This window comes from Prescottella sp. R16, assembly GCF_030656875.1.
GTDB lineage: Bacteria > Actinomycetota > Actinomycetes > Mycobacteriales > Mycobacteriaceae > Prescottella.
Map to the genome: position 1 here is coordinate 805670 of NZ_CP130943.1, position 454952 is coordinate 1260621.

General features: G+C 69.3%; 431 protein-coding genes, 10 tRNA genes, 9 pseudogenes and 3 riboswitches (2 of these 453 running past the window's edge). Of the genes and pseudogenes, 262 read left to right on the forward strand and 188 right to left on the reverse strand.

Annotation, left to right across the window (positions count from 1 at the left end; genetic code table 11):
- From thpD to purB, 6 genes are all read left to right on the forward strand, one after another.
- On the forward strand, positions 1 to 198 hold the final stretch of the coding sequence (thpD, locus tag Q5696_RS03750) for an ectoine hydroxylase (RefSeq protein WP_305095124.1). The gene continues 669 nt to the left of window position 1, outside the view; 198 of the gene's 867 nt are visible here — the last part of the coding sequence; its start codon lies off the left edge, out of view; its stop codon occupies positions 196 to 198.
- A 49-nt stretch (positions 199 to 247) separates the two neighbouring features.
- Positions 248 to 1513, forward strand: a complete 1266-nt coding sequence (purD, locus tag Q5696_RS03755; protein ID WP_305093892.1) for a phosphoribosylamine--glycine ligase — start codon at positions 248 to 250, stop codon at positions 1511 to 1513.
- 268 nt (positions 1514 to 1781) lie between these two features.
- Positions 1782 to 2873 (forward strand): MBL fold metallo-hydrolase, encoded by a 1092-nt coding sequence (locus Q5696_RS03760; RefSeq protein WP_305093893.1) that lies wholly within the window; start codon positions 1782 to 1784, stop codon positions 2871 to 2873.
- A 92-nt stretch (positions 2874 to 2965) separates the two neighbouring features.
- Positions 2966 to 4144, forward strand: coding sequence for a pyridoxal phosphate-dependent aminotransferase (locus Q5696_RS03765; protein ID WP_305093894.1), 1179 nt, complete (start codon positions 2966 to 2968; stop codon positions 4142 to 4144).
- A gap of 51 nt (positions 4145 to 4195) precedes the next feature.
- Positions 4196 to 4825: a TetR/AcrR family transcriptional regulator gene (locus Q5696_RS03770; RefSeq protein ID WP_305093895.1), complete on the forward strand. Its 630-nt coding sequence runs from the start codon at positions 4196 to 4198 to the stop codon at positions 4823 to 4825.
- Positions 4826 to 4862: 37 nt separating this feature from the next.
- Positions 4863 to 6284 carry an adenylosuccinate lyase gene (gene purB, locus Q5696_RS03775; RefSeq protein ID WP_305093896.1) on the forward strand — a complete coding sequence of 474 codons (1422 nt, stop codon included), beginning with the start codon at positions 4863 to 4865 and terminating at the stop codon, positions 6282 to 6284.
- Between the two features lie 88 nt (positions 6285 to 6372).
- Here the strand turns inward: purB and Q5696_RS03780 are convergent, their stop codons facing one another.
- Complete coding sequence (locus tag Q5696_RS03780; RefSeq protein ID WP_305093897.1) at positions 6373 to 6804, reverse strand: MarR family winged helix-turn-helix transcriptional regulator; 432 nt, start codon at positions 6802 to 6804, stop codon at positions 6373 to 6375.
- Between the two features lie 142 nt (positions 6805 to 6946).
- Here Q5696_RS03780 and Q5696_RS03785 point away from each other — a divergent pair, with 142 nt between their 5' ends.
- The 3 genes from Q5696_RS03785 to Q5696_RS03795 are packed head-to-tail and all read left to right on the forward strand — an operon-like array spanning position 6947 to position 10825.
- Positions 6947 to 7534, forward strand: coding sequence for an IS607 family transposase (locus Q5696_RS03785; protein WP_305093898.1), 588 nt, complete (start codon positions 6947 to 6949; stop codon positions 7532 to 7534).
- Positions 7531 to 8838, forward strand: coding sequence for an IS607 family element RNA-guided endonuclease TnpB (gene tnpB / locus Q5696_RS03790; protein ID WP_305093899.1), 1308 nt, complete (start codon positions 7531 to 7533; stop codon positions 8836 to 8838). The genes Q5696_RS03785 and tnpB overlap by 4 nt, the downstream gene beginning before the upstream one ends.
- A gap of 37 nt (positions 8839 to 8875) precedes the next feature.
- The gene (locus tag Q5696_RS03795) at positions 8876 to 10825 is read left to right on the forward strand and encodes an ABC transporter ATP-binding protein (protein ID WP_305093900.1); all 1950 of its coding nucleotides are present in this window, start codon (positions 8876 to 8878) and stop codon (positions 10823 to 10825) included.
- Here the strand turns inward: Q5696_RS03795 and Q5696_RS03800 are convergent.
- Positions 10742 to 12154 (reverse strand): annotated as a pseudogene (locus Q5696_RS03800) (FAD-dependent oxidoreductase); the annotation flags it as partial. The gene Q5696_RS03795 and the pseudogene Q5696_RS03800 overlap by 84 nt on opposite strands.
- 179 nt (positions 12155 to 12333) lie before the next feature.
- Here Q5696_RS03800 and Q5696_RS03805 point away from each other — a divergent pair.
- From Q5696_RS03805 to Q5696_RS03815, 3 genes are read left to right on the forward strand one after another with little or no spacing between them, the layout of a single operon-like run.
- Positions 12334 to 12990: a TetR/AcrR family transcriptional regulator gene (locus Q5696_RS03805; protein WP_305093901.1), complete on the forward strand. Its 657-nt coding sequence runs from the start codon at positions 12334 to 12336 to the stop codon at positions 12988 to 12990.
- A gap of 31 nt (positions 12991 to 13021) precedes the next feature.
- Entirely contained in the window at positions 13022 to 13450 is a 429-nt protein-coding gene (locus Q5696_RS03810) for an HIT family protein (protein WP_305093902.1), read from the forward strand.
- Positions 13443 to 14462, forward strand: coding sequence for a 1-aminocyclopropane-1-carboxylate deaminase/D-cysteine desulfhydrase (locus tag Q5696_RS03815; protein ID WP_305093903.1), 1020 nt, complete (start codon positions 13443 to 13445; stop codon positions 14460 to 14462). Before Q5696_RS03810 ends, Q5696_RS03815 begins: the two co-directional genes overlap by 8 nt.
- On the opposite strand, the gene Q5696_RS03820 is transcribed toward Q5696_RS03815, so the two are convergent.
- From Q5696_RS03820 to Q5696_RS03835, 4 genes are read right to left on the reverse strand one after another with little or no spacing between them, the layout of a single operon-like run.
- Positions 14459 to 15193, reverse strand: a complete 735-nt coding sequence (locus Q5696_RS03820; protein ID WP_305093904.1) for a (2Fe-2S) ferredoxin domain-containing protein — start codon at positions 15191 to 15193, stop codon at positions 14459 to 14461. The two genes, Q5696_RS03815 and Q5696_RS03820, sit on opposite strands and share 4 nt — an antisense overlap.
- Positions 15190 to 16002: an ABC transporter ATP-binding protein gene (locus Q5696_RS03825; RefSeq protein WP_305093905.1), complete on the reverse strand. Its 813-nt coding sequence runs from the start codon at positions 16000 to 16002 to the stop codon at positions 15190 to 15192. Before Q5696_RS03825 ends, Q5696_RS03820 begins: the two co-directional genes overlap by 4 nt.
- Positions 15999 to 17066: a FecCD family ABC transporter permease gene (locus Q5696_RS03830; protein WP_305093906.1), complete on the reverse strand. Its 1068-nt coding sequence runs from the start codon at positions 17064 to 17066 to the stop codon at positions 15999 to 16001. Before Q5696_RS03830 ends, Q5696_RS03825 begins: the two co-directional genes overlap by 4 nt.
- The gene (locus Q5696_RS03835; RefSeq protein WP_305093907.1) at positions 17063 to 18043 is read right to left on the reverse strand and encodes an ABC transporter substrate-binding protein; all 981 of its coding nucleotides are present in this window, start codon (positions 18041 to 18043) and stop codon (positions 17063 to 17065) included. Before Q5696_RS03835 ends, Q5696_RS03830 begins: the two co-directional genes overlap by 4 nt.
- Before the next feature lie 31 nt (positions 18044 to 18074).
- Positions 18075 to 18265, reverse strand: a riboswitch (cobalamin riboswitch).
- A 140-nt stretch (positions 18266 to 18405) separates the two neighbouring features.
- Here Q5696_RS03835 and Q5696_RS03840 point away from each other — a divergent pair.
- Positions 18406 to 19290 (forward strand): phosphoribosylaminoimidazolesuccinocarboxamide synthase, encoded by an 885-nt coding sequence (locus tag Q5696_RS03840; RefSeq protein WP_305093908.1) that lies wholly within the window; start codon positions 18406 to 18408, stop codon positions 19288 to 19290.
- 1 nt (position 19291) lies between these two features.
- Complete coding sequence (locus Q5696_RS03845) at positions 19292 to 21415, forward strand: S9 family peptidase (RefSeq protein ID WP_305093909.1); 2124 nt, start codon at positions 19292 to 19294, stop codon at positions 21413 to 21415.
- Between the two features lie 26 nt (positions 21416 to 21441).
- Here Q5696_RS03845 and Q5696_RS03850 read toward each other — a convergent pair whose 3' ends face one another.
- Together Q5696_RS03850 and Q5696_RS03855 are read right to left on the reverse strand one after the other, a co-directional pair.
- Positions 21442 to 22206: an SDR family oxidoreductase gene (locus Q5696_RS03850; protein WP_305093910.1), complete on the reverse strand. Its 765-nt coding sequence runs from the start codon at positions 22204 to 22206 to the stop codon at positions 21442 to 21444.
- A complete protein-coding gene (locus Q5696_RS03855) occupies positions 22203 to 23348 on the reverse strand; it encodes an isochorismate synthase (protein ID WP_305093911.1) in 1146 nt (381 codons plus the stop codon). The genes Q5696_RS03850 and Q5696_RS03855 overlap by 4 nt, the downstream gene beginning before the upstream one ends.
- A gap of 64 nt (positions 23349 to 23412) precedes the next feature.
- On the opposite strand from Q5696_RS03855, the gene Q5696_RS03860 reads away from it, so the two are divergent.
- From Q5696_RS03860 to Q5696_RS03890, 11 genes and pseudogenes are all read left to right on the forward strand, one after another.
- The gene (locus tag Q5696_RS03860) at positions 23413 to 25188 is read left to right on the forward strand and encodes an ABC transporter ATP-binding protein (RefSeq protein ID WP_305093912.1); all 1776 of its coding nucleotides are present in this window, start codon (positions 23413 to 23415) and stop codon (positions 25186 to 25188) included.
- A complete protein-coding gene (locus Q5696_RS03865) occupies positions 25185 to 26972 on the forward strand; it encodes an ABC transporter ATP-binding protein (protein WP_305093913.1) in 1788 nt (595 codons plus the stop codon). The genes Q5696_RS03860 and Q5696_RS03865 overlap by 4 nt, the downstream gene beginning before the upstream one ends.
- A gap of 102 nt (positions 26973 to 27074) precedes the next feature.
- Entirely contained in the window at positions 27075 to 27746 is a 672-nt protein-coding gene (locus tag Q5696_RS03870; RefSeq protein WP_305093914.1) for an isochorismatase family protein, read from the forward strand.
- Entirely contained in the window at positions 27743 to 29368 is a 1626-nt protein-coding gene (locus tag Q5696_RS03875) for a (2,3-dihydroxybenzoyl)adenylate synthase (RefSeq protein ID WP_370654857.1), read from the forward strand. The genes Q5696_RS03870 and Q5696_RS03875 overlap by 4 nt, the downstream gene beginning before the upstream one ends.
- A pseudogene (locus Q5696_RS03880) lies at positions 29365 to 39756 on the forward strand (amino acid adenylation domain-containing protein); the annotation flags it as partial. The gene Q5696_RS03875 and the pseudogene Q5696_RS03880, both read left to right, overlap by 4 nt.
- Positions 39757 to 40066: 310 nt before the next feature.
- A complete protein-coding gene (locus Q5696_RS21410) occupies positions 40067 to 40585 on the forward strand; it encodes an AMP-binding protein (protein WP_370654900.1) in 519 nt (172 codons plus the stop codon).
- A pseudogene (locus tag Q5696_RS21415) lies at positions 40486 to 41676 on the forward strand (amino acid adenylation domain-containing protein); the annotation flags it as partial. The gene Q5696_RS21410 and the pseudogene Q5696_RS21415, both read left to right, overlap by 100 nt.
- A gap of 137 nt (positions 41677 to 41813) precedes the next feature.
- Positions 41814 to 42011, forward strand: coding sequence for an acyl carrier protein (locus tag Q5696_RS21420; protein WP_370654901.1), 198 nt, complete (start codon positions 41814 to 41816; stop codon positions 42009 to 42011).
- Between the two features lie 250 nt (positions 42012 to 42261).
- Positions 42262 to 43071, forward strand: a pseudogene (locus Q5696_RS21425) (ABC transporter substrate-binding protein); the annotation flags it as partial.
- 29 nt (positions 43072 to 43100) lie between these two features.
- Entirely contained in the window at positions 43101 to 43358 is a 258-nt protein-coding gene (locus Q5696_RS03885; protein WP_305093916.1) for a phosphopantetheine-binding protein, read from the forward strand.
- A 22-nt stretch (positions 43359 to 43380) separates the two neighbouring features.
- Complete coding sequence (locus Q5696_RS03890) at positions 43381 to 45198, forward strand: siderophore-interacting protein (RefSeq protein WP_305093917.1); 1818 nt, start codon at positions 43381 to 43383, stop codon at positions 45196 to 45198.
- 7 nt (positions 45199 to 45205) lie between these two features.
- Here the strand turns inward: Q5696_RS03890 and Q5696_RS03895 are convergent, their stop codons facing one another.
- A complete protein-coding gene (locus Q5696_RS03895) occupies positions 45206 to 45907 on the reverse strand; it encodes a response regulator (RefSeq protein ID WP_305093918.1) in 702 nt (233 codons plus the stop codon).
- Positions 45904 to 47532: a sensor histidine kinase gene (locus tag Q5696_RS03900; RefSeq protein ID WP_305093919.1), complete on the reverse strand. Its 1629-nt coding sequence runs from the start codon at positions 47530 to 47532 to the stop codon at positions 45904 to 45906. The genes Q5696_RS03895 and Q5696_RS03900 overlap by 4 nt, the downstream gene beginning before the upstream one ends.
- A 144-nt stretch (positions 47533 to 47676) precedes the next feature.
- Between Q5696_RS03900 and Q5696_RS03905 the strand changes: the two genes are divergently transcribed.
- The 11 genes from Q5696_RS03905 (at position 47677) to Q5696_RS03955 (ending at position 60449) form a co-directional block, all read left to right on the forward strand.
- A complete protein-coding gene (locus Q5696_RS03905) occupies positions 47677 to 49122 on the forward strand; it encodes a cation:dicarboxylate symporter family transporter (protein WP_305095126.1) in 1446 nt (481 codons plus the stop codon).
- Positions 49123 to 49328: 206 nt separating this feature from the next.
- Positions 49329 to 50393 (forward strand): ABC transporter substrate-binding protein, encoded by a 1065-nt coding sequence (locus Q5696_RS03910; protein WP_305093920.1) that lies wholly within the window; start codon positions 49329 to 49331, stop codon positions 50391 to 50393.
- Positions 50378 to 51253 carry an ABC transporter permease gene (locus Q5696_RS03915; protein WP_305093921.1) on the forward strand — a complete coding sequence of 292 codons (876 nt, stop codon included), beginning with the start codon at positions 50378 to 50380 and terminating at the stop codon, positions 51251 to 51253. The genes Q5696_RS03910 and Q5696_RS03915 overlap by 16 nt, the downstream gene beginning before the upstream one ends.
- Positions 51254 to 51400: 147 nt before the next feature.
- A complete protein-coding gene (locus Q5696_RS03920) occupies positions 51401 to 51955 on the forward strand; it encodes an ABC transporter permease (RefSeq protein WP_305093922.1) in 555 nt (184 codons plus the stop codon).
- Positions 51952 to 52146, forward strand: coding sequence for a hypothetical protein (locus Q5696_RS03925; RefSeq protein ID WP_305093923.1), 195 nt, complete (start codon positions 51952 to 51954; stop codon positions 52144 to 52146). Before Q5696_RS03920 ends, Q5696_RS03925 begins: the two co-directional genes overlap by 4 nt.
- Positions 52143 to 53264: an ABC transporter ATP-binding protein gene (locus tag Q5696_RS03930; RefSeq protein ID WP_305093924.1), complete on the forward strand. Its 1122-nt coding sequence runs from the start codon at positions 52143 to 52145 to the stop codon at positions 53262 to 53264. The genes Q5696_RS03925 and Q5696_RS03930 overlap by 4 nt, the downstream gene beginning before the upstream one ends.
- Positions 53265 to 53285: 21 nt before the next feature.
- The gene (locus Q5696_RS03935) at positions 53286 to 57260 is read left to right on the forward strand and encodes a non-ribosomal peptide synthetase (RefSeq protein WP_305093925.1); all 3975 of its coding nucleotides are present in this window, start codon (positions 53286 to 53288) and stop codon (positions 57258 to 57260) included.
- A 49-nt stretch (positions 57261 to 57309) separates the two neighbouring features.
- Positions 57310 to 57675 carry an ABC transporter substrate-binding protein gene (locus Q5696_RS03940; RefSeq protein WP_305093926.1) on the forward strand — a complete coding sequence of 122 codons (366 nt, stop codon included), beginning with the start codon at positions 57310 to 57312 and terminating at the stop codon, positions 57673 to 57675.
- Positions 57672 to 58322: an ABC transporter substrate-binding protein gene (locus tag Q5696_RS03945; protein ID WP_305093927.1), complete on the forward strand. Its 651-nt coding sequence runs from the start codon at positions 57672 to 57674 to the stop codon at positions 58320 to 58322. The genes Q5696_RS03940 and Q5696_RS03945 overlap by 4 nt, the downstream gene beginning before the upstream one ends.
- 29 nt (positions 58323 to 58351) lie before the next feature.
- The gene (locus Q5696_RS03950) at positions 58352 to 58609 is read left to right on the forward strand and encodes a phosphopantetheine-binding protein (protein WP_305093916.1); all 258 of its coding nucleotides are present in this window, start codon (positions 58352 to 58354) and stop codon (positions 58607 to 58609) included.
- Positions 58610 to 58631: 22 nt separating this feature from the next.
- Positions 58632 to 60449 carry a siderophore-interacting protein gene (locus Q5696_RS03955; protein ID WP_305093917.1) on the forward strand — a complete coding sequence of 606 codons (1818 nt, stop codon included), beginning with the start codon at positions 58632 to 58634 and terminating at the stop codon, positions 60447 to 60449.
- A gap of 7 nt (positions 60450 to 60456) precedes the next feature.
- On the opposite strand, the gene Q5696_RS03960 is transcribed toward Q5696_RS03955, so the two are convergent.
- Together Q5696_RS03960 and Q5696_RS03965 are read right to left on the reverse strand one after the other, a co-directional pair.
- A complete protein-coding gene (locus Q5696_RS03960) occupies positions 60457 to 61158 on the reverse strand; it encodes a response regulator (RefSeq protein WP_305093918.1) in 702 nt (233 codons plus the stop codon).
- Positions 61155 to 62783 carry a sensor histidine kinase gene (locus Q5696_RS03965; RefSeq protein ID WP_305093919.1) on the reverse strand — a complete coding sequence of 543 codons (1629 nt, stop codon included), beginning with the start codon at positions 62781 to 62783 and terminating at the stop codon, positions 61155 to 61157. The genes Q5696_RS03960 and Q5696_RS03965 overlap by 4 nt, the downstream gene beginning before the upstream one ends.
- Before the next feature lie 144 nt (positions 62784 to 62927).
- Between Q5696_RS03965 and Q5696_RS03970 the strand changes: the two genes are divergently transcribed.
- The 8 genes from Q5696_RS03970 to Q5696_RS04005 all read left to right on the forward strand — a co-directional run bounded on the left by Q5696_RS03970 (position 62928) and on the right by Q5696_RS04005 (position 70784).
- The gene (locus Q5696_RS03970) at positions 62928 to 64373 is read left to right on the forward strand and encodes a cation:dicarboxylate symporter family transporter (protein WP_305095126.1); all 1446 of its coding nucleotides are present in this window, start codon (positions 62928 to 62930) and stop codon (positions 64371 to 64373) included.
- A gap of 206 nt (positions 64374 to 64579) precedes the next feature.
- Positions 64580 to 65638, forward strand: a complete 1059-nt coding sequence (locus Q5696_RS03975; RefSeq protein WP_305093928.1) for an ABC transporter substrate-binding protein — start codon at positions 64580 to 64582, stop codon at positions 65636 to 65638.
- Complete coding sequence (locus Q5696_RS03980) at positions 65623 to 66558, forward strand: ABC transporter permease (protein ID WP_305093929.1); 936 nt, start codon at positions 65623 to 65625, stop codon at positions 66556 to 66558. Before Q5696_RS03975 ends, Q5696_RS03980 begins: the two co-directional genes overlap by 16 nt.
- Positions 66555 to 67391 (forward strand): ABC transporter permease, encoded by an 837-nt coding sequence (locus tag Q5696_RS03985; protein WP_305093930.1) that lies wholly within the window; start codon positions 66555 to 66557, stop codon positions 67389 to 67391. The genes Q5696_RS03980 and Q5696_RS03985 overlap by 4 nt, the downstream gene beginning before the upstream one ends.
- On the forward strand, positions 67388 to 68509 hold the full coding sequence (locus Q5696_RS03990; protein ID WP_305093924.1) for an ABC transporter ATP-binding protein: 1122 nt from the start codon (positions 67388 to 67390) through the stop codon (positions 68507 to 68509). Before Q5696_RS03985 ends, Q5696_RS03990 begins: the two co-directional genes overlap by 4 nt.
- A 21-nt stretch (positions 68510 to 68530) precedes the next feature.
- On the forward strand, positions 68531 to 69481 hold the full coding sequence (locus tag Q5696_RS03995; protein ID WP_305093931.1) for a DMT family transporter: 951 nt from the start codon (positions 68531 to 68533) through the stop codon (positions 69479 to 69481).
- A gap of 10 nt (positions 69482 to 69491) precedes the next feature.
- Complete coding sequence (locus tag Q5696_RS04000; protein ID WP_305093932.1) at positions 69492 to 69980, forward strand: glutathione peroxidase; 489 nt, start codon at positions 69492 to 69494, stop codon at positions 69978 to 69980.
- A gap of 99 nt (positions 69981 to 70079) precedes the next feature.
- Complete coding sequence (locus tag Q5696_RS04005; protein WP_305093933.1) at positions 70080 to 70784, forward strand: DUF2334 domain-containing protein; 705 nt, start codon at positions 70080 to 70082, stop codon at positions 70782 to 70784.
- Here the strand turns inward: Q5696_RS04005 and Q5696_RS04010 are convergent.
- The gene (locus Q5696_RS04010; RefSeq protein WP_305093934.1) at positions 70768 to 71505 is read right to left on the reverse strand and encodes a TetR/AcrR family transcriptional regulator; all 738 of its coding nucleotides are present in this window, start codon (positions 71503 to 71505) and stop codon (positions 70768 to 70770) included. The two genes, Q5696_RS04005 and Q5696_RS04010, sit on opposite strands and share 17 nt — an antisense overlap.
- 81 nt (positions 71506 to 71586) lie before the next feature.
- Between Q5696_RS04010 and Q5696_RS04015 the strand changes: the two genes are divergently transcribed.
- A complete protein-coding gene (locus Q5696_RS04015) occupies positions 71587 to 71964 on the forward strand; it encodes a VOC family protein (protein WP_305093935.1) in 378 nt (125 codons plus the stop codon).
- A gap of 15 nt (positions 71965 to 71979) precedes the next feature.
- Here Q5696_RS04015 and Q5696_RS04020 read toward each other — a convergent pair whose 3' ends face one another.
- Positions 71980 to 72627 (reverse strand): MBL fold metallo-hydrolase, encoded by a 648-nt coding sequence (locus Q5696_RS04020; protein ID WP_305093936.1) that lies wholly within the window; start codon positions 72625 to 72627, stop codon positions 71980 to 71982.
- Between the two features lie 141 nt (positions 72628 to 72768).
- Here Q5696_RS04020 and purS point away from each other — a divergent pair, with 141 nt between their 5' ends.
- From purS to Q5696_RS04070, 10 genes are all read left to right on the forward strand, one after another.
- The gene (gene purS, locus Q5696_RS04025) at positions 72769 to 73005 is read left to right on the forward strand and encodes a phosphoribosylformylglycinamidine synthase subunit PurS (RefSeq protein WP_137723302.1); all 237 of its coding nucleotides are present in this window, start codon (positions 72769 to 72771) and stop codon (positions 73003 to 73005) included.
- Positions 73002 to 73679, forward strand: coding sequence for a phosphoribosylformylglycinamidine synthase subunit PurQ (purQ, locus tag Q5696_RS04030; protein ID WP_305093937.1), 678 nt, complete (start codon positions 73002 to 73004; stop codon positions 73677 to 73679). The genes purS and purQ overlap by 4 nt, the downstream gene beginning before the upstream one ends.
- A gap of 136 nt (positions 73680 to 73815) precedes the next feature.
- On the forward strand, positions 73816 to 74892 hold the full coding sequence (locus Q5696_RS04035) for an NAD(P)H-dependent amine dehydrogenase family protein (RefSeq protein WP_305093938.1): 1077 nt from the start codon (positions 73816 to 73818) through the stop codon (positions 74890 to 74892).
- An 81-nt stretch (positions 74893 to 74973) separates the two neighbouring features.
- Positions 74974 to 75453, forward strand: a complete 480-nt coding sequence (locus Q5696_RS04040; protein WP_305093939.1) for a carboxymuconolactone decarboxylase family protein — start codon at positions 74974 to 74976, stop codon at positions 75451 to 75453.
- A gap of 130 nt (positions 75454 to 75583) precedes the next feature.
- Entirely contained in the window at positions 75584 to 75934 is a 351-nt protein-coding gene (locus tag Q5696_RS04045; RefSeq protein WP_305093940.1) for a VOC family protein, read from the forward strand.
- 24 nt (positions 75935 to 75958) lie between these two features.
- On the forward strand, positions 75959 to 77251 hold the full coding sequence (locus tag Q5696_RS04050) for a M18 family aminopeptidase (protein ID WP_305093941.1): 1293 nt from the start codon (positions 75959 to 75961) through the stop codon (positions 77249 to 77251).
- Between the two features lie 117 nt (positions 77252 to 77368).
- On the forward strand, positions 77369 to 78148 hold the full coding sequence (locus Q5696_RS04055; RefSeq protein WP_305093942.1) for a hypothetical protein: 780 nt from the start codon (positions 77369 to 77371) through the stop codon (positions 78146 to 78148).
- 251 nt (positions 78149 to 78399) lie between these two features.
- The gene (purL, locus tag Q5696_RS04060) at positions 78400 to 80679 is read left to right on the forward strand and encodes a phosphoribosylformylglycinamidine synthase subunit PurL (RefSeq protein WP_305093943.1); all 2280 of its coding nucleotides are present in this window, start codon (positions 78400 to 78402) and stop codon (positions 80677 to 80679) included.
- Positions 80680 to 80682: 3 nt separating this feature from the next.
- On the forward strand, positions 80683 to 82467 hold the full coding sequence (locus tag Q5696_RS04065) for an alpha/beta hydrolase (protein ID WP_370654858.1): 1785 nt from the start codon (positions 80683 to 80685) through the stop codon (positions 82465 to 82467).
- Positions 82464 to 83129 (forward strand): CPBP family intramembrane glutamic endopeptidase, encoded by a 666-nt coding sequence (locus Q5696_RS04070; protein ID WP_305093944.1) that lies wholly within the window; start codon positions 82464 to 82466, stop codon positions 83127 to 83129. Before Q5696_RS04065 ends, Q5696_RS04070 begins: the two co-directional genes overlap by 4 nt.
- Positions 83130 to 83164: 35 nt before the next feature.
- On the opposite strand, the gene Q5696_RS04075 is transcribed toward Q5696_RS04070, so the two are convergent.
- The 7 genes from Q5696_RS04075 to Q5696_RS04105 form a co-directional block, all read right to left on the reverse strand.
- Positions 83165 to 84325: a thiolase family protein gene (locus Q5696_RS04075; RefSeq protein WP_305093945.1), complete on the reverse strand. Its 1161-nt coding sequence runs from the start codon at positions 84323 to 84325 to the stop codon at positions 83165 to 83167.
- A 30-nt stretch (positions 84326 to 84355) separates the two neighbouring features.
- On the reverse strand, positions 84356 to 85132 hold the full coding sequence (locus Q5696_RS04080; RefSeq protein ID WP_305093946.1) for a crotonase/enoyl-CoA hydratase family protein: 777 nt from the start codon (positions 85130 to 85132) through the stop codon (positions 84356 to 84358).
- A complete protein-coding gene (locus Q5696_RS04085; RefSeq protein ID WP_305093947.1) occupies positions 85129 to 85893 on the reverse strand; it encodes an SDR family NAD(P)-dependent oxidoreductase in 765 nt (254 codons plus the stop codon). The genes Q5696_RS04080 and Q5696_RS04085 overlap by 4 nt, the downstream gene beginning before the upstream one ends.
- 36 nt (positions 85894 to 85929) lie before the next feature.
- Positions 85930 to 87078: an acyl-CoA dehydrogenase family protein gene (locus tag Q5696_RS04090; RefSeq protein WP_305093948.1), complete on the reverse strand. Its 1149-nt coding sequence runs from the start codon at positions 87076 to 87078 to the stop codon at positions 85930 to 85932.
- A gap of 46 nt (positions 87079 to 87124) precedes the next feature.
- On the reverse strand, positions 87125 to 88315 hold the full coding sequence (locus Q5696_RS04095) for a CaiB/BaiF CoA transferase family protein (protein WP_305093949.1): 1191 nt from the start codon (positions 88313 to 88315) through the stop codon (positions 87125 to 87127).
- Complete coding sequence (locus Q5696_RS04100) at positions 88312 to 89628, reverse strand: MFS transporter (protein ID WP_305093950.1); 1317 nt, start codon at positions 89626 to 89628, stop codon at positions 88312 to 88314. Before Q5696_RS04100 ends, Q5696_RS04095 begins: the two co-directional genes overlap by 4 nt.
- A gap of 203 nt (positions 89629 to 89831) precedes the next feature.
- Positions 89832 to 90839 (reverse strand): LysR family transcriptional regulator, encoded by a 1008-nt coding sequence (locus Q5696_RS04105; protein WP_305093951.1) that lies wholly within the window; start codon positions 90837 to 90839, stop codon positions 89832 to 89834.
- A 94-nt stretch (positions 90840 to 90933) separates the two neighbouring features.
- Here Q5696_RS04105 and Q5696_RS04110 point away from each other — a divergent pair, with 94 nt between their 5' ends.
- The 3 genes from Q5696_RS04110 to purM all read left to right on the forward strand — a co-directional run bounded on the left by Q5696_RS04110 (position 90934) and on the right by purM (position 94256).
- The gene (locus Q5696_RS04110; RefSeq protein ID WP_305093952.1) at positions 90934 to 91320 is read left to right on the forward strand and encodes a sterol carrier family protein; all 387 of its coding nucleotides are present in this window, start codon (positions 90934 to 90936) and stop codon (positions 91318 to 91320) included.
- A gap of 120 nt (positions 91321 to 91440) precedes the next feature.
- Positions 91441 to 93030, forward strand: a complete 1590-nt coding sequence (purF, locus tag Q5696_RS04115; RefSeq protein WP_305093953.1) for an amidophosphoribosyltransferase — start codon at positions 91441 to 91443, stop codon at positions 93028 to 93030.
- A 146-nt stretch (positions 93031 to 93176) separates the two neighbouring features.
- On the forward strand, positions 93177 to 94256 hold the full coding sequence (purM, locus tag Q5696_RS04120; protein WP_305093954.1) for a phosphoribosylformylglycinamidine cyclo-ligase: 1080 nt from the start codon (positions 93177 to 93179) through the stop codon (positions 94254 to 94256).
- Positions 94257 to 94445: 189 nt separating this feature from the next.
- On the opposite strand, the gene Q5696_RS04125 is transcribed toward purM, so the two are convergent.
- The 3 genes from Q5696_RS04125 to ygfZ form a co-directional block, all read right to left on the reverse strand.
- Positions 94446 to 94646, reverse strand: coding sequence for a DUF3073 domain-containing protein (locus Q5696_RS04125; protein ID WP_305093955.1), 201 nt, complete (start codon positions 94644 to 94646; stop codon positions 94446 to 94448).
- Positions 94647 to 94792: 146 nt separating this feature from the next.
- Positions 94793 to 95788 carry an asparaginase gene (locus tag Q5696_RS04130; RefSeq protein WP_305093956.1) on the reverse strand — a complete coding sequence of 332 codons (996 nt, stop codon included), beginning with the start codon at positions 95786 to 95788 and terminating at the stop codon, positions 94793 to 94795.
- A gap of 52 nt (positions 95789 to 95840) precedes the next feature.
- On the reverse strand, positions 95841 to 96980 hold the full coding sequence (gene ygfZ / locus Q5696_RS04135) for a CAF17-like 4Fe-4S cluster assembly/insertion protein YgfZ (protein WP_305093957.1): 1140 nt from the start codon (positions 96978 to 96980) through the stop codon (positions 95841 to 95843).
- A 78-nt stretch (positions 96981 to 97058) separates the two neighbouring features.
- Here ygfZ and Q5696_RS04140 point away from each other — a divergent pair, with 78 nt between their 5' ends.
- From Q5696_RS04140 to Q5696_RS04165, 6 genes are all read left to right on the forward strand, one after another.
- Positions 97059 to 97919, forward strand: a complete 861-nt coding sequence (locus tag Q5696_RS04140; RefSeq protein WP_305093958.1) for an aminodeoxychorismate lyase — start codon at positions 97059 to 97061, stop codon at positions 97917 to 97919.
- A 156-nt stretch (positions 97920 to 98075) separates the two neighbouring features.
- A complete protein-coding gene (locus tag Q5696_RS04145; RefSeq protein ID WP_305093959.1) occupies positions 98076 to 99578 on the forward strand; it encodes a cytochrome ubiquinol oxidase subunit I in 1503 nt (500 codons plus the stop codon).
- A gap of 9 nt (positions 99579 to 99587) precedes the next feature.
- On the forward strand, positions 99588 to 100607 hold the full coding sequence (cydB, locus tag Q5696_RS04150) for a cytochrome d ubiquinol oxidase subunit II (RefSeq protein WP_305093960.1): 1020 nt from the start codon (positions 99588 to 99590) through the stop codon (positions 100605 to 100607).
- Between the two features lies 1 nt (position 100608).
- Positions 100609 to 102321 (forward strand): thiol reductant ABC exporter subunit CydD, encoded by a 1713-nt coding sequence (gene cydD, locus Q5696_RS04155; RefSeq protein ID WP_305093961.1) that lies wholly within the window; start codon positions 100609 to 100611, stop codon positions 102319 to 102321.
- Positions 102311 to 104026: a thiol reductant ABC exporter subunit CydC gene (gene cydC / locus Q5696_RS04160; protein ID WP_305093962.1), complete on the forward strand. Its 1716-nt coding sequence runs from the start codon at positions 102311 to 102313 to the stop codon at positions 104024 to 104026. The genes cydD and cydC overlap by 11 nt, the downstream gene beginning before the upstream one ends.
- A 254-nt stretch (positions 104027 to 104280) precedes the next feature.
- Entirely contained in the window at positions 104281 to 104982 is a 702-nt protein-coding gene (locus Q5696_RS04165; RefSeq protein ID WP_305093963.1) for a hypothetical protein, read from the forward strand.
- Between the two features lie 341 nt (positions 104983 to 105323).
- Here Q5696_RS04165 and Q5696_RS04170 read toward each other — a convergent pair whose 3' ends face one another.
- Both Q5696_RS04170 and Q5696_RS04175 read right to left on the reverse strand, forming a co-directional pair.
- Positions 105324 to 105959: a heme-binding beta-barrel domain-containing protein gene (locus Q5696_RS04170; RefSeq protein WP_305095128.1), complete on the reverse strand. Its 636-nt coding sequence runs from the start codon at positions 105957 to 105959 to the stop codon at positions 105324 to 105326.
- A gap of 400 nt (positions 105960 to 106359) precedes the next feature.
- Positions 106360 to 106791, reverse strand: a complete 432-nt coding sequence (locus tag Q5696_RS04175) for a hypothetical protein (protein WP_305093964.1) — start codon at positions 106789 to 106791, stop codon at positions 106360 to 106362.
- A 50-nt stretch (positions 106792 to 106841) separates the two neighbouring features.
- On the opposite strand from Q5696_RS04175, the gene Q5696_RS04180 reads away from it, so the two are divergent.
- Positions 106842 to 107060: a PLDc N-terminal domain-containing protein gene (locus Q5696_RS04180; RefSeq protein WP_305093965.1), complete on the forward strand. Its 219-nt coding sequence runs from the start codon at positions 106842 to 106844 to the stop codon at positions 107058 to 107060.
- A 72-nt stretch (positions 107061 to 107132) separates the two neighbouring features.
- On the opposite strand, the gene Q5696_RS04185 is transcribed toward Q5696_RS04180, so the two are convergent.
- The 6 genes from Q5696_RS04185 to Q5696_RS04205 form a co-directional block, all read right to left on the reverse strand.
- The gene (locus Q5696_RS04185) at positions 107133 to 107438 is read right to left on the reverse strand and encodes a DUF1416 domain-containing protein (RefSeq protein ID WP_305093966.1); all 306 of its coding nucleotides are present in this window, start codon (positions 107436 to 107438) and stop codon (positions 107133 to 107135) included.
- A gap of 5 nt (positions 107439 to 107443) precedes the next feature.
- Positions 107444 to 108277 carry a sulfurtransferase gene (locus Q5696_RS04190; protein ID WP_305093967.1) on the reverse strand — a complete coding sequence of 278 codons (834 nt, stop codon included), beginning with the start codon at positions 108275 to 108277 and terminating at the stop codon, positions 107444 to 107446.
- A 55-nt stretch (positions 108278 to 108332) separates the two neighbouring features.
- Positions 108333 to 108800, reverse strand: a complete 468-nt coding sequence (locus Q5696_RS04195; protein WP_305093968.1) for a DUF4395 domain-containing protein — start codon at positions 108798 to 108800, stop codon at positions 108333 to 108335.
- Positions 108801 to 108936: 136 nt separating this feature from the next.
- Positions 108937 to 109023 carry a putative leader peptide gene (locus tag Q5696_RS21430; protein ID WP_370654902.1) on the reverse strand — a complete coding sequence of 29 codons (87 nt, stop codon included), beginning with the start codon at positions 109021 to 109023 and terminating at the stop codon, positions 108937 to 108939.
- A gap of 34 nt (positions 109024 to 109057) precedes the next feature.
- Positions 109058 to 109513: a thioredoxin family protein gene (locus Q5696_RS04200; protein ID WP_305093969.1), complete on the reverse strand. Its 456-nt coding sequence runs from the start codon at positions 109511 to 109513 to the stop codon at positions 109058 to 109060.
- Positions 109510 to 110292, reverse strand: coding sequence for an LmeA family phospholipid-binding protein (locus Q5696_RS04205; protein ID WP_305093970.1), 783 nt, complete (start codon positions 110290 to 110292; stop codon positions 109510 to 109512). The genes Q5696_RS04200 and Q5696_RS04205 overlap by 4 nt, the downstream gene beginning before the upstream one ends.
- Before the next feature lie 139 nt (positions 110293 to 110431).
- Between Q5696_RS04205 and Q5696_RS04210 the strand changes: the two genes are divergently transcribed.
- From Q5696_RS04210 to pstB, 6 genes are all read left to right on the forward strand, one after another.
- Positions 110432 to 111202, forward strand: coding sequence for a winged helix-turn-helix transcriptional regulator (locus Q5696_RS04210; protein ID WP_305093971.1), 771 nt, complete (start codon positions 110432 to 110434; stop codon positions 111200 to 111202).
- Entirely contained in the window at positions 111199 to 112113 is a 915-nt protein-coding gene (gene mshD / locus Q5696_RS04215) for a mycothiol synthase (protein WP_305093972.1), read from the forward strand. Before Q5696_RS04210 ends, mshD begins: the two co-directional genes overlap by 4 nt.
- Positions 112114 to 112325: 212 nt before the next feature.
- Positions 112326 to 113453, forward strand: a complete 1128-nt coding sequence (pstS, locus tag Q5696_RS04220; RefSeq protein ID WP_305093973.1) for a phosphate ABC transporter substrate-binding protein PstS — start codon at positions 112326 to 112328, stop codon at positions 113451 to 113453.
- A gap of 57 nt (positions 113454 to 113510) precedes the next feature.
- Positions 113511 to 114563 carry a phosphate ABC transporter permease subunit PstC gene (gene pstC, locus Q5696_RS04225; protein WP_305093974.1) on the forward strand — a complete coding sequence of 351 codons (1053 nt, stop codon included), beginning with the start codon at positions 113511 to 113513 and terminating at the stop codon, positions 114561 to 114563.
- Between the two features lie 3 nt (positions 114564 to 114566).
- A complete protein-coding gene (pstA, locus tag Q5696_RS04230; protein ID WP_305093975.1) occupies positions 114567 to 115472 on the forward strand; it encodes a phosphate ABC transporter permease PstA in 906 nt (301 codons plus the stop codon).
- Positions 115473 to 115567: 95 nt separating this feature from the next.
- The gene (pstB, locus tag Q5696_RS04235; RefSeq protein WP_305093976.1) at positions 115568 to 116344 is read left to right on the forward strand and encodes a phosphate ABC transporter ATP-binding protein PstB; all 777 of its coding nucleotides are present in this window, start codon (positions 115568 to 115570) and stop codon (positions 116342 to 116344) included.
- Between the two features lie 31 nt (positions 116345 to 116375).
- Here pstB and Q5696_RS04240 read toward each other — a convergent pair whose 3' ends face one another.
- From Q5696_RS04240 to Q5696_RS04265, 6 genes and pseudogenes are all read right to left on the reverse strand, one after another.
- Positions 116376 to 117359 (reverse strand): endonuclease/exonuclease/phosphatase family protein, encoded by a 984-nt coding sequence (locus tag Q5696_RS04240; protein WP_305093977.1) that lies wholly within the window; start codon positions 117357 to 117359, stop codon positions 116376 to 116378.
- A gap of 94 nt (positions 117360 to 117453) precedes the next feature.
- Positions 117454 to 118143, reverse strand: a complete 690-nt coding sequence (gene phoU, locus Q5696_RS04245; protein ID WP_305093978.1) for a phosphate signaling complex protein PhoU — start codon at positions 118141 to 118143, stop codon at positions 117454 to 117456.
- A gap of 82 nt (positions 118144 to 118225) precedes the next feature.
- A pseudogene (locus Q5696_RS04250) lies at positions 118226 to 120058 on the reverse strand (LCP family protein).
- 109 nt (positions 120059 to 120167) lie between these two features.
- Positions 120168 to 121322 (reverse strand): tRNA dihydrouridine synthase DusB, encoded by a 1155-nt coding sequence (gene dusB / locus Q5696_RS04255; RefSeq protein ID WP_305093979.1) that lies wholly within the window; start codon positions 121320 to 121322, stop codon positions 120168 to 120170.
- A 95-nt stretch (positions 121323 to 121417) separates the two neighbouring features.
- Complete coding sequence (locus Q5696_RS04260; protein ID WP_305093980.1) at positions 121418 to 122371, reverse strand: acyl-ACP desaturase; 954 nt, start codon at positions 122369 to 122371, stop codon at positions 121418 to 121420.
- A gap of 233 nt (positions 122372 to 122604) precedes the next feature.
- Positions 122605 to 123561, reverse strand: coding sequence for a LysR family transcriptional regulator (locus Q5696_RS04265; RefSeq protein ID WP_305093981.1), 957 nt, complete (start codon positions 123559 to 123561; stop codon positions 122605 to 122607).
- 71 nt (positions 123562 to 123632) lie between these two features.
- Between Q5696_RS04265 and Q5696_RS04270 the strand changes: the two genes are divergently transcribed.
- From Q5696_RS04270 to Q5696_RS04280, 3 genes are all read left to right on the forward strand, one after another.
- The gene (locus Q5696_RS04270; protein WP_305093982.1) at positions 123633 to 124853 is read left to right on the forward strand and encodes an MFS transporter; all 1221 of its coding nucleotides are present in this window, start codon (positions 123633 to 123635) and stop codon (positions 124851 to 124853) included.
- A 141-nt stretch (positions 124854 to 124994) separates the two neighbouring features.
- Positions 124995 to 125537 carry a hypothetical protein gene (locus Q5696_RS04275; protein ID WP_305093983.1) on the forward strand — a complete coding sequence of 181 codons (543 nt, stop codon included), beginning with the start codon at positions 124995 to 124997 and terminating at the stop codon, positions 125535 to 125537.
- Between the two features lie 85 nt (positions 125538 to 125622).
- Positions 125623 to 125695, forward strand: a tRNA-Lys gene (locus Q5696_RS04280).
- Positions 125696 to 125782: 87 nt separating this feature from the next.
- Here the strand turns inward: Q5696_RS04280 and Q5696_RS04285 are convergent.
- Positions 125783 to 127243 (reverse strand): alkaline phosphatase PhoX, encoded by a 1461-nt coding sequence (locus Q5696_RS04285; protein WP_305093984.1) that lies wholly within the window; start codon positions 127241 to 127243, stop codon positions 125783 to 125785.
- 260 nt (positions 127244 to 127503) lie between these two features.
- On the opposite strand from Q5696_RS04285, the pseudogene Q5696_RS04290 reads away from it, so the two are divergent.
- The 8 genes and pseudogenes from Q5696_RS04290 to Q5696_RS04325 all read left to right on the forward strand — a co-directional run.
- A pseudogene (locus tag Q5696_RS04290) lies at positions 127504 to 127800 on the forward strand (CorA family divalent cation transporter); the annotation flags it as partial.
- Positions 127801 to 127894: 94 nt separating this feature from the next.
- The gene (locus Q5696_RS04295; protein ID WP_305093985.1) at positions 127895 to 128206 is read left to right on the forward strand and encodes a CorA family divalent cation transporter; all 312 of its coding nucleotides are present in this window, start codon (positions 127895 to 127897) and stop codon (positions 128204 to 128206) included.
- Positions 128207 to 128425: 219 nt separating this feature from the next.
- A complete protein-coding gene (locus tag Q5696_RS04300; RefSeq protein WP_305093986.1) occupies positions 128426 to 129109 on the forward strand; it encodes a TetR family transcriptional regulator in 684 nt (227 codons plus the stop codon).
- Positions 129110 to 129231: 122 nt separating this feature from the next.
- A tRNA-Glu gene (locus Q5696_RS04305) sits at positions 129232 to 129304 on the forward strand.
- A gap of 48 nt (positions 129305 to 129352) precedes the next feature.
- Positions 129353 to 129426 (forward strand) — tRNA-Asp (locus tag Q5696_RS04310).
- Positions 129427 to 129481: 55 nt separating this feature from the next.
- Positions 129482 to 129558: transfer RNA gene (locus tag Q5696_RS04315), tRNA-Phe, on the forward strand.
- A gap of 89 nt (positions 129559 to 129647) precedes the next feature.
- Positions 129648 to 129721, forward strand: a tRNA-Asp gene (locus Q5696_RS04320).
- Positions 129722 to 129774: 53 nt separating this feature from the next.
- Positions 129775 to 129851 (forward strand) — tRNA-Phe (locus Q5696_RS04325).
- A gap of 43 nt (positions 129852 to 129894) precedes the next feature.
- Here Q5696_RS04325 and Q5696_RS04330 read toward each other — a convergent pair.
- Positions 129895 to 130653, reverse strand: a complete 759-nt coding sequence (locus Q5696_RS04330; RefSeq protein ID WP_305093987.1) for an IclR family transcriptional regulator — start codon at positions 130651 to 130653, stop codon at positions 129895 to 129897.
- Positions 130654 to 130969: 316 nt separating this feature from the next.
- Between Q5696_RS04330 and hsaA the strand changes: the two genes are divergently transcribed.
- The 3 genes from hsaA to Q5696_RS04345 are packed head-to-tail and all read left to right on the forward strand — an operon-like array spanning position 130970 to position 134386.
- Positions 130970 to 132142, forward strand: a complete 1173-nt coding sequence (hsaA, locus tag Q5696_RS04335) for a 3-hydroxy-9,10-secoandrosta-1,3,5(10)-triene-9,17-dione monooxygenase oxygenase subunit (protein ID WP_305093988.1) — start codon at positions 130970 to 130972, stop codon at positions 132140 to 132142.
- 37 nt (positions 132143 to 132179) lie between these two features.
- The gene (locus Q5696_RS04340) at positions 132180 to 133802 is read left to right on the forward strand and encodes an FAD-binding protein (protein WP_305093989.1); all 1623 of its coding nucleotides are present in this window, start codon (positions 132180 to 132182) and stop codon (positions 133800 to 133802) included.
- An 11-nt stretch (positions 133803 to 133813) separates the two neighbouring features.
- Positions 133814 to 134386: a TetR/AcrR family transcriptional regulator gene (locus Q5696_RS04345; protein ID WP_305093990.1), complete on the forward strand. Its 573-nt coding sequence runs from the start codon at positions 133814 to 133816 to the stop codon at positions 134384 to 134386.
- 9 nt (positions 134387 to 134395) lie between these two features.
- Here the strand turns inward: Q5696_RS04345 and Q5696_RS04350 are convergent, their stop codons facing one another.
- Both Q5696_RS04350 and Q5696_RS04355 read right to left on the reverse strand, forming a co-directional pair.
- Positions 134396 to 135172, reverse strand: coding sequence for an SDR family NAD(P)-dependent oxidoreductase (locus tag Q5696_RS04350; protein ID WP_305093991.1), 777 nt, complete (start codon positions 135170 to 135172; stop codon positions 134396 to 134398).
- 73 nt (positions 135173 to 135245) lie between these two features.
- Positions 135246 to 136154, reverse strand: a complete 909-nt coding sequence (locus tag Q5696_RS04355) for an RluA family pseudouridine synthase (RefSeq protein WP_305093992.1) — start codon at positions 136152 to 136154, stop codon at positions 135246 to 135248.
- Between the two features lie 237 nt (positions 136155 to 136391).
- On the opposite strand from Q5696_RS04355, the gene Q5696_RS04360 reads away from it, so the two are divergent.
- The 4 genes from Q5696_RS04360 to Q5696_RS04375 all read left to right on the forward strand — a co-directional run bounded on the left by Q5696_RS04360 (position 136392) and on the right by Q5696_RS04375 (position 141468).
- The gene (locus Q5696_RS04360; RefSeq protein ID WP_305093993.1) at positions 136392 to 137384 is read left to right on the forward strand and encodes an alpha/beta hydrolase; all 993 of its coding nucleotides are present in this window, start codon (positions 136392 to 136394) and stop codon (positions 137382 to 137384) included.
- Between the two features lie 57 nt (positions 137385 to 137441).
- Entirely contained in the window at positions 137442 to 138323 is an 882-nt protein-coding gene (locus Q5696_RS04365) for an oxidoreductase (protein WP_305093994.1), read from the forward strand.
- Positions 138324 to 138328: 5 nt separating this feature from the next.
- Positions 138329 to 138874 carry a VOC family protein gene (locus tag Q5696_RS04370; protein WP_305093995.1) on the forward strand — a complete coding sequence of 182 codons (546 nt, stop codon included), beginning with the start codon at positions 138329 to 138331 and terminating at the stop codon, positions 138872 to 138874.
- Positions 138875 to 139035: 161 nt separating this feature from the next.
- Positions 139036 to 141468: an ATP-dependent Clp protease ATP-binding subunit gene (locus Q5696_RS04375; RefSeq protein ID WP_305093996.1), complete on the forward strand. Its 2433-nt coding sequence runs from the start codon at positions 139036 to 139038 to the stop codon at positions 141466 to 141468.
- 66 nt (positions 141469 to 141534) lie between these two features.
- Here the strand turns inward: Q5696_RS04375 and Q5696_RS04380 are convergent, their stop codons facing one another.
- Complete coding sequence (locus tag Q5696_RS04380) at positions 141535 to 142116, reverse strand: TetR/AcrR family transcriptional regulator (protein ID WP_305093997.1); 582 nt, start codon at positions 142114 to 142116, stop codon at positions 141535 to 141537.
- A 185-nt stretch (positions 142117 to 142301) separates the two neighbouring features.
- Here Q5696_RS04380 and Q5696_RS04385 point away from each other — a divergent pair, with 185 nt between their 5' ends.
- The 3 genes from Q5696_RS04385 (at position 142302) to Q5696_RS04395 (ending at position 144672) form a co-directional block, all read left to right on the forward strand.
- Complete coding sequence (locus Q5696_RS04385) at positions 142302 to 143057, forward strand: SDR family NAD(P)-dependent oxidoreductase (protein ID WP_305093998.1); 756 nt, start codon at positions 142302 to 142304, stop codon at positions 143055 to 143057.
- A gap of 100 nt (positions 143058 to 143157) precedes the next feature.
- Complete coding sequence (locus tag Q5696_RS04390) at positions 143158 to 143430, forward strand: hypothetical protein (protein WP_305093999.1); 273 nt, start codon at positions 143158 to 143160, stop codon at positions 143428 to 143430.
- 81 nt (positions 143431 to 143511) lie between these two features.
- Entirely contained in the window at positions 143512 to 144672 is a 1161-nt protein-coding gene (locus Q5696_RS04395) for a 3-ketosteroid-9-alpha-monooxygenase, oxygenase component (protein ID WP_305094000.1), read from the forward strand.
- A gap of 70 nt (positions 144673 to 144742) precedes the next feature.
- On the opposite strand, the gene Q5696_RS04400 is transcribed toward Q5696_RS04395, so the two are convergent.
- The 4 genes from Q5696_RS04400 to prpD form a co-directional block, all read right to left on the reverse strand.
- Positions 144743 to 145513: an IclR family transcriptional regulator gene (locus tag Q5696_RS04400; RefSeq protein ID WP_305094001.1), complete on the reverse strand. Its 771-nt coding sequence runs from the start codon at positions 145511 to 145513 to the stop codon at positions 144743 to 144745.
- 143 nt (positions 145514 to 145656) lie between these two features.
- Positions 145657 to 146778, reverse strand: a complete 1122-nt coding sequence (locus Q5696_RS04405) for a bifunctional 2-methylcitrate synthase/citrate synthase (protein ID WP_305094002.1) — start codon at positions 146776 to 146778, stop codon at positions 145657 to 145659.
- On the reverse strand, positions 146775 to 147689 hold the full coding sequence (gene prpB, locus Q5696_RS04410) for a methylisocitrate lyase (protein WP_305094003.1): 915 nt from the start codon (positions 147687 to 147689) through the stop codon (positions 146775 to 146777). Before prpB ends, Q5696_RS04405 begins: the two co-directional genes overlap by 4 nt.
- A gap of 1 nt (position 147690) precedes the next feature.
- Positions 147691 to 149193, reverse strand: a complete 1503-nt coding sequence (gene prpD / locus Q5696_RS04415; protein WP_305094004.1) for a 2-methylcitrate dehydratase PrpD — start codon at positions 149191 to 149193, stop codon at positions 147691 to 147693.
- Positions 149194 to 149425: 232 nt separating this feature from the next.
- Between prpD and Q5696_RS04420 the strand changes: the two genes are divergently transcribed.
- From Q5696_RS04420 to Q5696_RS04435, 4 genes are all read left to right on the forward strand, one after another.
- Entirely contained in the window at positions 149426 to 150841 is a 1416-nt protein-coding gene (locus Q5696_RS04420) for a short-chain fatty acyl-CoA regulator family protein (protein ID WP_305094005.1), read from the forward strand.
- A 445-nt stretch (positions 150842 to 151286) separates the two neighbouring features.
- On the forward strand, positions 151287 to 152954 hold the full coding sequence (locus Q5696_RS04425; protein WP_305095129.1) for a sodium:solute symporter family protein: 1668 nt from the start codon (positions 151287 to 151289) through the stop codon (positions 152952 to 152954).
- A 12-nt stretch (positions 152955 to 152966) separates the two neighbouring features.
- Positions 152967 to 153098 (forward strand): putative transporter small subunit, encoded by a 132-nt coding sequence (locus tag Q5696_RS04430; RefSeq protein ID WP_305094006.1) that lies wholly within the window; start codon positions 152967 to 152969, stop codon positions 153096 to 153098.
- A 180-nt stretch (positions 153099 to 153278) separates the two neighbouring features.
- Positions 153279 to 154718, forward strand: coding sequence for an MFS transporter (locus Q5696_RS04435; protein ID WP_305094007.1), 1440 nt, complete (start codon positions 153279 to 153281; stop codon positions 154716 to 154718).
- Positions 154719 to 154788: 70 nt separating this feature from the next.
- Here Q5696_RS04435 and metE read toward each other — a convergent pair whose 3' ends face one another.
- The gene (gene metE, locus Q5696_RS04440; protein ID WP_305094008.1) at positions 154789 to 157050 is read right to left on the reverse strand and encodes a 5-methyltetrahydropteroyltriglutamate--homocysteine S-methyltransferase; all 2262 of its coding nucleotides are present in this window, start codon (positions 157048 to 157050) and stop codon (positions 154789 to 154791) included.
- A gap of 158 nt (positions 157051 to 157208) precedes the next feature.
- A riboswitch (cobalamin riboswitch) is annotated at positions 157209 to 157378 on the reverse strand.
- A gap of 108 nt (positions 157379 to 157486) precedes the next feature.
- On the reverse strand, positions 157487 to 158230 hold the full coding sequence (locus Q5696_RS04445; RefSeq protein WP_305094009.1) for an IclR family transcriptional regulator: 744 nt from the start codon (positions 158228 to 158230) through the stop codon (positions 157487 to 157489).
- Positions 158231 to 158370: 140 nt separating this feature from the next.
- On the opposite strand from Q5696_RS04445, the gene Q5696_RS04450 reads away from it, so the two are divergent.
- Genes Q5696_RS04450 through Q5696_RS04460 form a run of 3 tightly spaced genes read left to right on the forward strand, consistent with a single transcriptional unit; the run spans position 158371 to position 161931 of the window.
- Positions 158371 to 159723, forward strand: a complete 1353-nt coding sequence (locus Q5696_RS04450) for an SLC13 family permease (protein ID WP_305094010.1) — start codon at positions 158371 to 158373, stop codon at positions 159721 to 159723.
- Positions 159720 to 160514, forward strand: coding sequence for an enoyl-CoA hydratase/isomerase family protein (locus Q5696_RS04455; protein ID WP_305094011.1), 795 nt, complete (start codon positions 159720 to 159722; stop codon positions 160512 to 160514). The genes Q5696_RS04450 and Q5696_RS04455 overlap by 4 nt, the downstream gene beginning before the upstream one ends.
- A gap of 34 nt (positions 160515 to 160548) precedes the next feature.
- Positions 160549 to 161931, forward strand: coding sequence for an AMP-binding protein (locus Q5696_RS04460; RefSeq protein ID WP_305094012.1), 1383 nt, complete (start codon positions 160549 to 160551; stop codon positions 161929 to 161931).
- Between the two features lie 18 nt (positions 161932 to 161949).
- Here the strand turns inward: Q5696_RS04460 and Q5696_RS04465 are convergent.
- Positions 161950 to 162300: pseudogene (locus tag Q5696_RS04465) on the reverse strand (histidine kinase); the annotation flags it as partial.
- A 256-nt stretch (positions 162301 to 162556) separates the two neighbouring features.
- On the opposite strand from Q5696_RS04465, the gene Q5696_RS04470 reads away from it, so the two are divergent.
- Positions 162557 to 163639: a 3-deoxy-7-phosphoheptulonate synthase gene (locus Q5696_RS04470; protein WP_305094013.1), complete on the forward strand. Its 1083-nt coding sequence runs from the start codon at positions 162557 to 162559 to the stop codon at positions 163637 to 163639.
- 71 nt (positions 163640 to 163710) lie between these two features.
- Here Q5696_RS04470 and Q5696_RS04475 read toward each other — a convergent pair whose 3' ends face one another.
- The 7 genes from Q5696_RS04475 to Q5696_RS04505 all read right to left on the reverse strand — a co-directional run bounded on the left by Q5696_RS04475 (position 163711) and on the right by Q5696_RS04505 (position 172996).
- Positions 163711 to 164865 (reverse strand): acyl-CoA dehydrogenase family protein, encoded by a 1155-nt coding sequence (locus Q5696_RS04475; RefSeq protein ID WP_305094014.1) that lies wholly within the window; start codon positions 164863 to 164865, stop codon positions 163711 to 163713.
- A 73-nt stretch (positions 164866 to 164938) separates the two neighbouring features.
- On the reverse strand, positions 164939 to 166366 hold the full coding sequence (locus Q5696_RS04480) for an aldehyde dehydrogenase family protein (protein WP_305094015.1): 1428 nt from the start codon (positions 166364 to 166366) through the stop codon (positions 164939 to 164941).
- Between the two features lie 44 nt (positions 166367 to 166410).
- On the reverse strand, positions 166411 to 167217 hold the full coding sequence (locus Q5696_RS04485) for an SDR family oxidoreductase (protein WP_305094016.1): 807 nt from the start codon (positions 167215 to 167217) through the stop codon (positions 166411 to 166413).
- Between the two features lie 57 nt (positions 167218 to 167274).
- On the reverse strand, positions 167275 to 169347 hold the full coding sequence (locus Q5696_RS04490; protein ID WP_305094017.1) for an acetate--CoA ligase family protein: 2073 nt from the start codon (positions 169345 to 169347) through the stop codon (positions 167275 to 167277).
- 64 nt (positions 169348 to 169411) lie between these two features.
- The gene (locus Q5696_RS04495) at positions 169412 to 171004 is read right to left on the reverse strand and encodes a thiamine pyrophosphate-binding protein (RefSeq protein WP_305094018.1); all 1593 of its coding nucleotides are present in this window, start codon (positions 171002 to 171004) and stop codon (positions 169412 to 169414) included.
- 54 nt (positions 171005 to 171058) lie between these two features.
- Complete coding sequence (locus Q5696_RS04500; RefSeq protein ID WP_305094019.1) at positions 171059 to 172282, reverse strand: glutamate dehydrogenase; 1224 nt, start codon at positions 172280 to 172282, stop codon at positions 171059 to 171061.
- Between the two features lie 120 nt (positions 172283 to 172402).
- Positions 172403 to 172996 carry a TetR/AcrR family transcriptional regulator gene (locus tag Q5696_RS04505; protein ID WP_305094020.1) on the reverse strand — a complete coding sequence of 198 codons (594 nt, stop codon included), beginning with the start codon at positions 172994 to 172996 and terminating at the stop codon, positions 172403 to 172405.
- A 187-nt stretch (positions 172997 to 173183) separates the two neighbouring features.
- Between Q5696_RS04505 and Q5696_RS04510 the strand changes: the two genes are divergently transcribed.
- The 3 genes from Q5696_RS04510 (at position 173184) to Q5696_RS04520 (ending at position 176466) form a co-directional block, all read left to right on the forward strand.
- Complete coding sequence (locus tag Q5696_RS04510) at positions 173184 to 174623, forward strand: amino acid permease (protein WP_305094021.1); 1440 nt, start codon at positions 173184 to 173186, stop codon at positions 174621 to 174623.
- Entirely contained in the window at positions 174620 to 175861 is a 1242-nt protein-coding gene (locus Q5696_RS04515) for an NAD(P)/FAD-dependent oxidoreductase (RefSeq protein ID WP_305094022.1), read from the forward strand. Before Q5696_RS04510 ends, Q5696_RS04515 begins: the two co-directional genes overlap by 4 nt.
- A 179-nt stretch (positions 175862 to 176040) precedes the next feature.
- Positions 176041 to 176466 (forward strand): VOC family protein, encoded by a 426-nt coding sequence (locus tag Q5696_RS04520; protein WP_305094023.1) that lies wholly within the window; start codon positions 176041 to 176043, stop codon positions 176464 to 176466.
- Positions 176467 to 176493: 27 nt separating this feature from the next.
- Here the strand turns inward: Q5696_RS04520 and Q5696_RS04525 are convergent, their stop codons facing one another.
- Both Q5696_RS04525 and Q5696_RS04530 read right to left on the reverse strand, forming a co-directional pair.
- Positions 176494 to 177510 (reverse strand): AraC family transcriptional regulator, encoded by a 1017-nt coding sequence (locus Q5696_RS04525; protein ID WP_305094024.1) that lies wholly within the window; start codon positions 177508 to 177510, stop codon positions 176494 to 176496.
- Positions 177507 to 178691, reverse strand: a complete 1185-nt coding sequence (locus tag Q5696_RS04530) for a pyridoxal phosphate-dependent aminotransferase (RefSeq protein WP_305094025.1) — start codon at positions 178689 to 178691, stop codon at positions 177507 to 177509. Before Q5696_RS04530 ends, Q5696_RS04525 begins: the two co-directional genes overlap by 4 nt.
- Positions 178692 to 178813: 122 nt before the next feature.
- On the opposite strand from Q5696_RS04530, the gene Q5696_RS04535 reads away from it, so the two are divergent.
- A complete protein-coding gene (locus Q5696_RS04535; RefSeq protein ID WP_305094026.1) occupies positions 178814 to 179404 on the forward strand; it encodes a carboxymuconolactone decarboxylase family protein in 591 nt (196 codons plus the stop codon).
- Here Q5696_RS04535 and Q5696_RS04540 read toward each other — a convergent pair.
- Complete coding sequence (locus Q5696_RS04540) at positions 179376 to 180299, reverse strand: sigma-70 family RNA polymerase sigma factor (RefSeq protein WP_305094027.1); 924 nt, start codon at positions 180297 to 180299, stop codon at positions 179376 to 179378. The genes Q5696_RS04535 and Q5696_RS04540 overlap by 29 nt on opposite strands.
- A 153-nt stretch (positions 180300 to 180452) precedes the next feature.
- Between Q5696_RS04540 and Q5696_RS04545 the strand changes: the two genes are divergently transcribed.
- A complete protein-coding gene (locus tag Q5696_RS04545; protein ID WP_305095130.1) occupies positions 180453 to 181712 on the forward strand; it encodes an MCE family protein in 1260 nt (419 codons plus the stop codon).
- A gap of 107 nt (positions 181713 to 181819) precedes the next feature.
- Positions 181820 to 182002, forward strand: a complete 183-nt coding sequence (locus Q5696_RS04550; protein ID WP_305094028.1) for a hypothetical protein — start codon at positions 181820 to 181822, stop codon at positions 182000 to 182002.
- 9 nt (positions 182003 to 182011) lie between these two features.
- On the opposite strand, the gene Q5696_RS04555 is transcribed toward Q5696_RS04550, so the two are convergent.
- The 6 genes from Q5696_RS04555 to Q5696_RS04580 form a co-directional block, all read right to left on the reverse strand.
- Entirely contained in the window at positions 182012 to 182680 is a 669-nt protein-coding gene (locus Q5696_RS04555) for a DUF3239 domain-containing protein (RefSeq protein WP_305094029.1), read from the reverse strand.
- Positions 182681 to 182692: 12 nt separating this feature from the next.
- Positions 182693 to 184351, reverse strand: a complete 1659-nt coding sequence (locus tag Q5696_RS04560) for a DNA repair helicase XPB (protein WP_305094030.1) — start codon at positions 184349 to 184351, stop codon at positions 182693 to 182695.
- 152 nt (positions 184352 to 184503) lie between these two features.
- Positions 184504 to 184665 carry a hypothetical protein gene (locus Q5696_RS04565; protein ID WP_305094031.1) on the reverse strand — a complete coding sequence of 54 codons (162 nt, stop codon included), beginning with the start codon at positions 184663 to 184665 and terminating at the stop codon, positions 184504 to 184506.
- A gap of 31 nt (positions 184666 to 184696) precedes the next feature.
- Complete coding sequence (locus Q5696_RS04570) at positions 184697 to 184897, reverse strand: hypothetical protein (protein ID WP_305094032.1); 201 nt, start codon at positions 184895 to 184897, stop codon at positions 184697 to 184699.
- Positions 184898 to 184908: 11 nt separating this feature from the next.
- The gene (locus Q5696_RS04575; RefSeq protein ID WP_305094033.1) at positions 184909 to 185034 is read right to left on the reverse strand and encodes a hypothetical protein; all 126 of its coding nucleotides are present in this window, start codon (positions 185032 to 185034) and stop codon (positions 184909 to 184911) included.
- A gap of 77 nt (positions 185035 to 185111) precedes the next feature.
- Positions 185112 to 187412 (reverse strand): helicase-associated domain-containing protein, encoded by a 2301-nt coding sequence (locus tag Q5696_RS04580; RefSeq protein ID WP_305094034.1) that lies wholly within the window; start codon positions 187410 to 187412, stop codon positions 185112 to 185114.
- 61 nt (positions 187413 to 187473) lie between these two features.
- Here Q5696_RS04580 and Q5696_RS04585 point away from each other — a divergent pair, with 61 nt between their 5' ends.
- The gene (locus tag Q5696_RS04585; RefSeq protein WP_305094035.1) at positions 187474 to 187662 is read left to right on the forward strand and encodes a hypothetical protein; all 189 of its coding nucleotides are present in this window, start codon (positions 187474 to 187476) and stop codon (positions 187660 to 187662) included.
- 70 nt (positions 187663 to 187732) lie between these two features.
- Here the strand turns inward: Q5696_RS04585 and Q5696_RS04590 are convergent, their stop codons facing one another.
- From Q5696_RS04590 to Q5696_RS04635, 10 genes are all read right to left on the reverse strand, one after another.
- Complete coding sequence (locus tag Q5696_RS04590) at positions 187733 to 188362, reverse strand: resuscitation-promoting factor Rpf1 domain-containing protein (protein ID WP_305094036.1); 630 nt, start codon at positions 188360 to 188362, stop codon at positions 187733 to 187735.
- Between the two features lie 448 nt (positions 188363 to 188810).
- A complete protein-coding gene (locus Q5696_RS04595) occupies positions 188811 to 189203 on the reverse strand; it encodes a YccF domain-containing protein (protein ID WP_305094037.1) in 393 nt (130 codons plus the stop codon).
- Positions 189204 to 189242: 39 nt separating this feature from the next.
- Entirely contained in the window at positions 189243 to 189473 is a 231-nt protein-coding gene (locus Q5696_RS04600; protein ID WP_305094038.1) for a hypothetical protein, read from the reverse strand.
- Positions 189474 to 189563: 90 nt separating this feature from the next.
- Complete coding sequence (locus tag Q5696_RS04605; RefSeq protein ID WP_305094039.1) at positions 189564 to 190142, reverse strand: alternate-type signal peptide domain-containing protein; 579 nt, start codon at positions 190140 to 190142, stop codon at positions 189564 to 189566.
- Positions 190143 to 190192: 50 nt separating this feature from the next.
- Positions 190193 to 191362, reverse strand: a complete 1170-nt coding sequence (locus Q5696_RS04610) for a hypothetical protein (RefSeq protein ID WP_305094040.1) — start codon at positions 191360 to 191362, stop codon at positions 190193 to 190195.
- Entirely contained in the window at positions 191359 to 191943 is a 585-nt protein-coding gene (locus Q5696_RS04615) for a signal peptidase I (RefSeq protein ID WP_370654859.1), read from the reverse strand. Before Q5696_RS04615 ends, Q5696_RS04610 begins: the two co-directional genes overlap by 4 nt.
- Before the next feature lie 10 nt (positions 191944 to 191953).
- A complete protein-coding gene (locus Q5696_RS04620; protein WP_305094041.1) occupies positions 191954 to 192544 on the reverse strand; it encodes a SipW-dependent-type signal peptide-containing protein in 591 nt (196 codons plus the stop codon).
- Between the two features lie 13 nt (positions 192545 to 192557).
- Entirely contained in the window at positions 192558 to 193190 is a 633-nt protein-coding gene (locus Q5696_RS04625; RefSeq protein WP_305094042.1) for a signal peptidase I, read from the reverse strand.
- A 1-nt stretch (position 193191) separates the two neighbouring features.
- Positions 193192 to 193692 (reverse strand): hypothetical protein, encoded by a 501-nt coding sequence (locus Q5696_RS04630; RefSeq protein WP_305094043.1) that lies wholly within the window; start codon positions 193690 to 193692, stop codon positions 193192 to 193194.
- 40 nt (positions 193693 to 193732) lie between these two features.
- On the reverse strand, positions 193733 to 194248 hold the full coding sequence (locus Q5696_RS04635; RefSeq protein ID WP_305094044.1) for an alternate-type signal peptide domain-containing protein: 516 nt from the start codon (positions 194246 to 194248) through the stop codon (positions 193733 to 193735).
- A gap of 393 nt (positions 194249 to 194641) precedes the next feature.
- Between Q5696_RS04635 and Q5696_RS04640 the strand changes: the two genes are divergently transcribed.
- Positions 194642 to 195061: a cold-shock protein gene (locus tag Q5696_RS04640; protein ID WP_305095132.1), complete on the forward strand. Its 420-nt coding sequence runs from the start codon at positions 194642 to 194644 to the stop codon at positions 195059 to 195061.
- A gap of 80 nt (positions 195062 to 195141) precedes the next feature.
- On the opposite strand, the gene Q5696_RS04645 is transcribed toward Q5696_RS04640, so the two are convergent.
- The 3 genes from Q5696_RS04645 to Q5696_RS04655 form a co-directional block, all read right to left on the reverse strand.
- Positions 195142 to 195642 carry a DUF2771 family protein gene (locus tag Q5696_RS04645; RefSeq protein WP_305094045.1) on the reverse strand — a complete coding sequence of 167 codons (501 nt, stop codon included), beginning with the start codon at positions 195640 to 195642 and terminating at the stop codon, positions 195142 to 195144.
- A gap of 24 nt (positions 195643 to 195666) precedes the next feature.
- Positions 195667 to 197355: an MFS transporter gene (locus Q5696_RS04650; RefSeq protein WP_305094046.1), complete on the reverse strand. Its 1689-nt coding sequence runs from the start codon at positions 197353 to 197355 to the stop codon at positions 195667 to 195669.
- A gap of 79 nt (positions 197356 to 197434) precedes the next feature.
- Positions 197435 to 198244, reverse strand: a complete 810-nt coding sequence (locus Q5696_RS04655; protein ID WP_305094047.1) for a glutaminyl-peptide cyclotransferase — start codon at positions 198242 to 198244, stop codon at positions 197435 to 197437.
- A gap of 71 nt (positions 198245 to 198315) precedes the next feature.
- Between Q5696_RS04655 and Q5696_RS04660 the strand changes: the two genes are divergently transcribed.
- From Q5696_RS04660 to Q5696_RS04670, 3 genes are read left to right on the forward strand one after another with little or no spacing between them, the layout of a single operon-like run.
- Positions 198316 to 199152 (forward strand): DUF3027 domain-containing protein, encoded by an 837-nt coding sequence (locus tag Q5696_RS04660; protein ID WP_305094048.1) that lies wholly within the window; start codon positions 198316 to 198318, stop codon positions 199150 to 199152.
- The gene (locus tag Q5696_RS04665) at positions 199149 to 201893 is read left to right on the forward strand and encodes a sacsin N-terminal ATP-binding-like domain-containing protein (protein ID WP_305095133.1); all 2745 of its coding nucleotides are present in this window, start codon (positions 199149 to 199151) and stop codon (positions 201891 to 201893) included. The genes Q5696_RS04660 and Q5696_RS04665 overlap by 4 nt, the downstream gene beginning before the upstream one ends.
- Positions 201890 to 202456, forward strand: a complete 567-nt coding sequence (locus tag Q5696_RS04670) for a phosphatase PAP2 family protein (RefSeq protein ID WP_305094049.1) — start codon at positions 201890 to 201892, stop codon at positions 202454 to 202456. Before Q5696_RS04665 ends, Q5696_RS04670 begins: the two co-directional genes overlap by 4 nt.
- A 45-nt stretch (positions 202457 to 202501) precedes the next feature.
- Here Q5696_RS04670 and Q5696_RS04675 read toward each other — a convergent pair whose 3' ends face one another.
- Entirely contained in the window at positions 202502 to 202711 is a 210-nt protein-coding gene (locus Q5696_RS04675) for a DUF2530 domain-containing protein (protein ID WP_370654903.1), read from the reverse strand.
- A gap of 120 nt (positions 202712 to 202831) precedes the next feature.
- Here Q5696_RS04675 and Q5696_RS04680 point away from each other — a divergent pair, with 120 nt between their 5' ends.
- From Q5696_RS04680 to Q5696_RS04690, 3 genes are all read left to right on the forward strand, one after another.
- Positions 202832 to 204319: an NCS2 family permease gene (locus Q5696_RS04680; RefSeq protein ID WP_305094051.1), complete on the forward strand. Its 1488-nt coding sequence runs from the start codon at positions 202832 to 202834 to the stop codon at positions 204317 to 204319.
- A gap of 35 nt (positions 204320 to 204354) precedes the next feature.
- Positions 204355 to 204783, forward strand: coding sequence for a MarR family winged helix-turn-helix transcriptional regulator (locus tag Q5696_RS04685; RefSeq protein WP_305094052.1), 429 nt, complete (start codon positions 204355 to 204357; stop codon positions 204781 to 204783).
- Between the two features lie 67 nt (positions 204784 to 204850).
- Positions 204851 to 206092, forward strand: a complete 1242-nt coding sequence (locus tag Q5696_RS04690) for an MFS transporter (RefSeq protein WP_370654860.1) — start codon at positions 204851 to 204853, stop codon at positions 206090 to 206092.
- On the opposite strand, the gene Q5696_RS04695 is transcribed toward Q5696_RS04690, so the two are convergent.
- Positions 206044 to 206607 carry a hypothetical protein gene (locus tag Q5696_RS04695; protein WP_305094053.1) on the reverse strand — a complete coding sequence of 188 codons (564 nt, stop codon included), beginning with the start codon at positions 206605 to 206607 and terminating at the stop codon, positions 206044 to 206046. The two genes, Q5696_RS04690 and Q5696_RS04695, sit on opposite strands and share 49 nt — an antisense overlap.
- 58 nt (positions 206608 to 206665) lie before the next feature.
- Here Q5696_RS04695 and Q5696_RS04700 point away from each other — a divergent pair, with 58 nt between their 5' ends.
- Genes Q5696_RS04700 through Q5696_RS04710 form a run of 3 tightly spaced genes read left to right on the forward strand, consistent with a single transcriptional unit; the run spans position 206666 to position 208387 of the window.
- Positions 206666 to 207271, forward strand: a complete 606-nt coding sequence (locus tag Q5696_RS04700; RefSeq protein WP_305094054.1) for a TetR/AcrR family transcriptional regulator — start codon at positions 206666 to 206668, stop codon at positions 207269 to 207271.
- Positions 207272 to 207302: 31 nt separating this feature from the next.
- Entirely contained in the window at positions 207303 to 208109 is an 807-nt protein-coding gene (locus Q5696_RS04705; RefSeq protein WP_305094055.1) for a TrmH family RNA methyltransferase, read from the forward strand.
- Between the two features lie 8 nt (positions 208110 to 208117).
- Complete coding sequence (locus tag Q5696_RS04710; RefSeq protein WP_305095135.1) at positions 208118 to 208387, forward strand: DUF2537 domain-containing protein; 270 nt, start codon at positions 208118 to 208120, stop codon at positions 208385 to 208387.
- A 4-nt stretch (positions 208388 to 208391) separates the two neighbouring features.
- Here the strand turns inward: Q5696_RS04710 and Q5696_RS04715 are convergent, their stop codons facing one another.
- The 4 genes from Q5696_RS04715 to Q5696_RS04730 all read right to left on the reverse strand — a co-directional run bounded on the left by Q5696_RS04715 (position 208392) and on the right by Q5696_RS04730 (position 212409).
- The gene (locus Q5696_RS04715; RefSeq protein ID WP_305094056.1) at positions 208392 to 209105 is read right to left on the reverse strand and encodes a DUF6928 family protein; all 714 of its coding nucleotides are present in this window, start codon (positions 209103 to 209105) and stop codon (positions 208392 to 208394) included.
- A gap of 5 nt (positions 209106 to 209110) precedes the next feature.
- Positions 209111 to 209971 (reverse strand): septation protein SepH, encoded by an 861-nt coding sequence (gene sepH, locus Q5696_RS04720; RefSeq protein WP_305094057.1) that lies wholly within the window; start codon positions 209969 to 209971, stop codon positions 209111 to 209113.
- Between the two features lie 147 nt (positions 209972 to 210118).
- On the reverse strand, positions 210119 to 211237 hold the full coding sequence (gene serC, locus Q5696_RS04725; RefSeq protein ID WP_305094058.1) for a phosphoserine transaminase: 1119 nt from the start codon (positions 211235 to 211237) through the stop codon (positions 210119 to 210121).
- 44 nt (positions 211238 to 211281) lie between these two features.
- Positions 211282 to 212409, reverse strand: coding sequence for a citrate synthase 2 (locus Q5696_RS04730; protein ID WP_305094059.1), 1128 nt, complete (start codon positions 212407 to 212409; stop codon positions 211282 to 211284).
- A gap of 213 nt (positions 212410 to 212622) precedes the next feature.
- On the opposite strand from Q5696_RS04730, the gene pdxH reads away from it, so the two are divergent.
- The 5 genes and pseudogenes from pdxH to Q5696_RS04755 all read left to right on the forward strand — a co-directional run bounded on the left by pdxH (position 212623) and on the right by Q5696_RS04755 (position 216755).
- Positions 212623 to 213273, forward strand: a complete 651-nt coding sequence (pdxH, locus tag Q5696_RS04735; protein WP_305094060.1) for a pyridoxamine 5'-phosphate oxidase — start codon at positions 212623 to 212625, stop codon at positions 213271 to 213273.
- A complete protein-coding gene (locus Q5696_RS04740) occupies positions 213273 to 214553 on the forward strand; it encodes an MFS transporter (protein ID WP_305095136.1) in 1281 nt (426 codons plus the stop codon). The genes pdxH and Q5696_RS04740 overlap by 1 nt, the downstream gene beginning before the upstream one ends.
- Positions 214554 to 214683: 130 nt before the next feature.
- The gene (locus tag Q5696_RS04745) at positions 214684 to 215982 is read left to right on the forward strand and encodes a citrate synthase (protein WP_305094061.1); all 1299 of its coding nucleotides are present in this window, start codon (positions 214684 to 214686) and stop codon (positions 215980 to 215982) included.
- A 47-nt stretch (positions 215983 to 216029) separates the two neighbouring features.
- Positions 216030 to 216380 (forward strand): annotated as a pseudogene (locus Q5696_RS04750) (FKBP-type peptidyl-prolyl cis-trans isomerase); the annotation flags it as partial.
- Between the two features lie 9 nt (positions 216381 to 216389).
- Positions 216390 to 216755: an FKBP-type peptidyl-prolyl cis-trans isomerase gene (locus Q5696_RS04755; protein ID WP_305095137.1), complete on the forward strand. Its 366-nt coding sequence runs from the start codon at positions 216390 to 216392 to the stop codon at positions 216753 to 216755.
- Between the two features lie 69 nt (positions 216756 to 216824).
- Here Q5696_RS04755 and Q5696_RS04760 read toward each other — a convergent pair whose 3' ends face one another.
- The 4 genes from Q5696_RS04760 to Q5696_RS04775 all read right to left on the reverse strand — a co-directional run bounded on the left by Q5696_RS04760 (position 216825) and on the right by Q5696_RS04775 (position 222498).
- Complete coding sequence (locus Q5696_RS04760) at positions 216825 to 217916, reverse strand: alpha/beta hydrolase (RefSeq protein WP_305094062.1); 1092 nt, start codon at positions 217914 to 217916, stop codon at positions 216825 to 216827.
- Between the two features lie 154 nt (positions 217917 to 218070).
- Complete coding sequence (locus Q5696_RS04765) at positions 218071 to 220461, reverse strand: lysylphosphatidylglycerol synthase transmembrane domain-containing protein (RefSeq protein ID WP_305094063.1); 2391 nt, start codon at positions 220459 to 220461, stop codon at positions 218071 to 218073.
- The gene (locus Q5696_RS04770; protein WP_305094064.1) at positions 220451 to 221758 is read right to left on the reverse strand and encodes a sensor histidine kinase; all 1308 of its coding nucleotides are present in this window, start codon (positions 221756 to 221758) and stop codon (positions 220451 to 220453) included. The genes Q5696_RS04765 and Q5696_RS04770 overlap by 11 nt, the downstream gene beginning before the upstream one ends.
- A complete protein-coding gene (locus tag Q5696_RS04775; protein WP_305094065.1) occupies positions 221755 to 222498 on the reverse strand; it encodes a response regulator transcription factor in 744 nt (247 codons plus the stop codon). Before Q5696_RS04775 ends, Q5696_RS04770 begins: the two co-directional genes overlap by 4 nt.
- A 318-nt stretch (positions 222499 to 222816) precedes the next feature.
- On the opposite strand from Q5696_RS04775, the gene Q5696_RS04780 reads away from it, so the two are divergent.
- Positions 222817 to 223188, forward strand: a complete 372-nt coding sequence (locus Q5696_RS04780; RefSeq protein WP_305095138.1) for a BlaI/MecI/CopY family transcriptional regulator — start codon at positions 222817 to 222819, stop codon at positions 223186 to 223188.
- Entirely contained in the window at positions 223185 to 224144 is a 960-nt protein-coding gene (locus tag Q5696_RS04785) for a M56 family metallopeptidase (RefSeq protein WP_305094066.1), read from the forward strand. Before Q5696_RS04780 ends, Q5696_RS04785 begins: the two co-directional genes overlap by 4 nt.
- Here the strand turns inward: Q5696_RS04785 and Q5696_RS04790 are convergent.
- The gene (locus tag Q5696_RS04790) at positions 224045 to 224596 is read right to left on the reverse strand and encodes a hypothetical protein (protein ID WP_305094067.1); all 552 of its coding nucleotides are present in this window, start codon (positions 224594 to 224596) and stop codon (positions 224045 to 224047) included. The two genes, Q5696_RS04785 and Q5696_RS04790, sit on opposite strands and share 100 nt — an antisense overlap.
- A gap of 115 nt (positions 224597 to 224711) precedes the next feature.
- Here Q5696_RS04790 and Q5696_RS04795 point away from each other — a divergent pair, with 115 nt between their 5' ends.
- From Q5696_RS04795 to Q5696_RS04810, 4 genes are all read left to right on the forward strand, one after another.
- Positions 224712 to 225434, forward strand: a complete 723-nt coding sequence (locus Q5696_RS04795) for a DsbA family protein (RefSeq protein WP_305094068.1) — start codon at positions 224712 to 224714, stop codon at positions 225432 to 225434.
- A gap of 2 nt (positions 225435 to 225436) precedes the next feature.
- Positions 225437 to 226303: a cytochrome c biogenesis CcdA family protein gene (locus Q5696_RS04800; protein WP_305094069.1), complete on the forward strand. Its 867-nt coding sequence runs from the start codon at positions 225437 to 225439 to the stop codon at positions 226301 to 226303.
- 65 nt (positions 226304 to 226368) lie between these two features.
- Positions 226369 to 226677 (forward strand): hypothetical protein, encoded by a 309-nt coding sequence (locus tag Q5696_RS04805; RefSeq protein ID WP_305094070.1) that lies wholly within the window; start codon positions 226369 to 226371, stop codon positions 226675 to 226677.
- Between the two features lie 86 nt (positions 226678 to 226763).
- Positions 226764 to 227954, forward strand: coding sequence for an NADH:flavin oxidoreductase (locus tag Q5696_RS04810; RefSeq protein WP_305094071.1), 1191 nt, complete (start codon positions 226764 to 226766; stop codon positions 227952 to 227954).
- Between the two features lie 4 nt (positions 227955 to 227958).
- On the opposite strand, the gene Q5696_RS04815 is transcribed toward Q5696_RS04810, so the two are convergent.
- The 7 genes from Q5696_RS04815 to Q5696_RS04845 all read right to left on the reverse strand — a co-directional run bounded on the left by Q5696_RS04815 (position 227959) and on the right by Q5696_RS04845 (position 235661).
- Entirely contained in the window at positions 227959 to 228804 is an 846-nt protein-coding gene (locus Q5696_RS04815; RefSeq protein ID WP_305094072.1) for a hypothetical protein, read from the reverse strand.
- 304 nt (positions 228805 to 229108) lie between these two features.
- Complete coding sequence (locus Q5696_RS04820; RefSeq protein WP_305094073.1) at positions 229109 to 231022, reverse strand: propionyl-CoA synthetase; 1914 nt, start codon at positions 231020 to 231022, stop codon at positions 229109 to 229111.
- A 163-nt stretch (positions 231023 to 231185) separates the two neighbouring features.
- Positions 231186 to 232685: an acetyl-coenzyme A carboxylase carboxyl transferase subunits beta/alpha gene (locus Q5696_RS04825; protein ID WP_305094074.1), complete on the reverse strand. Its 1500-nt coding sequence runs from the start codon at positions 232683 to 232685 to the stop codon at positions 231186 to 231188.
- A 45-nt stretch (positions 232686 to 232730) separates the two neighbouring features.
- Positions 232731 to 233933, reverse strand: a complete 1203-nt coding sequence (locus Q5696_RS04830) for an ABC transporter permease (protein WP_305094075.1) — start codon at positions 233931 to 233933, stop codon at positions 232731 to 232733.
- On the reverse strand, positions 233930 to 234829 hold the full coding sequence (locus Q5696_RS04835; protein ID WP_305094076.1) for an ABC transporter ATP-binding protein: 900 nt from the start codon (positions 234827 to 234829) through the stop codon (positions 233930 to 233932). The genes Q5696_RS04830 and Q5696_RS04835 overlap by 4 nt, the downstream gene beginning before the upstream one ends.
- Complete coding sequence (locus tag Q5696_RS04840; protein ID WP_305094077.1) at positions 234826 to 235377, reverse strand: hypothetical protein; 552 nt, start codon at positions 235375 to 235377, stop codon at positions 234826 to 234828. Before Q5696_RS04840 ends, Q5696_RS04835 begins: the two co-directional genes overlap by 4 nt.
- Before the next feature lie 5 nt (positions 235378 to 235382).
- Positions 235383 to 235661: a helix-turn-helix transcriptional regulator gene (locus Q5696_RS04845; RefSeq protein ID WP_305094078.1), complete on the reverse strand. Its 279-nt coding sequence runs from the start codon at positions 235659 to 235661 to the stop codon at positions 235383 to 235385.
- A gap of 100 nt (positions 235662 to 235761) precedes the next feature.
- Between Q5696_RS04845 and Q5696_RS04850 the strand changes: the two genes are divergently transcribed.
- From Q5696_RS04850 to Q5696_RS04860, 3 genes are all read left to right on the forward strand, one after another.
- Positions 235762 to 236301, forward strand: coding sequence for a hypothetical protein (locus Q5696_RS04850; protein WP_305094079.1), 540 nt, complete (start codon positions 235762 to 235764; stop codon positions 236299 to 236301).
- A gap of 76 nt (positions 236302 to 236377) precedes the next feature.
- Entirely contained in the window at positions 236378 to 236911 is a 534-nt protein-coding gene (locus tag Q5696_RS04855) for a copper chaperone PCu(A)C (protein WP_305094080.1), read from the forward strand.
- Positions 236904 to 238094 carry a Dyp-type peroxidase gene (locus Q5696_RS04860; RefSeq protein WP_305094081.1) on the forward strand — a complete coding sequence of 397 codons (1191 nt, stop codon included), beginning with the start codon at positions 236904 to 236906 and terminating at the stop codon, positions 238092 to 238094. The genes Q5696_RS04855 and Q5696_RS04860 overlap by 8 nt, the downstream gene beginning before the upstream one ends.
- 42 nt (positions 238095 to 238136) lie before the next feature.
- Here Q5696_RS04860 and Q5696_RS04865 read toward each other — a convergent pair whose 3' ends face one another.
- Positions 238137 to 239774, reverse strand: a complete 1638-nt coding sequence (locus Q5696_RS04865; protein WP_305094082.1) for an ABC-F family ATP-binding cassette domain-containing protein — start codon at positions 239772 to 239774, stop codon at positions 238137 to 238139.
- A gap of 119 nt (positions 239775 to 239893) precedes the next feature.
- Between Q5696_RS04865 and Q5696_RS04870 the strand changes: the two genes are divergently transcribed.
- From Q5696_RS04870 to Q5696_RS04880, 3 genes are read left to right on the forward strand one after another with little or no spacing between them, the layout of a single operon-like run.
- Positions 239894 to 240910 carry a TIGR03617 family F420-dependent LLM class oxidoreductase gene (locus Q5696_RS04870; protein ID WP_305094083.1) on the forward strand — a complete coding sequence of 339 codons (1017 nt, stop codon included), beginning with the start codon at positions 239894 to 239896 and terminating at the stop codon, positions 240908 to 240910.
- Positions 240907 to 241719 carry an enoyl-CoA hydratase/isomerase family protein gene (locus tag Q5696_RS04875; RefSeq protein ID WP_305094084.1) on the forward strand — a complete coding sequence of 271 codons (813 nt, stop codon included), beginning with the start codon at positions 240907 to 240909 and terminating at the stop codon, positions 241717 to 241719. Before Q5696_RS04870 ends, Q5696_RS04875 begins: the two co-directional genes overlap by 4 nt.
- A complete protein-coding gene (locus Q5696_RS04880; RefSeq protein WP_305094085.1) occupies positions 241710 to 242639 on the forward strand; it encodes an SDR family NAD(P)-dependent oxidoreductase in 930 nt (309 codons plus the stop codon). Before Q5696_RS04875 ends, Q5696_RS04880 begins: the two co-directional genes overlap by 10 nt.
- 11 nt (positions 242640 to 242650) lie before the next feature.
- Here the strand turns inward: Q5696_RS04880 and Q5696_RS04885 are convergent, their stop codons facing one another.
- Positions 242651 to 243259: a class I SAM-dependent methyltransferase gene (locus Q5696_RS04885; protein WP_305094086.1), complete on the reverse strand. Its 609-nt coding sequence runs from the start codon at positions 243257 to 243259 to the stop codon at positions 242651 to 242653.
- Positions 243256 to 243639, reverse strand: coding sequence for a hypothetical protein (locus Q5696_RS04890; RefSeq protein WP_305094087.1), 384 nt, complete (start codon positions 243637 to 243639; stop codon positions 243256 to 243258). The genes Q5696_RS04885 and Q5696_RS04890 overlap by 4 nt, the downstream gene beginning before the upstream one ends.
- Positions 243640 to 243714: 75 nt before the next feature.
- Between Q5696_RS04890 and Q5696_RS04895 the strand changes: the two genes are divergently transcribed.
- From Q5696_RS04895 to Q5696_RS04915, 5 genes are all read left to right on the forward strand, one after another.
- The gene (locus tag Q5696_RS04895; protein ID WP_305094088.1) at positions 243715 to 244014 is read left to right on the forward strand and encodes a hypothetical protein; all 300 of its coding nucleotides are present in this window, start codon (positions 243715 to 243717) and stop codon (positions 244012 to 244014) included.
- 16 nt (positions 244015 to 244030) lie between these two features.
- Complete coding sequence (locus Q5696_RS04900) at positions 244031 to 246388, forward strand: arylsulfatase (RefSeq protein ID WP_305094089.1); 2358 nt, start codon at positions 244031 to 244033, stop codon at positions 246386 to 246388.
- A gap of 88 nt (positions 246389 to 246476) precedes the next feature.
- Positions 246477 to 247313, forward strand: a complete 837-nt coding sequence (locus Q5696_RS04905; protein WP_305094090.1) for an aldo/keto reductase — start codon at positions 246477 to 246479, stop codon at positions 247311 to 247313.
- A 102-nt stretch (positions 247314 to 247415) separates the two neighbouring features.
- Positions 247416 to 248030, forward strand: a complete 615-nt coding sequence (locus Q5696_RS04910; RefSeq protein ID WP_305094091.1) for a PadR family transcriptional regulator — start codon at positions 247416 to 247418, stop codon at positions 248028 to 248030.
- Positions 248027 to 249538 (forward strand): DHA2 family efflux MFS transporter permease subunit, encoded by a 1512-nt coding sequence (locus Q5696_RS04915; protein ID WP_305094092.1) that lies wholly within the window; start codon positions 248027 to 248029, stop codon positions 249536 to 249538. Before Q5696_RS04910 ends, Q5696_RS04915 begins: the two co-directional genes overlap by 4 nt.
- Before the next feature lie 16 nt (positions 249539 to 249554).
- Here the strand turns inward: Q5696_RS04915 and Q5696_RS04920 are convergent, their stop codons facing one another.
- Both Q5696_RS04920 and Q5696_RS04925 read right to left on the reverse strand, forming a co-directional pair.
- Positions 249555 to 250688: a sensor histidine kinase gene (locus tag Q5696_RS04920; RefSeq protein ID WP_305094093.1), complete on the reverse strand. Its 1134-nt coding sequence runs from the start codon at positions 250686 to 250688 to the stop codon at positions 249555 to 249557.
- Positions 250681 to 251358 (reverse strand): response regulator transcription factor, encoded by a 678-nt coding sequence (locus Q5696_RS04925; protein ID WP_305094094.1) that lies wholly within the window; start codon positions 251356 to 251358, stop codon positions 250681 to 250683. The genes Q5696_RS04920 and Q5696_RS04925 overlap by 8 nt, the downstream gene beginning before the upstream one ends.
- A 171-nt stretch (positions 251359 to 251529) precedes the next feature.
- Between Q5696_RS04925 and Q5696_RS04930 the strand changes: the two genes are divergently transcribed.
- Entirely contained in the window at positions 251530 to 252132 is a 603-nt protein-coding gene (locus Q5696_RS04930) for a M15 family metallopeptidase (protein WP_305094095.1), read from the forward strand.
- A 93-nt stretch (positions 252133 to 252225) separates the two neighbouring features.
- Here Q5696_RS04930 and Q5696_RS04935 read toward each other — a convergent pair whose 3' ends face one another.
- Positions 252226 to 252705 carry a cupin domain-containing protein gene (locus Q5696_RS04935; RefSeq protein ID WP_305094096.1) on the reverse strand — a complete coding sequence of 160 codons (480 nt, stop codon included), beginning with the start codon at positions 252703 to 252705 and terminating at the stop codon, positions 252226 to 252228.
- 69 nt (positions 252706 to 252774) lie between these two features.
- Here Q5696_RS04935 and Q5696_RS04940 point away from each other — a divergent pair, with 69 nt between their 5' ends.
- The gene (locus Q5696_RS04940; RefSeq protein ID WP_305095139.1) at positions 252775 to 253080 is read left to right on the forward strand and encodes a DUF1254 domain-containing protein; all 306 of its coding nucleotides are present in this window, start codon (positions 252775 to 252777) and stop codon (positions 253078 to 253080) included.
- A 10-nt stretch (positions 253081 to 253090) separates the two neighbouring features.
- On the opposite strand, the gene Q5696_RS04945 is transcribed toward Q5696_RS04940, so the two are convergent.
- Positions 253091 to 254167, reverse strand: a complete 1077-nt coding sequence (locus tag Q5696_RS04945; protein WP_305094097.1) for an NAD(P)-binding domain-containing protein — start codon at positions 254165 to 254167, stop codon at positions 253091 to 253093.
- Positions 254168 to 254309: 142 nt separating this feature from the next.
- Between Q5696_RS04945 and Q5696_RS04950 the strand changes: the two genes are divergently transcribed.
- The 9 genes from Q5696_RS04950 (at position 254310) to Q5696_RS04990 (ending at position 262604) form a co-directional block, all read left to right on the forward strand.
- Positions 254310 to 255041, forward strand: a complete 732-nt coding sequence (locus Q5696_RS04950; RefSeq protein ID WP_305094098.1) for an enoyl-CoA hydratase — start codon at positions 254310 to 254312, stop codon at positions 255039 to 255041.
- Positions 255038 to 256129 (forward strand): MBL fold metallo-hydrolase, encoded by a 1092-nt coding sequence (locus tag Q5696_RS04955; protein WP_305094099.1) that lies wholly within the window; start codon positions 255038 to 255040, stop codon positions 256127 to 256129. Before Q5696_RS04950 ends, Q5696_RS04955 begins: the two co-directional genes overlap by 4 nt.
- A gap of 36 nt (positions 256130 to 256165) precedes the next feature.
- Positions 256166 to 258637 (forward strand): HAD-IC family P-type ATPase, encoded by a 2472-nt coding sequence (locus Q5696_RS04960; RefSeq protein ID WP_305094100.1) that lies wholly within the window; start codon positions 256166 to 256168, stop codon positions 258635 to 258637.
- 75 nt (positions 258638 to 258712) lie between these two features.
- Entirely contained in the window at positions 258713 to 259411 is a 699-nt protein-coding gene (locus Q5696_RS04965; RefSeq protein ID WP_305094101.1) for a PaaI family thioesterase, read from the forward strand.
- 29 nt (positions 259412 to 259440) lie between these two features.
- Positions 259441 to 259632 carry an antitoxin gene (locus Q5696_RS04970; RefSeq protein WP_305094102.1) on the forward strand — a complete coding sequence of 64 codons (192 nt, stop codon included), beginning with the start codon at positions 259441 to 259443 and terminating at the stop codon, positions 259630 to 259632.
- 189 nt (positions 259633 to 259821) lie between these two features.
- Positions 259822 to 260538, forward strand: a complete 717-nt coding sequence (locus tag Q5696_RS04975; RefSeq protein ID WP_305094103.1) for a GntR family transcriptional regulator — start codon at positions 259822 to 259824, stop codon at positions 260536 to 260538.
- Positions 260535 to 261389 carry a sulfite exporter TauE/SafE family protein gene (locus Q5696_RS04980; RefSeq protein ID WP_305094104.1) on the forward strand — a complete coding sequence of 285 codons (855 nt, stop codon included), beginning with the start codon at positions 260535 to 260537 and terminating at the stop codon, positions 261387 to 261389. The genes Q5696_RS04975 and Q5696_RS04980 overlap by 4 nt, the downstream gene beginning before the upstream one ends.
- Positions 261386 to 261670 carry a DUF1634 domain-containing protein gene (locus Q5696_RS04985; protein WP_305094105.1) on the forward strand — a complete coding sequence of 95 codons (285 nt, stop codon included), beginning with the start codon at positions 261386 to 261388 and terminating at the stop codon, positions 261668 to 261670. Before Q5696_RS04980 ends, Q5696_RS04985 begins: the two co-directional genes overlap by 4 nt.
- Before the next feature lie 157 nt (positions 261671 to 261827).
- On the forward strand, positions 261828 to 262604 hold the full coding sequence (locus tag Q5696_RS04990; RefSeq protein WP_305094106.1) for an SDR family oxidoreductase: 777 nt from the start codon (positions 261828 to 261830) through the stop codon (positions 262602 to 262604).
- A 63-nt stretch (positions 262605 to 262667) separates the two neighbouring features.
- Here the strand turns inward: Q5696_RS04990 and Q5696_RS04995 are convergent, their stop codons facing one another.
- Entirely contained in the window at positions 262668 to 263444 is a 777-nt protein-coding gene (locus tag Q5696_RS04995) for an SDR family oxidoreductase (protein ID WP_305094107.1), read from the reverse strand.
- Between the two features lie 99 nt (positions 263445 to 263543).
- On the opposite strand from Q5696_RS04995, the gene Q5696_RS05000 reads away from it, so the two are divergent.
- The 6 genes from Q5696_RS05000 to Q5696_RS05025 are packed head-to-tail and all read left to right on the forward strand — an operon-like array spanning position 263544 to position 269427.
- The gene (locus Q5696_RS05000; protein ID WP_370654861.1) at positions 263544 to 264803 is read left to right on the forward strand and encodes a lipase family protein; all 1260 of its coding nucleotides are present in this window, start codon (positions 263544 to 263546) and stop codon (positions 264801 to 264803) included.
- A gap of 8 nt (positions 264804 to 264811) precedes the next feature.
- A complete protein-coding gene (locus Q5696_RS05005) occupies positions 264812 to 266014 on the forward strand; it encodes a sensor histidine kinase (RefSeq protein ID WP_305095140.1) in 1203 nt (400 codons plus the stop codon).
- A gap of 42 nt (positions 266015 to 266056) precedes the next feature.
- Positions 266057 to 266854 (forward strand): LytR/AlgR family response regulator transcription factor, encoded by a 798-nt coding sequence (locus Q5696_RS05010; protein WP_305094109.1) that lies wholly within the window; start codon positions 266057 to 266059, stop codon positions 266852 to 266854.
- Complete coding sequence (locus Q5696_RS05015; RefSeq protein WP_305094110.1) at positions 266851 to 267225, forward strand: hypothetical protein; 375 nt, start codon at positions 266851 to 266853, stop codon at positions 267223 to 267225. Before Q5696_RS05010 ends, Q5696_RS05015 begins: the two co-directional genes overlap by 4 nt.
- Positions 267226 to 267245: 20 nt before the next feature.
- Positions 267246 to 269000, forward strand: coding sequence for a sodium/solute symporter (locus Q5696_RS05020; RefSeq protein WP_305094111.1), 1755 nt, complete (start codon positions 267246 to 267248; stop codon positions 268998 to 269000).
- A 28-nt stretch (positions 269001 to 269028) separates the two neighbouring features.
- Positions 269029 to 269427, forward strand: coding sequence for a Rieske 2Fe-2S domain-containing protein (locus tag Q5696_RS05025; protein WP_305094112.1), 399 nt, complete (start codon positions 269029 to 269031; stop codon positions 269425 to 269427).
- A 48-nt stretch (positions 269428 to 269475) separates the two neighbouring features.
- Here the strand turns inward: Q5696_RS05025 and Q5696_RS05030 are convergent, their stop codons facing one another.
- The gene (locus Q5696_RS05030) at positions 269476 to 269706 is read right to left on the reverse strand and encodes a hypothetical protein (protein ID WP_305094113.1); all 231 of its coding nucleotides are present in this window, start codon (positions 269704 to 269706) and stop codon (positions 269476 to 269478) included.
- Positions 269707 to 269832: 126 nt separating this feature from the next.
- On the opposite strand from Q5696_RS05030, the gene Q5696_RS05035 reads away from it, so the two are divergent.
- Positions 269833 to 270213, forward strand: coding sequence for an inorganic diphosphatase (locus Q5696_RS05035; protein ID WP_305094114.1), 381 nt, complete (start codon positions 269833 to 269835; stop codon positions 270211 to 270213).
- A 161-nt stretch (positions 270214 to 270374) separates the two neighbouring features.
- On the opposite strand, the gene Q5696_RS05040 is transcribed toward Q5696_RS05035, so the two are convergent.
- The 3 genes from Q5696_RS05040 to Q5696_RS05050 all read right to left on the reverse strand — a co-directional run bounded on the left by Q5696_RS05040 (position 270375) and on the right by Q5696_RS05050 (position 272689).
- Positions 270375 to 271082, reverse strand: a complete 708-nt coding sequence (locus tag Q5696_RS05040; RefSeq protein ID WP_305094115.1) for a hypothetical protein — start codon at positions 271080 to 271082, stop codon at positions 270375 to 270377.
- Between the two features lie 194 nt (positions 271083 to 271276).
- A complete protein-coding gene (locus Q5696_RS05045; protein ID WP_305094116.1) occupies positions 271277 to 271840 on the reverse strand; it encodes a hypothetical protein in 564 nt (187 codons plus the stop codon).
- Positions 271841 to 272305: 465 nt separating this feature from the next.
- Entirely contained in the window at positions 272306 to 272689 is a 384-nt protein-coding gene (locus Q5696_RS05050; protein ID WP_305094117.1) for a hypothetical protein, read from the reverse strand.
- A 326-nt stretch (positions 272690 to 273015) separates the two neighbouring features.
- Between Q5696_RS05050 and Q5696_RS05055 the strand changes: the two genes are divergently transcribed.
- The 11 genes from Q5696_RS05055 to Q5696_RS05105 all read left to right on the forward strand — a co-directional run bounded on the left by Q5696_RS05055 (position 273016) and on the right by Q5696_RS05105 (position 283477).
- A complete protein-coding gene (locus Q5696_RS05055; RefSeq protein ID WP_305094118.1) occupies positions 273016 to 273618 on the forward strand; it encodes a hypothetical protein in 603 nt (200 codons plus the stop codon).
- Between the two features lie 148 nt (positions 273619 to 273766).
- On the forward strand, positions 273767 to 274843 hold the full coding sequence (locus tag Q5696_RS05060; protein ID WP_370654862.1) for a sensor histidine kinase: 1077 nt from the start codon (positions 273767 to 273769) through the stop codon (positions 274841 to 274843).
- Positions 274840 to 275475 (forward strand): response regulator, encoded by a 636-nt coding sequence (locus Q5696_RS05065; RefSeq protein WP_305094120.1) that lies wholly within the window; start codon positions 274840 to 274842, stop codon positions 275473 to 275475. Before Q5696_RS05060 ends, Q5696_RS05065 begins: the two co-directional genes overlap by 4 nt.
- A gap of 89 nt (positions 275476 to 275564) precedes the next feature.
- Positions 275565 to 276038, forward strand: a complete 474-nt coding sequence (locus Q5696_RS05070) for a DUF2871 domain-containing protein (RefSeq protein ID WP_305094121.1) — start codon at positions 275565 to 275567, stop codon at positions 276036 to 276038.
- Positions 276035 to 276424, forward strand: a complete 390-nt coding sequence (locus Q5696_RS05075; protein ID WP_305094122.1) for a DUF3817 domain-containing protein — start codon at positions 276035 to 276037, stop codon at positions 276422 to 276424. Before Q5696_RS05070 ends, Q5696_RS05075 begins: the two co-directional genes overlap by 4 nt.
- Before the next feature lie 31 nt (positions 276425 to 276455).
- Positions 276456 to 278606 carry an MMPL family transporter gene (locus Q5696_RS05080; RefSeq protein WP_305094123.1) on the forward strand — a complete coding sequence of 717 codons (2151 nt, stop codon included), beginning with the start codon at positions 276456 to 276458 and terminating at the stop codon, positions 278604 to 278606.
- 108 nt (positions 278607 to 278714) lie between these two features.
- Positions 278715 to 279164 carry a redox-sensitive transcriptional activator SoxR gene (soxR, locus tag Q5696_RS05085; protein ID WP_305094124.1) on the forward strand — a complete coding sequence of 150 codons (450 nt, stop codon included), beginning with the start codon at positions 278715 to 278717 and terminating at the stop codon, positions 279162 to 279164.
- 165 nt (positions 279165 to 279329) lie between these two features.
- Entirely contained in the window at positions 279330 to 279692 is a 363-nt protein-coding gene (locus tag Q5696_RS05090) for a DUF485 domain-containing protein (protein ID WP_305094125.1), read from the forward strand.
- Entirely contained in the window at positions 279689 to 281326 is a 1638-nt protein-coding gene (locus tag Q5696_RS05095; RefSeq protein ID WP_305094126.1) for a monocarboxylic acid transporter, read from the forward strand. Before Q5696_RS05090 ends, Q5696_RS05095 begins: the two co-directional genes overlap by 4 nt.
- 100 nt (positions 281327 to 281426) lie before the next feature.
- Positions 281427 to 281858, forward strand: a complete 432-nt coding sequence (locus tag Q5696_RS05100; protein WP_305094127.1) for a type II toxin-antitoxin system Rv0910 family toxin — start codon at positions 281427 to 281429, stop codon at positions 281856 to 281858.
- Positions 281859 to 281878: 20 nt separating this feature from the next.
- Positions 281879 to 283477, forward strand: a complete 1599-nt coding sequence (locus Q5696_RS05105; RefSeq protein WP_305094128.1) for a substrate-binding domain-containing protein — start codon at positions 281879 to 281881, stop codon at positions 283475 to 283477.
- Between the two features lie 66 nt (positions 283478 to 283543).
- Here Q5696_RS05105 and Q5696_RS05110 read toward each other — a convergent pair.
- Positions 283544 to 283616, reverse strand: a tRNA-Arg gene (locus tag Q5696_RS05110).
- 117 nt (positions 283617 to 283733) lie between these two features.
- Between Q5696_RS05110 and Q5696_RS05115 the strand changes: the two genes are divergently transcribed.
- Positions 283734 to 284564, forward strand: coding sequence for a M23 family metallopeptidase (locus tag Q5696_RS05115; protein WP_370654863.1), 831 nt, complete (start codon positions 283734 to 283736; stop codon positions 284562 to 284564).
- A gap of 75 nt (positions 284565 to 284639) precedes the next feature.
- On the opposite strand, the gene Q5696_RS05120 is transcribed toward Q5696_RS05115, so the two are convergent.
- The 4 genes from Q5696_RS05120 to Q5696_RS05135 all read right to left on the reverse strand — a co-directional run bounded on the left by Q5696_RS05120 (position 284640) and on the right by Q5696_RS05135 (position 288283).
- Positions 284640 to 285440: a family 1 encapsulin nanocompartment shell protein gene (locus tag Q5696_RS05120; RefSeq protein ID WP_305094130.1), complete on the reverse strand. Its 801-nt coding sequence runs from the start codon at positions 285438 to 285440 to the stop codon at positions 284640 to 284642.
- Complete coding sequence (locus Q5696_RS05125) at positions 285437 to 286459, reverse strand: Dyp-type peroxidase (protein WP_305094131.1); 1023 nt, start codon at positions 286457 to 286459, stop codon at positions 285437 to 285439. Before Q5696_RS05125 ends, Q5696_RS05120 begins: the two co-directional genes overlap by 4 nt.
- A 107-nt stretch (positions 286460 to 286566) precedes the next feature.
- Positions 286567 to 287790 carry a globin domain-containing protein gene (locus tag Q5696_RS05130; protein WP_305094132.1) on the reverse strand — a complete coding sequence of 408 codons (1224 nt, stop codon included), beginning with the start codon at positions 287788 to 287790 and terminating at the stop codon, positions 286567 to 286569.
- Between the two features lie 34 nt (positions 287791 to 287824).
- Positions 287825 to 288283, reverse strand: coding sequence for an RrF2 family transcriptional regulator (locus Q5696_RS05135; RefSeq protein WP_305094133.1), 459 nt, complete (start codon positions 288281 to 288283; stop codon positions 287825 to 287827).
- 206 nt (positions 288284 to 288489) lie between these two features.
- On the opposite strand from Q5696_RS05135, the gene Q5696_RS05140 reads away from it, so the two are divergent.
- The 3 genes from Q5696_RS05140 to Q5696_RS05150 are packed head-to-tail and all read left to right on the forward strand — an operon-like array spanning position 288490 to position 291436.
- The gene (locus Q5696_RS05140) at positions 288490 to 289416 is read left to right on the forward strand and encodes a universal stress protein (protein WP_305094134.1); all 927 of its coding nucleotides are present in this window, start codon (positions 288490 to 288492) and stop codon (positions 289414 to 289416) included.
- A gap of 53 nt (positions 289417 to 289469) precedes the next feature.
- The gene (locus Q5696_RS05145; RefSeq protein ID WP_305094135.1) at positions 289470 to 290510 is read left to right on the forward strand and encodes an LLM class F420-dependent oxidoreductase; all 1041 of its coding nucleotides are present in this window, start codon (positions 289470 to 289472) and stop codon (positions 290508 to 290510) included.
- Positions 290511 to 290539: 29 nt separating this feature from the next.
- Entirely contained in the window at positions 290540 to 291436 is an 897-nt protein-coding gene (locus Q5696_RS05150) for a universal stress protein (protein ID WP_305094136.1), read from the forward strand.
- Between the two features lie 46 nt (positions 291437 to 291482).
- Here the strand turns inward: Q5696_RS05150 and Q5696_RS05155 are convergent, their stop codons facing one another.
- The 4 genes from Q5696_RS05155 to Q5696_RS05170 all read right to left on the reverse strand — a co-directional run bounded on the left by Q5696_RS05155 (position 291483) and on the right by Q5696_RS05170 (position 296308).
- On the reverse strand, positions 291483 to 293135 hold the full coding sequence (locus tag Q5696_RS05155; protein ID WP_305094137.1) for an ATP-binding cassette domain-containing protein: 1653 nt from the start codon (positions 293133 to 293135) through the stop codon (positions 291483 to 291485).
- A 272-nt stretch (positions 293136 to 293407) separates the two neighbouring features.
- Positions 293408 to 295306 (reverse strand): molecular chaperone HtpG, encoded by a 1899-nt coding sequence (gene htpG, locus Q5696_RS05160; RefSeq protein ID WP_305094138.1) that lies wholly within the window; start codon positions 295304 to 295306, stop codon positions 293408 to 293410.
- A complete protein-coding gene (locus tag Q5696_RS05165; RefSeq protein ID WP_305094139.1) occupies positions 295303 to 295959 on the reverse strand; it encodes a Dabb family protein in 657 nt (218 codons plus the stop codon). Before Q5696_RS05165 ends, htpG begins: the two co-directional genes overlap by 4 nt.
- A complete protein-coding gene (locus tag Q5696_RS05170; protein ID WP_305094140.1) occupies positions 295952 to 296308 on the reverse strand; it encodes a hypothetical protein in 357 nt (118 codons plus the stop codon). The genes Q5696_RS05165 and Q5696_RS05170 overlap by 8 nt, the downstream gene beginning before the upstream one ends.
- 159 nt (positions 296309 to 296467) lie before the next feature.
- Between Q5696_RS05170 and Q5696_RS05175 the strand changes: the two genes are divergently transcribed.
- The 3 genes from Q5696_RS05175 (at position 296468) to Q5696_RS05185 (ending at position 299890) form a co-directional block, all read left to right on the forward strand.
- Positions 296468 to 297106, forward strand: a complete 639-nt coding sequence (locus Q5696_RS05175; protein ID WP_305094141.1) for a response regulator transcription factor — start codon at positions 296468 to 296470, stop codon at positions 297104 to 297106.
- A 143-nt stretch (positions 297107 to 297249) separates the two neighbouring features.
- Complete coding sequence (locus tag Q5696_RS05180) at positions 297250 to 298092, forward strand: mycofactocin-coupled SDR family oxidoreductase (RefSeq protein ID WP_305094142.1); 843 nt, start codon at positions 297250 to 297252, stop codon at positions 298090 to 298092.
- 19 nt (positions 298093 to 298111) lie between these two features.
- Positions 298112 to 299890 (forward strand): flavin-containing monooxygenase, encoded by a 1779-nt coding sequence (locus tag Q5696_RS05185; protein ID WP_305094143.1) that lies wholly within the window; start codon positions 298112 to 298114, stop codon positions 299888 to 299890.
- A 30-nt stretch (positions 299891 to 299920) separates the two neighbouring features.
- Here the strand turns inward: Q5696_RS05185 and Q5696_RS05190 are convergent, their stop codons facing one another.
- Complete coding sequence (locus tag Q5696_RS05190) at positions 299921 to 301603, reverse strand: GAF domain-containing sensor histidine kinase (RefSeq protein ID WP_370654864.1); 1683 nt, start codon at positions 301601 to 301603, stop codon at positions 299921 to 299923.
- A gap of 192 nt (positions 301604 to 301795) precedes the next feature.
- Between Q5696_RS05190 and Q5696_RS05195 the strand changes: the two genes are divergently transcribed.
- Entirely contained in the window at positions 301796 to 302401 is a 606-nt protein-coding gene (locus Q5696_RS05195) for a TetR/AcrR family transcriptional regulator (RefSeq protein WP_305094144.1), read from the forward strand.
- Positions 302402 to 302415: 14 nt separating this feature from the next.
- On the opposite strand, the gene Q5696_RS05200 is transcribed toward Q5696_RS05195, so the two are convergent.
- Entirely contained in the window at positions 302416 to 302742 is a 327-nt protein-coding gene (locus Q5696_RS05200) for a cupin domain-containing protein (RefSeq protein ID WP_305095142.1), read from the reverse strand.
- A 189-nt stretch (positions 302743 to 302931) separates the two neighbouring features.
- Here Q5696_RS05200 and Q5696_RS05205 point away from each other — a divergent pair, with 189 nt between their 5' ends.
- Together Q5696_RS05205 and Q5696_RS05210 are read left to right on the forward strand one after the other, a co-directional pair.
- The gene (locus Q5696_RS05205) at positions 302932 to 303303 is read left to right on the forward strand and encodes a hypothetical protein (RefSeq protein ID WP_305094145.1); all 372 of its coding nucleotides are present in this window, start codon (positions 302932 to 302934) and stop codon (positions 303301 to 303303) included.
- Entirely contained in the window at positions 303300 to 303503 is a 204-nt protein-coding gene (locus Q5696_RS05210) for a hypothetical protein (RefSeq protein WP_305094146.1), read from the forward strand. Before Q5696_RS05205 ends, Q5696_RS05210 begins: the two co-directional genes overlap by 4 nt.
- 38 nt (positions 303504 to 303541) lie before the next feature.
- Here Q5696_RS05210 and Q5696_RS05215 read toward each other — a convergent pair whose 3' ends face one another.
- Together Q5696_RS05215 and Q5696_RS05220 are read right to left on the reverse strand one after the other, a co-directional pair.
- Entirely contained in the window at positions 303542 to 304024 is a 483-nt protein-coding gene (locus Q5696_RS05215; protein ID WP_305094147.1) for a dihydrofolate reductase, read from the reverse strand.
- A complete protein-coding gene (locus Q5696_RS05220) occupies positions 304024 to 304782 on the reverse strand; it encodes a thymidylate synthase (RefSeq protein ID WP_305095143.1) in 759 nt (252 codons plus the stop codon). The genes Q5696_RS05215 and Q5696_RS05220 overlap by 1 nt, the downstream gene beginning before the upstream one ends.
- Before the next feature lie 106 nt (positions 304783 to 304888).
- On the opposite strand from Q5696_RS05220, the gene cobF reads away from it, so the two are divergent.
- Together cobF and Q5696_RS05230 are read left to right on the forward strand one after the other, a co-directional pair.
- A complete protein-coding gene (cobF, locus tag Q5696_RS05225; RefSeq protein WP_305094148.1) occupies positions 304889 to 305629 on the forward strand; it encodes a precorrin-6A synthase (deacetylating) in 741 nt (246 codons plus the stop codon).
- Positions 305630 to 305683: 54 nt separating this feature from the next.
- A complete protein-coding gene (locus Q5696_RS05230) occupies positions 305684 to 306550 on the forward strand; it encodes an Fpg/Nei family DNA glycosylase (protein WP_305094149.1) in 867 nt (288 codons plus the stop codon).
- On the opposite strand, the gene Q5696_RS05235 is transcribed toward Q5696_RS05230, so the two are convergent.
- The 3 genes from Q5696_RS05235 to Q5696_RS05245 form a co-directional block, all read right to left on the reverse strand.
- The gene (locus Q5696_RS05235; protein ID WP_305094150.1) at positions 306533 to 306973 is read right to left on the reverse strand and encodes a GtrA family protein; all 441 of its coding nucleotides are present in this window, start codon (positions 306971 to 306973) and stop codon (positions 306533 to 306535) included. The two genes, Q5696_RS05230 and Q5696_RS05235, sit on opposite strands and share 18 nt — an antisense overlap.
- Before the next feature lie 74 nt (positions 306974 to 307047).
- Positions 307048 to 308595 carry a carboxylesterase/lipase family protein gene (locus Q5696_RS05240; protein ID WP_305094151.1) on the reverse strand — a complete coding sequence of 516 codons (1548 nt, stop codon included), beginning with the start codon at positions 308593 to 308595 and terminating at the stop codon, positions 307048 to 307050.
- Positions 308596 to 308611: 16 nt separating this feature from the next.
- Complete coding sequence (locus Q5696_RS05245; RefSeq protein ID WP_305094152.1) at positions 308612 to 310063, reverse strand: dihydrolipoyl dehydrogenase family protein; 1452 nt, start codon at positions 310061 to 310063, stop codon at positions 308612 to 308614.
- 89 nt (positions 310064 to 310152) lie between these two features.
- Here Q5696_RS05245 and Q5696_RS05250 point away from each other — a divergent pair, with 89 nt between their 5' ends.
- Together Q5696_RS05250 and Q5696_RS05255 are read left to right on the forward strand one after the other, a co-directional pair.
- On the forward strand, positions 310153 to 310485 hold the full coding sequence (locus Q5696_RS05250; RefSeq protein ID WP_370654865.1) for an ArsR/SmtB family transcription factor: 333 nt from the start codon (positions 310153 to 310155) through the stop codon (positions 310483 to 310485).
- A gap of 17 nt (positions 310486 to 310502) precedes the next feature.
- Positions 310503 to 310844: a DUF3703 domain-containing protein gene (locus tag Q5696_RS05255; protein ID WP_305094153.1), complete on the forward strand. Its 342-nt coding sequence runs from the start codon at positions 310503 to 310505 to the stop codon at positions 310842 to 310844.
- A 6-nt stretch (positions 310845 to 310850) separates the two neighbouring features.
- Here the strand turns inward: Q5696_RS05255 and Q5696_RS05260 are convergent, their stop codons facing one another.
- Both Q5696_RS05260 and Q5696_RS05265 read right to left on the reverse strand, forming a co-directional pair.
- Positions 310851 to 312110, reverse strand: coding sequence for a hypothetical protein (locus Q5696_RS05260; RefSeq protein ID WP_305094154.1), 1260 nt, complete (start codon positions 312108 to 312110; stop codon positions 310851 to 310853).
- A gap of 11 nt (positions 312111 to 312121) precedes the next feature.
- Positions 312122 to 312894: pseudogene (locus Q5696_RS05265) on the reverse strand (crotonase/enoyl-CoA hydratase family protein).
- Positions 312895 to 312973: 79 nt separating this feature from the next.
- Between Q5696_RS05265 and Q5696_RS05270 the strand changes: the two are divergent.
- Positions 312974 to 313771, forward strand: coding sequence for an FAD:protein FMN transferase (locus Q5696_RS05270; protein ID WP_305094155.1), 798 nt, complete (start codon positions 312974 to 312976; stop codon positions 313769 to 313771).
- Positions 313772 to 313790: 19 nt separating this feature from the next.
- Here Q5696_RS05270 and pgi read toward each other — a convergent pair whose 3' ends face one another.
- Positions 313791 to 315440: a glucose-6-phosphate isomerase gene (gene pgi, locus Q5696_RS05275; RefSeq protein ID WP_305094156.1), complete on the reverse strand. Its 1650-nt coding sequence runs from the start codon at positions 315438 to 315440 to the stop codon at positions 313791 to 313793.
- A 79-nt stretch (positions 315441 to 315519) separates the two neighbouring features.
- Between pgi and Q5696_RS05280 the strand changes: the two genes are divergently transcribed.
- On the forward strand, positions 315520 to 316971 hold the full coding sequence (locus tag Q5696_RS05280) for an NAD-dependent succinate-semialdehyde dehydrogenase (protein WP_305094157.1): 1452 nt from the start codon (positions 315520 to 315522) through the stop codon (positions 316969 to 316971).
- A 45-nt stretch (positions 316972 to 317016) separates the two neighbouring features.
- Here the strand turns inward: Q5696_RS05280 and Q5696_RS05285 are convergent, their stop codons facing one another.
- Entirely contained in the window at positions 317017 to 317307 is a 291-nt protein-coding gene (locus Q5696_RS05285) for a chorismate mutase (protein ID WP_305094158.1), read from the reverse strand.
- Positions 317308 to 317518: 211 nt separating this feature from the next.
- Between Q5696_RS05285 and pcrA the strand changes: the two genes are divergently transcribed.
- On the forward strand, positions 317519 to 319966 hold the full coding sequence (pcrA, locus tag Q5696_RS05290; RefSeq protein ID WP_305094159.1) for a DNA helicase PcrA: 2448 nt from the start codon (positions 317519 to 317521) through the stop codon (positions 319964 to 319966).
- A 13-nt stretch (positions 319967 to 319979) separates the two neighbouring features.
- On the opposite strand, the gene Q5696_RS05295 is transcribed toward pcrA, so the two are convergent.
- Positions 319980 to 320888, reverse strand: a complete 909-nt coding sequence (locus tag Q5696_RS05295; RefSeq protein WP_305094160.1) for a M23 family metallopeptidase — start codon at positions 320886 to 320888, stop codon at positions 319980 to 319982.
- 459 nt (positions 320889 to 321347) lie between these two features.
- Here Q5696_RS05295 and sucC point away from each other — a divergent pair, with 459 nt between their 5' ends.
- Positions 321348 to 322517, forward strand: coding sequence for an ADP-forming succinate--CoA ligase subunit beta (gene sucC, locus Q5696_RS05300; protein WP_305094161.1), 1170 nt, complete (start codon positions 321348 to 321350; stop codon positions 322515 to 322517).
- 13 nt (positions 322518 to 322530) lie between these two features.
- Positions 322531 to 323433, forward strand: a complete 903-nt coding sequence (gene sucD / locus Q5696_RS05305) for a succinate--CoA ligase subunit alpha (protein ID WP_305094162.1) — start codon at positions 322531 to 322533, stop codon at positions 323431 to 323433.
- 93 nt (positions 323434 to 323526) lie between these two features.
- Here sucD and Q5696_RS05310 read toward each other — a convergent pair whose 3' ends face one another.
- Positions 323527 to 324165: an IMPACT family protein gene (locus Q5696_RS05310; RefSeq protein WP_305094163.1), complete on the reverse strand. Its 639-nt coding sequence runs from the start codon at positions 324163 to 324165 to the stop codon at positions 323527 to 323529.
- Between the two features lie 102 nt (positions 324166 to 324267).
- Here Q5696_RS05310 and Q5696_RS05315 point away from each other — a divergent pair, with 102 nt between their 5' ends.
- From Q5696_RS05315 to purH, 4 genes are all read left to right on the forward strand, one after another.
- Positions 324268 to 325110, forward strand: coding sequence for a DUF5336 domain-containing protein (locus Q5696_RS05315; RefSeq protein WP_305094164.1), 843 nt, complete (start codon positions 324268 to 324270; stop codon positions 325108 to 325110).
- 4 nt (positions 325111 to 325114) lie between these two features.
- Positions 325115 to 326593, forward strand: a complete 1479-nt coding sequence (locus Q5696_RS05320) for a cell division protein PerM (protein ID WP_305094165.1) — start codon at positions 325115 to 325117, stop codon at positions 326591 to 326593.
- Positions 326594 to 326679: 86 nt separating this feature from the next.
- Positions 326680 to 327288, forward strand: a complete 609-nt coding sequence (gene purN, locus Q5696_RS05325) for a phosphoribosylglycinamide formyltransferase (RefSeq protein ID WP_305094166.1) — start codon at positions 326680 to 326682, stop codon at positions 327286 to 327288.
- Entirely contained in the window at positions 327281 to 328834 is a 1554-nt protein-coding gene (gene purH, locus Q5696_RS05330; protein ID WP_305094167.1) for a bifunctional phosphoribosylaminoimidazolecarboxamide formyltransferase/IMP cyclohydrolase, read from the forward strand. The genes purN and purH overlap by 8 nt, the downstream gene beginning before the upstream one ends.
- Before the next feature lie 30 nt (positions 328835 to 328864).
- On the opposite strand, the gene Q5696_RS05335 is transcribed toward purH, so the two are convergent.
- From Q5696_RS05335 to rpsR, 4 genes are all read right to left on the reverse strand, one after another.
- On the reverse strand, positions 328865 to 329077 hold the full coding sequence (locus Q5696_RS05335) for a hypothetical protein (RefSeq protein ID WP_305094168.1): 213 nt from the start codon (positions 329075 to 329077) through the stop codon (positions 328865 to 328867).
- 325 nt (positions 329078 to 329402) lie between these two features.
- On the reverse strand, positions 329403 to 330368 hold the full coding sequence (locus Q5696_RS05340) for an alpha/beta hydrolase family protein (protein WP_305094169.1): 966 nt from the start codon (positions 330366 to 330368) through the stop codon (positions 329403 to 329405).
- Positions 330369 to 330391: 23 nt separating this feature from the next.
- Positions 330392 to 331318 carry an AEC family transporter gene (locus tag Q5696_RS05345; RefSeq protein ID WP_305094170.1) on the reverse strand — a complete coding sequence of 309 codons (927 nt, stop codon included), beginning with the start codon at positions 331316 to 331318 and terminating at the stop codon, positions 330392 to 330394.
- A 79-nt stretch (positions 331319 to 331397) separates the two neighbouring features.
- Entirely contained in the window at positions 331398 to 331655 is a 258-nt protein-coding gene (rpsR, locus tag Q5696_RS05350) for a 30S ribosomal protein S18 (protein WP_305094171.1), read from the reverse strand.
- A gap of 95 nt (positions 331656 to 331750) precedes the next feature.
- Between rpsR and Q5696_RS05355 the strand changes: the two genes are divergently transcribed.
- From Q5696_RS05355 to Q5696_RS05375, 5 genes are all read left to right on the forward strand, one after another.
- Entirely contained in the window at positions 331751 to 332437 is a 687-nt protein-coding gene (locus Q5696_RS05355) for a response regulator transcription factor (protein WP_305094172.1), read from the forward strand.
- Between the two features lie 23 nt (positions 332438 to 332460).
- A complete protein-coding gene (locus Q5696_RS05360; RefSeq protein ID WP_305095145.1) occupies positions 332461 to 333849 on the forward strand; it encodes a HAMP domain-containing sensor histidine kinase in 1389 nt (462 codons plus the stop codon).
- Positions 333850 to 333948: 99 nt separating this feature from the next.
- Positions 333949 to 335259 (forward strand): S1C family serine protease, encoded by a 1311-nt coding sequence (locus Q5696_RS05365; RefSeq protein WP_305094173.1) that lies wholly within the window; start codon positions 333949 to 333951, stop codon positions 335257 to 335259.
- Positions 335260 to 335303: 44 nt separating this feature from the next.
- The gene (locus Q5696_RS05370; protein ID WP_305094174.1) at positions 335304 to 335798 is read left to right on the forward strand and encodes a MogA/MoaB family molybdenum cofactor biosynthesis protein; all 495 of its coding nucleotides are present in this window, start codon (positions 335304 to 335306) and stop codon (positions 335796 to 335798) included.
- 31 nt (positions 335799 to 335829) lie between these two features.
- Complete coding sequence (locus tag Q5696_RS05375) at positions 335830 to 335994, forward strand: hypothetical protein (RefSeq protein ID WP_305094175.1); 165 nt, start codon at positions 335830 to 335832, stop codon at positions 335992 to 335994.
- Here Q5696_RS05375 and mscL read toward each other — a convergent pair.
- The 4 genes from mscL to Q5696_RS05395 all read right to left on the reverse strand — a co-directional run bounded on the left by mscL (position 335991) and on the right by Q5696_RS05395 (position 338274).
- Positions 335991 to 336440 carry a large-conductance mechanosensitive channel protein MscL gene (mscL, locus tag Q5696_RS05380; RefSeq protein ID WP_305094176.1) on the reverse strand — a complete coding sequence of 150 codons (450 nt, stop codon included), beginning with the start codon at positions 336438 to 336440 and terminating at the stop codon, positions 335991 to 335993. The two genes, Q5696_RS05375 and mscL, sit on opposite strands and share 4 nt — an antisense overlap.
- A 38-nt stretch (positions 336441 to 336478) precedes the next feature.
- The gene (cpaB, locus tag Q5696_RS05385; RefSeq protein WP_305094177.1) at positions 336479 to 337186 is read right to left on the reverse strand and encodes a Flp pilus assembly protein CpaB; all 708 of its coding nucleotides are present in this window, start codon (positions 337184 to 337186) and stop codon (positions 336479 to 336481) included.
- 103 nt (positions 337187 to 337289) lie between these two features.
- Positions 337290 to 337574, reverse strand: coding sequence for an FmdB family zinc ribbon protein (locus Q5696_RS05390; RefSeq protein ID WP_305094179.1), 285 nt, complete (start codon positions 337572 to 337574; stop codon positions 337290 to 337292).
- A gap of 91 nt (positions 337575 to 337665) precedes the next feature.
- Positions 337666 to 338274 (reverse strand): 5-formyltetrahydrofolate cyclo-ligase, encoded by a 609-nt coding sequence (locus tag Q5696_RS05395; protein ID WP_305094180.1) that lies wholly within the window; start codon positions 338272 to 338274, stop codon positions 337666 to 337668.
- A gap of 60 nt (positions 338275 to 338334) precedes the next feature.
- Here Q5696_RS05395 and Q5696_RS05400 point away from each other — a divergent pair, with 60 nt between their 5' ends.
- The 3 genes from Q5696_RS05400 to Q5696_RS05410 are packed head-to-tail and all read left to right on the forward strand — an operon-like array spanning position 338335 to position 341212.
- Positions 338335 to 339258 carry a UTP--glucose-1-phosphate uridylyltransferase gene (locus Q5696_RS05400; protein ID WP_305094181.1) on the forward strand — a complete coding sequence of 308 codons (924 nt, stop codon included), beginning with the start codon at positions 338335 to 338337 and terminating at the stop codon, positions 339256 to 339258.
- 51 nt (positions 339259 to 339309) lie between these two features.
- Positions 339310 to 340569: a molybdotransferase-like divisome protein Glp gene (glp, locus tag Q5696_RS05405; RefSeq protein ID WP_305094182.1), complete on the forward strand. Its 1260-nt coding sequence runs from the start codon at positions 339310 to 339312 to the stop codon at positions 340567 to 340569.
- Positions 340570 to 340576: 7 nt separating this feature from the next.
- Positions 340577 to 341212 (forward strand): GNAT family N-acetyltransferase, encoded by a 636-nt coding sequence (locus Q5696_RS05410; protein ID WP_305094183.1) that lies wholly within the window; start codon positions 340577 to 340579, stop codon positions 341210 to 341212.
- A gap of 22 nt (positions 341213 to 341234) precedes the next feature.
- Here Q5696_RS05410 and Q5696_RS05415 read toward each other — a convergent pair whose 3' ends face one another.
- Positions 341235 to 341966: an MspA family porin gene (locus tag Q5696_RS05415; protein ID WP_305094184.1), complete on the reverse strand. Its 732-nt coding sequence runs from the start codon at positions 341964 to 341966 to the stop codon at positions 341235 to 341237.
- 391 nt (positions 341967 to 342357) lie between these two features.
- On the opposite strand from Q5696_RS05415, the gene sepX reads away from it, so the two are divergent.
- Positions 342358 to 343221, forward strand: a complete 864-nt coding sequence (gene sepX / locus Q5696_RS05420) for a divisome protein SepX/GlpR (RefSeq protein ID WP_305094185.1) — start codon at positions 342358 to 342360, stop codon at positions 343219 to 343221.
- Positions 343222 to 343313: 92 nt separating this feature from the next.
- Positions 343314 to 343389 (forward strand) — tRNA-Ala (locus tag Q5696_RS05425).
- 41 nt (positions 343390 to 343430) lie between these two features.
- Here Q5696_RS05425 and Q5696_RS05430 read toward each other — a convergent pair.
- The gene (locus Q5696_RS05430) at positions 343431 to 343847 is read right to left on the reverse strand and encodes a helix-turn-helix domain-containing protein (RefSeq protein ID WP_305094186.1); all 417 of its coding nucleotides are present in this window, start codon (positions 343845 to 343847) and stop codon (positions 343431 to 343433) included.
- Positions 343848 to 344054: 207 nt separating this feature from the next.
- On the opposite strand from Q5696_RS05430, the gene Q5696_RS05435 reads away from it, so the two are divergent.
- Both Q5696_RS05435 and Q5696_RS05440 read left to right on the forward strand, forming a co-directional pair.
- Positions 344055 to 344198 (forward strand): hypothetical protein, encoded by a 144-nt coding sequence (locus tag Q5696_RS05435; RefSeq protein ID WP_305094187.1) that lies wholly within the window; start codon positions 344055 to 344057, stop codon positions 344196 to 344198.
- A gap of 56 nt (positions 344199 to 344254) precedes the next feature.
- A complete protein-coding gene (locus Q5696_RS05440) occupies positions 344255 to 345094 on the forward strand; it encodes an SDR family oxidoreductase (RefSeq protein WP_305094188.1) in 840 nt (279 codons plus the stop codon).
- Here the strand turns inward: Q5696_RS05440 and Q5696_RS05445 are convergent.
- Positions 345078 to 345770 carry an ABC transporter ATP-binding protein gene (locus Q5696_RS05445; protein WP_305094189.1) on the reverse strand — a complete coding sequence of 231 codons (693 nt, stop codon included), beginning with the start codon at positions 345768 to 345770 and terminating at the stop codon, positions 345078 to 345080. The two genes, Q5696_RS05440 and Q5696_RS05445, sit on opposite strands and share 17 nt — an antisense overlap.
- A gap of 27 nt (positions 345771 to 345797) precedes the next feature.
- A complete protein-coding gene (locus Q5696_RS05450) occupies positions 345798 to 346865 on the reverse strand; it encodes an ABC transporter permease (protein ID WP_305094190.1) in 1068 nt (355 codons plus the stop codon).
- A gap of 266 nt (positions 346866 to 347131) precedes the next feature.
- Between Q5696_RS05450 and Q5696_RS05455 the strand changes: the two genes are divergently transcribed.
- The 4 genes from Q5696_RS05455 to Q5696_RS05470 all read left to right on the forward strand — a co-directional run bounded on the left by Q5696_RS05455 (position 347132) and on the right by Q5696_RS05470 (position 350751).
- Positions 347132 to 348277 carry a sensor histidine kinase gene (locus Q5696_RS05455; protein ID WP_370654904.1) on the forward strand — a complete coding sequence of 382 codons (1146 nt, stop codon included), beginning with the start codon at positions 347132 to 347134 and terminating at the stop codon, positions 348275 to 348277.
- Complete coding sequence (locus Q5696_RS05460) at positions 348274 to 348900, forward strand: response regulator (protein ID WP_305094191.1); 627 nt, start codon at positions 348274 to 348276, stop codon at positions 348898 to 348900. The genes Q5696_RS05455 and Q5696_RS05460 overlap by 4 nt, the downstream gene beginning before the upstream one ends.
- A gap of 23 nt (positions 348901 to 348923) precedes the next feature.
- On the forward strand, positions 348924 to 349433 hold the full coding sequence (locus tag Q5696_RS05465) for a DUF2505 domain-containing protein (RefSeq protein ID WP_305094192.1): 510 nt from the start codon (positions 348924 to 348926) through the stop codon (positions 349431 to 349433).
- Positions 349434 to 349509: 76 nt separating this feature from the next.
- Positions 349510 to 350751 (forward strand): arginine deiminase, encoded by a 1242-nt coding sequence (locus Q5696_RS05470; protein WP_305094193.1) that lies wholly within the window; start codon positions 349510 to 349512, stop codon positions 350749 to 350751.
- On the opposite strand, the gene arsC is transcribed toward Q5696_RS05470, so the two are convergent.
- A complete protein-coding gene (gene arsC, locus Q5696_RS05475) occupies positions 350748 to 351113 on the reverse strand; it encodes an arsenate reductase (glutaredoxin) (RefSeq protein ID WP_305094194.1) in 366 nt (121 codons plus the stop codon). The two genes, Q5696_RS05470 and arsC, sit on opposite strands and share 4 nt — an antisense overlap.
- Positions 351114 to 351181: 68 nt before the next feature.
- Here arsC and Q5696_RS05480 point away from each other — a divergent pair, with 68 nt between their 5' ends.
- The 3 genes from Q5696_RS05480 to Q5696_RS05490 all read left to right on the forward strand — a co-directional run bounded on the left by Q5696_RS05480 (position 351182) and on the right by Q5696_RS05490 (position 352754).
- A complete protein-coding gene (locus Q5696_RS05480) occupies positions 351182 to 351850 on the forward strand; it encodes an SDR family oxidoreductase (RefSeq protein ID WP_305094195.1) in 669 nt (222 codons plus the stop codon).
- Positions 351851 to 351895: 45 nt separating this feature from the next.
- Positions 351896 to 352255, forward strand: coding sequence for a GntR family transcriptional regulator (locus Q5696_RS05485; RefSeq protein ID WP_305094196.1), 360 nt, complete (start codon positions 351896 to 351898; stop codon positions 352253 to 352255).
- Between the two features lie 67 nt (positions 352256 to 352322).
- Positions 352323 to 352754 (forward strand): DoxX family protein, encoded by a 432-nt coding sequence (locus Q5696_RS05490; RefSeq protein WP_305094197.1) that lies wholly within the window; start codon positions 352323 to 352325, stop codon positions 352752 to 352754.
- Positions 352755 to 352775: 21 nt separating this feature from the next.
- On the opposite strand, the gene Q5696_RS05495 is transcribed toward Q5696_RS05490, so the two are convergent.
- Positions 352776 to 354350: a dolichyl-phosphate-mannose--protein mannosyltransferase gene (locus Q5696_RS05495; protein ID WP_370654866.1), complete on the reverse strand. Its 1575-nt coding sequence runs from the start codon at positions 354348 to 354350 to the stop codon at positions 352776 to 352778.
- 23 nt (positions 354351 to 354373) lie between these two features.
- Between Q5696_RS05495 and rsmI the strand changes: the two genes are divergently transcribed.
- Positions 354374 to 355213, forward strand: a complete 840-nt coding sequence (rsmI, locus tag Q5696_RS05500) for a 16S rRNA (cytidine(1402)-2'-O)-methyltransferase (protein WP_305094198.1) — start codon at positions 354374 to 354376, stop codon at positions 355211 to 355213.
- A gap of 66 nt (positions 355214 to 355279) precedes the next feature.
- Here the strand turns inward: rsmI and Q5696_RS05505 are convergent, their stop codons facing one another.
- A complete protein-coding gene (locus Q5696_RS05505) occupies positions 355280 to 355447 on the reverse strand; it encodes a hypothetical protein (RefSeq protein WP_305094199.1) in 168 nt (55 codons plus the stop codon).
- A 234-nt stretch (positions 355448 to 355681) separates the two neighbouring features.
- Here Q5696_RS05505 and Q5696_RS05510 point away from each other — a divergent pair, with 234 nt between their 5' ends.
- Positions 355682 to 359761: an nSTAND1 domain-containing NTPase gene (locus tag Q5696_RS05510; RefSeq protein ID WP_305094200.1), complete on the forward strand. Its 4080-nt coding sequence runs from the start codon at positions 355682 to 355684 to the stop codon at positions 359759 to 359761.
- Here Q5696_RS05510 and Q5696_RS05515 read toward each other — a convergent pair.
- The 3 genes from Q5696_RS05515 to metG are packed head-to-tail and all read right to left on the reverse strand — an operon-like array spanning position 359682 to position 363848.
- Entirely contained in the window at positions 359682 to 360989 is a 1308-nt protein-coding gene (locus tag Q5696_RS05515; RefSeq protein WP_305094201.1) for an aminodeoxychorismate synthase component I, read from the reverse strand. The two genes, Q5696_RS05510 and Q5696_RS05515, sit on opposite strands and share 80 nt — an antisense overlap.
- A 29-nt stretch (positions 360990 to 361018) precedes the next feature.
- Positions 361019 to 362227: a DUF2786 domain-containing protein gene (locus Q5696_RS05520; RefSeq protein WP_305094202.1), complete on the reverse strand. Its 1209-nt coding sequence runs from the start codon at positions 362225 to 362227 to the stop codon at positions 361019 to 361021.
- A gap of 46 nt (positions 362228 to 362273) precedes the next feature.
- Positions 362274 to 363848: a methionine--tRNA ligase gene (gene metG, locus Q5696_RS05525; protein WP_305094203.1), complete on the reverse strand. Its 1575-nt coding sequence runs from the start codon at positions 363846 to 363848 to the stop codon at positions 362274 to 362276.
- Positions 363849 to 363868: 20 nt separating this feature from the next.
- Here metG and Q5696_RS05530 point away from each other — a divergent pair, with 20 nt between their 5' ends.
- The gene (locus Q5696_RS05530; RefSeq protein WP_305094204.1) at positions 363869 to 364708 is read left to right on the forward strand and encodes a TatD family hydrolase; all 840 of its coding nucleotides are present in this window, start codon (positions 363869 to 363871) and stop codon (positions 364706 to 364708) included.
- Here the strand turns inward: Q5696_RS05530 and Q5696_RS05535 are convergent.
- Positions 364697 to 365707 carry a pirin family protein gene (locus Q5696_RS05535; protein WP_305094205.1) on the reverse strand — a complete coding sequence of 337 codons (1011 nt, stop codon included), beginning with the start codon at positions 365705 to 365707 and terminating at the stop codon, positions 364697 to 364699. The two genes, Q5696_RS05530 and Q5696_RS05535, sit on opposite strands and share 12 nt — an antisense overlap.
- Before the next feature lie 122 nt (positions 365708 to 365829).
- Between Q5696_RS05535 and Q5696_RS05540 the strand changes: the two genes are divergently transcribed.
- The 6 genes from Q5696_RS05540 (at position 365830) to Q5696_RS05565 (ending at position 372353) form a co-directional block, all read left to right on the forward strand.
- The gene (locus Q5696_RS05540; RefSeq protein WP_305094206.1) at positions 365830 to 366957 is read left to right on the forward strand and encodes a resuscitation-promoting factor; all 1128 of its coding nucleotides are present in this window, start codon (positions 365830 to 365832) and stop codon (positions 366955 to 366957) included.
- A gap of 9 nt (positions 366958 to 366966) precedes the next feature.
- Positions 366967 to 368094 (forward strand): resuscitation-promoting factor, encoded by a 1128-nt coding sequence (locus tag Q5696_RS05545; protein WP_305094207.1) that lies wholly within the window; start codon positions 366967 to 366969, stop codon positions 368092 to 368094.
- Positions 368095 to 368103: 9 nt separating this feature from the next.
- Positions 368104 to 369000: a 16S rRNA (adenine(1518)-N(6)/adenine(1519)-N(6))-dimethyltransferase RsmA gene (gene rsmA / locus Q5696_RS05550; protein ID WP_305094208.1), complete on the forward strand. Its 897-nt coding sequence runs from the start codon at positions 368104 to 368106 to the stop codon at positions 368998 to 369000.
- A gap of 49 nt (positions 369001 to 369049) precedes the next feature.
- Positions 369050 to 369652, forward strand: a complete 603-nt coding sequence (lppU, locus tag Q5696_RS05555; RefSeq protein ID WP_305094209.1) for an LppU family putative lipoprotein — start codon at positions 369050 to 369052, stop codon at positions 369650 to 369652.
- A 134-nt stretch (positions 369653 to 369786) separates the two neighbouring features.
- Entirely contained in the window at positions 369787 to 370584 is a 798-nt protein-coding gene (locus tag Q5696_RS05560; RefSeq protein ID WP_305094210.1) for a hypothetical protein, read from the forward strand.
- Positions 370585 to 370781: 197 nt separating this feature from the next.
- Complete coding sequence (locus Q5696_RS05565) at positions 370782 to 372353, forward strand: ABC transporter substrate-binding protein (protein WP_305094211.1); 1572 nt, start codon at positions 370782 to 370784, stop codon at positions 372351 to 372353.
- A 54-nt stretch (positions 372354 to 372407) separates the two neighbouring features.
- On the opposite strand, the gene Q5696_RS05570 is transcribed toward Q5696_RS05565, so the two are convergent.
- From Q5696_RS05570 to Q5696_RS05580, 3 genes are read right to left on the reverse strand one after another with little or no spacing between them, the layout of a single operon-like run.
- Positions 372408 to 374678: a heavy metal translocating P-type ATPase gene (locus tag Q5696_RS05570; RefSeq protein WP_305094212.1), complete on the reverse strand. Its 2271-nt coding sequence runs from the start codon at positions 374676 to 374678 to the stop codon at positions 372408 to 372410.
- Positions 374678 to 375613 (reverse strand): DUF8832 domain-containing protein, encoded by a 936-nt coding sequence (locus tag Q5696_RS05575; RefSeq protein ID WP_305094213.1) that lies wholly within the window; start codon positions 375611 to 375613, stop codon positions 374678 to 374680. Before Q5696_RS05575 ends, Q5696_RS05570 begins: the two co-directional genes overlap by 1 nt.
- Positions 375614 to 375621: 8 nt before the next feature.
- Positions 375622 to 375831, reverse strand: a complete 210-nt coding sequence (locus Q5696_RS05580; RefSeq protein ID WP_305094214.1) for a heavy-metal-associated domain-containing protein — start codon at positions 375829 to 375831, stop codon at positions 375622 to 375624.
- Positions 375832 to 376171: 340 nt separating this feature from the next.
- Here Q5696_RS05580 and cspE point away from each other — a divergent pair, with 340 nt between their 5' ends.
- The 5 genes from cspE to Q5696_RS05605 all read left to right on the forward strand — a co-directional run bounded on the left by cspE (position 376172) and on the right by Q5696_RS05605 (position 380489).
- Positions 376172 to 376375: a transcription antiterminator/RNA stability regulator CspE gene (gene cspE / locus Q5696_RS05585; protein WP_137723532.1), complete on the forward strand. Its 204-nt coding sequence runs from the start codon at positions 376172 to 376174 to the stop codon at positions 376373 to 376375.
- A 152-nt stretch (positions 376376 to 376527) separates the two neighbouring features.
- Complete coding sequence (locus tag Q5696_RS05590) at positions 376528 to 377025, forward strand: nuclear transport factor 2 family protein (protein WP_305094215.1); 498 nt, start codon at positions 376528 to 376530, stop codon at positions 377023 to 377025.
- A gap of 135 nt (positions 377026 to 377160) precedes the next feature.
- Complete coding sequence (locus tag Q5696_RS05595) at positions 377161 to 378096, forward strand: 4-(cytidine 5'-diphospho)-2-C-methyl-D-erythritol kinase (RefSeq protein ID WP_305094216.1); 936 nt, start codon at positions 377161 to 377163, stop codon at positions 378094 to 378096.
- Positions 378096 to 379895, forward strand: a complete 1800-nt coding sequence (locus tag Q5696_RS05600) for an ABC-F family ATP-binding cassette domain-containing protein (RefSeq protein WP_305094217.1) — start codon at positions 378096 to 378098, stop codon at positions 379893 to 379895. The genes Q5696_RS05595 and Q5696_RS05600 overlap by 1 nt, the downstream gene beginning before the upstream one ends.
- Positions 379896 to 379994: 99 nt before the next feature.
- Positions 379995 to 380489, forward strand: coding sequence for a nuclear transport factor 2 family protein (locus Q5696_RS05605; protein ID WP_305094218.1), 495 nt, complete (start codon positions 379995 to 379997; stop codon positions 380487 to 380489).
- A 7-nt stretch (positions 380490 to 380496) separates the two neighbouring features.
- Here Q5696_RS05605 and Q5696_RS05610 read toward each other — a convergent pair whose 3' ends face one another.
- Positions 380497 to 381960 carry an aminotransferase class I/II-fold pyridoxal phosphate-dependent enzyme gene (locus Q5696_RS05610; protein ID WP_305094219.1) on the reverse strand — a complete coding sequence of 488 codons (1464 nt, stop codon included), beginning with the start codon at positions 381958 to 381960 and terminating at the stop codon, positions 380497 to 380499.
- 90 nt (positions 381961 to 382050) lie between these two features.
- On the opposite strand from Q5696_RS05610, the gene Q5696_RS05615 reads away from it, so the two are divergent.
- A complete protein-coding gene (locus Q5696_RS05615; RefSeq protein WP_305094220.1) occupies positions 382051 to 383109 on the forward strand; it encodes an enoyl-CoA hydratase/isomerase family protein in 1059 nt (352 codons plus the stop codon).
- 20 nt (positions 383110 to 383129) lie between these two features.
- Here the strand turns inward: Q5696_RS05615 and Q5696_RS05620 are convergent, their stop codons facing one another.
- Positions 383130 to 383957, reverse strand: a complete 828-nt coding sequence (locus tag Q5696_RS05620) for an aldo/keto reductase (protein ID WP_305094221.1) — start codon at positions 383955 to 383957, stop codon at positions 383130 to 383132.
- Between the two features lie 49 nt (positions 383958 to 384006).
- On the reverse strand, positions 384007 to 385203 hold the full coding sequence (locus Q5696_RS05625) for an MFS transporter (protein WP_305094222.1): 1197 nt from the start codon (positions 385201 to 385203) through the stop codon (positions 384007 to 384009).
- Positions 385204 to 385347: 144 nt separating this feature from the next.
- On the opposite strand from Q5696_RS05625, the gene Q5696_RS05630 reads away from it, so the two are divergent.
- Positions 385348 to 385797, forward strand: coding sequence for a MarR family winged helix-turn-helix transcriptional regulator (locus Q5696_RS05630; protein WP_305094223.1), 450 nt, complete (start codon positions 385348 to 385350; stop codon positions 385795 to 385797).
- Positions 385798 to 385806: 9 nt separating this feature from the next.
- Here Q5696_RS05630 and Q5696_RS05635 read toward each other — a convergent pair whose 3' ends face one another.
- From Q5696_RS05635 to Q5696_RS05650, 4 genes are all read right to left on the reverse strand, one after another.
- Positions 385807 to 386676, reverse strand: a complete 870-nt coding sequence (locus tag Q5696_RS05635; protein WP_305094224.1) for an LLM class F420-dependent oxidoreductase — start codon at positions 386674 to 386676, stop codon at positions 385807 to 385809.
- 28 nt (positions 386677 to 386704) lie between these two features.
- Complete coding sequence (gene pnuC, locus Q5696_RS05640) at positions 386705 to 387367, reverse strand: nicotinamide riboside transporter PnuC (protein ID WP_305094225.1); 663 nt, start codon at positions 387365 to 387367, stop codon at positions 386705 to 386707.
- A 34-nt stretch (positions 387368 to 387401) separates the two neighbouring features.
- Positions 387402 to 387977, reverse strand: a complete 576-nt coding sequence (locus Q5696_RS05645) for an NADPH-dependent FMN reductase (RefSeq protein WP_305094226.1) — start codon at positions 387975 to 387977, stop codon at positions 387402 to 387404.
- 151 nt (positions 387978 to 388128) lie between these two features.
- Positions 388129 to 389829 (reverse strand): peptide chain release factor 3, encoded by a 1701-nt coding sequence (locus Q5696_RS05650; protein ID WP_305094227.1) that lies wholly within the window; start codon positions 389827 to 389829, stop codon positions 388129 to 388131.
- Positions 389830 to 389977: 148 nt separating this feature from the next.
- Here Q5696_RS05650 and Q5696_RS05655 point away from each other — a divergent pair, with 148 nt between their 5' ends.
- Entirely contained in the window at positions 389978 to 391606 is a 1629-nt protein-coding gene (locus Q5696_RS05655) for a fatty acyl-AMP ligase (RefSeq protein WP_305094228.1), read from the forward strand.
- Between the two features lie 140 nt (positions 391607 to 391746).
- On the opposite strand, the gene Q5696_RS05660 is transcribed toward Q5696_RS05655, so the two are convergent.
- Positions 391747 to 391908: a hypothetical protein gene (locus Q5696_RS05660; protein WP_305094229.1), complete on the reverse strand. Its 162-nt coding sequence runs from the start codon at positions 391906 to 391908 to the stop codon at positions 391747 to 391749.
- Positions 391909 to 392268: 360 nt separating this feature from the next.
- On the opposite strand from Q5696_RS05660, the gene Q5696_RS05665 reads away from it, so the two are divergent.
- Entirely contained in the window at positions 392269 to 392613 is a 345-nt protein-coding gene (locus Q5696_RS05665; protein ID WP_370654867.1) for an Ltp family lipoprotein, read from the forward strand.
- A gap of 94 nt (positions 392614 to 392707) precedes the next feature.
- A complete protein-coding gene (locus tag Q5696_RS05670) occupies positions 392708 to 393196 on the forward strand; it encodes a hypothetical protein (RefSeq protein WP_305094230.1) in 489 nt (162 codons plus the stop codon).
- A 66-nt stretch (positions 393197 to 393262) separates the two neighbouring features.
- Here Q5696_RS05670 and Q5696_RS05675 read toward each other — a convergent pair whose 3' ends face one another.
- The 6 genes from Q5696_RS05675 to Q5696_RS05700 form a co-directional block, all read right to left on the reverse strand.
- A complete protein-coding gene (locus Q5696_RS05675) occupies positions 393263 to 394576 on the reverse strand; it encodes an LLM class flavin-dependent oxidoreductase (RefSeq protein WP_305094231.1) in 1314 nt (437 codons plus the stop codon).
- Positions 394576 to 395340 (reverse strand): 3-oxoacyl-ACP reductase, encoded by a 765-nt coding sequence (locus Q5696_RS05680; RefSeq protein ID WP_305094232.1) that lies wholly within the window; start codon positions 395338 to 395340, stop codon positions 394576 to 394578. Before Q5696_RS05680 ends, Q5696_RS05675 begins: the two co-directional genes overlap by 1 nt.
- Before the next feature lie 52 nt (positions 395341 to 395392).
- A riboswitch (TPP riboswitch) is annotated at positions 395393 to 395485 on the reverse strand.
- A gap of 125 nt (positions 395486 to 395610) precedes the next feature.
- On the reverse strand, positions 395611 to 396189 hold the full coding sequence (pth, locus tag Q5696_RS05685; protein WP_305094233.1) for an aminoacyl-tRNA hydrolase: 579 nt from the start codon (positions 396187 to 396189) through the stop codon (positions 395611 to 395613).
- Between the two features lie 88 nt (positions 396190 to 396277).
- The gene (locus Q5696_RS05690; RefSeq protein WP_305094234.1) at positions 396278 to 396862 is read right to left on the reverse strand and encodes a 50S ribosomal protein L25/general stress protein Ctc; all 585 of its coding nucleotides are present in this window, start codon (positions 396860 to 396862) and stop codon (positions 396278 to 396280) included.
- Between the two features lie 207 nt (positions 396863 to 397069).
- Positions 397070 to 398545 carry an FAD-dependent oxidoreductase gene (locus Q5696_RS05695; protein WP_305094235.1) on the reverse strand — a complete coding sequence of 492 codons (1476 nt, stop codon included), beginning with the start codon at positions 398543 to 398545 and terminating at the stop codon, positions 397070 to 397072.
- A 101-nt stretch (positions 398546 to 398646) separates the two neighbouring features.
- A complete protein-coding gene (locus tag Q5696_RS05700; RefSeq protein ID WP_305094236.1) occupies positions 398647 to 399819 on the reverse strand; it encodes an aminotransferase class V-fold PLP-dependent enzyme in 1173 nt (390 codons plus the stop codon).
- Positions 399820 to 399909: 90 nt separating this feature from the next.
- On the opposite strand from Q5696_RS05700, the gene egtA reads away from it, so the two are divergent.
- The 4 genes from egtA (at position 399910) to egtD (ending at position 404102) form a co-directional block, all read left to right on the forward strand.
- Positions 399910 to 401109 (forward strand): ergothioneine biosynthesis glutamate--cysteine ligase EgtA, encoded by a 1200-nt coding sequence (gene egtA, locus Q5696_RS05705; RefSeq protein ID WP_305094237.1) that lies wholly within the window; start codon positions 399910 to 399912, stop codon positions 401107 to 401109.
- On the forward strand, positions 401106 to 402341 hold the full coding sequence (egtB, locus tag Q5696_RS05710) for an ergothioneine biosynthesis protein EgtB (protein ID WP_305094238.1): 1236 nt from the start codon (positions 401106 to 401108) through the stop codon (positions 402339 to 402341). Before egtA ends, egtB begins: the two co-directional genes overlap by 4 nt.
- Positions 402342 to 403076 carry an ergothioneine biosynthesis protein EgtC gene (egtC, locus tag Q5696_RS05715; RefSeq protein ID WP_305094239.1) on the forward strand — a complete coding sequence of 245 codons (735 nt, stop codon included), beginning with the start codon at positions 402342 to 402344 and terminating at the stop codon, positions 403074 to 403076.
- A 66-nt stretch (positions 403077 to 403142) separates the two neighbouring features.
- Positions 403143 to 404102 (forward strand): L-histidine N(alpha)-methyltransferase, encoded by a 960-nt coding sequence (egtD, locus tag Q5696_RS05720; RefSeq protein ID WP_305094240.1) that lies wholly within the window; start codon positions 403143 to 403145, stop codon positions 404100 to 404102.
- 2 nt (positions 404103 to 404104) lie between these two features.
- Here egtD and Q5696_RS05725 read toward each other — a convergent pair whose 3' ends face one another.
- The 6 genes from Q5696_RS05725 to Q5696_RS05750 form a co-directional block, all read right to left on the reverse strand.
- Entirely contained in the window at positions 404105 to 404593 is a 489-nt protein-coding gene (locus Q5696_RS05725; protein WP_305094241.1) for a GNAT family N-acetyltransferase, read from the reverse strand.
- A 19-nt stretch (positions 404594 to 404612) separates the two neighbouring features.
- Positions 404613 to 405290, reverse strand: coding sequence for a hypothetical protein (locus Q5696_RS05730; RefSeq protein ID WP_370654868.1), 678 nt, complete (start codon positions 405288 to 405290; stop codon positions 404613 to 404615).
- A gap of 173 nt (positions 405291 to 405463) precedes the next feature.
- Positions 405464 to 406090, reverse strand: coding sequence for a DUF2461 domain-containing protein (locus tag Q5696_RS05735; RefSeq protein ID WP_305094243.1), 627 nt, complete (start codon positions 406088 to 406090; stop codon positions 405464 to 405466).
- A 61-nt stretch (positions 406091 to 406151) separates the two neighbouring features.
- Positions 406152 to 407132, reverse strand: a complete 981-nt coding sequence (locus Q5696_RS05740; RefSeq protein WP_305094244.1) for a ribose-phosphate diphosphokinase — start codon at positions 407130 to 407132, stop codon at positions 406152 to 406154.
- Positions 407129 to 408607, reverse strand: a complete 1479-nt coding sequence (gene glmU / locus Q5696_RS05745) for a bifunctional UDP-N-acetylglucosamine diphosphorylase/glucosamine-1-phosphate N-acetyltransferase GlmU (protein WP_305094245.1) — start codon at positions 408605 to 408607, stop codon at positions 407129 to 407131. The genes Q5696_RS05740 and glmU overlap by 4 nt, the downstream gene beginning before the upstream one ends.
- 170 nt (positions 408608 to 408777) lie before the next feature.
- A tRNA-Gln gene (locus Q5696_RS05750) sits at positions 408778 to 408848 on the reverse strand.
- Positions 408849 to 409033: 185 nt separating this feature from the next.
- Here Q5696_RS05750 and Q5696_RS05755 point away from each other — a divergent pair.
- The 3 genes from Q5696_RS05755 to Q5696_RS05765 are packed head-to-tail and all read left to right on the forward strand — an operon-like array spanning position 409034 to position 413998.
- Complete coding sequence (locus tag Q5696_RS05755; protein WP_305095148.1) at positions 409034 to 409624, forward strand: TetR/AcrR family transcriptional regulator; 591 nt, start codon at positions 409034 to 409036, stop codon at positions 409622 to 409624.
- An 11-nt stretch (positions 409625 to 409635) separates the two neighbouring features.
- Complete coding sequence (gene mfd / locus Q5696_RS05760; RefSeq protein WP_305094246.1) at positions 409636 to 413331, forward strand: transcription-repair coupling factor; 3696 nt, start codon at positions 409636 to 409638, stop codon at positions 413329 to 413331.
- Positions 413332 to 413380: 49 nt separating this feature from the next.
- Positions 413381 to 413998, forward strand: a complete 618-nt coding sequence (locus tag Q5696_RS05765; protein WP_305095149.1) for a nucleoside triphosphate pyrophosphohydrolase — start codon at positions 413381 to 413383, stop codon at positions 413996 to 413998.
- A 7-nt stretch (positions 413999 to 414005) separates the two neighbouring features.
- On the opposite strand, the gene Q5696_RS05770 is transcribed toward Q5696_RS05765, so the two are convergent.
- From Q5696_RS05770 to efeU, 5 genes are all read right to left on the reverse strand, one after another.
- A complete protein-coding gene (locus Q5696_RS05770) occupies positions 414006 to 415613 on the reverse strand; it encodes an ABC-F family ATP-binding cassette domain-containing protein (RefSeq protein WP_305094247.1) in 1608 nt (535 codons plus the stop codon).
- A 290-nt stretch (positions 415614 to 415903) separates the two neighbouring features.
- The gene (locus Q5696_RS05775) at positions 415904 to 416647 is read right to left on the reverse strand and encodes a class I SAM-dependent methyltransferase (RefSeq protein WP_305094248.1); all 744 of its coding nucleotides are present in this window, start codon (positions 416645 to 416647) and stop codon (positions 415904 to 415906) included.
- A gap of 109 nt (positions 416648 to 416756) precedes the next feature.
- Positions 416757 to 418013, reverse strand: a complete 1257-nt coding sequence (efeB, locus tag Q5696_RS05780; RefSeq protein ID WP_305094249.1) for an iron uptake transporter deferrochelatase/peroxidase subunit — start codon at positions 418011 to 418013, stop codon at positions 416757 to 416759.
- Positions 417997 to 419127, reverse strand: a complete 1131-nt coding sequence (efeO, locus tag Q5696_RS05785; protein ID WP_305094250.1) for an iron uptake system protein EfeO — start codon at positions 419125 to 419127, stop codon at positions 417997 to 417999. Before efeO ends, efeB begins: the two co-directional genes overlap by 17 nt.
- A 25-nt stretch (positions 419128 to 419152) precedes the next feature.
- Positions 419153 to 420007, reverse strand: coding sequence for an iron uptake transporter permease EfeU (efeU, locus tag Q5696_RS05790; protein WP_305094251.1), 855 nt, complete (start codon positions 420005 to 420007; stop codon positions 419153 to 419155).
- Between the two features lie 147 nt (positions 420008 to 420154).
- Here efeU and Q5696_RS05795 point away from each other — a divergent pair, with 147 nt between their 5' ends.
- The 6 genes from Q5696_RS05795 to Q5696_RS05820 all read left to right on the forward strand — a co-directional run bounded on the left by Q5696_RS05795 (position 420155) and on the right by Q5696_RS05820 (position 424652).
- The gene (locus tag Q5696_RS05795; protein ID WP_370654869.1) at positions 420155 to 421009 is read left to right on the forward strand and encodes a lytic transglycosylase domain-containing protein; all 855 of its coding nucleotides are present in this window, start codon (positions 420155 to 420157) and stop codon (positions 421007 to 421009) included.
- Between the two features lie 137 nt (positions 421010 to 421146).
- Entirely contained in the window at positions 421147 to 422433 is a 1287-nt protein-coding gene (gene eno / locus Q5696_RS05800) for a phosphopyruvate hydratase (RefSeq protein WP_305094253.1), read from the forward strand.
- A 206-nt stretch (positions 422434 to 422639) separates the two neighbouring features.
- Positions 422640 to 423056 carry an FtsB family cell division protein gene (locus tag Q5696_RS05805; RefSeq protein WP_305094254.1) on the forward strand — a complete coding sequence of 139 codons (417 nt, stop codon included), beginning with the start codon at positions 422640 to 422642 and terminating at the stop codon, positions 423054 to 423056.
- Positions 423053 to 423589: a DUF501 domain-containing protein gene (locus Q5696_RS05810; RefSeq protein WP_305094255.1), complete on the forward strand. Its 537-nt coding sequence runs from the start codon at positions 423053 to 423055 to the stop codon at positions 423587 to 423589. The genes Q5696_RS05805 and Q5696_RS05810 overlap by 4 nt, the downstream gene beginning before the upstream one ends.
- Complete coding sequence (locus tag Q5696_RS05815) at positions 423586 to 424542, forward strand: Ppx/GppA phosphatase family protein (RefSeq protein ID WP_305094256.1); 957 nt, start codon at positions 423586 to 423588, stop codon at positions 424540 to 424542. Before Q5696_RS05810 ends, Q5696_RS05815 begins: the two co-directional genes overlap by 4 nt.
- Before the next feature lie 36 nt (positions 424543 to 424578).
- Positions 424579 to 424652: transfer RNA gene (locus tag Q5696_RS05820), tRNA-Leu, on the forward strand.
- A 24-nt stretch (positions 424653 to 424676) separates the two neighbouring features.
- Here the strand turns inward: Q5696_RS05820 and Q5696_RS05825 are convergent.
- Positions 424677 to 425018 carry a GNAT family N-acetyltransferase gene (locus Q5696_RS05825; protein WP_305094257.1) on the reverse strand — a complete coding sequence of 114 codons (342 nt, stop codon included), beginning with the start codon at positions 425016 to 425018 and terminating at the stop codon, positions 424677 to 424679.
- A gap of 148 nt (positions 425019 to 425166) precedes the next feature.
- Here Q5696_RS05825 and Q5696_RS05830 point away from each other — a divergent pair, with 148 nt between their 5' ends.
- The 6 genes from Q5696_RS05830 to Q5696_RS05855 all read left to right on the forward strand — a co-directional run bounded on the left by Q5696_RS05830 (position 425167) and on the right by Q5696_RS05855 (position 431414).
- Entirely contained in the window at positions 425167 to 426669 is a 1503-nt protein-coding gene (locus Q5696_RS05830) for an MFS transporter (RefSeq protein ID WP_305094258.1), read from the forward strand.
- 70 nt (positions 426670 to 426739) lie between these two features.
- Entirely contained in the window at positions 426740 to 427321 is a 582-nt protein-coding gene (locus Q5696_RS05835; RefSeq protein WP_305094259.1) for a TetR/AcrR family transcriptional regulator, read from the forward strand.
- A gap of 86 nt (positions 427322 to 427407) precedes the next feature.
- Entirely contained in the window at positions 427408 to 428499 is a 1092-nt protein-coding gene (locus Q5696_RS05840) for an LLM class flavin-dependent oxidoreductase (protein ID WP_305094260.1), read from the forward strand.
- Complete coding sequence (locus tag Q5696_RS05845) at positions 428496 to 429122, forward strand: FMN reductase (RefSeq protein WP_305094261.1); 627 nt, start codon at positions 428496 to 428498, stop codon at positions 429120 to 429122. Before Q5696_RS05840 ends, Q5696_RS05845 begins: the two co-directional genes overlap by 4 nt.
- Positions 429123 to 429184: 62 nt before the next feature.
- Positions 429185 to 430246: an alpha/beta fold hydrolase gene (locus Q5696_RS05850; protein WP_305095150.1), complete on the forward strand. Its 1062-nt coding sequence runs from the start codon at positions 429185 to 429187 to the stop codon at positions 430244 to 430246.
- 34 nt (positions 430247 to 430280) lie between these two features.
- A complete protein-coding gene (locus Q5696_RS05855; RefSeq protein ID WP_305094262.1) occupies positions 430281 to 431414 on the forward strand; it encodes a class I SAM-dependent methyltransferase in 1134 nt (377 codons plus the stop codon).
- Here the strand turns inward: Q5696_RS05855 and Q5696_RS05860 are convergent, their stop codons facing one another.
- On the reverse strand, positions 431415 to 431723 hold the full coding sequence (locus tag Q5696_RS05860; RefSeq protein WP_305094263.1) for a hypothetical protein: 309 nt from the start codon (positions 431721 to 431723) through the stop codon (positions 431415 to 431417).
- Positions 431724 to 431939: 216 nt separating this feature from the next.
- Here Q5696_RS05860 and Q5696_RS05865 point away from each other — a divergent pair, with 216 nt between their 5' ends.
- The gene (locus tag Q5696_RS05865) at positions 431940 to 432776 is read left to right on the forward strand and encodes a Bax inhibitor-1/YccA family protein (RefSeq protein ID WP_305094264.1); all 837 of its coding nucleotides are present in this window, start codon (positions 431940 to 431942) and stop codon (positions 432774 to 432776) included.
- Between the two features lie 148 nt (positions 432777 to 432924).
- On the opposite strand, the gene Q5696_RS05870 is transcribed toward Q5696_RS05865, so the two are convergent.
- Complete coding sequence (locus Q5696_RS05870; RefSeq protein WP_305094265.1) at positions 432925 to 434142, reverse strand: acetyl-CoA C-acetyltransferase; 1218 nt, start codon at positions 434140 to 434142, stop codon at positions 432925 to 432927.
- Between the two features lie 280 nt (positions 434143 to 434422).
- Here Q5696_RS05870 and Q5696_RS05875 point away from each other — a divergent pair, with 280 nt between their 5' ends.
- The 5 genes from Q5696_RS05875 to Q5696_RS05895 all read left to right on the forward strand — a co-directional run bounded on the left by Q5696_RS05875 (position 434423) and on the right by Q5696_RS05895 (position 441028).
- Positions 434423 to 435805 (forward strand): cystathionine beta-synthase, encoded by a 1383-nt coding sequence (locus tag Q5696_RS05875; RefSeq protein ID WP_305094266.1) that lies wholly within the window; start codon positions 434423 to 434425, stop codon positions 435803 to 435805.
- A 37-nt stretch (positions 435806 to 435842) separates the two neighbouring features.
- Positions 435843 to 436430, forward strand: coding sequence for a hypothetical protein (locus tag Q5696_RS05880; protein WP_305094267.1), 588 nt, complete (start codon positions 435843 to 435845; stop codon positions 436428 to 436430).
- 37 nt (positions 436431 to 436467) lie between these two features.
- Entirely contained in the window at positions 436468 to 437610 is a 1143-nt protein-coding gene (locus tag Q5696_RS05885; RefSeq protein WP_305094268.1) for a cystathionine gamma-synthase, read from the forward strand.
- A 159-nt stretch (positions 437611 to 437769) separates the two neighbouring features.
- On the forward strand, positions 437770 to 439146 hold the full coding sequence (locus Q5696_RS05890) for a C40 family peptidase (RefSeq protein WP_305094269.1): 1377 nt from the start codon (positions 437770 to 437772) through the stop codon (positions 439144 to 439146).
- A gap of 10 nt (positions 439147 to 439156) precedes the next feature.
- Positions 439157 to 441028: an SEC-C metal-binding domain-containing protein gene (locus Q5696_RS05895; protein ID WP_305094270.1), complete on the forward strand. Its 1872-nt coding sequence runs from the start codon at positions 439157 to 439159 to the stop codon at positions 441026 to 441028.
- Between the two features lie 311 nt (positions 441029 to 441339).
- Here the strand turns inward: Q5696_RS05895 and greA are convergent, their stop codons facing one another.
- Positions 441340 to 441834, reverse strand: a complete 495-nt coding sequence (greA, locus tag Q5696_RS05900) for a transcription elongation factor GreA (protein ID WP_305094271.1) — start codon at positions 441832 to 441834, stop codon at positions 441340 to 441342.
- Between the two features lie 250 nt (positions 441835 to 442084).
- Complete coding sequence (locus tag Q5696_RS05905; RefSeq protein ID WP_305094272.1) at positions 442085 to 442510, reverse strand: DUF4307 domain-containing protein; 426 nt, start codon at positions 442508 to 442510, stop codon at positions 442085 to 442087.
- A 163-nt stretch (positions 442511 to 442673) separates the two neighbouring features.
- On the opposite strand from Q5696_RS05905, the gene mca reads away from it, so the two are divergent.
- From mca to Q5696_RS05920, 3 genes are read left to right on the forward strand one after another with little or no spacing between them, the layout of a single operon-like run.
- A complete protein-coding gene (mca, locus tag Q5696_RS05910) occupies positions 442674 to 443552 on the forward strand; it encodes a mycothiol conjugate amidase Mca (protein ID WP_305094273.1) in 879 nt (292 codons plus the stop codon).
- A gap of 5 nt (positions 443553 to 443557) precedes the next feature.
- Complete coding sequence (locus Q5696_RS05915) at positions 443558 to 443800, forward strand: hypothetical protein (protein ID WP_305095151.1); 243 nt, start codon at positions 443558 to 443560, stop codon at positions 443798 to 443800.
- Between the two features lie 42 nt (positions 443801 to 443842).
- Entirely contained in the window at positions 443843 to 445852 is a 2010-nt protein-coding gene (locus Q5696_RS05920) for a thioredoxin domain-containing protein (RefSeq protein ID WP_305094274.1), read from the forward strand.
- Positions 445853 to 445906: 54 nt separating this feature from the next.
- Here the strand turns inward: Q5696_RS05920 and Q5696_RS05925 are convergent, their stop codons facing one another.
- Positions 445907 to 446053 (reverse strand): hypothetical protein, encoded by a 147-nt coding sequence (locus Q5696_RS05925; RefSeq protein WP_305094275.1) that lies wholly within the window; start codon positions 446051 to 446053, stop codon positions 445907 to 445909.
- 403 nt (positions 446054 to 446456) lie between these two features.
- On the opposite strand from Q5696_RS05925, the gene Q5696_RS05930 reads away from it, so the two are divergent.
- The gene (locus Q5696_RS05930) at positions 446457 to 447224 is read left to right on the forward strand and encodes an isoprenyl transferase (RefSeq protein WP_305094276.1); all 768 of its coding nucleotides are present in this window, start codon (positions 446457 to 446459) and stop codon (positions 447222 to 447224) included.
- Between the two features lie 4 nt (positions 447225 to 447228).
- Here the strand turns inward: Q5696_RS05930 and Q5696_RS05935 are convergent, their stop codons facing one another.
- Together Q5696_RS05935 and Q5696_RS05940 are read right to left on the reverse strand one after the other, a co-directional pair.
- Positions 447229 to 448386 carry a serine hydrolase domain-containing protein gene (locus Q5696_RS05935; protein WP_305094277.1) on the reverse strand — a complete coding sequence of 386 codons (1158 nt, stop codon included), beginning with the start codon at positions 448384 to 448386 and terminating at the stop codon, positions 447229 to 447231.
- The gene (locus Q5696_RS05940; protein WP_370654870.1) at positions 448383 to 449792 is read right to left on the reverse strand and encodes a flavin-containing monooxygenase; all 1410 of its coding nucleotides are present in this window, start codon (positions 449790 to 449792) and stop codon (positions 448383 to 448385) included. Before Q5696_RS05940 ends, Q5696_RS05935 begins: the two co-directional genes overlap by 4 nt.
- A 37-nt stretch (positions 449793 to 449829) precedes the next feature.
- Here Q5696_RS05940 and Q5696_RS05945 point away from each other — a divergent pair, with 37 nt between their 5' ends.
- Positions 449830 to 450420 (forward strand): TetR/AcrR family transcriptional regulator, encoded by a 591-nt coding sequence (locus tag Q5696_RS05945; RefSeq protein WP_305094279.1) that lies wholly within the window; start codon positions 449830 to 449832, stop codon positions 450418 to 450420.
- A 6-nt stretch (positions 450421 to 450426) separates the two neighbouring features.
- Here the strand turns inward: Q5696_RS05945 and coaA are convergent, their stop codons facing one another.
- Positions 450427 to 451359: a type I pantothenate kinase gene (gene coaA / locus Q5696_RS05950; RefSeq protein WP_305094280.1), complete on the reverse strand. Its 933-nt coding sequence runs from the start codon at positions 451357 to 451359 to the stop codon at positions 450427 to 450429.
- 160 nt (positions 451360 to 451519) lie between these two features.
- Here coaA and Q5696_RS05955 point away from each other — a divergent pair, with 160 nt between their 5' ends.
- The gene (locus tag Q5696_RS05955) at positions 451520 to 452728 is read left to right on the forward strand and encodes a DUF885 domain-containing protein (RefSeq protein ID WP_305094281.1); all 1209 of its coding nucleotides are present in this window, start codon (positions 451520 to 451522) and stop codon (positions 452726 to 452728) included.
- A gap of 42 nt (positions 452729 to 452770) precedes the next feature.
- Positions 452771 to 454078, forward strand: a complete 1308-nt coding sequence (gene glyA / locus Q5696_RS05960; RefSeq protein WP_305094282.1) for a serine hydroxymethyltransferase — start codon at positions 452771 to 452773, stop codon at positions 454076 to 454078.
- A gap of 76 nt (positions 454079 to 454154) precedes the next feature.
- On the opposite strand, the gene Q5696_RS05965 is transcribed toward glyA, so the two are convergent.
- Positions 454155 to 454535, reverse strand: coding sequence for a winged helix-turn-helix transcriptional regulator (locus Q5696_RS05965; protein WP_305094283.1), 381 nt, complete (start codon positions 454533 to 454535; stop codon positions 454155 to 454157).
- Between the two features lie 82 nt (positions 454536 to 454617).
- Between Q5696_RS05965 and Q5696_RS05970 the strand changes: the two genes are divergently transcribed.
- Positions 454618 to 454952, forward strand: the 5' portion of a protein-coding gene (locus Q5696_RS05970; RefSeq protein ID WP_305094284.1) for a RidA family protein. 76 nt of this gene lie beyond the right edge of the window; the window shows 335 of its 411 coding nt (coding positions 1-335); it begins with the start codon at positions 454618 to 454620; its stop codon lies beyond the right edge, outside the window.

Genomic DNA, 454952 nt, shown 5'->3' on the forward strand with positions numbered 1-454952 from the left:
GGCATCGAAGTGCTCACCGGCGGTGCCGGATCGATGACGATGTTCGACTGCAACGCCCTGCACGCGTCCGGTGGCAACATCTCGCCGATGCCGCGCGCCAATGTGTTCGTGGTGTTCAACAGTGTCGAGAACGTGATCCGGGAACCGTTCGCCGGCTCCGCGCCGCGACCGGGGTTCCTGGCGAAGCGTCCACACTGACCAGGCGGGCCGTCGGGGCGCCCGGGCCGGGGCCGTTAGGCTGGCACCCGTGCGCGTACTCGTGATCGGCTCCGGAGCCCGTGAACATGCCCTCCTGTTGGCCCTCGCCCGTGACCCGGGCGTCGACAAGCTGATGTGTGCCCCCGGCAACGCCGGGATCGCCCGCATCGCCGAGACCCATGCGGTCGACGTCGCGTCCGGCGACGCCGTCGTCGAGCTCGCGAAGTCGCAGGCCGCGGACCTGGTCGTCATCGGCCCCGAGGTGCCGCTGGTGCTCGGTGTCGCCGACGCCGTCCGCGCCGCGGGCATCGCATGCTTCGGTCCGTCCGCCGCGGCCGCCCGCATCGAGGGCTCGAAGGCGTTCGCCAAGGACGTCATGGCCGCCGCCGGTGTGCGCACCGCGCACGCCGAGGTCGTCGACAACCCGGCCGACCTCGATGCCGCCCTCGACCGTTTCGGCCCCAACTGGGTCGTCAAGGACGACGGACTGGCCGCCGGTAAGGGCGTCGTCGTCACCACCGACCGGGCCGCAGCCCGCGCGCACGCCGCCGAGTGCCTCGAGATCGGGCACCCGGTGCTGCTCGAGTCGTTCCTCGACGGCCCCGAGGTGTCCCTGTTCTGCCTGGTCGACGGCGAGACCGTCGTCCCGTTGCTGCCCGCGCAGGACCACAAGCGGGTCGGCGACGGCGACACCGGCCCCAACACCGGCGGCATGGGCGCCTACACGCCGCTGCCGTGGCTGCCCGCCGACGCCGTCACCCAGATCGTCGACGAGGTGTGCAAGCCCGTCGCCGCCGAGATGGCGAAGCGGGGCTGCCCGTTCACCGGTCTGCTGTACGCGGGCCTCGCAATGGGTGCGAACGGCCCCGCCGTCGTCGAGTTCAACTGCCGTTTCGGAGACCCCGAGACGCAGGCCGTGCTGGCGCTGCTCGAGTCGCCGCTCGGCGAGGTCCTCCATGCTGCCGCGACCGGCACGCTCGCCTCGGTTCCGCCGCTGCAGTGGAAGGACGGGGCGGCGGTCACCGTCGTCCTGGCCGCCGAGAACTACCCGGCCACCCCGCGCACCGGCGATGTGATCACCGGGTCCGAGGCCGAGCGTGTCCTGCACGCCGGCACCAAGTCCCGCGAGGACGGCGCGATCGTCTCCGCCGGCGGCCGGGTCCTGAGCGTCGTCGGTGTCGGCGCCGACCTCACCGAGGCCCGCGAGGACGCGTACGCCCGCCTGGGCGAGATCACCCTGCCGGGCGGGCACTTCCGCAGCGACATCGGTCTCGCCGCGGTCGAGGGCCGGATCGGTATCCCGACAGCCGGGTAACGGCCCCATATTCTCGACGAACGGTGCGGTGTTCTCCCAGTGTGAACCGGAGAACACCGCACCGTTTCCGTATTCGGGTGCCGGTCGGGTCCGTCGACCACGCTCGTCGGTGTCCGTCGCAACGCCGACGGTCCCGGCGATTCGGCGTCTTTCGGTGAATGAAATCTCGAATTGACTAGTCGTGTGCATCTCTTCACACTGCTGCGTGCGCTTGAAGAACTTATGTTCGGATGGCGAACATCAGGTTTCACACGACCAGAGGTTTGACATGACCAGTTCCTCTCCCCGCCTGTCCCGTCGGGCTCTCATCACCGCGTCGCTCACCGTCGCGGGTGCATCCGCACTGGCCGCCTGCACCAAGAGTGATCCCGAAGTGGCCCCGGCCGCCGTTGCGGCGAGTGGGACACCGGAGATCCCGAAGACCGGGCTCGCCCTGGTGACCGTCGGCACCGCGGCCGGACCGTCGGTACGAAGCGCCCGCAACGGCATCGCGACGGCACTCGTCGTCGACGGCAACCTGTACGTCATCGACGCGGGACTGGGCGTCACCCGTGGGGTGTCGGACGCGAAGCTCCCGACGAAGGACCTCAAGGCGATCTTCCTGACCCACCTGCACTCCGATCACATCGGTGAACTGCCGGCGTTCATCATGTGGAACTGGGGGCCGCCGGTGGACGGGCCGACCGAGCCGATCCGCATCGTCGGCCCGGGATCCGCAGGTGAACTGCCGGCCGGATTCCCGACGACGATCAACCCGGCGGTACCCGGCACCCGGGCCACTGTCGACGCCATCCTCGAGGCATACGCGTACGACATCAACATCCGGGTCGTGGACGAGAACCGGCCCCCGCTGAACGAGATGCTGTTGGTCGACGAGATCACACTGCCGGAAGGTGCCTCCGCGAACGGGACGTCGGCACCCGCCATGGAGCCGTTCGAGGTGTACCGCGACGAGCACGTGCGCGTGCTCGCGACGCTGGTCGATCACCCGCCGGTCTTCCCCGCGTACGGTTTCCGGTTCGAGACGAAGTACGGCACCGTCGTCGTCTCCGGTGACACCGCGAAGACCGACAACATGGTGACCCTGTCCGAGGGGGCCGACGTCCTCGTGCACGAGTCGGTGTACCTGCCCTTCTACGAGAAGCAGAACAAGTACAGCCGCGAATTCATCAACCACCTGGCGCAGAGCCACACCACGCCGGAGGAAATCGGCGACATCGCCACCCGGGCAGGGGTGGGCCACGTGGTCCTCTCCCATCTCGCCGGTGTCGCGACCGACGAGGAATGGGCCTCCGGAGTGCGCTCCACCTACTCCGGGAAGGTGACCGTCGCCGCCGACCGTCAGGTGTTCGTGTTCTAGGAGAGCATCCGCCCGGGGCGTGGATCCGGTGGGTGCGGTCCGCCGTCCCCACCGAATTCTCGTTCCCGGGCGCCGTTGCTAGCGTCGAAGACGTGCGTACCGAATCTCAGAGATCCTCCATCCCCGGCTTCCACGTCATGGACGTGTGGAAGGCGGCCACCGAGCGGCAGCGCACCCACGGCGACGTGCTGTCCCTCGCCGCCGGTCAGCCGTCGACGCCCGCGCCGCGGCCCGTGCTGCGGGCCGCGGCAGAGGCGATCGAGGGCCACCTGCTCGGCTACACCGAGACGTTCGGGATCCGGGAACTGCGCGAGGAGATCGCCGGCTACCACAGCCGCCGCTCCGGGATCGACGTGCACGCCGACGAGGTCGTCGTCACCACCGGATCGTCGGGGGCGTTCACGCTGCTGTTCCTGGCCGCCTTCGACGCCGGCGACACCGTCGTCGTCGCACGACCCGGCTATCCGGCGTACCGCAACACATTGAAGGCGCTGGGCTGCAATGTGATCGAGATCGACTGCGGTCCGGAGACCCGGTTCCAGCCGACAGTTGCGATGCTCGAACAGCTGGATGCCCCACCGGCCGGGCTGATCGTCGCGAGCCCCGCCAACCCGACGGGCACCGTCATCGACCCCGTCGAACTCGCGGCCTTGGCCCGCTGGTGCGACGAGCGCGGCACGCTGCTGATCTCCGACGAGATCTATCACGGCATCGAGTTCAGCGCGGAGAGCGGTGACGGCCCGGCGACGGCGTGCGCGTGGGAGACATCGCGGGAGTCCGTCGTCATCGGTTCGGTGTCGAAGTACTTCTCGATGACCGGATGGCGGATGGGCTGGATGCTGGTGCCCGAACACCTGCGTCCGGCGTTGCAGCGGCTCGCGTCGAACATGACGGTGTGCCCGCCCGCGATCTCCCAGTACGCGGCCGTCGCGGCATTCGGCGACGAGTCCCGCACCGAACTAGACGGGCACGTCCAGCGGTACGCGGTGAACCGGGACCTGCTGCTCACAGGGCTGCCGAAGCTCGGCCTCGGCGACCTGGCACCCGCAGACGGCGCGTTCTACGTGTACGCGGACATCGCGCACCTGACCGACGATTCGACGTCGTGGTGTGCGCGCCTGCTCGCCGACACCGGGCTCGCACTCGCCCCGGGCATCGACTTCGACACCGTCCGCGGCGACCACACCGTGCGGCTGTCGTTCGCCGGATCGACCGCCGAGATCCAGGACGCCCTGGTCCGGCTCGAACGATGGCTGCCCACGACCCGGTGACGTTCGGCCGAACCGGTCCGGCGGGGCCGGGCCGGCTGGCACGATGACGGCATGACGTCTGCCGCGACTCCCAAGGGTGAGCGGCGTCGGCGGGCCCTCGCGGCCGCCGCAGCCGACCTGCTGGTCGAGGGCGGCTTCGACGCCGTCAGCCATCGGGCGGTGGCATCGCGGGCACGGCTGCCGCTCGCGTCCACCACCTACTACTTCGGGTCCCTCGACGAACTGGTGGTCGTCGCCGTCGAACTGGTCGGCACCCGGGAACTCGACGCGATGCGCGCCCGCATCGACGACGTCTCGCAGCGCCGTCGGGGCACGGAAGCGACCGTCGACCTCGTCGTCGACCTGCTGGTCGGGTTCGGAAACGACGACGGCGACGCCACGGATCTCGAAGCCGGACGGGAACGGCTGATCGCCCGGTACGAGCGGTTCGTGGCGTGCGCCCGTCATCCCGAGCTGCGGCAGGTGCAGCTGCGGTTGCGGGCCCAACTCGACGACCTGCTCGCCGACGTGCTGCGCCGGTCGGGGCGGATCGTGTGGCCGGATCGGTTGCGCCGCCTCGTTGCCGTCGTCGACGGGGCCGTCGTCGGCGCGCTCGCCGAGGTCGACCCCGATCCGCGGAGGATGGCCCGGGCGATGCTGCTCGACCTGATCGACGACCTGGCCCCACCGACCATGCACTGACGGAGGCGCCTCGAATCCGCCGGTAGACTGAGGTCTCGTGAGCCGCATCCCGAATGTCCTTGCCAACCGTTACGCCAGCCCCGCACTGAAGGAGCTGTGGTCGCCGGAGCACAAGATCGTGCTCGAGCGTCAGCTGTGGCTGGCGGTGCTGAAGGCGCAGGCGGAACTCGGAATCGACGTCCCCGCCGAGGCGGTCGCAGACTACGAGCGCGTCCTGCACCAGGTGGACCTCGACTCGATCGCCGACCGGGAGCGGGTCACCCGCCACGACGTCAAGGCCCGCATCGAGGAGTTCAACGCCCTCGCCGGCCACGAACACGTCCACAAGGGCATGACCAGCCGCGACCTCACCGAGAACGTCGAGCAGCTGCAGGTGCTCCGTTCGCTCGAGCACGTCCACGCGCACGGCATCGCGATCGCCGCTCGCCTCGCCGAGCGGGCCGCCGAGTACACCGGCATCGTGATGGCCGGCCGCTCCCACAACGTCGCCGCGCAGGCCACCACCCTCGGCAAGCGGTTCGCGTCCGCCGCCGACGAGATGCTCGTCGCCCTCACCCGCGTGCAGGAACTGATCGACCGCTACCCGCTGCGCGGCATCAAGGGCCCGATGGGCACCGCGCAGGACATGCTCGACCTCCTCGACGGTGACGCCGCCAAGCTCGAACAGCTCGAGGCGAAGGTCGCCGCGCACCTCGGCTTCGCGCACGTGTTCACCAGCGTCGGCCAGGTGTACCCGCGCTCCCTCGACCACGACGTGCTGTCCGCGCTCGTGCAGGTGGGTGCCGCGTCGTCGTCGATGGCGCACACCATCCGCCTCATGGCCGGCCACGAACTCGTCACCGAAGGCTTCCAGCCCGGCCAGGTCGGCAGCTCGGCGATGCCGCACAAGATGAACACCCGCTCGTGCGAGCGCGTCAACGGCCTGCAGGTGGTGCTCCGCGGCTACGCGTCGATGGCCGCCGAACTCGCCGGCGCGCAGTGGAACGAGGGCGACGTGTTCTGCTCCGTCGTCCGCCGTGTCGCGCTGCCCGACGCGTTCTTCGCGATCGACGGCCAGACCGAGACGTTCCTGACGGTGCTCGCCGAGTTCGGCGCCTACCCGGCCGTCATCGAGAACGAGCTCACCCGCTACCTGCCGTTCCTCGCCACCACCAAGGTCCTCATGGCGGCCGTCCGCGCCGGGGTCGGACGCGAGACCGCACACGAGGCCATCAAGGAGCACGCCGTCGCCGTCGCCCTCGCGATGCGCGAGGAAGGCAAGGAGCCGAACCTGCTCGACCGCCTCGCCGCCGACGACCGGCTGCCGCTCGACCGCGCCGCACTCGACGAGGCCCTCGCCGACCGGACCGCGTTCGTCGGTGCCGCCGGTGCACAGGTCGACTCCGTCGTCGCCGAGGTGCAGAAGCTCGTCGACGCCAACCCGGAGGCTGCCCGCTACACGCCGGGCGCGATCCTCTAGGGTTCACCGACCCCCGAACGGGAGTTCACGGCACGCCGCCGGACACAGGGTGTGCGGTGGACTCCCGTTCGTGATTTCGGAGGGTGGGTCAGCAGTCGTCGGAGGTGAGCTTGCCGAGGATCCGGCCGAGTTCGGCGCGATCGTGGTCGTCGAGCGGGGCGAAGAAGTCGGCGGCCTGGGCGTCGCGGGCGGCGGACATCTCGTCGAGCAGCTTGCGACCGGTATCGGTGAGCCGGACGCACACGGCCCGACGATCTACACCGTCGGCGACGCGTTCGACGAGGTCACGTTTCTGCAGGCGGTCCACGACCTCGGTTGCCGATCGGGGCGCGATGCGCAGCGCCTTCGCGACGTCGCCGAGCCGGGGGCGGCCGTCGGCCTCGCGGTCGATCACGCGCAGCGCGCGGAACTCGTGCGGGGACAGCTCCCACGGTTCCAGGGCGGTGAACCAGCGTCGGCGCAGCCCCCGCGATGTGGACATCACGAGGTCGCGCAGTTGCTCGGCCGATACCTCCGTCATGTTGTCGGAGTCTACCTCATTTGACAGCTACCTCATGTTGAGGCAACCTCAGCAATAGTCTTGCCCCGACATCGACAGAGGGGTGGCCAGTAGCTGTTGTTTTAGTTGTCTTTGACGCGCTCTAGTGCTCTATAGTGTTCATATGAACCTGAAGGAATGGGCGGCGTCCCAGGGTGTCGCGTACGTGACGGCACGCCGTCAGTACGCGGCTGGGACGTTGCCCGTTCCGACTTATCGGCTCGGTCGGCTCATCATGGTGGGTACGCCCCTGGATGCTCCTTCCGTCGAGAAGGTCGGGCAGACCGTGGTGTATGCACGGGTTTCTTCATCGGATCAGCGGGAGGATTTGGACCGCCAGGTGGCTCGGGTCACTTCGTGGGCAACTTCCCGCGGGCTGTCCGTGTCCGGTGTGGTCACCGAGGTTGGATCCGCGTTGAACGGTCACCGAGGCCGCCTGCTCGCCCTGTTGAAAGACCCCGACGTCTCCACGATCGTGGTGGAGCATCGGGATCGGTTCGCCCGGTTCGGAGCCGATTACGTGGAGGCCGCCCTGCAAGCGCAGGGTCGGGAGCTTCTGGTCATGGACCCGTCCGAGGTCGACGACGACCTGGTGCGGGACGTCACCGAGATTCTTACGTCGCTGTGCGCCCGGTTGTACGACCGCAGGTCGGCCGCACACAGGGCGCAGCGTGCAGTCCGGGCCGTGACCGAGGACAGGGACGAGACGTGATCCGCGCCTACCTGTTCGCGCTGAACCCCACCGAGTCCCAGGTGGAGCAGTTCCGGTCGCACTGCGGCGCACAACGGTTCGCCTACAACTGGGCGTTGGCACAGGTGAAAGCGAACTGGAACCAGCGCAAAGCTGAGGAGTCCTACGGGATCACCGAGACCGACCGGATCCCGTGGATCAACACCTCCGCCTACAGCCTGCGGAAAGCCTGGAACCAGGTGAAGGGCGAGGTTGCGCCGTGGTGGGTGGAGAACAGCAAGGAGGCGTATGCCTCCGGCTGCGCGAACCTGGCGACTGCGCTCGGCAACTGGCGCGACGGTCGGGCCCGGATGCCCCGGTTCAAGTCGAAACGCGACCGCCAGTCGTGCCGGTTCACCACCGGGGCGTTCGGGCTCGGCCGTGATCGTCGGCACGTGAAGCTGCCGCGGATCGGTGAGGTCTGCACCCTGGAGTCGACCCGCAAGCTCGCCCGCAAGGTTGAGGCCGGCACTGCACGGATCATGTCGGTCACCCTGTCGTATCAGCGTGGACGCTGGCATGTGTCGTTCTCTGTCGAGTTGCCCGATCCCGAGCCCGCACCGCGTTCGGGTGGCCGGGTCGTCGGTGTCGACCTGGGTATCAAGACGCTGGCAACGCTGTCGACCGGGGAACAGATTCCGAACCCTCGCCGGCTGATCGCCGCGCAGCAGCAGCTACGGCGGGCGCAGCGGGTCATGTCGCGTCGGCGAGGCCCTGACCGGCGGAGTGGACAGGTGCCGTCGAACCGGTGGCGCAAGGCGCAGGAACGGGTTGAGTGTCTGCATACGCGGGTCGCCAATCAGCGGCGGGATTACGCACACAAGTTCACCAGCAGGCTGGTCGACGAGTTCGACACGATCGCAATCGAGGATCTGCATGTCGCTGGCATGGTGCGTAACCGGCGTCTCGCACGGCATATCGCGGATGCCGGGTGGGGTGAGATCCGCCGGCAACTCGACTACAAGACTTCGGCCGCTGGTGTGCGGCTGATCGTGGCAGACCGGTGGTTTGCCTCCAGTAAGACCTGTTCCGGCTGCGGCACAGCGAAAGCCAAGCTGATGCTGTCGGAACGGACGTATGCGTGTGCGGCGTGTGGCCTGGTGTTAGACCGGGACCACAACGCCGCACTGAACCTGGCTGCGCTTGCGGCAGTCGACACCGCACAGTTGGTGCGGGAGCAGCCCGACGGAACTTGTGTCAGACCCGGCATCACGCCGGGCAGCGAGATCGCCGCGGGACGAGTCTCAGACTCAACCCCACCTCGCGAGAGAGTGGGTGCCCGGTAATGACTGCTAAAGACCCCTACCAGGCAACGGTGGTTGCATGACAAGCCCGTTCCACGGCGGACCCGGTGGGCGCCCGACGCGCGCCCGCAAGGTCGATCCCGCCGATCGTGCTCAGCTCGAGGATTCCCCGGTGAGCCTGCGCCGCATCGGTGCGCTGTTCGCGCCGTACCGGTGGCAGGTCTTCGTGGTGATGGCTCTGATCGTCGTCTCGTCCGCAGTCTCGCTGGCCAACCCGTTCCTCGTCCGAGAGGTCATCGACCGGGCGATCCCGCAGCAGAACGTGCCCGTCCTGGTGTGGTGTGTGCTCGGCATGCTCGCGGTCACCATCGCGAGCTCGGTGTTCGGGGTGATCCAGACCTGGATCTCGACGACCGTCGGGCAACGGATCATGCACGGTCTGCGCACCCGGGTGTTCACGCACCTGCAGCGGCAGTCGCTCGGGTTCTTCACCCGCACCCGCGGCGGCGAGATCCAGTCGCGGCTCACCAACGACATCGGCGGCATGCAGACCGTGGTCACGTCGACGGCGACGTCGATCGCGTCCAACGTCACGACCGTCGTCGGCACGGTGATCGCGATGGCCGTGCTCAGCTGGCGGCTGTCGTTGCTGTCGCTGATCGTGCTGCCACCAGCGATCTGGCTCACCCGCAAGGTCGCGCTGATGCGGCGCGAGATCACCGCGCAGCGGCAGAAGGCGCTGGCGGACATGCAGACCCAGATCGAGGAAGGCCTGTCGATCAGCGGCGTGCAGTTGGGCAAGACGCTCGGGGCCGGCCCGGCGATGGCGGAGCGGTTCGCCGAGACATCCACGCGGCTGGTCGATCTCGAGGTCCGCTCCCAACTGTCCGGACGGTGGCGGATGGCGACGATGAGCATCGTCTTCTCCGCCATCCCGGCACTGCTGTACCTCGCGGCCGGGCTGCCCGCGACGTCGGGCGGCATGACGATCGGCACATTGGTCGCGTTCACCGGACTGCAGACGACGCTGTTCCGGCCGCTCATGGGCCTGCTCGACGTCGGTGTGTCCGTGACCAGTTCGCTCGCGCTGTTCAGCCGCATCTTCCAGTACCTCGATCTGCCGGTGGAGATCGACGATCCCGAACGCCCCACATCAATGCCGCGCGAACGAGTCGACGGTGCGGTGCGATTCGACGGCGTCGGGTTCCGCTACGAGAACGCCGACCGGGACGCGCTCGCCGACGTCACGATCGACGTGCCCGCCGGATCGTCGCTCGCGCTGGTCGGTGAAACCGGCTCCGGCAAGACCACTCTGGCGTCGCTGGTGGCGCGTCTGCACGATCCGACGTCGGGTCGGGTGACGATCGACGGTGTGGACCTGCGCGACATCCGGCTCGCCGAGCTGTCCGAACTGGTGGGTGTCGTGTCGCAGGAGACATATCTGCTGCACGCGACGATCCGGGAGAACCTGCGGCACGCGCGCCCGGAGGCGTCGGATGTGGAGATCGAGGATGCGGCGCGGGCCGCGCAGGTGCACGAGCTGATCGCGTCGCTGCCCGACGGCTACGACACCGTCGTCGGCGCGCGCGGCCACCGGTTCTCCGGCGGTGAGAAGCAGCGCCTCGCGATCGCGCGAACCCTGCTGCGGGACCCGCGGATCCTGGTGCTCGACGAGGCGACGAGTGCGCTCGACAACGAGACCGAGCGGGCCGTGCAGGCCGCGCTCGACATTGTCAGCCGCGGCCGGACCACGATCACGATCGCGCACCGTCTCTCGACGATCCGGGACGCCGATCAGATCGCGGTCCTCGACCACGGCCGGGTCGCCGAGCGCGGCACCCACGAGGAGTTGCGCACGCTCGGCGGCCGCTACGCCGCGCTACTCGCGCGAGGCCGCGACGCCGGCCCGGCGGCCGAAGAAGGTGCCGTCACCGAGCGAGGTGCCACTGATGTAGCCCCACGAGTGCAGGCCCGACGTCGCGCGTCCGGCCGCGAAGAGGCCGGGGATCGCGTTTCCGTCGAGGTCTAGGACCCGGCCGTCGACGGTGGTGCGCAGGCCACCGATGGTGAACACCTCGGCGCCGCCACCGCCGGTGACGCCGTCGCCGTACTCCGGCGGGGCCATACCGCGCTGGACGTCGATGGCCGCGAACGGCGACTGCAGCGGCCGCAGCCAACGCGACGACTTACGGAAGTACGGGTCCTCGCCGTGCTCGGCGAACCGGTTGTACTCGCCGACCGTGTTCTGCAGGGCGCCCTCCGGCATCCCGATCTCGCGTTCGAGTTCCTCGAGGGTCTCGGCGACGAAATGCGGTTGCACACCCCACCGCTCGTCGACCGGGACCTCCTCGTAGGCCTGCTCGTCGAGGATCACCCACACCTTCAGGTTGTGCTTGAACAGTGCGGCCTGACCGACGAGGCCGGGGTAGACGTCCTCGTTGATGAAGCGCCGACCCATGCTGTCGACGATCATGCCGCGCACCATCATTGCCGGCACCAGCGAGATGCCGACCTGGCCCGCGGACATGTGCTTGACCGCCGCGCCGACGGCCTGCGCCATCACGATGCCGCGGCCGTCGTCGCCGCCGTCGCTGTTGACGCCCAGGCCCACCAGTTGCGGCGCGTGCTGCGCGAGCATTTCCTTGTTGTCGGCGAAGCCGCCGGTCGTGATGACCACGCCGCGTCGGGCCCGGTAGGTGACGGTGTCGTTGAAGTGCCGGGCCACGACGCCGACGACGCGGCCGTCCTCGACGATCAGGCGTAGTGCGGTGGTGTCGGTGTGGACGGCGATGTCGGTCTTCGCGACCTCCTCTCTCAGTACCGCCATCAGTACCTTGCCGCCGAACCCGTCCGAGGTGACACGGTGGCCGCGCGGGGCCGGCTCGGCGATCTCGTAGAACGGATAGGCGTTCTCGCCCATCCACATCAGGCCGTCGTCGGTGGGCGGCACCCACGTCGGGGAATCCCACAGCGACGGCTTGAACGGCACACCGTGATCGACGAGCCACTGGTAGTGGGCGACGCTCTCGCGGCTGTAGAGGCCCACCTTCTCCTGATCGGCGTCCGGGCCGAGCGCGGCGAGCAGGAACTTCTCCATCTCCTCGGCGGTGTCGGTGAACCCGCACGCCTCCTGGATCGGGGTGCCGCCACCGAGATACATCTCGCCCCCGGACAGCGCCGACGAACCGCCGCCACCGCTCTGCCGCTCGAGCAGGACCACGTCGGCGCCCGCGGCGTCGGCCTCGAGCGCGGCCGACGCACCGGCGCAGCCGTAGCCGATGACCAGAACGTCGGTCTCGTGGTCGAACGCGCCGACCGACGCCACATCGAGCGGGGTCGTGGGAATGGGTGTACTCATGCGGAACTCCTGTCGTCGGAACCGAATGTGGTGCCCGTCACCGTAGGAACGGGCCGGTGTCGGGGAGAAGAGGTGCGCTCGGTGGGCGGGACGATCCGTCCTCGAGCCGAACTCTGTGACCGGCCCGGCCCGGGCACTACTCTGCAGACCAGGTCGGGGAAAACGCCGAAAGGGGCGGAATGTCGTACGTGTCGGTGGAACAGCGGCGCACGGATCTGATCGCGGCGGCGATCCGGGTGATGTCGGAGGCCGGACTGGCCGCCACGAGCACCCGGGCGATCTGCGCCGAGGCCGGTATGCCGCAGAGCGTGTTCCACTACTGCTTCGCGTCCAAGGACGATCTGCTGCGCGAACTCACCCGTCAGGTGATCGCGACCCAACTGGACCGGGTGGCCGGGTATGCGATCCCGGGAGCGGACGTCGAGGACGCGGTCCGGGCCGCCCTCGTCACCATCTGGCGGCACGCGGTCGCCGAGCCGGGTCGGCAGCTCGCACTCAACGAACTGACCGTCGCCGCCGTCCGGGCCGCGGACCGCAGCGACCTCGCGGCATGGCAGTACCGTTCGTACTACGAGGCGGCCGGCACGTTCCTGAACCGGATCGCGGAGGCCGCCGAAATCGAATGGGGTGTACCGGTTCCGGTGCTCTCCCGGCTGATCATCTCGAGCCTCGACGGGCTGATCCTCGGGCACCTCGTCGACAAGCGGACCGAATCCGCGGAGGCTGCCATCGGGGCGTTCGCGAAGATGATCGCCGGCCTCGCCGTCGCACCGGTCACCGTGTCCGACATCTCGACGCCGCGACACGAACACCCCGCACAGGCCTCGAATCGGTAACGTTCCGGCATTCTCCACATAACATCTGTGCATGAGTCACTGCGTCTTCTGCGCCGTCATCGCGGGTGAGGCCGAGTCGAGTGTCGTCTACGACGACGCCCACACGATCGCCTTCATGGACATTCGTCCGTTCACCCCGGGGCATCTGCTCGTGGTGCCGAAGACGCATGCCGCGAGTCTGTCCGAGCTCGATCCGGACGACGGGGGCCGATTGTTCCGGGTGGGTCAGCAGGTGGCGGCGGCATTGCGGGACAGTGCCGTCGAGGCCGAGGGAGTCAACTTCTTCCTCGCCGACGGGGTCGCTGCCGGGCAAGAGGTCTTCCACGTCCACCTGCACGTGGTGCCCCGCACGGCGGGCGACGGATTCGGTTTGCGGGGCCGTCCCACGACACCGCCACGGGCCGATCTCGATTACCTGGCCGCGTCGATCACCGGCCGACTCGGCGGTGCCGATGCGTGATGCGCATCCGCAGCCGCCGTACCTGCATGCGCGGCTGCCGGAACTGGTGGAGACGCTGCCGCACGTCCGGCTCGGTGACGCGCCGACCCCGCTCCGTCGTCTCGACGGGCTCGGTACCCGGAACCGGCTGTGGCTCAAAGACGACGGGCAGTACGGTTCCGGCGGGTGGGGCGGCAACAAGGTTCGCAAACTCGAGTGGATCCTCCCGGACGTCCTCGCCCGCGGATCCAAGCGGATCATCACGGTGGGTGGTCTCGGCACCAACTGGGGGCTCGCAACCGCGCTGTACGCCAAGACATTCGGCATCGACACCGCGCTCGCACTGATCGACCAGCCGCTCGACGACCATGTGCGGGCACAGCTGGACCGGCTCGAACGGTCCGGGGCCACACTCCATTACACCCGCAACAAGGTGCGGACGTTCGCTGCGGCGCCGCTGCTCATGCTCCGCAACATGCGTGGCGGCAGGCTGCCCTACTATCTGCCGCCCGGTGGCTCGTCACCGATCGGCGCGCTCGGATACGTCGAGGCCGCACTGGAGATCGGCGCGCAGGTCGAGGCCGGGGTGATGCCCGAACCCGCGCAGATCGTCGCCGCCATCGGATCGGGTGGCACCGTGGCCGGGCTGCTCGTCGGATTGCGGCTCGCCGGCCTCGACACCGGTGTCGTCGGTGTCGTCGTCAACGACACCCTGCCGCTCGGCGCCCACGAGATCCGGTATCTCGCCGCCCGCGTCGAGGAATTGCTGCGCCGGCGCGGCGCACGGTTCGGCGACCTCGACCTCGGCCGCGCGAAGCTCACCGTGACCCGCGAATACCTCGGCCCCGGATACGGTTACGCCACCGCGGAAGGGCGGGCCGCGCAACGCGTCGGCTCCGAGTACCAGGTGTCCCTCGACCCGGTCTACACCGCCAAGACGTTCGCGGGACTGCTCGAGATCGACGCCAAGACCCGCGGCGGCGACCGGCCGCTCGTCATGCTGGACACGTTCGGGCCGCGGCCGGAGGACTAACGTGCGCGCCGGTCCCCGGCCCATTCGGTGATCGGCCGGCCGCCGATCAGGTGGTCGTCGACGAGACGGTCGACACGGTCGGCGGTCAGGCCCGCGTACCAGGTGTCGTCCGGGTACACCGCGACGACGGGGGCCTGCGAGCACGGAAACATGCAGCCGGTCAGCGTGATCAGGACATCGTCCTCGCCGAGGCCCCGGGCGGTGAGGGCGTCGTCGACGGCCCGCCCGGTTTCGGCGCCGCCGCGAGCCGAGCACCGCGGTCCGCGGCACACCAGCACGTGCCGGGCGAAGCCGGGAACCTCGTCCCAGGCCGGGGACGTGAGCGGTGCGGTGGTGGTCCGCGCCGGTGTCGTCGGACCACCGATCGCGGCGTCCAGCAGATCGGGGTAGGACTCGGCGTCGGTGAGCGGTCCGGCGATCCGCACGTCGGGGACGGTGGTGCCGGCGCGTTCGCGCAGCCAGTGCCCGATCACCCGGCGGAACCAGGCGTCCATCTTGCGGTCGAGCACGGTCTGCGCGCTGACGACGACCACCTCGGACGCGTCGGCGTCGGCGGCCTCGTCGAGCACCGCGGTGACCGTCGGACCGGGCCCGCCGAGCACCGCGGTGCGGAACACGGTGCCGGGATGCCGGTTCCGTAGTACGTCGAGGGCGCCGATCACCTGGTCGCCCGGATCGTCGCCGCGGTCCGTCGGTGCGGTGACGATCACCCAGCGGTGAATATCGTTCATGATCTGGAACTTTCGAGTTCGGCGCCGCGCGTGCCGCACAGCACCACCATCGGACGGCCGGTGTTCGGATGCGGCTGCACGATCGCGTCCAAGCCGTACACGTCGGCCAGCAGTCGCTCGGTGAGAACGGTGTCGGTGGGGCCCTCCGCGACCACCCGGCCGTTCTGCAGCACCACCAGGTGATCGCAGTACATCGCCGCCAGGTTCAGATCGTGCATCGCCGCGACCGTGGTCAGTCCGCGGTCGCGCACCAGGTCGAGCAGCTCCAACGACGCCGACACGTCCAGATGGTTGGTGGGTTCGTCGAGTAGCAGCACACACGGCCGCTGCGCGAACGCCCGCGCCAGCTGCGTCTTCTGCTTCTCGCCACCGGACAGGCTCTGCCACAGCCGGTTCCGTAGCCGTTCGATACCGGCCGTCGCGAGGGCGTCGTCGACGACGCCGTCCGGGACGGACGATGCGGCGCGGGCCCAGCCGCCGCGATGCGGAATCACTCCGAGTTCGACGATCTGTTCGACGGTCAGCTCGAGCGCGGTCGCCGAATGCTGTTCGAGCAGTGCGACGGTGCGGGCGAACTCGCGGCGGTGGATCGTCGTCACCGGATCGTCGCCGAGCAGGATGCGCCCGGAATCGGGGCGGGTCAGACGGGCGATCGTCGACAGCAGTGACGTCTTGCCGGAGCCGTTGGGTCCGATCAGACCGGTCACCTTGCGGGACGGGGCGCAGCACGTGACGTCGTCGAGGATCGTGGTGCCGTCCGCCGACCACGTGATGTGCTCGACGCGGACCTCGGGGGAGTGGTGGCTCATGCGCGCGCTCCCCGTCGGCGCAGCAGCAGTACGAACACCGGGACGCCGACGACCGCGGTGACCACACTGATCGGCAGTTCGCGCCCCGGGAGCACGGTGCGGGCCGCGATGTCGGCCCACACCAGCAGCACCGCACCGGTGAGAGCGACCACGGGCAGCAGGCGGGCGTGCAACGGGCCGACGAGTATCCGGGCGGCGTGCGGGACGACGAGACCGACGAAACCGATCACCCCGGCCTGCGCGACGAGCGTCGCGGTGCACAGCGACGCCACCCCGTACAGCACCCAGCGGGAGCGTTCGACGTGCGTGCCGAGGCTCGCGGCGGCCCGGTCACCGAATGCGAACGAGTCGAGTACCCGCGCGTGCGCGAGCACGACCCCGGCCGTCAGTGCGACCACCGCGAGCATCGGGCCGAGGCTCGACCAGCGGACCCCGGCCACCGAGCCGAGCGTCCACTGCAGTACCCGCTGCGCGAGGTCCCGGTCACCGAGCATGACGATCGCCGACGTGAGTGCTGCCGTGAACTGGCCGACCGCGATACCGCCGAGGATCAACCGGCCCGGCACGAGCGCGCCCGACCGGTTGGTCGCGATCACGAACACGAGCAGCAGCCCGAGGACCGCGGCCACGAACGCGGACACCGACACGGTGCTCGCACCCAGCACCCCGACGGCCCCGACCCCGCCGGCGAGCGCGAGGACCGCGCCGAGCGACGCCGCCCCCGACATGCCCAGCAGATACGGGTCGGCGAGCGGATTGCCGGTCAGGGACTGCAGCACCGCGCCGCACAGGGCCAACCCCGCCCCGGCGAGCGCGGCGGCCAGCACCCGCGGCAGCCGCAGGTCGACGACGATGTGGGTGGTGAGCAGGTCGGTGCCCGCGCCGAGACCGAGGCGTCCGGCGATCGACGACACCACCTCCCCGAACGACAGGTCCGCCGCCCCGATCACGACACCGGCCGCGCAACTGAGCGTGAGCAGCGCGGCCAGCAGCGCCGACCAACCCGCCCAGCCGGCCCGGATCCGCGTGCGTGCCCGCGCCGGTGCCCGGGACACCACACTCATTTCCGGATGCCGCCCAGCTGCTCGGCGACCGACCGGGCGCCGTCGATCAGCCGCGGTCCGGGGGTGCCCTCGGAGAACGGGATCACCACGAATGCGTCGTCCCGCACCGCCGCCAGATCACGCAGCGCCGGATCGTTCTTCAGGAACTGTTTCTTCGACTCGGCGGTGTCCCAGGACGCGTCGACGAGGACGATGACGTCCGGGTCCGCCCGCAGCACGGTCTCCCAGCTGCCGGCGCCCCACGCCCCGTTCAGATCCGCGAACACGTTGGTGGCGCCGACCGCGTCGATGATCAACTGCGGTCCGCCGGCGTTGCCGCCCACATAGGGGGTGTCGGTCTTGCTGTCGTACCAGAAGACGGACTTGCCGTTGCCGGCCTTGTTCCACCGGATCTCTTCGAGGATCGACCGCAGCTCCGTGTTCTTCCGTGCTGCGTCGCCGCTGTGGAACATCCGCCCGTAGTCGGCGATCTCGTTCTGAACCGACTCCCAGCTCACGGGGGCGCGCTGGGACTTGTCGGCGCACGCGAACGGCGACACGTACGACGCGATGCCCAGGTCGGCGAGCGAGTCCTGCGAGCCGGCGGCCTTCTCGTCGAACGCGGTCGCGTACGACGCCAGCACCAGATCCGGCTTCGTCTCGAGGACGGCTTCACGGCTCGGGTAGCCGGACTCGTTCAGGACCGGCACCTGCGCGTACGCGTCCTGCCACTGCGGGGCGATCGTGTCGTCGAGGTACGCGGTACCGACCATCTGCTCCTGCGCGCCCATGGCCAGCGCCGACTCGGTCGCCCCCTGGTTGAGGGTGACCGCGCGCTGCGCGGGCCCGTCGAGGGTGACGGTGCGGCCGCAGTTCTGCAGGGAGATCGCGGCGGTGCTGTCGCCGGAATCCGGCGACCCGCCGCACGCGGTGAGGGTGAGGGCAGCGGTGACGACCGCCACCGTGGACAGGGCTCGGCGAGAGACAAGGGTGCGCACAGCGACCCGCCTTCCATGACTCGTGGAAAACGTGCAGGTATGTGCCACGGCCGGTCTCCTGGCTCGGCAGATACGAGCGTCGTCTCCCGGCCCGGCGAGTCTTCCCGGATTTCTCCAGTGGCTCGAGGGCCGCACGTCGAGTCGACGTATCTGCTCACAGTGGCGAGTACCGCGCCGGTTTTTGCACCGGACTTCCCGTTCACCGTGGCAACGGGCCCAGGATAGTCGACGCCGTTTCTTCCGCATTTCGCGCACTTGGCGCGACTTTCCCGGGATTTTCGGCGCGACAGGTGCGCAAAACGCGGGGGGACGGGGATCGAGGGGATGGGTCGGCGGTCCGGCGGACCGATAGGGTGATCGTCGTGCGTCCTTCACTCGAGTCCTACACCCACCTGGCCGGCGGCAAGGTCCGCGATCTTTTCGTGATCGACGACGAGCATCTCCTGCTGGTCGCGAGTGACCGGATCTCGGCCTACGACCACATCCTGAGCACCCCCATCCCGGACAAGGGCCGTGTCCTCACCGCGATGAGCGTGTTCTTCTTCGAGAAGCTCGGCGGCGTCAACCACCTGGCCGGGGATCCGCTCGACGAGCGCATTCCCGAGGAGGTGCTCGGACGCGCGCTGGTGGTGCGCCGGCTGAACATGGTGCCCGTCGAGTGTGTGGCGCGTGGCTACCTGACCGGGTCCGGACTGGTCGACTACCGCAACACCGGTGCGGTGTGCGGCGTCGCCCTGCCCGAGGGGCTGGTCGAGGCGAGCGAGCTGCCCGAGCCGATCTTCACCCCGGCCAGCAAGGCCGCGATCGGTGACCACGACGAGAACATCGACTTCCAGGCCGTCGTCGACAAGGTCGGCCAGGATCTCGCGGTCAAGCTGCGCGACGACACGATCGACATCTACACGCGAGCTGCGAACTTCGCACGGGACCGGGGAATCATCCTCGCCGACACCAAGTTCGAGTTCGGTCTCGACTCCGACAACAACCTGGTGCTCGCCGACGAGGTGCTGACGCCGGACTCCTCGCGCTACTGGCCTGCCGACGGCTACGAGGTCGGCAAGGTGCAGCCCAGCTTCGACAAGCAGTTCGTCCGGAACTGGCTCACCGGCCCCGAATCCGGTTGGGACCGGAGCTCGGACACGCCGCCGCCGGCGCTGCCCCAGGAGATCGTCGACGCGACCCGCGCCCGCTACATCGAAGCGTACGAACGCATCTCGGGCCTGTCGTTCGAGGACTGGGTGGGCTGACGTGAGTACGCCGACTCCTCCTGTCGCCAAACGAGTTCCCCTCGAACGCACCCATCACGGGGACACGTTCGTCGACCCCTACGAGTGGCTGCGCGACAAGGAGAACCCCGAGGTCGTCGCGTATCTGGAGGCGGAGAACGCGTACACCGAGCAGCAGCTCGAACATCTGGAGTCGTTGCGGGAGAAGATCTTCCAGGAGATCAAATCCCGCACCCAGGAAACCGACATGTCGGTGCCGACGCGGCTGGGCGAGTGGTGGTACTACTCGCGCACCGTCGAGGGGAAACAGTACGGCGTCCACTGCCGGTGCCCGATCGCGGATCCGGACGACTGGACGCCGCCGGATCTGTCCGCGGACGCCGCGATCGCCGGCGAGCAGGTGCTGCTCGACGGCAACAGTGAGGCCGAGGGACACGAGTTCTTCGCGCTGGGTGCGTACAGCATCAGCCTCGACGGCGCCCTGCTGGCGTACGCCGTCGACGTCGTCGGGGACGAGCGGTACACGCTGCGGTTCAAGGATCTGACGACCGGGGAACTGCTGGCCGACGAGATCCCGAACACCGCGCCCGGCGCGACGTGGGCAGCCGACAACCGGCACGTCTTCTATCTCACGGTCGACGACGCGTGGCGCCCGGACACCGTGTGGCGGCACGAACTGGGCACCGACCGGTCCGCGGACGTGCAGGTGTTCCACGAGCCGGACGACCGCTACTGGGTGTCGGTCGGGTCGACGCGCAGCGAGAAGTACCTGATGATCTGGGTCGGCTCCAAGATCACCACCGAGGGGTGGATCCTCGAGTCCGCGAACCCCGAGGGCGAGTTCCGGGTGATCCTGCCGCGCCGTGAGGGCGTCGAATACTCCGCCGAGCACGCCGTGATCGCGGGTGAGGACCGGTTCCTCGTTCTGCACAACGACGTCACCGCGGACGGGGAGAAGGCCGAGAACTTCGTCCTGGCGCAGGCTCCCGTCGCGGACCCGTCCGCGCTGGAGATCCTGATCCCGCACCGCCGGGACGTGCGGCTCGAGGACATCGACACGTTCGCCGACCATCTCGTGCTCAGCTACCGGCGCGACGGACTGACCCGGCTGGCGATCTGGCCGCTCACTGCCGACGGGTACGGCGAGCTCACCGAGATGCAGTTCGACGAGGAACTGTTCTCCGTCGGCCTCGGCTCCAACCCCGAATGGGATCAGCCGACGCTGCGGATCGGTTACACGTCGTTCGTCACGCCGTCGCGGGTGTACGACTACCGGCTCGCGACGGGAGAGCTGATCCTCCGCAAGGCGCAGCCCGTTCTCGGAGACTTCGATCCGGCCGACTACGAGCAGCACCGCGAGTGGGCGGTCGCCGACGACGGCACCCGCATTCCACTGTCGGTGGTGCAGCGCAAGGGAATCGGTTCCGGTCCCGCCCCGACGCTGCTGTACGGGTACGGCTCGTACGAGTCCAGCATGGATCCGGCGTTCTCGGTGGCGCGGCTGTCGCTGCTCGACCGGGGCATGGTGTTCGTGGTCGCGCACGTGCGCGGGGGCGGTGAGATGGGCCGGCTCTGGTACGAGAACGGCAAGACTCTCACCAAGAAGAACACCTTCACCGACTTCGTCGCGTGCGCCCGCCACCTGATCGACGAGGGACGCACGACGCCGGCGCAGCTGGTCGCCGACGGCGGCAGCGCGGGCGGTCTGCTCATGGGTGCGGTCGCGAACCTGGCGCCGGAGCTGTTCGCGGGCATTCTCGCGAACGTGCCGTTCGTCGACCCGCTCACCTCGATCCTCGACCCCGACCTGCCGTTGACGGTGATCGAGTGGGACGAGTGGGGCAACCCGCTCGACGACCCGCAGGTGTACGCGTACATGCGGTCCTACAGCCCGTACGAGAACATCGAGGCCAAGGACTATCCGGCGATCCTCGCGATCACCAGTATCAACGACACCCGCGTCCTGTACGTCGAACCCGCGAAATGGGTTGCGGCCCTGAGAGCGACGAAGACCGGTGACGCGCCGCTGCTGCTCAAGACCGAGATGAGTGCCGGGCACGGCGGTGTCAGCGGACGCTACGAGAAGTGGAAGGAAGCCGCGTTCGAGTACGCGTGGCTGATCGACACCGCCGGCGCGGCCGGCTGATCGGCACTACCGGCGCGGGGTGACGGTCACGCGCGGAGGGTGGCGCCGCCGTCGACGTACACGCTCTGCATCGTGATGTGCCGGGCCCGTTCGGACAGCAGGAATTCGACGGTGTCGGCGATGTCGGCGGGGTCGGCGATGCGGCCGAGCGGGATACCGACCTTGTAGGCGGCGGGGTCTCCGGTGATCGCGCCGAGGGCTCCGTCGTCGTCGGTGGGGTCGGTCCACAGGGAGCGTTGCATCGCGGTGTCGGTGGATCCGGGGGCGACGATGTTCGCGCGGATGCCGTACTGCGCCAGCTCGAGTCCGAGGATGCGGGTCAGCATCGTCGCGGCCGCTTTCGACGAGCCGTACGCGCCCATGGACATTCGGGGTACGCCGGCGGCGTTGGAGCCGACGACCACGATCGACCCGGCCCGGCGTTCGCGCATCGTCCGGCCCACCGCGCGGACCACGTTGAGCAGTCCGAAGAGGTTGACGTCGAAAATGTTCCGCCATTGGTCGTCGTCGGAGTCCAGGATCGAACCGGTCCCGAAGACGCCCGCGACGTGGGCCAGTGCGGTGATCGGCCCGGTGGACGCTTCGATGTCGGCGACGGCCGCGGCCACGGCGTCGGCGTCGCGGATGTCGAGGGTGCGGGTCGTGACGGCTCCGTCGATCCGCCGGGCCGTCTCGGCGAGCCCGTCCGCGTCGACGTCGGCCAGGGACAGGGTGTGCCCGGACCGCGCCAGCGTGACCGCGACAGCACGGCCGATGCCCTGTCCCGCGCCGACTACGAGGGTGTGTGTCACAGCCGAACTCCCAACGCGCTCAGGACGGTTCCGAACTTCGTCACGGTCTCGCCGAGTTCGGTTCGGGGATCGGATTCGGCGACGATCCCACCACCTGCGTACGCCGTGACCCGGCGCCGGTCGCCGGAGATCTCGGCGCACCGGATCGTGACCATCCATTCGCCGTCGCCGTCGGCGGTGCACCAGCCGACCGCGCCCGCGTAGAAGCCGCGGTCGCCTTCCAGTTCGTCGATCGTGGCGTAGGCGAGGTCGGTGGGGGTGCCGCACACCGCCGGTGTCGGATGCAGTGCGAGTGCCAGATCGAGTGCGGTGGTTCCCGGGTCCCGGAGTTCGCCGCGGATCGGGGTGCCCAGATGCCACAGCTGTGGGGTGTGGGTGAGGGTGGGGGTGTCGGGGATGTCGAGGGTCCGGCAGAACGGGGCCAGCGACGCGCGCACGGATTCGACGACGAACGCGTGCTCGCGGCGGTCCTTCACGGATGCGGTGAGGGCCCGGCCGATCTCGCGGTCACGGTCGGTTCGTGGGTCGCGCGGCGCGGACCCGGCGAGCGGATGACAGCTGACCGTGCTCCCTTCCTTGCGGACGAGCACCTCAGGAGACGAGCCGACGAGGGTCCGTCCGGTGTGGGAGTCACCGGCCGCACTCAGATCGACGAGATAGCCGTTGCCGGTGGGGGTTCCGGTCACGAGCGCCGCCAGGATCGCCGCCGGCGCCGCGGGAGCGTCGGCGGTCAGCGTCAACGTCCGTGCCAGCACGACCTTGTCGAGTACGGACGTGTCGTCGCGGAGCACGTCGAGTGCGGTGCGTACCCGGTCGAGGTGTTCGCCGTCGCGTATCCCGTCGACCGTGAACCGGGGTAGGGGTGGCAGGCCGTGCGGCGGCTGCCAGGTGCCGGTGGTCCGCTCGACGGCTGCGGGCGCGATCAGTGCGCAGGGGGCGTGCCGGGCGAAGGGCAGGGCGCCGACGACGAGGTCGGTTCGGCTCGTCCGGAGTGCGGCTGCGGCGGCGTCGACGTCGTCGAACCGGGCGCGGGCACCGGTGGTGGCCACGGTCCCGTGCGGACGGGACAGGACGAAGCGATCCCGGGTGCCGTCGTCGTCCGTCGCGGCCGTGCCGGCGACGGTGGGCAGGGGAGTACCCATCACGTACCTCATTTCGCTCGTATGTAGGTTAGGCTAACGTTACTATCACGACGAGGGGTGGCTTGTGTCAACGAGATTCGCGTACCGGCGACTACCGGTCTTCTTCGAAGCGCCCGCGACACCACTGCGGACGGGAACCGTCGAGGTCACCGAATCGACCACCCCCCGGGAGCTGACGCTGCGGACGATGTTCGCGGCGAAGAAGTACACCGTGCCCGCCGGGCTGCTGCTGATCGTGCACCAACTGTGCGCCGCGCTCGTCCCCGTGATCATGGGCATCGCGATCGACCGGGCGATCAGCCCCCAGGACGGTGGCCGGCTGGTGCTGTGGGTGGCCGTCCTCGCCGTCGACTACGCGCTGGTGTCGCTGACGTTCCGATTCGGTTCCCGCATCGGCTTTCTCGGGATGCAGGCGATCCAGCACCAGGTGCGGACGAAGATCACCGACCGCATCCTCGAGGCCCGCGGGATGGGCGGTCCACCTCGGCAGCCCGGCATGCTGCTGAGTATCGCGACGTCCGACGCCCGCCAGCTCGCGTCCGCCGTCGCGATCGTCGTGTACCCGTTGGGGGAGTTCGCGGCCGTCGTGTTCTCGGCGGTGATCCTGCTGGTCGTCTGCTGGCCGCTCGGTCTGGCGATCCTGGTGGCCGCGCCGCTCATGCTGTGGCTCATGGACCGGGCGGGGTCGCCGCTGCGTCGACGCAGCATGCAGGAACAGCAGGTCGCCGGCGAGGCCGCGGGCACCGCCGCCGATCTCGTGGGCGGATTCCGGATCGTCAAGGGCCTCGGCGCCGAACCCGAGGCCGGTCGTCGCTACCTGGCCGCCAGCGAACGCGCACTGCAGGGCACACTACGGGCGAGTGTCGCCCGCGCCGGCTACCTGGGCTCGATGGAAGTGGTGTCCGGGCTGTTCATCGCCGGTGTCGCCGTCGCTGCCGGCGTCCTGGCCTTCGGCGGGGCGATGACCGTCGGGCAGCTCATCACGGTGGTCGCGGTGACCCAGTTCGTGATGGGCCCGCTGCAGGCGTTCGCCGCGAACTTCGGCGCCATCTGGGCGCAGGCACTGGCGTCGGCCGAACGCGTCCTGACGGTGCTGCAGGCGCCGCCCGCGACCGACCGCGATCCGGCCGGCCGGCCGCCGTCCGGATTCGATCTGCGGTTCGACGGCGTCGAATGCGCCGGATCGGAACCCGTCGACGTCACGATTCCCGAGGGGCAGTTCGTCGCCGTCGCGGCGGACGCGGTCACGACGGCCGCCCTCGCAGACGTCCTCGCCGGACTGGCGGTCCCGACCGCGGGCGCGGTCACGGTCGGCGGCGTCGACGTCGCCGAACTGCCGCACGACGTGCGCCGCCGGATCCTGCTCGTCGCGCCGCACGAGAGCGACCTGTTCGAGGGCACGATCACCGAGAACATCACAGCCGGCGGCGGTGAAACTGCGCCTGCCGCCGGCGGCGGTGCAACCGACGACGTCCTCGCCCGCGCGGTTCTCGCGGCGGCCTGCGACGACGTGATCGCGGCCCTGCCGAACGGACCGGACTCCGACGTCGGTGAGGCCGGACGGCTGCTGTCGGGCGGTCAGCGGCAGCGTGTCTGCCTGGCCCGCGCCCTTGCCGCCGACCCCGACATCCTGGTCCTGCTGGATCCGACGACGGCGGTCGACTCGGTGACGGAAGCGACTGTCGCCGAACGTATCGCGACCGCCCGCGCCGGACGGACCACCGTCGTGTTCACGTCGTCGCCGGCCCTGACGGCGGCGGCGTCGACGGTGCTGACGATCGGCGCCCACGATCCGGTGGACCGGAACCTCGACCCGACCCTGCTGGAGACCGCACGATGAGCGCACCGACCGTGACGACCCCGACCGCCGTCGAGGCGAGACTGCCGATCGCCGATGCCCGTTCGGTGTGGCGGGAGATCCGCCGGGCGCTGCGCGGGCAGGGCGGCCGGGTGGCGGCGGTCGTGGCGGCCATGGTGGTCGGCGCCGCGCTCGGACTGGTTCCGCCGTGGGCGCTCGGGCGCATGGTCGACGTCGTCGGGGCCGGGGACTCGGCGACGCGGATCTGGTGGCTGGGTGCGGTCATGGTGGGTGCGGCGCTGGCGTTCGCCGTATTCACCGCGCTCGGAGTCGTGTTGTCCGCGAGGCTGTTCGAGACGGTTCTGGCGCGGCTGCGCGAACGGATGTTCACGACGGGCCTGGGGTTGCCGCTCCAGCGAATCGAGCGGGCGGGCAGCGGCGATCTCGTCGCCCGTGCCACCGACGACGTCGACGAGGTGTCACGCGCGGTCGGCACCGTCGTCCCGGCCCTGACGACGTCGCTGTTCACGATCCTGCTCACCGCGGTGGGGTTGACCGCACTGGACCTGCGGTTCCTCGTCGTGCTGGTTCTGGCCGTACCGGTGTACGCGTTCGCGGTGCGCTGGTACCTGCGCAATGCGCCGCAGATCTACGCTGCGGAACGTGCCGCGATGGGGTTGCGGGCACAGCAGGTGCTGGGTGCGGTCCGCGGGCTGCGCACCGTGCATGCGTACGACATCGCGCCGCGGCTGGCCGGTCGGATCGGATCGCATTCGTGGGAGGTCGTGCGGTGGACGATGCGGGCCCGCATCGTGCAGAACCGTTTCTACGGCCGGCTCAACACCGGCCGGTTCGTGGCGATGGCGGGCCTGTTGGTCGTCGGATATCTCCTGGTGGGGGCCGACGCGCTGACGGTCGGCGCGACGACCACTGCGATGCTGTTCTTCCTGCGGATGTTCGAGCCGGTCGACGACCTGCTGCTGGTCGTCGACGAGTTGCAGTCCGCGCTGGCCTCGCTCGCCCGGATCGTCGGTGTGATCGAGGCCGGTGAGGATCCGCCCACGAGTCGGGCGGCGGCCGTGCTGCCCGAGGCGGGAGCACTCGAGGCACAGGGCGTCACGTTCGGCTACGCGCCGGGCCGTGAGGTGCTGCGCGGTGTGGACGTCGTCGTCGCACCGGGGGAGACCGTAGCTCTGGTGGGAACGTCGGGGGCCGGTAAGTCGACGCTCGCGGCCCTGCTCGCGGGGGTGCGCACACCGAGCTCGGGCCGGGTCCGCTTCGGTGGCACGGACCTGGCGGACGTTCCGGAAAACGATCGGGCACAACGGATCGTACTGGTCACGCAGGAGACGCACGTCTTCGCCGGCTCCCTCCGCGAGGATCTCGCGATGGCGGCACCGGACGTGGACGACGCGGCCATGGAGGCGGCGCTGCGGACGGTTCTGGCGGGGGACTGGTTCGATCTGCTCCCGGACGGTCTGGACACCGTGGTCGGCGATACCGGCCACCGGCTCACCCCACTGCAGGTCCAGCAGCTGGCGCTGGCACGGCTGGTCCTCGCCGACCCGCCGGTGGTGATCCTCGACGAGGCCACCGCCGACGCAGGCAGTGCCGGGGCTGCGGTCCTGGAACGGGCGGCCGCGGCGGCACTCGAGGGCCGTAGTGCGCTGATCGTGGCGCACCGACTCGACCAGGCGCGGCGGGCGGACCGAATCCTGTTGATGGACAACGGTGTGGTTGTGGAGGAGGGCACGCACGACCGTCTGGTCGCTTGCGGCGGCCGGTACGGCGCGCTGTGGGAGGCGTGGCGTCGGCACCGGCGGTGACCAGGCCGGATTCGTACACCCCCACTTTTGTAGAAGCATAGGCTAACCTAATGCCTTGTTGTAGTGGAGCTGCATCGAACTAGCGGAAGCTGGAGGGGCGCAATGGCAATACCGAAAATCTCGAGCTACACGATGCCCGGGCGCGACGAGATCCCCGGCAACATCGTCGACTGGGAACTCGACCCGGACCGTGCCGCACTGCTCGTCCACGACATGCAGAACTACTTCGTCGACGCGTACAGCGATGCGCCCGAACTGATCTCGACCGTCGTCGGCAACATCGCCGAGATAAGGGAGCAGGCCACCGCGCGGGGCATCCCCGTCGTCTACACGATGCAACCCGGCGACCAGCACCCGTCGCGGCGGGGCATCCTCGCCGACTTCTGGGGTCCGGGACTGCAGTGGGGACGCGACACCGAGATCGTCGAGCAGCTGTGTCCGCGACCCGGTGACATCGAGGTCACCAAGTGGCGCTACTCGGCGTTCCAGCGCACCGACCTGCGCGAGCTGCTCGCCCACCACGGCCGGGACCAGCTGATCGTCACCGGCGTCTACGCCCACATGGGTTGCATGCTCAGTGCCGCAGAGGCATTCATGTCCGACGTCCAGCCGTTCCTGGTGCTCGACGCGACCGCCGACTTCTCCCGTGACGAGCACATCCTGGCCGCGACGTACGCCGCCAAGCGGTGCGGCGCCGTCGTGACGACCGGCGACGTGATCGCGGCATCGGGGACGCTGAGCGGTGCGCTGACCGGCGCGGGGACCGGCCGGTGACGTCGGCGTCCGACACAGCGGTGGCCGTCGCCCCCCTGCGTCTCGACGGGGTCGTCGACTACCCGGACGAGTTCGCGGCGCGGTACCGCGCCAAGGGGTACTGGACCGGACGGACACACTCGGGGCTGCTCGCTGCCGCCGCGGCGGCACATCCGGGCCGGCTCGCGGTCGTGGACGCCCTGCGCACGCTCACGTATGCGGAGCTGGCCGACCGGGTGCAGGTCGTCGCCGGTGAGCTCGCCGCCCGCGGTGTCGGGCGGGGTGACCGGGTGATCGTGCACCTGCCCAACACGGTCGAATACGTCGAGATCGTGTTCGCGCTCTTCGAGATCGGTGCGCTGCCGGTGTTCGCGCTCGCCGCGCACCGCGCCGCCGAGATCCGCCAGTTCTGCGCCGCGACGTCGGCACGCGGCTACGTCACCCTCGACGGCTCCGGCCCGGGCACCCACGGCGACCTCGCGGCCGAGATCGCCGCCGACTTCCCGGACGTCGTCACGGTCGTGATCCCGGCCGGCGACATCTCCTGGACCTCCGCGCCACCGCTGCCGCGCGCCGACCGCTCCCTGCCGTCGGACGTCGCGTTCCTGCAACTGTCCGGCGGCACGACCGGCACCCCGAAACTGATTCCGCGCACGCACGACGACTACCTGTACTCGGTTCGCGAGAGCGCCCGGATCTGCGGTGTCGACGAGACGTCGGTGATGCTCGCGGTCCTGCCGATCTCGCACAACTTCACGATGAGCTCACCCGGCCTGCTCGGCACGGTCGCGGTCGGGGGCTGCGTCGTCATGGCCCCGGATCCCAGCCCGGACACGTGCCTGCGCCTGATCCAGGAGCATGCGGTGACGCATGCCGCGCTCGTCCCGCCCGTCCTGATGGCGTGGCTGAATTCGTCCGTGCGCGACCGGCGGGACCTGTCGTCGCTCGTGGCGGTGTGGGTCGGCGGCGCGAAGCTGCCCGAGGAGGCCGCGCGCCGGGTGACCCCCGAACTGGGCTGCGCCCTCGTCCAGGTGTTCGGCATGGCCGAGGGCCTGGTCAACTACACCCGCGCCGGTGACGACGACGAGACCGTGTACCGCACGCAGGGCCGGCCCATCTCACCCGACGACGAGGTCCGCGTCGTCGACGACCGCGGCGAGCCGGTCCCCGACGGCGTCGCAGGCCACCTGCAGACCCGCGGCCCGTACACGATCCGCGGCTACTACCGTGCCCCCGAACACAATCGGCGCTCGTTCACCGCCGACGGCTTCTACATCACCGGCGACATCGTCGTGCGGGACGCCCGCGGATACCTGACGGTGGTCGGTCGCAGCAAGGACCAGATCAACCGAGGTGGCGAGAAGATCGCGCCCGCGACGGTCGAGAACCATCTGCTGGCGCACGGCGACATCCACGACGTGTCCGTGGTCGGGATCCCGGACGATGTTCTGGGCGAACGTATCTGCGCGTACGTGATCCGGCGCGACCCCGGGGCCGCAACCCCGACCGCGGCCCAGCTGCGGGCCTTCCTCCGCACCGAACGACGCGTGGCCGCGTACACGATCCCGGATCGTTTCGAGTTCGTCACCGCATTCCCCACGACGTCGGTAGGCAAGATCGACAAGAAGAACCAGGGCGCATGACACTCACCGACGGACACCCCGCCACCACGACCATCGCGCTGCTGCCGCTCACCGGTGCGCAACTGGGCATCTGGAACGCGCAGCGCCTCGAACCGGAGTCGCCGTACTACCTCGTCGGTGAGGTCCTCGAGATCGCCGGCGCACCGGTCGATCTCACGGTACTCGCCGCGGAGATCTCGGCCACCGTCGCCGAAGCGGAGACGATGCGTACCCGGTTCACCGACACCGAGGACGGCCCCCGACAGTGGGTGACGCCGGCCGAGACCCTGTCGGTTCCCGTCGTCGACCTGCGCCGCGAGGACGACCCGCGGGCAGCCGCGGACCGCACGGTGACCCGGATCCGTTCCGACGCCGCGGCCGCGGCCCGTGACATGACCGAGCGGCAACTGTTCTCGTACACCCTGATCCGGTTGTCCGACACCGAGGTGTGGTGCGTGCAGCTGTACCACCATCTGATCGTCGACGGCTACTCGGCGGCGATGATCTCGCGTCGGCTCGCGGCCCGCTACACGTCCGCGATCACCGGAAAAACACTGCGCCCCAGCCCGTTCGGAACGATCGCCGAGCTGGTCGCCGAGGACGCCGCCTACCGGGACTCGGAGCAGTGGACCGCGGACCGCGACTACTGGACGGAGCGGCTGCGTCCGCTGCCCGAACTCCACGGCCGGGGCGCCGCCGACCTCGGTCCCGCGGTGCGCACACATTCGGCGCGTGCCGTCCTCGGCGCGGACGACACGGCCGCGTTGAAGCGGCTCGCCGACGACACCGGATGCACGTGGGCAGACGTGCTGATCGGCGCGTACGCCGGTTTCGTCGCCCGCCTGCACGCCACCGCCGACGTCGTGCTCGCGCTGCCCGTCATGGTCCGCACCACCCGCACCGCGCTGACGACACCGTCGATGGCGGTCAACGTGCTGCCGCTGCGGATTCCCGTCGCACCGACCGACGACATCACGGCCCTGGCCGCGTCGGCCGCGACCGCGCTCGGGGAACTGCGCACCCACCAGCGTTACCGCGGCGAGGACCTGGTGCGGGATCTGGCCGCCCCCGGCGCGGGCGCCGTCCTGCACGGGGTGGGCATCAACCTCAAGGCGTTCGACGTCGAACTGGACTTCGCGGGTGCCGTCGGCACGCTGCGCAACGTCGCGGGCGGGCCGCCGGAGGAACTGGGCCTGACCGTGACCCCCCTCGCGGGTGGACGGATGATGCTCGGCTTCGAGGTCGACGCCGCCGGCGTGTCCGAACCGGAGGTGACCGCGCGCATCGACGGCCTGGCCCGGCTGATCCGGGCACTGTCCGCACCGGACCGTCCCGCTTTGGGCCGGATCGCCCTGCGCGGCGGGGGACTCGACGACGCATGGCGTCCGGCCGCACTGCCGTCGGAGCCGCGACCGATCCCCGACCTGTTCGCCGCGATGACCACCGAACATTCCGGCCGGGTCGTCCTCGCCGACGCCGGAACGGAGTGGACGGCAGCCGATCTCGCCGCCCGGGTCAACCGGATCGCGCGGCTGCTCCGGGCGCGCGGTGTCGTCCCCGACGACGTCGTGGCTCTCGCGCTCCCGCGTTCGGCGGACCTCGTCGCATGCCTCTTCGCGGTGTGGGAGGCCGGCGCCGCGTACGTCGTGCTGGACCCCGCGTACCCCACCGAACGGCTCACCGGTCTCGTCGACCTGGCGCGACCGGCACTGCTGCTGTGCCACACCGGATCACCCGTCACCGACACCGCGTGCCCGGTCGTCGACCTCGCGGCACCGGACGTTGCCGACGAGATCGACGCACTGCCCGCCGACCGGCTGCAGGCCACCGAGCTGGTCCGCCCTCGGCATCCCGAGGACGCCGCCTACGTGCTGTTCACCTCGGGCTCGACGGGCACCCCGAAGGGTGTCGTCGTCCGGGCCGGGGGACTCGCGCATCTCGTGCACCGCCACCGCGGCACGCTGTACGCCGACGCCCGTGCCCGGGTCGGCGGCCGGCAGTTGCGCGTCGCGCACACCACGTCGTTCGCGTTCGACGCGTCGCTCGACCCACTGTTGTGGATCGTCGACGGCCACCGGATCCATCTGTACGACAGTGACGTCCAGCGGGACGCGGACCTGCAGATCCGGGTGTTCACCGAGGACGCGATCGACGTCGTCGACACGACTCCGTCGATGGCGGCGTTCCTCGCCGACGCCGGTCTCGTCGCCGACATCGACGACCGCCGGGGCCGGCACCGCGTCGGGACGATCGTCGTCGGCGGTGAAGCGCTCCCGCCGGCACTGGCGCAGCGGCTCGGCCGCGGGACGGCCGCCGTCTACAACATGTACGGCCCCACCGAGGCGACCGTCGACGCCCTCGCCGACCGGGTCACCGGTGGCGACGTGCACATCGGCCGGCCGCTCGCGGGCACGGCCGCCTACCTGCTCGACACGGCGCTGCAGCCCGTCCTGGACGGGCAGACCGGCGAGCTCTACCTGGCCGGCCCGCAGCTCGCCCGCGGCTACCTCGACCGGCCCGGCGCCACCGCCGACCGGTTCGTCGCCGATCCGTTCGATCCGGCCGGTGGGCGCATGTACCGCACCGGCGACCTCGCCCGGTGGCACGCCGACACCGGCTACGAGTACCGGGGCCGCACCGACGACCAGGTGAAGATCCGCGGCCACCGTGTCGAACTCCGCGAGGTGGAAACCGCTCTGGCACAGGTGTCCTCGGTGGCTGCAGCAGTGGCGACGGTCTCGGGCAGCGGCGCGTTCGCCAAGCTCGTCGGCTACGTCGTCCTCGACTCCGCTGCCGACTCCGCTGTCTCCGGGGACGATGTCCGTCGCGCACTGACGGCCACGGTGCCCGACCATCTCGTCCCGTCCACCGTGGTGGTGCTGGCCGAGCTTCCGGTGACCGTCAACGGCAAGGTCGATCGCAGCCGGCTGCCCGACCCGGCGAGCCTCACGGTGTCCGGCGGTCACGACACCGCAGACACCCGCAGCACTCGCAGCCCCGGCACCCCGGCCGAGTACGCGCTGTGCGCGGTGGTCGCGGAGGTGCTCGGGCTGGACACGGCGTCCGGCGGCGTGGACCCGGACGCCGACCTGTTCGGTCTCGGCGGCGACAGCATCGCCGCGATCGGCATCAGCAGCCGCCTGCGCCGCCACGGCCTGATCCTCACCCCGAAGGAGTTGCTGTCCGGGCGGGACCTGGCGACGCTCGCGCAGGCGGGCCGCGAGGTGACGCACGAGCCGGGCACGGACCGGGACGACACCCCGATCGGCAGCACCCCGGCGACACCGGTCATGCGCACCGTCCTCACGGTCGACGCCGTCGACACGGTGGCGTCGTACGCGCAGTGGACCGCCGTCGAACTCGACGGCCCCGTCGACCGGGACGCTCTCGCCGCGGCGGTGCGGGTGCTTCTGGACCGCCATCCGGCGCTGCGGATGATCGTCGACGATACGGAAGATGCAGTCACCGTGGAGATCCCGGAGACGGTGCCCGCGGTCGTGATCACCGAGCACGGCGGTCCGGTCACCGCGGCCGAGTTCGAGCGGGACGTCGAAGACCGGGCACGGGTATGCGCCGACGAATTGTCGCCCCGCACCGGTGATCTGGTGCGGCTGGACGTCACCGGACCGGTCGACGGAACGTCCCGGCTGCTGATCGTCGTGCATCATTTCGCGGTCGACGCCGTGTCCTGGAGCATCCTGCTGACCGATCTGTTCGACGCGTACCACGGGCGTGCCCTCGCCGCACCGGGCGGAGAATCGTGGCGGCACCGGGCGCTCGGGTTCGCCGCCCGCGGCGCCTCCCACCACTATCTCGACGAGGTTGCCGCGTGGTGCGCCGTCCTCGCGGCCGGAACCGGGGTGCTGACTGCGGCCGGCCCGCGCGCGGGCGTCGACACCCACGCGACGGCGGCCGTCACCCGCACCGCGGTGCCCGCCGTGGTGACCGCGGCCGTCGTCGACGACCTGTGCGCGGCGTACCGGGCCCGCCCCGACGAGGTCCTCCTGACCGCACTCACCGTCGCGGTACGCGCACTGCGCGGCCCGTCCGGCGACTTCCCGGTGCTGCTCGAGGGCCACGGCCGCGACGAGAACCGGGCCGCGACCGTCGGCTGGTTCACCACCGAATACCCCGTGTCCGTGCCGGGGATGCTGCTCGACGCCGACGACCGTCTCGCCGATGCACTGGGCGGCGGACCCGTCGTCGCGGACCTCCTGCACGAGGTCAAGGCCCGGCGTCGCCTCGGCCGCGACGACGGTATCGGCTACGGGATCCTGCGCCATCTCGACGACGCGGGACGCGCGCTCGCCGACCTACCCACCCCACAGATCGTGCTCAACTACCTCGGCAAGCCCGCCGGCCTGTCCGGCACCGGGTGGCGGACCGTCGCCGGTGACGCGTTCGGCGTCGTCGAACCGGCCGGCCGGACCCTGACCGAGGTCCTGGCGATCAACGCCTTCGTCCACGACGGCCCCGACGGGCCGGCCCTGTCGATCGAATGGACCGCCGCGGACGCCCTGCTCGGCGCCGACACCGTCACCGACCTGCAGCGGCACTTCCACGACGCCCTGGACGGGCTCGCCGCACACGCCGCGCTGCACCCCGGTGGGCTGAGCGCCTCGGACTGCCCGGACGTGACCGTCACACAGGATCAGATCGCGTTCCTCGAGTCCGTCACCGGGCCTCTCGCCGAGATACTGCCGCTGTCCCCGCTGCAGGAGGGCCTGCTCGCGCACGCCGCCCGCTTCACCGACCACGACCCGTACACGCTGACGGCCGTCGTCGACCTGGCCGGGGCGCTCGACACCGACCGGCTGCAGGCCGCGTTCTCGGCCGTCGTGGCCCGCCACCGCAACCTCGCCGCCGGATTCCATTTCGCCGGTGTCGACACCCCCGTCGCGACGATTCCGCGGACCGTCGACATCCCGTGGCGGGTCACCGATCTGAGCGGACTGCCGGACGGCGCGGCCGCCGTTGCCGCGGAGCGTGCCGAGCGTGCGGCCGCCGCCACCGTGTTCGACGTGCGCCGTGGACCGCTCCTCGCCGCCCACGTGCTCCGGCTCCCCGGCGCCCGCACCCGGCTGATCCTGAACGCCCATCATCTCGTCACCGACGGCTGGTCCACCCCGATCGTGTTGCGCGAGCTGGTGTATCACTACAACCACGGTCCTGCCGGGCTGCCCACCGCCGCCGACTATGCGGACTTCCTGCGCTGGCTCGCCCGCCGGGACCGCGACGAACTGCGGGCGGCGTGGCGCCGGCGGCTCGCCGGACTCGAGGACGGCACCCTCGTCGCGCGCGGCGACGGCGGCACGGCCGCAACCGTGGCGGCCGAGGTACCGCTCGACGAGACCCTCGGTGCGCGGCTGGCCGAGATCGCCCGCGCGAACGGCCTGACCGCCAACACTGTCGTGCAGGGCGCGTGGAGCGCCGTGCTGTGCGCACTCGTCGGCCGCGACGACGTCGTCTTCGGCACCACCGTGTCCGGGCGGCCCGCCGACCTCGACGGGGTCGAGGCGATGGTCGGCCTGTTCAGCAACACCGTGCCGGTGCGCATGCGCCTGGACGACCGGCCGCTGCGGGACGTGCTGCGGACCGCGCAGAACGACCAGTACGACCTCGGTGACGCCGCACACCTTCCGCTGCCGGAGATCGAGGCGTGCAGCGACATCCGCGGTGGGACCGGACTGTTCGACACCCTCGTGGTCTTCGAGAACTATCCCGCCGCGTTCGGCCCTGATCCCGGTACCGCCGATGCCACGCACATCACCGGTATCGGCAACGTCGGCGTCACCCAGTACCCGCTGTCGCTGCTCGCGCCGCCCGGCGACCGGTTCCGGCTGGTCGTGGACCACGATCCGGCGGTCGTCACCGCGGACACCGCGGCCGCGGTGGCGGCGGCACTGCCCACCGTCCTCGCCGACATGCTCGACGGACTCGACCGTCCGGCAACCGAATTCGTGCCGACCGCTGTCGCTGTGCTGCCGCCTCGAACGGTCACGGTGATCGCGCCCGGCTCCGTCGCGTCCGATCCTGCTCCGTCCGATCCCGATACGACCGCACCGGTCGACGTCGTCGACACCGTCACCGCGCAGCTGGCGCGGGTCCTCGACACCGCGCTCACCCCCGACGACGACTTCTTCGACCGTGGCGGGCATTCGCTGGCCGCGATGCGCGCCGTCAGCGGGCTGGGGCGCGCCGGACTGGTCGTCACGGTCGCCGACATCTTCGACGCCCGGACCCCGCGGGCGCTGGCGGCCCGCGCACGGAGCGCCGGGCCCGCCGCGACGTCACCCGCCGGACCGCCCGCGGTTTCGGCCGTGCCGATGCTGTCGTCGGCGCAGGAACGACTGTGGGTCGTGCAGCGACTCGATCCGCGGTCGCGGGCCCACGACGTCCCGATCGTGCTGGACCTGTCCGGGCCGGTCGACACCGACGCCCTGCGGGCGGCGTGGCGCGACGTGCTGGGGCACTTCCCGATCCTGCGCACCTGCTACCCGGCCGGCGCCGACGGCGCGCCGACCGTGCGGGTGCTGCCCGTCGACGCGGCACCCGTCCTGGCCTGCCGCGTCACCGACCTCGATCTCGCCACTGCCGTCCGAGGCGAAACCGGCGATCCCGCCGGGGCGTTCGACATCGAACGCGACGTGCCCGCACGGGCCGTCCACCTCACCACCGCGGACCGGCCGGCCCTCGTGATCGTGATCCACCACATCGCGATCGACGGCACCTCCGTGGCGATCCTCCTCGACGCGCTGTCCCTGGCCTACCGGGAGCGGGCGGCCGGACGAGTGCCCCGGCTACCGGACCCGGGCCCCGGCTTCGTCGAGTTCGCGGCCGCCGACCGGGCCCGGACCGCGTCGGACACGGCCCGGACGTCGCTGCAGTACTGGGCCGGACGGCTGGCCGGTCTGCCGACGGAGCTCGAACTGCCGACCGACCGCACCCGACCACGGCAGCCCTCGCACCGTTCGGTGTCGGCCGTCCACCGGCTCGACCCGCTCGCTGCCGAGGGTCTGCGACGTGCGGCAGCCCGCCACGGTGTCTCCCCGCTCATGCTGTTCGAGGCGGCCGTCGCGCTGACCTGGCACCGCTTCGGCGCGGGCACCGACATCCCCCTCGGCACGACCGTGTCCGACCGGGAACTGTTGGACGACGGACGCTTCCGAGGCACCGTCGGCTACCTGGTCAACACCGTCGTGCACCGTATCGACGTCACCGGGAACCCCACCCCGGCCCAGCTGCTCGACCGGGTCCGGGCCGTCGGCCTGGCCGCACTCGAGCACCAGCACGTGCCGTTCGACCGCGTCGTCGACGCCCTCGCCCCACCGCGGGCGGCGGGCCGGCACCCGCTGTTCCAGACGATGGTCGGCCACGAGGAACTCGGACCGCCGACCGTGTTCGGGGACACGGTCGCCACGCCGGTCGAGCCCGTCGACCCGCCCGCCCGGACGGACGTGGCGGTCTGGCTCCGGGAACACACCGCGCACACCGAGATCCGGGTGGGTGCGGCGGCCGACCTGTTCGACGCCGACACGGCCCGGCACCTGCTCGACGAACTGGTCGCGGTGCTCACCCACCTCGTCGAACGCCCGGACACGCCGATCGCACTGCTCGGTACCACCGGTCCGGACGACACCGTGTCCCGAGCCCGCGCCCCCCGGTCGGTGGTGGAGAAGTTCCTGGACCAGGTTCGGGAGCGGCCCGACGCGGTGGCCGTCGTCGCCGGCGGGCACGAGACGACGTATCGCGATGCCGGAGCCCGCGTGGATGCGCTGGCCCGCGACCTGGTCGCGTGCGGTGTGCGGCCCGGCTCGGCCGTCGGGGTCGCGGTCGGCCGCGACCGGGACCTGCCGCTCGCGCTGCTCGCGGTCCTGCGTTGCGGCGCCGCCTATCTGCCGCTGGACGTCGACTATCCCCGTGAACGGCTGCAGTACATGATCGACGACGCGCGCCCGGTGTGCGTCCTGGTCACCGCCGTCACGGCCGACGCCGTCGCGTGGACCGGGCTGCCGTCGGTGCGCGCCGACACCGCCGGCACCTCGGTCGCCGGCGCGGACGCTCCGCTGCCCCCGGTTCCGGGATCAGGGAACGAACTGGCCTACGTCATCCACACCTCGGGGACCACCGGAAAACCCAAGGGCGTCATGGTCACCACCGCGAACCTCGCGGCGTTCGCCGACGCCACGGCCACCCTGGGCTGGCTGCACAGCACCGACCGGATCGTCGCCGTCACCACCGTCTCGTTCGATATCGCGGTCCTGGAACTGTTGTGCCCGTTGGCGATCGGGGCATCCGTCGTGGTGGCCCCGCGGACGTCGGTGGTCGACCCCGCGGCGCTGTCGGCCCTGATCTCCGACACCGGAGTCACCACGGTGCAGGCGACGCCGTCGCTGTGGCGGCTGCTGCTGACGGCGCCGCCGAGCCGGCCCGTCCGCGCCCTCGTCGGCGGGGAGGCCGTGCCCGCGGAACTCGCCGACCGGCTGACCGCCGTCAGTGCCGACGTCTGGAACGTGTACGGCCCCACCGAGGTCACCGTGTGGGCCACCGCCGACCGGTTGACCCGCGGAGCGCCGGTCACGATCGGCGCACCGTGGACCGACGTCCACGCCCACGTCCTCGACGACCTCTTGCGGGAGGTGCCCGAGGGCGCGCACGGGGAGTTGTACCTCGGTGGCACCCAGGTCGCCCGCGGCTACCTGAACCGGCCCGACCTGACCGCGGCCCGGTTCGTCGCCGACCCGCAGCGGCCGGGGGAGCGCCTGTACCGGACCGGGGACGTGGTCCGTCGCCGCCACGGCCGCATCCACTATCTGCGGCGCGCCGACGACCAGGTGAAGGTGCGCGGGTTCCGCATCGAACTCGGCGAGGTCGAGACGGCGCTGCGGGCCCTGCCCGGCGTCACCGATGCCGCCGCCACGGTGGCGGACATCGCCGACGGCACCGCCCGACTGTTCGGCTACGTCGTCACCGGTGGGGCACCCGCCGACCCGGTGGGCATGCGGCAGGCGCTCGCGGCGGTGCTGCCGGACCAGTTCGTTCCGCAGTCGATCACCGTGGTGGACGCGCTACCGCGCACCCTCAACGGCAAACTCGACCGCGCGGCGCTCCCGGCGCCGGCGGCACCGCAGCCGTCCGGACCGGAGACAGGTGACGACCGTTCCGTCACAGCCGATCTCGTCGCCGCAGCGTCGGAGGTCCTGCAGGCCGTGATCGACCCGAAGCTGAGCTTCTTCGCGCTCGGCGGGGACAGCATCGCCGTCGTGCGCCTCGTCGCCGCCGCCACCACGCGCGGCGTTGGTATCGCCGTCGCGGACGTGTTCGAAGCCGAGACCCTGGACGAACTCGCGGCCCGGGCCGTCCGTCTCGCGCCGGCTCCCGACGAGACCGGCGAACACGCCGACCTGGTGGACGTCGACGAGATCGCCCGCACCGTGCTCGACACCAGGTACCCGGGATGGCGGCAGGTGCTGCCGCTGACACCGTTGCAGCGGGGCATGTACTTCCAGTCCGTGAGCGGTGGAAGCGGATCCGGCGACAACTACCACGTGCAGCACCGCTTCACGTTCGCTGGACCCGTCGACGTGCGGGCCCTGACCGCGGCCCTCGACACGCTCGTGCGCCGCTACCCGAATCTCGGTGCCGCCTTCACTCATTCGGTGCACGCCGACCCCGTTGCGATCGTCGCGCCGGTTTCGCTCACGGTCGAGGAACGGACGGTCACGGACCTGGACACCGTCGCGGCCGACGAGTTCGCGCGGCCCTTCGTGCTGGACCGGGCACCGTTGATCCGGGTGGTCCTGGCAACCGGCCCCGACGCGTCGCGACAGCTCGTCGTGACACAGCACCATCTCCTCACCGACGCGTGGTCGCAGGGCGTGCTGTTCACCGAACTGTTCGTGCTGTACGGGGTGGCGCGGATGCTCACCGGCCTGTACCCGGCGGACGATGCCGGGGAGGAGGCGGTGACGTCCACCCTGGACCGGGTCCTCGAACCACCCGCCGACTTCACCGACCACCTGCGGCGGTCGGTCGGCCGGGACACCACGGCCGCGACGAAGGCGTGGGCGCGGTACCTCGCGGACCTCGACGAGCCGACCCTGCTGGCACCGGCCGCCACTCCCGGCACCACGGTGCTGCCGCACGTGACGACGCGTCGGCTCGACGACCCGGTGCGCGACGCACTCGTCGCGGTCGCCGCCGAACACGGCGTCACCGTGGCCACCCTCGTGTCCCTCGCGTGGGGGCTGACGTTGCGCCGCTTCACCGGTCGCGACGACGTCGTGTTCGGCACCACCGTGTCCGGCCGCGACCCGGCGGTGCCCGCGGCCGACCGCATCGTCGGGCCGACCCTCGAAACCGTGCCCGTCCGGGTGCGGCTGCGTCCCGCCGCGTCCCTCCCGGACATGCTCCGCGACCTGTTCGCCGCGCAGGGTGGGCTGATCGCACCATCCCTCGGCTCGCGAGATCGACCGCGCCCGCCGGTGGATCGTTCGACACGCTCCTGTGTTCCGCAACATCGGGGGCGACGCGGCCCGGTTCGACGTGTTCGAGCGCGCGGGTGTCACCGCCGCCGAGGCCACCGACGCCACCCACTACGCCGTCACCGTCGACGTCGATCCCCGGACCCGGGACGGCGCGATGGCGGTGACGATCGAGAACCGGCCCGACCTCGTCGACGACGACACCGCGCACACGTTGCTGGACGTCGTGACCGGCATGCTCACCCGCATCGCCGGACTGCACGGCGGGCAGCCGATCACGGTGGCCGACACCGGACGCCGATACGACGAAATCGAGCCGACCGCACTGACCGCGGCCCCGACGGTGATCCCGCTGCCGGGCGCCCCCGAGGGCAGCATCGACACCCTGCTGTCCGAGCGGGCCGCCGCGTCTCCCGAGGCGCCCGCCCTGACCTGCGGCGCCGAGACGTTCACGGCCCGACAGTTCGACGACCGCGTCACCGCGCTGGCCCGGCACCTGGTGGCCACCGGCGTCGGGACCGGCGATCTCGTCGCACTGATGCTGCCGCGGACTGCCGACCACGTCGTCGCGATCTTCGCGGTGCTGCGGGCCGTGCGGCGTACCTGCCGCTCGACCTCGAGCATCCGGCCGCGCGGCTGCGGGAGATCGTCGCCGACAGCGGCGCCCGCACGGTCGTCACCGCCGGTGCCCGCACCGGCCGGGCCGCCGAGGTCGTCGCCGGAGCGTCCGGGAACACGGACCTCACCGTCGTAGACCTGAGGGAACCCGAAGTGGCAGAAGTTCTCTCCGGTCTACGGCCGGCGCCGGACGTGCCCGCGCACCGCATCGGCGGACCCCGGCATCCGGACCAGCCCGCGTACGTGATCTACACGTCCGGATCGACCGGCCGGCCCAAGGGCGTCCAGGTGGGGCATCGGGGACTGACCACGATGTACCACAACCATCGCGACGAGATCTTCCGCCCCACCGAGGAATCCGTGGCCGGACGTCGGCTGCGTGTCGCGCACACCGTGTCGTTCTCGTTCGACATGTCGTGGGAGGAGCTGTTCTGGCTGCTCGCCGGACACCACGTCCACGTCGTCGACGAGACCGCCCGCGTCGACCCGCACGCACTGGTGCGGCACTACCGGCAGGTCGGCATCGACGTCGTCAACGTGACCCCGTCCTACGCGCGGGAACTCGTCGCGGCCGGACTGCTCGACGACGAGCGCGCCCCGGTCCTGGTCATGCTCGGTGGCGAGGCCGTCCCGCAGGAGCTGTGGACGCAGCTGCGCGAACAGGACGGCGTCGACGGCTACGACCTGTACGGGCCCACCGAGTTCACGATCAACGCCCTGGGATCCGCGGTCGCCGACAGCACCACACCGTGCCTCGGCCGGCCCGTCCGCAACGCGTGCGCCCGCGTCCTCGACACGGGGCTGCGTCCCGTCGCGGTCGGTGCGGTCGGCGAGCTCTACCTGTCCGGTGACGGTGTCGCCCACGGCTACCGGGACCGCTGTGGGCTGACGGCGTCGACGTTCGTGGCCGACCCGTTCGCGGCGGGGGAGCGGATGTACCGCACCGGCGACCTCGTCCGGTATCTCGCCGGCGGCCGACTCGAATACCTCGGCCGCGTCGACCGGCAGGTCAAGATCCGCGGTATCCGGATCGAACTCGGCGAGGTCGAGGCGGCCCTCGAAGCGCTGCCGGGTGTCACACGGGCCGCCGCGACCGTCCGAACCTCCGGCGATGCAACGAGACTGATCGGCTACGTGGTGTCCGACACCGACACCGCCCCAGCCGACGGCGACGAGTTGCGCAGCGTGCTGCGGAACCTGGTCCCGGCGCACCTCGTCCCGGCACGGATCGTGCTGGTCGAGCACATCCCGCTCACCGTCAACGGCAAACTCGACCGGGGTGCCCTGCCGGAGCCGCCGCGCGGAACGTCGCGGACACGCTGCGCACCCCCACCGAGCGGCGGATCGCCGCCGTCTACTGCGATGTGCTCGGCGTCGACGAGATCGGCGCCGACGACGGCTTCGCGGACTGCGGCGGCGACTCGCTCGGGGCGATGCGGATCGTGTCCCGGATCCTCCGGGAGACGTCCGTCCGGATCGAGGTTCCGGAACTGCTCGAACGGCAGACCGTCGCGGCCGTGGCCGACCTCGTCGACGTCCGACGGGACGAACCGCGGACATGAGGCTCCGCCACCACCGAACACCCCCGATGAACGATCGAAAGGAACCACATTGTTCCACTCACGCTTCCGACGGCACGGGATACGCCTGTTCGCCGCGGCCGCCGCGGTGACCCTCGGTCTCACAGGCTGCAGCACCAGCGACGCCTCCGAGGGAGACTCCGCGACCTCGGCGGCCGACGCGACGCGCGTGGTCCAGACTGCGCAGGGCGACGTCACCGTACCCGCCGAGCCGCAGCGCATCGCAGTGCTCACCGCCGGCCTGGCCGGGCTGCTGTACACCCTCGACGCGCCGATCGCGATCACCGACACCCGCCTGCTCGGCGTCACCAACCTCGACGGTGGTTTCCCGCCGCAGTGGGCGGAGAAGGCGAAGGCACAGGGCACCAAGGAGCTTCCGGCCGGCGAGGAATTGAACATCGAGGCCATCGCGCAGGCACAGCCCGACCTGATCATCGGCGGCGGACAGGGATTCACCGCGATCCTCGCCGAGAAGGCGTACGACCAGCTGTCGGCGATCGCGCCGACCGTCCTCGTCCCGTCCACCGTCAACACGTGGCAGGAACAGCTCGCCGAGGTCGCCGACATCGCCGGGGAGAGCGACAAGGTCGACGGCCTGATGCAGGCGTACGAGGACAAGGTCGCCGAGGTGAAGGATGCGATCACCGTGCCCGGCGCGCCCGTGTCCTATCTGCTGTCGCTGGGCACGAACGAGCCCGCGTTCATCCCGCAGACCGCCGCCCTGCCCACCCTGCTGGAGTCGGTCGGGTTCCGGCCCGACGACGTGCTCACCAAGGCGAACGATCCGGCACTGTACGGGTCCGGTGACTCGTTCATCATCAGCAGCGAACTGCTCGGACGGGTCGGCGACGCGCCCGTGATGTTCGTGGTGCCGGTCGCGGGCCGCAGCCTCGCCGAACTGAAGCAGGATCCGCTGTACACCGCCCTGCCCGCGTTCACGAGCGGCACGGTGTACGAACTCCCCGCCACCAGCTACCGCCCCGACTACGACGGCGTCATGGCGACCCTGGACCAGATCCGGGAGATGTTCGCCGGACGGTAGTCGCTCCCGGCACCGAGAAGTGCCGAACCATGCAGTTCGAGATCGGAAAGGACCACACTGTGCTCACCCGCGAGGCCGTCGTATCGGACATCGCCACCGCCCTGGACCGGTCGCCGGAGTCGATCGGCGACGAGCTGAATCTGCTCGACGAAGGACTGGACTCCATCCGGATCATGGGACTCGTGGAACGATGGCGGTCCGCGGGGGCACCGGACGTCGACTTCCCGACACTCGCCGCCGATCCGACCGTGGCGCACTGGGTTTCCGTCGCGCTCGGCGAATACTGATTCCACGAGAGAGAGGACGCTCATGGCTGCGACCGCCCGTGAGGTCGAGGTTTTTCCGATCTGCATCCGCGAGGTCGAGGTCCTGCGGGTCGAGGACGTCACCCCCGGCATGCGCCGGGTGATCGTCGGCGGCCCGGCGATGGACGGCCACGTCCGCGACGGTGTCGCGCTGCCGCCGGTGCGCACCACCGGATTCGACGACGACGTCAAACTCCTGCCCGCCGACCCGCGCACCGGCACACTGCCGTTCGAGATGCCGCGCAACGCCGGCGACGGCACCGTCGACTGGCCGGCCGGCTCGTTCCAGTACAGCCGGACGTACACGGTGCGCCGCTTCGACCCGGACACCCGCGAGATGGCCATCGACTTCGCCGCGCACGAGGGTGGGCTGGCATCGGACTGGGCGGCACGCGTGCAACCGGGGGAGACGATCCTCATGGCCGGGCCCAAGCATTCGTCGAGCCTGCCGCGGGACGTCGAATGGATGCTGATCGCCGGCGACGAGACGGCACTGCCCGCGATCGCGCACTGCCTCGAGCAGTTGCCGTCCGACCTGCCCGCGACGGTGGTGATCGAGGTCGCCGAACCCGCACACCGGCAGGAACTGAAATCCGATGCACCGGTGGACGTCACCTGGCTCTACCGGTCCGAGAACGGCGGCGAGTCGCGGCTGGCCGACGCCGTGCGGGGCGCCCCGTGGCGTCCCGGCCGGCCGTACCTGTGGGTCGCGGGCGAGGCCACGACGATCAAGCCGCTGCGCCGGTGGGCGAAACAGGACCGGGAACTCGACAAACAGTACGTCGAGATCACCGGCTACTGGCGCCACCGCGAGGCCGCCGGCCCGGTCGCCGCGGTCGTCGCAGCGCAGGAGAGCCCCGACGCGGTGCTGCACGAGATGTCGGAACTGTTGCCGCCGTTCGCGATCCGCACCGCTGTGACGGTCGGGATGTTCGCGGCGATCGACGGTGGGGCCGGCACAGCCGCGGCGGTCGCCGCCGAATGCGGCACCCATCCCGGTGCGACGGCGAAGCTGCTGCGACATCTCGCGCTCATGGATCTGGTGGCGGTGGACGACGGCGAGCTCACGCTCACCGACATGGGATCGATTCTGGCCGACCAGGACACGTTCGCGAGCCAGGCACTGCACTTCGACAAGATCCACACCCGGCTCGACACCGCATTCCTGGGACTGCTCGACACGGTCCGCACCGGAGTACCCGCCTCCGGTCACGGTTTCGCCGACAAGCAGGCCGAACCCGGTTTCGCCGACGACTTCCACGAGGAGGCCGCGTTCGGGGCCGTGTACCGGGCGCCGGCACTGCCGGACGCGGTCGACCTCGACGGCGTGCGGACGGTCGCGATCTACGGGGAAGGCGCCGGCGTCTACGCCGACACCCTCGCCCGGCTGCGACCGGACCTCGACATCACGCTCGTCGGGTTGCCGGCGCTGGTGGGCCGCAACCTCGCCGACGTCGCGGAGACCCGCCGCGACCGCATCGGACGGATCGACGGCAGCGAGTTCACCGCACTCGCCGACCCCGTCGACCTGATCGTCGCGGTCGAGGTGATCGACCGGCATCCCGACGCCGACGCCCGACTGCTCCTGGACGTGCTCGGTGCGTCCGCCCGCCGGGTCGTGCTCGTCACCGACCTGCTCGACCCCGACACCACCGACGACCACGACACCGAAGCCGACCTGCTCGCCCTGTGCCTGTACGGCTCCGGTGTGCGCACCGAAACGGAACTGGCCGCACTGATCACCGAAGCAGGCTGCGGAACGCCACGATTCGGATCACTCGGCTGGGGATCGACGGTCGTGGAATTCACCGGGACGCGCTGACCGGACGTCACCGCCCGGCCGCCACCCAGGTGTATCGCACCTGGGGGCGGCCGGCCCGGCCGTATTCGGTGTGGCGGGCGAGCACACCGTCGTCGGCGAGACGCTCGAGATACCGCCACGCGGTGACGCGTGAAACCCCCACGGCGGACGCCACTTCCGCCGCCGTCAGAGCGCGGCCCGTGTCCCGCACGCACGATGCGATCCGGTCGACCGTCTGTGGGGCGACCCCCTTCGGTGTGGTCGCCCGCTCGTCCGCGGTACGCAACACCGCCATCGCCCGATCGATCTCGCGCTGACTCGCTGCCGTCCCACCCGTCGGCAGTGCCGCCCGGAATTCCCGATAGTGCTCGAGCTTGTCGCGCAACGCCGCGAACGTGAACGGCTTGAGTAGATACAGCACCACCCCGCGGGCCACCGCCGTCCGCACCACGTCCAGATCCCGCGCCGACGTCACCGCGATGATCCCCGGTGCGGGATGCAGATTCGACAGCGCCGCAGCCAGATCGAGCCCGCTCGCATCCGGCAGGCCGATATCGAGCAGCACCAGATCGATCGGCGTCTCAGCCACCGCGGCCTCGGTGACGACCCGGATCGCGTCCCGCGCCGTGTGCACCACCGCGGCGACAGCGAACCCGTCGACCCGCTCCACATACGTGCGGTGCGCCGCCGCGATCAGCGGCTCGTCCTCCACGACCAGCACCCGGATCATCGGGCACCACCTGCGCTGCGGTCCGGGGACAACGGAATCTCGACCACCAGCATGCCCGCCAACGACGGCTCGGTCCGCAACCGGCCGCCGTGGCGGGTCACGACCTGCGCCACCAGCGCCAGACCCAGACCGCGCTGAAGGGCGGGCCGGCCGTTCACCGGTTTCGTCGAATAGCCGCGGTTCAACGCCCGGCTCAGTGTCTCCGGACCCATTCCGGGGCCACTGTCCGCCACCCGCAGCACCAGCTGTGAATTCTCCTCCGTCGCAGTTACTTCCACCCACGGAGTCTCATCGTTCGTGGCCGCCGCTCGGGCCGCGTCGATCGCATTGTCGATCAGGTTGCCCGTCACCGTCACCAACTCCAGCGGACTCAACGGGCCCGCCGACCCCAGGGCCGTGTCCTCGGTGACCGTCAACTCGACGCCCTGCTGCGCGGCCTCGCTCACCTTCCCCAACAGCAGCGCCGCCAGCGCCGGCTCGTGCACCGCCGCCATCAGCCTGTCGATCAACTGCTGCGACGTCGACAACTCCGCGGTCGTGAACGCGACCGCCTCGTCGTGCCGGCCCAACTCGACCAGTGTCACGATCGTGTGCAGCCGGTTCGCGTACTCGTGGGCCTGTGCCCGGAGCGTCTCGGCGACACTGCGTGTCGAATCGAGCTCCCCGAGCGCTGTCTGCAACTCGGTGTGATCCCGGATCGTGACGACGGTGCCGATGCGCCGTCCGTCCCACAGCACGGGGGAGCGGCCCACCACCAGTACCCGGTCCGCCGTCACGTGCACCTCGTCCTGCTCGCCGGCGTCGTCCGGGCCGTCCGGCCGTAGCGTCTTCGGCAACTGGTCGACCGTGATCGGCCCCTCGGGCAGCCACAGCAGCCGCCGGGCCTCCTCGTTGACGACGTCGACCCGCACCCGGCCGCCCCGGCGGCGCCCGAACACGATCAGGCCCTCACCGATCGACCCCAGCACCGCCTCGTGGTGTTCGTACAGCCGCCGCAACTGGTCCGGGTCCAGACCGAGCGTCTGCCGGCGCAGCCTCCGGTTCACGACCGCCGCCCCCAGGGCGGCCAGCACCGCCGCGACCGCCACCACCCCCAACAGCGACGGCAGCCCCTCCGTGAACTGCTCACCGACCCGCTCCCGCGTCACCCCCACCGACACCATGCCCAGCAGGCGGCCGTCGTCGAGGATCGGGACCACCGCGCGGATCGACGGGCCCAACGACCCCGTGTACGTCTCGGTGGACGTCTCACCCGCCAGCGCCCGCTCGACATGCCCCTCGAACGGTTTACCGATCAGCGCCGGATCCGGATGCGTGAACCGGGTGCGGTCCGGGGCCATGACCACGATGAAGTCGGTGCCCGTCGCCGCCCGGATCTTCTCGACCTCCGGCTGCAGCACCGCCGACGGATCGGGGCCGCGCAACGCGGCGACCGTCGACTCCGACAGCGCGAGCGTCTCTGCGATGCTCGTCACCGTCCGGCGTGTCGCCTCGTCCGAGTCGCGGCGCTCGTCGAACACCGCCAGCCCCGCCACCGCCGCCGTGACCAGCGCCAACACGATCAGCTGCAGCACCAGCAGCTGACGGGCGACACTCAGCGGTCGATGCGGACGGGTGTAGGGCACGGTGATCCTCTCGTGAAAACAATGAACACAATCTTCACCGTCGCCCCGAACGATACGACGATCACCGACGGGCCTCGTGACCTCGATCACTCGACGATCGGGGACGTCGGCCCCACGAGTATCCGTCCGATCAAGGGAACACCGATGAGCACGAGTGCACCGGGGAAGCTGAGCGCCGCGCAACCGACACTGCAACCCGCCGACCCCGGTAGGAAGCGGGACCGCACCCACTGGCTGTACATCGGTGTGATCGTCGCCGTCGTGGGCGGCATCCTCGTCGGCTGGCTCGCCCCCGACACCGGAAAATCGTTCGGTGTCCTCGGCACGATGTTCGTCGACCTCATCAAAATGATGATCAGCCCGGTCATCTTCTGCACCATCGTCCTCGGCATCGGATCGGTCCGCGCCGCCGCCAGCGTCGGCAAGATCGGCGGCCTCGCCCTCACCTACTTCCTCGGCATGTCGACCGTCGCGCTCGGCGTCGGCCTGCTCGTCGGCAACCTCATCAGCCCCGGCGGCGGCCTCGACATCGCCGGCACCTCCGGAGCCGGAGCCGTGTACGCCGAGAAGGCCCACGCCGCCGGCGGCACCATGGACTTCATCGCGTCGATCATCCCGACGTCGCTGCTGTCCGCGCTCACCGAGGGCAGCGTCCTGCAGACGCTGTTCGTGGCGCTGCTCGTCGGCTTCGGCCTGCAGGCCCTCGGCAAGCAGGGCGAACCGATCCTCCGCGGTGTCGGCTACGCCCAGAAGCTCGTCTTCAAGATCCTCACCATGATCCTGTGGCTCGCCCCCGTCGGCGCGTTCGGTGCGATGGCGAACGTCGTCGGGCAGACCGGCCTGTCCGCCGTCGTCCAGCTCGCCGCCCTCATGCTCGGCTTCTACCTGACCTGCCTGATCTTCGTGTTCGGTGTGCTCGGCAGCCTGCTGCGCGTCTTCGCCGGCGTCTCCGTCTTCAAGCTCGTGCGCTACCTGGCCCGCGAATACCTGCTCATCTTCGCGACGTCGTCCTCCGAGTCCGCGCTGCCGCGCCTCATCGCGAAGATGGAACACGCCGGCGTCGAACGCACCACCGTCGGCATCGTCGTCCCCACCGGCTACTCGTTCAACCTCGACGGCACCGCGATCTACCTCACCATGGCGTCCATCTTCATCGCCGACGCCATGCACCAGCCGCTGTCGTTGACCGAACAGCTGTCCCTGCTGGTGTTCATGATCGTCGCCTCGAAGGGTGCCGCGGGCGTCACCGGTGCCGGATTGGCCACTCTCGCAGGCGGTTTGCAGAGCCATCGCCCCGAACTCCTCGACGGTGTCGGCCTCATCGTCGGCATCGACCGGTTCATGTCCGAGGCCCGCGCGCTCACCAACTTCTCCGGCAACGCCGTCGCCACCCTCCTCGTCGGCACGTGGACCAAGTCCGTCGACGCCGCCCGCGTCCGCGACGTCCTCGACGGCAAGCTGCCGTTCGACGAGTCGACGATGCTCGACGCCGACGACACGGCCGACACCGACGGCACAGGGGTGGGCGCCGATCCGACCCCTGCACAGCCGACGCCCGTCCGGGACGAGCGGAAACTGGCCAGCGCCTGACCCCGTCCGTCCCTCGAAGCGGGGTGTGAGCCGGTACTGCCGAGCCACACCCCGCATCGGCGTCTTTCCGGGGCCGGGTCGGCGGCACCGCGCTGACCTGGCCGGACGTTCAGGTTCGGGATGCAGGTCACATATTGACACCCGGAATGGCCTAGGTCACACTATCGGCTAATAACTGATCCGTCAGTCAGTATGGGAGCCGAAACGTGACCTCAGTGAAAAGGAGAGCCGGCCTCGGCATCGGGCTCGTCGCCCTGATGGCCGCGTCGGCCTGTGGCGGTACCACCGACCCGTCGAAGACGCTCACCGTCACGATGTGGGGCGGAGCCGCCCAGCGGGTACACCTCCAGAGCTACGTCAACCCCTGGGCCAAGGGCGCCGGTGTCACCGTCCTCGAGGACTCGCCGACCGACTACGCGAAGATCGGCGCACAGGTGCAGAGCGGCCGCGTCACCTGGGGTGTCGTCGAAGTGGAACCGAACTACGCCGAAACCGCCTGCGCCGAAGGAACCCTCACCCCGCTCGCCGACGAGGTCGTCGCCGCGGCCGCAGCCGCCGGAATCGACCCGACGTTCCTGGGGAAGTGCTCGATACCGAACCTGCTGTACTCCTTCACGATCGCCTACAACACCAAGAAGTTCGCCGACCGTCACCCCACCACGTGGGCCGAGTTCTTCGACACCGAACGCTTCCCCGGCAAACGTGGCTTCTGGAACTACGCCACCGGCGGCATGTTCGAAGCCGCACTCCTCGCCGACGGCGTCGCACCCGACCGGCTCTACCCCCTCGACATCGACCGCGCCTTCCGCAAACTCGACACCATCAAGAAGGACATCGTCTTCTACGACACCGGCGACGAACAGGCACAACTCGTCGCCAGCGGCGAGGCCCCGCTCGTCCAGGCCTGGAGCGGACGCATCGACCAGGCCGCGATGGAAGGCCAGCCGATCGCCAACGAGTGGGGACAGAACCTCGTCTCCTACGACCAGGTCGCCGTCCCCACGGATACCCGAACACCGACCTCGACCATCGCCATGGACTGGATGGCGCACTTCCTCGGTGACGTCGACGGACAGGCCCGCGACGCCGAACGCAGCCTGTTCGCCCCCGTCAACCCGGCCGCACTCGACAAGGTGCCCTCCGACGTCGCCGAACGACTGTCCACCGATCCCGCGAACGTCGCGAAGTCCGCCGGCACCATCGACTACCGCTACTGGGCCGAGCACTACAACGAGGTCACCGAACGACTGAATGCATGGGTGCTGTCGTGACCCGGATCCTCGATACGGCGCCCGCGCCGGACTCCCCACCCCTGCCCGAGACGACATCCGGCCGCCGTCGACGTCCCCGGCGGCCGAAGTTCGAATTCAACGGCTGGGCACTGCTGCTCGTGCCGCTGCTCGTGTTCCTCGCCGTCGTGTTCGTGATCCCCCTGATCCTGATGTTCTCCAAGAGCTTCACCGATCCCACGATCGGGCTCGGGAACTACCGGGCCATCTGGGAGAACCCGCTCTACCTGAAGGTCCTCGGCAACACCTTCCTCGTCGCCGGCGCGACCACCGTGGTGACGGTGCTCCTCGCCTTCCCCTACGCCTACCTCATGACGCTCGCAACCCCGTTCTGGCGCACGATCATGCTCGTCGCCGTCCTCGTCCCGTTCTGGACGAGCCTGCTGGTCCGGAGCTTCGCACTGGTGCTCGTGCTGCGCGACACCGGCGCCCTCAACATCGGACTGGAATCGATCGGCCTGATCGACGAGCCGCTGCCGCTGCTCCGTCACCTGTGGGGAGTCCTGTTCGGCATGGTGCAGATCACGCTGCCGTTCGCGGTGCTCCCGCTGTACGCCACGATGCGCGGCATCGATCGACGACTGTTGCTCGCGGCCGAAAGCCTCGGCGCCCGACCGTCTCTCGCGTTCGTGCGAGTGTTCGTCCCACTGACCCTGCCCGGCCTGTTCGCCGGTATCGTGCTGGTGTTCATCCAGGCACTCGGTTACTACATCACCCCCGCACTGCTCGGCGGCCCGCAGAACACCATGATCGGCGAACTCATCGTCCAACAGATCAGCACCGTCCTGCGGTTCGGTTTCGCCGCCGCACTCGGTGTGGTCCTGAGCTCGCGAGCACCCTGATCCTGCTCGGTATCGCCGGCCGGTTCGTGGACATGAAGAAATACCTGATGGGGCAATCATGACTCGACTACTCACCCGCGCCGGCCTGATACTGCTCGTCACCTCACCGTCGCCTACCTGATCCTCCCGGTCCTCGTCGTCATCCCGATGTCCTTCGCGGACAGCGCTTTTCTGACCTTCCCGCCCAAAGCGTTCTCCACCCGCTGGTACCAGCAGTTGCTCGACGACCCCACCTGGATCGCCTCGGCCCTCGTCAGCCTCCGGGTCGCAGTCCTGTCCACGATCTGCGCGGTGATCCTCGGCGTGCTCGCGGCACTGGGGCTCGTCCGCGGCAGGTACCCGCTGCGCGGCCCGATCGCCGCGTTGCTCCTGGCGCCGATCATCGTCCCGTACGTGATCGTCGGCCTCGCTGTGTACATCGTGTTCCTGAAAATCGGGCTCACCGAGACCACCCTCGGGTTCGTCCTCGTCCACACCGCGCTCGCCGTGCCGTACGTGACGATCAACGTCGCCTCCAGCCTGGTGAGCTTCGACCGCGGCCTCGAACGCGCCGCACAGTCGCTCGGATCCGGGCCCGTCTCCACGTTCTTCCGCATCACCTTCCCGAACATCGCGGCGGTGTCTTCGCCGGCGCCCTGTTCGCCTTCATCACCTCGTGGGACGAGGTCGTCAGCGCGATCTTCCTCTCCGGACCGCAGATGACCACCCTGCCGGTGCGCATCTGGTCCGGCGTGAAGGTCTCGGTGGATCCCACCGTCGCCGCCATCTCCGGACTGACCCTGTTCGTCATCATCGGATCGTTCGTCCTCTTCGGAGCAATGAAGCTGACCCGCAAGGCCGTTCGCACATTCAAGTACCGCGATTCCGTCAAAGTGATCGGAGCACTCCCGTGAGCATCTCGACCCCGACCGCCCCGCGTGCGACGACCGTGACCGGTGCGCCGATCACCGTCACCGGGATCAGCAAGACCTACGGTGCCACCACCGTGCTCGACAACCTCGACCTCGAGATCCGCGGCGGCGAATTCCTCACCCTCCTCGGTGCCAGCGGCTCCGGAAAATCCACCCTGCTGGGCATCATCTCGGGCTTCATCAAGCCGACAGCCGGCACCGTCGAGGTCGCCGGACGCACCCTGAACCGGGTGCCGCCGCACAAGCGCGGATTCGGCGTCGTCTTCCAGAACTACTCGCTGTTCCCGCACATGAGCATCGCCGACAACGTCGCTTTCCCCCTCGCCCGGCACGGCTGGCCCAAGAGCGAGATCGGACGCAGTGTCGCCGAAGCACTCGACCTCGTCCAACTGGGACACCTCGCAGCACGCATGCCGTCGGAACTCTCCGGTGGACAGCAGCAACGCGTCGCCCTCGCCCGCGCCATCGTGTTCCGCCCGCCGGTACTGCTGATGGACGAACCGCTCGGCGCCCTCGACAAACTCCTCCGCGAACAACTGCAACTCGAAATCCGGCGCCTGCACCAGGAACTCGGCATCACCTTCGTGTTCGTCACCCACGACCAGGACGAGGCCCTCGCCATGTCGGACCGGATCGCATTGCTGCGGGGCGGCTCCATAGTGCAGGTCGGCACTCCCGAAGAACTCTACGAACGCCCCAACTGCCGATACGCCGCCGAATTCGTCGGTGCCTCCAACATCTTCCGCGGAACCATCGACACCGCCGGCTTCACCGAAGACGGCACCGCACACCGGTTCCGCGTCCCGGAATCCCCGGAAATCGCAGCCCGCACCGGCGGAGCACATTCGGTGATGCTGCGGCCCGAACGCATCGGCGTGGTCGGTGCGGGGGAGCACGTGCCCGGTGGGCGCGACGGCCTCGACGGCGTCGTCGAGGACACTGTCTACTTCGGCACCAACCGCCAGGTCCAGGTACGTACCCCCGACGGCCGGCTCGTCCTCGCCCGCACCCCCGTGCCCCACACCGCGGACGGAGTCGTCCCCGGTGCCGCGGTACGCATGCACTGGGGTGTCGAGGACGTCGTCGTCCTCGGCTCCTGACCCGGCGGATTCCCGACCCCGATGTCGACCCGCACCGAACAGTCCGGCGCACAGGTCCTTTCGGGCGCCACACCGCACATCGCCGTCGCCTGGGCGTGTGGCTTCGCATCCGTGATCGTCTACGGACTGACCCCCACCGTCGCGGCACTGTCGTACGACACCGGACTGACCCCGACCGTGCTGGTGGCATTGCGGAGCCTGTGCGGGGCGATCCTGATCCTGGCGTTCGCCGCCGCCACGGTGGCGGACATCGCCGACGGCACCGCCCGACTGTTCGGCTACGTCGTCACCGGTGGGGCACCCGCCGACCCGGTGGGCATGCGGCAGGCGCTCGCGGCGGTGCTGCCGGACCAGTTCGTTCCGCAGTCGATCACCGTGGTGGACGCGCTACCGCGCACCCTCAACGGCAAACTCGACCGCGCGGCGCTCCCGGCGCCGGCGGCACCGCAGCCGTCCGGACCGGAGACAGGTGACGACCGTTCCGTCACAGCCGATCTCGTCGCCGCAGCGTCGGAGGTCCTGCAGGCCGTGATCGACCCGAAGCTGAGCTTCTTCGCGCTCGGCGGGGACAGCATCGCCGTCGTGCGCCTCGTCGCCGCCGCCACCACGCGCGGCGTTGGTATCGCCGTCGCGGACGTGTTCGAAGCCGAGACCCTGGACGAACTCGCGGCCCGGGCCGTCCGTCTCGCGCCGGCTCCCGACGAGACCGGCGAACACGCCGACCTGGTGGACGTCGACGAGATCGCCCGCACCGTGCTCGACACCAGGTACCCGGGATGGCGGCAGGTGCTGCCGCTGACACCGTTGCAGCGGGGCATGTACTTCCAGTCCGTGAGCGGTGGAAGCGGATCCGGCGACAACTACCACGTGCAGCACCGCTTCACGTTCGCTGGACCCGTCGACGTGCGGGCCCTGACCGCGGCCCTCGACACGCTCGTGCGCCGCTACCCGAATCTCGGTGCCGCCTTCACTCATTCGGTGCACGCCGACCCCGTTGCGATCGTCGCGCCGGTTTCGCTCACGGTCGAGGAACGGACGGTCACGGACCTGGACACCGTCGCGGCCGACGAGTTCGCGCGGCCCTTCGTGCTGGACCGGGCACCGTTGATCCGGGTGGTCCTGGCAACCGGCCCCGACGCGTCGCGACAGCTCGTCGTGACACAGCACCATCTCCTCACCGACGCGTGGTCGCAGGGCGTGCTGTTCACCGAACTGTTCGTGCTGTACGGGGTGGCGCGGATGCTCACCGGCCTGTACCCGGCGGACGATGCCGGGGAGGAGGCGGTGACGTCCACCCTGGACCGGGTCCTCGAACCACCCGCCGACTTCACCGACCACCTGCGGCGGTCGGTCGGCCGGGACACCACGGCCGCGACGAAGGCGTGGGCGCGGTACCTCGCGGACCTCGACGAGCCGACCCTGCTGGCACCGGCCGCCACTCCCGGCACCACGGTGCTGCCGCACGTGACGACGCGTCGGCTCGACGACCCGGTGCGCGACGCACTCGTCGCGGTCGCCGCCGAACACGGCGTCACCGTGGCCACCCTCGTGTCCCTCGCGTGGGGGCTGACGTTGCGCCGCTTCACCGGTCGCGACGACGTCGTGTTCGGCACCACCGTGTCCGGCCGCGACCCGGCGGTGCCCGCGGCCGACCGCATCGTCGGGCCGACCCTCGAAACCGTGCCCGTCCGGGTGCGGCTGCGTCCCGCCGCGTCCCTCCCGGACATGCTCCGCGACCTGTTCGCCGCGCAGGGTGGGCTGATCGAGCACCAGCACCTCGGGCTCGGCGAGATCAGCCGCGCCGCCGGAGTCGGCATCCTGTTCGACACGCTCCTGGTGTTCCGCAACATCGGGGGCGACGCGGCCCGGTTCGACGTGTTCGAGCGCGCGGGTGTCACCGCCGCCGAGGCCACCGACGCCACCCACTACGCCGTCACCGTCGACGTCGATCCCCGGACCCGGGACGGCGCGATGGCGGTGACGATCGAGAACCGGCCCGACCTCGTCGACGACGACACCGCGCACACGTTGCTGGACGTCGTGACCGGCATGCTCACCCGCATCGCCGGACTGCACGGCGGGCAGCCGATCACGGTGGCCGACACCGGACGCCGATACGACGAAATCGAGCCGACCGCACTGACCGCGGCCCCGACGGTGATCCCGCTGCCGGGCGCCCCCGAGGGCAGCATCGACACCCTGCTGTCCGAGCGGGCCGCCGCGTCTCCCGAGGCGCCCGCCCTGACCTGCGGCGCCGAGACGTTCACGGCCCGACAGTTCGACGACCGCGTCACCGCGCTGGCCCGGCACCTGGTGGCCACCGGCGTCGGGACCGGCGATCTCGTCGCACTGATGCTGCCGCGGACTGCCGACCACGTCGTCGCGATCTTCGCGGTGCTGCGGGCCGGTGCGGCGTACCTGCCGCTCGACCTCGAGCATCCGGCCGCGCGGCTGCGGGAGATCGTCGCCGACAGCGGCGCCCGCACGGTCGTCACCGCCGGTGCCCGCACCGGCCGGGCCGCCGAGGTCGTCGCCGGAGCGTCCGGGAACACGGACCTCACCGTCGTAGACCTGAGGGAACCCGAAGTGGCAGAAGTTCTCTCCGGTCTACGGCCGGCGCCGGACGTGCCCGCGCACCGCATCGGCGGACCCCGGCATCCGGACCAGCCCGCGTACGTGATCTACACGTCCGGATCGACCGGCCGGCCCAAGGGCGTCCAGGTGGGGCATCGGGGACTGACCACGATGTACCACAACCATCGCGACGAGATCTTCCGCCCCACCGAGGAATCCGTGGCCGGACGTCGGCTGCGTGTCGCGCACACCGTGTCGTTCTCGTTCGACATGTCGTGGGAGGAGCTGTTCTGGCTGCTCGCCGGACACCACGTCCACGTCGTCGACGAGACCGCCCGCGTCGACCCGCACGCACTGGTGCGGCACTACCGGCAGGTCGGCATCGACGTCGTCAACGTGACCCCGTCCTACGCGCGGGAACTCGTCGCGGCCGGACTGCTCGACGACGAGCGCGCCCCGGTCCTGGTCATGCTCGGTGGCGAGGCCGTCCCGCAGGAGCTGTGGACGCAGCTGCGCGAACAGGACGGCGTCGACGGCTACGACCTGTACGGGCCCACCGAGTTCACGATCAACGCCCTGGGATCCGCGGTCGCCGACAGCACCACACCGTGCCTCGGCCGGCCCGTCCGCAACGCGTGCGCCCGCGTCCTCGACACGGGGCTGCGTCCCGTCGCGGTCGGTGCGGTCGGCGAGCTCTACCTGTCCGGTGACGGTGTCGCCCACGGCTACCGGGACCGCTGTGGGCTGACGGCGTCGACGTTCGTGGCCGACCCGTTCGCGGCGGGGGAGCGGATGTACCGCACCGGCGACCTCGTCCGGTATCTCGCCGGCGGCCGACTCGAATACCTCGGCCGCGTCGACCGGCAGGTCAAGATCCGCGGTATCCGGATCGAACTCGGCGAGGTCGAGGCGGCCCTCGAAGCGCTGCCGGGTGTCACACGGGCCGCCGCGACCGTCCGAACCTCCGGCGATGCAACGAGACTGATCGGCTACGTGGTGTCCGACACCGACACCGCCCCAGCCGACGGCGACGAGTTGCGCAGCGTGCTGCGGAACCTGGTCCCGGCGCACCTCGTCCCGGCACGGATCGTGCTGGTCGAGCACATCCCGCTCACCGTCAACGGCAAACTCGACCGGGGTGCCCTGCCGGAGCCGCCGCGCCGGAACGTCGCGGACACGCTGCGCACCCCCACCGAGCGGCGGATCGCCGCCGTCTACTGCGATGTGCTCGGCGTCGACGAGATCGGCGCCGACGACGGCTTCGCGGACTGCGGCGGCGACTCGCTCGGGGCGATGCGGATCGTGTCCCGGATCCTCCGGGAGACGTCCGTCCGGATCGAGGTTCCGGAACTGCTCGAACGGCAGACCGTCGCGGCCGTGGCCGACCTCGTCGACGTCCGACGGGACGAACCGCGGACATGAGGCTCCGCCACCACCGAACACCCCCGATGAACGATCGAAAGGAACCACATTGTTCCACTCACGCTTCCGACGGCACGGGATACGCCTGTTCGCCGCGGCCGCCGCGGTGACCCTCGGTCTCACAGGCTGCAGCACCAGCGACGCCTCCGAGGGAGACTCCGCGACCTCGGCGGCCGACGCGACGCGCGTGGTCCAGACTGCGCAGGGCGACGTCACCGTACCCGCCGAGCCGCAGCGCATCGCAGTGCTCACCGCCGGCCTGGCCGGGCTGCTGTACACCCTCGACGCGCCGATCGCGATCACCGACACCCGCCTGCTCGGCGTCGCACCAACCTCGACGGTGGTTTCCCGCCGCAGTGGGCGGAGAAGGCGAAGGCACAGGGCACCAAGGAGCTTCCGGCCGGCGAGGAATTGAACATCGAGGCCATCGCGCAGGCACAGCCCGACCTGATCATCGGCGGCGGACAGGGATTCACCGCGATCCTCGCCGAGAAGGCGTACGACCAGCTGTCGGCGATCGCGCCGACCGTCCTCGTCCCGTCCACCGTCAACACGTGGCAGGAACAGCTCGCCGAGGTCGCCGACATCGCCGGGGAGAGCGACAAGGTCGACGGCCTGATGCAGGCGTACGAGGACAAGGTCGCCGAGGTGAAGGATGCGATCACCGTGCCCGGCGCGCCCGTGTCCTATCTGCTGTCGCTGGGCACGAACGAGCCCGCGTTCATCCCGCAGACCGCCGCCCTGCCCACCCTGCTGGAGTCGGTCGGGTTCCGGCCCGACGACGTGCTCACCAAGGCGAACGATCCGGCACTGTACGGGTCCGGTGACTCGTTCATCATCAGCAGCGAACTGCTCGGACGGGTCGGCGACGCGCCCGTGATGTTCGTGGTGCCGGTCGCGGGCCGCAGCCTCGCCGAACTGAAGCAGGATCCGCTGTACACCGCCCTGCCCGCGTTCACGAGCGGCACGGTGTACGAACTCCCCGCCACCAGCTACCGCCCCGACTACGACGGCGTCATGGCGACCCTGGACCAGATCCGGGAGATGTTCGCCGGACGGTAGTCGCTCCCGGCACCGAGAAGTGCCGAACCATGCAGTTCGAGATCGGAAAGGACCACACTGTGCTCACCCGCGAGGCCGTCGTATCGGACATCGCCACCGCCCTGGACCGGTCGCCGGAGTCGATCGGCGACGAGCTGAATCTGCTCGACGAAGGACTGGACTCCATCCGGATCATGGGACTCGTGGAACGATGGCGGTCCGCGGGGGCACCGGACGTCGACTTCCCGACACTCGCCGCCGATCCGACCGTGGCGCACTGGGTTTCCGTCGCGCTCGGCGAATACTGATTCCACGAGAGAGAGGACGCTCATGGCTGCGACCGCCCGTGAGGTCGAGGTTTTTCCGATCTGCATCCGCGAGGTCGAGGTCCTGCGGGTCGAGGACGTCACCCCCGGCATGCGCCGGGTGATCGTCGGCGGCCCGGCGATGGACGGCCACGTCCGCGACGGTGTCGCGCTGCCGCCGGTGCGCACCACCGGATTCGACGACGACGTCAAACTCCTGCCCGCCGACCCGCGCACCGGCACACTGCCGTTCGAGATGCCGCGCAACGCCGGCGACGGCACCGTCGACTGGCCGGCCGGCTCGTTCCAGTACAGCCGGACGTACACGGTGCGCCGCTTCGACCCGGACACCCGCGAGATGGCCATCGACTTCGCCGCGCACGAGGGTGGGCTGGCATCGGACTGGGCGGCACGCGTGCAACCGGGGGAGACGATCCTCATGGCCGGGCCCAAGCATTCGTCGAGCCTGCCGCGGGACGTCGAATGGATGCTGATCGCCGGCGACGAGACGGCACTGCCCGCGATCGCGCACTGCCTCGAGCAGTTGCCGTCCGACCTGCCCGCGACGGTGGTGATCGAGGTCGCCGAACCCGCACACCGGCAGGAACTGAAATCCGATGCACCGGTGGACGTCACCTGGCTCTACCGGTCCGAGAACGGCGGCGAGTCGCGGCTGGCCGACGCCGTGCGGGGCGCCCCGTGGCGTCCCGGCCGGCCGTACCTGTGGGTCGCGGGCGAGGCCACGACGATCAAGCCGCTGCGCCGGTGGGCGAAACAGGACCGGGAACTCGACAAACAGTACGTCGAGATCACCGGCTACTGGCGCCACCGCGAGGCCGCCGGCCCGGTCGCCGCGGTCGTCGCAGCGCAGGAGAGCCCCGACGCGGTGCTGCACGAGATGTCGGAACTGTTGCCGCCGTTCGCGATCCGCACCGCTGTGACGGTCGGGATGTTCGCGGCGATCGACGGTGGGGCCGGCACAGCCGCGGCGGTCGCCGCCGAATGCGGCACCCATCCCGGTGCGACGGCGAAGCTGCTGCGACATCTCGCGCTCATGGATCTGGTGGCGGTGGACGACGGCGAGCTCACGCTCACCGACATGGGATCGATTCTGGCCGACCAGGACACGTTCGCGAGCCAGGCACTGCACTTCGACAAGATCCACACCCGGCTCGACACCGCATTCCTGGGACTGCTCGACACGGTCCGCACCGGAGTACCCGCCTCCGGTCACGGTTTCGCCGACAAGCAGGCCGAACCCGGTTTCGCCGACGACTTCCACGAGGAGGCCGCGTTCGGGGCCGTGTACCGGGCGCCGGCACTGCCGGACGCGGTCGACCTCGACGGCGTGCGGACGGTCGCGATCTACGGGGAAGGCGCCGGCGTCTACGCCGACACCCTCGCCCGGCTGCGACCGGACCTCGACATCACGCTCGTCGGGTTGCCGGCGCTGGTGGGCCGCAACCTCGCCGACGTCGCGGAGACCCGCCGCGACCGCATCGGACGGATCGACGGCAGCGAGTTCACCGCACTCGCCGACCCCGTCGACCTGATCGTCGCGGTCGAGGTGATCGACCGGCATCCCGACGCCGACGCCCGACTGCTCCTGGACGTGCTCGGTGCGTCCGCCCGCCGGGTCGTGCTCGTCACCGACCTGCTCGACCCCGACACCACCGACGACCACGACACCGAAGCCGACCTGCTCGCCCTGTGCCTGTACGGCTCCGGTGTGCGCACCGAAACGGAACTGGCCGCACTGATCACCGAAGCAGGCTGCGGAACGCCACGATTCGGATCACTCGGCTGGGGATCGACGGTCGTGGAATTCACCGGGACGCGCTGACCGGACGTCACCGCCCGGCCGCCACCCAGGTGTATCGCACCTGGGGGCGGCCGGCCCGGCCGTATTCGGTGTGGCGGGCGAGCACACCGTCGTCGGCGAGACGCTCGAGATACCGCCACGCGGTGACGCGTGAAACCCCCACGGCGGACGCCACTTCCGCCGCCGTCAGAGCGCGGCCCGTGTCCCGCACGCACGATGCGATCCGGTCGACCGTCTGTGGGGCGACCCCCTTCGGTGTGGTCGCCCGCTCGTCCGCGGTACGCAACACCGCCATCGCCCGATCGATCTCGCGCTGACTCGCTGCCGTCCCACCCGTCGGCAGTGCCGCCCGGAATTCCCGATAGTGCTCGAGCTTGTCGCGCAACGCCGCGAACGTGAACGGCTTGAGTAGATACAGCACCACCCCGCGGGCCACCGCCGTCCGCACCACGTCCAGATCCCGCGCCGACGTCACCGCGATGATCCCCGGTGCGGGATGCAGATTCGACAGCGCCGCAGCCAGATCGAGCCCGCTCGCATCCGGCAGGCCGATATCGAGCAGCACCAGATCGATCGGCGTCTCAGCCACCGCGGCCTCGGTGACGACCCGGATCGCGTCCCGCGCCGTGTGCACCACCGCGGCGACAGCGAACCCGTCGACCCGCTCCACATACGTGCGGTGCGCCGCCGCGATCAGCGGCTCGTCCTCCACGACCAGCACCCGGATCATCGGGCACCACCTGCGCTGCGGTCCGGGGACAACGGAATCTCGACCACCAGCATGCCCGCCAACGACGGCTCGGTCCGCAACCGGCCGCCGTGGCGGGTCACGACCTGCGCCACCAGCGCCAGACCCAGACCGCGCTGAAGGGCGGGCCGGCCGTTCACCGGTTTCGTCGAATAGCCGCGGTTCAACGCCCGGCTCAGTGTCTCCGGACCCATTCCGGGGCCACTGTCCGCCACCCGCAGCACCAGCTGTGAATTCTCCTCCGTCGCAGTTACTTCCACCCACGGAGTCTCATCGTTCGTGGCCGCCGCTCGGGCCGCGTCGATCGCATTGTCGATCAGGTTGCCCGTCACCGTCACCAACTCCAGCGGACTCAACGGGCCCGCCGACCCCAGGGCCGTGTCCTCGGTGACCGTCAACTCGACGCCCTGCTGCGCGGCCTCGCTCACCTTCCCCAACAGCAGCGCCGCCAGCGCCGGCTCGTGCACCGCCGCCATCAGCCTGTCGATCAACTGCTGCGACGTCGACAACTCCGCGGTCGTGAACGCGACCGCCTCGTCGTGCCGGCCCAACTCGACCAGTGTCACGATCGTGTGCAGCCGGTTCGCGTACTCGTGGGCCTGTGCCCGGAGCGTCTCGGCGACACTGCGTGTCGAATCGAGCTCCCCGAGCGCTGTCTGCAACTCGGTGTGATCCCGGATCGTGACGACGGTGCCGATGCGCCGTCCGTCCCACAGCACGGGGGAGCGGCCCACCACCAGTACCCGGTCCGCCGTCACGTGCACCTCGTCCTGCTCGCCGGCGTCGTCCGGGCCGTCCGGCCGTAGCGTCTTCGGCAACTGGTCGACCGTGATCGGCCCCTCGGGCAGCCACAGCAGCCGCCGGGCCTCCTCGTTGACGACGTCGACCCGCACCCGGCCGCCCCGGCGGCGCCCGAACACGATCAGGCCCTCACCGATCGACCCCAGCACCGCCTCGTGGTGTTCGTACAGCCGCCGCAACTGGTCCGGGTCCAGACCGAGCGTCTGCCGGCGCAGCCTCCGGTTCACGACCGCCGCCCCCAGGGCGGCCAGCACCGCCGCGACCGCCACCACCCCCAACAGCGACGGCAGCCCCTCCGTGAACTGCTCACCGACCCGCTCCCGCGTCACCCCCACCGACACCATGCCCAGCAGGCGGCCGTCGTCGAGGATCGGGACCACCGCGCGGATCGACGGGCCCAACGACCCCGTGTACGTCTCGGTGGACGTCTCACCCGCCAGCGCCCGCTCGACATGCCCCTCGAACGGTTTACCGATCAGCGCCGGATCCGGATGCGTGAACCGGGTGCGGTCCGGGGCCATGACCACGATGAAGTCGGTGCCCGTCGCCGCCCGGATCTTCTCGACCTCCGGCTGCAGCACCGCCGACGGATCGGGGCCGCGCAACGCGGCGACCGTCGACTCCGACAGCGCGAGCGTCTCTGCGATGCTCGTCACCGTCCGGCGTGTCGCCTCGTCCGAGTCGCGGCGCTCGTCGAACACCGCCAGCCCCGCCACCGCCGCCGTGACCAGCGCCAACACGATCAGCTGCAGCACCAGCAGCTGACGGGCGACACTCAGCGGTCGATGCGGACGGGTGTAGGGCACGGTGATCCTCTCGTGAAAACAATGAACACAATCTTCACCGTCGCCCCGAACGATACGACGATCACCGACGGGCCTCGTGACCTCGATCACTCGACGATCGGGGACGTCGGCCCCACGAGTATCCGTCCGATCAAGGGAACACCGATGAGCACGAGTGCACCGGGGAAGCTGAGCGCCGCGCAACCGACACTGCAACCCGCCGACCCCGGTAGGAAGCGGGACCGCACCCACTGGCTGTACATCGGTGTGATCGTCGCCGTCGTGGGCGGCATCCTCGTCGGCTGGCTCGCCCCCGACACCGGAAAATCGTTCGGTGTCCTCGGCACGATGTTCGTCGACCTCATCAAAATGATGATCAGCCCGGTCATCTTCTGCACCATCGTCCTCGGCATCGGATCGGTCCGCGCCGCCGCCAGCGTCGGCAAGATCGGCGGCCTCGCCCTCACCTACTTCCTCGGCATGTCGACCGTCGCGCTCGGCGTCGGCCTGCTCGTCGGCAACCTCATCAGCCCCGGCGGCGGCCTCGACATCGCCGGCACCTCCGGAGCCGGAGCCGTGTACGCCGAGAAGGCCCACGCCGCCGGCGGCACCATGGACTTCATCGCGTCGATCATCCCGACGTCGCTGCTGTCCGCGCTCACCGAGGGCAGCGTCCTGCAGACGCTGTTCGTGGCGCTGCTCGTCGGCTTCGGCCTGCAGGCCCTCGGCAAGCAGGGCGAACCGATCCTCCGCGGTGTCGGCTACGCCCAGAAGCTCGTCTTCAAGATCCTCACCATGATCCTGTGGCTCGCCCCCGTCGGCGCGTTCGGTGCGATGGCGAACGTCGTCGGGCAGACCGGCCTGTCCGCCGTCGTCCAGCTCGCCGCCCTCATGCTCGGCTTCTACCTGACCTGCCTGATCTTCGTGTTCGGTGTGCTCGGCAGCCTGCTGCGCGTCTTCGCCGGCGTCTCCGTCTTCAAGCTCGTGCGCTACCTGGCCCGCGAATACCTGCTCATCTTCGCGACGTCGTCCTCCGAGTCCGCGCTGCCGCGCCTCATCGCGAAGATGGAACACGCCGGCGTCGAACGCACCACCGTCGGCATCGTCGTCCCCACCGGCTACTCGTTCAACCTCGACGGCACCGCGATCTACCTCACCATGGCGTCCATCTTCATCGCCGACGCCATGCACCAGCCGCTGTCGTTGACCGAACAGCTGTCCCTGCTGGTGTTCATGATCGTCGCCTCGAAGGGTGCCGCGGGCGTCACCGGTGCCGGATTGGCCACTCTCGCAGGCGGTTTGCAGAGCCATCGCCCCGAACTCCTCGACGGTGTCGGCCTCATCGTCGGCATCGACCGGTTCATGTCCGAGGCCCGCGCGCTCACCAACTTCTCCGGCAACGCCGTCGCCACCCTCCTCGTCGGCACGTGGACCAAGTCCGTCGACGCCGCCCGCGTCCGCGACGTCCTCGACGGCAAGCTGCCGTTCGACGAGTCGACGATGCTCGACGCCGACGACACGGCCGACACCGACGGCACAGGGGTGGGCGCCGATCCGACCCCTGCACAGCCGACGCCCGTCCGGGACGAGCGGAAACTGGCCAGCGCCTGACCCCGTCCGTCCCTCGAAGCGGGGTGTGAGCCGGTACTGCCGAGCCACACCCCGCATCGGCGTCTTTCCGGGGCCGGGTCGGCGGCACCGCGCTGACCTGGCCGGACGTTCAGGTTCGGGATGCAGGTCACATATTGACACCCGGAATGGCCTAGGTCACACTATCGGCTAATAACTGATCCGTCAGTCAGTATGGGAGCCGAAACGTGACCTCAGTGAAAAGGAGAGCCGGCCTCGGCATCGGGCTCGTCGCCCTGATGGCCGCGTCGGCCTGTGGCGGTACCACCGACCCGTCGAAGACGCTCACCGTCACGATGTGGGGCGGAGCCGCCCAGCGGGTACACCTCCAGAGCTACGTCAACCCCTGGGCCAAGGGCGCCGGTGTCACCGTCCTCGAGGACTCGCCGACCGACTACGCGAAGATCGGCGCACAGGTGCAGAGCGGCCGCGTCACCTGGGGTGTCGTCGAAGTGGAACCGAACTACGCCGAAACCGCCTGCGCCGAAGGAACCCTCACCCCGCTCGCCGACGAGGTCGTCGCCGCGGCCGCAGCCGCCGGAATCGACCCGACGTTCCTGGGGAAGTGCTCGATACCGAACCTGCTGTACTCCTTCACGATCGCCTACAACACCAAGAAGTTCGCCGACCGTCACCCCACCACGTGGGCCGAGTTCTTCGACACCGAACGCTTCCCCGGCAAACGTGGCTTCTGGAACTACGCCACCGGCGGCATGTTCGAAGCCGCACTCCTCGCCGACGGCGTCGCACCCGACCGGCTCTACCCCCTCGACATCGACCGCGCCTTCCGCAAACTCGACACCATCAAGAAGGACATCGTCTTCTACGACACCGGCGACGAACAGGCACAACTCGTCGCCAGCGGCGAGGCCCCGCTCGTCCAGGCCTGGAGCGGACGCATCGACCAGGCCGCGATGGAAGGCCAGCCGATCGCCAACGAGTGGGGACAGAACCTCGTCTCCTACGACCAGGTCGCCGTCCCCACCGGATACCCGAACACCGACCTCGCCATGGACTGGATGGCGCACTTCCTCGGTGACGTCGACGGACAGGCCCGCGACGCCGAACGCAGCCTGTTCGCCCCCGTCAACCCGGCCGCACTCGACAAGGTGCCCTCCGACGTCGCCGAACGACTGTCCACCGATCCCGCGAACGTCGCGAAGTCCGCCGGCACCATCGACTACCGCTACTGGGCCGAGCACTACAACGAGGTCACCGAACGACTGAATGCATGGGTGCTGTCGTGACCCGGATCCTCGATACGGCGCCCGCGCCGGACTCCCCACCCCTGCCCGAGACGACATCCGGCCGCCGTCGACGTCCCCGGCGGCCGAAGTTCGAATTCAACGGCTGGGCACTGCTGCTCGTGCCGCTGCTCGTGTTCCTCGCCGTCGTGTTCGTGATCCCCCTGATCCTGATGTTCTCCAAGAGCTTCACCGATCCCACGATCGGGCTCGGGAACTACCGGGCCATCTGGGAGAACCCGCTCTACCTGAAGGTCCTCGGCAACACCTTCCTCGTCGCCGGCGCGACCACCGTGGTGACGGTGCTCCTCGCCTTCCCCTACGCCTACCTCATGACGCTCGCAACCCCGTTCTGGCGCACGATCATGCTCGTCGCCGTCCTCGTCCCGTTCTGGACGAGCCTGCTGGTCCGGAGCTTCGCACTGGTGCTCGTGCTGCGCGACACCGGCGCCCTCAACATCGGACTGGAATCGATCGGCCTGATCGACGAGCCGCTGCCGCTGCTCCGTCACCTGTGGGGAGTCCTGTTCGGCATGGTGCAGATCACGCTGCCGTTCGCGGTGCTCCCGCTGTACGCCACGATGCGCGGCATCGATCGACGACTGTTGCTCGCGGCCGAAAGCCTCGGCGCCCGACCGTCTCTCGCGTTCGTGCGAGTGTTCGTCCCACTGACCCTGCCCGGCCTGTTCGCCGGTATCGTGCTGGTGTTCATCCAGGCACTCGGTTACTACATCACCCCCGCACTGCTCGGCGGCCCGCAGAACACCATGATCGGCGAACTCATCGTCCAACAGATCAGCACCGTCCTGCGGTTCGGTTTCGCCGCCGCACTCGGTGTGGTCCTGCTCGCGAGCACCCTGATCCTGCTCGGTATCGCCGGCCGGTTCGTGGACATGAAGAAATACCTGATGGGGCAATCATGACTCGACTACTCACCCGCGCCGGCCTGATACTGCTCGTCACCCTCACCGTCGCCTACCTGATCCTCCCGGTCCTCGTCGTCATCCCGATGTCCTTCGCGGACAGCGCTTTTCTGACCTTCCCGCCCAAAGCGTTCTCCACCCGCTGGTACCAGCAGTTGCTCGACGACCCCACCTGGATCGCCTCGGCCCTCGTCAGCCTCCGGGTCGCAGTCCTGTCCACGATCTGCGCGGTGATCCTCGGCGTGCTCGCGGCACTGGGGCTCGTCCGCGGCAGGTACCCGCTGCGCGGCCCGATCGCCGCGTTGCTCCTGGCGCCGATCATCGTCCCGTACGTGATCGTCGGCCTCGCTGTGTACATCGTGTTCCTGAAAATCGGGCTCACCGAGACCACCCTCGGGTTCGTCCTCGTCCACACCGCGCTCGCCGTGCCGTACGTGACGATCAACGTCGCCTCCAGCCTGGTGAGCTTCGACCGCGGCCTCGAACGCGCCGCACAGTCGCTCGGATCCGGGCCCGTCTCCACGTTCTTCCGCATCACCTTCCCGAACATCGCGGCCGGTGTCTTCGCCGGCGCCCTGTTCGCCTTCATCACCTCGTGGGACGAGGTCGTCAGCGCGATCTTCCTCTCCGGACCGCAGATGACCACCCTGCCGGTGCGCATCTGGTCCGGCGTGAAGGTCTCGGTGGATCCCACCGTCGCCGCCATCTCCGGACTGACCCTGTTCGTCATCATCGGATCGTTCGTCCTCTTCGGAGCAATGAAGCTGACCCGCAAGGCCGTTCGCACATTCAAGTACCGCGATTCCGTCAAAGTGATCGGAGCACTCCCGTGAGCATCTCGACCCCGACCGCCCCGCGTGCGACGACCGTGACCGGTGCGCCGATCACCGTCACCGGGATCAGCAAGACCTACGGTGCCACCACCGTGCTCGACAACCTCGACCTCGAGATCCGCGGCGGCGAATTCCTCACCCTCCTCGGTGCCAGCGGCTCCGGAAAATCCACCCTGCTGGGCATCATCTCGGGCTTCATCAAGCCGACAGCCGGCACCGTCGAGGTCGCCGGACGCACCCTGAACCGGGTGCCGCCGCACAAGCGCGGATTCGGCGTCGTCTTCCAGAACTACTCGCTGTTCCCGCACATGAGCATCGCCGACAACGTCGCTTTCCCCCTCGCCCGGCACGGCTGGCCCAAGAGCGAGATCGGACGCAGTGTCGCCGAAGCACTCGACCTCGTCCAACTGGGACACCTCGCAGCACGCATGCCGTCGGAACTCTCCGGTGGACAGCAGCAACGCGTCGCCCTCGCCCGCGCCATCGTGTTCCGCCCGCCGGTACTGCTGATGGACGAACCGCTCGGCGCCCTCGACAAACTCCTCCGCGAACAACTGCAACTCGAAATCCGGCGCCTGCACCAGGAACTCGGCATCACCTTCGTGTTCGTCACCCACGACCAGGACGAGGCCCTCGCCATGTCGGACCGGATCGCATTGCTGCGGGGCGGCTCCATAGTGCAGGTCGGCACTCCCGAAGAACTCTACGAACGCCCCAACTGCCGATACGCCGCCGAATTCGTCGGTGCCTCCAACATCTTCCGCGGAACCATCGACACCGCCGGCTTCACCGAAGACGGCACCGCACACCGGTTCCGCGTCCCGGAATCCCCGGAAATCGCAGCCCGCACCGGCGGAGCACATTCGGTGATGCTGCGGCCCGAACGCATCGGCGTGGTCGGTGCGGGGGAGCACGTGCCCGGTGGGCGCGACGGCCTCGACGGCGTCGTCGAGGACACTGTCTACTTCGGCACCAACCGCCAGGTCCAGGTACGTACCCCCGACGGCCGGCTCGTCCTCGCCCGCACCCCCGTGCCCCACACCGCGGACGGAGTCGTCCCCGGTGCCGCGGTACGCATGCACTGGGGTGTCGAGGACGTCGTCGTCCTCGGCTCCTGACCCGGCGGATTCCCGACCCCGATGTCGACCCGCACCGAACAGTCCGGCGCACAGGTCCTTTCGGGCGCCACACCGCACATCGCCGTCGCCTGGGCGTGTGGCTTCGCATCCGTGATCGTCTACGGACTGACCCCCACCGTCGCGGCACTGTCGTACGACACCGGACTGACCCCGACCGTGCTGGTGGCATTGCGGAGCCTGTGCGGGGCGATCCTGATCCTGGCGTTCGCCGCCGCCACCGGGCGGATCCGGCGTGTACCCGTGCGCGCCGCGCTCGGGCTGGCGCTGGTGTGCGGACCCCTGTTCGGACTCCAGGTGATCTGCTACTTCGCCGCCGTCCGGTCGACCGGCGCCCAGGTGTCGGTGGTCGTCGTGCACGTCTACCCGGTGTTCGTGCTGCTCTTCGTGTGGCTCACCACCCGCCGTCGGCAGAACCCCGCCGTGATCGCGCTGTGCCTGACGATGATCGGCGGCATCGCCCTGGTCGGCGGATCCGGGGGCGCGGCCGTCGCCCCCGCCGGCGTGGGACTCGCCGTGACGAGCGCCGTCGGATACGCCCTCTACCTGGTGCTCGGCGAACGCTGGGTCCGCGAGGCGGGCGCAGTCCTGTCCAGCGGCCTCGTCATCGTCGGCGCCGCCGTCACCGCCGCCCTCGTCGCGGTGGCCACCGCACAACCGATGTCCTTCACCGCGACCGGATGGATGTCGGTGATCGCGCAGGGCGCGTTCATGATTCCGATCGGCGTCGGCTGCGCCTTCTACGCGGTGCGCCGCCTGGGATCCGTCTCACTGAGCCTGCTCGGGCTCCTCGAACCGGTCGTCGGAGTCCTCGCGGCCCGCGTCGTGCTGGGAGAACGACTGCAGCCGATGCAGTGGGCGGGGATGCTCGTCGTCCTGGTGGCATGCGCGGCACTGCCGTGCGTGTCCACTGCACGGAAAGCCTCGGTGGGCACCGACGGCGCAGCCCACTAGGTTGGGCCGCATGACAACTCCTCTGCAGGACATCACGATCGACACCCTCGGTGGCGTCCCCACCAACCTCGGCGAATACGGCGGCCGCGTGGTCCTCGTGGTCAACGTCGCCTCCAAGTGCGGCCTGACCCCGCAGTACACGGCCCTCGAGAAACTGGCCTCCGAGTACGCCGAACGCGGCCTCACCGTCATCGGCGTCCCCTGCAACCAGTTCATGGGACAGGAACCCGGCACCCCCGAGGAAATCCAGACCTTCTGCTCCACCACCTACGGCGTCACCTTCCCCCTCACGGAGAAGATCGAGGTCAACGGCGACAACCGGCACCCCCTGTACGCCGAACTCACCAAGACCCCCGACGCCGACGGCGAAGCCGGCGACATCCAGTGGAACTTCGAGAAGTTCCTCATCGCCCGCGACGGCACCGTCACCAACCGCTTCCGCCCCCGCACCGAACCCGACGCCCCCGAAGTTCTCGCCGCGATCGACGCGCTGCTCTAGGCGGAACTTCCTTCGTGCCCCTTTCCGGTAGCCGGAACTACCGGAAAGGGGCACAGGCGTGTAAGCGCCCGTTCACTTTCGGCTGCCATTCTGGAGTGCATGACCGGGCAACTGATCGTGTCGGTGTCGGGAATCAGGGACGAGACCTGCGACGGGGTCGCCGAGTTCGCTGCCGAAATGGATCGGCGGTCCGTTCCGCTGTCGCTGTTGGTCGCGCCGCGACTCAAGGACAAATACCGTCTCGTCACCGATACGGCCACCCAGGACTGGCTGCGTGGACGCCGGGACCGCGGCGACGCGATCGTTCTGCACGGCTACGACCAGGCTGCCACGAAACGGCGGCGAGCCGAGTTCGCCGTCCTACCCGAGCACGAGGCCCGGCTGCGGCTCCTTGCCGCGGACCGGGTCCTCGAGGAGACCGGGTTGCGGACGCGACTGTTCGCGGCACCCCGCTGGGTCGCTTCACCGGGCGCGGTGTCGGTGCTGCCCGGCACCGGGTTCCGGCTGCTCGCCGGTCTGACCGCGATCCGCGACCTCGCCCACGGCACCACTGTCCGCAGCTCGGTCCTCGGGCTCGGCGACGGCTTCCGCGCCGAACCGTGGCGCTGCCGCACCCTGGTGCTCGGCGCCGCCCGGGCTGCCCGCCGTGGCCGGATCGTCCGGCTCGCGATCACCGGGAAGCAACTCGGCAAACCAGGTCCCCGGCAGGCCCTGCTCGATGCCGTCGACCTCGCCCTGCACCACGACGCCACCCCGGCCGTCTACCACTGGCCGCTGTCGGGAGGCGTCAGCGAGGTGGCGTGACGCCGCCGATCAGCGACTGCAACGCGTCCAGCACCCGCTCGAGCCCGAACGCCCGGGCAGCGTCGGGGCTGTACGGCGTGTTCATCGCTGCACCCGCGGCCGCGCCGACCCGCTGCGCCAGCGGATGCTCGTCGCCGAGATAGCCGGCGAGCCGCCGCTGCCACGACGCCCACACCTCGGCCATGTCCGCGGCGTGTGGGTCCGGCCGGCGTGCTCGGGCGGCAGCCCGGGCGAAATCCAGCACGAACGTCAGCGCGGCATCCCGATCGACGTCGGTCAGCGGGGTGCCGTCGAACGCGTGCAGCTGACGGTCGTACGTCGCGATCGTCCCGGGCCCGAACGACGTGCGCTGATCGGTGACGTCCAGCAGCCACCAGTGCGCGGCGTGCAGGGCCGTCTCCTCGTCGGCGACCTGCCGGACCCGATCACGCCAGTCGTCGCTCACGTAGGGCGGACGGCCGCTGCGGGCACGGACCGTGTCGGCCATGAGGACGAGCAGATCGTCGCGGGAGCCGACGTGCGTGTAGAGCGCCATCGCGGAGACGCCCAGATCGCCGGCGAGGCGACGGACGGTGACGGCGTCCGGTCCTTCGGCGTCGGCGAGCGTGATCGCGGCGTCCACGGCCTGCGAGGTGGTGACTTTCGCGCGCGGGCCGCGGCTGCCGCCGCTCGGCGCCCCGGGGTGGTCACGCCACAGCAGGTCGATCAGGTCGCGGGCCATCGGTCCTCTTCGTGGTGGGAACATCTCGACGAATCCACTACTCTATACAATGTAGAAGGTTTCTCGATTCGTGGAGGTCACATGAAGATCACCGGTACCGCGTTGTCGCTGAACGTCGCCGACACCGACGCGTCGGCCGAATTCGCCAAGACCCACTTCGGATTCACCGAAGCCATGGCGGACGACGGCTTCGTCTCCCTCTCCCACCCCGACGCCGGCGTCAACCTCGTGTTCCTGCGCACCGGGCTCGGCACTTTCACGCCCGCGTCGATCGCCGGGCCCGCCGGACAGGGGCTGCTGATCGCATTCGTCGTCGACGACCTCGACGCCGAGTACGCCCGCATCGCCGCCACCGGGGCCACCGTCGTCACCGAACCCGAGACCGAACCGTGGGGCGAAAGGTACTGCCAGTTCTCCGACCCCAACGGCATCGTGTGGCAACTCGTGCAGTGGGTATAGAGCAGGGGGTGCGGGTCAGGACACCTCGACGCCCGACTCCTCGGGAAGCACCCGCAACTCGGTGCCACCGGGAGCCATCTCGGTGAGCCGGCCGTAATAGATACCGCGGGCGTCCTTCGCGACCACACCCTGGTGGATCGGTACCGCCACCCGCGGATGCACGGCCCGCAGATAGTCCACGGCCTCGGAGATCTTCAGCCACGGCGCCGCCGCCGGGATCGCCAGCACGTCCACCTGCTGCTCGGGGACGAACAGCGAATCCCCCGGATGCATCAACTTCGCCGGGTTCTCCGCGTCCCCGAGCAGATAGGCCGTGTTGTCGATCAACGGAATCTCCGGATGGATCACCGCGTGCGTGCCACCGGTCCCGGTCACCTGCACCTCGCCGACGTTGAACACGTCACCCGGATACACCGCCGTCCACGTCTCGCCCAGCAGCGCCGACGTCTCCGGATCGGCGTACAGGCCCGCCCCCGGATTCGCGTCGACCAGCGCCGGCAGCCGTTCGGGATCGGCATGATCGGGATGCTGATGCGTGATCAGAATCGCGTCGAGGTCCGTGATCCCCTCGAATCCGTGCGAGAAATTACCCGGATCGAACAGGATCTTGGCGCCGTCGAGCTCCACCAGGACACAGGAATGGCCGAAGTGCGTCAGTCGCATGGAACGAGTATGCGGGATCACACTCGTGAGCGCGGCGACCTCGCACGATCACTCGATGCCGAGGACCGTTCACCTGACCGGTAAACTTCTGCACGCCCGGTGCGATCCCGGGCAGAAACCAGCCATAGCGAGGAGCAGCACGTGGCCCGTGTCGTTGTCGATGTCATGCCCAAGGCCGAAATTCTCGACCCGCAGGGGCAGGCCATTGCCGGGGCGCTGTCCCGGCTCGGTCATGCCGGCGTGTCGGAAGTCCGCCAGGGTAAGCGGTTCGAACTCGAAGTCGACGACAGCGTCAGCGACGACGAGCTCGCCACCATCGCCGAGTCGCTGCTCGCGAACACGGTGATCGAGGACTGGAAGGTCACGCGAGTCCAGTGAGTGCACGCATCGGAGTCATCACGTTCCCGGGCACGCTCGACGACGTCGACGCCGCCCGCGCCGTGAAGCTGGCCGGCGGCGAGGCCGTCAGCCTGTGGCACGGCGACGCCGACCTCAAGGGCGTCGACGCAGTCATCGTTCCCGGTGGTTTCTCGTACGGCGACTACCTGCGCTGCGGTGCCATCGCCCGTTTCGCTCCCGTCATGGGCGAGGTCGTCAAGGCCGCCGAGGGTGGCATGCCGGTCCTCGGCATCTGCAACGGCTTCCAGGTGCTGTGCGAGGCCGGTCTGCTGCCGGGCGCCCTCACCCGCAACGCCGGCCTGCACTTCGTGTGCCGCGACCAGTGGCTGAAGGTCGAGTCCAACTCCACGGCCTGGACGTCCCGCTACGAAGCCGGCGCCGAGATCCTCGTCCCGCTCAAGTCCGGCGAAGGCCGCTACCAGGCGTCCGAGCAGGTGCTCGACGAGCTCGAAGGTGAGGGCCGCGTCGTGTTCCGCTACGCCGGCGACAACCCCAACGGCTCGCAGCGCGGCATCGCCGGCATCGCGTCCGCCAACGGCCGCGTCGTCGGCCTCATGCCGCACCCCGAGCACGCCACCGAGGCCCTCACCGGCCCCAGCGACGACGGACTGGGCATGTTCTACTCCGCACTCGAGAGTGTGCTGACCGCCTGAGCCGTCGGCGCGGTACCGCGCCCACCTCCGGGTCCACAGCTGAAGGGACCCTTCAGTCGCCCACAGCGACCGAAGGGTCCCTTCAGCTGTTCTGAAGTGGCCACACTCGGTGGCGAGGTTCGCTAGCGTCCCGCGCATGATCACCACCGTCGTCTGGGGTACCGGCAACGTCGGCCGCGCGGCGATCCGCGCCGTGCACGCCAACCCGCACCTGGAACTGTCCGCGGTCGTCGTGCACGATCCGGCGAAGGTCGGCCGCGACGCCGGCGATCTCGGGGACGTCGGCGTCGACACCGGAGTGTCGGCCACCGACGACGTCGACGCCGTTCTCGCCACCCGTCCCGGCGCGGTCGTGTACGCGGCGTCCGGCGAGATCCGCCCCGACGACGCGGTCGCCGACATCGTGCGGATCCTTCGCACCGGGGCGGTGGTGGTGACGCCGTCGGTGTACGCCCTCTACGACCACCGCAGTGCACCCCCGGAGCTCCGTGACCCGATCGTCGACGCGATCGCGGCGGCCGGCGGGTCGCTGTTCGTGTCGGGTGTCGACCCGGGTTGGGGCAACGACGTCCTGCCGCTGCTGATCAGCGGGCTCGGCTCCACCGTCGACACGATCCGCTGCCAGGAGATCTTCGACTACGCGGACTACGACCAGCCCGACTCGGTGCGCTACCTCGTCGGGATGGGGCAGCCGATGGACTACGAGCCGCCGATGATCGCGCCGTCCGTGCCGACGATGGTGTGGGGCGGGCAGATCCGGTTGATGGCGCGGGCACTCGGCGTCGAACTCGACGAGATCCGCGAGACCGTGCAGCGGCGGCCCCTCGAATCGGACGTCACCACCGCGACCATGGGCGACTTCGCCGCGGGAACCCAGGGCGCACTGCGCTTCGAGGTGCAGGGCATCGTCGGGGGAGTGCCGCGGATCGTCGTCGAGCACGTCACCCGCATCCATCCGTCGTGCGCGCCGGACTGGCCGACGCCACCCGACGGCGGCGCCGGCGCACACCGCGTGATCATCGAGGGGCGGCCGCGGATCGAGGTCACCGTCGAGGCCACCGACGAGGGCGGTAGTCGGGCCGCGGGCGGCAACGCCACCGCCGTCGGACGCCTCGTGGGCGCGATCGACTGGCTCGTCGCCGCCGAACCCGGCCTGTACGACGCCCTCGACGTGCCGCTGCGACCGTCGCCGTCGATGCTGCCGCGCAGCTGAGGGCTGTCCCGAGCGGGCACCGTCGACGGGTGAGTGAGAATCGGCGCCACACGGCGGCCTCGGCGGAGCACACTGGGCGCCATGAACATAGACATCCCAGAGGGTAAGGATCCGGTCGGTTACGTGTGGGGCGAGATGGTCCCCGAGATCGGGGTCGCCGCCTCGAAGTTCTCCCTGTCGGTGTACGCGAACTCGACACTGGACCTGCGCGAGTTCGAGGCCGCCCGGTTGCGGATCGCGCAGATCAACGGCTGCATCGTCTGCATGGACTGGCGCACCGAACGCGACGGACAGAAGGTCGAGGACGACTTCTTCGAGTCCGTCGAGAACTGGCGCACCACCGACGCGTTCGACGACCGGGTCCGGCTGGCTGCCGAGTACGCCGAACGGTACGCGCTCGATCACCACAACCTCGACGACGAGTTCTGGGCGCGGATGAGCGCTCGCTACAGCCAGGCCGAGATCGTCGAACTGTCGATGTGCCTCGGCTCCTGGATCGCGTTCGGCCGCCTCAACCACGTGCTGGGGTTGGACACCGTCTGCGCATTGCCCGGCAGCTGAGCCGTCAGGCGGTCGAGGACGGCGGCAGCGCCTCGAGGAAGCCCTCGCCGGCCGCGAAGAACAGCGAACCGGTGACCGCGACGGAGAAGTCCGGCACCCGAATGTCGGTGCCGCGCGCTACCGTCCGGCCATGACGCTGACACTCGGCATGATCACATTCGATTCGACGGATCCCGGGCCGCTCGCGCGCTGGTGGGCGGACCTGACCGGCGGCACGATCGAGCAGGAGAACGACGGCTGGTTCTACATGGTCGGGATTCCCGGCTGGGGACAGAAGTTGGGCTTCCAGAAGGTAGAGGATCCGACGCCCGGCAAGAACCGTCAACACCTGGACCTGGGGGCGGCCGACCTGGACGCCGAGGTCGAGCGGGTCCTCGCGGCCGGCGCCACCGAGGTGCACCGCGAGAACCTGGACGGCTTCCGCTGGGTCGTGTTCGCCGATCCGCAGGGCAACCAGTTCTGTGTGTCGGGAGCACACTGAGCCCGGTGCTGCATGATGGTCGGTATGCCAGCGAAGACCCGCGCCGATGCCCAGGGATTGTGTTCGTTCGTCGATGCCTCGCCGTCGCCGTTCCACGTGTGTGCGACGGTCGCAGCCGAGTTGTCCGACAACGGATTCACCGAACTGCGTGAGACGGACGCGTGGCCGGAGACGCCGGGCCGCTACTACCTGATCCGGGGCGGTTCGCTGATCGCGTGGAGCACCGAGGGCGTCCCGAGCGGCGGTCCATCGTCGCCGTTCCGGATCGTCGGCGGGCACACCGACAGTCCCAACCTGCGGGTCAAGCAGCATCCGGATCTCGTCTCGGCGGGCTGGCAGTTGGTCGGCCTCGAGCCGTACGGCGGGGCATGGCTCAACTCGTGGCTCGACCGTGATCTCGGTATCTCCGGTCGGATCGGGGTCCGTGACGGCGACACGGTCCGGGACGTGCTGGTGCGCATCGACCGCCCGATCCTGCGGGTGCCGCAGCTGGCGATCCACCTGTCGGAGGACCGCAAGGGTGTGCAACTCGACCCGCAGCGGAACGTCAACGCGGTGTGGGGGATCGGCGACGAGCCACGCTCGTTCCTCGGTTTCGTCGCCGGGGAAGCGGGCGTCGACCCGGCCGCGGTTCTCGGATGGGAACTCATGACCCACGACCTCGCCCCGTCCGCCGTGGTGGGGGAGGACGCGTCGCTGGTGAGCGCGCCGCGGCTCGACAACCAGGGCACGTGCTACGCGGGGCTGCAGGCCCTGCTCGCCGCGGTCGCCGAGCCCGGCCACGGTATCCCGGTACTGGCCCTGTTCGATCACGAGGAGGTCGGCAGCATGTCCGACCGCGGCGCCTTCTCCGACCTGCTGAACTCGGTCCTCGAACGGATCGTGCTGCTCCGCGGCGGCGGCCGCGAGGACTTCCTACGGGCACTGTCCGGGTCGGTGTGCGCGTCCGGCGACATGGCGCACGCCACCCACCCGAACTACCCGGACCGGCACGAGCCCGCACATCGCATCCGCGTCAATGCCGGCCCCGTACTCAAGGTCAACCAGAACCTGCGCTACGCGTCCGACACCACCGGGGCCGCCGAGTTCGCGCTGGCCTGCGACCGGGCCGGTGTTCCGCTGCAGCGCTACGTGCACCGCGCCGACCTGCCGTGCGGGTCCACGATCGGGCCGATCACCGCGTCCCGCACCGGGGTGTCGACGGTCGACGTGGGCGCCCCGCAGTTGGCGATGCACTCGGCGCGGGAACTGATGGGCGCCGATGACGTCCGGATGTATGCGGACGCGCTGGCGGCGTTCCTGACGCCGGTGCGGTAGGGGGCTTTTCTCCGTTCTCCTGCGAAACTGGACGCCGGTCCAGTAGAAAGAGGCACGGCTGTAATCGAGTCGGCCCGCAACGGGTCGGCAGGGGCTGCTTCTGCGCTGACTGCGGGGATGTTCGGCACGGTGGTGGCCCTCGTCAACCGAATGGAGATCTGGATGTCCCGCACCCCGATGCGCCGCCTCGCGGCCGCAACCGCCTCTCTGGCAGTTCTCGCCGGAGGTATCACCGTCGGACTCGGAGCCTCCGTGGCGCAGGCCGCGCCCGCATGTGCGCTCAGCCAGTCGGTCACCGAAAAGTGGGCCGGTTCCCTCGGGACGCCGTACACCGTGAGCAAGGAGATCGTCGGTGACGGCACCGTCGCACCGGGCGGCACTGTCACGTACCTCACGAAGGTGTCCGGTTCGGGGGCGCTCGTCAACGAGATCCGCGACTTCCATCCGGCGGGCTTCCAGCTCGTGAAGGCCCGTCTGAACGTCAAGTGGGTTCTCGGTGGTCAGCAGTGGGAGGACGTCACCGGCACCGTCGTGACCGGCAACAACTCCGTCAAGGCCACGGGCACCGGTTGGACCACGGCGGGCGGCGCAGTCATCGCCCTGGAAACCACCTACAAGGTCCCGGACAACGCGGTGGTCGGCACCAAGATCGACAGTGGCGCCGGCACCAAGATCGTGCTCGCAGGCGGCGACTGGAACATCGATCCGATGGGCGTGTGTGTCACCGTTCGTCAGCCGAACCCGGTCGAGGCCGGCGCGGGCAGCCTCGAGGACCTGGGCTTCGGCTCGGTGAACTCCGGATCGGGCCAGGTCTTCGGATCCGTCACCGACCCGCAGGGCTCCATGACCAATGTGATCAGCGGAGTCCTGGGCAACGTGCTCGGCAACATGAGCTGATTCGGCTCGTCGCCAGGATCCTGCGGAACGGCAGCCATGCGCTGAGCGGAGGTTCCGAATCGCTCCCGGAAGCAGTGCTTCCGGGAGCGATTTCCGTTTCGGAACGCGGTCGGCCGGGTTTCGCGAAGCGGATCGGGAGAACCGGCACGTAGTGGGTGCGCGGTGTGTCGGTACGCCCGGCTAGACTTCGACCTGGCAGTGCGCCGCCCGCCCTGCCGATTCGATCCCAGAGGGAAGGGACCACACGCCCCGTGTCTCCGCAGGTAGATACCGTCACCAACGCTTCCGCGACTCCCGACGTCGCTCAGCCGTTCAAGGAACTGGGCCTCAAGGACGACGAGTACGCCCGCATCAAGGAGATTCTGGGCCGCCGTCCCACCGACGCCGAACTCGCGATGTACTCGGTCATGTGGTCCGAGCACTGCTCCTACAAGTCGTCGAAGGTGCACCTGAAGTACTTCGGTGAGACCACCACCGACGAGATGAAGGCCTCGATGCTCGCGGGCATCGGCGAGAACGCCGGCGTCGTCGACATCGGCGACGGCTGGGCGGTCACCTTCAAGGTCGAGTCGCACAACCATCCGTCGTACATCGAGCCCTACCAGGGCGCGGCCACCGGCGTCGGCGGCATCGTCCGCGACATCATGGCGATGGGTGCCCGCCCGATCGCGGTCATGGACCAGCTGCGTTTCGGTGCCGCCGACCACCCGGACACCCGCCGCGTCGTCGACGGCGTGGTCCGCGGTATCGGCGGCTACGGCAACTCGCTCGGCCTGCCCAACATCGGTGGCGAGACCGTGTTCGACGCCTCCTACCAGGGCAACCCGCTCGTCAACGCGCTGTGCGCGGGCGCGATGCGCGTCGAGGACCTGCACCTGGCGTTCGCGTCCGGTGCCGGCAACAAGATCATCCTGTTCGGTGCGCGCACCGGCCTCGACGGTATCGGCGGCGTGTCCGTCCTCGCGTCGGAGACGTTCGACGAGTCCTCGGGCGGACGCCCCAAGAAGCTCCCCGCCGTCCAGGTGGGTGATCCGTTCACCGAGAAGGTGCTCATCGAGTGCTGCCTCGACCTGTACCGCGAGAAGCTCGTCGTCGGTATCCAGGACCTCGGCGGCGCCGGCCTGTCCTGCGCCACCTCGGAGCTGGCGGCGGCCGGCGACGGCGGCATGCACATCGACCTCGACCTGGTCCCGACACGGGCCACGGGCATGACGCCCGCCGAGGTGCTCTCCAGCGAGTCGCAGGAGCGCATGTGCGCGGTCGTCGCCCCCGAGAACGTCGACGCCTTCATGGCGGTCTGCAAGAAGTGGGACGTCCTGGCCACCGTCATCGGTGAGGTCACCGACGGCGAGCACCTCGTCATCGACTGGCACGGCGAGACCGTCGTCGACGCCCCCGCGAACACCATCGCCCACGAGGGCCCGGTCTACGAGCGTCCCGTGCAGCGCCCGGATTCGCAGGACGCGTTGATCGCGAACACCACCGCGGGCCTGACGCGTCCGCAGACCGCGGACGAGCTGAAGGCCACGACGCTGAAGATGCTGGCGTCGCCGGCACTGTGCAGCCGCAAGTGGATCACCGAACAGTACGACCGCTACGTGCGCGGCAACACGGTGCTCGCGGAGAACGCGGACGGCGGCGTCGTCCGTATCGACGAGGAGACCGGACGCGGCATCGCGCTCGCCACCGATGCGTCGGGCCGCTACACGATGCTCGACCCGTACGCGGGTGCGCAGCTGGCGTTGGCCGAGGCGTACCGCAACGTCGCCGTCACCGGTGCCACCCCGAAGGCCGTCTCCAACTGCCTCAACTTCGGTTCGCCGGAGGACCCGGGTGTCATGTGGCAGTTCCAGCAGGCCGTCCGCGGCCTCGCCGACGGCTGCGCGCAGCTCGGCATTCCGGTCACCGGCGGTAACGTCAGCTTCTACAACCAGACCGGTGCCACCGCGATCCTGCCGACGCCGGTCGTCGCGGTCCTCGGTGTGATCGACGATGTGCACCGTCGCATCCCCACCGGTCTCGGCCTCGAGCCCGGCGAGACGCTGATCCTGCTGGGCGAGACTCGTGACGAGTTCGACGGCTCCATCTGGGCGCAGGTCGAGCACGGCCACCTCGGTGGCGTCCCGCCGAGGGTCGACCTCGAGCGGGAGCGACTGCTCGCCGACATTCTGCTCGCCGGTTCGCGTGACGGCCTGATCTCGGCCGCGCACGACCTGTCCGAGGGTGGCCTGATGCAGGCTGTCGTCGAGGCCGCGCTGGCCGGAGAGACCGGCTGCCGGATTCTGCTGCCCGAGGGCGAGGATCCGTTCGTGACCCTGTTCTCCGAGTCCACCGGACGCGTGCTCGTCGCGGTCCCGCGCACCGAGGAGACCCGATTCACCGGCATGTGCACGGCCCGTAACCTGCCGTGGACGCGGATCGGTGTGGTCGACGAGGGCTCCGATTCGATCGAGGTTCAGGGTCAGTTCTCGGTCACGATGGCCGAACTGCGTCAGACGCACGAAGCAACCCTGCCGGCGCTGTTCGGGTGATGCGTGACGGACTCGGGGGTCGAACGGGAGGTGGTCGCCGAGCTGCGGGAGAACCCGCAGCCGGTGACCCCTGCCGCCGACCCCCGGTTCGATCAACGACATCCGTTCGTCGTCTGGGCGTGGGGCCTGCTGCGCCTGGACTTCACGGGCATCGCGTTCGGCACCCTGTTCTTCTGCTGGTCGCTGACGCCGTCGCTGCTGCCGCGTGACTGGCTCTTCCAAGGGCTGATCGGCGGCATCAACGCCGCGTTCGGATATGCGGTGGGCACGGCGCTCGGCTGGGTCGTCTACGAGTTCGGGCTCGCGCGCCGGTCGTGGTGGCCGCTGCCGGACCAGTACATGCGGGCGATCAAGGTCGCGGTGCCGGCGCTGTCCGCGCTGGCCGCGGTCATCATGCTGGTGTACGCGGCCGGGTGGCAGCGGGAACTGTCGGCGCTCATGAACGCCGAGGGCACCACCACCACCGGCTACATCCGCACCGGCGGGCTGAGCCTGCTCGTGGCGGCCGCCCTCATCTCGCTGTGGCGGGTGATGCGCGACCTCGTCCGATGGGTCGCCCGGCAGCTCAACAAGTGGCTGAAGATCCCGCGTCCCGCCGCGTCGGCGGCCGGTTTCGCCGTCGTGCTCGTGCTCGTGTTCATGCTCGTCGACGGCATCCTGCTGCGCGTCGGCTACGCGGCCGTCAACTCGGCATTCAGTCTGCAGAACAACGAGACCCGTCCCGGCGCGGTGCAGCCGATCCTGCCCGAGAAGTCGGGCAGCCCGGCGTCCGTGGCGCCGTGGGACACCCTCGGTTTCGAGGGCCGCAACTTCGTCTCCGGCGGTATCCACGCCGACGAACTGACCGCCGCCAACGGCAAGCCCGCCAAGGAACCGATCCGGGTGTACGCGGGCCTCGAGACCGCCGACGACACCGCCGCCCGAATGAACGTCGTGCTGGACGAACTGGAGCGGACCAAGGCCTTCGAACGCAAGACGCTCGTCATCATCCCGACCACCGGCACCGGCTGGGTCAATCCCACCGCCGCGCAGGCGATCGAGCTCGTCGAGAACGGTGACAGCGCGCTCGTCGCGGCCCAATACTCGTACCTGCCGAGCTGGATCTCGTTCGTCGCCGACCGCGGCCGGGCCGCGGTCGCCGGCGACGCGCTGATCAATGCCGTCCACGACCGCTGGCTCACCAAGCCGGAGGCCACCCGGCCCAAGCTGTACGTGTACGGCGAGAGCCTCGGCACCCAGGCCGGCGAGGGCGCCTTCGACGGACTCGCCGACATCCGGGAGACCGTCGACGGTGTGCTGTGGGTGGGGCCGCCCAACTCGAACCCGTTGTGGAGTGCGCTCACCGAGCGGCGCGACCCCGGCACCCCCGAGGTGCAGCCGGTGTACGCGGACGGCCTGGTGGTGCGGTTCGCCGACGACGCGGACGCGATCCCGGGTGGCCCCGGGCCGTGGCTCGAACCACGGGTGCTCTACATCCAGCATCCGTCGGACCCGGTCGTGTGGTGGTCGCCGGATCTGGCGTTCACTCGGCCCGACTGGCTGTCGGAGCCACCGGGTTTCGATCGGCTGCCGTCGATGAAGTGGTTCCCGTTCGTCACCTTCTGGCAGGTGAGCGCAGACCTCGCGAACGCGGCCGGCGTGCCGGACGGACACGGCCACAACTACGGCACCGTCATCCTCGACGGCTGGGTCACCGTCACGCAGCCACCCGGGTGGACGCCCGCCGACACCGAACGGACCCGGGTCGTGCTCGAGGCGTTGCGCGGCCACGACGGGCCCGAGAAGTGAGGCGAGCCCTCGCAGTCGGTGTCGCCGCGGCGCTGGTGGCGTGGAACAACGGTGTGCTGCCCGCGCTGCGGTTGTCGTCGCGGGGCCGGGCGACCGCCGGAACGAGCGTGGCGCTCGGGACGGTGGGTGTCGCCGTCGCGGGTGGGCTGCGCCGTGACGAACTGGGATTCGGGCATGTCCGGTCCGGGGCGGTGTGGGGGAGTGCCGCGGCGGCGGTGCCGCTCGCCGGGTACGCGGTCGCGTGGGCGACACCGGCGCTGCACACCCGGTTCACGGTGCCCGACGAGGTGCGGCACGATTTCGCCGAATGGGTCGGTGCGCACATTCCGTTCGGCACGGTCGTCACCGAGGAACTGCTGTTCCGGGGCGTACTGACGGCGCTGACCGATCGGGCGTTCGCGCCCGCGACGGCGAGGGCCGTCCGGGCCGCGGCATTCGGGTTGTGGCACGTGCATCCGGCGCACATCGCCGGCGACTCGGTGCCCGGCACGATCGCGGTCACCGCGGCGGCGTCGCTCGTGTTCGACGGCCTGCGCGCCCGCAGCGGCAGCGTCCTGGCGCCGGCCCTGCTGCACCTGGTGGTGAACGCCGGGGGTGCCCTGGTGCTGCGTCGTATCCAGGTGACCACCGGAACCCGTGAGGTCCCGTTGCCGCCGGTGTGATCCGGCGGCAACGGGACCTCGTCGGTGGTGGGACGTCAGCGCCCGCTGAGATTTTCGAAGATAGTGGCGTTGGCCATGCCGCCACCCTCGCACATCGTCTGCAGGCCGTACCGGAGGCCGTTCGCGCTCAGGTGGTGCACGAGCGTGGTGGCCAGGCGGGCACCCGAACCACCCAGCGGGTGCCCGATCGCGATGGCACCGCCGCTCACGTTCACCCGGTCCTCCGGGGCGCCGGTCGCCCGCAGCCAGGCGCCGACGACACTCGCGAACGCCTCGTTGACCTCGAAGGCGTCGATGTCGCCCAGACTCAGGCCCGCCCGCTGCAGTACCCGCTCGGTGGCCGGGATCGGGCCGGCGAGCATGGTGATCGGGTCGTCGCCGACGACGGTCGCGGTGTGGATCCGTGCCAGCGGGGTCAGACCCAGTTGCCGTGCGCGTTCGCTGGTCATCACCAGCAGGGCCGATGCGCCGTCCGAGATCTGGGAGGCGTTGCCGGCCGTGACCCGGCCGTCCTCGGCGAACGGTGTCGGCAGCTGGCCGAGCTTGTCGAGCGTCGAATCCCGCCGCACCCCCTCGTCGGTGGTGAATTTGCTGCCGTCGGCGAGCAGCACCGGCGCGATCTCGGCATCGAAACGCCCCTCGTCGATCGCTTGCGCGGCCCGCTGGTGGGACCGGAGGCTGTACTCGTCCAGCCAGGCCCGGCCGAGGTCGTACCGGTCGGCGAGGATCTCCGCGCCGCGGCCCTGGTTGAACTCGTGGCCGTCGTAGCGGTTCTTGAGCGCGTCGCTGTTGGGGTCGCCGAGACCGACGCGCCGGGCCGAGCCCATCGGGATCCGGGTCATCGACTCGACACCGCCGGCGACGGCGACGTCGTACTGGCCCGCGATCACCCCGGCCGCGGCGAAATGCAGTGCCTGCTGGCTCGATCCGCACTGCCGTTCGACGGTGGTGCCGGGCACCTGCTCCGGCCAGCCCGCGGCCAGCACGGTGTTGCGGGCGATGTTGCCGGCCTGTTCACCGACCTGGCCGACGCAGCCCCAGACGACGTCGTCGACGACGTCCGGTGCCAGCCCGACCCGCTCGATCAGTGAGTTCAGCACCGTCGCCGACAGGTCGACGGGGTGGATGTCGGCGAGGCTGCCTTTCCGGCGCCCGATCGGCGTCCGGACGGCCTCCACCACTACTGCGTCACGCATGGTTCTCTCCTTGTCGCTGGGTCCGGGCGGTCACGACGCCGTCCAGACCGGGGTACGGCGCTCGGCGAACGCGGTCGCGCCCTCGCGCGCGTCGTTCGTGGCGAAGATCGGCATCACGATCTCGCGGGCGCGGGCGAACGCCTGGTCCGGCGCCCAGGACGCCGATTCGTCGACGACGCGCTTGCTCGCCCGGACCGCGAGCGGGCCGTTGGCCGCGATCTCCGTGGCCAGTTCCAGCGCGGCGTCGAGTGCTTGCCCGTCCGGCACCACACGGTTGACCAGCCCGTGGTGGTGCAATTCCGTTGCGGTGGCGTTTCTTCCGGTCAGCACCAGTTCGAGGGCGACGGCCCGCGGCACCCGCGCGGGCAGCCGAGTGAGCCCGCCGGCGGCGGCGGCCAGGCCGCGACGCACCTCGGGAAGGCCGAAGACCGCGTTCGACGACGCCACGATCAGGTCGGCGGCGAGCGCCATCTCGAAGCCGCCGGCCAGGGCGGGACCGTCGACCGCGGCGATCAGGGGTTTGCCGGGCGGGGCCTCGGTGAGCCCGGCGAAGCCGCGGCCCTCGATCCGGGGGCTCTCGCCGCGCAGGAACGCCTTGAGGTCCATGCCGGCGCTGAAGTAGCCGCCCGCGCCGGTCACGATGCCGACGTACAGGTCCGGATCGGTCTCGAGCAGGTCGATCGCTGCCGCAACGGCCTGGGACACCGCCTGGTTCACGGCGTTGCGGGCCTGCGGCCGATCCAGCGTGATGACCAGGATCGGGCCGCGACGCTCGACCCGGACCGGTGACTGCTCGTCGGTGGTCATCGGGGTGCCATCCGGATCGCGCCGTCGAGCCGGATCGTCTCGCCGTTGAGCATCCCGTTCTCGATGATGTGCGTTGCGAGCGAAGCGAACTCGATCGGTTCACCGAGCCGCTGCGGATGCGGGACCGACGCGGCCAGCGCGTCGCGGATGTCGTCGCGGGCGTTCAGCAGCAACGGTGTGGCGAAGACACCGGGGGCGATGGTGCAGACCCGGATGCCGACGCCGGCGAGGTCGCGGGCGGCGGGCAAGGTCATGCCCACCACACCGGCCTTCGAGGTGGCGTAGTTGATCTGCCCGATCTGGCCCTCGTAGGCGGCAACCGAGGCCGTCAGGACGCAGACACCTCGGTCGCCGTCGCGGATATCGTTGGCGGCCATCGTCTCGGCCGCGTACCGGAGCACGTTGAAGGTGCCGATGACGTTGAGCCGGATGACGGACTCGAACGGCTCGAGGTCCGCGGCCCTGCCGTCCTTGGTGAGGATGCGCATGGGCCGTCCGCGGCCGGCGCAGTGGACCACGGCCCGCACCGGTCCGTGTTCGGCGGCGGAGACGAAAGCCGCTGCCACGGCGTCGGAGTCGGTCACGTCGGTCGGCACGAACCGTGCGGCGGGGCCGAGTGCCTCGGCCTGCTCGGCGCCCGCCGAGTTCGGTAGGTCGAGAAGGGTGACGGTGGCACCGGATTCGACGAGTCGCGTGGCGGTGGCCAGGCCGAGTCCGGAGGCGCCGCCGGTGACGACGGCGTTGATGTCCTTGATCTGCATGGGGGTGGATCCTTCGCTGCGTTTCGGGTGGGTTGCTCAGATTCCCAACGACTTCGAGATCACGCTCTTCATGACCTCGCTGGTGCCGCCGTAGATCCGGGTGACGCGGGCGTCGGTGTACAGGCGGGCGATCGGGTACTCGGTCATGTAGCCGTACCCGCCGTGCAGTTGCAGGCACTTGTCGATGACGCGGGCCTGCATCTCGGTGCTGAACAGCTTCACCTTCGCGGCGTCGGCCGGGGTGAGGGTGCGTGCGTCCAGGGCGGCCAGTGCCTGGTCGATCATCGACTGCGCGGCCTGCAGTTCGGTCGCGCACTCGGCGAGCACGAACTTGGTGTTCTGGAAGCTGGACAGCGGCTTGCCGAACACCTGGCGCTCCCGGGCGTAGTCGAGGGCGAGGTTCACCGCGGCGGTGGCGGTGGCCTGTGCGGTGATCGCGATCGACAGCCGCTCCTGCGGCAGGTTGTGGCCGAGCATCGCGAACGCGCCACCCTCCTCGCCGAGCAGGTTGGCCGCGGGCACGCGGACGTTGTCGAAGGTGAGTTCCGCGGTGTCGGACGACTTGATCCCGATCTTGTGCAGGTTCCGGCCGCGGATGAACCCGGGCATGCCGGACTCGACGACCAACAGCGACAGGCCGTTACGGCGGTTCTCGTCGTCCTTGGAGGTACGCGCCACCACGATCACCAGGTCGGCACCGATGCCGCCGGTGATGAACGTCTTGTTGCCGTTGAGGATGTAGTCGTCGCCGTCGCGGACCGCGGTGGTGGCGACGCCGGCGAGGTCGGAGCCGATGCCGGGTTCGGTCATCGCAATCGAGCTCACCAGGCTGCCGTCGGCGAAACCGGGGAACCAGCGCTCGCGCTGCTCCTCGTCGGCATACTCGAGGAAGTAGGGCAGCACGGTGTTCAGGTGCACCTGGAAGCCGCCGAGAGAGGCTGCGGCGTAACCGATCTCCTCGTAGACGACGGTGTTGAACAGGAAGCTTTCGATCCCGCCGCCGCCGTACTGCTCTGGCACCTGGAGGCCGTTGATGCCGATCTCCGCGGTCTTGTAGTAGAAGTCACGGGGGATGCAGCCCGCCTCCTCCCACTCGGGCATGTTCGGGGTGATCTCCTTGGCGATGAACTGGCGGACCGAGTCGCGGAAGGCGTCGTGGTCCTCGGTGAAGATGGTGCGCTGCATGGTGTTTCCTTCGAACGAGAATGAGGGGGAAGAAGGTCGGCGGGCGTCAGCGTGCGAGGCCGACGACACGGCCGGCCGCGAGATCGCGGATCGTCTCGGGGGAGTAGTCGAGTTCGCGCAGGATCTCGGTGGTGTGCTGGCCGAGGGCCGGTGCACCCGCCGACGAGGTCTTCGGGATGCTCGCCAGATGCCACGGGGTGCCGAGCGCGGTGGTGCTGACCCCGTCCGGGCGGCTGACCTCGATGAAGAGCCCGGAGGCCTCGACGTCGGGGCTGCGCATCGCCTCCGGGTACGTGTTGATCCGTCCCGCGACGACCCCGTTCCCGGTGAGCATCTCCATCGCCTCGGCGCTGGTCATCGTGGCGAATGCGCTGTGCAGTTCGGCCAGCAGCGCGGGCCGGTTCCGTACCCGCGCAGGGTTGTCCGCGAACCGGGGATCGTCGGCGAGTTCCGGTCGCCCGAGCAGTCCGCACAGCCGCCGGAAGTGGACCTCGGAGTACGCGGACACCACGATGCTGCCGTCGCTGGTGGGCATGATGTCCGCGGCGGGGGCCACCGTGGGCTGGCCGTTGCCCATCCGGACCGGTTCGACGCCGGTGGCGAGGTAGGCGCCCCAGTTCGGGGCCTGCAGGTGGAGCGCGACGTCCAGCAGCGACACCTCGATCGTGTCGCCCTCGCCGGTGCGCAGGCGCCGGATGTAGGCCGCGAGGATGGCCTGGGCGCACACGTATGCGGTTGCGGCGTCGACGATCTGGGCGCCGATCTTCTGTGGTTCCCCGCCGGCCTCGCCGGTGACCCACATGAGGCCGCTCTCCGCCTGCGCCGCGATGTCGAGGCCGGCGCGGGTGCGGGACGGGCCGTGCAGTCCGAAGCCGCTGACGGTGGCGTACACCAGGTGGGGGTGCTCGTCGCGGATCCGGTCCGCGCCCAGGCACAGGGAGTCCATGACCCCCGGTCGCAGGTTCTGCACGACGATATCGGCGCGGGCGATCAGTTCGCGGGCGATCCGCCGGCCTCGCGGGTCCTTGAGGTCGAGCGCGATCGCGCGCTTGCCGCGGTTGTAGTTCTCGACCATCGCCTCGCCGTGCGGCCCGATGCCGCGTGCGGATTCGCCGTGCAGTGGTTCGATCTTGACGACGTCGGCGCCGAGGTCGACGAGGATCTGTGCGGCGGCCGGGGCGGCGATGAACTGTCCGAAGTCGACGACGCGGACGCCGTCCAGGGGCTTGTCGATCATGAGATTCCTTCGGTGCGACGGCGGATGACGGCGATGTCGCGTTCGGGGTTGACGAGGAAGACCGCGACGACGGCGCCGACGATCATCAGGGCGCCGCTGGACTGGAAGCCGATCGCGTAGCCGGTGATCTTGTCGACGGACGAGCCGACGGCGAAGCCGAGGACGAGCGGCGCCACCATTCCGGAGATACTCGCGACCGCCGAGAGCATGCCGAGCACCATGCCGCGTTTCTTGGCCGCGACGACGTCGGCGATTGCCGAGAGTGCGACACCGAAGGCTGCGGTGTTCAGCGAGAAGGCGAGTGTGATGAGGACCAGTTGAAGTCCGCCCTGGGGCAGCAGCGTGAAGCCGGCCATCGAGATTCCGGCGCCGGCGACGAGCGCCGCACTGAAGTAGCCGCGGGCGCCCCGGCGGGAGACGCCCCGCGAGATCAGACGGCCGGAGATCCAGCCCGCCCCGATGGCGCCGACGGCGGCGAGCCCGTACGGCAGCATCATGAGCCGGCCGGTGGTGGCGGTGTCGTAACCCAGGCCTTCCTGGAGGTAGACGGGCAGCCAGGCGATCTTCAGGGTGGTGGACCAGTACGAGCTGAACATCAGTACCGCGATGCCGACCACGGTGCCGGTCTTCAGGATCGTCCTGTACGGGGCGTCGACGGTCTCGACCACGACCGTGGAGACCGGAGCCGCGCTGCTGTCACCCGCGCTGCGGCCGAGCAGCAGCCAGGCCGCCGCCCACAGGATGCCCATCGCGATGAGCACGTAGAACGCGGCGTGCCAGTCCCACCGGGCGATGATGAAGGTGAGTGTGGGTGCTGCGATCAGGGTGCCGATCGAGGCGCCGGCGGAGACGAAGCCTCCCGCCATCGCCCGCTTCTCCGGCGGGAACCAGGAGTGTGCGGCGTGGTTGGCCAGTGCGAACGCGGGGCCCTCGGCGAACCCGAGGATCACTCGGCAGGCGATGAGGACGCCGAAGCTGACCGTGCCGAGTAGCGGAACCATCGTTGCGACCCAGGTCAGCATCAGGCCGGCGAGCAACCATCGGAGGCTCACTCGCGAGGAGAGCCAGCCGAAGAACAGCGCGCCCGCCGCGAACAGCCAGAAGAAACTGCTCTGCAGGAGCCCGAACTGCTGCGAGCTCAACCCCAGATCCTTCTGGATCTGCACGCCCGCGAAGGCGATGACGGACTTGTCCGCATGGTTGATCAGCATGAAGAGGACGAGCAGGCCGATGATGATCCAGGCTCGCCTCGTGCTCGTCGGTTTCGAGGGAGCGACCGACGGTGCTGCCGCCGGCAGTGTGGTCTCTGACATGTGTGCCCCTTTCGGGGACGATCGGAACGGCTCACAGTGCGCACTGGCCGGGTCGTGCGAGGCGGTCGCGGTCCGACCTCGCTGCCGACCTCAGATGTGACGGCCATTGCTTGCAGTGCGGCATGTGACTTACTGCACATGATTCAAAGCCGCTGGATCAATAGAGTCAAAGACGAAAAAGGTAGGAAATGTACTGCAATTGCCTATGAGTCGAGTGTGTCCCGTCGACAGTTCTCCTCGCGCATCGCGGCGTCGCTCTCGTCGCGGGTCGATCTGGCGGCCTCGACCAGCGACATCCCCTCCGCCATGTGGGCGGCGATCGACTGCGCGAAATCCTCGAAAGACGCTCGGGCGCAAGCGAGGAACTCCGTCGCAGCCCGCGTCGTCCGCCCGGATCGACGGATCACGCCCATCTGCCGGGTCATCGGCGGGGACAACTCGCGCACCACACCACCGCGCAGCAGGGCGTCGAGTCCACTGCGCAACGGGACGATCGACACCCCGCCGCCCGCAAGGACGATCGGCAGCACTGCGCCGCGCTGACGCACCTCCACTGCGACCTCGGGTTCGACGCCGTTCGAGCGGAGGGATCGCTCGATGAAGTCGCGTGTCGCCGTGCCCCGCTCACCCAGCACGAACGGGACACCGGACAACCGCGCGACAGGGACGTGCTCGGGCCACTGTGCGTCGGTGCCGGGCGGGCACACCAGGACCAGGCGCTGCTCGATGAGGGCCTCGCCTTCGACGTCCTCGGTCGGCAGCGGCAGCGAGAGGATGCCGAGTTCGCATGCGCCGGATTTGACGAGTGCCACGACGTCGGCGGTCGCGTCGCGTTCCTCGATGTGGAAACGGATGTCCGGATAGAGGCGGCGGAACTTGGCCACCCACACGGACAGGGGGTCCGACGACAGGTCCGAGAGCGACGCGATGTCGATCCGGCCCCCGCGCATGGCAGCTACGTCGCGTACCGCGTTCTCGGCGGCCTGGACCTCCCGCAGGATTGCGCGCGCCGGGCCGACCAGGGCCTCCCCGGCGGGGGAGAGGACCAGTCCGCGCCCGACGCGGTGGAAGAGTTCGGTGTCGAGGTCTTTCTCGAGCTTGCGCACCGCTTGTGACAGAGAGGGCTGTGCGACATGCAGCCGTTCCGCTGCCCGGGTCACCCCACCGCAGTCGACGACGGCGAGGAAGTACTCCATCTGGCGCAGGTCCATGCGAAGAATGTAGGCCGCCTCACAATCGTGGGCCCGTGGACGGATCGTGCGGGGACGGCGCCGACGTCGGTGGTTTCCGCTAGATTCCGTGCCCATGCCGCCCCGTCGTGCCGTCGACCCCGCCGAACTCCGTGCCGCCCTGCTCGCAGTGGGGCCGTGGCTGCGGGGGGAGGTCGACGAGAAGCCGGCCCGGGCCGAACTGGCCGCCGCGGTCCGGTCGAGTGCCCGCACCCTCGAGCAGATCGCGCCGGGGTCGAGCGTCGAGGTGCGGGTGCCGCCGTTCGTCGCGGTGCAGTGCATCGAGGGTCCCCGGCACACGCGTGGGACGCCGCCGAACGTCGTCGAGACCGACCCCTTCACCTGGCTGCTGCTGGTGACCGGGCTCCTCGGATTCGACGACGCTGTCGCCGCCGGAAGTCTCGACGCGTCGGGTGGCCGGGCCGGGGAGATCGGTCGTTGGCTGCCGCTGCTACGCCTGTGATCTGCGTGTGACGGTCGTCGCATCGGGGTGATCGGACGTACCGAAGGTCGATCGATGTGATCGCGGTCGTTAGAATGGGGCACGCCCCCCCACACCGAATCCCCTAAGGGAGCGCCTGCCGTGACTCGTGCCGATCTGTCGGTCAACAGTCGGAATCTTCTCGCAACGACCGCCCCGGACGAGGACGAGAACGAACCTCGTGAGGAGTGTGGCGTCTTCGGCGTCTGGGCGCCGGACGAGGACGTCGCCAAGCTCACCTACTACGGGCTCTACGCCCTCCAGCACCGTGGCCAGGAAGCGGCCGGTATCGCCGTCGCGGACGGCTCGCAGGTGCTGGTGTTCAAGGATCTCGGCCTGGTCAGTCAGGTGTTCGACGAGCAGACCCTCGGCGCGATGCCCGGGCACGTCGCCATCGGCCACTGCCGTTACTCCACGACCGGTTCGACGACGTGGGAGAACGCACAGCCGATCTTCCGCACCACCGCCGCCGGCACCGGTGTGGCGCTCGGCCACAACGGCAACCTGGTCAACACTGCGGAGCTTGCACAGCGGGCCCGTGAGGCCGGTCTGATCAACGACAAGCGTCCCGGTGCCGCGACGTCGGACTCCGACATCGTCGGTGCGCTGCTCGCGCACGCCGCCGCCGACAGCACCCTCGAGCAGGCCGCGATGACGCTGCTGCCGACGCTGCGCGGCGCGTTCTGCCTGACGTTCATGGACGAGCACACGCTGTACGCGGCGCGGGACCCGTGGGGTATCCGCCCGCTGTGCCTGGGCCGCCTGGATCGCGGCTGGGTCGTCGCGTCGGAGACCGCCGCGCTCGACATCGTCGGTGCGTCGTTCGTCCGCGAGATCGAGCCCGGTGAGCTGCTCGCGATCGATGCGGACGGTGTCCGGTCGTCGCGGTTCGCGAACCCGGAGCCGAAGGGCTGCGTGTTCGAGTTCGTGTACCTGGCGCGCCCGGACAGCGTCATCTCGGGGCGGTCGGTGCATTCGACGCGTGTCGAGATCGGCCGCCGTCTCGCGAAGGAACATCCCGCCGACGGCGACCTGGTGATCCCGGTGCCGGAGTCCGGCACCCCGGCCGCGGTCGGGTACGCGCAGGGTTCGGGTATCCCGTACGGCCAGGGTCTGATGAAGAACGCCTACGTGGGCCGCACCTTCATCCAGCCGTCGCAGACCATTCGCCAGCTCGGTATCCGGCTCAAGCTGAACCCGCTGCGTGAGGTGATCCGCGGCAAGCGTCTCGTCGTCGTCGACGACTCGATCGTGCGCGGCAACACGCAGCGCGCCCTGATCCGGATGCTGCGCGAGGCCGGCGCCCTGGAGATCCATGTGCGGATCGCCTCCCCGCCGGTGAAGTGGCCGTGCTTCTACGGCATCGACTTCGCGTCGCCCGCCGAGTTGATCGCGAACGGTGCCGAGGGCAGCGGTATCAACGACACGTTCGAGGAGATGCTCGAGGGGGTGCGCCGGTCGATCGGTGCCGATTCGCTCGGCTACATCTCGATCGACGGCATGGTCGCGGCGACGGAGCAGCCGACGAGCCGGCTGTGCAAGGCGTGCTTCGACGGTGACTACCCGATCGCGCTGCCGACCGCCGGTGTGGGCAAGAACGTCCTCGAGGGGATGTTGGAGTCCGCCGCGGCCGCCGATGCCGGAGCGGTCCCGCACGGCAACGACAACGCGGACGCATTGTCCCGCCCCTAGAGCGCACGATTGCTACCGGAGCCCGTGACGGACTCCGGTAGCGTAGGAGCGCAATCGAGCTGATTGCGCGTGTACACGTATGCGCGGCTGCCGTGAGTTGCGGCAGTCGAGACGTTCCCTGAAATCAAGGCTGGAGCCAGAAACCGATGACCGAGGACAGTACCCGCACGCAGGGCGCTTCGTACGCCGCCGCCGGAGTCGACATCGAAGCGGGCGACCGGGCAGTCGAGCTGTTCGCCCCGCTTGCGAAGAAGGCCAGCCGCCCGGAGGTCATGGGCGGCCTCGGCGGGTTCGCCGGACTGTTCTCGCTCAAGGGCGGCTACAAGGAGCCGCTGCTGGCCGCGTCCACCGACGGTGTCGGCACCAAGCTGGCTGTTGCGCAGGCGATGGACAAGCACGACACGGTCGGTCTCGACCTGGTCGCGATGGTCGTCGACGATCTCGTGGTGTGCGGCGCGGAGCCGCTGTTCCTGCAGGACTACATCGCGGTCGGCAAGGTTGTGCCGGAGCGGGTCGCGGAGATCGTCGGTGGTATCGCCGAGGGCTGCATCCAGGCCGGCTGTGCGCTGCTCGGTGGTGAGACGGCGGAGCATCCCGGTGTGATGGCGGACGGTGACTACGACATCTCGGCGACGGGTGTCGGTGTCGTCGAGGCCGACCAGGTGCTCGGCCCGGACCGGGTCCGCCCGGGTGACGTCGTCATCGGCATGGGGGCGTCGGGTCTGCACTCGAACGGCTACTCGCTGGCCCGCAACGTGCTGCTCGAGATCGGCCGTATGCCGCTGACCGGGCATGTCGACGAGTTCGGTCGCACCCTCGGCGAGGAGCTGCTCGAGCCGACCAAGATCTACGCCAAGGACTGCCTGGCGCTCGCCGCCGAGACCGATGTGCGCACCTTCTGCCACGTCACCGGTGGCGGTCTGGCGAACAACCTCGCCCGCGTCATGCCGAAGGGCCTCGTCGCCGAGCTCGATCGCGGCACGTGGAGCCCGGCCCCGATCTTCACGATGATCGCGCAGCGTGGTCGCGTGGAGCGCGCCGAGATGGAGGCGACGTTCAACATGGGCGTCGGCATGGTCGCGATCGTCGCGCCCGAGGACGTCGATCGGGCGCTCGCGGTCCTCACCGCCCGCCACATCGACTGCTGGACGCTCGGCACCGTCAAGAAGGCGTCGGATGCCGAGGCGGCGCGTGCTCTGCTGCTGGGTGATCACCCGCGCTTCTGAGTCGACCGAAACGAAACGTCCCCGGCCCTCTGCGGAGGGCTGGGGACGTTTCGTGTTTCACGGATGCCGACGAACCGTCTGCCCGGATTCGGGGGGACGCCCCGGATGCAATCCGGCATACCACTGTTGAGGGGGAGCCGCGATTGGCTCCCCCTCACAGGGTGTGTTTCAGACTTATCGGTTCGACGCTCAGCGACGCCAGTCGTCGTAGTCGTCGTCCTCCCAATGGGAGCGACTCTCCGTATCGGAGCGCTGATCTGCGAGGACGCCGTTTCGCGACGAGTTGCCCGAGAGCTCTCGTTGCAGGCTGTCGAAATCCGTGGACGGAGAACTGTACTTGAGTTCCCGTGCAACCTTGGTCTGCTTTGCCTTAGCCCGGCCGCGGCCCATGGCTGACCCCCTCGCGCTTTTCGCGGGGCGGCCTGGGGAAAAGGTGGCGGCCCCGCGTGAGTGTTGAATGTTGTCCTGCCCAACACTCTAGCGTGGAAAAGTCTGTTCCGCTCCCACGTGGCGCCCCCGGCAGTGTCTGTTTTGTCTCAGAGGGGGTGTGAACTGGTGCTATCCGGGCTTTCTGCAGACTGGAACACATCGGGAACGGCGCGTACGGTGCCGACCCTGGCCCCGCCGCCGAACACCGGTTGCGATGCGAGCGCCGCACGGTCCTCGGTCCACGTCACGCCGAGACGGTGCAGGAGCGCCGCGGTCAGCGGGAGCCGGGCCCGCTCGTGGCCGTCGTCGATCTTGAGAGCGAACGCGGTGCCGTCGGGCAGGGCGCCGGCGTGGACGCCGTCGGCGCCGGTCTTGCACAGCAGTCCCGGCACTGCGGGCATCAGGCGGGCGTCGTCCCGCCCGGTCCCCGAGACCAGCCGAGGATGGGCCCGGATCGCGTCCGCCACGGCCCGCTCCGGGGATCCGGGTGCGGCGGTCACGAGCGTCGTGTAGGCGCGGGCGAGGGCGGCCAGCGGCAGTGGGACGATCGGCAGCCCGCAGCCGTCGATGCCCAGTTCGGTGTCGGTGTCGCCGTCGACCCCGGAGACAGCGTCGACGATCGTCTGCTGCAGCGGGTGCGTGGGGTCGAGGTACGAGTCGAGCGGCCAGCCGTTGACGACGCACGTGGCGAGCAGTGCGGCATGGTTGCCGGAGCAGTTCATGGCGATCGCCCGCGGTGGCCCACCGGCCGCGACGACCGCGGCGCGGGCGGTCTCGTTGCCGGGCAGCTCGGGTGGGCACCGCAGGGCGGACTCGTCGAGACCGTGGCGGTGCAGCAACTGCTCGACGAGCACGATGTGCTCGGGTTCGCCGTCGTGCGACGCGCACGCGATCGCCAGTTCGGCGTCCGAGGCGGGCTCGAAGCCGTGGCGGAGCATCGTGACGGCCTGCAGCGGCTTGTTCGTCGACCGCGGGTAGATCGGGGTGTGCACCTCGCCGAGCGCGAAAAGTGGCGTGCCGTCCGGGGCCAGGGCGACCAGCGAGCCACGGTGCACGCACTCGCGGAAACCGGATCGGACGACCTCCACCAGTTCGACGCTCACGACGCCACCTCCGTTCCGGACGAGTTGCCCGCTGCCCGCTGACCCCTGCCCGCTACCTGCGCCCGCGCAGTCGTTCGACGGCTTCCCGCCCCGCCTGGACCTCGTCGTGCAGCGGCATCGAGTCGGCGTCGATCGACGCGGCGCACGGGCCGGCGGTCAGGTCGGTGTCGGCGGGCACCGATCGTTTGACGAGGGCCAGCGCGATCGGACCCCACTCGTAATGGTCGACGACGGTGCCGAGCCGGCCGACGGCGCGCCCGCCGGCGGTCACCGGTTCGCCGGTCTCGGGCCGGCCGTCGGCGGAGCCGTCGAGGTGCAGCATCACCAGGTGCCGGGGCGGCTTGCCGAGGTTGTGGACGCGGGCGACGGTCTCCTGGCCGCGGTAGCAGCCCTTGTCGAGGTGGACGGCGCCGTGTTCGTCGGGGCCGCCGATCCAGCCGGCCTCGTGCGGGATGGTGCGCTCGTCGGTGTCGACGCCGATCCGCGGCCGGTAGGCGGCCACCCGCAGTGCCTCGAACGCCCACGATCCGGCCGGGCGGGCACCGGCGGCGGTGAGGGCCGTCCACCGGCTCACCAGTTCGGTGCGCGGGATCAGCAGGTCGAACGAGTCGGCCGTCGGCCACGGCATGCGTCGCACGAATCCGCCGCCGGGCAGTGCGACGGCCCGGTAGGTGTCCGGCAGTGCGTCGATGCCGAGGGCGCCTCGGATCGTGAGGGACGACGCGTCGGGGCCGAGCAGGCTCAGGACGGCCATCTCGTTGCCGTCGCGAGGTTCGGCCTTCGCCCAGAACACCATTTTCTGCAGGAACGCCAGCAGGTCGGGGCCGCGCTCGGCCTCGGTGTCGAGCCACGTGACGCCGCCGCGGTCGGTCTGCACCCAGTGGTGCTCGACGCGGCCGTTGACGTCCAGGCTCAGGTTTTCGGCGCTCGCCCCGTCCGGGAGGGACGCGACGTGCTGGCTGGAGACGGTGTGCAGCCACGTCAGTCGTTCGTCGCCGGCGATCGCGGCGACGAACCGGTGGGAGCGGTCGACGACGGCGACGGCCCCGGTGGCGGCGCGCTGCTCGGCGAACGGATCGCCGTAGTGCCAGGCGACCCCGGTGTCCGGGGACCCCTCGGGCGGCGGCACGGCACCGGGCGTGGTGAGAAGTGGACTGGATGCAACGAGCGGAGTGTCGGCCACGCCCCCCATTCTAGGAGCGGAAACCGGTCGTGTCGGGGCCGTGTCGCCGGACCGGTCGGTTCGACGGTCCTCGATAGGGTGGTGCGCATGGCAGAGCAGGTGCTGGTGACGCTGGACGGACAGGTGCGGGACGCCGACGCGCCGCTGCTGACCGTGGACGATCTCGCCGTCGTGCGGGGTGACGGCGTGTTCGAGACACTGCTGGTCCGTGACGGCCGCGTGTGTAAACCGGCCCTGCACCTGGATCGTCTGGAGTCGTCGGCGCGGGCGCTCGAGTTGCCGTGGCCGGGCCGGGGCCTGTGGGTGCGGGCGATCGAGGCGGCGTCCCGCGAGTGGGGGAGCGACCGGGAGGGCTGGATGCGGTTGGTGCTCAGCCGGGGCCGTGAGGGTGGTGGGGCGCCGACGGCGTTCGTCACCGTGGGGCCTGTCGCCGAGCGGGTCCTGCAGGCCCGCCGGGACGGCGTCGCGGCGATCACGTTGCCGCGTGGCTACTCCGTCGACCTGTCGGCGACCGCACCGTGGCAGCTGGTGGGGGCGAAGACGCTGTCGTATGCGACGAACATGGCGGCCCTGCGACACGCGCGGGCGCAGGGGGCGGACGATGTCGTCTTCACGAGCAGTGAGGGACGGATTCTCGAGGGCCCGCGGTCGTCTGTCGTCATTGCTCGCGGTAAGACGTTGATCACTCCGCCGCCGGGGCAGTCGATCCTTGCCGGCACCACGCAGAAGGCCCTGTTCGAGGTGGCGCCGGACAAGGGTTACACGTGCGAGTACGCCCCCCTTCTTCCGTCCGATCTCATTGCAGCGGAAGGTATTTGGCTCATCTCGAGTGTCACCTTGGCGGCGCGGGTGCATACCCTCGACGGGCTGGCGTTGCGCCCGTCGCCGGCCGCGGAGGACGTGGCGTCGCTCGTCGAACTGGCGGTGGAGACGGTCGGGCTCGGCTGACCCCGGATGGTTTCGATCCGCTTTGTCTACTACATTGCGTAGTAGCGAACTGCTGCGAGGAAGACCGACCCCGCAGTAGCTTGTGACCAGGGATCGGGTGGATACCCACGCCTCGACCCCGATGCCTGTCCTGCGGGTCGACTTTTCGGAGTAGCCATGGATGTCTTGGACGTCTCTCGGTGGCAGTTCGGTATCACCACCGTTTATCACTTCATCTTCGTTCCACTCACGATCGGATTGGCACCGCTGATCGCGATCATGCAGACCATGTGGGTGGTCACGAAGAAGGACCACTGGTATCGCCTCACCAAGTTCTTCGGCAAGTTCTTCCTCATCAACTTCGCGATCGGTGTCGCAACCGGCATCGTCCAGGAATTCCAGTTCGGCATGAACTGGAGCGAATACTCCCGCTTCGTCGGTGACGTGTTCGGTGCGCCGCTCGCCCTCGAAGGCCTGATCGCGTTCTTCCTCGAGTCGACGTTCCTGGGCCTGTGGATCTTCGGTTGGACGAGGCTGCCGAAACTCGTGCACCTCGCGACCATCTGGTTGGTCGCGATCGGTGTGAACGCGTCGGCGTACTTCATCATCGCCGCAAACTCGTTCATGCAGCACCCCGTCGGCGCGCGCTACAACCCGGAGACCGGGCGTGCCGAACTCGAGAGCATCTGGGCGCTGCTCACCAACAACACCGCGATCGCGGCATTCGCGCACGCCGTCGCCGGCGCGTTCCTCACCGCCGCGACGTTCATTGTCGGCATCGCCGGTTGGTGGATGGTGCGCAACATGCGCAAGTCCAAGACCGCGGCCCCGGCCGAGTCCGAGACGATGGTGCGCGACGCCCGCGAGATGTTCCGTCCCGCTGCACGGCTCGGCATGATCGTGATGCTGGTGTCCGGTATCGGACTCATCGCGACCGGCGACATCCAGGGCAAGCTGATGTTCGAGCAGCAGCCGATGAAGATGGCGTCCGCGGAATCGTTGTGCCGCACCGAGACCGATCCGGACTTCTCGATCCTCACCGTCGGCACGCACAACAACTGCGACAGCGTCACGCACGTGCTGAAGGTTCCCGGCATCCTGCCGTTCCTCGCCGAGGGCAAGTTCGAGGGCGTCACGTTGCAGGGCATCGAGGATCTGCAGGCGCAGTACGAGGATCAGTTCGGTCCCGGCAACTACCGGCCCAACCTGTTCGTCACGTACTGGTCGTTCCGCGCGATGATCGGCCTCGGCGTCGGCTCCCTCGCGCTCGCACTGGCCGGGCTGTGGGTCACCCGCCGCGGCCGCATCCCCGACCAGAAATGGTTCAAGTGGCTGTGCCTCGTCGCGATCCCGACACCGTTCCTCGCGAACAGCGCCGGCTGGATCTTCACCGAGATGGGCCGCCAGCCGTGGGTGGTGCACCCCAACCCGACCGGCGTCGACCAGATCCGGCTGATGGTCGACCAGGGCGTCTCCGATCATGCGGTGGGCACGGTGCTGACGTCGCTGATCGTGTTCACGCTGCTGTACGGGGCGCTCGGCGTCGTCTGGTTCTACCTGATCCGGCGCTACACCATCGCGGGACCGTCCGAGCACGACGTGCACCCGCCGGGCACCGGCCCGAAGCCCGGCGGACCGGACGATTCCGAGTCCGAAGACCAACTGTCGTTCGCGTACTAGGAGAGCGTCATGGGACTGCAGGAATTCTGGTTCGTTCTCATCGCGGTGCTCTTCACCGGTTACTTCGTGCTCGAGGGCTTCGACTTCGGTGTCGGCATGCTGCTGCGGGTACTCGGGAGAACCGACACCCGACGTCGCGTACTGCTCAACACCATCGGCCCCGTGTGGGACGGCAACGAGGTGTGGCTCATCACCGCCGGCGGCGCGATGTTCGCGGCGTTCCCGGAGTGGTACGCGACGTTGTTCTCCGGCTTCTACCTGCCGCTGCTGCTGATCCTGGTGGCGCTGATCCTGCGGATCGTCGCGATCGAATGGCGCGGCAAGATCGACGACGACCGCTGGCGCAGCCGCGCCGACCTGGGCATCATGATCGGCTCCTGGGTCCCGGCCGTCCTGTGGGGTGTGGCGTTCGCGAACATCGTCCGCGGCGTCGCGATCGACGAGAACAAGAAGGTCACCTCGAGCCTGTTCGATCTGCTCAACCCGTACGCGCTGCTCGGCGGCATCACCATCGCCCTCGTGTTCGCGCTGCACGGTGCCGTGTTCATCGCCCTCAAGACCGCCGACGACGTCCACGTCGACGCCGCCGACCTGGCGAAGAAGCTCGCGATCCCCACGGTGCCCATCGCCGGCGGATTCGTACTGTGGACGCAGTTGGCGTACGGCAAGAGCTGGACGTGGATCCTGGTGGCGCTCGCGGCGATCGCCGTCGTCGCGGTCGTGTTCCTGACCCGTGTCGAACGCGAGGGCTGGGCATTCGTGTTCACCACCGTGGCGATCGTCGCGACGAGCGTGCTGCTGTTCGCGTCGCTGTTCCCGAACGTGATGCCGTCGACGACCGATGCGGCGTTCAGTCTCACGATCGACAACGCGTCGTCCAGCCCGTACACGCTGAAGGTGATGAGCTGGGCCGCGGTGATCCTCACCCCGATCGTCCTGATCTACCAGGGATGGACGTACTGGGTGTTCCGGAAGCGCATCTCCACCAAGCACATTCCGCCGTCGATCGGTCTCCCGGTCGGGAAGTGAGATGAGCACTGCCACCGACCGGCCCGTCCCGGCCCCGCGCCGGGCGGGGCCGGTCGACCCCCGGATCTGGAAGTACTCGGCATCGGCGCGCGGCTACCTGACCCTCACCGTCGTGCTGTCGACGGTGAACGTCGCGATGGTGATCGTCTCGGCGGTACTCATCGGACGGATTCTCGCCGGCGTCATCACATCCGATCGCCGGCAGCTCGCCGACTGGCGCACCGACCTGGTGTGGCTCGCGGTGGCCGTCGCGGTCCGGGTGGTGGCGGCGTGGCTGCACGCCCGCTACGCGCACCGCTCGTCCAACCGTGTCGTCGCCGAACTCGAGACGGAGGTGCTGCGGGCCGCGACCGCGATGTCGCCGCGCGACCTGGACCCTCGGCGCGACGAGATCGCCACCCTCCTCACCCGCGGTGTGCGGGCCCTCGCCCCGTACCTGACCGGCTACCTGCCGGCACTCGTCCTGGCCGCCACACTGACCCCGGCCACGTTCGTCGTCATCCTCCTCCAGGACACCACGTCGGCCCTGATCGTGGTCGTCACACTGCCCCTGATCCCGGTGTTCATGATCCTCATCGGGCTGCTGACGAAGGGAAAAGCGGACCGGACCCTCACCGCACTGACCCGGCTGTCGGCGCAACTGCTCGACCTTATCGCCGGCCTGCCCACCCTGCGGGCCCTCGGCCGCGAACACGGGCCGGCTGCCCGCGTCCGGGAACTCGGTGACGCCCACCGGAAGACGACGATGTCGTCGCTGCGGGTGGCGTTCCTGTCGTCGATGGTGCTCGAGATGCTCGCGACGCTGTCCGTGGCGCTCATCGCCGTCAGCATCGGCCTGCGCCTGGTGTTCGGGAACATGGAACTCGAACCCGGCATCATCGCACTCGTCCTCGCCCCCGAGGTGTATCTACCGCTGCGCATGGTCGGCGCCCAGTTCCATGCCGCCGAAGACGGACTCGCAGCCGCCACCAAGGCGTTCGGGGTGCTCGACGAGTCCCCACGAGAGCGGCGGTCCGGAACCGCCACGGTCGACGCCGACGGCGCCGTGATCGACCTCGACGGGGTGAGTGTCGACTCCCGCTCCGGGGCGGCCCCGCACCGACTCGACGCGTCCTGCCGCCCGGGTACCGTCACCGTGCTGACCGGAGCCAACGGATCCGGCAAAACCACTGCGCTGCACACGATCCTCGGGCTCACCGTGCCCGACAGCGGCACCGTCCGCGTCGCCGGCATCGACGTCGACGAACTCGACCCGGACCGCTGGTGGGCGCAGATCTCCTGGCTGCCACAGCATCCCGTGATCGTCCCGGGCACCCTGGTGGAGAACCTCGCCCTCACCGGCGACACCGACCTGGACTCCGGCGCCGTCCGGGACGCCTGCCGAGCCACCGGATTCGACACCGTCCTGGACGAACTGCCCGACGGCTGGAGCACCGTCGTCGGCGTCGGCGGGCTGGGCCTGTCGCTCGGGCAACGGCAGCGGCTCGCCCTGACCCGGCTGCTCGTGTCACCCCGGCCCGTGCTGCTGCTCGACGAACCCACCGCCCACCTCGACGACGGCACCGAACGCGCCGTGCTCGCATCGCTGCACGCACTTGCAGACGCCGGACGGACCGTCGTCGTGGTCGGTCACCGGCCCACCGTGCTGGCGGCCGGTGACCGCGTGATCGAGGTCCGGGCACGGCATTCCGGAGAGACGACCGATGAACCGTGACCTGCTGCGGGCGATCCGCCTGCTCGAACTCGAACCACGCCGCGTCCTCGCAGCGATCACGGCGGGCGTAGCAACCCTCGGCAGTGCGCTCGCGCTCGCGGCCCTGTCGGCATGGCTCATCACCAGGGCCTGGCAGATGCCGCCCGTCCTCGATCTCACCGTCGCAGTCGTCGCGGTGCGCGCACTGGGCATCTCCCGCGGCATCTTCCGCTACCTCGAACGACTCGCGACACACGACGCCGCACTGCGCGGGACCACGTCGGCACGCACCCTGATCTACCGCCGCCTCGCCGACGGCGACCCGGCTGCTGCAGCCGGCCTGCGACGCGGAGACCTGTTGTCGCGCACCGGCACCGACATCGACACTCTCGGCGACGTAGTGGTGCGTGCACTGATTCCGATCGCGGTCGGCGCAATCCTGGCGGTGAGCGCGGTGGCGCTGCTGGCGTTCGTCTCCCCGGCCGCGGCCGTCGTGCTGGCGGTTGCGCTCGCCGTGTCGGGGGTGCTGGCGCCGTGGTTGTCGGCGCGAGCCGCGCACCTCGCCGAGGACGAGAGCGCCGGTGCCGCAGCTCAGTTCAGCGAGACCGCGGTGACCGCGCTCGACCACGCGGCGGAACTGCGCGTCGCGGGCCGACTCGACGACGTCCTCGCCGATGCGGAGACCGTGAACCGGGACGCGGTGGAGGCCACCGACCGGGCGGCGCTGCCGGCCGCGTTCGCGGCCGCCGCGACCCCGCTGGCGATCGGGGCGAGCGTGCTGGGGTCGCTGCTCATCGGTATCGGTCTCTACGGACCGGACGGCGGCGCCCCCGGCGGTATGACGCCGATGTCGCTGGCGATTCTCGTGCTGGTTCCCCTGGCCGCGTTCGAGGCGACCTCGGCGCTCCCCGCGGCGGCGCTGGCGCTGACCCGGGCGCGGATCGCGGCGAGGCGCATCATGGCGCTCGTGGACCGGGCCGGGGAGCCGGCGGTCGACGGAACCGAAACCCTGTCCGACCCGGTCGGTCTCGTTGCCCGCGACGTGCGCTGTGGCTGGCCGGGCAGTGAGCGGGTGACGGCGCCGCTGGATCTCGACGTGTCACCGGGTGCCCGGATCGCGATCGTCGGGGCGAGCGGTGCGGGCAAGACGACACTGCTCATGACCCTGGCCGGGCTGTTGCCGCCGCGCGCCGGCGAGGTGACCGTCGACGGCACACCGCTCGACCGGTTCCGGGCCGACGAGTTGCGCAGGGCCGTCGGCTTCTTCGCGGAGGACGCGCACGTGTTCGACACGTCGGTGCTCGAGAATCTGCGGGTGTCCCGCGGGGACCTCACGGCGGACGAGGCCCGGGACGCGCTGCACACGGTGGGGTTGGGGGAGTGGGTGACCCGGTTGCCGCGGGGCGTACACACTCCGCTCGCCGGTGGGGCGCGCGCGATCTCGGGCGGGCAGCGGAGGCGACTGCTGCTGGCTCGGGCGCTGGTGTCGCCGGCGCGGGTGCTGCTGCTCGACGAACCGACCGAGCATCTCGACGCCGCCGACGGCGACGCGATCCTGACGGCGCTGCTCGACCGCCGGTCCACGCTGGTCGACGAGGGGCGCACAGTGGTTCTCGTCACGCACCAGTTGCCGGCGGGAACCCGGGCCGACCGGGTGGTGGCGGTCTGCAGTGGCGGTTCCCCGATCGCAGACGAGGGCGGGAACGTGCAGGTCGGTCGGTTCTGACGCGGCGGACGACTCGGCGTCGACCTTGAAACGTGTTCCAATTTTGCCGACGATCGTCGCGTGACGAGGCGGTGTTACGGGTTCCGGGGGCGAAAAAGTGCCTCTCATCTGCGGTGGCACAACTTGAACGAACGTTCGGCAGCGTGTCATGATGTGACGGCATTCGCCTGTATGTGCGGTTCGGTGAACGCAGACCTGAAACGTGTTCTACGCATCTTGATTCCCCCTCGTCAGGACGACCGAAGGAGCTTTTCATGACCCGACCCCTGACTCGCCGCATCGCAGCCTCCGCTGCCGCCGCAGCCATCGTCGCCGGAGGACTCACCTTCGGTACCGGCGTCGCTTCGGCCGCGCCGGCCGAGTGCGGTACCCAGGCATCGCAGGTCTTCGCCGGCCCCGCCGGTCTGGTGAAGATCAAGCTGACCAAGCAGGTCATCGGCGACGGCACTGTTGCCCCGGGTGGCACCGTGAGCTACAAGATCACGGTCGGTAAGGAGTCGGGTGCTGCGACGCTGCTGCGTACCATGACCGACTACTTCCCGGCGGGCTTCACCCTCCAATCGGCCACGGTCAACGGCAAGGACGTCAAGACCAACAACGACTACACGGCGAACAGCGTGTCCACGACCTCGGCCTTGGGATGGGCGATCGACGGTAGCCCGGCAGAGTTCGTCACCACGTACAAGGTTCCGGCGGATGCCAAGGTCGGCACGGTCTACGACAGTGGCGCGTCGGCGAAGCCGGATGCGTGGGGCGAGAAGAAGGCCGACCCGATGGGTGTGTGCGTGACGGTTCGCGCCGCCAACCCGGGTGAGATCGTGACCGGCAGCCTCGATTCGTCGGGCTTCGGTTCGTCGGGCCCGGTTGCGAGCGGTTCGGCGGCGTCGTCGATCATCAACGACCCGGCCGGTTTCATCGGTGACATCATCGGCAATGTACTGAAGAGCGCCAGCTAGTTTCCCCGACAGCAGCCCCGTCCCGGATCCGTCCGGGGCGGGGCTTCGCTGTGGGCGGACGAAAAATCCGTTGCAGAGTCCGCGGATCCGGGCGTACCTTCGGCTCTACACGAGGAAGGAGGTGGTCTGGAGTTGAATGACAAACGGACACGTGAGGTGGCTGTCCGCTAGCCACGATGCTCTCGGAATTCACTGACCGCGTCAGGCCGGCGAATCCCAGGCAGCTACCCGATCCCCGAGCCCCCCCGACCGTGTCCAGGTCGGGACGCCACGAAAGACGAAACCCCCGGGCTTCGTCCGCAGTGGACGGGCCCGGGGATCGCTGCTGTTCCGGGGTTGTTCTAGCCGGCGTAGCGCTGTAGTCGCGCCGAGAAACGCGGCTCGAGGGGGCCGTCGGCGATGACGCGTTCCTCGACGTAGGCGAGGTCACCGCCTTCGACGATGCCGTACAGGCGCTTGGCGCCACCGATCAGTTCACCGGATTCGGAGCGGATCACGACATCGGTGCCGAGTTCCCACGACGACTGCGTCAACGCCTGGCCGTAGAACAGTTCGACGACACCGGAGGCGTGGGTGAGCAGCAGTTCGATGACTTCCTCGTTGGTGCTGCCCGGGATGCCGTCGCCGGCGACACGCCAGTAACCGCTCTCGCGCTGGTCGGGGGCCGCATAGTTACCGTCGGCGTCCAGGCGCCACGACCGCGACTCCCAGGTCAGGTAGTTCTCACCGTCGTGGGAGACGACGATCTGCTGGCCGAAACGGTAGTCGCCGTCGGCGTCACGACCCTCGCCCTCACCGCGCCACACGCCGACGAGCGGGATCAGCGCGAGCATGCCCGGATTGAGGTCCGGGCCGAAGCGAAGATTCGCGGTGTCGTCGGGTAGCGGCAGACCCGGCAGGTTCGCGATGTTGCGTCCCGCCGTGTCCTCGGCACGAACCACGGCATCCTCGACAGCCTGGTTACCGCTACCGCGCACTACCTGCGGCTCGGACGCCTCGGGCTGCTCGGACGCCGAATCGGCGCCGGCTTCCGGATCCTGACTCACGGCTGGTCGGTGACCAGGCGGTACACCGTGTACACGGAGAACCAGGTGATCAGGATGGCGGCAAGGACAAGAAGAACCTCGAAGAAGATGACCACGTCGCTCATCCTAGACCTCTGCGCGGGAACGTTCGAAATCGGTGGTTCGTTCCCGTGTTCGCGGGCAGAGGCTCACGGGTGTGCGCGATCCCAGCCGTCGCGGCGGCACACCTCGTCGAAAGCTTCTCGGAGCGGTCGACGCTTCCGCTCGAGTCTGGCGTCGTTCACCACGTCGCCGCACGGTCGCCGATCGGCGGCATCCCACGGTTCGGCGCCCTCCACGGGTTCATCTGCCGCTATTCCGCATCCGACGAACACTGCACCGGGGCCGGCGCGAGGAACAGTGTGCACACGTAGGTCACGGCGGCGCACACTGCCGAGACCGCCACGAACCACGCCCCGCCGGACGGGCTCGCACCCGTCGTCGACACACCCCACACGAAGAACACGGCGACGAACAGGAACACCGCGCCCGCCGACCAGGTCGCGAACCGGTGCCGCCGGCACCGCGCCGAATGCGGTGGCCACGCCTGCGCCGATCGCAGCGCCAGGGAGCCGCCTACCACCGACACGGATCCGACCACCACTCCGGCGAACACCCCCACCGCCAGCGCCACCGGCATCGATCCGAGGCTGCCGGACCGGATCGTCTCGACCGCCGCCACCGCGGCACCGACCCCGGACGCAACACCGATCTCTCTCGCGATCCACCCCATACGTGCAGCCAAGCACATCCGCTAGCGTCGGGCCCGCATCGTTTCGAGGGGGGAGAGCCGAGATGGACCGCAACAACCCGACCGTGCCGCTGATCTTCGACATCCAGGTGCTGGTCATCGTCGGGCTCACCGTCGCCGCACTGGTCTCGATCTTCCGGACCCGTCACGACCGCGCCGGGTCGAAGTTCTGGTGGTCGGTGCTCACCGTCGTCCTGCCCGTCATCGGGCCGGCCGCCTGGTTCCTGTTCGGGGCGCCGCCGCTGCGTAAGCGAATCCATTGACGGGCCCCTGCCGACACGCCACAGGGGCGCCGCTCCGTCACGGAACGACGCCCCTGCCGGGTTCTCGGTGACCTACTTGGTGACGGTCACGTCCACGCTGTGCACGCCGGGGGCGGACGGGCTGATGCGCACGTCGCCGTTGCCGGCGGCGGAGAGGGCGCGGACCTTCCAGTCGCCGGGGGCGGCGAAGAAGCGGAAGTCGCCGGTCGCGGAGGCGACGACCTCGGCGGTGAACTCGTCGGTGCTGTCGAGGAGGCGGACGAACGCGCCACCGACCGGCTGGCCGGCGGTGTCGAGGACGCGGCCGGTGATGACCGTTTCCGTCTCGACGTTGACGCCTGCGGGCAGGGTCTGGGTCTGAACAGGTGCTCCGCACATAACTCTTATGCTCCCAACTCGATCGGTGCGCCGACCAGCGAGCCGTACTCGACCCAGCTGCCGTCGTAGTTCTTCACGTTCTGCTTACCGAGGATCTCCTGCAGCACGAACCAGGTGTGGCTCGAGCGCTCGCCGATACGGCAGTAGGCGATGGTTTCCTTGGAGTCGTCGAAGCCCTTGTCCGCGTACAGCTTCGCGAGGTCTTCGTCGGACTTGAAGGTGCCGTCCTCGTTGGCGGTGGTGCTCCACGGGATGTTGATGGCGCCGGGGACGTGGCCACGCTGCTGTGCCTGTTCCTGCGGCAGGTGCGCCGGCGCGAGGATCTTGCCCGAGTACTCGTCGGGGGAGCGGACGTCCACCAGGTTCGCGGAACCGATCGCGGCGATCACGTCGTCGCGGAAGGCGCGGATCGAGGTGTCGGGCGCTGCGGCCTTGTACTCGGTGGCCGGGCGGGTGACGGTCTCCTTCGACAGCGGACGGCCGTCGAGCTCCCACTTCTTGCGGCCACCGTCGATCAGCTTGACGTCCTGGTGGCCGTACAGCTTGAAGTACCAGTACGCGTACGCGGCGAACCAGTTGTTGTTGCCGCCGTAGAGGACCACGGTGTCGTCGTTCGCGACGCCCTTCGCGGACAGCAGCGCAGAGAACTGTTCCTGGTTCAGGAAGTCGCGGCGGACCGCGTCCTGCAGATCCTTGCGCCAGTCGAGCTTGATCGCGCCCTCGATGTGGCCGCCGTCGTAGGCGGAGGTGTCCTCGTCGACCTCGACGAAGACGGTCTTGGGTGCGGTCAGATTCTGCTCGGCCCAGTCTGCGGAGACCAGGACGTCGGAGCGAGCCATAGGTGGTCCTTTCGGGTTCGGAACGACGAGTGGAGAATTCGAGAAAACTGTGGGGTCAGGCCAGGTTTCGGGTGTTGCCGCGCAGGCGTGCGACCAGTGGGTAGATCTGGCAGCCCAGGCAGACCCCGAAAGCGGCGTTGAGGAGCGCGGCGAACAGTGCGAACCCGGTCGCGACGGCCCCGACGAGCCCGGCGCCGGCGAGGAAACCGACGGTGCCGACGGCCGCGAAGACGAGACCGACGAGCTGTGCGAACCGCAGCGGTGCGACGGGCTCACGTTCGGTGACCGGCCCCAGCCGTGGGGAGACGACGGCCGCGAACAGTCGGCCGTACGGGCTGCGGCGCGGCCCGGCCAGGGCGCCGATCGCGAAGACGACGGCCTGCGCGGCCAGCAGGATGCCGGCGACCAGCGGCGACACCGTCGACACGATCAGGACGATCACCAGGACGGCGGTGGTGACCCAGGCGGCGAAACGTGGACCGCGGACGTCGACCTGCTGTGCGGTGAGGGTGGGAGTGGACATGCGGAGTGCTCCTGCGGGATACCGAGTGCTGAGATGCCGGCGCGTGGCGGCGGGCTTTTCGGATGCACCGATCACGGGTGGGTTCGTCGGACAGCGACGACACGCTGGGCCGGAAAGAGGCGTCGACCTGCCGTGATCAACAGCAGGGACAGCAACAACCACCGAGGCGGCACAGGTCGACTGCGCGGCGTCGGGTGAGCATCAGCTCGTGGTTGGAGTACACGAGGTGCAGCGTACCCAATTTTTCGCGATGTGGGTCACTCGGTTTCGAGGAGTGGGACCAGGGCCGCTTCGAGGTCGGCCGCCGACGGCACCCCGGAGATGCGGAAACGTTCGGTCAGATCGCCGTCGAGGATGAACGTGGTGGGAAGCGACAGGACGCCGAGAGTCTTTGCCAGGGCGGGGTTTTCGTCGATGTCGAGTTCGATGTCGAGAGCGGCCGGACCGTCGGTGCGGGATGCGTCGAGCTTGGCGAGAACGTTCCCGACGACGCGACGGACCGCCGCGCACGGGCCGCACCAGTCGGCGGAGAAATGGAGGACGACGGGGTGTCCGGTCGCAGTCACCCCGGCCTCGGTGAGGAGCACGGTCCGCTCGTCGCCGGCCGTCGCGGCAGGTTCCGACGCGCGCACCCTCCCGGCTCGCGCCCGCAGCGCGAGACCGACGGCGAGGGTGGCGGCGACCGCGATCAGTAGAACGACGACAGCGGTCATGCGGCCTCCTGGAGACGATCGAGATCGATGACGAGATCGTCGCCGATGCCCTCGACGACGATCTGCGATCCCTCGGCGTACACGTCGGTGGGCATGATGCCGAACGGGAGTGCCTGCGGGTCGATGGTCTTGGTGAACAGGTCGAGCACTCCCTGGCGCAGCGGATTCGGGACGGAGAAGTCCGCCTCGCCCTCGGGGCCGTAGTAGAAGTCGGTGGCCACGATCATCAACTGCTCACCGCGCAGCACCAGGTCGGCCTGCACGCTCACCGATGTCTGCAGCGGGCCCACCGGGACGGTGCCGGTGAACACGATGCCGCCGGTGGTCGGCGACCCGGATCCGCCGGATCCTCCGGTGCCGTCCGACTTGTCCGCCGGCGGCGCCGACACCTGCAGATCGGGGATGCCGAGGAATTTCCCCAGGTCGGTGGCGTCGATCATCATCCGGCCCTCCAGATGGTCGACGGGCACCTGGGACACGGAACCGTCGAGGATCGTGGACGCCGGTACGGACACCCCGTTCAGGGTCGCCTCGATCGTCACGTCGCCGATCATGTCCCGGTGCACCTGCTGGGCGCGGATCTCGACGTCGTCGTACTTGCCGCGCCACGCCTGGGTGAGGAACGGGAAGCCGTGGATGGTGACCTCGGGGTCGGCGGTGAGCGAGCCGCCCTCACGTAGCGCCCGGGACACCCGGTACTCGGAGTAGGCGGCGGCGCCGAAGTCGACGACGACGGCGATTCCGACGAGGCACACCAGCCCGATGATCAGTTTCCGCACAATCCCATTGTTACTGTTCGCCTCGGGTGCCGGTGCGGCGGTCCGGTGTCGGCTCGCGCTAGTCTGTGCGCGAAAACTTGTCGGACCACTCGGTGTCGGCCCTCCGCCGGCGTTCGCGGCGACAGAGAGGGAGGCCTGAGTGGAGCTTCTGCTTCTGACCTCCGACCCCGATCCGGAGACGGTGCTGCCGTCGTTGGCCCTGCTGTCGCACACGGTGCGGCCGGCTCCGGCCGACGTGTCGTCACTTCTCGAGGCGGGTGCGGCGGACGTCGCGCTCGTCGATGCCCGCACCGATCTGGCCGCGGCGCGCGGCCTGTGCCGGTTGCTGGGGACGACGGGCTCGGCGATCCCGGTCGTGGCCGTCCTGACCGAGGGCGGACTCGTCGCCGTCAACGCGGAATGGGGTCTCGACGACATCCTGCTCCCGACGACCGGGCCGGCGGAACTCGATGCGAGACTGCGGTTGCTCGTCGGCCGCAACGGGGGTGTGACCGCGCCCGAAGCGACCGGCAAGATCACGCTCGGTGAGCTGGTGATCGACGAGGGGACGTACACCGCACGACTGCGGGGTCGTCCCCTCGATCTGACTTACAAGGAGTTCGAGCTCCTCAAATATCTCGCGCAGCACGCGGGCCGGGTGTTCACCCGCGCGCAGTTGCTGCAGGAGGTGTGGGGGTACGACTTCTTCGGCGGCACCCGCACCGTCGACGTCCATGTCCGACGGCTGCGTGCCAAACTCGGCTCGGACTACGAGTCCCTCATCGGGACCGTCCGCAACGTCGGCTACAAGGCGGTGCGTCCGCCGTCCCGGCCCGGCCCGGCGCCGACCGACCCGGCCCCCGACGACGATCCGGCTCCGGACGGACCGGACTCCAGCCCTGCCCCTACCCAAGGATCGGCATATCGATGAACACTCTGCAGCTCGACTGGATCGATTCACCGCCGGCCGCGGAGATCCGGGACCTCGTCGCCCGCGCCACGACGGCCGACGGCACCGCGCCCGTGTCGGAGCAGGCGCTGCACGCACTCACCGGCCCCGGTGCGGCCCGGCACCTGACGGCGACGGTCGACGGCCGCGTCGTCGGTTACGCGCAGCTCGAGCCCGGGCACGGGGACCATCCGGCGATGGCGGAGGTCGTCGTCGATCCCGACGGCCGCGGGGCCGGGACCGGGCGCCGGCTCGTCGCGGAGGCGCTGCGTTCCGGAGGGGCGGGCACCCGGGTGTGGGCGCACGGCAACCTGCCGGCCGCCGTCGCCGTCGCCGGCCGGCTCGACCTGATCGGGGCGCGGGAACTGCTGCAGCTGCGCCGGTCGCTGACCGAGCCGCTGCCCGACGTCGTCGTGCCGGACGATGTCACGCTGCGCACGTACCGGGGCCCGGAGGACGACGCGGAGCTCCTGCGGGTCAATGCCGCCGCGTTCGCGTGGCATCCGGAGCAGGGCACGTGGACGCAGCGCGACATCGACGAACGCCGCAGCGAACCGTGGTTCGATCCTGCCGGACTGTTCCTGGCGTTCCCCGCAGAGCACGGCGACGGCGCCCCGGACCGTCTGCTGGGCTTCCACTGGACCAAGGTGCACGCGCCGGAGAACGACACCCCCGCACTCGGGGAGGTGTACGTCGTCGGAATCGACCCCGACGCGCAGGGCCGCGGCCTGGGCCGGGTGCTCACGCTGGCGGGCCTGCACCATCTGCGGGCCCGCGGTCTCGGCACCGTCCTGCTGTACGTCGAAGGGGACAACACCGCAGCTCTGCACACGTACGAGCGGCTCGGATTCGAGCGGTTCCACGTCGACGTCGCGTACACCGCGCGGGGCTGATCTTCCGCACGAATCCGGCGTGTGACGAAGTTCTCGGGCAGATTCCGGCGGGAGTTCACCTTCCGTTCACCGAACCGGGTCCCGATGGCTACCGGGCACCCTTACCTTTCTGGCCTGGGTGGCGGATCGCCACCCGGTGCGGTCCCGTGCGGACCGACATCTTCCACGCCGCCCGACGACGGGCGGAACGCCAGGACAGCGGAGGATCCAGGGTGAAGCTCGAGCGTAACGGCGCAGTGTTCGGAGCAGTGGTGTTCGGTGCTGTCGCGGCCATGACGCTGACGGCGTGCGGCAGCGACAACAACGCCGCCTCCTCGACGGTCGACACGTCCGCGTCCACGGCACTGTGTGACGGCAAGGACAAGCTGTCCGGGGCCGGGTCGTCGGCGCAGAAGAACGCGATGGACGAGTTCACCTCCACCTACATCGCGGCCTGCCAGAACAAGGGCAAGTCCGTCAACGTCGCCTACAACCCGAGCGGTTCCGGCGACGGCCGCACCCAGTTCATTGCGAACCAGATCGACTTCGCGGGCTCGGACTCGGCGATCAAGGGGGAGCAGGCCGAGCAGGCCAAGCAGCGCTGCAACGGCAACGACGCGTGGAACCTGCCGCTCGTGTTCGGCCCGGTCGCGCTCGCCTACAACCTCGACGGCGTCGACGACCTGGTCCTCAGCGGCGAGGTCGTCGCCAAGATCTTCAACGGCACCGTCACCACGTGGAACGATCCGGCGATCGCCGCCCTCAACTCGGGCACCGAGCTCCCGGACGAGAAGATCAACCCGATCTTCCGCTCCGACTCCTCGGGCACCAGCGACAACTTCCAGCAGTACCTCGAGGCGTCGTCCAAGGGCGCCTGGACGGTCGGCGCGGGCTCCGACTTCAAGGGTGGCGTCGGTGAGGGTGCCAAGGGTTCGGCGGGTGTCGCGCAGGCCGTCGCGTCGGCTCCCGGATCGATCACGTACGTCGAGAAGTCGTTCGCGGATCAGCAGAAGCTGGCGATCGCGCAGATCGACAACGGCTCCGGCCCGGTGGAGCTGACGCAGGACACCGCCGGCAAGGCGATCGCGAACGCCGCGTTCAAGGGTTCGGGCACCGGTGACCTCACCCTCGACCTGAAGTCGATCTACGGCAGCACCGAGGCCGGCACCTACCCGCTGATCCTGGCCACCTACGAGATCGTGTGCTCGGCCGGGTACCCCGCGGACACCTCCGCCGCCGTGAAGTCGTTCCTGACGAGTGCCGCGAACGAGGGCCAGCAGACGCTCGCCGACCAGGGCTACGTCCCGCTGCCGGAGTCGTTCCGCGCCAAGATCAACGAGTCGATCGCGGCCATCGGCTGATCGGGACGCACCGCATCCGGACTGCCCATCTATATTCGACGGAGAATGTGAGCGCAGATGACTGACGCGAGCACACGGTCAACACCACGCGCCTCCGGCCCCGCGGACGGCGGGGCCGGGGTGGGCGGTCCGAACGGTACCCCGGAGGCCCCGATCACTTCCTCACCGGAAACGAAGAACAAGGCTGTCACCCGGCCCGGAGACCGGATCTTCGGTTCCTTCGCCTCGGGTTCGGCAGTTTTCATCACACTCCTCGTCGCGGCCGTCGGCATCTTCCTGATCTGGCGGGCGGTGCCCGCGTTGCAGCGCAACGAGGTCAACTTCCTCACCAGCCGGGTATGGGACACGGTCGACATCGACGCGATGGCGTTCGGTGTGCTCGACCTGTTCATCACCACCGTCAAGGTGTCGGTGTTCGCACTGATCCTGGCGATGCCGATCGCACTCGGCATCGCGATCTTCCTCACCGAATACGCGCCGAAACGCCTCGCCGGCCCCCTCGCGTACATGATCGACCTGCTGGCGGCGGTGCCGTCGATCGTCTACGGCCTGTGGGGGCTGCTGGTGTTCGCGCCGGCCGTCGCACCGGTCGCGATGTGGCTCAACGAGCACCTCGGCTGGATCCCGTTCTTCGCGGACGGCACCGGCTCGATCCGCGGCGGCGGCACCGTCTTCACCGCCGGCATCGTGCTCGCGGTGATGATCCTGCCGGTCATCACGGCCGTGACCCGCGAGGTGTTCGCCCAGACCCCCAAGGCGCACATCGAGGCGGCCCTCGCGCTCGGCGCGACCCGGTGGGAAGTGGTGCGCACCACCGTCATCCCGTTCGGCAAGTCCGGCTACATCAGCGGATCCATGCTCGGCCTGGGCCGCGCCCTCGGCGAGACCATGGCCCTCTACATGATCCTGCGGACCACGTCCGCGCCGGCATCGTGGCTCGGCCTCAACGACTCCGGCTCGACGATCGCGTCCAAGATCGCGCTCGGATACGCCGAGTTCAACAACGACATCCAGGCGGGCGCCTACATCGCCGCCGGCCTCGTCCTCTTCGTGCTCACCTTCGTGGTCAACGCGGCCGCACGCGCCGTGATCTCCGGAAAGCGGGACTGACCGATGACCAGCGTTCTCGACAAGCCGATCAAGGCACCCGCCTTCCAAGGGGTGGGCCTGCGCCGCCGCATCACCGATCACACCGCCACCGTGCTGGTCACCCTGTCCGTGCTGATCGCGCTCGTGCCGCTCGTGTGGGTGCTGTGGACGGTGATCGTCAAGGGCCTGCCGGCCGTCACGTCGCAGACGTGGTTCACGCACTCGTTCAGCGGCCTGTCCGCGTCCGCACAGGGCGGCGGCATCTACCACGCTCTCGTCGGCACTCTCCTGCAAGGCCTGTTCTGCGCGATCCTGGCGGTGCCGCTCGGCCTGTTCGTCGCCGTCTACCTCGTCGAATACGCGGGTACCTCGAAGCTCGGCAAGCTCACGACGTTCATGGTCGACATCCTCTCGGGCATCCCGTCGATCGTCGCCGCCCTGTTCATCTACGCGCTGTGGGTCGCCACGTTCGGCTTCCCCAAGTCGGCGCTGGCCGTGTCGCTCGCCCTGGTGCTGCTGATGGTCCCGGTCGTGGTCCGCAGCACCGAGGAAATGCTGCGGATCGTGCCGAACGACCTGCGGGAGGCGTCGTACGCGCTGGGCGTCCCCAAATGGAAGACGATCATGCGGATCGTCGTCCCGACCGCGCTGCCCGGCACCATCACCGGCGTCATGCTCGCCCTCGCCCGCGTCCTCGGCGAGAGCGCGCCGCTGCTGATCCTGGTCGGCTACGCACCGTTCATCAACTTCAACCTGTTCGGCGGCGAGATGGGCACCCTGCCCGGCGTGATGGTCGCCGAGATGAACAACCCGACCGACGCCGGCTCCAACCGGATCTGGGGTGCCGCACTGACCCTGATCCTCGTCATCGCGATCCTCAACGTCGTCGCCAAGGTGATCGGCCGCTTCACCGCCGTCCGCGGCAAGTGAGCACCGGTTTCGTGACGGACACCGCGATCACCGCCACCACCGAACCTCGTCAGTACATACTCGAGCAGAAGCTCACACCAGTAGGGAGCCGATGAATGGCCAAGCGTCTGGATCTCAAGGACGTCAACATCTACTACGGCAAGTTCCATGCCGTCGCCGATGTGGGGCTGTCGGTACCGCCGCGCAGCGTCACCGCGTTCATCGGCCCGTCCGGCTGCGGCAAGTCGACGGTGCTGCGCTCCCTCAACCGCATGCACGAGGTGACGCCCGGCGCCCGCGTCGAGGGCTCCGTCCTTCTCGACGGTGAGGACATCTACGGTTCCACCGTCGACCCCGTCGGTGTCCGCAAGACCATCGGCATGGTGTTCCAGCGGCCCAACCCGTTCCCCACCATGTCGATCCGCGACAACGTCGTCGCCGGCCTCAAGTTGCAGGGCGTGCGGAACAAGAAGGAACTCGACGAGGTCGCCGAGAAGTCGCTGCGCGGCGCCAACCTGTGGAACGAGGTCAAGGACCGGCTCGACAAGCCCGGCGGTGGCCTGTCCGGTGGACAGCAGCAGCGTCTGTGCATCGCCCGCGCGATCGCCGTCTCCCCGGACGTGCTGCTCATGGACGAGCCCTGCTCGGCACTCGACCCGATCTCGACGCTCGCGATCGAGGACCTCATCACCGAACTCAAGCAGGACTTCACGATCGTCATCGTCACCCACAACATGCAGCAGGCCGCCCGCGTGAGCGACCAGACCGCATTCTTCAACCTCGAGGCCACCGGCAAGCCGGGCAAACTCATCGAGATCGACGACACCGAGAAGATCTTCTCCAACCCCACCCAGAAGGCCACCGAGGACTACATCTCGGGCCGCTTCGGCTGAGCCTCGCGGCTGCACCCGAGGGGCGGTCCGGTCACGAACCGTCGGTGCTCAGGCCGACGTCGGCCACCAGGCCGTGATGATCGGATCCGGCGATGTCGATGCGTTCGAGGCTCGTCACCACCGCCCCCTTCGTGACGACGCGGTCGATGCCGGTGACAGCGGGATACCACCGGGACGCCGGCATGGTCGGCACCAGCCCGGCACCCACCTGATCGGCGGCGTCGGCATAGCCGTCGGTGAGCAGCGCCCGGTACTGCGGCTGGGTGTAGTCGGCGTTGAAGTCGCCGCTGACGACGACGTTGTCGCGCCCCGCGACGGCGAGCATCTCGTCGTGGATGCCGCGCAGCTCCGCCGCCCACAGCTGCGCCGGGAACAGGTAGGCCGGTGCCGGGTGAACCATCAACAGTGCCAGCGGTTCCCGCAGCCCCACCTCTATGTCGGCGGCGAGGTTGGCGGAGAGGAAGCCCGGCAGGTTGCGTGTGTTCGCCAACGGGAACCGGCTGTAGATCCCGCCGCCCTGTCCACCCGGCCCGTACGACACCACGAACCGATGCGGAAGCACGTCGTCCAGACCGGCGACGTCCAGCGCCTCGATCGATTCGTCGGTCAGTTCCTGCACGGTCAGGACGTCCACGCCGCGATCCCGGACCGTGTGGACGAGCGCTTCCGGATCGGCCTGCCCCACTTTGACGTTGGCCTGCATCACGCGAACGGTCGGGCCGGTGGCAGTGGGGGAGATGCCGCCGGCACCCGGGAGGTACAGCGGGGCGAGCAGCCACACGCCCAGCGTGCAGACCACGAGACACGCGGCGGCCGCGAGCCAGCGGCGGCCGAGCGTGGCGACGACGGCGCCGAAGAGTGCCATCAGGAGCAGCGACGGCGTCCGGCCGGCCAGCAGGACGACGAACCGGTTCTCCACGGGGACGGTCGATGCGAGCAGTCCCGCCGCCCCGTACAGCGCGCACAGGGCGCCGACCGTTCCGGTGGCTCGTCCGATGTGTCGCGGCAGGTGCACGTGTCGATCATGCCCGCGGTCGGCTCTCGTGCGGTGCGGCCGGGAGACGCGAAACGCCCGCCGGATGTCCGGCGGGCGTTTCGCTGCGGTCTCGCTACAGTTCGGGGTACGAGGCGATGTCGTCGAAGTCCTTGCTGGGCTCGACGGGCATCTTGCCGGTGACGAGGAAGATCACCCGGCGCGCGACCTCGACGGTGTGGTCGGCGAAGCGCTCGTAGAAGCGGCCCAGGAGGGTGACGTCGACGGCGGCGGCGACACCGTGCTGCCATTCGCGGTCCATGAGAACACTGAACAGGTGGCGATGGAGGTCGTCCATCGCGTCGTCCTCTTCACTCATCTTCGCGGCGCGTTCGGGGTCGCGGGTCTCGAGGACTTCCTTGGCGCCCGCACCGAGGGCGACGGCGATCCGACCCATCTCGGCGAAGTATCCGTTGACCTCCTCGGGGAGGACGTGGTTGGGGTGCCGGCGACGCGTGATCTTGGCGACGTGCAGTGCGAGCGCGCCCATGCGGTCGATGTCGGCGACGATCTGGATGCCGCTCACCACCGACCGGAGATCGCCGGCCACCGGGGCCTGCAGGGCGAGGAGCGCGAACGCCCGCTCCTCGGCGATCACGCTCAGTTCGGTGATCTTCTCGTGCTCACCGATGACCTGCTCGGCGAGCCCGAGGTCCGCCTGCAGAAGTGCCTGGGTTGCCTTCTCCATGGCCGCTCCGGCCAAACCCGCCATCTCGCCGAGGGTGTCGGCGAGCTCGGTCATCTGTTCGTTGTAAGCGACGCGCATGAGGTCACAGCCTACGGCGTGTCGGAAACCAAGTCACCACGGTCAGGTGAACGTCGGGTGAATGTGCACGCTGCCGATTCGGTCAGGCGCACGGGTTGTCGGTCGCGTTCGTCACGGCCAGGTCGGCGGGCAGTTCGACCTCCTCGGACTCGGCGATCCGGGTGGGGGGCGAGGAGACGGACTCCCCGGCCTCCGCCGGGGCGGTCAGGGTGCGGTCGAACGCCGTCCCCAGCACGACCTCGACGATTGCGCCGAGCCCGGACGCCTGCTCGAGTACTGCACCGGGAATCGACGACGCCACCGTCGCCGCCTCGGCCTCGTTGCCGGCGGAGAACCGAACCAGGGTCTGGGTACTCGAATCCGTGTAGTTGCCGACGCTGTAGATCTGGAACCCGTACGCGGCGAGCCGGTCGGCGGTGGACGCGGCCAGCCCGGACACCCCGGAACCGTTCGACACCTGCAGGCTCACCTCGTTGGGGGCGACGGCGAGCTGGGTCGGTGCCGGGGCCGGTGTGTGGGCCGAATCGGTGTCGGATTTCTCGGCGTCCCGCTTCTCACCGGGCAACGGCTCGTCGTCGATGATCGCCTGGAAGATGTCCTTGATGTCGTCGAGACGGGGGATCTCGTTGCCCCAGTCGTTGGTTCCGGCGGTCGGGACGGTGATGAACGTGACCGCGCCGGCGTCGACGTTGCGCAGCGACTGCCCGAGGGTGAGCAGCGACTTGGTGTCCATGTTCTCGACGAACGTGGCGCGAGTGAACGCGTTGATGAACCCGTTGAGCTTGCCCGGATCGAACAGCACCTTGCTCGACATCGCCTCCCGCAGGAGCGCCGACAGGAACAGCTGCTGTCGTTTGATCCGGCCGTAGTCGCCGTTGCCCTCGGCGTCGACGTGGCGGGCCCGGACGTAGTCGAGGGCCTTGCGGCCGTCGAGGGTCTGGTTGCCGGCGACGGGCAGGACGGTGCCGAGTTCGCCGTCGATCAGGGGTTGCGGCACGCAGACCTGCACGCCGCCGACCTCGTCGACCATGCTCTCGAAGCCGGCGAAGTCCATGCCGACGAAGTGCCGGATCTTCACCCCCGAGAGTTTCTGGATCACTTTCACCAGGCACTTCGGCCCGCCCAACGCGTAGGTGGCGTTGAGTTTGTCGCCGTCCGCCGCCGGGTACATCTCGCCGGTGTACGTGCCGGTGTTGTTGTCCCAGCCCTCGCAGACGGGCCGTTCCACGTCCAGGTCGCGGGGGAAGGACACGGCGACGACGCGGCTACGGTCGGCCGGGACGTGTACGAGCATGACGGTGTCCGATCGGGCGCCCTCGGCGTCTTCGACGGTGCCGGCGCCGACCTGGCCGGCCGCACCCGCCCGGGTGTCGGTGCCGACGATCAGATAGGTCTCGTCGCCGGTCTGTCCGCCCGGATCCACGATGTCGGACGAGTCGGTGTCGAGCCGAGATCTGGGCGAACCGTCCCTCGGTGGACTGCAGGTAGCCCCAGATGACACCGGTCGCGCGAGCAGTGTCAGTACCGCGACGAACGCGACGGCGGACCGCCCTGCGACGAGCAGTCTGCGGCGTTTGCGGTCGCGGTTCGCGGCGAGACGGGTGCGGTTGGGGGAGCCGACGGCGCGGGGTGCGGCGGTGGTGACGGCGTCGGCGACCCACGACGGTTCCGGTTCGGGTTCCGGTGGGGGCGGCGGCGCGGCCGAGGTGATCGCCGGAATGACCTCGGTGTCGGGGTCGGGGTCGGGCGGGGGTGTGGCGTGACCCATCTTCGCCATCAGGTCGGCGACGGAGAGCTGGTCGCCGGAGTCCGGATCGTCGATCCCCCTGCGGCCACGGCGTCGGTCGGCCAGTGGACGTTCCCAGGGGGCACGGCCTTCCCGTGCGTCACGACCGGGATTGTGCTCGTCACCCACCTGCGCGCCCTGACCTCTCCGCCTCCAAACAAGTACCGTCGCTCGACGACGCCGCAATGATACTGATCGATTGCGAGTTCGACAGGGGCGCGCGGCAGACCTGGCGGTCTTATCCGCCGGAGTGCATGATGTCGGCGCCGGCCGGTACCAGGGTGTCCTCGGGGTCGTCGAGCCATCCGTCCGGGAGGGCCACGGTGCCGGGGGAGCCCTGTCGGCCGCGCGGTCCTTCCGCGTCCTTGGGGAACGGCACCGTCGGATCGAGCTGCCCGAGGAAGCCCTCGAGTTCGGCCAGCGACGACACCCGGGCCATTCCGTTGCGCAGCTCGGAGCCGGCCGGGAATCCGCGCATGTACCAGGCGATGTGCTTGCGCATCTCGCGCATGCCCCTGTCCTCACCGTGATGGTCGGCGAGGAGGCGTCCGTGCCGCATCATGATCGCGGCGACCTCGCCGAGATTCGGCGGTACGGGCATCTCGGTGCCGTTGAGTGCGGCGCTGAGTTCCGCGAACAGCCACGGCCGACCGAGGCAGCCGCGTCCGACGACGACGCCGTCGCAGCCGGTCTCGGCCATCATCTTCTCGGCGTCCTCGGCGGCGAAGATGTCGCCGTTGCCGAGGACCGGGACGTCGGTGACGTGCTCCTTGAGCCGGGCGATCTCCGACCAGTCGGCCTGTCCGGAGTAGCGCTGGGCGGCGGTGCGGCCGTGCAGCGCGACGGCGGCGGCACCTTCGGCGGCGGCGATGCGTCCGGCGTCGAGGTGGGTGTGGTGTTCGGCGTCGATACCGACCCGCATCTTGACGGTGACGGGGATGTCGGTGCCCTCGGTGGCCTTCACGGCGGCGGCGACGATCTGCCCGAACAGGCGGCGCTTGTAGGGCAGGGCGGAGCCGCCGCCCTTGCGGGTGACCTTGGGGACGGGGCAGCCGAAGTTCATGTCGATGTGGTCGGCGAGGTTCTCGTCGACGATCATCTTCGCGGCGGCGTACGTGATCTCGGGGTCGACGGTGTACAGCTGCAGCGACCGCGGGGTCTCGGTGGGCCCGAACGTGGTCATGTGCATCGTCACCGGATGGCGTTCGACGAGGGCGCGGGCCGTCACCATCTCGCACACGTACAGGCCGGCGGTGCTGCCGGCGCGTTCGATCTCGAGTTCTCGGCACAGCGTCCGGAATGCGACGTTCGTGATTCCTGCCATGGGGGCGAGGACGACGGGGCTGCCCAGTTCGAGCGAACCGATGCGAAGGGGGGACCGGGAAGAAGACATGCGACCTCGGGAGGAGCGTTTCGGGGAAAAGGTGTGCCCGGTACCGAATCCGGTACCGGGCACAGGATAGCCGCAACGGGCCAGGTGGGGGCCTGTCAGGACGCCTTTTCCGCGCGGGCGGCGTCACGCGCGAGGGAACGGTCGCGCATCTCCTCGAACCGCACCGCCTGCTGTTCGAGGCCTTCGAGGAAGGCGGCGAGTTCCTCGCGGGTGTCCTCGCCGCGGGCGGTGAAGTCGGTGCGCTCGAACACCTTCCACTTCCGCAGCACCGGCTGCACGACCTCCTCGAGGTGCTGACGCAGGTCGTAGATGCCGTGCTTGGCCATGAGCACGCCGTTGCGCCGGAAGTTCGGCATGCCGGCGCCCGGCATCTCGAAGTTCTTGATGATGTCGGTCACGGCCCGCAGCGTCTGGTCGGGGGCGAGGTCCATCGCGGCACCACAGATGTTGCGGTAGAAGATCATGTGCAGGTTCTCGTCGGCGGCGATGCGCTGCAGCATCCGGTCGGCGATCGGATCCTGGCAGGCCTTGCCGGTGTTCCGGTGCGAGACCCGCGTCGCGAGTTCCTGGAACGTCACGTACGAGACCGAGTGCAGCAGGCCCACGCTGTCGCCGGCGGGGGAGTTGTACCCGTTCGTCATGTGGATCATCCGGGCGTTCTCGAGCTCGACCGGGTCGACTCCGCGGGTGACGACGAGGTAGTCGCGCATCACGATGCCGTGCCGGTTCTCCTCGGCCGTCCACCGGCCCACCCAGGTGCCCCAGGCGCCGTCCTGCGAGAAGTTCTCGGCGATCTCGCGGTGGTACGACGGCAGGTTGTCCTCGGTGAGGAGGTTGGTGATCATCGCGGCCTTCGCGACGTCGTCGAGCCGGGACTGTTCGGGATCCCAGTCGTCGCCGCCCATCGCCGCGAAGTTGCGGCCCTCGTCCCACGGAACGTAGTCGTGAGGGTGCCAGTCCTTGGCCATCGAGAGATGTCGGTTGACGTTCTCTTCTGCGACGGGCTGCAGTTCCTGCAGCAACTCGAGCTGGGTGAGGTCCCTCGACATCAGTTCTGCCTCCATGAAAGTCGTTGACACGTAAAGACGTCGGCGTCTTCTGCAGGTGTCTTTCGCTGGCGTGCGCCGTCGGCGTGGTCGTCGGGCGGGTCGCAAACCTACGGTAGCGTAGGTTTGTCCGCGGAAGTGGGGTCCAAAGCGGTCATCTGGTTGCCGAAAGTCCTGTCCCCCCTGGTCGCAGGTTTCGGCCGTCCCGACATATACCGAATCGGGTGTGGCGGACGTTACACGTCGGTGACCTTCTCGGGTGCGGTTTCCGTGGGTTCGCCGACATCGACGGGCGCGTGTGCCCGCACCGTGAACTCGAGGAACCGGGACGCCGCCGGGGCGAGGGGGCGGCCGGACGCCCACACCACCCCGATGTCTCGACCGGCCCCGCGCAGAGGAACGAGTGTCACGCCGTCGGGCCACGTGTGCGGCTCCTGCCACGGCATCACCGCCACGCCCAGGGACGCGGCCACCAGTCCGCCGATGGTGGCCAGTTCGCTCGACTCGAAAACGACGTTCGGGACGAAACCGGCGGCAGCGCACAGGTCGTCGAGAATGCGGCGCATCCCGTAGTCCTCGTGCATGCCGATGAACGATTCGCCCGCCGCGGCGGTCAGGTCCACCGTCGTGTACTCCCCGAGCGGGTGGCCGGCCGGGACCGCGAGCGCGAGCCGCTGATGCGTGATCGGGGTCCAGTGCACCAGGGTGCTGCGGGGCCGAGGGGAGACGAAGGCGAGATCGTCGCGGCCCGCGACGACGCGGTCGACGAGCGTCGTGGCGGCGTCCTGGTAGAGAGCGAACGACACCCGCGGGCTCCGCTGCCGGTAGTCGCGCAGTACCCCGGGGACGAGCCACGTCCCGAACGAGTGCAGGAATCCCAGCCGGACCGTCCCGCGGTCGGGGCTGTCGAACGCCGCGATCTCCTGCCGGGCGGCGGTGAGTTCCGCCGAGGCGCGCCGGGCGTGTTCGAGCAGGATGCGACCGCGGTCGTTGAGTTCGAGTCGCCGACCGTGCCGCTCGAACAACTCGCCGCCGAGGTCGCGTTCGAGCCGGGCCAGCCGCCGCGACAGGGTCGGCTGGGAGATACGCAGCATGTCCGACGCCGCAGTGACCTGTTCGGTCTCCGCGAGAGCGATGAACCAGCGCAGACCGTCGAGCAGTTCCACGACCACCAGCTTATGCATCGAACGCATCAGCATGGGCGAAAGAATGCATTTCCTTTCGGTCGGGGGGTTTCGTGAGGATGGTCCTCGGAGGTGGGCACGTGAGCCGGGCGACACGGGAAACGCAACTCGACGGGGCGACGCGCGTCGCCGATCCGGTCGAGCGCGGGTCGCGCCGCTACCGGGCGATCACCGTCGCCCTGTTCGCCGCCGGGCTGACGACGTTCGTGTCCATGTACTCGGCGCAGGCCCTGCTCCCCGCCCTCACCGACGACTTCGCGGTGCCGCCGGGAGTGGCCGCTCTCGCGGTGTCGGTGACCACCGGGTTGGTCGCGCTCGCGATCGTTCCCGCGAGCGTGCTGTCGGAGCGGTTCGGGCGCACCCGCGTCATGGTGGTGTCCGCGACGGTGTCGAGCGTCGTCGGTGTCCTCGCGCCGCTGAGCCCGAACATGGCCGTCCTCCTCACTGCCCGCGCCCTGCAGGGCATCGCCCTCGCCGGGATTCCCGCGGTCGCGATGGCCTACCTGGCGGAGGAGGTCCACGGACGCGACCTCGGCTCCGCGATGGGCCGCTACATCGCGGGCACCACGATCGGAGGACTGCTCGGCCGGCTGGTCCCGGCGGCCGTGCTCGACGTCGCATCGTGGCGGTGGGCGATGGAGGTCGCGGCTCTGACGGCACTGGCCCTGGCCGTCGTGATGACCCGGACACTGCCGGCGTCGCACAGGTTCCGCCCGCAGCGGGTGCACCCGCGGATCGTCGTGGCCAACATCGCCGCACACGTCCGCGAACCCGCACTCTGCACGCTGTTCGCGCTGGGCTTCCTGCTCATGGGCGGATTCGTGTCGGCCTACAACTTTCTCGGGTTCCGACTGCTCGCCGCGCCGTTCTCGCTGCCCGCCGCGGCGGTGGGGCTGGTGTTCCTGCTGTACCTGGCGGGCACGTGGACGTCGACCGCAGCCGGTTCGGCGGCCGACCGGTTCGGGCGCCCCCGAGTCCTGCTCGGTGCGATCGTCGTGATGGCGGTGGGGCTGATGGTCACGCTGATCCCGGTGCTGCCCGTCGTGCTGGTCGGCATGCTGCTGTTCACCGGCGGTTTCTTCGCCGCTCACGCCGTGGCCAGCGGGTGGGTGGGGCTGCTCGCGACCGAGCACCGGGCCGAGGCGTCGTCGATGTATCTGTTCGCGTACTACCTCGGTTCCAGCATCGCCGGGGCGTGCGCCGGACTCGCGTACGCGGCGGGCGGATGGCCCGCGACCGTCGTGTTCGTCGGTGCCCTCCTCGTGGCCGCAGCAGCATCCGCGGCGACACTCCGCCGGTAGGTGTTGCGGCACCGACCACGGTGAGCACACAATTTCGCCAGGGTCGCGCTCGCGGACGGCGGCACCTTCTACGACGGGAGGACGAGCGTGAACGACATATCGGCTCCATCCGGTGATCCGGCCACCACCACGAAGCCGGGAATGCCGGCCTGGGCGAAGAAGACGATCTGGGTGGCGGTGATCGTCGCGGCACTCGTGATCGCCTACTTCGTTCTGGCCGCGTTCCTGCCGCGCTGGTGGTCACAGCGCGTCGCATCGCTCGCGGACGGAAGCTTCGGCCGAGGTATCGCCTGGGGACTGCTGTACGGGGTGGTGTGCACCGCGGTGCCACTGCTGCTCTTCGCCCTCGCCTGGCGGTCCCGGCGACGGACACACGCCAAGATATGGGTGCTCGCGAGCCTGGTCCTCGGTGTCGTCGTCGCGATTCCGAACCTCCTCACCCTGACCGTGGTCCTCGGCGGCAGCAGCGCGGCACACGCCGGTGAACGCACCCTCGACGTATCGGCACCCGGCTTCCGCGGCGCGTCCCTGTGGGGCGCGATCATCGGCGTCGCCCTGTTCGCGGTGGCCGTCTTCCTGCAACGCCGCTACCGCAAACGCGGAGAGGAAGTGACGCGACTGCGCAACGACCTGCACCAGCGCGAACCCGAGTCGCCCGGCGAGTCACCCGCACCGGAGATCTGACCCGACCACCGCGAACACGCCTGACGGGGGCGTGGTTTCCGTGCGCGAACCGATCCCACTAGACTGCTCGCCGCACGTACTTCTCGCCCCTATAGCTCAGTTGGTAGAGCTACGGACTTTTAATCCGCAGGTCGTAGGTTCGAGCCCTACTGGGGGCACGTGCAGGCGGTGGATTCCGCCGCAGCGCAGCGGCCCGCTCCGAATTCGGAGCGGGCCGCTGTCGTTCGTCCGGTGTGAGGATTTTCCTACGAGCCGAAGCGGGGGCCCAGGGAGCCGGTGGACGATCCCGCGGCCGACCCGGTGGCCGGACGCCACGGCCCGCGGATCGCGAGGGTGATGCCGGGTGACTGGATGTTGGCGTAGAGGGTGGTGCCGTCGGCGCTGAACGCGGGTCCGCAGAATTCGCTGTCGTTCAGTTCGTTCCGGGCGACGGAGAACGGTTCGCCGCTCTCGGTCACACCGATCAGGTGGCTGATGCCGTCGCCGTCCTCGGCGAGGATCAGGCCGCCGTGCGGTGACACGGTGATGTTGTCGGGGCCGTCGTAGTTGCCGGTGTCCACGGACGGGTCCGGGTTCACGCCGAACAGGGTTTTCAGTTCGACGGTCTCGGTGGCCGGGTCGTAGAACCACACCTGCCCGTCGTGTTCGGCCACGCTGCCGTCGCTGGTACGGGCGAAGCTGGCGACGAAGTATGCGCCGCCGTCGCCCCACCACTGGCCTTCGAGTTTGCGGCTGCGGGTGACCTGGTCGTTCGTGAACTGCTTGCGCACCGAGGTGGTCTTGGCGTCGCGGTCGGGGACGTCGATCCACTGCACGGTGTACGTGACCCCCGGTGTGGCGGCCTGGGCGAGATCGGGCACGTGGGTGCCGTCCTGGAAGCACGTCATCGCCTGCAGGCTGCCGGCGGTGTCGCCGCCCGGCGACTGCGCGAGCGCGTGGAACGCCCCCGGGCCGCCGACGAAGCCCTGCGGCGGCGTCCACCGGTAGAACAGGCCGTTGGGGCTACCGGCGTCCTCGGTGAGGTAGACGACGCTCGACGCCGGGTCGACGGCGACCGCTTCGTGTGCGTAGCGGCCGAGGAACTTCAGCGGGATCGGGCTCTTGTCGATGTTGGCGGCCGGGCCGGCGGGGTCGACTTCGAAGACGTAGCCGTGATCGAGGGCGAATCCTTTCGAGCCGGCTCGGGCCTCGGTCTCCTCGCACGTGAGCCAGGTGCCCCACGGAGTGATGCCGCCGGCGCAGTTGTTGACGGTGCCGGCGACGCTCACGTACTGCTCCCGGCGGGTGCCGTCCGGGCCGATCGTGGTCGTGGTGGTGCCGCCGCGGGCACCCGGATCGTAGGTGAGGCCGTCGACGACCGGGACGCCGAACGGTTCGTCGCCGCCGACCTCGTGGTTGGTGACGAGTGCGGTGCCGGCGGCGGTCGCGAACACACCGTTCGCGTCGGGGTCGCTGGGGAACGCCGCGCCGCCGTCGAGTGTGGTTTCGCCGGAACGGGATACGACGGTGTACGAGAAGCCTGCCGGCAGGGCGAGGAGTCCGGCGGGGTCGGGAACGAGGGGCCCGTAGCCGACGGTGCCGGCCGGCGCGGCGGACGCGGGGCCGGTCCGGAACAGGGTGCCGACGCTGCCGGCGAGGGTGACTCCGAGGCCCACGAGGGCGGTGCGGCCGATGAAGGCGCGGCGGTCGAACGGTGTGCTGGTCACGGTAGCGGTACCTCCGGTGGACGGGTGAGGACGCGAGGACGGTAGGCCGGGAACCGCAACGCGGCGACGACGCCGGATGGCCGGTCCGTGAAGTGGACACGAAGTTCACGCGTCGCTGCCGGATCGGCGGGTGTGAACCATGATCGGACGGGTGAGCGATGTGACGAAGCAGGGGAGCGGCCCTTCCGGCGAGGTGGCCCCCGCCGCGACGGTCGCCCGACCTGCGTGTGCTCGCGCCACTGCTCGGGGGCACGGTGGAGGTGCATCCTCTGGCGATCGAGAATGCCGCGGAGGGCAGTACCCGGCCCCGGCTGGTGCGCTATCGCGATCACAGCCTGCTGCAGGCGCGGGCGGTCCGGATCGACCGGGCGAGTGGGGAACTCGCGTCGACGCGGGTGGAGACGTTCATCCTGGACCGAGCGTTGATCACGATTCGCTCCGACGACGGGTTTCCGCTCGATCCGTTGCTCGAGGACTGGGACGATCTCGGCACGCTCGGCGAGCACGGCATCGGGTTGCTCGTGCACACGTTGCTGGACCGGTTGGTCGACGGCTTCTTCGAGGTTCTCGACGACCGCATCCAGGACCTCGAGGACGCGTTGTTCGAGGAGTCCGCGCCGACCCGGAACGCACGCGGCGTACGCCGAGATCGTGCCGTACTACCAGGACGTGTACGACCACGCGTTGCGGGCGACGGAGCGGATCGACGGACTGCGGGACACGATCGAGTCGATCCTGGCGACGAGCCTCGCGATGCAGGGCAATGCGTTGAACGAGATCATGAAGAAGCTCACCGCGTGGGCGGCGATCATCGCCATCCCGACGGGGGTGACCGGGTATTTCGGGCAGAACGTGCCGTTTCCCGGTTTTTCTCAGCCGTCGGGTTTCTGGTTGAGCGCGATCGTCCTGGTGGGGCTCGCGTGCGGATTGTGGATCGGCTTCCGGCGTCGTGGCTGGATCTGAGCGGGTGCTGCACGGGAATGGGTGGCTCGGGTGTGCACCCCCCTGTGGTACACCCGAGCCGCCGCAAAGAATACCACTCGGTGTGTTTCGGTGGGGCGGGTCGGAGAGCCCTCGTGGTGACGTTTCGGGTGACCGGACAAGCGGACTAGTCTGATTGTCGAGCGGGGAGTCGGCCGAGACCATCGGCCGGAATCACGGCTTTCGGAGGCGATCAGCGCAATGGCACGTCAACAAGAGCGTGCGCGGCGAACCCGCGCCGCGATCGTGGAAGCGGCCGCAGTGGAGTTCGGTAAGCACGGATATGCGGCAGCGTCGGTGAATGCGATCCTCGAGGGCTCGCACGCAACCAAGGGTGCGATGTACTTCCACTTCGAGTCGAAGGAGGAACTCGGGCGTGCGGTGCTCGTCGCGGCGCTCGAGAAATTCAGAGCGGTCGCCGATCGGTGGATCGACCGCAGCGACCTCGACGCATTCCAGATCCTGCACGGTCTCGTCGACGAGGTGGCGCAGATGTTCCTGACCGATCCGATCGTGCAGGCCGAGTTCCGGCTCATCATCGAGCCCGAGTTCTACCCGGACGTGCAGAACGGTGGCGCGCAGGTGTGGGGGACGTCGGCGCGGGATCTGGTGCATCGGGCCGTGCAGGACGGGTTGGTGCGCGACGGTGTCGACGCCGACAAGGTGACCAGGGTGCTGGCGGCGAGTCTCGCCGGTCAGCGGTACATGGCCGATCTCACCGCGAAGCAGGTCGATCTGCGGGCCCGGTTCGAGGAGTCTCTCGAGGTGCTCCTCGCGGGTGTCGCCACCGACGAGTGGCTCGAGGCGTGGCGGCGGGACGGCTGGCCGGAGGAGCCCTCGGAAGCCGCGGAATCCGTGGAGGCGGAGTCGGCCGGCGGCGAGTAGGGGTACTACTGCGGAAATATGAGTGCTGAACTGCCGATTTGTGGTTTCCGAAAGAGGTGCCCTAAGCTATCCACGCTCCCAACGGAACGCCGTTGAGGGTACTGGCTGGAGTGATCCGGCGGGCCCCCTTCGTCTAGCGGCCTAGGACGCCGCCCTTTCAAGGCGGTAGCGCGGGTTCGAATCCCGTAGGGGGTACGCTTCTCTCGCGAGAAGCGAACGTACAGTTGAATAGCAGTACAGTATGGCCCTGTGGCGCAGTTGGTTAGCGCGCCGCCCTGTCACGGCGGAGGTCGCGGGTTCGAGTCCCGTCAGGGTCGCTCAGCTTCACCGGAAACGGTGTGGCGCGATAGGCATTCGGTTCGGGTGCCGCCCGGCCAGGTAGCTCAGTTGGTACGAGCGTCCGCCTGAAAAGCGGAAGGTCGCCGGTTCGATCCCGGCCCTGGCCACCACGGGAAGCCTTCGGGTTTCCGTGAGAGCAATACAGTTTCACGAGCAGTACGGTTCCACAAGCAGTACCCAGTTTCATGCAGTACAGCATGGCCCTGTGGCGCAGTTGGTTAGCGCGCCGCCCTGTCACGGCGGAGGTCGCGGGTTCGAGTCCCGTCAGGGTCGCTCTATCGTTCCGGAAACGGGACGATGCGACGACATTCGGTTCGGGTTTTTCCGGCCAGGTAGCTCAGTTGGTACGAGCGTCCGCCTGAAAAGCGGAAGGTCGCCGGTTCGATCCCGGCCCTGGCCACCACTTTTCCGCGGTTCTCACATCTTCTTCCTGCGCCCGTCCGGCGTCATCGTCCGTCCAGTCGGGACGAGATCATCTTCGTGGCCGTGGCAATCATCGGAAGCGTGCCGCGCAGTCGCGCGATCGGGACCCGGCCGCGCAGCGACAGGCAACTGAACTGGACGTGATCGTCCTCGCCCGAGCACAGGGCCGCTGCCGTCGACCCGACACCCCGCGAATCCGTCTCCCACGTCCGGCCGCTGCGGGTTCGGATCTGTGCGAGCTGCGCATGCAGCCGAGCGAGCGCGTCCGCGGACAGCACACCGCTGTACAGGGCGTCGACCTGCTCGGGGGGCTGCAGTGCCAGCATGGCCCTGCCCTCGGTGGACAGATCGGCGCGGGAACGCCCGCCGACTCGCGTGGCGATCGTGTCGGCGCAGCGACCGCCGACCTTGTCCAGCCACACGACGTCGCGTCCGTCGAGAACGGACAAGTGCGCGATCAGCCGGGTGCGCAGATGCATCTGGTGCAGGTGTGGTGCGGCGGCCTCGCGGAGTTCGTCTCGTTCGTTGCTGCTACCCAGCGCGATCGATCGGCGGCCGAGGCGGTATCCGGACCTGCTGTGGCGCAGCCAGTCGAGTTCGGTGAGCTGATCGAGAATTCGATGGGTCGACGACCGGGGGATCCGGGTGAGCTGCACCAGGTCCTCGGCGGTGAGGCGGGTGCCGGCACCGTCGAACTGATCGAGGATCAGGGTGATGCGCTCGGCCATGGACGGGGGCGCGGTGGTGTCGTTCACGACTTCGTGGTTGTCGATGACGGTCACCGGGCCTCCTGTCTCGGTACGGTCATGGCCGTTCCTCAAGATTTATACCTACGGTGCCGTCGCCACGACAACTGCCGGCGGGCGGTTTCGGCGGGCCGTTCGCCCCACCGTCGGTGACCGCCGCGGATTCGGGCGTGGTAATGGAACAGATTCCACAACTGGGAAGATCGCATACCGTTCCTGTATCTACTGGTGGAAGCGTTGTCTGAGAGTCTTTCCTTCGACGTGATCGACAAAATCTGTACCCTGTTCTAGTCTCGGATCGTTCATGATCGTGCGGCCGCGGAACTGCTCCTGGCTGGGATAGGGGGCCTTCATGCGGAATCGTCGGGTATCGGACGTGCACGACGCTGTCGAGGCACTGCTTCCCGAACTGCGGGGACGTGCCCGCGACACCGAGGACGCCCGGCAGGTGGCGCCCGAGACGATGCGGGCCCTCACCGAGACGGGTCTGTTCACGCTGCTGCAGCCGCACCGGTACGGCGGCCTCGAGGCCGACCCGGTCGACTTCTATGCCGCTGCCCGCCGGCTCGCGAGCGCGTGCGGGTCCACCGGATGGGTGGCGTCGGTTCTGGGCGTCCACCCGTGGCATCTTGCGTTGTTCGACGACCGGGCGCAGCAGGACGTGTGGGGTGAGGATCCGGGCACCCTGCTGTCGTCGGCGTACGCGCCTATGGGGCGGGCCGTCGCCTCGGACGGCGGCTATTTCTTCTCCGGCCGGTGGAGTTACTCGTCGGGGGTCGCACACGTCGGATGGGTGCTGGTCGGGGGATTCGTCGTCGACGACGCCGGCGACCCGATCGACTTCCGTACGTTCCTGATCCCGGCCCGCGACTATCGGGTCGACGACGTGTGGGACACCGTCGGCCTGCGTGGTACCGGCAGCAACGACGTCGTCGTCGAGGACGCGTTCGTGCCCGAGCACCGCACACTCAGTTTTGCCGCGACGGTCCAGTGCCGGTGCCCCGGCAAGCAGATCAATTCGTCTGCGCTGTACCGGCTCCCGTTCTCCGCGGTGTTCTCGACTGCGATCGCGACTCCGCTCGTCGGGATGGCAGACGGCGCGTACACGGCCTTCGTCGACCAGCAGGCGGCCCGGCGGGAGTCGAATGCGCTGCGCGTTCCCGACGATCCGTTCATGCATGCGGCGCTCGCCGAGTCCGCGCGCGACATCGATCTCGCCTGGATGCAGCTCCGCGCGAACCTCGATGCGCTACGGGAGACGGCGGAGACCGGGGAGCGGATTCCACTGTCGCTGCGGATCAGGACGCGCCGCGACCAGGTGGGGGCGTCCGGTCTGGCGGTCGCGGCGATCGACCGCCTGTTCGATTTCGCGGGCGGTGCAGGTTTGCGCAGCAACGCACCGCTGCAACGATTCTGGCGGGACGCTCATGCGGGCCGCGCCCACGTGATCAACGACCCGCACCAGGCGCTCACCCTGTCCGGTCGCAGTGCGCTCGGCTACGACGTCCGCGACGCATGGGTGTGACGGTCCATCGCTGGCCCCTCGACGAGGAGACGAGAACATGAAGCCGCACAACGAGATCGAACACTGGGACGGCGAGGCGGACGTCGTGGTCGTCGGCTTCGGTGCGGCCGGTGCCAGTGCCGCGATCGAGGCGGCGGACCGGGGCGCGCAGGTACTCGTCGTCGAACGTTTCGACGGGGGCGGTGCCACCGCGATCAGTGGCGGCATCTACTACGCGGGCGGGGGGACGGCGCAGCAGAAGGAAGCGGGGATCGACTACGACACCCCGCGGGCGATGTTCGACTACCTGAAGCTCGAGACGAACGGTGTGGTGTCCGACGAACTCCTCGACGACTTCTGCGCGCGCAGTATCGAGAACCTGCAGTGGCTCGAGTCGCTGGGGGTGCCGTTCGAGGGCAGCATGGCGCCGCGCAAGACGTCGTATCCCACCAACGACTACTACCTGTACTACTCGGGCAACGAGCTGGCGCCGCCGTACAAGGACGCGGCGAAGCCGGCGCCGCGCGGGCACCGCACGAAGGGGCGGGGGACCTCGGGCAAGGTGTTCTTCGCCGCGCTCGAGAAGGCGGCCGCGAAGCGTCGGATCGACGTGCGCCGGCAGACCACCGTGACGTCGCTGATCACCGACGATGCGGGCGCCGTGATCGGAATCGAGTGCCGCGAGGTGGATCCGCGGGCGATCGTGCTGCGCCGGCTGCACCGCGTGCTGGGGTCGGCCAACCGCAAGTTCAACCTCTACTATCGGCCGATCGGCCGCCTCATGGACGGGCCGATCCGGCGCATCGAGGACGGGCATACGGTGGTGCGCCGGTACCGGGCCCGCAAGGGCGTCGTCCTGGCGGCCGGTGGTTTCGTGTTCGACCGGCAGATGCTCGCCGAGCACGCCCCCCGCTACCTGAACGGCACCGGGCTCGGCACGATCGGCGACGACGGCAGCGGAATCCGCTTGGGGCAGTCCGTCGGTGGCGCCACCGACCGCATGGACCGGGTGTCGGCGTGGCGTTTCTTCAACCCGCCCATCGTGATGACCGAGGGTGTGCTCGTCAACAAGCAGGGTGCCCGCATCTGCAACGAGACGTTGTACGGCGCGAAGATCGGCGAGCACATCGCCGACCAGACCGACGTGGCCGCGTACCTGGTCATCGATTCACGGATGCTCGCCGACGCGAAACGGCAAGTACCCGAACAGACCCTGTGGTTCCAGCGACTGCAGACCACCTACCTGTTCAGCGTCGGACACAAGAAGGGCGCGACCGCCGAGGAACTGGCCCGCCGCACGGGTATCGACCCGGCGGGCCTGGCCCGGACACTCGAGCAGTACAACGCGGACCGGCGGGACGGCCGCCCCGATGCCATGGGCAAGGACCCCGCGCACGTCACCCCGCTCGTCGACGGCCCGTTCTATGCGATCGACTGCTCCATCAAGATCCAGGCCGGGTTCCCGTGCCCGGTGCTCACCCTCGGTGGCCTCACCGTCGACGAGTGGACCGGTGCGGTCACCGATCCCGGTGGTGCCGCGGTGCCGGGACTGTACGCGGCCGGACGCAACGCCGTCGGAATCTGCTCGGAGTCGTACGTCAGCGGGCTGTCGATCGCGGACTGTGTCTATTCGGGGCGCCGGGCGGGGGCCGTCGTCGCGGAGGCCGACGACGTCGCGTAGCCTCCGGACATGTGTCTGGTCATTACGAATCCACCCGTCGCCGTCTGACTGCCAAGCAGGCGGAGACGGTGTCCCGGCTCACCCACTGTGCGGTCGAGGTACTCCGGGAGAAGGGGTTCGCCGGGCTGACCGTGCGTCTCGTCGCGGCGCAGGCGGGAGTGGCGTCCGCGACGGCGTACACCTATTTTTCGTCGAAGGAGCACCTCGTCGCCGAGGTGTTCTGGCGCCGGTTGTCGGCGATGCCGGAAGACACTCGGACCGGGGAGGACCGCACCACCTGTGTGGTGACCGTGCTGCGCAGTGTCGCCCTGCTGGTGTCGGACGAGCCGCAGCTCGCGTCCGCGGTCACGACCGCACTGCTCGGTCGTGACCCCGACGTCGAGCATCTGCGGATGCGGATCGGTATCGAGATCCGCAAGCGTCTCATCACGGCGCTGGGAACGGTGTCCGAGGACGATCAGGATCTGCTCGAGGGGCTCGAGATGTTGTACGCGGGCGCGTTGCTGCGCGCCGGGATGGGGTACGACTCGTACTTGACCATCGCGGACCGGCTCGAGTCGGCTGCGCGGCTGATGCTGGCGTGAGCTGGGGCGTCAGACGGTGTAGCCGCCGTCGACGTTCAGTTTCTGCCCGGTGACGAAGCCGGCCTTGTCGCTCGCCAGGAAGCACACGGCTTCGGCGATGTCGACGGCGGTGCCGAAGCGCCGCAACGGAATCCGGCTCATCGTGACGTCCAGTGCCTGCTGGTCGAGTTCCTGGGAGTCGATCAGGCGTTCGGCCATACCGTCGGTGAGCATGCCCGGACCGACCGCGTTGAACCGCACCCCGAACCGGCCCTCCTCGGCGGCGAATCCACGCACCAGTGCCTCCACGGCGCCCTTGGTTCCGGCGGACAGGCCGTCCCGGACCGGGTAACGGTCGGTGGCCGCGGTCGTCACGGCGACGACCGACCCGGACGCGGCCCGCAGTGCCGGGAGACACGCGTGCACGAGGGTGAAGAACGCTGTCGCCTCGTCGTTCAACTGCCGTGCGTACGTGGACGGTTCGACCCGGGACAGGTGCACCATCGGGACGTGCGGGCCGGCGGCGTGCACGAGCACCGACAGGCCGCCGAAGTCGCGGACGGTGGCAGCTGCGAGCGCGGCCGTCGCCTCGGGGTCGCACAGGTCCACCGCGTGCGCCGCGCCGCGCACCCCGGTCTCCTCGATCTCGGCGACCAGTTTCGTGGCGGCCGCGGCATTCGATCGGTAGGTCAGCACCACGTCGTGGCCCTGCGCGGCGAGTTGCCGCACGATCGCGGCACCGATGCCGCCGGTCCCGCCGGTGACGAGGGCGGTGGACGGCGTCGGGTTCTGAGACGGACTGCTCATGCTGTACTCCCATGGGCGATCGAGGATTTCGTCGAAACCTAGCAGTTGCTTGGTCGATGCGACAGGGGTCGGTTCACCCAGCGGGAGGAGGCGTCAGCCGTCGCCGGCTCTCGAACCGGCGGTGCTCGCCGGTGAACGGGTCGTCGAACGCGATGCTGCGGGCGAGCAGTTGCAGCGGCGCTCGGTAGTCGTCGGGTGCGACGTCGCGGACGACGGGGTAGAAGTTGTCCCCGAGGATCGGGACGCCCAGCGAACTCATGTGCAGCCGCAGCTGGTGCGTCTTGCCGGTGCGTGGCGAGAGCCGGTAGCGGCCGATGGTGCCGTCGATCGTCTCGAGAAGCTCGATCCGGCTCTCCGCATTGGGTTCTCCTGATACCTCGCGGGCCTGTAGGACGCCGCGCTCCTTGACGATGCGGCTGCGGACCGTGCGCGGGAGCGACAGTGTCGGATCGTGTGGTGCGAGGGCCTCGTACACCTTGGTGACGAGTCGGGCGTCGAACAGGGACTGGTAGGCGCGGCGGACCGGCGGGCGGACGGTGAAGATCAGCACGCCCGCGGTCACCCGGTCCAGCCGGTGCGCGGGCACCAGCTCGGGGAGGTCGAGGTCGCGTCGCAACCGCACCAGCGCCGATTCGGCGACGTACGCGCCGCGCGGCGTGGTCGCGAGGAAGTGCGGCTTGTCGACGACGAGGAGATTCTCGTCGCGGTACAGGACGTCGATCTCGAACGGCACCCGCTTCTCCACCGGCGGATCCCGGTACAGGTACAGGAAGCCGTGCGGCCGGAACGGGGACGTGGCGTCGATCGGGGTGCCGTGTTCGTCGACGACCTCACCGCTCTCGACCTTCTCGCGCAGTCGGACGGTGTCGGTGGGGAAGCGGTCGAGAAGGTAGGCGAGTGCGGTGGGCCACATCCCGGCCCGGGGGAGGCGCAGCCGGGTGGGGTTGAGTCCGTCACGGACGGGCAGCGGGGCGGTGGGCACGGTTCGACGGTACCGGGCCGTCCTGTCCCGAATCGTGCTGGTCCGCGGCATCCGGCCCGGGTAGCACGAAAATAGTGAAAATGCGGAATTCCTCATAGAACTCTCATGATCGAATATCTCGAGACATTCGACACACCTTTGTCGGCTAACGCTCGACGTGGAGTCCGAGATGACACCGGTGATCGTTTTGTCCGAAGCGCAGTCGGCGCGTTCCATGAGGAATGGGAAGAAATCTCGATGGAGTTCGTACGGGAAGGGTGGGGGAAGAACAGGGGGGTCGTGGCGCGGGTGCTGGTGACCGTGCTGACGGTGCTGATCACGCTGGTCGCGGCGCCGCTCGCCGCTGCCGAGGCACCGGGAACGCGGGCCGTCCCGCGCGGTGGCTACGACGAGTTGTGGGTGCCGTCGTCGATGGGGGACATCAAGGTGCAGGTCCAGTGGGCGTCGCGCGGCGGCAGCGCATCGCTGTATCTGCTCGACGGAATGCGTGCCCGCAACGACCGTAATGCGTGGAGTTTCGAGACGAATGCCATGCAGCAGTTCGCGCTCGACAACGTCACACTGGTGATGCCGGTCGGTGGGGAATCGAGTTTCTATTCCGACTGGTACAACCCCAGTAATTTCAATGCGCAGCCGTACACGTACAAATGGGAGACGTTCCTGACCCGCGACCTACCGGACCACCTGTCGCGGTACGGCGTGGACCGGACGAACACCGGCGTCGTGGGTATCTCGATGGGCGGTACCGCGGCCATGACCCTCGCCGCGTACCACCGCGACCAGTTCCGGTTCGCCGGATCGTTCTCCGGCTATCTGCACACCACCGCGCCCGGTATGCGTACCGCGATCCGGCTCGCGATGCTCGACGCGGGCCGCTACAACGCCGACTCGATGTGGGGTTTCCCATGGGATCCGGCGTGGCTGCGCAACGATCCGTTCGTGTCGGCGCCGCAACTGCAGGGGATGTCGCTGTACGTGTCGTCCGGCAACGGGCTTCCCGGCATGTACGACCGTCCGAACGACGTCACCGGGTACTGGAACACGGCGATGGGGATGGGGCTCGAATTCCTGTCGATGGTGACGTCGCGGGCGTTCCAGGTCCGGGCCGCGACGCTCGGCCTGCCCGTCACGTTCCGGTTCAACGGCAGCGGAATCCATTCGTGGCCGTACTGGTCCGGGGAACTGTGGCAGGCCCGCCCGCAGATCCTCGACGCCCTGAACGCGTGGTGACGCCGCCTCTGTGACGATCTCTGCTCTGCGACACGGGTTTTCCGTAGTGTTGTGGTCATGACCACATGGACGGCAGGGGACATCGTCGATCAACAGGGCCGTACGTTCGTCGTGACCGGCGCCAACAGCGGTCTCGGGGCCGAGGCGGCGACGGCACTCGTACGGGCCGGGGCCCACGTGATCCTCGCGTGCCGCGACGTCGGCAAGGGCCGGGACGTCGCGGCACGACTGGGGGAGCGCGCCGAGGTGCGCCGCCTCGATCTCGCGGATCTCGCGTCGGTGCGGGAGTTCGCGGACTCCGTCGACGCGGTCGACGTGCTCGTCGACAACGCCGGCGTCATGGCGGTTCCGTTGCGGCGCACCGTCGACGGCTTCGAGATGCAGATCGGTACCAACCACCTGGGCCACTTCGCGCTCACCGGTCTGCTGCTCGGGAAGATCCGCGACCGGGTCGTGACGATGTCGAGTGCGATGCACCAGATCGGCACCATCGATCTCGCCGACCTGAACTGGCAGCACCGACGCTACGGGCGCTGGCGGGCCTACGGACAGTCGAAGCTCGCGAACCTGCTGTTCGCGTACGAGTTGCAGCGTCGGCTGACGGCGGCAGGCTCGGCGGTTCGGTCCCTCGCCGCCCATCCCGGATACGCGTCGACCAACCTGCAGTCGCACACCGAATCGATCTCCAGCCGGATCATGGCGCTCGCCAACCCGGTCATCGCGCAGTCGGCGGAGATGGGTGCCCTGCCGATGTTGTACGCCGCCACCGTCCCCGACGTCACCGGCGGCAGCTACTACGGGCCGGCGTCCCTGTTCGGCACCCGCGGCTATCCGACGCGGGTGTCGTCGAACCGGAAGTCGCACGACGACACCGTTGCGCGAGAATTGTGGGCGTTGTCGGAACGACTCACCGGCATCACCTACGACTTCGGAGGCTGACCGCCTTGGCGATCGAGCGACTCAACCACGCCGTCCTGTTCGTGTCCGACCTGCAGCGCAGTCTGGCGTTCTACCAGGATGTGCTCGGGTTCAAGGCATTGCCGGGCGGATTCCCGGGTGCGGCGTTCCTGCAGGCGCCGGATTCGGCGAACGACCACGACCTGGGCCTGTTCCAGAGCCCGAACCCGACCAGTCGGGTGACGCCGGGCAACGTCGGGCTCTACCACCTGGCCTGGGAGGTCGACACGCTCGGCGCGCTCGCCGACATGCGGGATCGGCTCGTCGCGGCGAACGCGCTGACCGGCGCGAGCAACCACTGCTCCACCAAGGCGCTGTACGGGGCCGACCCGGACGGCATCGAGTTCGAGGTGTGCTGGCTGGTGCCGGATGCCCTCGCGATCGACGAGCTCGTGCCCGCGCAGCCGCCGACGCGTCCGCTCGACATCGCGGCGGAGATCGCCCGCTACGGCGCCGACACCCACGGTGGTCCGCGTACCGACCGGCATCTGTGGGAGCGGGTGCACGCGGCCCGCGCACAGCTCCGCGGCTGACCGTCCCTGCACCTGTACCTCCCCCTCGCGTCCGGGGGTGCCCCTCGAATCTCCCCGGGCACCTTCGGGTGTGACGACCATCACCATCGAGGGTCGGGAATTGAATCTCCTCCAGGCATGTTCCATGAGTCAGTAAGACTCAACTTTGGAGGAGGCTGCGAATGCCGGCATTCTTCGGGCCCGAGGGGCCCGGGCGCATCGATATCACCCGTCTCATGAGCAACGACACACAGCAGCTCATGGCGGAGGCCGCGCAGTTCGCGGCCGGCCGGGGTGACACGGGCCTGGACGCACTGCACATCCTGCACGTGGCCGCGGTCAAGGACCCGGTGCGCGACATGGTCAAGCGAGTGGGCGGGGACCCGGAGGCGATCTCGAGGGACGCGGAGGCGCACCTGCCCCGTGGGCGGGAGGCCGTCTCGACCTCTCCGACGGTCACGGCCGCCGGACGTCGGGCGTTGCTCGACGCGCATCAGATCGCGCGAGCACTCGGTTCGACGTACATCGACCCCGAACACATTTTCCTGTCGCTGGTCTCGAACGGGGACTCGACGACCGGCCGCATCCTCGCTTCCGCCGGCGTCACCCCGGAGTCGATGCAGTCCGCGGTCAACGCGAGCCCTGTGGAGCCGCAGCAGGAGTCGGCCACACCGACACTCGACAAGTACGGCACGGACCTGACCGAACGGGCCCGCTCCGGCGGCGTCGACCCGGTCATCGGACGCGGCGACGAGATCGAGCAGGCCATCGAGATCCTGGCCCGCCGCACCAAGAACAATCCGGTGCTGGTCGGTGAAGCCGGCGTCGGCAAGACCGCCGTCGTCGAAGGCCTGGCGCAGCGCATCGTGGACGGAGACGTCCCGGATGTGCTGGCGGACAAGAAGATCGTCCAGCTGGACCTGGCCGGAATGCTGTCCGGAACCCGCTACCGCGGCGACTTCGAGGAACGGCTGACCAAGGCGGTCGACGAGATCGTCGCGCAGGACGGCCGGCTCATCGTGTTCATCGACGAACTGCACACCATCGTGGGTGCGGGCGCCGGAGGCGAGGGTGCGATGGATGCCGGAAACATCCTCAAGCCCAAGCTGGCTCGCGGCGACCTGCGGATCGTGGGGGCGACCACGCTCGACGAGTACCGCAAGCACATCGAGAAGGACCCTGCGCTGGAGCGGCGGTTCCAGCCGGTGACCGTGAACGAGCCGAGCCAGGAGGACGCCAAGGCGATCCTGTCCGGTCTGCGCGAGCGGTACGAGGATCACCACCGCGTCAGCTACACCGACGCGGCGATCGCGGCTGCCGTCGAACTGTCGTCGCGGTACATCGCCGATCGGTACCTGCCGGACAAGGCGATCGACCTGCTCGACCAGGCAGGTGCGCGGAAGCGCTTGCAGCTCGGGGCATCCGATCCGGACGCCAAGGCGCTGCAACAGCGGATCGCACGGCTCGAGAAGTTCAAGGAAGACGCCGTGTCCGCCGAGGACTACGAGCGGGCATCGCAGCTGCGCGACGAGATCGCGGGAGCCGAGAAGCGGCTCGCCGAGGCTCGCGCGGGCAAGCCTGCGGCAGTCGAGACGCCGGCGGTGACCGCCGAGGACATCGCGGAGATCGTCGCGCGGTCCACGGGGATTCCGGCCAGTCAGATGACGCAGAAGGACAAGGAGCGTCTGCGCCGTCTGGAGGGCGAACTGCACCAGCGGGTCGTCGGCCAGGAGGACGCGGTGAAGGCGATCGCACGAGCAGTGCGGCGCAGCCGGACCGGCATGGGTGACCCCCGTCGTCCGGTCGGCAGCTTCCTGTTCCTCGGTCCGACCGGTGTCGGTAAGACGGAACTGGCGAAGGCGTTGGCGCAGTCGCTGTTCGGCGACGAGAGCAAGATGCTGCGGCTCGACATGAGCGAGTTCGGCGAGCGGCACACCGCGAGCCGGCTGGTCGGGGCGCCTCCGGGTTACGTCGGCTACGGCGAGGCCGGTCAGCTCACCGAACAGGTGCGCCGGAACCCGTACTCGGTGATCCTGCTCGACGAGATCGAGAAGGCGCACCCGGACGTGTTCAACGTGCTGCTGCAGGTGCTCGACGACGGACGGCTGACCGACGGTCAGGGTCGGACGGTGGACTTCAAGAACACCGTCCTGATCATGACCAGCAACCTCGGTTCGGACATCATCTCGAGCAAGGGTGGTGCGCTCGGCTTCACCACCGGTGACGCCGCCGCGGCGGAGAAGCCGTTGCGCGAGAAGGTGATGGGCCGCCTGCGGGAGTCGTTCCGGCCGGAGTTCCTCAACCGGATCGACGAGATCGTGATCTTCCGCAAGCTCGAGACCGAGCAACTGCACCGGATCACCGATCTGCTGCTGGGCGAGAGCCGGGACCGGCTGCGGGCACAGGACATCGACATCGAGTTCACACCCGATGCGGTGGACTGGATCGCCGAGCACGGGCACGAGCCCGAGTTCGGGGCTCGGCCGCTGCGCCGGACCATCGCGCGCGAGGTCGACGACCGGATCGCCGATCTGCTGCTCGACGACGTCCTCGACGCCGGCGGACGGATCACCGTGAAGGTCACCGACGACGAGCTGGATCTCGTCGTCAGCTGACCCAGCCGATACGAAGGGCGGGGCAGGCGAACACGATTCGCCTGCCCCGCCCTTCGACGTGTGCGGTCAGCGCACGCGGAGACCGTCGATGAAGATCGAGGTGATCTCGCGGGCGAAGTCGGAGTTCGACCTGTTCGGTGTTGCCGTGAACCATCGGTTCGTCATCCACACCGCGTCGCGCATGAGCTGGTAGAAGGTGGCGGGATCGACGTCCGAGCGCAGGATCCCGGCGTCGCGCGCCTCGGTGATGCACTGCAGCCACAGGACCGCTGCGAAGTCGCCCTTCTCGGCGAGGCTGGCCTCGTCCATGACGGTGCGCATGTAGCCGGTCTCGATCTGCCAGATCGCGGTGGCGTGCGGATGGTGCTCGGCGGCGTCGATCGCGACCTGCACGAGTGCCTCGAGTCGTTCGATCGGCGGCAGGTTTCGTGCGACGACTTCGGAGCATCGTTCGTGCAGTTCATCCACGTAGACGCGGATGATCTCCGCGACGATCGCGTCCTTGGACGGGAAGTAGTGGTAGAGCGTGCCGGAGTAGACGCCGCACGCCTCGGCGATCTCACGGACCGTGGCCGCGGGTATGCCCTTGGTCGCGAAGATCTCCCCGGAACGCTCGAGGATCTGTTGCCGTCGTTCCTGCGGGTCCATGTGGGTTCTTCCTGTGTCGGAGCCGGATTCGTGGGCGGCCGGATTCGGGGGCGCCTCATGGTACCGATCCCGGCATGCCGCGTGCGGTTTGCCCGATTCTACATTGATTGATCGCTTGCTCAATCACGTGTCCCGGATCACAATGATCCGGATCGGATGTGAATCGAGGAGAGGCGGAAAGCGGCATGGGTGTACTCGACGGGGACGTGGCCCTGGTCACGGGGGCCGGCCAGGGCATCGGGCGCGGAATCGCGCTGGCTCTGGCTGCGGAGGGGGCGCGAGTCGCCGTCGTCGGCCGGACACTGTCCACGGTGTCCGACACCGCTGCCGAGATCGTGCGACGCGGTGGTGAGGCTCTCGCGCTGCGCTGTGACGTGACTGATGCGCGGCAGATCGAGGAGACGGTGTCGGAGGTCGTTTCGGTCTACGGCGGGCTCTCGATCCTGGTCAACAACGCCCAGATACCGGCCCACGGCACACTTCTCGACGTCGGCGAGAGTGCCTATCGCGACGGAATGGATTCGGGCCCGCTCGCCGCCTGGCGGCTCATGCGTACCTGTCATCCGCATCTGAAGGGCCACGGCGCGATCGTGAACCTGGGTTCCGCGGCCGGCATGCGGTCGGACCTGTCCGGGTCGGGCGTCTACGCGGCGGCGAAGGAGGCGGTGCGCGTACTCACCCGGACCGCGGCGTGCGAGTGGGGCGGAGACGGCATCCGTGTCAACGCGATCCTGCCGCTGGCGTCGTCGCCCGCGATGGACGAGTGGGCGGAACTCGACCCACAGGCGCACGACGAGTACCTGCGGAGTATTCCGCTCGGCCGGCTGGGCGATGCCGAGACCGACATCGGGCCGGCCGTGGTGTTCCTGTGCAGCCCGGCCGCCCGGTACATCACCGGACACGCGTTGCCGGTCGACGGAGGCCAGGCTCACCTACGCTGATGCCGGGCGGAAATCTTTACCGCTCAACGGAAATCATGTTCCGCTGAGAGTGGGAGGCTTCCTACGCTGGAGGAATCGACGACAGCGGAAGAGGTGTGCAGTGCAACCTGTCGAATGTGGAATGTGCGGTAACCGGGTACTCGTCGAGAAGTACAGTCCGACGCACATCAGTACCCAGTGGCTCGACGACGCGACGACCGCATGCGCAGAGTTCCGGCGCCTGTCCGCGGCGGGGACACCCATCGATCGGCTGCGGTCGTGCGGCGCGCTCGACGCGAGCATCGACACGGCCGTCGTAGAGGGACGAATCACGGAGTCGCACAGGACGGTCCCGGTGTCCGGCTCGACGCACGAGGTGCGTGCGTACACGTGATCGTGCGGAACGCGGAGCCGTTCCGAGGACACTCGTGCCGCCGCGCACTGCGGCGGCGCTCACTACCAGCAAGGAGACACGATGACCGAGATCGTCGAGGACGTCGAGGTTCGGGAGATCGAGGCGGGGGCCAATCCCGAGAGGTTCGCGCGGGGCTGGCACTGCATCGGCCGGCTCGGTGACTTCCGGGACGGAAAGCCGCACCAGGTAAAGATTTTCGGCACCGACCTGGTGGTGTTCGAGGACAGCAAGGGGCAGCTGAACGTCCTCGACGCGTACTGCCGGCACATGGGCGGCAATCTCGCGATGGGCGAGATCAAGGGGGACAGCATCGCGTGCCCGTTCCACGACTGGCGCTGGAACGGCAAGGGCAAGTGCACCGACATTCCCTACGCCCGCCGGGTACCGCCGGTCGCCAAGACCCGGTCCTGGACGACGCTCGAACGCAACGGGCTGCTGTTCGTGTGGAACGATCCGCAGGGCAATCCGCCGCCCGCGGACGTCACGATCCCGGAGATCGACGGGTACGAGGACGGCGAGTGGAGCGAGTGGAGCTGGAACACCTACTACGTCGAGGGCTCGCACTGCCGGGAGATCGTCGACAACGTGGTCGACATGGCGCACTTCTTCTACGTGCACTTCCAGATCCCGACCTACTTCAAGAACATCTTCGAGGGACACGTCGCGACGCAGGTGATGCGCTCGGGTGGTCGTGACGACATCCAGACCGGCGTCCAGCTGGGTATGGCCGAGGCCGAGACGATCTCGGACGCCTCGTACTACGGTCCGTCCTTCATGCTCGACACCGTCTACACGGTCGCCGGCGACGTCAAGGTCGAGACCAAGTTGGCGAACTGTCACTACCCGATCACGAACAACTCCTTCCTGCTGCAGTGGGGCACCGTCGTCAAGCGGACCGAGGGTCTGTCGGACGAGGAGGCCAAGGCGATGGCGGAGCAGTTCACCGAGGGCGTCGAGCACCAGTTCAAGCAGGACATCGCGATCTGGCAGCACAAGAGCCGGATCGAGAACCCGCTGCTGACCGAGGAGGACGGCCCGGTCTACCAGCTGCGCCGCTGGTACCAGCAGTTCTACGTCGACGTCGAGGACGTCACCGAGGACATGACCCGGCGCTTCGAGTTCGAGGTCGACACCACTCGCGCCCAGCAGAATTGGCGTGCCGAGGTGGCGCAGAACGTTGCCGAGGGGGTCATCCCGGACGAGCTCGTCGCCGACGTCTGATCGAACACGTGACGAAAAGCGGGTGCCCCCACCGAATCCGGTGGGGGCACCCGCTTTTTCGTGACGTCGATCAAGCCGGAACGGGGCGGCGCACACGGTTGCCCGTCAGATGCCGCCAGGTGGCGTGGGCTGCCATCCGGACCGGTGTGGTGAGGGCGGAGGTGTTGATGCTCGCCGTCGGCCCGCACACCGAGATCGCGCCGACCGTGTGCCGGGAGTCTCCGATGGCTGCCGCGACACACGACACCCCGATCGCCGTCTCGTCCCGGTCGTGCGCGATGTTCTGCTCACGGACCCGGGCGAGCTCGGCGCGGAGCCGGTCGGCGTCGTTGATCGAGTGCGGAGTCGGCCCGGTGACCGGTTCCGGCAGGATCGTGTGGGGGTCGATCCGTGAGTGGGCGAGGAGCGCCTTGCCGATCGCGGTGCGGTGGGCGGGCTGCCGGCCACCGACCCGGGAAGGTACCGCCAGGGTGAACCGGCCGCCGAGCTTCTCCAGGTAGAGCACGTCCGTGCCGTCGAGCACCGCGAGGTGGACGACGAGCCCGGTGGTGTTGTGCAGGTCGTGGAGAACGGGCAGGGCGGCTCGATGGACACGATCGTGGTGCTGGGCGAGGGAGCCGAGCTCGAGCATCTTCATGCCCAGCTCGTACGTGTGCCCGTGCCGGCGCACCCACCCGAGCCGCACCAGCTGGACCAGCATCCGGTGCGTCGACGACCGGGGGAGCCCCGACCGCCTGGACAACTCGGACAGTGTCAGACGGTCGGCGTTACGGAATGCGTCGAGCAGGACGGCCACGCGGTCGATGACTGCGCTCGGGGACTGGGCTTCTCTCGTCGTCATGCCGATCAGAACCTCCGTACGGTGCACATTCGCCCACTCATTGAGCAAGCGTTCAATCAAATGCTGAGACTGTAGCAGTGTGAGACGCGTCTCTCCAGTGCTGTCTCGATGTGCACCGGCGGTTCCCCACCGGGTTCGAGGGTTCAGGCCCCCACCGACCGTTGCGGGACGCCGGAGTATTCGCTGAGCGGGCGGATCAGGGCGTTGGACTCGCCCTGTTCGATGATGTGTGCGGTCCAGCCGGTGATCCGGCTCATCACGAAGATGGGCGTGAAGACCTCGATGTCGAAGCCCATCAGGTAGTACGCCGGCCCGGTCGGGAAGTCGAGGTTCGGTTCGATCCCGGTGGCCTCGTTCATGGTGCGCTCGAGGATCTCGTACATCCGGACCCACTTGCCGCCGTCGGTCTTCGCGGCGACGTCGAAGAACGCCTTGCGCATCGTCGGGACGCGGGAGTCGCCGTTCTTGTAGACCCGGTGGCCGAAGCCCATCACCTTGTCCCTGCGGGCCAGCTTGCCGCGCACCCACGCCTCGGCGCGTTCGGGATCGCCGATCTCGAGCATGTCGTGCATGACGGCCTCGTTGGCACCGCCGTGCAGCGGGCCCTTGAGGGTGCCGATCGCGGCGGTGACAGCGCTGTAGATGTCGGACAGCGTCGAGGTCACCACCCGGGCGGCGAAGGTGGAGGCATTGAAGCTGTGCTCCGCGTACAGGATCAGCGACACCTCGAACGCCTTGACGATCTCCGCATCCGGGATCTCGCCGAAGCACATGCCCAGGAAGTTCTCGGCGAACCCGAGATGGCTGTGCGGGGTGATCGGATCGAGGCCGCGGCGCCGGCGATGATCGGCCGCCACGATCGTGGGCAGCACCGCCATCATGCGAAGGGCCTTCTCTCGGTTGGCCTTCGGAGAGTTGTCGTCCTCCTCGGGATCCTCGGCACCGAGATAGCTGATCGCCGTGCGGACCACGTCCATCGGATGGCAGTTGTCCGGCATCTTCGCCACCAGCGAGAGCAGTGACCGGTCGGCCCGTCGATTCGCGCGCTCGCGCTGGCAGAACAGCTCCAGCTGGGCGTCCGAGGGCAGCTCGCCGTTCCACAGCAGATAGGCGACCTGCTCGAAGCTGCAGTTCGCGGCCAGGTCCTGGACCGCGTAGCCGCGGTAGGTCAGCGAGTTGGTCTCGGGCACGACCTTGGAGATCGCGGTGGTGTCGACGACGACGCCGGCCAGGCCTTTGTAGATCGTCGGGACTGCACTTGTCATTGGTTCCCTCCGAGCGTGAAGTCGAAGACTCCGGAATCGAACTCGTTGTAGCGCTCGTACTCGAGCAGTTCGTACAACCGCGACCGGGTCTGCATCTGATCGAGCTGCCCCTCCTGCGTGCCGGTCGCGTGGATCTCGCGTAGGCCCCGCTCGATGGCGCCCATCGCCAGCCGCAGCGTGGTGACCGGGTAGATCACCGCGTTGTAGCCGATGTCCTCGAGCGTCTGCGCAGGGATCAGTCGGGACTTGCCGAACTCCGTCATGTTCGCCAGCAGCGGGATATCCACTGCAGCACGGAAATTCGCGAAGTCTGCCTCGGTGTGCAGAGCCTCGGTGAAGATCATGTCGGCGCCGGCGTCCGCGTAGGCCTTGGCCCGGTCGATGGCGGCATCGATGCCGTCGATACCGGCGGCGTCGGTACGGGCGCAGATCACGAAGTTCGGATCGCGCCGAGCCGTGACCGCAGCGCGCAGACGGCGGACCATCTCGTCGATGGGCACGATCGCCTTGCCGTCGAGGTGCCCGCAACGCTTGGGGTTCACCTGATCCTCGAGGTGCAGGCCGGCGATGCCCGCGTCCTCGGCGGCCAGGACGGTCCGGGCCGCGGACATGGGCTCGCCGAAACCGGTGTCGGCATCGATGAGCACCGGCAGATCGGTGACACCGGCGATCTGCCGGCTGTGCGCGACGACCTCGGTGAGCGTGGTCAGCCCGATGTCGGGGAGACCGAGCCCGGCGGAGAAAGCGCCACCGGAGACGTACACGCCCTCGAAGCCGATCTCCTGGATCAGCTTGGCGGTCAACGGATTGATCGCACCGGGCAGGCGCTGAATCCGGCCGGAGGAGAGCCCGGCGCGGAACGTGATGCGCTTGTCGGCTGCGGAGGTGGAGGCGGCGATGAGGCCGGGCATGTCAGAACAGTCCCTTCGGCAACTCGGGGGAGCGGGCGAGAACGTCGTCCGAGACGGTGAACGTGAGCTGGTGCAGCTCGCCGGCTTTCAGCTCCGGGGTGCGCTGCGCGGCGTCGAGGAAGCGATCCTGCTCGGCCGGATCGACGACACCCTCGGCGAGCGTGCGGAACTTCGCGATGTACTGGTCGCGCGAGAAGGGCCGGGCGCCGAGCGGGTGCGCGTCGGCGATCGCGAGCTCGTCGACGATCACCTCACCGCTCTTCAGCGTCACCTCGGCGCGGGCGCCGAACGCTTTCTCGTCCGGATCGGTCGAGTGGTAGCGGCGGGTCCACTCCGGATCCTCGGCGGTGGAGATCTTGCGCCACAGTTCGATCGTGTCGGGGCGCTGCGCGCGCTCGGGTGCGTACGAGCGTTCGTGGTGCCACGTGCCGTCTTGCAGCGCGACGGCGAAGATGTACATCACCGAGTGGTCGAGGGTCTCGCGGCTCGCGGTCGGATCGAACTTCTGTGGATCGTTGGAGCCGGTGCCGATCACGACGTGGGTGTGGTGGCTGGTGTGCAGCACGATCGACGCGATCTGGCCCAGGTCGCCGATCTGCTCGCGCATCCGGCGGGCCAGATCGATCGGGGCCTGGCTCTGGTACTCGGCCGAGTGTTCCTTGGTATACGTGTCGAGGATCGCGCGCTTGGCCTCGCCCGAACTGGGCAGCGGCACAGCATATTCTGTGCTCGGGCCGCCGAGCAGCCACGCGATCACGCCGTCCTCGCCCTCCCAGATCGGGGACGGTGCGCCCTCGCCGCGCATCGCCCGGTCGACGGCCTCGACGGCCATCTTGCCGGCGAACGCCGGCGCGTAGGCTTTCCAGCTCGAGATCTCGCCCTTGCGGGACTGACGGGTCGCCGTGGTGGTGTGCAGGGCCTGCCCGATCGCCTGGTAGACGGTCTCGATGTCGAGGCCGAGGAGGGTGCCGATGCCGGCGGCCGCGGAGGGGCCGAGGTGCGCGACGTGGTCGATCTTGTGCTCGTGCAGGCAGATCGACCGCACCAGGTCCACCTGGACTTCGTAGCCGGTGGCCAGGGCGCGGATCAGGTCGTTGCCGTCGCGGCCGGTGTGCTGCGCGACCGCCAGGATCGACGGAATGTTGTCGCCCGGATGCGAGTACTCGGCGGCCAGGAACGTGTCGTGGAAGTCGAGCTCACGGACGGCGACGCCGTTGGCCCACGCCGCCCATTCGGGTGAGAAGGTACCGCCGACACCGAACACCGTCGAACCGGGCCGGTACGGGTGGGACAGGGCCTGGGCGCGGGCGTTCGCGACCGGGCGGCGGGTGACGGATGCGGCCGCGACGGCGGCGTTGTCGATGATCCGGTTGACGATCATCTCGGAGGTGTCGGCCGGCACCTCGACCGGATCGGTGGCCACCTCGGCGATCTTCCACGCCAGGTGTTCGCTCTTGGGGAAGTCCTCGGCGGAGCGACGGGTGCGAACGGAGTACGTCTTCAACGTGGTGTGTCCTTCGATGGGAACTGGTGGACCTGCTGCGACTGCCCCGTGGAGCCGGGGTGTACGAAGCGTCGGTAGTTGCAGCGTATGCACGAGTGATCCGGCCGGAAAGTGACTGAACATGCGTATTTTCGTGGTGTGGATCGGGTGGATTTGCGAATGGTGCGAATCCCGGTGACCGTGTTTGAGTGGACAGCGAACGGAGGGGAGCGCCGGGCGAAGGGACGCGAAGATGCAGAAGATCTACGGTGGACCGAGGCTGCGGCGGTTGCGGGAGGAACGGGGCCTGACCCAGCTGGAATTGGCCCGGGTACTCGACCTGTCCGCGAGCTACGTCAACCAACTGGAGAACGATCAGCGGCCGCTGACGGTGCCGGTCCTGCTCAAACTCAACACGACGTTCAACCTCGATGCGCAGTTCTTCGCCGCGGAGGAGGACGCCCGGCTGGCAGCGGACCTGCAGGACGTCCTGACGGCGATCGGGCCGGCGGTACCGAGTCCGACGGTCGTCGAGGAGTTCGTGGCGAGGATGCCGGATGTCGGCCACGCCCTCGTCGCTGTACACCGTCGGCTGCTGGCGGCGACGGAGCAGCTCGAGCAGTACAGCGCCCACCTCGAGGCGCCGGAGGTCGATTCCGTGCGACCGATGCCGTTCGAGGAGGTACGAGACTTCTTCTACGACCGGCACAACCACATCGCGGAGCTCGACGACGCCGCCGAACGACTGTTCGTCGAGAACGGTCTGCGCATCGGCTCGCTCGACACGCAGCTGACGGCGCTGCTCGAGTCCGAGCACGGCATCGGTGTCCGGCTGCGCACGGATCCGCCGGACCGTCCCGGTCCGAAACGGGTGTACGACGCGGCCGACCGGATCCTGACGCTGTCGCGGCAGCTGTCGCCGGGACAGCGGGCATTCCAGATCGCCACACAGTTGGCGTTCCTCACCCGGTCCGCGGCGATCGACGATCTGGTGGATGCCGCGGTGGGGTTGGGCGCGAACGCCCGGGAACTTGCCAAGATCGGTCTGGCGAACTACTTCGCCGGGGCGTTGTTGTTGCCGTACAACGAGTTTCTCGATGCCGCAGAACTCCTGCACTACGACATCGAGATGCTCGCCTCGCAGTTCGAGGTGGGTTTCGAGACGGTGTGTCATCGACTGTCGACGCTGCAGCGGCCGACCCGTCGCGGTGTCCCGTTCTTCTTCGTCCGCACCGACAGGGCAGGGAACATCTCGAAGCGTCAGTCCGCCACTGCGTTCCACTTCTCGAGGGTCGGCGGCAGCTGCCCGCTGTGGGTGGTGCACGACGCCTTCGGCACGCCGGGACGCATCCTGACCCAGGTGGCGCAGATGCCCGACGGCCGCACCTATCTGTGGATCGCCCGTACCACCGACGACGGTGCCAGACCGTACGGTACGCCCGCGCGCAGTTTCGCGGTGGGCCTCGGCTGCGACATCACGCATGCCGGACGTCTCGTCTACTCGCGGGGGCTGCGGCTCGACGAGCAGATGTCGCCGGTTCCGATCGGTGCCGGCTGCAAGATCTGCGAGCGCACGGACTGCGCGCAGCGGGCCTTCCCGCAGATCGGCCGCCCTGTACGGGTCGACGTGGATTCCAGTAGCCGGTTGCCGTACCCGCCTGCGGTCTGACCTGGCATTTCGTGCCTCCGGGAGGGTGGGCGCGGCCCCGACTCGGACCGGTCGAATCGGGCGTCGTGCTACGGTGCAAGACGCCGACCGCGCGAATCGTCCTGGCGTGCTGAATGATCCACACACAGGTCGATCGGCGCCGGGTCCGGTGCGTGCCTTCGCATCGGCGATTCGACTCGGGATGTGCTGGGGCCGTACACGTCATCACGTGGCAGCCTTCGGTGCAGTGCCCCGTGCGCGTCGGCGGGAACGTCCTGAATCGACGTCCATAACGAACAATCGGATATCCGTGTGCCGAGCTCCGCGCGCATCCGTCCCGGCAAGGGGCGACGACTGCCTGCCGGGCCCGGACCGCGGCAGTCGCCGGGTGCGCTCACGTGCGTGCCGACTGTGTGCTGCCCGCGTGACGGACCTGATGCGAAGGAGTGGTACATCTTTGGACGAAATGGTCAAGCTCGGTGCGCCGACGATCGTGCTGTTGCTGCTGGTGTTCTACGGCGGCACGCTGTTCGTCTCGATGCGGATCGGCAAGAAACAGGAAAACGCCGACAGCTACATGACGGCGGGCAACAGGGTCGGATTCGGTATCGCGGCCGCGAGCATGACGGCCACGTGGATCTGGGCGTCGTCGCTGTACGCGTCCGCGACCTCCGGCTACACGTACGGCATCTCGGGGCCCATCCACTACGGGCTCTGGGGTGCGCTGATGATTCTGTTCATCTACCCGTTCGGTAAGCGGATCCGGAAGGTCGCCCCCAAGGCGCACACGCTCGCCGAGGTCATGTACGCCCGGCACGGCCGTTCGAGCCAGCTCATGCTGGCCGGCTCGAACGTCGTGGGCAGCGTCATCAGCCTGATGTCGAACTTCATCGCCGGTGGTGTCCTCATCTCGATGCTGTCGCCGTTCACATTCGTCCAGGGTGTGCTGTTCGTGGCACTCGGAGTGCTCGCATACACGCTGTGGTCCGGGTTCCGGGCGTCGGTGCTGACCGACTTCATGCAGGTCGTTGCGATGCTCGGTGCGGTCGTCGTACTGATCCCCGTCGTGTTCTTCGCCGCCGGGTTCCCGGCCTCGTTCGAGACCGGTTCCGCGAATCTCACTGCGGAGCAGGGCAACTTCTTCTCCAGCGAGGCGTTCCTGAACCAGGGAGCCCCCTATATCGCGGCAGTGCTGGCGTACGCGATCGGTAACCAGACCATCGCGCAGCGTCTGTTCGCGGTTCGTGAGGATCTCATCAAGCCGACGTTCGTCACCGCCACCGTCGGATACGGTGCCACCGTCATCGGTGTCGGCATGTTCGGGGTGCTCGCGCTCTATCTCGGAATCGATCCAGTGGACGGCGACGTCAACAACATCGTTCCGCAGATGGCCGCGACCTATCTGCCTGCGATCCTGATCGTGTTGTTCTTCGTGATGATCATCGGATCGCTGTCGTCGACTGCGGATTCGGATCTGGCGGCGCTCGCGTCGATCGTGATGACCGACGTCTACGGGCAGAACATCGCCGGCCGCGGCAAGGTGGATCCGCGCCGCATGCTGCTGGTCGGCCGCATCACGATGGTCGTTGCCACGGCCCTGGCGATCGCGTTCGCGAGCATGCGACTCAACATCCTCGACCTGCTCGTGTTCGTCGGCGCCCTGTGGGGTGCGCTCGTGTTCCCGGTGATCGCGAGCTTCTACTGGGGCAAGGTCACCAACCGTGCGTTCACGACGTCGGTGCTGGTGGCACTGGCCGTGTTCATTCCGGTGCGGTTCGGCTGGTTCTCGGTCGACGGTGCTGTCGGATGGCTCGTCGACGTCGTCGCGATCGTCGGTGTCGGAGTGATCGCCGGTCTCATGGCGTTCGGGTTCTTCGGTCTGAAGGTGGCCAAGATCGTGGGCGTGGTCGCGGCGGTCGTCTGTGCTCCGTTCGCGCTCGGGTCGATCCACGACTACGCCACCCTGACGGCGTCGCTCGTCGCCTACTCGGTGAGCACGGTCGTGTGCTGGGCGATGTCCGTCGGGAACCGTGACGACTTCGACTTCGACACGATCAAGGACCGGGTCGGCGACTTCGACGACTCCGACGACGCCGACCGCGACGACCCCCGTGAACTCGACCTGCAACACTGACAGGAGCACGATATGTCCACTGCCGCATTGACTTTCTACGTATTGATCTGGCCGGTCCTGGTGGCCGGAGTGCTGTTCACCCTCACCCGCGCGTTCTTCCGGGAATGGGCGGAGGCCCGGCGTACCGGCGAAGACCTGGTCTGACCCGACCTGATCCGGTTCGGCCGCCCCGCGCACATGCTGCGCGGGGCGGCCGAACTCGTTTCCGGGACACCGCTGTATTTTCTCCGGTCTCGCCACAGCCATGGACATACCCTACCCCCCTAGGGTAACAATCGTAGAGTGGTCGACGCTCGGTCGATCCGAGAACGATTGGAGGAGAGCATGTCCGGTTTCGATTCCCCGCCCACATCACGACGGTGGCTGGGTCTCGCGGTCATCGCGGCCGCACAGTTCATAGTCATCATGGACACGTCGATCATCGGGGTGGCCCTGCCACAGATGGGTGACGACCTGGGCTTCTCCCAGGAGAACCTGTCGTGGGTGTTCAACGCCTATGTCGTTGCATTCGGCGGGCTCCTGCTGCTGGGTGGCAAGCTGTCGGACCTGTTCGGGGCCCGCCGGATCTTCACGGCCGGCTGGATCGTGCTGATCGCGGGCTCGGCCGCTGCGGGAATGGCGTCCACCGTCGGTGTCGAACTCGCCGGACGCGCCGTCCAGGGCGCCGGCGCCGCGCTGATTGCACCGTCGGCGCTGACATTGCTGATGATGCTGTTCGGCGGCAACCCGCGCGAACTCACCAAGGCGTTCGCGCTGTACGGTGCGGCCGCCCCCGCCGGAGGTACGGCCGGGGTGTTCTTCGGGGGTCTGATCACGGAGTACGCCGACTGGCCCTGGGTGTTCTACATCAACATCCCCATCGCGCTCGTCATCCTGGCGGTCACCCCCGCACTCATGCCGGCCGGCAGTCCCGCCGCACGGAGTCGGACAGACCTGCTCGGCGCCGTCACCGTCACCGGCGGCCTGGCCGCGCTCGTCTACGGGATCGTCGAGGCGCCCGAAGTGGGCTGGGGTGCCCTGCAAACCTGGCTCGTCCTCGCCGGTGCGGCCGCACTTCTGGTGGCCTTCGTCGTATCGCAGGCGGTCCGGCGCGAACCGCTGGTGCGGCTCGACATCTTCCGGACGCCGAACCTCGGCGCCGCGAACCTCGCACAGCTGCTGCTGGGAGGGGCATGGATCCCCATGTGGTTCTTCCTCAACCTGTACCTGCAGCAGGTCCTGGGCTACACGGCGTTCCCCAGTGGGGCGGCACTGGTGCCCATGACGGGCCTCGTCATGATCGTCATGATCGTGGTTGCGCCTCGAGCGCTGGGTCGGTTCGGTATCAAGGCCGTCACGGTCACCGGATTCCTGCTCCTCGCCGCCGGTATGGGCTGGTTGTCCCTCATCCGGCCGGACGGCTCGTTCGTCACCGACGTCCTGCCGGCATCGCTCGTGGTAGCACTGGGCATGTCCTTGGCGTTCATTCCGACCCTCGGGACCGCGATCTCCTCCGCGCGACCCGAGGAGGGCGGCCTGGCGTCCGGCATCGTCAACACGAGCTACCAGGTCGGCTCGGCGGTAGGCCTGGCCGTGATGACCGCGATCGCAGCCGCCTACGGTGCCGGCCGGATCGGTGAGCCGGTAGCCCTGACCGACGGTTTTTCGGCGGCGTTCCTGGGCGCCGCGATCGTCGCCGTGATCGGTGCCGCCGCTGCCGCGGCGTTCCTCAGGAATCCCGAGAAGGAAACGGCGGCAGGAGAACCCGCCTCGATGTCGGGGTAGTTCCTGTCGTACCGGCGGTGTGCCGCGGACCGGTGGTCTGTTACGGGCCAGAGGTCCGCGGCATGTTCGGTCAGAGCTCGCCGCGCACCGATCGTGCCGCCGCAACCAGGTGCCGCAGCGACGCCTCGACCTCGGCCCGGCCCCGCGTCTTCAGCCCGCAGTCCGGGTTGACCCACAGCCTTTCCGCGGGAACAGCTTTCAGCGCCACCCGCAGCGACCCGGCGATCTCGTCGACCGACGGCACCCGCGGCGAGTGGATGTCGTACACGCCCGGGCCGACACCCAGGTCGAAGCCGACGGCGCGCAGGTCGTCGAGCACCTCCATGTGCGAGCGGGCCGCCTCGATCGACGTGACGTCCGCGTCGAGCCCCGCGATCGCCCCGATGACCTCACCGAACTCGGAGTAACACAGGTGGGTGTGGATCGCGGTGGCGTCGGCGACACCCGCCGTCGCGAGACGGAACGCGCCGACCGACCAGTCCAGGTAGGCCGGCTGCTCGGCGGCCCGCAGCGGCAACAGTTCGCGCAGCGCGGGCTCGTCCACCTGGATCACCGCCGCACCGGACTTCTCGAGGTCCACGGTCTCGTCGCGGATCGCGAGCGCCACCTGGTCGGCGGTGTCGGCGAGCGGCTGGTCGTCCCGCACGAACGACCACGCCAGGATCGTGACGGGGCCGGTGAGCATGCCCTTGACCGGCTTGGTGGTCAGCGACTGCGCGTACGCGATCCAGTCGACGGTCATCGCCTGCGGGCGCCGCACGTCACCGAACAGAATCGGAGGGCGGACACAGCGGCTGCCGTACGACTGCACCCAGCCGTTCGCGGTCGCCGCGAAACCGTCGAGCTGTTCGGCGAAGTACTGCACCATGTCGTTGCGCTCGGGCTCGCCGTGCACCAGCACATCCAGCCCCAGATCCTCCTGCAGCGCAATCACATCGGCGATCTCCTCCCGCATACGACGCTCGTATTCGGCCCGGTCGACGGCGCCGGTGCGCAGGGCCGCGCGGGCCACCCGGATCTCGGTGGTCTGCGGGTACGAGCCGATCGTCGTGGTCGGCAGCGGCGGCAACGGCAGTGCGGCCGCCTGCACGGTGCGCCGCGCGGCGGCCGCGGCCCGGGTGCGGTCCGACGCGGTCAGCGCGGCGAGGCGGCCGCGGATCGCGTCGTCGTGCAGGCGCGGGTCGGCGGAGCGGGTGGCCACGGCCGCACGCGACTCGGTCAGCTCGTCGGCGATCGCGTCACGGCCCGACCGCAGCGCGGTCGCGAGGGCCGAGACCTCCCGGATCTTCTCGGTGCCGAACGCCAGCCACGACCGCAGCGCACGATCGAGACCGTCCTCACCGTCGAGGGTGTAGGGCACGTGCAGCAGCGAGCACGACGTGGACACCGCCACCGAACCGGCCCGTTCCCGCAGGGCGTCGAGAGTGTCGAGGGCACGGTCCAGGTCGGTGCGCCACACGTTGCGGCCGTCGACGACACCGGCGACGACGTGCTTGCGGTCGATGCCCTCGGCTGCGGCGACGGTAGCGAGGGATCCGGCGACGAGGTCGACGGCGATGCCCTCGACCTCGGTGTCGAGGAGGGCCGGCAACGCGTCCCCGAGGTCGCCGAAGTACGACGCCACCAGGATCGCCGGCCGTCGATCGAGCGCCGAGAGCAGTCGGTACACCGAGCGCACCGCGGCCAGTTCCGCGTCGGTGCGGTCGGCGACCAGCGCCGGCTCGTCGATCTGCACCCACTCGGCACCGGCGTCCGCGAGCCGTTCCAGCAGGTCGGCGTACAGCGCGACGACGTCGTCGAGACGGTCCAGCGGCTCGAGGTCCTCGAACTTCGACAGCAGCAGGAACGTGATCGGTCCGACGACGACGGGCCGCGCCGGCACACCGAGCGCGCGGGCTTCGGCGATCTCGCCGAGGATCTTCTCCGGGTGCAGCGAGAACGTCGTCGCCGCGGTGATCTCGGGGACCAGGTAGTGGTAGTTGGTGTCGAACCACTTCGTCATCTCGAGCGGCGGCACGGTGTCGGTGCCGCGGGCGGCCGCGAAGTAGCGGTCCAGATCGTTCTCGATCCCCGCGACCCGCTCCGGCAGTGCACCGAGCAGGACGGCGGTGTCGAGCATCTGGTCGTAGTACGAAAACGTGTTGACCGGAACGGAATCGATACCGGCGTCGGCCAGTTCGGTCCACGTCTGCCGGCGCAGATCCGCACCGACCGAGGAGAGTGCGGCGGCGTCGAGCTTCCCGGCCCAGTAGGACTCGACGGCCTTCTTCAGTTCGCGATGCGGTCCGATGCGGGGCGATCCCAGGACCGTTGCGGTGAAAGCGATGGTCACGATGTTCTCCAATTGCTCACAGCGTGGACGGTCACCGCCGGTAGACGAGAAGAACGAGCCCCTGAGGTGCCTGCCAGCGGGCAGCACGAAGTCCGAGCCGATCTACTCGCCTTTTCCTCGAGGCGGTGGACCGCCGGGCACGGCGTGCCCGGCACAGTCGGCAGGTCTTCGGACTCGCGGGCGCTCGGGTACACCCCGAACCTACTGGCCGTCGCTTCCCGGACCTGACGGTCCAGTGCGTGATGACGGCGGTCGTTCCCACTCACCGCTGCGGGACAGTCCCGGACTTCCACCGGGTTCCCTCTCACGTCCGACGGCCTCACGACCGGGGACGCTTCGACGCCGACGACGGTCTTCGGGGCTCCTCACGACCGCGCCGGCGAACCAGCTGCACCGTCCAGCATAGGCCGCCCGGGCCGAGGGAAGCGCGGTCGCCTCAGATCAGTGCCGCGTGCACCTGCTGCGCGGCCTCGCACACCGCACGGCCGAAGAACTCGAACTTGTCCGGCGTCATGCGGCTGCTGGGGCCGGACACCGACACCGAACCGATCGGTTCGCCTCGGGGGCCGAGGATGGCGGCGCCGAGCGCAGTGATCCCGGTGCTCAGTCCCTGTTCGTTCACCGAATAGCCTTGGCGCCGAATCTTTTCGACGGTCGAATGCAGAACGTCCGGGTCGGTGATCGTGTTCGGGGTGCGGGCCAGCAGCGCCGTGGCCCCGTAGCTTTCGACGAACTCGTCACTGCTCGCCGCCAGGAACGCCAGCCCGGTTGCCGAGGCGTGGAGCGGGATCCGGGTGCCCAGTGGAAGGAATGCACGCAACTGGTGCGGGGTGTCGAGGCGCTCGATGAGGATCAGTTCGTCGCCGTCGGGCACCGTCAGGTGGATCGTCTCGGTGGTGGCCAACTGCAGGTCGCTCAGGAACGGGAGTGCCGTGTCGCGGAACGTGTCCTGGTCGGCGGCCTGGGTCCCGACCGAGAACGCCCGATAGGTCAGCTTCCAGCGGGTGGGCTGTGTGTTCGTCGGGCGGAGCCAGCCGATGTCGTGCAGCGTGAGCAGGCAACGCTGGACCGTGCTCTTGGGTAGTTCGACGGCGCGAGCCAGCTCCGACAGGCCCACCGGTTGCATCCGGGCGACCTCCTCGAGCACGCGGAACGCCGAGACCACGCTGGTGGTGGACATGGTTCTTCCTCTCCGTTGACCGGCACGCCGGTGTGAGCTAGCTTACTCCGAACTGGTTCAGTAGGTAGACCAGTGTGCCACACAGTGGACCGATTGGAAAAGTTGACCCCAGAACCGAACGACGTGTCGGAGGCGAACGGATGGCAATTCAATGGGTGGCGCTGGCGATCTTCGTCGGCGTCTTCGTGGTAGGGACGCTGCGGAAGATCAACATCGGCGTGCTGATGTTCGCCGCGGCGAGCCTCGTCGGGATCGGGCTGGCGGGCATGCCGCTCGACGAGGTCGTCGGCGGGTTCCCAGTCGGCATCCTCGTGCTGCTGGTGGGCGTGACCTACTTCTTCGGGATCGCGCACGTCAACGGGACGATCGACCGGATCGTGGAATCGTCCCTCGCGAAGGTCGGCGATCGGACGGCCGTGCTCCCCACGGTGTTCTTTGTCCTGAGCGCGGGTCTCGCGTCGATGGGAGCGCCGTTGGGGGCGCTGGTGCTGTTCCCGGTGGGCATGGTGGTCGCCGACAAGCGGGGCATCGATCCGATGCTGATGGCCCTGGCGATGGGCACGGGCCTGAGCGCCGGCGCGTTCGCGCCGACCAGCCTGTTCGGCATCGTCGCCTACGGGACGGCCCAGGAGGCCGGGATTGCACTGAGTCCGCTGGTGCTCTTCGCGGTGGCCCTCGGAATCAACATCGTGCTGTTCGCGTGCGCGTACGTGCTCTTCGGTCGACGTCGAGTGCTCCGTGCCGATACGGAGCAGCGGGCGCGGGCGCGCAGTCTGGCCACGGTCGGCGGCGGTCTCGTGGACGGCGGATCGGCCGACGAACCGCCGAGCCCCGGCGGCAGCGACCATTCCGGCGAGCGGGCAGCGTCCCCGTCCTTCACACCGGTGCAGATCATGACGGTGCTGTGCATGATCGGGCTCGTCGGCACCGTGGTGGTGCTGTCGCTCGTCGGCGCCGATCCCGAGATCGGTGTGCTCGGATTCGCGTTCGGCGCTGTGCTGACGCTGCTCGACCCGGACGCCGGACGCAAGGCGGTCGGTCGTATCGACTGGCAGACGGTGCTCCTCGTCGGCGGCATCATCACCTTCGTCGGCGTCCTCGACCACATCGGGGCCATCGACATGCTCGGTGAACTCGCCACCGACATCGGCTCCCCGCTCCTCGCGGCCCTGTTCCTGTGCTTCGTCGCGGCACTGGTGTCCGCGTTCGCGTCCACGACCGGGATGCTCGCGGCGCTCGTCCCGCTGACCCTGCCGCTCGTGGCATCGGGCAGCGTGCCCGGCTGGGCGTTGATCTGTGCGCTCGCGGTGTGCGCGTCCATCGTCGACGTGTCACCGTTCTCCACCGTCGGCGCGACGTGCGTGGCGAGCACGGTGGACGAGGCGCAGCGTCCGCGCATGACCCGGTTGCTGACGCGGTGGGGCCTGTCTCTCGTCGTGCTCGGCCCGCTCGTCCTCGTAGGTGTGCTGGTGCTGCCCGGGATCGCGCTGTGACCCGGCCTCCGGGAGCGGGCGGCGACACCACCTCAGCCGGTGCGGTGACCGTCGAAGTGCACGACCGTATCGCCGTGGTGACGCTCGACAATCCGCGCACCCACAACTCGATCACGCGGTTCATGCGCCACAGGCTCGACGAGGTCTTCACCGACATCGCGGACTCGGACGTCGCGGCCGTCGTGCTCACCGGCCGCGGTCGCAGCTTCAGTTCCGGTATGGACATCGGTGAGATCACTCCGGACGGCGCGCACCGGGTTGCCGACGAACTGGTCGCGGTAGAGCGCCGGATCGCCGAGGCGGCCGTGCCCACGATCGCCGCCGTCGACGGGAACTGTGTCGGTGGCGGTGCCCAGTTGGCGTTCGCGTGCGACCTGCGGGTCGCGGCCGAACGGTCGTCGTTCGCTATCACCCCGGCGAAGTTGGGCATCGTCTACCCCGCGGCGTCGGTGATCCGGCTGGTCCGGGTGGTGGGCCCCGCGGTGGCGAAGCTGTTGCTGTTCACCGCCGACCCCGTCGACGCCCGGTCCGCGCTCCGGTACGGGATGGTCCACCAGGTCGTCCGCCACGACGACGTCCGGTCGACGGCGCTCGGACTGGCGCGCACGATCGCCGGCCGCTCGGCGGTGTCGGTGCGCGCCGCGAAATCCGTCGTGGACGCGGCCACCGTGTCCGCCGACGCCGCCGTAGACGCGCAGGAGCGGTGGCGGCGGATGGACAACCCCGATATCGCCGACGCGCTGAGCGCCTTCGGCCGCAAGGACTTCCGGACACCGGCCTCGGCCCCGTAAGCATCGATCGCACACGTTGTATCAGGAGATGGACATGACCTCGTTCCTCACGGCTATCGACCCCGGCACCACCATCCGCGACCACGCGGACGCCGTCACGATCGGAGGCGAACAGTTCTCCCGGGAGCAGTTGGCGGTCCGTGCCGCGGACATCGCGGCCGGGCTACCCGACCAAGGTCCGGTCGCGGTGCTGGCCGAGCCGACGATCGACGCGCTCGCCGCGATCGTGGCCTGTATCGTGAAAGGTGTTCCGGTGGTACCCGTTCCGGTGGACTCGGGGCCCCGGGAGATCGACTACTTCCTCCGCGACAGCCGGGCCACGCACTGGATCGGCCCAGTGCCGCACGGCGTGACCCCGCCGTCGGCCGCTGGCCCGGGGGCGGGCCCGGACCGGTCGGCGGCGATGATCTTCTACACCTCGGGGACCACGGGCGCGCCCAAGGGCGTCCGCCTCTCGGCGACGGCACTCGCGTCCGGTATCGATGCCCTCGCGTCCGCGTGGCAGTGGAGTGCGGACGACACCGTCGTCCACGGTCTGCCGCTGTTCCATCTGCACGGCCTGGTGCTGGGGGTCCTCGCTTCGCTGCGCATCGGCTCGAAGGTCCACCACACCGGGTCGGCCCGGCCGGCCGCCTACGCAGCGGCCCGCGGCACGATGTACTTCGCGGTTCCGACGATCTGGTCCCGGATGGTTGCGGACGAGGCGTCTGCCCGGCAGTTGTCCCATGCGCGCCTGCTCGTGTCGGGGAGCGCGCCGCTGCCTGTCCCGGTGTTCTCGGCGCTGTCCGCGCTCGCCGGAATCGAACCGATCGAGCGCTACGGCATGAGCGAAACGCTCATCACGCTCAGCACCCGACCGGACGGCGACCGGCGGCCCGGCTGGGTGGGCACCCCGCTCGACGGTGTCGAGACCCGGTTGCGGACCGAGGCCGGTGAGCTTCTCGACGCGGGCAGCGACGAGGTCGGTCGGCTCGAGGTCCGCGGCCCCATGCTGTTCGACGGCTACCTGGGCCGCCCCGACGCGACCGCGCAAGCCTGGACCGCAGACGGCTGGTTCGTCACCGGCGACCTGGCGGTCCGTGACCGGGACGGCATGCACCGCATCGTGGGCCGGGAATCGGTCGACCTCATCAAATCGGGCGGGTACCGGATCGGCGCCGGCGAGATCGAGACGGCACTGCTCGACCATCCGGGTGTTGCCGAATCGGCGGTCGTCGGGGTTCCCGACAGCGACCTCGGTCAGCGCATCGTCGCGTACGTCGTGCGCGCCGAGGACGCGTCGGCCCTCGACGAGCAGACACTCATCGGTCACGCGTCGCAGGTGCTGTCGAAGCACAAGCGTCCCCGGGAGGTCGTCTTCGTGTCCGGGTTGCCCCGCAACGCGATGGGGAAGGTTCAGAAGAAGCTGCTGCTGTAGGCCCACCGGTCACAACCAGCCGTTGCCGCCCGACACCGCGGCGGGGCCGGGGCCGTTGTCGACGATCTCCACCTGACGGGCATCGACGGTGACGGCGCACCGCGTCGCCCCGCTGTGCCGGACGACGTTGGTGACGGTCTCTCGAATCGTCCACGCGAACAATTCCCGCAGCCGCGTCGGGACGGTGTCGGTGCTCCCCGGCAGATCGGCGTCGATCCCGGCGGCGCGCAATGCTTCCCGTGCCCGTGCCCGTGCCCGTGCCCGGTCGGCGTCGGCGTCGAGCAGACGGTTGGCGAGCTGTGCATTGACGGTGACGACGGTGAGCGAATGCCCCAGGATGTCGTGCAGGTCGCGGGCCACGCGCGCCCGTCACGACCTCCCCGTGACAAATGTCAGGGGGTGTGATCGTCGTCTCCTTCGAGGGGGAGGTGCTGCGCACCCGACGAACCCGGGCTACTCTCGATCTCGTGTCAGCGACCTATTTCTGGTTTAGCAGGCCGGCCCCGGGTGGGTCGGTCGGCGTAACCACGCGCTGACAATCCACCCCAGAGCCGGATGACAGACCGGCTCACTGGGATTCTTCCAAGTCTTCGAGGGTCGGCCTGAGAACAGGAACGAACCGAAGATGACCGCTATCGCCAACGACCAGCGTCTCGACGAGCAGCGCACCGTGCAGATCAGCCCGCTGCTGGCCCCGTCCGCCGTGCGCGCCGAGCACACCCCCGACGATGTCGCCGCCGCCACCGTGCGGTCCGGCCGTGCCGAGACCGTCGCCATCCTCAGCGGCACCGACGACCGTCTCGTCGTGGTGGTCGGCCCGTGCTCCGTGCACGATCCCGACGCCGCGATCGACTACGCCCGCAGGCTCGCCGCCAAGGCCGGGGAACTGCGCGACGACCTGCAGATCGTGATGCGGGTCTACTTCGAGAAGCCGCGCACCACGCTCGGCTGGAAGGGTCTGCTCAACGACCCGCACCTCGACGGCACGTACGACATCAACACCGGTCTCGGTATCGGCCGCAAGCTGCTGCTCGACATCTCCCGGCTGGGCCTGCCGGTGGGCTGCGAGTTCCTCGACCCGATCCTGCCGCAGTACATCGCCGACCTCGTCACGTACGGCGCGATCGGTGCCCGCACCGCCGCCAGCCAGGTGCACCGTCAGCTGTGCAGCGCGCTGTCGATGCCGGTGGGCATCAAGAACTCCACCGAGGGTGACGTCCAGGTCGCCGTCGACGGTGTCCGGGCGGCCGCCGCGAGTCACGTCTTCCCCGGCGCCGACCTCGACGGTCAGGTCGCGCTCGTCCACACCGTCGGCAACCCGGACTGCCACGTCATCCTGCGCGGCGGCACCGACGGCCCCAACTACGACGCCGAAACCGTCGCCGACACCCTGGCACGGCTGAACAAGGCGGGTCTGGCCGAGCGGGTCGTGATCGACGCGAGCCACGGCAACAGCCGCAAGGACCACAACAAGCAGGTCGACGTCGCCGCCGACGTCGCCGACCGGATCGCCGCCGGTGACCGTGGCATCGTCGGCATCATGCTCGAGAGCTTCATCGAGGCCGGCCGCCAGGATCTGACGCTCGGCAAGGCCGACGAGCTCACCTACGGGCAGTCGATCACCGACGCGTGCATCGACTGGGACACCACCGCGGCGACCCTCGACCGGCTCGCCGCCGCCGTCGCCGAGCGTCGCGCCGGCAAGTGACGGTACGGACGTGACAAGTGTGGTGCCCCACTCCGCCGGAGTGGGGCACCACACTTGTCGGGCAGGCGATCTCAGAGGCTGCGGGAGATGATCAGCCGCATGATGTCCGAGGTGCCCTCCTCGATCTCCTCGAGCTTGACGTCACGCATCCACTGCTCCACCGGGTACTCCCGCGAGTAGCCCCAGCCGCCGAGGGTCTGGATCGCGGCGTGCGTGACGAACATGGCCGTCTCCGACGCCGTCAGCTTCGCCATCGCGGCCAGCGCGGTGGAGTCGTAGCCGGCGTCGATCGACCGGGCGGAGTGCAGGACCAGCAGCCGCGCCGACGCGATCCGGTTCGCCATGTCCGCCAACCGGAATGCGACCGCCTGGTGCTCGATGATCGGCTTGCCGAACTGCGTGCGGGTCCGCGCGTAGTCGAGCGCGTACTCGTACGCGGCGCGGGCGGCACCGACCGCCGCGGCACCGAGGACGGTGCGGGAGATGTCGAACGTCTTCATCAGACCGTAGAAGCCCTGGCCCTCGTCGCCGAGACGGTTCTCCTCGGGGACGAAGACGTTGTCGAAGAACAGTTCCCGGCACACGATCGCGCGCTGGCCCATCTTCTTCATCGGCTCACCCCACGTGAAGCCCTCGGTGTCCTTGGTGAGGAGGAACGCGGTGACACCCTTGGACCGCTCGTTGCGATCGGTCTTGGCGAACACGACGTACTGGTCGGCGGCACCGGCGTTGGAGATCCACGCCTTCTGGCCGTTGAGCCGGTAGCCGCCCTCGACCTTCTCGGCGTAGGTGACGATGGAGGCGGCGTCCGAACCGGAACCCGGCTCGGTGGTGGCGAGGGCGGTCATCAGCGGCGAGGTGCCGGTCAGCGGCCGCAGCCACTTCTCCTTCTGCTCCTCGGTGCCCAGGGCCAACAGCGGATCGGAGAAGAAACCGTTGGAGCACATCAGGTTTCCGATGCCGGGATCACCCCAGCACAGCTCCTCCTGCACGAGGCACTGCGTGAAGACGTCGGTGAAGCCGCCGCCACCGAACTCCTCGGGAATCATGAAGTCGGTGATACCGACCTGCGCGGCCTTGGCGAAGATGTCGACCGGGGTGACGACGTCGGCCTCGTCCACCTCGCGGCCACGCGGCCGGATCTCCTTCTCGGCGAAATCACGGCACAGCTTGACGATCTCGCGCTGCTCGGTGGTGAGGGTCCAGGGCTCGAAGGTGTCGGTCATTGCTCAGTCCTTTCTCGACTGATCGGGCGGTGGGGAATCAGATGTAGGGGCGGTGTGGTGGGGGATCAGTGCGTCATACCTGCACCGCCGTCCACTCGATGCACTCGTCGAATCCGACCGAGCCCAGTTCCCGGCCCAGCCCGGAGGCCTTCCACCCGCCGAACGGGGCGAGCGGATTGAACGGGGCACCGTTGACGTCCACCTGGCCGGTGTCCATCCGCAGCGCCACGTCGACCGCGCGGTCCTCGTCGCCCGACCACACCGCGCCGGCCAGCCCGTACTCGGTGGCGTTGGCGAGCCGGACGGCGTCGTCGTCCCCGTCGTGCGGTTCGACGACCAGCACCGGCCCGAACACCTCGTCGCGGGTGATCGGATCATCACGGTCGAGGTCGGCGAGCACTGTCGGGCGGTGGTAGAAGCCCTCCCCGAGACCGGGAATCGGCGCGGTGCCCCCGGCCGCGACCCGGGCACCGCGTGCGACCGCGGCGTCCACCATGGCGCGGACCGTCGACAGCTGGGCCTCCGACACGAGCGGCCCGAGATCGGTGTCCCGGGACGTCGGATCCCCGACGACGAGCGCGTCGGCGCACTCCGCGGCCAACGCCACCGCCTCCTCGTACCGGTCCCGGGGGACCAGCAGCCGGGTCCAGGCGCTGCACGTCTGGCCGCTGTTGAGCATCGCCGACGACACCGTCCCGGTCACGGCCGCCCGCAGGTCCGCGTCGTCGAGCACGACGGACGCCGACTTGCCGCCGAGCTCCAGGCAGGCCCGCTTGATCAGCCGGCCGGCCTGCGCGCCGACCAGGCGACCGACGGCCGTCGACCCCGTGAACGACACCACGGCCACGTCGGGGTGCTCGATCAGGGCCGGCCCGAGGACCGACCCGCGTCCGGGCACCAGGTTCACCGCGCCCGCCGGCAGATCCGTCTCCAGGACGGCATCGCAGAACAGGTACGTGCCGAGCGGGGTCAGCTCGGCCGGCTTGACCACGACGGTGCAGCCGGCCGCGAGCGCCGCACCGACCTTGGCGGCGAGCTGGTAGACGGGGTAGTTCCACGGCGTGATGCACGCGACGACACCGGCCGGGCGGCGCACCGTCGTCGTGTGGCCCACCCGTTCCCGCAGCGGTGTCGACGCGGCGATCCGCGCGAACGAGTCGATGATCTCGATCGCCAGATCGATGTGGGACTCCTCGGCGACGACCACCGGCGCGCCGACCTCCGCGACGGTGGCCGCGACCAGGTCGTCGCGGCGGGCCCGCAACCGGTCCGCCAGCTGTGCGAGCGTGGCCGACCGTTCCTGCGCCGAGCTGCGGCCCCAGACCCGGCCCGCCTCGACCGCTGCCGCAACGGCGGCGTCCGCGTCGTCGGGTGTCGCGACCCCGGCCCGGCCGACGACCCGGCCGGTCGCGGGATTCGCGACGTCGGAGGTTCGGGTGCATTTGATCCATCGCCCGCCGATCAGGGCGGTCGAACGCCACAGGGTCTGTGTCGTGGTCATGCGATGTCCTCCTCGAGGTGTGGACGGATGGGTGACGACCCCGGTCACTGCCCGGATTCCGGGTCGGTGTAGATCGCCTTGCCGAGCCACTGGCCGCCGTCGACGACGAGCACCTCCCCGGTGACGTAGGCCGCGCGATCGGAGAGCAGGAACGCGGCCGACTCGGCGACCTCGTCGGGTGTGGTGAACCGGGCGGCGGGGACGCTCGCGAGGACCCGGGCACGGGCCTCGTCGTTCGGCCACAACGCGGCTCCCGCACCCTCGGTCTCGGTGGGGCCGGGGGCGATGCAGTTCAGGCGGACGCCGCGGGCCGCCCACTCGACGGCGAGGGTGCGGGTCATCGCGACGACACCGGCCTTGGCCGCCGCGCTGTGCACGGTGCCCGGGTGGCCGTGCCACGCATAGGTGGCGATGGTGTTGAGGATCGCGCCGCGGCCGGCGGCGAGCATGTGCTTCGACGCGGCGCGGGTGCCGTGGAAGGTGCCGTTCAGGACGATGTCGATGACGGCCTTCCAGCCGTTCGGTGACAGATTCTCGCCGGGCACGACGAAGTTGCCGGCGGCGTTGTTGACGAGCACGTCCAGGCGACCGAACCGGTCGACGACACCGTCGACGACGTCCTCGACGGCGGCCGCGTCCCGGACGTCGCACGTCAGGGCCACGCCCTTGCCGCCCGCGGCCTCGACGAGGCGGACGGTCTCCGCGAGCGGCTCCTCGCGGCGGCCGACGACGGCGACGGTGCCGCCCGCGGCCGCGTACCGGACCGCGATCGACCGGCCGATACCGGAGCCCCCGCCGGTGACGACGGCGACACGGTCGGCGAACTCGTTGCGGATGTCAGGTGCGGTCATGGTGATTGTTCTCCTTGTGTGGCAGCAGGTTTCGGGTTCGACTGCGGCGGGCGGCCGCTAGCGGGGGATCACCAGGGCGTCGACGGCGAGCACCCCGTCCGGCCCTACCCGCAGGGGATTGATCTCCACCTCGGCGACGTCGGGTGCCGACACCGCGCGCTCGGACACCGCGACGATCAGGTCGACGAGCGCGTCGACGTCGACGGCGGGGCGTCCCCGCCAGCCGAGCAGCAGGGGACGGCTGACGAGCCGGCGCAGCATGGCGTGCGCGGTGTCGGGATCCACCGGGGCCATCTCGATCGTGACGTCGCGGTACAGCTCGGCCTCGGTGCCGCCCGCGCCGACCAGGACGACCGGGCCCATGTCGGGGTCCCGCCGGACGCCGAGGATCACTTCGACGACGTCGGGCCGTCCGTCCATCTCCTCGACGACGTAGTCGCCGTCGCCGAGCCGGGCGTGCATGTCGGCGAAGGCGTCGTGCACCGCACCGGCGTCCGCGAGGCGGATCTGCACGCCACCGGCCTCGCTCTTGTGCTCGAGCCAGGACGCCTTGAGCACGTAGGGCGGGGTGAGTTCGGTCAGGGCCGCCGTGAGCTCGACCTCGGACCGCACCGTCCGGCCGGCCGGGAACCGTACTCCCGAGGGACGCAGGAACTCTTGCGCCGCACGGTATCCGGAGCCGAGGAGCGCGACATCCGACGCGGGCGGGACCGTGAGCGGGCGGGGCGGCGTCGCGAGCCGGGTGGCCGCCGCGATCGAGTCCACCGCGGTCTCGATGCTCGGGTAGGCGGGCAGGCCGTGCTCGCGCATCGCCTCGATGGTGGACCCGGCCGCGACCATCGAATGGACGAGCAGCGGCTTGCGGGCCGCGCGGGCCGCTGCCGCCATCTGCCCGACCAGGGCGGCCTCGTGTCCGGCGAGTCCCGGATTGTCGACCGCGTAGCTGCCGAAATAGCCTGTGAGCAGGACGGAGTCGGTCTCGTCGGATGCGAGCAGCTCCGACACGAGCGTCAGATAGTTCGTGAGGTCCTGCTCGCCGGCACCCGCCAGATCGACCGGGTTGGCGCACGCGGCACCGGCGGGCAGGAGCCCGGCGAGCCGGGACACCGTCGGCGCCGAGAACTCGACGACGTCGAGGCCCGCGCGGGATGCCACGTCGGCGGCGATACCGGTCTGCCCGCCGCTGTCCCCGACGATCGCGAGGCGCGGCCCGGTGGGGAGGGCGGACGACGTGAGCAGCCGGGCGACCTGCACGATCTGGGCGGGCGTGTGGACCCGGATCGCGCCCGCGGCCCGCGCCGCGGCGTCGACGACGTCGAGGGCCGACGTCATCGACCCGGTGTGCGAGCGGGCGAGCCGCGTGCTGGCGGCCGAGTCGCCGACGGTGAGCAGCAGCGTGAACTTGCCGGCCTCGCGTAGCCGGGTCACGGCACGGATCAGGTCGGTGCCCCCGGCGAAGCTCTCGAGGTAGAGGGCCACGACCCGGGTCCGGTCGTCGTCGACGAGGACGTCGAGCAGTTCCGCGGCGGTCACGTCGGTCTGGTTGCCGATCGAGACGAACCGCGAGACCCCCATTCCGGCCCGCGCCGCCAGGCCTGCGATCTCGGAGCCGAGCTGGCCGCTCTGCGAGACGATCGCGATGTGGCCGGCCGTGAAGTTGCCCCAGGCCAGTTGCAGGTCGGTGGAGGTGTCGACGAGTCCGAGGCTGTTCATGCCGACCAGGCGGGCACCCGCCGCCCGGATCCGGTCGGCGATCGCGGCCTCGTCGGGAACCCCGGCGGTGATGCCGAGGAATCCGCGCACACCCAGGGCGAGCGCCTCGTCGACGACCGCCTCGACGGCGGCGGGCGGCACGCACAGGGCGACGAGTTCGGGCACTGCGGGCAGCTCGGTCAGGGACCGGTGCGCGGGGGCGTCCTGCAGGGTGCCGCCGGCCCGGTTGACGAGGTACACGTCGCGCCGGTCGCGTCCGGTCAACGCGCCCCGGGCGAGCCAGTATCCCCATTTTCCGGGATCCGCGCTCGCGCCGACGACGGCGACCGAGGCGGGATCACGGAACACGTCCGGACGCGGTGCGCGGGTCGGGTGCGGGTGCTCGACAGGGGCGGCGAGCGGGGGACTCTGAGTCATGGCGTCCTGTCCTTCATTGACTGCCTAATTAGTCAGTTTCGAGCCGACGGGTGGACCCGGTCCGTCAGACGGCGGCGGGTTCCCGCACATGGATGAGGGTCGGCCGGTCCGCGGCGAGCGCGTCCCGCACCGCGGGACCGACCGCCGCGTAGGAGTCGGCCGCCACCCCGTGGCATCCGAGCGCCCGGGCCAGCGCGGGGAAATCGGGGGTGAGGAGGTCGACGGCGTGGACGCGACCGTCCCGATCGACCATCTCGTTGCGGATCTCGCCGTAGCCGCCGTTGTCGACGATCACGACCGGCAGGGCCAGTCCCGCCTCGGCGGCCGATGCGAGCTCGGCCACCGTGAACATCACGCCGCCGTCCCCGAGGACCGCCACGACGGGCCGCTCCGGTGCCCCGAGCTTGGCGCCGATCGCCGCCGGCAGCCCGTACCCGAGCGTGCCCAGGCCCGCCGGGTAGAGGAACGAACGCGGCTGGTGCAGTGGAAGATTCGACAGCAGGCCGTAGTAGCAGGCCATCGCGCTGTCCGCCGCGATCACGGCGTCCCGGCCCAGGACCGCGGCCAGTGACTCGCACAGCCCGAGATACCGGGCTCCCTCCGCGCGGGCGTCGTCGCCCAGCCGGACCCGCCACTGCGCGGTCCGCTCGGCACCCGTTCCGGCCGGTGCCGGCAGGCGTTTGGTCAGGGTCGCGAGCACGTCGGCGGAGTCGCCGACGATGCCCACCGTGGGCTGCGCGTTCGTCGCGATCGACAGCGGGTCGACGTCGATCCGGATCAGCGTCGACTCCGGAATCGGGCCCCACCACCAGTCGGCCGGCGACAGCTCGGTGCCGACGGCGACCACGACGTCGCACTCCCGCACGAGCTCGAGCAGCGACCGGTGCTGCACGCCGGCGCCCAGCGACAGCGCGTGGTCCTCGGGGAGGACGCCCTTGCCGTTCGTCGACGTGACGACGGGCGACCCGAGTGCCTCGGCGAACGCGCGCAGCTCGTCGGCGGCGGCACTGCAGCCGCCCCCGGCGATCACGAGCGGCCGCTGCGCCGTACGGAGCAGTTCCGCGGCCGCGTCCAGCTGGGACGTCGCGGGCGTCACCGTCGCCGGTACGACGGGACGTTCGATCACGACCGCGGCCTCGTGGTCGAGCAGATCCAGTGGGATCTCGAGGTACGCGGGACGCGGTCGCCCGCTCGTCATGGCCGCGAAGCACTGGGCGACGGCGTGCGGGATCTCCGCGACGCTGGCGACGCGCTGCGCGTGCCCGACGACGGCGCTCATCGCGTCGAACTGGCTCTTCACCTCGTGCAGCAGCCCGTTGTAGCCGCCCGGATGTCCCAGCGGCATGCCCGGTGCGACGAACAGCACGGGGATCGAGTCGGAGTAGGCCTGCGCGGCCGCCGTCGCCGCGTTGAGGATCGCGGGGCCGGTGGTGGTCACGCACACGCCGGGCCGGCCGCTCACCCGCGCGTACCCGTCGGCCGCGTAGCCGCCGCCCTGCTCGTGGCGGGGCGAGACGTGCCGGATGCTCGAGTCCTTCAACGCCGAATAGATCGCGAGGTTGTGCGTTCCGGGGATACCGAAGATCGTGTCGACATCGTGGGCGGCCAATGCGTCGACGAGCGCCTGTCCACCGTTGACGAGTGGTCGGGACATCATTCACTTCACTTTCTCAGGGGCGGGTGTTCTCGGGTGGCGGAGACCCGGGGCGGATCAGTAGGTCGGGAACGTGGCGGTGATGGTGTTCAGGCGCTGCGAGGCGAGAGCGAACGCGGCCTCGCGCAGACTGCCGCCCGTCTCGTCGGCGCGGTCGAACATCTCGCGGCTCAGCGCCTGCATGCGGTCGGCGATCTTGCGGAACGACTGCTGCGGGGTGCCGTCGACGTCGCCGAAGAACACCCACCACCACCAGGCGTTGGTCGCCGAGTTGGCGACGAAGTCGGGGGACACCTCGACACCGCGGGCGGTCAGCAGGGCCTCCGCCTCGGGGGTGACGGGCATGTTGGCGGCCTCGGCGATGATCTGGGCGCGGATCTGTGCCTGGTTCTCGGCGGTGATGCAGTAGGAGATGGCTGCGGGCACGAGCACGTCGGCGTCGAGTCCCAGCCAGTCGGACGACGGCAGCTGCGTGTCCTCGGGGCGCAGGGCGGCGCGGTCGACGTTGCCCTTGGCGCTGCGGGTGCGCAGCAGCTCCTCGACGTCGAGGCCCTGCTCGTTGAACACCACACCCTCGACGTCGACGATGCCGACGATGCGGACGCCGGCCTCGGCGAGATAGCGGGCGGTCGCGCCGCCCATCGACCCGAATCCTTGGATCACCGCACTCGACTCGGACGGGACCAGCCCGCGTCGCTGCATCGCGGCGAGTGCCGACTGCGCCACGCCGTACCCGCCGACGAGTTCGTCGAGCCGGACGCCACCGACCTCGCTCGAGAACGCGGTCTTCATGCGCAGTTCCGCAGCCTCGGGATCCGTCACCACCTGGTAGGCGGCCTGGATCGAGCTGTCGATGCCGAGCTCCGGGAGGAGCCGATCGACGGTGGTCTGCTGGACACCGAAGTCCTCGCCCATCGTCCAGCGCTTCTCGATCATCGGGCCCATTGCGGCGAGGAAGCGGGCGAGCACGCCGTCGGCATCGGGGTGGTAGGGGTCGAAGTCGATGCCGCCCTTGGCGCCACCGAGCGGGACGTACGCGGCGCCGGGCTCGTAGTGGATCGCTTCCTTGAGGGTCATGCCGCGGGCGAGACCGCGCACCTCGTCGAGCGTGCAACCGGCGCGCATGCGCAGTCCGCCGGACGAGACGCCGCGCACGAGCCGGTCGATGACGAGGTAGCCGGTCGCGTCGCTCTCGGTGTCCCGCCAGACGGCCTCGTAGAAGGCGCCGTCGTCCTGCTGGTCGCCGCTTGCGCCGATCGCGTTCGGGAGGGTCATCGACATGGGAGCTCCTGACTTCCGTCTCTTACTGAGTGCTCAGTCAGTATGGCGTGGATCACTCACCCGGTCAAGAGTTCCGTCGAACTGCCTGACCGTGGCAGGTGCGGGCCGGCGGCCGGTGGGTCAGATGCCGAGCTCGCGGGACAGGGTCAGTTCCATCCAGTCGGCCACCTGTTCGGAGGTGACGGCGTCGTCGAACACGACCTGCTGGACGGTCAGCCCGTCGAGCAGGGACGTTATCCGCCAGGCTGCCGCGGCCGGGTCGGGGCAGTGGAACTCGCCGGTTCGGGTGCCCTCCTCGATGAGGTCGATCAGTACGTCGCGCCAGCCGGTGTCGAGAGTCTGGACGACCTTGCGCAGCTCCGGGTTGCGCAGGCTCGCCGACCAGGACTCGATCCACAGTCGCCAGCCGAAGGCCGTGCCGGTGGGGCCGTACTCGTGCAGGACCGCGCGCAGACGGGTCGCGGAGTCGCCGTCGGTGGACTCGAGCACGGCCCGGAGGTGGTCCATGTCGCGACTCGCGCCGAAGCGGAATGCCGAGACGATCAGGTTCTCGAGATTGTCGAAGTGATAGAAGATCAGCCCCGTGCTCACGCCGACGCGCTTGGCGAGATCGGCGCCCCGGATCCGGTCGATGCCCTGGTCTTCGATCGCGGCGAGGGTCGCGTTGAGGATGTCCTCACGCCGGATCGCTGCATCCTTCTTCACACGTGACACGGCAGTGATCGTACTTGTGACCTCCGGTATCGGAGGCATGTGACATAGGTTGAGGCTTGACAAGAATGTGATGCACACCGCACTCTGATGAAGCTGACTGAGCGGCTAGTCAGTTGCCCGCGTGGTTCCACTCGCGCCGAGAGCAGCGACCGATGCCGAAGCCACGAATCATCGAGGAGCGTCCACCGTGAGCGATGCAATGACCACTGATTCCCCAGCCGAGTTACCTGCCGTGAGCATCACCGACGACGGTCCCGAACCCGCCTGTCTGAAACGGGTGATGACCAGCCGGCACCTGTTCATGATCACCCTCGCCGGCGTGATCGGTACCGGACTGTTCCTCGGCACCGGTCAGGTGATCGGCCAGGCCGGACCCGGCGGCACCATCGTCGCCTACCTCGTCGGCGGCTTCCTGCTCTACCTGACGATGGTCTGCCTCGGAGAACTCTCCGTCGTCATGCCGGTGTCCGGATCGTTCCAGGCCCACGCGACCAGGTACATCGGTCCGGGAACCGGATTCACCATCGGCTGGATCTACTGGATCAGCTGGGCCAGCTTCATCGGACTGGAATTCCTGTCCGCCGGCATCGTCATGCGGTACTGGTTCCCGGACACGCCGACGTGGATCTGGTCCGCCGTGTTCATCGTCGTGCTGTTCCTCGTCAACTGCTTCACTGCCCGCTCCTTCGCGGAGACCGAATACGTGCTCGCCGGCATCAAGGTGCTGGCCGTGACCCTGTTCATCGTCCTCGGCGGCCTGGCCATGTTCGGAATCATCGGCATGGACGGCGAATCCGCGCCGATGCTGTCGAACTTCACCGCCGACGGCGGATTCTTTCCCACCAGCATCGGGGCCGTGTGCGCCGCGATGATGACCGTCGTCTACACGTTCATGGGCTCGGAGGTCATGGGCGTCGCCGCCGGCGAGACCAAGGACCCCGGCAAGGCCGTCCCGCGTGCCGTCAAGACCGTCGTGTTCCGGCTCGTGTTCCTGTACCTCGGCGCGATCGTCATCCTCGTCGGCCTGATTCCGTGGGACGCGGTGGGCCTGGACCAGAGCCCGTTCGTCACCGTGTTCGACGCCATCGGCATCCCGTACTCGGCGAGCCTGATGAACTTCGTCGTCCTCGTCGCGATCCTCTCGGTCGGCAACACCGGCCTGTACATGTGCACCCGCATCCTGTGGTCGCTCTCGAAGGAACAGTCCGCGCCGAAGGCCTTCGGGCAGACCACGAAGCGGGGCATTCCGCTCGTCGCACTGATCGTCACCCTCGCCTTCGGGCTCTTCTCCCTGCTGTCGAGCGTCGTCGCCGCGGACACCCTGTTCGTCTTCCTCATCTCCGTCAGCGGCATCGGCGGGGCCCTCAGCTGGATGACGATCGCCTGGTCGCAGTACCGCTTCCGGCGTCAGTACGTCCGCGACGGCGGGAACGTGTCCGACCTGCCGTACTCGGCCCCGATGTTCCCGATCACCCCCGTCCTCGTCATCGTCATGAACATCGCGGTGTTCGTCGCGATGGCCTTCGATTCGACGCAGCGGCTGTCGCTGATCCTCGGCCTGGGCATGGTGCCCGTCTGCTACGTCGTCCACCGCGTCGTGGCCGGTCGTCGGCAGGCGGTCCGATGACGGCACCGCGCCGGGTCGGCGTCGTCGGGGCCGGCGTGGTCGGCCTCTCCACCGCCTGGTTCCTGCAGGAGTGCGGCGTCGAGGTCACGGTGCTCGACCGGACCGGTCCGGGCGCCGGCGCCTCGTGGGGCAACGCCGGCTGGATCACCCCCACCCTGAGCACCCCGCTGCCCGAACCCTCGATGCTCGCCCACGGCCTCCGTCAGCTGTTCCGGCCGTCGTCGCCGCTGTACGTGCCGCTCGCCGCCGACGTGGACCTGACCCGATTCCTGATCCGGTTCGCGCGCAACAGCACTCGCGGTCGATGGCAAGCCGGAATGCGGAAACTGGTCGGTATCAACCGACTCGCCCTCGACGCGTTCGACGCCCTGGTCGACGGCGGTGTCGACGCGGTCGTCCGCGAGGCCGATCCGTTCGTCGTCGGCTACACCGACCCCGACGCGCCGCAGGCCCTGCTCGCCGAGGGCCGCGAACTCGCCGCCACGGGGCAGCCCGTGACGATCGAACCACTGACCGTGGCACAGGCGCGGGAGACGGCCCCGATCCTGTCCGAGAACATCCGGGCCGCACTGCACCTCGGCGGACAGCGGTACCTCGATCCGCCGGCGTTCGTCGCGGCCCTCGCCGAGTCCGTCGCCGAGCGCGGCGGACTGGTGAAGGGCGGCGCCGAGATCGCTGCGGTCCGGGACCGTGCGGATCGCGTCGCGGTCGTCGGCGACGGCTTCGACGAGGAGTTCGATGCGGTCGTGCTCGCGAACGGTGCGACCCTGACCTCGCTGGCCGCGGCATTCGGCGTCCGGGCGCAGGTGCGTGCCGGCCGCGGCTACAGCTTCGCCGTCCCGGCCGACCCGATGCCGTCCGGGCCGCTGTACTTCCCGTCCGGATCGGTGGTCTGCACACCCCTGGGCGGCCACCTGCGGATCGCCGGGATGATGGAGTTCCGCCCCCACGATGCACCTCTGGACCCGCGCCGGATCGAGGCCGTCGTCGCATCCGTCCGCCCGTACCTCCGGGACGTGGACCTGGACGACCGCCGCGACGAATGGGTGGGATCCCGGCCCTGCACCGCGGACGGCCTGCCACTGATCGGCCGGACGATGTCGCCGCGCGTGTTCGTCGCCGGCGGCCACGGCATGGAAGGCATGACACTCGGCCCCGCCACCGGCCGACTGCTGGCGCAGGAAATATGCACCGGCGCCGTGCCGTACGAGCTCGCGGGATTCGATCCGCTGCGGTGACGAAAGGTGCCCGGCGCCGGCCTTTTCCGTAATTGCGGGCAGTCGGAAGATGTACGAACACGGTGGCCCCGGAGACGGCAGGTTCGCCGGGCTCGCTCGACCCCGCCGGATCGCTCGGGTCGTCCGGCTCGCACGGCAGCCGCCCCGATCTTGTCGGTGGGGCGTCGTAGCGTCGGCCCATGGGATACGACATTCAGATCACCATCGACTCGAACGATCCGCACCGGCAGGCCGCCTGGTGGGCGCAGACCCTGGGCTGGCGGGTGGAACCCAGCGACGAACAGTTCATCCGCGGTCTCGTCGCGGCCGGGCACGCCAGGGAGGAGGACACGACGATGTTCGACGGCGTCCTGGTGTGGCGCGAGGGTGCGGCGATCAGCGACCCCGACCGCCCGGAGCGGCCGCGGGTGCTGTTCCAGCTCGTTCCGGAGGGCAAGACGGTGAAGAACCGCCTGCACTTCGACATCCGGGTCGGCGACCGCCGCGAGGAGGTGGCCGACGAACTGGTTCGCTCCGGGGCGGCGATCCTGCACCGCGGCCAGGTGGGGCCGAGCACGTGGATCACGATGACCGACCCCGAGGGCAACGAATTCTGTGTGTCCTGACGGCCCGGCCGGCGCGACGGTCGCGGTCTAGCGGTACGTCCCGGGAGTCGCGCCGGTCCATCGTTTGAACGCGCGCCGGAATGCGCTGGGCTCGGAGAAACCCAGCCGGGCCGAGAGCTCGTCCACGGGTTCGCCGCGGCGCAGTGCGGCGACCGCGGCATCGCTCAGCACCTCCTCGCGCAGATGCCCCAGAGAAGTGCCCTCCTGGCGCAGCAGACGCCGGAGGTGCGCGGCACTGATCGACAGCATCTCGGCGATCTCGTCGGCGGTACTGGTGCGTCCGCGCACCCCCGCCTCCAGGATCCGACGGACCTGCGATGTCGCCGTGCTGTCGTAATCACGTTCGGACAGCAGAAGGTTCGGTGATTCGCGGAGATAGTCGGCGAGGCTGTCCTCGTCCTGGACGAGCGGCGCGCGCAGGATCGCGTTCTCGAACTCCAGGGAGGCCACCGGCGCACCGAACGTGACCGGCACCCCGAAGATGGCGTCGTAGTGCTTCGCGACCCGGCGATCCGGCTCCGGATAGGGCATCGACACCGACCTCGGTTTCACGCGGCGGCCGACGAGCCACGCGGCGAACCGGTGCAGCAGGAGCAATTCGAAGTCGGTGACGAGCCGGAACGCCTCGTCGGCGAACTCGGGCGAGTGATCGTCGCCGCGCACGTCGGCCCGCACCTCGAGCCGCACCGACGTGTCACCGGGGACGAGGGTGAGCGGAGGGACCGGCAGGACACGCGTCACGTCCGCCATCCGTTCGAGGGCACTCCCGAGATCCGGACAGTGGATCAGTGTCAGGCAGATCAGCCGGAACGTGCCCCGCGGCACCGGATCCGCACCCAGCCCGAACAGTTCGTCACCGGTGCGCTGCCACACGGCCTGCACGAACGACGTGACCTGGTTCGTGGTCAGCCGGCCGCGCGGGTCGTCGAGCGCCGCGGCGTCGATGCCCGACGCCACCAGGACGGACGTCGGATCGATACCGGCCGCCTCTGCGAGATGCCGTGCCCGCCTCAGGAAATCCGACGGGATCGTCGCCGAACTCATCCCGACGCCCCGAGCCGCCGCAACCGCCGAGCCGCCTCGTCGAGCACCGCGTCACGCTTGCAGAACGCGAAGCGCACCAGATGATTCCACTGCCCCGGACGATCGGTGAACACGCTGACCGGCACAGCGGCCACCCCGATCCGCTCGGGGAGCGTCCGGCAGAACGCCACGCCGTCGGAGGTGCCGAGTGTCGTGATGTCGGCGCACAGGAAGTACGTTCCGCCACCGGAATACACCCCGAAACCGGCGTCGCGCAGAGCATCGGCAAGCAGATCCCGCTTGCGCTGCAACGCGTTGCGCATGCCGAGCACCCAGTCCTGCTCGTGCTCGAGCGCATGGGCGACCGCGGGCTGGAACGGGCCACCGGCCACGAACGACATGAACTGCTTCGCCGCCCGGACCGCATCGACGAGATCCGCGGGACCGCACGCCCATCCGGTCTTCCACCCCGTCACATTGAACGTCTTGGCGGCACTCGACACGGTCACGGTGCGCTCGTACATGCCCGGCAACGACGCCATCGGTGTGTGGGTGCGGCCGTCGAACAGCAGATGCTCGTACACCTCGTCGCTGAGCACCAGCAGATCCCGCTCGCACGCCAACTCGGCCACCGCCCGCAGTTCCGCATCGGTGAAGACCGTGCCCGTCGGATTGTGCGGCGAGTTCACCACGAGCATCCGGGTCCGCGGCGTGACCGCGGCCCGCAGTGCATCGAGATCGAGCGCGTACCGGTCGCCGTCCCGCACCAGCGGCACCGACCGGCGCACCGCGCCGGCGAGCGCGACGGATGCCGCGTACGAGTCGTAGTAGGGCTCGACCAGCACCACCTCGTCACCCGGCTCCACCAGCCCGAGGATCGCGGCACTGATCGCCTCCGTCGCCCCCACGGTCACCAGCACCTCACGGTCGGGATCGTGGACGATCCCGTACCGCCGCGCCCGATCGGCCGCGATCGCCCGACGCAGCACCGGCATCCCCGGCCCGGGCGGATACTGGTTGAGGCCGTCGGCGATCGCATGCTGCGCCACCTCGAGCATCGACGCCGGCCCGTCGGTGTCGGGAAAACCCTGACCCAGATTGATCGCGTCGTGCTCGGTGGCGAGCGCCGTCATCTCGGCGAAGATCGTGGACGTGAACGGCCGCAGCCGCGAGACGGTCCGGGAGCGCGAATCGTGGGGCATTTGTCCAGCGTAGCGACGGCATCCGGGTCGCGGGAACCGGGCCGTGTCACGTTCCCGGGCCCTGCGTCGTCCACAGGACAGACGGCGCGCGACCGGCGCGCCGACACCGGACGGAGGACGTCATGGCTCGTATCCACGCAGTTGCACCGCACGAGGCCGGCCCCCTGATCAAAGCCGCCTACCGGTACACCGAACGGCAGTACGGTGAGGTGCCCGAACCGTTCGCGGTCCTCGCCAACCACCGGAAACTGTTCCTCGTGTCCGCCGGCCACGAGATGGGCGCCCAGAAGGCGTCGACGGTGCTGCCGCCGAACGTCCGTGACATCGCCGTCTACCGGGTCGCATGGACCGTCGGCTGCTCGTGGTGCGTCGACTTCGGCACCATGCTGCAACGGCTCGAGGGCCTCGACATCGATCGACTGCAGCACATCGGCGAGTACGAGACCTCGGAGCTGTACAGCGACGACGAACGCGCCGCGATCGCCTACGCCGACGCGATGACCGAGACCCCCACCGCCGCGACCGACGACCAGGTCGCCGACCTCGAACGCCGATTCGGCCGCGACGGTGTCGTCGAACTGACCTACCAGATCGGCCTCGAGAACATGCGCGCCCGGATGAACTCGGCGCTCGGCATCCACGGCCAGGGATTCAACTCCGGTGATGCGTGCCGCGTGCCCTGGGCTACGGAGGAGGAGGCGCGGAAACCCTGACACCGCCGAGCTTTTCGGGATTCACGATGTCGTAGGCGGCCCACACGCGGCCGTCGCGGACGGTGAAGGCGGTGACCCGCCGCGGAAAACCGGGGTGGGTACCGTCGCCGGGGGAACCGTCACCGAGGAACCCGAGTCGGCCGTTGACGAGTACCGGGGTGGCCGACAGCAGAGCGTCGAGTCCGTACTTGCGGGCCAGGCCGATGAAGAACCGGGCCGAACGGTCGGCGCCGGTGACGACGTTGACGGCGGTCCGGGCGGTGCCGTTCGCGTCGCCGATCGTCACCGCATCCGGATGCAGCGCCGCGACCACGGCGTCGAGGTCGCCGCTCGCGAGTGCCGCCATCAACCGGCCCACGGCCTCGTCGTGCTCGGCCTCCGACGTCGGCGGGGGAGCGTCGGCCACGGCCCGGCGGGCCCGCGACGCGAGCTGCCGGGCGGCCGGGACGCTCAGGTCCAGGATCTCGGCGATCTCCCCGAACGGCACCGAGAAGCCGTCGTGCAGAACGAACGCCACCCGCTGGTCGGGGGTGAGCGTGTCCAGCACCACCATCGCCGCCATGCGGCTGTCCTCTTGCAGAACAACGAAATCCAGTGGATCCGGGGTGCGGGACGGCGTCAGGTCCGTGACGATCGGCTCGGGCAGCCACTGCCCGACGTACGTCTCCCGGCGCGCTGTGGCGGACCGCAGCCGGTCCAGGCAGATCCGTCCGACGACCGTCGTCAGCCACGCCCGCAGATCACGGATTGCGGTGGTGTCGGTGTCGGCGAGTCGCAACCACGCCTCCTGCACAGCGTCCTCGGCGTCGGACACGCTGCCGGTGAGCCGGTAGGCGGCCGACAGGAGATGCCGCCGGTGTTCCTCGAACGAGTCCACGAGCGTCGCCGTTCCCATGACGCGATCCTACGACCGGCCCGGCAGGGGAGGGGGTGCCGAATGGACGTTTGTTCCCTTTGTTACGCTGCTCACATTGATGTGATTCGCGGTAACGGACAGTGCTGACCGGCCGCCCGGACATCGGCAGGACGGAGACCCGGCGGCGTGAACATGGTGTCCAAGCTGGCCAAGTGGCAGCTCGTGGCCTTCCTGATCCTCGGCATCGTCAGTGTCGTGTTCGTCGGGGCACGCTACGCCCGGCTCGACCACCTCATGGGGTTCGGCCACTACCGCGTCTACGTCGACCTGGCCGCGTCCGGCGGCATCTTCTCCAATGCCGAGGTCACCTACCGGGGTGTGCCGGTGGGACGGGTCGGCGACCTGGAACTGACCGCCGACGGCGTCCGAGTGGAACTACTGCTCGACGACGACGCACCCCGCGTCCCGGCATCGGCGGCCGCAGTGGTCGCCAACCGGTCCGCGATCGGCGAACAGTACGTGGACCTGCAGCCCCCGACGGGGGACACCGGCGACGGCCCCCACCTCGTCGACGGCGCCGTGATCGACCGCGACGACACCGCCGTTCCGACGCCCGTCGAAGACCTGATCGCATCGGTCGACGCCCTCGCCCGGTCGGTACCGACCGACGACCTGCACACCGCCGTCACCGAACTCGGTGCGGCCTTCGACGGTCAGGGCGACAATCTGCGGATCGTCGTCGACTCGCTCGGCGCCCTCACCCGCGACGCCGCGGACGCGTTGCCGCAGACCCTCGACCTGATCTCCGACGGTCGCACCGTCCTCGACAGTCAGTCCGGGCAGTCGTCGGCGATCCGATCGTTCAGCGCCGACCTCGACACGCTCGCCGCACAGCTGCGGTCGAGCGACCCGGACGTGCGCCGGCTGATCGGCACCGGCGGGGACACGACCGACGCGGTCGGTGCGCTCGTACGCGACAGCGGCGCCGACCTCACGACAGTCCTGACGAACGTGCGGCAGTTGACGTCGCTCGCCCCGGGGCGAGAAGCGTTCCTGCAGACCGGATTGCAGCTGCTGCCTGCGCTTCCGGTGGCGGCGCGCGCCGTTGCCCCCGGTGACGGCACCATCCACTTCGGTCTCGTCCTGGAAACCAACAATCCCGCGCCGTGCACGATCGGCTACGAGAGCACGTACCGCACGCTCGACGAAATGCGCAGGAACAACCCGGATTTCGACGACAGTCGTGACGACTTTCCGTTCTCCACCGACGTCCGCTGCCTCGCCCCGCAGGGCAGCCCCACCGGAGTGCGCAGCGCCGAACGCGCCGTCCTCGCCGACCCGTCGATCCCGCAGCCGTGGGACGACACCCCCAAGCGGGCGCCGGATTCGTTGAACCTCAACCCGATTGCAACGCAACTCGCGGCGCTGATGGGTGTCGTCCCGCCGGCGTGACCCGGCGATCGCGACACAGCGGTCGATGCGGGCGCAGTTCGGCGGTTTCCTGCGAAATCGGCGCGACTGCGCGAGACTGGGACGACCCCTATGACAGGAGGTCACCCATGGAACTCCGTGCGACCGGGTCGAAGCCCCTGAGCTTGCTGCTCTGGTGGGTCACACTGATGGTCATGGCAGCGGCGGTGCCGGCGTTCGCGGCATTCGTACTCATGGGCTCGGCGAGCCTCGCGGTGACGATCGGATTGATCACCGCAGGTGGTGTCGGCCTCGCGGCAGTGCTGATCTGACCGGTTCCGTCAGCGGAGCTCGCCGGGCAACTCGGACGGGTCGAGGAGCACGAACTGCTGGTCCGCTGTGCGCACCTGCTCCGATGTCGCGATCTTCTTTTTCAGCAGGGCCCACTCGACGTCACCGATCTGCGCCGTGGCCTTCGTGAGAACCGTGCTGTCACGGGTACCCCACGAGATCGGCATGAAACTCACCATCTGCCAGGTCTCACCGTTGGACCGGGACGTGCGGTCCCCCAGCACCGCCACCGACGGAACCTTGGCACCGACCCGGTACGCCTTGCCCGGGAGCGCCCGCACCGCCCTCGTCGCCAGCGCGTAACGCGGGCCGCCCGCGTCGGACTTGGCGATGTCGACCAGGGCGAGCAGCGTGTAGCCGCGTGGGCGGACCTCCGCGACGACGGCCGGGACCAGATCGCCCTGTGCGTACAGGTCCTCGAGGCTCCCCACCTTGCGGGGCGTCCACACGACCATGAACAGCGACGTCAGCGCGCACACCGCGAGCACCACGCCGAGGATGTACGACCACGGCTGCCCCAGGACGAACAGCCACGCCGCACCGCCGCCGAGGAGAACGGCCATCAGGCCCGCCGACCACTGCAGCCGGCGGATGTCGGAGAACGTCTCGTTGACGGATTTGGCGTGGTGCTTGTCGACGGGGAACTCGAAACGTCGCACGGGTGAGATGTCCTATCCGATGGTCGGACCGAGCAGGTCGTCGGCGTCCGTGATCCGGTACGCGTAGCCCTGCTCGGCGAGGAAGCGTTGACGGTGGGCGGCGTACTCGGCGTCGAGCGTGTCCCGAGCGACCACCGAATAGAAGTGTGCCTGACCGCCGTCGTGCTTGGGACGCAGGAGTCGGCCCAACCGCTGCGCCTCCTCCTGCCGGGACCCGAACGTGCCCGACACCTGCACCGCCACCGACGCCTCCGGCAGGTCGATCGAGAAGTTCGCGACCTTGCTCACCACGAGTGTTCGGATCTCCCCGGACCGGAACCGGTCGAACAGGGCCTCACGTTCCTTGTTCCGCGTGGAACCCTGGATCACCGGCGCGTCCAGCTCGGCCCCCAGCTCCTCGAGTTGATCGAGGTAGGCGCCGATCACCAGCGTCGGAGCGTCCGGATGCCTGTCGAGGATCGACTTCACCACGGCGTGCTTGGTGCGCGCCGTCGAGCACAGCTTGTAGCGTTCGTCCGGCTCGGCCGTCGCGTACGCCATCCGCTCGGCGTCGGTGAGCGTCACCCGCACCTCGACACAGTCGGCGGGCGCGATCCAGCCCTGCGCCTCGATGTCCTTCCACGGCGCGTCGTACCGCTTGGGCCCGATCAGCGAGAACACGTCGCCCTCACGGCCGTCCTCCCGGACCAGCGTCGCGGTCAGACCGAGGCGGCGCCGGGACTGCAGGTCGGCGGTCATCCGGAACACCGGCGCGGGCAGCAGGTGCACCTCGTCGTAGATCACCAGGCCCCAGTCGCGGGAATCGAACAGCTCGAGGTGCTTGTACTCGCCCTTCGACTTGCGGGTGATCACCTGATAGGTGGCGATGGTGACCGGGCGGATCTCCTTCTTCTCGCCCGAGTACTCGCCGATCTCCTCCTCGGTGAGCGAGGTGCGGGCGATCAGCTCCCGCTTCCACTGCCGGCCGGCGACGGTGTTGGTGACCAGGATCAGCGTCGTCGCCTTCGCCTTGGCCATCGCCGCGGCGCCCACCATCGTCTTGCCGGCGCCACACGGCAGCACGACGACACCGGAGCCGCCGGCCCAGAACGAGTCGGCCGCCATCTCCTGATAGTCGCGCAGCTGCCAGTGGCCCTCCTCGAACGCGAGGTCGATGGGGTGGGCCTCGCCGTCGACGTAGCCGGCGAGATCCTCGGCCGGCCAGCCGATCTTGAGCAGCATCTGCTTGAGGTGCCCGCGCTCGGACGGGTGCACGATCACGGTGTCGTCGTCGATCTTCGCGCCCAGCATCGGGGCGATCTTCTTGTGGCGCATCACCTCGGTGAGCACCGCACGATCCAGGCTCACCAGTGTCAGCCCGTGCACCGGGCTCTTCACCAGCTGCAGCCGGCCGTACCGGGCCATCGTGTCGACGATGTCGACCAACAGCGGCTGCGGCACCGCGAAGCGGGAGAAGTTCACCAGCGCATCGACCACCTGCTCGGCGTCGTGCCCGGCGGCGCGCGCATTCCACAGCGCGAGCGGGGTGATCCGATACGTGTGCACGTGTTCCGGGGCGCGCTCCAGTTCCGCGAACGGTGCGATCGCCTGCCGTGCGTCGTTCGCACGCTCGTGATCCACCTCGAGCAGCAAAGTCTTGTCGGACTGGACGATCAACGGGCCGTCGGTCACGTGTGCCTCCTCGCAGACGGTAACCAGACCATTGTCCAGACCGCGGCGAGGTACCGCCACGTGGCGTCGCCGACGGTCACCACGGCCCGGGCGTGGTGGAACGACCGTGAAGGATCCCCGTACGTGGCGGACGGGGATCCTTCACGATCGAGTCAGCGGGGGGCGAGGGACTTCTTGGTGTCCATCACCTGCATCAGCGCCTCGGAAATTCCGGCGCGATAACCGACTTCCCGTTCGGTGAGTCCAACGGTGGTGTCGAGTTCGTTTTCCAGTCTCGCCTGAATTCGGTCCAGTGCGAGCAGGGTCCTCTTCACAGTCGGGTCCTTGTCATTTTGTTCGGTTCTTTTATTTTCGGTCGGCGCCGATCGGAATTCCCGAATGTTGTGCCCGTTCGTCGAGGACGAAGAGCCGCGCCGAGGCGATGCCGGATCTGAAGCCGTCCGACCCGGGTTCCGGCAGGTTCGCGCCGGGGAGCAGGTTCTCCAGCTTCCGGTGCAGCCGGTCCAGGATGTCGGGGGTGGCGTGAGAGATGGACTTGTGCGTCATGGGGCGTCCGCTCAGCTGCGCTTGCGCTTCTTGACGAGTTCGCCCACGTCTACGGCACGTTCCCTTTTTTCCGCGCGCTTTTCCTTGATCGACTGCGCAGATTTTTTGAGACTCTTACCCGGTTTTCTCTCGGCCATTGTCGCTCCTGAAGTCGAAGTGGCAATCACTCGATCGAGACCATATCCTATTTCCCAAAAAATGCCAGTCGCGCAGTTCAGTCCACGAGTGCGACGGACGTGATCCGGTGCAGGGTGTACTGCCGGATCTCGCCCGTGTCGGGGTCGCGGGCGTCGAGTCGGCCGCCGCCGACGGACACGGGTGCCACGATGCGCTGTGACGCGATGCCCTGCGCGTCGACGTACCCGATCGTGACGGTCCGGCCCACCTGGGTGGCGGTCTGCAACAGCGTCATCGTCGCGGCGAGGGACGCGCGACTGCCGTCGCTGCGCAGCCTGGCCCCGGTGGACGCGGCGGCCCGGTCCCCGGAGCGCAGCGACCGCACGAGCGTCGTGAGTTGTTCGTCGGTGGGGACGGCCGGCACCCGCACTCGGGAGACACGGGCGGCGGGGACGCGGGCGCCGCGCGGGCGCAGGTCCACGAGCGCGCCGCTGGAATCTTCTCCGGCGGGCGCGAAACCGGCGGCCCGCAGCTCGGCCAGTACCTCGGAGAGGGGAGCCTGCGAGACGGCGACGGTGGGGGCGAGGGCCCGGAGCGCGAGTTGCTCGGCGATCGGCGACGACAGCACCTCGGTGAGCAGTGCCGGATCCTCGCAGCGGACGAACGATGCTGCGATCCCGGCCCGCAGCCGGCCGTGGCGTCGGGCGACGTCGTCGATCAGATAGGTCAGCGACTGCGGGACCGGCGTCTTCGACCGGGTCGCGAACAGGGTGTGCAGGTCGGAGGCGCCGAGTCCGGCGTCGAGGGCCCGCCGGATGCTCGCCTCCCCGATCCGGTACATCGATGCCGCACCCGCGGATTCGATGTCGGCGACGAGGGTGATCTGCTCGAGCAGATCGGGGACGAGGGGCCCCGGTGCGACGACGGTGAGGTCGGCCTGCACCAGCACGTAGTCGATCGGCTCGGGCAGTGCCGCATCCATCTCGGCTTCGGGGTCGCCGCCGTGCAGCAGCGCCTTGCCCGGAGACGACAGAGCGCCGTGCGCGACCAACCCGAGCGCCGTCGCCTCGGCGAGGGTGCGTTCGACGACGTGCGGTCCGAGCCGGCCCGCCCAGCGGGGACGACGCCATGCGAGGAGCCGGGCCGCGTCGGTGGCGGTGACGTCCCGGCCGCCGGCGTCGGCGAGCAGGTCGAGCAGCAGTCGCCGCTCGTGTGGGGAACCGGGGGAGCGGACCTCGTCGGACAGTGCCGAGATCGGCTTGTCGGCGGCGTCGCGGTGCCCGATCAGCCACGGCCGTCGCGGCAGCGTCGACCAGGCCCCGGCCAGAGTGGCCCACCGCCGGGCGGTCCCCGAGTTGGACCAGCCGTCGACGGCGGCCGTCGGCGCCCAGTACTCGTCCACGTCGGTGGCCGGTGCGGGGTCGGGGAGGCCGGACGCGATCAGTCCGGCGCCTGCGAGCAGTTCGAGCAACAGCCCGATCCGGGTCTCGTCGATACCGGTGCTCTTCGCCAGCCGGCGCAGTTCCCGAACCCCCAGACCGCCGGCCTTGAGCGTCGGCGCCGGTGCGTCGCCGAGCACGGCGATCAGGTCCTCGCAGTGCCGCACCAGTTCCAGCGCCTCGCCGGCGGCGGCCGCGTTGATCTCCGCCGGTTCACGGACACGGCCCGTCAGCGACGGTGGTGTCGGCGCGGTGGGGTCGTGGACGACCTCGCCGCGCAGCACCTGCCCCACGGACGTCGGCAACTCCACGGTCTCGGCGTCGATCCAGTGCAGCAGACCTCGGGCGAGGAGCCGCTGCACCGGCCGCTCGGGGGACGTGCCGGGGGCAGCGTCGCGGGTGCGTCCGACGGGTGACGACCGCGCGAGCGTCGACAACAGTTCCCGTTCGGCCGGCTCGATGTCGTCGAGGGCGGCCCGGATCTCGTCCTCGCCGAGGGCGTCCGACGCCGTCTCCGCCCGCCCGACACGCCACGGGATCGCCTCGGCAGCGGCCGGAACGATCCGCAGGTGCTCGTCGTCACCCCACACCAGCGCGAGCGCCCGCAGCCGGGTGAGGGCCTTGTCGACGGACCGCTTCGGGGCGCGGCCGGTGAACGCGCCGGACACCGTCGTCCGCGGCACCGGCGTCCGGTCGGCGTGCGCGAGCGTGAGCACCTCGAGAACCCCGAACTCGAGGGTGTCGAGGGTGTCGGCGGCGCGCAGTACCGACGCCCGCTGCTCGGCCCGCCCGGCCAGCACCGCGCACGTCGCCGGCGGGGGTACCGCCAGGTCGGGTCGCAGCCGCAGCAGCGTGGCGAGGTCGGCGTCCTTGCGGCCGGTGAGCCAGTCGGTGAGGGTCGCGGTCACCGCGGGTCCGGTGGTGTCGGGAGTGTCCGCTGTGCCATGAGGAGAGATCATCGCCTATGAGATTAGTGACCTGGGCTGTACCACGGCGCCGGCTCCTGCCAAGATGGGCGACGTGGCTAACAATTCGAAGAAGCACTATGTCGATCCAGGGTGGCCGGACGTTGCGGACGGTGACCACGCGGTGACCGAACTGTCGTCCAGCCGTGCAGGCAACCTCTCGCCGTTCGGTGAGGAGACGGAGTTCCCGCTGCCGGTGGAATCCCTGCCTTACGTGCATCCGCACACCGTGATCAACCGCTGACGCGCACACGACGCGAAGAGGGCCCCTCACCTTTCGGTGAGGGGCCCTCTTCCACGTCTGACGTGGTGGTCTAGCTCTGCGAGGTGCCGGCGACGGGGCCCGCGATGTTCTGCAGGTCCAGTGCGCCGAGGTCGAACGACTTCGCGGCGTCGTACGCGTCGAGAACGTTCTGGTCGACGGCGATGCCCTGGGCCTTCGCGGCGTCGAGCAGCGAATCGATCTGGTCGAAGACGCCCTGCGCGGGATGCGTGGGGGCGGGGGCCTGCACGGGTGCCGGGGTGGTGACGGCCTTCGGCGCCGGGGTGGCGGCCGGGGCGGTGCGCTGCGTCGCCGCGCTGTTCAGGCCGAGCTTGGCCGAGCAGGACGGCCATGCGCCCCAGCCCTGGTTGGCGAGCACTCGCTCGGCGACGACGATCTGCTGCTCCCGGCTGGCGTTGTTCGCGGTGGCCGCGAACTCTCCGCCGCCGTGCGCGGTCCACGTGCTCGGCGAGAACTGCAGGCCGCCCTGGTAGCCGTTGCCGGTGTTGATGCCCCAGTTGCCGCCGGCCTCGCACTGGGCCAGACGGTCCCAGTCGGAATCGGGGGCCGCGTTGGCCGTGCCGGCGAGGGCCACGCCGCTCACGCCCATGATGGCGCCGGTGACGGCGACCTTGGCGACGGTGCGGCCGGTGGTGGTCGGCTTGCGATGGCGTCCGCTCATGTCGGTCGGTTCCTCTCCGTACGCGCCTGCGAGGTCAGCTGTCGGGTTCGGGCTGAGAGGTCGCCCGGCCTCGCCGCTCATGGCTGGAGCGGGTCTGGCTTCACCCCCAGGGAGATCGCTCTCCCGTGGCCCTGCGGGGCAGTCCCTGACGGGACTGTGTTCCCCGGAGGACCGGTTGGGTCCCCCGTCCCCGTCCATGGATGGTTCGTGGGTTGTCCGGGCCCGCTGGACGGGGTTTGGCGCGGTGGGCCCGGAGGTGGCCGTGGTGCCGGCCGGAGACGACGGTACGACGAGCGAGGGCCGAACGTCACTAGTTGGTAACGCGGCGTGCCTGGGACCGGTCATGGGACGAATCGGGCGTCGGCGGCGTTGGCCCTGCTAGTCGGGCCGTCCGAGGGGCGATCCCATTTCGCCGCCCCGTCGTTATCGATGCGTTATGTGGTAGAGATCACAGGGCGATGTCGCGGCGATCGACGTCGACGATGTCCTTGCCGAGTGGCATCAGCGAGATCGGGATCATCTTCAGGTTCGCGATCGCGAGGGGGATACCGATGATCGTGATCGCCATCGCGATCGCCGACACGATGTGCCCGATCGCGAGCCAGATCCCCGCCAGGATCAACCAGATCACGTTGCCGATCAGTGAGCCGACACCGGCGGTGGGCTTGTCGACGACGGTCTTCCCGAACGGCCACAGCGCGTAGACGCCGATCCGGAACGAGGCGATCCCGAACGGAATCGTGACGATCAGGATGCACATCAGTACGCCGGCCACGAAATAGCCCAGTGCCAGCCACAGCCCGCCGAAGATCAGCCAGATGATGTTGAGCAGGATTCGCACGGATGTTCCTTTCGGAAGCGGCTCGTCGGCTCCGGTGTCTCAGTGACTCCGGCGTCCGGACCGGAGCGCGTAGGCGACGGCCAGGACGAAGCCGAGCGGGCACGCGAGGGTGAGGAGGTAGAGGGCGAGGCCGGGATCGCCCTCGGACAGCGAATGCACGAAGAACACCGTGACGATTGCCGCGATACCGACGAAGAAGCAGGCGAGGGCGGCGTAGAACAGGCCCTTGCCGGTGTTGTCGGAGTCGTTGCGCTGCGATTCGTTCGTCACGGTGTCAACGGTAGGCCACGGACGGTGAACGGGCGGTTGCCGGGCACGGCACTCGGCCGATGCCCGGGCAACCGCCCGTTCGGGGTGCGGTCAGGGCAGGGATTGTTCGAGGCGGACCGTGATGTCGTCGAAGTTCGCCGAATCGGACTGGGCGACCTTCCCGGAGGTCTGCGGATCGAACGTGAAACTGGCGGTCACGTCGACGGTCTTGCCGTCGTAGCTCCGGTCCAGGACGGCCGGGACCGGAGTCCCGTCGATCTGCGCGGTCACCTGCGGCTGCAGCCTCCCGGTCAGCTGCCCACCACTGGTGAACACGATGTCGTCGACGGTGAGGAGGGCCTTCGTATAGGTGCCGGTGAGCGTGATCCGATAGCTGCCCGAGTAGGTGAGGACGTCACCCGGGACGATCCGGAACGACGCGATGTCGATCGGCCCGTTCCGGTCCTTCCAGGCGGGGGTGGTGACCTCGGTGATCGACCCCGAACCGCCGCCCCCCGGCGTGGTCGTCGGCGGGACGGTCGTGGTCGGCGGGGCCGTCGAGGTGGAGCCGCCGCTGCTGCCTGCGCTCCCACTGCCGAGGCTGCCGAAGTCGCATGCGGTCAGCGTCAGGGTGGAGCCCAGTGCCAGTGCGGCGACCGCGACCTTGAAGGTCCTGGGGTGTGTCGTCATTCGGTGTGTCTTCCGTTCCCTTCGAGCGACATGCCTCGATGTCGACGATGTCATTCGGTCAGGGCAGAGTCGGCGGTCGGCGCGGTGCCGTCCGGCGTGGTGTCGGCCGGTGTGGTGTCGTCCGACGCGGCCTCTCCGGACGGTGTGTCGACGGCGGTCTTCGTCCACGACGAACCCGCCACCCGGTACCGCTTTCCGCCGTCCGTGATCCACAACGTGTCGGACGACTCGTCCCACTCGTACGTCGCCGAAGCGGACACGGAAATACGCTGCAGCTCATCACCGCTCGCGTCCACGATCGCGATCGCGGTCTCCGAGTCGGGGGACTGCACCAGCATCGCCGTGTAGCCGGACGGAGACTTCTGCGCGGTGCCGAGCGGAGTCTCGGACAGAGTGGTCGACGGGGCCGTCGTGGTGGTGGTCGACGGGGCCGTCGTGGTGGTGGTCGACGGGGCCGTCGTGGTGGTGGTCGACGGGGCCGTGGTGGTGGTCGACGACGGGGTGGTCGTGGTCGAGGTTGTGGTCTCGGCGGACGTCGTCGTTTTCGCGGTTGTCGGTACTGGGTCCGGGCTCGACGGTGTGACATTTTCAGGTGTCACGGCCGACGGTTGGTCGGCGGACCTCAGCAGATTGCTGTCGCTACCTGCGGCCAGCACGTTGCCGGTAACTGCGCTTTGACACCAGACATTCCACGTTGCGCCGCCACGTCGTGCGCGGTATCCGCGCCAGCCTTCGGACTTCTCGTTGGTGTAGCGGTTGACGGTGTGAACCTGTGCGATGTAGTCCTGGGTTCCGCCGTACTGGGTGTCGTCGCTGGTCACGGCACTGAGGATCTGCCCGCCGGTGGCAAATCCGACACCGGGATCCTTGTCCCACCCGGTGTACGGCGTGCTACTGCCTTCCTTGTAGACGTCGACGCGGTATTTGTATGCGGGCCCCAGATGGTTCCATCTCAGCTGGGCGTCCTGGCTGCCGGTGCCGACACCGATCGTTGTGCAGTCGACTTTGGCTACTTCCGGCAGCACGTTCCCCGCCACGGTCAGCGCACCACTGGTCGCCTGCGCGGTGTCCTGGAAGGCGGCGCTGGTCGGGCTGGCCTGGGAGAGCCCGAACACCGACAGTGCGACGGCACTTGCGGCGAGGGCGGGGCGGGTGGCCTTCCAGGTGAGGTGCCGTGACCGTCGTGGCTGTTCGGGTTCGGGTGAGAGCGGAGTGGTCACGGCGTCTGGGTCCTTCCCCCATGCGGAATGTCGTTGTCCGGGGCGGTGTTCGGTGGATCGTCGTCGCGGCGCCCGGACGGCTTCGCGACGAGCATGAGCAGCACCCCGACGAAGACGCCGCCGAGGAACACGGCCGTCGAACTCGACAACCATGCGGCGACGTAGCCGAGGCGGGGAACGCTCCAGAAGACGCGGTCCGCCTCGGTGATCGCATACGGTTCGACGTCCGGGGCGTTGTTGGCGTCGCCCTTCAACACGACCGTGACGGCATCGCCACCGGCCGGCTGAATGTCGTACACGCGATGCGTGATTCGGGTGCCGTACGCGTTTTCCACGCTGATCACATCGCCGACCGACAGGTCGTCGGCCGGTACGGTCCTCGCGAGCGCGAGTGATCCGGTGGTGATCTCCGGTGCCATCGACCCCGACCGGAAGATCAGCGGTTCGACGTGGAACAGCAGCCCTGCGACCGTCGCCACGATGCAGATCAGTCCCGCGATCGCCCCGACGGTCAGGGCGGTCTCGCGGACCCGGTGTGCGCCGGACGATCGGGTCTTCGGGGCGGTCATGGTGGGTGCCACGTCCGATCGACTACTGCGAGGTGGCGGTGACGGTGAACGTCACGCCGATCGACTTGCCCTGCATGGCCTTCGTCAAACTGTTTCCGGCGGTGGCGCGCACGCAGAGGGTGTCGGTTGCGCCGGCCTCGACGGGCCCACGATCGGTGACGACCGTCCGTGTCGCAGAGAGATCGCCACTGCCGAGGGCGGGGCCCGTGCACGTGCTGCCCGCATACACGCCGACCGTGATCTGACCGGCCACACCGGCGTCGCCGCTCGCCTGCGCCGTCATTCCGTAGGCGAAGGCCATGTCGCCGGTGTTCTGCACCGGCAGAACGGCATCCACGAAGGATCCCGGGAGCAGTCCGCTCTTGGTCAGGTCGCTGAACGGGAAGTTCTTGCTCGCCTGCCCGGACGGTCCGAGCTGCACCTCGATCGCGGTGGTGCGGAACGTCCCGGACGTCGCGGTGACGCTGGTGCTCCACGAGGCCATCGTGCCCACCGATCCGAGGCCGAGGACGATACCGAGAGACAGGGCGGCCCGGACCCGGCCACCACCGAGGACCCGGCGCACGCGTGTGCCGACACGCGGAGGGGAGGTCGAGATCTCGTCGCGAGACATGAAGGGGTCCTTCTTACTTCGAAGTTGTCGAGGAATCGGCGTCGATCACGGGAAACACGTCCGTGGCGTCGTCGTCCGATGAGGTCTGCGTGCGGCGCTGCCGACGCTTGTCCTGGCCGGACCCGACGAACATCGTCACCGCATAGATCACGAGCCCGCCGACGACCACCATGAGGAGGGTCGAACGCTGCTGACCGGAAATGATGTTGTTGACATACCCGACGTACGGCACCGCGTACCAGACCTTGCCGCGGACCTGCTCGGGAACGACAGGCCGCTCGTCGGGGGCCGGGTTGGCGTCACCCTGGGTGGTGAACCGCAGCTCGCCCTTCGCCGAATACTGCACCGCGGTGATGCGGTGCGTGACGACGTCGACCTTGCCGGACTCCCACTGGAACGTGACGACATCGCCGACCCCGAGCGTCCCGGCGTCCACCGGTTCGACGACGACGAGCGTGCCCGGCGGATACGTCGGCTCCATCGACCCGGTCAGCACCGTGTACGGCGTCGAACCCGTCAGGCGCGGAACGACGATCGTCGCCGCCAGGAACCCCACCATCGCGATGAGCAGAACCCACGACACGACCGACTTGACCCACCACCATGCGGTGGTCGGCTCGTCGGTGGGGGTGGTGGTACGACGCACGTCAGACCTGTGATGCGTCGAACGTGAACGTGGTGGTCGAGGCGAGACCGCCACCGGCCCCGGTACCGACCGTGCCACGCAGGCACAGCACCGTCGACGCTCCGGCCTGCAGCGCGGGCCGCAGCTCGGTGCTCGCACCGATCATGTTCCCGTCGTAGAGCTGGGTCGCCGCGCCTGTCGGATCCCCGGAAGCCGGACAGGCCGACTCGTTCGCGACCTCCCACACCGTCAACGTCAACGGCAACGCGGCATCGGACTGCGTCACGTTCGTCAACCGGTACCGCGTCGGCACGTCACCGGTGTTCTTCACCGTCAACGGCGTCTGCGAATACCCGCCCACGGCAAGCCCGGTCTGCCCGAACGAGCCGAGCGTGAAGGACCCGGCACCGACGCCGATATCCAAGGTGCCGGCGGTGATCGTCGCGCCGGGAAGTGTCTCGGTGTCACTCCACAGGGCGCCGGTCTGCTGGGCAGAAAAGAGAATCAGCCCAACAGCCGGCACCGCTGCGAGAGCCCACCAGCGGTGGTTCTTCGACAAGGTTCTAGCTGGTCGTCTGCTGGAGGTTCAGCGAGATGTCGCCCAGCACAGCCGAGGCGCCCTGATCCGTCAGCCCGGTGACATCCTTGAACTTCACCGGAACCGTGACCGTGAGCGTCTGACCGTCGGCGGCGGTCGTGATCGCCCCGGCAGTGACACCGGTACCGGAAACGGCAACCGTGCCGATTTCGAGGCTGTCCGAGAGGTCTCCGGTTGCGGTGGGCGCGGTTGCGGTGATCGTGGCAGTGAGGTTGTCGCCCTTGACGAGAACCTTCGGGGACACCGTGTAGGTCAGCGTCTCGCCCGGAACGATGCGGTAGTCGTCGATGCTGCCGATCGGGCCGGCCGCGTTGGACCAGGTGCCGGCCGCGGTGGTGCCGTCGAACTTGAGTTCGCCCGCGGTGATCGTGCCACCGGTAACGGTCGCGGTGTCGTTCCAGGCGGCAAACGTGCCGGCGCCTCCGGCGAGGAGGAGTGCTGCTGCGCCGGCGGCGATGGCGCCCTTGGTCTTCTTGTTCATGCGTCGTTCTCGCATTCTTGGGGCCCTGTGGAGGGGGCGCGATGAGGGGGTGCGTCGGACGTGGATCCGTCGGGCACCGGAGAGGGTGACTCTGCTGTCGGCGCAGCCCCCGCGCTTCGCCGCGTACTTTGTAGCACCCGCGAGGATTGTCCGGTGGAGAAACTGGTCAATTGTCCAGAAGAATTTTCGACCCGGATCGGTTCAGCTGCCGTGGTTGTCCGGGTAGGGACTTTCGCCAGGTCTCCTGGTTGCCGAAAACGTTGCAGCCTCGGGTGGTCCACGGCGGGTACACTGGCCGCATCACGCGTCCCGCCCACTGTGCGGGGCGCGTTGTCTATATCCACGTATGTGCTCGGGTGTCGGGTGCAGCAGTCAGATGAGCGGGTGAACACGGTGCCTACCGGCAAGGTGAAGTGGTACGACGTCGAGAAGGGGTTCGGATTCCTCTCCCAGGACGACGGGGAGGACGTGTACGTTCGGGCGTCCGCGCTGCCGGCCGGTGTCGAGGGGCTCAAGGCCGGTCAGCGGGTCGAGTTCGGGATGGCGGCAGGCCGTCGTGGTCCGCAGGCGTTGAGTGTCACCGTGTTGGACCCGGCGCCGTCGGTGCGTCAGGGGCAGGGTGGGGGGCGCCGTGAAGCGGGCGCACCCCGCAAGCATTCGCCGGACGAGCTGCACGGCATGGTCGAGGACATGATCACGCTGCTCGAGGCGAAGATTCAGCCGGATCTGCGCAAGGGCCGCTACCCGGACCGTAAGACGGCGCAGCGGATCTCCGAGGTGGTGCGGGCCGTGGCCCGCGAGCTCGACAGCTGACGCGACCCACCGCGACCCACAGACACGAGAGGAGCCCACCGGCGGCAGCGCCGGTGGGCTCCTCTCGTTCGTGCGGGGGGTTACTGCGCGGGGGCGATGACGCCGCCACCGGGCATCGGCATGGTCTGGAACGCCCACACCTGGGCGAGGCCGTTGCGGGCCGGGAGCTGGATGATCGCGCTGATCAGCTGTTCGCCCTCGTTGCCGGGGACCGTCACGGCGTACGCCTCGCCGGGCGTGTAGTCGCGGTAGCCCTCGAAGATCTCACCGGTCTTCGGGTTGCCGATCTGCACGTTGAGACGCCAGTCGGAGTCGGCGATCTCGCGGGGCAGCGACAGCTGCAGCGGGTAGCCCTCGGGGACGTGGAGTTCGGCGATCTCGAGTCCGACGCAATTGAGTTGCTCGTCGCAGGCACCGCCGGCGACGTCCACCGAGTCGCCGTGCGAGTAGGCGGTGACGACGGGCAGCGACTCGGGTGCGTTGCGGACGAGGAGTGTCACCACCGTGCCCAGCCCGGCCGCGGCCACCAGCACCACCGCCGCGATCAGCGCAAGAATCTGTTTCGTCCGGGCTTGCATCATGGGTTCCGTTTCTCGTTCGGCGGGTCAGTCGGCACGGGGGCTGTGGCCGACAGGGGACTGGGGTTCGGTCAGTGGGCCGACGTGTTCGGGTCGTCTGCCGCCGAGTCCGGGCAGCAGGGTCGCCCCGCGGTACGTCAAGATCGTCTGGACCAGTCCGATGGTAAGTACCACGGACACGACCGTGAAACCGATCCACAGATCGGTGGGCAGTAGGACGCCGAGGGTGCCGCCGAGAACCCAGCTGAGCTGCAGCACCGTCTCGGACCGTCCGAAGCCGGACGCGATGGATTCCTCGGGCAGATCCTGCTGCAGCGACGCGTCCAGCGACACCTTCGCCAGCGCGCTCGCCCCGGATGCGACGAGTGCGGCCAGCGCGGCCGTGAGCAGGTTGCCGGTGAGGGCGACGAGGACCGCGACGACGGTGACGGCGATCGTGCAGCGCAGCACCATCATCGCGGGCCGGCCCAGTTCGAGTCGGGCGCCGGCGGCGTTGCCGGCGAAGTTGCCGATACCGGCGGCGGCACCGACCAGGCCGAGGGTGAGCGCCTGCATCATCGGCTCGTGGTCGGTGTTGGCCTTCGCGACGAATGCGATGTACAGGGTGAGGAAACCGGTGAGGACCCGGATGGTGCCGTTGCCCCACAGCCCGGTCACGACGACCCGGCCCAGCGGCTGCCGTTGCTTTCCGGGCCGGCCGGACGTTCCGGGCATCGCCGTGGTGGGTGTGCCGTTGCGGTCGATCACCCGGGTGGGGGAGTCGTCGCCGTGGAACGCCAGGGTGGCCGGGACCTCGCCCTCGGTGACCTCGACCCATGCCGGAATCCGCATGCTCAGGTACGCACCGAACCCGGTGATGACCACGGTCAGCCACAGCACCCCGGTCGACCCGGTCACGAACGCCAACGCGCCGGCCAGCGCACCCGCCCCGATCGTGCCGCCGACCAGGCCGAACACGGTGAGCCGTGAGTTCACCCGGACCAGGTCTATCTCCGGTGGCAGCACGCGGGGCGTCACCGCACTCTTGAGCACCGAGAACGATTTGCTGAGCACCATCATGCCCAGCGCGCACGGATACAGCGCCCAACTGTCGAAGTTGAAGACCAGCAGCACCGCCAGCGCGGTGCGCAGCGCGAACGACGAGGCCAGCGCGATCCGCCGGCCCCGCTGCAGCCGGTCCAGTGCGGGACCGATCAGCGGTGCGATCACCGCGAACGGCGCGATCGTGATCAGCAGGTACAGCGCGACCTTCGTCTTGTCCTCGCCGGTGGCCGCCGAGAAGAACAGTGTGTTGGCGAGCGCGACGGCGATCGTGGCGTCGGTCGCGAAGTTCGCCATCACCGCGTACATCAGCGCGGTCAGTCCCGACTTGTCGGCGCCGTCGGCGGTCGCGGCGCGGCGGAACGTCGCGATGCCCTTGTTGGTCAGTTCCTTGCTGCGCATCGCCGCGACTCGCGTCACCGTCAGCTTCCGCGGCATCGGCGGTGGTTCGGGGGCACTGTCGGCAGGGGGATCGTGCGGCGGCTGTTCCGGTCGCGGCAGCGGCCGGGTCGACGGTGGATGCAGTGGCGGAAGCGGGGACCGCCGGGCGGCCGGGCGCCGCTGCGGCGGGGGAGGCGGCGGGTAGTTGCCGTATCCGGGATGCTGCCGGGGCTCCCGATCGCGCGGCGCCTGCTCGCGCCCGGGGGCGTCTCGAGGTTCGCGGGGTTCGGTCACCCCCCAATTCTGTCCTAGCACCCGGTCATTGCACGAGACGGGCGTCCCGTGTCCTGTTCGCCCGACGTGTCGGCCACGGTCACGCGACGAACCGGACCTCGAACATGCGCGGCCACAGCTTCCCGGTGACGAGGAACCGGTCGGTGCCGGGGATCTGGGCGATCCCGTTGAGGACGTCGACGTCGCCGCGCCCGTCCGACGGCAGTGCATCCGTCAGGTTCGACGCGTCGATCCGAGCCACCACCACCCCGGTCGCCGGATCGATCTTCACGATCCGGTCCGTCTGCCACACGTTCGCGTACACGAACCCGTCGTCGGCGCAGTCGAGTTCGTTGAGCCGGTCCAGGGGCTGTCCGTCGAGGGTGACGTCGACGGTGCCGACGGCGTCGAACGTGGCCGGATCCCGGAACGTCAACGTGTCCGAGCCGTCGCTCATCACCAGCCGGCCGGGCTGCGTGCACAGCCCCCAGCCCTCGCCGTCGTAGCCGACCTGCCGGCGCGGGGCGAGAGTGCCGGGGTCGCGTCCGATCGCGACCCCGTCCGTCCACGTGATCTGCCACAGGGTGTCCCCGGCGACCGTGATGCCCTCCCCGAACAGGGGGCGGGCCAGGTCGGTGCGGGCCAGTTCGGTGCCGGACGCGAGGTCGGTGGCCCGCACCCACGACCGGCCCACCAGGCCCGTGCTCTCGTAGAGGACGCCGTCGGAGATCTCGAGGCCCTGCGTGAACGCGTCGGCGTCGTGCGGCAGCTCGCGCACGATCTCCGGGCGCCACTGTTCGGCGGTGACCGCGCCCGCCGGTGGGGTGTCGACCGTGCATCCCGCGGCCGATCCGGCGACCAGAGCGGTGAGGGCGAGTGCGAGGGACGGTGCGGGACGACGCCGGTTCACCCGCCCAGCATGACAGGCCGGGACGGGCGCCGACGGCCCGGACGCGCGCAGACCGGACTGGGTGCGGCAAGATGGACGCTGTGAGTGTTGCGTCGTCTCCCGAGAGCACTACCGTGCGCCCCGTCCTCGCTCGAGCTGTCGATCGCGCCCGTGCGGCGCTGGTCGATCTGAACGAGGGTGCGGTCGGACGTCACCTCGGTGTCACCGCCGAGGACGAGTGCGCCGCCACCCACCGTTTCGTGGCGGAGTTGCCCGGTTATCACGGCTGGCAGTGGGCGGTCGTCGTGGCCGCGGTGCCCGGCACGGACCACGTCACGATCAGTGAGCTCGCGCTGCTGCCCGGCCCGGACGCGCTCCTCGCACCCGAATGGCTGCCCTGGGATCAGCGGGTCCGTCCCGGGGACCTGTCGCCGGGGGATCTGCTGGCGCCGCCGAAGGACGATCCGCGGCTCGTGCCCGGTTACGTCGCGACCGGGGACCCGGAGATCGACGAGGTCGCGTTCGAGGTGGGGCTCGGGCGCAAGCAGGTGATGAGCCGTGAGGGCCGTCTGGACTGCGCGCAGCGTTGGTACGACGGCGACCACGGCCCGGAGTCGGAGATGGCGAAGGCTGCGCCGTCGACGTGCGAACTGTGCGGGTTCTACCTGCCGCTCGCGGGATCGCTGCACGCCGCATTCGGGGTGTGCGGCAACGAGATGGCCGCCGACGGGCACGTCGTGACCGCCACCTACGGCTGCGGCGCCCACTCCGACACCATGCTGCCCACCGGTGCCGGATCGCCGCGCTACGACGCGTACGACGATGCGGCTGTCGAGATCGTCGACCTGCCGTCCCCCGAGATGCCCGACACCGCACCGGAACCCGAGACGGCTGTCGAGGCCGTCACCGACTCCGAGGGCGAGCACTGACCGATCCCTTCGGCACCGCTGCACTGCGCGACGGCACGCTCGTCGCGTGGCGGAGTTCGCCGACCCGCCTGCGGGAGGACGCGGCGGCCGAGGCCGATCTGGTGCGGGCCGGCTACCGGGACCGGCTCCTGACCGAGCTCGCCCAGAATGCGGCCGACGCCGCCGTGAAGGCCGGTGTGCCCGGCGCACTCCGGGTGACGCTGCACGACGGCGTGCTGCACGTCGCGAACACCGGTGCACCCCTGGACGTCGACGGTGCTGCGGCGCTCGTCGCGCTGCGGGCGTCCGGTAAGACCACCGGGGTCGGTCGGTTCGGGGTCGGCTTCACCGCGGTACTCGCCGTTGCCGACGACATCGAATTGCGTTCGACCACTGGATCACTGGTGTTCTCGGTGGAACGGACCCGCGCCGCGATCGCCGATGCCGGACTCGACGCCCCGACGGTGGGGGTGCCCGCGCTGCGACTCGCCTGGCCCTCCGACACGCCGCCGGCCACCGGGTTCGACACCGAGGTGGTGCTGCGGCTGCGCCCCGACCTGCACGGGCCGGCGGCCGCTGCGCTCCTGGACGTGTGCGCGGCCGAGGCCGTGGACCTGCTGCTGGAACTGCCGGCCCTCACCTCGATCGAGGTCGACGGCACGATGCTGTACCGCACCGAACGAGCACTCGGCGACGGACTCACCGAGATCACGATCGGGGAGCGGACGTGGTGGCAGTATCGGACGGCGTCCGCGCGCTGGCTGGTGCCGGTCGACGATGGTCGCCTGCGCCCCGTCACCGGGGACGTCCTGCGCGCCCCGACCCGCTCCGACGAGGAACTGTCGCTACCGGCGCTGCTGATCGCCGATGTCCCCATGCAACCGGACCGTCGCCGCCTGCTGCCCGGCGCACCGCTGGCCGGTGTCGCGTCCGGCTATGCGGAGTTCGTGGCGGCGGTGCCGCCCGAGCAGCGTCCCGGGCTGGTCCCGGTGCCGGGTTTCGCACGCAGCGAGGCCGACACCGTGCTGCGCGAGGCGATTCTGCGGGACCTGCGCACGTCACCGTGGCTGCCGGCCGCAGACCGGTCCGACCTCGTGCCCACCCGCGCCACCGTCGTCGCCGGGCTCACCCCGGAACTGGCCGACGCCCTCGCCGACGTCGTCCCGGGCCTCGTCGATCCACGACTGTCCGGGCCGCGGCACGCCCCGGCGCTCGCAGCCGTCGACGTGCACCGGATCGGGCTCGCGCGTATCGCGGAACTGCTGGCCGGGCACGAGCGCCCGCCGTCGTGGTGGCATGCCCTGTACGCGGCGCTCGAACCGCTCGTCGTCGACGCGGTCACCGCGGAAGAGCTTGCCGCCGTTCCCGTTCCACTCGTGGACGGTCGTACCGTGACCGGCCCGCGCACCACCGTCACCGGTGTCGACCTGGGGACGGATCTGGGGGACGCCGCGGCGGCCCTGGACTGGGTGCGGCTCGTCCACCCCGACGCGGCGCATCCGCTGCTGAACCGGCTCGGCGCCGAGCCGGCCACCGCCGCGGACCTGCTCGACGATCCGGCACTGCACGCCCGGATCGAGGACGTCGACTACGACGACCTCGACACCGCAACGGAATTGGCGTCCGTCGTGCTCGCGCTCGCCGCTCACCTCGATGCCGAGGCGCGGCCGGACCGGCTCGGTGAGCTGCCCCTTCCCGACACGGCCGGAGACCTCGTGCCCGCCGACGAACTGTTGCTGCCGGGTGCCCCGCTCGCGGACGTCCTCGTCGCAGATTCCCCGTTCGGCACCGTCGATCCCGCGCTCGTGGACCGGGTGGGGGCGGACACGTTGCGGGTCGTCGGCGTCGGCTGGGGATTCACGGTGCTGCGCGCCGACCTTCCCACCGGCCCCGACCACGACCTCGACGACGAGGACACGTGGTGGAACACCCTCGTCGACGACCCGGAAACCCTGATCGCGGTCCGCGACCTGGACCTCGTCGACCCGGACCGCTGGCCTCGGGCCCTCACCCTGCTCGCCGCCGACCCGGACACGGCCGCCGCGCTGGCCGACCGCGACGGTTACACCGCCTGGTGGCTGCGCCGGCACGCCGAGATCGACGGACATCCGCTGGGCATGCTGCGCGCCCCCGACGACGACACGTTCGCGGGCCTGCTCGACGTCCTCGACCATCCGGCCGCCGCGGCCCTGGCGCCCGCACTGGCTTCGGCCACCGTCGACGGCACCGGGCCGGCCGCCGTGCTCCTCGACCGGCTCGCCGACCCGGCACGCACCCCCACCCCGGCCGTCGTCACCCGCACGTACCGAATGCTCGCGGCCGCCGCCGACCGCGGCGTGCTCGACGTCGACGACCTGGACCTGCCCGCCCGGGTGCGTGTCCTGACCGGTGCCGTCGTCGACGCCGACGAGGCGCTCGTGCTCGATCGCCCGCACCTGGCGGCCGTCGTCCCACCCGCCCGGACCGTGCTCGGCGCAGTCGATACGGCGACCGCGCTCGCCGACCTGCTGGACCTGCCGCTCGCGTCGGCGGCCGTCCACGCCGAGGTCGTGGGGGCGGGGGAGACGAGTTCGTGGGATCGGGAACCAGGCGCGATCCTCGCCGCCGCCGCTCTCGGCCGGGACCTGCCGTCCGGCACGGTGACCGTCCACGACGACCTCGTCGTCCGGGTGTCGGGGGCGGTCACCGGCGACGTCGCGGTGCCGTGGTGGGTGGACGACGCCGGGCGCCCCCACATCCGGCGCACGTGGGGAACCACGTGAGTGTCGACCGGTCGGTACTGCAGTGGATGGTCGACCATCGCACCCCGCTGTCGACGGACGTCGTGACCGCCGTCACCCACACGGGCGGCACGATCGCGGTGTTCACGGTCACTGCCGTCGTGTCCCTCGTTCTCCTCGCCCGCCGACGCACCACCGACGCGGTACTCGTCGCCGGAGCGATGCTGTCCGGGTGGGCGCTGATGGCCGGACTCAAACAAGTGTTCGGCCGGGTGCGGCCACCGGTGCCGGACCGCCTCGTGCTCCTCGACTCGTACGCGTTCCCGTCCGGGCACGCCATGATGACGGCGATCCTCGCGTGTGTCCTCGGCGCCGTCGTCGTCCGTGTCGTGGCCGCGGGCGTCCGCCGCAGCGTTCTGCTCGCCGTACTCGCGTCGTACACCCTCGCCGTCGGCCTGTCCCGCGTGTACCTCGCCGCGCACTGGCTCACCGACGTTCTCGCCGGGTGGGCGATCGGCGCCGCCTGGGCGGCAGTGTGGATCGGGGCGACGTACCGGTGGGCGAGGCGCAGCGCCACCGCGGCGACACGCCCACCCCGCATGTGAGATGCCGCACGCGCCGAAGTGTCGGTGCCGGGTCGGCCCGCGGTGTCAGTCGAGTCCGCGTTGTGCGCCGCGTCTGCCGGCGCGCGCGGCCCGCCGCTGCACGAGGAACAGGACGAAACCTACGGCGCCGAAGGCCGTTCCGGCACAACAGACGGGGAGCGCGTCGGACCAGCGGTCGCCTCCGAGCGCGACGACGACGGTGGCCACGATCCAGGCCGCGGTGCCGGCGGCGAGCACCGGACGGGGATCGGACATCCGCTCGACGAGCGGCGACGTGCTATGGATTTCGGTCACAGGATTAAGCTACCTGCCCGTCGGTGACCTACTCTGCCAGGTGCGAAACCCCACTTCCCGGCGATTGGACCGAAATACGACATGGCGGTTACCGACCAGAATCCCAGCCCGAAGCCTTCGGCGCCCTCGCGCCTGCTCGACGCCTATTTCAAGATCACGGAGCGGGGATCGACGATCAGCCGGGAAGTTCGTGGCGGTCTGGTCACGTTCGTGGCCATGGCGTACATCGTGGTCCTCAACCCGCTGATCCTCGGTAGTTTCTCCGCCGACGACGCGGCCGCCAAGACCGACGTCCTCGGCAACATCCTGCCGGTGAGCCAGGTTGCCGCCGTCACCGCGCTCGCCGCCGGTCTGATGAGCATCGTCTTCGGCATCGTCGCCAACTATCCGTTCGGTATCGCCGCGGGCCTGGGCATCAACAGCCTGCTCGCGGTGTCGATCGCCCCGCAGGTCACGTGGCCGGAGGCGATGGGTCTCGTCGTGATCGACGGCATCATCATCGTCGCGCTCGCCGCGTCCGGGTTCCGCACCGCCGTGTTCAACGCGATCCCGCGGGAACTCAAGGCGGCGATCGCCGCCGGCATCGGCATGTTCATCGCGTTCCTCGGTCTCGTCGACGCCGGATTCGTGCGCCGCATCCCCGACGCCGCCGGCACGTCGGTGCCCGTCGGTCTCGGTATCAACGGCTCGATCTCCGCATGGCCGACGGTCGTGTTCGTGTTCGGTGTCCTCCTCATGGGTGTGCTCGTGGTCCGCAAGGTGCGTGGCGGCCTGCTGATCGGCATCGTCACCACCACCGTGCTCGCCGCGATCGTCGAGGCGGTCTTCGACGTCGGAGCCTCGAAGGGTGTCGACCCCAAGGGCTGGAACCTGTCGGTGCCGGTGCTGCCGGACGTGGTCGCACAGCTGCCGGATCTGAGCCTGGTCGGTGACGTCAACCTCTTCGGTGCGTTCACCCGTATCGGTGTGCTCGCCGCGAGCCTGCTCGTGTTCACCCTCGTGCTCGCCAACTTCTTCGACGCGATGGGCACCATGACCGGTCTCGGTGCCGAAGCCGGACTCGTCGACAAGGACGACAACCTCCCCGGTATCGGCAAGGCGCTGGTCGTGGAGGGCACCGGTGCCATCGTCGGTGGCGCCTCGTCCGCGTCGTCGAACACCGTGTTCGTCGAATCCGCGTCCGGTATCGCCGAGGGCGCCCGCACCGGCCTCGCCAACGTCGTCACCGGCCTGCTGTTCCTGGCCGCGATGTTCCTCACCCCGCTGTACTCGGTGGTGCCGATCGAGGCGGCCGCACCGGCCCTGGTCGTGGTGGGCGCGTTGATGATCGGGCAGGTGCGCGACATCGACTTCGGCAAGTTCTCCATCGCGCTGCCGGCGTTCCTGACGATCGTCACGATGCCGTTCACGTACTCGATCGCCAACGGTATCGGCGTCGGCTTCATCACCTACGTGGTCCTGGCGGCCGCGGGTGGCAACGCCAGGAAGGTGCATCCGCTGATGTGGGTCGTCGCGGCACTGTTCGTGGCCTACTTCGCCGTCGGACCCATCACCGACGCCGTTACGTGAGGAACGGGGCGCGGGTTCCCGTATTGTTTGCATCTGTGACATCGGATATCCGCGCCCTGGCCAGCGATCTGTCTCTCGCAGTGGTGCGTCTGACGCGCCACCTGCGGGGTCGGCGGAGTGAGGCCAAGGTGTCGCTGACGCAGTTGTCGGCACTCGCCTCGTTGAGTGCCGAGGGTTCCATGTCCCCGGGCGCGCTCGCGGCCCGGGAGAAGGTGCAGCCGCCGTCGATGACGCGGGTCATCGCGTCCCTCGCCGATCTCGGACTCGTCGACCGCGCACCGCATCCCACCGACGGACGGCAGATCGTGGTGTCGTTGTCGGACGCCGGACGCGACCTCATGGTCAGCGAGACGCAGGCCCGTGAGGCGTGGATGACCGAGAAGCTGTCGCACCTGACGGACGCCGATCTCGCGACCCTGCGGGACGCCGTCACCATCATCACCGGGCTCGTCGAGAACGACTGACCCACACCGGATCCGGTCACCGGGACCGGTGACCGCGAGGAAACCTGTTCCGCGCCACTATCTGTGTATGTCCACCGATGTCGCGCCGTCGATGTTCGCGGCCCTGCGGTCGCGGAACTACCGCTACTGGGCGTCCGGCCAGATCGTGTCCCTCGTCGGCACGTGGATGCAGCGGATCGCGCAGGACTGGCTGGTCCTGACCCTGTCCGGCGGTGACGGTTTCGCGGTCGGTGTCGTCATGGCCCTGCAGTTCGGGCCCACTCTCGTGCTGTCGATGTACGGCGGTGTCCTCGCCGACCGGTACGACAAGCGACGCATCCTCATGGCCTCGCTGGTCGCGATGGCCGTGTTCGGGCTGATCCTCGGTGTGCTCGACGTCGGTGGCGTCGTGCAGTTGTGGCACGTCTACGTGTTGGCCCTGGCGCTCGGATGTGTGAGTGCCCTCGAGACGCCGGTGCGGCAGTCGTTCACCATCGAGATGGTCGGCCCCGAACGGCTGGCGAACGCGATCGCGTTGAACTCCATGATGTTCAATGCGGCACGCATCGTCGGCCCGGCGATCTCCGGTGTCCTCATCACCTGGATCGGCACCGGACCGGTGTTCCTCGTCAACACGGTGTCGTTCGCGGCGGTGTTCGTGTCGCTGCTGTGCATGCGCACCGGGGAACTCACCCGGTCGGAGCCGGCCCCACGCGCGAAAGGCCAGGTGCGGGAGGGCTTCCGGTACGTGCGCCGCCGCCCCGACCTCACCGTTGTACTCCTGGTGGTGTTCGCCGTCTCCACGTTCGGCCTGAACTTCTCCCTGACACTGGCGGTCCTGGCGCGCAACACGTTCGGCAAGGACGCGGACGCGTTCGGGCTGCTGTCGACGATGCTCGCGGTCGGCATGCTCGCCGGGGCGTCGTTCGCGGCCCGCGCCGGGACCGCGCCCACACTGCGGCGGTGTCTCGGCGCGGCGATCGCATTCGGTGTGCTCGAGATCGGACTCGGGCTGCTGTCGTCGTACCTGGCGGTCGCGATCCTGCTGGTGCCGATCGGGGCCCTCGTGCTCACGTTCTCGACGTCCGCGATGAGCATTCTGCAACTGTCGGTTCCCACCGGCCTGCGCGGCCGCGTCATGGGCATGTACATGCTCGCGTTCCTCGGCGGCACCCCGCTGGGCAGTCCGCTGCTGGGCTGGCTCGCCGATGCGGTGGATCCGCGCGCCCCGCTCGTCGTGGGCGGGGCGGTGTCCCTCGTCGCGGGCCTGGCCGCCGCACTCTACGTGCGGCGCTCGACCGCCTTCGCCCGTGCCGGGAACACCGTGTAGCTCAGGGCGACGACGCCCCAGATCCCGAGCACGACGGTGAGGTTGTCGATCCAGCCGGACAGGGCCGCGGTGCGGGTCGGGTCGTCCACCATCGTGATCGCGGCGAGCAGCAGGCCGCACGCGATGCCCCACGCAATCACGGCCTTGCCGAACTCGCGCCATTCGCGGATCGCCCGGCCGGCACCGTGCCGCGGCGGCTTCACCGGGGCGGGCCCGCCGGCGAACCGGTGCGCGAACCGGGCGTCGGCCCAGCGGATGATGCTGTGCCCGAAGGCGACCGAGAAACCGATGTATGCGGCGGCCAGGCCGTGACTCGCCGTCGCCTCGGCGCCGCCGCGCAGGTCGATCGTGGTGGCAACCAGTAGGACGACGTCGACCAGGGGCGCGCCGACGAGCAGTGCGGCACCCAGGGTGGGGCGGCGCAGCAGGTAGCGGGCCGTCAGCCCGGCTCCGAGGAACACCCAGAAGAGGATCTCGCACACGACGATCAGGTGCACGATCATGGTCGACCCCATTTCTAGTACGACTGTGTTAGTCGTTTAGAAGCTAGCACAGCCGTGTTAGTTTTGCGATGTGGTGAAGAGACCGAGCCCCGAGGCCAGACGCGAGGAGATCGCCGACGCCGTGCTGCGCGTGATCCGACGCGACGGCATCGCCGCTGCCAGCGTTCGGGCCGTCGCCGGCGAGGCCGGGATGTCCACCGGGTCGCTCCGGCACTTCTTCGGCACCCAGTCCGAACTGCTGCTGTTCGCGATGGAACTGGTCACCGCACGTGTCTACGACCGCATCGCCGGGATCGAGTTCAGTGGGGATCTGCGGGCCGACGTGCGCGTTCTGGCCGAGCAGTTCGTACCCCTCGACGACGACCGTCGCGGCGAGATGGAGGTGTGGCAGGCATTCACCGTCGCCGCGCAGGCCGACCCCACACTCGCCGAGGTGCGCGAACGTTCCGATCTCGCGGTGTACGAGGGCTTCCTCGGGGCGGCGCAGGAGTTGGCTGCGGCCGGGACGATCGCGGAATCCGCAGTCGAGGTGGAGGCGATGCGGATGCACGCCCTGGTGGACGGTCTCGCGGCGCACGGCCTCAACCATCCCCACCGGATCGGGCCCGAACAGATCCACGCCGTCCTCGACGCACACTTCGACGCCCTGTTCGAGGCGGACGGGAGCACCCGGTAGCCGTCGACCGCCCGTGCGGCACGATGGACCGGTGGTTCACGTCATCGACATCGCAGATCCCGCCGACCCCCGGCTCGACGACTACCGCGATCTCAGCTCGTCCGACCGCCGGCCCGACCTGCCCGGCGGCAAGGGGCTCGTGATCGCGGAGGGTGTGCTCGTGGCGCAGCGGATGCTGACGTCCCGGTTCGCGCCGATCAGCCTGCTCGGGGTGGATCGCCGGCTCACCGAGCTGTCCACCGACCTCGACGGCGTCGACGTGCCGTTCTACCGGACCACCGCCGACGTGATGGCGCAGGTCGTGGGCTTCCACCTCAACCGCGGTGTGCTCGCCGCGGCGTACCGGCCGCCGGCCCTCGACCCCGAGGACGTGCTGCGCGACGCCCGCACCGTCGCGGTCCTCGAAGGCGTCAACGATCACGAGAACATCGGCTCGATGTTCCGCAACGCCGCCGGACTCGGTGTGGATGCGATCCTGTTCGGCGGCGCGTGCGCCGACCCGCTCTACCGTCGCGCGGTGCGGGTGTCGATGGGGCACGCGCTGCGGGTACCGTTCGCGCAGGTCCCGGACTGGCCGCGAGGCTTGAACATCCTGCGGGACCGCGGTTTCCAGCTCATCTCCCTCACCCCGAACCTGGCGGCGGTACCGCTCGCGCAGGCGATGACGGGGGAGAAGGTGGCCGTGCTCCTCGGGGCGGAGGGACCGGGACTGACCGAGGACGCGATGCGCGCCACCGACGTCCGAGCCCGCATCCCCATGGCGCCGGGAACGGACTCCCTCAACGTCGCGACCGCCGCCGCGATGGCGTTCTACGAGCGGATCCGAGCGGGGGCGTGACCACCCGCATGCCCACCCACCTGCCCACCCCGTGGGCCACGGGCCTGCTCGTCGGCGCATTCGCAGCGCTCGTCACGATCGTCGGTGTCGTCGCGTTCGGGACGGCACTCGCCGACATCCACCCGTTGCTCGCGATCGGCTTCAACATCGTCGCCGTCGGCGGCGCGGCACCGACCGTGTGGCGGTGGCGCTGGATTCCGGTGTGGCGCTGGGTGGTCTACGGCGTCGGTGCGGGCGTCGTGCTCGGCTGGATCGGCGTGGTCCTCGCGGTGTTCTGACGTGTCACCGGCGCAGCAGCCGCGCCAGCAGTGAACGCCGTCGCGGCTGCTCCTGCGGCGCGGGTGGTTCCTGCGGCACCGGTTCCTGCTGCCCGGGCTCCTGCGGCACCGGGTGGATCGTGAAGCGGGAGACGGGAATCGACGACGGATCCAGTCCGTCCAGCCAGGCCCGCAGGGCGGCCTGCGCGAACTCGGCAGGATCGAACGGCAACGTCTGCGGGTCGGGGAGAACGTCCAGGCTCGGCGGTGCCGGGTGCTCACCCGACCAGAACGGGCGTTCCCACGGCTGCGGGAGGCCGACGTCCTCGACGATGTGCACCGGCGTCGCACTGAACGACCGCTCGAGCGTCGCGCCGTCCCAGTGCGCGAACGCACCCCACGAACCGGCCGGCATCGACGCACTCGACGAACACAGGTACGTGTGCCGGGCCCCCGTCGGACGAATCCAGTGCTCGACGAGCGACGACGGTACCGGTGGCAGCGACTCGGTCGTGCGGACGACTGCGACGCCGGGAAAATATCCGACGACGATCTCGCCGTCCGCCAGAACCGATGTCGTGGACAGGAACTCGTCACCGAGCGGGAACATCTCGAGGCCGTGGTGCAGGCTGGTGGCCAGCCCGTGTGCGCCGTCGCGGTCGTTCTCGGCGTCCCGTAGTACGGCAACGGGATCGTCGACGTCGACGTACCAGAGTGTGGAAGCGTTGACTCCCGCCACCGGTGTCAGCCGCGCCCGTTGCTCCGAACGCCCAGCAGGACGTCGTCCCACGACGGCAGGGCCGGCTTGCCGCGCTTGTCCTTGCCCGGGCTGGTCTGCGGGGCGACCCGGGGTTCGGCGCCGCCGTCCGGCGTCACGATCTCGGCCACGTCACCGGCGATGTCGTCGAACTCGTTGTCCGCCAGCATGATCGACGCGTCGTCGGTGCTGTCCTGATCGGACTCCACATCGGCCGGACCGTACACGCCCTCACTGGGAACCGGGGTCAGGCTGCGCAGCGGCCGCCCGAAATCCGGATCGACGAGCTGCGTCGCAGTGTCGTCGAGTGCCGTGACGATGCCGCCGTGCGCATCCGGCTGGAACCGCCAGTGCGCCGCGTTGGTGGTGCACCCGGCCTGCCACTGCAGCTGCGCGACCCAGCACCCTTCCTCGTCCTTCCACGCGTCCCACGTCGCGACGTCGAGATCGTGGCCACGGGTGCGGAACGCGAGAGCGACGATCTCGGCGAGCGTCATGACCGCCGGGCCGTCCGGACGCACCGGGTGGCCGGCCTGCGCCATCTCTGCGGCGCGGGACCGTTCGAGCAGCACCGGGTACGCGAAGCGTTCCACCTTGGGCCGGGGGACACCCGCCTCCTCGGCGACCTGGTCGACGGAGGCGCCGCCGCGGATCCGGGCCTGGATCTCCTTGGGGCGCATCTGGCAGTCGGTCTCGATCTCGATCTGGCCGAGCCGGGCGATGTCGCCGCGGGCCGCGGCCCGCAGTCGATCGTCGGCGGGGATGCGGAATTTCTCCCCGGAATCCGGGTCCGAACACACCACGTGCGCGCCGCCTGGTTCGAGACCGATCACTCGCAGCTCTCGCACGTTCGTCCTCCTGATCGCGTCGACTCGCGATTGCACGAACTCGACTGTAATTCATCCGTGACAGGCACGCCGGGAAAGACACGCGAGCCGTATATCACCGAAGGGGCGGGGGCGCGTGTGCGCCGCCCGCCCCTTCTCGGGAACGAACTATCCGAGCTGGGAGACGACCCAGTCGATGCTCTTGGTGAGCTGCGAGACGTCCTCGGGATCGATCGCCGGGAACATGCCGATGCGCAGCTGGTTACGGCCCAGCTTGCGGTACGGCTCGGTGTCGACGATGCCGTTGGCGCGCAGGATCTTCGCGACCTCGGCCGCGTCGACCGAGTCGGCGAAGTCGATCGTGCCGACGACCTGCGAGCGGTTGGCCGGATCGGCGACGAACGGCGTCGCGTACTCGGAGGCCTCGGCCCACGAGTACAGGCGATCCGACGAATCCTTGGTGCGCGCGGTGGTCCAGTCCAGGCCGCCGTTGGAGTTCATCCACGCGATCTGGTTCTCGAACATCAGCAGCGTCGCGAGCGCCGGGGTGTTGTACGTCTGATCCTTGGTGGAGTTGTCGACCGCGATCGGCAGCGACAGGAACTCCGGGGTCCAGCGGCCCGACGCCTTGATCTCGGCGACGCGCTCGAGCGCCGCCGGGCTCATCAGCGCGATCCACAGGCCACCGTCGGCGGCGAAGCACTTCTGCGGCGCGAAGTAGTAGACGTCGGCGTCGGCGACGTCGACCGGCAGGCCGCCGGCGCCCGAGGTGGCGTCGATCGCGATGAGCGCGTTCTCCGAGCCCGCCGGGCGCGACACCGGCACGGCCACACCGGTCGAGGTCTCGTTGTGGGCCCAGCCGATGAGGTCGACAGAACCGTCGGCGACGATCGCCGGCGCGGTGCCCGGATCGGACGACACGACGATCGGATCGCCGATGAACGGGTTGCCCTTGGCGACCGACGCGAACTTCGACGAGAACTCGCCGTACGTGAAGTGCTGCGAGCGCTCACGGATCAGACCGAAGGCGGCCGCGTCCCAGAACGCGGTGGAGCCGCCGTTGCCGAGGACGACCTCGTAGCCCTCGGGCAGCGAGAACAGGTCGCGCAGACCCGAACGGACCCGTCCGACGACGTCCTTGACGGGCTTCTGCCGGTGGCTGGTGCCGAACACCGACGCACCGACGTCGACCAGGGACTGCAGCTGCTCGGGGCGAACCTTCGACGGTCCGCAACCGAAGCGGCCGTCGACGGGCTTGAGGTCGGCGGGGATGATCGGGGTGCTCATCGGTGCGAGTTGTCCTTCTCCGTTGTGGTGGTGGCGCAGCCGGTCTAGCTGTGCGAGATCTGATCCCAGCCCTCGACGGTGTCGGGGGTGCGGGGTGCCGGGCCGGTGTAGATGGCGGCGGGGCGGACGAGCTTGCCCAGGCGCTTCTGCTCCAGGATGTGCGCGCACCAGCCGGCGGTGCGTCCGCACGTGAACATGGCGGGCATCATGTGGGCCGGGACCTCGGCGAAGTCGAGGATCACCGCCGCCCAGAATTCGACGTTGGTCTCGATCGCGCGGTCGGGTCGACGTTCGCGCAGTTCGGCGAGCGCGGCCTGCTCCAGCGCGGCGGCCACCTCGTAGCGGGGTGCGTCCAGGCGCTTGGCGGTATCCCGCAGCACCCGGGCGCGGGGGTCCTCGGCCCGGTACACCCGGTGACCGAAGCCCATCAGCTTCTCCTTGCGGTCGAGGATGCCCTTGACCAGTGCGCGGGCGTCACCGGTGCGCTCGGTCTCCTCGATCATCGGCAGCACGCGGGCCGGGGCGCCGCCGTGCAGCGGGCCCGACATCGCGCCGATCGCACCGGACAGCGATGCGGCCACGTCGGCGCCGGTGGAGGCGATGACACGGGCGGTGAAGGTGGAGGCGTTCATGCCGTGCTCGGCGGCCGAGACCCAGTACGCGTCGATGGCCTCGGTGTGCCGCGGATCCGGATCGCCCTTCCATCGCGTCATGAAACGTGCTGTGACGGTGGGGCATTCGTCGATGATCTTCTGCGGAACGGCCGGCTGGTAGATGCCGCGGGCCGACTGCGCGACGTACGACAGCGCCATCACCGAGGCGCGGGCGAGGTTCTCGCGAGCCGTCTCGTCGTCGATGTCGAGCAGTGGCTGGTAGCCCCAGATCGGGGCCAGCATCGCGAGACCGGCCTGCACGTCGACCCGGACGTCACCGGTGTGGATGGGCAGCGGAAACGGCTCGGCAGGGGGCAGGCCCTGGCCGAACTTGCCGTCGACCAGCAACGCCCACACGTTGCCGAACGTGACGCGGCGGCCGACGAGATCCTCGATGTCGACGCCGCGGTACCGCAGTGAGCCGCCGTCCTTGTCGGGTTCGGCGATGTCGCTGGTGAAGGCCACGACGCCCTCGAGGCCGCTGACGAAATCCTCGGGTACTACAGCGCTGGGTGCCATTGCTCCTGGACTCTCCTCATCCGAGTGCTGCCCGTCGGAGCCGCACTACCTTGCACTGACTGGGGTCTTCGACTGCTCGGTCCTCACCGAAACTCTAGCCGGTCGGACCGCCGGTCCGGTCGCCGCGTACCGGTAGCGTCTGCTGCTGTGTCGTCAGAATCGCAGCCGTCGGACTCGCCGCGACGAGGCTCCAGGAAATCCGATCTCTCCGCCATGCGGGTGAGCTACGGAGAGATCGGGCCGCAGCGTCCCGTCGTGGAACCGGACCTCGAGCCGTCGTGGCTGGACGAGGGATGGGCGGCGCTGGCGCGGCGGTGGGTGGAGGAGGCCGTCGACGCCGGGCTGCCGGAACCGAACGCAATGGTGCTCGGCACCGTCGACACCGATGGGCATCCGCGGACCCGGACCGTCCTGTGCAAGGCGCTCGACGCCGACGGCGTGCAGTTCTTCACCAACTACGACTCCGACAAGGGCCGGCAGCTCGCGGCCGTCCCGTACGCGTCGGCGACGTTCACGTGGGTGCCGCTGGCCCACCAGATGACGGTGCGCGGCCCTGTGCAGAAGACCGGCGAGGACGTCACCACGGAGTACTGGAACAGCCGCCCGCGTGGCTCCCGGCTCGGGGCGTGGGCGTCGGACCAGTCCCGACCGATCGCGTCCCGCGCCGACCTCGACGCACGGCTCGTCGAGACCGGTGCCCGGTTCCCCGTCGACACCGACATTCCCGTCCCCGAACACTGGGGCGGCTACCGTATCCGGCCCGAGGCGGTCGAGTTCTGGCAGGGCCGGCCCAACCGCATGCACAACCGGATCCGGGCCCGCCTGGTCGACGGCGCCTGGATCGTGGAACGGCTGCAGCCGTGATGAGGTCCCTGCTCGCCGACGTCACCCCGCTCCGCAACCCCGACTACCGGCGCCTGTGGACGAGCGGCATCGTCACGGTCATCGGTGCGCAACTCACCGTCGTCGCGGTGCCGCTGCAGATCTTCGCGATCACCCAGAACTCCGCGTATGTGGGACTCGCCGGCCTGTTCGGTCTGGTGCCGCTCGTCATCTTCGGGCTGTGGGGTGGCGCGCTCGCGGACGTCATGGACCGCCGCAAGCTCATCATCGTCACGACGCTCGGGTTGATCGGCACGTCGCTGCTGTTGTGGGCGCAGGCCGCCGCGCACGTGGACAACGTGTGGCTGCTGCTGTGCCTGTTCTCGCTGCAACAGGTGTTCTTCGCGGTGAACTCGCCGACCCGCAGCGCGATCATCCCGCGACTGTTGCCGCTGAAGCATCTGCCGGCCGCGAACTCGCTCAACATGACGGTGTTCCAGTTCGGGGCCATCGCCGGCCCGCTCCTCGCGGGGGTCCTCATCCCGGTGGCGGGGCTCGCGACCGTCTACCTGATCGACTCGATCGCCCTGCTCGCGACGTTGTGGGCGGTGATCCGGCTGCCCGCGCTGCCGCCGACCGGACCCGCCCGACGCGCCGGGCTGCGGGTCGTGGGGGAGGGCTTCGCGTACCTCGCGACGCAGAAGGTGCTGCTGGCGTCGTTCGTCGTCGACATCGTCGCGATGGTGTTCGGCATGCCGCGCGCCCTGTTCCCGCAGATCGCACACGAGTCGTTCGGTGACCCCCTCGACGGCGGCATCGCCCTCGGCCTGTTGTTCGCGGCCATGTCGGCGGGCGCGGTGCTCGGCGGCGTGTTCTCCGGGTGGCTGCCGCGCATCCGCTATCAGGGGCGGGCCGTCGTCGCCTGCATCGCACTGTGGGGCGTCGCGATGATCGGGTTCGGTGTCGTCGTCGGGATGTCGACGCCGAGCAGTCCGGCGTTGCTGCTGTGGGTGGCGCTCGCGTTCCTCGCGTTCGGCGGCGCCGTCGACATGATCTCGGCCGCGCTGCGGTCCACGATGCTCCAGCAGGTCGCCACCGACGACATGCGCGGACGCCTGCAGGGCGTGTTCACGGTCGTCGTGGCGGGGGGTCCACGGATCGGCGACGTCCTGCACGGCGCCGCCGCGTACTACGTGGGTACCGCCGTCGCGTCCGCCGGCGGCGGGCTGCTGGTCGTGATCGGTGTCGTCATCTCGATGCTGGTCTTCCCGATGTTCCTGCGGTACCGGGTGGGTGCGTCCGGGCGGCCCGTGGACGTGTGATCCGCGCGGTGGCGATCACCGTTTCGCGGCCCGGGCGGACCCTCCGTGGGCGACCGCGCCCACGGGCGGCTAGTTTCTACTTGAATGTTACGAAGTTACTCACTGGTCTGAGTTTGAGAGGGATCCTTCCGTGCCCGCTGAGAATGACAACAAGCCGACACTCAGCTACCCCGGTGGCGAGCACACGATGTCCATCGCCAAGGCGACTGAAGGGAACGACGGCATCGAGCTGGGCAAGCTCCTTGCCGACACGGGTTACACGACGCTCGACCCGGGCTTCGTGAACACCGCGTCCACGAGTTCCGCTATCACCTATATCGACGGCGACAAGGGCATCCTGCGCTACCGCGGGTACCCGATCGAGGAGCTCGCTGAGCGCTCCACGTTCATCGAGGTCAGCTACCTGCTGATCTACGGCGAGCTGCCCACCCAGGCCCAGCTGGACGTGTTCACCGACAAGATCCGTCGGCACACGCTGCTGCACGAGGACCTCAAGCGGTTCTTCGACGGCTTCCCGCGCAACGCGCACCCGATGCCGGTCCTGTCGAGCGCCGTCAACGCGCTGTCCGCCTACTACCAGGACTCGCTGGACCCGGACGATCCGGAGCAGGTCGAGCTGTCCACGACCCGTCTGCTCGCGAAGCTGCCGACCATCGCGGCGTACGCGTACAAGAAGTCGGTCGGCCAGCCGTTCCTGTACCCGGACAACTCGCTGAGCCTGGTCGAGAACTTCCTGCGCATGACGTTCGGCTTCCCGGCCGAGCCGTACGAGGTCGACCCCGAGGTCTCCAAGGCTCTCGACATGCTGCTGATCCTGCACGCCGACCACGAGCAGAACTGCTCGACGTCGACGGTCCGGATGGTCGGCTCGTCGGACGCCAACCTGTTCACGTCGGTGTCCGCCGGCATAAACGCCCTGTGGGGTCCGCTGCACGGCGGCGCCAACCAGGCCGTGCTCGAGATGCTCGACGAGATCAAGGCCAGCGGCGGCGACGTCACGGAGTTCGTCCGCAAGGTCAAGAACAAGGAAGACGGCGTGAAGCTCATGGGCTTCGGGCACCGCGTCTACCGCAACTACGATCCGCGTGCGGCGATCGCGAAGAAGGCGGCGGACACCATCCTCGCCAAGCTGGGCGGCGACGACGAACTCCTCCAGATCGCGAAGGCGCTCGAGGAGGCTGCGCTCACCGACGAGTACTTCATCGCGCGCAAGCTGTACCCGAACGTGGACTTCTACACGGGCCTGATCTACCGCGCGATGGGCTTCCCGACGCGCATGTTCACGGTCCTGTTCGCGCTCGGCCGCCTGCCCGGCTGGATCGCGCACTGGCGTGAGATGCACGAGGATCCGGCCACCAAGATCGGCCGCCCGCGTCAGATCTACACCGGCTACACCCAGCGTGACTACGTGGACCTGTCGGGCCGCTGAGCAGCGCTGACCAGACTGCCCGACTCCAACAGATCGGACACCCCAACATGAGCACCAAGCCCGAGATCGAGTTCCAGGAGGGCCCCGCGCCCACCGAACTCGTCATCAAGGACATCGTCGTCGGTGACGGCCCCGAGGCCACCCCCGGCGCCAAGGTCGAGGTCCACTACGTCGGTGTCGAGTTCGACTCCGGCGAGGAGTTCGACTCGTCGTGGAGCCGCGGCGAATCCATCACCTTCCCGCTGCAGGGCCTCATCGCCGGCTGGCAGGAGGGCATCCCGGGGATGAAGGTCGGCGGACGTCGTCAGCTGACCATCCCGCCGGAGCTCGCGTACGGTCCGGCCGGTGGCGGTCACCAGCTGTCCGGCAAGACGCTGGTGTTCGTCATCGATCTGCTCGACGTCGTCGTGCCGCCGGAGCCGCCGGTCATCGAGCCCTCCGAGGGCCCGGCCCCGGCCGAGCTCGTGATCGAGGACATCACCGTCGGTGACGGCGCCGAGGCGCAGCCGGGTGCGGTCGTGGACGTCCACTACCACGGTGTCGAGTACGACTCGAACCAGGTGTTCGACTCGTCGTTCCTGCGTGGCGACTCCGTCGTGTTCCCGCTGAACCGGCTCATCCCCGGCTGGCAGGAGGGCATCCCCGGCATGAAGGTCGGCGGACGCCGCAAGCTCACGGTTCCGCCGGAGCTCGCGTACGGTCCGGCCGGCAGCGGTCACCAGCTGTCCGGCAAGACCCTGGTGTTCATCATCGACCTGCTCGGCACCCGGTAGCCGGTAGAACGAAAAGAACTCGGGCCCCGCACCTTTCGGTGCGGGGCCCGAGTCGTTCAGCGGGTGCGGTTACTGCGGGAGACCCGTCTCGGGGATGCCCATCGACTGGGAGAGCATCGGCCACGAGTCGCGCAGGTCGTCACGCCAGTAGCCCCACGAGTGGGTGCCGGCCGGCTTGAACACGAACTGGGCCTGGTCCTGCATGCCGGCACGGTTGACGGCGTCGGCGAGGCGGTGCGTGCACTCGTTGGTCGCGGCCTCGATGATGCCGCCGACGACCACCTGGTTGGCCAGGGTCGCCATGTTGCCGTTGATGCCCTGGCTGTCGAGGGTGTCGTGCGGGCCCGGCAGGCCGGACGCGTTGGACACGTACAGCTTGGGGCCGCCCTTGAGCTGATCGATGTTGATGATCGGATCGTGCGCGATCCAGTCGTCGCTGCCGATCGGGCCCCACATCTTCTCGACGTCGGCGTCGCCGCGGGCGGCGATGACGATCTGGATGTAGGTCTGGCCCACCGGGGTGGCGGTGTCGGCGCAGCCGCTGTACGCGCCGACGGACTTGTACAGGTCCTTGTTGGCGAGCGCGAGGTTGAACACCGACGTGCCCGAGGTGGAGATGCCGGCGAGCGAGTTGACCTCGGTGGTGTTCAGGGCCTTGTCGATGACCGGGGGGAGTTCCTGGGTCAGGAACGTCTCCCACTTGTTGATGCCGTGCAGTGCGTCCTCGGCCTGCTGCCAGTCGGTGTAGTACGTGAACGCGCCCTCCATCGGGGTGACGACGTTGACGTGCTTGTCCTTGAAGAACTCACCGATGTTGGCCTGACGCTGCCACGACGCGGAGTCCTCGCCGCCGCCGGCACCGTTGAGCAGGTACAGGGTGGGAGCCGGCTTGGACGTGTCGGCCGGGCGGACGACGTCGAGCGGGATGTTGCGGTTCATCGACTCGGAGTGGACGACGAGGCGCAGCTTGTTGGTGCCGGTCGACGTCGCGGACACCAGCGTGGTGCCACCGTTCGACGCCTTGGTGGCATTGACCTGGGTGGCATCGGCTGCGTCCGCAGAAGCCACACCGGCCCCCATGAAGACGGGCAGTGCGGCGACCGTCGCCGTCGTGGCGCCGATCAACGCTGTGAGCCGGCGGGACTTCTTGGTAACGCGCATGCTTTCTCACCTTCGGGCGGTCGGCCGGGGGACGCGGCCGCGCCCCCCGGAGTCGATCGTGTGTATATCACTTCAGCTATCGGGTGTACGTCTCGTTTTGCTACCGGTTGGCCGAAAATTCTCGAGACGTTCCCGAATTATCGGTCATAAACCGTCAGACCATGTCGTTTTTCTGTAACCAGCGCAAAGTCGGCCACCCGCAGAACACGGGCAGCCAGCATGTGAGCACCCGGTAGAGCAGCACCGACGGTACCGCGATGCCCACGGGCAGCCCGAACGCGGTCAGGCCGCCGATGAGGGCGGCTTCGACGGCGCCGACGCCGCCGGGGGTGGGGGCGGCGGAGGCGAGGGTGCCGCCGATCATCGTCACGATGGTCACGGTCACGAACGTGGTGCCGCCGCCGAACGCTTCGACGCTCGCCCACAGGGCCAGGGCGGCGCCGAGGGTGGTGCCGGCGCTGCCGAGCACGATCAGCAGGAAGCGGCCGGGGCTGCGGGCCAGCTGGGCCAGGGACGCCATCACCTCGGTCAGCTGTGGCCGTACCTCGGTGCGCAGCCAGCGGCGGGCCTTGGGAATGAACATGAACGTGCCGACGGCGCCGAGGGCGATACCGGCGATGAGGTAGAGCATCGTGCCGCGGGGCACGAAGTGCGACAGGTCGGCGTCGCGGCCGGCGGCGACGCTGAAGAAGACCAGCAGTGCGATGTGGGTGACCACCTGCACCGTCTGCTGCAGGGCGACGGCTGCCGTCGCCCGGACCGTGCCGAGTCCGCCCTTCTGCAGGAACCGCACGCTCAGTGCGAGGCCGCCGACGCCGGCCGGGGTGGTGGTGGCCGCGAACGTGTTGGCCACCTGCATCACCACCAGGTGCCGGTAGCGGACGAGTTCGGACGCGCACGCCCACAGGGCGGCCGCGGCCCCGACATAGGTGAGGGCGGAGACGATCAGACCGGCCAGCGCCCACCACCAGTTGGCGCTCTTCAATTCGGTGAGGAAGGTCGGTACCTGGCTGATGAACGGGTAGGCGACGTACACCAGGCCGATGAGCAGGACGAGCTGGATGATCTGGTTACGGGTGAACCGGGTGACCTGTTCGGGGGCGATCTTGTCGATGTCGGTGCGGCGGCTCACCTCGTCACGGATCCGGCCCAGCAGGGCGGCGGAGTCGGGGATCGGTTTGCGCAGCCGCGCCGGCATCGCGGACTTCGTCAGCCGGCCGGACGCCGCCAGGATCCGGTCGCGTCCGCGGGCGGCGAGGGCCGCGTCCACGGCCGGTTCGACACCGAACAGGGCCGCCGTCGTGAGCAGGAGTTGCGCGGTGTCGGACTGGATCTGGGCCTCGGATCCGCCGAGTTCGGCGTACGCGAAGCCGTCGAACAGGGCCCGATCGTCGTCGATCCGGATCTCCGACGCGCAGAGGTTGCCGTGCGTGATCTGGCGGTCGTGGAGATCGTCGAGCGCCGCCCACAACATCACGAGCAGGCGTTCGCGGGGCTCGGGGTCGGCGGGGGCGAGGGCGGTGATCGGGACGCCGCGGGAGACGGGGCGCACGATCAGCTGCCAGCCGCGGTCGAGTGCGCTGACCGCGATCGGTTTGGACGCGGCACGGTGGGCGTCGGCGACGGCGATCCCCATCAGGGCCCGGTGCTCGACGGCACGGGCGAAGGACGCGTGTGCGGGGGTGCTCTCACTGCTGCGCAGCGTCAGCCAGTTCGCGAACTGGCGGAGCGCGCCGCGGCTGCGCTGGTTCTGGCCGTACAACTCGACGATCGTCTCGGGTTCGCCGTCGCGGTCGGCGCCGAGGACGAGGGGACCGCTGCCGGCGGGGGCGATCACCCGGAAGGCGGTGACACGATGCCCCAGCCGTTGCAGGGCCTCGACCGCGGAGTCGAGCGGCACCTCGAGGGCCGGGGTGCCCACGACGAGGACGATGACCGCACCCACGAGGTAGCCGACGGCCAGGCCCAGCATCGACCGGGCCGGCACGATCGAGCTGACCACCAGGTGGATCGGTGCGAACAGCAGCAGCAGCGCCCACCACAGTCGTCGCCAGCGTTTCGGCAGCCACGGCCCCGACACGGTCAGGACGGCGGCGAGCATCGCGATCCAGCGGGGGTCGTCGAGGAACTGCGACAGGAACGTGTCGACGCGGTCGGACACGTCGAGATGCCATTGCGGGGCGGCGAACCCGGACCCGCTGATCGACAGGGCGATCCCGGCGATGAGTGCGGCGGCCGCGTAGCCGGCGAGCAGTTTCCATCGGCGTCCGACGACGAGCTGGATGAGGATCGCGAACGGCAGTGCCAGGATCGCGATGCCGTACAGCAGGTACACGGTGTCCGAGACGCCCGGGGACAGGATGCCGACGATGTCGGACACCGAGGTTTCGAGGGCGTCCCATTCGCTGCGGGTGATCACCGATCCGCCGATGACCGCGCCGAGACACACGAGCGCGAACACCACCCGCAGGATGTCGCTGGTGCGTCGGGCCAGCGGCTGCAGCAGGCTTCCGGTGACCGGGATGTCCCGTCCGTCAACTTTCAAGGGTCACCACCAACCGCGCGCCGCCGAGCGGGCTGGTCTCGAAGCGGGCCCTGCCACCGTGCAGGTGGGCCTGCTGCGCCACCAGGGCGAGCCCCAGCCCGGATCCGGTGCGGGCGGCACCGCTGCCGCGCCGGAAGCGTTCGAACACGTCGGCGCGTTCGTGCTCGGGGATGCCGACGCCGTCGTCGTCGACGGTCACGGTGACGACGCCGTCCCTGCCGCGGTGGGCGCCGATCGCGACGGTGTGGGCGCGGCCGTGCCGGACGGCGTTGGTGATCGCGTTGTCGATCGCGAGCCGCAGCCCGGCCGGTAGGCCGCGGACCGTCGTCCCGGGTGGGGCGTCGACGGTCACCGACAGCCCGGGGTGGAGGCGTTGTGCGTCGGCCGCCGCCAGGTCGCACAGGTCCGACAGGTCGACGTCGACGTGGTCGCTCTCGCTCGACAGTTCCCCGGACGCCAGTCGTTCGAGCGCAGTGAGGGTGGCCTCGAGCCGGCCCTGGGTGCGGGCGATGTCGGTGAGGATCTCGCGGCGCTGCTCGTCGGACAGGTCGAGGGTGGTGACGACCTCGAGGTCGGTGCGCATCGCGGTCAGCGGGGTGCGCAGTTCGTGCGCGGACGCCGCCGCGAAGTCGCGGGCCGTCTCGAGGGCGGCGGCGGTGCGGGCCTGGGCGTCGGAGACGTCCTGCAGCATCGCCTCGACGGCGCCGGCGAGCGCGTCGGCCTCCCGGACCCCGGAGGCGGCGGGGGCCAGATCGCGGTCGCGGCGGGTGACCCGCCGGGTCAGCTCGACGAGGGGACGGACCGCGTGACCGCCGAAGATCCAGCCGAGGCCACTGGCCGCGACGATCGCGAGGACGCCGACGAGCGCGACCTGCTGCTGTTGGTCGACGGTGGGGTCCTTGGCCTCCGCGAGCGGCACCGCCACCGACAGCAGTTGCGACGACCCCGGCGCGACGGGGGCGGTGAACGCGCGGAACGGGGTGCCGGCCACGTCGACGGTGTGGGATCCGGTGTCGAGGTCGGGGAGCCGGCTCGACGTACTGGCGACGACGTCGTCGCCGGAGCGGATCGTCACGGCGAACGCACCCGCGTCCCCGAGGACGTTGAGGAACGGTGCTGCTGCGCCGGCATTGACGATCAGGACGCGGGATGCGGTCTCGAGTCGCTGGTCGAGCTGCTGGAGGTTGTTGCGGGCGATCGCGAGGGCCAGGTAGACGCCGACCGCGGCGACGACGATGGTGGCGCCGAGCGCGGTCGCGGCGGCGACCCGGGCCCGCAGCGAGTGTGGTCGCATCATGTGGGTTCCCGCACGACGAAACCCACACCGCGGACGGTGTGCACGAGGCGGGGGGTGCCGTCGGCCTCGAACTTGCGGCGCAGGTAGCCGACGAACACGTCGACGACGTTGGTGTCGGCGGCGAAGTCGTACCCCCACACCAGTTCCAGGAGGCGTTCTCGGCTCAGCACCACGCCGGCGTTGCGGGCCAGGACCTCGACGAGCTCGAATTCCCTTTTGGTGAGGCCGATTTCGGTGCCGCCGAGGTGGACTCGACGGCCGGCGACGTCGATGGACAGCGGGCCGACCACGATCTGCTCACCGGTCGCGGCGGGTGTGGTGTCCGGTGTCGAGCGGCGGCGCAGCATCGCTCGGATCCGGGCCACGAGTTCGGCGAGGACGAACGGTTTGACGAGGTAGTCGTCGGCGCCGGATTCGAGGCCGGCGATGCGGTCGTCGACCGAGCTGCGCGCACTGAGCACGCAGATCGGGATCTCGTTGCCCCGTTCCCGGAGCGCGGTGACCACCCCGGTCCCGTCGAGGACGGGCATGTTCATGTCGAGCACCACGACGTCGGGTGCGGCGGCGTCGACGACCTGGAGGGCGGCCGCGCCGTCACCCGCGGTGAGCACGTCGAACCCGGACAGTCGGAGTCCGCGCTCGAGGGAGGCGAGCACATCCGGATCGTCGTCCACGACGAGAACGGTCGCGATGGCGGTCACCCGAGCATTGTGCCCGTCGGCGGGCGCGGTTCCGCGCATCTTCTCAGTTCTCCGTCCGCGGGTGCTCGGAACGCGCGATCGGAACGTCGGCTGCGTCGTAGTGGGCAGGGCAATCGGGCACTACGGCGATATTAGTCTCGCGATCGACGACGGCTGCCATCTACACCTGCTCGCCGGTCGACCGGAGCGCAGGTGACCGGCGCGATATCGGAGAACGAACCTCGCTCCGAAACTTGACGTGTGATTCGGAAGGGCCTGTACTGGCGACATGTCCCGATCGACCGGTCCCCGCGCGGACGAGATCCACCTGCAGCTGCGTGCAGCTCCAGGACCGGCGATCGCAGGAGCCGCCGCGTGATCGGTCTGGGTGACCTCGAGAGCGCAGTGATGAACGTGCTGTGGAACCTCGACGACCCCGCTCGCGTGCGGGACGTGATGGACCGGCTGGAGCCACCGCGGCCGTTGGCGTACACCACCGTGATGACGGTGCTCGACAACCTGCACACCAAGGGCATGGTCTCGCGGGAACGCGTCGGCCGCGCCTACCGGTACCGGGCGGCCCGCAGCCGTGAGGAGACCGCGGCCGAACTGGTACGTCAGGTACTCGACGCCAGCGGTGACGCCGAACAGGTCATGTTGCACTTCGCGAGTTCCGCCTCGGACGACGAGTCGCGGATCCTGCGCCGCGCCGCGCGCCGAGCCCAGCGTCGCCGGGACGAAGCCCGATGATCGCGGGTCTGGCACTGGCGGTCGCCGCCGCCGTTCTCGCCGTGATCGCACCACGATGGCTCGGTCGCCTCGCGGCACCGCATCGGCATCCACGCATCGCGCTCGCTGCCTGGGTGACCTCGCAGTGCGTGTTCGTCGGCGTCGTCGCCGCGATTCCCGTTGTGCTCTGGGTGCGCCCCGGCGGACGATGGCACGTGTTACCGGCGGCGACGCTGACGTGCATGCAATCACTGCGGGAAACCGGAGCCCTGCCCTGGCTTGCCGCAGTCGAGGCGGTGCTGTGCACGGTCGGCCTGGCGGTAACGGCGCGGACAGTGCTCGTCGTCGCGCGGAGATTGCTGCGGCATCGTCGGCTCACCGAATCGCACGCCTCGGCGTTGCGCCTGATTGCAGGTCCGTCCGCGACAGACGGGGAAGGTGTGTTCCGCCTCGGCGGAGCGGACTTCGCCGCCTACAGCATCGGTGGCCGGAGTCCGGCGATCGTGCTGGGGACGGCGGTGGCGGCGCTCGACCCGGATGCGCGCGCCGCGGTCCTGGCACACGAACGCGCACATCTGACGGGCCGGCACCATCTGCTCGTCGCCTGGTCCGACGCGCTGCGCGCAGCGCTCCCGGGGGTGCCGTTGGCGTACCGGGGCGCGACGTGGACTCGTGTGCTCGTCGAATTGTCGGCGGATCGGCAGGCTGCGGTGTCGTGCGGATCGGGCGCGGTGTGTGCTGCACTCGGGCACAGCGCGGCCGCAGGCCGTGATGCGCGTCCCGCCGCGCTGTCGGTGTCGGGGACCGGACTGGCCGCAGATCGGATGGCGTGGTTGTCGGCGGTGCAGGTTCCTCGTTCCGGTGCGCAGGCCCTGCACTACCCGGTTGCGGTCACCGTGTCCGTGCTGCCGGTACTGGCGTCGACCTCGGTCGTCGTCGCGGCGCTGGCCCTCTTCTGCGCCGTGTTCGGCGGCTGAGTCGTCGTCGCGTCCGGTGCGGGCGCAGCACAGGCGGGCCCGCACAGGCTCCGCCGTCGCCGCAGGATCAGCGCGGTCGTCAACAGTGCGAGCGATCCCACCGCGATGATCGGCTGGAGCGGTGCCCAGAAACCGAGGGCTCCGCTCGTGCCGATCGTCAGCAGGACGATCTTGTTGCACACCGGGCAGCCGACCGCGAACACGGCGAGCGTGACCGCGGCCATCGGGCCGGTCGGCCGATCGGTCGGGGAGTCGACCCGGATGCCGAACCACAGCGCCGTGAGAATCGCGGTTGCGGCGAGAACCGGATACTCCCACCAGCGCACCGGAATTTCGCGACCGAACCACGGCGTGTCGATGACGTCCGTCGGTACACCCACCACGATCAGGGTGACCAGGCCGGCTGCCAGGGCGCGTACCGAGGTGCTCCTCCACCGGGGCGTGTCGGTCATCGAGGGGACTCCCGTCCTGTCGGTGCGGATCAACTACTAAGGAAGATAGTAGTTGTATGTACTATCGCGGATGGCAATAGAGGCGGATCGGACACCTTCGGGAGTTGGAGGACGTATGGCAGCGCGCGGCAAGGTGCTCGGAGTCGGACGCGATGTATGGCTGTTGGGTGTCCTCGGGGCAGTCGCGCTGTTGTTGGTGGGCTATCTCGTGATGGACCGGGTGCGTTCCGAGGATCGTCCGCCGGAAGCCGCTGCCGCGGCCGAGGGCAGTGCGCCCGGTTTCGGTCCGGTCGGTGATCTGTCCCGACGGATCGACGGCGACCCGCTGGCCCGCGGCGCGGTCGACGCGCCCGTCACCATGGTGGTGTTCTCCGACTACCGCTGCCCGTTCTGTGCGAAGTTCAGCCGCGACACCGAACCGCAGCTCGTCGAGCGGTACGTGGACTCGGGGCAACTGCGGATCGAGTGGCGTGACCTACCGCTGTTCGGGGACCAGTCGCGGGCCGCCGCGGTCGCCGGCCGTGCGGCCGCCGCGCAAGGCAAGTTCTGGGAGTTCAACTCCGCTCTGTACGCCGCGGCCCCCGACCGGGGGCATCCCGAGTTCGACGCCGCGGCCCTGCGCGGTTTCGCGGAGCAGGCGGGTGTCCCGGATCTGGAGCGTTTCGATCGGGACGCCGCCGGCGCCGACTTCGACCGGGCCGTCGGTTCGGACCTGCTCGAAGCGAAGATGCTGGGCGTGTCGAGCACTCCGGCGTTCGTGATCAACGGGTACCCGGTGCTGGGTGCACAGCCGCTCGACGTGTTCGTCGACACGATCGAGACGGCAGCCGGGCGGTAACCGTGACCGACATCGGACTGCTCGGGGCGCTCCTGGGTGGGTTGCTCTCGCTGGTGAGTCCGTGCTCGGCGTTGCTGCTGCCGTCGTTCTTCGCGTACGCGTTCGACGGCGCGGGTCGGCTCGCCGCGCGCACCGCCGTGTTCTACGGCGGACTCGCGACCGTGCTCGTGCCACTCGGTGCCGGGCTCGGAGCGATGGGATCGCTGCTGACGCAATACCGTTCGACGGTGACGACCGTCAGTGGGCTCGTGATCGTGGCGCTCGGTGTCGCGACGGTGTTCGGTCGCGGGTTCACGTTCGCGCCCGCGCAGCGGGCCACCGGATCGATCCGGATCTCCGGCTCCCTGTCGGTGTTCGCGCTCGGCGCGGTGTACGGGTTCGCCGGTTTCTGTTCGGGCCCGCTCCTCGGCAGTGTCCTGACCATCGCGATCGCCGGCGGCGGCGCCGCGTACGGCGGCGTGCTCATGGCCGTGTACGCGCTGGGCATGACGATTCCGCTGTTCCTGCTGGCGCTGCTGTGGGACCGCTTCGACCTGGGGAGCCGTCGGTGGCTGCGGGGTCGGGAGATCACCCTCGGCCGGGTGCGCACCCACACCACGTCGCTGGTGTCGGGTCTGCTGTTCGTCGCGATCGGTGTGCTGTTCCTGGTCACCGACGGCACCGCGAATCTCGGTGGTGCGATGGGCGTCGACGATCAGTTCTCCCTCCAGGTCACGTTGGGGGAGTGGGCGCGGACGTTGTCCGACGCCACGGTGCTGCTGTCCCTGGTGCTGGTGGCGTTCGTCGTGGTGGCGGTGCGAGTCGTGCGCCGCCGGAACACGGGCAACACAGACAGCGCAGACACTGCGGACGACGCCGTGGAGCAGTAGGGCGCGGGTTTATCCGGACCCGGTTCCGGGTAGTTCGGGCACAGCCGCAGAGAAGGGAGTGCCCGGTGACACGTGATGTCGAGAAACGGTGGTCGGACCCGCGCGGGTTCCGGGCTGCGGTGGTGGCGGTGGCCGGTGTGATCGCCGTGGCGGCGGTGATCCTGGTCGTCCTGCTGGCGGTGGGGGCGAGCCACGTCGCGATCGTGATCGCCCCGTCCGCGGTGCTCCTACTCGGCGGCATCGGGTTGTTCGTGCAGGCGTATCGGGCGTGGCGGCGGGGCGGCGTCTGGCCGATCTGGCAGGGCGCCGGTTGGTTCGTCTTCGTGTTCGCTCTGGTCTATCTGGGTATCTCGGTGCAGTCGGCCGCGGACTGAGTGCCGTCCCACTTCGTGGGCCGGACACTTCCGATGCCAGTGGCATCGGTATAGCCTCGGGCATTCTTCGACGGAAAGGATGCCCGGTGTCCCAGACTCCTCCCGATGTGTTCGCCCCGGCCCAGCTCGGCCCGATCACGTTGCGCAACCGCATCATCAAGTCCGCGACGTTCGAGGGGCGCACCCCGGACGCGCTCGTCACCGACGACCTGATCGAGTTTCATCGCCGCCCCGCCGCCGGCGGAGTGGGGATGACGACGGTCGCGTACTGCGCGGTCCAGCCCGAGGGGCGCACGGAGCGCGGCCAGCTGTGGATGCGCCCCGAGGTGGTGCCCGGGCTCCGCAAGCTCACCGACGCGATCCACGCCGAGGGCGCGGCGGCGTCCGCGCAGATCGGGCATGCAGGTCCCGTCGCGAACGAGAAGTCGAACCGGCTGCCGGCCCTGGCGCCGTCGACGTCGTTCAGCCCGCTCAGCATGAAGAAGATCCATGCGGCCACGGCGTCCGACATCGCGCGGATCACGCAGGCGCATGCCGACGCTGCCCGGTTCGCGATCGAGGGCGGCTTCGACGCCGTCGAGATCCATTTCGGGCACAACTATTTTGCGAGCTCGTTCCTGAGCCCCAAGCTGAACAAGCGCAAGGACAACTACGGCGGATCGCTGGAGAACCGGGCGCGGATCGTGCGGGAGACGGCGCGCGCCGTCCGTGAGGCCGTCGGCGACCGGATCGCGATCCTCGCCAAACTCAACATGGACGACGGTGTGCCCGGCGGCTTCTGGCTGGACGAGGCGATCCAGGTGGCGCAGTGGCTCGAGGCCGACGGCAGCCTCGACGCCCTCGAGTTGACGATGGGCAGTTCGCTGCTCAACCCCATGTATCTGTTCAAGGGGGACGCCCCTGTTCGTGACTTCGCGAACGCGATGCCGCAGCCGGTCAAACTCGGCGTGCAGATGGTGGGGAAGGCGTTCATCAAGGCCTACCCGTACGAGCCGCTGTTCATGCTCGAGCAGGCCCGGCAGATCCGTGCGGCCGTGAAGATGCCGCTGGTGCTGCTCGGCGGCGTCACCGACAAGGCCGGCATGGACACCGCGATGGCGGAGGGGTTCGAGTTCGTCGCGATGGCGCGGGCGCTGCTGCGCGAACCCGATCTGGTCGACCGGATCCGGGACGAGTCCCGCACCAGGTCGCTGTGCATCCACTGCAACAAGTGCATGCCGACGATCTTCTCGGGTGCCCGCTGCGTCCTGGTCGATCCGCTTCCGGTGCGGGTCTGACGAATCAGATGCAGTCCCAGGCGAATTCGACCGCGGACCGGACATCGTCGGACCACTGCGCCCACACCGATTCGCCGGTGAGCAGTCCGGCGGTCGCGCACAGGGAATCGGTGGCGGCTCGGATGAGGTCGAGCACGAGGTGGAACTGGTAGCCACCGATCGTGGCGAGGTGGTCGTAGCCGGCGGCGCCGGGACCGTGCAGTGACAGCACGCCGAACGGTCCGCCGTCACGGCACGTGGCGGCGCCGACCGCGACGAGGTCGATCAGTGCCGCGGCCTCGGCGAGCTGGTCGTCGGGGCGCGTCGGCGCCTGCGGAATCTGCTGCGCGGCAGGGGAGTCCGACGGAACGAAGGCATCCGGAAGCTCGAGGTCGAGGTAGTCGTCCGATGCGGCGGCGGTCAGCCGATTCCGGGCCCGGGCCGATGCGAGGGCCACCTGGCGGGCGGTCTCGGGGCCGTCCGGCGATTCGAGGTCGAGCAGGATGCGCAGTCGCTCGGCGGCGGACCCGAGCAGGGTCCACGTCGTGGTGGTGCGGCCGTGTTCGAGCATGCCGGCGATGTCGAGCAGCGTCTCGAGCAGTTCGTCGTACTGCGCGATCGCCGCGGTCAGGCGCAGGCCGGGGCCGTCCGCCCAGAACAGGTCCTCCGCGCGGGCGTCGCGTTCGGCGGTGCGGGTGGCGTCCAGGTCCGCCGCCAGGCAGGCCTGCACCGTGACGACGACCTCCCGCATGAGGGCCGCCTGGTTCGACAGTTCGATGCCCTCGGGGTCGTGGAGGTAGTGGCGGCGTTCGCTGTTCGCGACGAGATCACGGATCAGGGCGTGCGCGGACGGGGTGGCGACGGCGGACAATTCTCCCCCTCGGGATGCTGTGAAGAAATGAGACCGAATTGTGGAACTGTTGACTCTTCGGCGGTCTGCAGATGGTATTCGGCTGGTGTTCTGTTCACGTCCCGCTGACGTGCTGCCGTGAACATACCGTGACCGTGCTGTGACAGTCAACGTCGAAAATGTCGTTGACCAGCAGGTATGTCCGTTTAAATTAATTGGGCGTTTGGGAAAATTCGGCGAAATATCAGTTTTGTGGATATCGTCCGGAATGCGAAAGACCCCGCATCGTTCGGATGCGGGGTCTTTACGTATCGGGAGGTTCGACTCAGCCGCGCATGACCTTCTCGAGATCGTCGAGGACCGACGGGTCCTCGATCGTCGACGGCACCGTGTACTCGTCGTTGTCGGCGATCTGGCGCATCGTCTTGCGCAGGATCTTGCCCGAGCGGGTCTTCGGCAGCGCTTGGACGACGGTGACGTCGCGGAACGTGGCGACCGCGCCGATCTGCTCACGGACCATCGCGATCAATTCCTTGCGGAGCGTGTCCTCGTCGATGTCGGTGCCGGCCTTGAGGACCACGTAGCCGCTGGGCCGCTGGCCCTTGAGGGCGTCGTGGATACCGATCACCGCGCACTCGGCGACCGCCGGATGCGATGCCACGATCGCCTCCATGCTGCCCGTCGACAGCCGGTGCCCGGCCACGTTGATGACGTCGTCGCTGCGGCCCAGGACGAACACGTAGCCGTCCTCGTCGATGTAGCCGGAGTCGCCGGTGAGGTAGTAGCCGTCGAACGTCGACAGGTAGGAACGCACGTAGCGTTCCTCGTCGCGCCACAGGCCGGCCAGGGTGCCGGGAGGCAACGGCAGGCCGATCACGATGTTGCCCTCGGTGCCCGCCGGAACTCGGGCGCCCTCGGCGTCGACGATGTCGACGCGGTAGCCGGGGACGGCGACGGTGGGGGATCCGGGCTTGACCGGCATCGGATCGAGTCCGCGCAGGTTGGCGCAGATCGCCCAGCCGGTCTCGGTCTGCCACCAGTGGTCGATCACCGGGACACCGAGCTTCTCCGACGCCCACACGTACGTGTCGGGGTCGAGGCGCTCACCGGCGGCGAACAGGGTCACCATCGACGAGATGTCGTACTTGTCGAGTTCGGCGGCCTCCGGGTCGGCCTTGCGGATCGCGCGGATCGCGGTCGGGGCCGTGAACAGGGCGGAGACGTTGTGTTCCTGGATGATCCGCCAGAACGCGCCCGCGTCCGGGGTGCCGACCGGCTTGCCCTCGTACATGACGGTGGTCGCCCCGACGAACAACGGTGCGTACACGATGTACGAGTGGCCCACGACCCAGCCGACGTCCGACGCCGTCCACCACACCCGGTCGGGGCCGATGTCGTAGATGTTGCGCATCGACCACGTCAGCGCGACGGCGTGGCCGCCGTTGTCACGGACGACGCCCTTGGGTTTCCCGGTGGTGCCCGAGGTGTACAGGATGTACAGCGGATCGGTGGCGGCCACCGGCACCGGGGCGGCGTCGGAGGCGTCGGCCGCCAGCTCGTCCCAGTCGAACCACGCCGACCCGCGGTCGCGGTAGTCGGCGGCGCTGCCGGGCACCGCGTCGCGGTTCTTCACGATCACCGTGTGCGGCGGATGCGCCGACATGCCCAGGGCCTGATCGACCATCGGCAGGTACTCGATCGTGCGCCCCGGCTCGAGACCACCCGAGGTGGTCACCAGCACCACCGGCTGCGCGTCGTCGATGCGGGTGGCGAGTTCCTTCGCGGCGAAACCACCGAACACCACCGAGTGCACCGCACCGATCCGGGCGCACGCGAGCATCGCGATCGCGGCCTCCGGGATCATCGGCATGTAGATCACCACCCGGTCCCCGGCGACGACACCCTGCTCGGCGAGCACGCCCGCGAACCGGGCGACCTCGGCGAGCAACTCCGCGTACGTGTACGTCCGCTTACCGGGAACCATCGCCGAATCCCAGATCAGCGCCGCCTGATCGCCGCGCCCGTCGCGCACGTGCCGATCGAGCGCGTTGACACACGTGTTGAGTCGAGCGTCCGGGAACCACCGGTACATCGGGGCGTTCGAGTCGTCGAGGGCACGCGTCGGCGCGGTGTCCCACTCGACGGACTCGGCGGCCGCGAGCCAGAAGGCGTCCGGGTCCTCCACGCTCTCCCGGAAAGCGGCGGCGTATGCGCTGGTCGACTGCTCGGCGGTGCTCATCGATTCGTGTCCTCTCGGGTGCTTACCGCGCATCTGTGATGCACCTGACACCCTAGGGGACGTGGGGTCCGCCACACCCGAGGTGCAGTCCGGGCGCGCGGATTCTGCGCCCGACGGCATCGAACGGTCGACGAACGGACACCCGGAAGTTACCGGGCAGTCACTACGACGGCAGCCCCAGTGTCCGGTACCGCGCGAGCCGAGCACCGAGACGGTCGTCCCCGGGCAGGGGACGCAGCGCGGCCAGTTCCCGCCCGATCGCGGCGCCGACCCGGCGCGAGAAATCGACCGGCTCGACAGCCGCGTCGGGGTGCTCGGGGATGACGGCGTCGACGATGCCGTCGCGCAGCAGATCGGCCGACCGGATGCCCTGCGCCGCCGCCATCTGCGGGGCGTGCGCGGTGTCACGGTGCACGATCGCGCTGGCGCCCTCCGGCGGCAACGGTGCCAGCCAGCCGTTCTGTGCGGCCAGGACCCGGTCGGCGGGCAGCAGTGCGAGCGCGCCGCCCCCGGTGCCCTGTCCGAGCAGCACCGACACCGTCGGGGTGCGCAGCGTCACCAGATCCGAGATGCAGCGCGCGATCTCGGGTGCCATGCCGCGCTCCTCGGCCTCCTGCGACAGGGCCGCACCGAGCGTGTCGATCACCAGCACGAGCGGCAGCCGCAACTCGGCGGCCATCCGCATACCCCGCCGGGCCTCGCGCAGCGCGCCCGGACCCATCGTCGTCTGCGCGGACTGTCCGGCCCGGTCCTGGCCGAACAGCACACACGGCTGACCGCCGAACCTGGTGAGCGACAACAGAACCGTCGAATCGACCTCCCCCTGACCGGTGCCGCTCAGTGGAACGGCGGTGGACGCGGCGTGCCGCACCAGTTCCCGCACGCCGGGTCGGTCCTCGTGCCGTGACACCATCACCGACTGCCATGCCGGGACGTCCGGGACGTCGTCCGCACTGTCCGCGGGGGCCGGCGCGGAATCGTCGGCGGGATCGACGAGGACGTGCAGGGCCCGGTCGACGAGATTGCGGAGCTGGTCGACGGACGCGACCCCGTCGATGACCCCGTTGCGGTACAGGTTCTCCGAGGTCTGCACACCGGCCGGGAACTCCACGCCGTACAGCGCCCGGTAGACGCGTGGGCCGAGGAAACCGACGAGCGCGCCCGGTTCGGCGATCGTCACGTGCCCCAGCGACCCCCACGACGCGAACACGCCGCCGGTCGTGGGATCCCGCAGGTACACCAGGTACGGCAGGTGCGCCGCCTTGTGCGCGGCCACCGCTGCGGCGATCTTCACCATCTGCACGAACGCGACGGTGCCCTCCTGCATGCGGGTGCCACCGGACGTCGGTGACGCCAGCAGCGGCAGTCCCTCCGCGGTGGCCCGCTCGATCGCGGCGGTGATCCGTTCGGCGGCGGCGACACCGATCGAGCCGGCGAGGAACGCGAACTCGCATGCGATCACCGCGACCGGGCGACCGCCGAGCAGCGCGGTGCCGGTGACGACGGACTCGTCGGCCCCCGACTTCGCGGCCGCCGCGTCGAGTTCGGCGCGGTACCGCTCGTCGGGGCCGACGTCGACCGGTGCGGCGTCCCACGAGACGAAACTGCCGGTGTCGAACACTCTCGAGATCAGGTCCCGAGCCGAAATCCTGGTGCGGGGCATGATGTTTCCTTCCTCTCGTGGGTCGCCGATGCTACCTGTCTCGGATTACCGGGACAGCGCCTCGCGCCACGACACGGTCTTGCCGATCCGCAGGATCGACCGCTGGTAGATGCGGGCTGCGATCGCCGACATGCCTCCGGTGACGACGATCATCAGGACGATGGTTCCGGCGATCTGCGCTCCGCTCGCGACCCCCGCGGCGATCCGCAGCGGCATGAGGATCGCGGAGAACGGCGGAATCCAGCTGAGCACGTTCGACAGGGTGCCGTCCGGGCTCTGCACCGCACTGAACGACGCGAAGAACATCGCCATGATCAGGATGGTCAGCGGCATCGCGGTGGAGTTCACGTCCTCCTGGCGCGACACCATCGATCCGGTGGCCGCGTAGAGCACCGCGAAGAATGCGAACCCGAGGACGAACCAGCCGAGGGTTCCGGCGAGCGTGCCCCACGCGGTACCGCCCAACGTGAGGACGCCGGTCGCGACACCGGTGCCGACCCCGACGACACCGTATGCCGTCAACTGGGCCAAGCCGACCGCACCGATCCCGATCACCTTGCCCCACAACAGCTGCAGCGGGCGCAGCGTCGAGAGCAGCAACTCCACCACACGGGACGACTTCTCCTCGACGACACCCATCGCGACGTACATGCCGAACGCCAGGATCTGCATGTACAGCAGCACCACGACGGCCATGGACAGTGCGATCCGCTGCCCCTTCTCGGGGTCCGGCGGATCGATCGGGTCGACGGTGACGACGGCCGTGGAGGTGTCCGCGGCCAGCTGCCCGGCGTCGACGCCCTGCTCGGCGAGCGCGGTGGTCTGTGCCTGCGCCGCGACGGCGCCGTCGAGTACCACCCGCAGCCCGGTCCCGATGTCCGACTTCGTGATCGCGGTGGCGCTGCCGTCCGTGCCCGGCACCAGCGCGACGTCGAGATCGCCGTCCTCGACACGGGTGCGGGCGGTCTGCTCGTCGGCGATCTCGACGACCTCGACGGGGTTGCCGGCAGCGTCCCCGGTGGCGACGAGTGCCGCACTCAGCGTCTGGTCGCCGACCAGGCCCACCGTCGACCGGGATTCGTCGTCGCTGCCGGAGAAGATCGACGCGGCGACGAGACCGCCGACGATCGCGATCAGCACGATCGCGTTGCTGATCAGGAAACTCTTCTTGCGCACCTGGGTCAGGAATTCGCGGCGCGCGACGAGGGCGATCGCGCGGGCCGGGCTCAGGCCGGTCCGGTCGTTCATGCGGACACCACCTCTCGGAACAGTTCGGTCAGGGACGGTTTGCGGACCGCGAACTCGTGGACGGGTCCGGTCTTCAGTGCGGCGTGCAGCACGGCCTGGTCGTCGGCGCCGTCGCCGAGCGACAGCACCGTGCGGCCGGCGTCGTGGCTGAGAACCGTCACCCCGAACAGGTGGTCGGCCCACCCCGACGGTGCGGCGGGGGCGTGTACCTCGAGCAGGACGGCGCCGCCGCCACGGAGCTCGTCGACGGTGCCGATCGAGGTCATCCGGCCCTTCGCGATGATGCCGACACGATCGCACAGCCGCTGCACCAGATCCAGTTGGTGACTCGAGAAGATCACGGGCACACCGGTGTTCGCCTTCTCCACGAGAACCTCGCTCATGACGTCGACGGCCACCGGGTCGAGTCCGGAGAACGGCTCGTCGAGGATGAGGACCGCGGGATCGTGCACCAGCGCGGCCGCGAGCTGCACCCGCTGCTGGTTGCCCAGGCTCAGGGCGTCGACGGTGTCCTTCACCCGATCGGCGATGCCGAGGCGCTCCGTCCATCGCCGGGTGGCGTCGGCGGCCTCACGGCGGGGCAGCCCGTGCAGCTCGGCGAAATAGGTGAGCTGATCACCCACCTTCATCTTCGGGTACAGGCCGCGTTCCTCGGGCATGTAGCCGATCGAGCGGCGCACCTCGAGATCGACGGGCCGGCCACCGAGTCGCACCTCACCGCTGTCGGCGGCAAGCACACCGAGCGCGATCCGCATCGTCGTCGTCTTGCCGGCGCCGTTGCTGCCGACGAAGCCGAAGATCTCGCCGGGGCGGACTTCGAAACTCAGGCTCTCGAGCGCGACGACGTCACCGTAGCGTTTCGCGATGCCGTCGAATGTGAGGGTTTGACCGGTCATTCCGTCTCCTGTCGGTCGTCTGTTTCGGGGTCGGGGCGAGTCCAGGCGAGGATCATCGCGGGTGTGCAGGCGCCGACGATGAGGGTGGTGAGGACGAAAAGCCCTGCAGCGTAGAGGAACCTGGTGTCCACGACCGCACCGACGCGGCTGCCCGTGACTACCAGGACCGCCGCGGGCAGGAACGTCAGCACCTGGGTGACGGTCAACCCGATCGACCGGGCGCTGTCGCGTTGCTGGAGTTCCCACTCGTCGAGGGCGTCACGGGGCGCATCGCCCTGCCGGCCGGACACGATCTGCAACGTCGTCCACGTGACGAGGAACACCGCGACGGCGGGCACCCACAGCAGTGCGCCGGCGGTCATGTCCACCAGGCACACCCCGCCCACGGCGGCCATGCACGTCAGGATCACCGCGAGCACCACGACGAGCAGGCGCCGTCGTCGCCGGGTCCGCCAGCGTGGCAGCCAGTGCCGGTACCGCTCCTCGTTGCGGAGGAAGCGTCGGGTGCGGAAGTTCTGGTACCGCTCGAGAACTGTGGTGTCGGGCACGGTCGTCACCTCGTCGGGTCGCGGTCGGATCGGTACAGCTCGGTGCTCAGCGGCCCGAACTCGGTGCGGGCGAACACCGCCTCGACGGGCAGGTCGAAGACGGCGCAGATCCGCAATGCGAGATCGAGGCTGGGGTAGTGGTCGCCGCGTTCGAGGGCGCCGACGGTCTGGGGGTTCACCCCGACCAGTTCGGCGAGCCGGGCGCGGCTCATCTTCCGTTCCGCGCGCAGCACGGCGATGCGATTGAAGATGGGGAGATCGGGCCCCCGGCGCACCGGACTCATATATCGAAGTGTTGGGAAAACCCAACAAAATGTCAATTCGTCCGACGGTCCGGGACGGTCGGCGACATGTGCATACGACGCCCTGTAGTAACCTCTGGTCATGCGGTCCGCCCCAGGTGAGGAGCTTGCACGACACGTGCGTGGCCTCGCCGTCGGCGGATCCGTCGTCGCCCTCGGAATCGGGGCACACGGACTGGCCGGCGGTGGCCTCCCGCACGGGGCGACGCTGCTGATGCTCGGCGGAGTCGCCGCGGTGCTCGCCGCGGTCGTCGCCGTCGTCCCCGCACTCACCACCCGCCCCGCCGCGCTCGTCCCGGTCCTGGCCGTCGGCCAGGTGCTCTCGCACGCCGTCCTCGCGCTCGGTGAATCACACGGCGCACACACCGGATCGCACACGAGCACTCCGATGCTGCTCGCGCACGGTGTCGCCGTCGTCGTGTGCGCGACGCTCATCGCCGTCACCGAACGGATCGGGCCGCACGCCCTCGCCGCACTGCACCGCATCCTCCCGCGACTGTTCGCGGCCCTTCCGGTCCGGCTCGAGCCGGACCGGCCGCACGTGGTCACGGACGTGCGCCCGCACGTCGCCGTCGTCGCCGTCGACTCGATCGCGCGCCGCGGCCCGCCCGTCACCGCCTGAAACCTGCTTCCCTCACGCCGCGTCCGGCCCCGATGCCGTCGACGCGCGTCCCTTCCTGCCTCGAAAGGCAACACACATGGCCACGCACAGCACACTGTTCACCCGTACCCGCGTCCTCGCCGTCGGCGCCGCAGCCGCCGCAGCCGTTCTCGCTCTCACCGGCTGCAGCAGCGACACCGACCCCGCCGCCACCGACACGTCGTCGATCTCGTTGCAGGACTCGTGGGTCAAGGCCGCCGACGGCGGCGTCACCGCGATGTTCGGCACCATCGTCAACGACTCCGACGACGCCGTCACTCTCACCTCGGTGACCACGACCGCGTCGCCGCGCGTCGAACTGCACGAGATGGCCCCCGACGGCACCGGCCAGATGAAGATGCGGGAGAAGGACGGCGGTGTCACCGTCGCCGCCCACGACAGCTACGAACTCGCGCCCGGCGGCGACCACATCATGCTGTTCGACCTGCCCGCACCCGTGCAGGCCGGTACCGACGTGACGTTCACGTTCGAGTTCGCCGACGGCGCCACCACCGAGTTCACCTCTCAGGTCCGCGACTTCACCGGTGCCCGCGAGGACTACGGCACGCACGGCGAGTCGCACGATGGCTGACCTGAGCCGTCGTCAACTGTTCGGGTTCGGCGCCGCCGCGGTCGGCGGCGCCGGGCTCGGCCTCGGCGCCGGGGTGCTCTCCGGGCGCACCGCCCAGGCCGAGCCGGTGCCCGAGACCGTCCCGTTCCACGGGGAACATCAGGCGGGGATCGCGACGCCGCCGCCCGCGCACACCACGTTCGTCGGCCTCGACCTGCGGCCCGGTGTCGATCGGGCCGCGCTCGTCCGGCTCATGCGGGTGTGGACCGACGACGCCGCCCGCCTCACCGCGGGCCGGGGTGCGCTCGCCGACACCGAACCGGACCTGGCCGTCGTGCCCGCCCGGCTCACCGTCACCGTCGGATTCGGGCCCGGTGTGTTCCGGGTCGCCGGGATCGAGGACCGGCGGCCGTCGTGGTGCGCCCCGCTGCCGCCGTTCGAGATCGACCGGCTCGAACCCCGTTGGAGCGACGGCGACCTCCTGCTGCAGGTCGGCTCCGACGACCCCGTCACGATCGCGCACACCCTGCGGGTGCTGCTCAAGGCGTCCCACGGGACCGCCACCGTCCGCTGGCTGCAGCGCGGCTTCCGGCGGGCCCACGGCAGCGAGCCCGCCGGCACCACGATGCGCAACCTCATGGGGCAGGTCGACGGCACGATCAACCCGGAAGCCGGGACCGACGACTTCGACCGGGTCGTGTGGAACGACGGCGCCGAACAGCCCTGGATGGCCGGCGGCACGTCGATCGTGATCCGCCGTATCCACCTCGACCTCGACGGCTGGGACGAACTCGACACCCCCGTTCGCGACGAGGTCATGGGCCGCCGCCAGTCCACCGGTGCGCCACTCACCGGCGAATCCGAGTTCGACGCACCGGATTTCGGTGCCGTCAACGCCGGCGGGTTGCCGATCATCCCCGAGTTCTCGCACATCGCACGGGCCCGGCCCATGGCCGTGGACGAGCGGTTCCTGCGTCGCGGCTACAACTACGACGAACATCCCGACGGCACCGGTATCTCCGACTCCGGCCTGATCTTCACCACCTACCAGGCCGACGTCACCCGCCAGTACCTGCCGGTGCAGCAGCGACTCGCCGACGGCGACATGTTCAACCGCTGGTCCACCCCCATCGGCTCGGCCGTGTTCGCGATTCCACCCGGAGTCCGTGCCGGCGAGTACGTGGGGCAGGGGGTGCTGGGGTAGTCGGCTGTGCGCCTTTTCGGTGGCAGCAGCTACCGAAAAGGCTCACAGGCAGTGCAGCTGCCCGTCCTCCATCTGCCAGTGCCGGGTGTGGCGCATGGTGCCCAGCATGCGGCGGTCGTGGGTGACGAGCAGCAGGGTGCCGGTGAACGACTCCATGGCCTGCTCGAGCTGTTCGATGGCCGGCAGGTCGAGATGGTTGGTGGGCTCGTCGAGGACGAGGAGGTTGACGCCGCGGGCCTGCAACAGGGCGAGGGCGGCGCGGGTGCGTTCGCCGGGGGACAGGGACGATGCGGGCCGCAGCACGTGGTGGCCCTTGAGTCCGTACTTGGCGAGCAGGGTGCGGACGTCGGCGTCGGGCCAGTCGGGGACCTGCGCGGCGAACGCATCGGCGAGGATCTCGTCGCCTTCGAAAAGCCCACGCGCCTGATCGATCTCACCGACGGCGACACCCGATCCGAGGGTCGCGGTGCCCGTGTCGGGGGTGATCTTGCCGAGGAGGACCTTCAGCAGGGTGGACTTCCCGGAGCCGTTGGGTCCGGTGACGAGGATCCGGTCGCCCCAGTCGATCTGGGCGCTCACCGGGCCGAACGTGAACGAATCACGATGCACCACAGCACCGCTCAGGGTGGCGACGACAGATCCGCTGCGGGGTGCGGGAGCGATCTCCATACGCAGTTCCCACTCCTTGCGCGGTTCCTCGACCACCTCGAGCCGTTCGATGCGGCGCTGCGTCTGGCGGGCCTTCGCGGCCTGCTTCTCGGTGGATTCGGCGCGGGCCTTGCGTCCCATCTTGTCCGAGTCGCCGCCCTTGGCTTTGCGGCGGACGTTGCGGACGCCGTGCTCGAGCCAGTTGCGTTGCATCTGAGCGCGATCCTGCAGGGCGGACAGGTTCCCGGCGTACTCGTCGTACTCCTCGCGGGCGTGCCGACGGGCCACCTCCCGTTCGACGAGATAGGCCTCGTAGCCGCCGTCGTACACGGCGATCTGCTGCTGCGCGATGTCGAGTTCCACGATCCCGGTCACGGTGCGGGCCAGGAACTCCCGGTCGTGGCTCACCACGACGAGGGCGGTGCGGGTGTCGTCGACGAACTGTTCGAGCTGTTCGAGGCCGGGCAGGTCGAGGTCGTTGGTGGGTTCGTCGAGTAGCAGCACGTCGTAGCGGGACAGCAGTAGCGACGCCAGCCCGGCGCGGGCCGCCTGCCCGCCGGACAGGTCCGTCATCAATGCGTCGCCGGTGACGTCCAGACCGAGGTCGGCGAGGACCTGTGCGGCACGTTCGGTGAGGTCGGCGCCACCGAGAGCGAGCCACCGGTCGAGGGCGGGGGAGTAGAGGTCCTCGCCGCCGTCGGCGAGGGATTCGGCGGCCGCGTTCATCGACTCCTCCGCGGCCGCGACACCGGTGCGCCGACCGAGGAACCCGAGGACGGTTTCGCCGGGGATCCGGTCGGGTTCCTGCGCGAGATAGCCGACGGTCGCATCCGGTGGGCTGAGCGTGACGGTGCCGTCGATGTCGGCGTCACCGCTGCCCGCGAGGGCGGTGAGCAGTGTCGACTTGCCGGCCCCGTTCGCGCCGACCAGTCCGATCACGTCGCCGGGGGCGACCGTCAGGTCGAGATCGGAGAAGAGGGTGCGGTCGCCGCGGGACGCGGAGAGGCCGGAGATTCGCAGGGTGGCAGTCACCTGCCGATTATCCCCACTGTCCGGGACGGGCGAACACGCCGTGTCGCTTGCCGTGTAATGATCGGGAACCCGATCCGGGTCTGCCGCGACCGGCGGCCGCCGACGGAAGGGGAACGATCGTGAAGGTGGACGTCCAACTCGACGGGCGGCCGGAGCATGCCGCACAGCGGGCACAGGAACTTGCCGCGCTCGGCGTGGACGGACTGTTCACGTTCGAGGGCGCGCACGACGTGTTCCTGCCGCTGGTGTCTGCCGCCGCGACGACCGACGTCGACCTGATGACGAACGTCGCGATCGCGTTGCCGCGCAGCCCGATGCATCTCGCGCACACCGCCTACGATCTGCAGACCCTGAGTCGGGGCCGGTTCCGGCTGGGGCTGGGCTCCCAGATCCGTCCGCACATCGAGAAACGGTACGGGGCGCAGTGGTCGCGGCCGGCGGCGCGGATGCGGGAGACCGTACTGGCGGTCAAGGCGATCTTCGATGCGTGGGAAGGCGGATCGCGTCTGCGGTTCGAGGGCGAGTTCACGACGCACACGTTGCTGCCGCCGACGTTCGACCCCGGTCCCAACCCGTACGGGCCACCACCGGTCCTCCTGGGTGCCCTCGGTCCGGTCATGACCCGGACGGCCGCCGAGGTGGCCGACGGGCTGCTCGTGATGCCGTTCAACAGCGTCCGGCACTTCCGGGAACGGACACTGCCGGCGATCGAGGACGGACTCGACCGCGCCGGCCGGACGGCCGCGGACCTGACGATCCACCCCCAGGTGATCGTCGGTGTCGGACGTACCGCCGAGGAACTCGACGCGGCGTCGCGCGGGGTGCGCGCGCTCCTCGCGTTCTACGGGTCGACGCCCGCCTACCGGCCCGTCCTCGAGGTCGAGGGGTGGGAAGGTCTGCAGCCGGAACTGAACGTCCTGTCCAAACAGGGGCAGGTCGCGGCGATGACGGAGCTGATCGACGACACGATGCTCGCCACCCTGGCGGTGCACGGCACCCCCGAGGAGTGCGCGGCCGAGATCGTCGCCCGGTTCGGTTCCCACGCCGACCGGGTGTGCTGCTATTTCCCCGGATATCCGGTGCGGGAGAAGCACATCGCGGAGCTCGTGGCGTCCGTGAAGGCGCTCGCGTCGTGACACCGGTGCGGCTCGAGATCGCCGACGGCGTCGCGGTCCTCACCCTCGACCGACCCCGGCAGCGCAACGCGTTCACAGGCGAGACGGGACGCCGGCTCGGGGAGCTCTACCGGCAGCTCGACGAGGACGACGACGTCCGGGTCCTGGTGCTCACCGGCACCCCGCCGGCCTTCTGCGCCGGAGCCGACCTCACGGCGGGCGCCGACGCGTTCGCGGCGCCCACGGACACGGAGTTCTCGGCATCGCCGGTGAATCCGCCCGCGTTCGATCTGCGCAAGCCGGTGATCGCGGCGGTGAACGGTCACGCGATCGGTATCGGACTGACCTTGGCGATGCAGGCCGACATCCGCATCGTGGCGGCCGACGCCAAGTATGCGATTCCACAGGTACGTCGGGGTGTCGTCCCGGATGCCCTGTCGCACTGGACCGTTCCGCAAGCGACAGGTAGCGCGGCGGCCGCCGACATCCTCCTCACCGGCCGTACGTTCGACGGTGCCGAGGCGGTGCGCCTGGGTATCGCGAGCCGCTGCCTGCCGGCCGACGAGGTGCTGCCCGCGGCGCTGGCCACGGCGCGGGACATCGCGGTCCACACCGCCCCGATGTCGGTGGCGCTGAGCAAGCGGTTGCTGTGGGCCACGCTCCGGCACGGGTTCACCCCGGAACAGGTCGGTGACCACGAGACCGAACTGCACCACCGCGTCATGGGGACGGCCGATGCGGCCGAGGGGGTGCGAGCGTTCGTCGACCGCCGCGACCCGCGGTGGGCGGCACGGATATCGACAGATTGGAGAGAGCTTCCATGGGAGTGAACGACTTCGGGCCCGAGACGACGGCCTCCGACGTGCTGGACGGCGTCGACCTGGCCGGTCGGACCGCGCTGGTGACCGGGGTGACCAGCGGACTCGGTGGCGAGACCGCCCGCGCTCTCGCCGCAGCCGGCGCGACGGTGATCCTCGCGGCCCGTGACGAGACAGCGGCCGCCGCGGTCGCGGAGCGGATCCGTGGGGAGATCCCGGACGCCGCACCGACGACCGTCGCCCTCGATCTGGCCGACCTGTCGAGCATCCGGGATGCAGCCGAGCGGCTCGGGACCCGCCCCGTCGACCTGCAGATCAACAACGCAGGCGTGATGTACACGCCGTTCGCCCGCACCGCAGACGGGTTCGAGCTGCAGTTCGGCACCAACCACCTCGGGCACTTCCTGCTCACCACCCTGCTGCTACCGAACCTGCAGGCGGCAGCGGACCGGTCCGGGACGGCGTCCCGGGTGGTGGCGGTATCGTCGGACGCGCATCGTGCGCACGCCGTCGACCTGGCCGACCCGAACTTCCTGAACCGCCCCTACGACAAGTTCGTCGCGTACGCGCAGTCCAAGTCGGCCAACGTCCTGGCGACGGACGAGCTGCGGAACCGCTACGACAGCAAGGGAATCCATGCCTTCGCGGTGCATCCTGGAGTGTGCGCGACCGGCCTGTCCCGGCACATGAGCCGGGACGACTTCGCCGAGATGAAGCGGATGAGTGCCGGCAAACCGGGACTGTTGACCGATCTGAAGTCGATCCCGCAGGCCGCCGCCACCTCGGTGTGGGCGGCCACCGCGCCGGAACTCGCGGCCCGGAGCGGCGCCTACCTCGCGGACTGTCGGATCGATCGGGCCGCCGAGCACGCCGTCGACCCGGAGACCGCGGCCGCGTTGTGGGAACTGTCGGAGGCCTTCGTGGGGCGATGAGTACTTCTCGATCACTCGCGGACGAGGCGAAAGAATCTCGGTTTCGCGCTCGCGAGTACGCCCGGCGCACTCGAGACGTTCATGGGCTCGTCACCGACGACGGTCCATCCGCCGAGGGACCGCTCGATATCGGCCCGCGACGCGCCCCGGGGTAGTGGGCCGCGGAAACCGGGCGAGAACGCGAACATCAGCAACCGAGCGCCGGGCACGGTTACCTCGGTCAGGCCGCTGCCGTACGCCGTGCGCTGCTCGTCGCCGAGTCCGTGGAAGCAGCCGATATCGAGCGCCAGTGTGTACCCGCTGTCCACGTATGCGGGCAGGTTCGTGACATCGCCCAGCACGAAGGTCACGTCCGCGCCGGCGGCCGGTAGCTTTGCCCGAGCCTGCTCGATCGCGAGTGGGACGGAATCGACGGCGGTGACGGACCATCCGCGGGCCGCCAGTTCGAACGCATGATCGCCGGTGCCGCAGCCGAGATCGACGGCCTTCGCCGTACCCGAATCGCCGGGTGGCGGAGCGGCGTCGAGCAGGTGCTTCAATTGGTCGCCGAAGACGCTGCGCCCGGCACTCTCCCATGGTGTGAAGCCGAATCGATACGCCAGCCGGTATCCGAGGTTCATTGCTCACCCCTTCCGGAGATCAGACCGCCTGGATAGAACTTAGGCCCGACCACGACGGCGACACAACGGAGTCGACGGTGGTCGCCGGACCGGCGGGTGGAGGCGCTGTCAGCGGGCGTATGCGTTGAATCCGCCGTCTCCTCGCAGCGCACCGTGTCGGTGACATCGACCTCGAAGGCCCGGCCGATGCCGCTCGCCGCGCCGGTGCCGACGATCGTCCTGTCCGAAGGTCGGTTCATTTCCCGCCTCATTCTCTCGCGATCGATCCGGAAGCGATCAGCGCGCTGTTCTCCGGCACCTGCAAGATCAACCGCCAGTTGTACCCGGCCGGTGACCGGGCGGCAGGCACCAACACCGAGAAGCCGGCCAACGTTGTTCAATCGGCGCCGTCGGCCGCCGGGATCGTTGCCGAACTCAACCCGATTCCGATCGCGCAGAGCGAACCGCGATACATCGTGGGTGACTTCCGATCGTCGGTGGCGAACACCTTCAGCCCGAAGCTCGACCCCGCCGAGACGGTCGACTACTTCCTGACCGGCCCCTACAGTCTGGCCGACGGCAATACACAGATCGCGGGACTGGCTGTGAAAGCCTCGAGTCCGATCCTGCCGCAGGAGAAGAGGACACCGTTGTACAACCAGATCTGCAACCAGACCAACGCGACCGTCTCCACCGCGAAGGTGACCGGCACCGAGGACATGCCCTGGATGAATCTCGGCATCTTCGACCTCCGCCACGTGGACATGACGAAATAGTGAAAGGTTGTCTTCCATGACCGAGTCCGAATTCGACGAACGTGGTGTGCCGGTCGACCTTTCTCCGGAGCGGCGCGCCTACCACGATTTCCGTGGTCGGGTCGGCAGGACCATCGCCGATTCCGAGTCCTACTGGCCGCCGCGACCGTCCGCGCAGGGAGCGCCGAACATCGTCGTGATTCTGTGCGACGACCTCGGCTACTCCGACATCGGGTGCTTCGGTTCGGAGATCCCGACACCGAACATCGACCGGTTGGCCGACGAGGGGCTGAGGTACACCAATTTCCATGTCACCCCCATGTGTTCGCCCACGCGGGCCGCGCTCCTGACCGGCCGGAACGCGCATGCCGCCGGTGTCGGATACGTCGCCCATGCGGATCCTGGCTTCCCTTCCCTGGCAATGGAGTTGGCGGACGATGTGCCGACGGTCGCGGAGACGCTGCGTGGTGCCGGCTACGCGACGATGGCGGTCGGAAAGTGGCACCTCTGCAAGGACAACGACGACCATGACGCGGCGTCCATGGATTCGTGGCCACTGCAGCGCGGCTTCGAACGGTTCTACGGTTTCCTCGGCGGGATGACGGACCTGCACAACCCGCCGGCGATCCTGCGTGGCAACGAACAGATCTCGCCGGACAGCTATCCGCCCGGCTACTACTTCACCGACGACATCACCGACGAGGCCGTTCGGATGGTGAAGTCGGTGAAGGCCGCCGACCCGGCCAAGCCGGTCTTCCTCTACGTCGCACACGGCGCCGTCCACGCGCCGCTGCACGCCAAGCCCGAGGACATCGACCGGCACCGTGGGGCGTACTCGGGTGGCTGGGACAATTTGCGAGAGAACCGCTTCCGCCGCCAGCAGGAGTTGGGCATCGTCCGTCCCGATACCGCCTTGTCCCCGCGCAACGTCGAGGCGGGGGATTCGGTGCCGTCGTGGGACAGCCTCGACCCGGACCGGCAGGCGGTGTTCGCCCGCTACATGGAGGTTTATGCCGCGATGGTCGACAGCGTCGACCAGAGCCTGGGCCGGGTGCGCGCAGTGTTCGAGGACCTCGGCGAGTGGGACAACACCATCGTCCTGTTCACGTCGGACAACGGCGCCTCACGTGAGGGCGAGGAGGACGGGACGATGCAGTACTTCGATGCCCTGCGCCGCTTCCACGACAAGGGCAGCCGCGCCGACGGCTTCGCGCGTGACCTCGAAACGATCGACCTCGTCGGGACGGCCAGGTCCATGCCGCACTACCCGCGGGGATGGGCGATGGCGTCGAACACGCCGTTCCGTCTCTACAAGGTGAATACGCACGCCGGCGGGCACACGGTTCCGACGGTCCTGTCGTGGCCCCGCCGACTCTCCGGATATGGCGGTCAGATCCGTCGGCAGTACGTCCACGCCGTGGATCTCTATCCGACCCTGCTCGAGCTGGCCGGTGTCCCGGACGTCGACCACCGGCAGGGTGTTCCGCTGAAGCCGTTGGACGGCAGCAGCTTTGCCGGGACGATGGCGTCGGGCGACGCTCCACACGACCGTGGCGGTCAGCACTACGAGATGTTCGGGCACCGCGGCTACCACGAGGACGGTTGGGAGATCGTCAGCCGCCACGTCACGGGAAACCCCTTCGACGACAGCGAATACGAACTGTACGACCTGCGTTCCGATCCGACCGAGACGACGGACCTGGCCGACGTGTACCCGGACAAGGTCGCCGAGCTGTCGAAGCGGTGGGAACGGGCCGCGTGGGAGAACCAGGTGTTCCCGCTCGACGAGGGCAGTGGACTCAAACGCGCGCTCCGGCCGGCCCGCGAGTCGGCGATGTCGCAGCCGGTGCGCATACTCCCCGGTACACCGACGCTCGAACGCTATCGCTCGGCCCAGTTGGTGGCGTTGCGGTCGTATCGCATCACCGTCGACGTGGATCTCGCGGTCGGTGACAGGGGGACGCTGGTCGCGCACGGCGGACAGTACAGCGGGTACGGCCTCTACATCGACGACGACGGACTCCGCTACGTTCACAACGCGTACGGAACCGTGGACGAGATCCGGTACCGGAGCCTCACGCCCGGCCGTCAGGAGATCGTGCTGGATGTGCACGCCCACGACGCCTCCACGCTGACGGTTGGTCTCGAAGTCGGTGGGCGGCGTGTGGCGGAGCTGTCCCGGGTCTCCTCGATGGCGGGGCAGGCGCTCTTCCAGGGGATCGACGTCGGGATCGACCGGCGCTCCCCGGTGTCGTGGGACAACTTCCTCGCCCATGGCGCCTTCCCGTTCACCGGTCGACTCGTCGCCGTCGGGTACGAACCGGGTGCTCGGCTCGCCGACGTGGGACCGGCGGCCGTCGAGCGATTGCGGGCTCTGGCGCTGAAGCAGGAGTAGCCCGCCGACACGGGTGCCCCATGTTCCCGGGTGTCCACGTTGTGAGACACCCGGGAACATGTGGAGGCGTCGCGGTGGTTGCCCGAACATGACCTCCATCAGTTCCGTTCCCGCCGTCGAACTGAACGACGGCAACTCGATCCCACAACTCGGCTTCGGCGTGTTCCAGGTGCCCGACGATCAGGCGTACGACGCCGTCACCGAGGCTCTGAAAGTCGGGTACCGCAGCATCGACACCGCCCGGATCTACGACAACGAGTCCGGGACCGGCCGGGCGATCGCCGACTCCGGGGTAGCCCGGGAAGACCTGTTCGTGACCACGAAACTGTGGAACGACGACCAGGGCTACGACGAGACCCTGCGGGCGTTCGACGCGAGCCTGGACCGTCTCGGACTCGACTACCTCGACCTCTATCTCGTCCACTGGCCGGTCGCCGCGAAGGGCCGATACCTCGACTCGTTCCGGGCGTTCCAGCAGTTGAAGCGGGACGGCCGGGTCCGCTCGATCGGCGTCTCCAACTTCACGGCCGACAACCTGACCCGGCTCGTGGACGCGGTGGGGGAGACGCCCGTGCTCAATCAGATCGAACTGCATCCCGGCTTCTCGCAGGCCCACCTGCGTGCGGTCCACGCCGATCTGGGCATCGTCACCGAGGCGTGGAGCCCGCTGGGGCAGGGCACGATGCTCGCGAACGAGACGATCCGCGCTGTCGCCGACGCTCACGGCCGTACACCCGCGCAGGTGATCCTGCGATGGCATGTGCAGCTCGGCAACGTCGTGATCCCGAAGTCGGTGACGCCGGAGCGGATCGCGTCGAACATCGACGTGTTCGACTTCGCTCTCACCGCCGACGACATGGCCGCACTCGCATCGCTCGACCGGACCGACGGCCGGATCGGCCCGGATCCCGACACGTTCGGGTGATCGCCCCGCGGCCGTGTCCCTCGTCACATGCGGTGAACGGCATTGCCCGGGTCCGCGCGCCACTCGTATATTCCACTCCGAATATTCGATACGGAAGGTGGGGTGACGGTGCTGCCCCGGTCGGTCACGGCGCTCGGCGTCTCGGTCCTCGCCCTGCTCTTCGAACGTCCGATGCATCCGTACGAGATGTGGCAGGTACTGGGCACCCGCCTCAGGGACCGGCTGGTCAAGGTGCGTCCCGGCTCGCTGTATCACGCGGTCGAACGACTCGAACGGGACGAACTCGTCACCGCCACGGGTGTCGACCGTCAGGGGAACCGGCCGGAGCGCACCACGTACGAGATCACCGACGCCGGCCGTGATGCCGTCCGACAGTGGGTTGCGGACACCGTGCGCGTTCCGGCGCCCGAATATCCGCGCTTCCCGCTCGGACTGTCCGAACTGCACAACCTCTCGTCCGCCGAGGCCCTGACCCTGCTGGACGAGCGCATCGCCGCACTGGACGCGCAACTCGTCGATCTGGACGTTCTCGCCGACACGGCCCGGGACGTCCCGGAACTGTTCACCGTTCCGTTCGCGTACACCCGGGCCATGATCCGGGCGGAGCTGGACTGGCTGCGCGCGTTCGTCGGACGCGTCCGCGCCGGCGACGTGCCGTGGGTGACCGACGCACACCTCTCATCACTGAAGCTCACCGACTTGAAGGGCAACCGATGACTACCGTAAGCAGGCCCTGGCCGGCCCTGTGGGCCCTGTGTCTGGGCTTCTTCATGATCCTCGTCGACAGCACGATCGTCGCCGTCGCGAACCCGGTCATCACCGCCGAGTTGGGTGCCGACGTCAACGCGGTCATCTGGGTGACGAGCGCCTACCTGCTCGCCTACGCGGTCCCGTTGCTCGTCACCGGACGACTCGGTGACCGGTTCGGGCCGAAGAACATGTATCTGATCGGCCTGACGGTGTTCACGCTGGCGTCGCTGTGGTGCGGCCTGGCCGGCGGCATCGAGATGCTGATCATCGCGCGCGTCTTCCAAGGCCTCGGCGCGGCCATGATGACGCCGCAGACGATGGCCGTCATCACCCGGATCTTCCCGCCGGACAAGCGTGGAGCCGCGATGGGCCTGTGGGGTTCGGTGGCCGGCGTCGCGACACTGGTCGGGCCGATCCTCGGTGGTGTCCTCGTCGACAACCTCGGCTGGGAGTGGATCTTCATCGTCAACGTCCCGGTCGGTGTCGTCGCGTTCGTGCTCGCGTGGCGGCTGGTTCCGGTGCTGCCGACCAACAACCACAAGTTCGACCTGGTCGGTGTGGCGCTCAGCGCGGTCGGTCTGTTCTGCATCGTCTTCGGCCTGCAGGAAGGCAACTCGTACGACTGGGACGCGCGCACCTGGGGGCTGATCGGCGTCGGTGTCGTGTTCATGATCGCGTTCGTGTGGTGGCAGAAGGTCAACCGCAACGAACCTCTGGTCCCGCTCGGCCTGTTCAAGGACCGGAACTTCTCGGTCGCCAACCTCGGCATCATGACGATGGGCTTCTCCATCACCGCGGTCATGCTCCCGTTCATGTACTACGCGCAGAGCGTCACCGGCCTGTCGCCGACTCGATCGGCCCTGCTGATGGCGCCGATGGCGATCGTCACCGGCATCCTCGCCCCGTTCGTCGGGCGGCTCGTCGACAGGGCCCACCCACGGTTCATCGCGGGACCGGGTTTCCTCGTGTTCGCCCTCGCCACCGCCTGGCTGGCGACACGACTGACCCCGACCACCCCGATCTGGCAGATCCTGCTGCCGATGGCCGTCATCGGCGCATCCAACGCGTTCATCTGGGCGCCGGTCTCCGCGACGGCGACCCGGAACCTCCCCATGGCACACGTCGGCGCCGGTTCGGGTGTCTACAACACCACCCGCCAGGTCGGTGCCGTCCTCGGCAGCGCGGCAATGGGCGCGCTCATGACGTCCCGGATCACCGCCGAGCTGTCCACGGTGGGCGTCGCCGGCGGCGCCTCGGCAGGGGAGGGCCACTTCATGGGCGGCCAGTTGCCCGAGATGGTCCGCGAACCCTTCGCGACCGCAATGGCGCAGTCCGCGATGCTGCCCGCGGCCGTGCTGATGCTCGGTTTCGCGGTGGTGATGTTCTTCGTGAATCCGCGCAAGGAGACCGGCCCGTCCGGACAGGTTCCGGTGGCGTCCGGCGGCGACCCGGAATCGGTGCCGGCTCGCGGCTGAGTACGCGCACGGGTCGTCACGCGGCCGGGAGACGGACTGTCACGAACAGGCCGCCGCCCGGCCGCGGCCGTATCTGCAGATCGCCGTCGTGGACCTCCACGATGCGCGCGACGAGAGCGAGCCCCAGCCCGTACCCGCGGTGATGTGGGCGGGCGGCCGTGTCGCGTGCGGACGGACCGATCCGACCTCGGCCGCGGAGGAACGGTTCGTGCAGTCGGGACGCCTGCTCGGGTGTGAAGGCGTCACCGTCGTTCTCGGTCTCCAGCACCACCGTCCCACCGTCTTCGGGGCCGGTCCGGACGGCCAGCTCTCCGCCCGCGACGTTGTGGCGCACGGCGTTCTGGACGAGGTTGGCGACGAGCTGTGTGAGCAGTGCGCGGTTCCCGACGGTGCGTGCCGGACGCAGCTCGGTTCGGATCCGCAGCGACCGACCGGCCGATTCCTCCGAGTGGTCGGCGAGCTCGTCCGCGACCGTGGACGCCAGATCGACGGTGTCGGCGACGGCCGTCGCGGTGCCCACGTCCGCCAGCTCGAGCAACGCCTCGGTCAGCCCCACCGCGCGGGCGTTGGTCACCGTGAGCCGGTCGACGAGCGTGGGATAGTCCTGTGACTCCGGATGCCGGCGGGCGACGTCGAGCATCGTGGCCGTGACCGCCAGCGGGGTGCGCAGCTCGTGTGACGCGTTGGCCGCGAACCTCTGGCGTGCCGCGAATTCCTCGCCGAGCCGGTCCAGCATGTGATCGAAAGTATCTGCCAGCTGCCGGAATTCGTCGTTCCGACCGGTGAGGTGGATGCGGTGATCGAGACGCCCGGTGGCGGCGATGCGCGCCGCATCGTTGATCCGCCGCAGCGGTCGCAGCACCCACCCGGCAAGGAACCAGCCGCCGGTGATGCCGACGAGCGCGAGGCCGGCGAGAAGTACCCCGGACAGCCGCAGCAGCGCATCGAGGATCTCCTGGCGCGACGCCACCGCGACGTCGCTCTCTCTCGGATTCGCCGCCGTCAGTGGATAGTTCGGAACGTAGCGCAGAACGATGTACACGCCGGCGAGGACGGTCGCCCCGGCCGCGACCAGGAAGGCCGCATAGCTCAACGCAAGCCGTAGCTGGGCGCTCCGGCGTCGACGGGGCCGGGCGCCGCGGTCAGTCACGACCGGCCTCCGGATCGGCGAGCCGATAACCGGCGCCCGGAACCGTCCGGACGAGGTCCGGGTCGCCGAGCGCCTTCCGCAGCGTCGAGACGGTCACCCGCGGTGCCGTCGTGAACGGGTCGGCATTCTCGTCCCACGCCTTCTCGAGCAGCGTCTCGGCGCTGACGACGCCACTGTCGGCGCGCATCAGCAACTCGAGCACCGCGAACTGCTTACGAGTGAGCTTGACGAACCGGCCGCCCCGGTATACCTCGCGTCGGAACGGATCGAGCCGCAGATCGGCGAACCCGAGCACCGGTGTCGACGCCGCGGGCGGACGCCGAGCCAGTGCGTGCAGGCGGGCGATCAACTCTTCGAGGTCGAACGGCTTGGTCAGGTAGTCGTCGGCTCCGAGCCGGAATCCGTCGACCTTGTCCGCGAGTCGCGCGGCGGCCGTCAGCATCAGCACCCGGGTCGCCGGGTGGTCACGCGTGATCGCGGCGCACACGTCGTCCCCGTGCACTCCGGGGAGGTCGCGGTCGAGTACCACCACGTCGTAGTCGTTGACGCCGACCCGTTCGAGCGCCTCGTCGCCGTCGAGTGCGATGTCCGCCGCGATCGCGTCGTGCCGCAGCCCGTCGCGCAGCGCCTCGGCCAGGAACAGTTCGTCCTCGACGATCAAGACCCGCATTCGTATCTCCCGTGCCCGACAGCGCCGACGGTACCGCCGGCGTCTTGTCAGTCTAGGGAGGAGCCGTGTTGCGGAAATGTGTGGAAAACGGCCTACGCCCACGCAACACCGAACGCGATGGAGTGTTCGCGACAGGCCCGAGCAGCGGGCCGACTACCGGAAGAGGACTCCATGTGGATCTCGGAGCGGTCGATCCTCGTTCGTACTCTCACGGCGGCGCTCGCGGGTGGCACGTTGCTGGCTGTATCGGGGTGCTCCACCCTCCGTAGCGATGCGAAGGCACTGATGGACTTCGGTGATCGGCACGGCGAGTCGACGGTGTTCCGGGGACTGGGGGAGTCCGACGGATACCTCCCGTCGGGCACCTCGCTCTCACCGTTCGACGCTGTCCACCCGGCGCTCACAAACCTGGATCCGGCCCTGCGCGCGGCGCTGCGATCGGCGGCGGCGGACGCGCAGGAGGACGGCATCCGGATGGTGGTGACCAGCGGTTGGCGCAGTGCCCCCTATCAGAAGTCGTTGCTGGACAACGCCGTCCGGACGTATGCGAGCGAGGATGAGGCGCGTCGGTGGGTGAACACCCCGGAGCGGTCGACGCACGTCTCGGGGGACGCCGTCGATATCGGGCCCACCGATGCCGACAGTTGGCTCGCCCAACACGGCGAACGGTACGGGCTGTGCCAGACCTATGCGAACGAGATGTGGCACTTCGAGTTGGCGACGGTTCCCGGCGGTAGTTGTCCGGCCCAGATCGACGACGCGTCCGTGGGGTGAGGAACACGGCAGGTGCCAGGCCGCGGGACGTTCGCCGACGATGACCGGGGCCGTCGGTGGACATCGAGGCCGCTGCGTGCCTGCGTGCCGACGTCAGTACGGCTCGGGTGCGGGCATCGGGTAGTCCTGGCCCTCGAGCCGGAAGTCGGCGAAGTCGAAGCCGGGCACGACGATGCAGCTCACGAGGGTGGCGTCGTCGTCGATCGGGCGGGCCCGCTGCCACGTGCACGGCGGGACGACGACCTGGGGGGTCTGCCCGGCGGCCACGTCCGTGCCCAGAATGTGTCGGGTGACGTCGCCGGGGGAATTGCCGGCGCCGCCGAGTTCGAGGAGCAGGGGGCTGCCGCGGTGGTACAGCCACAGTTCGGTGCCGCGGACCGCATGCCAGGTCGACTGCCGGCCGGCCTCGAGCAGGAACAGGATCGCCGTCCCGGCGGCGCGGGCGCCCGCGAACATGTTGGGCAGCGCGACGGTCGGCAGCTCGATGTCGCTGCGCCACGTCTCGCGATACCAGCCCCCCTCGGGGTGCGGTGCGAGGTCCAGCGGTTCGGCCCACTCCGGAATGCCTGCCACGAGACCATGATGGCGGCAAACTGTGTGTATCGCGAGCGGAGCGCCGGAGGTGATGGTGAAATGGTCCACATGACCCACCCGAGTGGAGATTCGGAAGTTGGTGCGGATTCGGTCGAAAGCACCGAATCGCTTGCCGGGGCGCGTGTTTACGACCTCGGTGTCGGTCCCATGATGCTCGACGACCCGGACATGTCCGGTGAGGACATCGTGGTGCACTGCGCCGACGCGTGGACCGACGACGTCACCTACCTGGACCGGCACGTTCGACGCCGGTACCTGCTGGTTCCCCCGGGCTGGCCGGGCGAGCTGCCGGCCGACGCCGTCGCGGTGCACTGCTCCACCCGCATCGTGTCGATCATGAAGGCGGTCAGCTGAATCGGTGCCGTCACCGGCCGAGGAACAGGCTCAGCTCACGGGCTGCTGCGCGCCCGGCCCGGTTCGCGCCGATCGTCGACGCGGACGGCCCGTACCCCACCAGATGCACTCGCGGGTCCGCCGCGACCTGGGTGGCGAGCCGGCCCGTCATGGTGATGCCGCCGCCGGGGCCGCGCAACCGCAGTGGGGCGAGATGATCGAGCGACGACCGGAAACCCGTGCACCACAGGATGACGTCGGCGCGCTGCTCGGTGCCGTCGGCCCATCGGACACCGGTCGCGGTGATCTCGGAGAACATCGGTAACCGGTGCAGGACGCCGCGCTGCCGGGCAGCCCGGATCGCGGGAGTCACCGGCAGCCCCGTCACCGACACCACCGACCCGGGTGGGAGTCCGCGGCGCACCCGATCCTCGACGAGCGCCACTGCATCCCGGCCGATTTCGGGTGTGAACGGTTCCTCCCGGAACTGGGGTTCGCGGCGGGTCACCCACGTGGTGGTCGTGACGGTGGAGATCTCGTCGAGCAACTGCACCGCCGAGATGCCGCCGCCGACGACGATCACGTGCGCTCCCTCGAACTCGCGTGCCGACCGGTAGTCGCGGGTGTGCAGTTGCCTGCCCTCGAACAGTTCGGCACCGGGCACGGACGGCACGAACGGGCGCTCCCAGGTGCCGGTCGCATTGACCAGGCCGCGGGTCAGATACGTGCCGCCCGGGGTTTCCACCGCGAGCCGCTCACCCCGGTCGCACACGACCGTCGCGTGCACCGGTCGGTGTACGGGCAGTTCGAACCGTTTCTCGTAGAGCCCGTAGTAGTGCGGGACGGCCGCAGCAGCCGGGACGGCCTCGACGTCGGGTCCGAGGGTGTCCGAGAACGGCATCCCCGGGAGGTCGTGGACGCCGTTGACGGTCTGCAGGGTCAGGGACGGCCACCGGAACTGCCATGCCCCGCCGGGCCCGGGCGCGTGGTCGAGGACCACGAACTCCCGTTCGGGCACCAGGCCGGTGCGGCGCAGGTGATACGCGGTGGACAGGCCGGCCTGCCCGGCGCCGATCACCACGACGTCGAGTTCGGTATCGGTGGTCATGCGTGGGGCAACAGCGCAGGCAGCGGTGTTGTTCCGGGACGTCGGCCTGCCTGTGCAGGGTGCGTCACAGGTACTGTGGCAGCGCACCGCCGCGGATCGTCCGTCCGGGACGACCCGCCCACCGAGAAAGCGAGTGAGTCGGATGATCGGGACCAGCCGTGACGGCCACGTGGTCACTCTCGAACTGCAGCGCCCGGAGCGGCGCAACGCCCTGAGTGCCGCGCTGTGCATCGCGTTACGGGAGGCACTCGAGCAGGCTGTCGCGGACGAGGCGCGGGTGATCGTGCTGACCGGGCAGGGCACCGCGTTCTGTGCGGGTGCCGACCTGTCCGGTGACGTGTACGCCGAGGGTTTCACCGACCACCTGCTCGAGATGCTGCACACGATCGACTCGATCCCGGTCCCGGTGATCGCCGCGGTCAACGGGCCCGCGGTCGGCGCCGGTACCCAGTTGGCGTTGGCGTCGGATCTGCGGGTCGTCGCCCCCGAGGCGCGGTTCGGGATTCCCGCCGCGAAACTCGGTATCACCGTCGACAAGTGGACGGTGCGGCGACTGGTGTCGCTCGTCGGTGGGGGACCGGCGCGCACGATGCTGCTCGGCGCCGAAATGCTGTCGGCGGACGAGGCTTTCGCGCGTGGGCTCGCCAACAGGATCGGGGACCTCGCGGTCGCACAGGAATGGGCGCACGCCATCGCGGAGCTGGCGCCGCTGTCGCTGCGGCATCTCAAACTCGTCTTCAACGACGACGGCACCACCGAACCCCAGACCGAGGAACAGTTGGCGGCGCTGTTCGCGGCGTGGGGCAGCGACGACGCGCAGGAGGCCCGGGCCGCGCGGGCCGAGAAGCGGGCACCGCAGTTCCGGGGCCGATGATGATCGGAAAGACACTGCTGGCCGCGGCGGCAGCCGTCGGCGCCGGCTGCGTGGCCCGCGCCGCATGGGGGGTGCTCCCGTCGATCGGCGCATCCCGGTCCGCGATCCGTCCGTATGCGGCGGCGTCACCGCGCTACCGCGACAACCGATTCCACAATTCCGATCCCGGCTCGTCGCTGCCGGACGGATCCCAGTCCGGTCTCGCCAAGGCGTTCCTCACCCGAGGCACGGTCGGGACGCCCCCTCGGCAGATCCCGCTCGCGACCCCGCTCGCGCCGACGACGGCGGGGGAACTCGCCGTGACGTGGCTGGGACATGCGAGCGTGCTGATCGAGATCGACGGCCGCCGGGTGCTCACCGACCCGGTGTGGAGCGAGCGGGTGTCGCCGTCGGACGTCGTCGGCCCGGCCCGCATGCATCCGATGCCGATGGCACTCGCGGATCTGCCGCACATCGACGCGGTCGTCGTCTCCCACGACCACTACGACCACCTCGACCGGGCCACGATCACCGCCCTCGCCCGGAACCGCTCCACGACGTTCGTCGTCCCTCTCGGGGTGGGTGCGCACCTGCGACGCTGGCACGTCCCCGCCGACCGGATCGTCGAACTCGACTGGGACGAGAGCACCGACGTCGTCGGGCTGACCCTCACGTGCACGGAGGCACGGCACTTCTCGGGCCGCGGCCTGGCCCGGGACACGACGCTGTGGGCGTCGTGGGTGATCGCGGGGGAGAACCGGAGGGTGTTCTTCGGTGGCGACTCCGGGTATACGGCGCGTTTCGCCGACGTCGGCCGCCGGTACGGCCCGTTCGACGTGACGCTGCTGCCGATCGGCGCGTACGACGAGCGGTGGCCCGACATCCACATGACCCCCGAGGAGGCGGTCCGCGTGCACCGCGACGTCGGCGGTGGCGTGCTGGTTCCGGTCCACTGGGCCACGTTCAACCTCGCGTTCCATCCGTGGGGTGAACCGGTCGAGCGGTTGCTCGACGCGGCGGGGCAGGCCGGGGTCCGGGTGGCGGTGCCGATGGTCGGTCAACGGATCGACGGTCTGCACCCACCGGAGACGACGCAGTGGTGGCGGTGACGTCCGGTTTCGTCGCGCCGCCTTATTCTTGCTGACATGGCAACGGACGAGCCGATCGACGGCGGTGGCGGAGCAGTCGGCACCCTGGACACCGATCCCCGGCACATCGAGAACGGCCTGACCGCCGATCAGGTGGCGCAGCGGGTTGCCGACGGGCGGACCAACGACGTCCCCGACCGAGCGAGCCGCTCGGTCAAGGACATCGTCCGGGCGAACGTGTTCACCCGGATCAACGCGATCCTCGGTGTGCTGCTGATCATCGTGTTGTCGACAGGGTCGATCGTCGACGGCATGTTCGGTCTGCTGATCATCGCGAACAGCGGGATCGGCATCATCCAGGAGATCCGCGCCAAACGAACCCTCGATCAGCTGGCGATCGTCAGCCAGGCCAAGCCGGTGGTGCGCCGCGACCGTACCGCCGCGCCCGTCGCACCCAAGGACGTGGTGCTCGACGACATCATCGAGCTCGGCCCCGGCGACCAGATCGTGGTCGACGGCATCGTGGTGGAGGCGTCGGCGCTCGAGGTGGACGAGTCGCTGCTCACCGGTGAGGCCGACGCCGTGCACAAGCCGGTCGGCGCGCAGGTGCTGTCGGGCAGCTATGTCGTCGCCGGCAGCGGTGCCTACCGGGCGACCAAGGTGGGCCGTGAGGCGTACGCCGCCAAGCTCGCCGAGGAGGCCAGCAAGTTCACGCTGGTGCACTCGGAGCTGCGCTCCGGTATCGACAAGATCCTCAAGTTCATCACCTATCTGATGATCCCGGCGGGTCTGCTCATCATCTACAACCAGCTGTTCTCGAGCGGCCAGGCGCTTGGGCCCGCCCTCAACGGCATGGTGGCCGCGCTGGTCCCGATGGTCCCCGAGGGACTGGTGCTCATGACGTCGATCGCGTTCGCGGTCGGGGTCGTCCGGTTGGGGCAGCGCAAGTGTCTGGTGCAGGAGTTGCCCGCGATCGAGGGCCTGGCCCGCGTCGACGTCGTGTGCGCCGACAAGACCGGCACCCTCACCGAGAACGGCATGAAGCTCGCCGAACTGCGCACCGCCGAGTCCGACGACGCGGCAGCGGCGAAGGCGCTGGCCGCGCTGGCCGCCGACGATCCGCGCCCCAACGCGAGCATGTTGGCGATCCGGGACGCCCTCACCGACGCGCCGGGCTGGACGGCCACCGCGGTGGCCCCGTTCTCGTCGGCCAAGAAGTGGAGCGGCCAGTCGTACGGGGAGCACGGCAACTGGCTGCTCGGCGCCCCCGACGTCCTGCTCGACACGGGCAGCGACATGGCCCGGCAGGCGGAGGAGATCGGCGCACAGGGGCTGCGCGTGCTGCTGCTCGGCAGCAGCGACCGCCCTGTCGACGCGGCCGACGCCCCCGGTGTCGTGACGCCGCGGGCACTGGTGATCCTGGATCAGAAGGTGCGCCCCGACGCCCGCGAAACCCTCGAATATTTCGCGAGCCAGAAGGTCGACGTCAAGGTCATCTCGGGGGACAACGCGGTGTCGGTCGGCGCGGTCGCGACCTCGCTGGGCCTGCCCGGTGGCGACAACGCGATCGACGCCCGGCAGCTGCCGGAGGACCCCGAGAAGCTGGCCGACACCCTCGACACCGCCACCACGTTCGGTCGGGTCCGCCCCGATCAGAAGCGGGCGATGGTCGGTGCGCTGCAGTCCCGCGGCCACACGGTCGCGATGACCGGCGACGGCGTCAACGACGTGCTCGCGCTCAAGGACGCCGACATCGGGGTCGCGATGGGCTCGGGTAGCCCCGCGACCCGGGCGGTGGCGCAGATCGTGCTGCTGGACAACAAGTTCGCGACTCTGCCGTACGTGGTCGGTGAGGGCCGACGGGTGATCGGCAACATCGAACGCGTCTCGAACCTGTTCCTGACGAAGACCGTGTACTCGGTGCTGCTGGCGTTCCTCATCGGTGTCTCCGGGGTGGCGGCGCAGCTCTTCGACTTCGATCCGCTGCCGTACCCGTTCCTGCCGCGGCACGTGACGATCGCGGCGTGGTTCACGATCGGTATCCCGGCGTTCATCCTGTCGCTCGCCCCCAACAACGAGCGCGCCCGCTCCGGGTTCGTCGCCCGCGTGATGCGGCTGGCGATCCCGTCCGGTGTCATCATCGGCGTTGCGACGTACGTGTCGTACCTGCTCGCGTACGCGGGTCCGGACGCCACCGAACAGCAGGTGGAGCAGGCCGGGACGACGGCGCTGATCACGCTCATCATGATCGCGCTGTGGGTGCTCGCGGTCGTCGCGCGCCCGTACGTGTGGTGGAAGCTCGTGCTGCTGGCGGGCTCGGTCCTCGGCTATGTGGTGCTGTTCTCGATTCCGCTGAGTCGCGAGTTCTTCAAGCTCGACCCGTCGAACGTGGCGGCCACGACCGCCGCGTTCGTGATCGGCGGCGTCGGTGTGGTGCTGGTCGAGGTCGCATGGTGGGTCACCGGCCGCATCCACGGTGAGCACCGCCGGCTGTTCGCGTCGAGCGAGGACCTGCCCGGAGTGCACTGACGGCACCCCGGTCCCTCCTCTGTAATCTGCAGAAAACGTGCATCGTGCACATCGAGCAGGTAGTGGGAGATAAGCGTGTCGGAGTCGGTGCAGGGTTCGGTCCAGGACCAGCAGAGCCTCTACGTCCAGGAGGACGTTTCGGACGAGGAGATCGCCCACGAGGCCGAGCTCTACGGGGGGCTCACCGGAACGGTCCGGGACCTGGTCGGGCTCGCTCTCGCCACCGAATCGGACGACGACGACGTGCGCCGCGCGATCGAGCATCTCGAGGCGGCGAAGGAACTGCTGGCCCGCCGCACCCGCCCCCGCCCGTACGGGGTGCGGTGGAACGCGTCCGGTGGACGGCGCGCGTGGGGCAACGCGGCGGTCGGTCTGCGCAACGCAGTGGCCCCGCCGCTGGACATTCATCGGGAGGACGACGGCCGGGTGTGGACGGACGTCGACCTCGGTATGCAGTACGAGGGCCCGGCCGGTCTGACCCACGGCGGGATCTCGGCGCTGCTGCTCGACCAGGTGCTCGGTGAGGCCGCCGAGCATGCGGGTGCGCCCGGCATGACCGGGACGTTGACGCTGCGGTACCGCCGGCCCACCCCGCTCGGGAAGCTGCACCTCGAGGCGTGCCTCGACCGCGTCGAGGGCGTCAAGACGTTCGTCACCGGTCACCTCTCGGGTCCGGACGGTGTGTGCGTCGAAGCGGAGGGCGTGTTCATCCTGCCGCGGTGGGCGCGTGGCGCGATGGACGGGGCCGCGGCCACCGAGGCCGCCGGTCGCTGATTCCCGTCCCGGTGGGGGACAATGTCCGCATGGGTTTCATGGACAACATCAAGGGTCTCGTCGACAAGGGGCAGGAACTCGCTGCCGAGCATGCCGACAAGGTCGAGGACGTCATCGACAAGGCCGCGGACATCGCGGACGAGAAGACCGGCGGCAAGTACAGCGGGCACATCGACAAGGCTGCCGAGGCTGCGAAGAAGGTTGTGCCGCCCAAAGAATAATTTGTGTGAGCAGTACGGACAGCGTGAGCGATGACGGTGTGAGCGACACGATCGGGGCGTGAACCTCACCCCGTACCGCTCGTCGCGTTCGGGTCCGCGGGATCGTTCGTTCCGGGATGTCGCGGCCGAGCAGCGGGTGCTGCAGTGGCAGGACAGCTCATCAAGACATTATGACGTTATAATGTCTTGATGACTCTGTACGCGCAGGTGGAAGCGGCTCTCGCCGACGAGATCGGGACCCACTGGCAGGTCGGTGACCGACTGCCCAGCGAGGAGGACCTGATCCGGCGTTTCGGGGTCAGCAGGATCACCGTGCGCCGGGCCGTCCAGAACCTCGCCGGCCGGGGACTGGTCGAGATCCGGCGCGGGGTGGGCACGTTCGTGGCCGCGCCGAGGATCACGCAACCACTGACGGCACTGACCGGCTTCGTCGAGGACATGCATGCGCTGGGACTCGAAGCCGACGCCGAGGTCGTGAGCATCCGGACACAGCCGGCGTCCCGGAGCGTCGCGGATGCGCTCGCGGTGCCGCTGGGATCGGACGTGACGTTCGTCGAACGTGTCCGGCGCGCCGACGGGCGGGCGCTGTCGTTCGATCAGACGTACCTGATTCCCGAGGTGGGTCGGCGGATCGCCGAGGACGATCTCGAGAGCACTCCGATCTTCACCCTGCTCGAACGCACGTACGGTGTTCCGCTCGTGGAGGCGACGTACCGGCTCAGTGCCTGCCTGGCGGACGCCGATGTCGCGGCCGCACTGGACGTACAGGTCGGCGACGCCGTATTCCGGATCGAGCGGACCACGTTCACGACGGACGACCGTCCCGTCGACTACGAGATCCTGCACTACCGGGGTGACGCCGTGACGTTCGAAACCCGACTCCATCGCCGACCGGACACGCAGTGACGGCGGGCACGATGCTGATCGTCCTGGCCGGCGCGTTCGTCGCGGCCGGGCTGGGAAGTGCGCTCGGGATGGCCGGCGGAATCTTCCTCGTGCCGCTTCTGACGATCGTCACCCGAATGCCCTTCGAGTCGGCGGTCGCGGTCGGCCTGGTGTCCGTGGTGGCGTGTTCCTGTGCGAGCTCACCGACATTGATCGTGCAGCGGCTGACCAACATTCGCCTCGCGATCGTGCTGGGGCTCGCGTCGGCGCTGGGTGCGCTCGTCGGGCTGTCGATGGTCGGGGCGGTCCCCGAACGGGTGCTGTACGGATTGTTCGCCGCGGTGCTGGTGGTCTCCGCGATCCAGATGCTGCAGCTCCGGCGTCCTCGGCCCTCGCCGATGCCGGTTGCCGGACGACCGGATCGGGCGGCGGATCTCCGGCTGCACTCGACCGCCCCGGGCGCCGACGGTGTGGAGATCCCCTACCGGGTCGGGTCGCTCGGAGCGGGAACGATCGCAATGTTCGGTGCCGGCACCTTGGCCACGCTCCTCGGTATCGGCAGCGGGGTGCTCAAGATCCCGGCGATGGACATGGCGCTCCGGCTGCCGCTCAAGGTGTCCTCCGCGACCGCGAACCTGATGATCGGAATCACGACGGCCGGTGCCGCGGTAGCCGTGCTGATCGGAGGGAAGCTCGACGTCGACATCGCGGCAGCGGCCGTCGTCGGATCCGTCGCAGGTTCCCTGCTCGGTGCACGAGTGCTGGTGTGGGCGAACCCCGCCCATCTTCGGGTCGTGTTCGTCGTGGTCCTCGTGCTGCTCGCGATCCCCATGACGTCCACTGCCGTCGGGACCGGCGGGGTGGTCGGATGACGAGCGTGCATGCCCGACTCGCCGTCCTGCTGCGGCGGGGAACGGCGGTCGCCGTCACGGTCACCGCACTCGGGATGGTGGCCGGGGTGGTGGAGTCGACGCGCGCGGCAGCATCCGTCGTCACGGTGTGCGGTCTGCTGATGTTCGCACTGCTTCCCGTCGCGGGACTGCTCGTCGCGACCCACCACTTCGTGCGACAGCGAGATCGGACGTATGTCGCATTGACGACCGGTGTGCTCCTGCTCGTCGCCGCCAACGTCGTAGTCGGAGTCGTGAGCTGACGGCGAGTTGTCCGGGGCGCGATTGGGATCTCGTAAACGTCTTGGGTGCAACAGTTTCGGAGCAGGTAGCAGAATTTTCCGGGTTCCGGTTGTGAGATCGGGCGCAGGTGGATCGGTGCTACGCTCGGCTCCAGGCGAGCTGTGAAAGGACTGCCGTATGAGTGATGTATCGGAATTGTTGTCCGGCAAGGTAGTTCTCGTGACGGGTGGAGCCCGTGGTCTCGGTGCCGAGTTCGCTCGGCAGATCGTGGCGGGTGGCGGAAAGGTGGTCGTCGCCGACGTTCTCGACGACGAGGGGCGTTCCACCGCAAGTGATCTGGGTGACGCGGCGCGCTACGTGCACCTCGACGTCACCGATGCCGATGACTGGCGTGCCGCCGTCGAGTTCACACTCGCCGAGTTCGGGACGTTGACCGGTCTGGTGAACAATGCGGGTGTGTCGACGGGGCAGTACCTCGAACACGAGCCGCTCGAGCACTTCCGCCGGGTTCTCGACATCAACCTGGTCGGGGTGTTCAACGGAATCCAGGCGGTCATCGCGCCGCTCCGCGCGGCCGGCGGCGGTTCGATCGTGAACATCTCGTCCGCGGCAGGTCTGATGGGCCTGGCGCTCACGGCGGGCTACGGCGCCTCGAAGTGGGGGGTCCGCGGGCTGAGCAAGGTTGCGGCCGTCGAACTCGGCACCGACCGGATCCGTGTCAACTCCGTCCATCCGGGCATGACCTACACGCCGATGACCGCGGAAGTGGGCATCCAGCAGGGAGAGGGGAACTACCCCAACACCCCGATGGGGCGTGTCGGCGAGGCCGGCGAGATCGCCGGTGCCGTCACCTACCTGCTCTCGGACGCCGCGTCGTACGTCACCGGCGCGGAGATCGCGGTCGACGGCGGCTGGACGGCCGGTCCGACAGTGAAATATGTGATGGGACAATAGGTTCCTCCGTAATCTCCTCGGCCCGAGTCGGTTGCCCGGCTCGGGCCGAGGTCGTCTCGTCTCCTACCAGACGCCGTCGCCGCGGAGGACTGCGTCGGCCCCGCCGTCGACGAAGACGACCTGGCCGGTGACGTGCGAATTCTGTTCGGACACCAGCCACGACAGGAGGGGAGCGACCTGTTCGGGGCGAGCGTGCCCGTTCAGGGGCATGGGGACGGCACTGTCGACGACGGCGCGGGTTTCGTCGCTGTCGAGCATCGCCTGGATCATCGGGGTGACGATGGTCCCGGGGGCGATGGCGTTGAGCGGGATGCCGGCGCCGGCCCACTCCGGTGTGATCGCGGTCCGCCGGACCCAGTGGGCGATCGCAGCCTTCGACGACGCGTACACGAGCGCACCGTCGCCGCGCTGCACGGCGGCCTGCGCGGCCGCGGTGGCAGCGTCCTCGTCGCCGGTGAGGGCGGCGTCGACGATCGCCGGATCGTTCGGATGCAGGGAGGCGACCGACGAGATCACCACGGCGCGTGGGGCGTCCGATCCGGCGAGCAGCGGACGCAGCCCGTCGAGGGTGGCGACTGCACCGAAGTAGTTGACCTTGATCGTGAGGGGGTCGAACAGGGCGATGCCGGCGCAGGCGATGACGCCGTCGATCGATCCGCCGGACAGGCCACGGGTCTGCTCGACCAGCGCCGCGCGGCCGGCGGCGGTGGCAAGGTCGACGGTGATGTCGGCGTCACGCAGGTCTGCGCCGATGACGCGGGCGCCCTGGCCGCGGAGATGCGCTGCGGTGGCGGCACCGATGCCGGAGGCGCTGCCGGTGACGAGATAGGTGCGGGTCATGGTCGATCCTTTCAGAGGACAGCGGGCTGGGATCGGACGGTAGACAGCGGGAGCGTGGAAAAGAACCACCTTTTCCCGCCCAGCGGGTATCCCGGTCGGATGCGCACGGTCCCCGCGAGCAGGCACAATCGAGCCGTGACCCGATCCCGGACCGCATTCGTCCTGCTCGCCGCCGCGGTGCTCGCGGCCGGCTGCGGTGGCCCGGCCGCTCCGTCGGCCACTCCCGACACGACGGTGCCGTACAGCACGGCGCCGCCTGCCGGAACCGTTTCGGCGGCACCGTTGCCGAATCCGGCCGAGCGCGGTCAGGTCACGGCATCGGAACCGTTCACCGGCACCGACGGTCTGGTGGGACAGAAGATCCTGTACCGGTCGACGTCCGGTATCGACGGCCGCGGCACCGAGGTGTCGGGCACGGTGTTCGCCCCCGCCGGGACCCCTCCGCCGGGCGGGTGGCCGGTGGTGACCGTCGGCCATCCGACGACGGGACTGCTCGACGAGTGCGCGCCGTCACGCCACCCGAATCTACTGGGGGAGGCCGGGCCGGTGCGGGATCTGCTGGGCCGCGGATTCGTCGTCGCCGTCACCGACTACGAGGGCCTCGGGACCGACGGTCCGCACCCGTATCTCGAGCCGATCACCGCCGCCTACAACGTGATCGACGCGGTACGTGCCGCCCGATTCCTGATCCCGGACGTCTCGCCGCGCTGGGCCGCGATCGGGGTGTCGCAGGGCGGACAGGCCGCGTGGGCGGCCGCGGAACGGGCCGCCGAGTACGGTGACGGGCTCGAGTTCGTGGGGTCGGCGGCACTGTCCCCGCCCGCGGACCTGAGCCCCATCGTCTCCGACGGGCCACCCAACCTGGATCTGCCGCAACAAATGTTCCTGCCGATGCTGCTCGACGGCCTGTCGGTGTCGCATCCCGAACTCGACCCGAGCGCCTACATCCGGGGGCCGCTCACCGAGAACCGGGACGTACTGCGCGCGTGCACCGGGCCGCTCAAGTCCCGGAAACTGTCGGTGGCACTGAGCCTCACCCCGGCCGACACGTTGCCGCGCAGCGACGACGACGTGGCCCGGATGCGGGAGTGGCTGGCCCGCGACGCGCTGCCGCAGCGTCCGGCATCGGGGCCGATGCTCGTCGTGATCGCCGGGCGCGACAACCTCATTCGCGCCGACTGGACGATCGCGGCGGTCGGCCGGGCGTGCGGCATCGGGGACGTGATCGAGATGCGGTACCGCGCCGACGACGTCCACGCCGACGCGCGGGCGATGCCCGGTGCGTTCGACTGGCTGTCGGGCCGGTTCACCGGGGCACCCGTCGTGGACACGTGCGCGGGCGGCGGGCCGACGTCGTGACCGCGATCGTGTGGGGCGTCCTGATCGTGGTGGTCGCGGTGGTGGTGCTCGTCGTCGTGCGGACCCGCCGGGTCCTCACCACCCCCGCCGAACGCGCCGTCCACGACACACTGCACACCGCGTCGCTCGCGGCCCGACCGCTGCGGGGCGGCCTCGACGAGGAGTCGGCGGTCGAGGCGGCACCGCACCTGAAACTGCTGACCGGGGCGCAGGCCCTCGCGATCCTCGGCCCGGACGGTGTCGTGCTGGCCTGGACCGGCCCGCACGAGGCGCTGTCGGAGCAGGTGTCGGAGGCGGCGGTGCGGGCGATCGACGGCCGCCGTCGTGTGCTCGTGGCGCACGGAGACCTCGAGCGGGGCCCCGCCGACCAGGTGGTGCGGGCCGTCGTCGCGCAGCCGCTGCTCGTCGACGACACCGACGTCGTCGGGGTGCTCGCGGTGGTGACGACGAGCGAACCGGGGCCGGCGACGCTCGGTGCGCTCACCGAGGTGGCCCGGTACGTGTGCGGGCAGCTCGAGCTGGCCGAACTGGACGCCTCCCGCGCCCGGCTGGACCGCGCCGAGGTGCGGGCCCTGCGCGCCCAGATCAGCCCGCACTTCATCTACAACGCGCTCGGCACGATCGCGTCGTTCGTGCGGACCGACCCGGACCGGGCCCGTGAACTGGTGCTCGAGTTCGCCGACTTCACCCGCTACTCGTTCCGGGCGGCCGGTGAGTACACGGTCCTCGCCGACGAACTGCGCAACATCGACCGATACCTCACCCTCGAACGGGCCCGGTTCGGAGATCAGCTCGAGGTGCGGCTGCAGGTGGCACCCGAGGTGCTCAGCGTGGCGCTGCCGTTCCTGGCGCTGCAACCGCTCGTCGAGAACGCCGTCCGGCACGGGCTGTCCGGGAAGCCGGGCGGCGGCACCGTCACGATCGTCGCGACCGACGCCGGCCCGGATGCCGTCATCAGCGTCGAGGACGACGGCGTCGGAATGGACCCGGAACTGCTGCGATCCGGGGAACTGGACGCGGTGGTGCCGGGGGCGTCGGGGCGGCCCGGCTCGGGCACTTCGGAGGCCGCGCACGTGGGTTTGGCGAACGTCGACGACCGGCTGCGAGCCGCGTTCGGCAACGATTACGGGCTGGTCGTCGACACGGCTCCCGGCGCCGGCACGAAGGTGAGCATGCGGGTACCGAAGTTCCGGCCGGGTGTCCGGGCGTGACCGCCCCGGCGCCGACGGCGGACATGGCACGATGGATCCGCTGTGAAAAAGACAAGTGACGGGCCCGCGGACGGCCCCCTGACGGTGCTGGCGGTCGACGACGAGCGGCCCGCTCTCGACGAGCTCGCCTTCCTGCTGCGTGCCCGCGGCGAGATCGGGGAGACCCGCACCGCCGGCGACGCGACGACCGCGCTGCGGATCCTGCGCGACGGCGGTATCGACGCGGTCTTCCTCGACATCAACATGCCCGGGCTCGACGGTCTCGAACTGGCCGGGATCCTCGGCCGGTTCGCCGATCCGCCGTCGGTGGTGTTCGTGACCGCGCACGAGGACCGGGCCGTCGCCGCATTCGATCTGGGCGCCGTCGACTACCTGCTCAAACCGCTGCGGGAGGAACGTCTCGCGGAGGCGGTGCGGCGCATCGTCGAACGTCGTCGCCGTGCCCGGGAGGAGAGCGGGGACGACGCGTCGTCCGACGAGGTGATCCCCGTCGAACTCGGTGGCGTCACCACGCTGGTGCCGCGGTCGACCGTCAAATGGGTGGAGGCCGACGGCGACTACGCGCGCCTGCACACCGCCACCGGATCGCACCTGGTGCGGATCCCGATCTCGTCGCTCGAGAACCGCTGGGCCGACGCCGGTTTCCTGCGGGTGCACCGCTCCTACCTGGTGTCGCTCGGCGAGGTCACCGGTATCCGCAGCGTCGGCTCCGGGCTGGTGGTGTGCCTGCGCCCGCAGGGTGACGCGCCCGCCGTGGAACTGCCCGTCAGCCGGCGACACACCCGCGAACTCAAGGACCGGCTCATCCGTGGGCCCCGGCAGGCCTGGACGTCGAGATGACGACACCGCGCCCGGCTCCGCCGCCGCGCGAGCGGGTGGTGCTAGCGAACCGGCGCGGCGCCCGCATGGTCCGCACCCGCGTCGAGGTGCTCGAGCAGACGGAGGTCGGTGACGCGCTGATCCGTGGCCTGGTCCGGGCCCAACTCGGGCTCGCGGTGCGGGTCGCGGCAGTCGTCGTCCTCATGTTCGGTGCGGTGCCGCTCCTGGGGATCGCGTTCCCCGGTTTCGCGGAACTGTCGGTCGCCGGCATCCGGTTGCCGTGGCTGCTCACCGTGGTCCTGGCGGTCCCGGTCCTCACCGGTGCCGGCTGGCTGTACGTGCGCGCCGCCGAACGCAACGAGCAGGACTTCACCGACCTGGTCGACGACTGAGACCTGCGGAGACACGATCGATGCTCGGACAACCCCTTCCCGTGATGACGCTGCTGGCGCTGGTGGCCGCGGCCGTCGCGACCGTCGGCATCGGGTTCTACGGGGTGCGGATGGCGCGCACCACCTCCGACTTCCTCGTCGCGTCCCGCAGCGTCGGCCCCGGCTGGAACGCCGCCGCCATCTCCGGTGAATACCTTTCCGCAGCATCGTTTCTCGGTGTCGCCGGACTGATCGCCAAGTACGGGGCGGATGCCCTGTGGTATCCGATCGGTTTCACCGCCGGCTATCTGGGGCTGCTGCTGTTCGTCGCGGCCCCACTGCGCCGGTCCGGGGCGTACACGGTGCCGGACTTCGCCGAGTTCCGGCTCGGCTCGGTCCCGGTCCGACGCCTGTCGATGGTGGTCGTCGCCCTCGTGTGCACGCTGTACATGGTGCCGCAGTTCCAGGGTGCCGGACTGACCCTGAACATTCTGCTCGGTGTGCCCGGCTGGGTCGGTGTCGTCGTGGTCGGCGGCATCGTCATCGGCAACGTCGTCGGCGGCGGCATGCGGTCGATCACGTTCGTGCAGGCGTTCCAGTACTGGCTCAAGCTGTCCGCGGTCGCGATCCCGGCACTCGTCCTCACGTTCCACTACGCCGCCGACCGTCAGCCCGTCGGCCAGCCCGCACCCCCGACCGTTGCCGAACAGACCACCGTCGACGTCACCACCGACGTCGTCGTGCAGGTCTCCACCCCGACCGCCGTGACCGTCGACGGCACCCTCGACGGCCGGCCCACGATCGGGGCTGTGCACCTGGGCACCGGACGCCACGAACTCGGCTCCGGCACCACCCTCGTCCTGCCGGCCGGCGCGCACGTCCCCGTCGTCGCGGGCGCCCCCGCCGACGGCGCCGAGTGGCTGCTGCCCGGCGGCGGATTCGGCGACCCGCACCCCCGCTACCAGGTGTATTCGCTGATCCTGGCGACGTTCCTCGGCGCGATGGGGCTACCGCACGTGCTGGTCCGCTTCTACACCAACCCGGACGGACGGGCCGCACGGATGACGTCGCTCGTCGTGATCGCCCTCGTCGGCGGGTTCTATCTGTTCCCCGTGCTGCTCGGGGTGTTCGCCCGCATGTATGTGCCGCAACTGCTCATCACCGGTACCTCCGACGCCGCGGTCCTGCTGTTGCCCGGTTCGGTGCTGTCCGGGTGGGCGGGCCAACTGCTCGCCGGGGTGGTCGCCGCCGGTGCGATCGCCGCGTTCCTGTCGACGTCCTCGGGGCTGCTGGTGAGCATCGCCGGTGTCCTGAGCACCGACGTCCTGCGCGGCCGGGTCCGCGACTTCCGGATCGCGGTGCTGCTCGCGAGCATCGTGCCGATGACCCTCGCGCTCGCGGCGTCGTCGTTCGACCTGTCCCGCTCGGTGGGTCTGGTCCTCGCGGTCGCCGCGTCCACGCTGTGCCCACTGCTGGTGCTCGGCATCTGGTGGCGCGGTCTCACCCCGGCCGGGGCGGCGGCCGGTCTGGCCGCCGGGATCGTCGGGGCGGGCGGGGCCGCACTGCTCGCGGTCGCCGACGTCGTGCCCGTCGACGCATGGCACGGCTGGCCCGCGGTGCTTCTCGGCTATCCGGCGGCGGTGAGCGTGCCACTCGCGTTCGCGACGATGATCGTCGTCAGTCTTCTCACCCGCCGGCAGGTGCCGCGCGACGTGGGCCGTATCTTCACCCGCATGCACGCCCCCGAACGGCTCGGCATGGGCCGCGACCGGGAACGCGACCTGCGGTCGACCTGACGGATCCGCTTCCACCGAAGGAGAACTCGTGACCGAATGGCAGTGTGTCGGGGCCGCCGCCGACTTCCGGGACGGCGCCGCGCACGCGGTCCGTGCGTTCGACACCGACCTCGTCGCGTTCGCCGACCGGGCCGGCGCCATCCACATCTTCGACGCCCGCTGCCCGCACATGGGCGCCGACCTGAGCAAGGGGCGTGTCGTCGGCGACCACCTCGACTGTCCGGCACACCAGTGGCGGTGGAACGGCGCCGGAAAGTGCGTCGGCGGTTCCCCGAAACCGACACCGCTGCGGGTGTGGCCCACCGAGGAACGCGACGGACAGGTGTACGTGCGTGTTCCCGAGGCCCGGGCCTACGGGCGCTCCACCCGACCCGGCCCGGCCGAATGGTTCGGTGGGGTGCCGGCGCCGGCAGGGGAGCGGCGGTGACCTCGAAGGGTTCGGGGGCTGCGGGGGTTTCGGACCGCTGAACCACTGTCAGGGAACACGATCGGTCCAGACGATCGTGACGTCCTCAGCGACCTCGACCTCCGACAGATGGAGATACTCGAGGACCATCTCGCGGGCGGCGTCGAGACTCCTGGTCCCGTAGGTCTGTGTGGTGCCGTGACCGTCGATGTCGAGTACGAGACCTCTGATCCACCGTCGTCGTTGCCACCACGGTGCACGAGTCTCCCACCGGGTCACTGCCACTCGAATCTCATCCATTCCGGCCAGCATCTCACGGCAGGCAGGGCGGCAGCGTTGTGGGCACGACTCCACACCGACGTCATGAACTCGTACAGCCGGCAACGACCTGAAGCGTGAAGGGTTCCCGGACGATAGTCTGCGATCATGACCACCTCGGGGCCGATCGAGGAATCCGAATCGTTGATGCTGGCGCGGCAGTTCCTCGGCCGAACAGTCGATCTCACCATCGACAGACCCTACGGAAGCCGCCACCCGTCCTTCGGATTCCTCTACCTGGCCAACTACGGTTACGTCCCTGGCACGCTTGCCCCCGACGGCGAAGAACTCGACGCCTACTACCTGGGCCCGCCCGAACCGATGACCTCAGCACACGGCACCTGCATCGGGATCATTCACCGACTCGACGACGATGACGACAAGCTCATCGTCGTTCCCGGTGACAGCGCCACCCTCGACGACAATGCCGTCGCGGCCGCTGTCGAGTTCCAGGAGATCGCGGGAAACTACGTCGTCATCAGGACCTGACCCTCGAGCCTCCGCCTGTAGATCGGCTGTTTCGTTGATCGCGGTGCGGTAGAACATCAGCGAATCGGTGAGTGCGAGTAGATCTTCGACGTGGGTATGCGAGTTCGGCAGCCGGTGTGCGGTTCGGGTATCGCTCACGACTCTGCCGGAGTCCTGAAGGTTCAGGACAGGGAAGTCTGGCGGGGCAGGGTTGTCATCCAGGGCACCTGCTCGGGAGGGCTGTCGGGGACGGGAGGTGGGGTGGGTGTGGTGAACCGGGTGATCGACGCCGGTGTTCCCAACTCGGCACGGAGTGCGGGATCGAAGGCGTAGGCGCGTAGGTCGGTGAGCATTGTTTCCGGGGCTACCGGGATCAGAGGCCCGACGAGCCGGAATCCGCCCGCCCGCCGGATCGGGTCACGTGCGATCCCGAACGGGATCGCCAGGACCACTCCCACCGCCATCGCCACCGAGCCGGGGCCGACGAGGATCGCGAGAAATTGGTTCATCTCCATCTCCCCGAACATCACCGGCTGTCCGGCGAGCAACTGCCGGACTATGAACCATCCCATCCCGCCGAATACTGCTGCCCCGCCGAGCATGACGAGCGTGATGCTGACCGAGGTCCGGATCACCGTTTCGGTCCCGTAGACCACGACCAGGTCACGGTCCCAGGGCAGCAGCCGGCTCAGCTCCCGGTGGTGGATCATCGACCAGATCACCGGCGTCGCGCCGGCAACTATCAGTCCGACCCCGACGTAGGTGCCGCTGATCACGAAGTACAGCCCGACCGGTCCGGCGAGGAGTGCTGTCCCCCAGCGGGTTGCGATCGAACGCCGGTTGAACGCCGACGCCCACTGCGGCACCGCACGACTCGAAGCCCGATTCACCGACACTGCTCTCACTTCGCTGCCTCTCGTGCTGCTACGCCGGCCTGATGGCCGATCCACTGAGCTGCCACTGCTCCGGAGGCAGCGCCGGCATCGCCACCGCGCTACGGCATCATGGTCGTGATTCACATCGGCCGATCGAGCTACTTCACACCATCTGACATGCAATTACACGACTTCGCCGAAGCCCTGCACTAACTAATTGACATTCCGGACCCGCCGATGCCCGAGTCGTGCTGGTCACCGTGCGATACGCACAGTGCGCCGCTAGGATCTCGGGCAAGGAGGTTGGTTGTGACAGCAGCGATGTCGTGCGCTTCGACACCGCCGCTCCGGGTGAACGACACCGAGAAGTAAACGGCGTCGCCGTCGATGCGGTACCGCTGAGCGTGAACCTGCATTTCGCCTCCGCCCTCGAGGAGGATGGCGAATGTCGCGAGCGGCCCATCGGGAATGCCCCAAATTTGTTGAGGATCGTCAAGCAGCGCTCCACCCTCCAGAAGGTAAGGCTGGTAGTCGACCTCTGGGTAGTTGTCGAAGCCCCCTCGCTGCACGATGCTCGTCGGAACGGTCGCCGTGTCGAAGATAACTCCCGGCTGCCCTTCCAAAAGAACCGAGAACAAGATCAGTTCCGACTTCTCGACCACCTCGAAAGAATCGGACAGAACCCGGATCCTTCCAGGCCTGTTCAGAACAGGCGTTGCAGAGTCAGCCTTCATCATCTGCGGCGTATCCCAACTCTGGCGAGAGTCGATCACTTCGTAAATCCTAGAAACTTATTGCCCTTCTCGATGGCGTTCTTAAATCGGGAAGATCCACTTTCCTGGCTCTACGCGAAATATGGAGGTTGGTTGCCCCGTTGCGTGGATTCGCGGTCCTTGTAATGAGGTTTGGAGTATCGGTTGATTCGGGGCGGCGGTGTTCCGCGGCAGCGCGGTGGCCAATACGAGTAACGTGACGCGAATCCCGGCTCCCGGCGCCCATCGGGCCCCTTTCTGGAAACAAGTGATGTCCACCAAAACGCGAAGAACCACGATACGAGCCAGGTGAGGACCGCGACAATGGCCGCCGTTTTGATGGTGGGCATGCCGAGAGCGAACAGCACACTGCTGACGGCTGACGCGGTCCAGTAGAGGTGTGGACCGTACTTCCGATTCGGGCAGAGCATCGCGACATTGAATGCTACGAACCCTAGCAGGATGAAGATCACTTCCTTGAAGGCCTTAGACTGCTATCGATTGGGGAGGCCGGTACATCGATTTCCGCGGCATGAGCAGTACTGCGATCGCTGCGATGCTTCCGAAAACGGCACTTAGGCGCCAACTCTCGTCGGTTGTTGACAACCAAACTACAAGGGTTGCCGCTAGGAGAGGAACGATGAGAAGAACCCCTCCCGGGTGAACCGCGACAACGCCAGATTCGGCACCGGATTCGCCGACAATTCCGTCGCCGACACCCCCCAGCACCCACCCGTCGTCGGTCGTCTTCGAGTCCGACTTCGACTCCAACGCAACCGGATTCGCGACCGCCGCAACCGACCCCGCGACCACGCACCCGCCCGCGACCGCTGCGACGACGACAGACTTCTTCCACCACGACACCAGCACAGAAACTCCCCACCGTGACCACGCGTGTAACCCCGCAGCCGGAACCTTACCGACCGTCTAGTCTCAAATTAACGCACACTTGGAAACGGACCAAGCCGGCAATCGTGTGACTCGCGACGCGTCGCCCCGGGCCGGTCCGTCGTACTACGACCGGACCGGACGGGTCCCGCAGCCACACTTCGCCTTCACGGACATCCCCAGCCGCCCACTATGTTCGAGAAGTGTCGCGTGAGGGTGGGGTTCGTCGACGAGTTGGCGTCGGTAGCGATCTTCAGTCCCGAACCGATCTACCGATACACACCTGCCGACACTCCTGGGGGATCGACATGAAGAGCAAGCTCGTCGTCGCTGCCGCGGCGATCTTGGTTTCGTTCGGCGTGACCGCGTGCGGATCGGGAAACGGCCCGGCCGATCCGGTAACCACCACACCAACGACCACCCCTGCTGCTGTCACGAGCACAACCACCACGTCGCCGACTCCGACGACTGTCGAAGTCGCGCCGATCACCTTCGACTGTGGTGACCTGTCGATCTATCAGTCCGGGACCGCCCTGTACTCCGACGGCACCACCGGCTACGAACCCTCGTGCGATACCTACGTGCCGTCGACGACAGCCGAAGCCCCGGCGAAGATTCTGAGGTACTGCGACTATCCAGGGACCGCCGTCTACACCGACGGCACGTACTCCACGACCGACCCGGCCTGCGCTCGGATGCGTGCCGAGACCGACACGAACACCGACCCGAACCCTGGCGGGGGTTACCCGTACGACCCCGAGGAGGACCGTGACGGCGACGGCGTCGTCCATGGATACGAACGCTGCGGTGTCCGCTGCGGCAAGGCGCCGACCAGCGGCGACATCCAGACACAGCACGGCTGCGAACAGGGGTACATCACCGGCCGCCTCTGCGATCCGTACACCGGCTGACGACGATCGGCTTCCGCCGCACCGCCCGACGTCGTCGTTATCGTGTGTCGTGATGGTTGATGAATCTGCGTTCACGCGTGTCGCGCGACTTCGTCTGGGTCTGCACGTTCTCGTTGTCGTTCTGGCGCTGATCGTCCTGCTGCGGGCGGTGCTGCTGTCCGAGGCATCGGCGGGATGGATCGGTGCCTTGACTGCGCTGTTCGTTGTCGTTCACATCGTGGGCGCCTGCTCGTTGAACGCTCCGGTTGCGCGCTTCGCTTGGCTGGGATCGCTGTGCGCGGTGTGGGTGGCGATGGCGCTCCTGGGCGCCGACGCGGCCTACGTATCGTTCGGGCTCATCCTGCTTTTCATGACCGAGGTGTCGTTGGTCCCCGCGGTGTCGGTGGTGGCGGTGATCACTGTTGTCAACGTGCTGATCGGTGTCCATACTCGCGGCCAGTGGGGCGGAGCGCTGGTCGGGTCGTTGCTCGGGGCTGTGGTCGGTGTCGTTGTGGGACTGGGTTTTCGAGTGCTGTTCCACGAGACGGAGCGCCGGCAGCAACTGATCGAGGATCTGCATCGCACTCGCGCAGAGCTGGCGGAAACGGAGCGCTCCGCCGGTGAACTGGCCGAACGTGAGCGGTTGGCCCGAGAGATCCACGACACCGTCGCCCAGGGGCTGAGCAGCATCCAGATGCTGTTGCACGCCGCCGAGGCCGAAAACCTGCCCCCGGGCGCTGCAGACAAGATCGTCATGGCTCGGCGGACCGCGTCGGCAGGATTGGCGGACGCCAGACGGCTGATCGCGGCCCTCTCGCCCGCCGATCTGGCGGGAAGCTCACTCGTCGACGCGTTGGGCAGGGTGTGCGAGCGCGCCGCCGCCGGGAGGTGTGACGTGCATCTTCTTGTGGAGGGACAGGCCCTGTCTCTACCGATGCCGGTGGAGTCGGCCCTGGTGCGCCTTGCCCAGGGGGCTGTGTCGAACGTCGTGCGGCATGCCGATGCCCGCCACGCCGTCGTCACTCTCGGCTACGGTGCTGACGCCGTCCGTCTGGACGTGGTCGACGACGGTCACGGATTCGACGTCGGGATCCTCGACGATCCTTCCGCGCACAACTTCGGCCTCAACGCCATGCGGACCCGTGTCGAGCAGCTCGACGGGCGGTGGTCCATCGAATCGGAGCCCGGCCACACCGCGATCTCGGTGACGTTTCCGCTCGCACAGTCAGGGGAGGAGCCGCGATGATTCGGCTGATGCTCGCGGACGATCATGCGATCGTCCGCGCCGGACTACGAGCACTGCTCGAACGGCACGCGGACGAAATCGAGATCGTCGCCGAGGCCTCCACCGGTGAAGAGGCCGTTGCGCTGTGCCGTGACGAGTCGATCGATCTCGTCCTCATGGATCTGCGGTTCGGGACCGGACTGAGCGGCGTGGAGGCGACCAGAGAGATCCGCTCCCTGCCGAGCGCTCCGCAGGTCCTGGTGGTGACGAACTACGACACCGATGCCGAAATTCTGCGCGCGATCGAGGCCGGTGCCAGCGGCTATCTCCTCAAGGACACCGCGCCGGCCGAACTCTTCACGGCAATCGTCGCGGCCGCCGGGGGTGCGAGCGCGTTGTCACCCGCGGTGGCCTCGAAACTGATGGCGCAGATGCGTGATCCGGGGCCGACCCTCACCCCCCGTGAGATTCAGGTGTTGGAGGCTGTCGCCGCAGGATTCTCCAACCGGGAGATCGCGCGCCGGATGTTCCTCAGCGAGGGCACCGTCAAGACGCACCTGACGAACACGTTCGGCAAATTGGGTGTGCGATCCCGGACTGCAGCTGTTGCGCAGGCACGTTCGCGGGGGATCATCGACGGCACCATCGACTAGCTCTACCGCCGAGTTCGACGGGTCTCTATCCAAAGTCGTAGACGAATCTCACCGTTCTTCCGATGTGCCGGGCTCCGGATTTCGGTCGGATGGAAGGTGTGAAGATACTTGTCAATTCCGCGTTCGGTTACGCCGTTGCGGGTCTGGCGTCCGGCCTGTACTACCGGGAGCTGACCAAGGCCCAGGACTTCGACGGACCGACTCAACTTTCCGTCGTGCACACCCATTTCCTGGTTCTCGGTGTGCTGTTCCTACTGATCGTCGCGATCTTCGAGCGCCTGTTCGTGCTGTCGGCCAACCCCCTCTACCGGTGGTTCTCCGTCACCTTCCACGCCGGCCTGATCCTCACTGTGTCGATGCAACTCGTCCACGGGACCATGCAGGTCTTCGGTAAGGAAGCATCGGCCGCGATCTCGGGGATCGCCGGGATAGGCCATGTCCTGCTGACTGTTGCCTTCGTGGTCTTCTTCCTCACGCTCCGCTCGGCCGTCGCGCGTGATCCGGAACATGCTCGATCCTTCGAGAAGGAAAGCGTGCCAACGAGTCCGGAGGGTGCCGCATGACCGACCGGCAGCCATATCCGGTGGAGCACTCGAATGCCCGCATTCTGGTGCGAGCCTTCCGTGTCGTTGCAACGCTGGAAGCGGTGACCTGGCTCGGGTTGCTGATCGGCATGTACCTGAAGTGGATCGCGAAGAGCACCGAGGTCGGCGTCCGGATCTTCGGGTCCCTGCACGGGGCGGTGTTCGTGATATTCGTCGTGCTCTCGATCGCGATGTACGTCAAGCTCGGCTGGCGCCTGCGGACCCTGCTGTTGGCGTTGGTGTCCTCGCTGCCTCCGTTCGCCACGATCGCGTTCGAGGTATGGGCTGCCCGCACCGGACGCTTCGTCCCGGGCGCGGACCGCTACTCCGACTTTCCATCCCGCTATCCGACATCGGTGCGATGAACGCATTCCCGTCGGGATCGGACGTCACGATATGAAGTCACGCTTTATGAACACTCTCTTCGGGTCCCGGCGTCGGGCCGGCATCGTCGTGCTGCTGTGGATCGTCCTCGTGGGTGCCCTCGCAAGTATCGCGCCCGCCTTGGAGGACGTCGAAAACAACGCGGGCGCAAACGATCCGCCCGCCTCATCGGAATCTGTGCAAGCCGCCGAACTCGCGGCCCGCGAGTTCCCTCGTAACGAGGGCACCCCCGCGATCGTCGTCGTACGCGGCGCCGACAGGGCCGAGACCTCGGCGGCAGTGGACCGGATCACCGCGAGCATCGACGGTGCGAGAGTCGACAATCCCTCGATCGCCGCGGTGGTCACCGCCGACAGCCCTGGCGGCGTCGACCTGCGCACCGCCGACGACGACAGCGAGATGGTCGTCGTTTCGCTGACCGGTGATCCGACGGACGAATCGTTCCAGGACACGGTCGGCACGCTTCGCGACCTGGTCGGCGAGGCCGCCGGACCTGCAGACGCGGCCGTCACCGGACCGGCCGGGATCGCCACCGACACCGTGAAGGTGTTCAGCAGCGGCGACAAGATCCTGCTTCTCGGGACGATCCTGCTGGTCGCGATCATCCTGCTGGTCATCTACCGGTCGCCGGTCCTGGTGGTCGTGGCGCTGGCCGGTGTCGGTGTCGCGATGCGGCTCGCCGAGACGGTGGGCGCGATGATGGCCGACGCAGGCTGGTTCGACGTCAGTTCACAGACCGCGTCGATCATGACCGTGCTGCTGTTCGGCGTCGGTACCGACTACGCACTGATCGTCACCGCCCGCTACCGCGAGGCCCTCGCCGAGGAACCGGACCGCTCCGCCGCCATGATGCGGGCGCTGCGGGGAGTGTCCGAGGCGATCCTGTCGAGTGTCTCGACGATCGTCCTGGCCATGCTGGCTCTGCTGGCGGCGATCTCTCCCGCCTTGCGCGGCTTCGGCCCGTATCTCGCGCTGGGTGTCGCCTCGATGGGGCTGGTCGCCTTCACCTTCACCCCTGCGCTGATGCTGCTCTTCGGAGGAAAACTCTTCTGGCCGTCCACCACCCGAGCAGCATCGAGCCGCGTCGGCGGCAAGGTCTGGGAACGAGTCGCGGATCTGGTCGACCGCTCGCCGAAAACCGTACTGGTATCCACACTCCTCGGGTTGCTCGTGATGACCGCGGGCCTGGCCGGCTACCGCGAAAGCTTCGATTTCATCAGCGGATTCCGCATCGACACCCAATCCGAGTCCGGCCAGAACATGATCGCCGACGCCTTCGGGCCGGGGGAGATCGCGCCGTCCACCGTCTACGTCACCACCCCGCCCGGGACGCCGCCGCCCGACTGGAACCAGATCACCAGCCGCCTGTCGGACGTGGACGGGGTGGCCCGAGTGGGTGAGCGCCCGGAGGTCGGCGCGGGCGGGACGACGGCAGCATTCCAGATCGTCTTCACCGACAACCCCTACAGCCCGGAGGCATTGGACCGCGTCGACACTCTCGCTGCCGCAGCGCAGTCCGCCGCAGCCGATGCGGGGATCGCTGACGCGCAGGTCCTCGTCGGAGGCGAGAGCGCACACGCCGCCGATATCCGGTCAGCACTCGATCGCGACAACTGGGTGGTTGCCGCGCTGGTCCTCGTGATCGTCGCTGCCGTCCTGGCGCTGCTGCTGCGGTCGGTACTCGCACCGCTGTACCTGATCGGGACGTTGGTGCTGTCGTTCACCGCGACACTGGGGCTCACGACCTTCGTCACCGTCACGGTGCTCGGGGACGCCGGAATCGGGAACCGGGTCGCGGTCTACATATTCGTGTTCCTGGTCGCCCTGGGCGTCGACTACACCATCTTCCTGATGAGCCGCTACCGGCAGGAACTGTCGACGCATCCACCGCGGGCCGCGCTGCGGGTGGCCCTCACCCGATCGGGCGGGGTGATCTCGTCCGCAGGGCTCATCCTGGCGGCCACCTTCGCGGTCCTGACCACCCAACCGATCCGGGAACTGTTCCAGTTCGGACTGGCGATGGCCATCGGAATCCTGCTCGACACCTTCGTCGTCCGGCCGCTGCTCGTTCCCGCGATCATGCGGCTGCTCGGAGACAGAGCACTGTGGCCGAGCGTGGTCGAGACGCGGGCGAAGCCGGTGATGGCGCCGTCCCACGTCTGAGGTGACCGGCGCGTGCCACCGTCCCGGGACGGTGGCACGCGCCGACCGGTCGTCGTTCCCGTACGCTGTCCCTCTCTTCCAGTCGACTTGAACTCGAGGGAGGATCGGATGCCTGCGGCAACTGATCTGTTGACGATCGGCCAGGTCGCCGAGCGGGTGGGGATCGCGACGTCGGCGATCCGGTTCTACGAGGATCAGGGGCTGATCGAGTCGGAACGCACGTCCGGTAATCAGCGCCGCTATCGGCGGCACGTGTTGCGGCGGCTGTCGCTCATCCTCGTTGCGAAGCGGCTCGGTATCCCCCTGTCGGAGGTCTCGGACGTGTTCGCCGATCTGCCGCACGACCGGATGCCCGGCCAGCAGGACTGGGAACGGATCTCCCGGCGGTGGGTCGCGCATCTCGAGGCGCGGCGGCGTGAACTCGAACAGCTCGAACGGGAGATCACCGGTTGCATCGGCTGTGGCTGCCTGTCGCTGCAGCGGTGCGCGGTTCTCAATCCGGGTGACCGGCTCGGCGCGGACGGGCCCGGTCCGCGCCGGCTGCCACACGAGGGCTGACGCCCGACCGTTCGTCGCCGCCGGGCGACCGTTCGGCGCATGTCCGGACACTTCACCGTGTGACCGTCGGCACACCCTTCGGTTGTGACCTGGCTCTCACTAACGTCGCATCGCAACCACCGCACCAGCGTTCGCGATGCGGTCGCCACGTCCCAGGAGCCGACCATGACCACCACCGACCTCGGTTCGGGGGTACCGCCGCAGCGCAGTGCCCCCGACGCGCAGGCCTTCCTCGACATGCAGGCCAGCCCGCAATTCCAGGAGTTGCGACACCGCTTGCGGCACTTCGTGTTCCCGATGACCGCGTTCTTCCTCGCGTGGTACGCGATCTACGTGCTGCTCGCCACGTACGCACCCGGCTTCATGGCCACCGAGGTGATCGGACACGTCAACCTCGGGATCGTCCTCGGGTTCGGGCAGTTCGTGTCGACGTTCGTGATCACCGCGCTGTACGTGAAGTTCGCGAACCGTGAACTCGATCCCCGCGCCGCGGCGATCCGCGACGAGCTGGAAGGGCCGGTCAAGTGACGACGATTCTCGCGGCAGAGAGCTCCCAGGTCGGTAACCCGGTCCTCAACATCGCCATCTTCGTGGCGTTCGTGGTGATCACGATGGGCATCGTGATCCGGGCGAGCCGCACCACCAAGAAGGCGTCCGACTTCTACACCGGAGGCGGCCAGTTCTCCGGCCCGCAGAACGGTTTCGCGATCGCCGGCGACTACCTGTCGGCGGCATCGTTCCTCGGCATCGCCGGCGCCATCGCCGTCTACGGCTACGACGGCTTCCTGTACTCGATCGGCTTCCTCGTCGCCTGGCTCGTCGCACTGCTGCTGGTGGCCGAACTCCTGCGCAACACAGGACGATTCACGATGGCCGACGTCCTCAGCTTCCGGCTGAAGCAGCGTCCGGTCCGGATGGCCGCCGCACTGTCCACGCTCGTCGTGTCGCTGTTCTACCTGCTCGCCCAGATGGCCGGTGCCGGTGGCCTCGTCGCACTGCTGCTCGACATCCACGACAAGGCCGGTCAGGCGATCGTCGTCGCCGTCGTCGGTGTCCTGATGATCGTGTACGTCCTCGTCGGCGGCATGAAGGGCACCACGTACGTGCAGATGGTCAAGGCGGTTCTGCTGATCGCCGGCGCCGCCATCATGTTCGTGCTCGTGCTGTTCGCCGTCCGCGGCAACTTCTCGCAGCTCCTCGCCGACGCGCAGAACATGGTCACCGACTCGACCAACGAGGCGGTCGCCGGCCGCGACGTCCTCGCTCCGGGCGCGAAGTACGGCATCAGCTCGATGTCCCGGCTGGACTTCATCTCCCTCGGCATCGCCTTGGTGCTCGGGACCGCGGGCCTGCCGCACGTGCTGATGCGCTTCTACACCGTGCCCACCGCGAAGGAGGCCCGCCGCTCGGTGACGTGGGCGATCGGACTGATCGGTGCCTTCTACCTGTTCACCCTGGTCCTCGGCTACGGCGCCGCCCGAATGGTCGGCCCCGACAAGATCCTCGACGCCCCCGGCAAGGAGAACGCGGCCGCCCCGCTGCTCGCGTTCGAACTCGGCGGCACCCTGTTCCTGTCGATCATCTCCGCGGTCGCGTTCGCCACGATCCTCGCGGTCGTCGCCGGCCTCGCGATCACCGCGTCGGCGTCGTTCGCCCACGACATCTACGCCAGTGTCATCAAGCGTGGCAAGGCATCCGAGGAAGAGCAGGTGCGGGTTTCCCGCATCACCGTCGTCGTGATCGGGTTGGCGTCGATCGTCCTCGGGATCCTGGCGATGGGCCAGAACATCGCGTTCCTCGTCGCCCTCGCGTTCGCGGTCGCCGCATCCGCGAACCTGCCGACCCTGCTGTACTCGCTGTTCTGGAAGAAGTTCAACACCACCGGCGCCCTGTGGAGCATCTACGGCGGCCTGCTCAGCTGCCTGGTGCTGATCGTGTTCTCGCCGGCCGTGTCCGGGGCCAAGAGCTCGATGTTCCCGAACGCCGACTTCTCCTGGTTCCCGCTGTCCAATCCGGGCATCGTGTCCATCCCGCTGGCATTCGTCCTCGGCATCGTCGGCACCCACGTCGGACGCCGGAAGCCGGAGGATCCTGCGAAACAGGCCGAGATGGAGGTCCGCTCGCTCACCGGTGTCGGCGTCGAGAAGGCCGTCGCGCACTAGAAAACCCTGCACTGCTGCGTCCCGCGTCGACCGATGCGGGACGCAGCAGTGTCTCGTCCGGGTCCTATACGTCACGTTTCCTGTTGGCTACGATCCGACGATGGCCAAGCTGAAGGTGTCCGTCGACGTCCCGATGAGTCCCGACGACGCGTGGAACAGGGCGTCGGATCTGACGGGGTTCGACGAGTGGCTCAGCATCCACGAGGCGTGGCGCAGCGAACTGCCCGACGAACTACGAGCCGGCACCACCGTCAGCTCGATCGTGTCGGTCAAGGGCCTGCGCAACCGTGTCGCCTGGACCCTGAAGAAATACGATCCGCCGCGCAGCCTGGTGCTGAAGGGCGACGGCAAGGGCGGCGTCAAGCTCGGCCTGGTCCTCGGCGTCGAACCGGTGGACGTGGGCGCAAGAGTCGTCCTCGACATCGAACTGGGCGGGGCACCGCTGTTCGGGCCGATCGGATCCGGTGTCGCGCGGGCCCTGCGCGGCGACATCGAGAGTTCCCTGCAGAAGTTCGTCACGCTCTACACCTGAATCGGGGAGGTCCCGGAACGATGCCCGGACGTCACAGTGCGCCGCGTGCGGGCGCGTCGGCCGTCACCTACGGTGCGATCGGACTGGCGGTCGTCGCGCTCGCCGGTACCGGCGCCTATCTGCTCGTCGACCGCGCCGGCGGCTGCGACACGGTGAGCGAACACCGGGTGATGGCGGACCCGGCGATCGCACCGGTTCTCACCGAGATCACCGCGTCGGCGTCGGCCGAGGACCTCGGCTGCCGATCGTTCACGATCACCGCGGCGCCCGGCGCCGACGGACTCGGGGCGGCCGGTGACCCGAGCCGGCCCGACCTGTGGATCCCGGATTCGACGCAGTGGGTCGCGAAGGCGGCCGACAGCGCCGGTATCGGCTTCGACGTCGCTGCCCCGTCGATCGCGGCCACCCCGGTCGTGATCGCGGGCCGCGCCGGCGAGACACAGTCGTTCGCGACGTGGCTCGACGCGCTGCGACTGCACGGACTGCGGATCGGTGACCCGCTCACCAGCAGTATCTCGAATGCACCGATCGTCGGGGCCCTCGCCGAGGCGGACGCGGGAACGGTGGCCGCCGACGCCGTCCCGGCCGCACTGGTGCCGCTCGCGCAGGCGCAGGCGGCCAACCTGCACCAGACCGACGCCGCGCAGCGTCTCGCCGCGGTCGACTCCGACGGCGGGATCGCGATCGTCACCGAGCAGCAGGTCGTCGGCGACGCCGGCGCGGCCACGACGGTGCCGGCCACCGGTGCGGTGTTCCTCGACTATCCGGTGGTGGTCACCGCTCCCGACACCGACCGCGCGGCCGCGACGGACGCCGGTGTCGCACTCGCCGAGGCGGTGGCGTCCGATGCCGGCCGCAGTGCACTGTCCCGCGCCGGTTTCCGTGGACCGGATCGGGCACCGCTCGACGGTGGCCGCGGCGTCGGCGACGTGTCGGTGCTGACGCCGTCGGATCCGGCCGCGGCCGCGCAGGTCCTGAAACGGTATGCGGTGCTCGCGCTGCCGTCGCGGGCACTCGTCGTCGAGGACGTGTCCGGGTCGATGGCGGAGAACGCCGGCCCGGCCACCCGGATCGCGCTGACGGTGCAGGCCAGCGAGACCGGGGCGAAACTGTTCCCGGACAACGCGCAGCTCGGCCTGTGGGCGTTCTCGATCGGGCTCGGGGGCGGCGGCAAGGACTACCGCGAACTCGTCCCGATCCGGCGGCTCGACGAGACCGTCGACGGCGCCACCCAGCGGCAGAAACTCACCGACGCGGTCCGCACCCTCCCGACGCTCGTCCAGGGCGGCACCGGCCTGTACGACACGACGCTCGCCGCGTTCCGGAAGGTCAAGGAGGGCTACGACCCCGGCGCCGTCAACAGCGTCATCCTGCTCACCGACGGCGCCAACGAGGATCCGTCGAGCATCACACTCGACAACCTGCTCGCCACGCTGACGCGGGAACAGGACCCGGCCCGCCCGGTCATCGTCGTCACGATCGGTGTCACCGAGGACGCCGACGCCGCAGTGCTACAGAAGATTTCCGCCGCCACCGGCGGAACCAGCCACATCGCCCGCACTCCCGCGGAGATCCCCGGTGTGTTCGTCGACGCGATGCGCAGTCGCGCCACCGGCTGAGACGACGGGGCCCCGAGACGAGCAGTGAAGGATTTCCGCCGGTATCCGGCGGAAATCCTTCACGAGTGCCCTCGGCAGGATTCGAACCTGCGACACCGGCTTTAGGAGAGCCGTGCTCTATCCCCTGAGCTACGAGGGCTGGGCGCAGTCAGTGAGTGTAGCGGTCCGCGGGGCCCGGCGATGAATCGGCCGAGGTCGTGGCGGCGAGGTTCGGATCGCCGAAAATAAAGAACCGGTAACGCTAGCCACGACCTATATGAATTTGTTACCTTGGCCCGGCAGCAAGATCGAGAGTGCAGCCGACGACACGATTGACGAGGTAGTAACTGTGGGACGCCATCGCCTTGAAACTCCGGGCCCCAGCGCGGGTGTCAAGGCCGCTACCGTCGCCGCCGCTACCGGCGCATTCCTGACCGTGGGCGCCCAGATGGGTGCCGGTACGGCCGCCGCCGACACGATTCCCGGCACTCAGATCCAGCTGCCCGAGCTGCCGCAGCTGCAGCTGCCGGAACTGCCGCAGCTGCCCGTCTCGCCGACGGCACAGCAGATCGTCGATACGGTCAAGGCTGCACCGGTGCCCGCCGATCTGCCGCAGGTGCAGGACGCGATCCGCGCCGCCGTCGACGCCGCCGAGGCGCACCTGGGATCCACCGGTTCCACCGGCAGCCTCGCCCCGCGCGCAGTCAAGCCCGTCTCGGGCACACTCACATCCGATTTCGGCCCGCGCTGGGGTGTCCGGCACAGCGGACTCGACATCGCCGCCCCCATCGGTACCCCCGTGTACGCCGCGGCCGACGGTGTCGTCGTCGACGCCGGACCGGCGTCGGGCTTCGGTCTGTGGGTGCGGGTCCTGCACGACGACGGCACCACCACCGTCTACGGGCACATCAACGACTACCAGGTGAGCAGCGGCCAGCGGGTGAGCGCGGGCCAGCAGATCGCCACCGTCGGCAACCGCGGCCAGTCCACCGGCCCGCACCTGCACTTCGAGGTGTGGGACGCGTCCGGCGCCAAGGCCGACCCGTCGTCGTGGCTCGAGGAGCGCGGTGTCGCGGTCACGTGGCGCGGCGCCTCCACCACCATGTGATCTTCCGATACGACAGAAGTCCCCGCCCGGATGCCGACATCCGGGCGGGGACTTCGTCTTTCGGGGGAGCCGCTGTCAGCCGCGAGCCAGTGCGACCGACGCCTCCGACGTGTAGTTGAGGAACGTCAGCGACTCCTGGAAGTACAGTTCGACCGTCTCCGAATCGTGCGACAGGTAGCCGATCGACAGGTCCTGCCCGATCTGCAGATCGAAGTCGCCGCCGCGGGTGCTGAGCACGAACGCCCCGTCGATCGCGGGCGCCCAGATGATGTCGCCGTCGATGAGCCGGCGAATGTGCTCCCGGATCGGATAGCCGTGGTCGGACGTCTCACTGACCTCGGTGTAGGCGTCGGCGCTGAGCAGCACCGAGTACGGGCCGTCGACACCGGCGAGCCGTAGTTCCGACAGAGCCTGACTGATCGCCTCCGGTACGTCGCGGACGTCGTCGGGCAGCCGCAGCGGCGGATTCGACGACGCCGCCCGGATGCCCTCGATCCCGGCGGCTGCGTACCCCTCGAAGATCGCCCGGTCCTCGGCGAACGCGATCTTCTTCGCGGCCTCCTTCACCGCGTCCCAGTCGGCGTCCTGAGCGCCGCGTTCGACGTTGTCGATCTCCTCCCGGGACAGTGTGAACGGAACCCGTAGCTCCACGAGCGGGGCCACCTTCCGCTGCCGGGCCAGCACCCCCGACGCGGGCGCGTCGATGACGGTGGTGCGGCCCAGACCGACTGCGGAGAAGTCGGTGCCGTGCGGGCCGGAGACGTCGACCACGGTGCGACCGGCGATGTGCCGCTTGAAGGTTCGGGTCGCCTCCTCCTCGATCGACGCCCAGGCGACGTCGGTGACGGGGGCGAGACCGCGATAGAGATTGTTCATCGTGTGGAACTCCTTCTCAGACTGCCAATTCCGAGTGATCCGTCAGCGGCGGGGGACGGGCTCGTGTCGTCGGTGTCGGGGGCCCGGACGCTCGGCGCAGGTGGGAGGGCGTCCAGGAATCCGAGTGCGGGGGAGAAGAACAGGCCGCCGGTGACGGCGGTGGAGAAGTCGAGGATGCGGTCGGTGTTGCCCTCGGGCTTGCCGACGAACATGTTGCGCAGCATCTCCTCGGTGACGGCCGGGTCGGCCGCATACCCGATGAAGTAGGTTCCGAACTCGTCGTCGCCGAAGCTGCCGAACGGCATGTTGACGCGCAAGATCTCGCGTTCGGTGCCGTCCGGTTCGGTGATCGTGGTCAGGGCGACATGGGAATTCGACGGTTTGACGTCGTCGTCCATCTCGATGTCGTCGAGCTTGGTGCGTCCGATGACGCGTTCCTGCTCCTCGGTGGAGATCGCGTTCCAGGCGTCCATGTCGTGCAGGTACTTCTGCACGATCACGTAGCTGCCACCGGTGAACTCGGGATCCTCGTCCCCGACGAGAGCGGCCTCGGCGGCCTCGACGTCCTCGGGATTCTCGGTGCCGTCGACGAACCCGAGCAGGTCCCGCTGCTCGAAGTACCGGAATCCGTGCGTCTCGTCGACGACCGTGGCCGCGCCGCGCAACCGGCCCACGATCTTCGATGCGAGCTCGAAGCACAGGTCCATCGACACCGCACGGATGTGGAACAGCAGGTCGCCGGGAGTCGACGGGGCGCGGTGACGGCCGCCGTCGAGTTCGACGAACTCGTGCAACTGTGCCGGGCGGGGGCCGTCGAACAGGCGGTCCCACGCAGCCGATCCGATCGAGGTGACACACACCAATCTGGATCCGGCGACACGAAAACCGACGGCCTTGCGCAGGCCGTCGACGTCGGCCAGCAGGTCGCGGACGGCGGTTTCACCACCCTCGTCGACGGTGAACACGAGAAAGATCGCCGCGGGTGTCAGCGGCGTCAGGATCAACTGAGATCGGGCCACACCTCACCGTAGATCACGGGGGCTCAGGATGCCGGAAAGCCACGAACACCGGCGACGTGGTGTCGCCGACGGTCGTGGTATCCGTAGCAGGAGGGCCCGAGTGGGACCTACGCGCTCGCGCCGGCCCAGCTGTCCGGACCGAACACCTCGTAGTGGATGTTCTCGGCGGGGACGTTGCGGGCGATGAGCGACTCCTTCATTGCGAGCATGAACGGCAGTGGGCCGCACAGGAACGCGCGGGTACCGGGCTCGATGACGATGTCGGACAGGTCCGCGCGGCCCAGCCGGGTCCCGGCGAACGCCTCGCGCGCACCCAGGTCCTCGTACCAGCGGTGCACGACACCGGCCGGCAGTCGGTCGACGAGCTCGGCGAGCTCGGCGCGGTGCGCGTGCTGCGCCGCGCTGCGGTCCGCGTGCAGCACCGAGACGGCACGCTTGTCGTCGGTCGACGCGAGGTGCTCGAGCATGCCGATCATCGGGGTGCAGCCGATACCGGCGGAGATCAGCAGCAGTGGGGCGTCGTCCTCCGGCAGGGTCAGGTCGCCGAACGGCAGCGACACCTTCAGTTCGTCGCCCTCGAAGAGGTTGTCGTACAGGAAGTTCGACACCTCGCCGGCCGGGGCGACGGAGCCGTCGGCCTGAGACAGGGCGCCGATCCGCTTGACGGTGATCCGCCACTCGGCGTCCGTCGGTTCGCACGCCAGGCTGTACTGGCGGATCTGGTGTGCGCCGTCCGGCAGGGCCACCTGTACCGAGATGTACTGGCCGGGAGCGAAGCTCGGCAGCGCCGAGCCGTCGAGCGACGCCAGCGTGAACGACACGGTGTCCGCGGACTGGTGCACCCGCTTGGTCACCTTCACCGTGCGCCACACGTCACCGGCGTCGACACCGGCCTGCTCGTACAGGCCCTTCTCCATCGCGATGAGCGTGTTGGCCATGAGCCAGTACACCTCGTCCCACGCGGACGCGACCTCCGGTGTCACGGCCTCGCCGAGGACCTCGACGATCGCCTCGAACAGATGCTTGTGGACGACCCAGTACTGGTCGGCGGTGATGCCCAGCGAGGCGTGCTTGTGCGCGATGCGCGACAGGATGGTCTGCACACGCTCCTCGTCGGGGTCGAGCTGCAGCGTCGCGAACGCCGCGATGGCGCCGGCGAGCGCCTTCTGCTGCTCGCCCTGCTTCTGGTTGCCGCGGTTGAACAGGTCGCGCTCGAGTTCGGGATGTGCCGCGAACAGCTTGCGGTAGAACAGCGTCGTGATGTCGCCGATCGCCGCACCCACGGCGGGCAGGGTGGCGCGGACGGTTTCCTTCGAGGCCTCCGAGAGCATCGGAATCTCCTGTTCGGTCGGTTGTGGTGGGGTTCTACTTCGCTGCCGGCACGGTGAGTGCCGACAGCAGGTTCTCGGTCGACGATCCGGTCGCGGCGAGGTCGCGGACCGTCAGGGTGTCCAGGGCGTCGTAGAACGCGTTCTGGGCGTCACGCAGGGCGGATCGTAGTCGACAATCGCGCCGAAACGGGCACGGATTGTCTCCTTCGCACGTCACGACCTCGGCGTCTCCCTCGAGCTGCCGGGTCAGCCACCCGAGGGGCGCGCTCCGCCCCAGGTCGGTGATCGCGAGGCCTCCGCCGCGCCCTCTGCGGGTGGTGAGGACTCCGAGTTCGCTCAGCCGGGCAACCACTTTCGTGGCATGGCTGTACGACACCGAGAGTTGCTGTGCGATCACACGAGTGCCGGGCTCGGACGGTGCGTCGGCGACCGGTTCGGCTGCCAGGCGCATCACGATCCGCAAGCCCAGATCGGTGAACTGCGTCAACTGCATGACTCGACCGTAGAAAATTGTCATGTCAGATGACAATTAAATGTGACGTGCATCGCGGTCCCCACGGCGAGGTTCCGACTTTCGCCCGTACCGGGCGGGACTTTGGTCCCGAACATCCGGAGGCTCAGGGATCCACGCGTGAACCCGCCCGAGTGACTAACGTCGGACCCGACACCGATTCGTAGCAACGGAAGTGGGTGAGCGGGATGACCGCCGGAGAAACTCGATACGACACCGACGAGCCGTCGGTGGCTCGGGACGCGAACTCGGTGGTGGTGGGAGTCGACGGATCGGACGCCGCGCACGACGCCGTCGTGTGGGCCACCCGCATGTGCGCCGCCCGGAACCTGACACTGCGACTCGTCCACGCACTGAACTTCTCGCCGTACACGTACGGCGCCCCGTACCTCGACGTCGCCGGCATCTACGACTGGATGGAGGTGCAGGGCAAGGACATTCTCACCGCGGCGGCGGAGACGGCGCGCCGGGTGTCCGCCGACGTCCGGATCTCCACCGAGATCTCCACGATGGGCGGAGCCCGCTGGCTGGTGTCGCTGTCGGAGGACTCGCGGGCACTCGTGCTCGGCGCGTCCGGCAGCGGGGCGGCCGGTGGTATCGGGTCGACGGCGGTGGGGGCGGCCAGCCACGGCGTGTGCCCGGTCGTGGTGGTGCACCGACGCGACGGCGAGGTGCCCGACAGCGGTCCGGTGGTCGTCGGTATCGACGGCAGCCCCACCAGCGAGCGGGCCACCGCCGTCGCGTTCGAGGAGGCCGCGCTGCGCGGCGTCCCGCTCGTCGCGATCCACGCGTGGAGCGACACCCCGCACGGCACCCTCGCCGGCGGCCGCAACGCGATCCGCGACCCGCGCGCGTTCGAGGACGCCGAACACGAGGTGCTGTCCGAGCGCCTCGCCGGCTGGTGCGAGCGCTACCCGGACGTCGAGGTCCGGCGGGAGCTCTACATCGACGGGCCGCGCACCCACCTGATCGCGTGGTCGCAGAAGGCGCAGCTGGTGGTGGTCGGCAGCCGGGGCCGCGGCGGATTCCGCGGGCTGCTGCTCGGTTCCACCAGCAACGAGCTGGTGCAGAAAGCACAGTGCCCGGTGATGGTGGTTCGTCCCGAGCGGTCGTAGAGTCCCGTACCGTCGTAACGTCCGTCACAGTAATCACGGAAGTGGGGTCGCCGATGCGTATCGGTATGGGCTTGAACTACAGCGGTGGATTCACCGAGACCGCCGACGAGGTCGCCGACCTGGAACGGGCGGGCCTGGACATCGTGTTCGTCCCCGAGGCGTACTCGTTCGACGCGGTGAGCCAGATCGGTTACCTCGCCGCGAAGACGTCGACGGTGGAACTCGCGTCCGGCATCTTCCAGATCTACACCCGCACCCCGAGTCTCACGGCGATGACGGCGGCCGGGCTGGACTTCGTCTCGAACGGCCGCTTCGTCATGGGCATCGGCGCGTCCGGCCCGCAGGTGATCGAGGGCTTCCACGGCGTCAAGTACGACGCCCCGCTCGGCCGCACCCGCGAACTCGTCGACATCTGCCGTCAGGTGTGGCGCCGCGAGAAGGTCGAACACCAGGGCAAGTACTATCAGATCCCGCTGCCCGCAGAGCAGGGCACGGGACTGGGTAAGCCGCTCAAGCTCATCAATCATCCGGTGCGCGAACGCATCCCGATCGTCATCGCGTCCCTGGGACCCAAGAACGTCGCGATGACCGCGGAGATCGCCGAGGGCTGGGAACCGATCTTCTTCCACCCCGAGAAGGCGGACGCGGTGTGGGGCGAGGCGCTCGCCGCGGGCAAGGCGAAGCGTGATCCGAGCCTCGGTGACCTGCAGGTCTACGCGAGCCCCACCCTCGCGATCGGCGACGACGTCGAACCGATGCTGCAGTGGATCAAACCGCACCTGGCGCTGTACATCGGCGGCATGGGCGCCAAGGGCAAGAACTTCTACAACGACCTCGCCTGCCGGTACGGCTACGAGGCGGAGGCCGAGAAGATCCAGGACCTCTACCTCGCGGGCAAGAAGGACGAGGCGGCCGCCGCCGTCCCCGACGAACTCGTGCGGGCCGTCTCGCTCATCGGCACCGAGGACTTCGTCAAGGAACGGGTCGCCGCGTTCGCGGCCGCCGGGGTCACCACCCTCAACGTGACACCGCTCGCCGCCGACCGGGCGGGCCGTGTCGCACAGATCGAGAAGCTGCGCGCGATCACCGGCTGACGGCCGCGAACGGAGAAGGGAACGAGTACATGAACGCAACCGAGGCGATCGTCGTCGCTGTCGACGGATCCGAATCGGCGTCGAACGCGGTGGTGTGGGCGGCCCGCGCCGCCGCCTTCCACCGGCGCCGCCTGCACATCGTCACCGCCGTCCACATCCCGGCGTTCTACTACTCCGAGCCCTACCTGGCGCGCAGCTTCCAGGACGAACTGCGTGACACCGCGAAGGCCCGTCTCGACTCCGCGCACGTGCTGGCCCGGCAGTCCGCGGAGCCGATCGGCTCGATCGACGTCACCACCGATGCCGTCGACGGGCGCCCCGCGCCGACCCTGATCGAGATGTCGGCGACCGCGTCGATGCTCGTCCTCGGCTCGCACGGGCACGGTGAGATCACCGGGCTGATCGTCGGTTCCGTCACCGCGGCCGTCGCCGCCCACGCCGAGTGCCCGGTCGTCGTGGTCCGCGGCCGCACTCTCGACGGGCTCCCGCCGACCGAGGGGCCGATCGTGGTGGGTGTCGACGGCTCCGAATCGTGCCGGCCCGCGGTCGAGGCCGCGTTCGTGGAGGCGTCGGCGCGTGGTGCGGGACTCGTCGCCGTCAACGTGTGGAGCGACGTGAGCGTTCAGCCGTCCCTCGGCGCCACCCCCGACGACCCGCACTGGAGCCGCATCCAGGCCGGTGAGGAAGTGGTGCTCGCCGAGCGACTCGCCGGCTGCCGGGAACAGTACCCGGACGTCGACGTCGAACGTGTCGTCGCCCGGGACCGGCCGGTGCGGGTGCTCAGCGAGTACGCCGAACAGGCACAGCTGATCGTGGTCGGCACCCGCGGACGGGGCGGCTTCCGCGGCATGCTGCTCGGGTCGACGAGCCGCGCGATGCTGCACACCGCGGACTGCCCGGTGATGATCGTGCCGTCGAACACCTGACCGGACACACGATGGCGACCGCGGGCCCCACGTGGCCCGCGGTCGCTCACACCGGTGCCGTACTGCCCACCGCCGCATCCAGGTGCAGCGCGGGCCAGTCGTCGACGTCGCGGAGCAGCTGCCGGTCGTGGGTGGAGAGGACAACCGCCGCCAGGGTCGCGCCGAGAGCCTCGGTCAGTTCGTCGACGAGAGCGATCGACAGGTGGTTGGTGGGCTCGTCCAGCAGGAGCACGTGCGGTGCCGCCGCGAGCAGCAGCGCCAGATCGAGGCGGCGCTGCTGACCCGTCGACAGCTCACCGATCCGCTTGCCCGACTCGCGGGCCCGCAGAAGACCGAGCTGGGACAGCCCGGCCACGCCCGATTCCGGTAGCACCCCCGCCGCCCGGAGCGCGTCGACGCGGGCGGCATAGACCTCGCTCGCCCGCCGGTGCAACGGCAACGAGGTCTCCTGACGGAGGACGCCCACGCGGGACCCCTGAGGCGTCCACACCGAGCCCGTGTCCGGTTGCAGCTCCCGCGCGAGCACCCGCAGCAGGGTCGACTTCCCGGCCCCGTTCGGCCCGGTCACGACCAGGCGTCCGCGGTGCTCGAGCGTGAGCGAGACCGGGCCGGCCAGACGGGCCGTCACGCCGACCCGATCGGCGCGCAGCAGTACCGCACCGGTTCTCGTCGGCAGCTCGGGGAAGCGGAGTTGCTGCGGCGGCTCCGGCACGGTCACCGCGTGGGCGTCGAGCTGTTCCTGCCGGCGGTGCACGCTCTGCACCAGCCCGCCCGCGCGGGTCGCGCGCCCGTGTTTGTCCGTCCCCTTCTCCGGACGCCACCCGGACACCAGCCGATTCCGGGCCGCGGCGAGACTCTCCGCCAGCCGGGCGTGTTCGGCCTGCTGACGGTCGTACTCCTGCTCCCAGCGCAGACGTTCGGCCGTCCGGCCCTCGCGATAACCGGCGTAACCGTTGCCGTACACGCGCGGCCGACCGTCGGGTGACGGATCGAGATCGACGACGGTCTCCGCGACGTCCGACAGCAGGGCACGATCGTGCGTGACGACGACCACGCCACTGCGACGCGACCGGAGCTGCGCCGTCAGGAACTCGAGCCCACTGTGGTCGAGATGGTTGGTGGGCTCGTCGAGCAGCAGGAAGTCGTCGCCGCCGCCCAGCAGACACGCGAGACGCACGCGATACCGCTGTCCCACCGAGAGTTCCCGCAGCAGCCGGTCCGGGTCGGTTTCCGCGTCGAGTGCCTCGAGTGCGATCTGCACCCGCCGCTCGGCGTCCCAGGCGTCCTGTGCCTCGGCATCCTCGAGTGCGACCGCATACCGCTGCGCGGCACCGGCACTCCCGTCCGCGAGTGCGTGTGCGGCCGCGTCGAGCGCCGTCAGCGCCGCGAGCGGTGCGGCGATGGCCTCCGCCACGGCACGGCCCACGGTGCGATCGTCGGCCACCGGCATTTCCTGTTCCGCGACACCCAGCGTCCCGATGCGGTGCACCGTGCCGGTGTCCGGGGTGAGGGTGCCGTCGAGCACGTGGAGCAGGGTCGACTTGCCCCGCCCGTTCTCACCCACGATCGCGATACGCGACGTCGGCGTGACGGTGAGATCGACCTGGTTCAGGACGGAGATCGCCCCACGCGTCACGGAGACGTCGGAGACGGTGAGCTGCGCGTTGGCACGCGCCGGTCGATGAGCAGAGGTACGCATTCGAATCCTTCGAGACGACGCACCACGAGCCCCGAGCTGGTGGGGGGAAGGGTGCGCAGATGACGGCGACCACGAGGGCCGGGAACGAGGAGGCCGCCGCGGACTCGGGTTGCTCGACGAGTGCGGTGGGCCTGGCTCAGCCGTCAGAGGAAGTACAAATGCACACCCGCACGGTACCGGGCGACCGATGGCGGTTGCAATCGGTTTTCGGTCACCGTGCGACGGCGCCCGCGGAAACCGTGTTCCGCGGGCGCCGTTCCCGTACTGCAGTGCTACACGGTGCGGGCCAGCCGGTTCGCGAGCAGCTTCGCGAAATGCGCCGGATCCTCGAGCTCTCCACCTTCTGCGAGAAGCGCTGTGCCGTACAGCAGTTCGGCGGTCTCGGCGAGACTCGGATCGTCGCTGCGCTCGGTGTGCGCGGCCCGCAGTCCCGCCACCAGCGGATGCTCCGGGTTGAGTTCCAGGATCCGCTTGAAGTGCGGAACCTGCTGTCCCGACGCCCGGTACATGCGCTCGAGCGCCGGTGTCATGCCGAATTCGTCGCCGACGATGCACGCCGGTGAATCCGTCAACCGCGTCGACAGCCGCACCTGTTTGACGTGGTCGTCGAGCGTCTCGGTGAGGTAGGTGAGCAGGTCCGCGAACTCCTTGTCGCGTTCCTCCCGCTCGGCCTCGGCGGCCTTCTTCTCCTCCTCGGTGCCGAGCTCCACCTCGCCCTGCGCGATCGACTGCAGCGGTGTGCCGTCGAACTCGGGAACCGACGTCACCCACACCTCGTCGACCGGATCGGTCAGCAGCAGCACCTCGAGCCCGCGGGCCCGGAACGCCTCCATGTGCGGCGACGACTCGAGCTGCTGCCGGGACTCGCCGGTGAGGAAGTAGATCTGGTCCTGGCCCTCGGGCATGCGGGCGACGTACTGCGCGAGCGTGGTCTGCTCGTCCTCGCTGTGCGTCGACGGGAACGACGAGATCCCCAGCAGCAGTTCACGATTGTCGACGTCCGACAGCAGGCCCTCCTTGAGGACCCGGCCGAACTGCGACCACAGCGTGGTGTACTTGGCCCGGGTCTGCTCGTCGTCGGACGTCTGCAGGTCCCGGATCGTGGTGAGCACCTTCTTGGTGAGCCGGCGGCGGATCGCCCGGATCTGCCGGTCCTGCTGCAGGATTTCGCGGGACACGTTGAGCGACAGGTCCTGCGCATCGACGACACCGGTGACGAACCGCAGGTACTCGGGCATGAGTTCCTCGCAGTCGTCCATGATGAACACCCGCTTGACGTACAGGTGGATCCCGGCCCGGTGCTCGCGTGCGAACAGGTCGAACGGCGCGTGCGACGGCACGAACAGCAGCGCCTGGTACTCGAACGTGCCCTCCGCCTTCATCGGAATGATCTCGAGCGGGTCGTCCCACGAATGGCTGACGTGCTTGTAGAACTCGTTGTACTCGTCGTCGGTGACCTCGCTGCGCGGTCGTGTCCACAGCGCCTTCATCGAGTTCAGCGTCTCGGCGGTGTCCTCGACCTGCAGCCGCACCGGGTAGGAGATGAAATCGGAGTAGCGCTTCACGATGTCGCGCAGGACGCGGTCGGACGTGTAGTCGTGCATGTGGTCGTCGGTGTCGACGTCCTTGAGGTGCAGCGTCACCGACGTGCCCTGCGGGGCGTCGTCGACGGTCTCGATCGTGTAGGTGGCGTCGCCGGTGGACTCCCAGCGCGTGGCGTGCTTCTCGCCGGCCTTGCGGGTCAGCAGAGTGACCTTGTCGGCCACCATGAACGTCGAATAGAAGCCGATGCCGAACTGGCCGATCAGTGCTTCGGAGGCAGCAGCATCCTGTGCTTCGCGCAGCTTGCGTCGCAGTTCGCCGGTGCCGGACTTCGCGAGCGTGCCGATCAGGTCGATCACCTCGTCGCGGGACATGCCGATTCCGTTGTCACGCACCGTGAGTGTGCGGGCGTCGGCGTCCGGCACCAGTTCGATGTGCAGGTCCGAGACGTCGGCGTCGAGGTCCTTGTCGCGGAACGCCTCGAGCTTGAGTTTGTCGAGTGCGTCGGACGAGTTGGAAACCAGCTCGCGCAGGAAGGTGTCCTTGTTGGAGTACACCGAATGAATCATCAAGTCCAGAATCTGACGAGTCTCCGTCTGGAACTCGTGCTGTTCGATACCCGTGGTCATGCAGAAATCGTAGGACACCCCGCCGTGAGCAGTGACGCACCGACGGTGACGAAACTGTGCCGCAGTGCCGTCACGATCCGCTGCCCGCGCTCGGGGTCGAACCAGCGGTCCACGTGCGCCCAGTGGTAGGGGTGTGTCATGTACGGGCCGGTCAGTCCGTCGAGGGTCGCGTACTCCTGCTCCCACACATGGGTCCACCGGGCGTCTCCGACCGGGTCGCCGGCCGGCGCGCACTGAGCCGGGCCGATCGACGGGATGTAGTGCGGCATCGCTGCGGTCTCGGACTCGAACCGGCGCACCAGCTCCGGGTCGGCGGCCGGATCGACCGCCACCAGCAGGGTGCGGAAGATCGTCGGCGTGCCGCCGCGCGACGGGCACACCCGGCCGGTGTGGACGACCCCGTCGACGTGGGCGACCGCGGCCGAACCGAGAGCGTCCGATACGCCGGCCTCGATTGCCTGCCAACCTGTTTCGTCGGCAAAACGAATACGTGCCACCGCGTCGGTCCCGCCGATGCCGCCCGGCAGGACCGGTTCGGCCAGTGCCGCGACCGCGGTCGGTGCGACCGCCGCGCGTACCCCGTCCAGGACCGCGTGCCGGGCCGTGTCGTCGGCGCCGTCGGCGAACCGGATCAGCCGCGTCACCTCAAACATCGGTCACCGCCGCGAGAGCGTCGGCTGCGCACGCCGTCGTCCGCTCCCGACGCACCAGTTCGGTGTCCGCCCACGCCCACCACGCGGCGACGTCGGGGTCGCGTCCGGCCGCCCACCGCTGCCGCCACCACGCGTCCGTACCGGGCGCCGTCCACGTGACCGTGACCGTGTTCGACCCGTCGTCGAGCCACACCGGCGGAGCGACCAGGATCCGGTCGAGGACCAGACCGCGGTCCCGGGCACCGGGCGCGTACCGCTCCAGATAGGCGTCCAGGAAGGCCCGGCCCCGCCCCGGCGCCGCCACCATCTCGTCGACGACGAACACCGTCGAGAGCAGATCCGCGACCATCGCAACCCCTTTCGTGCACCCGCCCCGGACGGTAGAACCGGTGTCCGCGCGGCGCCTACCGCCGATTCCATGCAGCGGGAGAGACCGGGGCCGACCGGCCGGAACAGGCACGGTAGCGTTTTCGCCGAGAGTGCCGAGCGTTCACGGAAGGTGGCACCGATGACACGGGTCTTTCTGGTCGACGACCACGAGATCGTCCGACGGGGGCTGATCGACCTCCTGGGCAGTGCCCCCGACCTCACGGTGGTCGGGGAAGCCGCGTCGGTGGGGGAGGCGATGGCCCGCATCCCGGCCACCGGTGTCGACGTCGCCGTCCTCGACGTCCGGCTGCCCGACGGCAACGGCGTCGAACTGTGCCGCGACCTGCGAACCGTCCTGCCCGACCTGCGCTGCCTCATGCTCACGTCGTACGCCGACGACGAAGCTCTGTTCGACGCCGTCATGGCCGGTGCCTCCGGTTTCGTACTCAAACAGATCCTCGGCACCGACCTGATCTCCGCCGTCCGCACCGTCGGCACCGGCGGCTCGCTCCTCGACAGCCGCGCCACCGCCGCCCTCATGCAGCGCATCCGCTCCGAACGCACCGCCGACCCCCTCGCCGACCTGTCCGACCAGGAACGCGCCGTCTTCGACCTCATCGGCGAAGGCCTCACCAACCGAGAAATCGCCGAACGCCTCTTCCTCGCGGAGAAGACCATCAAGAACTACGTCTCCCGCCTGCTCGCCAAACTCGGCATGCAACGCCGCACCCAGGCCGCTGTCCTCGCGACGGAGTTGCGGAACAGCAAGCGCGGCTAGGTCTGTCGGCGCACGGCCCGCGCCGTCACCACGGAATGTGATGCAAGTCGCATTCGGTCCCGGTGGTCGGGACGGTGGCCTCGCCTGAATTGTGATGCTCGTTACGTTCCGTTCGGCAACAGCGCCGAACGGAAGGGGAATCAATGCCCGGACGGGTATCAGGAAAAGTGGCTTTCGTCACCGGTGCGGCACGCGGCCAGGGGCGCAGTCACGCGCTTCGCCTCGCGGAGGAGGGGGCGGACATCATCGCCCTCGACCTGGTCGACGGCATCGACACGGTGACCCGTTTCTACCCGGCTTCCACCGAGGACGATCTCGCCGACACGGTGCGGGGTGTCGAGCGACTCGGACGCCGCATCGTCGCGGGGAAGGTCGACGTCCGCGACTTCGACGCCGTGCGTGAACTGCTCGACCGCGGTGTCGCCGAACTCGGTCGCGTCGACATCGTCGTGGCGAACGCCGGCATCTTCATCAGCGGCCAACCGGCTCATCGCATCACCGAGGCCGAATGGGACGACGTCCTCGACGTCAACCTCAAGGGGGTGTGGCACACGTGCAAGGCCGCGGTTCCGCACCTGATCGAGCAGGGCGACGGCGGATCGATCATCCTCACCAGTTCCACGGCGGGGATCAAGGGCACACCGAAAGCGGCCGCATACGCGGCCAGCAAGCATGCGGTGGTCGGGCTGATGCGGACCCTCGTCGGTGAACTCGGCGAACACCGTATCCGGGCGAACACCGTCCACCCGGGCGCGACCGACACGGACATGATCATCAACGATCGTTGCTTCGGGCTGTTCGTGCCCGGTGTCGAGAATCCGACCAAGGAGCAGGTGGCCCCGATCTTCGCCGGAACGAACGCCCTCCCGGTCCCGTGGGTGGATCCGGTCGACGTCTCCCACGCGGTGCTGTTCCTGGCGTCGGACGAAGCCCGCTACGTCACCGGCACCGAACTGAAGGTCGACGCCGGGTTCACCGCACGCTGACAACCACGGAGGAGTGGACATGACAATGCAATTGGATTCCCCTTCGGCCGGTGTGGTGTCGGCCACCGAGACCGCGCAGCGCTGGCTGTCGAGCTTCGCGGACCTGCTCCGCTCGGGGAGTGGCGCCGAGGACGTCCTGCACCCCGACCTGTGGTGGCGGGACCTGCTCGCGTTCACCGGCGACCTGCGAAGCCTGCACGGCGCCGCGCAGATCGACGCGCTGCTCGCCTCCGCGGTCGATCAGCAGGTCCGCGGTGAGACCCTGGATCCGGCCTCGGCTCCGGCGGTCGTGCCGGCATCGTCGGGTACACCCACGATCCAGCTGCTGTTCCGATTCGACACGCGGACCGGTCACGTGCGTGGTGTCGCTCGGCTGATTTTCGAGGACGGTGTGTGGCGGGCGCGGAACGTGCTGACCGCGCTCGACGCTCTCGCGGGTCACGAACCGGCGATCGGTGAGCTGCGGCCCGACGGCTCGGAGCCGGACGGCGACCGGAAAGAGTACTGGTCGGCGCAGCGGGCCCGTGAACTCGACTGTCACGACACCGATCCCGACGTTCTGGTGATCGGTGCGGGGCACTCGGGGCTGGCGCTCGCCGCTCGACTCGGCGTGCTCGGGGTCCGGACCGTGCTGATCGACCGTGAGGATCGGGTCGGTGACAATTGGCGGGACCGGTACGACTCCCTGGTACTGCACGACGCGGTCTGGTCGAACCATCTGCCGTTGATGCCGTTCCCGTCGTCCTGGCCGGTGTTCACACCGAAGGACAAGATGGGGGACTGGCTCGAAATCTACTCCCGGGCAATGGATCTGAACGTATGGACGCGATCGGAGGTCGTGGAGTCCACGTTCGATCCCGGCGAGCGGGTCTGGACCGTCGTGGTCGACCGTGACGGGACCCGCCGTACGCTGCGCCCACGGCACGTGGTGCTCGCGACCGGACTCAGCGGTACCGAGCCGGCCGTGCCGGACCTCGCCGGCGCCGAGAGCTTCGCCGGCGAACTGCTGCATTCGAGCCGTTACCGGACCGACCCGGCCCGCCGGGGCGCCCGCACCGTCGTGATCGGCACCGGGAACAGTGGTCACGACATCGCACAGGACCTGTACGAGTCCGGTGCCCGGGTCACCGTGGTCCAGCGTGGTCCCACCCATGTGGTGAGTGGACGCACCCTGTCCGCGCGTGGCCGGATGCGTTACGGCGAGAACACGGACACCGAGGTGGCCGACCTGCTCGACGCTTCCACGGCGCGACTCGATCCGCAGTTCACGGCAGGCCTGCAGGCGGGTGTGGCCGCGCTCGCCGAATCCGATCGGGAGCTGCTGGATGCGCTCGCGGACAAGGGATTCGCACTGTCCGACGGTGTGGACGGTACCGGGGTGATGATGCTCTTCCTGACCCGCAACGGCGGCTACTACATCGACGTCGGTGCGGCCCCCCTGATCGCCGACGGCCGGATCGGGCTGGTCTCCGGTGCGACGATCGAACGCCTGGACGCGGACGGTCTGGTCATGTCGGACGGCACACACGTCCCCGCCGACACCATCGTGTGCGCCACCGGCTTCCGCGGCATCCTCGACACGGTGCGGCGTGTTCTCGGCGACACCGTCGCCGACGTCTGTCATCCGGTCTGGGATCTCGACGACGAGGGCGAGCTGCGGTCGGTGTGGCGCCGTTCCGGACACGACCGGTTCTGGATCCACGGCGGGAACTTCATGCTGGTGCGCAACTACAGCAAATACCTTGCGTTGCAGATCAAGGCGGACCTGGCCGGCATCGCCCTGCCCGACGTCCGCTGACGCGTCGACGTGGCGGGTGCCGCCCCTGCCTCACCCCAACGGCACCCGCCACGTCAGGTCCGTGCCGCCGCCGTCGGCGGGGAGGACGGTGAAGCTGCCACCGCACTGTTCTGCGCGGCGGGCGAGATTCGCCAGTCCGCTGCGGCGTGGGCTGTCGGGGACCCCGCCGATGCCGTCGTCGCCGATACGGATCGTGAGATGGTCGTCGGCGTCGATCACGACGGTGATCGTCGTGGCGCCGGCGTGCCGCAGCGCATTGCTCAGGCCCTCCCGCAACACGGCCTCGGCGTGCGGATGGATCCGCGTCGGCACCAGCGTGTCGATCGCGCCCGTGAACTGCACGTTCGGGGTCAGGGTCGAGCGGGTCGTCAGATCGCCGATCGCGTCGAGCAGGCGGCGGCGCAGACTGGTCGACGCCTCCTCGCCCGCCGTGTGCAGATCGAAGATCGTCGTGCGGATCTCGCTGATCGTCCGATCCAGCTGGGTGACGGTCTGCCGGAGTGTGGCGGCGGCGGACTCCGGGACCGGGCAGGACTCGTCGAGCAGCAGGCTCTGCAGGCTCATCCCGGTCGCGAACAACTGCTGGATGACGTTGTCGTGCAGGTCGCGACCGATCCGGTCCCGGTCGGCGAGCACGTCGAGTTGGCGTCGGCGGTGCTGCTGGTCGGCGAACTCCACCGCGAGGGCCGCCGAATCCGCCATCGAGCCGAGCCGGGTGAGATCGTCCGGTGTCCAGCAGGTGCCGGTGCGCGTCACCACCAGCAGTCCCGCGACCCCCGACGTCGTCGACAACGGCAGTGCGGCGATCCGGACGGGTCCGGCCGCGTCGAACGGGGACACCCGGTCCTGTTCGGTGAGCAGGGTGGGTCGTCGTCCCCGCACCACCGGCAGCAGATCCGAGTCCGACACGTCGACGACGCTGCCGACGTGCGGGCCGGACGAGGAGGCGGCGGCCTCGACGACCGCCTCGTCCCCGTCGACGACCATGACGTACGCGCCGTCCGCACCGCACAGGTCCCGGGTCCGGGTCACCAGCAGGTCGAGGGCCTCGTCGATCGACCCGCCGGACAGCAGCCGGGCGTTGAACCCGGCGAGCGCGGTGAGCCAGCGTTCCCGGGTGCGTGACTCCTCGAACAGGTGCGCGTTGTCGATCGCGACACCGGCGGAGGTGGCGAGAGCGTCGAGGATCGTCTCGTCCTCGTCGGTGAACTCGGGACCGGACCGTTTCTCGGTGAGATAGATGCTGCCGAACACCTGGCCGCGCACGATGATCGGCATGCCGAGGAAACTGTCCATCGGCGGATGATTCGCCGGGAACCCCACCGACGCCGGATGCCGGCCCAGATGCGCGACACGAACCGGCCGCGGATGCTCGATGAGCAGCCCCAGCAGGCCGTGGCCCTCCGGCAGATGATCCATCCGGTCGCGTTCGGCCTGCGTGATGCCCTCGTACACGAACTCGGACAGGCCACCGTCCGGGTTGCGCACCCCGAGCGCACCGTAACGGGCGTCGAGCAGCGTCGTCGCCGCCTGCACGATTCGCTGCAGGACCGAATCGAGTTCCAGACCGGCCCCGACGACGAGAACCGCCTCGAGCAACTCCTGCAATCGGGCCGGGGTCGCGACACTGTCGACGAGAGGCCCCCGCATGTCCGCGAGGATTTCCTCGAGATTCTCGACGTCCCGGTAGCCCCGCTGCGCGCCCTCCACCATGAGGGCAGCATAGGTGCCGAAAAAAATTCCGAGGATTCGGTTCTGTTTCGGTGTAACGCGTTGCATTGCCCCGTCGATGTAGGGGTGACGTGGTCGTGAGCGGGGTCGTGGTGGCCTGCTCCGACCCGCGCCGGTCCGGTGTCGAACCTCGGGGGAGGGGATCGACACCGGACCTCCCTTAGACTTCGTCCGGTGAAGCCGACAGCACAGGATCTCAGCACCACCGCGATCCACGATCGCATTCTCGACGCCGCGGCGGCCTGCCTCGTCGAATCCGGGTACGGGACGCGGCTGCACGCGGTCATCGCCGAACGTGCCGGACTGTCCCGCCCGACCGTCTACAAGTACGTCGGCGACCAGGCGGAGATCGTCGCCGCACTGTTCCAGCGGGAGGTCACCCGGTTCTTCGCGCACCTCGAACCGATCCTCCTCGCCCACGACCGGATCCACGACGGCTTTGTCGAATGCGTCGTGTTCTCGGTCGGGTACGCGCGCCGGCACCGGGTCCTGCAGACCGGACTGCAGGACGAACCGGCCGTCGTACTGCCGGGCTTCACCGTCCATGCGCGGCCGATGATCGACCGCGGCGCCGAATTCCTCGTCCCGCACTTCGAACGGATGGTGGCCGCGGAACCGTCGTCGACGATCGATCCGCACATCGCGAGCGAATGGGCGTTCCGGCTCGTCGCATCACTGGTCACCACCGGCCGCCGCGACGCCGGGGACCTCGCCGACGACGACGCGGTCCGCGCCTTCGTGTCGGGACTGCTGGCGATCGGCACACCGCAGCCGGTGTGACGACTGCCCGGCAACTACTTGGCGACGGTGAGCAGGAACGCGACGTCCTCGAGCGCTTCGACGCTGTGCCGGGCCGCCGGCACGATCAGCAGGTCGCCCGTCGAACCCTTCCACGAATCCTCACCGCACACCAGCGCCAACTTCCCGGACAGAACCAGGATCGTCGCCTCGCCCGGACCGTCGTGTTCGGCGAGACCGTTCCCGGCCGCCAGCGCCACGACGGTCTGCCGCAGGTGGCGCTGATGGCCACCGAAGACGGTCTGCGAACTGCGGCCGCTCGACGACGTCGACGCCAGCTTGAGCTGTTGACGGGCCAGCGCAGTCAACGAGGTCTTGTCCATCACGAGCCACTCCGATACGTCGGGAACGAACAGGTCGTCGAACGGGTCACCTCCTCCGCAGTATGACGCATGACGGGCGTCGCTGTCCGACGATGCGGACGACGGTTCGGAGTAGCCGCCCCCGCAGGTTTCGATCGGTCCGGGAACGGGCATTCCGACAGGGCTGCACTGCCGGACCGAGGAGTCGAAATGGATACCACCACAGTCGTCTGGATCATCGTTGCGGTCGTGATCGTCCTGCTCGTGCTCGTCGTCGCTGCAGTGGTGATGCGGGGGCGCACCGAGCAGCGCCGGACCGAGGCCGCGGGCATCCGGGGTCAGGCTCGGGACGAGTCGCACCGGGTGGGGCAGCAGGAAGCATTTGCGGAAGAGACGGCTGCGAAAGCCCGTGCCGCCGCAGCGGAAGCGGACGCGAAGAGGGCCGAAGCCGAACGCCTGGAACACCGGGCCGGTGCCCACAGCCACGAGGCCGCATCCGCGCGCGAGGAACTCGACAAGAAGTTCGAGCGGGCCGACGAGATCGACCCCGACCGGAAAACGGGTGACGGAGAGAAGTCATGAGACTCGTGACGTTGCTCGTCCTGGTCTGGCTGATCATCGGTGCCGTCGCGGCGGGACAACGCGGCTACTACGGCAACGATGCGGCCACCAGCTGTGCGAGCGTGGGAACGATCGTGGTCACCGTCGTCGCCGGCCCGTTGAACTACGTCGGGGTCAATCCGAAGATCGAGAACTGCACGGTGCCGCAACCGACGGAATGACCGCCGGCCCGCCGTAGGTCGGCAGCCGACGGTCGGCGTCAGGCGCGGACGTACGTCCGGAACCGGTAGCGCAGACCGGACGGCTCCGAGATGTGCCAGTCGCCGTCGTCGCCGACCACCCAGCCGTCATCGATCGCCGGCGCGTACGCATCTCCGTCGATATCGGCGTCGATATCGGTGACGACCAGAAGATCCGCGAACGGCAGTGCGGCCGTGTAGATCTGGCTTCCGCCCATGACCCAGGCGGTGTCCCCGGCGAGTTCGAGAGCCGGTTCGATCCCACCAGCCGTCTCGGCGCCGTCGGCGACCCAGCCGTCCTGCCTCGTGATCACGATGTTGCGGCGTCCCGGCAGCGGCCGGAACCGTGGCGGCAGCGACTCCCATGTGCGCCGCCCCATGACGACCGGACGTCCGGCGGTCGTCTCACGGAAGTGGGCCATGTCCTCGGGGATCCGCCACGGAATGGCATTGTCGCGGCCGATGACGCCGCCGAGCGTCTGCGCCCAGATCAGGCCGATCATCAGATGGCCACCGGTGCCTTGATCGCCGGATGGTGCCGGTAGTCGACGATCTCGACGTCCGCGAAGGTGTAGTCGAAGATCGAGTCGCGCTTGTTCAGCTTCAACGTCGGATAGGGGAGCGGCTCCCGCGAGAGCTGCTCGGTGACCTGGTCGACATGGTTGTCGTAGATGTGGCAGTCGCCGCCGGTCCAGACGAAATCGCCCACCTCGAGCCCGGTCTGCTGCGCCACCATGTGCGTGAGCAGCGCATAGCTGGCGATGTTGAACGGCACCCCCAGGAACAGGTCGGCGCTGCGCTGGTACAGCTGGCAGGACAGCTTGCCGTCCGCGACGTAGAACTGGAAGAACGCGTGGCACGGCTGCAACGCCATGTCGTCGAGGTCGGCCACGTTCCACGCCGAGACGATGATCCGACGCGAGTCCGGGTCGGTCTTCAGTGTCTCGATCACCTTGGTGATCTGGTCGATGTGCTCACCCGACGGCGTCGGCCACGACCGCCACTGCACCCCGTACACCGGGCCCAGCTCGCCGTCCGCGTCCGCCCACTCGTCCCAGATGGTGACGCCGTGCTCCTGCAGCCACTTGACGTTCGACTCGCCGCGCAGGAACCACAGCAGCTCGTAGACGATGGATTTGAGGTGCACCTTCTTGGTGGTGACCAGCGGGAAGCCCTCGGCGAGATCCCAGCGCATCTGGTGCCCGAAGATGCTGCGCGTCCCGGTTCCGGTGCGGTCGGCCTTCGGTGTTCCGGTGTCCATGACGAGGCGCAGGAGATCTTCATACGGGGAGTGCACGAACTCGAGTCTAGGTGGGATCCCTGTGGGCCGATCGGCGTGGGCCGACCGGCTCCGGGACAATTGCCCCATGCGTGAGCTTCTTGTGATCGGCATCGGTGCCGGCGACCCCGACCAGGTGACGATCCAGGCCGTCAAGGCGATGAACCGGGCCGACGTGTTCTTCGTCATCGGCAAGGGCGACGAGAAGCAGGAACTCGTCGATCTGCGGACCACGATCCTCACCGCACACATGGACCGCGACTACCGGATCGTCGACATCGTCGACCCGCCCCGGGACCGCACCCCCAGCGACTACGGCGCCGTCGTCGACGACTGGCACGACCGGCGTGCCCAGGTGTTCGAGGAGAAGTTCGCCGCCGAGGACGGGGTCGGCGCGATCCTGGTGTGGGGCGATCCCTCCCTGTACGACAGCACGCTGCGGATCGTCGAACGCGTTCTGGCTCGCGGCCACGAGGCCTTCGACTACACGGTGATCCCCGGCGTCACCAGCATCCAGTCCCTCGCCGCGCAACACCGCATCGTCCTCAACCGGATCGGCGAACCTGTTCACGTCACCACCGGCCGCAAGCTCCGCGACGGTCTGCCCGACGGTGTCGGCACCGCCGTCGTGATGCTCGACGCCGAGTGCAGCTTCACCCACGTGCCCGGCGAGGACGCCGAGATCTGGTGGGGCGCCTACCTGGGCCTGCCGGACGAGGTCCTCATCTCCGGCCGGCTGCGCGAGGTGGAGGACGAGATCGTCCGCGTGCGCACCGAACTGCGCGAACGTAAGGGCTGGATCATGGACATCTATCTGATCCGGCGCTGATTCGGAACGGCGTTTCCGCCTGCGGCCGCCGGGGTCCGCGCCTACGCTGACCCCATGCCCGAACTGCCCGAGGTGGAGGCCCTGGCACAGTTCCTGCGCGACCACGCGGTCGGCGCGGTGGTGGGACGCGTCGACGTGGCCGCGCTGAGCGTGCTCGAGACGTTCGATCCGCCGATCAGCGCGCTGCAGGGCCGCAACGTCACCGGGGCACGCCGGTTCGGTAAGCATCTCGCGATGGACTGCGACGGGCTGTGGTTGATCGCGCACCTGTCCCGCGGCGGGTGGCTGCGCTGGATCGACAATCCCGGCCCCGCACCGCCCAAACTGGGCAAGGGGCCGCTGGCGTTGCGTGTGCACTTCTTCACCCCGGACGCGGACACGCCCGCGTTCGATCTCACCGAGGCCGGCACCAGGAAACGGCTCGCGGTGTGGGTGGTGGCCGATCCGCAGCAGGTGCCGGGGATTGCGCGGCTCGGGCCGGACGCGCTCGAGGTGACCCGTCCGCAGTTCGGCGAGATCCTCGCCGGCACCACTGCCCGGATCAAGGCCGCGCTCGTGAACCAGTCGCTGCTCGCCGGCGTCGGCAACGCCTACTCCGACGAGATCCTGCACGCCGCCCGCCTGTCACCGTTCGCGACGACGTCCAAGCTGACGCCGGACGAGGTGGACCGACTGTACGACGCGATGCGTGCCGAACTGTCCGACGCCGTCGAACGTTCGGTGGGGCAGGAGGCGGCCCGGCTCAAGGGGGAGAAGCGGGCCGGGATGACGGTGCACGCACGGACCGGGCTGCCGTGCCCGGTGTGCGGGGACACGGTGCGGGAGGTGGCATACGCCGAGCGGTCGTTCCAGTACTGCCCGACCTGTCAGACGGGTGGGAGGGTGCTCGCCGACCGGCGGATGTCACGACTCCTGAAGTGACGGCCGCGGCCGCCCGAACACCCAGCCGCGCAGGGCCAGGAACCGTAGCCCGCCGACGACCGCGCTGACCGCGATCACCAGGGAGATCGACAGGAGCCCGGACGCGTCCGGAAAGAAGAAACGCACCAGCGCCAGCGTGCACGAGGACGCGATCAGGCCGAGCAGTGCGAGCGCCCCGCCCTCCCACTGGGCTGCGAACCAGGGCACCCGGTCGGCGGCCCGGAACGTGCGCCGGCGGTGCAGTTCGTTGGCGAGGGCGGTGCTGGTGACGACGCCGATCGCGTTCGCCAGGAACGGGCCGTAGGCGTCGAGCACGACGAATGCCAGGGCGTACAGCACATTGCTCGACCCGCCGACGAGGGCGAACCGGGTGAGCTGGGCGGCCCAACCGTCGCCGCCCAGGCGCAGGTCGAGTATCGACATCGGGTCTCCCACGGCCTCACATTTGGTTGCAGATTGCAACGGTAGCCCACGGGGTCCGTCCTGCTCGCACCCGGTCAGGGCAGCGGGTCGGCAGTGACGGTTCCGTCCGGCACGCCGGCGTAGCCGCGGTATCCCGCCCACGCGAGACGGCGGGCCCGTCCCGGATCCCGCTCGACCCGGGTGGGGACGTCGAAGATCAGGGTGCGGCGCACGTCGGCGTCGTACCGCGGCCACCACGGGGCGGGGACGCCGTCGCGGGCGAAGGAGATCCAGTTCTCCTGCACCCGGTCGGTGACCGCACGCAGTCCACGGCGCCCGCCGGGCACCGTCAGGGCTCGACCCACCAGGGACTCCCCGTACCCGAACACCGCGAACATCTCGAGGCCGTGGGTGGCGCCGAGGCCGGCCCAGTGCAGCAGGCGCGGTGCGTAGTCGAACCGGTAGCAGTAGGTGGGGGCGTGGGCCGCGTGCGCATCGGCGATGTCGACCGACGGTTTCCAGAACGTCACGTCGCCGCCCAGGCCGATTGCTGCCCGCGCCGCCGGGTAACCCGGATACGCGGCGAGGATCCGGTCCCGGGCGGCCGGGTCGGTGTGGGCGAACATGGCGTCGATCCGGGCCGCGTCGGTGGGCAGGGCGTCGAGGTAGCGGGGGAACAGTGTTCCCTCATGGGCGTTCGTGCCGATGATCAGGGGGACGCGATGCGCGCGCCCGGCCGCGAAGGCGGCCTCCGGCGACTCGGGCACGACGTCGCCGTCGACGACCGGACCGAACAGGTGCAGGCCCGGCGTGTCCGCGAGAATGCGGGCGCTCACCCGGCTTCCGGCCTTCCCGAGCCGGGCCGGGGTCGCGGACTCGAGTGCGGCGGCGGCCGATGCCGGATCGGTGGCTCCGAGTTCGTCGACCACGCTGCGTGCCCACCGGCGCGCCCGGTCGGCGTCGTTGACGAGGACCGGTGCCGAACTCTCGGCGATCGCCCGCGCGAACAGGCCGCCGGAGGCCGGGGTCGTCATCAGAGTCGTGACGGACGTGCCGCCCGCGGATTCCCCGAACACGGTGACGTTGCCGGGGTCGCCGCCGAACGCGGCGATGTTGCGCTGTACCCAGGCGAGCGCCGCGATCTGGTCACGCAGGCCCGGATTGGTGTCGAAAGGTCTTTCCGGTGTGGAGAATTCACTGAAATCGAGGAAGCCGAGCGTGCCGAGACGGTAGTTCGCCGACACGAAGATCACGTCACCGCGGCGCGCCAACCGGTCCCCGTGGTACAGCCCCAGTGCGGTGGTGCCCATCGTGTAGGCGCCGCCGTGCAGGAACACCATGACAGGGCGGGGCGCGGTGCTCGGCTCGGCCGGTGCGACCACGTTGAGGGTGAGACAGTCCTCCGCCATCGGCTGGGACCGGCCCGGTCGCAGTACCGTCCCGGTGCGGTACTGCGCGGCGGCGGCACCGAACGCGCCGGCGTCGAGCACCCCTGTCCACGGGGTGACCGGCTGCGGCGCCCGTAGCCGCCACGGCCCGACGGGCGGTGCGGCGTACGGGATTCCGCGCCAGGTCGACAGATCGCCGATACGGCGACCGCGGACGACGCCGTCGGCGCAGGTCACTTCCGGGCGTGAATCCATGCGGTCACTGTACGGCCTACCTGCGCTGTTTCTCGAGCAGTCGCAGCCACACCTCGCTCACCGTCGGATACGACGGAACCGCGTGCCACAACTGCGCGAGCGGCACCCGGCCCACCACCGCGACGGTCGCGGCGTGCACGAGTTCCGCGACCTCGGTGCCCGCGAACGTCGCCCCGAGAATCGTGTCGCCGGCGCGGTCGATCACGAGCGACGCGCGTCCACCGAAGTCGTCGCGGGCGAGGGCCGCCCCGGCCACGTCGATGTCCACCTCGACGGTCTCGATGTCGAAACCCGCTGCACGGGCATCATTTTCGGTGAGTCCGACGGAAGCGACCTGCGGTGTCGTGAACACCACCTGGGGTACGGCGCCGTGGTCGGCCGACGCCGTGAACCGGGGCCCGTCGAGTGGTCGGCCCTCGGCGCGTGCGGCGATCACGTCCCCGCACACCCGGGCCTGGTACTTGCCCATGTGAGTGAGCGGGGCGCGGCCGGTGACGTCGCCGACCGCGTACAACCAGTCACCGTCCGGCCCGATCGCGGTCAGATGGTCGTCGACGGTCACGTACCCAGAGCTGTTGCTGGCGGAGCCGAGGCCGACGCTGCCGAGTCCCAGATCGGCCGTGGCCGGGGCGCGTCCCGCGGCGACGAGGATCTCGTCGGCGGTCAGGGTCGAACCGTCGGACAGGGTGAGCGTGACCGGCCCGCCGTGGATCCGCCCGATACCGGTGTCCGCCGCATCGGGTCGGGAGGCGGCGGTCACCGACGTCCCGAAGCGGACGGTGACGCCGTGCTTGCCGAGGGTCTCGGCGACCAGGGTTCCGGCGAACGGTTCGGTGCGGGCGAGCAACGACGATCCGCGCACCAGCAGGGTCACCTCGTCGGCACCCAGTTCGTGCAGCCACGTCGCGGCCTCGCACGCCACGACGCCGCCGCCGACGATCGCGAGCCGGCGCGGCACCTCCTGCACCGCAGTGGCGTCCCGCGACGTCCACGGCAGCGCGTCCCGCAGGCCCGGAATGTCGGGGACGGCCGCGGTGGTGCCGGTCGCCAGGACCACCGCACGGCGGGCCCGCAGTATCCGATCGCCCACCGTGACCTCCCGGGTCCCGGTCAGCCGGGCGTGTCCGCGGATCACGTCGATGCCCACCGAATCCGCCCACAGCACCTGTGACGAGTCGTCCCGGTCGTGGGTGAACGCATCGCGCCGCGCCAGTGCCGCCGGCACGTCGAGGCCGTATGCGCCCACCTTCTCCTCGACGCCCGGCATGTGCCGGGCGGTGGCGAGCACCTCGGCGGGGCGCAGCAGCGCCTTCGACGGCATGCACGCCCAGTAGGAGCATTCGCCGCCCACCAGTTCGTGCTCGACCAGCGCCGCGGTGCGGTCGCTGCCGGCGACGGCGTAGGCGGCAGCGTTCTCCCCGGCCGGTCCGCCTCCGATCACGATGACATCGAACTCCTCGACGGTCATGCGTCCACGGTAGGCCGGGCGGGCGGCGCCGCACTGCGAAAAACGGTTCACGATTACCTGAATACAGAAAACTATGTACTGTTCGTGGTGTGGAAGGTGTGAAAGCTACCCCGACGTCCACCGACGCACTCGCCCGATTCGGGCACGCCCTGTCGGATACGACGCGCACCCGGGTGCTGCTGGCCCTGCGGGACACGCCCCGCTACCCGTCGGAGCTGGCGGACGGTATCGGGGTGTCCCGGCAGATGCTGTCGAATCATCTGTCGTGCCTGCGTGGATGCGGGCTCGTGGTCGCGGTACCGGAAGGACGCCGAACCCGGTACGAACTCGCGGACCCTCGTATCGGGCACGCGTTGGACGATCTGATCGGGCTGGTGCTGGCCGTCGACCCGTCCTGCTGCCCGGCCCCCGACCCCTGCTGACCGGAAGGAACGAGAGAATGCCCCGGATCACCGACGCTGCTCGTATCGTCTACCGAAACGAAATGGCCGCCGCGCGGGCGGCCGTCACCCCGGAGGAGCGGTGGCGGCATCTCGAACGCGCGCACATCGCCTCGCAGCCCAGCCCGTGGCTGCACACCTGCAACCATGCGGCCATGCTGGCGCTGGCACTGCGGCAACGCGATCGCAGGGAAGCCGTCGGACAGGTCGTGCGGATCGTCGTCGCAGCCCCAGGCTCCCTCACCGGACGCTATCCCGACGGCAACACCGGACGCACCGCGGCAGGACTCACGACACCCATGCCGATTCCCGGAGACCTCGCGGCCGCACTGTCGCAGTAGCGGCGCTCACCACGCCCGCGCCGGCAACCCGCGCGCAGCCAATCGGCCCACCACCAGCTCCCGCAACGCGGCGCCGTCCCCGAAGGTGGTGGTGTCCAACGCGACCAGCGACAGCGTGTACGTGTCGCCGCCCCGGCACAGGTATGCCGACAGCCGGGTACTGGTCCGCGACGGACACGACGGCGAGAGCCCCGGATGCATCGCCCGGGTCGCGACACCGGTGGCCCGGTACGGGCCGAGCGACGCCAGCGAGTCGGGCAGCCGTCCGACGTTGGAACACAAGGCGTCCCGTTCCCCGGCGCCGGCCGTCAACCGGTGTGCGAGCCGATCCGGCAGCAGGTGCACGGTCTCCTCCGGGAAACCGGACGGCGCCCCCATCGGTGCCCGCGCGAACGCGTCCCGGCACGCCTGCCGCACCTCGGCCAGCGAATCCTCCGGGGACACCGCGACGTCCGTCACCACGACGGCATTACCGGTGCCGCCGTGCTCGCGGACGTCGACCGGCACACTGACGTGCAGCGGCATCGCCGTCCCGGCCGCATCGGCGATCCCGGCGACCACCGACAGGAACAGCCCGTTCGGGGTGCCGCCGTCGGCGGCCGCGGCCGCATCCCACACACCGGCGTCGACGTCGACGATCGCGGTGGACACTGCGGTGACGGTACGTGCCGGGCCGGTCGGGGACGCCGCTGTGAACGCCCGCAGTTCCCGCCGCCGGCGCGCACTGAACAGCAGCGCCAGCGACGCCCGCGCCCCACCGGCCACCACCCGGCCGAGTACGCGCGCCGCATCCGCGACGTCCGAGGTGCGTGGGGGAGCGGGCGCCGGTGGGCGACCCGTGAGTGCGGCGTCGACGGCGTCCACGAGCCCCCGCGCATCCGCCACGACGTGCGAGCACACCAACGAGATCACCGTGCCGCCACCGCGGATCGGTGCGGCCGACAGCGCCCATCCGGGCCCGTGTTCCGGATCGACATCGACCCCGGTCTGCGCGTCCGCCCAGGCCACGACGTCGCCGACGGGGTCGATCGCGTAGTGCAGCGGCAGGGCGTCGGTGCCGGCCTCCCAGCGGAGCCGGGCACCCGGCACCCGTGACCGCACGACCCGCCGCCCGAGCGGCCCACCGGCCAGCACGTCGTGCACCGACGCCAGTAGGGGCACGGCAACTGTGTCGGGGGTCCGCCACAGGCCCTGCATCACGATCGGCAGGCCGTACCCGTGATGCCGGCGCAGGAAGATCTCGTCCACCACGGTCAACCGGTCCATACCGGCCGACGTTACCGATCCGGCGACCCGAACTCGCCGTGCCGGCCCTCCCCGGCGACGAAACGGGACGCGCCGGTGAGTGCGTCGACGGTGACCGCGACCATGCCGTGCCGGAACTCGACCGCCAGTGCCTCGGCCTCGTCCAGCCCCTCCTGCTCGAGCAGCGATGCGCGGTCCTCGCGCAGGCACACCTGCGGGAAACGGGCGAGGGTCGCAGCCAGTTCCTCGGCGGCCCGGCGGGACTCGCCGGACGGCACCACCCGGTTCACCAGCCCCATCGCGAGGGCCTCGTCGGCGTCGATCGCGCGACCGGTGAGAACCATGTCCATGGCCCGCCCGAGGCCGACGATCCGCGGCAGCCGGACGGTGCCGCCGTCGATGAGCGGCACCCCCACCGTCGGGAGAAGACACCGAAAATGCTGTCGGCCTCCGCTATGCGCAGATCCGCCCACAGCGCCAGTTCGAGGCCGCCCGCCACCGCGTACCCGGAGATCGCCGCGAGTACCGGCTTCGACAACTGCATCCTGGTCGGACCCATCGGACCGTCGCCGTCCGGGGTCACCCGATTGGACCGGTCGGTGCCCAGCGCACCGAGGTCGGCGCCCGCACAGAACGTGCCACCCTCACCCCACAGCACCGCGACCGCAGCATCCGGATCCGCCTCGAACTCCCGGAACGCATCGACGAGCGCCGCGGCGGTGGGTCCGTCGACCGCATTGCGCACCTCGGGACGGGACAGGACGATCGTCGTGACCGGCCCGGAACGTTCACTACGCACCGGCATGGCTCGACGCTACTCCGGGCAGTCGCCGCGCGAGCGCATACTGGGAGCAGTGCAGTCGTGAGAGATGCGGAGCACGGTCATGCTGGTCGACACGCGATGGAACGCCTGGAACGAGGAGATCACCGTCCAGGTCACCGAGGGTGCGGCGCTCGCGCCGGCCGCCCGGCGGGTGGGGGCGCTGATCGCGGAGGCGGAGTCCGCGTCCAGCCTGCGGCGCGGCGACGCCGAGATCCACGCCGTCAACCTCGCACAGGGCCGTCCCGTCCGGGTGAGTGCGAGCCTGGCCCGGCTGCTGCGGTCGGCGCTGTGGGTGGCCCGGATGACGGACGGCGCAGTCGGCCCCCTCGCCGTCGAGCCGCCACCGTCGGGGGTGCCGTCGATCCACCCGGAGCCGACGTTCGAGGACGTCCGGATCGACGACGCCACGGTCCACGCACCCTACGGCGCGTACTTCGACATCACCGGCACCGCGAAGGCCGACACCGTGGGCCGGGCCGCGATCCTCGTCGCCGGCGACCTCGAATGCGGCGTCCTGGTGCGGATCGGCGCCGTCGTCGCGACCGGTGGGCACCCGCCGGCCGGGGGATGGCAGGTCGGGCTGCCCGGGAACACGTCGATCGAACTGTCACCCGGGGCCGCGCTCGCGACCGCCGCTGCACCGGACCGCGATCCGGACGACGTCCTACCGGGCGCCTGGACGCAGGTCACCGTCGTCACCGACGACGCGGTCGGAGCGTACGGTGCCGCGACCGCAGCGCTGCGCCGCGGGGTGGGCGCTGTGTCGTGGTTGCAGGAACAGGAACTCGCCGCCCGGCTGGTGGACCGGGCCGGCCGCGTCCACACCACCTCGGCGTGGCAGCACCCGCACGCGGCGTGAGGGTGCCGTCGGCGAACCGTCAGACTGCTCGTCCACGCTGCGCCCGATACCAGCGGACGAGCGCATCGGTGGACGAATCATCCTGGCGGGGAGGCGCTTCCGGTGACGTGAGGACGGGACCGAGTTCGAGGGCCTGCGCCTTGCCCAGCTCGACACCCCACTGGTCGAACGAGTCGATACCCCAGATCACCCCGGCCACGAACACCTGGTGCTCGTACAGGGCGATGAGCTGACCGATCACCGACGGCGTCAGCCGCGGCGCCAGGACCGTCGTCGACGGCCGGTTACCCGGCATCACCTTGTGCGGCACCAGTTCCGGGGCCGTCCCCTCCGCCCGGATCTCGTCGGCGGTCTTCCCGAACGCGAGCACCTTCGTCTGCGCGAACAGGTTGCTCACGAGCAGATCGTGCATGCTGCCGGTGCCGTCGGCGGTCGGCAGGTCGTCGGTCGGCTCGGCGAAACCGATGAAGTCCGCCGGCACCAGCCGGGTGCCCTGATGCAACAGCTGATAGAACGCGTGCTGGCCGTTGGTGCCCGGCTCGCCCCAGAAGATCTCCCCGGTCTGGGTCGTCACGGGCGACCCGTCCGTATGCACCGACTTGCCGTTCGACTCCATCGTCAACTGCTGCAGGTATGCCGCGAACCGCGCCAGATCGTTCGAATACGGAAGCACTGCACGGGATTCCGCATCGAAGAAGCTCGAGTACCACACCCCGATCAGGCCCAGCAGGACCGGAGCGTTCCGCTCCAACGGGGTCGTCCGGAAGTGCTCGTCGATCGTGCGGAACCCGCCCAGGAACTCCGCGAACCGCTCCCGCCCGATCACCGCCATCACCGACAACCCGATCGCCGAATCCACCGAGTAGCGGCCACCGACCCAATCCCAGAACCCGAACATGTTGGCCGTGTCGATCCCGAACTCGGCGACCCGCTCGGCGTGCGTCGAGACCGCGACGAAATGCTTCGGGACGGCCGCCTCACCCAACTCGTCGACCAGCCAGCGCCGGGCCGCCGACGCGTTGGTCAGCGTCTCGAGCGTCGAGAACGTCTTGGACGCCACCACGAACAGGGTCGTCGCCGGATCGAGATCGGCGAGGGTGCCCACCAGATCCGCCGGATCGACGTTCGAGACGAAGCGAGCCGTGATCCCGGCATCGGCGTAGTGCCGCAACGCGCCGCACACCATCACCGGACCCAGATCGGAGCCGCCGATCCCGATGTTGACGATCGTGCGGATCCGCTCGCCCGTCGCACCACGCCACGCACCCGACCGCAGCCGATCGGTGAAGTTGCCCATCCGGTTCAGGACCGACTGCACGTCGGCGACCACGTCCTGACCGTCCACGACCAGTTCGGCGGTCGCGGGCAGGCGCAGCGCCGTGTGCAGCACCGCCCGATCCTCGGACGTGTTGATGTGGGCGCCGGCGAACATGTCGTCGCGGCGCTGTTCGACACCCGCCGTGCGTGCCAGTTCGACCAGCAGGGACAGGGTTTCACGGGTGACGCGATGCTTGCTGTAGTCGACGTACAGGTCACCGGCCGTGGTCGTCAGCTCGGTGCCGCGAGCCGGATCCTGCGCGAACAACTCTCGCAGGTGCACAGATTCGATCACTCGATGATGCGCATCCAGGTTCTGCCAGGCTGCGGTACCGGTGATGTCTGTGCTCATGGGACAGCAGCTTATCGGCCGCACCATCGACATTCCTGTCGACTCTCATTGGACGAGTGAACGGCGCATGATGGGAGACATGAACCCAGCCGAACTGCTCCGCGCCGTCCCCACTCGGCTCTGGATCGGGGGCACCCCGGTCGATGCCGAGAACGGCGCCACGTTCCCCGTCCACGATCCCGCGACCGGGGAGGTTCTCACCGAGGTCGCCGACGCGAGCCCCGCCGACGCCGTGAAAGCGCTCGACGCAGCCGCCGCCGCACAGGCCGGCTGGGCGCGGACGACGCCCCGCGACCGCGGCGAGATCCTGCGCGCGGTGTTCGAGAAGATCACCGCCCGCGCCGAGACGTTCGCACAGCTGATGACCCTCGAGATGGGCAAGGCCCTGCCCGAGAGCCGCGCCGAGGTGCGCTACGGTGCCGAATTCTTCCGGTGGTTCGCCGAAGAAGCCGTCCGGGTGGGCGGCCGCTACCAGCAGGCGCCCGCCGGGGGCGGCCGCATCCTCGTCTCGAAACAGCCCGTCGGACCGTGCCTGGCCATCACACCGTGGAACTTCCCGCTCGCGATGGGCACCCGCAAGATCGGGCCGGCGCTGGCCGCCGGCTGCACGATGATCGTCAAACCGGCGTCCGAGACCCCGCTGACGATGCTCGCGCTCGCCGAACTGTTCGCCGAGGCGGGTCTGCCGCCCGGCGTGCTGTCGGTGCTGCCGACGTCGCATTCGGGCGCGGTCACCGAACCGCTCCTCACCGACCCGAGGCTGCGCAAGCTCACCTTCACCGGCTCCACCGGCGTCGGTCGGCTGCTCGTGGAGAAGTCGGCGCCCGGGCTGCTGCGCACGTCGATGGAACTCGGCGGCAACGCCCCGTTCGTGGTGTTCGACGACGCGGACGTGGACAGTGCGGTAGCCGGAGCTGTCGCAGCCAAACTCCGCAACGGTGGCGAGGCGTGCACGGCCGCGAACCGCTTCCACGTCGCGAACCCGGTCCGGGAGGAGTTCACCGCGAAACTCGTCGAACGCATGGCCGCGTTCACGCTCGGCCCCGGCATCGACCCCGCCACGACCCTCGGCCCCCTGATCAACGAGAACCAGCTCGCCACCGTCACCGATCTGGTCGACGACGCCGTCGGCAAGGGAGCGACGGTCCTGCTCGGCGGCACGGCACCCGGCGGACCCGGCTGGTTCTATCCCGCGACGGTTCTCGCGGACGTGCCGGCGACCGCCCGGATCCTGCGGGAAGAGGTGTTCGGGCCGGTCGCCGCGATCGCCGGATTCGACACCGAGGACGAGGCGATCGCGGCCGCGAACGACACCGAATTCGGGCTCGCGGCCTACATCTACACCCGCGACCTGGACCGGGCGCTGCGGGTCGCCGACGCGCTCGAGACCGGCATGGTCGGCATCAACCGGGGAGTCGTCTCCGATACCGCCGCCCCGTTCGGCGGTGTCAAGGCGTCCGGCTTCGGCCGGGAAGGCGGCCACGAAGGCATCGAGGAATACCTCGAGACGAAGTACATCGCCCTGCAGTGAGCGAGGCGGTCAGCGACTCCGCCGGTGACTCGGCCAGGGACTCCGTCAGTGACCGAGACGGCCACGCCCGAGGCGCAGCAGCAGCATCGCGAGGGTGTGGCCCTCCTGGCCGAGCTCGCTGAACCGCTCGATCACCTTCATCTCCCGGCTGTGCACCAGGCGGGGGCCGCCGGACGCCATCCGGGTGCGGCCGATGATCTGCGACACCTCGCTGCGACGCTTGACCGCAGCCAGGATCTCGGCGTCGAGCCGGTCGATCTCCTTGCGGAGTTCGGTGATCTCGGCCTCGCTCGGCGGCACCGACGATTCGGGAGACGGGGTTGCGGTCGAGCTCATGGTTCTTCTCCTCGTGTCGGAACTGGGTTCGGTGGATCCGGTCGGGCTGTTACGAACGGGCTGTTACGAATCAGTGTTCCGGCACGGCGACGGCCACTCCCCGATTTTGCCACGAGCCCCGCAGCGGGCCGAGGAAGGGGGGACGGAGCTCGCCGCCGCACTCACCACGAGGGTCCACCCTGTCGGCGCCTGCCGGTAGCGTGGACAGGCGATGAACACGATTCCCGGCGCCCCGCTGTCCACGGCCCAGCCGTCCACCCACGACCTGCTGGGCGGGCTCAACCCGCAGCAGCGGGAGGCCGTGCTGCACGCGGGGTCGCCGCTGCTCATCGTTGCGGGAGCCGGTTCCGGCAAGACCGCGGTCCTCACCCGTCGCATCGCCTACCTGCTGGCCGAGCGGAACGTGCTGCCCGGCCAGATCCTGGCGATCACGTTCACCAACAAGGCCGCTGCCGAGATGCGGGAACGGGTCGCGCAGCTCGTCGGTCCCCGCGCGAACAGCATGTGGGTCTCGACGTTCCACTCGAGCTGTGTCCGGATCCTGCGCGCCCAGTCGGCGCTGCTGCCGGGCCTCAACTCGAACTTCTCGATCTACGACGCCGACGACTCCCGCCGGCTGCTCACGATGATCTCGAAAGACCTCGAGATCGACACCAAGCGGCACTCCGCGCGGCTCCTCGCCACCAAGATCTCCAACCTCAAGAACGAGCTGATCGACCCCGCCGAAGCCGAGGCCGCGGCCGCGGGTCCCGACGGCACCGACCTCGACAAGCTCGTCGCCCGCGTGTACGCGATCTACCAGCAGCGACTGCGGGACGCGAACGCCCTCGACTTCGACGACCTCATCGGCGAGACCGTGTCGCTGCTGCAGCGGTACCCGCAGGTCGCCGAGTACTACCGGCGGCGTTTCCGGCACGTCCTCGTCGACGAGTACCAGGACACCAACCACGCCCAGTACGTGCTGGTCCGCGAGCTCGTCGGAGATCCGAGCGACGACCCGCACGCGGTCCCGCCGGCCGAACTGTGCGTCGTCGGCGACGCCGACCAGTCGATCTACGCGTTCCGAGGCGCGACGATCCGCAACATCGAGGAGTTCGAGCGGGACTACCCGCAGGCCCGCACGATCCTGCTCGAGCAGAACTACCGGTCCACCCAGAACATCCTGTCGGCGGCCAACTCGGTCATCTCCCGCAACACCGGCCGCCGGGAGAAGCGGCTGTGGACCGATTCCGGTGCGGGCGAACTGATCACCGGCTACGTCGCCGACAACGAGCACGACGAGGCACAGTTCGTCGCATCGGAGATCGACCGATTGGTCGACGGCGGTGACGCGCGGTTCGACGACGTCGCGGTGTTCTACCGCACCAACAACTCGTCGCGTGCGCTCGAGGAGATCTTCATCCGCCTCGGCATCCCCTACAAGGTGGTCGGCGGCACCCGGTTCTACGAACGCAAGGAGGTCCGCGACATCGTCGCGTACCTGCGGGTGCTCGCCAACGAGGACGACACGGTGAGCCTGCGCCGCATCCTCAACACCCCTCGGCGCGGCATCGGCGACCGCGCCGAGGCCTGCGTGTCGGTGTACGCGGAACAGAAGGGCGTCGGGTTCGCGCAGGCGTTGCGGGCCGGTGCGGCGGGAACGGTGCCGCTGCTCAACAGTCGGTCGGCGAAGGCGATCGCGTCGTTCCTCGAACTGCTCGACGGGCTGCGTGCGGTGGCGGCGGCCACCGACTCCGACGGCAACGACCTCATCGGCATCGGCGAGGTGATCGAGGCTGTTCTCGACCGCACCGGATACCGCCGGGAACTCGAGGCCAGCAGCGATCCGCAGGACGGGGCCCGGCTCGACAACCTCAACGAACTCGTCAGCGTCGCACGGGAATTCAGTTCCGACGCGCGTAACGCGGCGGCCTTCGTGGCAGAGTCCGCCGGTCCGGACGATCAGACCGGGGCGGACGGGGAGGACGGACTGCCCGATCCCGGATCGCTCGCCGCCTTCCTCGAACGGGTGTCGCTGGTCGCCGACTCCGATCAGGTCCCCGACGAGGGGGAGGGCGTCGTCACCCTCATGACGTTGCACACCGCGAAGGGCCTCGAGTTCCCCGTCGTGTTCGTCACCGGCTGGGAGGACGGACAGTTTCCGCACATGCGCGCCCTCGGCGATCCGGCCGAACTGTCGGAGGAACGACGTCTCGCGTACGTGGGCATCACCCGGGCCCGGCACCGGTTGTACCTCACCCGCGCCGTCGTTCGCTCGGCGTGGGGGCAGCCCGTCACGAATCCGGAATCCCGTTTCCTGCAAGAGATTCCGTCGGACCTGCTGGACTGGCGTCGGGAGGATCCGGGAGTGCTCGGAGCGGGTGGCGCCATCGGTGCCGGCCGTCGGCAGCAGTACGGAAGCTCGGGCGGTTCGGGTTTCGGAGGTTCGGGTTTCGGCGGCAGGGGCGCGGGGGCGTCGCCGAGTTTCGGTGCGCCGCGCGGCCGCAACAACAACCTGGTGCTCGCGGTCGGCGATCGGGTCAGCCACGACAAGTACGGGCTCGGCAAGGTCCTCGAAACGAAGGGGAGCGGTCCGACCGCCACGGTCACGATCGACTTCGGGTCGGCCGGCAAGGTGCGCTTGATGCTGATCGGCGGAGTGCCGATGGTCAAACTCTGAAAGGAGGGGCCCGTCAGGGCTGTTCGATACCCAGGCTGATGCCGCGGGTGGCGAGCCACGGGATCGGATCGATCTTGTTGTCGCCGCCCAGGTGGACCTCGAAGTGCAGGTGCGGGCCGGTGGAGAAGCCGCGGTTGCCCATCGTGGCGATCTGATCGCCGGCCATCACCTTCTGGCCCACGGTCACCAGGGTCTCGTTGATGTGCCCGTACACGGTGATGGTGCCGTCGGCGTGTTGGAGGCGCACCCACATGCCGAAACCGGACGCCGGACCGGAGTCGATGACCGTGCCGTCGGCAACGGCGAGAATCGGGGTGCCGATCGCGTTGGCGATGTCGACCCCGGCATGCAGTGTGCCCCAACGGGCTCCGAAAGACGACGTGTAGACGCCCTGCGCGGGAAGCACGAACAGGGGGCGCCGGGCGGCGGCCTCGCGGGCGGCGCGCTCCTCGCTGAAACGGTGTCCCTTGGCGAGCAGGTTGGAGAACTGACCGAGATCGGTCGGGTTCGCGATCGCGAGTACCTGGGGTGCGGAACCACCCGTCGCGGGCTCGGTGGTCTGCTCGATGTTGCTGAACTGGGCGGCCTGCGGCACCGCGGTGGTGGGGACGGAACCCGAGGCGGTGAGCGAGACGTCGGACTGGTCGGTGTCGGCAGTCGGCGTGTGGAGCGCGGCCTGACCTGCGGCGACGACGGCGCCGGCGGCGACCGCCACGACGGCGGCGCGGCCCTTGAGGGCGGCAGGGGGAGCGGGGAGGCGGTGGCGTCCACCCGAACGGGGGGTGGGAATCTCCGCGATCACGGACGTCTCCGCCTCGAGGTGGGCCTCGGGGCGGGACTCGGCTCCGGTGGAGTGCCGGTCCTCGGCGTCGGACGGATTCTGGGTGAAGCGACTGGGGGTGAACTGGGAGCGGTGGTGCATGTGCCCTGCCGTCCTCCTGTTCGTGACCTGCCTGTGACTTCGACCTTGGCGACGGTAACGAAACGGTTGCAGGGGAGCAACCTCCGAAAGTGGAGTATCCGACATATGTGATTGGCGTCACAAGCTGAGCTGGGAATATGCGGAACAACCTGAACGGTCTCGTTCATATAGCGAGACGGCCCATCTGCGTTACATGTCCGATATTCGGGACGTGTGCCGATCCCGATTGTGGTGCCGGGTGCGGCACCTGTCATTCTCTCCGTGGTGCCTCTCGCGACGAGGGTGATGCCCGCCCGGGCGGTGCAGTGTCGCGGAGCCAACCTCGACGACTGTCGACGCGTGACGTGTGCCACACGGCATATGGGTGAGCGAGGGCAGATTGATCGAACTAGTTAAAGTCCGACACGGACCCGCTCCTACCCCCCGAGCGGGCGTCAACGCAGACGAGACGGTGAACAGATGGACCTCTTCGAATACCAGGCGAAGGAACTCTTCGCCAAGCATGACGTGCCGACGTCCGCCGGCCGTGTGACCGACACTGTCGCCGGTGCCCGCGAGATCGCGGAGGAAATCGGCAAGCCTGTGATGGTCAAGGCTCAGGTCAAGGTCGGCGGCCGCGGCAAGGCCGGTGGCGTCAAGTACTCGCCCGACGCGGATGCCGCGCAGGCGAACGCCGAGGCGATCCTGGGCCTCGACATCAAGGGCCACGTCGTCAAGAAGCTTCTCGTCGCCGAGGCGAGCGAGATCGCGGAGGAGTACTACATCTCCTTCCTGCTCGACCGCACCAACCGCACCTACCTGGCGATGTGCTCGGTCGAGGGTGGCGTCGAGATCGAGGTCACCGCCGAGGAGAACCCCGACGCCCTCGCGAAGATCCCCGTGGACGCCGTCAAGGGTGTCGACCTCGCGTTCGCGCGTGAGATCGCCGTGGCCGGCAAGCTGCCCGCCGAGGTGCTCGACGCCGCGGCCAACACGATCCAGAAGCTGTGGGAGGTCTTCATCAAGGAAGACGCTCTCCTGGTCGAGGTCAACCCGCTCGTCCGTACGCCCGACGACCAGATCCTGGCCCTCGACGGCAAGGTCACGCTGGACGAGAACGCCGGCTTCCGTCAGCCCGGCCACGAGGCCTTCGAGGATCGTGACGCCACCGATCCCCTCGAGCTCAAGGCCAAGGAGAACGACCTCAACTACGTCAAGCTCGACGGCGAGGTCGGTGTCATCGGTAACGGTGCCGGTCTGGTCATGTCGACCCTGGACGTCGTCGCCTACGCAGGCGAGAAGCACGGCAACGTCAAGCCCGCCAACTTCCTCGACATCGGTGGCGGCGCCTCGGCTGCCGTCATGGCCGCCGGCCTGGACGTCATCCTGAACGACGCGCAGGTCAAGAGCGTCTTCGTCAACGTCTTCGGTGGCATCACCGCGTGTGACGCCGTCGCCAACGGCATCGTCGGTGCGCTGGAGACCCTGGGCGACGAGGCCAACAAGCCGCTCGTCGTGCGCCTGGACGGCAACAACGTCGAAGAGGGTCGCCGCATCCTCGCCGAGGCCAACCACCCGCTGGTCACGGTCGTCGCAACCATGGACGAGGCTGCCGACAAGGCTGCCGAGCTCGCCTTCGCAGCGAAGTAAGGGACACACAACAATGGCAATCTTCCTGACCAAGGACTCCAAGGTCATCGTCCAGGGCATCACCGGTGGCGAGGGCACCAAGCACACCGCGCTGATGCTCAAGGCCGGCACCCAGGTCGTCGGTGGCGTCAACGCCCGCAAGGCCGGCACCACGGTCTCGCACACCGACAAGGACGGCAACGCCGTCGAGCTGCCGGTCTTCGCGACCGTCGCCGAGGCCATGAAGGAGACCGGCGCGGACGTCTCGATCGCGTTCGTTCCCCCGGCCTTCTCGAAGGACGCCATCGTCGAGGCCATCGACGCGGAGATCCCGCTGCTCGTGGTCATCACCGAGGGCATCCCGGTGCAGGACTCCGCGTACGCGTGGGCCTACAACGTGGAGAAGGGCAACAAGACCCGCATCATCGGCCCCAACTGCCCCGGCATCATCACCCCGGGTGAGGCGCTCGTCGGCATCACCCCGGCGAACATCGCGGGCAAGGGCCCGGTCGGCCTGGTCTCCAAGTCCGGCACCCTGACCTACCAGATGATGTTCGAGCTGCGCGAGTACGGCTTCTCGACCGCCATCGGCATCGGCGGCGACCCGGTCATCGGCACCACCCACATCGACGCCATCGAGGCGTTCGAGAAGGACCCCGAGACCAAGCTGATCGTCATGATCGGTGAGATCGGTGGCGACGCCGAGGAGCGTGCCGCCGACTACATCAAGGCCAACGTCACCAAGCCGGTCGTCGGCTACGTCGCGGGCTTCACCGCCCCCGAGGGCAAGACCATGGGCCACGCCGGCGCCATCGTCTCCGGTTCCTCGGGCACCGCCCAGGCCAAGAAGGACGCCCTCGAGGCGGCCGGCGTCAAGGTCGGCAAGACGCCGTCCGAGACCGCGGCCCTCGCCCGGGAGATCCTGAAGAACCTCTGATCCCGACCGGATCACAGTTTCGCGCGAACGGCGCCCGCCGCCGGACTTCACGTCCGGCGGCGGGCGCCGTTTTCGTTGTCGCCACCCGTCCCGTCAGCGCACGTCGACCCAGCGGGTCCCGGCCGGGACGAGCTCACCGCCACCGGCCGTGACCTCGGCGACCACAGCGGCCAGTTGCGCGAGGTCCTGTGTCGCGAGGGTGAACGTCACCGCCGCGCCGTACACCGTGTCGACGACCGGGACACCGCGGCCGCGCAGATCGGCGTCGACGCGTCCCGCGATGTCGTGCCCCACCTCGAGCGCCCACAGTTCGAGACGCTCCCGGCGCAGGAAGAGGGCAGCCGACTCGGCGTCGTCCACGGCAGCTGCCACCGCCCCCGAATACGCGCGCACCAGCCCGCCCGCCCCCAGCTTGATCCCGCCGAACCAGCGGACGACGACCACCGCCACGTCGACCAGTTCCCGAGTCCGCAGCACCTGCAGCATCGGCACCCCGGCCGTGCCGCCCGGTTCACCGTCGTCGCCGGACCGTTCCGCACGCTCGGACGGCTCGTTGCCGGTGACGTACGCCCAGCAGTGGTGACGGGCGTCCGGGAACAGGCGGCGCTGCTCGTCGAGGAACCCCTGTGCGGCGGCCGGCCCGTCGACCCGGCGCAGCACGGCACGGAACCGGGAATGCTTGATCTCCGTCTCGGAGACGACGTCGGATCCGGGCGGCAAGGTGAAGGGCATGCCTCATCTTCCGCCACGACGGCGGCGGCCCGGTATTGCACGCGGGTCGTCGGATCGGGCGGGTAGCGTGCAGGGGGCCCGCATCATCGACTAGGAGCAGACATGACTTACCCCGAAGGAGGGTCGACCTTCGGTCAACCCGCATCGGCGCCGGCCACCCCTGCGGCGAAAGGGCTGCCGTTCTTCCTCGGACTCGGCGTGCTCGCGCTCGGGGTCGTCGCCTTCCTGCTCGGATTCGCACCGTACGTCGAGAACTCCTCGAACGTCGGTTACGGATTCTCGTTCACCATGAACGCGTTCGAGAGCGGTGGCGGACTCCCGCTCGCGTTCCTGCTCACCGGTGGCCTGCTCTCCGGAATCTCGTTGCTGCCCAAGCAGAACCAGTACCCCGTGGCCGCGGTCGCCTCGGTCGTCGGCCTCGCCGTGTCGTTCGTCGTGATGCTGAGCCTGTCCGGCGGCGGGAGCCTCGCGGTGGGCGGCATCATCATCCTGATCCTCGCGTTCGTCCAGGCGGTCGCCGCGGTGCTGCTGTTCCTCCTCGACTCGGGCGTGGTCAAGATGCCGCAGGGACGGCCGACCACCACACACATCCACCCCGCCTACGGCCATCCACAGGGGTACCCGCAGCCGCAGGGCTACGGAACTCCGGGAGCACCGGGCACGCCGGGCGCACCCCAGGGCTACCCGCAGGGATACGGGGCCCCGCAGGGCTACCCGCAGCAGACGTACGGTCAGGCGCAGCAGGCGCCGGGCTACCCGCAGCAGCAGCCGACCGCCGGATACGGACAGTTCCAGGCGTACCAGGCGCAGCAGCCCACCCAGCACATCCCGTCGCAGCAGCCCACCCAGCACATTCCGTCGCAGCAGCCCGAGTCCACCCCACCGACCGCCCCGAAGTCCGAGCCGGCCCAGCCGTCCGAGCAGGCCGACGACGAGACGAAGTGAGCGCGTGACGACCCTGCTCACCCGCGGCCCGCGGCGCACCGGTGTCGCGCCGACCGGTGACCGGGCCCGGGTCCTGCTCGGTGTCGCCCTGCGTCCGACCGGCATCGCGATCGCCGTGATCGCGGTCGCCGTCGTCGCCGTGCTCGTGTCGTCGAACAGCGACCTCGACGGTGCCGCCGGCGCCGTCGCCGCCGGCTGGCTGGCCCTGCACCAGGTGCCGCTCACCGTCACCGACGCACCGCTCGCCGTGCTCCCGCTGCTACCGACGGCCCTGCTCGTGTGGGCCGTGGCGCGGGGCTGCGCGCGGGCGGTGTCCCCGAGCCGGGAAACCCCGGACGGCGACTTCCGGCTCGTCGGGCAGGCGATCGCGGCCGCCGTCGCCGCACCTGTTGCCGCGACCCTCATCGCGTTCGCGGTCGTCGGCGACGCCACCGCAACACTGCCGCTGACATCACCGGACATCGCGGCCGCGCTCGCCACGGTCGTCGCCCTCCACGGACTGGCGGCGGCACTCGGCGCCGCCTCGGTCGTCGGCCGGACCGTGGCCGAGCAGTGCGGGGTGCCGGAATGGTCGTTCACTGCCGTCGTCCCGGGCGTGCGTGCCGCCGGACTGCTGTTCGCGGCGGGCACCGCGGTGACCGCCGCGTCGCTCCTGTGGTCGTGGTCCGACGTCGGCACGCTCCTCGCCGAGGGCGGGGGAGTGGTCGGCGTCCTCGGGCTCACCGTCGTCTCGGTGCTGTACCTGCCGAACGTCGCGGTCGCCGCCGTCGCGGTCCTCCTCGGCGGAACCGCACACGCCGGCGGAACCTCGATCAGCCTGTTCGGCATCGACGCCGGCCCGGTGCCACCGGTCCCGGTACTCGGCGGCGTCCCCACCGAACTGCTCGGCACCGCGTGGCCCGTCCTGCTGGCCGTGCCGGTGACGATCGGTGCCCTGCTGGGCCGCGACTGCGCCCATGCGCACCTGACCGTGCAGCGGACCGCGTCGGTCGTCGCGCTCGCATCCGCCGGTGTCGGTGCCGTCGCGGCGCTGGCCGGTGCCCTCGCGGGCGGTGACCTCGGCGCGTACGGCTACATCGGCGTCGACCCGCTGCTGCTCGGCCTCCTCACGTTCGGGTGGCTGCTGGTACCCGGCCTCGTCGTCGGCATCCTCGTCGCCCGTCGGACCGTCGTCGAACCCGACCCGGACGACCCCCCCGCCCCGTCCGTCGCCGGCGTCACCACCGCCGACTCCGGGACGGATTCCGTCCCCGACTTCGAGATCAAACGACTCGAACGCCCGACGGTCCGGTACCGCGCCGACACCGTCGCCGAACTCGAAGCCGCCCCGGAATCCGAGACGGCGCAGCCCGAGACTCCGAAGCCGGATAATTCGGAAGATGTGGACATCGTGGACGCCGAGATCGTGGACGAACCCGACGCGGACATGACGCCCGTCACGGAAGGTGACCTGCCGGGAGGTCCGGGAACCCCCAGCGACTAGTCTGTATCCGGCCCGTCGGGCCGGAACCGTCTTGCGAAACCAGGAGTAGTGCGCTGACTGCCACGCGTGACCAGCTGCGGCCCACAGTGCCCGCTCGGATCGTCGTACTCGCATCGGGGACGGGCAGTCTCCTGAACGCGCTGATCGCCGCTACCCGAACCGACGGCTATCCCGCGACGGTCGTCGCGGTCGGCGTCGACCGGGACTGTGCCGCCACCGATCACGCCGACACGGCCGGCATCGCACACTTCACGGTGTCCCTGCGCGATCATGCCGACCGCGCCGAGTGGGACCGCGCGCTCACCGAGGCCGTCGCCGCCCACGACCCCGACCTGGTCGTCAGCGCCGGTTTCATGAAGATCCTCGGCCCCGCGTTCATGGAGCGCTTCGGCGGCCGGATCGTCAACACGCATCCCGCGCTGCTGCCCTCGTTCCCCGGAGCGCACGCGGTCCGCGACGCCCTCGCCTACGGCGTCAAGGTGACCGGTTCGACCGTGCACCTCGTCGACAGCGGCGTCGACACCGGCCCGATCCTCGCGCAGGAACCGGTCGAGGTCCGCCCCGACGACGACGAGGCCGCGCTGCACGAGCGCATCAAGATTGTCGAACGACGACTGCTGGCCGAGGTCGTGGCCGCTGTCGCCCTCCGAGGTGTTGTTTCCGACGGACGAAAGGCCGTGATCCCCAGTGAGTGAACGCAAGGCTGTACGCCGCGCACTCGTCAGTGTCTACGACAAGACCGGGCTGGTCGAACTGGCCACCGGCCTGCACAAGGCCGGAGTGGAACTGGTGTCCACCGGTTCCACCGCGGCAAAGATCGCCGACGCCGGAATCCCCGTCACCAAGGTCGAGGACCTGACCGGCTTCCCCGAGTGCCTCGAGGGCCGCGTCAAGACGCTGCACCCGCGCGTGCACGCCGGCGTCCTCGCCGACACCCGCAAGCCCGAGCACCTCGCGCAGCTCGAGGAACTGGGCATCGAGGCGTTCCAGCTGGTGATCGTCAACCTGTACCCGTTCACGCAGACCGTCGCGTCGGGCGCCACCCCGGACGAGTGCGTCGAGCAGATCGACATCGGCGGCCCGTCGATGGTGCGTGCCGCCGCGAAGAACCACCCGTCCGTCGCGGTCGTCGTCGACCCCGCCAAGTACGAGGGCGTCCTCGCAGCGGTCGAGGCCGGTGGCTTCACTCTCTTCGAGCGCACCGCGCTGGCCGCGCAGGCGTTCCAGCACACCGCGTCCTACGACGTCGCGGTCGCCACCTGGATGACGTCCACGATGGTCGAGTCCGACGAGAAGTTCCCGCGCTGGGTCGGTGCCACGTGGGACCGTTCCGCGGTGCTGCGTTACGGCGAGAACCCGCACCAGGCTGCGGCGCTGTACGACAGCCCGGCCGGCCCGGCGGGCCTCGCGCAGGCGAAGCAGTTCCACGGCAAGGAGATGTCGTACAACAACTACACCGACGGTGACGCCGCATGGCGTGCCGCGTACGACCACTCCGAGCCGGCCGTCGCGATCATCAAGCACGCCAACCCGTGCGGCATCGCGGTCGGCGCCGACATCGCCGAGGCGCACCGCAAGGCGCACGCGTGCGATCCGGTCTCCGCGTTCGGTGGCGTCATCGCCGCGAACCGTGAGGTGACCGTCGAGATGGCCGAGCAGGTCGCCGACATCTTCACCGAGGTCGTCATCGCCCCGTCGTACGCGCCGGGTGCCGTCGAGGTGCTGGCCCGCAAGAAGAACGTCCGCGTTCTCGAGGCGGCCGCCCCCACCGAGACCGGCATCGAGCTGCGTCCGATCTCCGGTGGCACGCTGCTGCAGGAACGCGACGTCCTCGACGCCGACGGCGACAACTCCGCCAACTGGACGCTCGTCGTCGGTGAGGCCGCGGACGAGAAGACCCTCTCGGACCTCGAGTTCGCGTGGCGCGCCTGCCGCGCCGTGAAGTCCAACGCGATCCTGCTCGCGAACGACGGCGCCTCGGTGGGCGTCGGCATGGGCCAGGTCAACCGCGTCGACTCCGCGCACCTCGCGGTGCAGCGTGCCGGTGACCGTGCCAAGGGTTCGGTGGCCGCATCGGATGCGTTCTTCCCGTTCCCCGACGGCCTGCAGGTGCTGCTCGACGCCGGTGTCCGTGCCGTCGTCCAGCCCGGCGGATCGGTTCGCGACAACGAGGTCATCGAGGCTGCTCGCGCCGCCGGTGTCACCCTCTACCTGACGGGTGCCCGCCACTTCGCGCACTGATCGAATCCCACCACGACGCTCCCTCGTCGATCAGGCCGCGAGGCCCGACGGGGGAGCGTCGTCGTTCCCGCCGGCGATGACGAGGCGTGCGGCGCCGCGGGCGAGCAGTTCGGACACCAGTGCGGCTGCCCCGGTGTCGTGGTCGGCGTCGACGTGCCGCAGATCGATCGTGACGACCTGACCGGTGAGATCACCGGGCAGTGGGGTGGTGGTGGTGCCGTCGGCACCGAGTCGAAGCTTCATGTCGGTTCTCCTGACTGGAAGTGGATAAAAGAAAAGGCACCCGAGGCGGTGTGCCTTCGGGTGCCCGAGAAAGAGGTTCCGTTACGGGGAGCTCGTTTCTCGGGGACACTCGGTGAAGGCTGCGTGGTGGTGGTGCCACGCGGGTACGGCGAAATACATGTGCTCGTGAACAGATTTCACGGCGATAGCCGAGGCCGTCGTCTGCATCGCGACCGTACCTTTCTCGTGTGAGCCTGTTGGTTAACGGAGAACCATACAGCAGTGTCCGCGCAGCGACATCTCCGTTTTCCGTTCCGGCGTGTCGCTGCGCGGCTGCGCGGTGTCGTCAGAGTGTGTCGAGCCAGCCCTCGAAACCGGCTGTGAACTCGGCCGACCACGGCAATGCCTGGATGTAGTCGGCGCCCGTGGACGGGGCGTCACCGATTTCCTTGAGCACGTGGTTCGCGGTCGTCATCCGGATCGGGGTGAGCGCGGTGTGGGCGAGGGCGGCGTCGAGCGCGTCGACGTCGGCGCAGTCGAGCTGGATGTCCTTGACGGAACAGCTCGTCACCACCGGCATCCCGGCCGGCAGCCGACCCGCGAGTTCCCGAGGATCCAGGGCGTCCTCCTCGGCGAGGGTGCGGGCATTGGCCGGGATCAGCCCCGCCGCCCGCAGCGGCTCCGGCAGGTCCTCGGAGAGGGTCGCATCGGTGCGCAGCGATTCGACGGCCCCCGCGAGCGCCAACCGCAGCGCGTCGGCCAGTTCGAGAGGCAGCTGCCCGCCGGCCACGACCGCGGTGAGTTGCCGGTCGATCTGTGTCGTGAGCAGGTCGAGGAGTCGGACGGCGAGCGGCTCGAGCAGCCCGACCCCCGCAACGTTCGCGCCGGCCCCGGCCAGGGCGAGCGCGATGAGCGCGCCCTCGCTGTGCCCGACGACGTACACCCGCTGCGGATCGATCGCGGCCCGATCCGACAGGAAGGTCAGTGCTGCCCGCGCCCCCTCGGTGAACACCGAGAACCCCAGCTCGCCGATGTCTTCCGGGTCGTACGGGCCCAGACCGGTCGTGCCGCTGCCCAGCTTGTCGTAGCGCAGGCTCGCGAACCCGCGCTTCTCGAGCAGGTCCGCCAGGAACTCGAGGGTGCCGATGCTGCCGGGCAGCAGGGCGCTGTCGCCGTTGCGGTCGGTGGGCCCGCTGCCCGCGAGCAGCAGCACCGCCGGGGCCGGTGCGTCGGGGCCGGAGCCGGCCGGAAGTCGGAGGCTGCCGTGCATGGTGACGGCACCCGTGGTGAACGTGATCTCGGTATCGGCCATACGGAGTGTCTATCAGGTGGATGTCACGCCAGCACCGCCGCCACCAGTGCGATCACGGGGATCGAGCCGAGGGTCGTGACGAGTGCGGCATCGCGGGCGAGAACGGTGCCCCGCTGGTAGCGACTGGCGTACACGAACACGTTCTGGGCGGTCGGCAGACACGAGACGACGACGATCGCGAACAGGTCGTGGCCGTCGAGGCCGAGGACGAACCGGGCCATGAGATATCCGAGGACCGGCTGCACCACGATCTTGAGGATCGAGGCGAGTGCGACGTCGCGGCGCGGGCTCGCCCCCTTCTCGAGGACCCGGACGCCGTACAGCGACAGCCCGAACGCGAGCAGGGCACCCGGAACCGAGGCGTTGCCGAGGAGGGCGAACGGCTGCATGAGGGCCTCGGGTGGCTGCCACCCGGACACGGCCACGGCCAGCCCCGCGGCACCGGCCAGCACGATCGGATTCTTGAACGGGGTCGTGACCGTCTCGAACAGCGACGCGTCCCGGCGCATCGTGCTGATGTCGAGGACGGTGAGGGCGATCGGCGAGAAGATCATGATCTGGAACAGCAGCAGGGGCGCCACGAACGATGCGTCCCCGAGTACGAACACCGCGATCGGAATGCCCAGGTTCGCCGAGTTCACGTACGACGACGCGAGCGCGCCGATGGTCAGTTCCGGCAGGGGGCGGCGCAACCACAGGGCGGCGACCGCCAGATAGATGCCGGCGACAGCGAACGCGGTGGCCGCGGCGACGACGAGAGTGGGTGAGAAGACGACCGACAGGTCGGATCCGGCGAGGGTGTCGAACAGCAGTGCCGGTGTCGCCACGAAGAACACCAGACGACTGAGTACGAACTGGCCGTGCTCGCCGAGAGTGCCGCTGCGGCCGAGGAAGAACCCGACCGCGATGACGACGAAGATGACGGTGAAACCCGCGACCACACCCGACACGCCGCGGGGCACCTCCGAAAACCGAACCGAAACTCGGCGGAAAGTCTAGACTCCGCCCACCGTCGGCCCGGTGCCCGGTCTACTTGCCGGCGACGTACGGCAGCAGTGCCATCTCGCGGGCGTTCTTGACCGCGATGGCGACCTGCCGCTGCTGCTGCGGCGTCAGCCCTGTCACACGGCGGCTGCGGATCTTGCCGCGGTCCGAGATGAACGTGCGCAGCAGGTTGACGTCCTTGTAGTCGACGGTCTCGATGCCGGCGGCGATCAGCGGGTTCTTCTTGGGCTTACGGCCCTGTTCGCTGCGTGCCTTCCGCGACGGTGCCCTCTTGACTGCCATGCCGGACAGCCTACCGGACCAGCGGCGACACGCCGGACCCTTGCTCAGCGGGAACCTCTCAGCGGTATCTCAGTCCGTCGGGACAAAATGTCGGCATGCGCATTTTGGTGGTCGACGACGATCGGGCGGTCCGCGAGTCGTTGCGGCGGTCGCTGAGCTTCAACGGTTACACCGTCGAACTGGCCGTCGACGGCGTCGACGCGCTCGAGAAGATCGCGTCGGCCCGCCCCGACGCGGTGGTGCTGGACGTGATGATGCCGCGCCTGGACGGGCTCGAGGTGTGTCGTCGGCTGCGCAGCACCGGCGACGATCTGCCGATCCTGGTGCTCACGGCGCGCGACTCGGTGTCCGAGCGGGTCGCCGGGCTCGACGCGGGTGCCGACGACTATCTGCCGAAACCGTTCGCGCTCGAGGAACTGCTCGCCCGGCTGCGGGCCCTGCTGCGCCGCGCCGGTCCCGCCTCGGGGGACGATTCCGAGGCGCTGCAGTTCGAGGACCTCACGTTGGATCCGGTGACGCGGGAGGTGACCCGCGGCACGCGGTCTATCAGCCTCACCCGCACCGAGTTCGCGCTGCTCGAGATGTTGATGGCGAATCCGCGCCGGGTGCTGTCCCGCAGCCGGATCCTCGAGGAGGTGTGGGGGTACGACTTCCCGACGTCCGGCAACGCGCTCGAGGTGTACGTCGGATACCTGCGCCGCAAGACCGAGGCCGACGGGGAATCGCGGCTGATCCACACCGTCCGCGGTGTCGGCTACGTGCTGCGCGAGACGCCCCCGTGACGCGCGCCACCGGCCGAACCGAGATGCGTCCGCCGATGCCGCTGACCCGGTCGGTGTCGCTGCGGTGGCGGGTGATGCTCCTCGCGGCGTCGGTGGTGGCGATCGCGGTCGCCGTCATGGCGGTGGCCGCGTACGCGGTCGTGTCGCGGGCGCTGTACGCGGACGTCGACAAGCAGTTGCAGTCGCGGGCCGCGGCGATCGTGAACAACGACCTGATCACCTTCGATCCCCGTTACATCGCGGGCGCGACGCTGTACACCAGCGACATCAGCGTGGCACTGATCTTCCCGGACCTGAACAAGTACATTCCGCCCGGTTCCTCGGTGCCGATCGGCCCGCCGGAACTGGCGGTCGCGCGGGGGCAGCGGGACTTCTCGCTGCGCACCGTCGAGGACAACCGGGTCCTGGCCGAACGCACCCGCGACGGCAGCACCATCGTCCTCGCGCAACGTCTGCAACCGACCGAGGACGTCCTCGACCGGCTGGCATGGGTGCTGTTCGTGGTCGGCGGCTGCGGTGTCGTGCTCGCCGCGGCCGCGGGCACGACCGTCGGCCGCACCGGTCTGCGGCCGATCGGCCGGCTGACCGCGGCCGCCGAACGCGTCGCCCGCACCGACGACCTCACCCCCATCCCCGTCACCGGGCACGACGAACTGGCCCGGCTCACCATCAGCTTCAACACGATGCTGCGGGCGCTGGCAGAGTCGCGGGCCCGGCAGAGCCGGCTGGTCGCGGATGCCGGACACGAACTGAAGACACCACTGACGTCGTTGCGCACCAACATGGAACTGCTCATCGCGTCGAGCCGCCCCGGCGCGCCGAGCATCCCCGACGAGGACATGGCCGACTTGCGGGCCGACGTCGTCGCGCAGATCGAGGAACTGTCCACGCTCGTCGGCGACCTCGTGGACCTGGCCCGCGAGGACGCCCCGGAGACGGTGTTCGAACTCGTCGACGTGTGCGACGTCGTCGAACGTTCCCTCGAGAAGGCGCGTCGTCGCCGCAACGAGATCGACTTCGACGCCGTCACCACTCCCTGGTACATCTACGGCGACCAGGCCGGGCTGTCGCGGGCGGTCCTCAACGTCCTCGACAATGCGGCGAAGTGGAGTCCGTCCGGGGAACGCGTCGACGTGCGGATGCGGCAGGTCGGCGATCGGCTGCTGGAACTGACGGTCGACGACGCCGGCCCCGGCATTCCCGTCGAGGAACGCGAGCTGGTGTTCGAACGCTTCTACCGGGCCACGGCGTCACGCTCGATGCCCGGATCCGGGTTGGGGCTCGCGATCGTCCGGCAGATGGTGACCAAGCACGGCGGCACGATCGCGATCGAGACGTCGCCGCGGGGCGGGGCTCTCGTCCGGATCGTGTTGCCCGGCGAATCCCGGCCCGGCAAGGACACGGGAAACTGAAAGCACGGTCTCAGCGGCTTCTCAGTCGTACCCGGCAGGCTGAAGTCCGGACCGGACCAGTGCCGCCGAACCCAGGCGGTCATGACAGAAGGTGGCGTGATGACCGACGACCGTAACCCGCACGGTGGCCCCGACCAGGGAGTTCCGCAGGACCCGTGGCGCTACCAGCAGAACCCGGGTCACCCGCAGCAGCCCGGCTACCCGCAGGGATATCCGCAGCAGCCCGGCTACCCGACGCAGGGTTTCCCGACCGGCCACCAGCCGACCGAGCAGTTCACCGCCGTCGGCGCCCCGCCGGCCCCCGAATCTCAGCAGCCGCGCCGGGTGGGTCGCACCACGATCGTCGCCGGCGCCATCGCCCTCGCCCTGGTCAGCGGCGGTATCGGCGGTGTCGTCGGCTCGCTGGCCACGTCGGACAACGGGAGCGGCGCGGCCGTGACGAACGCCCTCGACGCGCCGAAGCCGCCCACCAGTAACGTCTCGACCGCCCCGGCGGGATCGATCGAGGCGGTGGCCCAGAAGGTCGTGCCGAGCGTCGTGCAGATCCAGGTGGCCGGTTCCCGCGGGCAGGGTGAGGGATCCGGGGTGATCCTGTCGTCGGACGGCCTCATCATGACCAACAACCACGTCGTCTCCGGGGGCGGCCCCGACGGCAAGCTGATGGTGGCGTTCTCCGACGGCAGCACCGCACCCGCGACGCTCGTCGGCGCGGATCCGGCATCGGACATCGCCGTGGTCAAGGTCGACGGCAAGACGGGGCTCACGCCCGTCGAACTCGGGAACTCGGACGACGTCCGGGTCGGTGAGCAGGTCGTCGCGATCGGTTCCCCGCTCGGCCTCGCCGGGACCGTCACGTCGGGGATCGTCTCGGCGCTCGACCGCCCGGTGTCCACGAGCGGTGAGGAAGGCAACCAGAACACCGTCATCGACGCGATCCAGACCGACGCCGCGATCAACCCCGGCAACTCCGGCGGTGCACTCGTCGACATGGACGGCAAGCTCATCGGCGTCAACACCGCGATCGCGACGGCCGGCGGTCAGGGCGGCTCGATCGGACTCGGGTTCGCGATTCCCGTCGACCAGGCCCGCCGGATCGCGGACGAACTCGCCAAGACCGGCAAGGCCACCCAGGCCGTCGTCGGGGTGCAGGTGTCCGCGCGGGACACCACGACCGGCGGCGCCACCGTCGTCGACGTCACCCCGGGCGGCCCGGCCGACAAGGCCGGCATTCCCAAGGGGGCTGTGATCACGAAGGTCGACGACCGGATCGTCACGACCGGGGACTCGCTGATCGCCGCGATCCGCTCGCATGCCCCGGGCGACAAGGTGCAGGTGACGTACAAAGATCCGTCCGGCGCCACGAAGACCGTGGAGGCCCAGCTCGCCGGCCAGACGCAGGGCGGCCGTTGATGCGGGACGCCCGGTACCCGACGCCGACCACTACGGTAGGGGGCATGGAACTCGAAGCACCGTTGGCCGGGCGTGCACTCGTCGTCGTCGTCGACGATCGGACCGCGCACGGCGACACCGACTCGATCGGGCCGCTCGTGACCGAACTGCTCACGGAGGCCGGTTTCCTGGTGGACGCGACGGTCGCGGTGGCCGCGGACGAGGTGGAGATCCGCAACGTGCTCAACACCGCGGTGATCGGCGGTGTCGACCTGGTCATCTCGGTCGGCGGCACCGGCGTCTCCCCGCGGGACGTGACGCCGGACGTCACCGCCGAGGTCCTGGACCGGGAACTCCCGGGCATCAGCGAGGCCCTGCGGTCGTCGGGTCTCGCGGCGGGCGCGGTGGACGCGGTCGTCTCCCGCGGGCTCGTCGGTATCTCCGGCAGCACGCTGGTGGCGAATCTGGCGTCGTCGCGGGCCGCGGTACGCGACGGCATGGCCACGCTCACTCCGCTGGCGAGCTATGTCATCGGTCAGCTGTCGAGCATCGACGACTGAGCCGACGCGATCGGGAAAGGCGCGAAACATCATGGCTGACGGGAAGACCCGGATCGACCGGGCCCGGCTCGATGCGATCTTCGGCGCAGTCCTGCCCGACCAGACCTCCGACGAGCGGTCGCGTGACGGCGCGTCGGAGGCCTCGGGTGGGCAGGACGAGTGGCTGCGACGGCAGGTGCCGCCGCACCACGGTTAGGTCTGCTGGTCGAACGAACGGGTGTGCTTGCCGCCGTCGGTGGAGGGTGCGCCGGTCTCGCCGATGCGGCCCTCGGCGAGGATGTCGCGGATCTGGATGAGCAGGTCTGTCTCGCTGGCCTTCTCGTCCTCTTCTTCCGTCGCGAAGCGCGCCTTGACGTGGTTCGCGGGCACGATCAGCACGAAGTAGACGACGGCCGCGATGATGACGAAGTTGATGATCGCGGTGACCACGGCGCCGACGTTGACGAACGTCTCCTGGTTACCGGCGACGATGGTGAATCCCCACCCGTATTCGTTCGATCCGCCGAGCGCCGCGACGAGCGGATTGATGATGTTGCTCGTGAACGCCGTGACGATCGCCGTGAACGCGGCACCCACGACGACCGCGACCGCGAGGTCGAGCACGTTTCCGCGGAGCAGGAAATCCTTGAAACCCTTCAGCATCTGACATCCCCTCGTGTGTCGGACTTCTCGGGGAAACCCTAGTGCAGGGTGACGGTGATCGCGTCGGTCAACGACGCGGCGGCCACGGCGCCGGCCTCGCTCGCGGGCAGGGCGAGCATCACGATCCGCTCCCGCCGGGTACCGGACGAGGATTCGGGGGACACCAGCACGACGGCGGCATCGGAGGCCAGGACGGTGGCCGACGGCGGCGTGGCCGTGGAACCACCGGTGTCGTGGCCGCGCACGGTGAGCACGTCGACGCGGTCGCCTTCCCGGATCACGTCCGCGACACCGGTGTCGGTCAGGCGTACCGGCACCACGCGCGCGTCGGGTGACCCGGCCGCGGCCGCGGCGAGGCGTGGTCCCAGTACCCGGAGGTCGGTGAGGATCTCGCCACCGCGGACGGGAGCGGCGACGGTACGCCCGGTGACACCGTCGATGCGTTGCACGCTGCCCTGTGGCAGCTCGCTGCCGGGTCGGTCGACGATCCGGACGTCGGCGTCGGTGAGGACATCTCCGGGGGTCAGGTCGCGGGCGGCGACGACCACTGGTTCACCGGCGGCGACGCGGGCGTCCCGGACGAAGAGGGCCACCGCGATCAGTACGAGGACGACGGCGGCGGTCCGGCGGGCGGTGTCCGACCGGATCAGGTCCGGGCGCAGTCGTGCACCGAGACGGCCACCGAGGGACGGCGCGAGAGAGCGGGTGCCGTGGGGGTCCCGCCGACGGGACGGTGCGTGGGCCATGCCCGGAACGCTAGAGCCGCGGGTGCTGCCGGCCCCCGTCGAAAGCGGCGTTCAGCGCCGGCCTGTGGATGAACGAGGAGCTGTGGACAACTCTGCTGCGGGGTCAGCTCGCGGCGGCCGGCGCGGAGGTGCCTGACGACGTGGACGATGCAGAAGACGTGCTCGCCGAGTCGCTCTTCTTCGCGGGCTCGCTCGCGGTGGTGGACCCGCCGCCCCGGCTGTCGGTGCGGTAGAAGCCGCTGCCCTTGAACACGATGCCGACCGAGTTGAACAGCTTGCGGAGCTTGCCGGTGCATTCCGGGCACACGGTCAGCGTGTCGTCGGTGAACGACTGCACGATGTCGAATCGGTTGTCGCACTCGGTGCAGGCGTACGAGTAGGTGGGCACGGGCGTCCTCCGCAGGTGTAGCGCGTTGGGTTGTCAAACCGCAGGTGTTGGCACTCTACAGTCGAAAGTGCCAACATCGCGAACCCGTCCGCTATTCCGGGCCGGTGTGCGACCCCAGCGGTACCAGTCCCAGGCCCGGGGTGAGGGCGTGTGTCATGGGGACGTCGTGCGGGTCGGCCGGTAGCGAGGCCACCAGTTCGTCGTCCCGGACGACGGCGACCAGGGCGGTGCCGGGAGTGATCGCGCCCAGTGTGCGGTCGTAGAAGCCGGCGCCCCGGCCGAGGCGGGTTCCGGACCGGTCGACCGCGAGTGCCGGCACGAACAGCACCGATGCGGTCTCGACCTCGGACGGCGGCAGTACCGGTCCGGTCGGCTCGCGCAGGCCGTGGGCGGCGGGAGCCAGGCTGTCGGCGCCTGTGAACTCGGACCATTCGAGCGGACCGGGCGCTCCGGTGACGGGGAGCAGGATTCGCCACTCGGCCGTGCGGAGGGCGTCGAGCATCGCCACCGAACCCGGTTCGGAACCGACCGGAACGTATGCACAGGCGGTGCGTGCACCCGGTCTGGGAGCGAGTGCCGCGGCCGCGGATGTGACGGACCTGACCAGGGCGGTCGCCTCGGCGGCCCGCACTTCGAGGGTGACGGACCGTCGTTCACGGAGGACGTGCGTCCGCCAGTCCGACTTGGAACGCATTTTCACGATCCTCACCTTAGGATCGCTCCGACCGGCCGCGGGGGCCGGTGGATAGGGTGGTGAGTTATGACAGAAGCCGTCACCAATGACAACAGGGCCTTCCGGACGGCAGTGGTGCCCGCAGCAGGGATGGGAACCCGGTTCCTACCTGCAACGAAGACGGTTCCGAAGGAACTGCTCCCGGTGGTGGACACCCCCGGTATCGAACTGGTGGCGGGTGAGGCGGCCGATTCGGGGGCGAACCGTCTCGTCATCGTGACATCGCCGGGCAAGGACGGTGTCGTAGCTCACTTCGTCGAGGATCTGGTCCTCGAGAGCAAGCTCGAAGCCAGCGGCAAGCACCACCTGCTCGAGAAGGTCCGTAAGGCGCCGGGACTGCTCGAAGTCGAATCCGTCGTCCAGGCCGAGCCGCTCGGCCTCGGGCATGCCGTCGGCTGCGCGGAAGCGGTGCTCGGCGACGACGAGGACGCGATCGCCGTCCTGCTCCCGGACGATCTGGTGATGCCGCGCGGCGTGCTCGAGACGATGGCGCGGGTCCGCGCCAAGCGGGGCGGCACCGTGCTGTGCGCGATCGACGTCCCCAAGGAGCAGGTGAGCGCGTACGGCGTCTTCGATGTCGAGGACGTACCCGACGCCACCAACCCCGACGTACTCAAGGTCACCGGCATGGTCGAGAAGCCGGCGATGGCGGATGCGCCGTCGACGTTCGCGGCCGCCGGCCGGTATCTGCTCGACCGTGCGATCTTCGACGCGCTGCGCCGGATCGAACCCGGGGCCGGCGGGGAGCTGCAGCTCACCGACGCCATCGCCCTGCTGATCGAGGAGGGGCATCCGGTACACGTGGTGGTGCACCGCGGATCCCGACACGATCTGGGAAATCCCGGCGGCTACCTGCGCGCTGCGGTTGACTTTGCGTTGAACAGCGAGGAGTACGGCCCGTCCCTGCGCGAGTGGCTGGTCGACAGGCTCGACGAGTCGTCCGCCGAGTGACGGTTCAGTAGCAGGAGTCGGGTCGACACGGTCGGGAGGACGAGGTACCACATGCGCTCGGTTGAGGAGCAGCAATCACGAGTGACTGCTGCCGCGGTGGCGCCCCGGCCGGTCCGGGTGGCGATCTCCGAGGCCCAGGGACTGCTGTGTGCCGAAGAAGTGGTGACCGAACGGCCACTGCCGGGCTTCGACCAGGCCGCGATCGACGGTTACGCGGTCCGCAGTGTCGACGTGCTCTCCGCGGGCGGCGACGTGCGCGGCGAGGACGGTGAACCGACCGAACTGACCCTGCCCGTGGTGGGGGAGGTGACGGCGGGGTCGCGGCAGCCGATCCGGCTGCAGCCCCGGCAGGCCGTCCGCGTCGACACCGGCGCGCCGATGCCCACCCTCGCCGACGCCGTGCTGCCGATGGACCGCACCGACGGCGGGCACGCCCGCGTCAAGGTCTACAAGCCGGTCCGGTCGGGCGACTACGTCCGGCGGGCCGGTGACGACGTCCAGCCCGGCGACGTCGCGGTCCGGGCGGGCACGATCATCGGGGCCGCGCAGGTGGGTCTGCTGGCGGCCGTCGGGCGGGACAAGGTGCTGGTGCATCCGCGTCCGCGCCTGTCGGTCATCTCGGTGGGCGGTGAACTGGTCGACATCGACCGCACTCCCGGGCCGGGGCAGGTGTACGACGTCAACTCGTACGCGCTGGCGGCCGCGGCCCGCGACGCCGGTGCCGACGTCAACCGGGTCGGGATCGCGACGACCGATCCGCGTCGCCTGCGGGAGGTCGTCGAGGGCCAGCTGATCCGCTCCGAGATCGTGGTGATCGCCGGTGCGGTCGGTGGCGGAGCCTCCGACGAGGTGCGGGAGGCGCTGGCCGATCTCGGGGATCTCGAGGTGGAGCGGGTCGCGATGCATCCCGGGTCGGTGCAGGGCTTCGGTCAGCTCGGCCGGGACGAGGTCCCGACGTTCCTGCTGCCGTCCAATCCGGTGAGTGCGCTGGTGGTGTTCGAGGTCATGGTGCGCCCCCTCATCCGGATCGCGCTGGGTCGCCGCCAGCCGATGCGCCGCATCGTGACCGCCCGGACGGTGTCGCCGGTGACGTCGATCGCGAACCGCAAGGGGTTCCTGCGCGGTCAGCTGATGCGGGACGAGACGACCGGCGAATATCTGGTGCAGGCGCTCGGCGGTGCCCCGGGTGGCTCGTCGCATCTGCTCGCGACGCTCGCGGAGGCCAACTGTCTGGTGCTCGTCGATCCGGAGGTCACGGAGATCCGGGCCGGTGACGAGGTGGAAGTCTCCTTCCTCGCGCAGCGCGGCTGACCTCGTGATGTCCGTGCATCCGGGATGGCCCGCGCGGATCGGCCCGTTGCGGGTACCCGCCGGCCGGGTCACGTTGCGTCCCGTCCGGTTGCGGGACGCGCCGATCTGGAGTCGGCTGCGGATCGAGAACCGGGAACAGCTCGAGCCGTGGGAGCCGACGGGGCAGGCCCCGTGGGACGACCGGCATCACGTCACGGCGTGGCCGGGCCTGTGTTCGAGCCTGCGTGGCGAGGCCCGCCGCGGACGCATGCTGCCCCTGGCGATCGAGGTCGACGGGGCGTTCGCCGGGCAGATCACCGTCGGCAACATCGTGCGGGGCGCACTGTCGTCGGCCTGGATCGGCTACTGGGTGGACCGGGCCGTCGCGGGGCAGGGCATTGCGACCGGTGCGCTCGCGCTCGGTCTCGACCACTGCTTCGGCCAGGTCGGTCTGCACCGGGTGGAGGCGACGGTGCGGCCGGAGAACCACGCCAGCCGGGCTGTGCTCGAGCACGTCGGTTTCCGGGAGGAGGGCCTGTTGCGTCGCTACCTCGACGTCGACGGGCAGTGGCGGGACCACCTGCTGGTCGCGATGACCGTCGAGGAGGTGCCCGGCTCGGTGTCCGACCGACTGGTGCGCGCGGGCCGGGCCGGCTGGGCTTAGCCGGTCCGGCCCACCGGCCCGGTCAGACCACGACGGGCGGGCCGTAGCTGACGACGACGTCGTCGGCGATGTCGGTGGACGCGGTGAAGATCGCGTACGACCGGATCGTCACCGTGCCGGCCGCGTGGTTGACCTCGAGGTGGACGTCGCGCAGCGTGATCGCGCACTGCGTCGTCTTGCACTCCTTCTTCTGGATCGGCACGGTCGCGATGGTGCCGGGGGAGATCTGGGTGGTCAGGTTGCCTTCGAGGGGGGTTTCGACACCCAGGTCGAGGGCCTGCCCGGTGAGGATCTCGGTGGCCAGCGGAATCTGCGGGTCGGCGGTGACGATGAGGGTCTGTGCGGCCTCGGGCAGCACGTTGGCGTTGGGGGTGATGCCCGCGTTCCCGGTGATCACGGCACCGTTGGCCACGTCCACCTGATAGCCGATCTGATAGCCGACCTCGAGGATGCCTCCGGTGTAGGGGGAGGTGCCGTTCCCGGTGACGGTGGCGAGGGCGCGCCCGCTCGCGAAGAGGTCCCGGGTGAACTGGTTCCCCGACAGCGGGACGACGCTGTTGATCGATTGCCCGGTCTGGTCGATGTTCAGTTCCCAGCCGTCGAAGCTCGTGGTGTGGGCGAAGGTGTTCTCCTGTGCCAGGACGTCGGCGCCGGCGGTACCCGCCGCGGTCAGCACGAGTGCGGATGCTCCCGCGACGACCGCGGTCCCGAGGCGGACGATGTTGCGGAAGGAAGACTGGTGATGCACGACCATGAGAATTCCTCGTCTACGTGTGCGGGCCGGGCCGGCCGCGGTGGAGGGAGGGCCATATGGGCGTCCCGGTTGCAGTATCCGTTTCTCGATCACTGACGCGTAAGAGTTTGGACACTTGTTCACGCGATTTCCATAAACAAAATCTAACGATTCGATGTCGGGCGTAAATTGCGCTGATTCGGCCGTTCCGGCCACATGTCGGTGATGTCCGTAACACTTGGTCCGGTTGTGCCGATCGAATCTCGAGGCTGCAATTTTCGTCCGGAAGGGCGATAATCGAGTGACGGGTGTGACGCCTGCGAAAGCTGAGTCGGCGCGTCTGCGGCAGTAGGGGCAGCTGTACCACTAATCTGGTGACGGTTCGTGATAGACGAAGGAGGAGGTCGTCGGTATGCCGAGTTCCTCGATCATCTGGATCGCGCTCGTCGCGGTGTGGCTGTTCGTCCTCGTTCCCATGCTCGTGAGCAAACGTCCACGGATTCGGCAGACGACAGACGCGGCGCTCGCCACGCGGGTGCTGTTCCGTGGGGGCATGAAACGCCCGGTTCGTGGCCCGGCGGTGGGTCACCGCAGCGACCCGAACTGGGAACACGGCCCCACCAGTCAGAGCAGCGACACTCACGGCAGTGACACCTGTGACAGCGAATTGCACGGAGACATGTACGGCACAGATGCGGAGGATCGAATGGACGCTCACGCCGAAACCGAGACGGTCGACGGCCGGGTCGAACGGGACTTCGTGCCGAGTCGGCGCGGGCGGGGAGGATTCGATCCGGAGGCCGACGCGATCGCCCGGGCCGAGCGGTACCGGTTCCGTCAGCGGGCCGTGCTCGGGCTCGTGTTCGCCGCGCTCCTCACGGCGGGGCTGGCGGTGGCGCTGACTCCGATCATGTGGTGGGTGTTCGCCGCGTCCTTCTGCGGTCTCGTCGGCTATCTGGCCTACCTGCGCCGGCAGGTCACGTTGGAGCAGGAGATCCGGCGGCGCCGGATGGCGCGTCTGGGCCGGTCTCGGACGGACGCGGAGTACGACGACGAGTACGACGATGCGGGGTACGGCGGCGCCGGATACAGCGACGCGGCGCGGCCGTCGCGTGTGCGACGCCCGGGTGCCGTGGTCCTCGAGGTCGACGACGAGGATCCGGCGTTCGACCACCTCGAGCACTACGACGCGGAAATTGCACGACACGACGGCCGCGGACACGACGACGGCTATGCCGGCCACGAGGGCTACGACGATATGCGTCGCGCCATGTGACCTCGATTTACGCCCGCTGACCAGGCGATTCGTTGAACGGGACAGGATCCTGTTAGAGTTTCCGAGCGGTCAGCGAAAGCGGATCGTGGTTCGGGGCTGTGGCGCAGTTGGTAGCGCGCTTCGTTCGCATCGAAGAGGTCAGGGGTTCGATTCCCCTCAGCTCCACCAACACGAAGGGCCCCCTCCATCGGAGGGGGCCCTTCGTGTCGTCAGTGTGTCGCGTCCGGCGGGATCTCGGGTAGTCCCTCGGCGGCCCGTAGTTTCTCGGCGAGCGTGGAGAGCAGCGCCAGGGAGTCCTCGGACAGGTCGAACGCCCGCGTCGTGAGCCGGCGCAGCCCGTAGCCCTGCAGCCGGGACAGCAGTTCGAGGTCGTGATCGACCTTCGCGGCGTAGATGTCGTTGAAGAAGTAGGCGGGCGTCACCTTGAAGAACTTCGCGAACGCCGCGACGGTCTCGTCCGACGGATTGCTCCGCTGCCCGGAGCGGAGTTGCGAGATGTACGGCTTCGAGATCTGATGACCGTCCGCGACCAGGGCGTTCGCGACCTCCGCATTGGTGTGCGGTTTCCGGCCCGGGGGGTGGACGGTGTCGAAGAGCTTGTTGAGCCGTGCGGCGAAGTCAGACATCGCGACGATCGTAGCATCGGAGGTAACCGGCGGGTAGCTCGATTAAGAAGATTGATCTACTGTTCGTTCCGTCTGCGGCCATGAATCGATTGAGACGCCGGTGTGTCGGGCCGAGTCTGCAATAACTTCACGGTAGCTCGAATCGGCGTGCTGGATGACGCGTCGGTGGCGGCAGGATTGGGGGAGACTGTAGCCATGGACCGCAGAATGAGTGACACGGAATTGCGCCGGGCGATCCGCATGCTGCGTGACCGTGCCGACGAGGCACGCAGCCACGGGCGACCGGAGGACGCCGACGACATCGAGAAGACCATCCGCGACTACCAGGACGAGATGACCCAGCGACTCTGACCGCGGCACGTACACTGCCCGCACGGACCGAATCGGCGAAGTGGGGGCAGTACGCGATGGCGATCAGGACGCTCGACGGCAAGACGTGTGTGATCACCGGGGCAGCGAGCGGGATCGGACGGGCCACCGCACTCGCGGTCGCGGCGCGCGGCGGCGAACTCGTCCTCACCGACGTCAACGAGATCGGTCTCGCCGAGACGGCGGCGCTCGTCGGACGCGGCGGCGGCACGGTCCTCTGTGCGCATGCACTCGACGTCTCGGATTTCGACGCGGTCGTCGCATTCGCCGACGCCGTCCACGAGAAGGTCGACAGCGTCGACGTGGTCATGAACATCGCAGGGATCTCGGCGTGGGGCACCGTCGAGAATCTCGAGCACCGGCACTGGAAGTCGATGGTCGACGTCAACCTGATGGGCCCCATCCACGTCATCGAACGGTTCGTGCCGCCGATGATCGCGGCCGGTCGGGGCGGCCACCTGGTCAACGTGTCGTCGGCGGCGGGGTTGCTGGCCCTGCCGTGGCATGCGGCCTACAGTGCCGGCAAATTCGGTCTGCGCGGCGTATCCGAGGTGCTGCGGTTCGACCTGAAGCGGCACGGGATCGGTGTCAGCCTCGTCGTTCCCGGTGGGGTCCGGACCCCACTGGTCGGGACGGTGCAGATCGCGGGCGTCGACCGCACCGACCCGAAGGTGGAGAAGCTCACGCGGCGTTTCGAGAAGCATGCGGTGACGCCCGAGAAGGTGGCCTCCCGCATCGTCGCGGGCATCGAGAAGAACCGGTTCATGGTGTACACGTCCGCGGACGTCCGGTTCGGCTACTGGTGGGCGCGCAAGTTCGCGCCGCCGTACGAGTTCGTGATGCAGAAGGCCAACGACCGGTTCAGCGCGCTGCTGTAACCATCGCCCGCGGACGCAGTGCGCCGCTGTGCATCTCGTACGCGGTGTCGACGAGGTCGAGCTGCGACAGGTCGTGCGTCACCATCACTGTCGCCACCGACCGCTCACGGCTCAGGTCGGCCAACAGTGCCACGATCTCACGGCTGCGTTCCTCGTCGAGCGCCGACGTGGGCTCGTCGACCAGCAGTACCGCCGGATCGTTCACCAGCGACCGGGCGATCGCGACCCGCTGCCGCTGACCACCGGACAGCTGATGGGGCCGGCGGTCCAACTGCTGCCCGAGCCCGAGACTGCCCAGCAGATCGCGGGCCCGCGCCCGGGCACCGCGCACCGAACCGCCGTTCAGATGCGTGATCATCAGCAACTGTTCCGTCGCCGTGAGCGACGGCAGCAGGTTCGACTGCTGGAACACGAATCCGAGCTTCTCCCGGCGCATCTCGGTGCGGGCGCCGCGGCCGAGTCCGGTGACATCGGTGCCGTCGATCGTCACCGACCCGGAATCGGGGGTGGTGAGCAGGCCGGCGACGGCCAGCAGGCTCGACTTGCCGGAACCGGACGGCCCGGTGACCGCGACCAGCTCGCCGCGGTCGACCTGCATATCGACGTGGTCGAGGGCGTGCAGGCGGGTGTCGCCGTCGGGGTAGGACAGGCAGATGTCGCGCAGTTCGATGCTCATGGGGGGAGTCCTTTCGGGAGATGCCGGTCAGCGGGCGGTCGCGAGCGCGGTCTGCGGGTCGATCGACACGATCCGGGCCAGGGCGGCACCGGCGCCGATCATGCCCATCACGATCAGCGCGGCGTACGGCACGAACGTGCCCGACAGGGTCAGCGTGAACGGGACGACGGACGACGCGATCGCACCCAGCCCGACCGCGGCGAGGGTGCCGAGACCGGCGCCGACGGTCAGCACGATCAGCGACTGCCCGAGAGCGTCGCGCAGCAGGTAACGGGTGGACGCGCCGACGGCCTTGAGGACCGCGAGATCCTGGCCGCGCTGAATCGTCCAGACGGTGAAGAACGCGCCGACGACGAGCGCACTGACCACCATCAACATCACCTGCATGAGCAGCAGCGATCCGCGTTCGGAGGTGTAGGAGCCGATCGCGTCGAGGGCACCCTGGACCGTGGTGATCTCGCTGCCGGTGGCGGCACCGGCGGTGGCGGCGTCGAAGTTTCCGGACGTGCGCAGCGCGATCACGGTGCCGTCGCTGCCGCCCGCGCTCGGCAGTTGCGTCCAGGCGCCGTGATCGATCCACACCACCGACTGGTGGCTGTAGAACGAGTCGTCGACGAGCGCGCCGATCGTGAAGGTCTGCTCGCCGATACCGATGCTGTCACCGACCTCCCAGCCGTTCTCGGAGGCCAGGTCGCGGTCGACGGCGGCGTCCCCGGCCGCGAGCGGCACGGGCGCTGCGAACGACCGGCCGTCGACACCGAACGCCGACGCCGCGACCTCGCGGCCGTCGGTGGTGATCCGTACCGGTGCGATACCGACGGTGACCGCGGCGTCGACGCCGGGGGCGGCCGCGAGCGTGGCCCGCTGCTGCTCCGTGACGGTGGACTCGCCGAAGGACAGCGACTGCCCCTCCGCCGGCGCGCCGAACGCGAAACGGTCGGCACCCATGTGCTGGACCGCCGCGATCGACTGGTTGCCCAGCCCGGTGGTCAGGCCCGACAGCATCACGACCATCAGGGAGATCAGGAACAGAGCCGAACTCATCAGCATGAATCGGCCCTTGGCGAAACGGAGATCTCGAAGGCTCAGGAACATGACTCCAGCTTCCCGGGACCGAGCCGTCCGGGGCATCGCGCATCGGTTGGGTCCGCCGCTCCATCGAAAGTTCGAGAAAGAGCGAGACGCCTCCTCGCAGGGCGCTCACCGGTGGTTTCGGTGTTAGCGTGAGCGAAATGCAGAGCTACCGTGCCTCCGACGCGGCCCCATCCGGCGACGCGGCCCATCACGGCGCCTCCGACGCGGCCCACCACAATGACTCCGACGCGGCCCACCGCGGTGGCGTGGCCCCGATCCTGCGGGTGATGCAGTTCGGTGCCCACGGTTTGTTCGCGGCCCTGCTGGCCGTCGGCGTCGGGCGGGTCCTCGCCGTGGACGGTGCGGACGGCTGGTGGATCGTGCTGCTGGCCGCGGTGGAACTCGCGTGGTATTTCGCGGGTGTGGCCGTGGCCCGCCGGCCGGGGGCGTTCGCGGGCAGCGCCGGACGATGGTGGCTGGCGGTGCTCGTGTTCGGCTGGCTGGTACTCGTGGTGTCCGATCCCAACTTCGTATGGGTCACATTCGCACTGTTCTTCCTCACGTTCCATCTGCTGTCGATTCCGCAGGCGCTCGCCGCGACCGTTGCGCTGACCGCGGTCGCGATCGGGGCGAGCCTGTGGCACGGTGACACCGACACGGTGCCGTCGATCCTCGGCCCGGTGATCGGGGCGACGGTCGCCGCCGGGATGGCGATGGTGTACCAGCAGTTGGCGCGGGAGGCCGAGCAACGCCAGTTGCTGGTCGACGAGCTCACCGAGGCGCACCGTGAACTCGTCGGCGCACAGGACGAACTCGCGTTGCTGCAACGCGAATCCGGGGTGCTCGCGGAACGTTCCCGGCTGGCCCGCGACATCCACGACACGCTCGCGCAGGGGTTCTCGTCGATCCTGCTGCTCGCGCGGGCCGGACAACGGGGAACCGAACCGACCGCGATCTTCACGCAGATCGCCGACACCGCGCAGGAGAACCTGACCGAGGCGCGGCGGGTGGTGGCGGCCCTCGCCCCCGCGGATCTCGAATCGGCTCCGCTCGAGTCGGCGCTGCGCCGGGTGCTCGCGCAGCTGACCGAACAGACCGGTATCGCCGGGGAACTGCGCACCGACGGTGACCCCGGTATCCCCTCGATGGAATGCGATGTCGCGTTGCTGCGGGTCGCGCAGAGTGCTCTCGCGAACGTGCGGCTGCATTCGCAGGCGCACCGGGTGCGGGTGACTCTCGGCTACGCTGCCGACGAGGTGCGGCTCGACGTCGTCGACGACGGGATCGGGTTCGATCAGCGCGAGGCCGGTGGTTTCGGTCTGCGGGCGATGCGGGATCGGCTCGCCGAGCTCGGGGGAACCCTCGTCGTCGAGTCCGCCCCCGGCGACGGAACCGCCGTCGCCGCAACACTTCCGGTCGGGAGGACACTGTGAGCACGGTCCGGGTTCTACTGGTCGACGACCATCCGGTGGTGCGGGCCGGCCTGCGGGCGCTGCTCGCGTCGCACGACGGTGTCGAGGTGGTCGCGGAGGCGTCGTCGGGGGAGGACGCGGTGGCCTTGGCGGCCACGTCGAAACCGGATGTGGTGCTGATGGATCTGCGGCTGGGAGCGGGAATGGACGGTGCGGGCGCGACCGCGCGCATCACCGCGGAACCGGAGCCGCCGCGAGTGGTCGTCCTCACCACGTACGACACGGACGCCGACATCCTGCGTGCGGTCGAGGCGGGGGCGTCGGGCTATCTGCTCAAGGACACCGCCCCGCAGGTGCTGATCGACTCGGTGTTCGCGGCGGCCCGCGGTGAGACGGTCCTGGACCCCGACGTGGCGCAGCGGCTGTACCGGCGCATGCAGCAGCCCCGCGCCGACCTGAGCGGACGGGAGATCGAGGTGCTGGGCCTGGTGGCGCAGGGACTGTCGAACCGGGCGATCGCGAAGCAGCTGTTCGTCAGCGAGGCCACCGTCAAATCGCATCTGGTGCATGCGTTCACCAAGCTCGAGGTCGACAGCCGCACCGCTGCGGTGGCCGTCGCGAGGGAGCGTGGCCTGTTGGCCTGACCGGGCCGGGTACCGTGTGGCGCATGTCGAAACAGTTCGAATTCTCGGCCGAGTTCGGCCACACCGTCGAGCAGGTCCATGCTCTCGTCACCGACCCCGGGTACTGGGGTTCGCGCTGGGAGGGCAACGACGACTCGTCCGTGACGGTCACCGACGGCCGGGACGCCGACGGAGCCCCGGTCACGACCGTCGCGATGTCCGGTCTGATCGACACCAGTGGCTTCCCGGCCCTGGTGCGCAAGGTGATTCGTGGGGAGGTCCGGCTCGAGCGTGTCGACACGTGGCGGCCGCTCGAGGGGGATCGGGCGTCCGGTCGTGTCGAGGGCAACGCCACGGGCGTGCCGGTCGAGATCGTCGGCGAGTACGACCTGCGCCCGTCGGGTGCGGGTTCGGTCCTCGACGTGCGCGGCACCGTCACCGTCAAGGTGCCGGTCGTCGGCGGGCAGATCGAGAAGATGGTCGAGCAGATGGTCGAGCAGATGATCACCCAGGATCGGGACGACATCGTCGCCCGCCTCGGTGCGGCGAACTGACCTGTATCTCCACCACGAGAATCCCTGACGGACGATCCCGGGTGCCGACGACGGCGCCCGGGACTACCGTTCAACCATGAACGTGGACGATGTCGCGGCCGAGCTGGGCGTCGACTCCGAGGTGGGCCGGTTGCGGACGGTGCTGCTGCACCGTCCCGGTGACGAACTCCGGCGCCTCACCCCGCGCAACAACGACCAGCTCCTGTTCGACGGCCTGCCGTGGGTCGATCGGGCCCAGGACGAGCACGACGAGTTCGCCGCGGTGCTGTGCGGCCGCGGTGTCGAGGTGCTGTTGCTCGCGGAGCTGCTCACCGAGACCCTCACCGTCAGCGGTGCCGCCCGCATGCAGGGGATCGCCGCGGCCGTCGACCCGCGCCGGCTCGGTCACGCACTGGCCCAGGATCTGGCCGCCCACCTGCGCGGTGTGCCCGCCGCCGAACTGTCGTCGATCCTCACCGCAGGGATGACGTTCGACGAACTCCCGATCGGCACCGGCGCGGCGACACCGTCACTGGTCCGGCTGATGCACCACGGCGCCGACTTCGTCGTCGACCCGCTCCCTAATCTGCTGTTCACCCGGGACTCGTCGTTCTGGATCGGCCGCCGGGTGGCGATCACGTCGCTGGCCCTGCCGGCCCGGGCCCGCGAAACCTCGCTGACCGATCTGATCTACGCGCACCACCCCCGGTTCCGGGGTGTGCGCCGCGCCTACGAATCGCACACCGCCCCCGTCGAGGGCGGGGACGTGCTGCTGCTCGCCCCCGGTGTGGTCGCCGTCGGAGTGGGGGAGCGGACCACCCCGGCCGGTGCGGAAGCATTGGCGCGCAGCGTCTTCGAGGACGGTCTCGCGCACACGGTGCTGGCCGTGCCGATCGAGCAGCGGCGGGCGTCGATGCACCTGGACACGGTGCTGACGATGGTCGACGCCGACGCCGTCGTCATGTATCCCGCGGTCCGGGACACCCTGTCCGCGTACACGATTCGCCGGGTCGGCGGATCGGCCGTCATCGCCGGACCGGAACCGTTCCTCGAGGCGGCCGCCGCAGCCATGGGGATCGGGAAGCTGCGGGTCATCGACACCGGGCTCGACCACGTCGTCGCCGAACGTGAACAGTGGGACGACGGCAACAACACGCTCGCCCTCGCCCCCGGCGTGGTGGTCGCCTACGAACGCAACGTCGAGACCAACGCCCGGATGGAGGCATCGGGCATCGAGGTGCTGCGCATCGCCGGCTCCGAACTGGGCTCCGGGCGGGGCGGACCGCGGTGCATGTCGTGCCCGCTGGCCCGCGATCCGCTGCTCGGCCCGGGACACTAGAGGATCTCGCGCACCTTCTCGAACGGCCGCGCCAGCACGGTGCCACGGTCGGTCACCACGATGGGCCGCTCGATGAGGATCGGGTTCGCGACCATCGCGTCGAGCAGGTCGTCCTCCGACGCCGACGCGAGCCCGAGTTCCTTGTAGACCGCCTCCTTCTTCCGGATCGCCTCGCTCGGGCGCAGACCGGCGTCGTCCAGGAGTTTGCGCAGGCCGTCCCGCGTCGGCGGCGTCTCCAGGTAGGCGACGATCGTCGGCTCGATGCCGGCGTCCTCGATGAGCTTCAGGGTGTTCCGGGACGTGCTGCACCGCGAATTGTGGTAGATCGTCGCGATGGTCGCCTTGTCGTGGGTGCCTGTCATGCACGCCATTGTGCACGGGGCGATGCTGGAAGCGGAATGTCGTGTCGGATCCGAAGCGAGGAGACATCATGACCGAACGACGCATCGTCGTCGCCGGCGGCCACGGCAAGATCGCCCGGCACCTGATCAAGAACCTGACGGCTTCGGGGGACCTTGCCGTCGCCCTGATCCGCAACCCCGACCACGAGGATCCGCTGCGTGCCCTCGGCGCCTACCCGCGGCTCGTCGATCTCGAGCACGCCGGCGTCGACGAGGTCGCGGACACGATGCACGGTGCCGACGCCGTCGTGTTCGCCGCGGGCGCCGGCCCCGGCAGCGGCGCCGCCCGCAAGGACACCGTCGATCGCGGTGCAGCGGCCCTGACCGCGTCGGCGGCCGAACGGGCCGGGGTGCGCCGGTACGTCCAGATCAGTTCGTTCGGGGCGGGCGAACCGATTCCCGAGGACACCGACGAGGTGTTCGCGGTCTATCTGGCCGCGAAGACCGCGGCCGAGGAGGATCTGCGCCGCCGCGATCTGGACTGGACGATCCTGCGGCCGGGCGGTCTCACCGACGACGAACCGACCGGTGAGGTGACGTTGACCGAGCCGCCGCTCGAGCGGGGCACGGTGCCGCGCGCCGACGTCGCCGCGGTGCTCGCGGCCCTGGTCGAGCCGGGGGCGCCGGCGGTGCGGCGCACGCTGATGCTGACGTCGGGCTCGATGCCGGTACGGGAGGCGGTCGCCGCGCTACGGTGAAGCGGACCGCCGCGCGGCCGGCATCGGGCGAGGGAAGGGGCGTTCGTGGACATCGACATCGACCACGGTTCGGGGGTGCCGCCGTTCGAGCAGTTGCGGTTGCGGATCCTCGAGCTGGTGCGGCGGGAGGACCTGGTCGCGGGCACGAAGCTGCCGACGGTGCGCAAGCTCGCGGCCGATCTGGGGGTGGCGCCCAACACGGTGGCCCGGACGTATCGCGAGCTCGAGCAGCTCGGGGTGATCGAGACGCGTGGGCGGCTCGGATCGTTCGTGGCGGCGTCCGGTGATCCGACGCGGGCGCGGGCGCAGCGGGCGGCCAACGAGTACGTCGCGGAGCTGCGGCGGATGGGGATCTCGGATGCGGACGCGGCGGTGTTCGTGGCGACCGCGTTGCGTGGGGCGTGACGTCGGCGGGTGAGATCCACATCATGAAGGTTGACGCTTCAACTTAATTCGTGTCATCGTTCACGTCATGACATTTTCGCCCGTCGCCCGTGACCTCAGCCTGCTCATCGCCCGCATCGGGCTCGGTGTCGTCTTCATCGCCCACGGCTGGCAGAAGTTCTCGACATGGGGCATCGACGGCACCCAGGCCGCATTCGCCGGTATGGACATCCCCCTCGCCGACGTCTCCGCGATCGTCGCCGCCACGATCGAACTCGTCGGCGGCATCCTGCTGCTCGTCGGCTTCGCCACCCGCATCGCCGGAGCACTGCTGTTCCTGAACATGGCGGGTGCGTTCGTCTTCGTCCACGTCGGCAACGGCCTGTTCGTCGGTGACGGCGGCTACGAACTCGTCCTCACGCTCGGGGTCGCCGCGCTGCTCGTCGCCGGCGTCGGTGCGGGCCGCTTCAGCGTCGACGCCGTCGTCGGGAAGAACTCCCGGATCCTGTCCGCCTCCTGACCGGTGACCCGACCACGGACGTCACCGCCAGCTCGGTAGCCACAACTCCCGCTGCCACGTCTCCGGCGTGATCGGAACGGCGGTGAGGATCGGCCACAACCACACGAAGTTCGCGACCACCAGCCCCACATAGAGGCACACCGCGAGCAGGCCGGTCCCACGCCGTTCCGCCGAATCCGATGCCCGCCCCAGGATGTCGCCCAGCACCAGCGCCGTCGCCATCACGAAGAACGGCGCCAACGCGACCGCATAGAAGTAGTACATCTGCCGGTCCAGCGTCACGAACCACGGCAGGAACGCCGCCGCATACCCCGTCAGGACCGTCGCGTACCGCCAGTCCCGGCCGACGAAGGTACGCCACAACGCCCATCCGAGAACCGGTAGCGCCAGCCACCACAGGGCGGGCGTGCCGATCAGCATGACAGCCTTGACGCAGCTCGACGCGCCGCACCCGGACACGTGCTCGCCCTCGGCGAAGTAGTACAGCATCGGACGCAACCCCATCGGCCACGTCCACGGCTTCGACTCCCACGGATGATGGTTGCCGGCCGAATTGGTCAGCCCCGAATGGAACTCGAGTACCTTCGCGCTGTAGTACCACAGCGACCGCAGCGCGTCCGGCACGAACGCGAACGGCCCGCCCGTCCCGATCCGGTTGCCGACCGCGTGCCGGTCCACCCCGGTCTCGCTCGCGAACCACGCCGCATACGTGCCCAGGTACACCACGATCGGCACCACCACGAGCGCGTACAGCGACGGGCCGATGTCCCGCAGCGCCGTCCCCACCCACGGCCGGTGCACCCCGTACCCGCGCCGCGCCGCGACGTCGAACCCGACACACAACAGACCGAAGAGCGCGATGAAGTACAGCCCGGACCATTTGGTGCCGCACGCCAGGCCCAGCATCACGCCCGCCCCGAACCGCCACCACCGCACCCCGAGCCGGGGACCGAAGTCGGAGACCGCGATCCGGCCCTCCGACCGCACCCGCGCCATCCGGGCCCGTACCTGATCCCGGTCGACGACGAGACAGCCGAGTGCCGCGACCGTGAACAGGGCCAGGAAGATGTCGAGCATCCCGAGCCGCGACGACACGAACGTGACACCGTCCACGATCAGCAGGATCCCGGCGATCGCCCCGACCAGCGTCGACCTGCTCATCCGTCGCACGATCCGCACCACGAGCAGCACCAGGATCGTTCCGGCGGCCGCCGACGCGAACCGCCATCCCCACGCGTTGTAGCCGAACAGTGCCTCACCGGCCGCGATCAACTGCTTGCCGACCGGCGGATGCACCACCAGCCCGTAACCGGGATTGTCCTCGACACCGCCGCCGGTGAGCACCTGCCAGCCCTGCGGCGCATAGTGCTTCTCGTCGAAGACCGGGGTCCCGGCGTCGGTCGGATAGTTCAACATCGTGAACCGGGTGATCGCGGCGAGCGCGGTGATCACCAACGTCACGATCCAGCCGCGCCGACGATCGGTCGGCCCGACATCGTTCACGGGTGCGAGTGGGGCCGGACTCACCGTCGCACGGGAACCGTCGGACGAGTCCGGACCCGGAGACACCGGGCGCTCGTCCGTCAGTGGGGTCACGCGTCGATCGTAGGCTGTCACCCATGACTGGTCGTCTCGTCCTCGCCGCAACTCCGATGGGTGACATCGGTGACGCCTCCGATCGCCTCCGCACCGCACTGGGATCGGCCGACGTCGTGGCCGCCGAGGACACCCGCCGCACCAAGGCGCTCGCCACCGCCCTCGAGGTGACGATCACCGGGCGGATCGTCAGCTTCTACGACCAGGTGGAGGTGACCCGGTTGCCGGCCCTCGTCGCGGACGTCGAGGCCGGCCACACCGTCCTGCTCGTCACCGATGCCGGTATGCCGTCGGTGAGCGACCCCGGCTACCGACTCGTCGCGGCATGCGTCGAGAAGGATCTTCCGGTCACGTGCCTGCCCGGACCGTCCGCGGTGACGACCGCGCTGGCCCTGTCGGGGCTGCCGGTCGAACGGTTCTGTTTCGACGGGTTCCCGCCGCGCAAGTCGGGACAGCGACGGACCTGGTTCGAGACGCTGCGCACCGAACAACGGGCATGCGTGTTCTTCGAGGCTCCGCACCGGCTGGCGGCGTGCCTGGCGGACGCGGTCGAGGTCCTCGGCGGGGAGCGGCGCGCCGCGGTGTGCCGGGAGCTGACGAAGACCTACGAGGAGGTGCGCCGCGGCACCCTCGCCGAGCTGGCCGCGTGGGCCGTCGACGGGGCCCGCGGTGAGATCACCGTCGTCCTCGAGGGGGCGCGGCCGGTGGCCGCCGACCCGGAGGATCTGGTGGGGGAAGTGGAGCGGCTCGTCGCCGACGGTGTCCGACTCAAGGACGCCTGCGCCCAGGTGGCTGCGGAGCAGTCTGCGGGTGTCTCGAAGCGGGAACTGTACGAGACCGTCCTGGCCGCCCGCCGCGACTGACGGCCGGGCCGGGGCCGCGACCGGATCGGGTGCGCAGCCCCCCGCCGACTCGTTCGGATCGAGACGTCAACGAGTGGTGTCGATCGAGATCGACACCGTTCCCGTTGCGGTCGGATCCGCGTCGGCGGGGGCCGCACCCAACAGCATCATCAGCCCCACCGTCGCGGCGATGACGAGCGCGGCGAGGGCTGCCGGCGGAGTCTTCGCCGTCAACTTCGTCGCCCGTTCGATCATCGTGCGCTCTTTCCTCCGCAGGCGTGTTCCGGTAGGGGCTACCCCTCGTACTACTCAGTCCCAGCCGGTGCCCGCCGCGGGCTCTGTGGGGCCGTTGTGCGTCGGTGTCGACTTTGCCCTGCTTCAGTGAATGCAGAAACCGGTGATTTCACTCGAGGCAGTATCATCCCAGTTCACAGGCCGTGAGGAATAATTCCGCAGCGGATATTCAGAGGCGGAAGAGGAGCGCGGAGGATGACGTCCGAGACGGACGACGGTGCGGACGAACCGTCACCGGGCGCGCAGGCCCGCCAGGATTTCGCCGATCACCTCCGGCTGCTGTTCGCCACCGCGGGCGGCCCCCCGCTCAAGAAGATCGCCTCCGAGGCGGCCGCTCTGACCCGGTCGATGGGCGGAGACAAGCCGGCGTCGGTGCAGCGGATCAGCGACTGGCGGTCGGGCAAGCGGATGCCGGCCGCGTTCGAGTCGGTGCGCCCGGTTCTGGCAGTGCTCATCAAGACGGCCCGAGCCCTGCACGTCGGTCCGCCCCCCGCGGACGGGCTGTTCTCGATGCAGCAGTGGGAGGCGCGGTGGCGCACTGCCACCTCGGCGCCCGCGGCCCGTGCGACGACGGCCACCGAGCCGGCGGCACCGGCACTGCCTGCCGGTGTCCGGCCCTACCGCGGACTGTCGCCGTACCGGGAGCGGGACGAGCGCCTGTTCTTCGGCCGGCGGACGAGCGTCGACCGGATCGTCGGTGCGGTCCTCGCCGCGCAGGGCCGCGGCCCGGTCGTCGTCACCGGCGCGTCGGGGGTCGGGAAGTCGTCGCTCGTGCAGGCCGGTCTGATCCCCGCGCTGCGGGGTCAGGAGAGCGAGGAGAGCGGCGAGGGAGATCGGGCAGGGTTCGCGCCGATCGTGTTCACCCCCGGCTCCCACCCGGTCGCCGCGTTGGTCACGGCCGTCCCCGAACTCGCGGACTGCGCCGCCACGGGGGACCACGAGCAGGTCGACGCCGCCCTGCGACGGGCCGCGCACCGGCTCGGCACCGACCGGCTGCTCGTCGTGGTCGACCAGATCGAGGAACTGTTCACCCAGTGCGCGTCGTCCGCGGAACGCACCCGGTTCCTGATCCTCCTCGAGTACACGGCCACCACCCGGCCCGGCCGGGAACCGGCCGACACCGCGTCCGTCGTCGCGACGATGCGCTCGGACTTCTACGCGCAGGCCCTGACCTACCCGGTCCTCGCCGACGCACTCGAACAGCGCAGCAAGACCGTGGCCCCACTGACCCGGGACGAGGTCGTCGAGGTCGTCACACAGCCCGCCCGGATGATCGGGCTGAAACTCGAGCCGGGCCTGGTCGATCTGATCCTCAACGATCTCGGTGTCCTCACCGCGTCGTCGACCACCCAGCCGGAGGGCAGTACGGTGCTGCCGCTCGTCTCGCACCTCCTCGACACGATGTGGGAGCGACGCCGCGGCGGGCAGCTGACCATCGCGAACTACCGGGCCACGGGCGGCGTCCTCGGGTCGGTCGCGACCGCGGCGGAACGCGCGTGGGAACAACTCGACGAGCGCGGCCGGATCGTGGCCCGGTCCATGTTCGTCCACCTGGTGTACGTCACCAACACCGGCACCGACGTCAAGATCCGCCGCACCCTCACCCAGCTGACGGCCGTCGAAGGAACGGACAGCGGTGCCGGCCGCCGCGTCGTCGACCACTTCGTCAACGCCCGCGTCCTCGTGGTCGACGGCGACGACGTCGAACTCATCCACGACGCCGTGATCGCGACGTGGCCGCGGCTCGCGACCTGGATCCAGGAGGACCGGTCGTCGTCGGCGCTCCGCCAGCAGATCGAGAACGACGCCGCACACTGGGAGGACGCCGACCGCAACCACAGCCTGCTCTACCATCGCGGCCGGCTCGACCTGCTCACCGAACACACGGTGTCCCGCGCGGGAACGGTCGGTTTCGACGCCGCGGGCATCCCCGCCCTGGCGGCGTCGCTGACACCGGCCGCCGGTGAGTTCCTCGAGGCGTCGGTGCGGCAGGTGCGGCGGCAGGCCCGGATGGAACGGACCGTGATGGCCGCGCTCGCCTTCTCGACGGTCGTCGCCGTGGTGATGGGCGTGATGGCGCTGGCCGCGAAGACCCGGGCCGAGGACTCGCGGGCCGCCGCCCAGTTCCAGCAGGTGGTGTCGCTGTCCGATGCGCTGCGGGAGAACGACCCCACCACGTCGGCGCAGTTGTCGCTCGCGGCATGGCAGATGCGGCCGGGCAGCGACGAGGCACTCTCCCGGCTCGCCGCCACCGAGAACACCCCGATCGCGCGGACCCTGCCCGGGCACACCGGCCCCGTGTACGGTGTCGCCCTCTCGGCCGACGGCCGGCTCCTCGCGACCGCGAGCGACGACCGCACCGTCAAACTGTGGAACTTCTCGGACAGCACGGCCCCCACCCAGCTGGGCTCCGACCTGGGCAGCGCCACGCAGTACATGGCGTCGGTGTCGTTCAGCCCGGACGGCCGGTTGCTCGCCGCCGGTAGCGGCGACGGGCTCCTCTGGATCTGGGACATCGGCGATCCGGCTGCCCCGGTACCGCTGCTCGACGGGGTGGAGGCCGCCCCCGGCGCCGTGCACAACGTGCGGTTCAGCCCCGACGGCCGGTTGCTGGCCGTCCCGCACGACGACGGCGGCGTCACCCTCTACGGCACGTCCGAGCCGGAGCACGGACAGTTCCCGTCCTGGGTGCTGCGCGGGCATGCGGGTGCGGTGCGGACGGTGGCTTTCGGTCGGGACGCCCGCGGCGACACGGTTCTGGCGACCGCCAGCGACGACCGGACGGTCCGGGTGTGGAACATCGCCGACCCGGCCCGTCCGGTGCAGATCGGTCCCGAACTGACCGGTTTCGGGGACGTCGTGCACTCGGTGGCGTTCGGCCCGGACGGCCGCAGCCTCGCGGCGAGCAGCGACGACGGCCTGATCCGGATGTTCGATTCGACGGATCTCGCGGACATCCGCCCGATCGATGCGCCCGTGCAGGCCCACACCGGTGGCATCTGGACGATCGCGTTCGCCCCCGACGGCGGCACGTTGGCGAGCGCATCGTGGGACGGCACCGTGAAGTTGTGGTCGGTGGATCCGGTGACGCGTGCGCTGCACGAGATGAGACCGTCCCTGGCCGGGAACGGCGGCGGGGTGCCGGCGCTCGCGCTGTCGTCGGACGGGTCGACGATCGTCACCGGCGGCCAGGACTCGCTGGTCCGGGTGTGGACACTCGCGCCGGGGACGGTCCCGGTGTCGGATTCGTCGATGACGATGCCCACGATGAGCGGTGACGGGTCGCGGCTCGTGACCGCCGGCTACGACAACGCGATCCGGGTGTGGTCGATCGATCCGCAGGGCGCGTTCACCCCGTTGTCCACGATCGACGTCGAGCGGCCCCTGGGTGGGGCGAACGTGGTGGCGTTGTCACCGGACGGGACGGTGCTGGCGACGACGCAGACGTCGGGCGGGCACGTGCAGTTGTGGGATCTGCTCGACCCCGCGCACCCGGTGCCGTTCGGTCCGCCGATCGTGACCGAGACCCGGTTCACGTGGGAGTTGGCGTTCAGCCCGGACGGCCGGACGCTCGCGATCGGGGACGACGACTTCACCGTCGCGCTGTGGAACATCGAGAACCCGCACGCACCGGTCCGGACCGGTCCGGCACTGGAGGGGCCGCACAATCTGGTGCGCAGCGCCCAGTTCGCGCCCGCCGGGGACGTGCTGGTGGTGGCCGGTGCGGACGGTGACATCCACGTGTGGAACGTCACCGATCCGTCGGCGCCGGTGCCCCGCTCGATCCGCGGGCAGGGGCATGCGGGCGGCGTGAACTCGATGTCGTTCAGCCCGGACGGCTCCCAGCTGGTCACCGCGAGCGACGATCACACGCTCATCCTGTGGGACCGGGACGGTGACGGCGGGTTCACGGAGCGCCCCGGGGCGTTGCAGGGGCACACGGGCACGGTCTACAGCGTCGCGTTCAGCGGTGACGGCACACATGTCGTGAGCGGCAGCGACGACGGCTCGGTCCGGTTGTGGAGCATCGCCGAGGGGCGGGAGGCCGTGGGCGGACCGTTGACGACGATCGGTCGGGGACGCTGGCAGGTGGCGTTCCTGCCCGGGTCGGACACGGTCGTCGCGGGCGGTGGTGACGGTGTGCTGCGGACGTGGCGTCTCGACGCGGACGCGGTGGTCGCCCGGATCTGTGCCGCTACGTCGGAACTGACACAGGATCAGCCGGCGCATTTCGAGATGCCGGAGTCGGGCCGGGACGCGTGCTCGACGCCGTGAGGGTGACGAGGCTGTGGGCCTTGTCGAGGCATTCCTGCCATTCGGCGTCCGGGTCGGAGTCGATCGTGATGCCGCCGCCGACGCCGAGTGCGACACCGCCGGCGGTGTCGAATTCGACGGTGCGGATCGCGACGTTCAGTTCGAGGCCCGCGACGGGGCTGTGCAGGCCGACGGTGCCGCAGAACAGTCCGCGGGGCTGCGGTTCCCACTGCGCGATCAGGTGCCGAGCCGAGTGTTTGGGGCATCCGGTGACGGACGCCGGGGGGAACGCGGCATCGAGGAGATCGGTGGTGGTGACGGTGTCGGGGAGGGTCGCGGCGACGGTGGACACCAGGTGCCACACCCCGGGCGCCGGGGCGACCCGGAGCAGGTCGGTGACCCGCACCGATCCGGGGGTGGCGACGCGGCCGAGGTCGTTGCGGACGAGGTCGACGATCATCACGTTCTCGGCGACGTCCTTGACGGAGGCCCGCAGCAGTGCCGGGTCGGCATCGAGAGGGAGGGTGCCCTTGATGGGGCTCGATGTGACGGTGTCGCCGCGGCGGGACAGGAACACCTCCGGTGACAGGGACGCCACCGCACCCCACGGGCCGGCCACGAACGCGGCCCGGGTGGGGTGGGTGCGGGCGGCGGCGTCGGCGAAGAAGTCGAGGGGGCTGCCGGTGACGGTGCCGCGGAAGCGGGTGCACACGCACGCCTGGTAGACGTCGCCGCGGGTGATCGCGGCCCGGCAGTCGTCGACACCGCGGCGGTGTGCGTCCCGGTCGGGGACCGTCCAGTCGATGCGCCACGGTTCGGGTGCGGTGTCCGGTCGCCGGACCGCGAGGGCGACGTCGTCGGGGCAGGGTTCGTCGCGGAGGCTCTCGAACCACCAGCAGCCCGACGTGTCGAGCCGCAGTACGTGGTCGGTCCAGCCGCCGGCCGCGGCGGGGAGGGCGTCGGCGCCGTCCGGGTAGGCGACGTACCCGATCCAGCCGCCGCCGATCAGCAGCCCCTCGGGCGCCGTTGTTTCACGTGGGACTGTTTCATGTGGGGTGGGCGGGATCGTGAACGCGGCGGTGGGGGAGCACGACGCCGCGGCCACGCTGGGGGCGAGGACGGCCGCGGCGCCGAACCACGTGCCGGTCAGTGCGGCCGGCGGCGGGAGGTGCCGGCCGCGGGCCCGGCGGGCGAGTGCCCGGAGCACCTCGGACGCACTGCCGCCCGGCCCGATCCGCTCGATTCGCATGCGGTCAGCTTTCCACTGTGGTGGGCCTCTCACCGCGGCAGGGCGCGCTCCCCGGGGGACAGTGACGCGGCGTCGGCGGCGGACTGCCCGGCATGCCAGCCGACGGCGTCGACGGTCCGGCCGCGGGCCGCCTTCGTGGTGGGGAACAGGCGGTCGAACTCGGCGTCGACGGCCGCGGACCGTGCGGCCAGGACCGGTAGCAGGTCGTCGATACGGACGTCGGCGTCGACGGCGACCTGGGCGGTGGCCCGGCTGTCGGTCTCCTTCAACCGCTGCCCGATGCGGACCGAGAACCCGAACAGGAACGCCTTCCGGAACTGGGTCGTGGTGCCGCCGGTCCCCGCGCCCGCGGTCCCGACGGTTCCGGCCGCGTGCATCGCCCGGGTCGCCTGCACCAGCAGCGACGTGAACAGCAGTTCGGTCTGGTCGAGGTCCAGTGCATCGCCGACGACCGTCGCGATCGCGAACCGGTCGAACCATACGGTGCGGACCCGGTTGGCCTCGCCGATCGCGGTGAGCAGGTGCACCTTCTCGCGGACGTACGGGTTGTCGAGATGGATCCGTCGGCTGTGCACGGTGGTGGCACGCGGCCGGTCGGCGTCCAGCAGTGCGGCGCTGATCGCGTACTGGGTCATGAGGTCCTGGGCCTTCGCGGTGAAGGTCTCGGCCTCCTCCACGAACTCGGTGGCCTCGGCCTTGGCGAGCAGTCCGCGGACACGGGCGAGCATCTTGGGATCCGGCGTCCCCGGATGCTCCGCCGGTTCGGACACCGGAACGGCCGACCACTCGGACGGCGGCGGGCACAGCCGGGTCAGGCGGGGGAAGTCGAGCCACAGCACCGTCAGGTCGAGCCAGTCCCGGGTATCGAGCTGCCGGTCGGCGGTGTCGAGGACGGCCGCGAAGTCGTCGGGTCCGGCGTCGGGTGGTACCGCGTCCGCGAGCCGGGCGGCGTCGGGTTCGGCGGCGGCGGTCCGCGCGAGCTGGGCCCGCCAGTCCGCCGGCGCCCGGTCGTCGGCGCGGCACGTGCGGGCCTGGAACAGCACGGCCGCGGCGGCGGTCGACGCGACGGACGCACCGAGCGTCCGCCGTGTCACGTGCATCACGTCCGCCGGCTGCCAGCCACGTTCGTAGGCGTCGGCGAGTGCGCTCACGAGTCCCGCCGCCGACCGCCAGCGCGGCGGCGGGCAGTCGCCGATCGCCCGATCCTGTGTTCGAAAGTATGTTCTAGTGCTCCCCATGGGCGACAGTGTGCCCGAGGGGGCCGACAACTTTCGGGAACGAAAGCTACGCGTCGGTCTCCTCGACGTAGCGCGGGAACACGCCGACCGGCTTGGGGAGCGCGGTACCTGCGACGATGCGTGTCCCGAGGTTTGCGAAGGCGCGGGCCTCGGGATCCTGACCGAGCAGATCGAGGATCTTGGCGGCCGAGTCCGGCATGACCGGCTGGACGAGGATGCCCACGATGCGGACCACCTCGAGCGTCACGTACAGGACCGTCGCCATGCGGGCCGGGTCGGTCTTGCGTAGCACCCACGGCTCCTGCGCCGAGAAGTACCGGTTGGTCTCGCCGAGCACGTGCCAGATCGCCTCGAGGCCGAGGTGCAGCGCCTGCACGTCGAACTCGGCCCGCACCTTCTCGAGCAGCGCGTCGGCCTGTGCGAGCAGCGCGCGGTCGGCGTCGGTGAGCTCGCCCGGCGTCGGAACCTGCGCGTCGCAGTTCTTCGCGACCATCGACAGCGACCGCTGGGCCAGGTTGCCCAGCTCGTTCGCGAGGTCGGTGTTCATCCGGGTGACGATCGCCTCGTGGCTGTAGCTGCCGTCCTGCCCGTACGAGATCTCGCGCAGCAGGAAGAAGCGGACCGCGTCCAGGCCGTACTGCTCCACCATCGCGAGCGGGTCGACGACGTTGCCGACCGACTTCGACATCTTCTCGCCCTTGTTGAACAGGAAGCCGTGCACGAACACCCGCTTCGGCAGCTCGATCCCCGCCGACATCAGGAACGCGGGCCAGTACACGGTGTGGAACCGGGTGATGTCCTTGCCGATGATGTGCAGGTTCGCGGGCCAGTACCGCTCGAACTCCGCGGAATCGGTGTTCGGGAACCCGGCGCCGGTGAGGTAGTTGGTGAGCGCGTCCACCCACACGTACATGACGTGCTCGGGGTCGTCGGGCACCGGAACGCCCCAGTCGAACGTGGTGCGCGAGATCGACAGGTCCTTCAGGCCGCTCTTGACGAAGCTGAGGATCTCGTTGCGGCGGGTGGCCGGCGCGATGAAGTCGGGGTTCTCCTCGTAGTGGGCGAGGAGACGGTCCTGGTACTTCGACAGCCGGAACGTGTAGTTCGACTCCTCGGTCCACTCGACGGGCGTGCCGGTCTCGGTGGCGATGCGGGTGCCGTCCTCGAGGACCGTCGTCTCCTCCTCGGCGTGGAACGCCTCGTCGCGCACCGAGTACCAGCCCGAGTAGGTGTCGAGGTAGATGTCGCCTGCCGCGGCCATCCGCTCCCAGATGGCCTTGCTCGACTCGAGATGATCGGCGTCCGTGGTGCGGATGAACCGGTCGTAGGAGATGTTCAGGGCCTTGTCCATAGCCTGGAACACGTCCGAGTTGCGGGTCGCGAGATCGCGGACGTCGATGCCTTCCTTGGCTGCCGTCTGCTGCATCTTCAGACCGTGCTCGTCGGTGCCGGTCATGAAGAACACGTCGTATCCGTCGAGCCGCTTGAAGCGTGCGATCGCGTCCGACGAGATGTACTCGTAGGCGTGCCCGATGTGCGGGGCGCCGTTGGGGTACGCGATGGCGGTCGTCAGATAGAACGGCGGCCGGGCGGGCGAGGCAGGCGAGGAGGACACAGTCATGGTGGCCATACTCTATCGGCGTGAGCAAAGATCGTCCCGCCCCGGACCTGCCCGAGCCGCTTTTTCCCCTCGTCGACGCGCACACGCATCTCGATGCGTGCGGTGCCACGGACGCCGCGAGCACACGGGTGATCGTCGACCGTGCGGCCTCGGTGGGCGTCGAGCGGATCGTGACGGTGGCCGACGACCTGGCTGCCGCGCGGTTCGCGGTGGACGCCGCGCACTGGGACGAGCGGGTCTTCGCGGCCGTCGCTATCCACCCGACCCGCGCGAATTCCCTCGACGACGCCACGAAAGCGGAGATCGAGCGGTTGGCGTCCGATCCGCGCACGGTCGCGGTGGGTGAGACGGGCCTGGACCTGTACTGGCCGGGCAAGCTCGACGGCTGCGCGACGCTCGAGGAACAGGTTGCTGCCTTCGAATGGCACATCGACCTCGCGAAGCGTCTCGGCAAGCCGCTGATGATCCACAACCGCGAGGCCGACACCGATCTGCTGCGGGTCCTCGATTCCGAGGGTGCCCCGGACACGGTGATCTTCCACTGCTTCTCGTCGGATGCGGCGATGGCGCGGGCATGCGTCGACGCCGGTTACGTGCTGAGCTTCTCGGGCACCGTCAGCTTCAAGAACGCGAAGGCGCTGCGCGAGGCGGCACCGCTGGTCCCGTCGGATCAGTTGCTGGTCGAGACCGACGCGCCCTATCTCACCCCGCACCCGTTCCGGGGGGCACCGAACGAGTCGTACTGCCTGCCGTACACGCTGCGGGCGTTGGCCGAACTGCGCGGTGAGGACCCCGCCGAGCTGGCGGAGGCCTCGACCGCGACCGCGGAGCGGGTGTACCGGCTGCCGTCAGTGGGCTGACGGCGGATTCTTCCGCGGCCGGATCCGGGCGTTCGGCAGCGGCGGCGCGGGTAGGCGCTGCACGTCACCGGTGTAGCCCTCGACGGCGCCGAACCGGTCCGATTCGGCCTGCCACTCCTCGCGGAACTCCTCGATCTCCTCGTGGCTGCGGCCGACGAAGTTCCACCACATGACGATGTCCTCGCCGAACGGCTCGCCGCCGAGCAGGACGACGCGAGCCGGTGCGTCGGTGTGGTTCGTCAGGGCCAGCACCGCCGCCCCGGTGCCGATGTAGCCGAGATCGGCGCGGGCGAGGTCCAGGCCGCCGCCGTTACCGGTGCCGACGCCGACCGCACCGGTGTCGACGAGGACCCCGTGCTCGAATGCCGGGTCCACGTCGAGGCGCACCTCTGCCCGCGGCTCCAGCACCAGTTCCGCTCCGAGCAGCGGGGTGAAGGTGTGGACGGGGGACGTGGATCCGGCCAGCGAGCCGAGGAACACTCGTGCAGACCCGCCCTCGAGCGACACGGCCGCCGGCACGTGGTGCTCGAAGTTGCGGGGTGCGTCGCGGGCCGAGTCGGGCAGGGCCACCCACAGTTGGAGGCCGTGCAGGACGGTCGTGTCCGGTGTGGAGACCTCGGAGTGGCAGATGCCGCGGCCGCCGGTCATGAGGTTGACCTCGCCGGGCCGGACCGTCGCGTGTACGCCCTTGCTGTCGCGGTGCTCGATCTCGCCGGTGAACAACCAGCTGACGGTCTGCAGCCCGGTGTGCGGATGGGGTGCGACGTCCATGCCGCCGGTGACGGTGACGTCGTCGGGTCCGTAGTGGTCGGCGAAGCACCAGGCGCCGATCAGGGATCGTTGCCGCTGGGGGAGGGTCCGGCGTACCGGCATGGCGCGGGGGCCGCCGAGGGGGACTTCGCGGGAGGTGATGATCTCGAGGATCGGTCCGTTCTCGGCGGTGGTCTCGGGGCCGGTGGTGCATTCGATCTCGACCGGTCGGGTCTCGGCGTTGCTCATGGTTCGACCTTAGGCATCTTCGCTCGGGAATCGCTCCTGATCGTTCCCCGTGAAGTTGCCGGATCACAGCCTTGTCGTTACCGTACTGTGATCGAACCTTGTCGTCTGCCCCGGGATTCCTCGTGTCGCCTTTCGCTCGGATCAACACCGCGCGCTCGCCGCTGCTGTACGCCGTGCTCGTCGCGTTCTTCGTGACGATGTTGGTCGGCGGCGGGCTGGTCGTGGCGCAGCACAAGACGATCGCGCTCGACGTCGACGGGGAGACGGTCTCGCTGACCACGCTGCGCTCGGACGTCGGTTCGGTGCTCGAGGCCGCCGGGTATCCGGTCGGCGAGCACGACGTCGTCGCGCCGGGTGCCGACGCGAAACTCACCGACGGCGACACGGTGGTCCTGCGCCGCGCCCGGGAGATCGTGCTGACGGTGGACGGGCAGCAGCGCACGGTGTGGTCGACGGCGTTGACCGTCGACGATGCGATGCGGCAGTTGGAGCTGGCGGGCGACGCGTACGTGTCGGCGTCGCGGGGGCAGCGTATTCCGTTGGACGGCATCGAATTCGACGTCGTCAGCCCACGGACGGTCACGGTCGCCGACAACGGTGGCGCGCCGACTCAGGTTCGGGTCGCGGCGCCGACGGTCGGTGATTTCCTCGCGGCCACGAATGCGGCTCTGGTGCAGGCGGACTCGGTCGTGCCGGCGCCGGAGACGCCGTTGACGGACGGTCTGGAGATCGTGGTGACCCGCAGTCGCACCGAGTCGCGGACCGAGACGCAGCCGATCGCGCCGCCCGAGCACCGGGTCGACGATCCGGGGCTCGAGCAGGACACCACCACCGTCGAACGCCCCGGCGTCCCGGGCGAGCGCACGGTGACGGTGTCGGTGACGACGGTCAACGGCGTGGAGACTGCGCGGCAAGAACTTTCGTCGTCGGTGTTGCGGGAGGCCGAGCCGGCCGTGGTGCGGGTCGGCACCAAGCCGAAGCCGTCGGTCCCGGCCGTGGCGAACGGTTCGGTGTGGGATTCGATCGCGCAGTGCGAGGCGACCGGCAACTGGGCGATCAACACGGGCAACGGTTACTACGGCGGGCTGCAGTTCGATCAGGGTACGTGGGCGGCGCACGGCGGCACGCAGTATGCGGCGCGGGCGGATCTCGCGTCGCGGGAGCAGCAGATCGCGGTCGCACAGAAGGTGCAGGCGGCGCAGGGCTGGGGTGCGTGGCCGGGCTGCACGAGCAAATTGGGTCTCCGGTAAAGGAATCGCATGTCACCGTTGTCGAAGATCAACTCGAGTCGTTCCCCGATGCTGTATTCGGTGGTTGCCGCGACGCTGACGACGCTGGCCGTCGGTGGTGGTGTCGCGGTCTCCCAGCACAAGACGGTGACCGTCGACGTGGACGGTGAGCTGGTCACGGTGGGCACGATGTCGTCGAGCGTGGCCGGGGCGTTGTCGGCGGCCGGGTATGCGGCCGGTGAGCACGACGTGGTCGCCCCGGCGGGGGACACGGCCCTGTCGGACGGGGACACGGTGGTCTTCCGTCGTGGCCGGGAGGTCGCGCTGACGGTGGACGGGCAGCAGCGGACGGTGTGGACGACGGCGTTGACCGTCGACGACGCGGTGCGGCAACTGGATCTGGCGGGTGACGTGCACGTGTCGGCCTCCCGGTCGCAGCGGTTGCCGCTCGACGGGGCCGATCTCGAGGTGCTCAGCCCGCGGGAGGTGTCGCTGACGGACGGTGCCGCGGCACCGGCGCAGGTGCGGTTGGCGGCGCCGACGGTCGGGGAGTTCCTGGCCGCGCACGGTGCCCCGCTCGAGCAGGCGGACACGGTCGTGCCGGCACCGGAGACGCCACTGACGGACGGTCTGGACATCGTGGTGACCCGTAGTCGCACCGAGTCCCGGGTCGTGACGGAGCAGGTGGCGCCGCCGGAGGAACGGATCGAGGATCCGACGCTGAACATGAGCCGGTCGACGGTGGAGAATCCGGGCGCACCGGGGACCGCGGACGTCACGTACGAGGTGACGGTCGTCAACGGTGTCGAGACGGGGCGGACGCCGGTGGCGACGTCGGTCACGACGCCGGCGCAGCCGAAGGTGGTGCGGGTCGGCGCCAAGCCGGGCACCGAGGTGCCGCCCGTGCGCAACGGTGCGACGTGGGATGCGTTGGCGCAGTGCGAGGCGACGGGCAACTGGGCGATCAACACGGGCAACGGTTACTACGGCGGCGTGCAGTTCGACCAGAACACGTGGGAGCGGCAGGGCGGCCTCAAGTACGCGCCGCGCGCGGACCTCGCGACACGCGAGGAGCAGATCGCGATCGCGTCCCGTACCCAGGAGACGCAGGGCTGGGGTGCGTGGCCGTCGTGCACCGGCAAGCTGGGTCTGCGTTAGGTTCTTCGGGTGTCAGACGTCGTCCCGCCCCTGTCCCAGCCGCGAGGTGAGGCCACGCTCCTCGGTCCCGCCGAGGTGCGTGCGCTCGCCGAAGAGTTCGAGGTGCGTCCCACCAAGCAGCTCGGCCAGAATTTCGTGCACGACGGCAACACCGTCCGCAAGATCGTCGCGAGTTCCGGTGTCACCCGCGACGACGTGGTCCTGGAGGTGGGGCCGGGTCTGGGGTCGCTGACGTTGGCGTTGCTCGACGTCGTCGAGAAGGTCGTCGCCGTCGAGATCGATCCGAAGCTGGCGGCCCGGCTGCCCGCGACGGTCGCGGAGCGGGCCCCGGGTCTGTCCGGCCGGTTGGACGTCGTCCTCGAGGACGCGATGCGGGTGTTGCCCGCACAGGTGCCCGGTACCCCGACGGCGTTGGTGGCGAATCTGCCGTACAACGTGGCGGTGCCGGTGCTGCTGCACCTGTTCGCGGAGTTCCCGTCGCTGCGGACGGCGCTGGTGATGGTGCAGGCGGAGGTTGCGGATCGGCTTGCCGCGCGTCCCGGTAACAAGATCTACGGGGTGCCGAGCGTGAAGGCGAACTTCTTCGGTGAGGTGCGCCGTGCCGGTGCGGTGGGACGGCACGTGTTCTGGCCGGAACCGAAGATCGAATCGGGGCTGGTCCGTATCGACCGGTATGTCGAGGCGCCGTGGCCGATCGACGCCGAGCATCGGCGTCGGGTGTTCGCGGTCGTCGACGCCGCGTTCGCGCAGCGTCGCAAGACGCTCCGGGCCGCGCTCGCGGGCTGGGCGGGGTCGCCGGTGGAGGCGGAGCGCCGGCTCGTGGCGGCGGGGATCGATCCGTCGATGCGGGGGGAGAAGCTGGACGCGGCTGCGTTCGTGCGGTTGGCGGAGGCCGGGACCGAGTAACGCACTACCCGATTCGTCCCGAACGGGGACTTTCCCGCACAATATCGGGGTGAACACGAAAGCATGGAAACTTGTCGGTATCGGTGCTGTGGCGGCAGTGACCATGCTGGTCACCGGCTGCGGCGGGGCGACCGAGGGTGTCGCGACGGCCGCGGACACGGCTGCGACGTCCACGTCGTCGGCGGCGGTGGCGACCACGTCGGGTCACGAGGGCAGCGATTCCGGCGGCCGGGTGGACATCGACGTGGAGATCGGTGACTGCGTGCAGCTCGGTGGCACGTCGGATGCGGCGACGATCGCCGAAGCTGCTTGTGGCAGTGACGAATCCAACTACAGGGTGATCGCGAAGGCCGAGAAGAACGCGCAGTGCCCGTCGGACGTCGATCAGGTGTACTACGAGACCAAGTGGGGCAACGAGCGTGGCGCGTTGTGCCTCGACCTGGACTGGGTCATGGGCGGCTGCATGACCCTGCCCGACGACAAGGAGGTCGAGCCGACGCGTGTCGAGTGCGACGATCCGGTCGCGTCGGGGATCGAGCGGGCAGTCGAGACGATCGAGGGAGTCGCCGACATCGAACAGTGCAGTGAGGGCGGCTTCCTCTACGACGAGCGGATGTTCACGGTGTGCACGGAGACGGTGCGCCCGGCCTGACACGGGTCTCCTCCTTTCGGTCCGGAGTTCTCCTCCGTTCGTCCGAACAACACCTTTCGAGGCATCGCGCTGTGGGTGTTCTGTCCTAACTTGGCAGACGCACAACACAGCCGATGCACTCGAAAGGTGTTTTCATGTCGATGAATTCGATCCGCCGCGTCACCACTGTGGTCGCGATCGCCGGTGCGGCCGCGCTCGTCGCCCCCGCGTTCGGCCATGCCGCGGACGCCGGTTCGCTCGGTTCGCTGGGCTCGCTGGGTTCTCTCGGCAGTGCGGAGGCGCCGGTCGCCGGTTTCACATGTGATGCGCTGTCCACGGAGGCGACGCCGGCCGGGTGGGGCGTCCCGTTCGAGGACGAGCAGGATCAGAAGGCGTCGTACTCGGCGGAGAACGTGCTCGACGAGAACGGTTCGCTCGCACTGTCGGTCGAGGAGAAGACGGACCGTCAGGCGTGGTACCACTCGGCGGGCAGCGTCGAGCTGGCGGACGTGATCGGCAAGGACATCGGTTTCGCGGAGAAGGCTGAGTCGTCGAAGGCCGCGTTCCAGCTCCGGCTGCTCGGCACGACGGGCGGCAAGTTCGAGAACGGTTTCACGACGCTCGTGTGGACGGCGGGTGCGGATGCACCGGACACGAAGGACGGGGCGGTCCACGAGAAGCTGCAGGACGGTCTGTGGTGGAGCACCCAGGACATCGACGGGGCGAAGAACCGCAAGCCGGTGACGCTCGAGGAGATCGCGGAGGCCAACCCGGGTGCGACCGTCGAGCACTACGGCGTGAGCATCGGCAGCGGGTCGGAGAACGCGTCGACGCTGGTGGATGCGGTCCGGTTCAACGGGTGCACCACCGACTTCGCGAAGAAGGACGCCGAGCCGGAGCCGGCCGGGTCGCTCGGTTCGTCGGGTGCGCTGTTCGGCAGCCTCGGATCCTGATCCGAGGGTGACGGGCGGTCCGGTCGAACCTGCGCAGGGGTGGGTTCGACCGGACCGTTTCGTTTTCCCGGTCAATGAGACCGGACGTTCCTCCCGAACCGGTGCCGTCCTAACCTTCGCGCAATCTGTGTGACAGGTCACAGTTGCGGAGTTCGGGAGGACGTGTGCGCGGTAGATCGGTATTCGGCAGGGGGCTCGTGGCGGCAGTGCTGGCGAGCACCCTGGTGCTCGCGGGCTGTGCGAGTTCCGACGGTGACGGGGGGAGCAGCGGCGGCGACACCCGCACCCCGCCCGCGGTGGGGCTGGTCGGTGACCAGGACGGCACGCCCGGGCCGGTACCGCAGCTGACGTTCAGCGTCCAGGTGCTCGCCGCGACCCTCGATCCGGCGAGGACCGCGGCCCGCGGCGGCAGCGGTGGTGACGAACTGGCCGCCGTCTACGACGTCCTGCTGCGTTACGACGAGTCGACCGGCGACTACGTGCCGAAGCTGGCGCAGTCCCTCACGTCCGACGCCGACGGTGCGGTGTGGACGCTGAAGCTGCGTCCCGGTGTCACGTTCAGCGACGGCACTCCGCTCGATGCGGCGGCCGTGGTGGCGAGCATCGACCGCTACAACCGGAACAAGGGCAACGGTTCCGGGGTGTGGGTGGAGGCGGTCGAATCCTCGACGGCCGTCGATCCGGGGACCGTCGAGTTCCGGCTGCGCGAGAAGTGGCCGACGTTCCCGTCGATGCTGGCTCTCGGTCACGGCATGATCGTCGCGCCGAGTGCCGGTGACGGTGACACGTTCCGGCCGATCGGTGCCGGCCCGTTCGTCCTGGACCGGTATGCGCCCAACGAGGAGCGGGTGCTCACGGCGCGCACCGACTACTGGGGCGGGGAGCCGAACGCGGACCGGATCCGGTTCGTGTCGCTGAGCGGTTCGCGGGAGAACCTCGAATCGTTGCAGACGAACGGCATCGACATCGGTGTCTTGCGGGGCAATCCGCAGGCGATCTACGACGCGCTCGACGCCGACTACCCGGGGTCGTTCAGCATCCTCAACAGTGGTGGCGCCGAACTGGTGAACAACCGTGAGGGCCGACCCGGCGCGGATGTCCGGGTGCGCAGGGCGATCGCGCTGGCGATCGATCCGGAACTGGTGGGGCAGCGCGGTGACGACGGACTGGGGCTGCCGGGCAAGGCGATGTTCAGCGAGCTGTCCCGCTGGGCCACCGACGTCGAGGGTGTGCCGTACGACCCGGATGCGGCCCGCAAGCTGCTCGACGAGGCGAAGGCCGACGGCTACGACGGCGTCCTGAACTACATCGTGTTGCAGGAGCCGACGGAGTCGGCGATCGGTCTGGCGGTGCAGTCGCTGCTGCAGGCGGTCGGGTTCACGGTGAACATCGTCAACGCCAACAATCCGGGCGACATCGTCAAGCAGGTGTACGTCCAGCACGACTACGACATCGCGCACGCCGGTATCGGTCTGTACGAGGCGATTCCGTATCTGGGCTTGCAGACGGTGCTGGCGGACACGTCCCCGTCGAACTTCGCGGGTTACTCGAATCCGCAGATGAACGAGCTGCTGGACAAGTTGCAGGCCGCCGACGGTGACGACGAGATCCGGAGTGTGATCTCCGAGATCCAGACTCTGTGGAACGAGACGATGCCGAGCGTACCGGTGAGCTCCGTGATGATCTATGTGGCGTGGCAGCCGAACGTGCGCGGAGTGGTGCCGACCGCGACGGGAATCATGCTGTTGGACAAGGCCGGTCGTATCTGATCGACGAAAAGGGCGACGGCCCGGCAGCCGGAGCTGCCGGGCCGTCGCCGTGTCTCACGCGGCGGGCTTGAACCGCCGCAGCCGCAGGCTGTTGCTGACGACGAACACGCTGGAGAACGCCATCGCGGCACCGGCGAGCATCGGGTTCAGCAGGCCGGCCGCGGCGAGCGGGATCGCGGCCGCGTTGTAGGCGAACGCCCAGAACAGGTTGCCCTTGATGGTGCGAAGGGTCTTGCGGGACAACTCGATCGCGTCGGCGGCCGAGCGGAGATCGCCGCGGACCAGGGTGATGTCGGCGGCCTCGATCGCGACGTCGGTGCCGGTGCCCATCGCCAGACCCAGGTCGGCCTGGGCGAGGGCGGCCGCGTCGTTGACACCGTCGCCGACCATCGCGACGACCTTGCCGTCCGCCTGCAGGTTCTTGACGGCGTCGACCTTGTCACCGGGCAGGACCTCGGCGATGACGGTGTCGATGCCGACCTGGTCGGCAACGGTGCGGGCGACGGTCGCGTTGTCGCCGGTGAGCAGGACCGGGTTCAGTCCCAGCTGCTTGAACCGGCGGACGGCGTCGGCGCTGGTGTCCTTGATCGCGTCGGCGACCACGAACACGGCGCGGGCCTGTCCGTCCCAGCCGGCGGCGATCGCGGTGCGGCCCAGCTTCTCGGCGTCGCGCTTGGCGACAGCGAGGTTCTCGGGCAGGTGCTGCGACCAGTCGGCGAGCAGACTTTCGCGTCCGGCGACCACGGCGTGGCCGTCGACGATGCCCTGCACGCCCTTGCCCTCGACGTTGACGAAATCCTCGACGGAGGGCAGCGTTCCGACGCCGTCGGCGGCCCCTGCCGCGACTGCCTGCGCGATCGGATGTTCCGACGCGTGTTCGAGGGCGCCGACCAGGCGCAGGGCCTCGTCGCGGTTGACACCGTCGGCGGTGACGACGTCGATCAGGGTCATCCGGCCGGTGGTGACGGTGCCGGTCTTGTCGAGGACGATGGTGTCGACGCCGCGGGTGGTCTCGAGGACTTCGGGGCCCTTGATGAGGACACCCAGCTGGGCGCCGCGGCCGGTGCCGACGAGCAGGGCGGTGGGTGTGGCGAGGCCGAGGGCACACGGGCACGCGATGATGAGGACGGCGACGGCGGCGGTGAACGCCACCTGCAGGGGGCTGCCGGTGCCGATCCAGTAGCCCAGGGCGGCGACGGAGATCGCGATCGCGATGGGCACGAACACGCCGGCGATCTTGTCGGCGAGGCGCTGCACCTCGGCCTTGCCGTTCTGCGCGTCCTCGACGAGTGCCGCCATCTGGGCGAGCTGGGTGTCGGAGCCGACGCGGCGGGCCCGCACGACGAGGCGTCCGCCGGCGTTGACGGTGGCGCCGACGACGTCGTCGCCCACACCCACCTCGACGGGCACGGATTCGCCGGTGAGCATGCTCATGTCGATCGCGGAGCTGCCTTCGACGACGACGCCGTCGGTGGCAACCTTCTCGCCGGGGCGGACCACGAACAGGTCGTCGACCCGAAGCTGGTCGGCGGGGATGCGGGTTTCGACCCCGTCGCGCAGGACGGAGACCTCCTTGGCGCCGAGTTCGAGCAGGGCGCGCAGGGCGGCTCCGGCGGTCCGCTTCGACTTGGCCTCGAAGTAGCGTCCGGCCAGGACGAACGTGATGACACCGGCAGCGACCTCGAGGTAGATGTTCGCGGCGCCGTCACCGCGGCTGACGGTCAGCTCGAAGGCGTGCTTCATGCCGGCCTCGCCGGCAGTGCCGAAGAACAGTGCGTACAGCGACCAGAGGAAGGCCGCGGACGTGCCGATCGAGATGAGCGTGTCCATCGTGGCGGCGCCGTGCCGCAGGTTGGTCCAGGCGGCGCGATGGAACGGCAGGCCGGCCCACACGATCACCGGGGCGGCGAGGGTGAGGGACAGCCACTGCCAGTTGTCGAACTGCAGGGCCGGGATCATCGCCATCGCGATCACCGGGATGGACAGGACGGTCGAGACGATCAGGCGGGTTCGCAGTGCGGCGAGCCCGCGATCGCCTGCGGAGTGACTCTGATCGTCGCCCGTGCTCTGCCCGTCGGCCGCGGGGGGAGTGGGCAGGGTCGCGGTGTAGCCGGCGTTCTCCACTGCCGTGACGAGGTCGTCGGTGCTGACGTCCTCGGGGAAGGCGATCTTCGCCTTTTCGGTGGCGTAGTTGACCGTGGCTGTGACGCCCTCGATCTTGTTGAGCTTCTTCTCTACTCGCGCGGCGCACGAGGCGCACGTCATACCGCCGATCGCGAGTTCGATGGTGTCACTGCGGCCGGTGGTGAGATCGGCGGTAGTCATCAGTGTCCTCCTTCGTGACCGTCGTGTGAGGGTGTGGACGTGGGTTCGGTGCCGGGTGTGGTGGCCGCGGGGCCCACCGGAACGGTGAACTCGGCGGTGCGGACCGTGCCCTCGTGCCGGAAATCGAGGAACAGCCGGTAGGTGCCGCTGCTCGGGGCCTGTGCGTGGAACGTGATGTCGGGTCCCGGGGCGGTGACGCCGTCACCGGGTTCGCCCCCGGGGTGCACGTGCAGGTAGGCGAGGTCGCCGGTCCGCAGGGCCACGAGGTGGCCGTACGCGCCCAGATAGGGGTCGAGATCGGTGACGGGTGTGCCGTCGCGATCGACCGAGAGCGTCAGCGGTCCGCCTGCGGTGGTGAGGTCGCCGTCGAGTGTGACGGTGTAGCCGTCGACCGTCGCCGTGCGCGAGGGGGCCGGCAGTGCCGCCGGCTGCAGATCGCCGCCGACGTCGACGTTCCGGCCCAGGGTGAGCTGGCCGGGAGCTCCGGTCGCCTGGAAGTCGGCGAACACGCGATAGGTGCCCCCTGTCGGCCAGGTCCAGTCGATCGACCATGTGCCGTCGGGGCCCAGGGCGGGGTGGACGTGCCGGAACTGGCTGGTGTCGGAGCGGACGACGATGAGATGCAACTGCTTCTCGTGGAGGTCGTCGTACTCGCGCACCGGGGCTCCGTCCGCGTCCAGGATGCGGAAGCTCAGGGTGCCGGTCGTGCCGGCGTGGGCGGGTGAGGTGACCTCGCCGAGGGTGTAACCGTCCTGCGAGACCTGCAGCCCGGCGGGGACGCCCGAGGCGGACTCGGGGTCTGCGGCCGCGTGGCTGTCGGTGTGTGTGCTCGTCATGTCGATCGGACTTCCCGTGACGGCACCCACGCCGAGGGCTGCGGCGAAGACGACCGCGAGCCCTCCGGCGTAGGCGATGAGCGTGGTGGATGTACGCATCGGATTTCTCAGTTCGGTTGAGCCGAGTATCCCGCTTCCTCGACGGCCGCGGTGATCACGGACGAGGGGATCGGGGCGTCGGAGGTGACGGTGAGGCGGCCGGATGCCAGATCGACGGCGACGCCGGTGACTCCGGTGACGGCCCCGACTTCCTCTTTCACCGATCCGACGCAGTGGCCGCAGGTCATTCCGGTGACGGTGTATTCGGCGGTGCTCATGATCTTCTCCTCCATCTTGTACATCTACCGGGTTGGGGTACCCGGCCGGACATGAACGAAGGTACCCCCAGGGGGTATCCACGTCAAGTGGTTTCGTGAGAGTCCGGTCACTGTGGCGGGAGGGTGTGACGGGTGTCGGCGGGCACAATCGCGGCCGATGTGGTTGACTAGTAATCGGTCGTAGTTTTTGTGTTTGTGTTAGTCCACGCTCGCAAATCCTGAAGTTGCGGGCGGATGGATTCTCTCTCCGAGAATCTGACGAAGCCGCCGTGTGACACCGGCCCGGGGATCCCTGACTTGGCGTTCCCGAGTTTGCACTTCGTAAGAGAGAGAAAGAAACATGGCAGAAGGCACCGTGAAGTGGTTCAACGCTGAAAAGGGCTTCGGCTTCATCGCGCCCGACGACGGCTCCGCCGACGTCTTCGTCCACTACTCGGCCATCCAGACCAACGGCTTCCGCACCCTCGAGGAGAACCAGCGCGTTCGCTTCGAGATCGGCCAGGGCAACAAGGGCCCGCAGGCCACCGACGTCACCGCGATCTGATATCGCTCCCGGCCTGACCGGGATCTGACGTGAACGGGGCTCCATCCGCGAGGGTGGGGCCCCGTTTCGGCGTTTCACGGGCGGATTCGCGGGCTCGTGCGCCGATTCGGAAGTAGGGTTCGGCAATCGCTCGTGTGACCGAAAGGACTCGTGTGACCGAAAGAACGACGCCGGCTGCCGACGAACTTCGCGCACTCTCGGATCGTGCCGAGATCGGTGGCGTGCTGCTCCGCTACTTCCGGGGCGTGGATCGCCGCGACTGGAACCTGGTGCGTGGTTGCTTCTTCGAGGATGCCCGCAACGACTACGCGCCGTTCCATCAGGGCGGGCTGGACGACTTCATGCAGTTCCTCGCGGACCCGGGCGGGTTCGGTCTGTTCGATCGCACGTTCCATTTCGCGGGAAACCAGCTGATCGAACTGGATGGTGACACCGCCGACACCGAGACCTACGCGATGGCGCAGCACACCAGTGCGGCCGACGCGGGCCACTCCACCCGCAACTTCCTCACCGTGTGGTTGCGCTACCTGGACCGGTTCGAACGCCGCGACGGCCGGTGGGCGATCGCGGACCGTCGGATCGAGGTCGACTGGATGCGCAACGACGCCGGTGACGGCTGGGTGGACGTCCCGGGTCGGGCGCCGCGGTAGCGCCGGGCGACCGGGGCGTGCTGCCCGACACGGGGAGGGCGTGTGGAACTGGTTCATCCCCGGCGTGCGGTGGGCGGAAGGGGCGCCTGAGGTGCGTTTTCGTCCCCTCGGGCGCACCGCCTATTGTTGGAACCTGTGCTCTCCGTCGTTCCGCGCCCTGTCGTCGTCCGGGCCCCGTCCAAGGTCAACCTGCATCTCGCGGTCGGTGACCTGCGCGCCGACGGCTACCACGAACTGACGACGGTCTTCCAGGCGCTGTCGCTCACCGACGACGTGTCGGTGGTTCCGGCGGAGGAGCTGTCCGTGCGGGTGCGCGGCGAGGGCGCCGCGTCGGTGCCCACCGACGCGTCCAACCTGGTGTGGAAGGCCGCCGAGCTGCTCGCCGCCGAGGCCGGTATCGCGCCCGAGGTGGAGATCTCGATCGACAAGGGCATCCCGGTGGCCGGCGGCATGGCCGGCGGCAGCGCCGACGCGGCCGCCGCGCTGGTGGCGTTGAACGAGCTGTGGCAGCTGGACCTGTCCCGGGACGCTCTCGACGTCTTCGCGTCCCGGCTGGGCAGTGACGTCCCGTTCGGTCTCCACGGGGGCACCGCGGTCGGGACCGGGCGCGGCGAGAAGCTGCTTCCGGTACTGTCCCGCAACACGTTCCACTGGGTGCTCGCCCTCGCAAAGGGGGGGCTGTCGACGCCGACGGTGTTCCGGGAACTCGACCGGTTGCGGGCGGAAGGGGCACCGCCGCGGGTCGGGGACCCGTCCGATCTCATGCACGCGCTCGCCACCGGGGACGCCACCGCGCTGGCCCCGCTGCTCGGCAACGATCTCCAGGCCGCGGCCCTGTCCCTCGCACCGGAGTTGCGCCGCACCCTGCGGGCGGGCGTGACGGCCGGCGCGCTGGCCGGGATCGTCTCCGGGTCGGGACCCACCTGCGCGTTCCTGTGCGCGGACGACGACGCGGCCGTCGACGTGAGCGCCGAACTCTCCGGTGCGGGCGTGTGCCGCACCGTCCGTGTCGCGAGCGGTCCGGTGCCCGGTGCCCGCGTGATCGACCCCGAGCCGGAAGGCAGCTTCTGATGGCGAATTTGATCAATCTGGAACAGGTGTCGAAGTCCTTCGGGATCAAGCCGCTCCTCGATTCGGTGTCCCTCGGGGTGCAGGAGGGGGAGCGGATCGGCGTCGTCGGCCTCAACGGCGGCGGCAAGACCACGATGCTCGAGGTCCTGGCGGGGCTCGAGGAGCCGGATTCGGGGCGCGTCAGCCGGGTCGGCGGGCTGCGCATGGCGGTCGTGACGCAGCGCGGTGTGCTGCCGTCCGGCGCCACGGTCGGGGACGTCGTCCTCGGTCCGCTCGGGGTCGCCGACCACGAGTGGGCAGGTGATGCCCGGATCCGCGGCGTCCTCGCGGGTATCGGGATCGACGGGCTGGGGCTCGACGCCGGTGTCGACGGCCTGTCCGGTGGCGAGCGGCGCCGTGTCGCGCTGGCGGCGGCACTCGTGCAGGAACTGGATCTGTTGGTGCTCGACGAGCCCACCAACCATCTCGACGTCGAGGGTGTGCAGTGGCTGGCCGAGCACCTGGTGTCGCGGCGTTCGGCGCTGGTCGTCGTCACCCACGACCGCTGGTTCCTCGACACGGTCGCCACCCGCACGTGGGAAGTGGTGGGCGGCAAGGTCGAAAGCTACGAGGGCGGCTACAACGACTGGATCTTCGCGCGGGCGGAGCGGGCCCGGCAGGCGGACGCCGCGGAGGAGCGCCGGCAGAACCTCGCGCGCAAGGAGTTGGCGTGGCTGCGTCGCGGTCCGCAGGCGCGTACGTCGAAGCCGCGGTACCGGGTGGAGGCGGCGGAGGCGTTGATCGCGGATGTGCCGCCGCCGCGGGACTCGATCGCGCTGGCGTCGTTCGCGAAGCGCCGGCTGGGCCGGGTCGTCATCGAACTCGAGGACGTGCAGCTCACCACGCCGGACGGCCGGGAACTCGTCCACGATCTGACGTGGCGGCTCGCGCCGGGTGAACGCGTCGGCCTGGTCGGCGTCAACGGGTCCGGGAAGACGACGCTGCTGCGCACCCTCGCCGGGGAGCTGGAGCCGGCGCGCGGGCGGCGGATCCAGGGCCAGACCGTGAAGATCGGCTGGCTGCGGCAGGAACTCGACGATCTGCCCACCGACATGCGGGTCCTCGACGCCGTCAAGGATGTCGCCGAGCGGATCACGCTGGGCGACAAGGAGGTTTCGGCCGGTCAGCTCGCAGAACGTCTCGGGTTCGCGCCGGCCCGGCAGCGGACACCGGTGGGGGATCTCTCGGGTGGTGAGCGGCGTCGTCTGCAGCTCACCCGGGTCCTGATGGCGGAGCCGAACGTGCTGCTGCTCGACGAGCCCACCAACGACCTCGACATCGACACGCTGCAGCAGCTCGAGGATCTGCTCGACGGCTGGGCGGGCACGCTGGTCGTCATCTCCCACGACCGCTATCTCGTCGAACGCATCTGCGACACCACGTGGGCGCTGTTCGGGGACGGCAAGCTCACCAATCTGCCCGGTGGCATCGAGGAGTACCTGCGCCGGCGTGCGGTGCTCGCGCAGCGGGAGTCGGTGCCGTCGGCGGCGGCGAGTGTGGGTGCGGCGGGTGCGGAGCCGTCCGCTACGAGGGCGCCGCGTGACGGCGCTGCCGACCGCGCGGCCCGCAAGGAACTGTCGCGGCTCGAGCGGGCGGTCGCCAAGCTCGACGAGCGGGAGACGAAGCTGCACGCGCAGCTCGCGGAGGCGGCCACCGATCCGGAGAAGCTGATGACGCTCGACGCCGAGCTCCGGCAGGTCGTGGCCGAGAAGGAGGCCGCGGAGGAGCAGTGGATGGAGTTGGCCGCAGAACTGGACTGACCGCCGCCGCAACGAGAATTGCGCTAGCCACCCCGAACGGGCGGGTGGCCGGTTAGCCTGCACTTGTACCGTACGGAGCGTCGGCGGAGGGCGGGCATCGTGGACCTGGAGGCGATCGCCGAGATCAGTCGGCTCAAGTACCGGTACATTCGCGCGCTCGACACCAAGTCGTGGCAGGATTTCGCGGACACGCTGCTGCCGGAGGCGACGGCGACGTACGCCGAGCACCTGACGTTCGATTCGCGGGACGCGTTCGTGTCGTTCCTGCAGGACACGCTCGGCCCGCACGTCATCACCGAACATCATTGCGGGCATCCGGAGATCGACGTGCACGGCGCCACCGCCACCGGTATCTGGTACCTGTCGGACACACTCGTCGTGCCGGGGGACCAGCTGCTGATGCGGGGTGCGGCGTTCTATCAGGACCGGTACGCGAAGGACGCTTCCGGACGCTGGAAGATCGCGCACACCGAGTACGAGCGCACGTACGAGTCGGTGTATTCGCTCGCCGACGTGCCGAGCTTCCGGTTGACGTCCAATCGGTGGGCGCTGCTGGGGTCGTCCCCGACGGGAAAGCCTGGCGCCGCTTCCTGATCGGGAGTCATTCACGGACGACGAGGAACGTGTCGAGGCGGGGGTGGGTGGCGTCGGGAACGGCCATTCCCGCGCGCACGCCGCTACGTAGGTAGTCGATCACGGCGGTGTCGAGGCGTTCGCCGGGCACCGCGACCGGGATGCCGGGCGGGTACGGGGTCAGTTGTTCGGCGGCGATGCGCCCCGCGGCGCGGGACGCCGGGACGGTTTCGGTGGGGCCGAGGAACGCGGCGCGGGGGCTCGTGACCGACTCCAGTTGGATCTCGTCGGGCGTGGGGAGGACGATCGTCTGCGGTTCCGGGAGATCCGTTGCAGCGGAAGCGAGTCGGCGCAGGGAGTTCAGGAGCCGCTCGGCGCTGTCGTGGTCGTCCGCGAGCGACATCGTCGCGAGGATGCGGCGGTGATCGGTCATGCCGACGTCGATGCGGGCGTGTTCGCGCAGCCAGTCGCCGCACTGGTAGCCGCTCGCGCCGGTGCCGGTGACATCGATCAGGATCTGCATGCGATCGAGGTCGTGGGACGCCTGATGGCCGAGCAGTTCCTCGTCGCACACGTGCAGGCCGTCGATCGACTCGATCTCGGTGCGCAGACGGTCCGTCAGCTGGAGTGCCGACTCCAGCAGTGCACGGCCGTCCTCCACCATCTGCCGCCGCCACCCGTCGAGGCCGCCGTAGATCAGTACGTTGGGGCTGGTGGTCATGAGGAGGTCGGCACAGTCCGACAGGTGATCGAAGTCGACCAGATCACCCTGCATGTGGAACACCGAGCCCTGCTCGAAGCCGGTCCCCATCTTGTGGACGCTGACGACGCAGATGTCGGCACCGGCGTTCATCGCCCACGTCGGCAGCCTGTCGTGGAACGGCAGGTGCGCACCCCAGGCCTCGTCGATGATGAGCGGCTTCCCGCGTTCGTGACAGACCCGGGCGATGCCGTCGATGTCGGCACAGGTGCCGTACGGGCTGGGCGAGACGATCAGGGCGCCCGCGGCGTCCGGATTGCGCTCCCATTCGGCGCGCACCTGTTCCGGCGACGGTGGGTGCGAGATGTGCCGTTCGGCATCCCACTGCGGTGTCACCCACCGCGGTTGGATGCCGCCGAAGACGAGTCCGGCGACGACGGATTTGTGGGCGTCCCGGCTGAGCAGCAGGCCGCCCGGGTCCCCGCCCGCGACGGAGAGCATTGCCGCCTTGACGGACAGCGAACTGCCGCACGTGGAGAAGAACGCTTTGTCGGCGCCGACGGCGTCGGCCATGAGGGCTTCCGCGTCGGTGAGACAGCCGTTGCTCGACGTGCGGTCGTCGAGCCCCGCGGTGACCAGGACGTCGCTGCGGTATGCGTCCGCGCCGATCGTCGCGAGGGCCCGCGGATCGGTGCCGCGTCCCTGGCGGTGGCCGGGCGGGGTGAATCCGTACCGGTCCAGCCGACGGTATTCGTCGAGTGCTTCGAGGAGGGGTGCCCGCGTCTGATCCATGGGGCGGGGTTACCCGGATCGGCAGTCGGTTATGCGCGTGTCGCGGGTACCTGGCAGGCTGGGTGAGTTGTTCGACAGAAGGGAGTCTCGATGACGTCGTTCATCCGGACCCGTGTGCACGGCAGTGTCGCAGAGATCGTTCTCGACCGGCCGAAGGCGCTCAATGCACTTGACCTCGGCATGATCCGCGGCATGCTCGACGCGTTGACACAGTGGCGTGACGACGATGCGATCACGGCGGTGCTGGTGACGAGTTCGTCGGATCGCGCGTTCTGCGCCGGCGGCGACATCAAGTCGGTGCGGCAGGCGGCGCTCGATCGGGACTCCGGGTCGATCCATGCGTTCTTCTCGACGGAGTATGAGCTCAATGCGCTCATCGCGAACTATCCCAAGCCGTACGTTGCGCTGATCGACGGGCACGCGATGGGCGGTGGCCTCGGTATCTCGGTGCACGGTTCGGTCCGTGTCGTCACGGAGAAGGCTGCGCTCGCGATGCCGGAGACGGCGATCGGTTTCTTCCCCGACGTCGGGGCGAGCTATTTTCTGCCGCGGCTGACCGGGTCGACGGGCATGTACCTGGGTCTGACGGGGGCGCGGGCGTCCGGCGCGGACGCCGTCCACGCGGGCCTGGCCACTCATTTCGTTCCCAGCGATACGCTCGAGGCCCTGGCCACCGACATCCGCAAGGTCGGTGACCGTGCCGATCTCGAGGCGGCCCTCGCCCGTCACACGGTCGCCGCCCCGGACTCGGAGCTGGCGCAGCGGCAGACCGAGGTCGACCGGGTGTTCGGGTCGGGCACGGTCGCCGACATGCTCGCCCGGTTGACCGGCGACGACGAGTGGACCGCGCAGACCCGCGAGGCACTCACGACGCTCGCCCCGAGCAGCCTGTGGATCACGGCGGAGCTGGTGCGCCGCGGCGCGGACCTGACTCTGCAGCAGTGCCTGGACCTCGAGCTGGTCCTGGGCGCCGAGGTCACCCGAAACGCCGACTTCATCGAGGGTGTGCGGGCCGTCCTGGTCGACAAGGACCGCAACCCGTCCTGGAATCCGCCGGCGATCGACGACATCGACTCCGAGGCGATCGAAGCGCTGTTCACCGAGATCACTGCGGACGTGACCGACTCGCAGCCGTCGCACAGCCGGTAACACCACGCGCGGCCGGGCGCCTAGCCGTTGAACTCGGCCGGGTGCGGTCCGGTCCGACCGTCGCGGTCCAGTGCATCGACTTCCGCCAGCTCGGCGGACGAGAGTTCGAAGCCGAGGATGTCGAGGTTCTCCCGGATTCGCGACGGCGTCACCGACTTCGGGATGACGATGCGTCCCTGCTGCAGGTGCCAACGGAGGACGACCTGGGCGGGTGTCCGCTGGTGGGCGGCCGCGATCCGGGCGATCGCCGGTTCGTTCAGGACGGCGCCCTGAGCCAGCGGACTCCACGCTTCGGTGGCGATGCCGTGGGCGTCGGCGAACGCGACGACGTCGCGCTGCTGCAGTGCCGGGTGCAGTTCGATCTGGTTGACGGCGGGGACGATCGAGCCGGCGTCGAGCACCCGCCGCAGGTGCTCGGGCAGGAAGTTCGAGACGCCGATCGCCCGGACGCGCCCGTCCGCGTACAGCTTCTCGAGCGCCCGCCACGAGTCGACGTAGCGGTCGTGGGCGGGGGCCGGCCAGTGGATCAGGTACAGATCGAGGTAGTCGAGGCCGAGTCGGTCCAGGCTCGCGTCGAATGCGGTGAGGGTGGTGTCGTAGCCCTGGTCGCTGTTCCACAACTTGGACGTCACGAACAGGTCGTCCCGCGCGATACCGGAGGCGGCCAAGGCTTTTCCGGTGCCGGTCTCGTTGCCGTAGATCGCCGCGGTGTCGATCGACCGGTATCCGGCGGCGAGGGCAGCGGTCACCGCGGCGGTCGTCTCCTCGTCGGGGACCTGGAAGACGCCGAAGCCGATCTGCGGCATCGTGACGCCGTTGTTCAGGGTGACGGTGGGGACGGTGGACATGATTCTCCTTGGGTGTGGGTATGGGTGTGGGTCGGTCGGTTGGGGACGGTCAGACGCCGGCGAGGTGTGCGGTGTGGTTCGTGGAGGCAGTGCCCTTGCGGGCGTTCGCCTTTCGGGCCGCTACTGCCGTGACGGCGACGGCTGCCAGGGTGATGGCGGCTCCGGCCCAGATCGGTGAGGTGTAGCCGAGGCCCGCCGAGATGGTGACGCCGCCGATCCAGGCGCCGAAGGCGTTGCCCGCGTTGAAGGCGCCGATGTTGGCGCCGGACGCGAGTGTGGGTGCCGCGCTGGCGTACTTCATGACGCGCATCTGCAGGCCGGGGACGGTCGCGAAGCCGAAGACACCCATCAGCAGCAGGGACACGACGGCCATGACGGGGCTGGTGGCGGTGAGCGCGAAGACGGTGAGGACGACGGTCAGCACGGACAGTGCCGTCAGCAGGGTGGCGTCGACGTTTCGATCGGCGGCCTTGCCGCCCAGTGTGTTTCCGACGAACAGCCCCACACCGAACACCATGAGCAGCCACGGCACCGTCGCGCCGGCGAAGCCGCTGACGGAGGTGAGGGTGAAGGCGATGTAGGTGAAGGCGCCGAACATGCCGCCGTAGCCGAGGACCGTGACGGTGATCGACGCCCACACCTGCCCGGAGCGGAAGGCCCGCAGCTCACCGCGCAGTCCGGTGGTGCCCGCGGTTCCCGGTTCGGTGGCCGGGACCAGGATGAGGATGCCGACGAGGGCGACGACGCCGATCGCGCTGATCGCCCAGAACGTCGAACGCCATCCCGCGGCCTGCCCCAGCAGCGTCCCGAAGGGGACTCCGAGGACGTTCGCCGCGGTCAGGCCGGTGAACATGATCGCGATCGCTCCGGCCTTCTTGTTCGGCGCGACCATGTCGGCCGCGACGACGGCGCCGATTCCGAAGAAGGCTCCGTGGCACAGTGCCGCGACGACCCGGCCGAGCAGCATGGTGGGGTAGTCGGGGGCGAGCGCCGAGAGAGTGTTCCCGACGATGAAGAGGACCATCAGTCCCGCGAGCACGGGTTTGCGTGGGAGTCGGGTGACGGCAGCGGTCAGGACCAGGGCGCCGACGACGACGCTGAGTGCGTAGCCGGAGATCAGCCAGCCGGCGGTGGCCTCGCTGACGGCGAAGTCGGCGGACACCTCGGGTAGCAGTCCCATGATGACGAACTCGGTCAATCCGATGCCGAACCCGCCGAGGGCGAGGGCTAGCAGGCCTATGGGCATGTGGAGTGCTCCTTGAAACACGGTGAGAGCAGATGGGGCGCGTAAGCTGTTAGTTGCAGGCGCTGGATAAATAGTTGCACGAGTAGATATGCCGCGCAAGCAACTATCTGGATGTGTAAGGCTCGTCACCGGGAAAGGGGCATCGTGGGCATCAGGGACGATGCGGTCGAGATCAGGTCGCAGGGGTGGCGGACGCTCGCCGCGCTGCACGGGCTGATCGAGTCCGAACTCGAGCGATCGCTGCAGGCGGAGGTCAAGCTCTCGGTCGTGGAATACACGGTGATGGACGCCCTGAGCAGGCAGGACGGCTGGCACATGCGCATGCAACAGCTGGCCCGCGCGGCGGCGCTCAGTGCCAGCGCTACGACGCGGTTGGTGAATCGACTCGAGGACCGGGGCCTGCTGACCAGGATCCTGTGCGCGGACGACCGGCGCGGGATCTACACCGAGCTCACCCCGGCCGGGCGTGACCTGCTCGCGGAGGCGCGACCGATCCACGACGCGACGCTCGAGCGGGCGCTCGCCGGCGCGCGGGAGGTGCCCGAACTGGCGCCCCTCGTCGACGCGCTGCCGCTGCTGCACGCCGCGTCGTAGGCCGGGGGCCTATCCGCCGATCTGCAGCGCCGCGGCCAGCTTCCGCAGCGCCGGCAGCGGGTCGCCGGTCATCGGAAGTATCTGTACGGCAACGTGGTCGGCACCGGCCTCGAGATGCGCGGTGAGCCGCGGGGCGATCGTGGCCGCGTCCCCGTGCGCGACGAGGGCGTCGATCACGCGGTCACTGCCTCCGTTGTCGAGTTCCTCGGTCGGGAAGCCGAGCCGCTCGAGGTTGCGACGGTAGTTCCGCAGGTGCAGGTACGGGTTCTCGACCGCCTCGCGGCCGGTCGTGCGGGCGGATTCGACGTCGGTGCTCAGCACCACTTTCTGTTCGGGGGCGAGGAGGACGTCGGGTCCGATGATGTCGCGGGCCTGTCGGGTGTGTTCGGGGGTCGTCAGATAAGGGTGCGCGCCGGCGGACCGTTCGGCGGCCAGTTTCAGGACTTTGGGGCCGAGTGCGGCCAGAACCCGCCGCTGCTTCGGGACTCCGGCGTCGTCGAGGACATCGAGGTAGCGGACGAGGGCGTCGTACGGTTTCTCGGCGCCCATACCGGGCACCTCGGGGTGGCCGACGCCGATGCCGAGTACGAAGCGTCCGGGGTGGCGGGACTCGATGCGGTGGTACGACTTCGCGATCTCGTCGGCCGGTGCGGAGAAGATGTTGACGATGCCGGTGGCGACGGTGATCGTCTCGGTGCCCGCGATCAGGTCCTCGATCACCTGCAGGTCGGCGGGCGGGGATCCGCCGGCCCAGATCGCGCCGTAGCCGAGTCGTTCGATCTCGGCGCCCACCTCGGGTGGCAGCCCGAAGGCGTGCCGCCAGACGCCGAACCGACCGTAGGACGGGGTCTCTGCCGTGCCGCGTGTGATCTGTGCCATGCCGGGTCCAACCGGGCGGGGCCGCACATCATTCCGGGACGGGCACCGGTTCCGTGGCACGACGCTGGATCCGCAGCCACACCGCGAACCCCCACAGCACGAAACCCGCGTACACGAGGTACAGCAGCGCCGACGGGTAGTAGCCGCCGTGGAACAGCAGGGGGACACCGACGGCGTCGACCCCGATCCAGATGAGCCAGAACTCGGTCCAGCCGCGGGCCATGCCGTAAGTCGCGAGGATCGACCCGGTGAAGATCCAGGCGTCCGGCCACGGACCCCACGAGCCGAGCGCCTCGAAGACCTTCGCGAACACGACGGTACCGACGGCCATCGTCGCGATCATCCCGACGCGCGCGCGGGTCGACGCCCAGTGCGGGAGTACGGCGTCCCCGGAGTCGTGGCGGGACCGGAGCCAGCGTGTCCATCCGTATGCGCTGACGGTGACGAACAGCAGCTGGCGTCCGGCCTGCCCGTACAGATCGAGGTTCTGCGGGGTGTTGAACAGTGCCCCCATGAACACCGTGAACAGCAGCGCGTTGCCGACGATGCCCACCGGCCACGCCCACACGACGCGCTTCATCCCACCGACCGCGGACGCGATGCCGAATGCGTTGCCGACGATCTCGCGCCACAGGATGACGGCGCTGCCGAGGTGCAGTTCGGCGTCGAAGAGTGCGGTCAGGGGATTCACGGAACCAGTTCTACCCGCAGCACGGCACGGAGTGTCAGGCGGTGGCCATCGCGGACTCTCGGACGGACTTCATGGCGTGCGTCCACGGCACCAGCTGGTCGAGGACGGGGGCGAGCGAGGCGGCCTGCTGTGCGGTCGGGGTGAAGGTGGAGTAGTTCTCGAAGTCGGTGAACAGCGAGAACATGCCGGTCTTCTGCACGTGCGCCACCTGGAGTTCGGAGAGCATGCCGCGCAGGTGCTCGACGGCCCGGGCGCCGAAGGCGGAGCCGTAGCCGACGATGCCGGCGGCCTTGTTCGCGAACTCGGCGCTGAGGTAGGAGATGGCGTTCGCCAGGGCCGGGGTCACCGAGTGGTTGTACTCGCCGGTGACGAAGACGAAACCGTCGAACTCGGAGATCTTGGCGGACCAGGTCTTGGTGTGCTCGTGCTGGTAGTTCTGCATGCCCGCGGGGTAGGGCTCGTCGAGGACCGGCAGGGCGTAGTCGGCGATGTCGACCAGCTCGTAGTCGGCGTCACCGCGCTCCTGGGCCTGAGCCAGCACCCACTCGGCGACCTGTCGGTTGACGCGGCCGGGGCGGGTGGATCCGGTGATGACGGCGATCTTGACCATGGGTGACTCCTCGGGTCGACTTCGAACGGTATAGTTGATACTTCAACTATATTGCGGTGACTCCATGGTGGACCCATGTTGTTGAAATGTCAACTAGATGCGTGACGCATCGGCCTACCGGTCCGGCCGGACCGGTAGGCCGACGGGGTCGCTACTGGTCGCCGGCGGCGACGAGTGCCTCGAGCGTGAGCTCCGGCATTTCCTTCTGGATGTACTGCAACCGCCACTTGTCGCTGAACAGGGCGAGCAGGGCGCCGTCGGTGCGGGTGAACACCTCGACACCGCGCTGACGGCCCAGCTCGGCGGCGGACTCGGAGTCGGTGCGACGGGCCAGCTGGTACGGCAGGTTCTCGATCAGCGGAGCGACGTTGAACTCGGCCTTCATCCGGGCGGAGACCACCTCGAACTGCATGGGACCGACGGCCGCCATGACGGGGGACGCGTCGCCACGGATGTCGTTGCGCAGAATCTGCACGACGCCCTCGGATTCGAGCTGGTCGACGGCGCGGCGGAACTGCTTGTACTTGCCGGCACTCTCGGCGCGCAGCACCGCGAAATGCTCGGGCGCGAACGACGGGATCGGCGGGAACTCGACCTTCTTGTCGGTGTACAGCGTGTGCCCGGGGGCGAGCGCGTTGGCGTTGACGAGGCCGACGATGTCACCCGGGTAGGCGTTCTCGACGGTGTTGCGGTCGCGGCCGAACACGGTCAGCGCATACTTGGTGGCGAACGGCTTGCCGGTCTGGGCGTGCGTGACGACCATGCCGCGTTCGAACACGCCGGACACGACGCGCATGAATGCGAGCCGGTCGCGGTGGGCGGCGTCCATACCGGCCTGCACCTTGAACACGACGGCACTGAACGGGTCTGTCACCTCACGTTCGTCACCGGTGACGGTCTTGTGTGGGCCGGGTGCGGGGGCGACGGCGATGAGGGTGTCGAGGATCTGCCGGACACCGAAGTTGAGCATCGCGGACGCGAAGATCACCGGCGACGTCTGCCCGGCGAGGAACATCTCCTGGTCGTGGTCCTGCCCGGTGGCCGACAGCAGTTCGCTCTCCTCGGCCGCGGTCGTCCACTCGTCGCCCTCGCGGTCGAGCGCCTCGTCCGGGGTCATCCGCTCCTCGGGGGCGATCTTCGCGCCACCGGCGGTGCGGGTGAACCGGATGTACTCGTCGGCGGTGCCGTCTTCTCCGCGACGCAGCAGACCACGGAAATCGCCCGCGATACCGACCGGCCAGTACAGCGGAGTGGGGGTGAGGTTGATGCGCTCGCTGATCTCGTCGAGCAGCTCGAGGGGGGTGCGACCGGGGCGGTCCCACTTGTTGATGACGGTGACGACAGGGATGCCGTGGTGGTGGCACACCTGGAACAGCTTCAGGGTCTGCGGTTCGAGACCCTTCGCGGCGTCGATGAGCATGACGGCAGCGTCGACGGCGGTGAGGACGCGGTAGGTGTCCTCGGAGAAGTCGGAGTGGCCGGGAGTGTCGACGAGGTTGATCACGTTGATCTGGTCGTCGGGGGTTTCGTCGGAGTGGTAGTTGAACTGCAGTGCCGTCGACGACACCGAGATGCCGCGGGCCTTCTCCATCTCCATCCAGTCCGACACCGTCGACTTGCGGCCGGCCTTGCCGTGGACGGCGCCGGCCTCGGAGATCTTCTTCGCGTGCAGCGCGAGGGCCTCGGTGAGCGTGGACTTACCGGCGTCGGGGTGGGCGATGACGGCGAACGTGCGGCGACGGGCCGCTTCGGCCGCGAGGGACTTCGGGGCGGTCCCGCCGGGGGTCTCGGTTCCTGGGGTGACCGCCTTCTCGGCGGTGTCGATGTCGGCCGAGTCGGGCGCGCTGGTCAACGGTGAACCTCTCGAGGGTCGGATTCGGGGCCGCTACCAGGGTACTCGGGAGCTCGGACGCGGTAACAGGTCGGCACCGCTTGCGGATATACGGATCGGAGATCGCCACACCGTCGTAGTGTCCGCACTGGACCGGCAGGAGCTTCTCATGAGCATGTTCACCGACGAGATGTATGCCACGGCCGCGACCAGTTCGCAGGCCCTGATCACAGGTGAGCCGGACGCCCCCCTGACCCAGAGTTGGGGCGAGGTGCATGCGATCGCCCGGCGCATGGCCGGTGCGCTGGCCGCTGCCGGGATCGGGCGGGGTGACGCGATCGGGGTGCTGGCGGGGATGCCGGTCGACATCGCACCGGCCTGCCAGGCGATCTGGATGCGCGGCGGCTCGGTGACGATGCTGCATCAGCCGACACCGCGCACCGACCTGCAGGTGTGGGCGCAGGACACCGAGACGGTGGTCGGAATGATCTCGGCGGCCGCGGTGATCGTCGGAGCCCCGTTCGAGGCGGCGGCACCGGTCCTCGCCGAGCGCGGCATCACCGTCGTCACGATCGACGCGATGCGCGAAGGTCCGGACATCGACCCGCTCGAGACGGCCGAGTCGGACATCGCGCTGCGGCAGTTGACGTCCGGCTCCACCGGCTCGCCCAAGGCCGTGCAGCTCACGCACGGCAACTTCTACGCCAACGCGTACGCGATGATCGACCGGCTCAAGGTCAGTCCCGAGCGGGACGTGATGATCAGCTGGCTGCCGCTGTTCCACGACATGGGCATGATCGGGTTCCTCACGGTACCCATGCAGATCGGCGCCACCACCGTCCACATCACGCCGCTCGATTTCCTGAAGGCGCCGCTGCTGTGGGCCGAGCTGATGGGCAAGTATCGCGGAACTGTCACGGCTGCACCGAATTTCGCGTACTCGCTGTTGGCGCGTCGGCTCGCGCAGGCGCCGGCGGGGGAGTACGACCTGTCGTCGATGCGATGCCTGCTCAACGGTGCCGAACCCGTGGACCCGGACACGATGGTCGCGTTGGCCGACGCCGGAACCCGGTTCGGGCTCGATCCGGCCGCGCTGGCGCCGACGTACGGGATGGCGGAGGTGACACTCGCGGTGTCGGTGCCCGAACCCGGTGTCGGTCTCGTCGTCGACCGCGTCGATCCGGACCTTCTCGAGGCGGGCGGTCTTGCAGTGCAGTCGAATCGGAGCAACGCCCGACCGCTCGCAACCCTCGGCCGGCTGGTTCCGGGACTGGAGGGGCGGGTCGTGGCCCGGGACGGACTCGAGTTGCCGCGGCGTGCCGTCGGCATCATCGAACTGCGCGGAAAATCCGTCACCCCAGGATATCTCACGGCCGACGGGCCGGTCGAAACCCAGGACGACGACGGCTGGATCGACACCGGCGACATCGGCTATTTCACCGAGGACGGGCTCGTGGTGGTGTGCGGACGCGTCAAGGACGTCATCATCATGGGCGGGCGCAACATCTATCCCACCGACATCGAACGCGCCGCTGGATCCGTCGCGGGTGTGCGCCCCGGTAATGCCGTCGCGATCCGACTCGACGCCGGTGACAAGCGTGAAAGTTTCGCTGTTGCAGTCGAAACCAACGCCATCGACGACCCCGACGAGGTGCGCCGCATCGAACGCGACGTGGCCCGCGCCATCGTCTCCGACGTCGGCGTCCGCCCCCGCACCGTCGCCGTCCTCGGACCCGGCGCCATCCCCAAGACCTCGTCGGGGAAACTACGGCGGTCGAGTTCGATCACACTGCTGTGAATCGGGGTCTTTGCCGCGACCGCCCTGTTGTGTCATCTTGACCGGGCCGAGCCGCAGGGGGCGCATCGGCGCAGGGAATGACACGGGGGTCCCGGTGTTCGCTGTCAACGGGTCAGAGCTGTCTGTGCTTCGCATCGAGGTCAGCGTCGGGGCTTGATGAGGAGTGCGCCCGTCGCTGCGATCGCCACGAATATCACGGTGAGGGCCATCGTCCACTGACCGACGAGTGCTGCTCCGAACACGATGGAGCCGAGGGCTCCGATCGTGCCGACGACCAGTAGGAGCGCACTGATCAAGGTCATGAGGTGATTCTCTCCATTCGACAACTGATCCGCCAGCATGACGGACGGATGCCGCAAGGTTGTGGTGCCGGGGCGATGCCGGCGTCGTCACCGATGGTTCTGCGTTGATGCAGCACCTCTTTGAGCGAGTCTGCGAGTTCCGACAACACGATCCCGGCTCATCGACAGCCCCGGCAGCTACTCGGCACGGGCTGATCGTCCATGGGCCCGTTACGTGACAGGGCCCGGAAAATAGGTCCGATATCGGAACTTGTTGTTGCACTGGATTTGTCGGATCAATGCAGTACATTCTTCGTATCCCGCCCTCGGTGTCGCACATTTGTTCATGCGCGGCTCACCCCTGAACAGAGGAAATACCCGATGAACGAGAACAAGTGGAGCGCAACTCCGATGGCACCCATGGCTGCCGATCCGCAGCTCAGCTCCGGTCAGCGGAACGCGGTCTGGTCCGCCCAGCAGTACTTGGAATCGGCGGCGTTCTCCCGAAGCGGGTTGATCGGGCAACTCGAGTACGACGGCTTCTCCACCGCAGAGGCGACATACGGAGTGGACAGCTGGATTGTGGACTGGAACGAGCAGGCAACGCTGAGTGCCCGGCAGTACCTCGGGACGATGCCGTTCTCCCAGAGGGGGCTGATCGAGCAGTTGCAGTACGACGGCTTCACCAGCGCGCAGGCCCAGTACGGGGTCAACGCAGCCTACTGACACGACGGGGCGTCCGAGGGGTGTCGGACTTCACTGCCACAATCACCTGGACCAGGAGGCCACCGGGCCTCCGCCCAGTTGGATCGGGAAGGCCATGAACACTGTCCGCCCCTATCTCCGCGTCGTCGCCGGCTTCTTCGCCGCCGTGTGTACGTGGATTGCGATCGTCGACCTCATTCTTCTCGACGTCGGCTCGGCCGTGATCTCCCTGCTGTTCGCGGCCGGTCTCTGGTATCTCGCTGTCGGCCGCCCGATCCGTGACCGCCGTGCCCGCACCGAAGCCGATGCCGCTGCCCTTGCCGCCCGCGCCCAGGCCGGGCACGAAGCGTTCCTCGCCGGTGACACCGCGGCCGCGTTCGCCCCGCCACCCGAACCGGCGCCGAGGAAGCCGATCCGCAAGGGTGTCGTGATCGCTTCGGCCGTCGCGGCACTGCTCGTCCTCGTCGGCATCATCGGTGACATCGGTGACGGCCTCGACAGCAGCTCGAGCACCACACCGTCCTCGAAACCCGCCACGCCCGCACCTGTCTCCGATCCGGAACCGGACAGCGTCACCCCGCAGGAGCTGATGCCGACCCCGTAGCGGGACTGCCGCAACGGCGAACCCGGAGACTGCTCGTAGCGGAGGCTGCTACGAGCAGTCTCCGGGTCACCGGACGGTCGGCCTACCCGAGCCCAGGCTGTCCCGGAGTGTCGTGCCAGGGTATTCGGAGCGGAAAAGGTTGCGGCGCTGCAGTTCCGGAACCACCAGGTCGACGAAATCGTCGAGGGACGCCGGGTAGGTGGGGCACATCAGATTGAAGCCGTCGCACGCCCCCGACCGAAACCATTCCTCGATCCGGTCGGCGATCGTCTCCGGCGTCCCGATCATCGTGGCGTGGCCGCCGCCCGCCGCAAGATAGCCCAACAGTTCCCGCAGGGTCGGACGCCTACTGGAGATGATCCGCTGCACCGTCGAGTAGCGGCCCTGCGGGCCCGTGAACTCCTCGACGGGAGGCAGGTCCGCCACTGCCGCATCGAGATCGTGCCCGGTGTAGTCTTGGCCGGTGAACACTCCCAGCTGCGCGATCGCCGCATCCACGTCGAGGAGGGCGTCCAGTTCCGCTTTCTTCGCCAGCGCCTCCTCCTCGGTGCGGCCGACGTAGGTCACCAAGCCCGGCAGGATCGCCACGGTCCGAGGATCACGTCCCGCAGCAGCGATCCTGGCCCGCACATCGGATGCGTACTCCACTGCGGCAGGCAGATCCCACGCCACCGAATAGACGGCCTCGGCATGCCGTGCTGCGAGCGTGCGCCCGGCATCGGAGGCCCCCGCCTGGAACAACACCGGCCGGCCCTGCACGCACCGCGGCACCGTCAACGGCCCGTCCACGCGGAAGAACCGGCCACGGTGGTCGACCCGGGAGATGTCGCCGGCATCGAGATAGCGGCCCGACGACCGGTCGATCACCAGCGCGTCCTCGCCCCACGAATCCCACAGTGCCAGTAGGACGTCGATGAACTCCTCGGCGCGAGAATAACGCTCCTCGTGGTCCGGTAGCCGGTCGAAACCGTGATTGCGTGCCTCGGTGTCGAACATCGACGTCACAATGTTCGCCCCGGCCCGCCCGGAACTGATGTGATCGAGCGATGCGAGTAGTCGGGCCGCATGGAACGGGGTGTAGAAACTCGACGACACCGTGGTCACGAGGCCGATCCGCTCGGTGGCTCGGGCCATCGCCGCCAGCGCGGTCAACGGTTCGAGGAACCAGGTGGTGCCGGCCGTGTACTCCGGGTCGACGCTGTGACCGTCGGCGAAGAACACCGCGTCCAGGTGTCCCCGCTCCGCCGTGCGGGCCAGCTCTTCGAAGAAGGAGATGTCGCCGATCCGTTCGGCGCACGAATCCGGGTGCCGCCACGCCGCCGAATGATGCCCGACACCGTAGAGGAACGCGTTGAGGTGCAGGGTGCGCTGCTCGGCCATCAGTTCATCACCAGGCCGCCGTCGACCACCAGGTTCTGTCCCGTGACCGCCCGGGCCCAGTCGGAGGCGAAGAACAGGACCGCGGCCGCGATGTCGGCGGGCGTGGTCACCTTGCGCAGCGGCGTCGACGACGCGATCAGATCGAACACCGCTTCCGGGGTGGCGGCCGATGCGTCCGTGGTGCGCAGCAGCCCGCCCGACACCATGTTGACGCGGATGCCGTCGGGTCCGAGATCCGCGGCGAAGGTGCGTGTCAACGACAGCAGCGCGGCCTTCGCGGCCGTGTAGTCGTGGTAGGGCACCACCGGATGCTGAAACAGATTGGTGCCGATGTTGATCACAGATCCGCCCGAGGCTTCACGCATGCCCGGGACGGCGGCCTGGATCGTGTTCACGGCACCCTTGACGATGCCGTCGAACTGGGCGGTGAACGCCTCTCCACCGATCCTGTCGGCCTTCTCCCGCGCATCCCCGTTGAACAGGAAATCCGGCAGCGCATTGTTGACCACGGTGGTCACCGGACGCCCGAAATACTCACGAGCGGTTGCGAACATGGCGTCGACCTGTGCGCGATCCGTGACGTCCGCAGCGATCGCGACGGCACGGTCCGCGCCGATCGTCGCAGCGATTTCACGGGCGTTGTCCGCGCTCGAACGGTAGTTGACGACGACGGCAGCGCCTTCGTCGGCGAACGCTTCGACGATGTGGCGGCCCAGGCCCCGGCCGGCTCCGGTGACGAGGACCAGGTGTTCGTTGATGTGCATGGTGTTCCTTCCCCAGGATAGGGAAGGGTTGCGTGACCTCGACGGCACCGAACCGTCGACGGCTCGGCATCCCTTCGCTCGTATGATCGAGATCAGGTTCGACGGGTGTTCTCTCAGCCGATGAACGGCACCCCGTGTCGAGTCCTGGGGTCAGGTTACCTGTTCTGATCTTGTTTGCCACCGCCGGTTCCGGCCCCTCGGGGCGAGTTCGCGCATGTCGAGGTGGCGGGGATTCCGGGGAGTGGGGAACACGGTATGTGTGCGACAGCCTCAGTGCAGCCGGTTCTGTGCCGCTTCCAGGCCGAGCTGGAGGACGAGTTCGACGGCGTCGGCGGCTTCTTCGCAGACGAGGTCGAGTTCCTTGCGTTCGACACTGGAGAACGGTTTGAGGACGTAGTCGGCGGGATCTTGGCGGCCGGGGGGCCGGCCGATGCCGACGCGGGTCCGCAGATAGTCCTTGGTGGCAAGGGATTTGCTGATCGAACGCAACCCGTTGTGGCCGCCTTCACCGCCGCCCTGCTTGAGCCGGACGGTGCCGAAGTCGAGGTCCAGTTCGTCGTGGACGACGACGATGGAGTCGGGTTTCACGGAGAAGAAGCGGGCAAGCCCGGCGACGGGGCCGCCGGACAGGTTCATGTAGGTGCGCGGTTTGGCGAGGATCACCTGGCGGCCGGCGAGCCGGGTCTGGACGATCTCGGCGCCGCTGCGCTTGTGGGCGCTGAACTTGCCGCCGACCCGTCCCGCGAGAACGTCGGCGACCATGAAGCCGATGTTGTGTCGGGTCTTCTCGTACTGGGGTCCGGGATTGCCCAGTCCGACGACGATCGCGGTACCGGTCTCGTCACTCACAGCTGCAGGTGTCCTTTCCGAACGACAGCGGCGTGCCGAGCCCGAACGGGGCTCGGCACGCCGCTGTGCGTGAAGCGGGGGAAGGCGATCAGGCCTCGGCCTCGGCCTCTTCGGCGGCCGGCTCGGCAGCCTGTGCGGCGACGACGTTCACGAGCAGCAGATCCGCGTCGTCGGCGAGGGTGGCACCCTGGGGCAGCGTCAGGCCGCCGGCCAGGAACTGTGCGCCGACCTCGGCGCCCTCGACCGAGATCTCGATCGAGTCGGGGATGTGCAGGGCCTCGACCTCGAGCTTGACGGTCGAGATCTCCTCGTTGAGGAGGCCGCCGGGGGCGAGGAGACCGGTGATGACGATCGGGACCTCGACCGAGACCTTCTCGCCCTTCTTGACGATCAGCAGGTCGGAGTGCTCGATGTGGCGGCGGATCGGGTGGACGACGACCGACTTGGTCAGCGCCAGCTGCTCCGTGCCGTCGACATCGAGGGTGAGGACGGCGTTGGTGCCGTGTGCACGCAGGATCGCGGCGAACTCCCGGGCCGGGAGGTTCAGGTGCTGCGGGTCGGTGCCGTGGCCGTACAGCACGGCGGGAACCTGACCGTCACGGCGGGCGCGACGGGCGGCACCCTTACCGAACTCGGTGCGGACGGACGCTACGAGACGATTCTCGTCGGACATGAAAACGGCTCCTACAACTCGCGTGAGATCTTCGTTGAACAGTCGTTCGTCGCGGCGAGGGCGGACGGACACGAACGACCGGAGCGCAAGCTCTACGAAGCCGTGGCCGCGTCGATCACGGTGACTGTGCGGTGCGCGCAGTTCCCTCGCCGAGACAACTCGAAACACCTTACCGGACGACGCGGCCCCTGTCAGCTCCGGCCCCGGTCAGCCGCGGGCTGCGGCGATTCCGGCGCGACGACCGAAGAAGCTGCCGTCCCCGAGGGACGTGCCCGACGCGTAGCCACCGGCGCAGACGCCGGAGGTGCAGCGGCCGGCCGCGAACAGGCCGGGGATCGGCTCACCGGAGACGTGCAGCACCTCGGAGTCGGTGTTGGTGCGCAGGCCGCCGAGGGTGAAGCCGCCGGTCATGCCGCGCAGGTCGATCGCGGCGACGGGGGAGCCGATCGGCTTGACCCACTCGGTCTTCTTGCCGAACAGCGGATCCTCGCCGTTCTCGGCGTGCCGGTTGTAGACGTCGACGGTGGCCTGCAGGGCACCCGCGGGCAGCCCCATCTCGGCTTCGAGTTCCTCGACGGTCTCGGCGACCCACTTGGGCTGGTGACGCAGCTGCGGGCTCGACGTCGGGCGGGTCATGCCCTCCTCGTACGCCGCCTCGTCGATCACGAGGAACGCCTCGTTGTGGTTCTCGTACAGCGTCGCCTGCCCGACGCGGCCCGGGTAGGTGTCCTCGTTGATGTAGCGCTGGCCGCGGCCGTTGACGAGGATGCCGCGGATGAACAGCTGGGGATCGCAGAAGAAGGCGACCTCGGCGGCGTCCATGTGTGCGAGGTCCGCGCCGAGGGCCTGCGCCATGCGGATGGAGCGGCCGTCGTGCTCTTCGATCGAGGCGGCCGGACGGTTGACCATCTTCGGCGCGAACGACTCGAGCATCTGGTTGTTGTAAGCGAAGCTGCCGGTCGCGAGGACGACACCCTTGCGGGCGCGGACGGCGACGTCCTTGCCGTACTGCTTGGCCTGCACGCCGACGACCCGTCCGTCCGCGTCGACGATCAGGGTCTGCACCCGCATGTCGTACTCGGAGCGCACGTTCAACGCCTTGGCTGTATCCACGAGCGGCTTCATGAGCATGTAGCCGCCGCCCTTCTCGGAGCTGACGTGCTTGTCCTGCATCTGCGGGACGTGGCCCCGCGGTGCGGGCGGGATGGTCGCGTTGAACGGGGCCGCATTCTCGCCACCCGTGTACTGCAGGCCGTCGTCGCCCGGCGGCTCCCAGCCAGGCTCGCCCCAGAAGCTCTCCTTGAACGGAACCCCGCACTCGTCGACCAGCCAGTGGTAGTGGTCGACACTGCCCTCGCAGTAGGCGTCGATCTTCGCCTCGTCGGTGCCCGGGCCGAGCGCGGCCTTCATGAAAGCCTTCATGTTGTCGACGGTGTCCTCGAACCCGCACGCCTTCTGCAGTGGGGTACCGCCGCCCATGTAGATGAAGCCGCCGGCCATCGCCGCGGCGCCGCCCCAGCCGCCGGTGCGCTCGAGCACCAGGACGTCGGCGCCGTTCTGGGCTGCGCCGACCGCGGCAGCCGCCCCGGCCACGCCGAAGCCGGCGACGACGACGTCCGCCTCGTAGGTCCATTCGGTGATCTGATCGGCGGAAATCGGGGAAATAGGGGTGGCAGTGGCCATGTGGGCGTCCTCTCCTGATTGAGTCGAACAAACGTGTGACCCAGATCATGGAACGACGGCGGGGGTGAACGGCAGGCAGTTCCCGGACAGTGGGAACGCCGTCAGCGGATCCCGGCGACGGCGGTCAGGAACCGGTCGAGGTCGTCGTCGGAGACGAAGTAGTGCGGCGACGCCCGGACGACGGAGTCGAGGCCGCGGGCACTCATGTCGAGCAACGTCGAGGACCGTCCGCTGACGGTCACGGTGATCTGCTGTCGTGCCAGGAGATCTCGGACAGTGTGCGGGTCGGCGGCGTCGACGGTGAACGTCACGATGCCGCTGCGGTCGGTACCCAGATCGCGGACGGTCACGCCGGGAACGGCGTCGAGGCCGCGGCGGATCTTCCCGGCCCGGTCGGCGATCGCCGTTGCGGCAGCATCTATTCCGATGTCCAGCAGGTAGTCGACGGCAGCGCCGAGACCGAGCCGGGCCGCGACGTCGTACTCCCACAACTCGAAGCGCGTGGCGTCGGATGCGGGGCGGTACGTGCCGGGGCCGGTCCACTCGGCGCTGTGCAGGTCCAGTGACGTCGGCTCGAGTTGCGCCACGAGTTCGTCCCGGACATGGAGGAATCCGGTGCCGCGCGGGCCACGTAGCCATTTGCGGCCCGTCGCCGACAGGGCGTCGACACCCAGTTCGGTGACGTCGACGGGGATCTGACCCACCGACTGGCACGCGTCGAGCAGCACGAGTGCGCCGTACCGGTGCGCGATCTCGACCACCTCGCGCACCGGGTTCACCAGACCGCCGTTGGTGGGGGCGTGCACCAGCGACACCAGCCGGACCCGTTCGTCGAACAGATCGTCGAGCGCGCCCAGATCGATCCGACCGTCCGGGGTGCTCGGCACCACCTCGACGACGGCACCGGTGTCGTGGGCGCGTCGTAGTGCGGTGATCGCGTTGCTCGCGTACTCCACCTGGGAGACCAGGATGCGGTCACCCGGCGCGAACGGCACCGCACCCACGAACGTGTTCCAGGCGCGGGTCGCGCTGTCGACGAGCGCGACCTCGCCGGGCGCCGCACCGATCAGCCGTGCCACCGACGTCCGGACGGCGGTGAGGGCGTCGGCGCGTTCGTCGGCCGCGACGTAGCCGCCCACCTCCGCCTCCCGGCGCAGGTGGCCGATCACCGTGTCGAGGACCGGCTGCGGTGGCAGGGACGAGCCGGCGCTGTCCAGGAACACCCTGTCGCGGCAGCCGGGGGTGTCCCGGCGCAGTCGGTTCAGATCGAGCATTCGGGCATTTCCCCTCTCCGGTAGCGACACCTCGAGGGGCGTCCTACTGTCGAGGAGAACACACCGGCCCACTCCCGAGGGGAGGATCGCATGGTTGTCGCAGCACCGTCCGCCGGCCTCACCTCGCGGCCGGCGGCCGAAGCGTACATCGGCGGGGTGTGTTTCAAACTGGGTCCGCCGCGGCTGATCGGTGCCGAGGTCGAATGGCTCACGGCGTGCGACGGACCGGATTCCGCCCGCCCCGACCTCGGTGCGATCGCCGCCGCTCTCGGCCCCCATGCGCCCCGTTCCCTGGTCCCCGATTCCCCCGCCCGGCCCCTGCCGTCGGGCAGTCTCGTCACCGTCGAACCCGGCGGTCAGATCGAACTCTCCAGCGCGCCACACCCTGATTCCGCGGCGCTGTGCGACGCTCTCGCTTCCGACGAATCCGTCCTGCAGGACCTGCTCGCGGCCCGGTCGATCAGCATGATCTCGGTGGCCGCCGACGCCGGTCGGCGCGCGCACCGGCTGCTGCGACTGCCCCGCTACCGGGCCATGGAGGACCGCTTCGAGAGCATCGGTCCGTTCGGCAAGCTCATGATGTGCAACACCGCCGCCGTCCAGGTCAGCGTCGACGCCGGAGCCGACCGCGACGACGTCGCGAGGCGGTGGGGCGTGCTGCACTCCGTCGGTCCCGCCCTGATCGCGGCATTCGCGTGTTCCCCACGGCTGCACGGGATTCCGCCGGGGGAGTGGGCGTCGCAGCGGATGCGGACGTGGCTCGAACTGGATCCGGCCCGCACGGCTGGTCCGGGGGACGTGTCGGCCGATCCGATCACCGACTACGCCCGATGGGTCCTGGACGTTCCCCTGCTGTGCGTCCGACGCGACGGCCCGTGCTGGGACGCGCCACCGGGGGCGACGTTCGCCGACTGGCTCGGCGGCGGCCTCGACGATGCTCTCGGCCGCCGGCCCACCCACGACGACCTCGACTACCACCTGACCACGGTGTTCCCTCCGGTGCGGGCAATGGGGCATCTCGAGGTGCGGTACCTGGACATGCAGCCCGGTAGCCGTCGGCGGCTGCCGATCGTGGCACTCGAGGCCTTGCTGCGGGCACCGGACGTCTCCGCTGTCACGGCCACGACCCGTGGCTGCTGGCGGGACGCGGCCCGTGTCGGTCTCCGCGACCGCGAACTGCGGTCCGGTGCGGCGGCGGTACTCGAGCTCGCGGCCGAGTACGCGGTGGATCCGGGGGCGGCGGCGGAGCTTTCCACCGAGGCGCGACGATGCCGGAAGGAGACACGATGAGCGGACTGCGAGAAGAATTGGCGGCGGCGCTGGCGTGGGCCCGGCAGCGCAGCACCGTCCTCACGATCAGCGTCGACGATGCGGACCTCGTCGCGCAGCATTCGCCCCTGATGAGCCCACTCGTGTGGGACCTCGCGCACATCGGGAACCAGGAGGAGCTGTGGCTGGTGCGCGACGTCGGCGGCCGGGAACCGGTCCGCCACGACATCGACGATCTGTACGACGCGTTCAGACACCCGCGCCGGACCCGGCCGGCTCTACCGCTGCTGGGGCCGGACGAGACACGCCGCTACGTTGACGAGGTGCGCGACAAGACGTGGGACATCTTGGACGCCAGCACGTTCCGGGGATCGCGGTTGGTCGAGGACGGATTCGTGTTCGCGATGATCGCGCAGCACGAGCAGCAGCACGACGAGACCATGCTCGCGACGCACCAGCTGCGGCTCGGGCGTCCGGTACTGACGGCGGAACCGGTACCGTCCGCCGTCGCGGCGGGCGATCCCGGTGAGGTCGTCGTTCCTGCAGGGGAATTCGACATGGGGACGAGCAGCGATCCGTGGGCGCTCGACAACGAACGGCCCGGACACCGGGTGTTCGTCGACGCGTTCGCGATCGACACCGTGCCGGTCACCAACGGTGACTACGCGGTGTTCGTCGCCGAGACCGGTTCCGAGGCACCACAGTTCTGGATCGACGACGGCTGCGGCAACTGGTGGCGGCGACGGTTCGGGGTGCTCGAGCCGGTGCCGCCGGACGAGCCGGTGGTGCACGTGTCGTGGTTCGAGGCGAGCGCCTACGCGCGGTGGGCCGGTAAACGTCTGCCCACGGAGGCGGAGTGGGAGAAGGCGGCCCGCTGGGATCCGGTGACGGGTCGCTCCCGCCGCTACCCGTGGGGCGACGATCCGCCGGGACCCGAGCATGCGAATCTCGGGCAGCGACACCTCTCCCCGGCGCCGGTCGGCGCCTACCCGGACGGGGCGTCCCCGCTGGGAGTGCAGCAACTGATCGGGGACGTGTGGGAGTGGACGTCGTCCCCGTTCACCGGTTATCCGGGCTTCGCGGCGTTCCCCTACCGCGAATACTCCGAGGTGTTCTTCGGCGGCGACTACCGGGTGCTGCGCGGCGGTTCGTTCGGCACCGATCCGATCGCGTGCCGCGGCACGTTCCGCAACTGGGACCATCCGGTCCGCCGCCAGATCTTCGCCGGGTTCCGTTGCGCGAGGGACCTGTAGATGTGCCGGCATCTGGGCTACCTCGGCCCCACCCGGTCGGTCCGCGAGGTGATCACGGCCGGCGAGTTCTCGCTGCTGCGCCAGTCGTGGGATCCGCGGGACATGCGCGGCGGCGGCACCGTCAACGCCGACGGCTTCGGTGCCGCGTGGTGGGGGTCCGGGTCGACGATCTCGCGGTACCGCAGCGCGCAACCGATCTGGTCGGACCCGGTGCTGCCGGAGATGCTGTCGCGGACACGGTCCCATGCGATCGTCGCCGCGGTCCGGTCGGCGACCGTCGGGATGCCCGTCGAACGCAGCGCGTGCGCTCCGTTCGTGTCCGGGCACTGGGCGTTCAGCCTCAACGGGCGGATCGCCGGATGGCCCGAGACGATGACCGAACCGGCACGCCGCCTGCCCGTGCTCGACCTCCTCGGTCTCGAGGCCCCCACCGATTCGGCGTTCGTGTGGTTGCTCGTGCGGGACGCCCTGCGTGAGCACAGCCCGGAGGTGGCGCTCATGCAGGTGACGTCCCTGATTTCCGACGCCGCCCCCGGCTCCCGGCTCAACATGCTGCTCGGCGACGGCCGGCAACTGTGGGCCACCACATGGGACCACTCGCTGTCCGCGCTCGTCGACGACGACCGTGCCGTCGTCAGCTCCGAACCCTACGACCGCAACCACGAATGGAAGGCGATCCCCGACGCGCATCTCGTCACCGCCCGGCCGGGACACCTGATCTCGACGCCGTTGTGAAGACGCCCCCGTGAAGACGCCCCCGTGAAGACGCCCCCGCGAAGACGCCACTGTGAAGGAGCCCCCGTGAGCGCACCGACCCTCGAAGTGCACATCACCCCGGAGCAGCTGGGCGCGGCGCTACGGGCCGACGTCGCCCACGGGCTGACGGCGTCCCCGAAGTGGCTGCCGCCCAAATGGTTCTACGACGCCCGCGGCAGCGAGCTGTTCGAGCGGATCACCCGGTTGCCGGAGTACTACCCGACCCGGACCGAGCGGGCACTGCTCGAACGGTATGCGGGGGAGATCGCCGCGGTCACCGACCCGCGGATCCTCGTCGAACTCGGATCCGGGTCGTCGGAGAAGACCCGACTGCTGCTGCGCAGCCTGCCCGGACTCGAACGGTACGTCCCGCAGGACGTGTCCGAGACCGCGCTGCGGGACGCGGCCCGCCGGACCGCCGACGAGTTCCCCGGCATCGAGGTGCACGGGGTGGTCGGCGACTTCACCGAGTCGCTGCACCACCTGCCCACCGGCGGCCGGCGCACCATCGCCTTCCTCGGCGGCACCCTCGGCAACCTGGTGCCCGACGAACGACGGGAATTCCTGTCCGGGATCGCCGACGTCCTCGACGCGGGAGACCACCTGCTGCTCGGAGTGGGACTCGTGACCGATCCCGCGATCCTCGTCCCGGCGTACGACGACGCGGCCGGGGTGACCGCCGAGTTCGACCGCAACGTGCTGTCGGTTCTGAACAAACAGTTGGGCGCGGACTTCGAACCGGATCGGTTCCGGCACGTCGCCGTGTGGGATCCGGTCGCCGAATGGATCGAGATGCGACTCGAGGCGACCGACGAGATGACCGTCCGCATAGCGGATCCGGGCTTCGACGTGACGTTCGCGGCCGGGGAGCAACTCCGGACCGAGATCTCCGCGAAATTCCGGCTTCCAGGACTCCGCGACGAATTGCGGACCGCGGGATTCGGCGAGGTTCGCACCTGGACCGACGCCGACGAACGGTTCGCGCTGGTGTGCGCGCGGCGGTGACGTCAGAGCGTCAACTGCAGATACGTCATGTCGAGCCAGCGACCGAACTTGCGGCCCACCTCCGGCATCCGGGCGACCGTGACGAACCCGAACCGCTCGTGCAGTGCGATCGAGCCGGTGTTCGACGATTCGACACTCGCCACCATCACGTGCAGGCCGGCGTCGCGGGCCCGCTCGACGAGCGCCGCCATCAGGGCTGTGGCAACCCCGCGACGATGATGGTCGACGTGCACGTACACCGAGTTCTCGACGGTGAACCGGTACGCGCTGCGCGCCCGCCACACCCCGTACGACGCGTATCCGGCGATCCGGCCGTCGACGTCGGCGACGAGGATCGGGAAACCCGCGCCACGACGATCGTCGAACCAGCGCCGTCGATCGCCGAGATCGGCGGGTTCCTCGTCCCAGATCGCCGTCGAATTGGCGATCGCCTCGTTGTGGATCTCGAGGATCCCGGGGAGATCACCTTCGACGGCGTCGCGGACGAGCATCGCGGTGTTCCTGCAGGCCCTAGGCGCCGGCGCTGCGGCGTGCCTTCTCCAGCGCCGCCAGCGTACGCAGGATGGTCGCCTTCTGTCCGTTGAGATCGTTCAGGCGAGCGCGTGCCGCCAGGCCCTGCGACGACTCCGCGAGCTGGATCTGGGCGTCCACCTTGGTCAGCTGATCGAGCAGACCGGTCACCCGCTCCTCGAGCGCGGCGACGTCCAGCTTCTTCGCCGGTGCGACCGCGGCCGTCGGGGTGGGGGCGGGGGTCGACGCGGTGCGCGGTCGTGCCGGTGCCTTCCGGGCCGGAGCCGCGTCCGCCTCGATCGCGGTCACGATACGAGCAGCCTTGGGGCGCAGTGACTTGCGAACCAGGGCCGGGTCCGGCGGCTCGGCCAGACGGATCCCGTTGAGGGCTGTACGGGCGTCACGCGCGGCGACCCGCCATTCGCGCTCCTCCTCGTCGTCGGACTGCAACGTGCCGCCGATCGGGCGCAGACCGTACATGCCCATGAACTTGCGGGCCTCGTCGATGACGGTCTCGTGCTCCCGGCACGTACCGCACCGCGGCTCGTTGCGCAGGTCCTCGATCGACTCGTCGCTTCCGCACCACACACACGACCCGGGAGTCCATCGGCGAGCCGATCGAGTGTTCGAAAAACTGGGAGCTGCGGCGGGGTTTTCCACGGTCTGCGCGTCGATCACGACGAGCCACATTAGGGCAACCGCTCGGCCGCGGCTACACCGAGGTCCCATTTTCCCACCGGTCGTGACCAAACTCATTGCCGGACGGAGACGGGAACGTGAAGAAACAGGCAAAGTCTTGTGCCACACGCGTTCTCCGAAGCGGCCCGGCATCGCGTCGCGCTGCCGGAGTGTTACGCCGACGTGGCGGTGAACCAGTCGACGAGAGGGCGCAGCGTCCGCCACGCGTCACGGACCCGGTCCGCGGCCTCGGCTGAATCGAGCCAGTCCGGGCACCCCAGGTGCACACCGGCCGACAGGGTCCGATGCCGGAGCAGATCGAGACGCGGATGGGCGGGATCGGTACCTCGCGGGCGGGTACGCAACCGGTCGCCGTCGATGTCGTAGCCGGACCGCTTCAGGGCACGCACGGTTCGCTGCAGGGCGCGTCCCCGGCGATCGTCGTCGACGGCTGCACGGTAGCGGGCGAGCTGGTCGGGAGTGGAGGAGTAGAAGCCGCCGGCCACGAACAGGCCGGACGCATCGATCTGGACGTAGAAACCCACCCCGGGGCAGGTCTCGACGACCCCACCCTGATGGGTCTTGTACGGCGTCTTGTCCTTGGAGAAACGGACGTCACGGTACGGGCGGAACACCTTGCCGGAACCGAACTCCGACTCCAACTCGTCGAGCAGCGCCACCATCGGTGCACGCACGGCGGTGTCGTAGACGGAACGGTGGGACGTCCAGAAGACCTTGGAATTGTCGGCCTCGAGGTCCTCGTAGAAGTCCAGGGCGGTGGTCGGGAAGCCGGTGAACACGAGGACGAGGCTACGCCTGTGCGCCTGTCGGTAGCTGGAGCTGCCGACAGGCGCAGAGCGTCTAGGCGATGCCGTTGAACAGCGAGGTCACCGAGCCGTTCTCGAAGACTTCCTGGATGGTGCGGGCCAGCAGCGGGGCGATCGACAGGACGGTGAGCGTCGGGAAACGCTTCTCCTCGGGGATCGGCAGCGTGTTGGTCGTGATGACCTCCTTGGCGCCGCAGTTCGCGAGACGCTCGGCTGCCGGGTCGGAGAACACGCCGTGGGTGGTGGCGATGATGACGTCACCGGCGCCCGCGTTCTTGAGGACCTCGACGGCGCCGGCGATGGTGCCGCCGGTGTCGATCATGTCGTCGATGAGGACGCAGGTGCGGCCGGCGACGTCACCGACGACACGGTTCGACTTGACCTGGTTGGGAACCAGCGGGTCGCGGGTCTTGTGGACGAACGCGAGCGGGGCGCCGTCGAGGGCGTCGGCCCACTTCTCGGCGACCTTGACGCGGCCCGCGTCGGGGGAGACGACGCAGATGTTCTCGGTGCCGTAGTTGTCGCGCACGTGGTCGGCCAGCTGGCCCTGCGCGTGCATGTGGTCGACCGGGCCGTCGAAGAAGCCCTGGATCTGATCGGTGTGCAGGTCGACCGTGATGATGCGGTCGGCACCGGCGGTCTTGAGGAGATCGGCGATGAGACGGGCCGAGATGGGCTCGCGGCCGCGGTGCTTCTTGTCCTGACGCGCGTACGGGTAGAACGGCAGGATCGCGGTGATCCGCTTGGCCGAGCCACGCTTGAGGGCGTCGATCATGATGAGCTGCTCGACGAGCCACTGGTTCAGCGGTGCCGGGAAGCTTTGCAGCACGAACGCATCCGAGCCGCGCACCGACTCCTCGAAGCGGACGAAGATCTCGCCGTTCGCGAAGTCACGCGCAGTCTGCGGCGTGACCTTGATGTCGAGCTCCTTGGCGACCTGCTCCGCCAACTCGGGGTGTGCGCGGCCCGAGAAGAGCATGAGGTTCTTCTGCACGTCGCTGGATATCGCGCTCACTGGTCTTCGCCATCCTTTTGTTCTTGCCGATCGGTTTCTTGCAGTACTGCTCGTTGAGCTGCCTCGGCAGCGGGAGTGCCGGGACGATTGCGCTGCACCCATCCCTCGATGTTGCGCTGTTTGCCGCCGGAGACGGCGAGCGCCCCCGCCGGCACGTCGTTGCGCAGCACGGTTCCGGCGCCGGTGTAGGCGCCGTCACCGACCTGCACGGGTGCGACGAACATGGTGTCGGATCCGGTGCGCACGTGGGATCCGACGATGGTGCGGCTCTTGTGGACGCCGTCGTAGTTGACGAACACGCTCGACGCCCCGATATTGCTGTGCTCGCCGATCGTGGCGTCCCCGACGTACGTCAGGTGCGGGACCTTCGAGTGGGCGCCGATGTCGGCGTTCTTGGTTTCGACGAACGCGCCGAGCTTGCCGGACGCGCCGAGCACGGTACCGGGCCGCAGGTAGGTGAACGGGCCGACGGTGACACCGGCGCCGAGTACCGCGTCGTCGCCGTGGACGCGGATCACCGATGCGCCCGCACCGACCGTGACGTTCGTGAGTGTCGAGTCGGGGCCGATCACGGCGTCCTCGCCGATCGTGGTGGTGCCGCGCAGTTGCACGCCCGGGCGCAGCGTGACGTCCCGTTCGATCGTGACCTCGACGTCGATCCACGTGCTCGACGGATCCTCGACGGTGACCCCGGCCCGCATGTGGCGTTCGAGGACGCGGCGGTTGAGTTCCCCGGCGAGCGCGGACAGCTGCACGCGGTCGTTGGCGCCCGCCACCAGAATGCTGTCCGAGATGTGTTGGGCTCGAACGATCTTCCCCGCGCCTCGGGCGATCGCGACGACATCGGTGAGGTACAGCTCGCCCTGTGCGTTGTCGTCGCTCAGGGAGGACAGGGCGTCTCGCAGCGTGGCCGCGTCGAACGCGTACACCCCCGAGTTGACCTCGGTGATCGCGCGCTGCGCATCGGTGGCGTCGGCCTGCTCGACGATCGCCGCGACCTCGCCGTCGGTGGTCCGCAGGATCCGTCCGTAGCCCGTCGGGTCCGGGGCCGTCGAGGTGAGCACCGTGACCGCGGCCGCGGGTGCCGCGGTGTGCGTGTCGATCAGCGTGCGCAACGTGTCGGCGTCCAACAGGGGGACGTCGGCGGCCGTCACCAGCACGGTGCCGTCGAAGTTCTCGGGCAGCCCGGTGAGCCCGCAGCCGACGGCGTGGCCGGTACCGTTCTGCTCCTCCTGCACGGCGGTCGCAACCGACCGGCCCAGTGCCTTCGCGGCGTCGTCGACGGCGGCGCCGACCCGGTCCCGGTCGTGTCCGACGACGGTGACCAGTTCGGTGGGATCGATCGCTGCCGCGGCATGCAGGGCGTGGGAGAGCATCGAGCGCCCGCCGAGGGTGTGCAGCACCTTCGGGGTCTTCGACCGCATTCGTGTCCCGGCACCGGCAGCAAGGACGATGACAGCGGTCTGCTGTGGCATGAAGCTCCCTCGAAGTCGATCTACGGTGAGCCGCTCTCGCGGCCGGAGTCGTCGCGCGTTCCGGGAAAGAATATCGCGAGGGGATACTGCCACGGCAACGCGTCCGAGACCAGTGACGTCGTGCATCCGTGCGGGGAATCACAACCGGACCGGGAAGTCCGAGCAAGAGGCTCCGCCGCCAGGACTCGAACCTGAACTATCTGAACCAAAATCAGAGGTGCTGCCATTACACTACGGCGGATCGCCGCGCCGGCGAGCTTGCCGTCGGCGGCGCGGGAACGATCCTCGCATGCCGACGCGCCGCGCGTCGAACTGCTCGGAGATTTTCGCTGCGGCGTGTCGGAAAGGACGGTCATTCGCGTGTCGCGACCAGCACGGGAAACCACGAACGAGCGCGCAGCGGGGGAGAAGGCGCCACGTATCCGCATGACGGGAACCCAGCGCCGGGAACAGCTGATCGAGATCGGCCGGGCCCTGTTCGCCGAACGCGGCTACGAGGCCGCGTCGATCGAGGAGATCGCCGCCCGCGCCCAGGTCTCCAAGCCCGTCGTCTACGAACACTTCGGCGGCAAGGAGGGCCTCTACGCCGTCGTCGTCGACCGTGAGATGTCGAAGCTGCTCGAGATGATCACGTCGTCGCTCACCCAGAACCGGTCCCGGATCCGGGTCGAACGGGTAGCACTCGCCCTGCTCACCTACGTCGAGGAACACACCGACGGATTCCGCATCCTCGTACGCGATTCGCCGGTGGCCGCGAAGGAAGGCACCTACTCGAGCCTCCTCAACGAGGCCGTCCGCCAGGTCGGGCACATCCTCGGTGGCGACTTCGGGCGCCGCGGCTTCGACCCCGACCTGGCACCGCTGTACGCGCAGGCCCTCGTCGGCATGGTCGCCACCACCGCCACGTGGTGGCTCGACGAGCGCACCCCGTCCAAGGAAGTCGTGGCCGCGCACCTGGTCAACCTGTGCTGGAACGGGTTGACGAATCTCGAGGCGAACCCACAGCTCGGCGGGTAGCCCCCGGTCCGATGTCGGGGTGCGCGCCTAGAATCGAGCGGTCTGCATTCACGACATCAGGAGCGCACTCGTTGTCTTCCACGCCGCCGTCCTCCACTCCTCTGGCCGGACTCGTCCGCACCGCACTGACCGACGGCGCCGTGGGGCAGGTGGCCGACGACATCGGCCGCGCCGGCTTCGACATCGTCGCCCCCAACGCAGCCCGGCCGTTCGTCGCGGCCGCGCTGGCAGCCCGGACACAACTGCTCGTCGTCACCGCGACCGGGCGTGAGGCCGACGATCTCACCACCGAACTGCGCGAGGTGATCGGCGACGCCGCCGTCCAGTTCCCGTCGTGGGAGACGCTGCCGCACGAACGGCTCTCGCCGAGCTCCGACACCGTGGGACGCCGACTGCACGTGCTCCGTCGCCTCGCACGCCCCGACGACACCGTCTACGGTCCGCCGCTGCAGGTGATCGTCACGACCGTCCGGTCGCTCGTGCAGCCGATGGCGCCGGGGCTCGGGGAGATCGAGCCGATCGTGTTCCGGGTCGGCGCCGAGTACGAGTTCGACGCGTTGATCGAACGATTGGTCGAGCTCGCGTACACACGGGTCGACATGGTCGGCAGCCGCGGCGAGTTCGCGGTCCGCGGCGGCATCCTCGACGTGTTCCCGCCCACCGCGGATCATCCGGTGCGCGTGGAGTTCTGGGGTGACGAGATCACCGAGCTGCGCGCGTTCTCCGTCGCCGACCAGCGGTCGCTGGCCGAACTCGAGGTCGGCACCGTCGTCGCGCCGCCGTGCCGGGAACTGCTGCTCACCGCACCGGTGCGGGACCGGGCCGCGCAGTTGGCCGCCGAGAACCCGGCCGACGCCGCCCTCGTGGAGATGCTCGACAAACTGTCCGCCGGTATTCCCGTCGAGGGCATGGAGGCACTGCTGCCCCTGCTGCAGCCGGGTGAACTGCAGCTGCTCACCGAGGTACTGCCCCGGCAGACCCACGTGCTGCTGTGCGACCCGGAGAAGATCCGCACCCGCGCCACCGACCTGGTGCGCACCGGGCAGGAGTTCCTCGAGGCGTCGTGGACGGCGGCCTCCCTCGGCGGCGCGGCACCGATCGACACGTCCGTGCTCGGCGGCTCGGATCTCGGGGCGTCGGCGTACCGGTCGCTGACCCAGGTGCGGGAGAACGCGGAGGCGCAGGGCCGGCCGTGGTGGACGATCAGCCCGCTCGCGTCCGGACGCGACGACGAACTGGTGCTGCCCGTGCAGCACGCCCCCGAGGTCCGCGGATCCGACGAACTGCTGTCGATGCTGTTCGTGAATCTGCGCGCACACGTCACCACCGGTGGGCGTGCCGTCGTCGTGGTCGCCGGCGGCGGCACCGCCAACCGGGTGCTCGAGCGGCTGCGCGATGCCGACGTCCCCGCCGGGGAACTCGCGCCGGGTGCCGAACCGGCCCGCGGACTGGTCGGGGTGCTGTGCGGCTCGCTGCACGAGGGGCTGGTGCTCCCGGGCGACGAGGGCGCCGGGGTCCCGGGCCTGGTGATCGTCACCGAGGCCGATCTCACCGGTAACCGGGTCGCGGCCGCCGGGGACGGCCGGAAGATGCCGGCCAAGCGCCGCAACCAGGTCGACCCGCTGGCGCTCACCGCCGGCGACATGGTCGTCCACGACCAGCACGGCATCGGCAGGTTCGTCGAGATGGTCGAGCGCACCGTCGGCGGTGCCCGTCGCGAATACCTCGTCCTCGAATACGCGTCGAGCAAACGCGGTCAGCCCGGTGACCGGCTGTTCGTGCCGATGGAATCCCTCGACCAGCTCTCCCGGTACGTCGGCGGTGAACTGCCGGCCCTGTCCAAGCTCGGTGGATCCGACTGGCAGAACACGAAACGCAAGGCGCGCAAGGCGGTTCGAGAGATCGCCGGCGAACTGGTGCAGTTGTACGCGGCCCGGCAGGCCGCACCCGGTCACGCGTTCGCCCCGGACACGCCGTGGCAGAAGGAGATGGAGGACGCGTTCGCGTTCACCGAGACCCACGACCAGCTCACCGTCATCGACGAGGTCAAGGCCGACATGGAGAAGCCGGTCCCGATGGACCGCGTCGTCATCGGTGACGTCGGCTACGGCAAGACCGAGGTCGCGGTGCGGGCCGCGTTCAAGGCCGTGCAGGACGGCAAGCAGGTCGCGGTGCTCGTCCCGACGACACTGCTCGCGCAGCAGCACCTGCAGACGTTCGCCGAGCGGATGGCGAACTTCCCCGTCAAGGTGCGCGGCCTGTCCCGCTTCACCGATCCGGGCGAGTCGAAGGAGATCATCACGCAGCTCGCGGACGGCGAGATCGACATCGTCGTCGGCACCCACCGGCTGCTGCAGACCGGGGTCCGTTGGAAGGACCTCGGTCTGGTGATCGTCGACGAGGAACAGCGGTTCGGCGTCGAACACAAGGAACACATCAAGGCGCTGCGCACCCACGTCGACGTGCTCACCATGTCGGCCACCCCGATCCCGCGCACCCTGGAGATGAGCATGGCCGGCATCCGGGAGATGTCGACGATCCTCACCCCGCCCGAGGAGCGGCACCCGATCCTCACGTACGTCGGCGCGTACGCGGACAAGCAGGTGGCCGCCGCGATCCGGCGCGAACTGCTGCGCGACGGCCAGGTGTTCTACGTCCACAACCGGGTCTCCTCGATCGACAAGGCCGCCAAGCGGCTCCGCGACCTCGTACCCGAGGCCCGGGTGGTGGTCGCTCACGGGCAGATGAACGAGGAAACCCTCGAGAAGACCGTGCAGGGCTTCTGGGAACGCGAGTTCGACGTGCTGGTGTGCACCACGATCATCGAGACCGGCCTCGACATCTCCAACGCCAACACCCTCATCGTCGAACGCGCCGACTCGCTCGGCCTGTCGCAGCTGCACCAGCTGCGCGGACGTGTCGGCCGCAGCCGCGAACGCGGTTACGCCTACTTCCTGTACCCGCCGGAGAAGCCGCTCACCGAGACCGCGTACGACCGGCTCGCCACGATCTCGCAGAACTCCGACCTCGGCGCCGGCATGGCCGTCGCGATGAAGGACCTCGAGATCCGCGGCGCCGGAAACGTATTGGGCGCCGAACAGTCCGGCCACGTCGCCGGCGTCGGATTCGACCTGTACGTGCGGCTCGTCGGCGAGGCCGTCGAGGCGTATCGCGCAGTCGCCGACGGTCGGCCCGTCACCACCGAGCCGGAGGTCAAGGAGGTGCGCATCGATCTTCCGGTCGACGCGCACATCCCGCCCGACTACGTCACCAGCGACCGGCTGCGGCTCGAGGGGTACCGCAAGCTCGCCGCCGCCACCGACTCCGACGCGATCGCCGCCGTGATCGAGGAACTCGTCGACCGGTACGGGCCGCTGCCCGAGGAGGTGCGGAGGCTGGTGTCGGTCGCGAAACTGCGCCTGCTGTGCCGCGAGTACGGGATCGAGGAGGTCGCGGTCACCGGCACCCAGCTGAAGGTCTCGCCGATGCAGCTGCCCGATTCGAAGCAGTTGCGGCTCAAGCGGATCTATCCGAGTGCCCAGTACCGGGCCACCACCGGCCTGGTGCAGATGCCGCTGCCGCGCGCCGGGTCCGGTGGTATCGGTGCAGACCGGTTGCGTGACGTCGAACTGCTGCAGTACATCGCCGACTTCCTGCTCGCGATGGACGGCAAGGCCGCCGGCTCGGTGGACGTGCACTGTGCCTGACACCGTGGGAGGAACACTGGGGGAGGCGCTGAAAGAAGCCGCCGCGGTCATGGACCGGCTGTGGCGGGCCGGGGGCTGGGAGACCACCCAGACCCACGATTCGCTGCGCCCCTACCTGCTCGAGGAAACCTACGAGCTGCTCGACGCGATCCAGTCCGGCGACCCGGTGTCGGTCCGGGAAGAACTCGGCGACCTGTTGCTGCAGGTGCTGTTCCACTCCCGGATCGCCGAGGCGGCCGGCGAGTTCACCGTCGACGACGTCGCCGCGGACCTGGTCGCGAAACTCGTGCACCGCAGCCCGCACCTCGCCGACGGCCTCGACGGGCCGATCGACATCGCCGAACAGGAACGGGCCTGGGAGGCCCGCAAGGCCGCGGAGAAGGCCCGGCAGTCCTGCATCGACGGCATCGCGTTGCAGCAGCCGGCGCTCGCGTTGGCGGAGAAGGTGATCTCGCGGGCCCGGAAGGCCGGGCTGCCGGACGACCTCGTCCCCGGTGAACTGCGGACGGTCCGGCTGGGCGGTGAGACCAGTGCCGAGGACGACCTCCGCACGGCCACACTGCGATTCGTCGACCGCATCCGGGCCGCCGAGTCCGCCGCGCACGCGGACGGTGTCGCGTGGGGCGGACTCGGGGCGGACGACTGGCGAACCTACTGGAGCAGCTGAGCGGCCATCAGCTGGGTGAATCGTTGTGGTGCTTCGCGATTCGGCCGTTCCCGTCGAGCTCCAGGGTCACGTCGATGCCGATCTTGCGCAGGAACTCGTAGTCGTGACTGACGATCACCATCGCACCGCGATAGGCGTCGAGCGCCTCGGCCAGTTGTTCGACGCTGGTGACGTCGAGGTTGTTCGTGGGCTCGTCGAGGACCAGTAGCTGCGCGGGTGGATCCGCCAGGAGCAGTGTGGCGAGCGACACCCGGAAGCGTTCGCCGCCCGACAGTGTCGCGACCGGTCGGTCGGCGGTACTGCCTCGGATCAGCAGACGCGCGAGCTGATTGCGGATCGTGCCGGCTGCTGTGCCGGCGGCGACCTCCTGGACGTTCTCGAGAGCGCTCAGGCGGTCGTCCAGGTTGTCGAGACGCTGGGGGAGATAACCGACGCGGTCCGTCGACAACACTGCCCGCACTCGATCCGGATCCCCGACCGTGCCGTGGACGAGGTGTTCGAGCAGCGTCGACTTGCCCGCGCCGTTGGGGCCGACGAGCGCGACACGTTCCGGACCCTGGACGACGATCGAGCGGTCGCCGTCGTGGAACTCGGCCAGTCGCCGGCCCCGTGGGACATCGGGGTCGGGGAGGTCGAGTCGGATGTGTTCGTCCTCGCGCACGCGCAGATCCGCAGCGTCGACGGCGGCCTGGGCGGCCTCGACCTTGGCGGCGAGTGTCGAACGCATCGATCCGGCGGACACCTGTGCCTTGCCGGCCCGGTTCCCCGCCAGGATCCTGGGGATCCCACCGTCCTTCTGCGTCTTCTTCGCGGTCCGTTCACGCCGGGCCAGTTTCGTCTCGGCTTCGATCCTCCGACGTTTCTCGACCTCGAGTGCCTGCTCGGCCGAACGCGCAGCCTGCACGGCCGCCGCCTGCTCCTGCTCGCGATACTCCTTCCACGCGCTGTACGGGCCGCCGAACACCTCGATCCGGCTGTCGTGCAGTTCGGCGGTGGCATCCATGTGCTCGAGCAGTTCCAGATCGTGACTGACGACCACGAGCGTGCCGGTCCAGTTGTCGACCATCTCCGCCAGTCGTGCACGCGTGGGCCGGTCGAGGTTGTTCGTCGGCTCGTCGAGCAGCGTGATCGGGGTGCGGCGGATCCGCAGGCCGGTGATGGCGACGAGCATGGCCTCGCCCCCGGATATCGTGGCGACCGGGCGGTCGAGATCGGCTGCCGTGAAGCCGATCTCGTGCAGGGCCTCGTCTGCGCGCGCCTCGATGTCCCAGTCGTCGCCGACCGTGTCGAAGTGTCGAGGATCCGGATCTCCACCCTCGATCGCCCGGAGGGCTTCGACGATCCCGCCGATGCCGAGGAGCTCGGCGACGGTCGAGTCCTTGCGTGCGGTCAGCGTCTGGGGGAGATGACCTACTTCTCCGACGGTGTCGATCCGCCCGGATGTGGGCCGGAGCAGCCCGGCCACCAGTCGGAGCAGCGTGGACTTGCCCGCCCCGTTGCGGCCGACGAGTCCGGTGCGCCCGGTGGTGAAGGTGCCGCTCACGCGGTCCAGCGCGACGGTGCCGTCGGGCCATTCGAAGGTGAGGTCTCTCAGGGTGATTGCGGAGGCACTCATGCGTTGCCGTCCCTTTCGTGGAAGGTTGCCGATCAGCGGGGCCGAGGGAACGACCGATCACGAGAGGTCACCGGGTAGGACGGACGTCGTCCGGCAGAGTCGACATCGCTGTGCACGCGGGATACGTGATCGGTGCGAGGCGGAAATGCCGGGATGGAGCCCGGAAAAGGGCATGGATCGTCAGCCGAGGCGCGGTCCGCGCCCGATCGGCAACGCCACCGGCAGTCCGGTGGCTAGATTCTGTCGACCTCGATGTCCATGAGCGGCACTTTATCAGCGCGCCCGGACGGTCACTGCTTGCGGCAGTTGAGGATGGCAGCGTGCGGTTTCTCCCAGTAGTCGCGCAGGAGGTGTGCTTCGGTGTCCGCCTCCGGTGTCCTCACCCGGGCATGGTCCATCCACTGGACCAGTTGGAATCCGGCAGTGTGCAGGGCGTCGTCGATGCTCGGTTTGTTCCACACATATGCGGTGACGGTGTCCTCGCCGGCTTCGCGGTTCGACGGGTCGAAGAGGTCGAGCTCGACGCGACCGCCGTCCCCGTCCGGACCGATCGGGGTCAGCCGGAAGCCGTAGCGCTCGTAGTACGACGGATCCCGGACGTAGTCGGGATGGATCGGCAGGGTGACGAGACGCCCGCCCGGACGGAGCGGCCGTGCCATCTGGGCACACATGTCATGGAGTTCGTCCCGGGTAGTGGCGTACGGCAACACGTACACGGCCAGGACCAGATCGAAACACCCCGCCAGATCGTCGGTGAGATCGGAGGTGAACGAGATGTCGCGGGGGCTGCTCGCTTCCTGTCGACGCGCATGGTCGAGCATGCCGTCGGAGACGTCGTAGCCGACCACCCGCCGTGCGCCCTGTTCTCTCAGCCACCGCGAGTACATGCCGTTGCCGCAACCGAAGTCGAGGACGTCACGGCCCTCGAGGTCGCCGAGTGCGGCCAGCACATTGGGGATCTCGAGGTGCCGTCTGAAGGGCCAGCTGGCCATTCCCTCGTAGAGGTCGGCGAGTTCGTCGAACTGGCTCTGCATGTGCGCCCCTTTGTCCGGATCGGTCCGATGCCGTCACCGTAGGGCGAAATGCGGTTACCCGCCGGTTCTGTCGAGGGATCGGTCCGTCGGCACCTACCGGCGGGGTTCCTCACGTGAACAGCGTCGACCCCCAGTAGTCGCCGTCACCGACTCCCGGCGGCACCGCGAAGACCGCGGACCCCACGTGCTGGATGTACTCGTTCAGTGCGTCGTTGCGGGACAGGTTCTGTTGCATCGGCACGAACTGTTTCTGTGGGTCGCGGCAGTAGGCGATGAAGAACAGTCCGGCGTCGAGGTGCCCGAAACCGTCGGTGCCGTCGGTGAAGTTGTAGCCGCGGCGCAGGATCTGGATACCGCCCAACTCCTCCGCCGACGCCAGCCGCACGTGGGCGTCCTTGTCGATGACGGGTTTGCCGCCGGCCCCCTTGGCGTCGAGTTGCAGATCGTCGAACTCGTCCTTGCGGCCCAGCGGTGCACCGCTGCCCTTGCTGCGCCCGAACACCCGCTCCTGCTCGTGCAGGGTGGTGCGGTCCCACGGTTCGATGAGCATCCGGATACGCCGGGCTACCAGGTACGAACCGCCCGCCAGCCACGGCTGGTCGTCGGCGCCGTCCACCCACACGTGCTCGTCGAGCGCGGCCGGGTCCTCGGCCTTGAGGTTGCGGGTTCCGTCCTTGAACCCGAACAGGTTTCGTGGCGTCGTCTGCGACGTCGACGTCGACGACGTGCGCCCGAACCCGAGCTGCGACCAGCGCACCGCCACCACGCCGAAGCCGACACGGGCCAGGTTGCGGACGGCGTGGACGGCCACCTGCGGGTCGTCGGCGCACGCCTGGATCGCGATGTCGCCGCCGGAGCGGGCCGGATCGAGGGCGTCGCCGGTGAACTTCGGCAGATCGGCGAGTGCGGCCGGCTGCTTGTCGGCGAGACCGAACCGGTCGACGCCGTCCCGGACGAACAGCGACGGCCCGAACCCGATGGTGAGCGTCAACTTCGACGCCGACAGGTCGAGGGCCTCCCCGGTGTCGGAGGGCGGGTGGTACTCGCCGGCCCCCGTCGCACCGTCCTCGGTGGCCTCCTCGCCGGCGGTCATCCGTTCGGCCATCGTGGTCCACGTCTGCAGCAGCGCCACCAGTTCGTCCCGCGACTCGGTGATCACGTCGAACGCCACGAAATGCATGCGGTCCTGTGCGGGCGTCACGATGCCGGCCTGGTGGGCGTCCCGGAACGCCACTGTGGACGACGGTGTTCCGGCCGGGGCGGTCGCCCGCCCGACGACGACACCGGTACCGGCCAGGACGGCGCCCGCCCCGACGGCACCGAACAGGCGTCGCCGCGAGATCTGCGTCTTATCCTGCGATGACACCCTGGACCTGGCTCACCTCGGCGGACAGCGCGTCGATCTTCTGCGACAGGGTCTGCCGCTGCGGTTCGGTGACGGTGTCGTACGACACGAAGCCGTCGCCGGCCCGGTACTGCGCGAGTTCGGCGTCGAGCTCGGCGAAACGCTGATCGATCCGCGCGGCGAGCTCCGGGTTGCGGTCGTCGAGGATCGGGCGGACCGCGGCGATCGCGGCCTGCGAGCCGTCGACGTTGGCCTGGAAGTCGTACAGGTCGGTGTGCGAGAAGATGTCCTCCTCGCCGGTGATCTTGGTGCGGGCGATCTCGTCGAGCAGTGTCTGCGCGCCGCCGGCCACCTGGATCGGATCCACCACGAAGTCGGGGGAGTCGACACCGTCGGCCAGTTCCTGCAGGTCGGCGAGCAGTCGGTCGGCGATGGCGTTCGTGTCCGGCTGCAGGCCGGTCACCCACAGGTCCTTCTCGAGCCGGTGGAAGCCGGTCCAGTTCCAGCCCGGTTCGACGTCGACCTCGCGCAGGTCGATGCGCGGATCGAGGTCGTCGGGGAAGCTCTCGGCGACCGGCTCGATGCGCTCGTAGTAGGTGCGGGTGAGCGGGTACTGCGCCTTCGCGGCGGCCACGTCGCCCGCCGCGATCGCTGCCACGAACGTCGCCGCGGTCTCCTGCAGTGCCGTGACCTGGCTGTCGATGTACCGCCGGTAACCGGCCGCGGCCTCGGCCAGCCGACCGTCCGCATCGGTGGCGGCCACCGAATCGCCCGTCACCGTGAACTCGGTGCGGATACCGTCGCCGACCATGCCCGGCTTGCACGCCGTGTGGTACGTCCCCGCCTCGGCGAGGTTGACGATGAGCTGACGCGTCAGACCCGGCCCGACGTTCTCGACCTCACCCATCACCCGGTCGCCCGCGCCGTACACGTAGAACTCGGTGACCTTCGCTCCGTTGTTGGTGATCGCGAACGTCGTGTTCCCGGTCTCGGCGGACGTCGCGGACACGTCGCACGTGGTGTCGGTGGCCGTGACGGTGACGGTGCCGTCGCTCGCGGCCGACTTGGACGTGCACGCGGCGAGGGCGAGGGGAGCGATCGCCAGCAGGGCGAGCGCGGAGGTGGTACGACGCACGGGAGGAACCTTTCGGAGGGATTCGCTAGGAAACGGTGACGGGCTGTGCCACAGCCGGTTTCGGTGCGACCGGCCGCAGGAACAGCGGCATCACGATCACGAGGTAGGCGACCCAGACGACCGCCTGCAGGACGGTCGGATCCGGGCGGAAGTTGAAGATGCCCTGCAGCACGGTGCCGTACCAGCTGGACGTGTCGAACACCGACGACGCGTCGAACGCGAGCGTCGAACCGCCGGGCAGCCAGCCCGCGATCTGCAGCGCCCGGACGCCGTACGCGAGGATGCCGGCGGCCACCACGACGAGGAACGCGCCGGTCCAGCGGAAGAAGCGGGCGAAGTCGATCCGGACGGCACCGACGTACAGCAGCACGGTGAGGACGGCGGCGGCAGCGATGCCGAGCAGCAGGCCGACCAGCGGCCACATGCTGCCGGCCGTGTTCTCGGCGTAGCCGACGAGCAGCAGCGCCGTCTCGACGCCCTCGCGGCCGACGGCGAAGAACGCCAGCGTCGCGACCGCGGCCGGGCCGACGGACAGGGCCCGTTCCATTCCCGTGCGCAGCTGCCCGGAGATCGAAGCGGCCGCGGTGCGCATCCACAGCACCATCGCGGTCACGATGCCGACCGCGACCAGCGACGCGAGACCGCTGATCAGTTCGGCGGCCGTACCGGTCACCGTCGACGTGCCGAAGTGGACGATCACGAAGATCGACGCGACCATCGCGACGGCCGCGCCGACGCCCGCCCACACCCATTTCAGGGCGTCGCGGCGCTCGGACTTGACGAGGAACGCGATCAGGATCATCACGACGATGCCGGTTTCCAGGCCCTCGCGGAGGCCGATGAGTCCGCTGCCGAACAGCTGTGTCGCGGTGGAGGGCATGGCGGGTACTCCTGGATCGAGTTGGAAACAGGGGTGAACCTAGCATCACCTAACTAACCGCGAAAACCGCCCCCACCTGGTCTTTTATGACCGTAATGCGGTTTTGGTCGCATTTCTGGCGAGCGTCGCAACCGTGCGGTCTGGATGATGGACGCCGTGACCAGACGCATGGTGATCGCCCCCGAGCCGCCGCGGGGATACCCGGGACCGCCGCCGCAGTGGCCCGACGGCCGGCCGCCGCGCCGTCGCCGGAGCCGACTGCGGACGTTCGTCGGGGCATCGTTCGCGATCGCGGTGGGTATCGGGGTGATCGCGATCGCCTCCGGCCTCGGCGAGTTCGACCAGGCCCGTCCGCGTATCGAGATCCCCGACGACATCCCGCCCGGCCCCGGCACGCCGCTCCCGCCGATCGACGTCGACGCCCCCGGCCGCACCGCGGACCAGTTGCGGGACTGGGCGACCCCGCTGTCCGGCACGCTCGGTATCTCGCCGACCGCGCTCGAGGCGTACGGGTACGCCGCCGCCGTCATGGCCCGTTCCCGCCCCGACTGCGGTATCGGATGGACGACACTCGCCGGGATCGCCGCCGTCGAGAGCAGGCACGGCACGTACCTGGGGGCCCGGGTGGCGGGCGACGGACAGGTGAGCCCCCCGATCCGCGGCATCCCGCTCGACGGCTCGCCCGGCGTCGCCGTGATCCCCGACACCGACGGCGGCGCCATGGACGGCGACCCCGTCCACGACCGGGCGATGGGCCCGCTGCAGTTCATCCCCGAAACCTGGTCGCGGTGGGGTGTCGACGCCAACGGCGACGGCATCGCCGACCCCGACAACATCGACGACGCCGCCCTCACCGCCGCACGGTATCTGTGCGCCCGCGGCGGCGATCTCACCACCGAGGGCGGTTGGCGGACCGCCCTCATGGCGTACAACCTGTCCGGCGAATACCTCATGGACGTGCGCGCCCGCGCGGCCGCGTACTCGGTGGGCGTCCGCCGGTGACCGAGCCGGCGACACGGTTCGTGCGCGCGTCCCGCCGACGGGAGTCGGTTACTGCCGTTACGCTCGGACCTGGCACTATTCATGCGGCGGCACAGGCCGTTTTCACCTGCACGTAAGACAATCAAGGAGAAGCATTCGTGGCCATCATTGAGCAGGTCGGAGCTCGCGAAATCCTCGACTCCCGTGGCAACCCCACGGTGGAGGTCGAGGTTCTGCTCGAGGACGGCAGCTTCGCCCGCGCCGCCGTTCCGTCGGGAGCCTCCACCGGTGAGCACGAGGCCGTCGAACTGCGTGACGGTGGCGATCGCTACCTGGGCAAGGGCGTCCAGAAGGCTGTCGAGTCCGTGCTCGGCGAGATCGCGCCGGCCATCATCGGCCTCGACGCGACCGAGCAGCGCACCGTCGACCAGGCCCTGCTCGACGCCGACGGCACCCCGGACAAGTCGCGTCTCGGTGCGAACGCCCTCCTGGGTGCGTCGCTCGCCGTGGCCCGCGCCGGCGCCGAGGCGTCCGGCCTGGACCTGTTCCGCTACGTCGGCGGCCCCAACGCCCACGTGCTGCCCGTCCCGATGATGAACATCCTCAACGGTGGCGCCCACGCCGACACCGGCGTCGACGTCCAGGAGTTCATGGTCGCCCCGATCGGCGCGCCCACCTTCAAGGAGTCGCTGCGCTGGGGTGCCGAGGTGTACCACTCGCTCAAGGCTGTCCTCAAGGAGAAGGGCCTGTCCACCGGTCTCGGTGACGAGGGCGGTTTCGCACCCGACGTCGCCGGCACCCGCGAGGCGCTGGACCTGATCGCCGAGGCGATCGCCAAGACCGGCCTGACGCTGGGCACCGATGTCGCGCTGGCGCTCGACGTCGCCGCCACCGAGTTCTACACCAAGGGCGAGGGCTACAAGTTCGAGGGCAAGATCCGCACCGCCGACGAGATGAGCGCGTTCTACGCCGAGCTGCTCGGCCAGTACCCGCTGGTCTCGATCGAGGATCCGCTGGACGAGGACGACTGGACCGGCTGGGTGTCGCTCACCGAGCAGATCGGCAACAAGATCCAGCTCGTCGGCGACGACCTGTTCGTCACCAACCCGGAGCGTCTCGAGGAGGGCATCGTCAAGGGTGCCGCGAACGCGCTGCTGGTCAAGGTCAACCAGATCGGCACGCTCACCGAGACCCTCGACGCCGTCGATCTCGCGCACCGCAGCGGCTACAAGACGATGATGAGCCACCGTTCCGGTGAGACCGAGGACACCACGATCGCCGACCTGGCCGTCGCGGTCGGCAGCGGCCAGATCAAGACCGGTGCCCCGGCCCGCTCCGAGCGGGTCGCCAAGTACAACCAGCTGCTGCGCATCGAGGAACTCCTCGGTGACGCCGCCCGCTACGCCGGCGACCTGGCCTTCCCGCGCTTCGCCTTCGAGGCATAAGCAAGCCGATGAGTCAGCGCGGTAGGTCGCGGTCGGGTCGTCCCTCCCCGGACGGGCGCCCCGATCGTCGTGGCGCGGGAACGGACCCGGGGTCTCGCCGACCCCGCCGGGTCCGTTCCGGCCCGCCTGCCGCATCCGCCGCCGATGCGGCGACCGACGCGACCGTCCCGTCCCGGGTCCGCTCCATGCGGCGCTCGGGGCGGGCGGTGCCGCGTTCGGGAACGGAACGCACGTTCTTCGGCCTGTCCACCGTGCAGGCCGTCGTTCTCGGAGTGGTGATCTGCGCGTTGGCGCTCACCCTCGCGGTGCCGTTGCGCACCTATCTCTCGCAACGCTCCGAAGCCGACCGGCTCGCCGCCGAACGGGTCGAACTCGAGCAGCATCTCGAGGACCTGCAGTGGCAGCAGGAGCAGATCGAGGATCCCGCGTGGATCGAATCCCAGGCCCGGGACCGACTGGGCCTGGTCCGGCCGGGGGAGACCCCGTACAAGGTCCAGTTGCCCGGCGACTGGAAGCCGCCGGAACCGGACGCACCGGAAACCCCGCCGTCCACCGGGGCGTGGCACAGCGATCTGTGGCAGCGCCTCACCGAACAACCAGAAGCAGGAGTACCCACCGGGTGAGCGAATCGTCCGTCCCCCAGCAAGACCTCGACGCCGTGGAGGCCCAGTTGGGTCGTACCCCGCGCGGCGTCCTCGCGATCGCGTACCGCTGCCCGGACGGTCGGCCCGGCGTCGTCAAGACTGCGCCCCGGCTGCCCGACGGCACTCCGTTCCCCACCCTGTACTACCTCACCGATCCCCGGCTGACCGTGGAGGCGAGCCGCCTCGAATCGGCCGGTGTGATGCGCGAGATGACCGAACGTCTCGGCACCGACACCGAACTCGCCGCGGCATACCGGCGGGCCCACGAGTCGTACCTGAATGAGCGCAACGAAATCGATTCCCTCGGAACGGATTTCACGGGCGGTGGCATGCCGGATCGGGTCAAGTGCCTGCATGTGCTGATCGCGCACTCGCTTGCCAAGGGGCCGGGCCTCAACCCGCTCGGCGACGAGGCCGTCTCCCTCGCCGCCCGAGGACCCTTGCGCGGCACCGCGATCCCCGCAGACTGGCCCGAGTACACCGGGCCCCTCGATCCGGACGGCATCGAGTGACCCGCGTCGCCGCGATCGACTGCGGCACCAACTCCGTCCGCCTGCTCGTCTCCGACGTCGACGCAGACGGCCGGTACACCGACGTGACGCGGCTGATGCGGATCGTGCGACTCGGGCAGGGTGTCGACGCCACCGGCGCCCTCGCCCCGGAGGCGATCGAACGCACCCGGGTGGCGCTCGAGGAGTATGCGGGCATCATCCGCGACACCGGTGCCACCGCCGTGCGGATGGTCGCCACGTCCGCGACCCGCGACGCGTCGAACCGTGAGGACTTCTTCGCGATGACCCGCGACGTGCTCGGCGCCGTGATCCCGGGCGCGGAAGCCGAGGTCATCAGCGGTGACGAGGAGGCACGCCTGTCGTTCGCCGGTGCCGTCGGCGAACTCGATCCGTCCGAGGGGCCGTTCGTCGTCGTCGACCTCGGTGGCGGTTCCACCGAAGTCGTTCTCGGCGACGCCGACGGTGTCCGCGCCGCCCACTCCACCGACGTCGGCTGTGTGCGCGTCACCGAACGCTGCCTCCACGACGATCCGCCCACGGGTGAGCAGGTGTCCGCGGCACGGGTTTTCGCGTCCGAGCGGCTCGCCGACGCCTTCGAGCGGGTGCCCGTGGAACAGGCCCGCACCTGGGTCGGTGTCGCCGGCACCATGACGACCCTGTCCGCGATCGCGCAGAACCTGCCCGACTACGACGCCGACCGTGTGCACCTGTCGCGGCTGAGTCTCGACCAGGTGCACGACGTCGCACACCGCCTCGTGACGATGACGCACGACGAACGCGCCGCACTGGGGCCGATGCATCCCGGACGCGTCGACGTCATCGGCGGCGGCGCGATCGTCACCACCGTCCTCGCCGACGAACTCGACCGGCGCGCCGGAATCCGGGAACTCGTCGTCAGCGAACACGACATCCTCGACGGCATCGCCATGTCGATCCCCGTCGGCAGGTCGTGAGGTAGGTCACTACCTCCTGGGCCTAGACTGTCCGGGGCCCCCATAGCCCAATTGGCAGAGGCAGCGGACTTAAAATCCGCCGAGTGTCGGTTCGAGTCCGACTGGGGGCACGGCCTCGGGCCGAGTGGCAGGGCTCAGCGCAGCGCCTCGCGTACCGTGCGTTCGGCTTCCGGTGTCACCGGATCGACGAAATCAGCGAAGTCGTCGTGCTTTTCGACGAAGCCGGCGACGAACGGGCAGAGCGGCACGATGCGCTTGCCGTGTGTCGTCGTGTCCGCGAGTGCGGCGCGGATCAGTGTGCTCGCCAGTCCTCGTCCGGCGAAACGTTCGTCGATCTCGGTGTGGAAGAAGATCCGCCGGGCCCCGTCGTCGACGAACTGCGTGAAGCCGGCCGGCTCGTCGCCCACACGAATTTCGTAGCGGAGCTGCTCGGGCGACAGCTGGACCGTGGGCCGGGCCTCGGGCTTGTCGGTCATGATTCCTCCTCGGGGGTCGCGGTGCGGAGAGGACCTCTCCGTGCAGTCAACGGCTGCCGCGGTGATCGGTCAAGGACCTCGGGAATAGAATACGAAACGGTAGCGTATTGAATACGAGAATCTGCGGACCACTCCAGGAAGGCCGACCATGACAACCTCGCCCACCGTGCGCGCGCCAGGGGAGACGGCGGCACCACGCCACCTCGGACTCGCGCTCGTCGTCATCGCCACGGCACAGCTGATGGTGATCCTCGACAGCACCATCACCAACATCGCGTTGCCGAGCATCCAAGCGGACCTCGGGATCTCGGCATCGGGCCTCGCCTGGATCGTGAACTCGTACGTCCTGGCCTTCGGCGGCCTGCTCCTGCTCGGTGGCCGCTCCGGTGACCTGTTCGGGCGCCGGCGGATGTTCCGTGTCGGCATCGTCGTCTTCACCGTCGCGTCCCTGCTCGGCGGTTTCGCCCCGAACGCGGCGCTGCTGATCGCCGCGCGCATCCTGCAGGGTGTCGGTGCTGCGATCGCCGCACCGACAGCGCTCGCGCTCATCGCGACGACGTTCCCCGAAGGGGCGCCGCGCAACAAGGCGATGGGTGTCTACGCCGCGATGTCCGGCATCGGTTCGACGATCGGACTCCTGCTCGGCGGCGTGCTCACCGACTACCTCGACTGGCGCTGGATCTTCTTCGTCAACGTGCCGATCGGTGCCGCGCTGCTCGTCGGCACCGCGGTACTGCCCGCCGGCGACCGCGTCCGTGGCCGACTCGACGTCCCCGGCGCGGTGACCGGAACCCTGGGTCTGGTCGCGCTCGTCTACGGCATCACCCGGGGTGGGGAGGACGGCTGGACCGACAGCATGACCCTGAGCCTGTTCGCTGCGGCGATCGCGTTGCTCGCGCTGTTCGTGACGATCCAGATCCGTTCCGATCACCCGATGCTGCCGCTGCGTCTGCTGAAGGACCGCAACCGTTCCGGGTCGTACACGGCGATGCTGATCATCGGCGCGGCGATGTTCGCGACGTTCTACTTCCTGTCGCTGTACATGCAGCAGGTGTTGGAGTACTCGCCGGTCCGGACCGGTCTGGCCTATCTGCCGTTCAGCTTCGGCATGGCGCTCGCGACCGGGGTCGGATCGAAGTTGGCGGGCCGTCTGCCCGCCCGCATGCTCGCCGGACCGGGCCTGATCGTCGCCGCGATCGGCATGGCGTGGTTGGCGATGCTCGAGCCGGGTTCGTCGTACCTCACGCACCTGATGCCCGCGATGTTCGTCACCGCGATCGGTCTCGGCAGCAGCTTCCTGCCGATGACGCTCGGTGCGGTGTCCGGGGTGACCCACACGGACGCCGGTATCGCGTCGGCCCTGCTCAGCACCGCACAGCAGATCGGCGGCGCGATGGGTCTGGCGATTCTGTCCACGCTGGCCACGGCCACCGCGAACGACTCGCTGCCCGACGCCGACCAGGCGTACTTCCAGGCACGCACGACCGGTGACGGGTCGCTGCTCGAGCGGGCGACGGAGGCGCTCACCAGCGGGTTCACGGCAGCCTTCGCGGGTGCGGCCGTGCTCCTCGTCGTCGGCGTGATCGTCACCGTCACGGCGATCGATGCACGGGCCGCGACAGGGGAGAAGCCACCGGTGCACGCGGGCTGAGTACGAACTCGGGTTTGGTGTGGCGGCGTTCGCGTCGCCACACTGGACCTTCCGGTGAAAGGAGACTCGGGTGGCATCGTCGGTGCGGGCGGGGCGTCCCCGCGACGCGGAGCGTGAACGCGAACTGCTCCTCGCGACACAGGAACTGCTGGCCGAGGTCGGCTACGACCGGCTGTCGATCGATGCCGTCGCGGCCCGCTGCGGTGCCGGCAAGACGACGGTGTACCGGCGGTGGGCGGGGAAGAGCGAACTGGTCGCCGAGGCCGTCGCGCTGTTGCACGGCGCGTACCCGGACCCCGACACCGGCTCCCTGCGGGAGGACCTCGTGATGGCGGCGTCGGCCTGGCACGGGGCCGATGCCCACCGCGACGCGGTCATCTCCGGGCTGCTCACCGCGATGGCGCACGACGGCGAACTGCGGGCCGCCGTCGGTGCCGCCGTCACCGAGCCGCGCCGAGCGGTGTACCGGGCGATCGTGGATCGGGCCGTCGAGCGAGGGGAGGTGCCGGCCGGCCGGGACGTCGACCTCGTCGGCACGGTGTTCCCGGCGCTGACGTTCCATCGCATCACCGTGCTCGCGCGGCCGGTGGATCGTGAATTCATCGAGCAGGTCGTCGACCACATCGTGCTTCCTGCTCTGACCTGCGGCTGAGCCGCCCCCGCCGGGGTGTGGAATATCCGGGGCCGGTGGCTGGTTCGTGGCATATAGTTGAAACTTTTAATACCTTGGAGGTAGGCATGCAGTTCGGAATCTTCACCGTCGGCGACGTGACCGCGGACCCGACCACCGGAAGGACCCCGACCGAGGCCGAACGCATCAAGTCCATGGTCGCGATCGCCGAGAAGGCCGAAGAGGTGGGCCTGGACGTCTTCGCCACCGGCGAGCATCACAACCCGCCGTTCGTGCCGTCCTCGCCGACGACCATGCTCGGCTACATCGCCGCCCGCACCGAGCGGATCCTGCTCTCGACGTCGACGACGCTCATCACCACCAACGACCCGGTGAAGATCGCCGAGGACTTCGCGATGCTCCAGCATCTCGCCGACGGCCGCGTCGACCTCATGCTCGGCCGCGGCAACACCGGCCCGGTGTACCCGTGGTTCGGCAAGGACATCCGACAGGGCATCCCGCTCGCGATCGAGAACTACGCCCTGCTGCACAAGCTCTGGCGTGAGGACGTCGTGAACTGGCAGGGCAAGTTCCGGACGCCGCTGCAGAGCTTCACCTCGACGCCACGTCCGCTCGACGACGTCCCGCCGTTCGTGTGGCACGGGTCGATCCGCAGCCCCGAGATCGCCGAGCAGGCCGCCTACTACGGCGACGGCTTCTTCGCGAACAACATCTTCTGGCCCAAGGAACACTTCATCCAGTTGATCGACCTCTACCGTCGCCGCTACGAACACTACGGCCACGGATCGGCGGACCAGGCGATCGTCGGGCTCGGCGGCCAGGTGTTCATGCGCAAGAACTCGCAGGACGCGGTCCGGGAGTTCCGGCCCTACTTCGACAACGCGCCCGTCTACGGCCACGGCCCGTCGCTCGAGGAGTTCACCGAGCAGACCCCGCTGACCGTCGGCAGCCCGCAGGAGGTCATCGACAAGACCCTCACGTTCCGCGAGAGCTTCGGCGACTACCAGCGTCAGCTGTTCCTCATGGACCACGCCGGGCTGCCGCTGAAGACCGTCCTCGAGCAGTTAGATCTGCTGGGCGAGGAGGTCGTGCCGGTGCTGCGTCGCGAGATGGACGCGATGCGCCCCGCGCACGTCCCGGAGGCTCCCACCCATGCGAGCCTGCTGGCCGCCGCGAAGAAGACGGAGGTGCTGTCGTGACCGACTGGAACACCCGCACCCTGACGGTGATCTCGGCGGGGCTCACGCAGCCGTCGTCGAGCCGACTGCTCGCCGACCGACTCGCCGCGGCCACCGTCGACGCACTCGCCGGCCGGGGCATCACCGCTGATGTCGAGATCGTCGAACTCCGTGACCACGCGCACGCCCTCACCGACAACCTGCTCACCGGGTTTCCCAGTGGCGGGTTGCGGGAGGTCGTCGACCGCGTCGCGAAGTCCGACGGGGTGATCGCGGTGACGCCGATCTTCAACGCCTCGTACAGCGGGCTGTACAAGTCGTTCTTCGACGTCCTCGAGCCGGGAACCCTCGACGGGATTCCGGTACTGCTCGGGGCGACCGGCGGCACCGCGCGACACTCCCTGGCACTCGAACACGCGATCCGTCCGATGTTCGCGTACCTCCGCGCGGCAACCGTGCCGACCGCCGTCTACGCGGCGTCCGAGGACTGGGCCGGCTCGGGTGACCGGGAACTGGCACGGCGGATCACCCGCGCCGGCGACGAGCTGGCCCGCGCGATGGCGGCGCGAGAGCGCGCCGACCGGGTGGATCCGTATGCCGATCCCGTGCCGTTCGAGGAATTGCTGGCTCGACAGGACCTGTAACTGACTCGTCGGTAATGTCGGCGGCGGAGATCGTCGATCAGGGGAGCAGGGGCGTGCAGGAAATGAACTGGTGGTCACGGGCGAACGTCTCGGTGCGCAACGCGTGGGGGCTCACGTTCGGAGGTGGTGTCGAGAAGGTGGAGCGGACGCCGTCGACGCCGATCCACCGGGAACACCACCGTGACCTGCACCGCTACGGTCCGGACACCGGTGGTCGGCCGGTGCTGCTGGTGCCGCCGCTCGCGGTGTCCACCCGCTGCTACGACCTGCGGCCCGGACAGAGCCTCGCGGCGCACCTCGTCGAGACGGGCCGCACCCCGTACGTCGTCGACTACGGCGACATCGGATACGCCGACCGGCACCTCGGATTCGAGGACTGGACCGACGACATCGTGCCCGGCGCGATCCGGCGGGTCAGCGAACTCCACGACGGCGCCGACGTCGACGTGATCGGCTGGAGCCTCGGCGGCACCCTGTCGCTGCTGACGGCGTCCGCCCACCCGGACCTGCCGATCGCGTCGATCACGGCCCTCGGCACCCCCATCGACTATTCGAAGATCCCGACGATGGCGGTCGCCCGCACTGTCGGACGCATCACCGGGCACCGCCCCGTCACCGAACTCACCCGACTCATGGGCGGCCTGCCGGCACCACTCGTGCAGATCGCCTACCGGGCCACCGCGCCGCAGCGGGAACTGCTCAAACCGTGGTTCGTCGCGAACAACCTGCACAACACCGAAACCCTCGCCCGCATGGAGGCCATCGACCGGTTCATGGCCGAGATGCCCGGCTACCCGGCCCGCCTCTTCTACCAGATGGCCGAGGAACTGGTCCTCGGCAACGGGCTGAACGAGGGGCGGATCACCTTGGGCGGCAGCACGATCAAACTCGCCGAACTGCGAGTCCCCGTGCTGGCGATCGGTGGCACCGGCGACGTCATCGCCACCGCCGACTCGGTCGGCGCAATCACCGACGTCCTCACCGGCGCGCCGTCCGTCCGCTTCGAGACCGCTCCCGGCAGCCATCTCGGCCTCCTCGCCGGCCCGGCCGCCCGCGACACCACCTGGACGCACATCGACGACTTCCTGGGTGCCCGGGAGGAACGCGGCCTCGCGGCCGAATGACGTCGCAGACGCCCGGTCGGGGACACTGGTCGTCATGCCTGCCGCCGAAGACCTGTTCAGCCGGATGCGACGCCACCCCGACGTCGAAGCACCCAACCTGTTCGCCGTCGACGCGGCCGACCGGCTGATCCTCGACGAGGCCGCCGACGCCCTCACCGGCGCTCCGGACGGGCAACTGACAGTTGTCGGTGACCACTACGGCGCGCTCACCCTGGGGTCGATCGTCCGCTTCGGGGCGAGCGACGTTCGGGTACACCAGGATTCGCTCACCGGGGAACAGGCGCTCGCGAACAATGCGGACGCGGCCGGGCTGTCCGGCCACTACCGGTCGCTGCCGCTCGGCGCGGACCTGCTCACCGGTGCCCGCGTCGTGCTCCTGCAACTGCCCCGCAGTCTCGACGAGCTCGACGAGATCGCCGACACCGTCGCCCGCCACGCCGCCCCCGACGTCGTCGTCTACGCCGGCGGCCGCAACAAGCACATCACCCCCGCCATGAACGACGTCCTGCGCCGCTCGTTCACCGACGTCCACGCCACCCTCGGCCGGCAGAAGTCCCGGGTCCTCGTCGCCACCGGATCACGGGACCTGCCGCCGGAGTCCCCGTACCCCGTCACCGAGCACCTCGACGAACTCGGCCTCGACGTCGTCGCACACGGCGCCGTGTTCGCCGGGCCGCGACTCGATATCGGCACCCGGTTCCTGCTCGAGTTCCTGCCCCGGATGCGGGCCGCCGACATCGCCGTCGACCTCGGCTGCGGCACCGGCATCCTCGCCGTCCACCTCGCCCGGACCCGACCGGACGTCGCCGTCACCGCCGTCGACCAGTCCGCGGCCGCCGTCGCGTCGGCCACCGCGACCGCGCGGGCCAACGGGGTGGGGGACCGGGTGCGGGCGCTGCGGGACGACGCCGCCGCCTCCCTGCCCGACGCGAGCGTCGACCTGATCCTGTGCAACCCGCCGTTCCACGTCGGCGCCGCCGTCCACACCGGTGGTGCCGGCAAGATGTTCGACGCCGCCGGCCGGATCCTGCGCCCGGGCGGGGAACTGTGGACCGTCTACAACTCGCACCTCGGCTACCGGCGCGCCCTCACCCGCACCGTCGGACCCACCGACGTGATGGGCCGCAACACCAAGTTCACCGTCACCCGGTCGACACGCGTGCGGTAACTACCGGGCCGGACCACCACCGGCGGAGTCCCCGTCGACCTGACCTCGATGCGTGCCGAGATCCTCGACGATCACACCGTCGACGATCTCCGCGCTCTGCAGTTCGTCGTCGTCCTCCCGGGCGTCCCCGCTCACCGGGACGTCCGGCTCCTCCTCCGCGAGCCGCTCGTCGAGCGTTTCCCGCTCGTCGGAGTCGTACCACCGATCGGGGGCGTCCACGACGTCGTCGCCGTCCTCGTTGCGCACCTCGTCGGAGTCGAGGCTCTCGCTGACACCCAGGGTGTCGTCCGGTCCATTGTCGGTACTCATGGACTCGATTGTCGGCCGCATCGAGAATTTCCGCTGGATTCGCACAGAAACCGGATACCGTGAGGTCGGATCATCGTATGGCGATTGGGGCGGACTGCCCGGTAGAGTCCGAATTGTCCATCTGGGGCGGGCCGTAGGTATCGGGACGCGGGAACTTTCCGCTCCCCGCGGGACGTTTCATCGGCAGACAGACGACCACGAGAAGGGATGTGCACGGTGCGTACCACCAGCAATCCGGTGTTCAAGAACCTCCCCAAACAGGAGGGCGGCTACGCCACATTCGGATCTGCGCAGGCGGGCGCCGCGCAGATGAGCCAGGGCTTCGGCCAGCAGTACCAGGCACCCGAGCAGTATCAGACGCCGTCGCGGGCCATGACCATCGACGACGTCGTCACCAAGACCGCGATCACCCTCGGTGTGCTGACGATCTCGGCGATCGTCTCCTACTTCCTGGTCGACGGAAACCCGAACCTCGCGGCACCGCTCGTCATCGGCGGCGGCCTCGTCGGCTTCGTCCTGGTGATGGTCGCGTCGTTCGGCCGCAAGATGGACAATCCGGCGATCGTCCTCGCCTACGCGGTGTGTGAGGGCCTGTTCCTCGGTGCGCTGTCGTTCCTGATGACGTTCCAGATCCAGGGTGCCGACGCGTCCGTGCTCATCGGCCAGGCGGTGCTCGGCACGTTCGGCGTCTTCTTCGGCATGCTCGTCGTCTACAAGACCGGCGCCATCCGCGTCACCCCGCGCCTGACCCGCATGATCATCGGTGGCCTCATCGGTGTCGTGGTCCTGGTGCTCGGCAACATGGTCGCCAGCTTCTTCACCGACGGCGGCTTCGGTCTGCGGGACGGCGGCACCGTCGCCATCATCTTCAGCCTCGTGTGCATCGCGCTCGCCGCGTTCAGCTTCCTGCTGGACTTCGACGCCGCCGACGAGCTGATCCGCGCCCAGGCCCCGGAGAAGGCCGCGTGGGGCGTCGCCCTCGGCCTCACCGTCACCCTGGTGTGGCTGTACGTCGAGATCCTGCGTCTGCTGAGCTACTTCAACAACGACTAGCCTCGCAACGCCTCGAAGGGCGGTCGTCGCAGCTGCGACGACCGCCCTTCGTCGTTTCCCGGAAAGGCTTCCCGGAAGCCACAACGGGCGGTTACTGCGTTCGGCACTCGGCCGATGTCGCAGTAACCGCCCGTTGCAGCGGAATCGACTAGCTCAGGCGCTCGATGACCATCGCCATGCCCTGGCCGCCGCCGACACACATGGTCTCGACACCGAACTGCTTGTCCTGCGTCTGCAGGTTGTTGATCAGCGTCGCGGTGATGCGGGCGCCGGTCATGCCGAACGGGTGGCCGAGAGCGATGGCGCCACCGGAGATGTTGATCTTGTCCTCGTCGAGCTCCAGTGCGCGGGCCGAGCCCAGCACCTGCACCGCGAACGCCTCGTTGATCTCGTACAGGTCGATGTCCGAGGTGGACATCTTCGCGTAGCCGAGGGCCTTCTTGACGGCCTCGATCGGGCCGAGGCCCATGATCTCGGGGGACAGGCCGGTCGCAGCGGTCGCGACGACGCGCGCGAGCGGGGTCAGGCCGAGAGCCTTCGCCTTGGTGTCGCTCATGATGACGAGCGCGGCGGCACCGTCGTTGAGCGGGCAGGCGTTGCCGGCGGTGACGGTGCCGTCGGGGCGGAAGATCGCCTTGAGCTGGCTGACCTTCTCGTAGGTGGTGCCGGCGCGCGGGCCGTCGTCGGTGGTGACGACGGTGCCGTCGGCCAGCGTGACCGGGGAGATCTCGCGCTCGAAGAAGCCGGCGTTGATGGCGGCCTCGGCACGGTTCTGCGAACGGACGCCCCAGAGGTCCTGGTCCTCGCGGGAGATACCGGTCAGCGACGCGACGTTCTCGGCGGTGTGGCCCATGCCGAGATAGATGTCGGGCAGCAGGCCCTCCTCGCGCGGGTCGGTCCACGGGATGCCGCCCTCGGCGAGCTTCGCGCTGCGGGCCTGTGCCTCGTCGTAGCGGGGGTTCTTGGTGTCGGGCCAGCCGTCGGCGTTGCCGGTCTTGAAGCTGGAGACGGACTCGACGCCTGCGGAGATGTAGACGTCGCCCTCACCGGCGCGGATCGCGTGCATCGCCATGCGGGTGCTCTGCAGCGACGACGAGCAGTAGCGGTTGACGGTGACGCCGGGCATGAAGTCGTAGCCGAGGGTGGTGGCGACGACCTTGGCGATGTTGAAGCCGGACTGACCGGCGGGCTGGCCGCAGCCCATGATCAGGTCGTCGACCTCGGTGGGGTCGAGCTCGGGAACCTTCGCCAGCGCGGCGGCGACCATCTGGGCGGCCAGATCGTCCGGACGGATGCTCGCCAGCGAACCCTTGTGAGCGCGGCCGATGGGCGAACGGGCGGCTGAGACGATAACTGCCTCGGGCATGGAAACTCCTTATCGGGTTGGTCTTTTCGCCCATGAACTTACGTTGCCGCGGCGTGATCTCCATGCGGCTCCCTGCCGTCGCGCGCGGGAAGCCGTGCCGCGATCCCGTCCGGGCGCCGAGAAACAGGCGTGACCAGGGAGGATCGGGTTGCCGTCGGTGTGGATTCCGGCAGGGGCTGCGGTGGGTGCCGGTCTCGCTGAGTGAGAGAGCGTTCCGGTGCGGCGACGAGTTGCACTGCTCCGGTGGTCGTGTCCGAATCAGATCTGGAAGCATGGGGCCATGCGTATTGCAGATCACGTCGTCGACCTCATCGGCAACACCCCCCTCGTCAAGCTGTCCTCCGTGGTCGGTGAGGGATCCGGGCTGGTGGCGGCCAAGGTCGAGTACCTCAATCCGGGCGGTAGTTCCAAGGACCGCATCGCGGTCAAGATGATCGACGCCGCGGAGGCGTCGGGTGAGCTGAAGCCGGGCGGCACCATCGTCGAGCCCACGTCCGGGAACACCGGTGTCGGGCTGGCCCTGGTGGCGCAGCAACGCGGCTACAAGTGTGTGTTCGTCTGCCCCGACAAGGTCAGCGAGGACAAGCGCAACGTACTGCGTGCGTACGGCGCGGAGGTGGTGGTGTGTCCCACCGCGGTCGCCCCCGAACATCCGGACAGCTACTACAACGTCTCCGACCGTCTGGTGCAGGAGATTCCGGGTGCGTGGAAGCCGAACCAGTACGCCAACCAGAACGGCCCCGACAGCCACTACGAGACGACGGGCCCGGAGATCTGGCGGGACACCGACGGCAAGGTGACGCATTTCGTCGCGGGCGTCGGCACGGGCGGCACCATCACCGGCACCGGCCGCTACCTCAAGGAGATCTCGGGCGGCAAGGTCAAGGTCATCGGCGCCGACCCCGAGGGCTCGGTGTACTCGGGCGGCACCGGCCGGCCGTATCTCGTCGAGGGCGTCGGTGAGGACTTCTGGCCCACCGCCTACGACCCGGCTGTGCCCGACGAGATCATCGCCGTCTCCGACGCCGACTCGTTCGAGATGACGCGGCGCCTCGCCCGCGAGGAGGGCCTGCTGGTCGGCGGTTCGTGCGGCATGGCCGTCGTCGCCGCGCTGAAGGTGGCCGAATGTGATCCCGACGCGGTCGTCGTGGTGCTGTTGCCCGACGGTGGCCGCGGCTACCTGTCGAAGATCTTCAACGACGACTGGATGGCGTCGTACGGTTTCCTGCGCAGCCCGCTCACCGGTGACGCCGTCGAGCATTCCGTCGGGGACGTGCTGCGCGGCAAGTCCGGGGAGCTGCCGGACCTCGTGCACACGCATCCGGGTGAGACGCTGCGCGACGCGATCGAGATCCTGCGCGAGTACGGCGTCTCGCAGATGCCGGTCGTCGGCGCGGAGCCGCCCGTCATGGCCGGTGAGGTCGCGGGCAGTGTGTCCGAACGTGACCTGCTCAGTGCCGTCTTCGAGGGCCGTGCCGCCCTGGCGGATCCGGTCGAGAAGCACATGAGCAAGCCGTTCCCGCTGATCGGTGCGCAGGAGCCGGTGTCGGCGGCCACCAAGGCGCTCGGCGACACCGATGCGCTCATGGTCGTCGACGACGGCAAGCCGGTCGGTGTGATCACCCGGCACGACCTGCTCGGATTCCTCAGCGCCGGAGCCTGATCCCGCACCTTACCCACGGGTCAGTACACTCTCGCCCATGCAGTGGGGGAGAGGGACCGGGGCTGCCGCATGTCTTGCGGCAGTGGTGATCACGGGATCGGCGTGCGCGAGCACGGTGACGGGGACGCCGCGGGCGCAGGAGCCTGCGGCGTCCTCGTCGGCCGGTGCGCCGTCGCGCATGCCGGACGCCACGGCCGGGACGGTGCCGGTGTCGGCGCCGACGTGCGCGGACATCGAACCGGCCGTCGCGGGTGTGCTGCGGGACTACCGGCTGGACCGGAGTCCGCTGCTGCCGGGGTCGGACGTCATGACGATGTGTTTCTTCGAGAAGAACGGCGGTACCGGGGCCGGGACCGTCTCGGTGTCGCTGACGCAGTCGCATCAGACCACCGACCAGTTGAACCGGACCCGCGACTATCTGAAGGCGACACGACCGGATCAGCTCGTCGACTCGCCGGCCGCGACCCGGCTGGGCGGATACCTCTCCGAACCGCTCGGGGACGGAAACCTGGCGCTGGTACTGCCCGAGATTCAGGTGGCGCTCATCGCGGGCGGTGGGGCGGGGCCGGGGCGCCAACAGGTGGTCGACACCCTGATCGCGATCGGTACCGCGCTCACCCGCTGAACCGACCGGGCGGCGGGCCGGTCGCTAGGCTGTCGCCATGAGTGAGCAGGGATTCTCCACCAAGGCAATCCACGCCGGTTACGAGCCCGATCCGCAGACCGGTGCGGTCAACGTCCCGATCTACGCGAGTTCGACGTTCGCGCAGGACGGCGTCGGCGGTATGCGGGGCGGATTCGAGTACGCGCGCACCGGCAACCCGACGCGACGTCCTCTCGAGGCCAATCTCGCGGCGATCGAGTCGGGCACGTTCGGGCGGGCGTTCGGGTCGGGCATGGCGGCCACCGACTGCGCGTTGCGGTCGATGCTGCGGCCCGGCGACCACCTGGTGATCCCGAACGACGCGTACGGCGGCACGTTCCGGCTCATCGACAAGGTGTTCACGCAGTGGGGCATCGAGTACACGCCGGCCGCGGTCGCCGACGTCGACGCCGTCCGCGCCGCAATTCGCCCGAACACCAAGCTGGTGTGGGTGGAGACGCCGACGAACCCGCTGCTCAACATCGGTGACATTGCCGCCCTGGCGGACGTCGCGCACACCGGTGGGGCAAAGCTGATCGTGGACAACACGTTCGCGTCGCCGTACCTGCAGCAGCCGCTGACCCTCGGCGCGGACATCGTGCTGCACTCGACCACCAAGTACATCGGCGGGCACTCCGACGTCGTCGGCGGCGCCCTGGTCACGAACGACGAGGAACTCGACACGAAGTTCGCGTTCCTGCAGAACGGTGCGGGCGCGGTGCCCGGCCCGTTCGACGCGTTCCTGACGATGCGCGGCATCAAGACGCTGGCGCTGCGCATGGAACGGCACTGCGACAACGCCGAGAAGATCGTCGAACTGCTCGACGGGCATGCTGCGGTCGCGCAGGTGATCTACCCGGGTCTCGAGTCGCATCCGGGTCACGCGGTGGCGGACAAGCAGATGCGCAGGTTCGGCGGCATGGTGTCGGTGCGGTTGAAGGGTGGCCGGCAGGCTGCGCTGGACTTCTGCGCCCGCACCGAGGTCTTCACGCTCGCCGAATCCCTCGGCGGTGTCGAGTCGCTCATCGAGCATCCGGGTGCCATGACGCACGCGTCGACTGCCGGCTCGGCGCTCGAGGTGCCGGAGGACCTGGTGCGCCTGTCGGTGGGCATCGAGGACGCGGCCGACCTGCTCGCGGACGTCGAGCAGGCTCTCGGCTGATCCTGTGTTCCCGCGTTTCGCGCACTTGTCGTCGTCCCAGGTGAACATTTGCCGACGACAAGTGCGCGAAACACTGAGTGTTTCCTGAATACCGCCCGCGCCTGTCGGATTGCCCGTTACCGTGAGTTCTCGGAACAAGATCGACCCCCAGGAGCGTGTATGTCATGGGAGCGTGCAGCCGTCGTCGTGGCTGCCACTGCAGTAGTAGGTGTCGTCTTTCCTTCGGTCGCGTATGCGGCACCCGAGCAGGCTCCCGAGGCTCCGCAGGTACCGTCCGCCGAGCCCACTCCACCGCAGCTGATCGAGCCGGTGAGCAGCCTCGTGGCGCTGTTGCCGCCGGAGATGCGGGACCGGGCGGCCACGGATCTGGTGAAGGCCCTTCCGGTGCTCGAGGCACCGGCCGCGCCGGATGCGGAAGCGGCGCCCGCGGATGCGCCGGCCCCTGCCGAAGCGCAGCCTGCCGAACCGGCACAGACGCCGGTCGTCCCCGCCCCGACCGTGCTGTCGGCGCCGCCGGCCTACGCACCCACGATCGATCTGCCGATCGTCGGCCAGGTCCAGTTGCCGTCGCTGCCGGCGATCCTGCCGGCCGGGGTGCCCGGCGGGCAGGTCGGTTCGGTCGCGGTGTTCGCACCGTGGCTGCGCAAGGCCGGTGACATCTGCGGCGGTGTCACCGCACCCACGCTCGCGGCCCTGTTCTCGGTGGAGAACGACTTCCGGTACGGGCCGACGGCACCGGTGTCGCTGTCCGGTGGCCGCGGCCCGGCCAAGTTCATGCCCAGTGAGTGGGCCAAGTACGGCAAGGACGCCGACGGCGACGGCAACGCCGACATCCTCGGGGTCGCCGATTCGGTGATGGCGGCCGGACACATGCTGTGCGACAACTACGCCCAGATGGAGACGTGGAAGCAGGAGGGGGTCGTGCAGGGCGACACCCTCGATCTCGCACTCGCCGCGTTCAATGCCGGCACCCGGGCGGTCCGCAAGGCCGGTGGGGTGCCGTCCGGTATCGACGACGCGGCCGAGCAGACGGGGCCGTACGTGGAGAAGATCCGGGCGAGCGAGGGACAGTTCGAGCAGATGCTCGTGGCGTTCGAGAACGTCGAGCCCGGTGCTCCGATCCCGTCGGCCGGGATCGACATCCCGATCCCCACGACGGGGATCGGCGGTGCGGCCGTCCAACTGGCGATGCGGTTCCTCGGCCTGCCGTACGTGTGGGGCGGTGGCAACATCAACGGCCCCACCATGGGTGGCTTCGACTGCTCGGGCCTGACGTCGGCGGCGATCTTCGCGGCCACCGGCGGCCAGACGGTGCTGCCGCGCACGTCGGAGACACAGTGGCATGTCGGCACCGAGATCCCCATGGCGGCAGCACAGCCCGGCGATCTGGTGTTCGGCAACTGGCAGGCGGCCGGGCCGGGGCACGTCGGCATCTACATGGGCAACGGGCTGATGGTGCACGCACCGCAGACCGGGGACGTCGTCAAGGTCGGCCCGGTGTTCTCGGACATGAAGGCGCGGCGCATCCTCGCTTAGGATCGGCATCGTGAACGAGACGCTCGAAGCCCGAGACCTGACCGCCGCCGCGATCGCCGAACTGCAGGCGTCCGGTCCGCTGACCGCCGAGGACTGGGCAGAGCGACTCGTCGACGCCGGTTTGGGCAGCGTTCCGGAGATGACCGAGTTCGTCGAGTTGCTGGACCATCCGCTGGTGGCGTTCCTCGCGGACGGCCGGAATGCCGCACTGGACACGCTGCTGGCCGGGCGGGTGTTCACGCATCGGCTCACCGAGGTGGAGGTCTCGTCGGGGCTGCTCTACGCGGAGCCGGATCTGGCGCCGCTGGTCCTGCTGGTGATGGCCGACGACGACGGTCCGGTGGAGGCCCTGTTCTCCGATTACGACGCCGACGATCTCGAGGATCTCGGGCTCGCGGACGAGGACTTCCCCGACGGGTCCGGTCTGTTGTTCGGTAGCGAAGCGCTGGAAGGCTTTTCGGCCGGTGATCTGATCGCGGTGACGGTGGGCGACGGCGGCGTCCTGGAGTTGTCGCGGGCGGACGGCGACCTCGCTGTGGTGGATCTGGCGGCGGCGCTGGATCGCATCGTCGGCGCGGACAACGCCGACAATTTGGAAACCATTGCGTGGCAGTTGCTCTCGGACGATCCGGAACTGTGTGCGACGCCGACGGCGCCGCTCGGTGAGTTGATCGAGGCCGCCGGCTACGACCGCGAGGGTGACTATGTCGCGGCCCGCGGATTCGATTTCGACGCACACCATCTGGGCCGGCACATCGCGATGGTGGCGCGGGAACACGACCTGCACCGTGACGAGACGGACGCGGTGGTGACGTTCGTGCAGTTCGTCGCCGCAGTGGAAGAGGGTGAGCTCGGTCTGGCCGCGGCGCGGGAGCGTGTCGTGGCGATCGCGAATTCACTTTCCGGGCTGGAGGATCCGGCGGCGGCCGCGGCAGCGCTCGATGTGATCAATGCGGTGGAGGGCGACTACACGCCGGCGCTGTACACGGCGGCGCTCGCGGTCGCCGACCGGGGGCCACGTCGGGCGCGGGCGTCCGGGCACTGGCTGGCCGGGATGGCGGCGGACACGCTCGGTGACGTTCTCGAGGCGGAGAAGCAGTTCTCGGAGGCGGCCGCGATGGACGACGCGTGGATGCCGGCGCTGTTCGAGTTGGCGCACATCGCGTCGGATCGTGGTGACGCGCAACGCGGTCTGGAGCTGCTCGGCCGTATCGACGGCGGCAGCAGTGAACGGTTGTACGACGTGCTCACCCGGTTCGCGCCCGCCGAGCATCCGGAGCTGGGCCGCAACGACAAGTGCTGGTGCGGGTCGGGCCGCAAGTACAAGGTGTGCCATCTCGGCAAGTCCGACAGCACCCTCGACGAGCGCGCCGACTGGCTGTACGAGAAGGCTGCGCTGTACGCGCAGTCGACGGTGCTGTTCGATCAGGTCCTCGCGCTCGCGGAACGACTCGCCGGGACCCGGGACGACGAGGCTGCGCTCTCGGATGCCTACGACGCGCCGATCGTCATCGATACCGCACTGTTCGAGGGCGGCCTGTTCCGGTTGTTCGTCGCCCGCCGTGGCGCCCTGCTGCCCGCCGACGAACTCGAGCTCGCCGGACGGTGGCTGCAGGCCCGCCGGTCCCTGCACGAGGTGACCGCCGTCGACGGCACGGCCGCGACCCTGCGGGACCTGCGCAGCGGCGACACCGCCGACGTCGGGCACGACGGCGACTGGGAGATCGGCGACCTGCTGTGTGCACGTGTCGTCCCCACCGGCGACCGGACCCGCATCCTCGGCGGCGCCGAACCCGTAGATCCCGGCCGCCGCGACGAAATCCTCGCGACGCTGTCGGCAGACGACCTCCTCCCCGAAAACGTCATCGACATGCTGGGGTGAGGTGGCGGTGGACGATCGAGTACAGGTGGATCCGGAGGTGCTGCAGGCGGCACGCGCGGCTGTCGCCGAGTACGGGCCGCTCCTGGATCGTCTCGCACGGTGACCGGGTCCTTTCCGCACCGCGGGGCCGTGAAAAATTTTCGAGAAACCGATGGAACCGATCGGGAGCTCGCCGCGTCGAACCAGATGTGAGGCCGAGAAGGACCGGTAGGGGAGGACCGGAACTTCGGAATGCCGCACAGGGGGACGCACGAACCCCGGTCCGAGTGGGGAGGCTCGGGCCGGGGTTCGTGCTCTCGCGGCGTGCGCGATCAGCCGCGGTAGGGCTCCGCGCTGACCAGGGTGACCTTCATGTGGTTGCCGTTGGGCAGAACGTATTCGCGGGTTTCGCCGACCTTCGCCTCGAGGAGTGCGCCACCGAGCGGGGAGTTCGGGGAGTACACCTCGAGCTCGCCGCCCCGGGCGCCTTCCTCGCGGGTGGCGATGAGGAACGTTTCGGTGTCGGTTTCGTCGCCCTCGTAGTAGACCTTCACTACCGAGCCGGGCAGTGCGACACCGGACTGGGTGGGGGCTTCGCCGACCTTGGCGCTGTTGAGGAGGTCCTGCAGCTGGCGGATGCGCGCCTCCTGCTGGCCCTGCTCCTCGCGGGCGGCGTGGTAGCCGCCGTTCTCCTTGAGGTCGCCCTCCTCGCGGCGCTCGTTGATCTCGGCGGCAATGACCGGACGGTTGGCGATGAGCTGGTCGAGCTCAGCCTTGAGCCTGTCGTGAGACTCCTGAGTAAGCCAGGTCACCTGGGTCTCGGTCATTGTCGATCACTCCCTTGTAGTCGAAGTCCGGGTGGACTCCCTCGGCAGATCGCTGCGAACAGCAGCGATCGACGGGCAGGCCGGCTCGAGCCGTGCGACGCGCAACCACCGGGGTTTCGCCTTCACAGGGTGAGCAGACCGTCCTGCCGTCAATGCAGCAATACACGGTTCCGAGGGAACCGTGTATCGGCCAATTTTAGCACGGAGAACGGTCTGCGCCGGGTGGATCGCGGACCGGCAGGTCGGGTTGTCAGCCCGCGCGCAGGTATTCCGGGACCTGGGAGCTGCAGCCGTACAGATCGCCCATCGCGGGAGGTTGGGACGCCTTGACGGGGGCGGTGATCTCCACCGTCTGCGACGGCGACGGCGCGATGTACACCTCGCGGCGGCCCGTCTCGGAGCCGTCCTTCGAACGGGTGCGGACGATGCACACGGCGGCCTGTTCGGGATCTTGGCGGGTGACGGTGAACTGGATGTTCATCGTCCGGTCTCCGACGATGTCGAAGGAGATCTGTTTGCCTTCCACGTCCTTGACCGCGAACTTCGTGTAGCCGATGTAGGCGATTCCGGCGCCGGCAACGACGACGAGACCGGTCAGTATCCAGGCGATCCAGCGCTTCGGCCGCGGGGTCCGGGTCGTGGAGCCGTAGCGGTCGGCGGGTGGTGTGCTGGTCATCAACTTCGCTCTCGAGCGGGGGTACGACAGACTGTCGTATGTGTCAGGTGGAACTATAGGGGACGGGTGACGGCACACTGGTAGTGGTGCGGTCACCCAGTGCAGACGACACTGCAGGTGACACTCCACGACAGTGACACGCGAAGCTGAGGTGAAGACACACGTGAGCGGATTCCGACTCATGGCCGTTCATGCCCATCCCGACGACGAGTCGAGCAAGGGCGCCGGAACGATGGCTCGTTACGCCGCGGAGGGCAACGAGGTGCTCGTCGTGACGCTCACCGGTGGTGAACGCGGCGACATCCTGAACCCTGCGATGGACGTGCCGGGCATCCGGGACCGTATGCAGGACGTCCGCCGTGAGGAGATGGCCGAGGCGGCCCGCATCCTCGGGGTGCAGCAGACGTGGCTGGGGTTCGTGGACTCGGGACTCCCCGAGGGCGATCCGCTGCCGCCGCTGCCGGAGGGCTGCTTCGCGCTCGAACCGCTCGAGGTGCCGACCGAGGCGCTGGTGAAGGTGGTCCGAGAGTTCCGTCCGCACGTGATGATCACGTACGACGAGAACGGCGGCTACCCGCACCCCGACCACATCAAGTGCCACGAGGTGTCGATGGCGGCCTACGAGGCGGCCGGCGACCCGGAGCGGTTCCCCGACGCGGGCGAGCCGTGGGAGGTGCAGAAGGTCTACTACTCGCACGGATTCATCCGTAAGCGCCTCGTCCAGTTCAAGGACGAGTACGAGCGCCGCGGCGAAGTGTTCCCGATGGCCGAATGGCTCTCGAAGTGGAAGACCGAACAGGGCGACCTGATGGCGCGGGTGACGACGCAGATCCAGTGCGGTGACTACTTCCCGCAACGCGACGACGCCCTGCGCGCGCACGCCACTCAGATCGACCCGAACGGTTCGTTCTTCGCGGTGCCGCTCGACATTCAGCAGAAGATCTGGCCGACCGAAGAGTTCGAGCTGGCCAAGACCCGCGTACAGACCGCACTCCCGGAGAACGATCTCTTCGCGGGCATTTCGGAGGACGAGAAGCAGTGATGACGATGTTGGCGTGGGAGCTCCTGGCCCAGGGCACCAGCACCCCGAGCAGCCCGCAGGGCCCCGAATTCGGTAAGGCGTCCCCGTTCGGCCTGGTACTGATCGTGGTGCTGCTGGCCGGCACGATCCTGCTGGTCCGCTCCATGAACCGGCAGCTCAAGAAGCTGCCCGACACGTTCCAGCCGGAACACCCGGAAGCCGATCAGAAGGCCGACGAGGGCACCGACCGCGGGGCGTCGAACAAGTAGGGGCACGCTCCACGGTGTTGCCGGCGGCCCGGGCTGGGGATGATGGACATCGTGAACCGACTCGCCACTTCCAGCAGCCCGTACCTGCGTCAACATGCCGGCAATCCGGTGGATTGGCGCGAGTGGGGGCCCGAGGCGTTCGCCGAGGCTCGTCGGCGCGACGTCCCCGTGCTGTTGAGCATCGGGTACGCGGCCTGTCACTGGTGCCACGTCATGGCACACGAATCGTTCGACGACGACGCCACGGCGGCCGTCATGAACGAGCATTTCGTGTGTATCAAGGTCGACCGTGAGGAACGCCCCGACCTCGACGCCGTCTACATGAATGCGACGGTCGCGATGACCGGTCAGGGCGGCTGGCCCATGACGTGTTTCCTCACCCCGGACGGGTCGCCGTTCTACTGCGGCACCTACTATCCGCCGCAGCCGCGGGGCGGGATGCCGTCGTTCACGCAACTGCTGCACGCGATCACCGACACGTGGCGGACCCGGCGCGGCGACGTCGACGACACGGCCGCGTCGGTGGTGACCGAACTGCGCCGCGCGGCCGGAGCGTTGCCGGCCGGTGGGCCGGCCGTCGACGCGCCGCTGCTGTCCGGGGTCGTTGCGGCCGTCCTGCAGGACGAGGACCGCGCGCACGGCGGATTCGGCGGCGCCCCCAAGTTCCCGCCGTCGATGCTGCTCGAGGGTCTGCTGCGCGCATACGAGCGAACCGGTGCCGAGCCGGCTCTGCGGACCGTCGAACGGGCGGCCGACGCGATGGCCCGTGGCGGCATCCACGACCAGCTCGGCGGCGGATTCGCCCGCTACACCGTCGACGCAGGCTGGGTGGTGCCACACTTCGAGAAGATGCTCTACGACAACGCGCTGCTGCTGCGCTTCTACGGGCACCTCGCGCGGCGCACAGGATCGCAGCTCGCGCACCGGGTGACCGACGGGATCGCGGAGTTCCTGCTGCGGGACCTGCGCACCGGCGCGGGCGCGTTCGCGTCGGCCCTCGACGCCGACACCGACGGGGTGGAAGGACTCACCTACGTGTGGACGCCGCAGCAGTTGCGCGACGTCCTCGGCGACGACGACGCCGTGTGGGCTGCCGAGACGTTCACGGTGACGGCGGACGGCACGTTCGAGCACGGCAGCTCGGTGCTGCAGTTGCTCGCCGACCCGTCCGACCGCGAGCGGTTCGACGCCGTCCGCGCACGCCTGTTCGCGGCCCGGCAGCGGCGTCCGCAGCCGGCGCGGGACGACAAGGCCGTCACCGCGTGGAACGGGCTGGCGATCACCGCGCTCGCGGAGGCCGGCGTCGGACTCGACCGGCCGGAATGGGTGGCCGCGGCCGTCGACTGCGCGCGGGTCCTGTTGTCGACGCACCTCGTCGATGGACGCCTGCGCCGGGCATCCCTGGACGGTGTGGCCGGGGAGCCCGCCGGGATCCTCGAGGACTACGCCGCGTCGGCGACGGGGCTGCTGACCCTGCATCAGGTGACCGGGGACGTCGACTGGCTGGATGCGGCAATCCGATTGCTGGACACCGCGATCGAACACTTCTCCGACCCGGACCGGCCCGGGGGCTGGTTCGACACCGCCGACGACGCCGAAACCCTCGTGACCCGTCCCCGCGACCCGCTCGACGGTGCGACCCCGTCGGGGGCGTCGAGCATCACCGAGGCCCTGCTCACCGCGTCCACGCTGGTGGATGCGGACCGCGCCGCGACGTATGCGGCGGCGGCAGCGGACTCGCTGGCGTGCGCGTCGGTCGTCCTGCAGCGGGCGCCCCGCTCGGCCGGCCACTGGCTTGCGGTGGCCGAGGCGTCGGTGCGCGGCCCCCTGCAGGTCGCCGTCGCGCAGGAGGCTCCGTCGGAGCTGGCCCGGGAAGCCCGCCGGTTCGCCCCGGGAGGTGCAATCGTCGTTGCCGGACAGCCCGATTCGATTCCGCTGCTCGCCGGACGGGCCCAGGTGGACGGCGTTCCGGCAGCCTACGTGTGCCGGGGCAGCGTGTGCGACCGTCCGGTCACGGATGTCGCGGAACTCCGCGAAGGTATCGGCCGGTAGACGCGAACGGTCCGTGCAGCAGTGCCGCACGGACCGTCTTCGAACTGTGTTCGATCAGGAGCCGAAGTTGCCGAGAAGATCCTGCGCCAGGGCGCTCACGCCGACGACCACCTGGGTGATCGAGTTGACGAAGCCCGTGACGACCGTGTCGGCGCTGCCGACCGGGATGGCGATGGCATCGGTGACGGAACCGAAGTCCATGGGGTACCTCCAGGGGTGAGGGCGACCGGAAGTGCCCGGTCCACCGGGGGAAAGGGGGCGGACGGGCTCAGCTGCCGAAGATGTCCTCGACGGAGCCGGTGATCGCGGTGAGGAGCCCCTCGAACGCGGCTAGCGAGCCCAGGTTCGGGAACAGTTCGTCGAGCGAACCGGTGAGCGATCCCATGACAGTCTCCTTGGTGGATGTGGTGACGGCCCGAGCCGTGAAAGCTGGTGTCGGACAAGCTTCGTCGAACAATCGCAGGATCAGGCTCCTGTGACGGAGGAGAACATAGCAACCATTCGGCCGGTCCGCGGCAGATCTGCGAAATCGGTGGAACAGGGGACGTCCGTGGTCCGCGTCTCATAGCCGCGGCGTATTCTTGGTCCCCGTGGTGATGTCCAGGTGAAGGTGCGCGGTCTGCTGTACAGCATCTACGAGCGACGGCTCCTGCGCAGCCTCGACGGTTTACGGCATCCGCGGCACGTGGCGGTGATGTGCGACGGCAACCGGCGCTGGGCCCGGGAGAACGGGTTCACCGACGTCAGCCACGGGCACCGCATGGGTGCCCGCAAGATCGCGGAACTGCTGCACTGGTGCGATGCGGCAGGAATCGAGATGGCCACCATCTACCTGCTCTCCACCGAGAACCTGCGCCGCGAACCCGAGGAACTCGACACGCTGCTCGAGATCATCACCGAGGTCGTCGAGGAGATCTCCGGCCCCGGCAAGAACTGGAGCGTCAAGATCGTCGGCACCCTCGACCTGCTGCCCCCCGAACAGGCCCGCCGGCTGCGGGACGCGGCCGAGAGCACCTGTGGTCGCACCGGCACCCACGTCAACGTCGCCGTCGGTTACGGCGGCCGCCAGGAGATCGCCGACGCCGTGCAGGATCTGCTGCGCGATCTGCTGCGCGAGGGCCTCGACGGTGACGATCTCGTGGAGGCCGTCACCGTCGAAGGCATCGACGGGCACCTGTACACGTCCGGTCAGCCCGACCCCGACCTCGTCATCCGCACGTCGGGGGAGCAGCGGCTGTCCGGGTTCCTGTTGTGGCAGAGCGCGTACTCGGAGATCTGGTTCACCGAGGCGTACTGGCCGGAGTTCCGCCGCGTCGACTTCCTGCGGGCCCTGCGCGACTACGCGGCCCGACACCGCCGCTTCGGGGCCTGAACCGTCACACCGCCTCCTCGGCGGTGCCGTCGAACGCGGCGAACACCGCGTCGAGGTAGGCGCTCGCGTTCGGGGCGCCCACCAGTTGTGCGTCCATCTTGTTCATGACATAGGCGACGGTGACCCCACGATCCAGATCGTTGACGACGACGGAGCCACCGAAACCCGTCCACCAGCAGACGCGACCGTCGGGCACCGACGGCGCCGCCGGGCTGGGGAGGGCATAGCCGAGCCCGAACCGCACGTGCGCCCCCAGGACCCGGTCGCGGCCGTCGGCCTGCACGTCGAAGATGCGGTCGATCGTGTCGGGGGACAGGTAGCGGCGTCCGTCGAGCATGCCGTTGTTCGACACGATCGACTGCAACCGCGCCACCGAGCGGGCGTTGCCCTGACCGTTCGCGGCACCCAGTTCGGCGGCCAGATACCCGGGGTCGGTCGTGACGGACGGGGAGATCCGCGGATTGGTCATCGTGCGCACGAACACGCTGTCCGCGGGCAGTTTCGAGTAGTCGACGCCCGACGGTGGCGGTGGGACCAGTGTGGCCACCCGGTCGTGTACGGATTCCGGTGTGCCGATCCAGAAGTCGGCCCCCGCCGGGCCGGAGAACTCGCGGTCGACGAACGCGCCGAGGCTGTCGCCGGTGATCCGCTGCACCAGTTCGCCGATCAGATGGCCGTGGCTCATCGCCTGGTAGCCGGATCCGTCGCCCGGTGTCCACCACGGCTGCTGCTCGGCCAGCCACGCGGCGGCGGTACGAGTGTCGTACAGGTCGGCCAGGGTCACCGGACGCTCCCACCCGGACACCCCGGACGTGTGACCGAGAACGTGCCGGACCAGAACGGAACCTTTACCGGCCGAACCGAATTCGGGCCAGTAGTCGGCGACCGGTGCGTCCGGGTCGAGCAGGCTGCGGTCGATCAGCGCCAGCGCCGCGAGTGCTGCCACGGTCTTCGTCAGCGAGAACGTGTTGACGACCGTGTCCCGCGTCCACGGGCGTCCGGACGCGGCATCGGCGACCCCACCCCACAGGTCGACGGTGACGTCGCCGTTCTCGATCACACACAGCGACGCGCCCACGTCGCTGCCGTCGGCGAGCCTGCGTTCGAACAGGTTCCGGACACCGGCGAAACGCTCGTCGCAGATGCCGTGGACGGCGGTCACCGGGCCGCCGCCCGGGGCGCGGTGATGCGACGCGGCGCGGGAGACTGCTCGCCGGACCGTTTCTCTCCGGCGTCGATCTCCTTCTTCAGGTCCCGCACGTACCGGGCGAAGTCCACCTGGATCGTGTGCCGCGGCGCGCTGTAGTACTGGCCCAGGTGCAGGCGTTCGTCGGTGGCGATGACGTCGTTCATCTCGGGCACCGTCGGCAGTGTGTAGGCGCCGGTCAGGTGGCGGGCCACGAGCTTGCTCTGCTGCTCCGCGAGGTTCACGATCGTCGGTGACGCCTGCGCGAGCCCCATGTAGTACAGGTTGTCGACACCGGGCTTGATCATCCGTTTGAACAGCGGCAGTTGATGATCCGAGTTCGGTTGCAGGGCCGGGTCCTCGAAGAACGGAAACTTCATCTCGTAGCCGGTGGCGTAGACGATGACGTCCGCCTCGATGCGCTGCCCGTCGGTGCACACGATCGCGTCCCCGTCGAGACGGGCGATCCCCGGCACGCACGTCAGGTCGCCGGACGCCGACTTCGCGAGGAAATCGATGCTCACCGACGGGTGCGCCGACAGTGGTTCGTGATCCGGCTCGGGCAGTCCGTAGTCCTCCATGTTGCCGATCGACTTCTTGATCGCCTTGCGGGACAGGCTCAGCCCGAGCTTCTTCGGCATCCACACCGGACGCATCATCTTGTCGGCCGGCTTGCCGTTGCGGTACTTGCTCAGCACCCACACGCCGCGCCGCGCCGAGACCCACACGTGCTCGGCGATGGACCGGTGCGACAACTCGGACGCGATGTCGAGCGCCGAATTGCCCATGCCGACCACCACGATCTTCTTGCCGCGCATGTCGATCGGCTCGAACGGGCTCAGATACTCGTGACTGTGCAGGATGACGCCGTCGAAGTGCCCGGGGAAATCGGGCAGACGCGGACTCCAGTGATGGCCGTTGGCGACGACCAGCGCGTCGTAGTTCCGGGTCTCGCCGGTGTCGAGGGTGACGAGCCAGCGGCCGTCCGGACCGCGCTCGGCCCTGTCCACGGACGTGCCGAACGTGATCGCGTCCCGCAACCCGAAATGCTCGACGTAGTCCCGGAAGTACCGGTGGATGAGCGTGTGGTGCGGGAAGTGCGGCCAGTCGTCACCGGCCGGGAAATCCTCGAACTGTAGGCGCGTCGTGGACGTGTCGATGTGCAGCGACTCGTAGCAGGACGAATGCCCGTTCGGATTCTTGTAGTACCAGTTTCCGCCGACGTCGTCCGACGACTCGAAGCAGTCGAAACGAATCCCGAAGTCCTTCAACCGTTTCGCGGTGGTGAATCCGGAGCATCCGGCACCGATGATGCAGACCGGGGGGCGTGTGTTCACGAGCGTCTCCCAACCTCGACTGTGACCAGAATCGCAGGCTAGCATTCGCTGACGCAGTGTCCAGTGAGTTGGGAAAACCAGTATGACGACGCAACGTGACCGGCAGAAGCAGCAGACACGCCGCAACCTCCTGGAATCGGCGAAGAAACTGTTCGTCGACCGCGGGTACGCGGCCGTGACGATCGACGACATCGTTGCGGACGTCGGATGCAGCCGGGCCACGTTCTACCTGCACTTCGGCGGCAAGACGGACGTGCTCGAGAAGATCAGTGCCGAGACGATGCGGCAGCGTCCGAAAGTGATCTACGGGCAACTCGACGACGTGCTCGCGGCCGGGTCGAAGACCGAGTTCGCCGACTGGGTGCGCCGGGCCCTCGCCTGGTTCGAGGAGAACCAGGCGATCCTGCCGGCCTGGGACGAGGCCGTCGCACTCGAACCGGAGTTCAAACAGGTGGCGCGACGTGCGATCGACGACCTGGCCGCCGCGATGCCCCGCTACCTCGACCGCTGGGGCGAGGATCGGCGCGACGAGGCCCGGCTGCGGATCGAACTGCTGGTCAGCCAGCTCGAACGGTTCTTCACCCGGTGGGCGGTGCAGGGCACCATCGACCTGCCCGCCGACACGGTGGCCCAGGTGCTGACCGACATCTGGTTCCCGGCACTCACCCCGTGACGGACGTCAGAGCTTGCGCAGTCGCAGCCGGTTGATGGTGTGGTCGGCATCCTTGCGCAGCACCAGCGTCGCCCGCGGCCGGGTCGGCAGAATGTTCTCCACCAGGTTCGGCCGGTTGATGGAGTTCCAGATGTCCTCCGCCGCGAGCGTCGCATGCTCGTCGGACAGGGCCGCATAGTGGTGGAAGTGCGCGTTCGGATCTGCGAACGACGTCTTCCGCAGCGCCAGAAAACGTTTGATGTACCAGCGTTCGATGTCCTCGATGCGGGCGTCGACGTAGATCGAGAAATCGAACAGGTCCGACACCATCAGCCGCGGCCCGGTCTGCAGCACGTTGAGACCCTCGATGATGAGGATGTCGGGCTGCCGGATCAGATGGTGCTGGCCCGGGACCACGTCGTACGAGACGTGCGAATACACGGGGGCAGTAACCTCTTCGGCGCCCGACTTGACCTCGGTGACGAACCGCAGCAGCTTGCGCCGGTCGTAGCTCTCCGGGAAACCCTTGCGGTGCATGATGCCGCGACGGGTCAGCTCCGCGGTGGGGTACAGGAACCCGTCGGTGGTGACGAGATCGACGCGCGGATGGTGCTCCCACCGGGCCAGCAGCGCCTGCAGGACACGGGCCGTCGTCGACTTGCCGACCGCGACACTGCCGGCCACACCGATCACGAACGGCACCTGCCGATCCGGATGCTTGTCCCCGAGGAACGTCGCAGTCGCCGCGAACAGACGCTGACGGGCCGCGACCTGCAGATGGATCAGACGGGCCAGCGGCAGATACACCTCGGCGACCTCGTCGAGGTCGATCTGCTCACCGAGACCGCGCAACCCGACGAGTTCCTGTTCGGTGAGCACCAACGGCGTCGACTTGCGCAGCTTGCGCCACTGCTTGCGGTCGAACTCGACGTACGGGCTGGACTCGCTCACCCGCGCCATGACAGCACCTCTCGGGGACGGGACGTCACGGACGATCGGTGCATGCGCGTGCGGGGAAGTGGCAGGTGCATGGAGCAAATTGTGCTGGTTCCCACCGCTGCGCGCTGCGCCGGGTCCGCCTCCGGGCCGAAAGCACAGGTGAACGACTAGGGTCGCCGACATGGAACCGGACTCGCTGGTACGTGACTATCTGCTGCTGGGCCTGCGCTTCGACCGTCTCGAAGAGGGTTTCGTCGACGCCTACACCGGCGACCCCGCGCTGCGCCGGCAGGTGGAGAACGAACCGCGCCCCGACCCGGCCCGTCTCGCCGTCGACGCCCGGGCACTGCGCGCCGACCTGCCGTCGGCGGGACTGTCCGGTGAACGGACCCGGTTCCTCGACGCCCACCTGACCGCCCTCGAATGTTCGGCCCGGAAATTCGCGGGCGAACAGATCGGATTCGTCGACGAGGTGGCGGCCTACTTCGATGTCCGCATCGAACCCGGAGACGAGGACGTCTACCGCGACGCCCACCGCCGCATGGACGCCGTCCTTCCCGGGCCCGGCACCCTCGCCGAGCGCATGGCCGCACACCGGAAAGCGGACCGTATCCCGCCGGAGAAACTGCGGGACTGCGTCGACGCTTTCAACAGCGCGCTGCGCGACCGCGTCCGCGCCGAATACGCGCTCCCCGACCACGAACGCGTCGACTACGAGGTGGTCGGTGACAAACCGTGGTCCGGATTCAACTACTACCTCGGCGGCTACCGCTCCACCGTCGCCATCAACTCCGACCTCGACCAGCACATGGCGAACCTGCCGCGGCTCATCGCCCACGAGTCGTACCCCGGCCACCACACCGAACACTGCCGCAAGGAGGCCGGCCTCGTCGGCGCCGGACAACTCGAACAGACCCTGTTCGTCGTCAACACCCCGCAGTGCCTCATGGCCGAAGGCCTCGCCGACCTCGCCCTCGAGTCGATCGTCGGCGCCCCCGGATGGGGTGCGTGGGCGCAGGACATCTACGCCGACCTCGGCCTCCGCTTCGACGGCGAACGCGCCGAGGAACTGTCCGCGGCGTCCGCCGGGCTGCTGTCGGTCCGGCAGGACGCAGCCCTGCTGCTGCACGACAGAGGGCGCAGCGCCGACGACGTCACGGCGTTCCTGCAACGGTGGACACTGTCCGGACCCGATCGGGCGAAGCAGAGCCTGCGATTCCTGTCGTCGCCGCTGTGGCGCGCCTACATCAGCACGTACGTCGAGGGCTACCGGCTGCTCGGGTCCTGGTTGGCGCAGGCACCCGTCGGCCCGCAGCGCTCCGAACGGTTCCGTCGCCTCCTCGACGAACCGCTCACCCCAGGCGTGCTGCGCGACGACCTCGTTCCCTAGACTGGGTCGGATACTTCCGCAATCCAGCCTGGAGATTTCGCGATGACTGCTGCCCCCGCCGACGTGAACACCGCGTCGCTCGCTGAACTGGACCCCGAGGTCGCCACCGCGATGGCGGGCGAGCTGTCCCGTCAGCGCGACACCCTGGAGATGATCGCGTCGGAGAACTTCGTTCCCCGCGCCGTCCTCGAGGCCCAGGGCAGCGTCCTGACCAACAAGTACGCCGAGGGCTACCCGGGACGCCGCTACTACGGCGGCTGCGAGTACGTCGACGTCGTCGAGGACCTCGCCCGCAACCGCGCCAAGGAGGTCTTCGGCGCCGAGTTCGCGAACGTCCAGCCGCACGCCGGTGCGCAGGCCAACGCAGCCGTCCTGATGACGCTCATGAACCCGGGCGAGAAGCTCCTCGGCATGGATCTGGCGCACGGCGGCCACCTCACGCACGGCATGAAGCTCAACTTCTCCGGCAAGCTGTACCAGGTCGCGTCCTACGGTGTCCGTGAGGACACCCACGTCGTCGACATGGACCAGGTCCGCGAGATCGCGCTGCGCGAGCGCCCGCAGGTCCTCATCGGTGGCTGGTCGGCGTACCCGCGTCACCTCGACTTCGCGGCGTTCCGTTCGATCGCCGACGAGGTCGGCGCCAAGCTGTGGGTCGACATGGCGCACTTCGCCGGTCTCGTCGCCGCGGGCCTGCACCCGTCGCCCGTGCCGCACGCCGACGTCGTCTCCACCACCGTCCACAAGACCCTCGGTGGCCCCCGCTCCGGCATGATCCTGGCGAAGAAGGAGTGGGCCAAGAAGCTCAACTCCTCGGTCTTCCCCGGCCAGCAGGGCGGCCCGCTCATGCATGCGATCGCCGCGAAGGCCGTCGCCATGAAGATCGCCGGCACCGACGAGTTCAAGGCCCGCCAGGAGCGCACCCTGGCCGGTTCGAAGATCCTCGCCGAGCGTCTCGGTGGCGCCGACGTCGCCGGCAACGGCATCTCCGTCCTCACCGGTGGCACCGACGTGCACCTCGTGCTCGTCGACCTGCGGCACTCGCAGCTCGACGGCCAGCAGGGTGAGGATCTGCTCCACGAGATCGGTATCACCGTCAACCGCAACGCTGTGCCGTTCGACCCGCGCCCGCCGATGAACCCGTCCGGCCTGCGCATCGGCACCCCGGCGCTGGCCACCCGCGGCTTCGGCGACGCCGAGTTCACCGAGGTCGCCGACATCATCGCGACCGCCCTCGCCGCCGGCACCGCCGCCGATGTTCCGGCGCTGCGGGCCCGCGTCTCCAAGCTGGCGCAGAACTTCCCGCTGTACGACGGCCTCGAGACCTGGGGACTGTTGCCCCAGGCCTGACCCGCCGAGCCACGACGGCCCGTACCCCGATCGGGGTACGGGCCGTCGTCGTGTGTCCTGCAGTCAAACCATCGGGTCAGCTGTCGGGTCGTGTATCGAAGCGGATTCGGGCGTCCTCGATCGCCGGCAGGTGCGCATCGGCCCAGGCGAGCACTACGTCGACCGGATGTCGCAGGGTCTTGCCGAGCGGGGTGATGCGGTACTGGACGGCGACGGGTCGGGTGTGGAGTACGTCGCGGGTGATGATGCCGTTGCGTTCGAGGCGGCGCAGTGTCGCGGTCAACGATTTCTGAGTGACCGCGGGGATCGCGCGTCGCAGGTCGTTGAAGCGGCTCGGGCCGTTGCACAACTCGTTGAGGACCGCCAGTGACCACTTGTCGAGAACCTGATCGAGGAGTTCACGATGCGGTGGGGTGACGGCCAGCTCGCCGTCGTCGTCGTCGGTGGTATCGCGCACGCTACCTAGTCTCGTTGAAGTGCCCTCCGGTATCCAAGTATCACTTGGATACCTGATCGGTTCGATGTGCGAGGAGCACCCCATGAGCGTTCGATACCTCACCCCTGTCGGCATGACCCAGCCCACCCCGTATCACCACGTCGCGATCGGCACCGGCAGTCGGCACGTGCACGTCGCCGGACAGATCGCCCGGCTCGCCGACGGCACCCCTGTGGCCCCGGAGGATCTGGCCGGGCAGGTCGCCCAGGCCTTGAGGAACACCGCCGTCGGACTCGCCGCCGCGGGGGCGAGCTTCGGTGACGTCGTGCGACTGACGTTCTACGTCACCGGCTGGCAGCCCGAGAAGATCACCGAGTTCATGGCAGGCGTCGAACAGGTCGCCGCCGAGATCGGGCTGCCGTTGCCGATGCCGCCGGC

Bases quoted from the DNA above. Each gene is read 5' to 3' on its own strand.
- Q5696_RS04660 (WP_305094048.1), top strand. From the start codon at position 198,316: ATGGACGCTGTGAGTGTTGCGTCGTCTCCCGAGAGCACTACCGTGCGC.
- pcrA (WP_305094159.1), top strand. From the start codon at position 317,519: ATGAACACGATTCCCGGCGCCCCGCTGTCCACGGCCCAGCCGTCCACC.
- Q5696_RS05365 (WP_305094173.1), top strand. From the start codon at position 333,949: ATGACCGACGACCGTAACCCGCACGGTGGCCCCGACCAGGGAGTTCCG.
- Q5696_RS04445 (WP_305094009.1), bottom strand. From the start codon at position 158,230: ATGTCCACCACCAGCGTGGTCTCGGCGTTCCGCGTGCTCGAGGAGGTC.
- Q5696_RS04960 (WP_305094100.1), top strand. From the start codon at position 256,166: ATGGCAACGGACGAGCCGATCGACGGCGGTGGCGGAGCAGTCGGCACC.
- Q5696_RS05775 (WP_305094248.1), bottom strand. From the start codon at position 416,647: ATGCAGAGCCAGTTCGACGAACTCGCCGACCTCTACGAGGGAATGGCC.
- Q5696_RS05440 (WP_305094188.1), top strand. From the start codon at position 344,255: ATGGCGATCAGGACGCTCGACGGCAAGACGTGTGTGATCACCGGGGCA.
- Q5696_RS03760 (WP_305093893.1), top strand. From the start codon at position 1,782: ATGACCAGTTCCTCTCCCCGCCTGTCCCGTCGGGCTCTCATCACCGCG.
- Q5696_RS05915 (WP_305095151.1), top strand. From the start codon at position 443,558: ATGTTGGCGTGGGAGCTCCTGGCCCAGGGCACCAGCACCCCGAGCAGC.
- Q5696_RS05165 (WP_305094139.1), bottom strand. From the start codon at position 295,959: ATGTTTGAGGTGACGCGGCTGATCCGGTTCGCCGACGGCGCCGACGAC.
- Q5696_RS04575 (WP_305094033.1), bottom strand. From the start codon at position 185,034: ATGGCCGAGAGAAAACCGGGTAAGAGTCTCAAAAAATCTGCGCAGTCG.
- Q5696_RS05020 (WP_305094111.1), top strand. From the start codon at position 267,246: ATGCTCGGACAACCCCTTCCCGTGATGACGCTGCTGGCGCTGGTGGCC.
- Q5696_RS04570 (WP_305094032.1), bottom strand. From the start codon at position 184,897: ATGACGCACAAGTCCATCTCTCACGCCACCCCCGACATCCTGGACCGG.
- Q5696_RS03885 (WP_305093916.1), top strand. From the start codon at position 43,101: ATGCAGTTCGAGATCGGAAAGGACCACACTGTGCTCACCCGCGAGGCC.
- Q5696_RS04360 (WP_305093993.1), top strand. From the start codon at position 136,392: ATGGAGTTCGTACGGGAAGGGTGGGGGAAGAACAGGGGGGTCGTGGCG.
- Q5696_RS05840 (WP_305094260.1), top strand. From the start codon at position 427,408: ATGCAGTTCGGAATCTTCACCGTCGGCGACGTGACCGCGGACCCGACC.
- Q5696_RS05610 (WP_305094219.1), bottom strand. From the start codon at position 381,960: ATGGATCAGACGCGGGCACCCCTCCTCGAAGCACTCGACGAATACCGT.
- prpB (WP_305094003.1), bottom strand. From the start codon at position 147,689: ATGCCCGGCCTCATCGCCGCCTCCACCTCCGCAGCCGACAAGCGCATC.
- Q5696_RS04845 (WP_305094078.1), bottom strand. From the start codon at position 235,661: ATGAGTCCGGTGCGCCGGGGGCCCGATCTCCCCATCTTCAATCGCATC.
- metG (WP_305094203.1), bottom strand. From the start codon at position 363,848: ATGACTGTGTCCTCCTCGCCTGCCTCGCCCGCCCGGCCGCCGTTCTAT.
- Q5696_RS04795 (WP_305094068.1), top strand. From the start codon at position 224,712: ATGGCAGCGCGCGGCAAGGTGCTCGGAGTCGGACGCGATGTATGGCTG.
- Q5696_RS05255 (WP_305094153.1), top strand. From the start codon at position 310,503: ATGCCCCGGATCACCGACGCTGCTCGTATCGTCTACCGAAACGAAATG.
- Q5696_RS04880 (WP_305094085.1), top strand. From the start codon at position 241,710: ATGGGAGTGAACGACTTCGGGCCCGAGACGACGGCCTCCGACGTGCTG.
- Q5696_RS04055 (WP_305093942.1), top strand. From the start codon at position 77,369: ATGTTCGGCACGGTGGTGGCCCTCGTCAACCGAATGGAGATCTGGATG.
- Q5696_RS05770 (WP_305094247.1), bottom strand. From the start codon at position 415,613: ATGAGTGCCTCCGCAATCACCCTGAGAGACCTCACCTTCGAATGGCCC.
- Q5696_RS04785 (WP_305094066.1), top strand. From the start codon at position 223,185: ATGATCGCGGGTCTGGCACTGGCGGTCGCCGCCGCCGTTCTCGCCGTG.
- Q5696_RS03825 (WP_305093905.1), bottom strand. From the start codon at position 16,002: ATGAGCCACCACTCCCCCGAGGTCCGCGTCGAGCACATCACGTGGTCG.
- Q5696_RS04075 (WP_305093945.1), bottom strand. From the start codon at position 84,325: ATGCGTGACGCAGTAGTGGTGGAGGCCGTCCGGACGCCGATCGGGCGC.
- Q5696_RS04620 (WP_305094041.1), bottom strand. From the start codon at position 192,544: ATGTCTCGCGACGAGATCTCGACCTCCCCTCCGCGTGTCGGCACACGC.
- cydC (WP_305093962.1), top strand. From the start codon at position 102,311: ATGAACCGTGACCTGCTGCGGGCGATCCGCCTGCTCGAACTCGAACCA.
- Q5696_RS05455 (WP_370654904.1), top strand. From the start codon at position 347,132: ATGCAGTTCGGTGCCCACGGTTTGTTCGCGGCCCTGCTGGCCGTCGGC.
- Q5696_RS04950 (WP_305094098.1), top strand. From the start codon at position 254,310: ATGATCGGGACCAGCCGTGACGGCCACGTGGTCACTCTCGAACTGCAG.
- Q5696_RS04200 (WP_305093969.1), bottom strand. From the start codon at position 109,513: ATGACCGCTGTCGTCGTTCTACTGATCGCGGTCGCCGCCACCCTCGCC.
- Q5696_RS04985 (WP_305094105.1), top strand. From the start codon at position 261,386: ATGACGAGCGTGCATGCCCGACTCGCCGTCCTGCTGCGGCGGGGAACG.
- Q5696_RS04265 (WP_305093981.1), bottom strand. From the start codon at position 123,561: ATGCGTTCGATGCATAAGCTGGTGGTCGTGGAACTGCTCGACGGTCTG.
- Q5696_RS05725 (WP_305094241.1), bottom strand. From the start codon at position 404,593: ATGCTCGTCCGCGACGCCGTCGAAGGTGATCTCCCCGGGATCCTCGAG.
- Q5696_RS05285 (WP_305094158.1), bottom strand. From the start codon at position 317,307: ATGAGCTCGACCGCAACCCCGTCTCCCGAATCGTCGGTGCCGCCGAGC.
- Q5696_RS04085 (WP_305093947.1), bottom strand. From the start codon at position 85,893: ATGCAGATCAAGGACATCAACGCCGTCGTCACCGGCGGCGCCTCCGGA.
- Q5696_RS05830 (WP_305094258.1), top strand. From the start codon at position 425,167: ATGACAACCTCGCCCACCGTGCGCGCGCCAGGGGAGACGGCGGCACCA.
- Q5696_RS04365 (WP_305093994.1), top strand. From the start codon at position 137,442: ATGACCACATGGACGGCAGGGGACATCGTCGATCAACAGGGCCGTACG.
- greA (WP_305094271.1), bottom strand. From the start codon at position 441,834: ATGACCGAGACCCAGGTGACCTGGCTTACTCAGGAGTCTCACGACAGG.
- Q5696_RS04375 (WP_305093996.1), top strand. From the start codon at position 139,036: ATGCCGGCATTCTTCGGGCCCGAGGGGCCCGGGCGCATCGATATCACC.
- Q5696_RS04710 (WP_305095135.1), top strand. From the start codon at position 208,118: ATGCCCACCCACCTGCCCACCCCGTGGGCCACGGGCCTGCTCGTCGGC.
- glp (WP_305094182.1), top strand. From the start codon at position 339,310: ATGCGCTCGGTTGAGGAGCAGCAATCACGAGTGACTGCTGCCGCGGTG.
- Q5696_RS05505 (WP_305094199.1), bottom strand. From the start codon at position 355,447: ATGATCGAACGGGCGACGAAGTTGACGGCGAAGACTCCGCCGGCAGCC.
- Q5696_RS04190 (WP_305093967.1), bottom strand. From the start codon at position 108,277: ATGGCTCGCTCCGACGTCCTGGTCTCCGCAGACTGGGCCGAGCAGAAT.
- Q5696_RS04915 (WP_305094092.1), top strand. From the start codon at position 248,027: ATGACTACCGTAAGCAGGCCCTGGCCGGCCCTGTGGGCCCTGTGTCTG.
- Q5696_RS05575 (WP_305094213.1), bottom strand. From the start codon at position 375,613: ATGCGTACATCCACCACGCTCATCGCCTACGCCGGAGGGCTCGCGGTC.
- Q5696_RS05465 (WP_305094192.1), top strand. From the start codon at position 348,924: ATGTCGAAACAGTTCGAATTCTCGGCCGAGTTCGGCCACACCGTCGAG.
- Q5696_RS05230 (WP_305094149.1), top strand. From the start codon at position 305,684: ATGCCCGAACTGCCCGAGGTGGAGGCCCTGGCACAGTTCCTGCGCGAC.
- Q5696_RS04005 (WP_305093933.1), top strand. From the start codon at position 70,080: ATGACCGGGCAACTGATCGTGTCGGTGTCGGGAATCAGGGACGAGACC.
- Q5696_RS05890 (WP_305094269.1), top strand. From the start codon at position 437,770: ATGTCATGGGAGCGTGCAGCCGTCGTCGTGGCTGCCACTGCAGTAGTA.
- Q5696_RS04105 (WP_305093951.1), bottom strand. From the start codon at position 90,839: ATGGACCTGCGCCAGATGGAGTACTTCCTCGCCGTCGTCGACTGCGGT.
- Q5696_RS04775 (WP_305094065.1), bottom strand. From the start codon at position 222,498: ATGCGCGGAACCGCGCCCGCCGACGGGCACAATGCTCGGGTGACCGCC.
- Q5696_RS03905 (WP_305095126.1), top strand. From the start codon at position 47,677: ATGAGCACGAGTGCACCGGGGAAGCTGAGCGCCGCGCAACCGACACTG.
- Q5696_RS05600 (WP_305094217.1), top strand. From the start codon at position 378,096: ATGGCGAATTTGATCAATCTGGAACAGGTGTCGAAGTCCTTCGGGATC.
- Q5696_RS05135 (WP_305094133.1), bottom strand. From the start codon at position 288,283: ATGCAGTTGACGCAGTTCACCGATCTGGGCTTGCGGATCGTGATGCGC.
- Q5696_RS05080 (WP_305094123.1), top strand. From the start codon at position 276,456: ATGAAGTCACGCTTTATGAACACTCTCTTCGGGTCCCGGCGTCGGGCC.
- Q5696_RS04300 (WP_305093986.1), top strand. From the start codon at position 128,426: ATGGCACGTCAACAAGAGCGTGCGCGGCGAACCCGCGCCGCGATCGTG.
- Q5696_RS03855 (WP_305093911.1), bottom strand. From the start codon at position 23,348: ATGGGTACTCCCCTGCCCACCGTCGCCGGCACGGCCGCGACGGACGAC.
- Q5696_RS05220 (WP_305095143.1), bottom strand. From the start codon at position 304,782: ATGGACACCGGAACACCGAAGGCCGACCGCACCGGAACCGGGACGCGC.
- Q5696_RS05445 (WP_305094189.1), bottom strand. From the start codon at position 345,770: ATGAGCATCGAACTGCGCGACATCTGCCTGTCCTACCCCGACGGCGAC.
- Q5696_RS05665 (WP_370654867.1), top strand. From the start codon at position 392,269: ATGAACGAGAACAAGTGGAGCGCAACTCCGATGGCACCCATGGCTGCC.
- Q5696_RS05850 (WP_305095150.1), top strand. From the start codon at position 429,185: ATGAACTGGTGGTCACGGGCGAACGTCTCGGTGCGCAACGCGTGGGGG.
- Q5696_RS03865 (WP_305093913.1), top strand. From the start codon at position 25,185: ATGAGCGCACCGACCGTGACGACCCCGACCGCCGTCGAGGCGAGACTG.
- Q5696_RS04850 (WP_305094079.1), top strand. From the start codon at position 235,762: ATGCGGTCCGCCCCAGGTGAGGAGCTTGCACGACACGTGCGTGGCCTC.
- cydB (WP_305093960.1), top strand. From the start codon at position 99,588: ATGGGACTGCAGGAATTCTGGTTCGTTCTCATCGCGGTGCTCTTCACC.
- Q5696_RS05955 (WP_305094281.1), top strand. From the start codon at position 451,520: ATGGAACCGGACTCGCTGGTACGTGACTATCTGCTGCTGGGCCTGCGC.
- Q5696_RS04520 (WP_305094023.1), top strand. From the start codon at position 176,041: ATGGGATACGACATTCAGATCACCATCGACTCGAACGATCCGCACCGG.
- Q5696_RS04525 (WP_305094024.1), bottom strand. From the start codon at position 177,510: ATGAGTTCGGCGACGATCCCGTCGGATTTCCTGAGGCGGGCACGGCAT.
- Q5696_RS04100 (WP_305093950.1), bottom strand. From the start codon at position 89,628: ATGTCAGAGACCACACTGCCGGCGGCAGCACCGTCGGTCGCTCCCTCG.
- Q5696_RS04680 (WP_305094051.1), top strand. From the start codon at position 202,832: ATGGCGGTTACCGACCAGAATCCCAGCCCGAAGCCTTCGGCGCCCTCG.
- Q5696_RS05945 (WP_305094279.1), top strand. From the start codon at position 449,830: ATGACGACGCAACGTGACCGGCAGAAGCAGCAGACACGCCGCAACCTC.
- Q5696_RS04515 (WP_305094022.1), top strand. From the start codon at position 174,620: ATGACGGCACCGCGCCGGGTCGGCGTCGTCGGGGCCGGCGTGGTCGGC.
- pstA (WP_305093975.1), top strand. From the start codon at position 114,567: ATGACCAGCGTTCTCGACAAGCCGATCAAGGCACCCGCCTTCCAAGGG.
- Q5696_RS05055 (WP_305094118.1), top strand. From the start codon at position 273,016: ATGAAGAGCAAGCTCGTCGTCGCTGCCGCGGCGATCTTGGTTTCGTTC.
- serC (WP_305094058.1), bottom strand. From the start codon at position 211,237: ATGAGCACCCCGATCATCCCCGCCGACCTCAAGCCCGTCGACGGCCGC.
- htpG (WP_305094138.1), bottom strand. From the start codon at position 295,306: ATGACCACGGGTATCGAACAGCACGAGTTCCAGACGGAGACTCGTCAG.
- Q5696_RS05880 (WP_305094267.1), top strand. From the start codon at position 435,843: ATGCAGTGGGGGAGAGGGACCGGGGCTGCCGCATGTCTTGCGGCAGTG.
- egtB (WP_305094238.1), top strand. From the start codon at position 401,106: ATGAGCGGACTGCGAGAAGAATTGGCGGCGGCGCTGGCGTGGGCCCGG.
- Q5696_RS04645 (WP_305094045.1), bottom strand. From the start codon at position 195,642: ATGATGCAAGCCCGGACGAAACAGATTCTTGCGCTGATCGCGGCGGTG.
- Q5696_RS05310 (WP_305094163.1), bottom strand. From the start codon at position 324,165: ATGCCCTTCACCTTGCCGCCCGGATCCGACGTCGTCTCCGAGACGGAG.
- Q5696_RS05560 (WP_305094210.1), top strand. From the start codon at position 369,787: ATGTCGATGAATTCGATCCGCCGCGTCACCACTGTGGTCGCGATCGCC.
- Q5696_RS05430 (WP_305094186.1), bottom strand. From the start codon at position 343,847: ATGTCTGACTTCGCCGCACGGCTCAACAAGCTCTTCGACACCGTCCAC.
- glmU (WP_305094245.1), bottom strand. From the start codon at position 408,607: ATGCCACAGCAGACCGCTGTCATCGTCCTTGCTGCCGGTGCCGGGACA.
- Q5696_RS04855 (WP_305094080.1), top strand. From the start codon at position 236,378: ATGGCCACGCACAGCACACTGTTCACCCGTACCCGCGTCCTCGCCGTC.
- Q5696_RS05940 (WP_370654870.1), bottom strand. From the start codon at position 449,792: ATGCTAGCCTGCGATTCTGGTCACAGTCGAGGTTGGGAGACGCTCGTG.
- Q5696_RS05885 (WP_305094268.1), top strand. From the start codon at position 436,468: ATGAGTGAGCAGGGATTCTCCACCAAGGCAATCCACGCCGGTTACGAG.
- Q5696_RS05670 (WP_305094230.1), top strand. From the start codon at position 392,708: ATGAACACTGTCCGCCCCTATCTCCGCGTCGTCGCCGGCTTCTTCGCC.
- Q5696_RS05130 (WP_305094132.1), bottom strand. From the start codon at position 287,790: ATGCTCTCGGAGGCCTCGAAGGAAACCGTCCGCGCCACCCTGCCCGCC.
- Q5696_RS05680 (WP_305094232.1), bottom strand. From the start codon at position 395,340: ATGCACATCAACGAACACCTGGTCCTCGTCACCGGAGCCGGCCGGGGC.
- Q5696_RS05410 (WP_305094183.1), top strand. From the start codon at position 340,577: ATGTCCGTGCATCCGGGATGGCCCGCGCGGATCGGCCCGTTGCGGGTA.
- Q5696_RS04500 (WP_305094019.1), bottom strand. From the start codon at position 172,282: ATGTCGATGACCCTCCCGAACGCGATCGGCGCAAGCGGCGACCAGCAG.
- Q5696_RS05635 (WP_305094224.1), bottom strand. From the start codon at position 386,676: ATGGCACAGATCACACGCGGCACGGCAGAGACCCCGTCCTACGGTCGG.
- Q5696_RS05155 (WP_305094137.1), bottom strand. From the start codon at position 293,135: ATGCGTACCTCTGCTCATCGACCGGCGCGTGCCAACGCGCAGCTCACC.
- Q5696_RS04550 (WP_305094028.1), top strand. From the start codon at position 181,820: ATGGAACTCCGTGCGACCGGGTCGAAGCCCCTGAGCTTGCTGCTCTGG.
- Q5696_RS05480 (WP_305094195.1), top strand. From the start codon at position 351,182: ATGACCGAACGACGCATCGTCGTCGCCGGCGGCCACGGCAAGATCGCC.
- sucD (WP_305094162.1), top strand. From the start codon at position 322,531: ATGGCAATCTTCCTGACCAAGGACTCCAAGGTCATCGTCCAGGGCATC.
- Q5696_RS04090 (WP_305093948.1), bottom strand. From the start codon at position 87,078: ATGCAGCGCACCATCTTCACCGAGGACCACGACGCCTTCCGCGACTCG.
- Q5696_RS05240 (WP_305094151.1), bottom strand. From the start codon at position 308,595: ATGGATTCACGCCCGGAAGTGACCTGCGCCGACGGCGTCGTCCGCGGT.
- Q5696_RS04535 (WP_305094026.1), top strand. From the start codon at position 178,814: ATGGCTCGTATCCACGCAGTTGCACCGCACGAGGCCGGCCCCCTGATC.
- Q5696_RS05375 (WP_305094175.1), top strand. From the start codon at position 335,830: ATGGCTGACGGGAAGACCCGGATCGACCGGGCCCGGCTCGATGCGATC.
- Q5696_RS03810 (WP_305093902.1), top strand. From the start codon at position 13,022: ATGAGTCACTGCGTCTTCTGCGCCGTCATCGCGGGTGAGGCCGAGTCG.
- Q5696_RS04195 (WP_305093968.1), bottom strand. From the start codon at position 108,800: ATGTCCACTCCCACCCTCACCGCACAGCAGGTCGACGTCCGCGGTCCA.
- Q5696_RS05520 (WP_305094202.1), bottom strand. From the start codon at position 362,227: ATGGGGAGCACTAGAACATACTTTCGAACACAGGATCGGGCGATCGGC.
- Q5696_RS05100 (WP_305094127.1), top strand. From the start codon at position 281,427: ATGGCCAAGCTGAAGGTGTCCGTCGACGTCCCGATGAGTCCCGACGAC.
- Q5696_RS04015 (WP_305093935.1), top strand. From the start codon at position 71,587: ATGAAGATCACCGGTACCGCGTTGTCGCTGAACGTCGCCGACACCGAC.
- Q5696_RS03920 (WP_305093922.1), top strand. From the start codon at position 51,401: ATGTCCTTCGCGGACAGCGCTTTTCTGACCTTCCCGCCCAAAGCGTTC.
- Q5696_RS05115 (WP_370654863.1), top strand. From the start codon at position 283,734: ATGAATTTGTTACCTTGGCCCGGCAGCAAGATCGAGAGTGCAGCCGAC.
- Q5696_RS05690 (WP_305094234.1), bottom strand. From the start codon at position 396,862: ATGTCCGACGAGAATCGTCTCGTAGCGTCCGTCCGCACCGAGTTCGGT.
- Q5696_RS05215 (WP_305094147.1), bottom strand. From the start codon at position 304,024: ATGATCGGCCTGATCTGGGCGCAGACGCTCGGCGGCGTCATCGGCCGC.
- Q5696_RS04080 (WP_305093946.1), bottom strand. From the start codon at position 85,132: ATGACCACCGACGAGCAGTCACCGGTCCGGGTCGAGCGTCGCGGCCCG.
- Q5696_RS05755 (WP_305095148.1), top strand. From the start codon at position 409,034: ATGACGGGAACCCAGCGCCGGGAACAGCTGATCGAGATCGGCCGGGCC.
- coaA (WP_305094280.1), bottom strand. From the start codon at position 451,359: ATGGCGCGGGTGAGCGAGTCCAGCCCGTACGTCGAGTTCGACCGCAAG.
- Q5696_RS04165 (WP_305093963.1), top strand. From the start codon at position 104,281: ATGACCCGACCCCTGACTCGCCGCATCGCAGCCTCCGCTGCCGCCGCA.
- soxR (WP_305094124.1), top strand. From the start codon at position 278,715: ATGCCTGCGGCAACTGATCTGTTGACGATCGGCCAGGTCGCCGAGCGG.
- Q5696_RS05000 (WP_370654861.1), top strand. From the start codon at position 263,544: ATGCGCACGGTCCCCGCGAGCAGGCACAATCGAGCCGTGACCCGATCC.
- Q5696_RS04930 (WP_305094095.1), top strand. From the start codon at position 251,530: ATGTGGATCTCGGAGCGGTCGATCCTCGTTCGTACTCTCACGGCGGCG.
- Q5696_RS05655 (WP_305094228.1), top strand. From the start codon at position 389,978: ATGAGCATGTTCACCGACGAGATGTATGCCACGGCCGCGACCAGTTCG.
- Q5696_RS04545 (WP_305095130.1), top strand. From the start codon at position 180,453: ATGGTGTCCAAGCTGGCCAAGTGGCAGCTCGTGGCCTTCCTGATCCTC.
- Q5696_RS05620 (WP_305094221.1), bottom strand. From the start codon at position 383,957: ATGTCCACCGTCCCCACCGTCACCCTGAACAACGGCGTCACGATGCCG.
- hsaA (WP_305093988.1), top strand. From the start codon at position 130,970: ATGCGGAATCGTCGGGTATCGGACGTGCACGACGCTGTCGAGGCACTG.
- Q5696_RS05065 (WP_305094120.1), top strand. From the start codon at position 274,840: ATGATTCGGCTGATGCTCGCGGACGATCATGCGATCGTCCGCGCCGGA.
- Q5696_RS04975 (WP_305094103.1), top strand. From the start codon at position 259,822: ATGACTCTGTACGCGCAGGTGGAAGCGGCTCTCGCCGACGAGATCGGG.
- Q5696_RS21410 (WP_370654900.1), top strand. From the start codon at position 40,067: ATGCTCACCCGCATCGCCGGACTGCACGGCGGGCAGCCGATCACGGTG.
- Q5696_RS04260 (WP_305093980.1), bottom strand. From the start codon at position 122,371: ATGTCGAGGGACCTCACCCAGCTCGAGTTGCTGCAGGAACTGCAGCCC.
- Q5696_RS05185 (WP_305094143.1), top strand. From the start codon at position 298,112: ATGACAATGCAATTGGATTCCCCTTCGGCCGGTGTGGTGTCGGCCACC.
- Q5696_RS05335 (WP_305094168.1), bottom strand. From the start codon at position 329,077: ATGAAGCTTCGACTCGGTGCCGACGGCACCACCACCACCCCACTGCCC.
- Q5696_RS03795 (WP_305093900.1), top strand. From the start codon at position 8,876: ATGACAAGCCCGTTCCACGGCGGACCCGGTGGGCGCCCGACGCGCGCC.
- Q5696_RS05875 (WP_305094266.1), top strand. From the start codon at position 434,423: ATGCGTATTGCAGATCACGTCGTCGACCTCATCGGCAACACCCCCCTC.
- mfd (WP_305094246.1), top strand. From the start codon at position 409,636: ATGTCGGGGTGCGCGCCTAGAATCGAGCGGTCTGCATTCACGACATCA.
- Q5696_RS05470 (WP_305094193.1), top strand. From the start codon at position 349,510: ATGAACGTGGACGATGTCGCGGCCGAGCTGGGCGTCGACTCCGAGGTG.
- Q5696_RS04400 (WP_305094001.1), bottom strand. From the start codon at position 145,513: ATGACGACGAGAGAAGCCCAGTCCCCGAGCGCAGTCATCGACCGCGTG.
- phoU (WP_305093978.1), bottom strand. From the start codon at position 118,143: ATGCGCGTCGCTTACAACGAACAGATGACCGAGCTCGCCGACACCCTC.
- Q5696_RS05580 (WP_305094214.1), bottom strand. From the start codon at position 375,831: ATGAGCACCGCCGAATACACCGTCACCGGAATGACCTGCGGCCACTGC.
- pstB (WP_305093976.1), top strand. From the start codon at position 115,568: ATGGCCAAGCGTCTGGATCTCAAGGACGTCAACATCTACTACGGCAAG.
- Q5696_RS04340 (WP_305093989.1), top strand. From the start codon at position 132,180: ATGAAGCCGCACAACGAGATCGAACACTGGGACGGCGAGGCGGACGTC.
- Q5696_RS03960 (WP_305093918.1), bottom strand. From the start codon at position 61,158: ATGATCCGGGTGCTGGTCGTGGAGGACGAGCCGCTGATCGCGGCGGCG.
- Q5696_RS03770 (WP_305093895.1), top strand. From the start codon at position 4,196: ATGACGTCTGCCGCGACTCCCAAGGGTGAGCGGCGTCGGCGGGCCCTC.
- Q5696_RS04095 (WP_305093949.1), bottom strand. From the start codon at position 88,315: ATGATCGACAAGCCCCTGGACGGCGTCCGCGTCGTCGACTTCGGACAG.
- Q5696_RS04955 (WP_305094099.1), top strand. From the start codon at position 255,038: ATGATGATCGGAAAGACACTGCTGGCCGCGGCGGCAGCCGTCGGCGCC.
- Q5696_RS04045 (WP_305093940.1), top strand. From the start codon at position 75,584: ATGACGCTGACACTCGGCATGATCACATTCGATTCGACGGATCCCGGG.
- glyA (WP_305094282.1), top strand. From the start codon at position 452,771: ATGACTGCTGCCCCCGCCGACGTGAACACCGCGTCGCTCGCTGAACTG.
- pgi (WP_305094156.1), bottom strand. From the start codon at position 315,440: ATGAGCACAGACATCACCGGTACCGCAGCCTGGCAGAACCTGGATGCG.
- egtC (WP_305094239.1), top strand. From the start codon at position 402,342: ATGTGCCGGCATCTGGGCTACCTCGGCCCCACCCGGTCGGTCCGCGAG.
- Q5696_RS05340 (WP_305094169.1), bottom strand. From the start codon at position 330,368: ATGGCCGATACCGAGATCACGTTCACCACGGGTGCCGTCACCATGCAC.
- Q5696_RS04995 (WP_305094107.1), bottom strand. From the start codon at position 263,444: ATGACCCGCACCTATCTCGTCACCGGCAGCGCCTCCGGCATCGGTGCC.
- Q5696_RS04035 (WP_305093938.1), top strand. From the start codon at position 73,816: ATGATCACCACCGTCGTCTGGGGTACCGGCAACGTCGGCCGCGCGGCG.
- Q5696_RS03805 (WP_305093901.1), top strand. From the start codon at position 12,334: ATGTCGTACGTGTCGGTGGAACAGCGGCGCACGGATCTGATCGCGGCG.
- rpsR (WP_305094171.1), bottom strand. From the start codon at position 331,655: ATGGCAGTCAAGAGGGCACCGTCGCGGAAGGCACGCAGCGAACAGGGC.
- Q5696_RS05120 (WP_305094130.1), bottom strand. From the start codon at position 285,440: ATGAACAATCTCTATCGCGGTCTCGCCCCCGTCACCGACGTCGCCTGG.
- Q5696_RS04405 (WP_305094002.1), bottom strand. From the start codon at position 146,778: ATGACAAGTGCAGTCCCGACGATCTACAAAGGCCTGGCCGGCGTCGTC.
- Q5696_RS04635 (WP_305094044.1), bottom strand. From the start codon at position 194,248: ATGAACAAGAAGACCAAGGGCGCCATCGCCGCCGGCGCAGCAGCACTC.
- Q5696_RS04990 (WP_305094106.1), top strand. From the start codon at position 261,828: ATGAGTGATGTATCGGAATTGTTGTCCGGCAAGGTAGTTCTCGTGACG.
- Q5696_RS05675 (WP_305094231.1), bottom strand. From the start codon at position 394,576: ATGGCCGAGCAGCGCACCCTGCACCTCAACGCGTTCCTCTACGGTGTC.
- Q5696_RS04770 (WP_305094064.1), bottom strand. From the start codon at position 221,758: ATGATGCGACCACACTCGCTGCGGGCCCGGGTCGCCGCCGCGACCGCG.
- Q5696_RS05190 (WP_370654864.1), bottom strand. From the start codon at position 301,603: ATGGTGGAGGGCGCGCAGCGGGGCTACCGGGACGTCGAGAATCTCGAG.
- Q5696_RS03830 (WP_305093906.1), bottom strand. From the start codon at position 17,066: ATGAGTGTGGTGTCCCGGGCACCGGCGCGGGCACGCACGCGGATCCGG.
- Q5696_RS04125 (WP_305093955.1), bottom strand. From the start codon at position 94,646: ATGGGCCGCGGCCGGGCTAAGGCAAAGCAGACCAAGGTTGCACGGGAA.
- Q5696_RS04480 (WP_305094015.1), bottom strand. From the start codon at position 166,366: ATGACCACGACACAGACCCTGTGGCGTTCGACCGCCCTGATCGGCGGG.
- Q5696_RS05825 (WP_305094257.1), bottom strand. From the start codon at position 425,018: ATGACCGACAAGCCCGAGGCCCGGCCCACGGTCCAGCTGTCGCCCGAG.
- Q5696_RS04885 (WP_305094086.1), bottom strand. From the start codon at position 243,259: ATGAACCTCGGATACCGGCTGGCGTATCGATTCGGCTTCACACCATGG.
- egtA (WP_305094237.1), top strand. From the start codon at position 399,910: ATGGTTGTCGCAGCACCGTCCGCCGGCCTCACCTCGCGGCCGGCGGCC.
- Q5696_RS05400 (WP_305094181.1), top strand. From the start codon at position 338,335: ATGACAGAAGCCGTCACCAATGACAACAGGGCCTTCCGGACGGCAGTG.
- Q5696_RS04180 (WP_305093965.1), top strand. From the start codon at position 106,842: ATGGACCGCAACAACCCGACCGTGCCGCTGATCTTCGACATCCAGGTG.
- Q5696_RS05170 (WP_305094140.1), bottom strand. From the start codon at position 296,308: ATGGTCGCGGATCTGCTCTCGACGGTGTTCGTCGTCGACGAGATGGTG.
- Q5696_RS04825 (WP_305094074.1), bottom strand. From the start codon at position 232,685: ATGCCCCGCACCAGGATTTCGGCTCGGGACCTGATCTCGAGAGTGTTC.
- Q5696_RS05450 (WP_305094190.1), bottom strand. From the start codon at position 346,865: ATGTTCCTGAGCCTTCGAGATCTCCGTTTCGCCAAGGGCCGATTCATG.
- efeU (WP_305094251.1), bottom strand. From the start codon at position 420,007: ATGCCCTCCACCGCGACACAGCTGTTCGGCAGCGGACTCATCGGCCTC.
- Q5696_RS05765 (WP_305095149.1), top strand. From the start codon at position 413,381: ATGGACCGGCTGTGGCGGGCCGGGGGCTGGGAGACCACCCAGACCCAC.
- Q5696_RS05175 (WP_305094141.1), top strand. From the start codon at position 296,468: ATGACACGGGTCTTTCTGGTCGACGACCACGAGATCGTCCGACGGGGG.
- Q5696_RS05235 (WP_305094150.1), bottom strand. From the start codon at position 306,973: ATGTCGATACTCGACCTGCGCCTGGGCGGCGACGGTTGGGCCGCCCAG.
- rsmI (WP_305094198.1), top strand. From the start codon at position 354,374: ATGACTGGTCGTCTCGTCCTCGCCGCAACTCCGATGGGTGACATCGGT.
- Q5696_RS05180 (WP_305094142.1), top strand. From the start codon at position 297,250: ATGCCCGGACGGGTATCAGGAAAAGTGGCTTTCGTCACCGGTGCGGCA.
- Q5696_RS04450 (WP_305094010.1), top strand. From the start codon at position 158,371: ATGGCAATTCAATGGGTGGCGCTGGCGATCTTCGTCGGCGTCTTCGTG.
- Q5696_RS05570 (WP_305094212.1), bottom strand. From the start codon at position 374,678: ATGACTACCGCCGATCTCACCACCGGCCGCAGTGACACCATCGAACTC.
- Q5696_RS05355 (WP_305094172.1), top strand. From the start codon at position 331,751: ATGCGCATTTTGGTGGTCGACGACGATCGGGCGGTCCGCGAGTCGTTG.
- Q5696_RS05515 (WP_305094201.1), bottom strand. From the start codon at position 360,989: ATGCGAATCGAGCGGATCGGGCCGGGCGGCAGTGCGTCCGAGGTGCTC.
- Q5696_RS04830 (WP_305094075.1), bottom strand. From the start codon at position 233,933: ATGAACGACCGGACCGGCCTGAGCCCGGCCCGCGCGATCGCCCTCGTC.
- mscL (WP_305094176.1), bottom strand. From the start codon at position 336,440: ATGCTGAAGGGTTTCAAGGATTTCCTGCTCCGCGGAAACGTGCTCGAC.
- Q5696_RS05070 (WP_305094121.1), top strand. From the start codon at position 275,565: ATGGAAGGTGTGAAGATACTTGTCAATTCCGCGTTCGGTTACGCCGTT.
- Q5696_RS03915 (WP_305093921.1), top strand. From the start codon at position 50,378: ATGGGTGCTGTCGTGACCCGGATCCTCGATACGGCGCCCGCGCCGGAC.
- Q5696_RS05205 (WP_305094145.1), top strand. From the start codon at position 302,932: ATGGATACCACCACAGTCGTCTGGATCATCGTTGCGGTCGTGATCGTC.
- dusB (WP_305093979.1), bottom strand. From the start codon at position 121,322: ATGTCTTCTTCCCGGTCCCCCCTTCGCATCGGTTCGCTCGAACTGGGC.
- Q5696_RS05075 (WP_305094122.1), top strand. From the start codon at position 276,035: ATGACCGACCGGCAGCCATATCCGGTGGAGCACTCGAATGCCCGCATT.
- cspE (WP_137723532.1), top strand. From the start codon at position 376,172: ATGGCAGAAGGCACCGTGAAGTGGTTCAACGCTGAAAAGGGCTTCGGC.
- Q5696_RS04050 (WP_305093941.1), top strand. From the start codon at position 75,959: ATGCCAGCGAAGACCCGCGCCGATGCCCAGGGATTGTGTTCGTTCGTC.
- Q5696_RS04730 (WP_305094059.1), bottom strand. From the start codon at position 212,409: ATGGCACCCAGCGCTGTAGTACCCGAGGATTTCGTCAGCGGCCTCGAG.
- sucC (WP_305094161.1), top strand. From the start codon at position 321,348: ATGGACCTCTTCGAATACCAGGCGAAGGAACTCTTCGCCAAGCATGAC.
- Q5696_RS05925 (WP_305094275.1), bottom strand. From the start codon at position 446,053: ATGGACTTCGGTTCCGTCACCGATGCCATCGCCATCCCGGTCGGCAGC.
- Q5696_RS03925 (WP_305093923.1), top strand. From the start codon at position 51,952: ATGACCACCCTGCCGGTGCGCATCTGGTCCGGCGTGAAGGTCTCGGTG.
- Q5696_RS03950 (WP_305093916.1), top strand. From the start codon at position 58,352: ATGCAGTTCGAGATCGGAAAGGACCACACTGTGCTCACCCGCGAGGCC.
- Q5696_RS05700 (WP_305094236.1), bottom strand. From the start codon at position 399,819: ATGCTCGATCTGAACCGACTGCGCCGGGACACCCCCGGCTGCCGCGAC.
- Q5696_RS05435 (WP_305094187.1), top strand. From the start codon at position 344,055: ATGAGTGACACGGAATTGCGCCGGGCGATCCGCATGCTGCGTGACCGT.
- arsC (WP_305094194.1), bottom strand. From the start codon at position 351,113: ATGACAGGCACCCACGACAAGGCGACCATCGCGACGATCTACCACAAT.
- Q5696_RS04485 (WP_305094016.1), bottom strand. From the start codon at position 167,217: ATGACCGCACCTGACATCCGCAACGAGTTCGCCGACCGTGTCGCCGTC.
- Q5696_RS05545 (WP_305094207.1), top strand. From the start codon at position 366,967: ATGTCACCGTTGTCGAAGATCAACTCGAGTCGTTCCCCGATGCTGTAT.
- Q5696_RS04905 (WP_305094090.1), top strand. From the start codon at position 246,477: ATGACCTCCATCAGTTCCGTTCCCGCCGTCGAACTGAACGACGGCAAC.
- Q5696_RS04760 (WP_305094062.1), bottom strand. From the start codon at position 217,916: ATGCGCGTTACCAAGAAGTCCCGCCGGCTCACAGCGTTGATCGGCGCC.
- Q5696_RS04695 (WP_305094053.1), bottom strand. From the start codon at position 206,607: ATGGGGTCGACCATGATCGTGCACCTGATCGTCGTGTGCGAGATCCTC.
- Q5696_RS05090 (WP_305094125.1), top strand. From the start codon at position 279,330: ATGACCACCACCGACCTCGGTTCGGGGGTACCGCCGCAGCGCAGTGCC.
- cobF (WP_305094148.1), top strand. From the start codon at position 304,889: ATGCGTGAGCTTCTTGTGATCGGCATCGGTGCCGGCGACCCCGACCAG.
- Q5696_RS04145 (WP_305093959.1), top strand. From the start codon at position 98,076: ATGGATGTCTTGGACGTCTCTCGGTGGCAGTTCGGTATCACCACCGTT.
- Q5696_RS04395 (WP_305094000.1), top strand. From the start codon at position 143,512: ATGACCGAGATCGTCGAGGACGTCGAGGTTCGGGAGATCGAGGCGGGG.
- Q5696_RS04425 (WP_305095129.1), top strand. From the start codon at position 151,287: ATGGTCAAGCTCGGTGCGCCGACGATCGTGCTGTTGCTGCTGGTGTTC.
- ygfZ (WP_305093957.1), bottom strand. From the start codon at position 96,980: ATGGGGGGCGTGGCCGACACTCCGCTCGTTGCATCCAGTCCACTTCTC.
- cydD (WP_305093961.1), top strand. From the start codon at position 100,609: ATGAGCACTGCCACCGACCGGCCCGTCCCGGCCCCGCGCCGGGCGGGG.
- Q5696_RS04420 (WP_305094005.1), top strand. From the start codon at position 149,426: ATGCAGAAGATCTACGGTGGACCGAGGCTGCGGCGGTTGCGGGAGGAA.
- Q5696_RS05795 (WP_370654869.1), top strand. From the start codon at position 420,155: ATGGACGCCGTGACCAGACGCATGGTGATCGCCCCCGAGCCGCCGCGG.
- Q5696_RS03785 (WP_305093898.1), top strand. From the start codon at position 6,947: ATGAACCTGAAGGAATGGGCGGCGTCCCAGGGTGTCGCGTACGTGACG.
- Q5696_RS04185 (WP_305093966.1), bottom strand. From the start codon at position 107,438: ATGTGCGGAGCACCTGTTCAGACCCAGACCCTGCCCGCAGGCGTCAAC.
- Q5696_RS03955 (WP_305093917.1), top strand. From the start codon at position 58,632: ATGGCTGCGACCGCCCGTGAGGTCGAGGTTTTTCCGATCTGCATCCGC.
- Q5696_RS05140 (WP_305094134.1), top strand. From the start codon at position 288,490: ATGACCGCCGGAGAAACTCGATACGACACCGACGAGCCGTCGGTGGCT.
- Q5696_RS05415 (WP_305094184.1), bottom strand. From the start codon at position 341,966: ATGGTCGTGCATCACCAGTCTTCCTTCCGCAACATCGTCCGCCTCGGG.
- Q5696_RS04790 (WP_305094067.1), bottom strand. From the start codon at position 224,596: ATGACCGACACGCCCCGGTGGAGGAGCACCTCGGTACGCGCCCTGGCA.
- Q5696_RS04540 (WP_305094027.1), bottom strand. From the start codon at position 180,299: ATGGGAACGGCGACGCTCGTGGACTCGTTCGAGGAACACCGGCGGCAT.
- Q5696_RS05905 (WP_305094272.1), bottom strand. From the start codon at position 442,510: ATGACCAGCACACCACCCGCCGACCGCTACGGCTCCACGACCCGGACC.
- Q5696_RS04605 (WP_305094039.1), bottom strand. From the start codon at position 190,142: ATGACGACACACCCCAGGACCTTCAAGGTCGCGGTCGCCGCACTGGCA.
- Q5696_RS03980 (WP_305093929.1), top strand. From the start codon at position 65,623: ATGGGTGCTGTCGTGACCCGGATCCTCGATACGGCGCCCGCGCCGGAC.
- pstC (WP_305093974.1), top strand. From the start codon at position 113,511: ATGACTGACGCGAGCACACGGTCAACACCACGCGCCTCCGGCCCCGCG.
- Q5696_RS05030 (WP_305094113.1), bottom strand. From the start codon at position 269,706: ATGGATGAGATTCGAGTGGCAGTGACCCGGTGGGAGACTCGTGCACCG.
- Q5696_RS05855 (WP_305094262.1), top strand. From the start codon at position 430,281: ATGCCTGCCGCCGAAGACCTGTTCAGCCGGATGCGACGCCACCCCGAC.
- pdxH (WP_305094060.1), top strand. From the start codon at position 212,623: ATGCGGGTGAGCTACGGAGAGATCGGGCCGCAGCGTCCCGTCGTGGAA.
- Q5696_RS04835 (WP_305094076.1), bottom strand. From the start codon at position 234,829: ATGACCGGTCAAACCCTCACATTCGACGGCATCGCGAAACGCTACGGT.
- Q5696_RS05015 (WP_305094110.1), top strand. From the start codon at position 266,851: ATGACGACACCGCGCCCGGCTCCGCCGCCGCGCGAGCGGGTGGTGCTA.
- Q5696_RS03895 (WP_305093918.1), bottom strand. From the start codon at position 45,907: ATGATCCGGGTGCTGGTCGTGGAGGACGAGCCGCTGATCGCGGCGGCG.
- Q5696_RS05260 (WP_305094154.1), bottom strand. From the start codon at position 312,110: ATGGACCGGTTGACCGTGGTGGACGAGATCTTCCTGCGCCGGCATCAC.
- Q5696_RS03815 (WP_305093903.1), top strand. From the start codon at position 13,443: ATGCGTGATGCGCATCCGCAGCCGCCGTACCTGCATGCGCGGCTGCCG.
- Q5696_RS03890 (WP_305093917.1), top strand. From the start codon at position 43,381: ATGGCTGCGACCGCCCGTGAGGTCGAGGTTTTTCCGATCTGCATCCGC.
- Q5696_RS05245 (WP_305094152.1), bottom strand. From the start codon at position 310,063: ATGACCGTCGAGGAGTTCGATGTCATCGTGATCGGAGGCGGACCGGCC.
- Q5696_RS04945 (WP_305094097.1), bottom strand. From the start codon at position 254,167: ATGACCACCGATACCGAACTCGACGTCGTGGTGATCGGCGCCGGGCAG.
- Q5696_RS03935 (WP_305093925.1), top strand. From the start codon at position 53,286: ATGTCGACCCGCACCGAACAGTCCGGCGCACAGGTCCTTTCGGGCGCC.
- Q5696_RS04140 (WP_305093958.1), top strand. From the start codon at position 97,059: ATGGCAGAGCAGGTGCTGGTGACGCTGGACGGACAGGTGCGGGACGCC.
- Q5696_RS05860 (WP_305094263.1), bottom strand. From the start codon at position 431,723: ATGAGTACCGACAATGGACCGGACGACACCCTGGGTGTCAGCGAGAGC.
- Q5696_RS05145 (WP_305094135.1), top strand. From the start codon at position 289,470: ATGCGTATCGGTATGGGCTTGAACTACAGCGGTGGATTCACCGAGACC.
- Q5696_RS05370 (WP_305094174.1), top strand. From the start codon at position 335,304: ATGGAACTCGAAGCACCGTTGGCCGGGCGTGCACTCGTCGTCGTCGTC.
- Q5696_RS04940 (WP_305095139.1), top strand. From the start codon at position 252,775: ATGACCCACCCGAGTGGAGATTCGGAAGTTGGTGCGGATTCGGTCGAA.
- mshD (WP_305093972.1), top strand. From the start codon at position 111,199: ATGAACACTCTGCAGCTCGACTGGATCGATTCACCGCCGGCCGCGGAG.
- Q5696_RS05150 (WP_305094136.1), top strand. From the start codon at position 290,540: ATGAACGCAACCGAGGCGATCGTCGTCGCTGTCGACGGATCCGAATCG.
- Q5696_RS05270 (WP_305094155.1), top strand. From the start codon at position 312,974: ATGCTGGTCGACACGCGATGGAACGCCTGGAACGAGGAGATCACCGTC.
- Q5696_RS05615 (WP_305094220.1), top strand. From the start codon at position 382,051: ATGACGTCGTTCATCCGGACCCGTGTGCACGGCAGTGTCGCAGAGATC.
- purM (WP_305093954.1), top strand. From the start codon at position 93,177: ATGACCGAGGACAGTACCCGCACGCAGGGCGCTTCGTACGCCGCCGCC.
- Q5696_RS05645 (WP_305094226.1), bottom strand. From the start codon at position 387,977: ATGGTCAAGATCGCCGTCATCACCGGATCCACCCGCCCCGGCCGCGTC.
- Q5696_RS04470 (WP_305094013.1), top strand. From the start codon at position 162,557: ATGACCGCTATCGCCAACGACCAGCGTCTCGACGAGCAGCGCACCGTG.
- Q5696_RS03995 (WP_305093931.1), top strand. From the start codon at position 68,531: ATGTCGACCCGCACCGAACAGTCCGGCGCACAGGTCCTTTCGGGCGCC.
- Q5696_RS05695 (WP_305094235.1), bottom strand. From the start codon at position 398,545: ATGGCCACTGCCACCCCTATTTCCCCGATTTCCGCCGATCAGATCACC.
- Q5696_RS04925 (WP_305094094.1), bottom strand. From the start codon at position 251,358: ATGCGGGTCTTGATCGTCGAGGACGAACTGTTCCTGGCCGAGGCGCTG.
- Q5696_RS04435 (WP_305094007.1), top strand. From the start codon at position 153,279: ATGTCCGGTTTCGATTCCCCGCCCACATCACGACGGTGGCTGGGTCTC.
- Q5696_RS05360 (WP_305095145.1), top strand. From the start codon at position 332,461: ATGCGTCCGCCGATGCCGCTGACCCGGTCGGTGTCGCTGCGGTGGCGG.
- Q5696_RS04495 (WP_305094018.1), bottom strand. From the start codon at position 171,004: ATGATGTCCCGACCACTCGTCAACGGTGGACAGGCGCTCGTCGACGCA.
- Q5696_RS03985 (WP_305093930.1), top strand. From the start codon at position 66,555: ATGACTCGACTACTCACCCGCGCCGGCCTGATACTGCTCGTCACCCTC.
- Q5696_RS04020 (WP_305093936.1), bottom strand. From the start codon at position 72,627: ATGCGACTGACGCACTTCGGCCATTCCTGTGTCCTGGTGGAGCTCGAC.
- Q5696_RS04380 (WP_305093997.1), bottom strand. From the start codon at position 142,116: ATGGACCCGCAGGAACGACGGCAACAGATCCTCGAGCGTTCCGGGGAG.
- Q5696_RS04860 (WP_305094081.1), top strand. From the start codon at position 236,904: ATGGCTGACCTGAGCCGTCGTCAACTGTTCGGGTTCGGCGCCGCCGCG.
- Q5696_RS04350 (WP_305093991.1), bottom strand. From the start codon at position 135,172: ATGAGCAGTCCGTCTCAGAACCCGACGCCGTCCACCGCCCTCGTCACC.
- Q5696_RS03970 (WP_305095126.1), top strand. From the start codon at position 62,928: ATGAGCACGAGTGCACCGGGGAAGCTGAGCGCCGCGCAACCGACACTG.
- Q5696_RS05870 (WP_305094265.1), bottom strand. From the start codon at position 434,142: ATGCCCGAGGCAGTTATCGTCTCAGCCGCCCGTTCGCCCATCGGCCGC.
- Q5696_RS04530 (WP_305094025.1), bottom strand. From the start codon at position 178,691: ATGCCCCACGATTCGCGCTCCCGGACCGTCTCGCGGCTGCGGCCGTTC.
- Q5696_RS04040 (WP_305093939.1), top strand. From the start codon at position 74,974: ATGAACATAGACATCCCAGAGGGTAAGGATCCGGTCGGTTACGTGTGG.
- Q5696_RS05315 (WP_305094164.1), top strand. From the start codon at position 324,268: ATGACTTACCCCGAAGGAGGGTCGACCTTCGGTCAACCCGCATCGGCG.
- Q5696_RS04490 (WP_305094017.1), bottom strand. From the start codon at position 169,347: ATGACTCAGAGTCCCCCGCTCGCCGCCCCTGTCGAGCACCCGCACCCG.
- cpaB (WP_305094177.1), bottom strand. From the start codon at position 337,186: ATGGCCCACGCACCGTCCCGTCGGCGGGACCCCCACGGCACCCGCTCT.
- Q5696_RS04675 (WP_370654903.1), bottom strand. From the start codon at position 202,711: ATGTCCGATCCCCGTCCGGTGCTCGCCGCCGGCACCGCGGCCTGGATC.
- Q5696_RS05280 (WP_305094157.1), top strand. From the start codon at position 315,520: ATGAACCCAGCCGAACTGCTCCGCGCCGTCCCCACTCGGCTCTGGATC.
- Q5696_RS05920 (WP_305094274.1), top strand. From the start codon at position 443,843: ATGGACATCGTGAACCGACTCGCCACTTCCAGCAGCCCGTACCTGCGT.
- Q5696_RS05490 (WP_305094197.1), top strand. From the start codon at position 352,323: ATGACATTTTCGCCCGTCGCCCGTGACCTCAGCCTGCTCATCGCCCGC.
- Q5696_RS04010 (WP_305093934.1), bottom strand. From the start codon at position 71,505: ATGGCCCGCGACCTGATCGACCTGCTGTGGCGTGACCACCCCGGGGCG.
- sepX (WP_305094185.1), top strand. From the start codon at position 342,358: ATGCCGAGTTCCTCGATCATCTGGATCGCGCTCGTCGCGGTGTGGCTG.
- Q5696_RS04430 (WP_305094006.1), top strand. From the start codon at position 152,967: ATGTCCACTGCCGCATTGACTTTCTACGTATTGATCTGGCCGGTCCTG.
- Q5696_RS04590 (WP_305094036.1), bottom strand. From the start codon at position 188,362: ATGAGCGGACGCCATCGCAAGCCGACCACCACCGGCCGCACCGTCGCC.
- Q5696_RS04690 (WP_370654860.1), top strand. From the start codon at position 204,851: ATGTCCACCGATGTCGCGCCGTCGATGTTCGCGGCCCTGCGGTCGCGG.
- Q5696_RS05035 (WP_305094114.1), top strand. From the start codon at position 269,833: ATGACCACCTCGGGGCCGATCGAGGAATCCGAATCGTTGATGCTGGCG.
- Q5696_RS03820 (WP_305093904.1), bottom strand. From the start codon at position 15,193: ATGAACGATATTCACCGCTGGGTGATCGTCACCGCACCGACGGACCGC.
- Q5696_RS04475 (WP_305094014.1), bottom strand. From the start codon at position 164,865: ATGACCGACACCTTCGAGCCCTGGACCCTCACCACCGAGCAGCGCGAG.
- Q5696_RS05105 (WP_305094128.1), top strand. From the start codon at position 281,879: ATGCCCGGACGTCACAGTGCGCCGCGTGCGGGCGCGTCGGCCGTCACC.
- Q5696_RS05200 (WP_305095142.1), bottom strand. From the start codon at position 302,742: ATGGACAAGACCTCGTTGACTGCGCTGGCCCGTCAACAGCTCAAGCTG.
- Q5696_RS05535 (WP_305094205.1), bottom strand. From the start codon at position 365,707: ATGAGCAACGCCGAGACCCGACCGGTCGAGATCGAATGCACCACCGGC.
- Q5696_RS03780 (WP_305093897.1), bottom strand. From the start codon at position 6,804: ATGACGGAGGTATCGGCCGAGCAACTGCGCGACCTCGTGATGTCCACA.
- Q5696_RS04385 (WP_305093998.1), top strand. From the start codon at position 142,302: ATGGGTGTACTCGACGGGGACGTGGCCCTGGTCACGGGGGCCGGCCAG.
- Q5696_RS05510 (WP_305094200.1), top strand. From the start codon at position 355,682: ATGACGTCCGAGACGGACGACGGTGCGGACGAACCGTCACCGGGCGCG.
- Q5696_RS03870 (WP_305093914.1), top strand. From the start codon at position 27,075: ATGGCAATACCGAAAATCTCGAGCTACACGATGCCCGGGCGCGACGAG.
- Q5696_RS05625 (WP_305094222.1), bottom strand. From the start codon at position 385,203: ATGCCCATAGGCCTGCTAGCCCTCGCCCTCGGCGGGTTCGGCATCGGA.
- Q5696_RS04110 (WP_305093952.1), top strand. From the start codon at position 90,934: ATGCCGCCCCGTCGTGCCGTCGACCCCGCCGAACTCCGTGCCGCCCTG.
- Q5696_RS04000 (WP_305093932.1), top strand. From the start codon at position 69,492: ATGACAACTCCTCTGCAGGACATCACGATCGACACCCTCGGTGGCGTC.
- Q5696_RS04970 (WP_305094102.1), top strand. From the start codon at position 259,441: ATGGGTTTCATGGACAACATCAAGGGTCTCGTCGACAAGGGGCAGGAA.
- Q5696_RS04275 (WP_305093983.1), top strand. From the start codon at position 124,995: ATGCCGGCCTGGGCGAAGAAGACGATCTGGGTGGCGGTGATCGTCGCG.
- Q5696_RS05660 (WP_305094229.1), bottom strand. From the start codon at position 391,908: ATGACCTTGATCAGTGCGCTCCTACTGGTCGTCGGCACGATCGGAGCC.
- Q5696_RS04820 (WP_305094073.1), bottom strand. From the start codon at position 231,022: ATGAGCACCGCCGAGCAGTCGACCAGCGCATACGCCGCCGCTTTCCGG.
- Q5696_RS04460 (WP_305094012.1), top strand. From the start codon at position 160,549: ATGACCTCGTTCCTCACGGCTATCGACCCCGGCACCACCATCCGCGAC.
- Q5696_RS04740 (WP_305095136.1), top strand. From the start codon at position 213,273: ATGAGGTCCCTGCTCGCCGACGTCACCCCGCTCCGCAACCCCGACTAC.
- Q5696_RS04900 (WP_305094089.1), top strand. From the start codon at position 244,031: ATGACCGAGTCCGAATTCGACGAACGTGGTGTGCCGGTCGACCTTTCT.
- Q5696_RS05210 (WP_305094146.1), top strand. From the start codon at position 303,300: ATGAGACTCGTGACGTTGCTCGTCCTGGTCTGGCTGATCATCGGTGCC.
- Q5696_RS05295 (WP_305094160.1), bottom strand. From the start codon at position 320,888: ATGCACCACCGCTCCCAGTTCACCCCCAGTCGCTTCACCCAGAATCCG.
- Q5696_RS04580 (WP_305094034.1), bottom strand. From the start codon at position 187,412: ATGATCTCTCCTCATGGCACAGCGGACACTCCCGACACCACCGGACCC.